Source organism: Colwellia sp. PAMC 21821 (genome assembly GCF_002077175.1).
GTDB lineage: Bacteria > Pseudomonadota > Gammaproteobacteria > Enterobacterales > Alteromonadaceae > Cognaticolwellia.
In genome coordinates, this window is the sequence record NZ_CP014943.1 from 3,748,645 (window position 1) to 4,210,017 (window position 461,373).

The 461,373-nt window shown below is 38.1% G+C and carries 372 protein-coding genes, 3 tRNA genes, 2 pseudogenes and 2 riboswitches (2 of these 379 cut by a window edge); of the genes and pseudogenes, 214 read left to right on the forward strand and 163 right to left on the reverse strand.

The genetic code is table 11. The features are described from left to right. The 3 genes in view from hisC to hisG are tightly spaced (at most 2 nt apart) and all read right to left on the reverse strand, a layout consistent with a single transcriptional unit that may run on beyond the window. Positions 1 to 233, reverse strand: the beginning of a protein-coding gene (gene hisC / locus A3Q33_RS15875; RefSeq protein ID WP_081180787.1) for a histidinol-phosphate transaminase. The gene continues 889 nt to the left of window position 1, outside the view; 233 of the gene's 1,122 nt are visible here — the first part of the coding sequence; the start codon lies at positions 231 to 233; its stop codon lies beyond the left edge, outside the window. Next, positions 234 to 1,595, reverse strand: coding sequence for a histidinol dehydrogenase (hisD, locus tag A3Q33_RS15880; RefSeq protein WP_081180788.1), 1,362 nt, complete (start codon positions 1,593 to 1,595; stop codon positions 234 to 236). Positions 1,596 to 1,597: 2 nt separating this feature from the next. Next, complete coding sequence (hisG, locus tag A3Q33_RS15885) at positions 1,598 to 2,497, reverse strand: ATP phosphoribosyltransferase (RefSeq protein ID WP_081180789.1); 900 nt, start codon at positions 2,495 to 2,497, stop codon at positions 1,598 to 1,600. Between the two features lie 533 nt (positions 2,498 to 3,030). Here hisG and A3Q33_RS15890 point away from each other — a divergent pair. The 7 genes from A3Q33_RS15890 (at position 3,031) to fadD (ending at position 10,349) form a co-directional block, all read left to right on the forward strand. Further along, the gene (locus A3Q33_RS15890) at positions 3,031 to 3,360 is read left to right on the forward strand and encodes a hypothetical protein (RefSeq protein WP_081180790.1); all 330 of its coding nucleotides are present in this window, start codon (positions 3,031 to 3,033) and stop codon (positions 3,358 to 3,360) included. Between the two features lie 183 nt (positions 3,361 to 3,543). Continuing rightward, complete coding sequence (yoaA, locus tag A3Q33_RS15895; protein WP_081180791.1) at positions 3,544 to 5,502, forward strand: DNA repair helicase YoaA; 1,959 nt, start codon at positions 3,544 to 3,546, stop codon at positions 5,500 to 5,502. A gap of 115 nt (positions 5,503 to 5,617) precedes the next feature. Further along, positions 5,618 to 6,304, forward strand: coding sequence for a tRNA (adenosine(37)-N6)-threonylcarbamoyltransferase complex dimerization subunit type 1 TsaB (gene tsaB / locus A3Q33_RS15900; protein ID WP_081180792.1), 687 nt, complete (start codon positions 5,618 to 5,620; stop codon positions 6,302 to 6,304). 172 nt (positions 6,305 to 6,476) lie between these two features. Continuing rightward, a complete protein-coding gene (locus tag A3Q33_RS15905) occupies positions 6,477 to 6,884 on the forward strand; it encodes a hypothetical protein (RefSeq protein ID WP_081180793.1) in 408 nt (135 codons plus the stop codon). Then, positions 6,877 to 7,581 carry a M50 family metallopeptidase gene (locus A3Q33_RS15910; protein ID WP_231295708.1) on the forward strand — a complete coding sequence of 235 codons (705 nt, stop codon included), beginning with the start codon at positions 6,877 to 6,879 and terminating at the stop codon, positions 7,579 to 7,581. Before A3Q33_RS15905 ends, A3Q33_RS15910 begins: the two co-directional genes overlap by 8 nt. A gap of 65 nt (positions 7,582 to 7,646) precedes the next feature. Next, entirely contained in the window at positions 7,647 to 8,522 is an 876-nt protein-coding gene (locus tag A3Q33_RS15915) for an alpha/beta fold hydrolase (RefSeq protein WP_081180795.1), read from the forward strand. A 171-nt stretch (positions 8,523 to 8,693) separates the two neighbouring features. Next, the gene (fadD, locus tag A3Q33_RS15920) at positions 8,694 to 10,349 is read left to right on the forward strand and encodes a long-chain-fatty-acid--CoA ligase FadD (RefSeq protein WP_081180796.1); all 1,656 of its coding nucleotides are present in this window, start codon (positions 8,694 to 8,696) and stop codon (positions 10,347 to 10,349) included. 390 nt (positions 10,350 to 10,739) lie between these two features. Here the strand turns inward: fadD and A3Q33_RS15925 are convergent, their stop codons facing one another. Next, positions 10,740 to 11,477: a YciK family oxidoreductase gene (locus A3Q33_RS15925; protein WP_081180797.1), complete on the reverse strand. Its 738-nt coding sequence runs from the start codon at positions 11,475 to 11,477 to the stop codon at positions 10,740 to 10,742. Between the two features lie 278 nt (positions 11,478 to 11,755). Between A3Q33_RS15925 and A3Q33_RS15930 the strand changes: the two genes are divergently transcribed. The 3 genes from A3Q33_RS15930 (at position 11,756) to A3Q33_RS15940 (ending at position 16,123) form a co-directional block, all read left to right on the forward strand. Continuing rightward, entirely contained in the window at positions 11,756 to 14,179 is a 2,424-nt protein-coding gene (locus A3Q33_RS15930) for a VolA/Pla-1 family phospholipase (protein ID WP_081180798.1), read from the forward strand. A gap of 198 nt (positions 14,180 to 14,377) precedes the next feature. Next, positions 14,378 to 15,427: a protease SohB gene (sohB, locus tag A3Q33_RS15935; RefSeq protein ID WP_081180799.1), complete on the forward strand. Its 1,050-nt coding sequence runs from the start codon at positions 14,378 to 14,380 to the stop codon at positions 15,425 to 15,427. A gap of 42 nt (positions 15,428 to 15,469) precedes the next feature. Then, positions 15,470 to 16,123: a thiopurine S-methyltransferase gene (locus A3Q33_RS15940; protein WP_081180800.1), complete on the forward strand. Its 654-nt coding sequence runs from the start codon at positions 15,470 to 15,472 to the stop codon at positions 16,121 to 16,123. A 128-nt stretch (positions 16,124 to 16,251) separates the two neighbouring features. Here A3Q33_RS15940 and A3Q33_RS15945 read toward each other — a convergent pair whose 3' ends face one another. Further along, positions 16,252 to 16,518 carry a hypothetical protein gene (locus A3Q33_RS15945; protein ID WP_081180801.1) on the reverse strand — a complete coding sequence of 89 codons (267 nt, stop codon included), beginning with the start codon at positions 16,516 to 16,518 and terminating at the stop codon, positions 16,252 to 16,254. Between the two features lie 283 nt (positions 16,519 to 16,801). On the opposite strand from A3Q33_RS15945, the gene A3Q33_RS15955 reads away from it, so the two are divergent. Genes A3Q33_RS15955 through rlmM form a run of 4 tightly spaced genes read left to right on the forward strand, consistent with a single transcriptional unit; the run spans position 16,802 to position 19,887 of the window. Further along, entirely contained in the window at positions 16,802 to 17,719 is a 918-nt protein-coding gene (locus A3Q33_RS15955) for a transcriptional regulator GcvA (RefSeq protein WP_081180803.1), read from the forward strand. Continuing rightward, on the forward strand, positions 17,716 to 18,417 hold the full coding sequence (locus A3Q33_RS15960; protein ID WP_081180804.1) for an alpha/beta family hydrolase: 702 nt from the start codon (positions 17,716 to 17,718) through the stop codon (positions 18,415 to 18,417). Before A3Q33_RS15955 ends, A3Q33_RS15960 begins: the two co-directional genes overlap by 4 nt. Continuing rightward, positions 18,395 to 18,796, forward strand: coding sequence for a DUF423 domain-containing protein (locus A3Q33_RS15965; RefSeq protein WP_081180805.1), 402 nt, complete (start codon positions 18,395 to 18,397; stop codon positions 18,794 to 18,796). The genes A3Q33_RS15960 and A3Q33_RS15965 overlap by 23 nt, the downstream gene beginning before the upstream one ends. Before the next feature lie 5 nt (positions 18,797 to 18,801). Further along, complete coding sequence (gene rlmM, locus A3Q33_RS15970) at positions 18,802 to 19,887, forward strand: 23S rRNA (cytidine(2498)-2'-O)-methyltransferase RlmM (protein ID WP_081180806.1); 1,086 nt, start codon at positions 18,802 to 18,804, stop codon at positions 19,885 to 19,887. A gap of 195 nt (positions 19,888 to 20,082) precedes the next feature. Here the strand turns inward: rlmM and A3Q33_RS15975 are convergent, their stop codons facing one another. The 10 genes from A3Q33_RS15975 to queF all read right to left on the reverse strand — a co-directional run bounded on the left by A3Q33_RS15975 (position 20,083) and on the right by queF (position 30,801). Beyond that, positions 20,083 to 20,913 (reverse strand): hypothetical protein, encoded by an 831-nt coding sequence (locus A3Q33_RS15975; protein ID WP_081180807.1) that lies wholly within the window; start codon positions 20,911 to 20,913, stop codon positions 20,083 to 20,085. Positions 20,914 to 21,357: 444 nt separating this feature from the next. Further along, the gene (locus A3Q33_RS15980; protein WP_081180808.1) at positions 21,358 to 22,365 is read right to left on the reverse strand and encodes an isocitrate dehydrogenase; all 1,008 of its coding nucleotides are present in this window, start codon (positions 22,363 to 22,365) and stop codon (positions 21,358 to 21,360) included. 413 nt (positions 22,366 to 22,778) lie between these two features. Beyond that, entirely contained in the window at positions 22,779 to 24,293 is a 1,515-nt protein-coding gene (gene tnpC, locus A3Q33_RS15985) for an IS66 family transposase (protein WP_081177979.1), read from the reverse strand. Between the two features lie 86 nt (positions 24,294 to 24,379). Next, a complete protein-coding gene (tnpB, locus tag A3Q33_RS15990) occupies positions 24,380 to 24,730 on the reverse strand; it encodes an IS66 family insertion sequence element accessory protein TnpB (RefSeq protein ID WP_081177981.1) in 351 nt (116 codons plus the stop codon). Continuing rightward, positions 24,727 to 25,038 (reverse strand): hypothetical protein, encoded by a 312-nt coding sequence (locus A3Q33_RS15995; RefSeq protein ID WP_081177983.1) that lies wholly within the window; start codon positions 25,036 to 25,038, stop codon positions 24,727 to 24,729. The genes tnpB (A3Q33_RS15990) and A3Q33_RS15995 overlap by 4 nt, the downstream gene beginning before the upstream one ends. Positions 25,039 to 25,424: 386 nt before the next feature. Further along, entirely contained in the window at positions 25,425 to 25,802 is a 378-nt protein-coding gene (locus A3Q33_RS16000; protein WP_081180809.1) for a DUF3192 domain-containing protein, read from the reverse strand. 139 nt (positions 25,803 to 25,941) lie between these two features. Further along, positions 25,942 to 26,763 carry a flap endonuclease Xni gene (xni, locus tag A3Q33_RS16005; RefSeq protein WP_081180810.1) on the reverse strand — a complete coding sequence of 274 codons (822 nt, stop codon included), beginning with the start codon at positions 26,761 to 26,763 and terminating at the stop codon, positions 25,942 to 25,944. A gap of 5 nt (positions 26,764 to 26,768) precedes the next feature. Then, positions 26,769 to 28,109 (reverse strand): nucleotide 5'-monophosphate nucleosidase PpnN, encoded by a 1,341-nt coding sequence (gene ppnN / locus A3Q33_RS16010; protein ID WP_081180811.1) that lies wholly within the window; start codon positions 28,107 to 28,109, stop codon positions 26,769 to 26,771. Between the two features lie 21 nt (positions 28,110 to 28,130). Further along, positions 28,131 to 29,765 carry a GGDEF domain-containing protein gene (locus tag A3Q33_RS16015; RefSeq protein ID WP_081180812.1) on the reverse strand — a complete coding sequence of 545 codons (1,635 nt, stop codon included), beginning with the start codon at positions 29,763 to 29,765 and terminating at the stop codon, positions 28,131 to 28,133. Between the two features lie 184 nt (positions 29,766 to 29,949). Then, positions 29,950 to 30,801, reverse strand: a complete 852-nt coding sequence (queF, locus tag A3Q33_RS16020) for an NADPH-dependent 7-cyano-7-deazaguanine reductase QueF (RefSeq protein WP_081180813.1) — start codon at positions 30,799 to 30,801, stop codon at positions 29,950 to 29,952. Between the two features lie 72 nt (positions 30,802 to 30,873). On the opposite strand from queF, the gene syd reads away from it, so the two are divergent. Next, a complete protein-coding gene (syd, locus tag A3Q33_RS16025; RefSeq protein WP_081180814.1) occupies positions 30,874 to 31,455 on the forward strand; it encodes a SecY-interacting protein in 582 nt (193 codons plus the stop codon). A 74-nt stretch (positions 31,456 to 31,529) separates the two neighbouring features. On the opposite strand, the gene A3Q33_RS16030 is transcribed toward syd, so the two are convergent. Then, positions 31,530 to 31,856 (reverse strand): hypothetical protein, encoded by a 327-nt coding sequence (locus tag A3Q33_RS16030; protein WP_081180815.1) that lies wholly within the window; start codon positions 31,854 to 31,856, stop codon positions 31,530 to 31,532. A gap of 172 nt (positions 31,857 to 32,028) precedes the next feature. Between A3Q33_RS16030 and A3Q33_RS16035 the strand changes: the two genes are divergently transcribed. After that, entirely contained in the window at positions 32,029 to 32,385 is a 357-nt protein-coding gene (locus A3Q33_RS16035; RefSeq protein ID WP_081180816.1) for a DUF3192 domain-containing protein, read from the forward strand. A gap of 111 nt (positions 32,386 to 32,496) precedes the next feature. On the opposite strand, the gene A3Q33_RS16040 is transcribed toward A3Q33_RS16035, so the two are convergent. The 5 genes from A3Q33_RS16040 to A3Q33_RS16060 all read right to left on the reverse strand — a co-directional run bounded on the left by A3Q33_RS16040 (position 32,497) and on the right by A3Q33_RS16060 (position 37,612). Beyond that, entirely contained in the window at positions 32,497 to 33,963 is a 1,467-nt protein-coding gene (locus A3Q33_RS16040) for a DUF3300 domain-containing protein (protein ID WP_081180817.1), read from the reverse strand. A 135-nt stretch (positions 33,964 to 34,098) separates the two neighbouring features. Beyond that, the gene (locus A3Q33_RS16045; protein ID WP_081182689.1) at positions 34,099 to 35,415 is read right to left on the reverse strand and encodes an ATP-binding protein; all 1,317 of its coding nucleotides are present in this window, start codon (positions 35,413 to 35,415) and stop codon (positions 34,099 to 34,101) included. Positions 35,416 to 35,551: 136 nt separating this feature from the next. Continuing rightward, entirely contained in the window at positions 35,552 to 36,241 is a 690-nt protein-coding gene (locus tag A3Q33_RS16050) for a response regulator transcription factor (RefSeq protein ID WP_081180818.1), read from the reverse strand. A 6-nt stretch (positions 36,242 to 36,247) separates the two neighbouring features. Next, positions 36,248 to 36,556: a PepSY domain-containing protein gene (locus A3Q33_RS16055; RefSeq protein WP_081180819.1), complete on the reverse strand. Its 309-nt coding sequence runs from the start codon at positions 36,554 to 36,556 to the stop codon at positions 36,248 to 36,250. A gap of 327 nt (positions 36,557 to 36,883) precedes the next feature. After that, complete coding sequence (locus tag A3Q33_RS16060) at positions 36,884 to 37,612, reverse strand: DUF1499 domain-containing protein (RefSeq protein ID WP_081180820.1); 729 nt, start codon at positions 37,610 to 37,612, stop codon at positions 36,884 to 36,886. Between the two features lie 569 nt (positions 37,613 to 38,181). On the opposite strand from A3Q33_RS16060, the gene A3Q33_RS16065 reads away from it, so the two are divergent. The 3 genes from A3Q33_RS16065 to A3Q33_RS16075 all read left to right on the forward strand — a co-directional run bounded on the left by A3Q33_RS16065 (position 38,182) and on the right by A3Q33_RS16075 (position 40,251). Continuing rightward, complete coding sequence (locus A3Q33_RS16065) at positions 38,182 to 39,006, forward strand: choice-of-anchor H family protein (RefSeq protein WP_081180821.1); 825 nt, start codon at positions 38,182 to 38,184, stop codon at positions 39,004 to 39,006. Between the two features lie 168 nt (positions 39,007 to 39,174). Next, positions 39,175 to 39,825: a GNAT family N-acetyltransferase gene (locus A3Q33_RS16070; RefSeq protein WP_081180822.1), complete on the forward strand. Its 651-nt coding sequence runs from the start codon at positions 39,175 to 39,177 to the stop codon at positions 39,823 to 39,825. Between the two features lie 96 nt (positions 39,826 to 39,921). Then, positions 39,922 to 40,251: a DMT family transporter gene (locus tag A3Q33_RS16075; RefSeq protein ID WP_081180823.1), complete on the forward strand. Its 330-nt coding sequence runs from the start codon at positions 39,922 to 39,924 to the stop codon at positions 40,249 to 40,251. A 754-nt stretch (positions 40,252 to 41,005) separates the two neighbouring features. Here the strand turns inward: A3Q33_RS16075 and A3Q33_RS16080 are convergent. The 3 genes from A3Q33_RS16080 to A3Q33_RS16090 form a co-directional block, all read right to left on the reverse strand. Next, positions 41,006 to 42,124, reverse strand: coding sequence for a hypothetical protein (locus A3Q33_RS16080; protein WP_081180824.1), 1,119 nt, complete (start codon positions 42,122 to 42,124; stop codon positions 41,006 to 41,008). A gap of 448 nt (positions 42,125 to 42,572) precedes the next feature. Then, entirely contained in the window at positions 42,573 to 42,872 is a 300-nt protein-coding gene (locus A3Q33_RS16085; RefSeq protein ID WP_081180825.1) for a DUF3301 domain-containing protein, read from the reverse strand. A gap of 8 nt (positions 42,873 to 42,880) precedes the next feature. Beyond that, complete coding sequence (locus tag A3Q33_RS16090; protein WP_081180826.1) at positions 42,881 to 43,921, reverse strand: DUF3549 family protein; 1,041 nt, start codon at positions 43,919 to 43,921, stop codon at positions 42,881 to 42,883. A gap of 519 nt (positions 43,922 to 44,440) precedes the next feature. Between A3Q33_RS16090 and truC the strand changes: the two genes are divergently transcribed. Continuing rightward, positions 44,441 to 45,199, forward strand: coding sequence for a tRNA pseudouridine(65) synthase TruC (gene truC, locus A3Q33_RS16095; protein ID WP_081180827.1), 759 nt, complete (start codon positions 44,441 to 44,443; stop codon positions 45,197 to 45,199). Positions 45,200 to 45,291: 92 nt separating this feature from the next. Here truC and A3Q33_RS16100 read toward each other — a convergent pair whose 3' ends face one another. The 5 genes from A3Q33_RS16100 to A3Q33_RS16120 all read right to left on the reverse strand — a co-directional run bounded on the left by A3Q33_RS16100 (position 45,292) and on the right by A3Q33_RS16120 (position 51,556). Beyond that, positions 45,292 to 45,642 (reverse strand): hypothetical protein, encoded by a 351-nt coding sequence (locus A3Q33_RS16100; RefSeq protein ID WP_155866794.1) that lies wholly within the window; start codon positions 45,640 to 45,642, stop codon positions 45,292 to 45,294. A gap of 304 nt (positions 45,643 to 45,946) precedes the next feature. Further along, positions 45,947 to 46,777, reverse strand: a complete 831-nt coding sequence (gene dapD, locus A3Q33_RS16105) for a 2,3,4,5-tetrahydropyridine-2,6-dicarboxylate N-succinyltransferase (protein ID WP_081180829.1) — start codon at positions 46,775 to 46,777, stop codon at positions 45,947 to 45,949. A gap of 14 nt (positions 46,778 to 46,791) precedes the next feature. After that, a complete protein-coding gene (gene glnD / locus A3Q33_RS16110) occupies positions 46,792 to 49,431 on the reverse strand; it encodes a [protein-PII] uridylyltransferase (RefSeq protein WP_231295709.1) in 2,640 nt (879 codons plus the stop codon). Positions 49,432 to 49,723: 292 nt separating this feature from the next. Continuing rightward, positions 49,724 to 50,512 carry a type I methionyl aminopeptidase gene (gene map, locus A3Q33_RS16115; RefSeq protein WP_081180830.1) on the reverse strand — a complete coding sequence of 263 codons (789 nt, stop codon included), beginning with the start codon at positions 50,510 to 50,512 and terminating at the stop codon, positions 49,724 to 49,726. 417 nt (positions 50,513 to 50,929) lie between these two features. Beyond that, complete coding sequence (locus A3Q33_RS16120) at positions 50,930 to 51,556, reverse strand: hypothetical protein (RefSeq protein ID WP_081180831.1); 627 nt, start codon at positions 51,554 to 51,556, stop codon at positions 50,930 to 50,932. Positions 51,557 to 51,907: 351 nt separating this feature from the next. On the opposite strand from A3Q33_RS16120, the gene rpsB reads away from it, so the two are divergent. The 20 genes from rpsB to A3Q33_RS16220 all read left to right on the forward strand — a co-directional run bounded on the left by rpsB (position 51,908) and on the right by A3Q33_RS16220 (position 75,348). Continuing rightward, a complete protein-coding gene (gene rpsB / locus A3Q33_RS16125; RefSeq protein ID WP_081180832.1) occupies positions 51,908 to 52,636 on the forward strand; it encodes a 30S ribosomal protein S2 in 729 nt (242 codons plus the stop codon). A gap of 94 nt (positions 52,637 to 52,730) precedes the next feature. Continuing rightward, entirely contained in the window at positions 52,731 to 53,603 is an 873-nt protein-coding gene (tsf, locus tag A3Q33_RS16130; RefSeq protein WP_081180833.1) for a translation elongation factor Ts, read from the forward strand. 284 nt (positions 53,604 to 53,887) lie between these two features. Beyond that, positions 53,888 to 54,628: a UMP kinase gene (gene pyrH, locus A3Q33_RS16135; protein WP_081153013.1), complete on the forward strand. Its 741-nt coding sequence runs from the start codon at positions 53,888 to 53,890 to the stop codon at positions 54,626 to 54,628. 19 nt (positions 54,629 to 54,647) lie between these two features. After that, a complete protein-coding gene (gene frr / locus A3Q33_RS16140; protein ID WP_081180834.1) occupies positions 54,648 to 55,205 on the forward strand; it encodes a ribosome recycling factor in 558 nt (185 codons plus the stop codon). A gap of 186 nt (positions 55,206 to 55,391) precedes the next feature. Continuing rightward, positions 55,392 to 56,180, forward strand: coding sequence for a polyprenyl diphosphate synthase (uppS, locus tag A3Q33_RS16145; protein ID WP_081180835.1), 789 nt, complete (start codon positions 55,392 to 55,394; stop codon positions 56,178 to 56,180). 76 nt (positions 56,181 to 56,256) lie between these two features. After that, positions 56,257 to 57,123, forward strand: a complete 867-nt coding sequence (locus A3Q33_RS16150) for a phosphatidate cytidylyltransferase (RefSeq protein WP_081180836.1) — start codon at positions 56,257 to 56,259, stop codon at positions 57,121 to 57,123. A gap of 5 nt (positions 57,124 to 57,128) precedes the next feature. After that, positions 57,129 to 58,328 carry a 1-deoxy-D-xylulose-5-phosphate reductoisomerase gene (ispC, locus tag A3Q33_RS16155; protein WP_081180837.1) on the forward strand — a complete coding sequence of 400 codons (1,200 nt, stop codon included), beginning with the start codon at positions 57,129 to 57,131 and terminating at the stop codon, positions 58,326 to 58,328. 20 nt (positions 58,329 to 58,348) lie between these two features. Further along, entirely contained in the window at positions 58,349 to 59,704 is a 1,356-nt protein-coding gene (gene rseP / locus A3Q33_RS16160) for a sigma E protease regulator RseP (protein WP_081180838.1), read from the forward strand. A 29-nt stretch (positions 59,705 to 59,733) separates the two neighbouring features. Continuing rightward, positions 59,734 to 62,208, forward strand: a complete 2,475-nt coding sequence (bamA, locus tag A3Q33_RS16165) for an outer membrane protein assembly factor BamA (protein ID WP_081180839.1) — start codon at positions 59,734 to 59,736, stop codon at positions 62,206 to 62,208. A 142-nt stretch (positions 62,209 to 62,350) separates the two neighbouring features. Continuing rightward, positions 62,351 to 62,869 (forward strand): OmpH/Skp family outer membrane protein, encoded by a 519-nt coding sequence (locus A3Q33_RS16170; protein ID WP_081180840.1) that lies wholly within the window; start codon positions 62,351 to 62,353, stop codon positions 62,867 to 62,869. 183 nt (positions 62,870 to 63,052) lie between these two features. Continuing rightward, positions 63,053 to 64,075 carry a UDP-3-O-(3-hydroxymyristoyl)glucosamine N-acyltransferase gene (gene lpxD, locus A3Q33_RS16175; RefSeq protein ID WP_081180841.1) on the forward strand — a complete coding sequence of 341 codons (1,023 nt, stop codon included), beginning with the start codon at positions 63,053 to 63,055 and terminating at the stop codon, positions 64,073 to 64,075. Positions 64,076 to 64,098: 23 nt separating this feature from the next. Then, the gene (gene fabZ / locus A3Q33_RS16180) at positions 64,099 to 64,551 is read left to right on the forward strand and encodes a 3-hydroxyacyl-ACP dehydratase FabZ (RefSeq protein ID WP_081180842.1); all 453 of its coding nucleotides are present in this window, start codon (positions 64,099 to 64,101) and stop codon (positions 64,549 to 64,551) included. Between the two features lies 1 nt (position 64,552). Further along, positions 64,553 to 65,341: an acyl-ACP--UDP-N-acetylglucosamine O-acyltransferase gene (lpxA, locus tag A3Q33_RS16185; RefSeq protein WP_081180843.1), complete on the forward strand. Its 789-nt coding sequence runs from the start codon at positions 64,553 to 64,555 to the stop codon at positions 65,339 to 65,341. A gap of 64 nt (positions 65,342 to 65,405) precedes the next feature. Further along, complete coding sequence (gene lpxB, locus A3Q33_RS16190; protein ID WP_081182695.1) at positions 65,406 to 66,554, forward strand: lipid-A-disaccharide synthase; 1,149 nt, start codon at positions 65,406 to 65,408, stop codon at positions 66,552 to 66,554. A gap of 18 nt (positions 66,555 to 66,572) precedes the next feature. Next, positions 66,573 to 67,220 (forward strand): ribonuclease HII, encoded by a 648-nt coding sequence (gene rnhB, locus A3Q33_RS16195; RefSeq protein ID WP_081180844.1) that lies wholly within the window; start codon positions 66,573 to 66,575, stop codon positions 67,218 to 67,220. A 53-nt stretch (positions 67,221 to 67,273) separates the two neighbouring features. Further along, the gene (gene dnaE, locus A3Q33_RS16200; RefSeq protein ID WP_081182697.1) at positions 67,274 to 70,783 is read left to right on the forward strand and encodes a DNA polymerase III subunit alpha; all 3,510 of its coding nucleotides are present in this window, start codon (positions 67,274 to 67,276) and stop codon (positions 70,781 to 70,783) included. A 50-nt stretch (positions 70,784 to 70,833) separates the two neighbouring features. Beyond that, the gene (accA, locus tag A3Q33_RS16205) at positions 70,834 to 71,790 is read left to right on the forward strand and encodes an acetyl-CoA carboxylase carboxyl transferase subunit alpha (RefSeq protein WP_081180845.1); all 957 of its coding nucleotides are present in this window, start codon (positions 70,834 to 70,836) and stop codon (positions 71,788 to 71,790) included. A gap of 90 nt (positions 71,791 to 71,880) precedes the next feature. After that, a complete protein-coding gene (tilS, locus tag A3Q33_RS16210; RefSeq protein WP_081180846.1) occupies positions 71,881 to 73,257 on the forward strand; it encodes a tRNA lysidine(34) synthetase TilS in 1,377 nt (458 codons plus the stop codon). 107 nt (positions 73,258 to 73,364) lie between these two features. Next, positions 73,365 to 74,588 (forward strand): serine/threonine transporter SstT, encoded by a 1,224-nt coding sequence (sstT, locus tag A3Q33_RS16215; RefSeq protein WP_081180847.1) that lies wholly within the window; start codon positions 73,365 to 73,367, stop codon positions 74,586 to 74,588. Between the two features lie 190 nt (positions 74,589 to 74,778). After that, a complete protein-coding gene (locus A3Q33_RS16220) occupies positions 74,779 to 75,348 on the forward strand; it encodes a PhnA domain-containing protein (RefSeq protein WP_081180848.1) in 570 nt (189 codons plus the stop codon). 161 nt (positions 75,349 to 75,509) lie between these two features. On the opposite strand, the gene A3Q33_RS16225 is transcribed toward A3Q33_RS16220, so the two are convergent. Both A3Q33_RS16225 and A3Q33_RS16230 read right to left on the reverse strand, forming a co-directional pair. Next, positions 75,510 to 75,974: a methyltransferase family protein gene (locus A3Q33_RS16225; RefSeq protein ID WP_196797979.1), complete on the reverse strand. Its 465-nt coding sequence runs from the start codon at positions 75,972 to 75,974 to the stop codon at positions 75,510 to 75,512. 182 nt (positions 75,975 to 76,156) lie between these two features. Then, positions 76,157 to 78,013: a DUF885 domain-containing protein gene (locus A3Q33_RS16230; protein WP_081180850.1), complete on the reverse strand. Its 1,857-nt coding sequence runs from the start codon at positions 78,011 to 78,013 to the stop codon at positions 76,157 to 76,159. 194 nt (positions 78,014 to 78,207) lie between these two features. Here A3Q33_RS16230 and A3Q33_RS16235 point away from each other — a divergent pair, with 194 nt between their 5' ends. Next, a complete protein-coding gene (locus A3Q33_RS16235; protein WP_231295711.1) occupies positions 78,208 to 78,699 on the forward strand; it encodes a GNAT family N-acetyltransferase in 492 nt (163 codons plus the stop codon). Positions 78,700 to 78,818: 119 nt separating this feature from the next. Here the strand turns inward: A3Q33_RS16235 and A3Q33_RS16240 are convergent, their stop codons facing one another. The 10 genes from A3Q33_RS16240 to A3Q33_RS16285 all read right to left on the reverse strand — a co-directional run bounded on the left by A3Q33_RS16240 (position 78,819) and on the right by A3Q33_RS16285 (position 89,908). Further along, a complete protein-coding gene (locus A3Q33_RS16240) occupies positions 78,819 to 80,159 on the reverse strand; it encodes a M28 family metallopeptidase (RefSeq protein WP_081182703.1) in 1,341 nt (446 codons plus the stop codon). Between the two features lie 130 nt (positions 80,160 to 80,289). Then, positions 80,290 to 80,823 (reverse strand): YaeQ family protein, encoded by a 534-nt coding sequence (locus tag A3Q33_RS16245; protein ID WP_081180851.1) that lies wholly within the window; start codon positions 80,821 to 80,823, stop codon positions 80,290 to 80,292. 205 nt (positions 80,824 to 81,028) lie between these two features. Then, entirely contained in the window at positions 81,029 to 81,691 is a 663-nt protein-coding gene (gene nth / locus A3Q33_RS16250; protein WP_081180852.1) for an endonuclease III, read from the reverse strand. A 46-nt stretch (positions 81,692 to 81,737) separates the two neighbouring features. Next, on the reverse strand, positions 81,738 to 82,442 hold the full coding sequence (locus tag A3Q33_RS16255) for an electron transport complex subunit E (protein ID WP_081180853.1): 705 nt from the start codon (positions 82,440 to 82,442) through the stop codon (positions 81,738 to 81,740). Continuing rightward, entirely contained in the window at positions 82,439 to 83,080 is a 642-nt protein-coding gene (gene rsxG, locus A3Q33_RS16260) for an electron transport complex subunit RsxG (protein WP_196797980.1), read from the reverse strand. The genes A3Q33_RS16255 and rsxG overlap by 4 nt, the downstream gene beginning before the upstream one ends. Then, entirely contained in the window at positions 83,080 to 84,144 is a 1,065-nt protein-coding gene (gene rsxD, locus A3Q33_RS16265) for an electron transport complex subunit RsxD (protein WP_081180854.1), read from the reverse strand. Before rsxD ends, rsxG begins: the two co-directional genes overlap by 1 nt. 9 nt (positions 84,145 to 84,153) lie before the next feature. Further along, positions 84,154 to 86,634, reverse strand: coding sequence for an electron transport complex subunit RsxC (gene rsxC / locus A3Q33_RS16270; RefSeq protein WP_081180855.1), 2,481 nt, complete (start codon positions 86,632 to 86,634; stop codon positions 84,154 to 84,156). A gap of 12 nt (positions 86,635 to 86,646) precedes the next feature. Next, a complete protein-coding gene (rsxB, locus tag A3Q33_RS16275) occupies positions 86,647 to 87,201 on the reverse strand; it encodes an electron transport complex subunit RsxB (RefSeq protein ID WP_081180856.1) in 555 nt (184 codons plus the stop codon). Further along, positions 87,201 to 87,782 (reverse strand): electron transport complex subunit RsxA, encoded by a 582-nt coding sequence (gene rsxA, locus A3Q33_RS16280; protein ID WP_081180857.1) that lies wholly within the window; start codon positions 87,780 to 87,782, stop codon positions 87,201 to 87,203. The genes rsxB and rsxA overlap by 1 nt, the downstream gene beginning before the upstream one ends. Before the next feature lie 239 nt (positions 87,783 to 88,021). Beyond that, positions 88,022 to 89,908, reverse strand: coding sequence for an EAL domain-containing protein (locus A3Q33_RS16285; RefSeq protein WP_081180858.1), 1,887 nt, complete (start codon positions 89,906 to 89,908; stop codon positions 88,022 to 88,024). 484 nt (positions 89,909 to 90,392) lie between these two features. On the opposite strand from A3Q33_RS16285, the gene rimP reads away from it, so the two are divergent. The 9 genes from rimP (at position 90,393) to A3Q33_RS16330 (ending at position 101,767) form a co-directional block, all read left to right on the forward strand. Continuing rightward, positions 90,393 to 90,854, forward strand: coding sequence for a ribosome maturation factor RimP (gene rimP / locus A3Q33_RS16290; RefSeq protein ID WP_081153077.1), 462 nt, complete (start codon positions 90,393 to 90,395; stop codon positions 90,852 to 90,854). Positions 90,855 to 90,882: 28 nt separating this feature from the next. Next, positions 90,883 to 92,379, forward strand: a complete 1,497-nt coding sequence (nusA, locus tag A3Q33_RS16295; protein WP_081180859.1) for a transcription termination factor NusA — start codon at positions 90,883 to 90,885, stop codon at positions 92,377 to 92,379. Positions 92,380 to 92,400: 21 nt separating this feature from the next. Next, positions 92,401 to 95,088 carry a translation initiation factor IF-2 gene (infB, locus tag A3Q33_RS16300; RefSeq protein ID WP_081180860.1) on the forward strand — a complete coding sequence of 896 codons (2,688 nt, stop codon included), beginning with the start codon at positions 92,401 to 92,403 and terminating at the stop codon, positions 95,086 to 95,088. A 136-nt stretch (positions 95,089 to 95,224) separates the two neighbouring features. Continuing rightward, positions 95,225 to 95,632, forward strand: a complete 408-nt coding sequence (gene rbfA, locus A3Q33_RS16305) for a 30S ribosome-binding factor RbfA (RefSeq protein ID WP_081180861.1) — start codon at positions 95,225 to 95,227, stop codon at positions 95,630 to 95,632. A 2-nt stretch (positions 95,633 to 95,634) separates the two neighbouring features. Next, positions 95,635 to 96,579 (forward strand): tRNA pseudouridine(55) synthase TruB, encoded by a 945-nt coding sequence (gene truB / locus A3Q33_RS16310; protein WP_081180862.1) that lies wholly within the window; start codon positions 95,635 to 95,637, stop codon positions 96,577 to 96,579. A gap of 140 nt (positions 96,580 to 96,719) precedes the next feature. Continuing rightward, positions 96,720 to 96,989 (forward strand): 30S ribosomal protein S15, encoded by a 270-nt coding sequence (gene rpsO / locus A3Q33_RS16315; protein ID WP_081180863.1) that lies wholly within the window; start codon positions 96,720 to 96,722, stop codon positions 96,987 to 96,989. Positions 96,990 to 97,361: 372 nt separating this feature from the next. Further along, positions 97,362 to 98,297 (forward strand): alpha/beta fold hydrolase, encoded by a 936-nt coding sequence (locus A3Q33_RS16320; RefSeq protein ID WP_081180864.1) that lies wholly within the window; start codon positions 97,362 to 97,364, stop codon positions 98,295 to 98,297. Positions 98,298 to 98,833: 536 nt separating this feature from the next. Then, positions 98,834 to 100,159 carry a serine hydrolase domain-containing protein gene (locus A3Q33_RS16325; protein ID WP_081180865.1) on the forward strand — a complete coding sequence of 442 codons (1,326 nt, stop codon included), beginning with the start codon at positions 98,834 to 98,836 and terminating at the stop codon, positions 100,157 to 100,159. A 387-nt stretch (positions 100,160 to 100,546) separates the two neighbouring features. After that, entirely contained in the window at positions 100,547 to 101,767 is a 1,221-nt protein-coding gene (locus A3Q33_RS16330) for a serine hydrolase domain-containing protein (RefSeq protein ID WP_081180866.1), read from the forward strand. 340 nt (positions 101,768 to 102,107) lie between these two features. Here the strand turns inward: A3Q33_RS16330 and A3Q33_RS16335 are convergent, their stop codons facing one another. Continuing rightward, positions 102,108 to 102,941, reverse strand: a complete 834-nt coding sequence (locus A3Q33_RS16335) for a mechanosensitive ion channel family protein (RefSeq protein WP_081180867.1) — start codon at positions 102,939 to 102,941, stop codon at positions 102,108 to 102,110. An 840-nt stretch (positions 102,942 to 103,781) separates the two neighbouring features. Here A3Q33_RS16335 and pnp point away from each other — a divergent pair. The 3 genes from pnp (at position 103,782) to A3Q33_RS16350 (ending at position 108,394) form a co-directional block, all read left to right on the forward strand. Continuing rightward, positions 103,782 to 105,905 (forward strand): polyribonucleotide nucleotidyltransferase, encoded by a 2,124-nt coding sequence (gene pnp, locus A3Q33_RS16340; protein WP_081180868.1) that lies wholly within the window; start codon positions 103,782 to 103,784, stop codon positions 105,903 to 105,905. Between the two features lie 132 nt (positions 105,906 to 106,037). After that, positions 106,038 to 106,955, forward strand: coding sequence for a lipoprotein NlpI (nlpI, locus tag A3Q33_RS16345; RefSeq protein WP_081180869.1), 918 nt, complete (start codon positions 106,038 to 106,040; stop codon positions 106,953 to 106,955). Positions 106,956 to 106,984: 29 nt separating this feature from the next. Then, a complete protein-coding gene (locus A3Q33_RS16350) occupies positions 106,985 to 108,394 on the forward strand; it encodes a hypothetical protein (protein ID WP_081180870.1) in 1,410 nt (469 codons plus the stop codon). Between the two features lie 88 nt (positions 108,395 to 108,482). Here A3Q33_RS16350 and A3Q33_RS16355 read toward each other — a convergent pair whose 3' ends face one another. Further along, on the reverse strand, positions 108,483 to 108,704 hold the full coding sequence (locus A3Q33_RS16355) for a hypothetical protein (protein WP_081180871.1): 222 nt from the start codon (positions 108,702 to 108,704) through the stop codon (positions 108,483 to 108,485). Positions 108,705 to 108,845: 141 nt separating this feature from the next. On the opposite strand from A3Q33_RS16355, the gene A3Q33_RS16360 reads away from it, so the two are divergent. Then, positions 108,846 to 110,561: a SufS family cysteine desulfurase gene (locus A3Q33_RS16360; protein WP_231295712.1), complete on the forward strand. Its 1,716-nt coding sequence runs from the start codon at positions 108,846 to 108,848 to the stop codon at positions 110,559 to 110,561. A gap of 58 nt (positions 110,562 to 110,619) precedes the next feature. Here A3Q33_RS16360 and tcdA read toward each other — a convergent pair whose 3' ends face one another. The 3 genes from tcdA to A3Q33_RS16375 form a co-directional block, all read right to left on the reverse strand. Then, positions 110,620 to 111,405 carry a tRNA cyclic N6-threonylcarbamoyladenosine(37) synthase TcdA gene (gene tcdA / locus A3Q33_RS16365; protein ID WP_081180872.1) on the reverse strand — a complete coding sequence of 262 codons (786 nt, stop codon included), beginning with the start codon at positions 111,403 to 111,405 and terminating at the stop codon, positions 110,620 to 110,622. Positions 111,406 to 112,569: 1,164 nt separating this feature from the next. Continuing rightward, positions 112,570 to 114,108 carry a hybrid sensor histidine kinase/response regulator gene (locus A3Q33_RS16370; RefSeq protein WP_081180873.1) on the reverse strand — a complete coding sequence of 513 codons (1,539 nt, stop codon included), beginning with the start codon at positions 114,106 to 114,108 and terminating at the stop codon, positions 112,570 to 112,572. 220 nt (positions 114,109 to 114,328) lie between these two features. After that, positions 114,329 to 115,615 (reverse strand): citrate synthase, encoded by a 1,287-nt coding sequence (locus A3Q33_RS16375; protein ID WP_081180874.1) that lies wholly within the window; start codon positions 115,613 to 115,615, stop codon positions 114,329 to 114,331. 406 nt (positions 115,616 to 116,021) lie between these two features. Here A3Q33_RS16375 and sdhC point away from each other — a divergent pair, with 406 nt between their 5' ends. The 8 genes from sdhC to sucD all read left to right on the forward strand — a co-directional run bounded on the left by sdhC (position 116,022) and on the right by sucD (position 125,905). Next, complete coding sequence (gene sdhC, locus A3Q33_RS16380; RefSeq protein WP_081180875.1) at positions 116,022 to 116,396, forward strand: succinate dehydrogenase, cytochrome b556 subunit; 375 nt, start codon at positions 116,022 to 116,024, stop codon at positions 116,394 to 116,396. Beyond that, on the forward strand, positions 116,390 to 116,737 hold the full coding sequence (gene sdhD / locus A3Q33_RS16385; RefSeq protein WP_081180876.1) for a succinate dehydrogenase, hydrophobic membrane anchor protein: 348 nt from the start codon (positions 116,390 to 116,392) through the stop codon (positions 116,735 to 116,737). The genes sdhC and sdhD overlap by 7 nt, the downstream gene beginning before the upstream one ends. Next, entirely contained in the window at positions 116,738 to 118,507 is a 1,770-nt protein-coding gene (sdhA, locus tag A3Q33_RS16390; RefSeq protein ID WP_081180877.1) for a succinate dehydrogenase flavoprotein subunit, read from the forward strand. It abuts the gene before it with no gap. 10 nt (positions 118,508 to 118,517) lie between these two features. Then, on the forward strand, positions 118,518 to 119,228 hold the full coding sequence (locus A3Q33_RS16395) for a succinate dehydrogenase iron-sulfur subunit (RefSeq protein WP_081153103.1): 711 nt from the start codon (positions 118,518 to 118,520) through the stop codon (positions 119,226 to 119,228). A gap of 91 nt (positions 119,229 to 119,319) precedes the next feature. Then, the gene (locus A3Q33_RS16400; protein ID WP_081180878.1) at positions 119,320 to 122,124 is read left to right on the forward strand and encodes a 2-oxoglutarate dehydrogenase E1 component; all 2,805 of its coding nucleotides are present in this window, start codon (positions 119,320 to 119,322) and stop codon (positions 122,122 to 122,124) included. A gap of 51 nt (positions 122,125 to 122,175) precedes the next feature. After that, entirely contained in the window at positions 122,176 to 123,693 is a 1,518-nt protein-coding gene (gene odhB / locus A3Q33_RS16405) for a 2-oxoglutarate dehydrogenase complex dihydrolipoyllysine-residue succinyltransferase (RefSeq protein ID WP_081180879.1), read from the forward strand. A 173-nt stretch (positions 123,694 to 123,866) separates the two neighbouring features. Next, entirely contained in the window at positions 123,867 to 125,033 is a 1,167-nt protein-coding gene (gene sucC, locus A3Q33_RS16410) for an ADP-forming succinate--CoA ligase subunit beta (protein ID WP_081180880.1), read from the forward strand. Continuing rightward, positions 125,033 to 125,905, forward strand: a complete 873-nt coding sequence (sucD, locus tag A3Q33_RS16415) for a succinate--CoA ligase subunit alpha (RefSeq protein WP_081180881.1) — start codon at positions 125,033 to 125,035, stop codon at positions 125,903 to 125,905. Before sucC ends, sucD begins: the two co-directional genes overlap by 1 nt. 76 nt (positions 125,906 to 125,981) lie before the next feature. On the opposite strand, the gene A3Q33_RS16420 is transcribed toward sucD, so the two are convergent. The 3 genes from A3Q33_RS16420 to A3Q33_RS16430 all read right to left on the reverse strand — a co-directional run bounded on the left by A3Q33_RS16420 (position 125,982) and on the right by A3Q33_RS16430 (position 128,732). Then, a complete protein-coding gene (locus tag A3Q33_RS16420; protein WP_081180882.1) occupies positions 125,982 to 126,314 on the reverse strand; it encodes a type II toxin-antitoxin system RelE/ParE family toxin in 333 nt (110 codons plus the stop codon). A 9-nt stretch (positions 126,315 to 126,323) separates the two neighbouring features. Beyond that, entirely contained in the window at positions 126,324 to 126,560 is a 237-nt protein-coding gene (locus A3Q33_RS16425) for a type II toxin-antitoxin system Phd/YefM family antitoxin (RefSeq protein ID WP_081180883.1), read from the reverse strand. 1,836 nt (positions 126,561 to 128,396) lie between these two features. Next, positions 128,397 to 128,732: a hypothetical protein gene (locus A3Q33_RS16430; protein ID WP_081180884.1), complete on the reverse strand. Its 336-nt coding sequence runs from the start codon at positions 128,730 to 128,732 to the stop codon at positions 128,397 to 128,399. 140 nt (positions 128,733 to 128,872) lie between these two features. On the opposite strand from A3Q33_RS16430, the gene A3Q33_RS16435 reads away from it, so the two are divergent. Together A3Q33_RS16435 and A3Q33_RS16440 are read left to right on the forward strand one after the other, a co-directional pair. Then, a complete protein-coding gene (locus tag A3Q33_RS16435) occupies positions 128,873 to 129,754 on the forward strand; it encodes a LysR substrate-binding domain-containing protein (protein WP_196797981.1) in 882 nt (293 codons plus the stop codon). A gap of 312 nt (positions 129,755 to 130,066) precedes the next feature. Then, positions 130,067 to 130,390, forward strand: a complete 324-nt coding sequence (locus tag A3Q33_RS16440; RefSeq protein ID WP_081180886.1) for a ribonuclease E inhibitor RraB — start codon at positions 130,067 to 130,069, stop codon at positions 130,388 to 130,390. A 527-nt stretch (positions 130,391 to 130,917) separates the two neighbouring features. Here A3Q33_RS16440 and A3Q33_RS16445 read toward each other — a convergent pair. Continuing rightward, positions 130,918 to 132,045, reverse strand: a complete 1,128-nt coding sequence (locus tag A3Q33_RS16445; RefSeq protein WP_081180887.1) for a pyridoxal-phosphate-dependent aminotransferase family protein — start codon at positions 132,043 to 132,045, stop codon at positions 130,918 to 130,920. A gap of 551 nt (positions 132,046 to 132,596) precedes the next feature. Between A3Q33_RS16445 and A3Q33_RS16450 the strand changes: the two genes are divergently transcribed. Together A3Q33_RS16450 and A3Q33_RS16455 are read left to right on the forward strand one after the other, a co-directional pair. Beyond that, the gene (locus tag A3Q33_RS16450; protein WP_081180888.1) at positions 132,597 to 133,835 is read left to right on the forward strand and encodes a malic enzyme-like NAD(P)-binding protein; all 1,239 of its coding nucleotides are present in this window, start codon (positions 132,597 to 132,599) and stop codon (positions 133,833 to 133,835) included. A 525-nt stretch (positions 133,836 to 134,360) separates the two neighbouring features. Then, positions 134,361 to 135,632 carry a mechanosensitive ion channel family protein gene (locus A3Q33_RS16455; RefSeq protein ID WP_081182710.1) on the forward strand — a complete coding sequence of 424 codons (1,272 nt, stop codon included), beginning with the start codon at positions 134,361 to 134,363 and terminating at the stop codon, positions 135,630 to 135,632. A 291-nt stretch (positions 135,633 to 135,923) separates the two neighbouring features. On the opposite strand, the gene A3Q33_RS16460 is transcribed toward A3Q33_RS16455, so the two are convergent. After that, the gene (locus A3Q33_RS16460) at positions 135,924 to 136,397 is read right to left on the reverse strand and encodes an META domain-containing protein (RefSeq protein ID WP_081180889.1); all 474 of its coding nucleotides are present in this window, start codon (positions 136,395 to 136,397) and stop codon (positions 135,924 to 135,926) included. A 746-nt stretch (positions 136,398 to 137,143) separates the two neighbouring features. On the opposite strand from A3Q33_RS16460, the gene A3Q33_RS16465 reads away from it, so the two are divergent. Beyond that, on the forward strand, positions 137,144 to 137,926 hold the full coding sequence (locus tag A3Q33_RS16465; RefSeq protein WP_231295713.1) for a ZIP family metal transporter: 783 nt from the start codon (positions 137,144 to 137,146) through the stop codon (positions 137,924 to 137,926). A 144-nt stretch (positions 137,927 to 138,070) separates the two neighbouring features. Here A3Q33_RS16465 and A3Q33_RS16470 read toward each other — a convergent pair whose 3' ends face one another. Then, a complete protein-coding gene (locus tag A3Q33_RS16470) occupies positions 138,071 to 138,322 on the reverse strand; it encodes a membrane dipeptidase (RefSeq protein ID WP_196797982.1) in 252 nt (83 codons plus the stop codon). Between the two features lie 107 nt (positions 138,323 to 138,429). After that, the gene (locus tag A3Q33_RS16475) at positions 138,430 to 140,814 is read right to left on the reverse strand and encodes a putative bifunctional diguanylate cyclase/phosphodiesterase (RefSeq protein ID WP_081180891.1); all 2,385 of its coding nucleotides are present in this window, start codon (positions 140,812 to 140,814) and stop codon (positions 138,430 to 138,432) included. Between the two features lie 779 nt (positions 140,815 to 141,593). Between A3Q33_RS16475 and A3Q33_RS16480 the strand changes: the two genes are divergently transcribed. The 3 genes from A3Q33_RS16480 to rnk are packed head-to-tail and all read left to right on the forward strand — an operon-like array spanning position 141,594 to position 143,039. Then, a complete protein-coding gene (locus A3Q33_RS16480; RefSeq protein ID WP_081180892.1) occupies positions 141,594 to 141,803 on the forward strand; it encodes a hypothetical protein in 210 nt (69 codons plus the stop codon). Positions 141,804 to 141,807: 4 nt separating this feature from the next. After that, complete coding sequence (locus A3Q33_RS16485) at positions 141,808 to 142,620, forward strand: uroporphyrinogen-III synthase (protein ID WP_081180893.1); 813 nt, start codon at positions 141,808 to 141,810, stop codon at positions 142,618 to 142,620. A 41-nt stretch (positions 142,621 to 142,661) separates the two neighbouring features. Continuing rightward, positions 142,662 to 143,039, forward strand: coding sequence for a nucleoside diphosphate kinase regulator (rnk, locus tag A3Q33_RS16490; protein ID WP_081180894.1), 378 nt, complete (start codon positions 142,662 to 142,664; stop codon positions 143,037 to 143,039). A 91-nt stretch (positions 143,040 to 143,130) separates the two neighbouring features. On the opposite strand, the gene A3Q33_RS16495 is transcribed toward rnk, so the two are convergent. The 7 genes from A3Q33_RS16495 to A3Q33_RS16530 all read right to left on the reverse strand — a co-directional run bounded on the left by A3Q33_RS16495 (position 143,131) and on the right by A3Q33_RS16530 (position 151,688). Beyond that, complete coding sequence (locus A3Q33_RS16495; RefSeq protein WP_081180895.1) at positions 143,131 to 145,149, reverse strand: LTA synthase family protein; 2,019 nt, start codon at positions 145,147 to 145,149, stop codon at positions 143,131 to 143,133. Positions 145,150 to 145,255: 106 nt separating this feature from the next. Next, positions 145,256 to 145,981: a substrate-binding periplasmic protein gene (locus A3Q33_RS16500; protein WP_081180896.1), complete on the reverse strand. Its 726-nt coding sequence runs from the start codon at positions 145,979 to 145,981 to the stop codon at positions 145,256 to 145,258. 179 nt (positions 145,982 to 146,160) lie between these two features. Further along, positions 146,161 to 146,526, reverse strand: a complete 366-nt coding sequence (locus tag A3Q33_RS16505; protein WP_081180897.1) for a diacylglycerol kinase — start codon at positions 146,524 to 146,526, stop codon at positions 146,161 to 146,163. After that, a complete protein-coding gene (locus tag A3Q33_RS16510; protein ID WP_081180898.1) occupies positions 146,526 to 148,214 on the reverse strand; it encodes a phosphoethanolamine transferase in 1,689 nt (562 codons plus the stop codon). Before A3Q33_RS16510 ends, A3Q33_RS16505 begins: the two co-directional genes overlap by 1 nt. Before the next feature lie 548 nt (positions 148,215 to 148,762). Then, positions 148,763 to 150,187, reverse strand: a complete 1,425-nt coding sequence (locus A3Q33_RS16520; protein WP_081180900.1) for a sensor histidine kinase — start codon at positions 150,185 to 150,187, stop codon at positions 148,763 to 148,765. A 9-nt stretch (positions 150,188 to 150,196) separates the two neighbouring features. Beyond that, the gene (locus tag A3Q33_RS16525; RefSeq protein ID WP_081180901.1) at positions 150,197 to 150,862 is read right to left on the reverse strand and encodes a response regulator transcription factor; all 666 of its coding nucleotides are present in this window, start codon (positions 150,860 to 150,862) and stop codon (positions 150,197 to 150,199) included. Positions 150,863 to 151,148: 286 nt separating this feature from the next. Beyond that, positions 151,149 to 151,688 (reverse strand): manganese efflux pump MntP, encoded by a 540-nt coding sequence (locus A3Q33_RS16530; protein ID WP_081180902.1) that lies wholly within the window; start codon positions 151,686 to 151,688, stop codon positions 151,149 to 151,151. A 399-nt stretch (positions 151,689 to 152,087) separates the two neighbouring features. On the opposite strand from A3Q33_RS16530, the gene A3Q33_RS16535 reads away from it, so the two are divergent. From A3Q33_RS16535 to A3Q33_RS16620, 18 genes are all read left to right on the forward strand, one after another. Continuing rightward, positions 152,088 to 152,429, forward strand: a complete 342-nt coding sequence (locus A3Q33_RS16535) for a hypothetical protein (protein WP_231295714.1) — start codon at positions 152,088 to 152,090, stop codon at positions 152,427 to 152,429. A 150-nt stretch (positions 152,430 to 152,579) separates the two neighbouring features. Then, entirely contained in the window at positions 152,580 to 153,104 is a 525-nt protein-coding gene (locus A3Q33_RS16540; protein ID WP_081180903.1) for a DUF411 domain-containing protein, read from the forward strand. Further along, complete coding sequence (locus tag A3Q33_RS16545) at positions 153,104 to 154,561, forward strand: TolC family protein (protein WP_081180904.1); 1,458 nt, start codon at positions 153,104 to 153,106, stop codon at positions 154,559 to 154,561. The genes A3Q33_RS16540 and A3Q33_RS16545 overlap by 1 nt, the downstream gene beginning before the upstream one ends. Next, positions 154,561 to 156,378, forward strand: a complete 1,818-nt coding sequence (locus A3Q33_RS16550) for an efflux RND transporter periplasmic adaptor subunit (RefSeq protein ID WP_081180905.1) — start codon at positions 154,561 to 154,563, stop codon at positions 156,376 to 156,378. The genes A3Q33_RS16545 and A3Q33_RS16550 overlap by 1 nt, the downstream gene beginning before the upstream one ends. A gap of 17 nt (positions 156,379 to 156,395) precedes the next feature. Next, on the forward strand, positions 156,396 to 159,539 hold the full coding sequence (locus tag A3Q33_RS16555; RefSeq protein ID WP_081180906.1) for an efflux RND transporter permease subunit: 3,144 nt from the start codon (positions 156,396 to 156,398) through the stop codon (positions 159,537 to 159,539). A gap of 218 nt (positions 159,540 to 159,757) precedes the next feature. After that, the gene (locus A3Q33_RS16560) at positions 159,758 to 160,243 is read left to right on the forward strand and encodes a YybH family protein (RefSeq protein WP_081180907.1); all 486 of its coding nucleotides are present in this window, start codon (positions 159,758 to 159,760) and stop codon (positions 160,241 to 160,243) included. Positions 160,244 to 160,268: 25 nt separating this feature from the next. Beyond that, positions 160,269 to 160,772, forward strand: coding sequence for a YybH family protein (locus A3Q33_RS16565; RefSeq protein ID WP_081180908.1), 504 nt, complete (start codon positions 160,269 to 160,271; stop codon positions 160,770 to 160,772). 178 nt (positions 160,773 to 160,950) lie between these two features. Next, on the forward strand, positions 160,951 to 161,772 hold the full coding sequence (locus A3Q33_RS16570) for a formyltransferase family protein (protein WP_081180909.1): 822 nt from the start codon (positions 160,951 to 160,953) through the stop codon (positions 161,770 to 161,772). 99 nt (positions 161,773 to 161,871) lie between these two features. Continuing rightward, on the forward strand, positions 161,872 to 162,378 hold the full coding sequence (locus tag A3Q33_RS16575) for a MerR family transcriptional regulator (protein ID WP_081180910.1): 507 nt from the start codon (positions 161,872 to 161,874) through the stop codon (positions 162,376 to 162,378). Further along, positions 162,371 to 164,635 (forward strand): heavy metal translocating P-type ATPase, encoded by a 2,265-nt coding sequence (locus A3Q33_RS16580; protein ID WP_081180911.1) that lies wholly within the window; start codon positions 162,371 to 162,373, stop codon positions 164,633 to 164,635. The genes A3Q33_RS16575 and A3Q33_RS16580 overlap by 8 nt, the downstream gene beginning before the upstream one ends. A gap of 15 nt (positions 164,636 to 164,650) precedes the next feature. After that, positions 164,651 to 165,016 carry a cupredoxin domain-containing protein gene (locus tag A3Q33_RS16585; RefSeq protein ID WP_081180912.1) on the forward strand — a complete coding sequence of 122 codons (366 nt, stop codon included), beginning with the start codon at positions 164,651 to 164,653 and terminating at the stop codon, positions 165,014 to 165,016. Positions 165,017 to 165,120: 104 nt separating this feature from the next. Continuing rightward, positions 165,121 to 167,082 carry a cytochrome c/FTR1 family iron permease gene (locus tag A3Q33_RS16590; RefSeq protein ID WP_081180913.1) on the forward strand — a complete coding sequence of 654 codons (1,962 nt, stop codon included), beginning with the start codon at positions 165,121 to 165,123 and terminating at the stop codon, positions 167,080 to 167,082. Between the two features lie 146 nt (positions 167,083 to 167,228). After that, positions 167,229 to 167,540, forward strand: a complete 312-nt coding sequence (locus A3Q33_RS16595) for a hypothetical protein (RefSeq protein WP_081177983.1) — start codon at positions 167,229 to 167,231, stop codon at positions 167,538 to 167,540. Further along, positions 167,537 to 167,887, forward strand: coding sequence for an IS66 family insertion sequence element accessory protein TnpB (gene tnpB, locus A3Q33_RS16600; RefSeq protein WP_081177981.1), 351 nt, complete (start codon positions 167,537 to 167,539; stop codon positions 167,885 to 167,887). The genes A3Q33_RS16595 and tnpB (A3Q33_RS16600) overlap by 4 nt, the downstream gene beginning before the upstream one ends. Before the next feature lie 86 nt (positions 167,888 to 167,973). Beyond that, positions 167,974 to 169,488 (forward strand): IS66 family transposase, encoded by a 1,515-nt coding sequence (tnpC, locus tag A3Q33_RS16605; protein WP_081177979.1) that lies wholly within the window; start codon positions 167,974 to 167,976, stop codon positions 169,486 to 169,488. 726 nt (positions 169,489 to 170,214) lie between these two features. Then, positions 170,215 to 171,231 (forward strand): IS110 family RNA-guided transposase, encoded by a 1,017-nt coding sequence (locus A3Q33_RS16610; RefSeq protein ID WP_081178271.1) that lies wholly within the window; start codon positions 170,215 to 170,217, stop codon positions 171,229 to 171,231. Between the two features lie 1,238 nt (positions 171,232 to 172,469). After that, the gene (locus A3Q33_RS16615) at positions 172,470 to 177,161 is read left to right on the forward strand and encodes a choice-of-anchor L domain-containing protein (RefSeq protein WP_081180914.1); all 4,692 of its coding nucleotides are present in this window, start codon (positions 172,470 to 172,472) and stop codon (positions 177,159 to 177,161) included. A gap of 44 nt (positions 177,162 to 177,205) precedes the next feature. Next, positions 177,206 to 180,904 carry an OmpA family protein gene (locus A3Q33_RS16620; protein ID WP_081180915.1) on the forward strand — a complete coding sequence of 1,233 codons (3,699 nt, stop codon included), beginning with the start codon at positions 177,206 to 177,208 and terminating at the stop codon, positions 180,902 to 180,904. 135 nt (positions 180,905 to 181,039) lie between these two features. Here A3Q33_RS16620 and yfaE read toward each other — a convergent pair whose 3' ends face one another. From yfaE to ubiG, 5 genes are all read right to left on the reverse strand, one after another. Then, on the reverse strand, positions 181,040 to 181,258 hold the full coding sequence (gene yfaE / locus A3Q33_RS16625) for a class I ribonucleotide reductase maintenance protein YfaE (RefSeq protein WP_231295715.1): 219 nt from the start codon (positions 181,256 to 181,258) through the stop codon (positions 181,040 to 181,042). 41 nt (positions 181,259 to 181,299) lie between these two features. After that, complete coding sequence (nrdB, locus tag A3Q33_RS16630; protein ID WP_081180917.1) at positions 181,300 to 182,430, reverse strand: class Ia ribonucleoside-diphosphate reductase subunit beta; 1,131 nt, start codon at positions 182,428 to 182,430, stop codon at positions 181,300 to 181,302. Positions 182,431 to 182,570: 140 nt separating this feature from the next. After that, positions 182,571 to 184,841, reverse strand: a complete 2,271-nt coding sequence (gene nrdA / locus A3Q33_RS16635) for a class 1a ribonucleoside-diphosphate reductase subunit alpha (protein ID WP_081180918.1) — start codon at positions 184,839 to 184,841, stop codon at positions 182,571 to 182,573. 659 nt (positions 184,842 to 185,500) lie between these two features. Continuing rightward, positions 185,501 to 186,178: an HAD family hydrolase gene (locus A3Q33_RS16640; RefSeq protein WP_081180919.1), complete on the reverse strand. Its 678-nt coding sequence runs from the start codon at positions 186,176 to 186,178 to the stop codon at positions 185,501 to 185,503. Between the two features lie 154 nt (positions 186,179 to 186,332). Then, entirely contained in the window at positions 186,333 to 187,043 is a 711-nt protein-coding gene (gene ubiG / locus A3Q33_RS16645; protein WP_081182718.1) for a bifunctional 2-polyprenyl-6-hydroxyphenol methylase/3-demethylubiquinol 3-O-methyltransferase UbiG, read from the reverse strand. Between the two features lie 475 nt (positions 187,044 to 187,518). Between ubiG and gyrA the strand changes: the two genes are divergently transcribed. The 10 genes from gyrA to A3Q33_RS16695 all read left to right on the forward strand — a co-directional run bounded on the left by gyrA (position 187,519) and on the right by A3Q33_RS16695 (position 198,733). Next, positions 187,519 to 190,251 carry a DNA topoisomerase (ATP-hydrolyzing) subunit A gene (gene gyrA / locus A3Q33_RS16650; RefSeq protein WP_081180920.1) on the forward strand — a complete coding sequence of 911 codons (2,733 nt, stop codon included), beginning with the start codon at positions 187,519 to 187,521 and terminating at the stop codon, positions 190,249 to 190,251. A gap of 279 nt (positions 190,252 to 190,530) precedes the next feature. Further along, complete coding sequence (serC, locus tag A3Q33_RS16655) at positions 190,531 to 191,616, forward strand: 3-phosphoserine/phosphohydroxythreonine transaminase (RefSeq protein ID WP_081180921.1); 1,086 nt, start codon at positions 190,531 to 190,533, stop codon at positions 191,614 to 191,616. 1 nt (position 191,617) lies between these two features. Beyond that, complete coding sequence (gene aroA, locus A3Q33_RS16660) at positions 191,618 to 192,901, forward strand: 3-phosphoshikimate 1-carboxyvinyltransferase (protein WP_081180922.1); 1,284 nt, start codon at positions 191,618 to 191,620, stop codon at positions 192,899 to 192,901. An 84-nt stretch (positions 192,902 to 192,985) separates the two neighbouring features. Then, on the forward strand, positions 192,986 to 193,666 hold the full coding sequence (cmk, locus tag A3Q33_RS16665) for a (d)CMP kinase (protein ID WP_081180923.1): 681 nt from the start codon (positions 192,986 to 192,988) through the stop codon (positions 193,664 to 193,666). A gap of 107 nt (positions 193,667 to 193,773) precedes the next feature. After that, complete coding sequence (gene rpsA / locus A3Q33_RS16670) at positions 193,774 to 195,441, forward strand: 30S ribosomal protein S1 (protein WP_081153171.1); 1,668 nt, start codon at positions 193,774 to 193,776, stop codon at positions 195,439 to 195,441. Positions 195,442 to 195,536: 95 nt separating this feature from the next. Beyond that, entirely contained in the window at positions 195,537 to 195,824 is a 288-nt protein-coding gene (gene ihfB / locus A3Q33_RS16675; protein WP_081153172.1) for an integration host factor subunit beta, read from the forward strand. 70 nt (positions 195,825 to 195,894) lie between these two features. Next, entirely contained in the window at positions 195,895 to 196,146 is a 252-nt protein-coding gene (locus A3Q33_RS16680) for a lipopolysaccharide assembly protein LapA domain-containing protein (protein WP_081180924.1), read from the forward strand. 1 nt (position 196,147) lies between these two features. Then, complete coding sequence (lapB, locus tag A3Q33_RS16685; protein ID WP_081180925.1) at positions 196,148 to 197,317, forward strand: lipopolysaccharide assembly protein LapB; 1,170 nt, start codon at positions 196,148 to 196,150, stop codon at positions 197,315 to 197,317. A gap of 121 nt (positions 197,318 to 197,438) precedes the next feature. Continuing rightward, complete coding sequence (gene pyrF, locus A3Q33_RS16690) at positions 197,439 to 198,134, forward strand: orotidine-5'-phosphate decarboxylase (RefSeq protein ID WP_081180926.1); 696 nt, start codon at positions 197,439 to 197,441, stop codon at positions 198,132 to 198,134. Between the two features lie 296 nt (positions 198,135 to 198,430). Continuing rightward, positions 198,431 to 198,733 carry a ComEA family DNA-binding protein gene (locus A3Q33_RS16695; RefSeq protein ID WP_081180927.1) on the forward strand — a complete coding sequence of 101 codons (303 nt, stop codon included), beginning with the start codon at positions 198,431 to 198,433 and terminating at the stop codon, positions 198,731 to 198,733. Positions 198,734 to 198,982: 249 nt separating this feature from the next. Here the strand turns inward: A3Q33_RS16695 and deoD are convergent, their stop codons facing one another. Next, positions 198,983 to 199,687 carry a purine-nucleoside phosphorylase gene (gene deoD / locus A3Q33_RS16700; protein WP_081180928.1) on the reverse strand — a complete coding sequence of 235 codons (705 nt, stop codon included), beginning with the start codon at positions 199,685 to 199,687 and terminating at the stop codon, positions 198,983 to 198,985. Positions 199,688 to 199,860: 173 nt separating this feature from the next. Next, complete coding sequence (gene add / locus A3Q33_RS16705; protein ID WP_081180929.1) at positions 199,861 to 200,874, reverse strand: adenosine deaminase; 1,014 nt, start codon at positions 200,872 to 200,874, stop codon at positions 199,861 to 199,863. Positions 200,875 to 201,096: 222 nt separating this feature from the next. On the opposite strand from add, the gene aroG reads away from it, so the two are divergent. The 14 genes and pseudogenes from aroG (at position 201,097) to A3Q33_RS16775 (ending at position 219,407) form a co-directional block, all read left to right on the forward strand. Continuing rightward, positions 201,097 to 202,152, forward strand: coding sequence for a 3-deoxy-7-phosphoheptulonate synthase AroG (gene aroG / locus A3Q33_RS16710; protein ID WP_081180930.1), 1,056 nt, complete (start codon positions 201,097 to 201,099; stop codon positions 202,150 to 202,152). A gap of 443 nt (positions 202,153 to 202,595) precedes the next feature. Further along, positions 202,596 to 204,107 (forward strand): efflux transporter outer membrane subunit, encoded by a 1,512-nt coding sequence (locus tag A3Q33_RS16715; RefSeq protein WP_081180931.1) that lies wholly within the window; start codon positions 202,596 to 202,598, stop codon positions 204,105 to 204,107. Further along, on the forward strand, positions 204,107 to 205,408 hold the full coding sequence (locus A3Q33_RS16720) for an efflux RND transporter periplasmic adaptor subunit (protein ID WP_081180932.1): 1,302 nt from the start codon (positions 204,107 to 204,109) through the stop codon (positions 205,406 to 205,408). The genes A3Q33_RS16715 and A3Q33_RS16720 overlap by 1 nt, the downstream gene beginning before the upstream one ends. Then, positions 205,405 to 208,502, forward strand: a pseudogene (locus A3Q33_RS16725) (efflux RND transporter permease subunit). Before A3Q33_RS16720 ends, A3Q33_RS16725 begins: the two are co-directional and overlap by 4 nt. Positions 208,503 to 208,649: 147 nt before the next feature. Then, positions 208,650 to 209,018 carry an HIT domain-containing protein gene (locus A3Q33_RS16730; RefSeq protein ID WP_081180933.1) on the forward strand — a complete coding sequence of 123 codons (369 nt, stop codon included), beginning with the start codon at positions 208,650 to 208,652 and terminating at the stop codon, positions 209,016 to 209,018. A gap of 184 nt (positions 209,019 to 209,202) precedes the next feature. Beyond that, a riboswitch (TPP riboswitch) is annotated at positions 209,203 to 209,317 on the forward strand. A 127-nt stretch (positions 209,318 to 209,444) separates the two neighbouring features. Further along, the gene (locus tag A3Q33_RS16735; RefSeq protein ID WP_081180934.1) at positions 209,445 to 211,550 is read left to right on the forward strand and encodes a TonB-dependent receptor; all 2,106 of its coding nucleotides are present in this window, start codon (positions 209,445 to 209,447) and stop codon (positions 211,548 to 211,550) included. Positions 211,551 to 211,762: 212 nt separating this feature from the next. Next, complete coding sequence (locus A3Q33_RS16740) at positions 211,763 to 212,029, forward strand: hypothetical protein (protein WP_081153192.1); 267 nt, start codon at positions 211,763 to 211,765, stop codon at positions 212,027 to 212,029. Next, positions 212,029 to 212,703: a nicotinamide riboside transporter PnuC gene (pnuC, locus tag A3Q33_RS16745; RefSeq protein ID WP_081180935.1), complete on the forward strand. Its 675-nt coding sequence runs from the start codon at positions 212,029 to 212,031 to the stop codon at positions 212,701 to 212,703. The genes A3Q33_RS16740 and pnuC overlap by 1 nt, the downstream gene beginning before the upstream one ends. Positions 212,704 to 212,794: 91 nt before the next feature. Beyond that, complete coding sequence (locus tag A3Q33_RS16750; protein ID WP_196797983.1) at positions 212,795 to 213,868, forward strand: phosphotransferase; 1,074 nt, start codon at positions 212,795 to 212,797, stop codon at positions 213,866 to 213,868. An 85-nt stretch (positions 213,869 to 213,953) separates the two neighbouring features. Then, complete coding sequence (locus A3Q33_RS16755) at positions 213,954 to 215,027, forward strand: sensor histidine kinase (protein ID WP_081180937.1); 1,074 nt, start codon at positions 213,954 to 213,956, stop codon at positions 215,025 to 215,027. After that, entirely contained in the window at positions 215,024 to 215,848 is an 825-nt protein-coding gene (locus A3Q33_RS16760; protein WP_081180938.1) for a LytR/AlgR family response regulator transcription factor, read from the forward strand. Before A3Q33_RS16755 ends, A3Q33_RS16760 begins: the two co-directional genes overlap by 4 nt. A 529-nt stretch (positions 215,849 to 216,377) precedes the next feature. Then, entirely contained in the window at positions 216,378 to 216,650 is a 273-nt protein-coding gene (locus A3Q33_RS16765; RefSeq protein WP_155866795.1) for a hypothetical protein, read from the forward strand. 61 nt (positions 216,651 to 216,711) lie between these two features. Next, positions 216,712 to 217,161: an SMI1/KNR4 family protein gene (locus A3Q33_RS16770; protein WP_081180940.1), complete on the forward strand. Its 450-nt coding sequence runs from the start codon at positions 216,712 to 216,714 to the stop codon at positions 217,159 to 217,161. A 380-nt stretch (positions 217,162 to 217,541) separates the two neighbouring features. Beyond that, on the forward strand, positions 217,542 to 219,407 hold the full coding sequence (locus A3Q33_RS16775; RefSeq protein ID WP_081180941.1) for a methyl-accepting chemotaxis protein: 1,866 nt from the start codon (positions 217,542 to 217,544) through the stop codon (positions 219,405 to 219,407). Between the two features lie 102 nt (positions 219,408 to 219,509). Here the strand turns inward: A3Q33_RS16775 and curA are convergent, their stop codons facing one another. Then, positions 219,510 to 220,598, reverse strand: coding sequence for an NADPH-dependent curcumin/dihydrocurcumin reductase (gene curA / locus A3Q33_RS16780; RefSeq protein WP_081180942.1), 1,089 nt, complete (start codon positions 220,596 to 220,598; stop codon positions 219,510 to 219,512). Positions 220,599 to 220,699: 101 nt separating this feature from the next. Further along, positions 220,700 to 221,395 (reverse strand): type 1 glutamine amidotransferase domain-containing protein, encoded by a 696-nt coding sequence (locus tag A3Q33_RS16785; protein WP_081180943.1) that lies wholly within the window; start codon positions 221,393 to 221,395, stop codon positions 220,700 to 220,702. 241 nt (positions 221,396 to 221,636) lie between these two features. Between A3Q33_RS16785 and A3Q33_RS16790 the strand changes: the two genes are divergently transcribed. After that, positions 221,637 to 222,566 carry a LysR family transcriptional regulator gene (locus A3Q33_RS16790; protein WP_081180944.1) on the forward strand — a complete coding sequence of 310 codons (930 nt, stop codon included), beginning with the start codon at positions 221,637 to 221,639 and terminating at the stop codon, positions 222,564 to 222,566. A 22-nt stretch (positions 222,567 to 222,588) separates the two neighbouring features. Then, positions 222,589 to 223,437 (forward strand): DUF6279 family lipoprotein, encoded by an 849-nt coding sequence (locus A3Q33_RS16795; protein ID WP_081180945.1) that lies wholly within the window; start codon positions 222,589 to 222,591, stop codon positions 223,435 to 223,437. 246 nt (positions 223,438 to 223,683) lie between these two features. On the opposite strand, the gene pyk is transcribed toward A3Q33_RS16795, so the two are convergent. Both pyk and A3Q33_RS16805 read right to left on the reverse strand, forming a co-directional pair. Next, on the reverse strand, positions 223,684 to 225,138 hold the full coding sequence (gene pyk / locus A3Q33_RS16800; protein ID WP_155866796.1) for a pyruvate kinase: 1,455 nt from the start codon (positions 225,136 to 225,138) through the stop codon (positions 223,684 to 223,686). Positions 225,139 to 225,206: 68 nt separating this feature from the next. Continuing rightward, positions 225,207 to 226,055, reverse strand: a complete 849-nt coding sequence (locus tag A3Q33_RS16805) for a MurR/RpiR family transcriptional regulator (RefSeq protein WP_081180947.1) — start codon at positions 226,053 to 226,055, stop codon at positions 225,207 to 225,209. 328 nt (positions 226,056 to 226,383) lie between these two features. Here A3Q33_RS16805 and zwf point away from each other — a divergent pair, with 328 nt between their 5' ends. Genes zwf through A3Q33_RS16830 form a run of 5 tightly spaced genes read left to right on the forward strand, consistent with a single transcriptional unit; the run spans position 226,384 to position 232,070 of the window. Beyond that, positions 226,384 to 227,853 (forward strand): glucose-6-phosphate dehydrogenase, encoded by a 1,470-nt coding sequence (gene zwf, locus A3Q33_RS16810; protein WP_081180948.1) that lies wholly within the window; start codon positions 226,384 to 226,386, stop codon positions 227,851 to 227,853. Then, on the forward strand, positions 227,853 to 228,545 hold the full coding sequence (gene pgl, locus A3Q33_RS16815; protein WP_081180949.1) for a 6-phosphogluconolactonase: 693 nt from the start codon (positions 227,853 to 227,855) through the stop codon (positions 228,543 to 228,545). The genes zwf and pgl overlap by 1 nt, the downstream gene beginning before the upstream one ends. A 17-nt stretch (positions 228,546 to 228,562) precedes the next feature. Beyond that, positions 228,563 to 230,395, forward strand: coding sequence for a phosphogluconate dehydratase (edd, locus tag A3Q33_RS16820; protein ID WP_081182720.1), 1,833 nt, complete (start codon positions 228,563 to 228,565; stop codon positions 230,393 to 230,395). A 2-nt stretch (positions 230,396 to 230,397) separates the two neighbouring features. Then, positions 230,398 to 231,414 carry a glucokinase gene (locus tag A3Q33_RS16825; RefSeq protein WP_081180950.1) on the forward strand — a complete coding sequence of 339 codons (1,017 nt, stop codon included), beginning with the start codon at positions 230,398 to 230,400 and terminating at the stop codon, positions 231,412 to 231,414. 8 nt (positions 231,415 to 231,422) lie between these two features. Further along, positions 231,423 to 232,070, forward strand: coding sequence for a bifunctional 4-hydroxy-2-oxoglutarate aldolase/2-dehydro-3-deoxy-phosphogluconate aldolase (locus A3Q33_RS16830; RefSeq protein ID WP_081180951.1), 648 nt, complete (start codon positions 231,423 to 231,425; stop codon positions 232,068 to 232,070). 182 nt (positions 232,071 to 232,252) lie between these two features. Here the strand turns inward: A3Q33_RS16830 and A3Q33_RS16835 are convergent, their stop codons facing one another. Together A3Q33_RS16835 and gap are read right to left on the reverse strand one after the other, a co-directional pair. Then, positions 232,253 to 232,774 carry a hypothetical protein gene (locus tag A3Q33_RS16835; protein ID WP_081180952.1) on the reverse strand — a complete coding sequence of 174 codons (522 nt, stop codon included), beginning with the start codon at positions 232,772 to 232,774 and terminating at the stop codon, positions 232,253 to 232,255. Positions 232,775 to 233,198: 424 nt separating this feature from the next. After that, the gene (gap, locus tag A3Q33_RS16840) at positions 233,199 to 234,197 is read right to left on the reverse strand and encodes a type I glyceraldehyde-3-phosphate dehydrogenase (RefSeq protein ID WP_081180953.1); all 999 of its coding nucleotides are present in this window, start codon (positions 234,195 to 234,197) and stop codon (positions 233,199 to 233,201) included. A 277-nt stretch (positions 234,198 to 234,474) separates the two neighbouring features. On the opposite strand from gap, the gene gnd reads away from it, so the two are divergent. The 3 genes from gnd to A3Q33_RS16855 all read left to right on the forward strand — a co-directional run bounded on the left by gnd (position 234,475) and on the right by A3Q33_RS16855 (position 238,263). After that, positions 234,475 to 236,004, forward strand: coding sequence for an NADP-dependent phosphogluconate dehydrogenase (gnd, locus tag A3Q33_RS16845; RefSeq protein ID WP_081180954.1), 1,530 nt, complete (start codon positions 234,475 to 234,477; stop codon positions 236,002 to 236,004). A gap of 408 nt (positions 236,005 to 236,412) precedes the next feature. Then, entirely contained in the window at positions 236,413 to 237,864 is a 1,452-nt protein-coding gene (locus A3Q33_RS16850) for a glyceraldehyde-3-phosphate dehydrogenase (protein ID WP_081180955.1), read from the forward strand. A gap of 198 nt (positions 237,865 to 238,062) precedes the next feature. After that, positions 238,063 to 238,263 carry a hypothetical protein gene (locus A3Q33_RS16855; protein WP_081180956.1) on the forward strand — a complete coding sequence of 67 codons (201 nt, stop codon included), beginning with the start codon at positions 238,063 to 238,065 and terminating at the stop codon, positions 238,261 to 238,263. Positions 238,264 to 238,463: 200 nt separating this feature from the next. On the opposite strand, the gene A3Q33_RS16860 is transcribed toward A3Q33_RS16855, so the two are convergent. The 6 genes from A3Q33_RS16860 to A3Q33_RS16885 all read right to left on the reverse strand — a co-directional run bounded on the left by A3Q33_RS16860 (position 238,464) and on the right by A3Q33_RS16885 (position 241,400). Continuing rightward, a complete protein-coding gene (locus A3Q33_RS16860; RefSeq protein WP_155866797.1) occupies positions 238,464 to 238,796 on the reverse strand; it encodes a TusE/DsrC/DsvC family sulfur relay protein in 333 nt (110 codons plus the stop codon). Then, positions 238,793 to 239,089 (reverse strand): sulfurtransferase complex subunit TusB, encoded by a 297-nt coding sequence (gene tusB, locus A3Q33_RS16865; protein WP_081180958.1) that lies wholly within the window; start codon positions 239,087 to 239,089, stop codon positions 238,793 to 238,795. Before tusB ends, A3Q33_RS16860 begins: the two co-directional genes overlap by 4 nt. Position 239,090: 1 nt before the next feature. After that, positions 239,091 to 239,468: a sulfurtransferase complex subunit TusC gene (gene tusC, locus A3Q33_RS16870; protein WP_081180959.1), complete on the reverse strand. Its 378-nt coding sequence runs from the start codon at positions 239,466 to 239,468 to the stop codon at positions 239,091 to 239,093. Further along, positions 239,468 to 239,845, reverse strand: a complete 378-nt coding sequence (tusD, locus tag A3Q33_RS16875) for a sulfurtransferase complex subunit TusD (protein WP_081180960.1) — start codon at positions 239,843 to 239,845, stop codon at positions 239,468 to 239,470. The genes tusC and tusD overlap by 1 nt, the downstream gene beginning before the upstream one ends. A gap of 130 nt (positions 239,846 to 239,975) precedes the next feature. Further along, entirely contained in the window at positions 239,976 to 240,641 is a 666-nt protein-coding gene (locus A3Q33_RS16880; RefSeq protein WP_081180961.1) for a Bax inhibitor-1/YccA family protein, read from the reverse strand. A 162-nt stretch (positions 240,642 to 240,803) separates the two neighbouring features. After that, a complete protein-coding gene (locus A3Q33_RS16885; RefSeq protein WP_081180962.1) occupies positions 240,804 to 241,400 on the reverse strand; it encodes a DNA-3-methyladenine glycosylase I in 597 nt (198 codons plus the stop codon). A gap of 162 nt (positions 241,401 to 241,562) precedes the next feature. On the opposite strand from A3Q33_RS16885, the gene A3Q33_RS16890 reads away from it, so the two are divergent. Beyond that, a tRNA-Ser gene (locus A3Q33_RS16890) sits at positions 241,563 to 241,653 on the forward strand. A gap of 237 nt (positions 241,654 to 241,890) precedes the next feature. On the opposite strand, the gene A3Q33_RS16895 is transcribed toward A3Q33_RS16890, so the two are convergent. From A3Q33_RS16895 to A3Q33_RS16915, 5 genes are all read right to left on the reverse strand, one after another. Beyond that, on the reverse strand, positions 241,891 to 243,105 hold the full coding sequence (locus tag A3Q33_RS16895) for a DEAD/DEAH box helicase (RefSeq protein WP_081180963.1): 1,215 nt from the start codon (positions 243,103 to 243,105) through the stop codon (positions 241,891 to 241,893). Positions 243,106 to 243,389: 284 nt separating this feature from the next. After that, entirely contained in the window at positions 243,390 to 246,218 is a 2,829-nt protein-coding gene (locus A3Q33_RS16900) for a TonB-dependent receptor plug domain-containing protein (protein ID WP_196797984.1), read from the reverse strand. Between the two features lie 533 nt (positions 246,219 to 246,751). Further along, a complete protein-coding gene (locus tag A3Q33_RS16905; RefSeq protein WP_081180965.1) occupies positions 246,752 to 249,304 on the reverse strand; it encodes a TonB-dependent receptor plug domain-containing protein in 2,553 nt (850 codons plus the stop codon). A 350-nt stretch (positions 249,305 to 249,654) separates the two neighbouring features. Beyond that, positions 249,655 to 250,689, reverse strand: coding sequence for a FecR family protein (locus A3Q33_RS16910; RefSeq protein WP_081180966.1), 1,035 nt, complete (start codon positions 250,687 to 250,689; stop codon positions 249,655 to 249,657). Continuing rightward, on the reverse strand, positions 250,686 to 251,183 hold the full coding sequence (locus tag A3Q33_RS16915) for an RNA polymerase sigma factor (protein ID WP_196797985.1): 498 nt from the start codon (positions 251,181 to 251,183) through the stop codon (positions 250,686 to 250,688). The genes A3Q33_RS16910 and A3Q33_RS16915 overlap by 4 nt, the downstream gene beginning before the upstream one ends. Positions 251,184 to 251,580: 397 nt before the next feature. Here A3Q33_RS16915 and putP point away from each other — a divergent pair, with 397 nt between their 5' ends. The 3 genes from putP (at position 251,581) to A3Q33_RS16930 (ending at position 258,929) form a co-directional block, all read left to right on the forward strand. Then, positions 251,581 to 253,083, forward strand: coding sequence for a sodium/proline symporter PutP (gene putP, locus A3Q33_RS16920; RefSeq protein ID WP_155866798.1), 1,503 nt, complete (start codon positions 251,581 to 251,583; stop codon positions 253,081 to 253,083). A 128-nt stretch (positions 253,084 to 253,211) separates the two neighbouring features. Continuing rightward, positions 253,212 to 257,048: a bifunctional proline dehydrogenase/L-glutamate gamma-semialdehyde dehydrogenase PutA gene (gene putA / locus A3Q33_RS16925; RefSeq protein WP_081180968.1), complete on the forward strand. Its 3,837-nt coding sequence runs from the start codon at positions 253,212 to 253,214 to the stop codon at positions 257,046 to 257,048. A 597-nt stretch (positions 257,049 to 257,645) separates the two neighbouring features. Next, on the forward strand, positions 257,646 to 258,929 hold the full coding sequence (locus tag A3Q33_RS16930) for a transporter family protein (protein WP_081180969.1): 1,284 nt from the start codon (positions 257,646 to 257,648) through the stop codon (positions 258,927 to 258,929). 52 nt (positions 258,930 to 258,981) lie between these two features. Here the strand turns inward: A3Q33_RS16930 and A3Q33_RS16935 are convergent, their stop codons facing one another. From A3Q33_RS16935 to A3Q33_RS16950, 4 genes are all read right to left on the reverse strand, one after another. Next, positions 258,982 to 259,482 carry a hypothetical protein gene (locus A3Q33_RS16935; protein ID WP_081180970.1) on the reverse strand — a complete coding sequence of 167 codons (501 nt, stop codon included), beginning with the start codon at positions 259,480 to 259,482 and terminating at the stop codon, positions 258,982 to 258,984. Between the two features lie 21 nt (positions 259,483 to 259,503). Next, complete coding sequence (locus tag A3Q33_RS16940; RefSeq protein WP_081180971.1) at positions 259,504 to 260,196, reverse strand: C39 family peptidase; 693 nt, start codon at positions 260,194 to 260,196, stop codon at positions 259,504 to 259,506. 11 nt (positions 260,197 to 260,207) lie between these two features. Beyond that, positions 260,208 to 260,570: a hypothetical protein gene (locus A3Q33_RS16945; protein WP_081180972.1), complete on the reverse strand. Its 363-nt coding sequence runs from the start codon at positions 260,568 to 260,570 to the stop codon at positions 260,208 to 260,210. A gap of 87 nt (positions 260,571 to 260,657) precedes the next feature. Continuing rightward, complete coding sequence (locus A3Q33_RS16950) at positions 260,658 to 262,568, reverse strand: dentin sialophosphoprotein (RefSeq protein ID WP_081180973.1); 1,911 nt, start codon at positions 262,566 to 262,568, stop codon at positions 260,658 to 260,660. 576 nt (positions 262,569 to 263,144) lie between these two features. Here A3Q33_RS16950 and A3Q33_RS16955 point away from each other — a divergent pair. The 4 genes from A3Q33_RS16955 (at position 263,145) to A3Q33_RS16970 (ending at position 268,304) form a co-directional block, all read left to right on the forward strand. Then, complete coding sequence (locus tag A3Q33_RS16955) at positions 263,145 to 263,954, forward strand: winged helix-turn-helix domain-containing protein (protein ID WP_081180974.1); 810 nt, start codon at positions 263,145 to 263,147, stop codon at positions 263,952 to 263,954. Positions 263,955 to 264,442: 488 nt separating this feature from the next. Then, positions 264,443 to 265,513 carry an HlyD family secretion protein gene (locus A3Q33_RS16960; protein WP_081180975.1) on the forward strand — a complete coding sequence of 357 codons (1,071 nt, stop codon included), beginning with the start codon at positions 264,443 to 264,445 and terminating at the stop codon, positions 265,511 to 265,513. Positions 265,514 to 265,523: 10 nt separating this feature from the next. Then, on the forward strand, positions 265,524 to 266,564 hold the full coding sequence (locus A3Q33_RS16965; RefSeq protein WP_081180976.1) for an FUSC family protein: 1,041 nt from the start codon (positions 265,524 to 265,526) through the stop codon (positions 266,562 to 266,564). A 723-nt stretch (positions 266,565 to 267,287) separates the two neighbouring features. After that, entirely contained in the window at positions 267,288 to 268,304 is a 1,017-nt protein-coding gene (locus tag A3Q33_RS16970) for an IS110 family RNA-guided transposase (RefSeq protein WP_081180575.1), read from the forward strand. Positions 268,305 to 268,787: 483 nt separating this feature from the next. Here the strand turns inward: A3Q33_RS16970 and A3Q33_RS16980 are convergent, their stop codons facing one another. From A3Q33_RS16980 to udk, 4 genes are all read right to left on the reverse strand, one after another. Then, positions 268,788 to 269,366: a thymidine kinase gene (locus tag A3Q33_RS16980; RefSeq protein ID WP_081180977.1), complete on the reverse strand. Its 579-nt coding sequence runs from the start codon at positions 269,364 to 269,366 to the stop codon at positions 268,788 to 268,790. Between the two features lie 66 nt (positions 269,367 to 269,432). Then, positions 269,433 to 270,206 (reverse strand): deoxyribose-phosphate aldolase, encoded by a 774-nt coding sequence (gene deoC, locus A3Q33_RS16985; RefSeq protein ID WP_081182725.1) that lies wholly within the window; start codon positions 270,204 to 270,206, stop codon positions 269,433 to 269,435. A 147-nt stretch (positions 270,207 to 270,353) separates the two neighbouring features. Further along, positions 270,354 to 271,598: a NupC/NupG family nucleoside CNT transporter gene (locus tag A3Q33_RS16990; protein WP_081180978.1), complete on the reverse strand. Its 1,245-nt coding sequence runs from the start codon at positions 271,596 to 271,598 to the stop codon at positions 270,354 to 270,356. Between the two features lie 87 nt (positions 271,599 to 271,685). Further along, a complete protein-coding gene (gene udk / locus A3Q33_RS16995) occupies positions 271,686 to 272,330 on the reverse strand; it encodes a uridine kinase (protein ID WP_081180979.1) in 645 nt (214 codons plus the stop codon). Positions 272,331 to 272,622: 292 nt separating this feature from the next. Between udk and A3Q33_RS17000 the strand changes: the two genes are divergently transcribed. Together A3Q33_RS17000 and A3Q33_RS17005 are read left to right on the forward strand one after the other, a co-directional pair. Next, positions 272,623 to 273,834 carry a phosphopentomutase gene (locus A3Q33_RS17000; RefSeq protein WP_081180980.1) on the forward strand — a complete coding sequence of 404 codons (1,212 nt, stop codon included), beginning with the start codon at positions 272,623 to 272,625 and terminating at the stop codon, positions 273,832 to 273,834. A gap of 95 nt (positions 273,835 to 273,929) precedes the next feature. After that, positions 273,930 to 276,197, forward strand: coding sequence for a TonB-dependent receptor (locus A3Q33_RS17005; RefSeq protein WP_081180981.1), 2,268 nt, complete (start codon positions 273,930 to 273,932; stop codon positions 276,195 to 276,197). Between the two features lie 177 nt (positions 276,198 to 276,374). Here the strand turns inward: A3Q33_RS17005 and A3Q33_RS17010 are convergent, their stop codons facing one another. Together A3Q33_RS17010 and ppsR are read right to left on the reverse strand one after the other, a co-directional pair. Then, positions 276,375 to 277,427 (reverse strand): 3-deoxy-7-phosphoheptulonate synthase, encoded by a 1,053-nt coding sequence (locus A3Q33_RS17010; RefSeq protein ID WP_081180982.1) that lies wholly within the window; start codon positions 277,425 to 277,427, stop codon positions 276,375 to 276,377. Positions 277,428 to 277,555: 128 nt separating this feature from the next. Further along, the gene (gene ppsR / locus A3Q33_RS17015; protein WP_081180983.1) at positions 277,556 to 278,365 is read right to left on the reverse strand and encodes a posphoenolpyruvate synthetase regulatory kinase/phosphorylase PpsR; all 810 of its coding nucleotides are present in this window, start codon (positions 278,363 to 278,365) and stop codon (positions 277,556 to 277,558) included. 228 nt (positions 278,366 to 278,593) lie between these two features. Between ppsR and ppsA the strand changes: the two genes are divergently transcribed. Together ppsA and ydiJ are read left to right on the forward strand one after the other, a co-directional pair. Beyond that, complete coding sequence (ppsA, locus tag A3Q33_RS17020; protein ID WP_081180984.1) at positions 278,594 to 280,972, forward strand: phosphoenolpyruvate synthase; 2,379 nt, start codon at positions 278,594 to 278,596, stop codon at positions 280,970 to 280,972. A gap of 176 nt (positions 280,973 to 281,148) precedes the next feature. After that, positions 281,149 to 284,220: a D-2-hydroxyglutarate dehydrogenase YdiJ gene (gene ydiJ, locus A3Q33_RS17025; protein ID WP_081180985.1), complete on the forward strand. Its 3,072-nt coding sequence runs from the start codon at positions 281,149 to 281,151 to the stop codon at positions 284,218 to 284,220. A 155-nt stretch (positions 284,221 to 284,375) separates the two neighbouring features. Here ydiJ and A3Q33_RS17030 read toward each other — a convergent pair whose 3' ends face one another. Beyond that, positions 284,376 to 285,419 (reverse strand): Leu/Phe/Val dehydrogenase, encoded by a 1,044-nt coding sequence (locus A3Q33_RS17030; protein ID WP_081180986.1) that lies wholly within the window; start codon positions 285,417 to 285,419, stop codon positions 284,376 to 284,378. Between the two features lie 207 nt (positions 285,420 to 285,626). On the opposite strand from A3Q33_RS17030, the gene A3Q33_RS17035 reads away from it, so the two are divergent. Further along, positions 285,627 to 286,037 carry a DUF4826 family protein gene (locus A3Q33_RS17035; RefSeq protein WP_196797986.1) on the forward strand — a complete coding sequence of 137 codons (411 nt, stop codon included), beginning with the start codon at positions 285,627 to 285,629 and terminating at the stop codon, positions 286,035 to 286,037. 22 nt (positions 286,038 to 286,059) lie between these two features. Here A3Q33_RS17035 and A3Q33_RS17040 read toward each other — a convergent pair whose 3' ends face one another. From A3Q33_RS17040 to A3Q33_RS17070, 7 genes are all read right to left on the reverse strand, one after another. Beyond that, entirely contained in the window at positions 286,060 to 286,521 is a 462-nt protein-coding gene (locus A3Q33_RS17040) for a GNAT family N-acetyltransferase (protein ID WP_081180987.1), read from the reverse strand. A gap of 4 nt (positions 286,522 to 286,525) precedes the next feature. Further along, complete coding sequence (locus A3Q33_RS17045; RefSeq protein ID WP_081180988.1) at positions 286,526 to 287,680, reverse strand: cupin domain-containing protein; 1,155 nt, start codon at positions 287,678 to 287,680, stop codon at positions 286,526 to 286,528. A gap of 101 nt (positions 287,681 to 287,781) precedes the next feature. Continuing rightward, the gene (gene purB, locus A3Q33_RS17050; protein WP_081180989.1) at positions 287,782 to 289,152 is read right to left on the reverse strand and encodes an adenylosuccinate lyase; all 1,371 of its coding nucleotides are present in this window, start codon (positions 289,150 to 289,152) and stop codon (positions 287,782 to 287,784) included. 21 nt (positions 289,153 to 289,173) lie between these two features. After that, positions 289,174 to 289,797, reverse strand: coding sequence for a high frequency lysogenization protein HflD (hflD, locus tag A3Q33_RS17055; protein ID WP_081180990.1), 624 nt, complete (start codon positions 289,795 to 289,797; stop codon positions 289,174 to 289,176). A gap of 12 nt (positions 289,798 to 289,809) precedes the next feature. After that, the gene (gene mnmA, locus A3Q33_RS17060; protein ID WP_231295866.1) at positions 289,810 to 290,874 is read right to left on the reverse strand and encodes a tRNA 2-thiouridine(34) synthase MnmA; all 1,065 of its coding nucleotides are present in this window, start codon (positions 290,872 to 290,874) and stop codon (positions 289,810 to 289,812) included. Between the two features lie 145 nt (positions 290,875 to 291,019). Beyond that, positions 291,020 to 291,499, reverse strand: coding sequence for an NUDIX hydrolase (locus A3Q33_RS17065; RefSeq protein WP_081180992.1), 480 nt, complete (start codon positions 291,497 to 291,499; stop codon positions 291,020 to 291,022). Continuing rightward, positions 291,492 to 292,103 (reverse strand): pseudouridine synthase, encoded by a 612-nt coding sequence (locus tag A3Q33_RS17070; protein WP_081182730.1) that lies wholly within the window; start codon positions 292,101 to 292,103, stop codon positions 291,492 to 291,494. Before A3Q33_RS17070 ends, A3Q33_RS17065 begins: the two co-directional genes overlap by 8 nt. Positions 292,104 to 292,284: 181 nt before the next feature. On the opposite strand from A3Q33_RS17070, the gene A3Q33_RS17075 reads away from it, so the two are divergent. Together A3Q33_RS17075 and icd are read left to right on the forward strand one after the other, a co-directional pair. Next, entirely contained in the window at positions 292,285 to 294,516 is a 2,232-nt protein-coding gene (locus tag A3Q33_RS17075; RefSeq protein WP_081180993.1) for an NADP-dependent isocitrate dehydrogenase, read from the forward strand. Positions 294,517 to 294,788: 272 nt separating this feature from the next. Then, the gene (icd, locus tag A3Q33_RS17080) at positions 294,789 to 296,039 is read left to right on the forward strand and encodes an NADP-dependent isocitrate dehydrogenase (RefSeq protein ID WP_081180994.1); all 1,251 of its coding nucleotides are present in this window, start codon (positions 294,789 to 294,791) and stop codon (positions 296,037 to 296,039) included. A gap of 106 nt (positions 296,040 to 296,145) precedes the next feature. On the opposite strand, the gene cspD is transcribed toward icd, so the two are convergent. After that, positions 296,146 to 296,373, reverse strand: a complete 228-nt coding sequence (gene cspD / locus A3Q33_RS17085; RefSeq protein WP_081153667.1) for a cold shock domain-containing protein CspD — start codon at positions 296,371 to 296,373, stop codon at positions 296,146 to 296,148. A 231-nt stretch (positions 296,374 to 296,604) separates the two neighbouring features. Here cspD and clpS point away from each other — a divergent pair, with 231 nt between their 5' ends. Next, positions 296,605 to 296,925: an ATP-dependent Clp protease adapter ClpS gene (gene clpS, locus A3Q33_RS17090; RefSeq protein WP_081153665.1), complete on the forward strand. Its 321-nt coding sequence runs from the start codon at positions 296,605 to 296,607 to the stop codon at positions 296,923 to 296,925. Positions 296,926 to 296,953: 28 nt separating this feature from the next. Continuing rightward, the gene (gene clpA / locus A3Q33_RS17095) at positions 296,954 to 299,209 is read left to right on the forward strand and encodes an ATP-dependent Clp protease ATP-binding subunit ClpA (protein ID WP_081180995.1); all 2,256 of its coding nucleotides are present in this window, start codon (positions 296,954 to 296,956) and stop codon (positions 299,207 to 299,209) included. A gap of 235 nt (positions 299,210 to 299,444) precedes the next feature. Here the strand turns inward: clpA and infA are convergent, their stop codons facing one another. The 6 genes from infA to ald form a co-directional block, all read right to left on the reverse strand. Next, complete coding sequence (infA, locus tag A3Q33_RS17100; RefSeq protein ID WP_011043571.1) at positions 299,445 to 299,663, reverse strand: translation initiation factor IF-1; 219 nt, start codon at positions 299,661 to 299,663, stop codon at positions 299,445 to 299,447. Positions 299,664 to 299,747: 84 nt separating this feature from the next. Beyond that, positions 299,748 to 300,449, reverse strand: coding sequence for an arginyltransferase (locus A3Q33_RS17105; RefSeq protein WP_081180996.1), 702 nt, complete (start codon positions 300,447 to 300,449; stop codon positions 299,748 to 299,750). A 192-nt stretch (positions 300,450 to 300,641) separates the two neighbouring features. Continuing rightward, the gene (locus A3Q33_RS17110; RefSeq protein WP_081180997.1) at positions 300,642 to 301,751 is read right to left on the reverse strand and encodes a tetratricopeptide repeat protein; all 1,110 of its coding nucleotides are present in this window, start codon (positions 301,749 to 301,751) and stop codon (positions 300,642 to 300,644) included. A gap of 256 nt (positions 301,752 to 302,007) precedes the next feature. Next, the gene (gene aat, locus A3Q33_RS17115; RefSeq protein WP_081180998.1) at positions 302,008 to 302,718 is read right to left on the reverse strand and encodes a leucyl/phenylalanyl-tRNA--protein transferase; all 711 of its coding nucleotides are present in this window, start codon (positions 302,716 to 302,718) and stop codon (positions 302,008 to 302,010) included. A 3-nt stretch (positions 302,719 to 302,721) separates the two neighbouring features. Continuing rightward, entirely contained in the window at positions 302,722 to 303,681 is a 960-nt protein-coding gene (gene trxB, locus A3Q33_RS17120) for a thioredoxin-disulfide reductase (protein WP_081180999.1), read from the reverse strand. Between the two features lie 227 nt (positions 303,682 to 303,908). After that, complete coding sequence (gene ald, locus A3Q33_RS17125) at positions 303,909 to 305,030, reverse strand: alanine dehydrogenase (protein ID WP_081181000.1); 1,122 nt, start codon at positions 305,028 to 305,030, stop codon at positions 303,909 to 303,911. A gap of 122 nt (positions 305,031 to 305,152) precedes the next feature. On the opposite strand from ald, the gene lrp reads away from it, so the two are divergent. The 7 genes from lrp (at position 305,153) to A3Q33_RS17160 (ending at position 312,724) form a co-directional block, all read left to right on the forward strand. Beyond that, positions 305,153 to 305,635 (forward strand): leucine-responsive transcriptional regulator Lrp, encoded by a 483-nt coding sequence (lrp, locus tag A3Q33_RS17130; RefSeq protein ID WP_081181001.1) that lies wholly within the window; start codon positions 305,153 to 305,155, stop codon positions 305,633 to 305,635. A gap of 179 nt (positions 305,636 to 305,814) precedes the next feature. Continuing rightward, the gene (locus tag A3Q33_RS17135) at positions 305,815 to 308,286 is read left to right on the forward strand and encodes a DNA translocase FtsK (RefSeq protein ID WP_081182733.1); all 2,472 of its coding nucleotides are present in this window, start codon (positions 305,815 to 305,817) and stop codon (positions 308,284 to 308,286) included. A 1-nt stretch (position 308,287) separates the two neighbouring features. Beyond that, positions 308,288 to 309,049, forward strand: coding sequence for an outer membrane lipoprotein periplasmic chaperone LolA (lolA, locus tag A3Q33_RS17140; RefSeq protein WP_081181002.1), 762 nt, complete (start codon positions 308,288 to 308,290; stop codon positions 309,047 to 309,049). Next, the gene (locus A3Q33_RS17145) at positions 309,036 to 310,391 is read left to right on the forward strand and encodes a replication-associated recombination protein A (RefSeq protein WP_081181003.1); all 1,356 of its coding nucleotides are present in this window, start codon (positions 309,036 to 309,038) and stop codon (positions 310,389 to 310,391) included. The genes lolA and A3Q33_RS17145 overlap by 14 nt, the downstream gene beginning before the upstream one ends. Beyond that, positions 310,384 to 310,785, forward strand: coding sequence for a fluoride efflux transporter CrcB (crcB, locus tag A3Q33_RS17150; RefSeq protein WP_081153642.1), 402 nt, complete (start codon positions 310,384 to 310,386; stop codon positions 310,783 to 310,785). The genes A3Q33_RS17145 and crcB overlap by 8 nt, the downstream gene beginning before the upstream one ends. A 26-nt stretch (positions 310,786 to 310,811) precedes the next feature. Further along, a complete protein-coding gene (gene serS, locus A3Q33_RS17155) occupies positions 310,812 to 312,095 on the forward strand; it encodes a serine--tRNA ligase (RefSeq protein ID WP_081181004.1) in 1,284 nt (427 codons plus the stop codon). A 422-nt stretch (positions 312,096 to 312,517) separates the two neighbouring features. Further along, positions 312,518 to 312,724: a hypothetical protein gene (locus A3Q33_RS17160; RefSeq protein WP_081181005.1), complete on the forward strand. Its 207-nt coding sequence runs from the start codon at positions 312,518 to 312,520 to the stop codon at positions 312,722 to 312,724. A gap of 9 nt (positions 312,725 to 312,733) precedes the next feature. Here the strand turns inward: A3Q33_RS17160 and A3Q33_RS17165 are convergent, their stop codons facing one another. Then, entirely contained in the window at positions 312,734 to 313,525 is a 792-nt protein-coding gene (locus tag A3Q33_RS17165; RefSeq protein WP_081181006.1) for a substrate-binding periplasmic protein, read from the reverse strand. Positions 313,526 to 313,842: 317 nt separating this feature from the next. Between A3Q33_RS17165 and A3Q33_RS17170 the strand changes: the two genes are divergently transcribed. From A3Q33_RS17170 to A3Q33_RS17225, 11 genes are all read left to right on the forward strand, one after another. Next, a complete protein-coding gene (locus A3Q33_RS17170) occupies positions 313,843 to 315,516 on the forward strand; it encodes a SulP family inorganic anion transporter (RefSeq protein ID WP_081181007.1) in 1,674 nt (557 codons plus the stop codon). Positions 315,517 to 315,805: 289 nt separating this feature from the next. Beyond that, complete coding sequence (locus tag A3Q33_RS17175; RefSeq protein ID WP_081181008.1) at positions 315,806 to 316,036, forward strand: DUF904 domain-containing protein; 231 nt, start codon at positions 315,806 to 315,808, stop codon at positions 316,034 to 316,036. Beyond that, the gene (locus tag A3Q33_RS17180; RefSeq protein ID WP_081181009.1) at positions 316,036 to 316,329 is read left to right on the forward strand and encodes a cell division protein ZapA; all 294 of its coding nucleotides are present in this window, start codon (positions 316,036 to 316,038) and stop codon (positions 316,327 to 316,329) included. The genes A3Q33_RS17175 and A3Q33_RS17180 overlap by 1 nt, the downstream gene beginning before the upstream one ends. Positions 316,330 to 316,491: 162 nt before the next feature. After that, positions 316,492 to 317,226 (forward strand): septum site-determining protein MinC, encoded by a 735-nt coding sequence (minC, locus tag A3Q33_RS17185; RefSeq protein WP_081181010.1) that lies wholly within the window; start codon positions 316,492 to 316,494, stop codon positions 317,224 to 317,226. A 28-nt stretch (positions 317,227 to 317,254) separates the two neighbouring features. Continuing rightward, on the forward strand, positions 317,255 to 318,064 hold the full coding sequence (gene minD / locus A3Q33_RS17190; RefSeq protein WP_081181011.1) for a septum site-determining protein MinD: 810 nt from the start codon (positions 317,255 to 317,257) through the stop codon (positions 318,062 to 318,064). 1 nt (position 318,065) lies between these two features. Beyond that, positions 318,066 to 318,341, forward strand: coding sequence for a cell division topological specificity factor MinE (gene minE, locus A3Q33_RS17195; RefSeq protein ID WP_081181012.1), 276 nt, complete (start codon positions 318,066 to 318,068; stop codon positions 318,339 to 318,341). Between the two features lie 399 nt (positions 318,342 to 318,740). Then, a complete protein-coding gene (locus tag A3Q33_RS17200) occupies positions 318,741 to 319,154 on the forward strand; it encodes a LexA family protein (protein ID WP_081181013.1) in 414 nt (137 codons plus the stop codon). Next, a complete protein-coding gene (locus A3Q33_RS17205; protein ID WP_081181014.1) occupies positions 319,142 to 320,398 on the forward strand; it encodes a Y-family DNA polymerase in 1,257 nt (418 codons plus the stop codon). The genes A3Q33_RS17200 and A3Q33_RS17205 overlap by 13 nt, the downstream gene beginning before the upstream one ends. A 791-nt stretch (positions 320,399 to 321,189) precedes the next feature. Continuing rightward, complete coding sequence (locus A3Q33_RS17210; RefSeq protein ID WP_081181015.1) at positions 321,190 to 322,428, forward strand: hypothetical protein; 1,239 nt, start codon at positions 321,190 to 321,192, stop codon at positions 322,426 to 322,428. Between the two features lie 434 nt (positions 322,429 to 322,862). Then, complete coding sequence (locus A3Q33_RS17215) at positions 322,863 to 323,681, forward strand: hypothetical protein (protein WP_081181016.1); 819 nt, start codon at positions 322,863 to 322,865, stop codon at positions 323,679 to 323,681. A 590-nt stretch (positions 323,682 to 324,271) separates the two neighbouring features. Then, on the forward strand, positions 324,272 to 325,156 hold the full coding sequence (locus tag A3Q33_RS17225) for an IS1595 family transposase (protein ID WP_081181018.1): 885 nt from the start codon (positions 324,272 to 324,274) through the stop codon (positions 325,154 to 325,156). Positions 325,157 to 325,375: 219 nt separating this feature from the next. Here the strand turns inward: A3Q33_RS17225 and A3Q33_RS17230 are convergent. The 3 genes from A3Q33_RS17230 to A3Q33_RS17240 all read right to left on the reverse strand — a co-directional run bounded on the left by A3Q33_RS17230 (position 325,376) and on the right by A3Q33_RS17240 (position 327,540). Then, positions 325,376 to 325,452 (reverse strand) — tRNA-Pro (locus A3Q33_RS17230). 100 nt (positions 325,453 to 325,552) lie between these two features. After that, positions 325,553 to 327,262 (reverse strand): DUF3413 domain-containing protein, encoded by a 1,710-nt coding sequence (locus A3Q33_RS17235; protein ID WP_081181019.1) that lies wholly within the window; start codon positions 327,260 to 327,262, stop codon positions 325,553 to 325,555. A 56-nt stretch (positions 327,263 to 327,318) separates the two neighbouring features. Continuing rightward, positions 327,319 to 327,540 carry a YejL family protein gene (locus A3Q33_RS17240; protein WP_081181020.1) on the reverse strand — a complete coding sequence of 74 codons (222 nt, stop codon included), beginning with the start codon at positions 327,538 to 327,540 and terminating at the stop codon, positions 327,319 to 327,321. A gap of 78 nt (positions 327,541 to 327,618) precedes the next feature. Here A3Q33_RS17240 and yejK point away from each other — a divergent pair, with 78 nt between their 5' ends. From yejK to A3Q33_RS17265, 5 genes are all read left to right on the forward strand, one after another. Beyond that, positions 327,619 to 328,737, forward strand: coding sequence for a nucleoid-associated protein YejK (gene yejK / locus A3Q33_RS17245; RefSeq protein WP_081181021.1), 1,119 nt, complete (start codon positions 327,619 to 327,621; stop codon positions 328,735 to 328,737). Positions 328,738 to 328,821: 84 nt separating this feature from the next. After that, entirely contained in the window at positions 328,822 to 329,850 is a 1,029-nt protein-coding gene (pyrC, locus tag A3Q33_RS17250; protein ID WP_081181022.1) for a dihydroorotase, read from the forward strand. 16 nt (positions 329,851 to 329,866) lie between these two features. Continuing rightward, entirely contained in the window at positions 329,867 to 330,748 is an 882-nt protein-coding gene (locus A3Q33_RS17255; RefSeq protein WP_081181023.1) for a 6-carboxytetrahydropterin synthase, read from the forward strand. After that, positions 330,741 to 331,586 carry a M23 family metallopeptidase gene (locus tag A3Q33_RS17260; protein WP_081181024.1) on the forward strand — a complete coding sequence of 282 codons (846 nt, stop codon included), beginning with the start codon at positions 330,741 to 330,743 and terminating at the stop codon, positions 331,584 to 331,586. The genes A3Q33_RS17255 and A3Q33_RS17260 overlap by 8 nt, the downstream gene beginning before the upstream one ends. Positions 331,587 to 331,694: 108 nt before the next feature. Beyond that, entirely contained in the window at positions 331,695 to 332,009 is a 315-nt protein-coding gene (locus tag A3Q33_RS17265) for a cupin domain-containing protein (RefSeq protein WP_081181025.1), read from the forward strand. A 56-nt stretch (positions 332,010 to 332,065) separates the two neighbouring features. Here A3Q33_RS17265 and A3Q33_RS17270 read toward each other — a convergent pair whose 3' ends face one another. Next, on the reverse strand, positions 332,066 to 332,968 hold the full coding sequence (locus tag A3Q33_RS17270) for a LysR family transcriptional regulator (RefSeq protein WP_081181026.1): 903 nt from the start codon (positions 332,966 to 332,968) through the stop codon (positions 332,066 to 332,068). 294 nt (positions 332,969 to 333,262) lie between these two features. Between A3Q33_RS17270 and A3Q33_RS20885 the strand changes: the two genes are divergently transcribed. From A3Q33_RS20885 to A3Q33_RS17335, 14 genes are all read left to right on the forward strand, one after another. After that, positions 333,263 to 334,126: a TonB-dependent receptor gene (locus A3Q33_RS20885; RefSeq protein WP_231295716.1), complete on the forward strand. Its 864-nt coding sequence runs from the start codon at positions 333,263 to 333,265 to the stop codon at positions 334,124 to 334,126. A gap of 71 nt (positions 334,127 to 334,197) precedes the next feature. Further along, a complete protein-coding gene (locus A3Q33_RS20890) occupies positions 334,198 to 335,718 on the forward strand; it encodes a TonB-dependent receptor domain-containing protein (protein ID WP_231295867.1) in 1,521 nt (506 codons plus the stop codon). Positions 335,719 to 336,200: 482 nt separating this feature from the next. Next, a complete protein-coding gene (locus A3Q33_RS17280) occupies positions 336,201 to 336,923 on the forward strand; it encodes a histidine phosphatase family protein (RefSeq protein ID WP_081181027.1) in 723 nt (240 codons plus the stop codon). Positions 336,924 to 336,962: 39 nt separating this feature from the next. After that, positions 336,963 to 337,730, forward strand: a complete 768-nt coding sequence (locus tag A3Q33_RS17285) for an SDR family oxidoreductase (RefSeq protein ID WP_081181028.1) — start codon at positions 336,963 to 336,965, stop codon at positions 337,728 to 337,730. 116 nt (positions 337,731 to 337,846) lie between these two features. Continuing rightward, positions 337,847 to 338,968 carry an NADH:flavin oxidoreductase gene (locus A3Q33_RS17290; protein ID WP_081181029.1) on the forward strand — a complete coding sequence of 374 codons (1,122 nt, stop codon included), beginning with the start codon at positions 337,847 to 337,849 and terminating at the stop codon, positions 338,966 to 338,968. 75 nt (positions 338,969 to 339,043) lie between these two features. Next, on the forward strand, positions 339,044 to 340,252 hold the full coding sequence (locus A3Q33_RS17295) for an acyl-CoA dehydrogenase family protein (RefSeq protein ID WP_081181030.1): 1,209 nt from the start codon (positions 339,044 to 339,046) through the stop codon (positions 340,250 to 340,252). A gap of 18 nt (positions 340,253 to 340,270) precedes the next feature. Next, positions 340,271 to 341,347: a phosphotransferase gene (locus A3Q33_RS17300; protein ID WP_502687195.1), complete on the forward strand. Its 1,077-nt coding sequence runs from the start codon at positions 340,271 to 340,273 to the stop codon at positions 341,345 to 341,347. 43 nt (positions 341,348 to 341,390) lie between these two features. Further along, positions 341,391 to 342,152 (forward strand): SDR family NAD(P)-dependent oxidoreductase, encoded by a 762-nt coding sequence (locus A3Q33_RS17305; protein ID WP_081181032.1) that lies wholly within the window; start codon positions 341,391 to 341,393, stop codon positions 342,150 to 342,152. Between the two features lie 102 nt (positions 342,153 to 342,254). Continuing rightward, positions 342,255 to 344,060, forward strand: a complete 1,806-nt coding sequence (locus tag A3Q33_RS17310) for an acyl-CoA dehydrogenase (RefSeq protein ID WP_081181033.1) — start codon at positions 342,255 to 342,257, stop codon at positions 344,058 to 344,060. Positions 344,061 to 344,333: 273 nt separating this feature from the next. Then, entirely contained in the window at positions 344,334 to 345,992 is a 1,659-nt protein-coding gene (locus tag A3Q33_RS17315; protein WP_081181034.1) for an AMP-binding protein, read from the forward strand. Between the two features lie 175 nt (positions 345,993 to 346,167). Continuing rightward, positions 346,168 to 347,166: an NADP-dependent oxidoreductase gene (locus A3Q33_RS17320; protein ID WP_081181035.1), complete on the forward strand. Its 999-nt coding sequence runs from the start codon at positions 346,168 to 346,170 to the stop codon at positions 347,164 to 347,166. Between the two features lie 182 nt (positions 347,167 to 347,348). Then, complete coding sequence (locus A3Q33_RS17325; RefSeq protein ID WP_081181036.1) at positions 347,349 to 349,466, forward strand: molybdopterin-dependent oxidoreductase; 2,118 nt, start codon at positions 347,349 to 347,351, stop codon at positions 349,464 to 349,466. A 107-nt stretch (positions 349,467 to 349,573) separates the two neighbouring features. Continuing rightward, positions 349,574 to 350,407, forward strand: a complete 834-nt coding sequence (locus tag A3Q33_RS17330; protein ID WP_081181037.1) for an AAA family ATPase — start codon at positions 349,574 to 349,576, stop codon at positions 350,405 to 350,407. A 5-nt stretch (positions 350,408 to 350,412) separates the two neighbouring features. Continuing rightward, positions 350,413 to 351,585 (forward strand): vWA domain-containing protein, encoded by a 1,173-nt coding sequence (locus A3Q33_RS17335; protein WP_081181038.1) that lies wholly within the window; start codon positions 350,413 to 350,415, stop codon positions 351,583 to 351,585. 114 nt (positions 351,586 to 351,699) lie between these two features. Here the strand turns inward: A3Q33_RS17335 and A3Q33_RS17340 are convergent, their stop codons facing one another. Beyond that, positions 351,700 to 352,392 (reverse strand): crotonase/enoyl-CoA hydratase family protein, encoded by a 693-nt coding sequence (locus A3Q33_RS17340; protein ID WP_081181039.1) that lies wholly within the window; start codon positions 352,390 to 352,392, stop codon positions 351,700 to 351,702. Between the two features lie 463 nt (positions 352,393 to 352,855). Between A3Q33_RS17340 and A3Q33_RS17350 the strand changes: the two genes are divergently transcribed. Beyond that, on the forward strand, positions 352,856 to 354,457 hold the full coding sequence (locus tag A3Q33_RS17350; RefSeq protein ID WP_081181041.1) for a hemerythrin domain-containing protein: 1,602 nt from the start codon (positions 352,856 to 352,858) through the stop codon (positions 354,455 to 354,457). A gap of 152 nt (positions 354,458 to 354,609) precedes the next feature. Here A3Q33_RS17350 and A3Q33_RS17355 read toward each other — a convergent pair whose 3' ends face one another. Further along, the gene (locus A3Q33_RS17355) at positions 354,610 to 355,272 is read right to left on the reverse strand and encodes a nitroreductase (protein ID WP_081181042.1); all 663 of its coding nucleotides are present in this window, start codon (positions 355,270 to 355,272) and stop codon (positions 354,610 to 354,612) included. Between the two features lie 386 nt (positions 355,273 to 355,658). On the opposite strand from A3Q33_RS17355, the gene A3Q33_RS17360 reads away from it, so the two are divergent. Continuing rightward, positions 355,659 to 357,455, forward strand: a complete 1,797-nt coding sequence (locus tag A3Q33_RS17360) for an acyl-CoA dehydrogenase C-terminal domain-containing protein (RefSeq protein ID WP_081181043.1) — start codon at positions 355,659 to 355,661, stop codon at positions 357,453 to 357,455. Between the two features lie 127 nt (positions 357,456 to 357,582). Here A3Q33_RS17360 and A3Q33_RS17365 read toward each other — a convergent pair whose 3' ends face one another. The 3 genes from A3Q33_RS17365 to A3Q33_RS17375 form a co-directional block, all read right to left on the reverse strand. Beyond that, complete coding sequence (locus tag A3Q33_RS17365) at positions 357,583 to 358,275, reverse strand: RES family NAD+ phosphorylase (protein WP_081181044.1); 693 nt, start codon at positions 358,273 to 358,275, stop codon at positions 357,583 to 357,585. After that, on the reverse strand, positions 358,262 to 358,657 hold the full coding sequence (locus A3Q33_RS17370; protein WP_081181045.1) for an antitoxin Xre-like helix-turn-helix domain-containing protein: 396 nt from the start codon (positions 358,655 to 358,657) through the stop codon (positions 358,262 to 358,264). Before A3Q33_RS17370 ends, A3Q33_RS17365 begins: the two co-directional genes overlap by 14 nt. A 155-nt stretch (positions 358,658 to 358,812) precedes the next feature. Then, the gene (locus tag A3Q33_RS17375; protein WP_081182735.1) at positions 358,813 to 359,553 is read right to left on the reverse strand and encodes an ABC transporter permease; all 741 of its coding nucleotides are present in this window, start codon (positions 359,551 to 359,553) and stop codon (positions 358,813 to 358,815) included. A 122-nt stretch (positions 359,554 to 359,675) separates the two neighbouring features. Here A3Q33_RS17375 and A3Q33_RS17380 point away from each other — a divergent pair, with 122 nt between their 5' ends. The 3 genes from A3Q33_RS17380 to A3Q33_RS17390 all read left to right on the forward strand — a co-directional run bounded on the left by A3Q33_RS17380 (position 359,676) and on the right by A3Q33_RS17390 (position 363,097). Further along, complete coding sequence (locus A3Q33_RS17380; protein ID WP_502687196.1) at positions 359,676 to 360,371, forward strand: HupE/UreJ family protein; 696 nt, start codon at positions 359,676 to 359,678, stop codon at positions 360,369 to 360,371. Positions 360,372 to 360,460: 89 nt separating this feature from the next. Further along, on the forward strand, positions 360,461 to 360,997 hold the full coding sequence (locus tag A3Q33_RS17385) for a hypothetical protein (RefSeq protein ID WP_081181046.1): 537 nt from the start codon (positions 360,461 to 360,463) through the stop codon (positions 360,995 to 360,997). A gap of 372 nt (positions 360,998 to 361,369) precedes the next feature. Continuing rightward, entirely contained in the window at positions 361,370 to 363,097 is a 1,728-nt protein-coding gene (locus tag A3Q33_RS17390) for a SulP family inorganic anion transporter (RefSeq protein WP_196797988.1), read from the forward strand. A gap of 262 nt (positions 363,098 to 363,359) precedes the next feature. On the opposite strand, the gene A3Q33_RS17395 is transcribed toward A3Q33_RS17390, so the two are convergent. After that, the gene (locus A3Q33_RS17395; RefSeq protein WP_081181047.1) at positions 363,360 to 364,823 is read right to left on the reverse strand and encodes an MATE family efflux transporter; all 1,464 of its coding nucleotides are present in this window, start codon (positions 364,821 to 364,823) and stop codon (positions 363,360 to 363,362) included. Between the two features lie 276 nt (positions 364,824 to 365,099). Between A3Q33_RS17395 and A3Q33_RS17400 the strand changes: the two genes are divergently transcribed. Continuing rightward, positions 365,100 to 365,190 (forward strand) — tRNA-Ser (locus A3Q33_RS17400). A 94-nt stretch (positions 365,191 to 365,284) separates the two neighbouring features. Here A3Q33_RS17400 and A3Q33_RS17405 read toward each other — a convergent pair. Together A3Q33_RS17405 and A3Q33_RS17410 are read right to left on the reverse strand one after the other, a co-directional pair. Next, the gene (locus A3Q33_RS17405; protein ID WP_081181048.1) at positions 365,285 to 366,034 is read right to left on the reverse strand and encodes a hypothetical protein; all 750 of its coding nucleotides are present in this window, start codon (positions 366,032 to 366,034) and stop codon (positions 365,285 to 365,287) included. Between the two features lie 2 nt (positions 366,035 to 366,036). After that, positions 366,037 to 366,300 carry a hypothetical protein gene (locus A3Q33_RS17410; protein ID WP_081181049.1) on the reverse strand — a complete coding sequence of 88 codons (264 nt, stop codon included), beginning with the start codon at positions 366,298 to 366,300 and terminating at the stop codon, positions 366,037 to 366,039. A gap of 137 nt (positions 366,301 to 366,437) precedes the next feature. On the opposite strand from A3Q33_RS17410, the gene A3Q33_RS17415 reads away from it, so the two are divergent. Beyond that, positions 366,438 to 366,662: a helix-turn-helix domain-containing protein gene (locus A3Q33_RS17415; RefSeq protein WP_081181050.1), complete on the forward strand. Its 225-nt coding sequence runs from the start codon at positions 366,438 to 366,440 to the stop codon at positions 366,660 to 366,662. Positions 366,663 to 367,261: 599 nt separating this feature from the next. Here the strand turns inward: A3Q33_RS17415 and A3Q33_RS20655 are convergent. From A3Q33_RS20655 to A3Q33_RS17430, 4 genes are all read right to left on the reverse strand, one after another. Beyond that, positions 367,262 to 367,432: a hypothetical protein gene (locus A3Q33_RS20655; RefSeq protein WP_196797989.1), complete on the reverse strand. Its 171-nt coding sequence runs from the start codon at positions 367,430 to 367,432 to the stop codon at positions 367,262 to 367,264. A gap of 56 nt (positions 367,433 to 367,488) precedes the next feature. Then, entirely contained in the window at positions 367,489 to 367,857 is a 369-nt protein-coding gene (locus A3Q33_RS17420) for an MmcQ/YjbR family DNA-binding protein (RefSeq protein WP_081181051.1), read from the reverse strand. Positions 367,858 to 367,926: 69 nt separating this feature from the next. Then, on the reverse strand, positions 367,927 to 368,358 hold the full coding sequence (locus tag A3Q33_RS17425; protein WP_081181052.1) for a hypothetical protein: 432 nt from the start codon (positions 368,356 to 368,358) through the stop codon (positions 367,927 to 367,929). A gap of 85 nt (positions 368,359 to 368,443) precedes the next feature. Beyond that, entirely contained in the window at positions 368,444 to 369,067 is a 624-nt protein-coding gene (locus tag A3Q33_RS17430) for a TetR/AcrR family transcriptional regulator (protein ID WP_196797990.1), read from the reverse strand. A 153-nt stretch (positions 369,068 to 369,220) separates the two neighbouring features. Between A3Q33_RS17430 and A3Q33_RS17435 the strand changes: the two genes are divergently transcribed. Together A3Q33_RS17435 and A3Q33_RS17440 are read left to right on the forward strand one after the other, a co-directional pair. Continuing rightward, positions 369,221 to 369,601 carry a hypothetical protein gene (locus A3Q33_RS17435; protein WP_081181054.1) on the forward strand — a complete coding sequence of 127 codons (381 nt, stop codon included), beginning with the start codon at positions 369,221 to 369,223 and terminating at the stop codon, positions 369,599 to 369,601. Between the two features lie 51 nt (positions 369,602 to 369,652). Further along, the gene (locus A3Q33_RS17440; protein WP_081181055.1) at positions 369,653 to 370,564 is read left to right on the forward strand and encodes a haloalkane dehalogenase; all 912 of its coding nucleotides are present in this window, start codon (positions 369,653 to 369,655) and stop codon (positions 370,562 to 370,564) included. Positions 370,565 to 371,208: 644 nt separating this feature from the next. Here the strand turns inward: A3Q33_RS17440 and A3Q33_RS20760 are convergent. From A3Q33_RS20760 to A3Q33_RS17460, 4 genes are all read right to left on the reverse strand, one after another. Next, a complete protein-coding gene (locus A3Q33_RS20760) occupies positions 371,209 to 371,640 on the reverse strand; it encodes a hypothetical protein (RefSeq protein ID WP_196797991.1) in 432 nt (143 codons plus the stop codon). A gap of 313 nt (positions 371,641 to 371,953) precedes the next feature. Next, positions 371,954 to 372,364 (reverse strand): hypothetical protein, encoded by a 411-nt coding sequence (locus A3Q33_RS17450; protein WP_081181056.1) that lies wholly within the window; start codon positions 372,362 to 372,364, stop codon positions 371,954 to 371,956. A gap of 252 nt (positions 372,365 to 372,616) precedes the next feature. Then, entirely contained in the window at positions 372,617 to 373,642 is a 1,026-nt protein-coding gene (locus A3Q33_RS17455) for a tyrosine-type recombinase/integrase (protein ID WP_081181057.1), read from the reverse strand. Positions 373,643 to 373,653: 11 nt separating this feature from the next. Further along, positions 373,654 to 373,881 (reverse strand): hypothetical protein, encoded by a 228-nt coding sequence (locus tag A3Q33_RS17460; RefSeq protein WP_081181058.1) that lies wholly within the window; start codon positions 373,879 to 373,881, stop codon positions 373,654 to 373,656. 681 nt (positions 373,882 to 374,562) lie between these two features. Between A3Q33_RS17460 and mobC the strand changes: the two genes are divergently transcribed. Together mobC and A3Q33_RS17470 are read left to right on the forward strand one after the other, a co-directional pair. After that, positions 374,563 to 375,249, forward strand: coding sequence for a plasmid mobilization relaxosome protein MobC (gene mobC / locus A3Q33_RS17465; protein WP_081181059.1), 687 nt, complete (start codon positions 374,563 to 374,565; stop codon positions 375,247 to 375,249). Further along, a complete protein-coding gene (locus A3Q33_RS17470; protein ID WP_081181060.1) occupies positions 375,246 to 377,516 on the forward strand; it encodes a relaxase/mobilization nuclease domain-containing protein in 2,271 nt (756 codons plus the stop codon). The genes mobC and A3Q33_RS17470 overlap by 4 nt, the downstream gene beginning before the upstream one ends. A 441-nt stretch (positions 377,517 to 377,957) precedes the next feature. Here A3Q33_RS17470 and A3Q33_RS17475 read toward each other — a convergent pair whose 3' ends face one another. After that, positions 377,958 to 379,346, reverse strand: coding sequence for an alkaline phosphatase (locus A3Q33_RS17475; protein WP_081181061.1), 1,389 nt, complete (start codon positions 379,344 to 379,346; stop codon positions 377,958 to 377,960). A 388-nt stretch (positions 379,347 to 379,734) separates the two neighbouring features. Here A3Q33_RS17475 and A3Q33_RS17480 point away from each other — a divergent pair, with 388 nt between their 5' ends. From A3Q33_RS17480 to A3Q33_RS17490, 3 genes are all read left to right on the forward strand, one after another. Beyond that, positions 379,735 to 380,694 (forward strand): SMP-30/gluconolactonase/LRE family protein, encoded by a 960-nt coding sequence (locus tag A3Q33_RS17480; RefSeq protein WP_081181062.1) that lies wholly within the window; start codon positions 379,735 to 379,737, stop codon positions 380,692 to 380,694. 156 nt (positions 380,695 to 380,850) lie between these two features. Next, positions 380,851 to 381,891: a LacI family DNA-binding transcriptional regulator gene (locus A3Q33_RS17485; protein WP_155866799.1), complete on the forward strand. Its 1,041-nt coding sequence runs from the start codon at positions 380,851 to 380,853 to the stop codon at positions 381,889 to 381,891. Positions 381,892 to 381,970: 79 nt separating this feature from the next. After that, entirely contained in the window at positions 381,971 to 383,320 is a 1,350-nt protein-coding gene (locus A3Q33_RS17490) for an MATE family efflux transporter (RefSeq protein WP_081181064.1), read from the forward strand. A gap of 149 nt (positions 383,321 to 383,469) precedes the next feature. Here the strand turns inward: A3Q33_RS17490 and A3Q33_RS17495 are convergent, their stop codons facing one another. The 6 genes from A3Q33_RS17495 to xylB form a co-directional block, all read right to left on the reverse strand. Continuing rightward, positions 383,470 to 384,444, reverse strand: coding sequence for an aldose epimerase family protein (locus A3Q33_RS17495; protein ID WP_081181065.1), 975 nt, complete (start codon positions 384,442 to 384,444; stop codon positions 383,470 to 383,472). An 82-nt stretch (positions 384,445 to 384,526) separates the two neighbouring features. Next, entirely contained in the window at positions 384,527 to 386,176 is a 1,650-nt protein-coding gene (pgi, locus tag A3Q33_RS17500) for a glucose-6-phosphate isomerase (RefSeq protein ID WP_081181066.1), read from the reverse strand. A gap of 126 nt (positions 386,177 to 386,302) precedes the next feature. Further along, a complete protein-coding gene (tkt, locus tag A3Q33_RS17505; RefSeq protein WP_081181067.1) occupies positions 386,303 to 388,321 on the reverse strand; it encodes a transketolase in 2,019 nt (672 codons plus the stop codon). 147 nt (positions 388,322 to 388,468) lie between these two features. Beyond that, on the reverse strand, positions 388,469 to 389,422 hold the full coding sequence (gene tal, locus A3Q33_RS17510; RefSeq protein WP_081181068.1) for a transaldolase: 954 nt from the start codon (positions 389,420 to 389,422) through the stop codon (positions 388,469 to 388,471). A gap of 114 nt (positions 389,423 to 389,536) precedes the next feature. Then, positions 389,537 to 390,856, reverse strand: a complete 1,320-nt coding sequence (xylA, locus tag A3Q33_RS17515; RefSeq protein ID WP_081181069.1) for a xylose isomerase — start codon at positions 390,854 to 390,856, stop codon at positions 389,537 to 389,539. Between the two features lie 73 nt (positions 390,857 to 390,929). Next, on the reverse strand, positions 390,930 to 392,387 hold the full coding sequence (xylB, locus tag A3Q33_RS17520; protein ID WP_081181070.1) for a xylulokinase: 1,458 nt from the start codon (positions 392,385 to 392,387) through the stop codon (positions 390,930 to 390,932). A 395-nt stretch (positions 392,388 to 392,782) separates the two neighbouring features. Here xylB and A3Q33_RS17525 point away from each other — a divergent pair, with 395 nt between their 5' ends. Then, positions 392,783 to 392,926 (forward strand): Gfo/Idh/MocA family oxidoreductase, encoded by a 144-nt coding sequence (locus tag A3Q33_RS17525; RefSeq protein ID WP_196797992.1) that lies wholly within the window; start codon positions 392,783 to 392,785, stop codon positions 392,924 to 392,926. A gap of 293 nt (positions 392,927 to 393,219) precedes the next feature. Here the strand turns inward: A3Q33_RS17525 and A3Q33_RS21155 are convergent, their stop codons facing one another. Further along, positions 393,220 to 393,300, reverse strand: coding sequence for a hypothetical protein (locus A3Q33_RS21155; protein ID WP_502687251.1), 81 nt, complete (start codon positions 393,298 to 393,300; stop codon positions 393,220 to 393,222). A 396-nt stretch (positions 393,301 to 393,696) separates the two neighbouring features. Next, positions 393,697 to 396,990, reverse strand: a complete 3,294-nt coding sequence (locus A3Q33_RS17530; protein ID WP_081181072.1) for a TonB-dependent receptor — start codon at positions 396,988 to 396,990, stop codon at positions 393,697 to 393,699. 304 nt (positions 396,991 to 397,294) lie between these two features. On the opposite strand from A3Q33_RS17530, the gene A3Q33_RS17535 reads away from it, so the two are divergent. The 5 genes and pseudogenes from A3Q33_RS17535 to A3Q33_RS17560 all read left to right on the forward strand — a co-directional run bounded on the left by A3Q33_RS17535 (position 397,295) and on the right by A3Q33_RS17560 (position 406,445). Continuing rightward, complete coding sequence (locus A3Q33_RS17535; protein WP_081181073.1) at positions 397,295 to 398,806, forward strand: tryptophan halogenase family protein; 1,512 nt, start codon at positions 397,295 to 397,297, stop codon at positions 398,804 to 398,806. Positions 398,807 to 398,848: 42 nt separating this feature from the next. Continuing rightward, a pseudogene (locus A3Q33_RS17545) lies at positions 398,849 to 400,398 on the forward strand (tryptophan 7-halogenase). Then, the gene (locus A3Q33_RS17550) at positions 400,395 to 401,912 is read left to right on the forward strand and encodes a tryptophan halogenase family protein (protein ID WP_081181076.1); all 1,518 of its coding nucleotides are present in this window, start codon (positions 400,395 to 400,397) and stop codon (positions 401,910 to 401,912) included. The pseudogene A3Q33_RS17545 and the gene A3Q33_RS17550 overlap by 4 nt, the downstream one beginning before the upstream one ends. A 61-nt stretch (positions 401,913 to 401,973) precedes the next feature. After that, positions 401,974 to 403,473, forward strand: a complete 1,500-nt coding sequence (locus A3Q33_RS17555; RefSeq protein ID WP_081181077.1) for a tryptophan halogenase family protein — start codon at positions 401,974 to 401,976, stop codon at positions 403,471 to 403,473. Positions 403,474 to 403,871: 398 nt separating this feature from the next. Further along, positions 403,872 to 406,445 (forward strand): glycoside hydrolase family 3 protein, encoded by a 2,574-nt coding sequence (locus A3Q33_RS17560; RefSeq protein ID WP_081181078.1) that lies wholly within the window; start codon positions 403,872 to 403,874, stop codon positions 406,443 to 406,445. A gap of 320 nt (positions 406,446 to 406,765) precedes the next feature. On the opposite strand, the gene A3Q33_RS17565 is transcribed toward A3Q33_RS17560, so the two are convergent. Continuing rightward, positions 406,766 to 407,824 carry a glycoside hydrolase family 26 protein gene (locus A3Q33_RS17565; RefSeq protein ID WP_081181079.1) on the reverse strand — a complete coding sequence of 353 codons (1,059 nt, stop codon included), beginning with the start codon at positions 407,822 to 407,824 and terminating at the stop codon, positions 406,766 to 406,768. A 337-nt stretch (positions 407,825 to 408,161) separates the two neighbouring features. On the opposite strand from A3Q33_RS17565, the gene A3Q33_RS21160 reads away from it, so the two are divergent. From A3Q33_RS21160 to A3Q33_RS17575, 3 genes are all read left to right on the forward strand, one after another. Next, on the forward strand, positions 408,162 to 408,293 hold the full coding sequence (locus A3Q33_RS21160; protein WP_502687197.1) for a hypothetical protein: 132 nt from the start codon (positions 408,162 to 408,164) through the stop codon (positions 408,291 to 408,293). Positions 408,294 to 408,382: 89 nt separating this feature from the next. Beyond that, a complete protein-coding gene (locus tag A3Q33_RS17570; protein WP_231295717.1) occupies positions 408,383 to 410,578 on the forward strand; it encodes an endo-1,4-beta-xylanase in 2,196 nt (731 codons plus the stop codon). Between the two features lie 381 nt (positions 410,579 to 410,959). After that, complete coding sequence (locus tag A3Q33_RS17575) at positions 410,960 to 412,753, forward strand: glycoside hydrolase family 43 protein (RefSeq protein ID WP_081181080.1); 1,794 nt, start codon at positions 410,960 to 410,962, stop codon at positions 412,751 to 412,753. A 237-nt stretch (positions 412,754 to 412,990) separates the two neighbouring features. Here the strand turns inward: A3Q33_RS17575 and ribB are convergent, their stop codons facing one another. Beyond that, complete coding sequence (ribB, locus tag A3Q33_RS17580; protein ID WP_081181081.1) at positions 412,991 to 413,644, reverse strand: 3,4-dihydroxy-2-butanone-4-phosphate synthase; 654 nt, start codon at positions 413,642 to 413,644, stop codon at positions 412,991 to 412,993. 162 nt (positions 413,645 to 413,806) lie between these two features. Further along, positions 413,807 to 413,983: riboswitch (FMN riboswitch) on the reverse strand. Positions 413,984 to 414,390: 407 nt separating this feature from the next. On the opposite strand from ribB, the gene A3Q33_RS17585 reads away from it, so the two are divergent. Further along, positions 414,391 to 416,478, forward strand: a complete 2,088-nt coding sequence (locus A3Q33_RS17585) for a TonB-dependent receptor plug domain-containing protein (protein ID WP_196797994.1) — start codon at positions 414,391 to 414,393, stop codon at positions 416,476 to 416,478. Between the two features lie 155 nt (positions 416,479 to 416,633). Here the strand turns inward: A3Q33_RS17585 and A3Q33_RS17590 are convergent, their stop codons facing one another. The 11 genes from A3Q33_RS17590 to A3Q33_RS17640 form a co-directional block, all read right to left on the reverse strand. Continuing rightward, positions 416,634 to 417,605: a D-2-hydroxyacid dehydrogenase gene (locus A3Q33_RS17590; protein WP_081181083.1), complete on the reverse strand. Its 972-nt coding sequence runs from the start codon at positions 417,603 to 417,605 to the stop codon at positions 416,634 to 416,636. After that, entirely contained in the window at positions 417,598 to 418,929 is a 1,332-nt protein-coding gene (locus tag A3Q33_RS17595) for an MFS transporter (RefSeq protein ID WP_081181084.1), read from the reverse strand. Before A3Q33_RS17595 ends, A3Q33_RS17590 begins: the two co-directional genes overlap by 8 nt. Before the next feature lie 74 nt (positions 418,930 to 419,003). Beyond that, positions 419,004 to 419,528, reverse strand: coding sequence for a cupin domain-containing protein (locus tag A3Q33_RS17600; RefSeq protein WP_081181085.1), 525 nt, complete (start codon positions 419,526 to 419,528; stop codon positions 419,004 to 419,006). Beyond that, positions 419,528 to 420,451, reverse strand: coding sequence for an SMP-30/gluconolactonase/LRE family protein (locus A3Q33_RS17605; protein WP_081181086.1), 924 nt, complete (start codon positions 420,449 to 420,451; stop codon positions 419,528 to 419,530). The genes A3Q33_RS17600 and A3Q33_RS17605 overlap by 1 nt, the downstream gene beginning before the upstream one ends. A 52-nt stretch (positions 420,452 to 420,503) precedes the next feature. Continuing rightward, the gene (locus tag A3Q33_RS17610) at positions 420,504 to 422,096 is read right to left on the reverse strand and encodes an aldehyde dehydrogenase (NADP(+)) (protein WP_081181087.1); all 1,593 of its coding nucleotides are present in this window, start codon (positions 422,094 to 422,096) and stop codon (positions 420,504 to 420,506) included. Positions 422,097 to 422,183: 87 nt separating this feature from the next. Continuing rightward, positions 422,184 to 423,371 (reverse strand): fumarylacetoacetate hydrolase family protein, encoded by a 1,188-nt coding sequence (locus A3Q33_RS17615; RefSeq protein ID WP_081181088.1) that lies wholly within the window; start codon positions 423,369 to 423,371, stop codon positions 422,184 to 422,186. A gap of 85 nt (positions 423,372 to 423,456) precedes the next feature. Beyond that, positions 423,457 to 425,235 (reverse strand): IlvD/Edd family dehydratase, encoded by a 1,779-nt coding sequence (locus A3Q33_RS17620; protein WP_081181089.1) that lies wholly within the window; start codon positions 425,233 to 425,235, stop codon positions 423,457 to 423,459. A gap of 24 nt (positions 425,236 to 425,259) precedes the next feature. Next, the gene (locus A3Q33_RS17625; protein ID WP_196797995.1) at positions 425,260 to 426,888 is read right to left on the reverse strand and encodes a glycoside hydrolase family 43 protein; all 1,629 of its coding nucleotides are present in this window, start codon (positions 426,886 to 426,888) and stop codon (positions 425,260 to 425,262) included. Positions 426,889 to 427,015: 127 nt separating this feature from the next. Then, positions 427,016 to 428,026, reverse strand: coding sequence for a Kelch repeat-containing protein (locus A3Q33_RS17630; RefSeq protein WP_081181091.1), 1,011 nt, complete (start codon positions 428,024 to 428,026; stop codon positions 427,016 to 427,018). A 176-nt stretch (positions 428,027 to 428,202) separates the two neighbouring features. Next, a complete protein-coding gene (locus A3Q33_RS17635) occupies positions 428,203 to 428,859 on the reverse strand; it encodes a hypothetical protein (protein ID WP_081181092.1) in 657 nt (218 codons plus the stop codon). Between the two features lie 52 nt (positions 428,860 to 428,911). After that, on the reverse strand, positions 428,912 to 429,298 hold the full coding sequence (locus A3Q33_RS17640; protein WP_081181093.1) for a hypothetical protein: 387 nt from the start codon (positions 429,296 to 429,298) through the stop codon (positions 428,912 to 428,914). A 149-nt stretch (positions 429,299 to 429,447) separates the two neighbouring features. Between A3Q33_RS17640 and A3Q33_RS17645 the strand changes: the two genes are divergently transcribed. Then, complete coding sequence (locus A3Q33_RS17645) at positions 429,448 to 430,446, forward strand: substrate-binding domain-containing protein (RefSeq protein WP_081181094.1); 999 nt, start codon at positions 429,448 to 429,450, stop codon at positions 430,444 to 430,446. Positions 430,447 to 430,698: 252 nt separating this feature from the next. Here A3Q33_RS17645 and A3Q33_RS17650 read toward each other — a convergent pair whose 3' ends face one another. Together A3Q33_RS17650 and A3Q33_RS17655 are read right to left on the reverse strand one after the other, a co-directional pair. Next, the gene (locus A3Q33_RS17650; RefSeq protein WP_081181095.1) at positions 430,699 to 432,315 is read right to left on the reverse strand and encodes a glycoside hydrolase family 43 protein; all 1,617 of its coding nucleotides are present in this window, start codon (positions 432,313 to 432,315) and stop codon (positions 430,699 to 430,701) included. 130 nt (positions 432,316 to 432,445) lie between these two features. Then, positions 432,446 to 433,630, reverse strand: a complete 1,185-nt coding sequence (locus A3Q33_RS17655; RefSeq protein ID WP_231295718.1) for an endo-1,4-beta-xylanase — start codon at positions 433,628 to 433,630, stop codon at positions 432,446 to 432,448. Positions 433,631 to 434,116: 486 nt separating this feature from the next. Here A3Q33_RS17655 and A3Q33_RS17660 point away from each other — a divergent pair, with 486 nt between their 5' ends. The 10 genes from A3Q33_RS17660 (at position 434,117) to A3Q33_RS17700 (ending at position 447,320) form a co-directional block, all read left to right on the forward strand. Next, entirely contained in the window at positions 434,117 to 434,848 is a 732-nt protein-coding gene (locus A3Q33_RS17660; RefSeq protein WP_081181096.1) for an NUDIX hydrolase, read from the forward strand. A 296-nt stretch (positions 434,849 to 435,144) separates the two neighbouring features. Further along, entirely contained in the window at positions 435,145 to 436,527 is a 1,383-nt protein-coding gene (locus A3Q33_RS17665) for an MFS transporter (protein ID WP_081181097.1), read from the forward strand. 120 nt (positions 436,528 to 436,647) lie between these two features. Beyond that, on the forward strand, positions 436,648 to 437,712 hold the full coding sequence (locus A3Q33_RS17670) for a glycoside hydrolase family 43 protein (protein WP_081181098.1): 1,065 nt from the start codon (positions 436,648 to 436,650) through the stop codon (positions 437,710 to 437,712). A 289-nt stretch (positions 437,713 to 438,001) separates the two neighbouring features. After that, the gene (locus A3Q33_RS20895; protein WP_231295719.1) at positions 438,002 to 438,295 is read left to right on the forward strand and encodes a hypothetical protein; all 294 of its coding nucleotides are present in this window, start codon (positions 438,002 to 438,004) and stop codon (positions 438,293 to 438,295) included. Positions 438,296 to 438,297: 2 nt separating this feature from the next. Continuing rightward, positions 438,298 to 441,027, forward strand: a complete 2,730-nt coding sequence (locus A3Q33_RS17675; protein ID WP_231295720.1) for a TonB-dependent receptor — start codon at positions 438,298 to 438,300, stop codon at positions 441,025 to 441,027. A 626-nt stretch (positions 441,028 to 441,653) separates the two neighbouring features. Further along, entirely contained in the window at positions 441,654 to 443,243 is a 1,590-nt protein-coding gene (locus tag A3Q33_RS17680; protein ID WP_502687252.1) for a tryptophan halogenase family protein, read from the forward strand. 70 nt (positions 443,244 to 443,313) lie between these two features. Further along, complete coding sequence (locus A3Q33_RS17685) at positions 443,314 to 444,042, forward strand: SapC family protein (RefSeq protein ID WP_081181100.1); 729 nt, start codon at positions 443,314 to 443,316, stop codon at positions 444,040 to 444,042. Between the two features lie 9 nt (positions 444,043 to 444,051). Next, entirely contained in the window at positions 444,052 to 445,068 is a 1,017-nt protein-coding gene (locus A3Q33_RS17690; RefSeq protein ID WP_081181101.1) for a cupin-like domain-containing protein, read from the forward strand. A 54-nt stretch (positions 445,069 to 445,122) separates the two neighbouring features. Next, entirely contained in the window at positions 445,123 to 446,613 is a 1,491-nt protein-coding gene (locus A3Q33_RS17695; protein ID WP_081181102.1) for a tryptophan halogenase family protein, read from the forward strand. Positions 446,614 to 446,618: 5 nt separating this feature from the next. Next, complete coding sequence (locus A3Q33_RS17700; RefSeq protein ID WP_081181103.1) at positions 446,619 to 447,320, forward strand: DUF6445 family protein; 702 nt, start codon at positions 446,619 to 446,621, stop codon at positions 447,318 to 447,320. Between the two features lie 474 nt (positions 447,321 to 447,794). Here A3Q33_RS17700 and A3Q33_RS17705 read toward each other — a convergent pair whose 3' ends face one another. The 6 genes from A3Q33_RS17705 to A3Q33_RS17730 form a co-directional block, all read right to left on the reverse strand. Next, positions 447,795 to 448,952, reverse strand: coding sequence for a Gfo/Idh/MocA family protein (locus A3Q33_RS17705; protein WP_081181104.1), 1,158 nt, complete (start codon positions 448,950 to 448,952; stop codon positions 447,795 to 447,797). A gap of 102 nt (positions 448,953 to 449,054) precedes the next feature. Continuing rightward, on the reverse strand, positions 449,055 to 449,375 hold the full coding sequence (locus A3Q33_RS17710) for a putative quinol monooxygenase (RefSeq protein ID WP_081181105.1): 321 nt from the start codon (positions 449,373 to 449,375) through the stop codon (positions 449,055 to 449,057). 156 nt (positions 449,376 to 449,531) lie between these two features. Further along, complete coding sequence (locus A3Q33_RS17715; protein ID WP_081181106.1) at positions 449,532 to 450,605, reverse strand: MBL fold metallo-hydrolase; 1,074 nt, start codon at positions 450,603 to 450,605, stop codon at positions 449,532 to 449,534. Between the two features lie 141 nt (positions 450,606 to 450,746). Then, entirely contained in the window at positions 450,747 to 451,889 is a 1,143-nt protein-coding gene (locus A3Q33_RS17720; protein WP_081181107.1) for an endo-1,4-beta-xylanase, read from the reverse strand. A gap of 266 nt (positions 451,890 to 452,155) precedes the next feature. Beyond that, positions 452,156 to 453,100 carry an AEC family transporter gene (locus tag A3Q33_RS17725; protein ID WP_081181108.1) on the reverse strand — a complete coding sequence of 315 codons (945 nt, stop codon included), beginning with the start codon at positions 453,098 to 453,100 and terminating at the stop codon, positions 452,156 to 452,158. 363 nt (positions 453,101 to 453,463) lie between these two features. Then, positions 453,464 to 454,663 (reverse strand): hypothetical protein, encoded by a 1,200-nt coding sequence (locus A3Q33_RS17730; RefSeq protein ID WP_081181109.1) that lies wholly within the window; start codon positions 454,661 to 454,663, stop codon positions 453,464 to 453,466. A gap of 677 nt (positions 454,664 to 455,340) precedes the next feature. Between A3Q33_RS17730 and A3Q33_RS17735 the strand changes: the two genes are divergently transcribed. The 3 genes from A3Q33_RS17735 to A3Q33_RS21095 all read left to right on the forward strand — a co-directional run bounded on the left by A3Q33_RS17735 (position 455,341) and on the right by A3Q33_RS21095 (position 459,375). Further along, positions 455,341 to 457,803 carry a glycoside hydrolase family 3 N-terminal domain-containing protein gene (locus tag A3Q33_RS17735; RefSeq protein ID WP_231295721.1) on the forward strand — a complete coding sequence of 821 codons (2,463 nt, stop codon included), beginning with the start codon at positions 455,341 to 455,343 and terminating at the stop codon, positions 457,801 to 457,803. Positions 457,804 to 457,981: 178 nt separating this feature from the next. Beyond that, entirely contained in the window at positions 457,982 to 459,076 is a 1,095-nt protein-coding gene (locus A3Q33_RS17740; RefSeq protein WP_196797996.1) for a glycoside hydrolase family 26 protein, read from the forward strand. Positions 459,077 to 459,264: 188 nt separating this feature from the next. Beyond that, positions 459,265 to 459,375, forward strand: coding sequence for a hypothetical protein (locus A3Q33_RS21095; protein WP_502687253.1), 111 nt, complete (start codon positions 459,265 to 459,267; stop codon positions 459,373 to 459,375). A gap of 160 nt (positions 459,376 to 459,535) precedes the next feature. Here the strand turns inward: A3Q33_RS21095 and A3Q33_RS17750 are convergent, their stop codons facing one another. The 3 genes from A3Q33_RS17750 to A3Q33_RS17760 form a co-directional block, all read right to left on the reverse strand. Then, complete coding sequence (locus tag A3Q33_RS17750) at positions 459,536 to 460,429, reverse strand: NAD-dependent epimerase/dehydratase family protein (protein WP_081181111.1); 894 nt, start codon at positions 460,427 to 460,429, stop codon at positions 459,536 to 459,538. Positions 460,430 to 460,937: 508 nt separating this feature from the next. Next, positions 460,938 to 461,225 carry a putative quinol monooxygenase gene (locus A3Q33_RS17755; RefSeq protein WP_081181112.1) on the reverse strand — a complete coding sequence of 96 codons (288 nt, stop codon included), beginning with the start codon at positions 461,223 to 461,225 and terminating at the stop codon, positions 460,938 to 460,940. Between the two features lie 8 nt (positions 461,226 to 461,233). Then, positions 461,234 to 461,373, reverse strand: partial view of a class II aldolase/adducin family protein gene (locus tag A3Q33_RS17760; RefSeq protein ID WP_081181113.1) — the final stretch only. Its footprint extends 499 nt past the window's final position; only the last 140 of its 639 coding nucleotides appear in the window; its start codon lies beyond the right edge, outside the window; the stop codon is at positions 461,234 to 461,236.

Here is a 461,373-nt window from a genome sequence, read left to right on the forward strand (position 1 = left end):
GGCGCTATTTTACTATACTGACTGTAAGCATTGATCAAGCTTTCTGGCTGAAAGTCAGGATAGCGATTAATGCTGTCACTGGTAACTTGATAAGTCCCTGGGCCAGAGGCTTCGTTAGCGTTTAACCATATTTTCCCTTCCATTGCACCGCTGCTGGCAAAAAGTCTGCGGGCTGATTGGTAAGGCACCATATCAATTAGCTCTTTTCGAGCAAGTTTGTTCGCAATGCTCATTTATGCCTCCGCATTCTTTGTCGCTGAATTTTCTACTGGTGCTTCTAAGCGAATGGTGACAGCGCGTTTGTGACCGTCTAGTCCTTCCGCATCAGTGAGTTCGTAAATACATTCGGCTAAGGAACCTAAGCCTTCGCGAGTAATTTCTTGCACAGTAAAGCGTCTTGAAAAATCAGCCAATGACAAACTGCTAATAACTTTTGAATAACCATAAGTTGGCAGCACGTGATTAGTGCCACTGGCATAATCACCAGCAGACTCTGGCGTATAAGCGCCAACAAAAATTGAACCAGCATTACGCAAGCTTGTTAATAGCTGCTGAGCATTATCGGTTTGAATAATTAAATGTTCTGGGCCGTACTCGTTCGAAACTTCAACCGCTTGTGCTAAATCTTTTGTCAGAATTAAGCGACTTTGCTGTAAAGCTTGGCGCGCTATTTCTGCACGAGATAAAGTCGTTAGTTGCGCTTCTAATGCTAATTGCACGGCGTTAATTAATGCTTCGCTATTTGACAGCAAAATAACTTGGCTATCTGGTCCATGTTCCGCTTGCGATAATAAGTCAGCAGCTACAAAGCCCGCATTAGCATTGGCGTCAGCTATAACAAGTACTTCAGAAGGGCCTGCTGGCATGTCGATAGCGAAACCATTAACTTGCTGTGACAACTGTTTTTTTGCCTCGGTAACATATTTGTTTCCCGGGCCAAAAATTTTATTCACGGCCGCAATGGTTTCAGTACCAAAGGCTAAAGCGCCACAAGCTTGAGCACCACCAACGCTATATATTTCATCAATACCACACAGTGAAGCTGCAACGAGTATTTCGTCGGCTAATTGACCGTTTTTATTCGGCGGGCAAACCAGTACTTTACGTGGACATTTTGCCAGTTGCGCTGGCACACCTAACATCAACACAGTTGACGGTAATGGCGCGCTACCGGCTGGTATATATAAACCTACGCTCTCAATAGCTTCAGTTTTTAAGGTACACACCACACCGGGAGTGGTCTCAACACGAATGTCTTCACTAATTTGGGCTTGGTGAAAGCGTTTAATTTGTCCGTAGGCTGTTTCAATAGCTTTTAGGCGCTTGGCTGTTAGTCTTACTTTGGCAGCGGCAACCTGTTCAGGTGTTACTTTAAGTGTATCAAGCTTCACGCCATCGAATTTTTCGGTTAAATCAAATAAAGCTTTATCACCATTGTCTTTTACGTTCGCAAGAATGTTTTCCACTTGTTGCGATAATAAGCCACTTTCTGCAATAGCTGGCCGAGCAAGTGCAAAACCACGCTCGGCTTTAGACAAATTCTCCCAAACTATTGAGTCTTTAAGTTTAGTTGTGTCTTGGTTCTTTATGCTCATGTTTAGCCCATCATTTTTTCAATTGGCATTACTAAAATAGAGTTACAACCTAAAGCGTTAAGTTGCTCCATGGTTTCCCAGAAAAATGTTTCTGTTGCTACAACGTGCACGGCAACAATATCTTCACGTCCAGCTAATGGGAGTATGGTGGGTGTTTCTTTACCAGGCATAAGTGCGCTGACTTGAGCTATTTTGTCTTTTGGCGCGTGTAGCATAATGTATTTACTTTCTTTTGCTTTCATTACGCCTTGAATGCGAGGTAATAAGGTATCAAGAATCGCTTGTTTCTCAGGAACTAAAGCATTGGCCGTTTGAATTAATGAAGCATTTGATTGAAAAATCTCTTCTACTTCCACTAGCCCGTTAGCTTCTAGCGTTGCACCCGTTGAAACTAAGTCACAAATACCGTCAGATAAGCCAACACGAGGGGCTACTTCAACTGAGCCTTTTAGTAAACAAAACTCGACATCTATACCATTGTTTTTGGCAAAGCGATTAAGTAATTGAGGATAGGTAGTGGCAAACCTAAGACCATTTAGGCTCTTAATACCTTTATAATCAAAGCCTTCAGGCATGGCAATTGATAAACGACAACCGCCAAAGTTCAAACCTGAAGTGCGAATGTATTTTGATTTTTGATTCATTAAAGCACGTTCTAACGCAGCTTCTTCTAAGGTATTGTCACCGACTATACCTAAATCGCAAACACCGTCCATAACAAGGCCTGGGATGTCACTGCTGCGTACACGCATGATATCAATTGGCATATTAGTAACATGAGCAAGCAAGCGGCGATCAGTGACATTAAGTTTAAGGCCACAACGCTTTAATAGCGCTTGAGTGTCGTCGCTTAAGCGACCTGATTTTTGCATTGCAATGCGTAAGCGTGGTTCTGTTGTCATGTTATTTTCCTATTAAATTTTAAAATTTTTATACTATTTAGTCACATTTAATATGGTTAAAATTCATCATGTATATACAATTATATAGCCATAAAAATGCGAAAACCCCGAGAGAGGTGAACTCTTTCGGGGGTTTAGAAATTAATTTTCATTTATCTTACACCGCTGAAAGGTTCAATGCCCCTCAGCGAATAAACCTGAGCAGCTAATCCGTATGATGGTGATGATGATGGATCGCAATCAGATTTAAAGTCATGTGTTATTTACTCTATTTAAGTACTGAGTTATGTTTCAGCGTAAAGTTCAGTGTAAGTTAATTGTTTGTCTTGTTATTAAATTAAAGTACTTACTTTAATTTAGGTTTACATTACGTGGATTTTTGGAGCAGATCAAGCGATTAATTTTAACTCGATATGAAATTTTGAACTAAGCTAGTATTGTTTGGTTCTAAGAGGAGTAGAGTGACAAAGTTAAAGTTAACGTTAGGGTTGGTATGGTCGATATAGAGACAATTGTTAAGAGAGGAGGCAGCAATGGACATTTTTACTACCGTATTAACACGTGTTGTACCCGTGCCTATAAAACCAACTAACCTAAAAGTTAAGGCGCTAGCTAAAGGGGCTGCAACTCATGCAGTGTCTGATGACATTGCGGGCTTAGAAGATCCGGCTTTATATTTTAAAAAACCATCAGCTGAAAAGTCACCAAATAAAGAAGAAACACAAGATAATAACGCAGCAGAATCGGTTGAACCGTCAACAGTGCCAGCAGATAATACCGGTAAACATATTGATATATTTGATGATAGTGAAAACACCCCAGTAGAAAAAGATGATAAACCCCACCTAGATATTTTCGTCTGATACTTACGTTGATAGTAAGTGACTGATCCAATTACTATTATTTAATAAGAGTCTTTTAGGCGGATTTTCAGTATATTTTACGATATTATCTTGTTTGCAATTAGCGAAAATTAGCTATATTTATCCTGTTATTTTTATCTGTGATGATTATAATGAGCGCAAATTTATTAATGCCGTAACCTCATGAGTGCTGTTGAACATGCGTTTTCACATCAAGGTGCTTTAGCGAAAGCCATTAATGGCTTTTCTCCTCGCCAAGCACAACTCGATATGGCATTGGAAGTGGCTAAAGCAATTGAGCAAAAAAACTCGCTTATCGTCGAAGCAGGGACAGGTACAGGTAAGACATTCGCCTACTTAATTCCAGCATTATTGGCGAATAAAGCGAATGCGGAAAATAATGCTGGTCAAATAAAAATTATTGTTTCAACCGGTACTAAAAATCTTCAAGAACAATTATTTCATAAAGACTTACCTCTAATCCGCAAAGCGCTAGCCAGTAATGCACAAATAGCCTTATTGAAAGGGCGCGCTAATTACCTTTGTATCTATCGTTTAGAGCAATATCAACAATCGCGCGGTCAACTCGACGCCCAAACATTAGCTGATTTTGTCAAAGTACGTGCTTGGGCGAACGGCACACACAGTGGCGATATTGGTGAACTGGTTAATGTTACCGAAGGTTCGCCGGTCTTTCCGTTTGTTACCAGCACGGTTGATAATTGTTTGGCGAAAGACTGCCCCAATATTGAAGATTGTTATTTAATTAAAGCGCGAACAAAAGCCATTGATGCTGATTTAGTGGTGGTGAATCATCATTTATTCTTTGCTGATATGGCGCTAAAAGATAGTGGCTTTGGTGAACTAATTCCTAAAGCTGACGTGATGATTTTTGATGAAGCGCATCAAATAGCCGACATTGCCAGTGAATACTTTGGTGAGGCGTTTTCTACGCGACAGATGCTGGATCTTTGTAGTGATGTTTTACAAGTTTACCGCACAGAATTAACCGACGTAAAGCAACTGGCTAAAGCCGCAGAAAAACTGTTAAAAACCAGTCAAGAATTTCGCTTGTTATTTAGTTATGATCCCGAACGCGGTAATTGGCGCGAAAAGCATCAACAACAGCAATTTTCTCATGCCTTTAAACTGTTAAAAACTGATTTAGACTTTCTTTACCAAGTAATAAAACTTTGTGTTTCGCGCAATGAAGCTATTGATAACTGTTTTGATCGAGCTGTAAACCTATTAGCACAATACGAAGTTATGGCTGATGTAGATGCGATGGGCATGAGCTTTTGGTATGAAACCACGCCACGCCATGTTGTGTTACATAAAACGCCATTATCAGTAGCAGATAAATTTGGCACTTACGTAAAAGAGTCAGGTGCAGGCTGGATATTTACTTCGGCAACGCTTGCCGTAGATGGCGCATTCAAACATTTCTCTAGCCATTTAGGCCTTGAAGGTTCCGCCAGTTTATTACTCGATAGTCCATTCGATTATGCCAAGCAGTCTCAATTAATAATACCGCGTTATTTACCAGCTGCAAATGATATGAACCGCGCTAAAGCGTTATCTGAACTTGCTATTCCTTTGATTGCAGCCAGTGCTGGCGCTTGTTTTATGCTGTTTACCAGTTATCGCGTTATGCATCAGGTAGCTGAGTTATTAACCCAGAGCATTGATAACCCATTATTAGTGCAAGGGCAGATGGGAAAGCGAAAGTTACTAGAAGAGTTTGTTGAGCAAGACAGCGCGGTGTTATTAGCCACGGCAAGTTTTTGGGAAGGAGTGGATGTTCGCGGTGACAAACTTACCTGTGTGATCATTGACAAATTGCCCTTTGCTTCGCCCAATGATCCTTTATTACAAGCACGCAGTGAAGATGTAAAACGACAAGGTAAAGACCCGTTTGCGCAAATTCAATTACCGCAAGCTGTCATTGCTTTAAAGCAGGGAGTAGGGCGTTTAATTCGTGATGTGAATGACAATGGTATTCTTGTGATATGTGACGACCGACTGGTTAATCGTCCCTATGGTGAAGTTTTCCTGAAAAGCTTACCTGATATGAAACGGAGCCGAGATATTAAGCAAGCAGCGACATTTTTAGCACAGCTTGTTAGTCGAGATAAAGTATAACGAAGTTCATGCCTGCAAAATCCAAGCATGCCAGTGTTAAAGTTTTCTGGGAATAACATAAAATAATGTTAAACTCGCCCAATAAATAATGAAGTAATTTTAAAAGGTTTTTGACGTGAATTTTTTGGCCATTGATGCCTCAACTGAAGCTTGTTCAGTCGCAATTAAATATAATGATAAACAGTTTAGTGAATATGAACTGTGTCCTCAGTCTCATAGCTTGCGTTTACTGCCGATGATCGACAGCGTGTTAAAGCAGGCGAACGTTAAATTAACTGAGCTTGATGGTATTATTTTTGGCCAAGGGCCGGGGAGTTTTACCGGCGTACGAATTGGAATTGGTGTTACTCAAGGATTAGCATTTTCTGCAGAGCTTTCTGCACGGGGAGTGTCTACTTTACAAGCGATGGCTCAGCAAGCTTTTGATGAAAAAGGCGAGGGCAAAGTTATCGCCGCAATAGATGCCCGCATGTCAGAAGTTTATACTTGTTACTTCGAAGTTGATGAACAAGGGATTATGCAACCGAAAACTGAAGAAACGGTGCTAAAACCTGAGTTTGTTGCTCAATATTATCAAGACCTAGCTATACCCGCTTATGGTGTTGGCACAGGGTGGGATGCTTACCCTGAATTAACCGCCTTAAAATCAAATGCTGATTCGCCTGAAATTTTGTTTCCAACTGCTTTGGCTATGTTAACACTTGGGCAAGTGGATTTTTCACAACACTGTGTTGATGCAGAAAATGCACAGCCAAAGTATGTGCGCGATACTGTTTCATGGAAAAAGCTACCAGGAAGGTAATGCTTAGTTATTTTGATATTGTCTAGCTGACTAGGATTAAAATACACAAATTTTACCACTACACCTTAACATGCGCGATTGGAAGCATATTAAGGTGTTTGACAATATACGATATGTTTAACGACATAAAAAATTGATTTCACCTTGACGATAAATTTGTTAAATTAGTAGGATGCAAGTTAATAATACCGCCAATTTAGCTTCCCAAGCTGCGCTAGCACTTGGAAATAGCAACTCTGTACCTGCTCAAGAGCAGCGTACTCGAGCACTTGCGCGCGAAACGCTTAGCAATGAAGAAAGTCAAACCCAAAAGTCACAAGCTGACATTGATAGCCGACAACGTTTAGATATTGATGACCAAGCGATTGCGCTTATTGAGCGCGAACAGTTGTCACAATTTGAAAGTCGCAACAACTCTCAGCGAAGTAGTCAGCAAGGTGGGCAATCAAACAGCTATAATAGCGGCTATGATTCACCCTCGAATCAAAATCAATCGGCAGTAGCGGCTTATCAGTCCGTTGATGCAATTGCCCAACGTGATAATATTCAACAAATTTTTGGCGTTGACTTATTTGCCTGATTCATCGGATAAAAAATACCGCTCATCCACAGATAAAACCACCAAAAGCTTGAGCCATAAATTCCAATTTTGGTTGATGTTTTTAACGGCGGTAATTATTTTACAGTTACCTTTTATTTCCATACCCTTTAAATGGTTAGAAAGCTATTTCCATGAGATTAGCCATGGTTTAACTGCGCTATTAACCGGCGGAAGTATTATACAAATTCAATTGTTTCCTAATGGCGCTGGATTATGTACAACTCGTGGCGGCTCAGCTTTTTTTATTAGCTTAATGGGTTACGGTGGCGCAATATTGTGGGGCAGTTTACTATTCTACTTAGCGTCAAGTCATCGCAGAATTGCCCAGATTTTTTCTATGTTGCTAGTCGGTCTACTCGCCAGTAGTATATTATTGTGGGTTCGCGATTTATTAACTTTATTCATTGTTTTAGTTTTGCTTGTTTTAGTGCTGGCGCAAATAAAGTACTCTTCACAAAAGTATCTGCAAAAGTTCTTACAAGTTACGGGTTTATTAGTATTAATTAATAGTTTAATGAGTCCACTTTATTTACTTGATGGCCAAGCTCGAGGCGACGGTGCAGCTTTAGCTGATATCACTTATATTCCAGAAATAATTTGGGTTGTTATTTGGTTTTCAGCTGCATTGCTGGCCACCTATAAACTCAGTAAAATATCATTTCGCAGTACACGTTAGCTTTAGAACACCATTATTTTTATTTAAAACAAGCTATCGCTCTGTCGGCTTATTAAAGGATTTTCATGCCAACTTCTCACATATTTAACACAGTAGAATTCGATGTTAACGGCCGAAAAATTAGTGGCATAAGTAATGGTAATGAGCAGGGGGCGTTGCTTTTATGTTTGCATGGTTGGCTCGACAATGCTGCCAGTTTTCAACCACTGATGCCGTACTTATCACACTATCATGTAATCGCTATTGATTGGCCTGGGCATGGGTTATCTGTTCACCGCAGCGAAGATGCACATTATCATTTCTTAGATTGGGTCTATGACTTAATTGCTTTGTTTCGCTCACAGCAATGGCAAGCTATTGATTTGCTTGGTCACTCAATGGGAGGAATGGTAGCGACTGCCTTCGCAGCAGCATTTCCTGAACATGTGAAGTCATTAACCTTAATTGACGCTATCGGACTTTTAACTTCAGCCGAAACCACCACAACAACACAATTGCGCAAAGGATTATTAAGTCGATTATCCCGCGGCACTAAAGCTAAAAAATATCATACTAGTCTCGAATCTGCTGTTGAGGCAAGGGTATTGGTATCGGATTTAAGCCAAGAAAATGCTGCACTAATCGTTAATCGAGGTATTGAGGAAACAGCAGCAGGTTTTAGCTGGCGCTCAGACAGTCGTTTACGCACTATTTCGACGTATCGATTTACCATGGCACAAGCACAACAACTTGTTGCGGATATAAATATACCTGTGCAATTGCTTTATGGCAGCAAAGGTATGGATATGGTAACTAAAGGGCTAAAACATTTTAGTCCGTTGTTTAAAAATCTACAAAAGCACAAATTGATAGGCGGGCATCATGTTCACATGGAACAACCCGAGCAGGCTGCTATGCTATTAAATACGTTTATTCAACAGGTAGAGCAAGAACAAGCGTAATTCCATAGCTATAAGTTATTTAAAGGTAAATTTTATATTCAGTTCAACTATAATAACGAGTCTAAATTCCAGTTAATTTAAACAAGTGTTTAAATTAACTGGATCGACCAGTGAAAATTTGATAAAACGTATCATTAAATAAAGAATAAAAATTTAAAGAGGAAAGGTACTGTGGAAAAAATTTGGCTTGAGAAGAGTTATCCTCCCGGCGTTCCATTTGAAATTGATCCTGATAAATACGCTTCAATTGTCGATATGTTCCATAAATATACTAAGGTTTATGCCGATCGTGCTGCCTTTATTAATATGGGTGCGGAAATTAGTTATACTGAACTTGCTGAACAAGCCGCTGCATTTGCTGCCTATTTACAACAGGACTTAGGTTTAGTTAAAGGTGATAAGTTTGCCATTATGGTTCCAAACTGTTTGCAATATCCTATTGCACTCTTTGGAGCCTTGTTAGCCGGCTTAACTGTTGTAAATGTTAACCCGCTATACACTGCACGTGAATTAGAGCATCAATTAAAAGATTCGAATACTAAAGCGATTTTGATTATTCAAAACTTTGCCAGTATTTTGGAAAAAGTGATTGATAAAACGCCTGTTGAAAAAGTTATTTTAACTTCACTTGGTGATCGCTTAGGCACAGTAAAAGGTGCGATTGTTAATGGCGTTGTTAAATATATCAAAAAAATGGTGCCCGCCTTTAATCTCAACAATGTTGAACACTTTAATAAAGCGTTAGCGAAAGGGAGCAAATTAACTTTTAGCCCAGTTAAGCTTTGTGGCGAAGATTTGGCCTTTTTGCAATATACCGGCGGAACAACAGGTGTTTCAAAGGGCGCAATGTTAACGCATCGCAATATGGTTGCTAATTTAGAGCAAGCCAAAGCGGCGATTAAACCACAATTAGAAGAAGGTAAAGAGCTCGTTGTTACCGCGTTACCGCTTTATCATATCTTTGCTTTGACCGCGAATTGCCTGACCTTTATTACTTTAGGTGGTACAAATTTACTGATCACCAACCCACGTGATATGCCAGGGTTTGTCAAAGAGTTAGGAAAATATGACTTCACGGCGATTACCGGTGTAAATACTTTATTTAATGGTTTATTAAATACGCCAGGTTTTAGTGAGCTAGACTTTTCTAAGTTAAAGTTATCATTGGGCGGTGGTATGGCTGTTCAACGCCCGGTTGCTGAAAAGTGGGAAAGTGTCACGAAAACACGCTTGCTTGAAGGCTACGGACTGACAGAGTGCGCACCTTTAGTAACTTTATGCCCATACAACCAAGAACATTACAGTGGCACCATTGGCTTACCTGCATCCTCAACTGATATTCGTATTGTATTAGAAGATGGTAGTGAGGCCAAGATTGGCGAGCCAGGCGAAATGTGGGTTAAAGGCCCGCAAGTGATGAAAGGTTACTATAACCGTCAAGACGCTACCGATGAAATCTTAAAAGATGGCTGGCTAGCAACGGGCGATATTGCCTGCATGGACGAAAATGGCTTTTTCAAAATTGTTGATCGTAAAAAAGATATGATTATTGTTTCTGGCTTTAATGTCTTTCCAAATGAGATTGAAGAAGTGGTAGCGAGCCATCCTGGCGTATTAGAAGCAGCCGCGGTGGGTATTCCACATGAAGCAAGTGGTGAAATAGTCAAAATATTTGTTGTGCGCAAAGATCCTAAATTGACCGAGGCCGCGTTAATTAAACATTGTCGTGAAAACTTAACTAATTACAAAGTGCCTAAACTTGTTGAGTTTCGTGACGAGTTGCCAAAATCTAATGTCGGTAAAATCTTACGACGTGAACTGCGTTAAGTCTAGATTTGTTAGTTAGCTACACGTTAACGTTGAATAAAATAGGCCAACAATTGTTGGCCTATTTTATGTTCAGGCCGTTCCTAGCCATCTCGGTAATTGCTCCTGCATTACTCTAATGACTTACATCCATGTAAGAACATGGCTTCACGGCATTAGTGCATCCATGCACGTCGCCGTTCCTAGCCATCTCGGTAATTGCTCCTGCATTACTCTGATGACTTACATCCATGTAAGAACATGGCTTCACGGCATTAGTGCATCTCGGTAATTGCTCCATGCATTACTCTAATGACTTACTTCCCTGTAAGAACATGCACGTCGATGAACGGTCAGTTTTTTTGACCCAGAGAAAAACTAGGAACCAAACTTAACCCAGTTGCTTGATCACTATTGTGCGTTCAATCTTTGACCGTTAATTGCTTTACTATCGTCTGCCATCAAATATACGTAAAGTGGCATAATATCTTCTGGAGAGGCGATAGTCGCTTTGTTCTCGGCAGGGTAAGCAACTGAGCGCATATTTGTATTTGTGCCGCCTGGATTAATGGCGTTAGTTCTAAGGACACTATTATCGTACTCATCAGCAATAACTTGCATCATGCCTTCTGTAGCAAATTTAGAAACGCTATAAGCACCCCAGTAAGCCTTACCTTTATTACCCACACCTGAAGAAGTAAATACTAGTGAAGAGCTTTTAGATTTTAATAGTACAGGTAACAATGCTTGTGCTAATAAAAACTGCGCATTAACGTTAACTTGCATGACGTCTTGCCAAGTTTGTTGATGAATTTGGTTGAATGGTGTCAACTCGCCTAATATTGAAGCATTAAGTAGCGCGCCATCTAATTGGCTAAATTGATTCTCTATTGTGGCGGCTAAATCGATATAATTTTGTTTCGTCGCGCCTTTTAAATCCAGAGGGACGATGGCAGGTTCAGGATAACCTTTGGCTAGAATATCATCATAAACCGCTTCGAGCTTTGCAACGGTTTTACCTAATAAAATAACCGTAGCGCCTAATTCCGCATAAGTTAATGCTGCTTGGCGGCCAATACCTGCACCTGCACCGGTAATTAGAATGGTTTTGTTCGCTAAAATCTGTGGTGTTATTGCGTAGTCAAACATATGAATAATTGCTGAAAAAGTTTGTTAATAATTCTACTACTTTCACCACTATGCTGACGAGTGTTTTTCGTTAGAATTCTCCATTTGCAGAACAAAACTGTGAATAAATCAAAAAATCACTAGCACTTGATCTATTCTTGAGTTAAGTTTAACTGGTCGAACAAGTTGATGCTAATCTTAGGATAAGTATAAAAATCAACGATAATTAAGAATAATAAATATATGCTTGGAAAATAACTAAGTTTATAAAAATAAAGACTAGACCGTGGGGAGATAAAATGAAAAAGCTAGTACTCAGTCTCGCAATAGCCAGTACCTTAGGGTTAAGTGCTTGTGGCGACGAAACTATACAAGATGTTGAAAAAGAAGTTGTTGAAAACGGCTCAGCTGTTACGGCAACAGCTCGCGTTAAATTCGATCCAGCAGCGGGTGCTGCAGGACTTTCAATTCCGAATGATTTAATTTTCTCAGGCACTGTTGACGGCACTTTAGAAATACCTGTTGACGACCCAACTGATGGCTCAGATCCTTTTGTTGCTATCAGTGCCCTTGACGGTTGGTCTATTTCCCAACCTTTTTCACTGGGTATTGAATTCCCAGCTGGTACTTCCTTAGATGGCAGCAGTGTTTCTGATCCTGCGTCAGTAAGAATTTTTGAAGCCGTTATGGGCGGAAATGCTAACGACAGTGATTGTACAGCTGTGACACGTGGACTTGCTTGTAAAATTGTTGGAGAACTAACATTTGGACAAGATTTCGTCACGCAAATGTCTGCCGATGGCATTAGTGTTGCTGTGATACCGATGCAACCGCTAAAAGCTGAAACCACTTACATTATGATGATGAGCAATAATCTTCGTGATAATAATGGTAAAGCTATCGCAGGTTCTAGTACTTATGAATTAGCACGCCAAGATATTAACACCTTACCGTTAGGTAATGAGTCACAATTAGGCCTACAAGCCGCTATTAACAGCTACGAAGCTGCACTTGTTGCTGCGGGTGTTGACAGCGACACTATTATTTATAGTGCAGCGATGACGACTCAGTCTACAACACGAGTATTAAGCACCGTTAAGTCATTGATGGCAGCGGGCGTACCGCAAATGGTCGCTAATGCACAGTCAGGTAATCCTGCCATTGGTGTTCAAGATACCGGTATCTCAGTGGCTACAGTTCTAACGGGTTTGATTCCCGCTAACCTAATACCATTTTATTCTGCGGCTAACTATATTCGTGGTTCAATAACACTGCCTTACTATTCTGGTGTGCCTTCTGCAGAAAACCCATTAGCACCGGTTAATGATTGGTGGCGTGCACGTTGTGATTCAGGTGCAACACTTGCTGGTTTAGCAGCTGCAAACCCAGCGGCAATTCCTGCAGGACCGTTAGATGCAAATGATGGCTTTTGTATGAACTTTGGCTTACGTGATTTAAGCTCAGTAATGGCGATTGATACTGAACGTAACTTAACTAAGTTCAACCCAATTCCAGCAACAAGTGCAATGTTGCCCATTGACGTACAAATGACTACGCCAGATTTAGCTTGGGCTAACCCTGTGCGTGCTAACATGGGATTACCAGCGCTAGAAGAGCCTGAAAATGGCTGGCCAGTAGCCATGTTAGTGCATGGTATTACATCGACTAAAGAACAAATGTTACCGATTACAGGCATACTATCAGTATTTGGCATCGCCACTATTGCGATTGATCAGCCTCTACATGGTAGTCGTGGTTTTGATTTAAACGGTGATGATGTTGACGATATTAATACCAGTACTGTATCGACATTACATTATGTAAACTTGGGCAGCATGTTAACCATGCGTGATAATACCCGTCAAAGTACAGCTGATTTATTAGGTTTACGTCTAGGCATGAACTTTTTAGGCGGTGCACATGTTGAAGGGAATCCGATCAAAATAGATAGCTCGAAAGTGCATCTTTTAGGTCATTCATTAGGCGGCATCTACGGCATGAATACCGTAGGTTTAGCTAATACTGAGTTAAATCCGCAAATCGATGGCTTGTTTAAGATTGCCAGTACGTCTTTAGCTATGCCAGGACTAATGCTAGCTAACTTCGGTATTGATTCTCCTGCATTTGAAGGTTTAGCTAAATCGAATCTTACCTTGCAGTTATCACCCGAGTTCAAAGCGGCGGTTGATGCAACTTTACCTGCTAATTATAGCCAAAGCGAATTGAGTGATTTCTATTTTGTATTTTATAACAGTTTAACTGCTGAGCAAAAAGCAACATTGGATGGTGGTTTTGCACAATTTACTTTTGCAGCGCAAACCGTGACAGATTCTGGAGATCCTATTGCTTATGTTCAAACATTAGCTGCGACTGAAACACCAACGCACTTAATAGAAGTAGTAGGTAATGGTGGTGATAACTTACCAGACCAAACGGTAACTAATAGAGCGCCGTTTACGCCTATGGGGGGTACTGAACCTGCAATTGCTTTCCTTGGACTGCAAGGCGTTAGCGAAACAACTTCAGGCTCAGGTGCGGTAAGGTTTATTCATGGTCATCATAGTTCAATACTTGACCCTCGCCCAGATGCTGCAGGTGCTTCTCAAGATGCTGAATTAAGCGCACGAGCAACGCAAGAAATGCAAACGCAAGTCGCAACATTCTTCGCGAGTATGGGACAATTGATTACAATAACGGATGCTGCTGTTGTAAAACAAGACTAAGCTTAGCTTAAGTCTAAAAGCCCTCTTTTGAGGGCTTTTTTATTTGTGCTGATTTTTACGGTTAACTTTTTCGAATAATTTAATCGTTAACCTTTATTTATTAACTATTTCCCCCATATTGTTAGATAGAATAATCTTTAAAATTAATACATAACAGTAAAGTTAACCTAAGTTAACTTACCAGTTAGGAGAGAAACATTGGAATTTTTGTATGAATACGGCTTGTTTTTAGCAAAAGCCATCACATTTGTTATAGCCGTAATTGCTATTATTATTGCCATCGCGTCGTCAGCAATGAAACAAGGCGGTAAAAAAGGTGAGTTAGAAATCACGGACTTGTCAGAGCAATATACTGAAGTAGAGGAAGATATTACTCATCATTTATTATCTAAAGAAGAGTTAAAAGAAAAAGAGAAAAAAGATAAAAAAGCTGAAAAAGAGCAAGCAAAAATAGCGAAGAAAGCCAGTAAAGACGAAAGTGAAGAAAAAACCGTTACACCGCGTTTATTTGTTGTAGATTTTAATGGCAGTATTGATGCGAAAGAAGTTGGTTCGTTACGCGAAGAAATTAGCGCAATATTAACTGTAGCTCAGCCAACTGATGAAGTTTTTGTGCGCTTAGAAAGTGGCGGCGGCATGGTACATGGCTATGGCTTAGCAGCGTCGCAACTTGATCGTGTTCGTCAAAAAAATATTCCATTAACCGCATCTGTTGATAAAGTAGCAGCAAGTGGCGGCTACATGATGGCCTGTGTCGCTAATAAAATAGTGTCGGCACCGTTTGCCATTATTGGTTCTATTGGTGTTATTGCTCAAGTGCCAAATTTTCATAAGTTATTAAAGAAAAACGATGTCGACTTTGAACAGTTCACTGCCGGTGAGTTTAAACGCACTGTGACTATGTTTGGTGAAAACACGGAGAAAGGTCGTGAGAAGTTTGTTGAAGAACTTGAAGAAACTCATGTGTTATTTAAGAACTTTGTCAGTGAACATCGTCCAAGTCTAGATATTGCTAAAGTAGCAACTGGTGAGCACTGGTTTGGCACACAAGCTAAGGATTTAGGGCTTGTTGATGAATTAGAAACCAGTGACGATTATCTGCAAGCGCGTTGTAAATCTCATAAAATAGTACAAATTAAGTATGCAACGAAAAAAGGCTTAGCTGAAAAGTTTTCAAAAGCGGCGTCTTTATCGTTTGATGCTATCATCAGTAAGGTTTGGCAAAATAACCGGATTTTTCCAGGTTAAGCGCTTTATCCATATTAAGTAAATGCAGGTGACGTAATAGCAATGGATAACAGTTTTTGGCATAAATGTTGGGAGCGCAACACACTGGGATTCCACCAGCGTGACGTGCACCCTTTGTTATCTCAATACTTTGAACAATTGACACTGCCCTCAGACCGGCATGTATTCGTGCCGTTATGCGGTAAAACGCTTGATATGGCGTATTTAGCAAGGTTTATGCAAGTTACAGGCAGTGAATTAAGTGACATTGCCTGTAAAGACTTCTTTCTTGAAAATAACATTGAGTACCAAAAGCAGACTTTAGGTGCATTCGAGCAATATTCTTGCCCACAGCTTTCATTACTTCAAGGTGACTTTTTCCAGCTTTCTTCAAAGGCAGTTGACAGCATAGATTGGATATATGATCGTGCAGCGTTAATTGCGCTACCAGCGTCTATGCAACAGCAATATGTTGAGCACTTAAAAACGTTTTTCTCGGCGCAAACGCGGTTGTTTTTAGTGACAGTAGAGTTTCCAAAAGAGCAGTTGAATGGTCCACCATTTGCCGTTACTGAAACTGATGTGAAAAGCCTGTTTTCAGGTTATAACATTGAATACATTGCGAAGAATGAGATTAAAGATAAGCAATTTGCGCAGCGGACATTTGAGGTCGATTACTTGCTTGAAAAGCTTTATATCATTTCACTCGAGAATTAAATGTTTGTTTGAGGTATGAGCGCAGTTAATGTGCAGGTTGGCTGGTGATTAACTGGTGAAGGTAGTTGGAAGTTGTTAATAACAAAAAAGGTGCCATCGAGCACCTTTTTTATTGCCAGTATTCTTGCTTACTCAGCAAGTGATATACTCTTGTTGATGTTTTCTATGCTTTTATTTGTGTGTACACGGTTCATTGTAACTTGAGCGCGAGCCGTTTTTTCGATAGGGTTAAACGCTATCGTATTTAATTTAATTGATTGTGCTAAATGCAGTTTAGTTGTTTCAATAAGCTCAACAGCGTTGATTGCTTGGGTTTTAACTAACTGAGTAGCGTGGCTGCTATTTGCCATTAAAGCGAGCATAGCGATGGTTGATAATTTAATAATGTTTTTCATAAGTCACCTGTAATAAAACGTCAATAGTATTTATAGATGTTTTGGGACTCTTTCTTTTCAATTGCAAACAAGGGTTGGGAGCCTGTTTGATTATTACCGATTATTTCGGGGTAAAGATGAAGTCCTTCATCTATGGTGGGTATACTACGGTAATACTGGTAAATTTTAAAATGACTAATTATAATGTCATTCATTAGAAAAACTAATCCGACATAATTATGTCGATAATTTGATGGGTTATTCATAAATCCATTCATCAGCAACATGACTTAATAGGTGTATTTTGGCTAATAGACTCCCGCCACTTAATGCTTTAAGGGCTTTTGAAGCATCGGCAAGGCAGTTGAGTTTTACGCGGGCAGCTGAAGAGTTATTCGTCACTCAAGCTGCCATCAGTCATCAAATAAAAGCTTTGGAAGATAATTTAGGCATAAAATTATTTATGCGTAAAAATAGATCTTTGTTACTGACAGAAGAAGGTCAGTCATACTATCTCGATATTAAAGATGTTTTTAATGCGTTGCATGATGCTACCGAAAGACTGTTAGCTCGCGGTGAAAAAGGCGCTATAACGGTAAGCTTGCAACCCAGCTTCGCCATTCAGTGGCTAGTGCCTAGGTTAAACACCTTCAGCTTATTACACCCAGATATTGATGTGCGTATTAAAGCGGTAGATCAACCTGAAAATTCGCTTACTGAAGATGTAGATTTAGCCATATATTATGGTAGAGGTCGCTGGAAAGGCATTCATGCAGAGCAGTTACATACCGAATATTTGATCCCCGTTTGTTCTCCGCTATTATTAGCAGGTAATAAGCCCTTAGATAAAATTGAAGACTTAGCAAATCATACGCTGTTGCATGATACATCAAGAAGAGACTGGAAAAGATGGTTTAAGCATGTTGACGTCAGGGGAGGGAATGTCAATCATGGGCCAATTTTTAGTCACTCTGCTATGGTGTTACAAGCAGCTATTCATGGACAAGGCGTAGCGCTCGCCCATAGTGTATTAGCTAAACCTGACATTGATAGTGGTCGATTGGTTTGTCCATTCAAAGACGTTTTAATCAGCAAAAACTCTTACTACATTGTTTGTCGAGAGCAGCAACTTGAATTAGGTAAAATAGCTGCGTTTCGAGAATGGGTATTACAAACTGTGGCTGACGAGCAAACAATTATTGATGAAGGGCAGGTAGTGTGAGCAACAACAAATCTATTGAAACTAATGAGTTAACAGCAAATAACGAGATAAATATTAGCAGCGAACTAACTGTCGCAGAAGATGCGAAAGCATTAGTCATATTTGCTCATGGTGCTGGTGCAGATATGCATCATCAATACATAGAGGAACTTGTTCAGTTGATGAATGCTCAACAATTGAACGTCTTGCGCTTTAACTTTCCATTCATGGATAAGCGAAAACTTGACGGTAAAAGGAGGCCGCCTGATAGAATGCCCGCGTTAGTTGCTTGCTATCAGTCAATCCTTGCCAATATAACGACGACACTACCGATATATATTGCTGGGAAGTCTATGGGGGGAAGAGTAGCTGCCATATTGGCTGGAGATAAAGACTTGATGAAAGCTCATCTAATTCGTGGTGTTATTTGTTTAGGTTACCCGTTTCATCCGGTAAAAAAACCAGAGAAACTGCGTTTAGTGCCTCTGCAAGAAACTCAGCTGCCGGTGTTGATACTTCAAGGTCAAAGAGATGCACTCGGCAGTGAAATAGAAATAAATGAATATGAAGTATCTACCTACTGCCAGTTACATTTTTTTAATGATGGTGATCATGATTTAAAGCCACGGGTAAAATCTGGCTATAACTTAAAACAACATCAAAGTACTGCGGTGAATACAATGAGGCGTTTTATCGATGAAATTAATAACTGTTGCTAAACTACTGATGATATTTGTTGGTATCAGTGGTTGTTTTTCTGTATTATTCGGCGCTTGGTTAGCCCACGGTGGACAATCTCTACCTTTGGCGTCACAAGAACGACTAATGACAGCATTAACGTATCAATTTTTTCATACGTTAGCGCTTATGCTAACCATTATCTTATATAGGCTTCATTCCAAAGCTATGTTATTGATAGCAGGCATCTTGTTTGCCCTTGGCATCGTATTTTTTAGTGGTAGTTTGTATATCAAAACTTTATTCGATGTGTTGAGTATTGGGAAGTTGGCGCCCTCAGGCGGCCTGTCATTTGCACTTGCATGGCTATTGGTTGGATTTGCAGGTACTAAAATGTTTGATCAAAAGTTAGGTAATTAATCGTAATGACTGCAATAGTTTTATATTGTCGCCCCGGATTTGAAAAAGAATGTGGCGCAGAAATTCAAGAAAAGGCCTCATGGAATGAAGTTTATGGCTATTTAGAGCTAAGTAAAAACCAGGGTGTGGTTTATTTTCATTTAAATAAGCCGGAAGAGGGCGAGGCCTTAATGGAAAAAATTCCATTACGTCGACTTATTTTTGCTCGCCAATGGTTTGTTACTGTAACGGAAAAAATTGACTTACCGGACTACAATCGTGTTGAAGCTATTTTAGAAGCACTAAGCACCGATTGGCAATATGCTGATTTACGCATGGAAACACCTGACACCAACGACGGAAAAGAATTGTCGAAGTTTTGTCGGAAATTAGCGGTTCCATTGCGACAAGCACTGAGAAAAGAAAAAATACTCACCGAGAAAGGTAATAAAGATGGTGCGGTTTTACACGCGTTATTTTTATCGGGCAAAGAAGTTATATTTGGCTTTTCACTGGCGCGAAACACTTCACCGCACGTTATGGGTATTCCACGTTTAAAATTTCCTAATGCTGCGCCAAGTCGTTCAACATTGAAACTCGATGAAGCTTTTTTATATTTTATTCCTAAAGAAGAATGGGATAAACGTTTAACATCAGGTATGAATGCTGTTGATCTAGGCGCTGCACCGGGTGGTTGGACTTATCAGTTAGTGCGTCGTGGCATGATGGTAACGTCAATTGATAATGGACCAATGGCTGAGTCATTAATGCAAACAGGGCAAGTAAAGCATCGCACTATGGATGGCTTTAAATATGTGCCGCAAAAGAAGAACGTTTACTGGCTTGTATGCGACATGATTGAAAAGCCACAGCGCGTAGCAAAACTGATGAGCGAGTGGTTATTAAAAGGGCTATGCGAAGAAGCAATTTTTAACTTGAAACTGCCAATGAAAGGTCGTTATCAGCAAGTTAATGACGATTTACAAACCATGAAAGATGCATTTTCTCTGCACAACGTTAAGTACGAATTGTTTGCTAAACATTTATATTATGACCGCGAAGAAATAACGGTTCATGCAAGACTACTTTCACCTCCTCCTACAGATATTTAAGCTATATTTTAGTAAAAATAATCTGAATAAACGCCCTGGATTTTTATAAAGTTCGGGGCGTTTTATTATGTACCAAGTTGATTAACTAGCTGCTCATTTTTAAGGGGTAAAATGAAAAAATAGAACACTTAATTAATCAAATTGGTATAAAAAGTCTGGAACTCTTTAAATATCATCACCCATCGTTATCGCTTTCTAAGCTTTAAAGTGCATTCGATTATCCTGCCCATTTCTTTGTCTAAAAACTAGCTGGCTTACCATAAAAAATAGTAATGAGAAGGTCATTATTGTTAGTGACTTTGGTTCACTAACCGTTACAGCATTAGACACGCCTTGAATGAATACATTTTGAAATGCGATAGCTTCATTATCGCTATTGGTTTTAGCTTTCAGTTCAATTGTTAACAAGTTTCCAGCGTCTAAAATTGACGAAGAAAATGCGGTAAATTGATTGCTGAGTAATATTGAGTTTACTGTCATCGGATCGTTAAGGGTTTCTAAGCTATTATCTTCTAAGCGATAGCTTTGCACAGTGTTTACATCACTTACGCCTTGAAAAAGGCTCGAGAATGGATTGCTGTCGATACTATAGCGCCATTCGAACTTATCACTAGTTTCAAAATCGCCCATGGCAGCCATATCAATTGAAAACATTATTGCTGTTAGGTTGCTAATATCTACTTGCCATGTAGCTACAGCATCATCGCTAGGATTGTTTTGATTTACGGTATCCACAACGCCAAAAAATGCTTGTGTATTGGTACGAGTAATAACGCCTAAACTATCAGTGGTTGCTATGCCACTGTTATCTAACAACGCGTTAGGTATATTCAAATCGATATTTCGTTGATAAATTTGAAAGCCGTCTGCATTACTTGAAAAAGCATCTGTAAATGGATTGACGTAGCTAATGTGTGGTGAAGCGTTTGGGGTTAGTAAGTCATAATTTATGAGTGAAGCATTACTATTACTCACAAATAAAAAAGTGAGTATTATGGCTGAAATTTTTAATTGAAATTGATTCATAACAAAGTCCTTTTGTTTTAACCTGTTTGTGTGGATTCCTCTAAGATGTTTTCGCTTGAAATACAAAAGCGAGTAATTAACAGCATTAAATATAACGTCTTTAGATATAACTATTTAAAATATAACTACTTTCATCCTTGGAGCAGTTTAATATTGCAGTTTATATAGGACTATTTTTAACAAACAGTCTATAAAACTTTACATAGTATAGTGACGGTTTAAATAAATGCGAATTCAGTTTATTCACATTTTAACTGTATTTGGATTATTGTATGTTTTAGGGAAGCATCTAGACGCAATATACTCAGAAAACTAATTTACCCATATTTAGGCATGATTTACTCATGTTTAGGTATAGTTTAGGTATAGTTTAGGCATAAAAAAACCAAGCAACAAGGCTTGGTTTATTGATTTAACTGCTTGATATTTAGAAGTTAAATGTTTTTATAGACGCTCTAATACCGCTTGTGTGAAGTCTGAAGTACCATGTGTACCACCTAAATCACGTGTCGTGCGATCGCCTGATTCGATAACTTCAGTGATAGCGCGACGAATATTATCGGCTTTATCTGCCATGCCTAAATATTCTAGCATTTGTATAGCGGCTAAAATAACTGACGTTGGGTTTGCCAAGTTTTTACCTGCAATGTCGGGTGCACTACCATGAACAGCTTCAAATATTGCACAGCCATTACCAATGTTAGCGCCAGGTGCCATTCCTAGACCACCAACTAAACCAGCACATAGATCTGATAATATATCGCCAAATAGGTTAGTAGTAACAATGACATCGAACTGCTCTGGGTTCATTACTAATTGCATACAACAGTTATCTACGATCATTTCTGTTGATTCAATTTGTGGATAACGTGCAGCGACTTCACGGGCCACTTTAAGAAATAGACCTGATGTTGATTTTAGGATGTTAGCTTTATGAACAGCAGTAACTTTCTTACGACCTTCTTTTATAGCGGTTTCGTAAGCAAAAGTAACAATGCGTTCCGCACCTTCGCGGGTTACAAGGCTCATTGCTTCTGCATGATTGCCATCTTCTGAAACGGTTTGGCCAAGACCTGAGTACATACCTTCTGTATTTTCACGAATGGTAATGATATCAATGTTTTCGTAACGGGCTTTTGTGCCTTTAAATGACAATACAGGACGAACATTTGCATACAGTTGAAAGTGCTTACGTAATGTCACGTTAATTGAAGTAAAACCATCACCTACTGGCGTTGTTAATGGGCCTTTAAGCGCTATTTTATTTTTTTCAATCAGCGCTAAGGTAGACTCTGGTACTAAATCGCCATGATTCTCTAATGCTGTTAAGCCAGCGTCAGCATACTCATATTCAAAATTACAGCCCGCTTTATCAAGTACTTGGATCGTTGCATCTATAATATCTGGACCAATACCGTCACCTGGTATCACTGTTATGATTTGTTTTGCCATTGTTACATTACCTTTTGAGTATTACTTTTTTAGTGATGAGAATCGAGTGTAGTAGTACATATAAGACTACTGCCAACGGGTATAATTGATATGGCAGTTTTTATATCGACTCAACTGTGTTAATGCCTGTAATTATAGCAACTAATCGAAACAGTTAGTAAGTATTAACATTAAACTTTAGTCTTATTTATGGTGAGCGTCGGCTAATGAACACCTTGAATTTAAATCGTACTCAGGTTTGCATTATATTTATATTCTTCTAGTATTGTTGGTGTTGGCAACAACACCAAGCAGGATGCTGGGTTATGGATACTTCAGGATGAAGTGCGGTGGCATGGAGCCACTACAAGGACGAATAAAACAGGGAGTGTTGATCATGGATGATTTCCTCTGTTTTCCCCCACAAACTTTCTCTACACTTTATTAAGTTTTACGTTCCAAGGTAATAATGCGTTAATGTCGAGTGTTGAGTTGGTTAATTGCTCAAGGCAATGCATGAGATAATCAAACGGGACTAAATCATTCGCTTTTGCTGTTTCTATCATCGAGTAAAGCATCGCACTGGTGTTTGCGCCATTCGCGGTGTTTGAGAATAACCAGTTTTTTCGACCAATCACAAACGGTTTCACGGCACGCTCTGCACGGTTATTGTCGATACTTAGCTCACCATTTTCAATATAACGACTGAGTTTATGGCGTTGATTTTTACAGTATTGAATAGCCTTACCTAAGGCTGTTTTGGGTGGCACGTTGGCTTTTTCTAACCATTGATAAAACTGTACGAGTATAGGCTTAGCTTTTTCCTGGCGCTGTTGATACTTTTCCTGCGCCGTTTTATCTTTTATTTGTGTTTCTAATCGATACAGCTTTTGAATATGGCTCAGCGCCATATTCGCCTTACCTGTTTTTCCTTTTGGTTGTGCGATGTCTGCTTCTTTAAATTTTCGACGCGCGTGTGCCCAACACCCCGCGAGGGTTGCTTGCGTTTTTTCATAACCCGCATAGCCATCCACTTGCAAATAGCCCGTATATCCATTGAGATAATCAACCGGACATTGCCCCGCACGACTAGATTGATAATCAAAAAGCACAATATTAGGCACATCACTGTGCACAGGCGTATCACTGCCCGTGCAGTAGAGCCACATATAGCACTTAGCTTTATCTTCATTAATCACGTTAAGCGTGGTTTCATCCGCTTGAATAACATATTGCTGTAAGAGCGTTTTCTTTAACTGTTCATAAAGCGGCTTAAATAGTTCGCTGCATTTCATCATCCACTCGCTCATCGTCTGCCGGCTTAATGCAATACCGTATTGCTTAAACAAGCTTTCTTGGCGATAAAGCGGCAATGCATATTGATATTTACTGGTGATGATTTGACTTAACAATGACGGCGTTGCAAACCCTTTAGGTATTGGGCTGAGAGGGACACGTGCACTTTTAACGTGCGTGCTAACACCTTCTTTTTCACATGTTCGACAACTGTATTTGAGTCGTACATGCTCAATCACTTTAACTTTTGCCGGAATAAACTCAAGCTTCTCACTGCGCGATTCACCCATAGGATGCAATGACTCACCACAGCAGTCACAGGTCTTTTCTGTGTCGCTTAAATCATGAATTATAATTTCACGCTCAAGCGTTTTAGGGAGCTTTTGTCTCACCGGTTTTTTCTTAACAACTGCAGGGGTTGACTCAACCGTTGCTAAAACCTCATCAAGGACGACTTCGACTTCATTAAACAAATCACCTTGTGCAGGATGACCTTCACTTCGCACACCAAAGCGTTGCTGTTGAGCAAGGCGGAACTGCTCCTCCAGAAACTGCAATCTCGCGGCCTGGTTAGCTGATTGCTTACGCTCAGCCAACAGCATCGCTTTGAGCTGTTCAATGTTATTGGGTAAGGATTGCGCGTCATCATTCATGGACTTATTTTATCAATAAATCACACTAACTTGTTGGCTTTATTAAGATTATTTCGTGATCAATAAATGCTGCTTATGATCACATGTTATAAGGCAACCGTGTCATAACGAATAGCTTGATGTCCCAGCACATCAAAGCCGTTAAACAGCCAATGCAATTGCTGCTCAGATAAATCAAGTGATGTTGAAGTAAGTTTATTGGGCCATTTAAACTTGTCTTTTTCAAGCCGTTTATACCACAAAGCAAAACCGGTTTTATCCCAATACAACACCTTAAGTTTATCTCGCCCTTTATTGCAAAACACAAAGACGCTGCCGGTTAGCGGTGATACTTGCATTTGTTGTTCAACAATCATGACTAAGCCATTGATAGATTTTCTAAAATCAACGACGTTACGATAAAGATAGACCTCTGGCACATCAACAAACATTTTCATTGGGATAACCCGCTAAGTAACTTATCCATAATGGCCTGTGATGTACTACAAAGTAGCGGTAAATCAGCAAGTGGCATGATGAGTTTTATGTTTTGCATGAGCTGATTTATCAGCTGTATCGTGTGAAGGGAAATAATGTGGCCTTGGATGACGCTGCCTTCATCACGTTGTGTGAGGTCCATTTCGCTGTGCGTACAAAGGGATGCCTGATGTAAGTAAGTCAAGCGATTACATGGCGGTTTAGCTAAACCAAAGGTGTTTGTTTTATCAACGGGGTACTGGCAATCATTAAATACTTTGTGTGTCATAAGTTACTCCAAAATTAAATTGAAACAACTGTAAGGTGAAAAGCGACTAAATATAATGTGCTATTGGGCAGACGCTCACTATTTATGGGACAAATATGGATATATAACTGATTAATGATTACGTTAACTGGACCAATTCTGGAATTAAGGTGAAATGACTTTATTTTTAGGAGAGTGAGGGAATTATGACTATTTGTTATTTATCTTATTTTATAGCGAAGTCGTTGGTTTTTAGTGCTATTTAAAAGTAGATGATAATTAATGGATTGATAAAATCAAAATCAACGATAGGCTTTAGAGCGCTTAACCATAACTAGTCGGTGGCTTTAAATATTACTTCACTCATATGAGTTAATCAGTGCTAGTAAGCGTGAATAAACGCTACATTAAAACTCTTTAAATTGCTGGTAAGCTGTTTTACCAATGGCCGTTAAAATACCGTTAGTAAACAGTAATGCGGTACATTCATCTTGCGTTGTTATACCGTCAGACTTTACGTGTTGTGTACGGTAAAAGCTTACTTGGTAACTGCTTTCGTTGACTAACTTAGCTTCAGTAATATCAGGACTACCTAGTTGCTCGATAGCACTATTAAAGTTAAATTTTTTCAGTTCAAGTTTCGCTATAAATTGTCGATTATAGGCTTCTCGGTCTTCCCATTGCATTTTTGCTGGGCTGTCATCGTAAAAATTAACCACTAATGCGACAAATATGCCATATGCAATTAATGCGACTAATATTCTAGCAATAACTTTTTTATTCACTTTTATTCCTTGAACCTTGCTAATCGATGGTTTTATTATCATTCGTAATAACAGAAAGCTTATTTTTAGTTATTATTTTTTAGTGCGTTTAATGACGACATTACAAATGATAGTGATAGGGCGTAATGTTACCAGATTGTTAACTGCTGGCAAGTTCATTTTCATTAGGTAGTCTGATATCTTTTAAATTGAAGCCTAAAGGGATATCGATTTTTAACGTAAGTAATTTACGACTTAATGCAATTTGCTCATCATGTAGTGAGAGTTTTTCACTGATGCTACTTTTTAAATCCGTAGCACTAAGAATACTTTTAATTGAGCCGTACTGATTTAATAATTTGGAAGCCGTTACTTGCCCGATTCCGGCTACACCAGGTATTTTATTGGTGTTATCACCGGTTAATGTCCACAAGTCCATTAATTTATCTGGCTTTACACTAAACTTGTTAAGTACATATTCCTCGTCTAAATAGCGACGGTTAAAATAATCGTAAACCTTTATATTGGGGTTAAGTAGCGATAAAAAACATTTATCTGTAGATACTATAGTGACATTTTGTCCTCGTAAGGCGACTTTTATCGCTAAGGTAGCAATTAAATCGTCAGCTTCGTCAGCTTCTGATATTAAAGAATCAACGAAATTTTTCATAAAACGGTCCTGAATATCGGGTAATTTATCAGCCAAATGCTCAGGCATTTTTTTACGGCCTTTTTTATAATCAGGAAAAATATCATAGCGCCAACAAGGCGCTTGAGAGTCAAAAACGGCTAGGGCATGGCTGGGTTGTAATTGTTCTATTATTTTCTGCAAAGCTTGTTCACAGGCTTTGGCAGTATTAAACAGAACTTGTTGCTTGGTATTTTCAGCCAATTCATTATTTAATAAAAAAGGCCGTTCTTGAACCGCATAAATTCTTCTGATCAAATTTAATGCATCAATTAATACCAAGTGAACCGTCATAAGGCTTAACCTTCGATGACAGTATAACAAGGAACATATTTACTGCCAGGTAGCTTCATTCTTTGTTGTTGGACGAAAGAATTCAATAAAGTATCCATTAATGCCATTATTTTACTATCGCCACTGATTTCAAATGGTCCATTTTCTCGAATCGCTTTTATACCACTGGCTTTGACATTTCCTGCGACAATGCCAGAGAATGCGCGGCGTAAATTAGCCGCTAAAGACGCTATGCTTTGGTCGTAATGTAAGTTTAATGAAGCTATTTTTTCATGGGTTGGCTCAAATGGCTGTTGAAATTCAGCTTCAATAACCAATGACCAATTAAAATGATATGAGTCGCCAGTAAGTTTACGGTGTGCAACCACATCTTTGGTGGTTGATTTCAAGGTTTTTGCGACTTGTTCTGGGTCGTCAATAATAATTTTATAAAGTTGCTGTGCCGACTCACCAAGCGTTGCGCCAATAAACGTGTCAATTTGCTGGAAGTATTCAGCGCTTTCAATTGGCCCAGTTAAAATAATAGGTAATTTTTGTGATTGGTTTTTAGGATGTAGCATAATACCTAAAATATAAAGTAACTCTTCTGCTGTACCGGCACCACCGGGGAAAATAATTATACCGTGTGACATACGCACAAACGCCTCTAAGCGTTTTTCGATGTCAGGCATGATAACCAATTCATTAACGATAGGGTTTGGTGGCTCTGCGGCAATAATACTTGGCTCAGTTAACCCTATATAGCGACCAGTAGCGTTGCGCTGCTTAGCATGACCAAAGGTTGCACCTTTCATAGGTCCTTTCATCGCACCAGGTCCGCAACCTGTACAAATATTAAAACCCCTTAATCCAAGGTGGTAACCTACTTGTTTGGTATATTTATATTCAATACTATTAATGGAGTGTCCACCCCAGCAAGTGATCAAATTGGGTGAACTGTCAGGAATTATAGCGTTAGCGTTGCGCAGCATATCGAAAATAACATTAGTGGTACTGTCAACAGCATTTGAATTGTAACAATCACCAATAAATAATATATCGCGTAGCACTGCAGAAAGGTGTTCTTGTATACCTTTTATAATAACACCGTCAACAAAGGCATGTTTTGGCGGATTATCCAAAGCTAATTTCACGCCACGTTCGCGACGTAATACTTGAATTTGAAAGTCGAGGAATTGTTGATAAATATCCTCAGCATTATCGGTATGACTGCCAGCATTAAGTACGGCTAAAGAGCAATTACGATAGAGATTATAGAGTTCACTTGTTGCTGATTGTTGTAAGTGATCAACTTCTGCCTGAGACAGTAAGTTCATTTTTCCTACTGGGTTTACTTGAGTGTGCATAATTCAACTTCCTCGGTTTATTTACCCATATATCACTTTGTTCTTGCCTTCACTTTTTGCTCGATATAGCGCGGTATCAGCACGTTCAAATGCAGAATGAACAATGTCTTCTCGTTGAATTAACGTTACGCCGATAGATAGGGTAATACTGACTCGGGTACCTTTAAAGGTGAATGGTAAACTTGCCACCTTCTTGCGTAACATGTTGAGTTTGTTCATCACAGTAATTTTATCGTTGTCTTTAAAAATGATGACAAACTCTTCTCCGCCATAGCGGCTAATGAAGACATCTTTACCCATTACTTTTGTTAAGGTCTCTGCAATAACTTGTAACGTTTTATCACCAGCAGTATGACCAAAGGTGTCATTGATACGCTTAAAGTCATCCAAATCAATGACACTGATCGCTAAATCAAATTGTTTATGGTGAAACCGAACAAGTTCTTTTGCAAAGTATTCGTCAAATGAGGCTCTGTTAGCCAATTTAGTTAAGGCATCTTGGAAGCTTTTAGCTGTAACTTCTTGAATGCGCTTTTCAAAGATTTTACTTTGTTGCTCTAATTTTTCGACTTGTGCTGACATACTATTTAGCCTGTCATGCATTGTAGAACGCTGTTTATCTTCTAATTTTGCTTTATTTTGTAGGGTTTTCGCTATTTGTTGAATTTTATCATTAACATCGACTTTCATTTCAGTTAACGAACCTGCGTCGTTAATACCCATGCTAACTTCTTTTATTTTATCACTTAATTCTTGATTAATTTTAGCATGTTGTTCGCTGCATTCTGATGAACTAGAAATCGTTGCGGATACTGAGACTTGCACAGAGGTCAGCGTATCACTCAGCGTAGATAAAAACACTTTAGCTCGACTACGTTCGTGCTCTAAATCTTCAATCATAAAGTCGAAAACATTAAGGCATGTTGTCATTAATATTTGATTGGTGACTTGGCCGTGCAAACTAGATTTAATTTTGGAAATATCAGCTTTATGCTTTTTGGAAATAACTAGCGTATTTAAAATCGAGCTAAAACGCCCCAGTAACTCCTTCGGAGCACTTTGTTCAATAAGTGAACTCTTATCGAGGACTTCTTCAGTTTCAACGTTATTGATTTTATTAACCGCAACAGGTTTTTTAATATTCTGTGATTGTTCTGCGGGTAAATTGATCTGTTCATGAATAATGCTCTCATAGAAGGCTATGAACTCGCTCATCAACGGAATGTACTGAACTAATGAAGATTGGCTTTCCTCAGCTTGTGTGATCAGTGCTTGTAGTTGACGGCGACTCTGCATTGGGAAGTTTTTAACTTTTTGCAGACCCGTACCCGAATGATTTAATTGTTCATGTATCTGAATTCTATTTTTATCGTTTTTAAGAGAGTGCTGTCTTAGTAGCTTAGATACCGTATTAATATCTTTTTCTAGATCAGTGAAGCAGGTAGACGTTTTTAGGGTCGTTCGTAAATTAGCTAATTTATTATCAAGTAATATATCAGTACCTTTACAAGCTTGAGATAATTTACCAATAAAACCAGTTAATAGAATTGACTGTGCACTAAATTCGTTTTCTAGTTCACTTCGAGCGTTTATAGCGGAGTTAAGCCGAGACTTTAAATCTTTTATAGATTTTTCCGCAACAGAATTTTCGCTCATAAAAATCTTCCCTTAAATACGACACGATGAAAGTAGGCACTATTGGTGCTTTTTGAAATACAGCTTTAACATCAAGGATAAAGCCGTATTTTAGTATATGTTAATAATAAACATAACCGTATAAAAAGCTAGCAGAAGTGCATATCTAACACTCGTTTGTTTAAAAATTGTTCGTTATAGTGTTTTATTGCCTAAGTGTTCTTAGTTTAGGTGCTTTTATATCAGTTGTTGAGCGAAATGGATTAATATCTAAACCACCTCTTCGTGTGTATCTGGCGAAAACAGTCAGGCTTTCAATATGACAAAAGCGCTTGATATCACAAAATATTCGCTCAACACATTGTTCATGAAATTCATTATGTTGACGAAATGAAATTAAATATTTTAACAAGGTTTCATGACAAATCTGTTTACCTTGATATTTTATATAAACACTCGCCCAGTCAGGTTGATTAGTGATTAAGCAATTCGATTTTAATAAATGACAAACTAAATATTCTGTTACGTTATCGCCTTGTTGCTCTAAGGCATTTTTTAATATATCTGGTGCTAATTCATATTGATTAATTTCGATATCTAGCTCATCTATGCACAATGCTGTATCGGTAGATAAACTAAGAGCAGGGCAGTTATCAACCGGGAAAAGTTTTACCTCAGCTGAAGCACCTGCAGTGGCTGATAAATCTTTTATTAACGCAGACTCTACGCTTTGCCATGAAGGAAATTGGCTCTGATTAAAGCTATTTAAGTAAAGCTTAAATGACTTTGATTCAACAATGTTAGGACTGGTGCATGGAAAACTAAACTCAGCAACGGCAACAACCGGCTTACCCTTGTCATTAAGCCATGAAAGTTCATAGCCATACCAAACATCTTCTCCTATAAAAGGAAGGTTATCAGGTGTTAAGCCTAAACTGTCTCTATTTAAGCTCCTTGGTACCGCTTGCAGCAATTCTGGGTTATATTGACTGCAATAGTTTGTTGCTTTTCCAAGCGTTAAGTTGCTTAACGCCTTTGCGTTTGTATAAGTGCTCATTTTGAGTAACTTCTTCTCTGGTTGTAACAATGCTGATAAAATTTTATTCATTTTATAGGAATTAATCGTTAGATGAAAATATCAAATTATTCTCTTCATGATCACGTGTGGCACTTTTCTCAAGATTACTTACAAGCATACCAATATAGATTTGAACATTTACCTATTACTCATATAGTTGAAAACTGGGCGTCACCTTGCGAGCAAGGTGTGCATAAAGAAGAATTTTCGCTTTGGCAGCCGATAAAAGTGGATGAAAAGCTGACTTTCGATAATGTTGAAGAGGCCTTGGAAGTAAAACTTCATGATGACATTAAACAATATTTTACCACTATGTACAGTGATAGCTTAGACGCAAGTTGCTCAGAAGGGGATTTGTCATTGTTATTTGCATGGAGCGCGAAAGATTTCTCTCGTTTACAAGAAAATATCATTGGGCATATTTTAATGAAAACGAAATTAAAGCAAAAGTTAACCATATTTTTTGCCATCACGGATGACGACGACCATATCATATCCTTAGACAATGAAGCTGGTTCAGTTTGGGTTGAAAAAGTGGGTTGTGATCCGCATAAAAAAATAGCAGATACGCTTAGTGATTTTATTTCCCAACTTACGCCACGGATACCACCAAAAGGTATCGAAAATGATTAGCGAGATTTAATCCGGCAATCATAAGACTAATTTATTTGAATGAAATGGCTTGTATACAGACTTTCATCAGGCGCTTATTTTTTAGTCAATTGACTTTCTAATAGCTGTTTTACCTGCTGTTTTAATTCAATAATATCTTGCTGCAATGGTGCTAGGGCATTTGCGATTAATAAGCTTATTTCTTCAGGCTTATGTTTTACAACGGTTGATGCTTTGGTGGCAATGTCTTTTTGTGGAGCACTTATAAACTCTGGATCGTGATGCCAGATCTTTAAAGACGAAATAATTTTAGGCAAAGGGACCGTTTGGCTCAGGCGACTTTTAATCAGCGCGACACTTGGAACTTTACCATCATTGGCGAGCTTGTTGGCGATGATGGAAATTTCATCAAATATAGTCATTAATTATAACTCAAGTGTAAAAGAGACAATATTTTAGCGAAAAACACCAACGTTGTCTTGCTATGATTTTAGTTTTTTTATTTATATTTAATTTAATCAACAAGTTATAAAAGTGGTTTGGCATTTGCAATCATTGGTATAAAACCATTACTTTTGATAAGAGAAAAATAAAATGAAAAATACGTTATTAGCACTAATCGTTATTGCGCCGTTAACATTGGGTTTAACCGGCTGTGTTATTGCCGTTGGCGGCGAAGATGGTCACTCGATTTCAGGTGATTTTGAAGACAGAGAATATAAAAATAGAAAGAAAATTGCGGGTATTCAATTAAATACAGCTTTTGCTGATGTTTCTCGTGAAATGGGTGTAGCCGATTTTACCGAGACTTATTTACAAGATGGTAAAACCGTTAATGTTGTTTATTACCGAACACACCGCCTGCACAAAGATGGCTTAACGACTAAAGATGAATGTACAAAACTAGTTTTTGTTAATAATAGCCTGACTGCTATCGAGCAAGCCGGTTAACTAATTTTTATATTTTGAATAAAAAAAGGCGATATCAGTAATTGATATCGCCTTTTTAATTGCTTTAAAGCCGTTAAGGTTATTTTATTGTAAATATAAAGCCACGTGACATTAGTTATGCTGTTTGGCGCGGCTTTGGTGCGTTCTACTGCCGCTACTTTGTTGTCTGTTGGTCACTTTAGAGTTCGAATGCTTTCTTACGCTATTTTCGCTTTTAAAACGGTTTGAGTTATGGCGCTTCTGCACGGTACTATTCTGTGTTTTTACTGGCTTTGAATAACTTTTTTCACTGTTATTTCGGCTAGTTAACACTTGAGTACTTTGCCTATGGCTGACATTTTTTTCGCTAGTTCTAAACTCTTTATGCTTTTGTTCGTAACGCTTTGACGAAGTGTATATTTTATTATTATCAATTTTTTTACTGTCTTTAGCTTGTCGCCAATTTTTATTTTTATACGGTTCCTGTTTAGTTAATGAGTGCTTATCAACCTTGTGCTTGTCAATTTTTACGGCTCGATTGACTTGCAATTTATGTTTTAGATTTTGGCTTTTCTTGCTGTTATATTTATTACTCGCATGTTTTGCTTTGTGCTTATTTTTATTGACAAAATGCTTTTGATTTGCACGTAAAGCTTTATGTTGTTCAGCACTAGGCGTGTGACTGCGATATTTTTTCTGAGTGCTCGATGTACGATAAGCTACCCCCTTTCTGTGGCGAGGATTATGCTGCCAGCGTGTAGACTGGTAACTGGTTGAAACTTTCTTCTTGCTATGTTTTTTGTAATATCGAGATTTGTGATGTTGAACAACAACATGACGATTACTCCAATGTACAGCTCCAAAAAATAGCCCAACGGTTAGGTGTACAGGGTTATGCCAATAGTAAGGGCCATGATGCGAAGCATAGTGCACAGGTTGCTGCCAAAAAATTGGTGGGTAATGCGACCAACGCCAATCTCCATAAACTACTCGGGTATCATAGTAGGGCACATAAATTATATCGGGTTGTCTTGATTCAATAATGATTGTTTTCGTTTCACGAACAACGTTAACGTTGTTCATGTTTTTAAGGTTTCCTGCTTGATCTGCTTGTTGACGCAAGATTTGCACACTGGCAAGCACTTGTGCCTCATCTTGCAAAAAAGCATCACCTAAATTACGCATCCAATGCAAATCATCGCTTAATTTCTTCAGTACGTTTGGAAACGGTAGAAGGGCTTTAACGCTGGCATCCCAATCTTTATCATCTGCAGCGTCGGCAAGTGCCTGTGCGCTTAGTTGACTGTTTTTACTTAACCATCGTTCAGCGTCAACAACTTCAATTGGGTATGTTGTCGCAATAAGGATATGGGTCAGTAACGTGTCTGGGTATAATGCAATGGGGGCCAGCATTTGCTCAAGCTCAGCATGTGTAAAATCACTAGTGATTGTTTGTTCTGATAAGGTTGAATCACTATTTGGACCATAGTAAGTTTTACTAGAGTTTTCTGCGCTAAAGCCTGGTGTGGATAGCACTAGTGCACTTGATAGAGAAAAAAGTAAGTGACTGAGTGACCTTTTAAAATTAACGTTTAGCATGTTATCTCTCCTTAAAACCGGATGATTAAAACGTCGCCTTTGTAAAACAATAAATGCAGAATTGTGCAGGTGACTTTTTAAGTTATGCTTGCAATATTAACAGCTGTAAACTGAACGTTAGCTGAACAAACATGTTTATAAAGGAAAGTTAAGCGTAAATTTTGCGCCTTTTAGTTGCTTTGACGATTCGATGTGCATACTGCCTTGGTAACTTTTAACCAAATCTCGCACAATTGCCAAGCCAATGCCATGACCATGTTGATAGGTATCTGCTCGAGTTCCGCGTTGTAATATCTCTTCTCTAAGTGTTGGGTCTATGCCAACACCGTCATCTTGAATAATAATAGTCATGCTATTTGCACTAAGCTTAATTTCCAGGTGAACTTGTTTTTTTGCCGCTTTACAGGCGTTGTCTAACAAGTTACCCAGTATTTCTAATAGATCGGATTCATCGCCTTTAAAGTTGCATTCAGGCGGAATGTTGACAGTGAATAGTAGTTCTTTGTCTCGATATATTTTAGTTAAACTATTAAGTAATTTATTCGCTATTGGAGCGACTGCAGTGCCTAAATACCATGATGATTGTCCAGCACTTTGTGCTTTACGAAGCTGATGCTCAATAATCACATTAATAATACTGAGTTGCTCTTGGGTCAGTACCGATAACTCTTTTTGAGTTTGCATAACCGCTAACGGAGTTTTTAGGCTATGAGCAAGATCAGAAAGTGCATTACGATAGCGCTGACGCTGTTTTTGTTCAGCATTTAGTAACAAGTTCAACTGCTCTGTTACTTGATTTAACTCAGTTGGATAAGTCCCCGTAAGTCGTTCGCTTTTACCCTGTTCAACATCGCTAAGTTCGGTGCTTAAATTCTTTAAAGGCTTTAAAGTCCATATTGACCACAGATATTGAATCAACAAAAGCACCAGCATTAAACCCGCTAACCCTAGCATAAGTTGGCGGTGAAACTCTGCCATCATGTGAGTTAAGTCGTTTTGCTGTTTTATAATATGCAATGTCATGGGAAAAGGTTGTTCTTCACTGCCATAACTGACACTTAAGCTGTAGATATAATGTGCCTGGGCATCAATCTCAGCTTGATAAAAAGCACTTTCTCCTAAGCTAGGTTGTCGAAAAGTTGTTGTTTGCCATGGTGCTAGTAATGATTGAGAGCTCCAAAGCTTGATTGATTCAGTCGCGGGGTTTGGCGCTGAGTAGTTTTGTATTGTGGTTGAGCTAGTTGTTAGAACTGCATATAAGCCAGATTGACTGACATTAAATTGAGTCTCCAATAGCTGTTCAGGCATAACAAGCGTGTTATTTTCAACTTCAATAATAGCTAAAATAGAGTAGGAATAAGCTGAAAGTTCATTTTTTAAACTCGCCACCATATGTTTTTCATAGGCATTACTGATGATTAACCCGACGATAGGTAATAAGATAAAAATCATCAGTAAAGCACTAAATAGCACTCTTGTTTTTAATGAGTTCAAGGATTTTTTCAGCGAATTAAACAACTAAGATTGCCTTTTATAAGTTTTATATATTTTATAAGCTTTAAATTAATGACTTACTTCTTTAGTTAAATCAGCCTAAATTAAAGCTAGATAAGTCTTTTAATAAGTAGCCTTGACCTCGTAAAGTCTCAATAAACTGATATTTATTTTCGGGATCAAGTTTCTTTCTTAATCGTCGAATAAAAACTTCAATAACGTTTGAGTCCAAGTCGAAGTCTTGATCATAAATATGTTCAGTAAGCTGAGCTTTAGACTTTACTTCACCTAAGTGGTGCATCAAGTATTCAAATAGTTTGTATTCATAACTACTCAAAGAAATGGTTTTTTCATCAACGCTAACTTGCATACTTGAGGTGTTAATCGTAAACGGACCATTTTCGATCAACGGGCTTGCTTGTCCAGCACTGCGTCGAATTAATGCATTTAATCTTGCGAGTAGCTCTTCAATATGAAAAGGTTTCGTTAAATAGTCATCAGCACCAGCATCTAATCCTGAAACTTTATCTTGCCAACTACCTCGGGCCGTTAATATTAATATGGGGAATGTAAAACCTTGTTCACGTAACGATTTAATAACGCTTACGCCGTCAAGCTTTGGTAGACCTAAGTCAATAATTGCGGCATCGTAAGGAAACTCTTGACCTTGAAATAACCCAGACTCACCATCACCTGCAACATCAACACTATATTTAGCGGCCATTAAATGTTCTTTAACGTGTGCTTGCAGATTTTTATCGTCTTCGACAAGTAATATTCTCATTGATTATTATCCTGATATACGGCCCGATTGGGCGTCAACACTGACTGAAATTACATGGCCATTGTCTTTAAGTAGTTTCACTCGGTAGCTTGGATTTTTTTTAGAACCACTATTGTTAACCTTTAATACCTTACCGCCAAATTTGTTTTTAACTATTCGGGCAGCTTGTTGAGCAGTGATTGATTTATTGTCACTCGCTTGACCATATTTAGCCTTTACAATCATCATACTATTGGGTGCAGCTTCAATTTTAGCAAACACTGGGGCTGCTATTAATAAAGCTATTACGCTTAGAATAAATAATTGTTTTTTCATTTAAGTACCTTCTTAAAATTACCTTATTAGACAGTGTAAAATAATGATTGCTGTAATCCAAGTAACCGTTATTTTAAAATAGCCAAGCTGAATGCTTTATGAACATATTATATTCATTGTTTAATTTCCATATCGTAGGCCTTTAAGATATCAGCCGTCAGTTGATGAACTTTTGATAGGCTTGTGCTCTAGCTGATAGCTAAAATGTTAACATCGCAGAGATTCCAACGAAGTTGACATCGCGGGTATGACCCCGTTGGTAAAAAGGGCATCAAATGATGCCCTTATTTTAATACTGGTTGTGATAATCAGTGATTGTATTTTTATTTATTTATCAGAGAAAACCGCGATAAATTTTTCAATACGAGCAGCATTAGCACCCAGATCTGTACCGCCAATACGTGAAATTGAACGCAAATCTACTTTACTACCTGTCCCTAATGCTTGAACACGAATAGCAATATCATCTTTAAATGCCCATAGTGCCGTAGTTTCAACCGCTTCAATAAGGCCTTGTTGCTCATTTTTAGCGATAACTTCCCAGCCTAAATTTAAGGCAACTTCAAGGGCTTTAGCAAACGCTTGCTCTTTATTTAATTGACTAAGTATTGGCTTTAATTCTGGGTATGCAGCTAATTGTAGTGGCGCAAGCTTTTCTTGGTCATAAGCTAGCGGATTACTGTTTTCGCCACGCAAGGCTATAATGGCGTTAAATTTAGGTAAATTAACCGTATCAGTAGTCACTTGATGTAGAAAAGGTAGTGATTTCGCTTTAGAAGCTTGCATCGACAAACCTATAACAGGTATTGCAGATAATATCGCAATAAAAGCACAACGTTTTGCCAATGGATATTGTTTCTTAAAGAGAGTAAAAAACCCAATCAATATCGACACTGCTAATACAGCAATACTGGCATAACCCGTATATTTAATAATTTGAAAAGACACTCCCATCGGCCATAATTCCATTCGATAAGCGATCACAGCGATAGGAAACCCTAACAGCAAAGGAATAACAACGGCCTTACAGGCTTTGGTGATGGTGTTAATTAACATAAATATCCTCAAGTTTTTGATATGGCGTACTAATTACAATTGGTTTCGTAAGTCTAAACGTCAAAAGCCATGTTTAGTGCATTGAACAACAGCCGGCATTTTGACACTTATACTGACATATAAAAAGTGCTTTTCACTTAAACGCTAACGTTAGCGATAGTAAAAATAAATACCGTAAATTAATGACTAACGACCTATATATATTATCCAAAGTACATACGTAAATATGTCAGTATTGGATCTTAAACTTTAAATTAAACATCAATCTCTTTTCTAATGTCTGCAATATCTGAATACTTGCCATTATAAATGTAAATATAAGTCTTAAGGCCTGTTTACGTATTAAGACGAGCATTCATTGAAAAAAACTGATGGTGAATATAAAGGGTGTTTGGTGGTAAACGTAGATGTTATTTAATGGTAATAATGCCTATTAAGAATCAGCAAATTTATTGTGATTAAGTGACAAAGCTAAGGTAATTATCTACAAATTAAGTGAACATTGTTCAGCTTCGGTTCAGAATAACTCTGGTTAAATGACAGTCATACCCAATTTAAAGGCTGTCATTATGTTTAATATACTATTTAAGAAAACTTTTAATAAAAAGTTAACCATCAATTTAACAGCAACATTACTTTTAGTAAGCCAAATATCTCTTGCACAAACATCGACAACAATTGAACAGGTAAGTAACTCTGTTGGCGGGACAAAAAGTAATATTGACTCTATAAAATCAGACGGTAAATCCCAGAGGACCTTAGCATTTAAAGGCATGAATAGAACGGAGGTAACACTTGCTCGCCAACAAAAAGAAAAAAACCTTGCGTCAACATCTTCAACATCATCTTCAAGCCAAAGTGTTGTTTATAGTTCTAGTTTTTATCACAGTTTTTCAATTTACACTGGCTATAGTCAACTTATTACGGATATAGACGAAGATGGCTATTATCAGACATTTAGCGTTGTTTTCGATGCAGATTTATTATCACCAATGGCTAATGAACAAGCGGTTGTTTATGCCGACTTATACCTAAGTCAAAATGGTGGTCCTTGGGTATTGTATTTCTCTACTGACGATTTTGTTATAACGGGGGAAAATACAGACGATGAGTTTGAGGTGGTTACGGAATTAGATTCTGGCTATGTACCCGACTATTACGACGTGTTAATTGACTTGTATGAAGTAGGTTATAGTGATGTGGTGGCTACTTACAGTTCAAATGACAGTAACGAACTTTATGCACTGCCATTAGAAAGTAGTGACTATGATCCTGAATACATTGAAGTCGAATATGTTGAGGTTGAATACTACGAAAAACACTCAGGAGGCGGTATTTGGTTATTGTTTGGCGCGCTATTAGTATTAGGAGTACGCCTGATTAAATTGAAGTAATAACAATAAGTTAAGATATTTGCGGTCATATCATGATGATTCCCGTCAATGGCTATATTTACGCCTATATATTTCGCCTAGTAATATAATTTGACCTGATTTCAACTATCCTGATATGGTGAACCGATAAAAATAACAAAAAATCGCACCATTTATGAGGGACTCTAGATGTCATCAGAAGCCATTGACAAAAGTAATGTCGATATAAAAGCAGCTTATCTATCAGCTCAAGACTTAAAATTAGCCGCATCGTTGTTATACCAAGCCTATCATGACGATCCGGTATTTCTGGAAATATTTGCATCTGATAAAAGTGATTACGAACAGCGCCTTCGTGCTGCTATTCGTGAAGAGCTAAATGCTTTTTGGCAAGCAAAGCAGCCAATGATAGGCTTGTATTTAGGTGAAACAATAGTGGGCGTTGCCTGTTTGAATGACCCTGAAGAAGGTGTATCATCTGAGCGATTTTGGCATTGGCGTCTGAAAATGATGCTGGGTGCAGGGTACTTTAGTACCAAACAAATGATTGAAAAAGAAAAGGTTGTTTTATCTTCGGTGCCATTGAAGAAATTTCACATGTTATCTTTTATTGCCATACATCCTTTACATCAACATCATGGTTTTGGTCATTATTTAATGGCGGCCGTAAATACTATTTTGGCAGAACATAAAGATAGTGAAGGTGTTGCTGTTTATGCTACGAGTAAAAAATATAAAGCCTTCTTTAAAGATGTGAACTATCAGTTCATTAAAGAGGTTGCTGTGGGTAATGTATCGGGTTCTTTGATGGTTTATTATCGAGAAACAGCCGAAAGTTAATCATTAGCAGTTTAAGCCCAATTTTCTGCAGTAAAGTAACGCTACACTAGTATATAATTATCCTTTATTAATATTTATTATTTCAAAGGAGTGATTATGGGCTATTGGTATTTAGCGTTAGCAATTGGTTCTGAAGTTATAGCTACAATGGCACTAAAAGAGTCAGAAGGCTTTTCTCATGCTACTTCTAGCACCGTTTGTGTTATTGGTTATGCAGCCGCATTCTATTTTTTATCATTAGTCCTCAAAACTGTGCCAATAGGCGTTGCTTACGCCATATGGGCGGGTATGGGAATTGCCTTAATTGCCACTATCAGTGCTATTTTGTATGAAGAAATTCCAGACTTACCCGCGTTAATCGGTATGTTTTTAATTATTTTAGGTGTAATAATTATTAATGTCTTTTCAAAAACTGTTAGCCATTAATCTATAAATAATATGATGCTAATTCGTCAAATTTAGTGTTGATGGAAAATACCAGCTAAACACTACTTCAAATAACATTTTTTTCCTTATTTTATAATTGCCTAAATGTACTTAAACAATGTAAGACATGTCTCACATTGTTGTGCGAGATAATGTTTTTGATGGGGGGATATACTAATAACTTTATTGTAAGTTATTGTTTTAAATGCTTTTGTTTTTATTTTCTGTGAGTGGCGTTTGTTTGTAGTTAAATTATTGAAAATTACCTGCTTTGAAAAGTTTGCATTTAGTCTACTATTATACCTGTCAGGAAGACAAAGGGATTACGAATAACGGTATGGATATACCAACAGGATGCTTAGATTAGCAAAGAGATAGGATGTCTCGCAAGGATAGAAGGAAAAAATTGTCACGGAATGATCGTCAGGATGATGAATATAGACAATTGATGTAACTAGGATAGTTACTTTTATGGATAATGAGGACAGCAAAAGGTTTGCTAGGAAAGGCTAGGGATGGCTCTTTATGGATGAAGCGGGAACATTATATATTTATGCAGGATGCATATAAGCTAGTTATAGAAATGCGGTTCATTGAACCGCTTTTTTTTGCCTAAAATTTACTAAACTACCCTCCCTAAAAATGCCGATATGATTATACCAACCTCATTAGTGCTTGAACATTTATACGGATTGCTCTTCCAGCGCATAACGTTGGGCATGTCAGTTAATTTATAACCATTAATTGTATTTGATTAATATTCAATTAAGTGAGCATAAAATTCCGATTTTCCTAAGGTTGCTTGACTACCTTTTAGCGAGAAATTATAGCCGCAGAGAGTGAAGTTGTTTTTAAAAGCGATATTTTTAATTAATGCTTTAGTGTCTAATGGCGAAAAGTAGGCATAAAAACCATTATCAATTGCGCTAACACGATAAGTTCTAATAGCTGCTTCTTTATTAAATGCAATCTCTTGACAGCTTTTATCGCCCTGAGCAGAGCCTAAGGTCCATCTGTCTTGGTTATCTTCTACATTGGCTGGCCAGTGGATAACAATCGCGTTTTCGGCGGCGATCATAATGGAAAAGTTGTCTTGTAGCGTTAGTTTATGTTGAAAACTAGCTTTTGCTTCTGTTGCTTCGCTTATTTGCTCAATTTGAGGCGTTATTGGCGTTGGACCTGAAAACATAAAAGGTAGTGCCAATGCTAATACCAATAATAAACTAAAAAATGAGATAGTGATTCGAGCATATTTTGTATTAAACAGTGCTAATCGAATTGATTCACCAAGCTCTAACTTGTGTTGTGCATTCGCGCTAGCGTGGTTTGCTGCATTAGCTGAAGTTGCATGTTCAACGTTATCGGTAAAAGTTGTAGGCTGACTTGTAATTGCCGATGGTTGATTAACATGTATACCATTCATTGTCGGTTCAACACGTTTGTTATTCTGAGCACTGGTTTTTTCTACTTTTTGAAAATCTGATAAATTAACTGGACCGTTATAGCCAAGTATATAGCGGCTTTGGTTTTTACTTGGGTAAGTTAATAACAATAAAGCGAAGAAAAAAGGAATTAATAATAACCAATAGGCACTGGTAAGCCCGGTAAAAATAATAATTAAACCTGTGACTAAAAAGCTCCCTGCAGGGGCTAGGAGTAAATTGTTATGAAATTTTGCATCATTAAGTCGGCGTCTAGCCGTTACTAAAGATATGGATGAGCAAAACAGTAGTATGGCAATAGCAGCTACTTTAAAATCAGTAAAGCTCTCGTTAAGCATAATGAAAACAAGAACACTTGAAAGATTAATGACCATAAAACGTAGTCGGTTATCAAAACCCTGCCAGCAAAATAGTGACTTGATAAGTTGCACAAAACCCCCGGAAATAAGTAATTTGTATCAATGTAGATACTCGTTTTAAAAATATTAAAATAAAACGTCAATGAGAATGGGCAAGGGTAACCAATTTTATCTGTAAAGTCAGTCTATCTAAGAGATTTGTTTATTCTTTGAAAGGTATCGATCGCCATTGATAGCAATTGTTCGGTTAATAAACTGGATTTTTATAGTCATCGTAAAACTATAGAGTTAAATAGCAATATTACTCATGATCTGCTCATTTTTACTGAATAACCCCGTGAACTACAACATTATCGTTCTGTTATTTTTAGGACTTAACGTAAATGATTGATTTTATGGGATTTGTTCTAGTAAAGCCCCTTTGATTAATCAACTTGGTATAATTATATTTCACAAATCAAAAGTATTTAAAATGAAAAAGCGACATTACGTCGCTTTTTCTGTGTCTGCTGGTTTATTTTTACACTCGATAGGGCGGCGTGTCGATATTATCAAGTTTGTAACCACGTAATGTCATGGTGCCATGGTATGTTGATTCGCCATCACCACTGAATTCAAAATCGAAGTTGCTGATCCAATGGGGTCCAAAGCGTTTAGAAAATCTAAAGCGACTTGATAGACGTCCTATCGCTAAGAATTGTAAATTTTCTTGTTTACAATAACTATCAGCATGGGAGCGCGCATACTCAGCAACTTTTCGCAAATATACGAAATACCAGAAGAGTAGCCCGATAAAAAGTAAATAGTAAATATTTTCCATGAGAATGCCTATTGTTTAAAAAGTATGCCTATGGCTTTTGCCAAATTAGGGCTGCGTTTTGGTGAGCGAATAGCTTGCAATATTACGGGGCGTATCATTGGTATTGCAACTAAATCTTTAAATATTGCCGTAAATAACTCGTAATCATTATCTTTTATCAATTGTTCTAAATAGACAAAAAGAATATCTTCATCATTCAATATCGGCCATAAACGACCCGCGATAATAATGAGTACTTCATCTTCTAGGGCATTATCTTTGATTAATGTAATGAGAAATTTTTGACTAATAGGATGTTGTGTACTTGATGCAAGTGCACGTAGCAATGCAACAGCAGCGGTGTTGTTTTTATTAGCTTTATCTTGTTGATAACGTGTTATTATTTGTGTAATAACTTCTGCTGGTAAAGTCATGTTTTCAAGCGCTGAACATAATGGTACTAGTACTTGTTCAGGCACAAAATTAATAGCCTTGACTAAAATTTCGCTATTGTTTGTTTCATTTAATCGAAAAGAAAAGTCGGATAACCCTTGCACGCCAATCTCTTGCCAAGCATCCCATCCGTTTTCACCCGACAAGTAACTTTGTGCAGGTGCATAAAACTTGCTGGCAGCTTGTTTAAGCGATGTTGATACAACACTGTTTACTGCCGCTAACTTGTACTGCGCGGGTGTAAAATGATAAGGATTTTTCTTAAGTAAAGCCTCTTGTTGTTCGGTTGGACTTACCGTGAGGTTTTCACCTAGTGCTTCAATAATAATGGCAATAAAATGATTTCTGGCACCTTGGTTTAATAAGCCACGCTCGTCTAATGGCAGTTTGATAAACCATAAGTAAGGGCTAGAGGATTGCTTTTGCCAAAACGCAATAGCAAGCAGTGCATGACCTTGGGTCGGAAATGGGTAGGGGAGTTCGGCCGCTTCAATTTTTTCAAATTGTTCTTTTGATATTTTATCTATACGACGACCAATATCGAAAATACGATATTGAGAGTCAGATAAGCTCAGTAATGCTGATATTGAAGAAATAGTTTCCGAAGATTTACTCATAGAATAATACTGTCGCCATTAAAAGTTGATAGAATTAAGTACCCATTGTTAAGGCGCATTATTATAGAGATAATAGCGCTTTAACTCCACCGTTAATCATTTATACCCATTAACAGCGGTCGCTTTTCTAGTATTTGTTTGCAATGAACCGTTGATGTTTAATCGCATCGAGCAAGTGCTGTATATTTACAGGTTTTGTACAACCACTTATATAATACCAAATTGATTAATTAGCAGCTCATTTTTAATGGCTCAAATTAATAACGACGGCGTTATAAAATTTATAAGTAGCATATCTACTGACCACATTTTATGCCTTGTCATGATCCATTTTTCCTCATGAAAAAGTAGAACACGCAATTAATCAAATGGGTATAATACATTTATAGAGAGATACTGAATTGGCATAACAGTACTCGTATCAAGGTATTCGTTATAACATTTACATCAATGAATAATAATAGCTGTCACTGAAAGGGTCGCTAATGACAATCACTAATATGAGAAGAATGCACTCGCATGACAATTAAAAATGCCGGTACGGTAATTGTTGAAAAACCTGTATTAAAAATTTTATATCAAGATGAGTACCTAGTCGCGGTTGATAAACCCGCGGGACTTTTCGTCCATCGTAGCTTTATGGACAAGGATGAAATTTACTTTGCCTTGCAGCTTTTACGCGATCAAATTGGCCAATATGTTTATCCTTTACATAGACTTGATAGACCCACATCAGGTGTTTTGCTCTTTGCTTTAACGCAAGACGTTGCGCGCTTGATGGGCCAGGCTTTTAGCGAGAGAGAAATACAAAAAACCTACTATGCGTTAACACGAGGCCATTTACTAGGTGATGGTATAATTGACTATCCGCTAAAAGAAAAGCTTGATGATTTAGGGGATAAAAATGTTAGTCGTGACAAAGAAGCGCAAAGTGCAACCACTAATTACCAGTCGGTTGCCACAGCGTCATTACCGTTGCCATTAGGTAAGTATTCAAGCGTCCGGTATTCGTTAATTAAATGTCAGCCACAAACTGGGCGTCGTCATCAAATTAGGCGTCATCTCGCGCATTTACGTCATCCCATAATCGGTGATATAAATTATGGTGATAATAAGCAAAATCCATTTTTTGGTGAACACTTCGGTTTTAAGCGTTTAATGCTGATAGCTAAACAAGTCAGTTTTCTGCATCCAGTTACAGCGCAAACGTTGACGATTGAAGCTGAATTCGATACCCAATGGCAGCAAGTATTTAGTGAATTTGATTGGTCATACTAAACACGTTTAATACCTCATAAATCGCATTCAGTAATCATACCTTTGAAGTTGAACCCTTTGAAGTTATACCCTTTAAAGTTATACCCGCCGAATTAATTCGGGCCACTAATTTGCACAGAGTTAAAATCTTGGGCAATTAATTTACTATAACTGTGTGTGGGTCTTGTTTTGTATTCCCCATTGAAGCCGTTATTGAACTCATTATTTTTTGGCCCTCTAATGTCGACTGCGTTGACAAAATATGGGCTTTGATAACTTGCTCGATGTGCTGCAAAAGCTAACATCATTTGTTGGTCTTGCGTTATTTCACGGTTTAACAAACTCAGCATTAAATAATGGTCTGATATAAGAGGTTTTTTCACAATGACTACTTTCGGTGTTGAATTACATGCCGATAGTAACGTAATAATTAAAATAGCGATCAGTATGGGTAATTTTTTCATAAAGTTTGTTTGGATTAAGAATACTAATAATCACTATCGCAAAGGTTATGCCAATTGTGATTTTGACTCAGTATAGATTGTTTTTTATAAGGGAGGGTTTTTGTTAACTTAATGATTTTATGTTTTATTTTATTGTTTTAAAGTTGAGTGTAAAATTTAAAGACTATTATTTTTGGTGAGATAACGAGCAAGTTTTGTTTGGTTAATAGAAGTGATAAGTGATGTGTCAAAAAAACAGCACTTGGCAAAACCACACAATAATATAGAAAATAAAACTGTGTGGCTTTGTTATAAAAGTGGCTAGTTACTCTTCAGAAACAGAGCGTAGCAAAGCATTAATACCTACTTTTGCACGGGTTTTAGCGTCAACTTTTTTAACTATAATTGCAGCATATAAACTATAGGTGCCACATTTAGATGGTAAGTTACCTGGAACGACTACTGAGCCTGCAGGTACTCGACCATAATGAACTTCGCCCGTTTCTCTATCATAAATACGGGTACTTTGACCTATGTAAACACCCATAGAAATTACTGCGCCTTCTTCCACTACTACGCCTTCTACAATTTCAGAGCGGGCACCAATAAAACAGTTGTCTTCAATAATGGTTGGTCCCGCTTGCAAGGGTTCAAGTACGCCACCAATACCAACGCCACCTGATAAATGTACGTTTTTACCAATTTGAGCACAAGAACCGACAGTAGCCCATCCGTCAACCATACAGCCTTCATCTACGTAAGCGCCGATGTTAACAAAGCTTGGCATTATCACAACATTCTTACCAATATAGCTACCAGTACGCACAGAAGCACCCGGTACAACTCTAACACCGTCAGCAACAAAGTCAGCGTGGCTATAATCAGTGTATTTCATCGGAACTTTATCGAAAAATTTACTTTCTGCTCCGTCGATTACTTCATTGTCCCAAATTCTAAATGACAGTAATACCGCCTTTTTAAGCCATTGGTGAACAACCCATTCACCGGCGATTTTTTCTGCTACGCGAGCTGAGCCATTATTTAATGCGGCTAATGCATCTAATACTGCTTGTTTTACTTCAACGGAAACACTGGCTGGGCTAATGTTCATGCGATCTTCGAACGCTTGCTCAATAATTGTTTGTAACTCTAACATTATAATTCCTAATATTAATTTGGTAAAATTTGTCGCTGGCTATCATTGCAAAGCATAGCCTCTAATGAGGCTTTTTGCGCATCAGTTAATGATTGATTGTCATTGTTTGAAATCGTAAATACATCTTCAGCTTTTTCACCAAATGTGGTGATTTTAGCTGAATGTATTTGTATATTACATTTTTGAAAAATAGCCGCAATATTTGCTAACAAACCAGGATGGTCTAAGGCTACAATTTCTAGCATAGTGCGGTTTTTCCCCGCCCCTTTAATATAGCTGACATGTGTTGGCACTTTAAATTGTCGAAATCTTTTTGCCAGTGGTTTTGGCTTTATTCTGATTTGCTTTGAGGCTAATTTAACACTTAAAGAACGCGCTATACTCAAGGCTCTCGCGCTATCATTAATGGCCTTGTTACGATTGTCTAACACAACAAAAGTGTTGGCTGTGTAGCCCGATTTATTGGTCGTGATTTTTGCATCATGAATTGAGAGTTTTTTCGCACCCAGCAATGAGACAATATTGTAAAATATATTGGGTTTATCTTTTGTATAAACGAATACTTCTGTACCACCACGATAAGGTTTCGGGCTAATAATGACCAAAGGCTTATCTTTGTTGTGTGACAATATATGTTTAAAGTGCCAAGCAATCTGTTCAGGTGAATAGCGTAAAAAATAATCCGCTTTAAACTCTTTCCACAATTGCTTTAATCGTTCTTGATCTATAGTTTCCGCTTTTAAAATAGCAATGGCTTGTTGTTGGTTTTCTCTAATTTTTGCTCTTAAATCCACCGGTTTTTCAAGGCCACGTCTAAAGGCGCGCTTCGTACTGTAATATAAATCTTCTAGTAAGTTAGCTTTCCAACTATTCCACAAACTTTCGTTGGTAGCTCTCATGTCGGCAACCGTTAAACAATACAAATAGTCAAGATGAGCTTCATCACGCACAATTTCGGCGAAAGTTTTAATCACTTCCGGATCAGATATATCTCTTCGCTGAGCGGTAACTGACATTAATAAATGTTTTTCTACTAACCACGCTATTAAGCGTCCATCGTGATCACCCAGTTTATGGATTTTAGCAAAATCTAATGCGTCAATTGCGCCAAGTTTTGCATGGTCGCCGCCTCTCCCTTTGGCAATGTCGTGAAAGATTCCCGCAAAATATAACAATTCTGGTTTTCGTACACGTTGGACAATTTTGCTACACAATGGGTATTCTTTATTGTGTTCAACTTGGCTAAAACGATACAAGTTTTTCAATAGACGAAAGCTATGCTCGTCGACAGAGTAGGCATGAAATAAATCGAACTGCATTTGGCCTACAATGTTGCGCCAAAGTGGTAAATAGGCACCAATAATAGAATGTCGGTGCATTAGGGTAAATGCTAATCCTAAGCCGCGAGGGTGCTTGATCAGGGCGATAAATATTTCGCGGCAGCGTTCATAGTCGATCATGCCTGACACCAGACGGCGTCGGGCATTACGCATTAAACGCAAAGTCTCAGGGTGTAAATCGGTAATTTCTTTATGTTGAGCAATCAGTAAAAACATTTCCATGATCATGGTAGAACGGGTGAAAACCCGCTTATCACAAACCTTGATTTGGCCATCGATTATGACAAAGTCATCATTGAGTACAATTTCTTTACTGTGTTTCTTTTCGTTTAAAATGGCGTATTCGAAATGCTGTAATAGCATTCTATTAAGCTCTGAAACTCTTGATATTATGCGGAAAAAGCGTTTCATCATACGCTCAATAGCGAGCTTGCCACCGTCACCAAAGCCCATTAGCTCAGCAACATCGGCCTGATAATCAAAAAGTAAGCGGTTTTCATTACGCCCAGCGATAAAGTGCAAAGCACAACGCATACGCCACAGGTAATCTTGACATTCGAGTAGTTCGAAAAATTCATTACTGGTTAAGTAATGATGGTCAATAAGCTGCTCTAGGGTATCAGCCATAAAGTGGCGTTTGGCAACCCAACCAATAGTTTGAATATCACGCAAACCACCAGGATTAGATTTAAGGTTAGGTTCAAGCGTGTACGATGCACCATGGTATTGCTGATGGCGTTGGTATTGTTCATTACGTTTGGCAATAAAGAATTTTTCAGACGTCCAAAATATGTCTTCAATTAACAAGGGTTGTAATTGAGTTACTAAGGCATGATTACCACAGATTTGTCGCATTTCAAGCAAGTTTGTGGCGATGGTTACGTCATCTATAGCTTGATTTAAACATTCTTTAATACTGCGAACGCTATGGCCAATATCAAGTTTTACATCCCATAGCTGAGTAATAAAGGCCGATATTTTATCGGCTAAGTCATCAGCGATGACATCTTGGGTAATTAATAAGATATCAACATCAGAGTAAGGATGAAGTTCTTTTCGGCCATAACCACCAACAGCAACTAAACTGATTTGAAATTCATCTAAATGGTGCTGACACCAAAGTTTGGTTAAAATGAGGTCGACATAAAAAGCTCTTGCTGCTACGAGTGAGGTAACCTCACTAACGGGGAATTGCTCTTTTTGCCATTGATGAAATTCATTACCTAATGAACAAATTTGCGAACTACTTAACGAAGGGGCACTAATGGCAAGAGCGTCACTGTATTTTTCTGGAATTAAAGATGTAGTATTCAACAATAAACTCTCATATTTTTAATTAAGATTGCCATTAGCCGCTAATGTAAACTGGCTTCACGCACTTTGTGATCATTTCTACAAATTTTAAGGGCTAACTATATCGTTATTAACTTTATAACTATTTCAGCATAAATACAGGTTATGTAAGTAGTGCAGGCACATATTGTCCTGCACAATAGTGATAAAATTAGTCCCTAATTTTTAGTTATTCCCAGTGTAGAAAGTAGAACACCTAATTAATGACACTGGTATTGCATTAAGGCTATTAACTTACTGTCTGATAAGTACTTTAATTGTGCAGTATACGCGCTATGGTATCATCTTTACGTAAGGTTAATATTTCACAGCCCGTTTTGGTTACTACAACGGTATGTTCCCATTGCGCTGATTTTTTACCATCTAAAGTATATACCGTCCAATTGTCTTCTTTATCAAGCAAAGTATTGGCACGACCTAAATTAATCATAGGTTCAACGGTAAAGCACATGCCTTCTTGCATTTTTTCACTGTCATTATTTTTATAATGAACAATTTGTGGCTCTTCATGAAATTCTTTGCCGATACCGTGACCACAATATTCTTTTACTATTGAATAACGACCCGATTTTTTAATGAATTTTTGAATTGCCGTGCCGATTTCGCCAAAAGTATTGCCTGGCTTAACTTTTTTAAGGCCAACATAGAGTGATTCTTGGGTGATTCGACAAAGACGATTATCTTCAGCAGACGTTTCGCCTATTAGAAACATTTTACTGGTATCGCCATGGTAACCATCTTTAATAACCGTAATGTCGATATTGATAATGTCACCGTCTACTAAAGGCGTATCATTTGGAATACCATGACAAACCACGTGGTTAACAGAGGTACAAATGGACTTTGGAAAATTGTGGTAATTTAAAGGTGCAGAAATTGCATTTTGCACCTTATCCGTATATTCCGCACATAGGGTATTAAGCTGATCAGTGGTAATGCCTGCTTGAACATGAGGTTCGATCATTTCCAATACATCTGCAGCAAGCTTCCCCGCAATTCTCATTTTCTCTATTTCTTGCTGATCTTTAATCGTAATTGTCATAAAACCTCAAATGTGACGCTGTAAATAATGTAATAAGGGTAAATTAAATAACGACTTAATCAATATTCTCAATATCATGAAAAAATATGATTATGTAGTTAAAAATTAATTATCGCTGATTTTACCTGTTTTTTATACCTTTGCCCAATCGTAAAACGTTAGCGTTAATAATTAGATGGTATATAGAGAGTATTTAATACTTATTTGATTAATTAGATCACTTAAATTAATCAAATAAGTATAACAAGCAAAGCGCTCGCATAATGTCGTTAGGTAAAGTAGATGGGGCGGCAGAGAAAAAATAAAAACCATTTCAGTGCTATTAGTTAACTATTCCGCTAAGCGCTTTGATTAATTGCTGTAAATCTTTGGCGTTAAATAATGATTGATGGCAATGGTTGATTGCCATCATATTTATTATGCTAAGTTTTCTAGCTCAAGCTTAACCGCATCAATGATAGATTCAGGGCTTTCTAGATAAAGGTTGTGATTTAACAACACTAAATTTTCATTACAAGCTAAAAGCATTGCTGGAATAGCTTGCGTACCAATTATTTCCTGAATTTCAAAAATATCATGAATAGCAAACTCAGCATCTTTAGTCAGTTTGTTAGATTGAAGACATTTTGCTGGTGGTGACAATTTCAGTTCGTCAATAATATCATTCACGCTTTCTTGATCAGTTAATTCATTACCTAATACAAAGTGTGCGTATTGCAACTTAGTCAATAACTCAAAGGCCGATTTTGCCGATTTGTTTTGCACCCAAGCCATTAAGTTAGCCGCTAATGTAGAATCTTTAGCATAATTGAGGGTATCAATGTAATTGGCACCAAAAGTTACCTGACTTAATTCTCGAACGGCAGTAATAGTAGTGGGTGATACTTTATTGTCACCATCGTAATAACCTACGTGCATAGCTCTAAGTGTAATAGATGGAAAAGCACTTAAGACTTTTTCAACTAATACTGTAGAGGCATAGCTCCAAGGACAATGACTATCGTAAATATAAAAAAGTTCTGCGTTTGGTGTATTCAATGACATGATTTAATTAGCTTGATGAAAAAAGTAAGGTAATTTTAACTCGCTGGTATTAAAGATCCTAGTCATTAGCAAAATAAAATATTATTCAGGTAAAATTCAGGCTAAAAGCTAGTCAATTGCTTGTGTTTATGGTATAAAGTGCGCCGTTAAATTGTTTGTCTGAATCTCTAATGGTTTTTTCAAATATTTTTAGCATTAAAAGGGTATTGAAAAAATTCAATACATTAAAACTAAACTCACATACATCTAGCAAAGATATACCGGGGTGCTCAGCGAATTTACGATAAGTAAAGCGCAATAAGGGTCGTGTATATTGGATGTATGAACGCTTAACCCCACAAAGGAAAAAACATGCCAAACGTTTCTATGCGCGATATGCTTAAAGCAGGTGTTCATTTCGGTCACAAAACCCGTTACTGGAACCCAAAAATGAAATCATACATTTTTGGTGCACGTGATAAAGTTCATATCATCAACCTTGAACAAACTGTTCCAATGTTCAACGAAGCTCTTGCTGTATTAAGCAATGTTTCTTCGAAGAAAGGTAAAGTTTTATTTGTTGGTACTAAACGCGCAGCAAGCGATGCTATAAAAGAAGCAGCAATAAAATGTGATCAATTCTACGTAAATCACCGTTGGTTAGGTGGTATGTTGACTAACTGGAAAACAGTTCGTCAATCAATCAAACGTTTAAAAGATCTTGAAGCTCAAAGCTCTGACGGTACTTTTGAAGCACTTACTAAAAAAGAAGCTTTAATGCGTACTCGTGAAATGGAAAAACTTGAGAAAAGCCTTGGTGGTATCAAAAACATGGGTGGTTTACCTGATGTTTTATTCATCATCGATGCAGATCACGAGCACATTTCTATTAAAGAAGCTAACAACTTAGGCATTCCAGTAATTTCTGTTGTTGATACAAACTCAAATCCAGATGGCGTTGACTACATCGTTCCAGGTAACGATGATGCGATTCGCGCTGTGACCTTATACTTAGATTCAGCTGCTAATGCTGTTCTTTCTGGTCGCGAGCAAAACATCGCAGTACAAGCTGAAAAAGACGGTTTTGTTGAAACTGAATAAATTCAGTTTTAAGTAACGTTTTATGCTGTTATTACCACAACAGCCAAGGTTGTTGTGGTAATTACTGAACACTTTTTATATTGAGGAAAATTTCATGGCAATTACTGCTGCACAAGTTAAAGAATTACGTCAACGCACAGCTGCGGGCATGATGGATTGTAAGAAAGCTTTACAAGAAGCTGATGGCGATATGGAACTTGCGATTGAAAATATGCGTAAGTCTGGCCAAGCGAAAGCGGCTAAAAAAGCAGGTAACATTGCTGCTGAAGGTACTATTTTAATTAAAACTGAAGCTGGCGTTGCTGCTTTAGTAGAAATTAACTGTCAAACTGATTTCGTAGCAAAAGATAACAACTTCCTAGCGTTTGCTAATGAAGTTGCTGATGCGGCTGTTGCTTCTAAAGTAACTATCGAAGAGCTACAAGCTCAATTCGAAGAAAAGCGTATTACACTAGTGACAAAAATTGGTGAAAACATCAATGTTCGTCGCGTAGAGTACATTGAAGGCGCTTCATTAGCTACTTATAGTCACGGCGCTAATATTGGCGTTGTTGTTGCTGGTGAAGGTGATGCTGAATCTCTTAAGCATATTGCTATGCACGTTGCTGCAAGCAAGCCAGAATACATCAACCCTGCAGATGTTCCTGCAAGCGTAATTGAAAATGAACAACGTATTCAATTAGATATTTTAAAAACTGAAAACGATGCGCTTGAAGAAAGTAAGAAAAAGCCAGTTGATTTACTTGAAAAAATCATCATCGGCCGTATGAAGAAATTTACTGGTGAGATTTCTTTAACAGGCCAAGCTTTTATTATGGAACCTAAGAAAACTGTTGGTGCTATCTTAAAAGAGAAAGGCTTAACTGTTTCTTCATTTGTTCGTTTAGAAGTTGGTGAAGGTATTGAGAAAAAATCAGAAGATTTTGCTGCTGAAGTAGAAGCACAAATCGCTGCAGCTAAAGGTTAATTTACTACGGTGAATTGATATTAGCTCAATTGAAAAAGCGCCAGTAGGCGCTTTTTTTTTGGCAAAAATTCGTGGCTTGATAGGCTTTTTTTGTCTGAGCCTTTTTATTATCATGAAATAGCGTTCAATAATTACACTATTTCAACAGTAATAAAGGATAAATAGCTTCTACTTTAGACTTTTTTCATATTTGACTTTCGAACCGTGGCTAAACGTATTAAAATAGCTGCGGTCGATCAGGCCTAGACTATTTTAATTTAAAATTCTTAAGGAATGTTTATTACATGAGCATCAATCCCAAACCAATGTATCGTCGAATCCTTTTAAAACTTAGTGGTGAAGCCCTAATGGGCGAAGAAGGTTTTGGCATAGATCCAAAAGTCTTGGATCGTATGGCGCAAGAAATAAAAGAATTAATCGAAATGGGCATTCAGGTCGGCTTAGTTATTGGCGGTGGTAATCTATTTCGTGGTAAAGGCTTAGCAGAAGCCGGTATGAACCGAGTGGTAGGCGACCAAATGGGTATGCTAGCAACCGTAATGAATGGCTTAGCTATGCGTGACGCTTTACATCGTGCTTTTGTCAATACGCGCCTAATGTCGGCTATAGATCTTGCCGGTGTTTGTGACCGCTACAACTGGGCTGAAGCCATTAGTTTATTGAAGTCTGGCCGTGTGGTTATTTTTAGCGCAGGCACAGGTAACCCGTTTTTCACAACCGACTCAGCAGCTTGCTTACGCGGCATTGAAATTGAAGCTGACGTGGTGTTAAAAGCGACGAAAGTTGATGGCATTTACTCAGAGGATCCGGTGACCAATCCAGATGCAACTTTGTATAGTCATTTAACTTATCAAGATGTTTTAGAAAAAGAATTACAAGTGATGGATTTAGCAGCCTTTACGCTCGCACGTGACCACAGCATGACGCTACGTGTTTTTAACATGAATAAACCGGGTGCGTTAAGGTCTGTTGTTATGGGTGGTGATGAAGGTACAACAATCGATCACGCCAAAAATTTAAATTAATTAGTGCAGGAATAAAATAGTGATAAACGAAATAAAACAAGACGCTCAAGACAGAATGGCGAAAAGTATCGATTCATTAAAAATTAGTTTGAACAAAGTACGTACAGGGCGAGCACATCGTTCTTTACTTGATAATATTGTTGTTGAATATTACGGTATGGACACGCCACTTAGTCAAGTAGGCAATATTTCTGTGCCAGACGCTCGTACGTTAGCGATTACTGTATTTGACAAAGGCATGATTGGTGCTGTTGAAAAAGCTATTCTAAAGTCTGATTTAGGCCTTAACCCATCATCACAAGGTACGCTAATTCGTATTCCTTTACCTGCGTTGACAGAAGAGCGCCGTAAGGACTTAGTTAAAGTCGTTCGTGGTGAAGCCGAAGGCGGTAAAGTTGCTATACGTAATATTCGTCGCGATGCAAATACAGATATTAAATCACTGAATAAAGAAAAAGAAATCAGTGAAGATGAAATGCACCAAGCAGAAGATGAAATACAAAAAATCACTGACATGTTTATTAAACAAGTTGATGATATTTTAGGCAATAAAGAAAAGGAATTAATGGAAATTTAAAGTTTTCATTGCTTAATCCATGACGCCGTAGATAATGACTACGGCGTTTTTGCATATAAGGGCATGTCTATTATGCTTAAGCATGATTTAATTTCTTCGCTTAGCGATGAAATTGCATGTTAATGTGCAACGGATATACCCAAATTATATTTTACTACTCAGCGTTAAGCTTACAATGGAGAGTATGTGAGTAAAACAGATAATCAAACTAATCAATTGCTAACAGCAGAAGCCAAAATACCTCAACATGTTGCCATTATTATGGATGGCAATGGCCGATGGGCTCAGTTAAGAGGTAAAAAGCGCGCTGCAGGTCACAAATCTGGCGTTGAGACGGTGAGAACTACTGTCGCTGCAGCAGCAAAAAATGGTGTAAAGGCGTTAACGTTATTCGCTTTTAGTAGCGAAAACTGGCAACGTCCAGAAAGCGAAGTTAGTGTTTTGATGGACCTCTTTATGTTTGTCTTAACGAGAGAAGTTAAGCGATTACATAAAAACGGTATTAAATTTAATGTAATAGGTGATTTAAATAAATTTTCTAGTAAATTACAGAAAATGATAAAAGAATCAGAAGCATTAACCGCAGAAAATACAGGTATGGTATTATCGATTGCTGCTAATTATGGTGGGCGATGGGATATTACTCAGGCAGCAAAAAAATTAGCTGAAAAAGTAGCGCGCCAAGAGATCACGGCTGAAGAGATAACGGAAGATTCACTTAATGAATATACCTGTCTAGTGCAATTACCTGAGTTAGATTTATTAATTAGAACAGGTGGCGACTATCGCATTAGTAACTTTTTGCTTTGGCAAGCAGCCTACGCAGAATTATATTTTACCGATGTGCTTTGGCCAGATTTTAATGAAATAGAATTCACTAAAGCAATAACTGTGTTTGACCAACGAGAACGACGTTTTGGCCAAACTGGTGAGCAAGTAACTAATAAAAAATTAAAAAAATTAAAAAATACTTAAGGGTATTGAACTTTCAGGTTATAACTATAAGCAAAATGGAAGCTCTACAAACCCGTGCATTATTAAGGAATAACGTTTGTTAAAACAACGCATCATCACTGCATTAATACTCGCACCCGCTGCGATTTCGGCGATTTTTTACTTATCTCTATTTAACTTTGCAGCAGTCATGTTGGTTGTAATGGCCATTGGCGCATGGGAGTGGGGTCCACTGATGGGCTGTGCTAGCAAACGTTATCGCATCGCTTTCGTTAGTATCACCAGTATATTAATCGCAACATTATGGTTTTTGATACCCCTCGAAGAATTATGGGATGCGCCAAAACACTTAATTGAGCAAGCTAATATAGTATTATGGCTGGCAGTTGCATGGTGGCTGTTATCAGCTGGCTTAACATTCTTGTATCCACGCTGTAGTAAGTTTTGGTCAAGTCATCGTTCTGTTCGTGGGCTTTTTGGTTGGTTGACCTTAGTGCCGACATGGCTAGCTTTTATGGCACTGAGAACCAGCGAGTACCAAGTTGATAATTATCATGGCGCACAGCTGCTGATGTTTCTATTCTTAATGGTTTGGAGTGCTGATGTAGGTGCGTACTTTGTCGGTAAGTCAATTGGCAAGCGTAAGCTTTTACCAAACGTTAGCCCAGGTAAAACCCTCGAAGGATTTTTAGGTGGTGTTGTGTTCGCCTGTATTATGGTAGTGATTGCCGGTTATTTTATTGACTGGACAATGGCACAATATCGCATAGTTATACCGGTAACGATTTTAATTACCACGATTTCTGTGCTGGGCGATTTAAATGAAAGCATGTTTAAACGTCAAGCGGGTGTAAAAGATAGTGGCACTATATTACCAGGACACGGTGGTATTCTAGATCGTATTGACAGCCTAACGGCAACAGCTCCTATATATGCGCTTTGTTACGCTTATTTGGGTTGGTAGATAAAATGCAAAAATTGTGTATTTTAGGCTCTACCGGTTCAATCGGTAAAAGCACGTTAGATGTTGTGCGCTTACATCCTGAAAAATTTGATATCGTAAGTTTGTCTGCTTATTCAAGCGTTGATGACATGCTTGCGCAATGTCTAGAGTTTCGTCCAACCAAAGTTGTTATGGTCTCAACACAACATGCCGAGGCACTTGCTCGTAAACTAATGACAGCAAACCTTAGCGATATTGTGGTGACATCAGGCACTTGTGCCCTAGAAGATATAGCAAAAAACTCTGCTACAGATACTGTGGTAGCAGCCATTGTTGGTGCCTCAGGTTTACTACCGACATTAGCGGCTGTCAAAGCAGGTAAAAAAGTATTACTGGCGAATAAAGAAGCTTTAGTGACATCCGGGGCGATATTTATTGACGCGGTAAAAAAATCCGGTGCTCAGCTCTTACCTATTGATAGTGAACACAATGCGATATTTCAGTGCCTACCGCTAACGGCGCAGCAACAACCTGGTTATTGTGATTTAGCCAATGAAGGGGTCAGTAAAGTGTTATTGACAGGTTCAGGAGGTCCTTTTAGAACCTGGACACTCGAAGAACTAGAAAATGTTACGCCAGCACAAGCATGCGCTCATCCAAATTGGGATATGGGCCGAAAGATATCGGTTGATTCCGCTACCATGATGAATAAAGGCTTAGAATTCATTGAGGCTAAATGGTTGTTTAATATTGAACCCGAAGACATTCAAGTCGTGTTGCATCCACAAAGTACGATTCACTCGATGGTGCAATATAAAGATGGTTCGGTACTTGCCCAAATGGGTAATCCAGATATGCGAACACCCATCGCACATGCCTTAAGCTTTCCGCAACGCATTGAATCAGGTGTTGAACCCTTTGACTTTTTCTCGGCAAAATCCTTTGAATTCGAAGCGGTAGATCTTATCAAGTATCCCAATTTAAAATTAGCAATAGACGCTTGTAAAAGCGGTCAAGGGGCATGTACAGCGTTAAATGCCGCCAATGAAATTGCTGTTGATGCTTTTTTAAACGAAAAAATTAAATTTACTGATATTGCAAAAATAAATGAAACTTCTGTGAATAAATTTGTCTCAGAAAAGGTGACATCAATTGAAGATGTTGTTGCGCTAGATAAAAGTGTCAGAGTTTTTGCACAATCATTAATTACTAAAACCCAACATTAGAGCAATTATAGAGTAGTAGCATGATAGAGTTTATTTGGAATCTAGCGTCTTTTGTCGTTGCATTGGGTATATTGATCACCGTTCATGAATACGGTCACTTTTGGGTTGCACGGAAAAATGGTGTGCAAGTCGACCGCTTCTCTATTGGTTTTGGTAAAGCGATTTGGCGAAAAGTTGATCGCCATGGCACTGAGTTTGTTATTGCGATGATACCACTAGGTGGTTACGTTAAAATGCTCGATAGTCGCGTTGATGATGTCAGTGAAGCGCAAAAAGATCGCACATTCAATGCCAAGTCAGTTTATCAACGTATTGCGATTATAGCAGCGGGACCGTTTGCTAATTTTGGCTTTGCCATTGTCGCTTTTTACTTAATGTTTTTAATTGGTGTACCTAGTGTTAAACCGATTGTTGGCGAGGTTACTGTTGGCTCAATTGCTAGCGAAGCTCAACTGCCTAGCAATAGTGAAATAATTGCAATCTCAGGGAAAAAAACAGTAGATTGGCAAGATGTTAATTTAGCCTTAGTCAGTGCTATAGGCGATGAAAACATTATCTTTACGGTAAAGTCTGTAGGCAGAACATCAAGCCAAGACTTTAACTTAAATACCAAAAATTGGTCTTTTGCACCGGAAAAAGAATCGGCGATGGCAAGCCTAGGTTTTATGCCATATCGCGCTAATGTGCAGGCCAAATTAGCCTTAGTTGCAAAAGGCAGCCCGGCTGAGAAAGCAGGATTAGAGGTTGGCGATGAATTACTGTCTATTGCTGATGAAAGCATTAATGGTCAATGGCAGAAATTTTCAGATGAAATTAAACTGTACCCAGAGCAGAGTGTGCCCGTCAGTGTTATGCGCAATGGAAAAGCATTAACCCTTAATGTTCACCCTGAAGCAAAAAAAATTCAAGATAAGGTCGTAGGATATTTAGGCGTACAGCCGGTATCAGATCCCTATCCAAAGGAATATTTATTTGACCAAGCTTATGGTCCAATAACAGCACTTGAGCAAAGTGCGTTAAAAACATGGAATTTAGTGGTTTTAAGTTTTGATATGATCGGTAAATTAATTACCGGTGATGTCTCAGTGAAGAATTTAAGTGGCCCAATATCTATTGCACAAGGTGCGGGTAATAGCGCTGATTATGGCTTTGTCTACTTTTTAGGCTTTTTAGCCTTAATTAGTATCAACCTTGGCATAATTAACCTTTTACCTTTGCCGGTTTTAGATGGAGGACACTTATTTTATTATTTTATCGAGCTTTTAACGGGGAAACCCGTGCCAGAAAAAATACAAGAAATAGGTTTTAAATTTGGTACTATAGCGCTACTAAGCTTAATGAGTATCGCCATATTTAACGATTTATCGCGATTATAACTAAAAGAAGTATATAAAGTTAATATTTTATGATTATTAAAAAACTTGCCCTGGCGGTATTATTAGGTAGTTTGGGAACATCAGTGCATGCCGCTGAAGATTTTCAAGTTGAAGATATTCAAGTTAAAGGCTTGCAGCGTGTAGCGCTGGGAGCAGCATTAACGCATATCCCATTCAATGTCGGCGATAACTTAAACGAATTTCGCGTCTCACAATCGATTAAAGCACTTTATAAATCGGGTCACTTTAGTGATGTTGTGGTGTCAAGAGATGCCAACACTGTTATTTATCGTGTTCGAGAAAGAGCAACGATAAGTGCTATTACCTTTGATGGTAATAAAGATTTAAAAGAAGAACAATTAACCGAAAGCCTTGATGGCAGTGATATTCGCGTGGGTGAAACGCTTGATATGACCGTTATTTCAGGTATTGAAGTTGGTTTGGAAGACTTTTATCACAGTGTGGGTAAATACAATGCTGATGTAAAAGCCAATGTAACTCACTTGCCTCGTAACCGCGTTAACATTGATTTTGTTTTTAAAGAAGGTGATGCGGCGGCGATAGAGCAAATTAATATCGTTGGTAATGAAAAGTTTTCAGATGCTGAGTTGTTAGAGCGTATTGAGTTAACTTATGATTCACCTTGGTGGGACTTTATGGCGCAAGATCGCTATCAAAAGCAAACCTTGCAAGGCGATATGGAAACCATTCAAAGCTATTACCTCGACCGAGGTTATTTGCAATATAAAGTGGATTCAACACAAGTTTCAATGACCCCAAATAAAGAAGCGGTATATATCACGCTTAACGTAACTGAGGGTGAGCTTTATACCGTTAGTGAAGTTGACTTTATTGGTGATATGGCCGGCTTTGAAAAAACTATTCGCGCTATTACCCCAATTAAAACTGACGCTTTATATAATGGCGCCTTAGTGACTTATTCAGAAGAATTGGTCAGTAAGTTTTTAGGTCGCTATGGTTATGCTTACCCTAAAGTGGTGACTATTCCAGAAATTGACGAAGAAAATAAAACCGTAAAATTGGTTTTGTCAGTCGACCCTGGTAAACGCGTTTATGTAAATCGCATTAATTTTAAGGGTAACAATGTTACCGCCGAGCATGTTTTACGCCGTGAAATGCGTCAAATGGAAGGTGCTTGGTTATCAAACAACCTGGTAGAAGGCTCAAAAGCTTGGCTACAACGTTTACCATATATGGAAACGGTAGAGTTTGAAACGAATCAATTACCGGGTGAAGACGACTTGGTTGATATCGATTTTACAGTAAAAGAACAACCATCAGGTTCATTTACTGCAGGTATTGGCTATGGTTCAACCACACAGTTAAGTTTAAATGCCGGTATACAACAAAATAACTTTTTGGGGACGGGTAATCGCTTAGGTTTTAGCATTAATACTTCTAGCTACTCAAAAAGTGCCAATGTTTCTTACACTGACCCATATTTTACGGTTGATGGTGTTTCGTTAGGTGGTAATATTTTCTATCAGGAATTTGACGCCGGTAACGCTAACCTTGTTGAATATAATAATAAAACCTATGGTGTCGGTCTGACTTTAGGTTTTCCTATTAATGAATATGTGCGTTTAAGCTTTGGCTTAGGTTATAAAAATAATGGTATTACTCGCTTAGAAACTTACGAGCAAATTCAGAAGTTTTATGAATTATATTCAGATCCAAACGATCCTGATGGTGGTTTAACTTTTGAAAACTTTGATATTAACGCCGCAATATCACGTTCTACGCTAAACCGCGGAACATTTCCTACTGCTGGTTCGCAACAAAGTTTATCTTATAAGATGACTACGCCTAATTCAGACGTAAATTACTTTAAAGTTAACTTAGATACTAAGTGGTATTTCCCGTTAACCCGAGACCAGCGTTGGACCGTTTTAGCTAAGTTTCAGCTAGGTTATGGTAACGGTTATGGCTCAGTAGATGGTAACGATCAAGTATTGCCGTTTTGGGAAAACTTTAGAGCTGGTGGCTCAGGTACGTTAAGAGGCTTTGAATCGAACATTGTTGGACCACGTGCGATATATCGTAGACCAACCTCAATTCCTGGGACACCTGATTCAGTTGGCTCTGGAAGCGGTTGTTGTTTAGGGCCTGATCACGACTTTATTCAAACGTCTACGCGATCTGTTGGTGGTAATGCTATTGCCATAGCAGGACTTGAACTTATTGTACCAACACCATTTCTAGATGAAGGTTTTAGTAACAGTGTTCGCTCAAGTATATTTATTGATGCGGGTAATGTTTGGGACACTGAGTTTAATTTAGACGACTATGCCGATTTGAATAGCGTTGAAAGTGACAAAATTGCAGACTACTCAGATGTTGGTCGTTACCGAGCATCTGCGGGTTTATCTGTGCAATGGTTATCGCCGATGGGACCGATGATTTTTAGTTTCGCTAAAACGTTGAAAGAAGAAGAGGGTGATGATACTGAATTCTTTAGCTTTAATATTGGCCAAACTTTTTAAGCTTTATCTAAATAAAGGCTGATAATTGCTAAAATTAGGCAACCTTTAAATAAATAGGCTTGAACCAAATTAACTGAGACGGTATAACTACCGCATAAATAAAAAAATACAAAAATATTTAAAAATATTTTAGGAGTAAAAATTGAAAAAATTGATTAAATCTATCGCAATCGCTACGGCAGCATCAGGTTATATATTAGCAAGTTCAGCTATGGCTGCTGACCAAAAAATTGGCGTAGTAAATTTCCAAGAAGTTATGGGTAAAATCCCTCAAACTGCGGCAGTAATGAAAAGCTTAGAAGAAGAGTTTAAAGACGAAAAAGCCGTACTTGCACAACTTGAACAAGATATTAAATACCTTCAAGAAAAGCGTAAGCGTGATGGTTCTTTAATGAGTGCTAAAGATATTGAAGAATTAGAAGGCAAAATTGGTGTTCTTTTTCAAGATTACCAAACCAAAGGTAAAGCTTTTCAACAAAGCACTGGTGCTAGAAAAAATGAAGAAACTAACAAGATTATCGCATTAGTTCGTCAAGCAATTGATAATATTGCTGCTAAAGGTGATTATGATTTAGTGCTTGAACAAAGTGCTGTTGTTTATTCAAAACCAGATACTGCGATCACTGAAGAAGTCGTTAAACAAGTTAGCAAACTGAAATAATAATTTATTTTCAGGTAAAGTGAATAAAATCAACTCGGTTTTATTCTTTGCTTCCTCGTCTATTTAATATTCCGAATCAACTGATTCGGAATATTGCGTTTAGCCCTAAGGTGGTTAACGCTTTTCTTTAAGCCCATACTTTAAAATTATACTTTAGAGCACATTTAAAAGAAGTTTATTCTTATGAGTTACATTCTCGACGATATAGCAAAAAAAATAGGGGCTGTTGTTCAAGGAGACGGGCAATGTGAGATATTTAGTATTGCCACCTTAGTCGCAGCTAAATCTGGACAAATCGCTTTTTTAGCCAATAGTAAATACAGTGAACAACTGGCAACAACTAAGGCTAGTGCGGTTATTGTTACTGAGGCCGAAGCAGAAAAATGTCATACTAACGCCTTAGTCATGGCCAATCCCTATATGGGATATGCCTTAGTTGCACAGTTACTTGATACAAGCCCTAAACCTGCTAATAGCATTCATGCCAGTGCCGTTATCGATGATAGCGCTATTATTGGCGAGGATGTGACTATAGGCGCTAATGCGGTCATTGAAGCCGGTGTTTGTCTTTCAAATGGTGTCAGTATCGGCGCAGGTAGTTTTATTGGTATTGCTGCTCAAATAGGTGCTAATTCAACTATTTGGTCAAACGTAAGTGTTTATCATGGTGTGGTTATCGGCGAAAATTGCTCAGTACATGCTAATACGGTTATTGGCTCTGACGGCTTTGGTTATGCGAATAATAAAGGTAGTTGGGTTAAAATTCCGCAACTAGGTACGGTAATTATTGGTGATAATGTTGAGATTGGTGCCTGTACCACCATAGATCGCGGCGCTTTAGGTGACACCATTATTAAAAACGGTGTTATTTTAGATAATCAAATACAGATTGCTCATAATGTTGTAATCGGAGAGAATACAGCCATGGCTGCTTGTAGTGTAATAGCGGGCAGTACTGAGATTGGTAAAAATTGTGTTATTGCCGGACTCGTTGGCATCAACGGGCATATTAGTATTGCTGACGGTTGTGTGTTTACCGGTATGACCATGGTGACAAAATCATTATCAGAGCCTGGTGTATACTCGTCTGGTATGCCATGCCAACCTAATAAAGAATGGCACAAAAATAATGCTAGAATCAAAAAACTAGAATCGTTAACTAAACGGTTAAATATTTTAGAAAAAGCTAGCAAGATGACGTCATAGTTAAGTCAATAGAGGAACAAATTTTGGAATTGCAAAATAATATTATCGATGTCGAAGAAATTAAAACATTAATACCACACCGTTACCCGTTTTTATTAGTTGATCGTGTACTAGATTATACGCCTGGAAAATCAATCCATGCGATTAAAAATGTCACGGTTAATGAGCCCGCATTCATGGGGCATTTTCCAGGCTATTCAATTTTTCCAGGTGTACTTATTCTTGAAGCGCTAGCTCAGGCTAGTGGTATTCTCGGCTTTAAATCTGTTGCCGATAAAACCGAAGGTGAGTTGTTTTTGTTTGCCTCAATTGATAAAGCCAAATTTAAAAAGCCGGTTCATCCTGGCGATACTATGCATTTGCATTTAGAGTTGATAAAAGAACGTCGTGGCATGTGGAAGTTTTATGGTGAAGCGCGAGTAGACGGCAAAGTAGTCTGCTCTGCAGATTTAATGTGTGCAAGAAAGGCATTGTAATATGGTGAATTCAACGTCATTGATACATCCGCAAGCTATTATTGAAGATGGTGCGGTTATCGGTAAAAATGTAAAAATTGGCCCATGGACTCATATAGCAGCCAATGTTGTTATCGGAGATGATTGTCATATCAGCTCGCACGTAGTTATTAATGGCCCAACTACCATTGGCAAAGGCAATAGAATTTTTCAATTCGCTTCTATTGGTGAAGATTGTCAAGATTTGAAATATGCCGGTGAATTGACCGAATTAGTCATCGGTGACAATAATACCTTCCGCGAAAACTGCACTGTGCATCGTGGTACGGTTCAAGATAAAAGCTTGACCCAAATAGGTAGCAATAACTTATTCATGGCCTACACCCATGTTGCTCATGACTGCATGGTGGGTAGCAACTGTATTTTAGCTAATGGTGCCTCAATTGCAGGTCACGTGCATGTTGGTGATCATGTTATTATTGGTGGTATGGCAGGTGTGCATCAGTTCTGTCATATTGGTGCGCATTGTTTTGTTGCGGCCAATTCATTGATTCTTAAAGATGTACCTCCTTATATTATGGCCTCTGGTCAACCGGCAAAACCTTTTGGCTTAAATAGTGAAGGATTAAAGCGTCGAGGATTTGATCCAGACGTTATTTTGCAAATCAAACGTGCCTATAAAGCGATTTATCGTCAAGGGTTAACGGTTGATGAAGCGATAGCAAAAATAAAAAGTGCTGAAAACGATTTGGTTGAATTGACCTTGTTTACTGACTTTATTAAAAGCTCTAGCCGCGGCATTGTCCGATAGTGATCTGATCATGGCTGTAAATTCAACACGCATAGTGAACAACCATTTGTCATCTAATCAAACTATGAATAATTCAACAGTTACTTTCGCTATTGTCGTTGGCGAGCATTCCGGCGATACCTTAGGTGCCGGTTTGATGCAACAACTTCTACTGACTCACCCAAACGCTAAGTTTATTGGTATTGGTGGCCCTAAAATGCTCGCTTTAGGCTTTGAAAGCCTATTCGACATGGAAGAGTTGTCTGTCATGGGCGTGTTTGAAGTGTTAGGTCGACTGCGCCGATTATTACATATACGAAAATCATTATGTGATTTCTTTATTGCTAATAAACCGAACGTTTTTATCGGTATTGATGCACCTGATTTTAATATAACCTTAGAAGCTAAGTTAAAAGCTCAGGCGATTAAAACTGTGCATTATGTCAGTCCTTCAGTGTGGGCTTGGCGTGAAAAGCGTGTGTTCAAAATTGCCAAAGCGACTAATATGGTTTTATCATTATTACCTTTTGAAAAAGCGTTTTATGATAAGCATCAAATTCCATGTACTTTCGTTGGTCATTCGCTAGCAGATGATATTCCTTTGGTTTCAGACAAGCTTTTGGCCCGACAAGCGCTTTGTCTGCCTGAGTCAGCTAAAATACTTGCACTGATGCCCGGTAGTCGAGGTGGCGAACTTTCAAGATTAGTTGAACCGTTTCTTCTGACAGCGAAAAAATTATTAACGACAAAGCAAGCCAACGGCGTTGAGCTTAGATTTGTTGTACCTATGATCAGTGAGAAAAGAGCACAGCAATTTAATTTACTGCATCAAAAAATAGCACCAGATTTACCTGTTAGCGTTATTATTGGTAAAACTCAACAGGTAATGGCTGCGAGTGACTGCTTATTGACGGCTTCTGGCACAGTAACCTTAGAAGCAGCTCTAGTAAAACGGCCGATGGTTATTTGTTATAAATTTCACCCATTGACGTACCACATGTTTAAAAGTTTTGTTAAGTTAAAGTGGTTTTCATTACCCAATTTACTGGCCAATAAAAGTTTAGTCCCTGAACTATTGCAATCAGATGTTACCGTCGCCAATATTCTTCCTTTAATTGAAGAACGCTTGTTTGAAGATCAGTCAACGTTAAATCAAGCCTATACTGATATTCACTTAATGCTTAAGCAAAACGCCAGTGAACAAGCCGCGAAAGCTGTTATCGATTTATTATAATATTGAACCCGAGTAATTATGCCTGCAGTTAAAAAAGTTTTTCCGCCTTTTGAATATCCCGTAGCCTACTGTATCGCCGGTGTTGACGAAGTTGGACGAGGACCCTTAGTGGGTGATGTTGTCACCGCGGCCGTTATATTAGATCCTGATAATCCTATTGAAGGTTTAATGGACTCAAAAAAGCTTTCAGAAAAAAAGAGACAGCATTTATCGGGAGAAATTAAGCAACGTGCTATTGCTTGGTCGATTGGCCGTGCTTCTCCTGAAGAAATTGATACGCTTAATATTCTTCATGCCACCATGTTGGCGATGCAACGCGCTGTGCAAGGTTTAAATGTGACTCCTGATTATGTGTTGGTCGATGGTAACCGTTGCCCAACATTTGCCCATGAAAGTGGTAATATTGCCAGTCAAAGTGTAGTAAAAGGTGACGCGCGCGTATCAGAGATTAGTGCCGCATCTATTTTAGCTAAAGTCGTTAGAGATGACGAGATGGTCGCATTAGACAAACTTTATCCCTATTATGGTTTTGCACAGCATAAAGGTTACCCGACAAAAGCTCATCTAGAAAAAATTATCGAGCATGGGGTGCTCGACTGTTATCGTAGAAGTTTCAAACCTGTCGCGAATGTACTCGCTAATACAGCAACGCATAATAATAATTAGAGCACTAAATGTCTGAATCTGAGTCTACAATAACCATCGCTGAATCTGATGTAATGCCAGCCCAAAGTGATCCGAAGTTTATTCATTTAAGAATACACAGCGATTATTCAATGTCGGACGGTTTAAAGAAAGTTAAGCCGATTGTTGCCCGTGTTGCCGAACTGAATATGCCTGCGATGGCATTAACTGACCAAACAAATTTATGTGGCCTTGTTAAATATTATCATGCTGCACATGGTGCAGGTCTAAAGCCTATTATTGGTTGCGACTTCTGGGTTAAAAGTGATGCGCTTGAAGGAGAGTTGTCTCGTCTCGTTGTCTTAGCTAGCAGCAATGTAGGGTATAAAAACTTAACAGAATTAATTTCGAAAGCGTATTTGCGTGGTCATATTCAGGGCAAAGCGGTATTAGATAGAGACTGGTTAATTGAGCGTGCAGAAGGCTTAATTTTGCTATCTGGTGGCCGAGAAGGTGACGTAGGTAAAGCGCTGCTAAAAGGTAATCGAGAGTTTGTTGAAGAAATGCTCGCGTTTTATCTGCAATATTTTCCTAATTGTTATTACATTGAGCTGATCAGAACCAACCGTAATGATGAAGAAAACTATATTCACCTTGCCGTTGAACTTGCCGCGAGTCATGACCTGCCTGTAGTTGCCACCAATGAAGTGATGTTTTTAAGTCCTAATGACTTTGATGCCCATGAAATTCGTGTCGCCATACATGACGGTTTTACTTTAGATGATAAACGCCGTCCGAAAAAATATTCTAAAGAACAATACCTGCGATCCGAAGAGGAAATGGTCGAGCTTTTTGCTGATATTCCCGAAGCGCTGGCTAACTCAGTAGAAATAGCAAAACGCTGTAATGTTACCGTCCGTTTAGGTGAATATGTATTACCTGACTTTCCTACTGAAGGTTTGTCGATTGAAGACTATTTAGTCAAAGTATCAGAAGAAGGTTTACAGGAAAGATTAGAATTCTTATTCGATAAAGACGCGCCTGACTTTGCCGAGAAACGGAAACCTTACGATGAACGTTTAGCCATTGAGCTCAAAGTTGTCAATAATATGGGTTTCCCCGGTTATTTCTTGATCGTGATGGAATTCATTCAATGGAGTAAAGATAATAATATTCCTGTCGGTCCTGGTCGTGGTTCAGGGGCTGGTTCATTGGTTGCTTATGCACAAAAAATTACCGATCTTGATCCGCTCGAGTATGATTTACTTTTTGAGCGATTTCTAAACCCTGAACGTGTTTCAATGCCTGATTTCGATATCGATTTTTGTATGGATAGGCGCGATGAGGTTATTGATCACGTTGCTGAGTTGTATGGCCGTGATGCGGTATCTCAAATCATTACCTTTGGTACCATGGCGGCAAAAGCGGTCATTCGAGATGTGGGTCGAGTACTGGGTCATCCATATGGTTTTGTTGATCGTATTTCCAAATTGATCCCACCCACGCCGGGTATGACATTAGCGAAAGCATTTGAAGAAGAGCCAAAGTTACCTGAGGTTTATGCGCAAGACAGTGATGTAAAAGATCTGATTGATATGTGCCGAATTTTAGAAGGCACAACTCGAAATGCCGGTAAACATGCTGGTGGTGTAGTTATATCACCGACAACAATCACCGATTTTGCGCCGCTTTATTGTGATGAAGAAGGGAAAAACCCGGTAACGCAATTTGATAAAAATGATGTTGAAGATGCCGGCTTAGTTAAGTTTGATTTTCTTGGTTTACGTACTTTAACAATATTGCAGTGGGCCATTGAAATGGCAGACGAAAAATTGTTAAAACAGGGTAAAGAACCGATCAATTTAGCCGGAATTGACCTCGAAGATAAAGCCAGTTTTAAAGTCCTATTAAAATCGGAAACAACCGCGGTTTTCCAACTTGAGTCTAGCGGTATGAAATCGCTGATCGCAAAATTAAAACCTGATTGCTTTGAAGATATTATTGCATTGGTGGCGCTGTTTAGACCTGGGCCTTTGCAATCAGGCATGGTTGATAACTTTATCGAACGTAAACATGGCCGTGAAGCTATTAGTTACCCAGATGAAACTTGGCAACATCTTGACTTAAAACCAATTCTTGAACCGACTTACGGTATTATTCTTTATCAAGAACAGGTTATGCAAATTGCGCAGGTACTGGCCGGCTATTCATTAGGTGGCGCCGATATGTTACGTCGTGCCATGGGTAAGAAAAAACCAGAAGAAATGGCAAAGCAGCGAGCGGGTTTTGAAGAAGGGGCGATAGGTCGAGGTGTTGATGGCGAGCTAGCCATGAAAATCTTTGATTTAGTTGAAAAGTTTGCGGGTTATGGTTTTAATAAATCGCATTCTGCCGCTTATGCCTTAGTGTCTTATCAAACTCTGTGGATGAAAACTCATTTTCCGGGGCCTTTTATGGCCGCGGTAATGTCAGCTGATATGGATAACACCGAGAAAATTGTTACCTTAGTTGACGAGTGCAGCAACATGGGGCTTGATTTATTGCCGCCGGATGTAAACCGTGGGCAATATAAATTCACGGTTAATGATGAAGACCAAATTATTTATGGTATCGGTGCTGTAAAAGGCGTTGGTGAAGGTCCAATTGAAGCAATAATCGCTGCGCGTGAAAGTGACGGCGAGTTTATTGATTTATTTGATTTTTGCGCTCGGGTTGACTTGAAAAAGATCAATAAACGGGTGTTAGAAAAATTAATTAAGTCGGGAGCTATGGATGCCCTTGGACCCAATGCCAAAGATGGTCCTCATCGTGCGGCTTTATTTGAGTCTTTACCCGAGGCGTTAAAAGCAGCTGAACAACATGCTAAAGCGCAAGCTATTGGGCAAAATGATTTGTTTGGCTTAATAAACGAAGAGCCAGCAGATAATAGACAAGTTTATAAAGAGGTTGCTAAGTGGCCTGAACAACGATGGTTAGATGGCGAAAAAGAAACTTTAGGTTTATATTTAACGGGTCACCCTATAAATCGTTATTTAAGTGAAATTAAACGTTATGCAACAGGACGTTTAGTGAGCTTACAACCAACAAATAAAGATAAAACTACCGTTGCTGTAGGTTTGGTACTTGCTGTGCGGGTTTTAGTGAATAAACGTGGTCGTCGTTGGGCATTGGTAACATTAGACGACAAAAGTGCCCGAATGGATATTCGTTTATTCCCAGATGACTACGATAGGTTCGCAGAATTGCTTATTTCTGATGCAATTTTAGTCTGTAGCGGACAGGTCAGCTTTGATGATTACTCTGGGGGTATTACAATGACCGCTCGAGACATAATGACCATTGCTGATGCACGTGAGAATTATGTCACGTCATTAGATTTACAAATCGATAAAAATCAGCTTTCGGGACGATTTATCGAGCAGTTTACACAGGTACTTACGCCCTATAAAGATGGTATTTGCCCAATTCGTGTTTTTTATCAAAGAGATGAAGCGAAAGGTATGCTAGAGTTAGGGGTACAGTGGCGCGTATCGCCAACCGACATGCTATTATACGATTTGAAAACCCTATTGGGTGAAGAGCAAGTCGAGTTAAAATTTAAATAGGTAGCGTTTTAATAACGGTACTCAAAGACAACATAGGTAAGAATAATCATATGTCATTAAATTTTTTAGATTTTGAGCTTCCAATTGCGGAACTTGAAGCGAAAATTGAAGAATTGCAATTGGTCAACAATGGCCAAGAACTCGATCTTGATTTAGAAGATCAAATTTCTCAGTTGCGAGGGAAAAATAACGAGCTAACTAAAAAGATTTTCGCTAGCTTAGATCCTTGGCAAACGGCACGAGTTGCACGTCATCCGCAACGTCCATATACCTTAGATTATTTGCCACGTATTTTTACTGAGTTCGATGAACTCGCTGGTGATAGAGCGTATGCCGACGATAGAGCTATTGTTGGTGGTACTGCCCGTTTAGATGGCCGACCGGTAATGGTCATTGGTCACCAAAAGGGTCGTTCTACTAATGAAAAAGTAAAACGTAACTTTGGTATGCCTCGTCCTGAAGGTTACCGCAAAGCCTTACGTTTAATGAGAATGGCAGAGCGTTTTAAAATGCCTATTATCACTTTCATTGATACGCCAGGTGCCTACCCAGGTATTGGCGCGGAAGAACGTGGCCAAAGTGAAGCCATTGCGATGAACTTAAAAGTGATGTCTCGATTGAATGTGCCAATCATTTGTACCGTTATCGGTGAAGGTGGTTCTGGCGGCGCACTTGCCATTGGTGTTGGCGATAAAGTTAACATGCTTGAGTATTCAACTTATTCTGTTATTTCTCCTGAAGGCTGTGCTTCTATTTTGTGGAAGACTGCTGAGAAGGCACCAACAGCAGCAGAAGCTATGGGTATTACGGCTAAACGTATCAAGGAATTAGGTCTTATTGATAGTATCGTTGAAGAACCCCTAGGTGGTGCTCATCGTGATATGGACCAAATGGCTGCATTTCTAAAGCAAGCATTAAAATCTGATCTTGCGGAGCTTGATAAACTGTCTAACGAAGAGCTAATTGAAAGTCGTTATGACAAGTTAATGTCGTTCGGCTACTGTTAAGTTCAACATAAGCGACCTCAACAGGTCGCTTTTTATTGTCTTTACTAACATAACCCTCGCAACAACACTTTTACCTAATATTTTGAACCTGTGAATATAATTGAATCAACGCTGGTGCAGTTTTTTAAAAGCACACCAGACAAAACTATTATTATTGCCTATAGCGGTGGCGTAGATTCACAAGTGCTATTGGTGGCATTGGCAAAATTAAAACAACAGGGGCAACTTCCTAACCCTGTTGTTGTTTGTCATGTTAATCACGGTTTAAGTCCTCATGCCGATACTTGGCAAGCTTTCGCTCAACAGCAGTGTGATAGTTTTGCGCTACCACTGATCACGCATAAACTACATTTAAAGAAACAAGCCCAACACAGCTTAGAAGCGATGGCACGTGATGCACGTTATCAAGTGTTAATTAAAGCAAGTGCGGAGCCAGCAATTATTGTGACGGGCCATCATCTTAATGATCAAGCCGAAACATTTTTATTGGCATTAAAGCGTGGCGCAGGGGTTAAAGGTTTATCGGCAATGCTGGTAAGTTCGACATTAGCACAGCACACATTAGCTCGTCCGCTGTTAACCGTTTCACGTAACGATATAGTTGACTACGCAAATCAACAAAAGCTAAGCTGGATTGAAGATGAGTCTAATACTGATGAGCACTATGATCGAAACTTTTTGCGTCATCAGATTTTACCTAAACTAAATGAACGTTGGCCAAGTATCAATAAGACCATTGCGCGCAGTGCAGAGCATTGTGTTGAAGCGCAACAATTACTTGATGAGTTAGCCCAGCAAGATTTAGCTGACTGTCAGCTTTCAGCTTGCAAGCTTTCGGTTGCGCATTTAAATAAGCTAAGCGAGCCACGCCTTAAAAATCTTTTACGCTATTTTTTATCTAGTTATAATTTTTTAATGCCCACTCGTCAGCAGTTAGCACAAATATGCCAACAACTTAATGCTGATGTTGATAAATCCCCCGTTATTCAACTCGCTAATTGTTGTTTTAGACGCTTTCAGGATAACTTGTACTTAACCCCTATTTATCAGGATATTACATCATGGCAACACAGCGTAGACTTGGGTTGCCAACCGGATAAAAGCCGGTTAACTGTTCAGCTTCCAGATCAGTTAGGCGTATTAAATTTCTCGATAAATTCAGCGCAAGTTACAACACAAAGTAATTGGCAAACTGCAATAAAGCAGCCCACTGCTAACCAACTAGTCAGCGTTAGGTTTTCTCATGATAATCCGACATGCTTACCGCAATATCGACAGCATTCACGGGCTTTAAAAAAGGTTTTACAAGAACTTGCTATTCCACCATGGCAACGAAAAAGGTTACCGTTTATATATTATGATGATGAATTAGTTGCCGCAGTAGGGCACTTTGTTTGTAAAGCTTTTTTAGCAAGTAGCTCTGAAATGGCGTTGATTGTTTCCTGGGACAGCGAACCGTCTTTTTAAAGCAACCATACAACGAATATACTAGACAGTAACCGTAATAAAGTGGTAAAAAATCGGCTCGACACGTTAGCGTGATCATACGTACAACAACTCAAATAAGAAAAATTATGACAACAGAAAATCATTCACTTTTTAGTAAGCTAAAATCTATTAACATTGTAAATCAAATTATCATTGCCATTATTTTTGGGATTTTTATAGCACTTATTTCCCCAGATTTAGCGATGTCATTTTCCATATTAGGCAGCTTATTTGTCAATGCATTGAAAGCGGTTGCCCCTATTTTGGTTTTAGTATTAGTTGCTTCGTCTATTGCGAACCAAAAGCCTAATAGCGAAGCCAACTTAAAGCCTATTGTAGGCTTGTATTTAATCGGTACTATCAGTGCTGCATTAGTCGCAGTTGCCCTAAGTTTTATGTTTCCTGTACAACTTACATTAGATATTGTTGGCGCTAGTGCTAATCCGCCGCAAGGCTTAGGTGAAGTTTTAACAACGTTGGCATTTAAAATTGTTGATAACCCTTTTAACGCGGTTATTACCGGGAACTTTATTGGTATTTTAGCCTGGGGCTTAGGTTTAGGCTTTGCGCTGAAAAAGGGCAGTGATTCAACCAAAGTGATGGTGCATGATTTTGCCGAAGCTATTTCAAGCGTAGTAAAATTAGTTATTCGTTTTGCGCCACTAGGTATTATGGGCTTAGTCGCTAATACGGTAGCGACAACCGGCTTTGACACCTTAGGTGAGTTTAGCCATTTAGTGTTAGTACTTTTAGGCTCAATGCTTATTATTGCCCTGATAGTAAATCCGCTAATCGTGTATTTTATTATGCGTAAAAACCCGTACCCATTAGTGTTAACCTGTTTAAAAGAATCAGGCATTACCGCGTTCTTTACCCGTAGTTCAGCCGCTAATATTCCAGTAAATATGGAGTTATGTGAAAAGCTTGATTTACATGAAGATACTTATTCGGTTTCTATCCCTTTAGGTGCCACTATCAATATGGCTGGCGCGGCTATTACTATTACTGTTTTAACACTTGCCGCCGCGAACACTTTAAATATTGAAGTTGATTTTGCTACGGCTATTCTACTGAGTGTTATTGCAGCCGTATCAGCGTGTGGGGCTTCAGGTGTTGCCGGTGGTTCATTACTGCTTATTCCATTAGCTTGTGGCTTGTTTGGTATTAATACTGATATTGCAATGCAAGTAGTCGCGATAGGATTTATTATCGGTGTAATTCAAGACTCAGCAGAAACGGCATTAAATAGCTCGACAGATGTTGTTTTTACTGCCGCAGCGTCGCACCATATCACTAAAAATCTAGATTAAATCCTGCTGACTAGCTTTGCTACTTTTACGTTTTAAAGTAGCAAAGCTTGTGTATACCTTTAAAAATCTTATTAAAATCCCTTCATTAGATAAATTGCCATTGGCATTAATTTCCCTGCGTTAATAATCTGCACTTTTTAAATCGGTAAATTAAGAGCATAATAGCGAAAAAATTTAGGGAGAACCTTTTATGCCAACAGAAAATGCTTTGAAAGCACGCAGCAATAATAGCTGTGAACTATGTACTTCACCTGCCAACTTATCGGTATTTCCAGTACCACCAACTAGTGACTTAAGTGCTCAACAAAGTATTTATTTGTGTGATATATGTTTAGGGCAGGTTGAAGGCAATGCGGAACTTGATATTAATCATATGCGTTGTTTAACTGACGCCATGTGGAACCAAGAGCCAGCAGTACAAGTAATGGCTTATCGTATGTTGCATAAATTGTCAGCTGAAAGCTGGGCGCAAGATGCCTTAGATATGATTTATCTAGAAGATGCTGTTAAAACTTGGGCTGAGCAGGGCATAGCAGCCGCAGAACGAGAAGGGCCAACACGCGATAGCAATGGCGCTGATTTGCAAGATGGCGATAATGTCACCCTGATTAAAGATCTAAAAGTTAAAGGCGCTAATTTTACCGCTAAGCAAGGCACTATGGTTCGCGGTATCAGCTTAACGGATAACCCAGAGCATATTGAAGGTAAAGTAAATGGTACGCGTATCGTGCTAGTTGCGAGCTATTTAAAGAAAGCGTAAACCTAAGCCTGAATAATTAATATCTTAAGCGCTAAGCTTTTAAAACCTAGATAACCAAAATCTTAAAAAAAGCACTAACAGCGCTATCGCTGGATAGTGCTTTTTTGTTTAGTGCTTTTGTTTACGGCTTTTTTTAGGAACAATAAAATAACAGCTAAGGGTTATAGCCAACGTCGAACACTGTTTTTATAGTTAGTGTAATCTTGGCCAAAAAGCTTAGTTAGCATGCGCTCTTCTGGTGTAATTTGATATTTTCCTATATACCAAATAAAAAGCCCACAAATAAGAAACGTTAAAAGGTTTGTAAGATAACAAGCATAAGCCAGTAATGCTAAAAGCATCGCCAAATACATTGGGTTTCTAGAATATTGATATATACCGCTATCAACCACCTGAGATGATGTTTCGGGTTTACTCGGATTGACCGTTGTTTGATGTTTTCGGAAGCTATAAATGGCAAGAAAGCCGATTAATATCGCAATAAAGACTAATAGCGTTACCAACGTTAAGTTGATGTTTGGATTAATAATATCGCTGTAGTTTAGCGTCGGTAAAAAGCCTTGTACTAGTGCCATTAATATCATGGCAATGACCACTTGCACAATAGGGATTACTTTTAGCTCCATTCTCATTCCTTGTGGGGGTTTAAAGCCTTGGAGCACTATAATGCTCCGATGAAGCTTTATTTGAAAGCAGATAAAATACAAACGCCAAAGGCTTATGCGTTTGGCGTTTGTAAAGTTTATTATATTTTATACCTTATCTGATGATAAAATTAACAAATAATAGTATTGAGTGCTGAATAGTTTTAGCTATTATCCGCGATATAGTCATTAACCATATCTTCAAGCACGTTAAGTGGTACGGCACCATTTGTTAGTACAACATCATGGAACTCGCGAATATCAAATTTGTCGCCTAATTGTTGCTTTGCTTTTGCTCGTAGCTCAACAATTTTCAACATACCAATTTTATAAGCAGTTGCTTGTGATGGCATAACGACATGGCGCTCGACCATTTTTATCGCATCTGATTCGGCATTAGGTGTGTTACTGACGTAATATTCGATACCTTGGGCACGGTCCCATTTTTTATTGTGAATACCCGTATCAACCACTAAGCGACAAGCTCGCCATAATTCCATCGCTAAACGACCAAAGTCAGAATATGGGTCTTGATAAAAGCCAATCTCTTTCGGGATCATCTCTGAATATAAACCCCAACCTTCGCTGTAAGCTGTGTAACCACCAAATTTTCTGAACTTTGGAATGCCTTCTAGCTCTTGTTTCAGTGCTATTTGCATATGATGTCCAGGAATCCCCTCATGGTAAGCTAAAGCTTCCATTTGGTATGTCGGCATGGCTTCCATGTCATAAAGATTCGCGTAGTATATGCCTGGGCGTGAGCCATCAGGTGCCGGTTGTTGATAAAATGCTTTACCCGCAGATTTCTCTCTAAACGCTTCTACTTTTTTAACTTTTAAATCTGCTTTAGGTTTGGTAATAAATAGCTGATCCAATTCACCTTTCATGGTGTTAATTAATGCTGTTGCTTCAGTTAAATAACGCTGACGTCCGGCTTCATCTCCGGCATAATAAAACTGTGGGTCGTGTCGCATAAATTGGAAAAACTCATTCAACGAGCCTTTAAACCCTACTTTTTTCATGATTACGCGCATTTCATCGTGTATACGAGCGACTTCATCTAAGCCAATTTTATGAATTTCATCAGCAGTTAAATTAGTGGTGGTCGTGCGAGTTAAAGCATTGTTATAAAATTTATCACCGTTTGGAAACTTCCACGCGCCATCAGTCGTGTCTGCTTGTTTTTCAAGCTCAGTTAAATAACGGACTAATTGCTGATAACCCGCTTTAAATTCAGAGGTTAAAGCCATTGATAATTCGGCGGTTAACGATTCTTTTTCTGTTTCAGCAATATCTAATTCTGCTATCTTTTTTGTAAAATCAGCATACAAGGTACTTTCTTCACCGTTATCAAAAGGCGCGCCAATCGTTAAGTTTTTAGAATCTCGGATCACATGACCAAAAACAAATTTTGGGGCGATAATGCCTTTATCTGCTCTTATTTTAAGTTGCTCTATTAATTGTTCAAGCAAGACTTTTGAGTTTTTTACGCGAGCAATATAGTCATGAGCTTGCTTAGTATCTTTAATACTGTGTTGGTTGATCAATAACGCTGGTATTTGAGAATGTACCCCAAACATTTGGTTAACTGGGTAGTTATGATGGCGCCAAGGGTAGTCAGCAATTTGTTGTTCTAATTTTTGTGATAAAAGCTCGTAACTTAACGTTGTTTGCTTATCAAGATTGTTAAGGTTTATAACTTGTATACGTTGTAGTGCTTGTTTTGCAAAAGCCAATTCCTTCGCACTGTTTTCCTCTGAAAGGTTTTGCCACTTATCATAGTCAGTTTTGATGCCAAGATAGGTTTGTCTGACAGGGTTACGATTAACACCTTCCATAAAAATAGTGTCAAATAGCTCATTTGCTGCTTGAGAAGCGCTAACTGTGAGATCAGTTTTTGCTAATGCAGATGGCATTGCAAGTGCATTATTGCCTTTAGCTATTTGTGTCGTCTCATTACTGCAAGCAACAGATAATACCGCGGTAATTGAGATAACAATGAGTGATTTATTGAAGGTCATGATGATTTCCTATTTTAATTTATAAGCTATATTGCCGTTATCTTGCGCTGACGATCAAGCATGCAGCGTTCAGTGGTATCTTTTTTGCGATAGCTTTCCAGAACTGTTGTTTATTTGCGGTGATCTATTTAGGGTTTACCTCATATATCAACTTGCTATAGTAGTATCATTAATGGATAAATTATTCGCGTTCAATGTCATCAATAAACAAAGTGCTGGAAAGTAAAAGTGTTAGTGAAAAGCGTGCCGCGATTATTAGTTTTCGACGGGCAATAGCAAACGATAGAGCTTTTCTTTTAACATTACGAAAAACATCGATGAATGCGCATTTAAAAGCGGCTGGAATTTATATCGATGATCATTCGCATATGCAACGCATTGATGAATTTTTTTCTGATTCGAACATTATTTTATACCAAAACAAAACCATTGGATTACTTAAGCTAGGCTTATTTTCCGATAAAATTCATATACGTCAATTCCAGTTAATACCTCAATACCAAGGCCTAGGTATTGGCAGTCGAGTGCTTGGGTTAGTGAAGCGTAAAGCTCAAGAAAAAAAGCTCGATATTACCTTAAATGTGCTGTTAAATAATCCAGCCAAAGAATTATATTTACGTCACGACTTTGTGGTTATTGATAGCAACGAACTTGAGTTTCAAATGCGCTGGCAGTGGGTGGGATAATTGTTGAATGCTAGACGGATTAGCAAAAATCTAGCGCAGGGTTAATCTTGCGCTAGCTTTTTATTTGGTTAGCAATTTAAGCTGATGTAAAGCTTATAACAGCTTTGAAGTTGTATACTTTAGTAAATTTTACCATTAGAACGCACTTGTGCTTTATCAATACGCGTGGGTGTTACTGAACCGTCTACTAGCGCTTGTGTCGCTGTAGCTAATGTTTCAATTACCTTATGCATTGACGATAAATCTAAACTGCTAATGTCGTCAGTTACCTTGTGGTAATGTTGGTCTTTATCAAGTTGAGTGCTACTAAAACTGTGAGCGGGAACGCCTAAACGCGCTAAAGTTGCATTGTCTGAACGATAAAAAAGTCCTTGCTCTGGGTAAGGGTCTTGATAAATTTTTGTGTTAAGCGCAACAAGTTTATCATTCAAAAGCGTGCCTAAATTAGAGCGTTCCATACCGGTCATCCAAAGGGTGCCGGCACCAAACTTTGATGGTTTACCTATCATTTCAATATTAATCATGGCGACTACGTTATCGGGATTGAGTTGCTGTGAAAAATACTTAGAGCCAAAGCCACCAATTTCTTCTGCAGTAAATGCGCTAAACATTAACGTGCGTTTGTTATTGCCTTTTTCTGCGTAATATTGCGCTAAATTTAATACTGCAGTTGTGCCCGAGGCATCATCATCAGCACCATTATAAATTTGGCTACCATCTTCTGTTAACCCTAAATGATCATAGTGTGATGAGTATAAAACAATTTCTTTTGCGTTTTGTTTGCCAGGTAAAATACCAACAACATTGGTTAGCGACTGTTGAGTGATTTTTGCACTGGCATTGATCGCATAGTTTTCGATCTTATCATCGTCACTTAACACTAAAACAAGTGCACCAGGATGTTCAAGTGACAGCTTAGTTAAACCACGGTTAAAGTAATCTTGATAAGCTTTAAATGATTTAGCGTGCGTATGATGGATAACCACAATATGTTGACCACCTTGTTGATTTAACTCACTTAAGGTTTTTCTCATATCATCATCTTTGCCAACAATCTGTACTTGAGCATTGATGTTTTGCCAATTTATTTTTTCTATCGTAGTCGCTATAGCAACATTTTCACTGCTGATACTTTTATTATTGAGTACAACATTCAGTGCTTGAGGTTGAATGTTGTGTACCGTAAAAGATTGCAGGAAGCTTTTATTATTAAGGGGTTTTAGACCAATGTCTTTAAAGCGCTTGGCAATATAGTTTGCCGCTTGGTCAATCTCAGGACTAAAGCTTGCACGGCCTTTTAAATCGTCTGACGCTAAATAGGTAATATCTTTAATAACTTGTTTTGACGATATTATTTCAGCAACGCTACAAAACGAGCTAGTAATAACGATCGCCGCTAATACAGTTTTGATTTTTAAGCTAAGGTTTTTTCGTGCATTGGGGTTAAATGTTATTATCATAGTTTTAGGCATTGCTCAGCATAAGTTGTATCTAGACGTTTACTATCGAAGAACTACTAACATAAATCAAATAGTTTAAGATTATGGGGTATTCAGTAGATAAGCACTCATTAATATAAATAGCTTAAATTTACTTTAACTTATCAAGTTCAATCAATAATGACTCTTCACCACTTGTCAGCCAAACTTGCCCGTCTTGGATACTCACTTGAAATTCCATTGAGCGATCGGCTAGTAATTCTAACGCTTGTGAAGTTTCTTCACTGAAACGCTCAATTGAGAGTTTATTAAATTGATTTAGTTTACTTTTAGATTGCTGCCACCAAGTATCTACACTCGTGCCAAAGCAATATAATTTTACTTCTTGTGCGCGATTACAGGCTTTTTTAAGGCGCTTTTCATCAAGCTGGCCAAGTTCAATCCATAGCTCGATCACGTCACTATAATTTACTCGCCAAATTGCAGCTTCATCTTCGTCACTCACACCTTTGCCAAATTGCAGATTTTCACTGGCGTTTAGCACATAAGCGATGAGTCTTATCATCATGCGACGATCATTCTCAGAAGGGTGCTGAGCTATGGTTAATTGAATGGTGTCATAATAGTTACGATCCATATCAGATAAATGGATTGTCGCTTTATTGATGGTTGATTTTAAGGCCATGAAAGTTCTGAGTAATATTTTGAGTAATTAATTCAGTATATTAACGTGTATTAAGCGTGCGTGATAGCTACTTATCATAAATTAAAGTAACAGAAGGAGCTTGATAAGCGTAATATGCGCTTATTTGTAAGCTCAGGTAAGCGCCATCCTTGCTATATATGTGTAGCGTAGAAAATATTGAGAATATAAGCCATTAGGTTACTGTTTAGTCTTCAGTCTTATCTTTGAACCCACATAAATCTTCGATAATACAAGATCCACAACGAGGTTTTCTAGCTATGCAAGTGTAGCGACCATGTAGAATTAACCAATGATGTAAATTAAAAAAGAACTCTGTTTTTCGTGGCGTGTGTTTGACAATATTCTGTTCAGTTTCTTCTACTGTTTTACCTTTGGCGTAACCTGTGCGATTAGCGACTCGCTGGATATGTGTATCTACGGCTATAAAGTATTTACCTTCATTGTCTTTTAGCCAGCCAAACGCGGTATTTAATACTACATTAGCGGTTTTTCTGCCCACACCGGGTAGGGCTTCAAGTGCGGCTCGGTTTTGTGGTACTTCACCGCCATGTAAATCAATTAACATTTGGCAAGTTTTAAGCGTATTTACCGCCTTGGTATTAAATAAACCAATGGTTTTAATATACGACTTTAAGCCATCTAGACCAAGGTCAAGTAGTGCTTGTGGTGTATTTGCTATCGGGTAAAGTTTATCTGTGGCTTTATTGACACTTACATCGGTCGCTTGAGCCGATAATAAAACAGCAATTAATAACTCAAATGGGCTTGAAAAATTAAGCTCGGTAGTCGGATTTGGATCGTTGTCCCTTAATCGAGATAGCATCTCTATTCGTTTTTCTTTATTCATCAGACTTATACTTCACTATTTTCAGACTTAACTTAAATACGCTAGTTTAACTTTCAAAGTTTACCCTAACACGTTCAATTGCTTGTTCTAATTTTTTGGGTTTAGCTTGGACTATTTTTTGGTCAATGGCGTTTTTACCTGCAATTAAAAAGCCCATGGCAATAAACGCACCGGGTGGCAGTATGGCTAATAAAAATTGGCTATCAAGTTGGTAAATTTGTACTTTTAGCTGGGTCGCCCATGGTCCTAGAAGCAGGTTTGCACCATCAAACAATGTACCTTGCCCTAATACTTCTCGTATCGCGCCTAAAACCATTAACACCGCTAAGAAACCAAGCCCCATCATTAAACCGTCGAAACTAGATTGTTTAATCGGGTTTTTAGACGCGTAAGCTTCTGCACGACCAATAATGGCGCAGTTGGTGACTATAAGGGGGAGGAAAATTCCTAGCGACTGATATAAATCGTAAGTGAATGCGTTCATTAGTAACTGCACACAGGTAACAAAAGTGGCGATAATGAGAACGAAAATTGGAATGCGAATTTCTTTTGGCACCCAATGCCTGATAGCAGACACAGTAGCGTTTGAACAAATAAGCACGAACAATGTTGCTACGCCTAAGCCTAAAGCGTTAACGACAGTTGACGTTACCGCAAGCAATGGGCAAAGGCCAAGCAATTGCACTAAACCTGGGTTGTTTTTCCATAAACCTTGCCAAGCCAACTCTTTATATTCGGGGTTTATTTTCATGGTTCAACTCCACAATTACTGGCAGTCGTAAAAATACGATCTTGATTGTTTTGAAAGTAGTCTATTGTTTTTCTGACTGTTTTTACCACTGCTCTGGGGGTGATGGTGGCGCCGGTAAATTGGTCAAACATACCACCGTCTTTAATAACAGCCCAGCGATTGTCATTTTCCTCTAGGAGTTTTTTTCCTGAAAATTTATCTATCCAATCACTTTTTCTTCGCTCGATTTTATCACCTAAACCCGGTGTTTCTTTATGTAGCAATGTTCTAACACCACTGACACTGCCATCGGTATTAATAGCGATTAATAATTCGATATTGCCACTGTAACCGTCTGGTGCCACTGTTTTTATAGCGGCTGCTGTTGGTGTGTTATTAAGTCGAGCACGATAAATTACATCGATTAATAAGTCTGAATTGCTATCTTTTGGGGCGAGAATGCAATCACGAAACATTTCATTATCATGGCTACTTGTTGTAATCACTTGGTTCAATTGTCGAATTAATTGTTGTTGTGCTTGCAGTTCAATGCGATCGGCGGTGAGAAGTTGAACTACAGCTACCGCAGCGGTGCACGTAATAGCAAATAAGGCTAATATTTTTGAGTTTTTGCTAATTGCTGGTGTTAATTCAGACATTATTTTTTCACTCCTAAATCATGTCCGTAGGTACGCGGGCGGGTGTATTGGTCAATTAAAGGTGCTGCCATATTACAAAGTAAAACGGCAAAAGCGATGGCATCAGGATAGCCACCAAATTTTCTGATCAAGTACACTAATAAACCGGCAAGCGCGCCAAAAACTAATCGTCCTCTGACACTGGTAGCACCGGAAACAGGGTCGGTTAGAATGAAAAATGCCCCTAACATTGTTGCACCTGTAAACCAGTGAAACATAGTTGATGCACTACTATCAGGACTGATGATAAAAGCGATAAAACTACAAACGAATAAGCTTAATAAAAAACTAAATGGTGTTGTCCAATGTATGGCTTTTTTATAGAGTAAAATTAAGCCACCAAGTAAAAAGCCAGCATTTATCCATTCCCAGCCAATACCAAAATGCTTTCCTATAACGGGGGCGTTCATGCTTTCAACTACTGTTAACCCAAGGGTGATGTTGGTTTTAACGGTATCAAGCGGGGTTGCCATGGTAAACCCGTCAATGTGCGTTCGAATTTGCTCAACGGAGTAGCCTTGAGGCGTATAACCAGAGAAAATAATCGCGAGCGTGTCATTAAATTGTATATCCATAGCCAGTAGTGACAGGGGTGGTTGCCATTGTGTCATTTGTACAGGAAATGAAATTAATAGCATGACATAAGCGGCCATCGCGGGATTAAAAGGATTATGACCTAAACCACCATAGAGCTGTTTAACCACGACAATGGCAAATACACTACCAATAATAGTTATCCACCATGGCGCTAAGGCAGGTAAGCTAATGCCAATCAACACCGCAGTTAATATGGCACTTCCGTCAAATAGTTGAGTCGTTATTTTCTTATCTCGTATCGATAAAACGGCAAATTCGGCAATAAGTGCGGTGGCTACGGCTAACGATATGTGTATTAAATTACCCCAACCAAAGAAGTACCACTGGGCAAATATGCCAGGAATAGTGGCGTAAATAACCAACCTCATCAGGGCCGATGTTTCACTTTGTTGATGATTATGCGGAGAACTTGCTATCCAAAATGCCATGGTGCTTATTTACTCTGAAGTTGGTGATTTATCGGATGAAGCAGCCAGCTTTTTGGCTTTCGCTTTAGCGACTGCGGCTGCAATTCGCGCTTTTTTATTTGCAGCACTGGCAGCTTCTGTAGTCAGTGCTTGTTTATCGTCACTTTCATTCGTAGCTGATATCTTGCCTGCTTGTGTATCAGATGTTTGCTGAGACTTTGCTGCCAATTTTTTTGCTTTCGCTTTAGCCACTGCCGCCGCAATTTTAGCTTTTTTATCTAGGTTTGAACTGTCAATTACATTAACCGTCTGTGGTTCGCTTTTGTCTTCATTTTTGCTCGAATGGTCGATATTTACGGTTTCGTCTGCTGTTATATTTGCAGCTGTTACTTCAGTTTTAGTTGGCGTTTTTTCTGCACTTTCCAGCGATGTATCAGTCATTAATTTGGCGTCTGCTTTTGCTTTCGCCTTTAACTTCGCTTTGGCAATTGCCGCGGCTACTTTAGCCTTTTTATCTACTGCTGGGCTGGCTTTTGCCTCTGTAGTCGACTCGTTGGTAATTACCTCAGGTTTTAATACCTTATTGGCTTCTTTGGTCGATTCAGTTTGAATTTTTTCACCGCTTTCACTACTTAATGCGGCTTCCGCTTGGCGTTTTTTTGCTTTAGCTTTAGCAATAGCGGCGGCAACTTTAGCTTTTTTATCGATAACAACGGGCGCTGCTTGCGCTGATGACGTTGAGCTCGGCGATTCATTGTTTTGTAGCGTATCTAACGAATCTATTTTTGCTTGGTTACTTTGTGCTAACTTTTTCGCCTTTGCTCGTGCAATAGCATTAGCGACAGGGCTTTTACTGTCATCATTTTGTACTGCGGTCGCTGACGGCTCGGCGTTTGTATCCACAGGCTTATCAGCAGTATTGGTAGCTGCATTGCTAGATAAACTCGCTTGAGCTTTTTTAGCTTTTACACGAGCTAGTGCATCAGCTACCGCAGATTTTTCTGATTTTGCAGCCGATGTGCCTGAATTCATTCTGGCTTTGCGAGCTTCTGCGGCAATTTTATGTTTCTCTTCGCGGGCAATTTTTTCCCGTTCAAGTCTTAGTTTACGCGCTTCAAATCTTACCTTGGCTTTTTCAGCTTTAATGTCGAGTAATTTTTGTTGGCGAATTTCAGCTTTTGCCACACGGTAATAATGTACTAACGGAATTTGGCTTGGGCAAACGTATGCACAAGCGCCACATTCAATACAATCAAATAAGTTAAGCTTTGCCAGTTGTGGCTGATCTTTGGCTTTCGCGCTCCATTGTAATTCTTGTGGCAATAACTGAGCAGGGCATACATCGGCACATTGGCCACAGCGAATACACTCTACCTCTTTACTGCTAGTAGATGAAAAAGGTGACGCTATTTCAATTTCACTGGGTGCTAAGATACAGTTAGTGCTTTTTATCACCGGTACTTGATCATGCGGCAAACTAAAGCCCATCATAGGGCCACCCATAATTAAGTGTCGTTTTTCACTGTTTTGGTAGCCACATTGGTTGGTTAGAAATCCAACGGGGGTGCCAATAAGTGCCCATACATTTTGTGGTTTTTCTAGCGCTTGCCCGCTAACGGTAACAACGCGTTTTATGAGCGGTGTGTCGTTAATAACCGCATCAGCAATAGCAAAACAAGTCGCAACGTTTTGCATTACTATACCCAAGGAGCTAGGTAAAACGCCTGACGGTACTTCTTGACCTGTTAATATTTGAATTAGCTGTTTTTCGCCACCACTCGGGTATTTTGTCGGTATAACACAAACTTGAATATGGTCGATGTCTGCTGTGGCCTTTTGTAAGGCATCTATAGCTTTAGGTTTGTTGTCTTCAATGCCAATAAGAATATGTTTTGGCGTTAGTAAATGGTCGACAATTTTAATACCGTCTAAAATAGTTGGGCTATGCTCTTGGATCAATAAATCATCCGCTGTGATATACGGTTCACATTCAGCTGCATTGATAATTAAATAATCTATTTTAGCTAAAGTGCTTACTTTAACTTGTGTAGGAAAGCCTGCGCCGCCCATACCTGCTATGCCAGCATTTGCGATTTTTTCTAATATTTTTTCTTTACTTAATAATTGATAATCCGGACAGATCTGACGTTGTTTCCAGGTATCTTCACCGTCTGGCGTTAATATCACGCAAGTTTCGCTTAAACCAGAAGGATGCGGAATCGCCATCAATTTAACGGCTGAAATGGTACCACTTGTCGGTGCATGAATAGGCAACGACATTGGGCTATCACTTTCAGTTAATACCTGCCCTTTGAGTACCTTGTCACCAATGTTGACAATGAGCTTACCCGCCTGTCCAATATGTTGGCGGATAGGAATGATTAACTGTTCTGGTATTTGTGCACTGGCAATGGGCTTAGTGCTAGTGAGAAACTTTTGCTCAGGCGGATGAATGCCGCCATGAAACTGCCAAAAACTTCCTCGCTGTATTCGTTCAATTACCGATTCCACCCAAACCTCTTCTTAATCTAGCTGTACAACAGGAATACTATTTAAATCCCATTGCCAGTTTTGTGTTGTTGTAGCTAGTGGGATCATCTCTATACAATCTACAGGGCACGGTGCGACACATAGGTCACAGCCAGTACACTCGTCAGCAATTATCGTGTGCATTTGCTTAGTTGTACCGATAATGGCATCAACGGGGCAGGCCTGAATACATTTAGTACAGCCAATGCAATCTTCTTCAATAATAAAAGCAACTTTAGGTGAATTATCAGCTTCATGATTTCCATCTAAGGGCTGAACTTCGACTCCCATTAAGTCTGCTATTTTTTTTATGGTATCTTCACCGCCTGGGGCACACTTGTTTATGGCTTCCCCGTTGGCTACGGCTTCAGCATAAGGCTTACATCCAGGGTAACCACATTGACCACATTGTGTTTGTGGCAGTAGGGCGTCTAATTGCTCAGCGAGTGGATCACCGATGACTTTAAACCGTACAGAGGCGAAACCTAATAAGGCTCCAAACAAAGCGGCAAGAACACCGACGACTAATATTGCGATGAGTGTACTCATTAAAACTTAACCAATCCTGTAAAGCCCATAAACGCTAATGACATTAAACCCGCGGTGATCATGGCAATTGCTGAACCTTTAAAGGGGCCTGGTACATCGGCATTGGCTAGTTTTTCGCGCATGGCTGAAAACATGATCAAGACCAATGAAAAGCCAACAGCAGCACCAAAACCGTAAACAATAGATTCGAAAAAATTATGCTGTTCTTGAAAGTTTAACAAGGCAACACCCAGCACGGCACAATTCGTGGTAATAAGCGGTAGAAATATACCTAATAAGCGATATAAATTGGCACTTGTTTTATGTACCACCATTTCGGTAAATTGCACAACAACGGCAATCACTAAAATAAAGGTCATGGTGGTTAAATACTCTAGGCCTAAGGGCGCTAAAACATAACTATTTACGATATAGCTTAATAACGAGGCTAGCGTCATGACAAATGTGGTCGCAAAAGACATGCCTATGGCGGTTTCAGTTCTAGACGACACGCCCATAAATGGACATAAGCCAAGAAACTTAACCAAGACAAAGTTATTTACTAATACTGTGCCAACAAGTAGCAAGAGATAATCAGTCATTCGATCAATATTTTACCGTGAAAATTCGCACTATTATCCGTGTTTATCTAGCAATAAACAACATACGAACAGTAGGGATATTCATTTTAATGTTGAGTTATTTAAATGTGAGAGTGAAACTGTATTAAAGTTAACCAAGACTATGACAAAAAAATGCTTTTTAAACACCTTTAGTTACAGGTATAAAAAATTAAAGCCACTAATATATAGTGGCTTTAATTGCAGGTATAAGAAACGAACTATACTGAAGATATAGTTCTGGGCTTACCAATATAAAAACCCTGACAACCATCAACAAATAGTTTTTCAAGCATAAATTTCTCTTCTTGGCTTTCAACGCTCTCTGCCAATACACTAATACTTAACCTGTGCGCTAAGTCGACCATTAAGCGCATAAAATATTGATTGTTTTTATCTTCGTCTATATCACGGGTATAAGTGCTATCCATTTTTATAAAGTCAGGTTTTAAATCTCTGAAAAATTTAAATGAGGTTAAACCTATACCGAAGCGCTCAACGGTAATTCGGGCGCCAACTCTGTGGACCATATCAATAAAGTTTTTACTGGTTTTTATGTTTTGCTGTAAACCACTCTCGGTAATTTCAAAAACAAGTTTTGAGGCAATTATGTTGTCACGCAATAAACGTCTTTCTAACCAAATCAAGAAGTGACCGTCGTTAATCGAGCGTGCGCTAACGTTAATACCAAAGAAGTTATCGTGCATGTTTCTGTTGGCAATTTCTTTAATTGCAGCTTCAATAATCATTTGGTCGACAGCCACTATTTTGTCGAGTTTTTCTGCCATGGCAAAGAAAGACGCGGTCGGTAAAATATCGTCATTGCTATTTAAAAATCGTGTCAGGATTTCTCCATATACGCGATTGTTAGGGCTACTTGGCTTGATAGGTTGAACAAGTAAATTAACTCTTTGGTTTGCAATGACACTATCAATTTCTTGACGCCAATTTTGGTTACCATAACTCGCGCTACTGTTGTCTAAAATACTGGTGTCAGTTTGGGCATACCAGGCGTTAACACTTTGGGTTTGCGCAACACTAATACCGGTATCAGCTAAGGCTAAAAGCTCACCTAAGGGTTTGTCATTATCAAAGTAAACTAAACCCGTGTAGCCCACAGAGTCGAGATCTAAGGCTTGTTGATATCTATTGAAGCTTGCGGTTAACTCTGTCGCAAATGTTTCAGCACTTTTTAAGCTAATATTAGGAATTAATGTCGCAAAGTCAGAGCTATTTAATCTAAAGACCTGCGCACCTTTATAGCGACTGATAGCATTTTTCATTATATCAGCAACTTTGCGAATATAATTATCACCTTCGTGGTAACCGTGAATTTGGTTAATAGTTTGTAATTCAGAACAACGAGTAATTGATAAAACACCGAAATCTGAACGGTTATCAGCATTTTCAAAAAATTGAACAAAGCGGTTACGGTTTTCTAATTTAGTGACTGGTTCAATGTAGGCGTCTTTTTCTAATAAGGCTGTTGCGGTAATTTTACTCGCCAAAAGCGCTCTAAGTGCTATTAAACTTTGCTCTATGTTAGGTAAAGTGATTTCGTGCTTGTTAGCGTCATCAGTGTCTTCTTTGCCTTCAATAATCTGCGTAAGATCTTGTTTTACTTGCTTGTCAATTCTGTCTGCAAATTTACGCGATCTTGCAATACTTAATGGGGCTGAAAAAATAGTAAATAATAGCGCAATAATAAATTCAGCTAATACGGTTGTGCGCAAAAAGATTAAATCAGCACTTGCATCTAATTGAAATTGTATAATTAAGCTTGAATTAGGAAGGGTAACTTGGCTAACGGGTGACAAAATAAACTCGTCTATAAACGTAGGTTTATTTTGTTCGTTGACAATGACTTCACCTTCTATATTGATAATGTTTATAAAGTGATAAGGGTTAAATATAGGAAGTTGCTTAGCAAGTGACTCACTTTTCCCAAAATCTATTTGCTTGTCTAAAGTGAGTAAAACTTGTTGATGTTGGCTTTGCTGCGCTGATATTTGTGATGCCAATAACACAGCGCCAGCTAACGCTACGCAGGCACTAAAGCCGATAGCAAAAAGAAAGTTTCTTAAAAGTAATTGAGAATATGTATACATATAATTCCAAAGTGCCTGTGTGCTGTAATTAAGGTAGCAAATGCTTAGCCGCTAATGTTTTTTAACATAAACTGGACTAATTTACTAACTATCTGATAATGCCGCAATAATTATTATGCTTATGTTATCTAAAATTTTTGATATTTCTGCCTGATGATCTCGGTAAGTGAACAATAATAAGCTACACTGGCTTCGAAAATTAACTTGCTATGGAAAGAGCAACTCTATATAATTTGCGCAGCTTTAATATAGCAATATCTCACTGAAAAGATTTTTATCGAAGTTTGATAACAATCTAAGATGTTGTTGTACAGAACCAAGAGAGTTATTGCTTGGTTTACATCGTGGGTTCAGTGAATAAGCCCCGCGTATTGGGGCTTTTTTGTATCTTAACTTTGTGAAAAGGTGCAATAGCAGCAAGGTATATCGCTGGGCTTTAAGCCCTTTTTTTGTTTCTGGACTCTTCCAAATTGGAGAAAAGTGATTGGCTAAATTTGAACACAAATTAACCGCAATGTTACGTCCTGCCGTTGAAGAAACGGGTAAGGAATTATTAGGCGTTGAATTTATCAGTGCCGGCAACCATTCGGTTTTACGATTATTTATCGACCATGAAAATGGTATCGATGTTGATGACTGCGCAGAAGTTAGTCGTCAAGTAGGGGCTATTCTAGATGTAGAAGACCCGATCAGTAGTGAATATAGCTTAGAAGTTTCATCACCTGGGCTTGACCGCCCACTTTTTGACAAAGCGCACTTCGAGGCGGTTGTTGATGAAACAGTAGAAGTAAAAATTTCTATGCCATTGAATGGCCGTCGTAAATTCAAAGGCAAATTAGTTGCCGTTGACAACGATAGTTTAATTGTAATGGTGGATAACGAGGAATATGTACTTGTTATTAGTAACATTGACAAGGCACACCTTGTTTTTAACCATCGTAAATAAATTTAAATACTGAGAAAGGCTAACTAGCATGAGTAAGGAAATATTACTGGTCGTAGATGCTGTTTCTAATGAAAAGGCATTACCACGTGAAAGCATTTTTGAAGCGATGGAAACTGCTTTGGAAACGGCGACAAAAAAGAAATATGAAGGCGACATTTTAGTCCGTGTAAGTATTGACCGTGCAACAGGCGAGTTTGAGACTTTTCGTCGTTGGTTAATCGTTGAAGAAAGCGATACGCCGATGGAGAATCCGTATGCTGAAATTAGTTTGGCAGCAGCGCAATATGATGAACCAGAATTAAACGTTGGCGATTATGTTGAAGATCAAATTGAATCGGTTAAGTTTGACCGTGTAACAACACAAACAGCTAAACAAGTTATTGTACAAAAAATTCGTGAAGCAGAACGTGGATTAATTGTTGACGCTTACCAAGAACAAATTGGTGAAATTATTACTGGCGTAGTTAAAAAAGCTAGTCGGGATAGCGTAATTTTAGATTTAGGTAACAACGCCGAAGCGATTATTTATCGTGACGATATGTTACCACGTGAAAGCTTCCGTCCAGGCGATCGCATTCGTGGTTTACTTTATGAAATTAAACCTGAAGCACGTGGCGCACAATTATTTGTTAGCCGCACAAAACCTGAAATGTTAATTGAACTTTTCCGCGTTGAAGTACCAGAAATTGGTGAAGAAATGCTTGAGATCAAAGGCGCAGCCCGCGACCCTGGTTCTCGTGCGAAAATTTCAGTAAAAAGTAACGACAAGCGTATTGACCCTGTAGGTGCGTGTGTTGGTATGCGTGGTTCACGTGTACAAGCCGTTTCAAGTGAGTTAGGCGGCGAACGTGTTGATATCGTTTTATATGATGACAACCCAGCACAATACGTGATCAATGCAATGGCACCAGCTGAAGTGGCTTCTATCATTGTTGATGAAGACAAAAACACCATGGATATTGCCGTTGAAGAAGGCAACTTAGCCATGGCGATTGGTCGTAGTGGTCAAAATATACGTTTAGCTAGCCAGTTAACAGGCTGGGAACTTAACGTGATGACTGTTGCCGACATGAACGAGAAACACCAAGCTGAAAACGATAAAGTACTAACGCTATTTATTGACAAGTTAGATCTTGATGAAGATTTTGCTTTGATGTTAGTAGAAGAAGGCTTTACTTCGTTAGAAGAAATTGCCTACGTACCTGTTGCCGAAATGCTAGATATTGATGGCATGGACGAAGACACTGTTGAAGAATTGCGCGAACGTGCAAAAGCGGCAATTACTACTCAAGCACTTGCAAGTGAAGAAACACTTGAAGGTGCAGAACCTGCAGAAGATTTATTAAATCTTGCCGGTTTAGAACGCCATTTAGCGTTTGTATTAGCAAGTCGTGGTATTACAACTTTAGAACACCTTGCTGAACAAGGTGTTGATGAAATATCAGACATTGAAGAATTAGATGAAACCAAAGCGGGCGAGCTAATTATGGCTGCACGTAATATTTGTTGGTTTAACGAAGAATAACTCACCGGGAGAATTATATAGATGGCAAACGTAACAGTAGAACAACTTGCCAAAGAAATCGGTACACCGGTGGATCGCTTAGTTAGCCAATTGGCTGACTCAGGCGTGAAAAAATCGGCAACCGATTCTGTTTCGCAAGAAGAAAAAGAAAACCTGCTTGATCATTTGAAAAAGCAACACGGTGATGACTCAACTGCTAACCCAAGCAAAATGACATTGAGCCGTAAGAAAAAATCTACTTTGGTTTTAGGCCATGGTAGCAAAGCTAAATCAGTGCAAGTAGAAGTTCGTAAAAAACGTACTTATGTTAAACGAAGCGATTTAGAAGAGCAGCAACAAGCAGAAGTTGAAGCAAAAGCTGCAGAAGAAGCGCGTATTCAAGCTGAAATTGATGCTAAAGCTAAAGCAGAAGCTGATGCTAAAGAGGCAGTAAATGCTCGTGCAGCAGCAGCAGCAAAAGCAGAAGTGCAAGCTGAAGCTAAAGCAGAAGCTAAAGTTGAAGCAGAAGCTAAAGCTAAGCAAGCCGCTATCGCTAAAGCAAAATCTATTGAAGAAGCGCCTAAGCCTGCGCCAGTAGTTGCTGAAACTGAAGAAGCGAAAAAATTACGTTTACAACAAGAAGCAGAATTAACAGCCAAAGCTGAAGAAGAAGCTAAGTTGTCTGCAGAAGTAGCACGTAAACTTGCTGAAGAAAACGAATCTCGTTGGAAAGAGCAGGAAGCTGAGCGTAAAGCGAAAGAAAAAGAAGTGGTACATTTAACGTCTTCTAAATACGCGCAAGAAGCTGAAGATAAAAGTGACTCTGCCGACGAAAGTGGTCGTCGACGTAAGAAGAAAAAACCTGCTGGCCAAGATAGAAATAACCGTGGCGGTCGTAATGCAAGAGGCAAAGGCAAGTTAAGCTTATCTTCTCCTCAAAGCTTAAAGCATGGTTTCACTAAACCTGTTGAAATTAAGCTTAACGAAGTACGTATCGGCGAAACAATTTCGGTTGCAGAGTTAGCAAACAAAATGTCTGTTAAAGGCGCTGAAGTTGTTAAAGCTATGTTTAAAATGGGTGCTATGGCAACCATTAACCAAGTAATTGACCAAGAAACAGCGGCATTAGTTGCTGAAGAAATGGGTCGTGAAGTGGTACTAGTGAAAGAAAATGCCCTTGAAGAAGCGGTACTTTCAGATCGTGGCCATACAGGTGAAGCGATCACACGTGCTCCTGTTGTAACTATCATGGGTCATGTTGACCATGGTAAAACATCATTACTTGATCACATTCGTGAAGCAAAAGTAGCTGACGGCGAAGCCGGTGGTATTACTCAGCATATTGGTGCATACCATGTAGAAACAGGTCACGGAATGATTACTTTCCTTGATACTCCTGGTCATGCAGCGTTTACATCTATGCGTTCACGTGGTGCTAAAGCAACTGATATCGTTATTATTGTTGTTGCAGCCGATGATGGTGTTATGCCACAAACAGTTGAAGCGATTCAGCATGCTAAAGCATCTGACGCGCCAATTATCATCGCTGTTAACAAAATGGATAAAGAAGGTGCTGATCCAGACAGAGTTAAGAGTGAGTTATCACAACACGACGTACTTTCTGAAGAGTGGGGCGGAGACGTTCAGTTCTGTCATGTATCAGCTAAAACTGGTGAAGGTATTGACGACTTACTTGACGCTATATTACTACAGTCTGAAGTTTTAGAGCTTACCGCTGTTGTTGATAAAATGGCTAACGGTGTTGTTGTTGAATCTAAACTTGATAAAGGCCGTGGCCCAGTAGCTACTGTACTTGTTCAAGAAGGTACATTGAACCAAGGTGATATCGTACTTTGTGGTTTAGAATACGGTCGTGTTCGTGCCATGCGTGATGAGAACGGTAAGACTATTCAATCTGCAGGCCCATCTATTCCAGTAGAAATTATTGGCTTAAGTGGTGTACCAATTGCGGGTGATGAAGCGACAGTTGTTAAAGATGAGAAGAAAGCGCGTGAAGTTGCTTTATTCCGTCAAGGTAAATTCCGTGATGTGAAACTTGCCCGTCAACAGAAAGCTAAACTTGAAAATATGTTTGCGAACATGGCTTCAGGCGAAATTTCTGAAGTGAATGTAGTACTTAAATCTGATGTTCAAGGTTCACTTGAAGCGATTTCAGATTCATTGACTAAGCTTTCAACTGACGAAGTTAAAGTACGCATTATCGGTAGTGGTGTTGGTGCTATTACTGAAACAGATGCAACGCTTGCTGCTGCTTCTAACGCTATCATGGTTGGTTTTAACGTTCGTGCCGATGCAACAGCGCGTAAAGTCATTGAAGCTGAGAAAATTGACTTACGTTACTACAGCGTTATTTACTCTTTGATTGACGAAGTTAAATCAGCAATGAGCGGTATGCTTGCTCCTGAGTTTAAACAAGAAATCATTGGTTTAGCACAAGTTCGTGATGTATTTAAGTCTCCTAAAATTGGCGCAATTGCTGGTTGTATGGTTACTGAAGGTATTATCAAGCGTTCAGCACCAATTCGTGTATTACGTGATAACGTGGTTATTTACGAAGGTGAGTTGGAATCTTTACGTCGCTTTAAAGATGATGTACAAGAAGTTCGTAACGCTACTGAATGTGGTATCGGTGTTAAGAACTACAACGATGTTCGCGTTGGTGACCAAATCGAAGTATTTGAAACAGTTGAAATTAAACGCACACTATAATCGCGTTTAGTTTTCATAGTTTAGTTAAAATGGGGGCTTAGCCTCCATTTTTATTTACAAAATATACCTAATATTTAAAGCTGATGATGGTTATACTTGTATCAATTTTAATTTAATTAGGTTGTAGGAATTATTTATGGCCAGAGAATTTGCTCGTACTGATCGAGTTGCACAAGAAATTCAAAAAGAAATCGCGATGATTATTCAACGCGAAGTTAAAGATCCACGCTTAGGTATGGTAACGGTTAATGCAGTAGAAATTACTCGTGACTTAGCTTATGCAAAAATATTTGTTACTTTCTTCACTTTAGAAGGTCAAAATGTTGATGTTTCAATCGATGTTTTAAATGAAGCTTCAAGCTATATTCGTACTTTGCTAGCCAAGCGTATTAATGCCCGCATTATGCCAGAGCTAAGATTTATCTATGATAGCTCTATGGTTGAAGGTGTTCGCATGGGTAACTTAGTAGACAAAGCCGTAGCTGAAGACATGAAAAATCACGAAGGTGAAATTGACGAAGCACAAAAGCCAGAGAGTGAATAATAATGGCTAAGAAAAGAAAAGGCCGTGCAATTAACGGTGTTTTGTTACTCGATAAACCTTACGATATGTCATCTAACAATGCATTGCAGCGAGTAAAGCATATTTACTTTGCACAAAAAGCAGGGCATACCGGTGCTTTAGATCCATTAGCAACCGGCATGTTGCCAATATGTTTAGGTGAAGGGACTAAGTTCTCTCAGTTTTTACTTGATACCGATAAAACTTACCAAGTTACTGCTAAATTAGGTGTTCGCACTACCACTAGCGATGCAGATGGTGAAGTGGTTAGCGAAAAGCCTGTTGATGTTAGTGCTGAGCAATTAGCAACAGCATTAGATTCATTTCGTGGCACAACGCAACAAATTCCATCAATGTATTCAGCATTAAAGTATCAGGGGCAACCTTTATATAAATATGCACGTGAAGGCATTGAAGTACCGCGAGAGTCACGTGACATTACGGTATTTAGGTTAGATTTATTGCGCTTTGAAGGTGATGAAGTTGATTTAGATATTCATGTATCTAAGGGCACTTATATCCGCACCATTATAGACGATTTAGGTGAGCTTTTAGGCTGTGGCGCTCATGTTGCCAACCTACGTAGAAGTGCGGTGGGTAATTATCCAACCGAGCGAATGGTGACAATGGCAGCTTTAGAGGCATTGTTAGCAAAAGCCGAGGCTGAAGAAGTAGCTCCATCGGTTTATTTAGACCCTTTGCTATTACCTATGACCACAGCATGTGATGGTATACCGGCAGTATTTGTTGACGATATGTCAGCAAATTTTTTACGCCACGGTAATCCTGTGCAGTGCTCAGGCGGTCCAAGTGAAGGCTTAGTACAAGTTTTTATTGGTGATGATGTTGATACAGGTGAGTTTATCGGTGTTGGTGAAATAGATGACGACGGTTTAGTTGCACCAAAACGTATTACGGTTGTCGGATAATTATCACAGACAGCTGTAGAGTTATCAGTATAAGTTGCAATTAGAGTCATTGTTGATAGAATACGCGCTCTTAGAACGTCTTGCTGATTTAGTGTTCGGCTTGACGCGATTTTTAAAACACTAAAATTAAGGTAAATATTATGTCTTTAAACGCTGCTGAAAAAGCTGCTATCGTTGCAGAATATGCACAAGCTGAAGGTGATACTGGTTCTCCAGAAGTACAAGTTGCTTTGTTAACTGTACAAATCAACCACTTACAAGGTCACTTCAAAGAGCACATCCATGATCACCACTCACGTCGTGGTTTATTACGCATGGTAAGCCAACGTCGTAAATTACTTGATTACTTAAAAGGCAAAAACGTTGAACGTTACACTGCTTTAATCGGTAAATTAGGTCTACGTCGTTAAGACTAGATTTAAACAAAGAATATTCAAAGGAGCCTAATGGCTCCTTTTTTTTTTGACTTTTTCAACTACTTAAATTTAGTGAAATAGTTGTAATCTTCAGAAAAACTCTACAAATACAATTGTGCGTATATTTTTTTTAATTGCACTTTGGTTAGTCTATTTATACCAAATGTAATAAGTTATTGACCAATTTTAAGCGAGGATAAATAGTTCAAGAATAAGGCGTTTGATTGAGTAATAGCGGGCTATTGAAAACAACGCAGTTATTGACGATTTAAACCGCCTTAAAATGATCGATTATTTATTTCAATTGGTATTATATCTGATATCTTGGTTAAATAAATTTTTAATAAAAAGGCGTACCCAAAGGTGATGATTTTAAAATATAGTTTATATTTACTGCTTACCTTGGCCGTTTTCCTCGGCATTTATCTTTATTCAAATTTAGCGTACGACAGATCTGTTACAGAGCTAAGTAAACGCTGGGCGCCTGAGCCATCAAAATTTTTAAATGTTGCTGGGATGAATATTCACTATAGAGACGAAGGCCCTAAGTCGGATAAAGCGCCTATTGTTTTAATTCATGGTACAAGTGCGTCGTTACATACTTGGGATGGCTGGGTAGAGGAATTAAAAGCGCAGCGCAGAGTCATTCGATTTGATTTACCTGCTTTTGGCTTAACAGGGCCTGATCCACAAAATAATTATACCATTGAGCATTACGCAGAAGTCGTTATTGCCGTGTTAGATAAATTAAAAGTCGACAACAGTGTGTTAGCAGGTAATTCGCTAGGCGGTTATATTGCTTGGGCGACAGCAGTATTTTATCCAGATAGAGTGTCTAAATTAATTTTAGTCGATGCAAGTGGCTATCCTTATGATCCTGAGTCTGTGCCACTTGCTTTTAAATTGTCTCAAAACCCGATAGCAAGTCGACTATTAAAAAATGTTTTACCTAAATCACTGGTAGAAAAAAGCATCAAAAATGTTTATGGAAATCCGGATTTAGTGACCGAAGAATTAGTTAATCGATACTATGAACTTTCATTGCGTGAAGGTAATCGCAGCGCTTTAAAGGCACGTTTTGAACAGACATTACCTGGAGCTTTGATAGAAAAAATTCATACTATTAATGTGCCAACACTTTTAATTTGGGGGAGAAAAGACCGACTGATACCCCTTAAGTTTGGTAAACAATTTGAACAAGAAATCGTTAATAGTGAATTAATTGTCTTTGATGATTTGGGTCATGTGCCTCATGAAGAAAACCCTCAGGCAACAGTTTCGGCGGTGCTAAAATTTTTATAGCATACTTTTATAACGCTCTAAAAATAAATATTAACTTACGTAGATTGGCGTAATTCCATATAGCTTTTATAGCATTAATATCACCACCTTTGTCCTAGTTAATTGAGGTTATACCGTAAGTTAACGTTAATTGGAAAAGATATACCATGCCACTCAATTGGATCTAGCCAAGTCGTCAATCACATTTAAATTTGCCATCCTCAAAAACGTTAAGTATTTATATTAAGTATCTATATTAAGTATTTATAAAAGCAGACGTAATCATTCACTTAGTTTATGGCAACTGTGAGTAATTTATCGACATCAAACTCTAGTTTAAAAAGGTAGCTATCGACCTATAGCAGCCATTATAGCATTATAACTACTAGCCTAGATTGAGCGAAAAATATCATACGATTAATTAAACGCAACTGATGGCTATGAGCTCTATTAGCTAAGATTTGCCGGTCACTATGCTTATTGTTTAGGTTGCTTAACTTTGGTATGTTGAGAAAGGTTTAATCAAGTAAAAAATAATAAACAAGGCTAAGTACCATATGATACCTAATACACAAAAGGCTGTTAGATATACGCTTGTGCTTTTATATTTATTGCTCATGGGCATAAGCTTTACGGCTACGGCAACAGAATCTACTCATATAGACTTAAAAAAACTAGATGTTGTGCTTGATAACCCACCAAACTTACCATTTAAACGTAGTGATATTAACCTCCTTAATTGGCAACATTGGCCTTATAGTCGCTATGCCAGCCACCACCCTCGTGAATTCGTCACTATGGCTACAATATATGCAGATAGAGAAGCGTCGGCATTGGTCGAAAAGAGTAATGATGAACTCGGACTCAGTTCGCACAAAGTTTTGCTAGGGCAAGGGGAAGTTGTAACGCTTGAGGAAGCGTTAAATGAAATTCACATGAAAGGGTTTGCCATTATGCATGGCGGAAAATTAGCTTTCGAAACCTACGGGCAGGGTATGCAAAAACACGATATCCAAGTTCTACAGTCTTCTTCAAAAACCTTTATTGGCATGTTGGTTTATAAATTGGCACATGAAGGACTGTTGGATTTAACAGCAAATGTTAAAGACTATTTACCTGACTTGAAAGCGGCTGTTTATGACGGTGCGACGTTACAGCATATGCTTGACATGCAAGTCGGTTTCCCTAAATTGGGGGACTACCATAAGGCGGGTGAATTAGGTTATTTGAGTGAGATTCACCTGGGGTTGAAACCGAAGGTTTTAGGTATCAATAAACGTTCTACGCTTTCCTTCATTCGTCAATTTCAAAAGCCTACTTTTGTACCAGGATCTGAATTTACCTACGCCGATATGAATACCCAAGTGCTAATGATGATTGCCGAACGTATAACGGGGAAATCTTATGCGCAACTTATTGAAGAGACATTTTGGCTTCCTTTACAAGCAAGGTATGATGCGGCAATTGCTGTCGACGATGAGGGGCATGCAGGTGCTAGTTGGGGTCTGGCTGTCAGTCTGCGGGATGCTGCGCGCTTTGGCCAGATGATGCTGGAACGTGGGACTTTTAATGGGCAAAGAATAATCCCTGAAAGCTATTTTAAAGACACATACGACACACCTTTTTCAGGGCATTCAACGTCTTACAAAACATTAGGTATGGCAGAGCAGTACAAAAACCATGTTTGGATGATGCAGGATGCCAATTTAATGTACACAGCAGGTTCTTTTGGACAGTATATTTTTGTCGATTATAAACATAAATTTGCAGTAGTATTTATGGCGAACTGGGCCAACAACAGTATTCAGAAAAACCTCGATGATATGTTGCGCATCGTCCTAAGTATTGGCGAGCGTATCGCTAACATAGAGAACCAGAAGTAGTTATATCTGTCACATAATGCAACGCTTATGAATGGTCGATAAATACAGCTAAAAATCTTTAATGTTTAAGTATGCGCGAGTTTGACGAATTTCACGTTGTGACCGCTTAGAGCACGAATTTCTGCGGGTTGTATGTAGTCACTGTAGACACAATAAACTCGAAGCATTTAGCGGCAAATGACGTGGATCCCCCCATCCGTGGTGCTAGAAGAATAGCTGAAAATGTAGCGCATTTGGTAGATAAAGTCCTGCGCGGTTACCCAATTTGACCGTGGGTGTTGAGCCTGTTTATCCCTTTGCAATTGCTGTTGGCCAGGGTAGTGAATAGTGATTATTTGTCTTATACTCAGAAGATTGAAAATATATCAGGTTTAGGAGATTGAAACAGTGCGACGAATAATTTCTGCAGCGGTTTACACTTTAATCCTACTCAATGCTGGATGTGCCCTGAACGAAAATTCAGCCGAAGAAGGCTCTGCCTCATACTCTTGGCCTCAAGAGGAATGGGAGGCTTCAACCCTTGAAGCTGAAGGCATCGACTCACTTCCGATCACTCGATTTGTAGAGGAAATTGAATCCGGAAAATACGGAATGGTCGATCATTTTCTCCTTATCCGAAATGGCCGTGTGGTGGTCGATGAGCGTTTCAAGCGAGACTATAAGCTTGTCGCTGAGAAAGTTCGCCCACAAGAGAGAATTGGCTTGAACAGACGCGATCCCAAATATGATTATGAAAATGCTGACTATCATCCTTTTTACCAGGGCACAGAGCTCCACACCCTCCAATCAATATCAAAGAGCGTAACTTCTCTCGCGCTCGGAATCGCAATTGACAAAGGACAAATGGAGGGGATTGATGCTCCCGTTTTGCCTTTCTTTGATGCCTATGATTTCGACAGATCAGACCCGCGTAGAGCTGCGATGAAAGTCGTTGATTTACTCACAATGCGAAGCGGCATTGAATGGGAGCCTGATGGTAGTTTTCAGGACCCTGAGACCAGCACAGTCAGTCTTGAGAATGCAGAGGAATGGATACAGTTTATTCTCGATCACCCAATGGATACCGAACCGGGCACTTTCTTTGAATATAATGACGGAGCAAGCGTACTTTTGGGCAAGATAGTTGGCGTTGCGACGGGGCAAAGGCTGGATAAATGGACCGAAGAACGCCTTTTCGATCCAATCGGAATCGATAATTATTACTGGAAAGCCACGCCCGATCAGGAGATTGACAGTATGGGCGGCCTGTACCTTTCGGCTCATGACCTGGCGAGAATTGGGCTGCTAGTTTTGCACGAGGGAATGTGGGTAGATGAAAGGGTGGTCAGTAAGGACTGGATCCGCCAATCAACATCGCCGCACGTCGCCGATACATCACCGAACGACGATAATGACAATAGGGTTTATGGCTATCAGTGGTGGCTGCCGAACAGCAACACTGACCGGCCAAGGGCCATTGCCGCGACTGGTTTCGGTGGTCAGTGCCTCACAGTCATTCCCGAACTGGACCTTATAATTGTCTTTACCGGATATGATTTACGCGGTGAATACTGGACCGCTGAGCGGGTCTTGCGTACAGAAGTATTACCCAAAGCAGTACGTAAATGAAGTACTGAAACCACACATTTCCCTTGGCCAATTAAGTGGTGTTCAGATTTGAACATACGTTATTAAATAAATGGTAGTAAAAGGATCAGAGTAAATTTTAGTGAATAAAGCTTTAAACTCGTTGGCCAAAAACTGAAAAACTGAAAAACTGAATAATATAATAATGCTAATGTTTGGTTTGTCGGACAGTTGCCATTTTGAATATTAGTGGCAAGTGGCTTACATTATCAGCTTTAAAAGCTTGCGGTAAAGTAGCTTTCGCTACCTCACCGCCGCAAAGTGTCAGCTCATTTGAGGCTGTACAGAGTGTGAAAAGCTCAATATTTTCATTGGATACAGATCACTCAGACTTATAAACATGAACGTCACGTTGAGGGTAGGGAATAGTAATACCCTCATTATCATAGGCCTTTTTGACCTTTTCTTGCATGTCCCAGTAGTAAGGCCAAAGGTCATCAGTTGCAACCCAAGGACGGAACATTAGATTTACTGAGTTATCGCCGAGGCTACCAACACAAATTCTTGGCGCTGGTTCCTTCAAAGAACGTTCGTCCTCTTCAAACAAGCGTTGAAGAATGGCCTTAGCTTTATCGATGTCGTCGTCATAATGAATGCCAAAGGTCATGTCGCATCGGCGTTTCTCGTAAATACTGACATTAACCAAAGTGGCATTAGAAAGGCTGCCATTTGGAATAACAATACGTCGGTTGTCGAAGGTATTTACTACGGTATAGAGAATTTGGATTTCAGCGACAGCCCCCAAAAAGCCCTGAGCTTCGATAGTATCGCCGACCTTGAAAGGCTTGAATATTAAGATAAGTACACCGCCGGCAAAATTGGCCAGACTTCCCTGCAACGCTAGGCCTATAGCTAGACCAGCAGCACCGATAACCGCAATAAAGGAGGTCGTTGCAATACCTATCATCGAGGCGACTGAAATTAGCAGCATGACTTTCATAACCGCGCTGAGTAATCCACACAGGAATTTGTTAAGTGTTGGATCTTTTTTGCCAAGTCTTTTGTCTAACACGCCAACAAATCGATTAATTAACCACAAACCAGCGATTAAAGTAATAATGGCGAGCACCAACTTGGGTGCGTATGTCATAACTAGTGATATTGCTTGGTCTGTTAATTCCGAAGCATTTATTTTTGTTCCAAAAATGTCTTCCATTCAATGGTTCCTTGTTTATGTGAGTTACTAGTTGAATAGTATAAGGATAAACGTGATATCACCTTGATGCAACCAGCGAAAGTATTTGTAGCTTTAGGCTGCTTTAGCTCACTTTAAGATCCCGTTAGCTGCTTTAGCTCACTTTAAGATCCCGTTATTAGACACTGTTAATGAGGTTTAAGACCTGACATTAGATGCCCTGATTAGCGTTAGGTTGAGGTAAACAAGTAAATTTCGTAAAAAAACATCCAGACCTTTTATTACCAGCGAAAAATAATTGCGAGTTGACAACACTTGCAATCATAGTTTTAGAATTATTTTACTTGCTACTGCAAAGGCGATAGCTAGCCGATGTAAAATTAAGGTTAAATTACGTAAATATAGACATTTGACTTCTAGGAGGATGCTAAGTGCCATTGAAAGTAATGAGGTTCATTCACTCTAAGAGTCAAAGATAAGCCATTTAAGGTCTTGGCATATATGCAGTGCTACTTATTATTGATCAGTGAAACTCGCCTTTATATGAACTGAACAGCCTAAACTGATTAAAAAATTGTAATGTATACTTTCGCAGCAATAAAACGAATATTGGTAAAAATTTTCAGGTTTTCCTCTTTAAACGTCAACATTTATGCTTTCAGGCTAGTAAAAACATAACTGTTAAGTATAATGTGCGTGCAAATTTCGTATTTGCAAAAAACTAATCAATCAAACTGTATAATTTTTTGTTCAACTTAGTGCGTAACTTATCGGTAACGCCTTAATACTTAATGATTAACTAAGTGAATAAATAATTGTACAGATTGATTAAAATCAAAAGATATTTAAGGAACTAACTAAATGTTTAATCCAGTTACTAAAACATTTGAGTTCGGTCAACATACCGTAACTCTAGAAACGGGCGTAATTGCTCGTCAAGCCACTTGTGCCGTTATGGCTAGCATGGACGATACATCAGTATTAGTCTCTGTTGTTGGTAAAAAAGAAGCTAAACCAGGTCAAGACTTTTTCCCGTTAACAGTTAACTACCAAGAGCGTACTTACGCAGCGGGTAAAATCCCAGGTGGTTTCTTCAAACGTGAAGGTCGTCCTTCAGAAGAAGAAACACTAATTTGTCGTCTAATTGACCGTCCAATTCGTCCACTATTCCCTGAAGGATTTACTAACGAAGTTCAAGTAGTAATCACGGTTGTTTCTGCTAACCCAGAAATTTCTCCAGACATTATCGCTTTGTTAGGTACGTCTGCAGCATTAGCTATTTCAGGTATGCCTTTCAGTGGCCCAGTTGGTGCAGCACGCGTTGGTTACACTGACGGCAAATATATTCTTAACCCGTTACAGTCTGAATTAGAAACGTCTCAGTTGAACTTAGTTGTTTCTGGTACTGATTCTGCTGTATTAATGGTTGAATCTGAAGCTGACGTACTTTCTGAAGAAGTTATGCTTGGCGCTGTTATGTTTGGTCATGAGCAAATGCAAACGGCTATTACAGCAATTAAAGAAATGGCTGCAGAAGTTAACAATCCTAAATGGGATTGGGTTGCACCAGTTAAAAACGCTGATCTTATCGCTAAAATAGCTGAGCTTTCTGAAAGCCAAGTTGACGAAGCTTACCAAATTACTGAAAAAGCTGTTCGTTACGAAAAAATTAAAGAAATTCGCGATGGTGTTGTTGCAGCATTATTGGCAGCTGATGCTGACCTTGATGTTCAAGAAGCAAAAGATTTATTCCATGACCTAGAAAAAACGGTTGTTCGTGGACGCATTACAAATGGCAAGCCTCGTATTGATGGTCGTGATCCTGAAATGATCCGCGCATTAGACGTAATGACGGGTGTGTTACCGCGTACGCATGGTTCTGCTGTGTTTACTCGTGGTGAAACTCAAGCATTAGTTGTTGCTACACTAGGTACACAACGTGACGCACAACGTTTAGACACCATCATGGGTGAAAAAACTGATAACTTCATGCTTCATTATAACTTCCCTCCATACTGTGTTGGTGAAACAGGTTTTGTTGGTTCTCCTAAGCGTCGTGAAATCGGCCATGGTCGTCTTGCTAAACGTGGTATGTTGGCTGTTATGCCTTCGGCTGAAGAATTCCCGTATTCGGTTCGTGTAGTTTCTGAAATTACTGAATCAAACGGTTCATCTTCAATGGCTTCTGTTTGTGGTACTTCTTTAGCACTTATGGATGCCGGTGTACCAATTAAAGCTTCAGTTGCTGGTATTGCTATGGGTCTAGTTAAAGAAGGCGACAACTTTGTTGTTCTTTCTGACATCTTAGGTGATGAAGATCACTTAGGCGACATGGACTTTAAAGTAGCGGGTACTACCGGTGGTATTACTGCACTTCAAATGGACATTAAAATTGAAGGTATAACACAAGAAATTATGCAACTTGCTTTAAACCAAGCAAAAGCTGCACGTACTCATATCTTAAGTGTTATGGACGAAGCTATTGGCGGACATCGTGATGATATCTCTCAATTCGCTCCACGTATTCATACGATGAAAGTTCCTCAAGATAAAATTCGTGACATTATCGGTAAAGGTGGCGCAACTATTCGTCAACTTACTGAAGAAACTGGCACGACTATTGAGATTGAAGACGATGGTACGGTTAGAATCGCAGCGACTGATGGCGACCAAGCAAAAGATGCTATTGCACGTATTACTGCGCTTACTGCTGAAATTGAAGTGGGCACGGTTTACACAGGTAAAGTTGTACGTATCGTTGACTTTGGTGCGTTTGTTAACGTATTACCAGGTAAAGACGGTTTAGTACATATTTCTCAAATCTCTGAAGAACGTGTAAACGCTGTTAGCGACGTATTGACAGAAGGCCAAGATGTAGTCGTTAAAGTACTAGAAGTTGACCGTCAAGGTCGCGTACGTTTAAGTATGAAAGAAGCGATGGAAAAGCCAGTTGCAGCAGCGCCTGAAACTGACTCAGCAGAGTAATTTACTGCGATAAATCGATGGCAGGAAATAGCTTAGTTTATACTAGCTAATATCTGCACACAAAAAGGGAGCTTAATTGCTCCCTTTTTTATATACTCATTAGTATAAATACTCACTAGGATTCTGTTTTACGTGCGCTTACTTTCTAATACTCAATTTTCTAAAACTTTATTTTCCAAAGTATTACTTATTTCAGGTTTATTGCTCGCTCAAGGTTGTCAATCTACAAGCCCTCAGCAATCTGTAATTGGCGACCTGATCATTGCTGAGCCTATGGCTATCAGCTATAAAAGTGAAATAGCGTTAGCGCGATTGACACAAGTGATACAAAGGGCTGAAATTAGCGATGGCCAAAGAGCAGAATTATTTTATCAACGAGGTGTTGAATACGATAAAGTTGGCTTACGTGGCTTAGCGCGTTTTGACTTTAACCAAGCTATTACCTTAAAGCCCGACATGGTAGATGCCTATAACTTCATTGGTATTCATTTTACTCAATTACAAGAGTTTAATCAGGCATACGACGCCTTTGACTCTGCCATAGAATTAGCCCCTGATCATGAATACGCCTTCTTAAACCGTGGCATTGCGCTGTATTATGGTGGTCGTCCAAATTTAGCCTCTACTGATTTTGAAACTTTTCGAGAATTTCAACAAAATGATCCTTATCGCGTGTTGTGGCAATATCTTGCAGACATAGAAATTGATCAACTAAAGGCCGAACAAGACTTAGCCTTATTTGCAGAATTAATTGATGAAAGTGTTTGGGCAAAAAATGTGATTAAGCTTTACTTAGACGAAATGAGTCAAAATGATTTTATTGACCAATTAGTCGTCAATGTTAATTCGAACGAAGCACTTACTGAGCGTTTATGTGAAGCTTATTTTTATTTAGGAAAGTACAGCCAAATGAAAGGCGATGTAAACGCCGCTATTAATTTTTTTAAACTGGCGCTTAGTACAAACGTATATGAATTTGTTGAACACAGATATGCCAAGCTTGAGTTAGATTTAATGCGACAATCGATACAGCAAAGCATTACACCTTAACTCATTAATTAGTTAATTTAGATTTATAAATGGCATTTAGAAATATTTTGATAAGCTTAGTAATAGTGATATTACTAAGCTTATTTTTTTTCATCGCCGACTATCGTGACAAAATATCGAACGCTGAAATAACCCGCCAACAGCTCTCATTACTTGAAATACTTGACCCGGTAACTGACACGGATGAACGGCTGACTCAATTGTTAGACAATGGTAATGAGCAGGCATGGATTCATTTAGCAAAACACCATGCTAACGCGAGTGCGAGTACCGCCTTTGAACTCGGAGAGTATTACCTAAAACAAATGCAAGTGTCAGCAGCTCAATTATGGTATGAAGTGGCGATACGCCAGCAGTATGTTGCAGCGCGTCTAGCGTTGGCGAATATCTATTTTGACCAACATCAATATGCTGACATCAAACCATTGTTATTACCTATTATGGGTAATGAAAGGGCGTTAGCCCTGTTATATAAATTAGCCTTACAGCAAGGTGAATTGTCCTTTATACAAACTTATAAAAACAAGTTAGCACATGGTGAAAATGCTGAATTTTATAACGAACTTGAGCAGTTCTCTGTATTCAGTCAACATAGGGAAGAAACCAGCGATTACAATTCAACTTGTTCGATTAACGTGCAGCTGTTTGCCACTAACTTAGCGGGTTTGCGCCATGGTAAAGCATTAAGTTCTGCATTTGAGCAACATAAACTAGCAAAATACATCTGTGTGAAAACACCAAAATATATTCCTGCTGAAGTGGTAAATTGCCAACATCTACCAACAGATAAAATACGTTGCGATGCAAGTCAGTGGCTACAACGTTCAGATATTAATTCACGCTACTTAGGGGTTATTGTTGAGCAAGGTGGTGCAAATGTCGATAACGGAATTATGTATATAGACCAGCAAGATAACCTTGATGTTTTAGTTCATGAACTTAGTCATTTTATTGGTTTTGTTGATGAATACCCACTGCCAAGGCAACACCAAAAATGTCATCAACTGCAACAAACTCCATTTGCTCATAACCTTGTTGTTTTAGGGAAATATTATCAGGGTGAGCGAGGGACTTTGCGAGAAAATATATTATTGCAGTTGCCATGGCGAAGCTTAATTAAAGATTCAACACCAATATTGTCTAGGCACCCACAAGGTTGGAAATTAGGCACACCAGCGGAGCATAATGACGAAATAGGCATGTTTGCCACGAATTCTTGTAATAGCAAGCGCGATACACAAGCGTTTAAACCATTAGCTCAGCGGACAAAATTGGAGTATTTCGAGTTAGATTTCCCCGCGATATATTTAAATATTTTCAAGCTAGATCCCAAACGTTACTTAATGCCTAGTTATCATTTTAACATCAGTCGGGATTTAGTGGGTCAGGGCGAATATATTAAGGCGAGTGAGGTATTACAGGTTACGCTATTTGACTGAGTGAGTAAAAGTTAGCCAATTGGAAAATTCAAAAATGCTACTAATTGGCTATATTTTTATTCAACATCTCTTATTTGTTAACCTTAGATTAGTTAATGTGTTCTTTCAGTGTATTGAACTTAGTTGCTTTTTTTAAATGTGATGCGGCATTTACGTATTCTTGCTGCTGTATCACGGTATTACTTCTTACTTTAGCTACTGGCCACATTGTATTGTTGTTAAATGTTGATAGTTCTTGATCCAAAGAGGCCTTGTTATTTTTTGTCGAGTTTATGTTAGTCTTGCGCATAAACCATGAAAATAATGCCATAGTATTTTTTCCTCCTATTAATCATCTTTAGTTATAGCTCAAATAATTAACTTTTGCTTAATGAAATTTAACATTTAAAGCAAAATAAGCACATTTACTGAGTTTATAAAGCATAAGTTAAGATATAATTGTGACAACTCAATGAAAATCACTATTAGCTTTATGGATAAATTCACTTTTACTTCTTTTCGACAACAATTTCCTATTCTTGAAGGCTTAGTTAATGGCCAGCCGTTAGTGTATTTCGATAATGCCGCAACAACGCAAAAACCAACTTGTGTTATTGACAGCTATCAACATTATTATCAAATGAATAATGCCAATGTCCATCGGGCATCTCATGCGTTAAGTGCTAGGGCAACATTAGCTTTTGAAGATGTTAGGGGAAAAGTAAAAAAATTCATTAATGCTAACACTCACAAAGAAATTATTTGGACTAAAGGTAGTACTGAAAGTATTAATTTAGTTGCACAAAGTTGGGGACGTTCAACATTACAACCCAATGATGAGGTTGTATTAAGTTTTAGTGAGCATCACGCCAACATTGTGCCCTGGCAAATTGTGGCACAGCAAACAGGTGCAAAAATTAAAGTACTACCTTTAACGCAATCAGGTCAAATTGACGTGGAACAACTTGAAAGTGTTATTGGTGAGCGTACTCGAATGGTTTGTTTTGGTCATATATCGAACGTCATTGGCAAAATAAATCCAATGAAGGAAATCATACGCGTCGCGCAAAAGTATAAGGCATTAACCTTAGTTGATGGTGCTCAGGCGATTGCACATTTAAGCGTCGATGTTAAGGCCTTAGATTGCGATTTTTATGTCTTTTCCGCACATAAAATGTATGGCCCAACGGGCGTGGGTGTACTGTATGGTAAGCAAAAATTACTAGAGAAAATGCCACCATACCAAGCGGGCGGAGAAATGATCAAGTCAGTGAGCTTTGAGCAAACAACATTTAATGACTTACCACATAAATTCGAAGCCGGCACACCCAACATTGCTGGTGTTGTTGCGCTGGGCTCGTCTGTTTCATTTCTGCAACAACAAGACCACGCAGGGGTACTAGAATATGAAACTAGATTGAAACAATATTGCTTCGAGCAGTTATCAACTGTTGAGGGTTTAACATATATTGTTAATGAAGCACCGGATATTCCAGTATTTTCATTCACCCTTGCTGGGCAACATAATCATGATGTTGCCACCGCACTAGACAGTGTTGGTATTGCCGTTCGCTCAGGGCATCATTGCGCAATGCCTTTAATGCAATATCTTAATATTGATGGCTGTATTCGCTTATCTTTATCAGCATACAACAGCTATGAAGAAATAGACTATGTCGTGCAACAACTGAAAAGCATAAGCTACCCTATATTGAATGTTAATGAAAATTCAAACACGTTAAAGCACAATGAAATTACTGATTTTAAATCGCTTACCACGACACATTTAGCTGTTGATGACATATTAGCCATGTTCGCCAAAGCGAAAAGCTGGGATAGTAAACATCGTGAAATTATGATGTTAGGTAAAAAACAATTACGCTTACCAGAAAAAGATAGGACTGAACTGTCATTAATTACGGGCTGTGAAAGCCATGCATGGTTGATTTGTTATAAAGAAGAGGGCAATTTATTTCGCTTTAAAGCTGATAGCGATGCCAAAGTTATCCGTGGCTTATTTGCCATTATATTAGCCGCGGTTGATAACAAAACTGCCGCGCAAATAAGCGCCTTTGATATGGACAATTATTTTAGTGAATTAGGTTTACTACAACACTTAAGCCCGTCGCGCGGTAACGGGCTACGAGCTATTGTACAGAAAATATATCGTTCGATTGAATCAAATTAAGGGTGATTTATAAAGGCTTACCTTACTTTACATTGCGAGTATTACCTTAATATAATGACTAGCTGAGTACTTTCTTTAAATATTTATCCATTGCTTTACCCACAGCAAAAAATGCAAAACAAGCCGTAACATGTGTTGCTGCACCAAACCCACCGCTACAATCTAAACGCATAGAGCCTTCACTTGATTGCTTAGCGTGACAAACGTTTCCATCGGCGTCAGGGTAGCGAAGTTGTTCACTTGAAAATACGGCATCAATTGAAAATTTGCGCTTCACATTTCGTGAAAAATTGTACTCTCTACGCAGTTGGTTTCGTACTTTCGCCAACAAGGGGTCTTGGAAAGTCTGACTTAAATCGGCAATGGCGATTTTACTCGGATCTACTTGCCCACCTGCACCACCAATAGTAACGATGGGTAATTTATTTCGCTTACAATGTGCAATAACAGCACTTTTAACATTAACAGAATCGATAGCGTCGATAACGTAATCAAACGAGTTGGTGAGTATTTCTTTCACATTTTCTAGCGTAACAAAATCTTCTATGGTGTTAACGACACATTCAGGGTTAATTTGCTTAATTCTATCACGCATAACATCAACTTTACTCAGGCCAATAGTATCGGTTAAGGCATGAATCTGACGGTTTATATTGGTTATACACAAATCATCAAGATCAATTAACGTTATTTGACCAATACCATTGCGGGCAAATGCTTCTGCTACCCACGAACCAACTCCGCCAATGCCGATCACACAGAAATGTGCCTGCTGTAGTGCTGCGCTTTGGCTGTTACCATACAGTCGTGCGATACCACCGAATCTTAATTGATAATCTGACATTATTTATCCACTTGCTTGAAAATTCGTTGCGCATTATAGCAGTACATTATAGTAAAGCTACGAATGCAAAGAACTAACTGCGCTTAAAATATGTGTAATACCAATTGAAATAAATAATCGATCATTTTAAGGCGGTTTAAATCGTCAATAACTGCGTTGTTTTCAATCACACACGCCCGCTATTACTCGACAATTGCTCCTGCATTGTTCTACTTACGGGCATCCATGCCCTAATCAATCAAACGCCTTGCCTGCAGGGATGCAGGTACTTATGTTTAGTCTGGAACAATAAACATGTATTCTTGAACAATTTATCCTCGCTTAAAATTGGTCAATAACTTATTACTTTTGGTATAATATGCCCTCGGATGATGATAATTCCATCAAAATGGCATGTTGGGTATTTATTCTATTTATTTCCGATATTGAAAATAGTGATGGGGAAGTAGTCTTAAATGGACATGTAACAAGTATGACTGGTTGTTTATTGAACTATTAATTAGAGTGATCGCGAAAAAAAAGTAAATGAAAAATAAAATAACGGTAATTAATGTCATTTTTTTATAATTTTCAGCTGAAAATTGGTAAAGCATTTTGATAATGGATATTTTTATTTGTATTTTATTATTTAAAATTGGGCGGATAGAAAGAAAGTGAGGGCATATTTGACCTAATTATTACAATAATGGCCAATTATTTGCCTTGAATGAGGTTGTTTCTTGATTCCCCTGAGGGTTTATTATCAATTTAAGTCATAAATCGCCCTATTTTACATGCATTGAAAACCTATAAGATAGCGATTTTATATTAATAAATAATGACTCAGGATGTTGCTTTTCTATAGTTAAGTAGCGGCTTAACTATAGCAATAATGAGTAGATAAATATCGTAGAAATTGGTTGTTTTAACATGCAGCCATGTTCGACAACAGCTGAACTTTTGATTCACTTATTGGCATAACTTATTATGTTTATTAGACAATATTTATTAGACAGTGTTTATTGGACAGTGTTTATTGGACAGTGTTTATTAGAAAGTGTTTATATGACTTTTAGGTCAATTATTTGAGCTTAGCGCTGAAAAACTGAAAAACTGAAAAACTGAAAACGGTAGGCCTTTATACATTTAGACAAGTGAGGCTCAATACTATTGCACACAATAACGTTATGCAGCAGGTAGTTTGACTATAAACTCTGTTTGCTGCTCATCAATAATATTAAATGATATTTGTCCATGTTGTACTTCAGTCATTAGCTTAGCTGAATAGGTACCTAATCCTGTTCCGGTATTATGATTAGAGCTACTGTACTTTTCAAATAACCTTTGGCGCATGTGCTTTGGAATAACCCCAGTATTAGTTAATTGAAAACTAATATAGCTTTTGTAACGTTTTATCACAATGGCAATGGTTTGGTTTTCAGGGGAGGCCTCTACCGCATTCTTTATCAAATTATTGAAAATTGATAAGCACAGTAAAGGCTCTGCCATAATAGCATGTTCAGTATCAAAACCGCTTAAAGCGAACTGGATGTTCTTCTCATTACTGAGAGTGGATACCGCATTCATCGCATCGTTTATTAAGACATTTAAGTTGGTTGACTGCGGTTTTAGCTTATAAATCCCTTGCTCAATTTTGTATACATTGAGGGAGTTATTTACCATATTAACCACATTGTGCACCGCACGATTAATAGATTTAGCGGCACTTTTATCGGTTAAGCGGTAAGTCTCAAATAAAATATTATTCAGTGGAGCTTTTAAATCATGATGGGTGATTTTCTCGATATCTTCGCGTAATTTAGCATTTTCTTTAAGGGTAGCGACTTGTGCTGTTAATGCGATTTTTTGCTGCTGCAGTCTGATGTGAGTGGCAACCCTGGCACGGAGCAAATCGCCATTTAAAGGTTTTGTTATATAATCGACGGCACCTATGTCAAAACCGTATTTTATATCCTCTACAAGTGCTTTTGCACTCAAAAATATTACCGGAATATTAGCGGTTTCATCATCTTCTTTGAGCGTTTTACACACTTGATAGCCATCCATTGTTGGCATCATAATATCAAGTAAAATTAGTCTAATATTATGTTTGTTATTGGCAACTATTTTTAACGCGTGCTCGCCCGATTTTGCCGCCATTACACGGTAAAGGTTACGCAAATTTCCTGCTGCAACATCAATGTTACTGCTTTCATCGTCGACTACAAGAATGGTTGGTTTTTGCTCAAGTAATTCGGAAGCTGCGTTAACCGGAGGTTTTGATAAATTATCGCTGCTGTCCTCATTTATATAATTGGCAAATAGTGTGTCTTGCGTTAATTCAAATAAGGCACTAACGACATGTTGCTTTTTAAATGGAGGAGACAGACAAATACTATTACTTAACGTACATTTTGTATTGTTGTCTGTGACTGCTTGTTCTGAGTGATTGTCATCAATCTGATGTGACAGAACCATGAGTGGTAACTGTGTTATGTTTGATGCTTTTGCTAACTCATCACGGAAGTTTAAGCTGTTTTCGGAGGTTAAACTATCAGCACAGATTAATAAGCTAATCGCTGCAAATTGGGCGTACTCTATAGCGTCTTCTGCATTCTCAATACAAGCAATAGCAGTTTTACTTACACCACATGACAGTAAAATTTTAGCAAGAGCCTCGCGCACTAAGCGACTTTCATGGACGATTAAAATATTTTCAAGCACAGATACAATACCGATTGGTGGACGTTATAAAAATCGCTGTAACAATATAGTGTTTTTCATACCAATGTACAGGAGTTTATCCCTTTTTATTACAACGAATAATCAAGGTTTAAGCTAATTTATATGCTGAAAATTGGCCATATGTGAAATAGAAAAAGGCAACCTAATGGTTGCCTTTTGATATCCAAAATAAGTCGTTAGCTAATTTAATATAGCTTACTTATCTCTCACTCAAGGGAATAAATTTACGATCAATTTCGCCAGTATACTTTTGACGAGGACGACCAATTTTTTGTCCTGCTTGACCTAGCATCTCATCCCAATGTGCAATCCAACCAACGGTACGAGACATGGCAAATATTACCGTGAACATATTCGTTGGAATACCAATGGCTTTCAAGATAATGCCTGAATAGAAATCAACATTTGGATATAACTTTTTCTCAATGAAATAAGGGTCTTCAAGGGCAACTTTCTCAAGTGCCATTGCGACGTCAAGCAATGGATCTTGTATACCCAATTCGGTCAATACTTCATGACAAGTTTCACGCATTACAGTAGCACGAGGATCGAAGTTTTTATAAACACGATGTCCAAAGCCCATTAAGCGGAACGGATCAGCTTTATCCTTTGCTTTAGCAACAAATTCGTCAACTCTATCTAACGAACCTATTTCTTCAAGCATTGTTAAACATGCTTCGTTTGCGCCGCCGTGTGCTGGGCCCCAAAGTGATGCAACACCTGCTGCGATACACGCATAAGGGTTAGCGCCTGAAGAACCGGCTAAACGTACTGTAGACGTTGAAGCATTTTGCTCGTGGTCTGCATGTAGCGTAAAAATACGGTCCATAGCACGAGCAACTGTCGGGCTAACTACGTATTCTTCTGCTGGAACAGAGAACAACATATGCAAGAAGTTTTCTGCATAAGTTAAGTCGTTACGAGGGTAAACAAAAGGTTGTCCAATGCTGTATTTGTATGCCATAGCCGCAATCGTTGGCATTTTAGCAATTAGGCGATGAGCACTGCGCATGCGTTGATCGGGTGCATGAATATCTAGGTCACTGTGGTAGAACGAAGAAAGTGCGCCAACAACACCACAAAGCATTGCCATTGGATGTGCATTAGGTAAGAAACCATGAAAAAAGTGTACTAGTTTTTCATGTACCATTGTGTGATTAGTAATGGTGTTAGTAAAATCTTCATATTGCGCTTTAGTTGGCGCTTCACCATTTAATAAAATATAACAAACTTCTAAATAATCTGCTTGTTTTGCAAGGCTATCAATCGGATAACCGCGATGCTGTAACACACCTTTATCACCATCAATGTAAGTAATTGCAGATTCACAAGACGCTGTAGCTAAAAATCCTGGGTCATAAGTGAAATAGCCTACGCTACCAAGTGTACGAATATCTATCACATCGTTACCGGCAGTGCCTTTAAGAATTGGCAAGTCAGTTATTACTTTTCCATCGATACTAAGAGAGGCTTTTAAATCAGCCATATGTTATTTCCCCATTAAGATTTATTTATCTTGAAAATTGTTCAAACGAGATGTTTAGTCAATTTTTGTGAATATTAAACTGACGCTATTCTACTTCAGATCACCCCCTAAAAGTCAATTCGTTTGTTAAGTACTTAGACTAAAGTTATATGTCGGAATCAATTTTTGTAAAGTATGGTTGATAATTAGTCGTAAGCCTTGATAATTGGCTAAAACTTGTCAGGAAGAAAATTGTAATTAATGATTTTCACCTATATAATCAGGCCGATCTGAATTATATTTTGCATTTTCTACTAAGATTAAGATTTAATTTAAATCGGAGGGGGGTTATCTAGCTTTATTAAATTCAGTTAGGTAGCGTAAAAAAAATAAGTTGAAGGCTCTAAGAGCTCCTTAGGCAACAATCGTGAAAAAACAACGTCCTGTAAACCTAGATTTGTCAACAATTAAAATGCATGCAGCAGCTAATGCATCAATATTACACCGAGTATCTGGTGTAATCATGGTATTCGCTATTGGTATTTTATTGTGGACGCTTTCTTTATCACTATCTTCTGTTGAAGGTTTCACACAAGTAGAGTCATTACTTGATGGTGTATTCTTCAAAATAATTATCCTGGGTACGCTTTCTGCACTTATCTATCACTTACTTGGCGGTATCCGTCACTTATTAATGGATTTAGGCTACTTTGAAGAGCTAGCTTCAGGTAATGCTACGGCAAAACTTATTATCGCACTTTGGTTGGTGCTTACTGTAGTAGTAGGAGTTCGATTATGGTAAATAATGCAGCAACAGTAGGCCGTAGTGGCGTACATGATTTTATTCTTATTCGTGCCAGTGCCATCATTTTAGCGCTGTACACCTTTTTTCTTGTTGGCTTTTTCGTTACAACACCCGATGTAACTTTTGAAATCTGGCAGGCATTTTTTGGCAATATTTGCACAAAAATATTTACCATTTTAGCGATTCTTGCGTTGTTAATTCATGCATGGATTGGTGTATGGCAAGTACTTTCTGATTACATAAAACCAGCGCTATTACGCGGTGGTTTACAATTTTTCTTTTCTGTTTTGTTGCTTGTATACTTTGCAGCAGGCTTATTAACTGTGTGGGGTGTGTAAGTGAGCGTTCCAATTCGTGAATTCGACGCCATTGTCATTGGCGCAGGTGGTGCAGGTATGCGCGCTGCCTTAGCAATATCGGAATCAGGCAAATCTTGTGCTTTGATTTCAAAAGTATTTCCTACTCGTTCTCATACGGTATCAGCACAAGGCGGTATTACTGTTGCCTTGGGTAATGCGCATGAAGATCATTGGGAACAGCACATGTACGATACCGTTAAGGGTTCTGATTATATCGGTGACCAAGACGCTATTGAATATATGTGTAAAACAGGTCCAGAATCTATCATCGAATTAGAGAAAATGGGTTTACCTTTCTCTCGTACGGAAGAAGGTAAAATTTACCAACGTCCATTTGGTGGTCAATCTAAGAACTTTGGTGGCGAACAAGCTGCACGTACAGCAGCAGCAGCTGACCGTACCGGTCATGCATTGCTTCACTGTTTATATCAACAGAACGTTAAAAATAAAACTAACGTATATTCTGAATGGTATGCCTTAGATTTAGTTAAAAATAGTGACGGTGCTGTTGTCGGTACTACCGCAATTTGCATTGAAACTGGTGAAATCGTTTACTTTAAAGCCCGTGCAACAGTTTTAGCAACAGGTGGCGCTGGTCGTATCTTTGCTTCAACAACTAATGCTCACATTAATACCGGTGACGGTGTTGGTATGTCGCTTCGCGCTGGCGTACAAATGCAAGATATGGAAATGTGGCAGTTTCACCCAACAGGTATAGCGGGTGCTGGTACGTTAGTAACTGAAGGTTGTCGTGGTGAAGGTGGTTACCTGCTTAACAAAGACGGTGAACGTTTCATGGAGCGTTATGCACCGAATGCTAAAGATTTAGCCGGTCGTGATGTTGTTGCACGTTCAATGATGACAGAGATTCGTGAAGGTCGCGGTTTTGACGGTCCTTTAGGTCCTCATCTTAAGCTTAAACTTGATCATTTAGGTCGTGAAACGCTAGAAAAACGTCTACCAGGCGTTTGTGATTTATCGAAAACGTTTGCTCACGTTGATCCTGCTGTTGAGCCTATCCCTGTTATACCTACTTGTCATTATCAGATGGGCGGTGTGCCTTGTAATGTTAACGGTCAAGCTATCCACTTTAATCCAGAAACGGGCGAAGAAAACATCATCGAAGGCTTATTTGCTGTTGGTGAAATCGCAAACGTATCTGTGCATGGAGCTAACCGTTTAGGTGGTAACTCATTACTTGATTTAGTGGTATTTGGTCGTGCAGCGGGTAACTTCTTAGGTACATACTTAAGTGAAACGCAAAGCGGTAAAGATGCAACTGAATCTGATTTAGAAGCCTCTTTAGCTCGAACTAAGCGTTGGGAATCTTCAACGAGTGGTGAAGATCCAGTTCAAATTCGCAAAGACCTACAAAAATGTATGCAATTTAACTTCTCGGTATTCCGTGAAGGTGAAGCAATGGCACAAGGCATGAAAGAACTTACGGAAATCCGTGAGCGTCTTCAAAATGCACATTTAGATGATAAGTCTTCTGAATTTAACACCCACAGAATTGAGTGTTTAGAATTAGACAACTTAATGGAAACAGCTTTTTGTACCGCTAAAGCAGCTAATTTCCGTACGGAATCTCGTGGCGCACATGCTCGTGAAGATTTCCAATCACGTGATGATGAAAATTGGTTATGTCATTCAATTTACTCACCTGCGACTGAAGACATGAGCAAACGCTCTGTTAACATGAGCCCGGTTCACCGTGAAGCTTTCCCACCGAAAGCAAGAACTTACTAGGAGCGTTGTGATGAAACAAATTTTTTCAATTTACCGTTACAACCCTGATGTTGATAACAAACCTTACATGAAAGATTATGAGCTGGAAATTCCAGAAGGCTCAGACATGATGGTACTAGACGCGTTAATTTTGCTGAAAGAGCAAGATTCTAGCTTATCGTTCCGTCGTTCATGTCGTGAAGGTGTTTGTGGCTCTGACGGTTTGAATATGAATGGTAAAAACGGTTTGGCATGTATCACGCCTTTATCTGCTGTTCCAGCAAATAAAATTGTGTTACGTCCATTACCAGGTTTACCTGTAGTACGTGATTTAATTATTGATATGACACAGTTTTATAATCAATATGAAAAAATCAGACCTTACCTCATTAATGATGGTAAAGAACAACCTGCACGCGAACATTTGCAATCTATCGAAGAACGTGAAAAATTAGATGGACTTTACGAATGTATTTTATGTGCTTGTTGTTCTACATCTTGTCCTTCTTTCTGGTGGAATCCTGATAAGTTTATCGGTCCAGCGGGTTTATTACATGCTTATCGTTTTCTTATCGATAGCCGTGATACCGCTACAGAAGAGCGTTTAGATGATTTACAAGATGCTTACAGCGTATTTCGTTGTCACGGCATCATGAACTGTGTTGATGTTTGTCCGAAAGGATTAAACCCAACCAAAGCCATTGGCCATATTAAGTCAATGTTGCTAACCAGAGCGGTTTAAATTAATTATTCGAGCATCTTTAAATAAGATGCTCGATTATCTTAACTTAAACATATCTTTTGATTGCTTTTATCCCATAAAGGAACAGGCAATGCCCGAAGGTGCTATGAAGACTTGGATAGAGTCTTCCCATTTAAGTGGTGCAAACGCTGCTTATATTGAAGAATTATACGAATCTTATCTGAATAACTCACAATCTGTGACTGCAGAATGGCGAGGTATTTTCCAACAACTTCCTAAAATTGAAGGTGCTGACGTTGAATATCGGCATTCTGAAATCCGCAATGAATTTAAAGAGCTAGCCCAACAAACACAAAAAACCGTGGTTGTTTCAGGTGGTAGCGACGCTAAGCAAGTCAAAGTTTTACAGCTGATTAATGCTTTTCGTTTTCGCGGACATCAAAATGCTAACCTTGACCCATTAGGGTTATGGCAACGTGACAAAGTACGTGACCTGCAATTATCTCACCATGAACTTTCAGAAAATGATTTTGATCGAGAGTTTAACGTAGGTTCATTGGCTATAGGCCAAGAATCAATGAAGCTTGGTGAGTTATATAAAGCGCTGAAAACTACTTACTGTGGTTCTATTGGTGCTGAATATATGCATATTAACTCAACTGATGAAAAGCGTTGGTTACAACAACGTCTTGAATCAGTGCAGTCACAAGCCGTGTTAAGTGTTGAAGAGAAAGAAGAAATATTTAAGGACTTAGTTGCGGCTGATGGACTTGAAAAGTACTTAGGGGCTAAGTTCCCAGGTGCAAAACGTTTCTCTCTTGAAGGTGGTGACGCGCTAGTTCCTATGTTAAAACAACTGATCACTCGTGCTGGCACACAAGGCGCTAAAGAAGTTGTTATAGGGATGGCTCACCGGGGTCGTTTGAATGTGCTGGTTAATGTTATGGGTAAAAACCCATCAAAGCTTTTCGACGAATTCGGTGGCAAGCACGACGAAATATTATCCTCTGGTGATGTTAAATATCATCAAGGCTACTCGTCAGACTTTGTTACACCTGGTGGCAATGTTCATTTGGCATTAGCATTTAACCCATCACATCTTGAAATTGTTAACCCGGTAGTTATCGGTTCTGTACGTGCACGACTTGATCGTCGCGATTGCAGTGAAGGCGACTTAGTCTTACCTATTACTATTCACGGTGATTCAGCAATTGCTGGACAAGGTGTTGTGCAAGAAACTTTTAATATGTCTCAAGCTAGAGCATTTAAAGTTGGCGGCACTATACGTATCGTGGTCAATAACCAAGTAGGTTTTACGACTTCAAGCTCAGAAGATACGCGAAGTGGAGAATACTGTACTGAAGTTGCCAAAATGGTTTCAGCACCTATTCTGCATGTTAATGGTGATGACCCTGAAGCGGTTATCTTAGCAACGCAAATTGCGCTTGATTACCGTAACGAATTTAAACGTGATGTGGTGATAGATTTAGTTTGTTACCGACGTCATGGTCATAACGAAGCCGATGAGCCTAGTGCTACTCAGCCAGTTATGTACAAAAAAATTAAGAAACATCCGACACCTCGTCAACTTTACGCTGATAAACTTAACGCTGAAAACTCACTCAATAAAGCTAAGACTGATGAGTTAACTGCTTATTATCGTAAATTGCTTGATGAAGGCCAGTGTACGGTTGAACAATGGCGTCCAATGACAGAGCATTCTGTTGACTGGACTCCTTATATTGGCCACGATTGGGATGACGATTACGATAAAGAAATTTCGCTTGAAAAGCTGAAAGAACTTGCTGTTAAAATATCAACTATTCCGGCGGATCATAAAGTACACAACCGTGTACAGAAAATTTATGACGATCGTACGAAAATGGCCAGCGGTGAGAAGCTACTTGATTGGGGCATGGCAGAAAACTTAGCTTATGCTTCTATTGTCGACATAGGTAAACGTGTTCGTCTTACCGGTCAAGATTCTGGTCGTGGCACTTTCTTCCATCGTCATGCTGTTTTACATGCTCAAGATAACGCGGCGCGTTATTTGCCATTGCAGAACATTCGTGAAGGACAAGGTCCTTTTGATGTGCACGATTCAGTGTTATCTGAAGTATCAGTATTAGCGTTTGAATATGGTTACACAACAGCAGAGCCTAGCGGCTTAACCATTTGGGAAGCACAATTTGGTGATTTCGCTAACTGTGCACAAGTGGTATTCGACCAATTTATCAGTTCAGGTGAACAGAAGTGGGGCCGTTTATGTGGCTTAACTATGCTGTTACCACATGGCTATGAAGGTCAAGGTCCAGAGCATTCGTCAGCCCGTTTGGAACGTTTTTTACAGCTTTGTGCCGATCACAATATGCAAGTTTGTGTGCCTACAACCCCAGCGCAAGTGTTTAACATGTTGCGTCGTCAAGTGGTGCGTCCTATGCGTCGTCCATTGGTGGTTATGTCGCCTAAATCATTATTGCGTCACCCGATGGCGGTGTCTTCGTTAGAAGAGCTATCTACTGGTGTTTTCCATAATGTTATTGGTGAAGTTGACGAACTTGATGCAGACAAAGTTGAACGTGTAGTGTTCTGTAGTGGTAAAGTTTATTACGAATTACTCGATCAACGTCGTAAGAATGAGCAAACTAATGTTGCTATCATTCGTGTCGAACAATTATATCCATTCCCAGAAGAAGAGCTAAAAGCTGAAATTGCAAAATATCAGCATGTTAAGCAATTCGTTTGGTGTCAGGAAGAACCGCAAAACCAGGGTGCTTGGTACTGTTCACAGCATCACTTTAGAGCGGCTATCCCTGATAATACTTATTTGACATATGCAGGTCGTAACGCTTCTGCGGCACCGGCTGTAGGTTATATGTCAGTTCATGTTAAAGAGCAACAAGCGCTAGTTCATGACGCGCTTAATGTAGAATAGACCCTCTTTTTTATAAAGAGATTAATTAAGAGTGTGTAAGGAATATTATAAATGACAACCGAAATTAAGGTTCCCGTTTTACCTGAATCAGTTGCAGATGCAACTATAGCGACTTGGCACGTACAAGTAGGCGATAAAGTATCTCGCGATCAAGTATTAGTTGATATCGAAACTGATAAAGTAGTACTTGAAGTACCAGCAACATCAGATGGCGTTATTACAGATATATCGCAAGCTGAAGGTGCAACTGTTTTAGGCGAACAAGTTATTGCTATTTTGTCTGAAGGCGAGGCCGAAGCGCCAGCACCTGAAAGCAAAAGTGATAAAGCTGCCCCAGCAAAAGCAGAAGCTACTGCCAGTGCACCTAAATCATCAGGCGATACAGCTAAAGTGATTGATATCGTCGTACCAGTACTGCCTGAGTCAGTTGCAGATGCAACTGTCGCTACATGGCATGTGGCTGCAGGCGATACCGTCACTGTTGATCAAAACTTAGTTGATATTGAAACAGACAAAGTCGTTCTAGAAGTTGTTGCACAAGCTGATGGTATAATTGGTAAAATAATTCACGCTGAAGGCGATACCGTATTAGGCGACCAAAAACTGGGTGAACTTAATGTTGGTGCAGCTGCAAGTGCAGCGCCAGCAGCCTCAGCTGAAGAAGCGATTAGTTCAGATGAGCTTGCTAGCCCATCAGTGCGTCGTTTAATGACAGAGAAAGGCCTAACGGCTAGCGATGTTGTTGGCACAGGTAAAGGTGGTCGTATTTCTAAAGATGACGTAGAAGCCGCAGCCAACAAACCTAAAGCAGCACCTGCAAAAGCAGCGGCGCCAGCGCCTGCAGCTCAAGCATCTGCCGCATTAGGCGAGCGTACTCAAAAACGCGTACCTATGACACGTTTACGTAAAACTATCGCGACACGTTTATTAGAAGCGAAAAATTCTACGGCAATGTTAACAACGTTTAACGAAGTTAACATGAAGCCAATTATGGATCTTCGTAACCAATATAAAGACGTATTCGAGAAAACACATGATACCCGTTTAGGTTTTATGTCGTTCTACGTTAAAGCAGTTACTGAAGCGCTTAAACGCTACCCTGCCATTAACGCGTCAATTGACGGTGATGACATTGTTTATCACAACTTTTTCGACATCTCGATTGCAGTATCTACGCCACGTGGTTTAGTTACACCTGTATTACGTGATGCAGATCAGCTAAGCATGGCGGGTATCGAAAACGGTATTCGTTCATTAGCGATTAAAGGTCGTGACGGAAAATTAACCATGGACGAAATGCAAGGTGGTAACTTTACTATCACTAACGGCGGCGTTTTTGGTTCATTAATTTCAACACCTATTCTTAACTTGCCACAAGCGGCGATATTAGGAATGCATAAAATCCAAGATCGCCCAATGGCGGTTGATGGAAAAGTTGAAATTTTACCTATGATGTACCTAGCACTTTCTTACGATCATCGTTTAGTTGATGGTAAAGAATCAGTAGGTTTCTTAGTAACTATTAAAGAGTTATTGGAAGATCCAACACGCTTGTTACTTAATATATAGTTAAACATCTAGTAAGCAGTAATATTGAAATTTTTGGTTTGATTTAGACTATAGTATTAGGCTCTAAGGACTATGCTCTTTAGAGCTTTTGTACTATAATCGGTCGACTCTTTTCGATGGTAATAACTTTTTATTATTACCATTTTCATCTACAGATAAATGGATAAAACACCATGAATTTGCATGAATATCAAGCGAAACAATTATTCGCTGAATATGGTTTACCAGTTTCTGAAGGTTTCGCTTGCGATACACCTCAGGAAGCGGCAGAAGCAGCTGATAAAATCGGCGGCAATATGTGGGTTGTTAAAACTCAAGTACACGCGGGCGGCCGTGGTAAAGCTGGCGGTGTTAAGCTAGTTAAAAGCAAGCAAGAAATCAAAGATTTCGCGCAAAACTGGTTAGGTAAAAACCTAGTTACTTACCAAACTGACGAACATGGTCAGCCAGTAGCTAAAATCTTAGTAGAAAGCTGTACAGATATTGCTAACGAATTGTATCTTGGTGCTGTTGTAGACCGTGCAAGTCGTAGAGTAGTATTCATGGCCTCTACTGAAGGCGGTGTTGACATTGAGAAGATTGCTGAAGAGACTCCTGAGTTAATTCACCAAGCTGAAATTGATCCACTAGTTGGCGCTCAACCATACCAAGCTCGTGAATTAGGCTTCAAGTTAGGTTTAAACCCAACGCAAATGAAGCAATTTGTTAAGATCTTTTTAGGTCTTGCACAAATGTTTGAAGATTTCGATTTCGCTTTATTAGAAATCAACCCGTTAGTTATCACTGACGAAGGTAATCTTCACTGTCTAGACGGCAAAATTGGTATCGATGGTAATGCTTTATACCGTCAACCTAAAATGCGCGCATTCCACGATCCATCTCAAGAAGATGAGCGTGAAGCACATGCAGCACGTTTTGAATTAAACTACGTAGCTTTAGACGGCAACGTTGGTTGTATGGTTAACGGTGCAGGCCTAGCAATGGGCACAATGGATATCGTTAACTTACACGGCGGCAAGCCAGCTAACTTCCTAGATGTTGGCGGCGGGGCGACTAAAGAGCGTGTTTCTGAAGCATTCAAAATCATTCTTTCTGACGATAACGTTAAAGCTGTTTTAGTTAACATCTTTGGTGGCATTGTACGTTGTGACATGATCGCTGAAGGTATTATCGCTGCAGTTAAAGATGTAGGCGTTCAAGTGCCTGTAGTTGTACGTTTAGAAGGTACAAATGCTGAAGAAGGTCGTGAAGTACTTAAAAAATCTGGCTTAGACATCATTGCTGCTGAGTCATTAACTGATGCAGCAACTAAAGTTGTAGCAGCTGCGGAGGGCAAATAATGTCTGTCTTAATTAACAAAGATACTAAAGTAATCTGTCAAGGTTTCACTGGTGGTCAAGGTACATTCCATTCAGAACAAGCGCTTGAGTACGGTACACAAATGGTTGGTGGCGTAAGCCCAGGTAAAGGCGGTCAAACGCATTTAGGCCTTCCAGTATTTAATACAGTACGTGAAGCAGTATTAGCAACTGGCGCAACAGCAACAGTTATCTACGTACCAGCTCCGTTTTGTAAAGATGCAATTTTAGAAGCTATTGATGCAGGCATCGAGCTTATCGTTACTATCACTGAAGGTATTCCAACTTTAGATATGGTTGACGTTAAAGCTAAGCTTGATCAATCTGGCGTTCGTATGATCGGTCCTAACTGTCCAGGTGTTATTACACCTGGCGAAACTAAGATTGGTATCATGCCTGGTCACATTCACAAGCCTGGTAAAGTAGGTATTGTTTCACGTTCTGGTACGCTTACGTACGAAGCCGTTAAACAAACTACAGATGCTGGTTTTGGCCAATCTACTTGTGTAGGTATTGGTGGTGATCCTATCCCAGGTACTAACTTCATCGACGTATTGGAAATGTTCCAAAACGATCCACAAACTGAAGCAATCGTAATGATTGGTGAAATTGGCGGAACAGCTGAAGAAGAAGCTGCAGAATACATCAAAGCACACGTTACTAAGCCTGTTGTATCTTACATTGCTGGTGTTACTGCACCAGAAGGTAAGCGTATGGGTCACGCTGGCGCGATTATCGCTGGTGGTAAAGGTACAGCTGATGAGAAATTCGCAGCATTAGAAGCGGCCGGTGTTAAAACTGTTCGTTCTTTAGCGGATATCGGTAAAGCACTTAAAGAGAAAACGGGTTGGTAAGCGATTCGCTTACAGCTTGTTATTCTTAATAAAAACCCGCGTTCTCGAATAGAGAGTGCGGGTTTTTTTGTTTGCTTCACATGATACTTCTATTGTAAATATTACTTTGTGACAATAATGATTGAAAGTTCATACGTGTATGACAAAACAGAATTATTGTGATTTCTTTTTTTAATTGATCCAATTTGTATATAGTGCGATAGTTATTTTTTATAATTTCACGATATTTGTTTTCAAAATTAAATTGGCACTTTGTTCCTGAATTGGGGTGAACGATTAGCTGATTTTTCACATCATAAATTATTGCTAATATCTGAGTTTTTGCTTCATCAGCGGGTATTTTTTTAGCCAACCAACTAATGGCCAATTTAATATCTATTTTTGCATTTTCTTCAATTAAAAATTTCATTTTATTTGTCTAAATGGATGAAAGAAACTCATCTAAATCGCTAACCTTATCTTTAGATATATTTATTTCACGGCTTATCATTAGCTCCATAAATGCAAGTTTTTCTTGTTGAGCTTGATAAGATTCCGCTGTTTGTACAACAAGAGATTCATTCCCATTTTGTGTAACGTACATTGGTTCAAATTCAAGCTCAGCATGTAGCCTGGCAGCATTTGCTTTCATGTAGCTTATTGGTTTTATGTTCATAGTTTACTCTCCGTTTTGTCAACTAGCACAGTCCGTCAAGACTTAATTCATGCTAGTAGTCTTAATTTAGTCTTGTTTTATTGTGGTGTCAATTGAATAATTATTAATAAGTGGGGTCAGGTACTGAGCGATCCCCACAAAATATCAGAGTCTCTCAATGATATAAGCTCCACCAAATAAGTGGAGCTGCCTGACCGCTTTTAAAAACGTCTTTATCGTTAGCTTTGCATACCTGTCAGCAACAACGCGAAGTCCAATAAAATGTAGCGATAGTATTGTGTCACTCTTCAAGCTGTTAGCTTGGTATTGCCTATGTTTATTCTCATTTTTTAAAAAGTGGGGTCAGGTACATAATAAGTGGGGTCAGGTACACATTAAGCTTTTACCTAAATATTTCAAAATTATTAGACAGATACTCATTCTAAATTAACTGTTTGGAGCTTGTTTATTGGTTTGGCGTCGGGTGCCGACTACACCCAAAGAGGGTTAAACGCGCTATGTTTAAGTGAAGCTCTCTGGACTCACCCGGCGCTGCTGCATTAAACGTGTTTCCTCCATGATGCCCAATATTTTTCGACGTATCACCGCTGAACGTACATCCATGTACTACAGCGCTTTCACAGGCATCCATGCCAGTGATACGTGAATATTGGTCATCATTCCGGCGTTTAATGATGCAGACTTAGAGTTTGATTCACGTTTGGTGTTTATCTTTAGTTAAGAGCCTGATTTTTTATAGGGCAATACAAGTTCAGCAAACTCTCGATCCCATCACAGCAACGAAAATTGAATTTAAATTAGTAATAAGTCGGGTCAGGTACACATTAAGCTTTCACCAGTCAATTAATGGGCACTCATTCTAAATTGACGGTTTGGCGCTTGTTTAGATATTAGAAGGACACTCACTCTAAATTAACGGCTTGGAGTTTATTTACCTGTTTGGCGTCGGGGTGCCGACTACACCCAAAGGGAGAAGGGAGGCTAGCACCGCTCATACCTCTTTGGCTTTGGACTCCCTCGGCGATGCTGCATTAAACGTGTTTCCTCCATGATGCTCAATATTCTCGACGTACCAGCGCTGAACGTACATCCATGTACTACAGCGCTTTCACTGGCATCCATGCCAGTGATACGTGAATATTGATCATCATTCCGGCGTTTAATGAAGCAGACTTGGTGGTTGATTTTACTGTTGTGCTTATCTTTTAATATTCCAAGAAGTTAATTTGTAGAAAGTCACACCTTAGAACTAACAAACTGCCGATCCCATCACAGCAACGGAAGCTTAATTTAGATAAGTGCGATGTTTATCGGAGCCATGGCCGCTCTTAGGCATCCTTGCCTTCACGGCATTAGTGCGTCCATGCACGTCGATGGCGTAGACTGCCGTGTGAAGGGACGATTTTCGGCAGGAATAAATATTGAACCTAAATTTAGTTGGAGTGTTCTGCTGTGTCGGGCGCCATGGGGAGTCCAGAGGGGCGTTTGGCGTGCAACGCCCCTCTGGGTGTTGTCGCCACTGCGACGCCAAGCAGATAAACAAACTCCAAGCAGTTAAGTTTTAAAAAACTATTAAAATTATACTCGCTCTAAATTAGCCGTTTGTAATTTGTTTATTTGTTTGGCGTCGGGGTGCTGACGACACCCAAAAAGTGAAGTAGTCGCCACTGCGACGCCAAGCAGTAACCAATGGGGTCAGGTACACATTAAGCTTTTACCAAAGTATTAGAAAATTACTCAGCCTCAATTAATGACTTGGTAATTGAGATGTCACTTAGTGGGAGAAGCGGATCTAGTCTTCAGCTCATTGCTCCCAAAGTTACAGTTGTTATTTGATTAATCAAAAGTTCGTGCCAGTATTAATTTTGCATCTTTGCGCGTTAAGCAATTCGCTAGTGGTTTGTCGTTAAACTTTTCTTTAGTGGTTTGTGCCGAGGATGTTTGCACCTCTTGTCCATTCCAGCTAATGATAACTTTACAATAAATATTATCATTACTTTCACTGTAGATAATCTTAACTGTATCGGTACGATTAATAAGTAGCTTGTAGGGATATCCCATGGTTGACGCTAATTGCTCATAATGTGGCGTCTTTGAACTTTTAGCGTTGGTAGTCACAGGTGTAGATAGTGTTGAAACGATAATTAGTGTTTTTAAAATAATTAATTTCATAATATTCTCGATATAGGTAGTGAATGACAGGTATAAAATTACTCCTTGTATTCACAAGCTACAAACGATATAAACTTAATTGCACTTAAGTATTTCTAATGTTTATTTCAATCTATATTAGAGACATACAGGAAAATATTATGCGAATGCCACCATTGAAATCATTACAAGTCTTCTTATCTGCGGCTCAGCACAAGAGCTTTAAGGCCGCAGCTAAAGAATTATTTGTCACTCAAGCAGCAGTGAGTCAGCAAATCAGAATTCTAGAAAATCATTTTGGCTTCGCTTTGTTTGTCCGTGAAAATAATCAAACACGATTAAATTCGACAGGCATGAGATTGTTTCCATTTATTGAAAATGCGTTTGAACAAATAAAGTCAGGCGTAAGTGCGGTTTCTGGCGAGCCTAATACCGGTGAGCTAAAAGTGAGCGCCTTACATTCGGTTACTTCACTATTGTTGTTGCCAAATATTAATAGTTTTCAACAGGATAATAGCGAAATATGTGTGCAATTTGCACCAAATAATAATTTAGAAGTATTTATGCAAAATGGCATAGATGTCGCCATTCGGCGTGGATTCGGCGACTACCTTGGACTTATGAGCCGTAAACTCACTGATGATGAGATAATTTTAGTTGCTAGCCCATTATTATCAGGTGTTGACAGTAAAAATCCTGCTGAAATATTATCATTACCCTTATTAGAAGACACTAGTAGTGATATTCAAGAAGCGATTAATGATTGCTGTCAGAAATTTAAGTTTAACAAAGCTGAGTTACGCAGCCGAATACGTACAACAGATGCCTTGCCGATTATTCAAAATGTACTTGCCGGTCAGGGAATTGCGTTTGTCAGTCGTGCTTTGGTTAATCACAATATTAAAATGGGACAGTTGGTGAATATTTTTGATTATGCTTATGCGAGTTCACGTGCGTTATTTTTAGTTGCTCCAGAGCATCACTTTAATTGGCCAAAAGTCCAACGCTTCGAACAATGGGCTAAGACGTTATTTACTTCATAAGTATAGAAAATAAACGCTCTATATCTTCATCGTGCCACTAATTCAATAATTAAGTGGGGTCAGATGCACATTAAGCTTTTACCAATGAATTAGCTGCCACTCACTCTAAATTAATGGCTTGAAGCTTGTTTTTTGGTTTGGCGTCGGGGTGCCGACAGCACCCAAAGAGAGTTAAACGCCTAACCTTCTCTAAATCAATAGAGTCAGCTACACTTGATTTAAAATTAGCTTGATTACCCCTTTTGTTTTCTATTCATTTAAAACATTGCCGTTTATAATACCGCCATTAATTTTATAGCCATGATGAGTAATATGAACTTCCCAAAAGATGACACAGGTAAAGTCTTGTTTGAAATGCAAAAAGCAGGTATCGATTTAACTGTGATGCATACTATCGTTTTTTTCCACCTATTTGATTCACAAGAACATGCAGAGGCTATGGCAGCTCATCTTACTGAAATAGCAGCTGATATTAGTTGTGATGTTCACATCGATGAAAATCCAAAAGTATGGCATTTAGATTGTTCAATCAAGATGATCCCGCTTTATGATGCAATTATTGCTCAAGAAGTTCAGTTTGAACAAATAGTATCGCAGTTTAAAGGTTATACGGATGGTTGGGGAGTTGAAGCCTAAGTTGCTAATCTTTGATTTTTCTGAATACTTTCTAAACCTTTAAAAATTTCACTATATGAAATTATTTTGAAGAAATAAAAGATAAAAAAAAGCCTAAATTATTGATGTAATTTAGGCTTTTTCATTTTTGAACGGTCTACATACTAACATTGTTGATGAAAAGGCTTAATAAACTCTATTTATTACCCTCTATATCGGTACAGCTTTAGCTCTGTAGGATAAATGACGATATATTTTACGTAGTCTATGCCATCACTAACAACCAGACCTGATTATTAAGACAACCGTATTTTCAACCTTAATGGCTTTTATTAACGTTAGTCTCACATACGAATGAACTTGTTAATAAGCCAGCCTAACCAAGCCATCTTTATCTTGGTTAGGCTGGCTTAATTGCTTTCCTAATGCTTTCCTAATTGAGTAACTCGTGCTTTGAATTCTTGCTCTAACATCAGAACATCAATTTTATGGGCTATCTAAGCTCTCTTTTAAATTCCACATTGTGAAAAATTTTTATTTAACATTTTCTACTTTTGTTGAGCTAAAGCGTCTTCAAGTGTGGTTAAACATAAGGCTACATTTTCGCTTCTAGCAGTATAACCCATCAAACCAATGCGCCATGCTTTACCGGCAAAATCACCTAATCCACCCCCTATTTCTAGGTTGTACTCATTCAATAGATAGCTTCTTACTTTTGCGTCATCTATTCCTTCAGGGATGTAGATAGCGTTTAACTGAGGTAAGCGCTCTTCTTTAGGTACAATGAACTTGATACCTAGCTTATCTAAGCCTTTCGCTAAAGTTTCGTGTTGTTTTTGATGACGTGCCCAACGGTTTTCTAAACCTTCGTTTTGTAATTGTATTAACGATTCGTGCAAGCCGTATAGTGAGTTAACAGGCGCTGTATGATGATAGCTACGCTTGCCTGCTCCAGACCAATAACTCATCACAAGTGATTGATCTAAAAACCAACTTTGTATTTGTGTTTTACGGTTTTTAATAACATTTACCGCTTTTTCACTGAACGAAATAGGTGATAAGCCCGGTACACATGATAAACATTTTTGTGAACCAGAATAAATAGCATCTATGCCCCAGTCATCAACTTTAAGCTCAACTCCGCCTAGTGATGTAACAGCGTCAACAATAGATAAACAGTCGTGTTGCTGTGCTAGAGCACATAAGGCTGCTGCATCTGATAAGGCACCTGTAGAAGTTTCAGCGTGAACAAAGGCTAAAAATTTTGCATCTGGATTAGCTTTTAAAGCGGCTTCTACTTTGTCTACTTCAACTGCTCGACCCCAAGGAGAGTCAACTATAACGGCCTCTGCGCCAATACGGTTAACGTTTTGGATCATACGGTCACCAAATACGCCATTACGACAAACAATAACTTTATCGCCTTCTTCTACTAAGTTAACAAAACAAGCTTCCATACCAGCAGAGCCGGGCGCTGACAGCGCAATTGTAAACTCATTTTTAGTTTGAAAAGCATATTGTAGTAAGGCTTTTAATTCGTCCATCATACCAACAAACAAAGGGTCTAAATGACCAATTGCAGGTCTTGATAATGAAGCTAAAACTTCTGGACTGATGTCTGAAGGGCCAGGGCCCATTAAAATTCTGCGCGGTGGGTGAAATGATTGAAAGTTCATTTTGAGTGCCTTTATTTGATGTAAGTAATATTTGATTAATACTTTGATATCAAAGCCTGTCACTAGTGTCAAGTTTCTAGATGGTCGTTAAATTATTTCTAGTTTAAAAAAATAAATTTGCCAAAAATAAAAGTTGACATACCTGTCAGGATTTGTGATTTTATTAAAACCTTAGCTAAAATTTATTCTCATGACTACTTTAGTCATTTAAAGCATAGTTTAAAAATTTGAGCTACAGCACGGTAATTTTTATTAAAATTTTTGATAGTAAAAATTACCGAAATCGATAAATTCTCATCAGACATTACAATATTCTGCAGAGACGAAAAATTAAAATAACGACAAAAATACCTGATAATGTTGTTTAAATAAAAATGACATTATTTGTAATTACCTCGTTGACACTAATACAGAACATTACGTCACGATATTTTTATTTTCGGGACAAATCAGCGCAATAGTTACCTCGAAATTCTTACCTGCTTGTTTACTGAGAGAGTGATGCTATTGAATAACATATTTATATTTTTACATTTAATTAAAGGTCAATTATGAGCGATTTTAAACAACGTGCATTAGATTATCATGCCAAACCAACCCCCGGTAAAATAGCCGTTCAAATAACTACTGCTGCGGAAACAAGTGAAGATTTGTCCTTAGCTTATAGCCCTGGTGTTGCTGAACCATGTCGTGCGATAGCTGAAAATCCTGACGATGTTTATAAATACACAGGTAAGGGTAATACTGTTGCTGTGATATCAAATGGTAGTGCTGTTTTAGGCTTAGGTAACTTGGGCCCCATGGCGTCGAAGCCTGTGATGGAAGGTAAAGCGCTACTGTTTAAAAGATTTGCCAATATTGATTCATTTGATATAGAAGTTAATCATAAAACCCCAGAAGAATTCATTAATACGGTTGCCAGTATTGCTGACACATTTGGTGGTATTAACCTTGAAGATATAAAAGCGCCAGACTGTTTTATTATTGAGAAGGCACTGCAAGAACGCTGTAAAATTCCTATTTTTCATGATGACCAGCATGGTACGGCCATCGTCACTTGTGCTGCTATGATCAATGCTTTAGAAATTCAAGGTAAAGACATTGAACATGCGGTGATTGTTTGTTTAGGCGCTGGTGCTGCGGCAATTGCTTGTATGGAATTGCTTATTCAATGTGGTGCTAAACGTGAAAAAATATATATGTTGGACACTAAGGGCGTAGTGCACACTCGCCGTAGCGATCTTAACGAATATAAAATGCTATTTGCTAATAATACCGATAAACGTACGCTTGATGATGCTATTGCTGAAGCTGATGTGTTTGTTGGTGTGTCGGGACCAAATTTATTATCTAAAGAGCAATTATTAACAATGGCGCCAAATCCTATTGTTTTTGCTTGTTCAAATCCGGATCCTGAAATAAAACCTGAATTGGCCCATTCAGTAAGAGATGATTTAATTATGGCCACAGGTCGTTCTGATTATCCTAACCAAGTGAATAATGTGCTGTGTTTTCCATTTATTTTTCGAGGTGCTTTGGACGTTAGAGCAAGAAAAATAAATAACGAAATGAAAATAGCCGCTGTGCATGCCATACGTACGTTAGCAAAAGCTGAAGTACCTGAAAGCGTGTTAAAAGCGAGTGGCGAAAAGTCATTAAGTTTTGGCAAACACTATATTATTCCTCGTCCGATGGACCCAAGACTTTGTCACAATGTAGCAAAAGCGGTCGCCGTAGCCGCTGTAGAATCTGGTGTTGCACAAATCCCAATGCCTGAATGCTATCTTTAATATATTTGATTTCGTTTAAGTATGCGTAATGTGAGTCTGTAACATATTAATTTTCTGTTACAGACTCAGTAATTTTAAGCTATCTGAAAATTATTCCAATGCCCGGTAACAATCTCCCTTCTGGTCGTGACCAAGTTAAAGTCGATTATATGACCAAAGTATGCAAAATTCTTTTATAAAATGCCTGTAAGTGAACCTGATGAGTTAGACGCTGAACTTTGTACTATTGTTGGCTAACCATATGAAATTTATTTGCGATTAGTGTAAAATTATAAGCTTAAATTATGTAGTCAAAATATTATTATTTCATTATCTTGATCATATAACGAGAGAAAGTAATATTTTTGTGAAATGGATTAATGACAGGTAGTGCTAAGTTAATCATGTCTGACAAAACTTTAATTTTTTAACCAATAACACAACAAATTTTGTATACAATGTTTTAACTAAATATAGTGATACAGACTTCTGAAAGTAATTTTTATTCATCAAACCTTCCAAAAAATGATTAAGGGCAACATTAAAATGACTGAAACAAGGGCACAATTGAGAGAATTCTTATTAGGCTGGTTTGAAAAAAACATGCCAGGTAATGTCTTTTTTTGGTATGACATTTTAGTGGTTTTATGGATAGCAGCATTTACCGTTGCATTACATTATATTATTAGGGGCACAGCCAAACATTTTCTCAAAGGCAAGTTTGAGATTATGAATGAAAAGCAGGTTAAAAATGTCACTCTCGAGTTAATTCAACGCTTAGCAACACGACTTTCGTTTGCACTTCAGGGTGCTGTTGTTGTTATACAAGCTAAATTATGGCTTGCGGAAGGTGTAGCCTTTTTACATTTTGTTGAAGTAATCACTGACCAGTGGATTATCATATTCTTACTGTTATCGTTGTTTACTTTTTTAGACATTCTTCAATCGCTTTCTGACAGACGTCCAACCCCAGCACATTTTCCGCTAAGAGGCCTTTTACAAACGGTTAAGCTTATTGCCAGTATTTTAACGACTATTTTAGCGGTGTCATTACTTATGGACAAATCACCACTTATTTTATTAAGTGGTTTAGGCGCTTTGTCCGCGGTGTTGTTGTTGGTATTTAAAGATCCCATATTAGGGTTAGTTGCCGGAATACAGCTATCTGCAAACAACATGCTTGCAGTAGGCGACTGGCTTGAAATGCCAAAATATGGTGCAGACGGAGATGTGGTCGATATTGCGTTAACAACAGTAAAAGTAAGGAATTGGGATAAAACCATTACAACTATTCCAACCTATGCACTTATTTCTGACTCTTTTAAAAACTGGCGCGGCATGTCTGAATCTGGCGGCAGAAGAATTAAACGTAGCATTCATTTGGAAATGAGCAGTGTATGCTTTTTGGATAAAACACAATTAATTGAACTTAAAAAGGCGCAATTATTAAGTGAATATATAGCGAGTACGGTAACAGCAATAGAAAAAGAAAATTCAGATAAAAATGCCGATATGACCGTTTTGCAAAATGGCCGACGAATGACCAATGTTGGCACCTTTAGAAAATATCTTGTATCGTTTTTGAAAAACCACCCTAATATTCATCAGGGAATGACCTTGATAGTTAGACAGTTAGAGCCGACAAGTAATGGCTTGCCAATTCAAATTTATGCTTTTACCAATACCACTAGTTGGGCGGTTTACGAGGATATACAGTCGGACATTTTCGATCACATTATTGCGGTATTACCGGCATTTTCGCTCAGAGTACATGAGTCGCCTACGGGTAATGACATTAGATTACTGGCTAAACACTAGCGTGATGTATTGTTGAAGTTAATATTTTAAATTGTAGACACTAAGTCATATTTTTCCGGCTTAGTGTCAAATACCATTCTGATTACTCGAGTGTTTTACCACTAATGTGCACAAATAATATCTGTACACTGATCCGCTTTGAAATTGCTACATTTACTATATTATCTGCTTTAGCTACGTGTGTGCAGCAACAATACTTGTAACGGTTTTACCTGTGAAATCGAAAATTTTTACGTATATATAAAATTTTGTATTAAATAAACCGTAAAATACAAGGGTTTTCCATGAGATTTAAAAATAGATGGCCTTAAAGCTTGCTAATTCAAGCCCATCTTGATTGAACAAGACTAGAGATTCTGCTGTGATTTTATAAGCAGTGGTGAGTGCAAATACATTCAACACGGTCTGCTCATTTACTTTTACATCAGGGCAAGCCATTTGTGTTGCACCTAAAGCGTTGAATTGAATATCGCCTGCTCCTATTGTCAGCTCCTTTGTATTAAATTGCCCAAAAAAGCGATTACAGCCCGAAAATCCTGCTATACGACCATCATTGCTATGGAGTGTGAAATGACGCTCAGTTTGTTGTTCAGGTGTCATTTCAACGTTTGTTCCGCCTAGTTGCACTAACTTCCAATAGGTGTTGGTGAGATCAGCGAGTGGGGCGGTGATTTTTGTTTCGTTTGTTGCTAATTCTGTTGATACACAACCTGATAGCGTTAGTGCTGAAACAAGACAAAAACTTCCTAAGTACTTTTTGAACATGATGATTTATTTCCTAAAATATAATGCGTAGCCTGGTAGTTAAAGAATTTAATATACAATGACTTAGTTTTAATGCTTCGATTTTTCACCTAGTTTTTTACCTAGTTAATTTAACTTGGTTTTTGATCTAGGGCTAATCGTAAATAATAGTCAGTATGTCATTAATTTTATCAACCGATATCAGTGATGGCTATAAAATAAAAGTAGCATCTTGTAACTGTGAATTTCGATTACAATGAATACGCTAAAACGGTTAATAAATAGTACATAGTTTTTTTAAGATAGTGCATAGTCTCTTTGAGATGATGAGGTATTTATGCAGAGAATTCTTCAACACTTTGTTGATCTTATTTACATGATTTACGTGTTGAATTCTCGTTCTATTTAAGCCAATACCCTTTGAACATTATTATAAACAATTCTAGGGTAATGAACGTTGGTAATGCGTGTTAATGTATTTTTGATTAATTTAACCAATACGGTATTTAAATGCAGAAAAAGCATGGTTTTTTGTACGTTGGCGCCGCGCTTCAACATAGATTGATAAAGCAATACGATGTATTATCAACAATATTATCAACAATATTATCAGGCAAAAAACAGCCATACTAAGTTACTTGTTTTTATTGGTTTTTATTGGTTTTTATTGGTTTTTATTGGTTTTTTACTGATGTAATAAGAGCCATTAATTAGTTAAATCAGCATTGTTGAAGCAGTATTATTGAATCAAGGAAGTAATTATTTAAATGATTAATCAAGCGTTAGAAGCCGCTATTTGGGGCGGCGTATCTGGCCTCGCTCTAATTATTGGAGCGATAGTCGGCTATTTTGTAAACCTACCTCATAAAGTTATTTCAAGCATTATGGCATTTGGGGCAGGGGTGCTTATTTCAGCACTGTCATTCGAATTAATGGCTAAGGCTACAGAGCAAGGCGGTTTGTTATATTCGGTTAGTGGTTTTGCTTGCGGTGTTTTGATCTATTCTCTGGCAAACTATTTAGTAGCACATAATGGCGGTCTGCATCGTAAACGTTCACAAGGTATACCAAAATCTGCAAGTAATAACCCTGAAAAAAATGGAGTAGCCCAGTCTGCTGGTATCGCGATTGCTTTAGGTGCTTTAATTGATGGTATTCCAGAGTCTGCTGCGATTGGTGTTAGCATGATAGAAGGCGGTGGTGTTGCCTTGGTCACGGTCTTTGCGGTATTTATGTCGAATATACCAGAAGGTTTATCAAGCTCTGCTGGTATGAAAAAGGCCGGTAAAAGTGCAACATTTTTTTTTACCCTCTGGATTGCCATTACTATTGTGCTAGCCATATCGGCTTATCTTGGTTTAACTCTTTTGGGAGAGTTGGGTAATGAATACATTGGATTTGCAACGGCGTTAGCTGCTGGTGCAATTTTAGTTATGATCATACAAACTATGATCCCAGAAGCCTTTGAAGATATGCATGACATTACTGGCCCGATTGCCGCCGTTGGATTTTTAGTCGCTTATAGTGCGAGTGAAATATTTACTCGGTAGATATTATATAAGTGAATAAATTGACGAGCAGTATTTGAAACTGTGGTAATTGGGGTAATGTTTACTAGCTAACGATGCAACGATGCAACGATGCAATGATGTAATGGTTTTATTAGCGTATTTTTACACCTTGCTCATTTTATATTAAGGCTGAAACTCATTGTTAAAGGCTCCATCTTCGATAGCAGCCCAAACCTTTAACAAATTACCGCCGAGGAGTTTATTTATTTGTTCTTCGCTATACCCTCGACTCTCTAGTCCAGCTATTAAGTTAGGATAATCTGCAACCGATTTTAAACCTTCTGGTAATGCACCTGAAACACCATCAAAATCTGAACCAATACCGACATGGTTAATGCCCAAAAGTTTTATGGCATAATCAAATTGATCAAGCACTGCATTAATAGATGTCTCTGGAATAGGGTGTTTTGCCCACCAAGCGTTACTAAAAGCTAATTCATTCTCAAATAATAACGTTAATAAAAGTCAGCTATGCCAAGTATTTAATTAGTGCGCGGTTTATTGACAACTCCATCAAGCCGCTCAGGTTTATGTAAATGATAACCCTGTGCAAATTCAACGCCCATATCTTGTAAACATTTTAAGGCGTGCTCGTCTTCAACAAACTCAGCCACTATAATTTTTCCTAAGGTTTTACCTATATCGCTAATGGCTCTAACCATCGCTTTATCTGTTTTATCGTTGGCCATATTTCTGACAAATGCGCCATCAATTTTCAGATACTGTACCGGGAATTGCTTAAGATAAGCGAAGGAGGATAACCCAGCACCAAAATCGTCTAATGCGAAGCTGCTACCTAATTCTCTTAGCTTTTCCATAAAGTTACGCACAACGTTTAAGTTGCTAACCGCTGCAGTTTCGGTTATTTCAAAACAAAGTTTATTGGCTGGAATATTATAGCGTGCGATGGTTTTTAACGTAAAGTCAGTAAAGTCGTCTTGATCAAAGCTTTTACCTGAAATATTAATATGGCAAACGTCTAAGCCATTTAACTCTAGTGGATAACGTTGTAAATGTGAGCAGACTTTCTCTATTACCCACCGGTCTAACATGTGCACCAGATTAAATCGTTCAGCTGCAGGTATAAATGCGCCTGGCGGGATAATTTCATTATTATCTCCTATCATACGCACTAAAACTTCTATATGTGTATGTTGATCTGATGTCAGTGACACTATTCTTTGTGCGTCTAGATACAAACTATCAGTCTCAATAGCTCGGCGGATACGTTCAATCCACTCCATTTGTACACGACGAGCGGCGAGTTCTTTATCTCCTTGATAAGTCAATATCACACGATTACGACCTTGTTCTTTAGCCATGTGACAAGCCGAGTCCGCGGCCTGTAATAATGATGCTTCGTCAGTACTTGAAGCCATAATAGGGGTAATACCAATACTACAGCCGATATTAAAGGCACGTCCATCCCAACTAAATGGGAATTCACTCAAGCTTTTACGAAGACTTTCCGCCGTTTTAATCGCTTGCTCAGGCTCACAGCAATCAAGAATTAACCCAAACTCGTCACCACCTAAACGGGCTAATAAGTCACTTTTTCTTAATTGTCGGCTAAATAGTTGTGTAACTTGTAGCAATAGTTGATCGCCGGCAAAGTGCCCAAGAGTGTCGTTAATGACCTTAAATTGGTCTAAATCAATAAAACAGAGGCAATGAACAAAATTTTCACTTCTTGCTTTTAGTAATGACTCGCTTAAGTAGCCATCAAAAGCTCTGCGGTTAATTAAGCCAGTTAAGTTATCATGACGCGCTTGGTAACTTAACTCTACACTGAGGCGCTCTTGTTCAGATACGTCTTCAATAATACAAATATAACGTATTTCTCTCGGGTTTCCCCACTCAAAACGCGACATCGTGGTTTGCACCCAAATAACGCTGTTGTCTATGCGATGTAATCGCTGCTTAAAGCTAACCCTTTCGCTTAAACCTTTGTCTAAAATCCCACGCTCTTCTATAAAAATATTGCTATCTTCAGGATGAATTAGCTGGTTATACCTTAATTGTGAAAGTACTGTGAAGTTATAATTAAGAATATCGCACAAGGCACTATTAGCATCTTTAATGCGGCCATCAGCATCTAGCTGTGCGATACCGACAGCGGCATTTTCAAAGGTGCTTCTAAATTTGTACTCAGAAATACGAATAGTGGAGGTTAATTTTTTTAGCAGCAAGGTTGCAATGCCGCCCAAGAGTAGAAAGAAAATAACGCTTACGATCGACAATAATATTGCCATAACTCGACTAGCCAAACTCATTTTTATTTGAAATTCAGTTTGTGGCTGAGCGAGCTTATGTGTAATTTCATCTAGCTCAGATTGTAGTGCTTCCATTTCAATTAAGGATTTTTGTCTGGTGTGTGGTAATTTTTCTATGGTATCGCCTAATCGTACAATCCAAAGATCTGAGCTTTGCCACGCTTTTACAGCATCTTTAAAATAAGGTGCATTGTGAAAAAAGCGAAATAACCATATCATCCGAGAGATATCATCAGGGTGGTTACCACCTTGTAAAAATCCACGATAGGCAGCGCCATAATCTAAAACATCGCGCTCTAATATTAAACGACCTAGCATATGACCCAGAGGGAGTTGGTATTTATCTCGCGCTGATTTTAAGGCATGGGGATCACCAGAACGTAAATAAATTTCACTTTGTCTGACCGATTCGTTGACCCCGTGAGACCAATTACTCAAGGCAGCTAAATAAGCAGCAGTACCCGACTGTATTTGGATAATTGACAATGTAAAACCGATAGCGACCGCACCGAGTAGTACTAATAATGACGCTGTGAGTTTAAACCTATTTCGATTAGTGCTATTTATGTCTTTGACTCCAGATGCGTTCAGCATAGTTATCCTTTATTGAGCAATAATACAAGACAGCCAAAGGCTAAATATTGAGCGCTAGACTCATTTTACTTTACGATAATCTACACTAGTTTACGCAAGCATAAATTACAGTCCATAATTACCATTATCAATGTTTTAAATAAATACATTGGTAATGTAAAGTAATTTTAATCCGCTAGTAACACTATAAACTAATGGTAGAATTTATTCATGCTCGATGTAATCGCTTTAAAGTCAATTCGCTTTATTGGCACTTCTTCATCGCCACCACTTCATCGCCACTAATACGGTAATTAACTATTGAAAAAAATAGGTGTAAACGTTGATGAATAGAATTATGATTGAATGCTAAAGTGTAATAATAGGCTTTATAGCAATTACATTAGAATTGATTGCTATGCTTTATTTGATATGTAAACATTTATTACTTTTGACTTGAAATTTAACTCTTGCACCGCAATTAACTTAATATAACCCTGGGATTAACCATTATTGGTAAAAATAGTGGTCTATGTTACGATTAATATATGCTTACATTATCATTTATTCAGTTCATTGCTTTAGTTGATGACCTATCTATTACACGGATGGTACCTGTACGCACCTTGCCCATTTTAGGGCGACTAAGATCAGCTTTAACTTAGTCGTCCAACCCGTAAACAAAAACTAATCTTCGAACAGACAAGTAACTTCACATAAATGAAGTCTGCTATTCATGCCTAGTTTAAGTTTATGCAATAACCACTTACCACCATTTATTCAATATTGAGAATAGATATATGCATAATAATTTTTGGGATTACCTCTATGAAACAATTGAGTTAATCGAAAATATGGCTAATGAAAAGCAAGATATTATTGAGCAAGTTAATGCTCGATTAGAAACTGTAGAGTTGCTATATGAGCGACAATTCGATCCTGTTGATTCATATGAAGAATTCGTTGCAGTAAAATTAATCAAGGCAATTTCACAGGCGATAAAAAGGTAACAACATGGATGCTCTACCTATTAATGTTTTGTTTAGCAGAGAATACTCGCAGCTTGGTAGCGCTTTAAAAGTGTTGTCGTCTGAAAAGTTTAACGTTCTTGCTTGCCCAACGATTAATATCGCGGCGGTTGAAAAAAATCAACAACTTAAAAGTGACTTTACTCAAGCAGTAACGGCTGATTATTTAATTTTTACGTCTCAATATGCCGTCATTGAAACAATAGCATTCCTGAAGCATTTGGGTATTAGTGCATCGGCACTTAAGTCGGTTAAAATTTGTGCCGTTGGCCCGATGGTTGCTCGCCAGTTGTCTGAATATGGACTTATTGCCGATATGATACCTAGCTTATATACAGCTGAATCGTTAGGCGATTTATTTCCACGGATAGCGACTGATAGTTTAAAAATATTTTTTCCAAAAGGAAATCGAGCAGCATTGAAATTGGAGCAAGTGCTTGCTGAAAAAGGTTATTCGATAATTGCACCTATTATTTACCAAACGACATTAAGAGCATCGCTTGAAAAACCAGCTCAAGCTTTATTTGATTCAAAAAGTGTCGATTGTTTTGTATTTACATCCCCGTCATCAGTACTTGCTTTGACGTCGATCTTAAATACCGCCAAAAATGAACAGGCTTTAAAAAACACGGTGCTTTGCGCCATAGGAACAACAACGTATCAGGCGTGTGTAGATGCTGGGTTAACAGTCAGTATTATGCCAAAGGAGTTTACTATTGAAGGATTAGCTCGTGCGATAGATAGCTACTATCTCCACTTATCAGGTAAAGATACAGATAAAAATATTCACAATAATTAATATTTTATTAGGTCAGTTAATTTAAAAATAAGAGGTATATAATGAAAAAACCAAAATTAATTATAAGCCATGAAGACTATGATGGCTTGCACTCTATGATAGAGAAAGAAGAATTCGCACCTTCGCATGCGTTACTAATTGATGAATTAGAGCGAGCGAAAACGGTAGATAAAATTAAGCTGCCAAAGAATGTTGTGCGGATGAATTCTACCGTAACATTCACCATGCTCTCAACACAAAAGACTTTTGCGCTTAAACTTGTCTACCCTAAAGATACCAAAGAAACGGGTACTTTATCGATCCTAACGCCAGTGGGTAGCGCCTTAATCGGCTTATCTATCGGACAAGAAATCGAATGGCCCTTAGGTAATAGTAAAACCACTATTGTTCATATCGACTCTATTGAATATAGTGAGTAATTTGCGCTCTAACTTACCCATTTAACTAAGCAAGCGCTCGCTTGATACAAACGAATTACGTTAACTTAAAATTACACGTTAACGTAATTCGTTATTTAATACCTGCGGTATATTTTATATAAGCTTGATTATCATCATTGTTAGCATCTGGCATTCCGTACCATTCATTTTCATAAGCTAAACTTCCCCATAAAGCATGGGCTAACGCTATTTCTGATAACGCTTGATTTTGCGCTTTAGGCGTTAATGTTTTTTCTTTGAAATCATACCTAAAATTAATCGGTTCTTTTTCTGGTTGTAAAATGGTGACTTCATCATTTTTCATATAAGCAAAATTGTCAGCATATTGCATCATAGCGCGCTCAGGCACATTGAGGTTGTTAAGATCATGTCCGAGCATTGGCGAATAATTGCTAATACCCATTAATGATAAAAGTGTTGGAGCTAAATCTATTTGGCTTACAACTCGTTCATCAGAAAACGACTGCTTGGCAGCATTTAGAATAACCCCAGGGATATGAAAGTTTTTAATGGGTACAACATCACTCCCTAAAGCTCGTGCGTCATGATCTGCAACGACCAAAAATATTGTGTCTTGCCAATACGGCTGTGTTTTTGCTTTAGCGATAAATTTACCCAAGGCATAGTCTGCATACTGAATTGCTTTATGACGTGATAATTCTTTTTCATCATATTGACTTAATTGCGCTTCAGTATATTCAATAGGCGTTACCACACCTGTTGGGATCTCAAAGGGATCATGATTACTAGATGAGAAAATAAAACTAAAGAACGGTTTTTCACTCTGTTGGAGCTTAGTTAATTCAATGTCAGCCTGGTTGAATAAGTCTTCGTCACTTGCCCCCCATGAGCCTACAAACTGAGGATTTTCAATGTCTTTAAAGTCCACAATATCAACGAAGCCATTACCTAAGAAAAAACTTTTCATATTGTCAAAATGACTTTCGCCGCCATAAATAAACTGGGTTGAGTAATCATGCTTTGCCAGTAAGCTTGCGATAGTGAAAAAGCCATGTTGAGATTTATCAAGTTTAACCACAGCTCTTGCTGGTGTTGGCGTAAAGCCAGTAATTACCGCTTCAATCCCGCGAACAGAACGTGTGCCTGTGGCGTATAAATTTTTGAATGCCCAACCTTGATTATTGAGTTTATTAATTTCGGGTGTGAGAGGTAGTCCGCCTAAGGATGAAACATATTGAGCACCTAAGCTTTCTTCTAAGATTATAACTAAATTTTTAGGTTTACCTTGATAGACAGGTAAGCGTAAAGCCAATGATGGTTGCGCTTTATTTGCAAAAGCTTGCGGGCTTAAACCTGTGGCTTGTTGAACAAGTGAAATAACCTTTTCAGTGTTCATTTTACCGTATAGCTTTGAAGCATTTTTTTCATCGCCTAGCTGTTTAAAGGCATGCGCAACACTATAGATTGAATTTAGTGTTAATGAATTAACGAGCGGATCAGTAGAAAAGTAGACTAATGACGGATTAATAGGACGATGGCCAACAGTACCTCTAGCACTAAGTGCTAGTACCACAAACAAAGTAATAAAAGCCATAGCAGCTGATTTAAACGATATCGAGTTTTGAGATGTTTTTGTGGTAATAACTTTATCTAAAAACTGCCATAAAGGTTTACAGGGTAATATTAACAATGAGAAAACCAGGACTAGAGTAAATAAGTGACCGTTGAATAACATTTTCATGACTTCATTCGGGTAAGCTAAATATTCAATGAATAATCGATTAGGCCTAAAGCCATATTCATTGATAAAGGCAGGTGTAGCGAGTTCAAAAAATAGGATACAGATAAAAATAAAGAAAAATATTACCTTTAATACCTTAAGCCATTTTTTGGAATGTTTAGAAAGCATAAACCATGGATGCAAAATGGCAGGTAAAATAAGTAAATAACCCAAAGCACTTAAATCAATTCGTAAACCATTAAAAACTAGAGTTAACAGGCTAGTTAAGTTATCGAATCGATCAATTTGCCAAAGGCTCAAGCCAAGTCTTGAAATTAACAATGTTAAAATCAGCAAAAATGAAAATAGAATGAAAGGTCGGATCAAGCTAAGTATCGTAGTAAACATAGTATTAATATTCTTATTAAAAACTAGGTTACTTTATCGTTCGAAACTTAAGGTTTGCTTAAATTAAACTGAAACTTGTCTAAAATTTAGAGTTTAGAGTTAACGATTATTTAGTTATTAGCTCTACAGGATTTAATATTTTGAATAAGGTGTTATTTACTTTGTCTATGTCAACTACACCTTTTTTAAACGCCAAATATACAGGTATTTTGTATGTTTTTAGCTCTAAAGCGTTTACAAAAAAACCTTCATATTGGGTTTTTAAGATATGCTCCCCAACAATCTTATTTGTCATAACGGCATCAACTCTTTTCCGATATAACATCTGAAAAAGTATTTCATTTGACTGTAGTTTTTTAAAGTTAGCCTCGTGTAAACCGTATAAAGGCAAAATGTCATTGGGGACCGTTATACCGCGATGTACGCCGATATTTTTATTCGAAAAATCAACTGATGAAATATCATCTGAATGAAAAATTGCAATGGTTGTAATATGTGTGGGAAGGTTTGAATATTCGAGAAATTCTTCTCTGTTTGAATATTTAGCTAATGAAAAATAGCAATCATAAGTATTTTTTTTAATTTCTTGTTTAAGCCTAGCCCAAGGTAAGTTCACGACTTCTATATCTAGGTTAAGTTGCTTAAACAATGGGTTAATTATCAGCATATCTAAACCGCTGAACGTATCATCCTTATTGTCATATATCGTATAAGGAGGGTAATGAGTGGTAGCACAAATGAACGTTTTTTCAGCCGCATTTAGATTGTTTACTATGAATAAAAACAATAATATAAATGTGCTAAATTTGTACAAATAAAATGTTTGAAACATTAATAAAAGGCTCTATTTAACTGAATTTAATAACCATTAACGGTTATATAATAAATGTTATTATAGACTTAAAATTTAATTACGTAAATTAATCCAAATTTAGAATAATACAAGTTTGAACATGTAAGCTTAAGCTACTTAACTAAAACCTTATAAATGTGACGTAATCGGATAATTTCTTAAAGAAGAATAACAAGCCAAATACTACTGGCAATTATTAGACTTAACATTACTGCTGCAGAGCCTAAATCTTTTGCTAAACCAGACAGTGGATGAATTTCTAAACCAACTCGGTCGACAACAGCTTCAATGGCTGTATTTACTATTTCGGTAAATATAATAAAAAGTATCGCCAGAATTAACATAACTTGCTCTTTGCCCGTTATGTTGAATATAAATGATACTGGAATCGCCACTAACAGTAATAATAGTTCTTGCCTGAACGCTGATTCATTTTGATACAACCACTTTATTGCTCTAAACGAGTTCAACGAGGCTAAAACTATTCTTTTTATGCCCTTAGGCTTATTTATATTGTCAAACACTAGTCAATTATCTCCATGTTTAATGTCGGTGAGGGGGTTGTGCGTGCTATGGCATGCTCGGATTTACAATCAATAAATGGGTCGTTGTCAATATGATATGCTTTTGATTTAACTGACATGATACTGAGTAAAGTATCAAAAACATTGTCATGACTCATCGGTGCTTTAGATAATGCACTTAAGCATTGTGTATTAAAATCAGTTTGCATTGGATCAGTCCAGTAGATCATAGGCACATGAGTTTGTTCCTCGGGCGCAAAAGCATAAGGTAGGCCATGTAAATAGACACCACTTTCACCTAATGATTCACCATGATCTGATATATAAAGTAGCGATGATTCAATATTATCTTTTTTATCTAAAGTACTTAATGCATTAATAACTTTTGACAATACAAGATCAGTATACGCAATAGTATTATCGTAAGTATTAATAAGTTGCTCTTGGCTGCAGTTTTGAATGTCACTGCGTTGACAGTCAGGTGTAAAAACGCTTTTTTCTTTTGGGTATCGTTTAAAATAGGTTGGGCCATGCGAGCCGATCATATGCAAGACAATAAGTGTGTTTTCATGGCTTAGGTTATTCAGTTTATTTTTTAATGGCGCTAACAACGCTTCATCAAAACAATACTCACCATCACATAAAGGGTTAGATTTATCGGTATCAACCTGTATGGTTTTTACACGGGTACAAACGCCTTTACAACTGCCATTATTATTGCTGATCCATAGCACATCAGCACCGGCTAAATTTATCAAATCTATTACGTTTTGTTGAGCCGTTGCCGTGCGTTTGCTGTAGTTGCTTTTATCTAATCTTGAGAACATACATGGTACTGAAACCGCTGTCGCCGTACCGCATGAACTCATATTTGAAAACGATATTACTCCTTGTTGTTCAGTATATTGATTGGTCGGCTTAGTATAGCCATTAAGTGAAAAACTCTGCGCCCGCGCTGTTTCTCCTAACACCATAACCGTGACATGTTTGCGAGAGTTGTCGCGCACTATGGAAGGTACTGTATCTAAGACCTTAAACTTTAACGGCGGATAAAAGTAATGATTACGGACAAATTTATAGGAAGCCACTGTCATTTTATATGGGGTTATATAACCCAGCAAGTCTCTATTATTTCTGCCAACCGATGCATAGTTTGAATAAAATAGACTGGCGATTAAAAGGACTACCCCAAAGCTGTAGGTAATAATTTTTAAACGGCTTAATAATTCTTTGAAAAAGGGCTTATAGCTCAACTTTACTTTATAGATAATAAATGAGGGTAAGAGACCAAAAAATAAGAAAAACAAAGTACCAGGCAAGTTAATATAAGAAAGTGCTTCGGCCGAGTCTGTTTCAATCGTATTTTGTACCATGCCGTAATCAAAAACGATTCCGTAAGTAATGGTGCCGTAAAATATAAGTGATGAAATAACTACCGTGGTAATAAGCAGTGGTTTAGTGAGCCAGCGAAATGCAAATAGGCCTTGAATAATCATGGTTAACGATAATAAAAATACAGGTAGTGACATTAAAAAAAGTGAATCATAATTATCTAATGTGGTAATGACCTTGGTCGCTTTAATTAAAAAAGGCAGATTTAAAATCAAAGCGATATAGCAGCAGGTAAAAAATAACAATTGGTTGGTTGTAATAGTTAAGTTTTTAAAATAGAAGATGATATTTTTCATTTATATACCCCCATATATAAGCATTGATCTTTTAAACGAAATGCCTTGTTATTTTCTTTAGGGATAGAGAAAAGGGGGGGATTACATCTAGATTAATAACGCTAGATTTACTTGCGTGTTTTGATGTTCTATCAGTACCTGAAGCCAATTTGTTTTTCTCCTTTATAAAAAGAGAAACAGCAAAATGCTCATCATTTTCACCTGAGTTTGCTTGGTGATTATTCAACAATAAAGCTAGTAGGTAAAATCGTAGATTTTCGCTTGTTTTTATAATAATGAAGTTGACGCAATTGTTCATGAGTATTGAGTCTTCATTGTTACGTTTAAAGGTTAAAATTGAAAAAAGTTTGAGGGGATATGTCATATAAATACCTATTGATAAGTGTTTATATGTTAAGTCACTAAACTTAAGAAAAGCTTAGCGTAAACTGATAATTAGCTTAGATTAAACTTAAAATAGTATAATCAATAATCAATAAGCAGGGAGTCACATGCCAAATTGTTAATCGACTTCATTAAGAACACCGGCAGTCAGCAGCTACGACTGATCATAATATAATGGTAAAGGTAATTTCTTTTTCTGCTGACATAGTTACATCCAAATTGGCCGATATTTTTTCACAATAAGACTTAACAATAGCTAGACCAAGACCATATCTTTCCGCCGATGTACGAGACGAATCTTTTTGCCATAAAGGTTCGAAAAACAAGGCTAGGTCAGCGTCAGAGTAATCATGTTGACAAGCATTAGAAATCTTTATCATGACTTTATTATCATTAGAATATGGTGCAACGATAATCGATATTGGTGTTAAAGCAGGGCTATAGAATAAGGCATTATTGATCACGTTCGACAATATAGTGGTTAACGCAAATTCATTGGTATTGATTTTCGTACATGTCTGATCAAAATTAATATTAATAGACCGATTGTTTTTATTTTCTAATGCTAAGACTGAATTGACTAGCTGCGCTAAGTTCACTTGCTGATTTTCTAGAGCAATATGGGTGTTACTTTTTTGTAATAACAAAATACCATTGACAATATTGCGTAAACGTTCAGTAATCGTAAGGACATCAGTCTTAAAGCTTTCCGATAATTGTTTTTCATGGGGAAACTTTATCGCTACTTCACTTAAGTTTAATAACTCTGCAATTGGCGTTTTTAATTCATGAGCAATATCTGAAGTGATTCTTTTTTCTCTGGAATAGAGCACTTTATTTTCACTGATAAAGTGGTTAATGCCATTGGCAATCGTAATGAGCTCTTCTGGCATGTTACTGGTATTTATCTCGCTGACTTCAGAATTTAAATTGATTTGTTTTAGTTCGCTATTCAGTTGTGCAATGGGCTTTAACCCGCGTTCAACGACATTAGAAACAATGATTCTTACCGCGATAATAGCGGTAATTGAAGTGAATATAAAAATAATATCAACAAACCATAGGATTTGATTTAAACCTTCGGTGCTTATGGCATACGCTAGTTCCATTGACTTTTGGCTTTTGGAAAATTGTGCAACAGTTATGCCGTTATCTTCTCTAACATCGCTATCTATTTGCGGTATAAATTTTGTAAATAGCATTTTTCCTGATCGACCATCAGGTAAAGTAATATCAGTTATTAGTGAGTGATTAGTGCCAAGTTCTACTTTGGGTAACTCATTAATGTCAAAAAGCTCTAGCGTTTTAGACCGTTCAAAGATTTTGTTATCAAGCCATAATTGAAAATATTCAGGGTCATTAACACCAGAAAATTCCGGCATAAATTCATCTGCAAAATCAAAATCAATTTCATGAGTATCTTCGCTCACTAAGGTCGTGAGCAATCCGACTTTATTCACCATTGCACGATCAAATTCGCCACTGATCCAAGTATCGACTGCAATGTCGGTAAGTAAGAAAATGGCAACTAATAATAGTGATACTGAAATTGACAAATAACGGCTTAATTTTTTCTTAATAGAAATCATTTACAGGTCTCAACAAAAATAGCCGAAGCCACGCTTGGTTTTAATAGGCAAGTCATGGCCGAGTAATTTAACTTTTTTTCTCGCTGTCGATAGATGTGCTTCTATTGAGTTCTTCGCAACAGCATCATATTGTCCGGCTAAATATTCACTTAATTTTTCTGGCGATATGACTTTACCTTGGTTGGTAAATAAACACTCAACCAACTTGTATTCATTGGGGGTCAAATTTGCGTCTATGCCATCACAAAATAATTGCTTTAAGTGCAGATCTAATGAAAACAAGCCGATATTAATTTTACTATCACTTACGTTTAAGGAGCCTCTGCGCATTAGGCAAAGTAAGCGGACATGAAGTTCGTCGAATGAAAATGGTTTGGTAAGGTAATCGTCTGCGCCGTTGAGTAAACCTTCAATTTTATCTTCGGTGAGATCGCGAGCAGATAATATTAAAACTCGCAGATCTTTATTGGCTTTTCTGATCGCTTTTAATATCGCTGTGCCATCGACAGAAGGGAGCATTAAATCAAGAATAAGCAGAGAATAGTCGCCCGCTAAGGCCATACTCAGGCCTTCTGAGCCGTCTCCAGTATCATCAACGGTATAGCCTAAGTTTGATAAGCCAATTTTTAAGCTTCTTCGCAGAGATGTTGAATCCTCTATAATTAATACTTTCAAGGGTAACCTGCTTTATAGAAATGTTATTAACCACAAGATACCAGACTAAACTTAAGATTTGCTGATTTTTCACTGAAATTATTGTGCGTATTTAAAATAATATGCTTACAAACTAGCAAGTAAATAACAAATGAAATGGTACTGACTCAAGATGCGAAGCTGTTATCAATATTTTAAAATCAAAGCTTAAAATCAAAGCTTAAAATCAAGGTTCTAAATCAAGGCTATAAAATAGCGCTTTAAACCTGAGCTTTAAACCTGACTTTTAAACATAAGCTAGGAAATATTAGATTAAGAGTATTTTTATGGCGATGAGTATTAAGACAATACCCCCCAGTAATTCAGCTTTACTTTCAAGCCTGGTGCCACTTTTAGCGCCGACATACACGCCGAAGATACTAAAGAAAAAAGTGGTTATACCTATAATGGCACAAGCGATAAGCGGGTTTACATCAAGTAGTGTTAGAGAGAAGCCAGCTGCCATAGCATCTATGCTGGTGGCTATTGCAAGTACTAACATGATTCTGTGGGTGACTTTTGCTATGTCTTCTTCTATGCCATCTGAACATGATTCATAGATCATTTTACCGCCAATTAAGAGTAAAAGGAAAAATGCGACCCAAGGAGCATAAGCTTCTATCCAACCAAAAAGACCTCTACCACCCATATAACCAATTAACGGCATTAAGCCTTGAAAGAAGCCAAAATATAAACCACATGCCATCGCAAGTGAGGCTTTGTTCTGGGTGTTTTTAGAGCCTAATCCTATTGATACAGCAAATGCATCCATACTTAATGCTAACGCAAGAATAACAATTTCAAACATTTTCCAACTTCCAATGACTATAGTATTTTTATAATGAAGATATGCCGCGGTAAATTATTTGATAGTTAATTTAGACGATTAGCGACTATTAATGCCTGTGAGGCACGCTACATTTATTTCGTCATGTTATGACAAAATGGCTGCTATCAAAATTTGGCAAGATACTATAGCTTTGTATATTTGATATCAAGTAGGGAAGATAATTTCACCTGAAATTGTCAGTATATATCGATGAAGGGCCTGATACTTATATCAGATGGAAAAGTATTACATTGAATATAAACAGCAGTTATGCGAACATATTCTGGAATTAACTTATGTTGTTGGTAACTCGTGGCTTCAAACTTCTCTAAAACATTAATGGTATTGCTAATATGTTTGTCCTTTGTGGGTCAAGCAATGGCGTCTACTATTATGTCTTACCATATGATGGGTATGGCTAGTATGAGTGGGATGAAGAGTATGAATAGCCAAGCAGAAGTCGTACTTCAAGATATGCCAATGATGGATCACAGTCATCATAATATGTCTGGCGATTCGGCTACGTCTGCAGACTCAACAGAAGATTGCTGCAATACAATATGTAACTGTTTTACCGGTGGTTGCACAAGTATTGCTGCGTTAATTAAGAACGTCGGTAATAGTCCACTTGTTGATAACGCACCTAAAATACTTTCTTTCTCTCGTTTGGCACTCAGCCAACAGCCTAAATCTCTTTATCGTCCTCCAATATTAAGTTAACTACAGAATAAGTGTGTCCAAAATTTGGCTCATTTATGTTTTATCACTCTGTATTAGGCTTTTTTGAGTTCGTATTTGTAGAAAATACTTATCTAACCTCAATAATAATAACCTAATTAATTAAAAATTTAACATCCAATTGGGTGGGTTATGTTTACAAAAAAATTTACGTTAAAAGTTATTGCTACCTTTGTTGTAGTTTTCTCACTTGCCAGCTGTACTGACGAAAACGCCATTTCTAAAGCTATAGAACCCGTAAAGGCTTTACCACAAACAGTAGAGCTAGCGGTTTATAAAAGTCCTTCCTGCGGTTGCTGTAAAAAATGGATCAGTCATATCAATGAACATGGCTTTGAATCTAAGGCTCACAGCTTTGATGACTTCCCAGACATTAAAGATGAGAAAGGCATACAGCCAAGGTATCGTTCTTGTCATACCGCAATTTCAAAAGATGGTTATGCCTTTGAAGGGCATGTACCAGCAAAGTTTATTCATCAATTTATGCAAGAAACACACAAAGATGATGTTATCGGCTTGTCTGTTCCCGCTATGCCAGTAGGCAGCCCTGGTATGGAAGTTGGTGATAAATTTCAGCCTTATCGGGTCTTATTATTGAAGTTGGATGGTAGCTATGAAATTTATGCCAATGTTCAATCTTATGAGGAACAGTTTTAATGATTAAGCAAAACGATAATAGCAAGCTTGTGCTCAAATTTGGTGCAAGTCTTCTCGCTATTTCTGTTTTTTATGTCAGTGCAGCACAATCACCAGCATTGAATAATAGCGAGGTGTTAACTTTTGAAAAAGCGATTAAAGCCGCGCAAAAAAATGATCCTTGGTTAACGGGAAACATGCATAAGCAACGCGCAATTGAGTCGATGAGTCATGCGGTAAACACATTACCAGATCCTAAAGTGTCTATTAGCTTGGCAAATCTGCCGGTAAATGGTTTTGACTTTGGTCAAGAGGGCATGACACAGGCTAAAGTGGGTATTTCACAAATGTTTCCTCGTGGCGATAGCTTAGGCATTAAAAGCCAGCAGCTAAAAATTCAAAGTGAGGCGTTTCCCTTTCAAAGAAAAGACCGAGAATCAAAAGTTGCGGTGACGGTAGGCAGTTTATGGTTAGACGCTTATCGAGTTCAGCAAAGTATTGCCTTGATTGAAAAAAATAGATCGCTATTTTTGCAACTTGTCGATGTCGCCGAAGTGAGTTATTCATCGGCTTTAGGGAAAACTCGTCAGCAAGATATTGTCAGAGCACAGCTTGAATTAACCCGTTTAGAAGACAGATTAAGCCTGTTAGCTCAACAGCAAAACCGCTATGAAGGCATGCTTTCTCAATGGTTGACTACATTATCTAGTGAAAACACTTCTCAAGACGAAGCTATTTTAGCATCAGACTTTTTTTTGCATAACCTAGTACTTAGTCAGCAGCTTCCTGAAATAGAACTGTTAAATAATGATTTAGTGGCAAAAAATATCTGGCTCAAACCGATGGAATTGGTGCAGTACTTTGCTAGTCATCCTGCAGTTTTGGCGGTAGATAAACAAATAAACGCCACTAAAACAGGCATTAATTTGGCGCAGCAAAAATACAAGCCAGAATGGGGCGTAAACGCAAGTTATGGTTATCGCAGCGATGATGCAATGGGAAGTAGCAGAGCCGACTTATTCTCTGTTGGGGTAACTTTCGATGTGCCACTGTTTACCGAGAATAGGCAAGATAATGAGCTTAAATCAGCCATATCAGAAACAGAAGCGGTGAAAACAGGAAAGATATTATTACTCAGAGAGTTACTGGGCGCTTACTCAAGTGCTAAAGGCAGATTACTGCGTTTAAAAGAACGACAAAGCCTTTATAGCACAAGATTGCTGCCGCAAATTCATGACCAAGCAGAAGCTTCTTTATCAGCTTATACCAACGACGATGGCGACTTTTCTGAAGTTGTTCGCTCACGTATTGCCGTTCTCAATACCGAAATAGACGAGTTAACGCTCAATGTTGAAGAGCAAAAAATACGTTTAGAATTAAATTATCTGTTTATCGGCAGCCTCAATACTGCAAATACACCAAACAATATGCATATAAGCAATAGCACGCAAGCGGCTGTTGTTTCAGGAAATAAATAATGAGCACAAACACGTCCAATAAATACATAAAGCCATTAATTGTCGGTATGGCGCTAGGTTCAATATTCACTTTTGGAGCATATACTTTTCTGGCGCCAGTTGAGTCTAGTCAAACAGCGACTGCTGAAGTAGAAGAAAAACCACTCTATTGGGTTGCTCCCATGGATGCTAATTATAGAAGAGATAAAGCGGGTAAATCACCCATGGGTATGGACTTAGTACCGGTTTATGATGACGGTGGCAAAGGACCAGATGAAGGCCCAGGCACCATTCGTATTTCTCCTGATGTGGTTAATAACTTAGGAGTAAGAACGGTTATAGCACGTTATAAACCACTGCACTTTGAAATCAACACCGTTGGCTATGTCGCTTTTGACGAAGATAAACTTGTACATATACATCCACGTGTAGAGGGTTGGGTAGAGAAGCTATATGTTAAAGCCGTAGGTGATACGGTTAAGAAGAATCAAGCGCTTTACGATATATATTCTCCAGAGCTAGTCAATGCTCAAGAAGAGTTGCTACTGGCGTTAAGCCGTAATAATCGTCAGTTAATCAATGCTGCCGAAAACAGGTTAAAGGCTTTGCAGCTGCCGAGCTCGGCTATCGAAAAATTGATTAAAACTAAGCAAGTTCAACAAAGAATTACCTTTTATGCGCCACAAAATGGTGTGGTAGAAAGCTTAAATATACGCGAAGGTTTTTTTGTTCAGCCAGGTACAACGCTATTGTCAATTGGTGACCTGTCACAAGTTTGGCTTGAAACAGAAGTCTTTGAACGACAAGCTAACCAAATAAACAAGGGTACACCGCTTACCATGAGCTTAGATTATTTGCCCGGAAAAACATGGCAAGGACAAGTAGATTTTATCTACCCAACGCTTGATGCTAAAACTCGCACAGTAAAAGTGCGCTCACGTTTTAGTAATGACGATGGCGAGCTTAAGCCTAATATGTTCGCACAAATAGCCATTCATACCTCGAATGATCAACAAGCGCTACTGATCCCAACTGAAGCATTGATCAGAACAGGCAAACAAGACCGCGTTGTGCTGGCATTAGGTGAGGGTAGCTTTAAATCTATCGCCGTAACCGTTGGCCGATATGACAGCGAAAGTGTTGAAATACTTACCGGACTTAACGATGGCGATAAAGTGGTGAGTTCGGCGCAATTTTTATTGGATTCAGAGTCGAGCAAATCATCTGATTTTAAACGCATGCACAGTAATGAATCAGGTGATGAGCAATTAGCACTGGTATCGGTTTGGGTAGAAGCTGAAATAGAAAGCTTAATGGCAGGGCATAATATGTTAACACTTTCGCATGCAGCCATTCCTGAATGGAGTTGGCCTGAAATGGTGATGGACTTTATTGCTATTGATACTATTGACTTTTCTCTGCTTAAAGTCGGCTTAAGTCTTCATGTTGAAGTCAGTAAAACTGCTGAAGGCGATTACATCATCACTAATATTCACATTCCTGATAGCCGTTCAGTAGCAATGGATATGCCGCAAGATGAGAAAGTCAGCACGGCAACAGTAACAGGCATAATTAATTCACTTATGGTTGACCATGGCATGATTAATATCAGTCGTTCAGCGATAGAGAAGTGGAATAGACCCGCTGCAACGGTAGATTTTATTACTGATGAAAAGGTAAGTTTAGCTAATTTCAACAAAGGCATGGAGGTGACATTTACTTTCGAAATACGTGATGGAAATTTCATTATTACTGACATCTCGCCATTGTTAGCGAGCGATAAATCCAGTGTTGAATCTTCTGTTGAAGAAGCGCCTGTTGACCACTCAAACCACTAATTAGGAGTAAATAAAATATGATTACTGCTATTATTCGTTGGTCGATTGGTAACCGTTTCTTTGTTTTGCTAGCAACCATGCTGCTTGTTGGTGCGGGTTTATACTCAGTGAGTAAAACCCCGATTGATGCACTACCTGATCTTTCAGACGTGCAAGTAATAATTAAAACAAGCTACCCAGGCCAAGCGCCACAAGTAGTTGAAGACCAAGTAACTTACCCGCTAACCACTGCCATGTTGTCAGTGCCCGGCGCTGTTACCGTGCGCGGTTTTTCATTCTTTGGCGATTCCTATGTTTACGTTATTTTCGATGAAGATACCGACCTTTACTGGGCACGTTCTCGGGTACTTGAATATTTAAGCCAAGTTGCGCCCAACTTACCCAGTGATGCACGGCCGCAATTAGGGCCTGACGCTACGGGGGTTGGTTGGGTATATTTATATGCGCTTACTGATACCACAGGCCAACATGATTTGAGCCAATTGCGCAGTATTCAAGACTGGTTTTTAAAATTTGAGTTACAAACTGTCCCTGGGGTATCTGAAGTTGCTGCGCTCGGCGGCATGGTTAAGCAATATCAAGTGAAGGTTGATCCAGAAAAACTTCGTGCCTATGGTATTCCACTTTCACTTATCCAAACTGCCATTAAACAAGGTAATCAAGAAATTGGTGCTTCAGTGGTTGAAATGGCTGAAGCAGAATATATGGTCAGAGCCACAGGCTATATAACCGGTGTTGACGATCTACAAAATATTCCTCTGGGTGTAAACCAAAATGGTACGCCGTTACTGTTAAAAGATGTGGCAGATATTGGTACTGGCCCGCAAATGCGCAGGGGTATTGCTGAGCTTAATGGTGAAGGCGAAACGGTTGGTGGTATTGTTGTTATGCGTTTTGGTGAAAACGCTCAGCAAGTGATCAACGGCGTAAAAGCTAAGCTTGAACAGCTTAAAAAAGGCCTACCAGACGGCGTAGAAATAGTGCCGGTTTATGACCGTTCTGCACTAATAGAGCGAGCTGTCGATAACTTGGCTTTTAAGTTATTAGAAGAGTTTGGTGTCGTTGCCTTAGTGTGTATTATTTTCTTATTTCATGTTCGCTCTTCTTTAGTGGCGATTATCAGTTTACCTGTCGGAATTTTAACGGCATTTATTATCATGCATCTACAAGGTCTTAACGCCAATATTATGTCTTTAGGCGGTATTGCTATTGCGATTGGCGCGATGATCGATGGTGCTATTGTCATGATAGAAAACATGCACAAGCATATGGAAAAGCTTACGGCTCAAGGGAAAACACTAACCAATGAAAATCGCTGGCAAATAGTGGTTGAGTCAGCCAGTGAAGTAGGCCCCGCATTATTCTTTAGTTTATTAATTATAACCGTCAGCTTTGTACCGGTATTTACCTTAGAAGCACAAGAAGGGCGTATGTTTGCCCCGCTAGCTTTTACTAAAACTTATGCTATGGCGGCATCTGCGGCATTAGCCATAACCTTAGTACCGGTATTAATGGGCTATTTTATTCGCGGTAAAGTACTGTCTGAGCATAAAAATCCGGTTAATAGATTTTTGACCTTTATCTACATGCCAGCGCTTAAAACTGTGTTGAATTTCCCTAAAATAACATTACTAGCAGCATTAATCGTATTGGGCATTGGTATATATCCCATTAATAAAATTGGTAGTGAGTTTATACCCCCGCTCGATGAAGGCGATCTAATGTATATGCCAACAACCTATCCGGGTATATCGATTGGTCAGGCTCGTCAATTGCTACAACAAACGGACAAACTGATTAAAACAGTGCCAGAAGTAAAAACGGTATTTGGTAAAATTGGGCGTGCTGAAACTGCAACCGATCCAGCACCTTTAACTATGATAGAAACCTTTATTCAGTTTAAGCCCCATGACCAATGGCGCGAAGGGGTAACACCTGAAAGCTTAAAACAAGAACTCGACGCTTTGGTGAAACTCCCAGGGGTGACTAATGCTTGGGTTATGCCGATAAAAACCCGCATTGATATGCTAGCTACAGGGATAAAAACCCCCGTTGGCATAAAAGTAGCGGGGCCTGATTTATCGGTTATTCAAGATATTGGTCAACAGTTAGAAGTGATATTAAAAGACGTACCTGGTACAGCATCAGTTTATTCAGAACGTGTGGCGGGTGGTCGCTATATCAAAGTGGACATTCAGCGGGCGAAAGCAGCTCGTTATGGTTTGAATATCGCTGAAATTCAACAAGTAGTGGCAACTGCTGTTGGCGGTATGAATGTCACGCAAACCGTTGAGCGTTTAGAGCGTTATCCGGTCAACGTGCGCTACCCACAAGACTATCGTGACTCTCCGGAGCAGTTATCATTACTACCCATAGTTACGCCAAATGGCCAACGTATTGCCTTAGGTGATGTTGCTCATATATATATAGAAGATGGTCCTCCAGGTATTAAGTCTGAAAATGCTCGTTTAAATGGTTGGGCTTTTGTTGATATTGAAGGTGTAGATGTTGGCAATTATGTTGAAGCCGCCCAGAAAGTGGTAACAGAGCAATTAGTGCTACCGGCAGGTTACTCAGTTACTTGGGCCGGCCAATACGAATATATGCAGCGCGCAAAAGTGAAACTCGCCTATGTAGTGCCATTAACCTTATTTATTATCGTCATTTTACTTTACCTTAACTTTCGAAATGTTATTGAAGTGGCGATGATCATGGGTACTCTGCCGCTAGCGATGGTGGGTAGTATTTGGTTAATGTATTTAGAAGGCTTTAACTTCTCAGTGGCGGTGGGGGTTGGTTTTATTGCACTGGCAGGCGTGGCGGTAGAAATTGGCGTTATTATGCTGGTGTATTTAAACCAAGCTTATAACGCCATGCTAGATGAACATCGCTTAAAAGCTATTGCCACCACCAAAGAAGACTTATTTCAGGCCGTACTACATGGTGCGGGTATGCGTGTGCGCCCGGTGATGATGACAGCAGCAGCAATCATTGTTGGTTTGCTGCCTATTTTATATGGCACGGGTACAGGTTCTGAAGTCATGAGCCGCATTGCAGCCCCTATGGTTGGGGGCATGATGAGCGCGGTGATATTAACTTTGCTAGTTTTACCGGCATTATTTTATTTATGGCGTTCGTCATCGATAAAAGAACTTAACTAAACTCTCACTTAACTGTGGGCATGATTTAAGGACTAACTTGAGCGCAAATTTTATCGATGAGCGCTCAATACTATGCACATATCTACTGATGCAGACATAAAGTGTAAAAGCTGACTTTAGAAAAGTAGCAGAATAAGTAGCTATAAATATCAGCTATAAAAATTAGCTATAAATATTAACAACGAATATTAACTATAAATATTATAAAAGAGACAAATATGAAGATAATTAAAAGTATTTTAATAGCGACTTTACTGTTGAATATATCAATGAGCTTTAACTTACACGCTCATAATAACGAGAAAAATTCAGTTAAAACTGAAGCCAAATTTTCTGCAAAAGAAACTGCAGCGGGTAAGGTCATTACTCAATTTCATCAAGCGCTAAAATCAGGCGACAAACTAACAGCTAGAGCGCTATTAGCTGACGATGTATTGATTTTTGAAGGTGGAGGTATAGAAAAATCAGCTGATGAATATGCCCAGCATCATATGCTTTCAGATATGAAATATCTGGCAGAAATTAACACCGAAGTAGTCGATTATAATATCAAAGTTATGGGTGATATTGCTTACGCTATGTCGAAAAGTAAATCTACGGGTCAATACAAAGGTAAAAGCATTAATAATGAAGGTATGGAAACCATGGTGCTACAAAAAGAAGCAGGAAAATGGAAAATTGTTCATATTCATTGGTCAAATTAAGTTTACTTATTAATAGGATAAAAAAATGAATAAATATATTACGGCAATCTTAGTGCTAATGGTAAGTTTTTTCTCAATAGCTCATGGTGATGAAAACCATGATAATAAGGATGAAAAGGCGATCGTCGATATCATCAGCAGCATTAAATATGGTTGGGAAAACGGTGATGGCACACCTTTTAGAGAAAACTTTCTTGATGTTAAAGGTGCTCGATATGTTGAGAGTGGTGGTCAAAATGCGGGATTAAACTCTTTAGTTGAGCACCATGTTGAACCAGAAAAAGATGCATTAGAGTACTTAACGCTAGATTTTAGTGAAATTGAAGTTCACTTTGAAGGTGAAGCCAAAAATTTTGCATGGGTAATTGCCGATACGCGTGTTAAAGGTAAGGTTAATAAAAGTGGTAAAGTATTCGACAAAAGTGGTTACCAAACATTTCTGTTGAGAAAAATTGATGGTTTTTGGAAGGTAGTTCACAGCCATTCATCAAGTCGTGATTACAAGCCCAAAAAAGTCCATAAGCATTAATGCTTGTAGACTTTTCCAGAGACACATATAGCGGTTGAGTATTAATTTTAGCCGCTTTACTTTTTTAAAGTTCAACCTAACATTTTATTTGTAGATATGACTTTAAACACTCTTATATCTACATTATTTAGCTATATTCTTCAGGCTTATTTAATTTAAAGTGCGATATAAGTAACTTATGAAAATTGTTTATTTTGGGAATAACTTATTCTCCTCATGCTTAAAATATTTGATTGATGAAGGTCATCAAATACTCAGAGTATATAAAAATAGCTTCTCATACGACTCATCTATTATTGATAAGTTGTGTGAGAACAATTGTATTCCTTTACATAGTCATAAGCCTAGCTTAAGTGAGTTAAACCAATTAATTACACTGGGTGCACAAATGTTTATTGTGGCTGAATATTCTTATTTAGTCCCTGTTACTCAGGTGAAATATGCTTTAAATATACACCCAACATTATTGCCCGAAGGTAGGGGACCGTCGTCTTTATCTTACCTTATAAAAATGCCTGAGTTTTCAGGGATCACAATACATAAAATAACTGAAGACTTTGACTCTGGAGATATAATTTTACAGGCCAAAGTCCCGCAATCGATTAATGAAAGTTTTACGACGTTAATGATAAAAATGCATCTTGAATCTGCAAAGCTATTGCAGTGTTTTTTTGAGGATATTGACAAATGGTATCAGTCTGCGCGTCCGCAAGTTAATTACTCTTATTGGCCCAGAATTGATGTGTCAGAGCGAGTTTTGGATTGGAATTCATCCATTAAAGATATCGAAAAACAAATAAAATTCTTTGGTCATATAGGGTTGATTGTAAAATTAGAGCAAGATTTATGGGTGACCTCTCATATAGAAACAATCGATTATCAGCATACTTCAAAGGCTGGGCATGTCGCGTTTGAAAATGACAGTTTACTGGCTGTTCATGCTTCAGATGGCATTGTTTGTATACATAAGTCATCACTGTCTTTGATGCCTTCGGGCTGAAATTACTTTATTCACTTGACCTGTGTCTTAGACCTAGGTGTAAAGTGAGCTTAGGTATTAATAAACAATTTTTGCATTATCGAAAAGAGGATTTATGTCATGAGAGTAACCGAATTAGCTAATGCGCTGAATACAACGCCAGATACAGTGCGTTATTACACTAAAATTGAGTTTATTACACCCAGAAAAAATCCTGATAATGGTTATAAAATTTATGGTAAAAGTGCTCAGAACAGACTTAATTTCATATTAAGTGCTAGGCAATTAAACTTTTCAGTAGCAGAAATAAAAAATATTTTGATTGAATCTGATAAAGGACATGCACCATGCCCTTTGGTTAGAGAAACGATTGAACATCATTTAGCGGAAACCGAAAAGCAGTTTCAAGCAGCACTACTATTACGTGAAAAGTTAAGAAGCGCTATTAAAGATTGGCAAAATAAACCTGATAAAGCACCTACAGGGCACATGATTTGTCACCTCATTGAAGGTGATAGTGGTGACGAGAATATAGTCCAGAATATGGGCGAGAATATAGTCGAAAATAAAGGTGATAGTCAATACGGTAGCGCAGATCAAATGAACCGAGGAGATAAAGATGAATAAATTAACCGGCAACAAGCCCAGCGATAATACTCAAGAGTTGATTATTGAAGGTGCGGGTTGTGCAAGTTGCGTTGGTAAAATTGAAACAGCGTTAAAAAATATTAATGGCGTAGACAATGCTGAAATGAACTTTGCTTTACGCACAGTCACAATCAGTGGCGATGTTGCCGTAGAAGTGCTGATCAAGGCGATTGAAACTATTGGTTACAACGCAAGAAGTGCCAGTGACAGTAGCGATGATGAATTACTTGATGAGAAAGAAGTTGCTGATCAAAAATACTACAGCAGTTTAATGAAGCAAATGTGGATTGCTTTAGGCTTAGGTATACCCTTAATGATATATAGCCTTTTTGGCGGCCCGATGACCGTTGAAACATCGTTAGAGCGCGGTGTTTGGTTATTTATTGGCATATTATGTGCCGCCATTATGTATTTTGCAGGTAAACATTTTTACATTGGCGCATGGAAGTCCTTGGTTAATCACACAGCAAACATGGATACCTTAATTGCATTAGGTACAGGCACCGCTTGGATTTATTCCATGATAGTAGTGTTCTTTCCTATGGCGTTGCCAGAAATGGCGCGACATGTATATTTTGAAGCGACAGCCATGATTATCGGTTTAATCAACTTAGGCTTAGCGCTTGAGGTCAAAGCAAGAGGGAAAACCAGTGAAGCCATAAAGCGTTTAATTGGTCTACAAGCTAAAACTGCCCGGGTTGTGCGTGACAATAAAGAAATTGATATCGCTATTGAGCAAGTATTACTTAACGACATAGTACGCGTAAGACCAGGTGAAAAAGTGCCAGTCGACGGTGTTGTAACGCAAGGTAATACCTCAATTGATGAGTCGATGTTAACAGGTGAACCAATGCCTGTTGTAAAAGCACAAGGTGATGAAATTGTTGCGGGCACGTTAAATAAGTCAGGTTCAATTTTATTTAAAGCTACTCGCGTCGGCAAAGACACCGCGATAGCGCAAATTATTAACATGGTTAAAAGAGCACAAAATTCTAAGCCGCCTATTGGTCGTTTAGCTGACATTATTTCAGCTTATTTTGTGCCAGTTGTGATGATTATTTCAATTGTAAGCGCATTAGTGTGGCTTAATTTTGGTCCTGATCCTGTACTCGCTTTTGCCGTTGTTTCAGCGACAACTGTGTTGATAATTGCTTGTCCGTGTGCGCTTGGTTTAGCAACGCCTATGTCTGTAATGGTGGGAGTAGGTAAAGCGGCTGAAGCAGGGGTGTTGATCCGTAATGGTGAAGCTTTACAAAGCGCTTCAAAAATTACCGCCATGATTTTAGATAAAACAGGCACAATTACTGAGGGTGCGCCGAAAGTAACAGATATCATTGTTGCCGACGAAAGCTACACAGAGCAATATATCTTAACTGTTGCCAGTAGTATTGAAAGCGGTTCAGAACATCCGCTTGCTCAAGCTATTGTTGATTCAGCTACTGAACAAAACATTGCAATTGAAAATACAACGGACTTTCAAGCTATTGCCGGTCATGGTGTAGCAGCCAACTTAAACGGTCAGAACATCCTGTTTGGTAACCAAAAGCTGATGTTAAAAAATGGTATTGCGTTAAACGGTTTTGTTACTAAAGCACAACAACTTGCCTATAAAGCTAAAACCCCTATGTATTTAGCGATAGATAATAAACTCGCGGCAATTATCGCCGTCTCTGATCCCATTAAAAAAGATTCAATTGCCGCGATTAAAAGGCTTCAAGCAATTGGTATTCGTGTTGTTATGCTTACTGGTGATAACCGAGCGACGGCAAATGCTGTGGCAAAACAGGTTGGTATTAAAGAAGTTTTTGCTGACGTACTGCCCCAAGAAAAATCTAATAAGGTTGCCGAGCTGCAAGCACAAGGTGAAATTGTTGGTATGACAGGCGACGGTATTAATGATGCGCCGGCTTTAGCGCTAGCTAATGTTGGTTTTGCCATTGGAACAGGTACTGACGTTGCTATCGAAAGTGCCGACATTACGTTAATGCGAGGTTCATTACATGGTTTGGCCGATGCTATTGCGGTGAGTAAAGCGACATTGCGTAATATAAAACAAAACTTATTTGGCGCCTTTATTTATAACGTGGCAGGTATACCTTTTGCCGCTGGCATTTTATATCCATTGTTTGGTCTGATGTTAAACCCGGTTGTTGCTGGTGCTGCAATGGCATTTTCATCTTTAACCGTGGTGAGCAATGCCAATCGCTTACGCTTGTTCAAACCACAAGATCATTAATAAGAGGAGTTCAATATGTTATTAATCAATGTAATGGGTTTAGGTTTAATTGTTTTAATTATTTGGTGGTTCTGGATATATAAACCACAATCGACTCAAGTGAGTGATGAAACTGACAAAAGTGAAATAACGGTCTTCGTTGAAAATGGTACATATCAACCGGCATATATTTCATTGCTTGAGAATAAACCACTGAAGATTAAATTCATTCGCAAAGATGAAAGTCCTTGCGCGGCGACTGTGATATTTCCTGACTTAGAAATAAGTGCAGATTTACCGATAAACAAAGAGTTTTCAGTGCAATTACCCGCGATGAAAAAAGGTGAGTATGCCTTTCACTGTCAAATGAAAATGTATAGCGGTAAGGTTGTTGTTAAATAAGACCAGGGTCATAAATTAGTTGAATTTAATTAATTACATTACTAATAAGATAGCTTACAATTGATAATAGTTATCATTACGCAATGTTGTTAAGGTTATTTAACATGAATAAAAGCGCTACCCACTTTTGTTGTCCATATAGCTTTTCTGTAAAAGCTCAACAAAAACTACTCAGCATATTCACAGTAATTTTTCTGTCGTTTACTTTGTTTTCTCAACAGGTTTTCGCGCAGACTAATGACACAGCTCAGCTAAGGCAATTAGCCCAATTGGCAGAATATATTGGTGTTGACTATGCTGCAGCAGTAGAAAATGGCCAGGTAGTTGATGCGGGTGAATATCAAGAAATGCTTGAGTTCTCAGCCATCATTATTGACAGGGTTTCTAGTCAAGTTGGCCCAGATCAAAAAGCGGCAATATATCGTCAATCAGTCGCGTTGGAACAGGCGATTAAAGACAAGTCGTCAGTGAGTAGTATACGTCAAATAAGTGCTGAAATTCGTGGTCAGCTATTAGCTATTTTACCCGAGTCACTTTTACCAACACGTTTATTGTCAGCACAAAATACCCAAGCACTATTTCAAGAAAACTGTTCAAGTTGTCACGGCGCTATGGGTAAAGGTGACGGTGTTTTAGCACAGGGGTTAACGCCAGAGCCAACAAATTTTACCGATAAAGAACGTGCAATTAATCGATCATTATTAGGCTTGTTCGACGCTATCTCTAATGGCTTAGATGATACGGCTATGCCCGCATTTACGCAGTTAAAAGAACAGCAGCGTTGGTCATTAGCCTTTTATGTCGGTGGCCTTGCTTTTAAATCACCAAATAGTGCAGCCGAACGACCTAAAGATATTGATTTACAAAATTGGATTAACTTTAATCCAACACAATTGCTTAATGGTGATGCCAATATAGATGCTGATTTTATTGAAACCTATAGAGCTACCCCAACATTATTATTTAACAAACAACAAAGCCCGGTAAATACCGCAAAAAGCCAATTAAGTGCGGCTTTAGATGCCTATCATAAGCAAGATTATGAAAAAGCCAATACGCTTGCGGTTAGTGCTTATCTTGATGGTTTTGAATTAATAGAAAATAGCTTAGACGCTAGAGATGAAGCGTTACGAAAACGTATTGAAGTTAACCTGATCAATCTAAGGCAAGTGATTAATGTTGCTGGCGAAGAAGTGCAATTATCGCAATTATCAGCAGAAATATTTAATCAGCTAGATGAAGCCGAACAATTATTAACGGGCGCTGCTTTATCAAGTGGTGCATTATTTACCGCAAGTTTAGTCATTTTGCTACGCGAAGGACTTGAAGCGTTATTAGTTGTAATTGCCCTAATGACAGTACTGATTAGAACCAATCGACAAGATGCCCTTAAATATGTCCATATGGGGTGGTTGTTAGCATTATTAGCTGGCGTGGCTACTTGGGCCGTTGCGCAATCTATTATCGACATTAGTGGCGCAAGTCGTGAGGTGATGGAAGGGGTTGCCGCTTTATTAGCCGCAATTATGCTGTTATATGTTGGTATATGGATGCACAGTAAAACTAATGCTGAGCAGTGGCAGACTTACATTCAAAAACACATTAATACGCAATTACGCTCTGGTACATTATGGGGGCTGACCTTGCTTTCATTTATTGCGGTATATCGTGAAGTATTTGAAACTGTTTTGTTTTACCAATCACTATTAACACAAGCATCAACGGGTCAATATTCAGCTGCTATTACAGGCTTTATGGCTGGGGTAGTTATTTTAGCGATAGTCGCTTGGGCTATTTTAAAATATTCGATTAAACTGCCGATTGCGCGTTTTTTCTCTATGACGACTTATTTATTACTCGCGTTAGCCTTTATTTTAATGGGCAAAGCAATAACCGCTTTACAAGAAGCCGCCGTAATCAGTATTTCTGCTTTACCGGTTCATGTTGATTTGCCATGGATTGGTGTTGGTTCTACTTGGCAGGGTGCACTTGCCCAAATCGCGGTTATTTTGTCTTTTGCTTTTTACCGCATATCGAGCAAGCAAAAATCTGTAATGGTTAAGTAAAAATAGCGCTTATTTGCTATTTTATGGTTAAGTAACTGATTAAATAATATTAATCAGTTACTTAATTGTGAGCGTCTGCCCAATAGCACATTATATTTAGTCGCTTTTCACCTTACAGTTGTTTCAATTTAATTTTGGAGTAACTTATGACACACAAAGTATTTAATGATTGCCAGTACCCCGTTGATAAAACAAACACCTTTGGTTTAGCTAAACCGCCATGTAATCGCTTGACTTACTTACATCAGGCATCCCTTTGTACGCACAGCGAAATGGACCTCACACAACGTGATGAAGGCAGCGTCATCCAAGGCCACATTATTTCCCTTCACACGATACAGCTGATAAATCAGCTCATGCAAAACATAAAACTCATCATGCCACTTGCTGATTTACCGCTACTTTGTAGTACATCACAGGCCATTATGGATAAGTTACTTAGCGGGTTATCCCAATGAAAATGTTTGTTGATGTGCCAGAGGTCTATCTTTATCGTAACGTCGTTGATTTTAGAAAATCTATCAATGGCTTAGTCATGATTGTTGAACAACAAATGCAAGTATCACCGCTAACCGGCAGCGTCTTTGTGTTTTGCAATAAAGGGCGAGATAAACTTAAGGTGTTGTATTGGGATAAAACCGGTTTTGCTTTGTGGTATAAACGGCTTGAAAAAGACAAGTTTAAATGGCCCAATAAACTTACTTCAACATCACTTGATTTATCTGAGCAGCAATTGCATTGGCTGTTTAACGGCTTTGATGTGCTGGGACATCAAGCTATTCGTTATGACACGGTTGCCTTATAACATGTGATCATAAGCAGCATTTATTGATCACGAAATAATCTTAATAAAGCCAACAAGTTAGTGTGATTTATTGATAAAATAAGTCCATGAATGATGACGCGCAATCCTTACCCAATAACATTGAACAGCTCAAAGCGATGCTGTTGGCTGAGCGTAAGCAATCAGCTAACCAGGCCGCGAGATTGCAGTTTCTGGAGGAGCAGTTCCGCCTTGCTCAACAGCAACGCTTTGGTGTGCGAAGTGAAGGTCATCCTGCACAAGGTGATTTGTTTAATGAAGTCGAAGTCGTCCTTGATGAGGTTTTAGCAACGGTTGAGTCAACCCCTGCAGTTGTTAAGAAAAAACCGGTGAGACAAAAGCTCCCTAAAACGCTTGAGCGTGAAATTATAATTCATGATTTAAGCGACACAGAAAAGACCTGTGACTGCTGTGGTGAGTCATTGCATCCTATGGGTGAATCGCGCAGTGAGAAGCTTGAGTTTATTCCGGCAAAAGTTAAAGTGATTGAGCATGTACGACTCAAATACAGTTGTCGAACATGTGAAAAAGAAGGTGTTAGCACGCACGTTAAAAGTGCACGTGTCCCTCTCAGCCCAATACCTAAAGGGTTTGCAACGCCGTCATTGTTAAGTCAAATCATCACCAGTAAATATCAATATGCATTGCCGCTTTATCGCCAAGAAAGCTTGTTTAAGCAATACGGTATTGCATTAAGCCGGCAGACGATGAGCGAGTGGATGATGAAATGCAGCGAACTATTTAAGCCGCTTTATGAACAGTTAAAGAAAACGCTCTTACAGCAATATGTTATTCAAGCGGATGAAACCACGCTTAACGTGATTAATGAAGATAAAGCTAAGTGCTATATGTGGCTCTACTGCACGGGCAGTGATACGCCTGTGCACAGTGATGTGCCTAATATTGTGCTTTTTGATTATCAATCTAGTCGTGCGGGGCAATGTCCGGTTGATTATCTCAATGGATATACGGGCTATTTGCAAGTGGATGGCTATGCGGGTTATGAAAAAACGCAAGCAACCCTCGCGGGGTGTTGGGCACACGCGCGTCGAAAATTTAAAGAAGCAGACATCGCACAACCAAAAGGAAAAACAGGTAAGGCGAATATGGCGCTGAGCCATATTCAAAAGCTGTATCGATTAGAAACACAAATAAAAGATAAAACGGCGCAGGAAAAGTATCAACAGCGCCAGGAAAAAGCTAAGCCTATACTCGTACAGTTTTATCAATGGTTAGAAAAAGCCAACGTGCCACCCAAAACAGCCTTAGGTAAGGCTATTCAATACTGTAAAAATCAACGCCATAAACTCAGTCGTTATATTGAAAATGGTGAGCTAAGTATCGACAATAACCGTGCAGAGCGTGCCGTGAAACCGTTTGTGATTGGTCGAAAAAACTGGTTATTCTCAAACACCGCGAATGGCGCAAACACCAGTGCGATGCTTTACTCGATGATAGAAACAGCAAAAGCGAATGATTTAGTCCCGTTTGATTATCTCATGCATTGCCTTGAGCAATTAACCAACTCAACACTCGACATTAACGCATTATTACCTTGGAACGTAAAACTTAATAAAGTGTAGAGAAAGTTTGTGGGGGAAAACAGAGGAAATCATCCATGATCAACACTCCCTGTTTTATTCGTCCTTGTAGTGGCTCCATGCCACCGCACTTCATCCTGAAGTATCCATAACCCAGCATCCTGCTTGGTGTTGTTGCCAACACCAACAATACTAGAAGAATATAAATATAATGCAAACCTGAGTACGATTTAAATTCAAGGTGTTCATTAGCCGACGCTCACACTTAATTATTTATTCCTCTAGTTGCTATTCATCCAGCAACATTCATCTAGTGCCTATTAATATTTAGCCCAGGTGCGGTTTGATAAAAGTGTATAGCGAAATTACCAGCGAAAATATTAGCTAAATTATGTAGCTAATCTATGTTTTTGGTGGGGTTGTCTAATAGTATATGCTGTTCTGTATTTTAATTTTACTTGTTTCAACTCCATGTGATACAACATGATTTATACAAAAAATATTGTTCACTAATACCAATTGAAATAAATAATCGATCATTTTAAGGCGGTTTAAATCGTCAATAACTGCGTTGTTTTCAATCACACACGCCCACTATTACTCGACAATTGCTCCTGCATTGTTCTACTTACGGGCATCCATGCCCTAATCAATCAAACGCCTTGCCTGCAGGGATAATGGTATGGACCCACTCCAACTTTATTTCAGGCCTCTTTAGGGCCAAAATGAAAGTGATAACAATCATTTATAAAAGCGGAGTGGATCAACATGAAGATTACTACAATCGGTTTAGACATTGCAAAATCAATTTTTCACATGTTCGCTGTGAATAAAAATGGGCGATTTGTAAAAAAGAAACAATTAAGAAGAAAACAAGTGTTGAGTTTCATGGCAACATTAGAGCCTTGCCTAATTGTAATGGAAGCTTGTGGCAGTGCGAACTACTGGGCTAGAAAATTTATTGAATTGGGGCACCAAGTAAAACTTATTGCGCCTCAATATGTAAAACCCTTCGTTAAAGGCAATAAAAATGATTATAACGATGCCGAAGGTATTGCAGAGGCAGCGCAACGCCCGACCATGAGGTTTGTGCCAATTAAATCGATAGAACAACAAGATATTCAAAACTTCCATCGACAACGTGAACGCATAAAGAAAGAACGTAAAGCATTAGCAAGTCAGGTACGAGGCTTGTTAGGAGAATATGGCATTGTCATCAATAAAGGTATTTCTGCAATTCGCAATGAACTGCCGGATATTTTAGAGGATGCGACAAATGAGTTAACGTATTTAAGTCGGGAGATATTTAATGAGTTATGGCTTGAATTTCAAGTCACAGAAGTGAAGTTTAAAGCGTGTGAAGTTCGCTTAAACACGATGAATAAAGAAAATGAAATATGTGTTCGCTTAGATGAAATATTAGGTATTGGAGCAATCACAGCTAGCGCTACTTATGCAGCTGCAGGAGATGGAAAAGACTTTGTAAATGGTCGACATTTTTCGGCATGGCTTGGGCTTGTTCCTGGGCAGCATTCAACGGGTGGAAAGGCCACCTTACTCGGTATAAGTAAACGCGGTAATAGTTATTTAAGAACACTATACATCCACGGGGCCCGGGCAGTATTAAGGCACAGTGAAAACAAAACTGACCGATTTAGTTTGTGGGCACAAGCGTTAAAATCCCGACGAGGACACAACAAAGCATGCGTTGCTGTGGCGAATAAAATAGCAAGAATGGCTTGGGTAATAATGGCGAAGGGGGAAAGTTATCGCCCGGCTATATAAATAAAGCTCAAAACTGAAGCAAGTTAGATTGGTTTCAGTGATGAGATAACAGTAAAACCCTTTTACTTCAGTTGCAAAAGATAAATTAATCGGATGGTAAGATAGTCAGACTGGCTTGCACAAAACCTGGTACCTGCATTGGCTAATAAAAAGCCGGAGGGATGATGAGGAGTGTGAGCGCAAACAACCATCGGGGCCAGAAGGTAAAAATCCTTCATAAACAGGCCGGATATATGAGAGCAATGATTTTCTCTTACATAACGATTAAATGTCTTGCAAACGGAGTGGGTCCATATATGCAGGTACTTATGTTTAGTCTGGAACAATAAACATGTATTCTTGAACAATTTATCCTCGCTTAAAATTGGTCAATAACTTATTACATTTGGTATAACAACCTGATTAATAAAACCATTCGCAGAATTATAAATGAACGCTTAAATCAGTTGTTCGTTATCAATGGTTCCTTGATAAAATTATACAGGGAGTTTCATCCAAACATAAGCAACTGCTGACTAAACAAGGCTTATTAAACATAAGCCAGCGTAAGGCATAAAACGCTTTCCACTCTTGCACAACTAAAGCCATTTTAGCTCAATTAAAGCTATTTCGAAAATACTACTGCCGTTTTATTTTCTGATAAAATCGCCATTTAAAAATTACTTTAGAATCGTCCAAAGTTAACCTGCATAGCCCAACATATCTTAGTAATAACTCATTGCCTGACTTCACCATTTTAACGTGCCAGTGCATCAGTATTTTATTTCCAATAAGTTATTTTATGCTTACGCTTTTGAACGCAGAGTATGAAATATAACCAATTGAATTAAAGGTAAATATAGAATCTTTAATTAATTCAAAATTTAATTTGTTATTTCAAAATCCTTTACTAGTATTAATTTTATATTTGTAGAAATAAGTATTCTGGATGATTCACAGGAGTAGTCATGAGTCCAATATTAGTTAAAAGTTCCTCACCGTTAAATTTAGTTCCCCGTAAATTAAATATATTACTTAGCTTGGCCGTTTCCGCTTTTACGCGAATTCCATCTAGTATTGTACTACTCCGTCACAAGCGCGTGAGTGGGACATTATATCAACATGATCATATTTTATGATTTGAGAATCAGTTATTAACTCTGTTTATATTAGTCCCTAGTGGGCTTTTTAATATTTTCAATAATCCTAAATTTCAAGTCAATACAGGAATTTTAGGGTGAATCATTAGGTAGGTTTATATGCAAAAGTCAAAGGTATTGGTTTCGGTACTGCTAGCATTATCATTCAATTCTGGTGTAACGCTAGCAGAAACTGTCGGCACGAAAGGTGAAACAGTATCTCAAAGAGATGGCACAACAGTTACCACCGCAGATCTTGTTAATAGGCTTTCCGGAAACGGTTTAACTATTACCAACCCCGTATTTTCAGGAGGTGATACTCAGGTAGGGGTGTTTGATAACTTTGGCTTTTTATTAGACCCAACAGGCGCTAATGATTTCTCCAGTGGTGTTATTCTCAGTACAGGCTCGGTAGAGCCTGTTGTGGCAACTGGGGGTAGTAATGACTTAGATAACCAAGGCTATGCTATTGCTCCTTCAGAGCCATTTGGTTCTCCAACAGACGATCCAGATTTAGGGTCTGGGTATGATCACGCAAAGTTAACATTTACAGTTTTGCCAACATTCGATACCTTGATATTAGACTTTGTTTTTGGCTCAGATGAATATAATGAATATGTAAACTCAGGTTTTAATGACAAACTTCAAATTTTAGTTGGTGGAACAAATTGTGCGTTAACGCCAGATAATCAAGTGTTTAGTATTAATACGGTCAATCGGTCAAGCGAGTACCAAGGTGAATTTAGAACCCAGACACTGCCATCCGAGAATCCAGAGTTATATATAAACAATGATCCAGGCCTTAACGATAACGGCAATGAGGCGAGCACGGCAAACTTTGCCACCCAAATGGACGGTTTTACCAAAAGAGTGAGTTGTCGCGCAGCAGTAACACCTAATCAAGCTGTTAATGTAGTTGTCGGTATCTCAGATGATGGCGATGAAGGTTTAGATTCTTGGGCCTTCTTTAGAGCAAAAAGTTTACGTGCAGAGCCCGGTGGTGACTTAGGTGATGCACCAGATTCTTATCAAACGCTATTATCTTCATCTGGACCAAGCCATACTATTGTTGAAGGTGTGCATTTAGGTACTCAGCCTAGTGGTGATGTTGATGGCTTTCGTGATGGTTTTGATGACAGTAGTGGCACAGCAAGAGATGATGTTGATGATGGTATTACTACTTTCCCTCAGTTAGACGACACCGATACCACCTATGCTATAACAGCCAATGTAACTTCCTTTAATGGTCAACCTGCTTATATTGGTGCTTGGATAGATTTTGATGGCAATGGCTCATTTGAAGCTGATGAGTTTACCAACCAGATATCAGACGCGGGCACTGTTGTTAATGAAGCCGCAGATGAAATTGCCGCAGGCACTTACGAAGAAGATATTACCATTACATGGAATATGATCCCAGCAGGCACTCAAATTGGTAATAGTTTTGCGCGTATTCGTATTTCTAATACACCTTTAACTTCTGGCGATTTTGGTGGCAGTTTTACCTCTGGTGAAGTTGAGGATTATGGTTTTGTTATTTCTGGTGCGGCAGATGCCACTGCACCAGTTGTAACGATTGACGATCCAACCTTAGTTACTGCAGCCGATGATACCTCTTATGTTATATCAGGTACGTGTACTGTCGGAGACGGCGTAGTTACTGTTGTAGTAGATGATTTAGATGGTACACCTTCAGGGCTAACTAGCTCGCCTGTTTGTAATGCAGAAGGTGTTTGGACCGCTACTTTTAACGTTACTGGTATTGATAATGGCTTAGGACAAGTAATCATTAATGCCTCGCAAACCGATAAAAATAGCAATTTAGGCAATGCAACACAAAAAGCAGCCGATAAAGACAGTACATCAGCAATAACACTGAATAATTTAATTAAGGTCACAACAGAAAACCAATTTGCTTATGCAGTGAATGGCAGTTGTGTTGATGCCAATACCCCGGTAACAGTTTTAATCGCGGGTTTACCTGATAAAACCGCAGTATGTGCAGACAATACTTGGCAAGCGACCTTTGATGTCAGTTCTATCGCAGATGGCACAGGGATAATTATTGCCGATGCCAATGATAGCTCAGGTAGTGCCGTGCAAAAAAATGCAGATAAAGATACTACTGGTCCAGCCTTAACCTTGAACGTACCGTCAACAGCAAATTCGTCTAATCAGGCAAACTATACCGTAACTGGCATGTGTGAAAGTGCCGGCACGGATGTATCTGTATATATACCGGGTGCGTCGCCAGAGCGCCAACGAGTTACCTGTAATGTTGGAATGTGGACGGCAACGACCAACGTCACAGCCATTACTGATGGTACTGATGTAATTACCGTATTTGTTGAGCAAGATGATTTAAGTGGCAATGGTTCAGCGGTTGATGATACTGCAAATAAAGATGTGGTAGTGCCGAGTGTTGTTATTAATGCCCTAACAGTAGGTAATAATGCCAATCAAAATAGCTACCCTGTAAATGGTACATGTACCAGTGGCGATGGTAATGTTACCGTTGCTGTTGCTGGCGCTACACCTGCAAGCCAAGCAGTAAACTGTTCAGGGGCAGGTACTTGGACTTCAGCATTTAATGTTAGCGCGATTGCTGATGGCACTAACGTTATTGTAGCCGATGCAAACCAAACTGATACCGCGGGTAATACCGGTAATGCTACGCAGCAAAGTGCGAATAAAGATATTGTGCCGCCAACCGTGAGTATAAATACCTTAAACGATGCTAATGCCGCTAACGCTAGCACTTATGCCGTGAGTGGCAGTTGTTCGATTGGCGATGGTAATGTTAACGTGTTAATTGCCGGTGCAACGCCAGCTAATCAGCCTGTAAGTTGTTCCCCTGGCGGTACTTGGACAGCAACTTTTGATGTAAGTGCGATAGCCGACGGAACCAATGCAATTGTAGTTGATGCAAATCAAACCGATGCGGTAGGTAATACTGGAACGGCGACTCAAGCAACGACAGATAAAGATGTTGTGTCACCGAATGTTGTGATTAACGCACTCAATGATGCCAATGCGAGTAATTCATCGGCCTATGTGGTAACGGGTACATGTACGATAAATGACGGTAACGTCACCACTTCCATAGCTGGTGCAACACCGAGTACACAAGCGGTAGCCTGTTCTGCAGGTGGCGCTTGGACTGCGACTTTTAATGTTTCTGCAATCGCTGATGGTAGCAACACCATTATTGCCGATGCAAATCAAACTGATGATTCAGGTAATAGCGATAATGCTGTGCAATTAATGGCCGATAAAGACACGGCTGTTCCAGTAGTGACGGTAGACCCTTTAATTGAGGTTAATGCCAGCAATGTTGCTACTTATCCTGTCACTGGTACCTGTACAGTAGGAGATGGCAATGTCGCTGTGATGTTAGCCGGAGCAAGTCCGACGAGTCAAAGTGTAGTGTGTAATCCAGACGGTACATGGAGCGCAACATTTGATGTCAGTGCGATTGCTGATGGTGAAGACAACATTGTTGTTAACGCGAGCCAAACAGATGCGACGGGTAACACAACGACTACAGCTAACCAAGCAAGTGATAAAGATAGTACGCTGCCTGTTGTTGCAATTGATGCCTTAGAAGATGGCAATATTGTAAATAAAACGAGCTACCCTGTAACCGGTACTTGTACTATTGGTGATGGGAATGTCACGGTCGAGCTTGCTGGGGCTTCGCCTGGCAGTCAAGCGGTGACTTGTAACCCTGATGGCACTTGGAATGCGACTTTCGATATAAGTGCAATAGCTGATGGCACTGGTGTTATTGTGGTTGATGGCAACCAAACTGATTCATTTGGCAATATAGGCAATGCGACGCAGCTCACAGCAGATAAAGATGAAGACCAACCAATAGTCTCTATTTTAAATGCCCCTATGAGTGTCACCAATACGGATCCTTTTGTTCTGACCTTTGAATTTAGCGAAGATGTTATGAACTTTGATTTAAGCGATATCGTATTTAGTAATTCAGCAGTAGCGAATTTTACCATCATCGATAACAACACTTACACAGTGGACGTAACACCCAATGGTGGTAATGTTAATATAAGTCTACTTGTTGGTGCTGCTCAAGATGCTACAGGTAACGATACCAACGCAACTGCAGTTGTGGTTATTTTCGATCAAGATAATGATGGCCTCAGTGATGAAGATGAAATAGCACTTGGGCTTGATCCTACCAGTAATGATAGCGACAAAGACGGTATTCCTGATGGGGCTGAAGTGGGTGATGTTAATAACCCGACCGACAGTGACGGCGATGGCGTTATTGATGCAATTGACCCAGATGATGATAACGATGGTATAGCAACAGCAAATGAAGATGCTAACTTAGATGCCGACAACAACCCCTCTACAGGCATAACTGATAGTGATGGTGACGGTATAGCTGACTATTTAGATACTGACTCAGATGGCGATAATATTACAGATGCGAATGAATCTGTGGCTACCGGCACTGATACCGACAATGACGGTATTGATGATGCGATTGATGTTGATCAAACCGGCGGTGTTGATGCTAATGGTGATGGTGTTGATGACAATGTTGTTGCTGTTAATACCGATGGCGATACCGCACCTGATTACCTAGATTTAGATAGTGATGGCGATGGTGTTCCTGATTACTGGGAGTCGGGCGCGTTAAATATCGATTCTGATATGGATGGCATTGATGATGCTTTTGATATTGATATTACTGGCGGCACAGACGCTAACGGTGATGGTATCGATGATAATACAACGCCCCGAACAGTGATGCTGACACAAAACCTGATTTTAAAGATCTAGACAGTGATAATGACGGGATTTCTGATGCGGTTGAGTCAGGAGCCTTGGGTGTTGACACTGATGGTGATGGTATTGACGATTACTTCGATGTTGACGAAACCGGTGGTATAGATGCAAACGGTGATGGTATCGATGATGCAGTTACGCCTATTGATACTGATAGCGATGGCATTCCTGACTTCCAAGATCCAGATAGCGATAACGACGGTCTACCCGATGTTATCGAAATAGGCGCCAGTGGTGTTGATAGCGATGGTGATGGTATCGACGACGCATTTGATGTTGACCAAACCGGTGGTGTAGACGTTGATGGTGATGGTATGGATGATAATGCCAACCCATTTGCCGTTGACTCTGATGGTGACGGTGTAGTCGATCATCTAGATGCCGATAGTGATAATGACGGTTTAAACGATGGTGCTGAAGCAGGTTTAAGCGGAATTGACACTGATGGTGATGGCATAGATGACAGCCTAGATGTCGATGAAACTGGCGGGCCTGATGCTAACGCTGATGGAATAGATGATAACTTTGTGCCAAAAGATAGTGATGGTGATGGCCTTCCTGACTATATTGACCAGGACTCAGATGGTGATGGTATCAGTGATGTCGATGAAGGTAATGGTGACTCTGATGGTGATGGCATTCCAGACTATTTAGACCAAGACTCGGACGGTGATGGTATCAGCGATGCTGACGAAGGAAATGGTGATGCAGATGGTGATGGCATTCCAGATTATTTAGACCAAGATTCGGACGGTGATGGTATTAGCGATGCTGACGAAGGCCAAGGTGATGCAGATGGTGATGGCATTCCAGATTATTTAGATACTAGCTTGGATGAAGACGGTGATGGTATACCTGACATTGTCGAAGGCCTTGGTGATGATGATATGGATGGCATACCAAATAGTTTTGATTCTGACAGTGATAACGATGGCATTGTTGATGGCTTTGAAGCTGGCATTAGTGGTATGGATAGCGATGGTGATGGTATTGATGATAGCTATGATGTTAATCAAACTGGCGGTGTAGACACCAATGGTGATGGGATTGATGATGCTGTTTTACTCAATGACACCGACCAAGATGGTATTGCCGATTATATCGATGTAGATAGCGATAATGATGGTCTTCCAGATGTAATGGAGTCACAGCTTAAAGTTGTTGATTCTGACTCTGATGGTATAGTTGATCAATATGATGTTGATGCTACTGGAGGTGTTGATAGTGACAGTGATGGTATCGATGACGCCTTCGATGCTGATGTAACCGGTGGTCGTGATGCCGATGGTGATGGCATTGATGACGCGTTACTTATCTTCACTGATACTGATGGAGACGGACAAGCCGATTACTTAGAACAAGACAGTGACAATGACGGTATAAGTGATGGTGTTGAAGCCGATGTCAGCGCATTGGATGCAGATATGGACGGTATTGATGATGCCTTCGATGTCGACTTTACCGGTGGTATGGACATCAATAACGACGGTATTGATGATAATGTAAACTTTACCGATACGGATGGCGACGGTGTTATTGATATGCATGATCTAGATAGCGATAACGACGGTTTATTTGATACCAAGGAAGCTGGCGTTGTTGACGAAAATGGTGATGGTTTTACCGATGATCCAAGTGTGTTAATCACTGAACCTGTTGATACGGACACTGATGGGGTACCAGATTATCGAGACTTAGACAGCGATAACGATGGTGTTTTTGATATCGCTGGCACACCAGCCGCCGGACTGGATAAAAATAACGATGGCATGATTGATCCTAGCGAAGATCTCGACGGTGATGGTATTTATGATAACTATGATGCCAACCCTGGAGGACGTGGCTCTAGTCTAGGTACAGATCCAGACGGTGATGGTATACCTTCACACATCGATAGAGATGATGATAATGATGGTATTGCTGATGTAATAGAAGGTACAGGTGATAGTGATGGTGACGGCTTACCTGATTATCTCGATGTTGATAGTGATAATGATGGGCTGCCTGACGCCTTTGAAGCTAACCGACCTGCGCTAACCGGTATGGATTCAGATGCTGATGGAATAGACGACGCGTTTGATGCTGATGCTACCGGTGGATTAGATAGCGACGGAGATGGCATTGACGATGCTTTGACTATTGCAGATACCGATAATGACGGTATACCTGACTATTTAGATGTTGACTCTGATGGTGATGGGATCAGCGATACCGTAGAGCAACTACTGGTTGCCTTAAGCGGCAAGGACAGTGATGGCGACGGCATCGATGATGCAATCGATGTTGATCAGACGTTGGGTAGTGACGTTAACGGTGATGGCATTGATGATAACACGCTAGATATGCAAGACCTTGATGGTGACGGATTACTTAATTTTCGTGACCTTGACAGTGATGGAGATGGTATCAGTGATGCAATAGAAGGCATTCTTGATACGGATGGTGATGGTGTACCTAACTTTAAAGATCTTGATAGTGATGGTGATGGTGTACCTGATAGCAAGGAAAATGGTGACTTTAACAATGATGGTATCAACGACAGCTTACAAGAGTCGCTTAAGGTACAGTCAACACTAGAAGCTACCGGTAGTAGTGGTTTAATTATGATTGGAGGGTTGTTATTAATGGTAGTACTCAGAAGAAAACGTCAGCTTATGGCATTAGCTTTATTAGTATCGGTAAGTTTTTCTAGCCAAGCAGAGCAGAATTGTCAGGGGCTAGAGGATGAAAATTGTTGGTACTTATCCGGGGCTTTAGGTTTATCTTTACTTGAACCTAATGAAAACAATTCAGGCTGGGAAACGTTTGATGATAAAGATACCGGCTTTAAGCTCTACGGTGGCTATACATTTAGCGAACACTGGTTTGCTGAGCTGAGTTATACCGATTTAGGTGAAGCATTATTGAGTAACACTAACCCGAATATTACAGATACTTTAAAAATAGAGTATTCAGGTGCTGCGGTTCAGGCCGGTTATTGGCTCATGCCCGTTGATAATGAATGGAATGCCTTCGTCAGAGGTGGGGTGTCTGTGTTGGATACAAAGAGTAATTTAGAGCAGTATCATGAGAAGCTAAATAGTATTCAACTGGTTTTTGGTGCAGGTATACAATGGCGCTTTAGTGATAACTGGATGACGCGTTTTGAGGTAGACAGTTATGATAAAGATGCGCTCTTCATCGGGTTATCTATTAGTAGATTCTTTGGCGGAGGTAAGTCACGTAAGTTGGCAGGTGTTAGTAAATCTACAGAGCAATCTAAACCTGTACCTCAACCAATGCCTATGGTTTCCCCATTAGATAATCCAGATAAAGATGCTGATGGTATCTTAAATGCAGCTGATAATTGTCCCGATACAGCGAGTGGTTTAGAGGTAAATGCGCAAGGGTGTCCGTTACCCAAAATGATGACAATTCAGTTTGATAATAACTCAACGGTTATTGATGCTAAATATCAGCAAGAAGTTGATACGGTTATCGCTCAATTAAAGCTTTACAACGATGTGAAAATTAAGCTTGAAGGCCACACTGATTGGCGGGGTAAACAAACAGCAAATCAACCGCTTTCAGTATCACGCGCTCAAACCTTAGCTAATGCATTAATAAAAGGGACTAATATACCTGAGTCGGCTTTTACGGTAATAGGTCATGGCGAACTTAAACCTGTGGATACGAACAGAACAGAAGCAGGGCGATATAATAATCGTAGAGTTGAAATTACGATTGAAGGTTATTAAGTAAGCTCGAGTTATTGAGTGTTGTAGCATCAAAAAAGCAGCGATAATTCGCTGCTTTTTTACATTTAAACGTCCAGAAAAAGTAATCTTCGCTGTATTTTTTACGTTAACAGTAAAACTAAAACAGTAATATTATTAGTCAATCGTAATTTCTATATTAGAAGTAGGGTACGAACAGCATGTGAGAATTTCATTGTCGCCAATAAAAGCTAAAGGGAATTGACTGTACTCAACCGTGCCTTTTGTTAACGCACACCGACAAGCGCCACAAAAACCATCACGACAATGAAAGTGTGATTCGATATTTTCTCTTTCTAGACTATTTAGAATGTTTTTGTCTTTATCGAGGAACATTATTTCCTGTCCCTCGACCGTAATACTAAAAGACATAAATACTATAAGTCGAAATCGTCGAAGTCGTCGCTCGATACTGACGAGTCAACCTGGCCAACTAAGTAACTAGAAATTTCCGTTTCTTGTGGTGCAACTTGTACATTATCGCTAACTAAGTATGAGTTCATCCATGGTAGTGGATTACTTTTTATATCATAGGGTGCGTCAAAGCCAATAGCGCTCAAACGTTGATTACTGATGTATTCAATATATTGTTTTAAAATTGCGGCGTTAAGACCAATCATTGAGCCATCTTTAAATAGATAGTCGGCCCACTCTTTTTCTTGCTCTACAACGTCTAAGAAAATTTGTTTACCCTGCTCACGTAACGTAGTGGCAATTTCTTGCATTTCAGGATCGTCTTTACCTGACATCCAATTGTTTAGGATATGCTGTGTACCGGTTAAATGTAGTGCTTCGTCACGGGCAATAAGCTTAATGATTTTTGCATTACCTTCCAGTAGCTCACGCTCAGCAAAGGCGAATGAGCAAGCAAAACTGACATAAAAACGAATAGCTTCTAAAGCATTTACCGAACATATAGCTAAAAATAAGCGTTCTTTCAATTTACGTTCGCTAACTTCAATCGTCTTACCGTCAACTTCATAGCTACCAGCACCTTGCGATTGTAATAATTGCGTGGTGATAATTACGGCGTCAAAATATTGTGCGATGCTTGAGGCACGTTTTAAAATGGCAGGATTCACCATAATATCGTCAAACACTTCGCTAGGGTCGGTAAATAAGTTACGTAAAATATGCGTGTACGAACGAGAGTGAATCGTTTCACTGAACGCCCATGTTTCTACCCATGTTTCAACTTCTGGCAATGAAACCAATGGCAGTAATACCGCGTTTACTGAACGAGCAGCCATTGAATCAAGTAACGTTTGATATTTTAAGTTAGAAATAAAAATATGTTTTTCAGAGTCAGTTAAACTCTGCCAATCGGCACGGTCTTTTGATACATCAATTTCTTCTGGACGCCAAAAAAACGATAATTGTTTTTCAATCAGTTTTTCAAACGCCATATAACGTTGTTGATCGTATCGTGCAATATTAACACTGTTCCCCAAAAACATTGGTTCTAACAAGGCATTGTTAGCTGTTTGGTTAAACGTAGTGTACGACATTTATATCTCCTTGAAATAGCGCCATTTGAAGGCAGTATTTCATTACTTAATGGTAATTTATCTAGTTTTTATTAGTTTTTTTGCCAGACAAATATGTTGACAAAAAAAGAGGAAAACCTATGTTTTCCTCTGATGATACGCTATATCTTACAAGCGCCACCGGCACAATCGTCATCAACATCTATTTGATTGTCATCAGCGCCATCACGAGTGTTGTGATAATACATGGTTTTAATACCAAGCTTGTAGGCGGTTAAAATGTCTTTTAACACTTGTTTGATTGGCACTTTACCACCTTCAAAGCGTGAAGGGTCGTAGTTGGTGTTAGCTGAAATAGTTTGGTCAATAAACTTTTGCATAATACCAACTAACTGCAAGTAACCTTCGTTACTTGGAATATTCCACAGTAATTCGTAGTTATCTTTTAATCGTTGATACTCAGGTACGACTTGCTTTAAAACACCATCTTTACTCGCTTTAATGCTGATCAAACCACGAGGTGGCTCAATACCATTAGTTGCATTAGATATTTGCGATGAGGTTTCTGACGGCATTAATGCCGATACTGTTGAGTTTCTAACTCCGTGCTTTTTAATACTAGCGCGCAGTGACTCCCAATCTAAATGAAGTGGTTCACCGGTAATGTTATCGATTTCTTTTTTGTAAGTATCGATAGGTAATATACCCTGTGATAAACGCGTTTCATTAAACTTAGGACAAGCACCTTGCTCAATGGCTAATTCGTTAGACGCTTTTAATAAATAGTATTGAATGGCTTCAAAAGTACGATGAGTTAAATTATTCGCACTACCATTTGAGTAGAAAACACCATTTTTTGCTAAGTAATAAGCGTAGTTAATAACACCTATACCTAATGTACGACGGCCCATAGTTGCGGTATGTGCAGCCGGAACTGGGTAGTCTTGGTAATCTAATAAACTGTCTAAAGCACGTACGGCTAAATCAGCTAAACCTGCTAATTCGTCAAGGCTGTCAATCGCGCCTAAGTTAAAGGCGGATAATGTACATAGCGCAATTTCACCATCAGGGTCGTTAACATCCTTCATTGGCTTGGTTGGTAAGGCAATTTCTAAACATAAATTACTTTGACGAATAGGGGCTACAGTTGGGTCAAATGGTGAATGCGTATTACAGTGATCCACGTTTTGTAAGTATATACGACCCGTACTTGCGCGCTCTTGGGCAAATAAAGTAAACAGTTCAATCGCTTTGATGCATTTTTTACGAATTGAAGCATCGGCTTCGTATTTAACGTAAAGCTCTTCAAACTTGTCTTGATCTTCAAAGAATGCGTCGTATAAGCCAGGTACATCACTTGGGCTAAATAAGGTAATAGATTGACCTTTGATCAAGCGTTGATACATTAATTTATTAAATTGTACGCCGTAATCTAAATGGCGAACGCGGTTCTCTTCAACACCACGGTTATTTTTAAGTACCAGTAAACTTTCAACTTCTAAATGCCAAAGCGGATAGAAAAGGGTAGCTGCGCCACCACGAACTCCACCTTGCGAACAGCTTTTAACCGCTGTTTGAAAGAGCTTGTAAAAAGGAATACAACCGGTATGAAATGCTTCACCATTACGAATTGTGCTACCTAATGCGCGAATACGACCGGCGTTAATACCAATGCCCGCACGCTGAGAAACATATTTTACAATTGAACTCGTTGTCGCGTTAATTGAATCTAAGCTATCGCCACATTCAATTAATACACAAGACGAAAATTGGCGAGTAGGCGTACGAACACCTGCCATAATAGGTGTTGGCAATGAAAGCTTAAAGGTAGAAATAGCGTTATAAAAACCTTTAACATAATCTAAGCGGGTTTCTTTCGGGTATTTAGCGAATAAACAAGCCGCGACTAAAATATAAAGAAATTGCGCACTTTCATAAATTTCACCGGTGACACGGTTTTGTACAAGGTATTTACCTTCTAACTGTTTTACCGCCGCATAACTGAAATCTAGATCACGTCCGTGATCCATAAAACCTTCTAACTGTTCGAATTCTTCAGCGCTGTAATCAGTTAATAAATGCTGATCATATTTGCCCGCTTCAACTAATTTTACGACATGTGGATAAAGCTTTGGAGGCTCAAATTGGCCGTAAGCTTTTTTACGTAAATGGAAGATAGCTAAGCGTGCTGATAGGTATTGATAATCAGGTGTTTCTTCCGAGATTAAATCAGCGGCTGATTTAATAATGGTTTCATGAATGTCAGCGGTTTTAATACCGTCATAAAACTGAATATGAGATTTCAATTCAACTTGTGACACCGAAACATTGTCTAGGCCATTAGCTGCCCAAGCAATAACTTTGTGGATTTTTTCTAAGTCGATGAGTTCTTTTGAACCATTGCGTTTTGTAACAAAGAGTTTGTTATTCATGAAAGACCTGTAAATCTATTTGTTGTTACAACCACCCAAAATAGGTGCTCATAATGTTAATTGCCTCAATATGTCATTTATACGAGATAAATCGTATTTCATTCAAAATGCCTTTGAATGAAAAATGCACTATATATTGGGGTTTTTCAAAATCTGATCACAAGATAGTGAGGTTTGCACTACAATGCAAGCGATATAAATTATCGAATATTACTTGATTTTTTTAGAGTAAAAGTTCTGTTAGTGACAACTAACTTAGTAGCGCTTTTCAATTTTGATTTATATAAAACGCAACGCTTATTTGTATTTTTTTTTGAGACCTAAATTATTTTATTTTAATTTTTAGCGTTTATATGACTAAAGGTAATATAAAAAATTTAATTGTTATTATTCAGTGGCTTATGTTTTTAGGTTAATTCTTGTGCGCTAAATTGACGAGTGATTATTTTATCAACGCTTTAAGATCATGTTTAGAAATTTTTATAAAGCGGTAGGTTATATATAAGGCAATTTAGCGGCTAAAACGTGTTGCGAGACAAAATGATGGTTATTTCATTTTTTTGTCAGTATTTGGCTAGAGTGGTGAGCACAAATCGGCTTGAAAATAACGAATGCCTTACTGTAGTGAAACAAAAATAACAGTAAGGCTTTACTCAGTTTTAGTTAATAAACATAAGTAGGTCTAGTGGCTTTTCGATGATGTGATCGGCTTGCCAAGTTTGACAATTTTCATTACTAAGAATATATCCCCATTTCGCAACGAAGGTTGTCATTTGAGCACTATTTCCGGATTGAATATCGCGCAGGGCATCGCCGACATAAAAACACTGTTTATTATCGACATTAATTTGTTCACAGGCGTGCAATATAGGCTCAGGATCGGGTTTGCGTTTAGCCAAGGTGTCACCACCTACCATAACTGCACAGTTGGTAAACTCAGGATAATGAGGTAGCAGTAATTTTGTTAAACCTTCTGGTTTGTTGGTGATAATCCCCCAAGGTATAGCATGATCCTCTAAGTGTTGTAATAGCGCTTTAACACCTGGGTACAAACGTGTATGTACGGCAATGTTCTCTTGATAGTAATGAAGAAACTGTTGACGCAAAATTTCATAGTCATATTGCTTTATATCATGACCAAAGCCTAGTTTAAGTAATCCTAAAGCGCCGTCTGAAGCAATAGGGCGATAATCTTTGGCTGCAACAGCGGGTTTATTGTATTGCTGCAAAACATGATTTAATGCCGCACCTAAATCATCGGCGGTATCTAATAGTGTGCCGTCTAAATCAAAAAGTACGCTGGCAAGCTGCTTTGTTGAATGGTTAACCGTTGGCATAAATATGACTCTTTCTTATTGTGGTTATTTAAAAGCTGGCGGTAGCGCTGATATGTTTATTTTATATCAACGCACTCATGAGTTGGAGTTATGTTAATTGAAGTTATGTTAGTTGAAAGTATGCTGACCTAACTACAGCCTAACTACAGCCTAGCTACAGAACGCGTTGACAACAGAGGATATAGTTAACATCAAGCGATGCGGTTAACTTATGATTTTCAGTTATCGGGTTGTAGTGAATACCGGCGGCATCAATACATTTTAAGTCAAATGATTCAGCCCACGATATTAAAGTGGATGGGCGTATGAAACTGTTGTGATCATGTGTGCCATTAGGCACAAGCTTGAAAATTTTCTCTGCTGCCACAATCGCCAATAAATACGCTTTTAAAGACTTACTCAATGTTGAGAAAAAAACAAATCCACCAGGTTTTACCATTTGGGCACAGGCATTGACGATTGACTCAGGATCAGGCACATGTTCTAGCATTTCCATACAAGTGACTACATCATAGTATTGCGGCTGTTGCTGGGCTTTCTCTTCGGCAGTAATTTTTTGATAGTCAACGTTAACGCCTGTTTCTAAAGCATGCAGTTTGGCAACATTCAAGGGCTCTTGACCCATATCAATACCGGTAACGTCTGCACCAAGTTGTGCGAGGCTTTCTGCTAAAATTCCGCCACCACAGCCGACATCGATTACTTTTTTAGCAAAAATATCGCCGACATGCTGGCAAATAAATTGTCGACGCAAAGGGTTAATTTGGTGTAAAGGCTTAAAATCGCCGTCAAGATCCCACCATTGGCTGGCAACTTGTTCAAATTTGGCAATTTCGTCTGGATTAACATTTAAAGGATTAGACATGGCTATTATCATTATTTGTCTTTTAATAAAGGCGATTCTAAACCAATAATAACGACAAGCCTAGTGTCAAAATTAATTCATCTTAAATAAACTGAAAATGCTGAAGCTTTTTATTTATAGGGCTTAATTATTGTAATTTAACTTGGGTTAGTTAGCCGATACCTGATGATAAATAAGTTATAACGACAATAAAACAAACGCTTGAGTATAACATTTGCTTAAAATGCGTACAATGGCCACTATTTAAGCGTTTCTTTAGCAAAAATAGCTTAATAAATACCTTTAAAATCAGATCTGTATTGTGATTAAAGTTAATATCTAGCATTTACTTGAAACTTTGCCTTTTTAACGGCAGAATTAAGCAAAACAAAGCGGTAGGGCATGACAAATATTTATGCTAGTATGCCGTGTTAATTAAAAATAATAATTTCGAAATTTTCTGAATTAGATTTACGTTAAGGGATACCATCAATTTATGACCGATTTGGCGAATAATATTGCTCCTGTCAATATTGAGGATGAGCTAAAAAGCTCCTATTTAGATTACGCAATGAGTGTAATCGTAGGTCGTGCATTACCAGATGTGCGTGATGGCTTAAAGCCAGTGCATCGTCGCGTACTTTTTGCGATGAACGTGTTAGGCAACGACTTTAACAAGCCGTACAAAAAGTCTGCACGTGTTGTTGGTGATGTTATCGGTAAGTATCACCCGCATGGTGATACAGCTGTTTATGACACAATTGTTCGTATGGCGCAGGATTTTTCATTACGCTATATGCTTGTAGATGGCCAAGGTAACTTCGGTTCTGTTGATGGTGATTCAGCGGCTGCGATGCGTTATACCGAAATTAGAATGTCGAAAATCGCACATTCTATTTTGGCTGATTTAGATAAAGAAACCGTTGATTACGTTGCCAACTACGACGGCACGGAAATGATACCAGCGGTTATGCCAACGCGCATTCCTAACCTACTTGTCAATGGTACCTCAGGTATCGCGGTAGGTATGGCGACCAATATTCCGCCACATAACTTAACAGAAGTTATTAATGGTTGTTTAGCTGTTATCGAAAATAGCGATATTACTTTTGAAGAATTATTAGAATATATTCCAGGACCAGATTTCCCAACGGCTGGTATTATCAGTGGTCGTGCGGGAATTCAAGAAGCTTACCTTACCGGTCGTGGTAAAATTAAAATTCGTGCCAGAGCTAGAATCGAAGTCGATGAAAAGTCGGGTAAAGAAACAATAGTTGTGTTCGAATTACCTTATCAAGTTAACAAAGCCCGTTTGATTGAAAAAATGGCTGACTTGGTAAAAGAAAAACGCTTAGAAGGTATTTCTGCTTTACGTGATGAGTCTGATAAAGACGGCATGCGTATGGTTATTGAAGTGAAACGTGGTGAAGTAGGCGAAGTTATTTTAAATAACTTATATAAGCTTACTCAAATGCAAGTTTCATTTGGTTTGAATATGGTGGCATTGACCAACGGTCAGCCGAAATTATTCAACTTACGAGAAATGCTCGATGCCTTTATTTTGCATCGTCGTGAAGTCGTCACACGTAGAACCATCTTTGAATTGCGCAAAGCACGTGAACGCGCACATTTACTTGAAGGTTTGTCGATTGCACTTTCTAACATTGACCCAATAATCGCTTTAATTAAAAATTCACCGACACCTAGTGAAGCAAAAGAGCAATTATTAGCACAGGGATGGGACTTAGGTCTTGTTTCTGACATGTTAGCTGCTGCTGGCGATGACGCTGCACGCCCTGAGTGGGTTGAAGAAGAGTTTGGTATTCGTGATGGTCTGTATTTCTTAACGCCTCCACAAGCACAAGCCATTCTTGACTTACGTTTACATAAGTTAACAGGTCTAGAACACGAAAAAATCATCAGTGAATACAAAGCCTTATTAGATATTATTGCTGAATTACTTTATATTTTGGCAACACCTTCTCGTTTAATGGAAGTTATTCGTGAAGAGCTTGAAGCGATTCGTGATGAATTTGGTGATGAACGTCGTACTGAAATTACCAATGCTTCACATGACTTATCTATGGAAGATTTGATCACTGAAGAAGACGTAGTGGTTACGCTTTCACATGAAGGTTATGTTAAGTATCAAATATTAAGTGATTACCAAGCGCAACGTCGCGGTGGTAAAGGTAAAGCAGCAACTAAGATGAAAGAAGAAGATTTCATTGAACGTTTATTGATTGCTAATACCCACGATACCATTTTATGTTTCTCAGATCGCGGTAAGCTTTACTGGTTAAAAGTATTCCAATTACCATTAGCAAGTCGTACAGCGCGTGGTCGTCCAATTGTGAACATTCTGCCACTAGAAGAAGGCGAGCGTATTACAGCCATTCTACCGGTTCGTGAATATGCAGAAGATAAGTTTATTATCATGGCTACAGCATCTGGTACCGTGAAGAAAACTGCGTTAACAGCATATAAAAATCAACGTGCCAACGGTATTATTGCCTTGAACTTGCGTGATGACGATACCTTAATTGGTGTTGATATTACCGATGGTGAGAATGATATAATGTTGTTCTCTGATGCCGGTAAAGTGGTACGTTTTAACGAGAAAAAACGTGACAGCGAAACAGGTGAAATAAAAGTTGATCCTGAAACTGGCGAACAATTATGGGCATTAAAACCTATTGGTCGTACAGGTACTGGTGTTCGTGGTATTAAGTTAGAAGGCGATCAAAAAGTTGTGTCTTTAATTGTGCCGAAAAACGATGGCCCGATATTGACCATTACTGAAAATGGCTATGGTAAGCGTACTGCTTTAGAAGAATACCCTGCGAAAAGTCGAGCGACTAAAGGTGTTGTTTCAATTAAAGTCAGTGAGCGTAACGGCCCAGTAGTTGGTGCAGTGCAAGTAGAAGAACAAGACGAAATTATGCTGATCACAGACAACGGTACGTTAGTGCGTACTCGTGTTGGTGAAGTTAGTGTTATTGGTCGTAATACTCAAGGTGTTCGTATTATTCGTACGATTGAAGGGGAACATGTTGTTGCCTTACAACGTATCGATGAAATAGAAGAAGTTGAAGTATACGAAGAAGATGAAAATGGCGAACTAGTGCCAACGCTAGCAGCAGTTGAAGGTGAACAAGTAGATACACCTGAAACTGATGAGAGTGAAGGCGAAGATTCTCCACTTGATAATGACGATACTCCAGAGTAACCGTCATTAACTTAAAAAAAGGCGGTTATAACCGCCTTTTTTTATGAGTAAAATTTATCAATTTACTTATACCAAGTTGAAAATGGTTATATCAAAGTTGATTTATGAATTGATGCTGCCTACCAAATAGGTATGCTAGTAGCCGTGAAATTTAAGTGAATTTTTACACAGGGTATTACAGCCGTAATAGCCAGAGATAATAGAATGACTTGTTAATAATCTTGACCTATAAAACTATTTTCAATTTAACAAGTTAAATAAAGAAGGGTGTAGTGTTAGATGTCTAGTGTTTACAATTTTTGCGCAGGTCCAGCCATGTTACCTGTTGATGTAATGAAAAAAGCACAAAGTGAATTTTTAAATTTTGCCGAAACTGGTAGCTCCGTGATGGAACTCAGTCATCGAAGTAAAGAATTTATTGCTGTTGCTGAAACCGCTGAAGCAAATTTGCGTAAGCTGATGACTATTCCTGAAAATTATAAAGTGTTGTTTTGTCATGGTGGAGGTCGTGGTCAGTTTTCTGCGGTCGCTTTAAACTTGCTGGGTGAAACAAAAAGCGCAGATTATATCGTCTCAGGTGCTTGGTCAAAAGCTGCAGCCGAAGAAGCTAGTCATTACGGTGATATTAATATTATCAATGTAATGGACAATGTCGATGGCATCCAACGAGTTCAACCAAGTAACGAGTGGCCAATTAGCCAAAGTGCAGCGTATGTGCACTATTGTCCTAATGAAACTGTTGATGGTATCGAGATTTTTGAGGTGCCAAATATTGGCGATATTCCATTAATTGCTGATATGTCATCAACTATTTTGTCTCGAGAGTTCGATGTCAGTAAGTTTGGCTTAATTTATGCCGGCGCACAAAAAAATATTGGCCCGTCAGGTTTAACCATAGTTATCGTGCGCGAAGATCTGCTTGGCAATGCTCACATAGACACGCCATCAATAATGAATTACCAGGTGCTGGCAGAAAATGGCTCAATGTATAATACCCCTCCTACCTATGCGTGGTATTTAGCAGGGCTAGTGTTTGACTGGCTATTAGCTAAAGGCGGCGTTACTGCTATAGCGGATATTAATCAGCAAAAAGCTCAGTTGCTTTATCAATATATTGATCAAAGTTCTTTTTATAAGAACACGATAGCGCCAGAAAATAGAAGCTTGATGAATATACCTTTTTGGTTAACCGATGACAGTTTGTCTGCTGATTTCGTTAAACAGGCTGAAGCTCAAGGCTTAACAGCGCTTAAAGGTCATCGTATGGTGGGCGGAATGCGTGCGAGTATCTATAACGCGATGCCGATAGCAGGCGTTCAAGCGTTGATCGATTTTATGAAAAAATTTGCAGCAGAGGCTAAATAACATGGAACAACTAACCTTAAATCCAATCGCTAAAATTAATGGTGAAGTATTTCTCCCGGGTTCAAAGAGCTTGTCTAATCGTGCATTGCTAATAGCAGCGCTTGCAAATGGTGAAACTAAAATCACTAATCTGCTAGTCAGTGATGACATCAACTATATGTTAGGTGCTTTAAAAACCTTGGGTATTCAATATGCTTTAAGTGATTGTGGCACAGAGTGTACCGTTACAGGCAACAACGGCTTTTTTGATGCCAATGAACCGTTAGAGTTATACCTAGGCAATGCTGGTACCGCGATGCGTCCGTTATGTGCTGCACTTGCTGCGAGTAAAGGCGACTTTGTTTTAACCGGTGAGCCAAGAATGAAAGAAAGACCCATTGGTCACTTGGTAGACGCTTTAGCCCAGCTCAATGCCGATATTGAATATTTAGAAAACAAAGACTTTCCACCCGTAAAAATTAAGGGCAAGGAGCTAACTGGCAGTACCGTAAGCATTGATGGCTCTATTTCAAGTCAGTTTTTAACCGCGATATTGATGGTGTCACCGTTACTAAAAACTGATACTAACATCAATATAGAAGGTGAATTAGTTTCTAAGCCTTACATTGATATCACGCTAGATATTATGGCTAGGTTTGGCGTAACAGTACAAAACAACGATTATCAGTCGTTTACCGTAAAAGGTAATCAGTCTTATCAAGCCCTTGAAAAATATATGGTAGAAGGTGATGCATCATCTGCTTCATATTTCTTAGCGGCCGGAGCTATTAAAGGCGGAGAGATTACGGTACACGGCGTAGGTAAATTGAGCGTTCAAGGCGATAAACATTTTGCTGATGTGCTTGAAAAAATGGGTGCAGAAGTTATTTGGAACGATGAGTCAATCACCGTTATTGGTAAACCGCTTACTGCTGTGGATATGGATATGAACCATATACCCGATGCGGCGATGACAATAGCGACAACGGCACTTTTTGCTAAAGGCACCACCACGATTCGAAATATCTACAATTGGCGTGTAAAAGAAACTGATCGTTTAACGGCAATGGCAACGGAATTAAGAAAAGTAGGCGCTGAAGTCGTAGAAGGTGAAGACTATATTTCGATAACACCACCTACCGTTTTGAAACATGCAAACATTGATACTTATAATGATCATCGAGTTGCCATGTGTTTTTCACTTATTGCATTAAGTGATACACCGGTAACGATTAATGATCCTAAGTGTACGGCTAAAACATTTCCTGACTATTTTGAAAAGTTATCGACGGTCTCACTTTTTTAAATAGTGACAGAATAAATTATTACGCGATTTTGAACGATAAATCCCGTATAATGCCGCCGATTTTCGACTTTAGGAGAAAAATGTATGCAGGAAAGCATTCCAGTCATCACTATTGATGGACCAAGTGGTGCGGGTAAAGGAACTGTTGCGCGTATTGTCGCTGAACAACTCGGTTGGCACTTATTGGACAGTGGCGCTATTTATCGCGTTTTAGCGGTAGCAGCTCAACACCATAATATTAGTGTTGAAGATGAAGAGTCCTTATTGCCGATAGCGGCTCATCTCGATGTGCAATTTCAAATATGCAGCGTAGGTGAGGGTAAAGTCATTTTAGAAGGCGAAGATGTTTCAAATGCAATACGTACAGAAGAAATTGGCGCTTTAGCGTCAAAAGTGGCGGCATTTCCTCGTGTTCGTGAAGCATTACTTAGGCGCCAACGCGCTTTTAAGGTTGCACCTGGCTTAGTTGCTGATGGTCGTGACATGGGCACTATTGTATTTGCTGATGCGCCAGTTAAAGTATTTTTAACGGCCAGTGCCGAGGAAAGAGCACAAAGAAGATTTAATCAGTTGAAAGGGAAGGGCTTTGATGTTAAAATCGGGCGCCTTTTGGATGACATACGTCTAAGAGATGAGCGAGATCAAAACCGCAAGGTGGCGCCGCTTATCGCTGCAGAGGGTGCATTAATTATTGATTCTACTGAACTTTCTATTGAAGAAGTGGTTAGTAAAATCCTTTCATTTTGTAATGAAAAATTAATGTAAGCTGAAAATTAACCTATGCCTACTGTAAGGATGCACTGGGCAATTATTTAATTACCCCATGAAACAATGACGTTGACTGGATTAATAACTGAGTTTATATACAAGTTATGACTGAAAATTTTGCACAACTTTTTGAAGAAAGTTTAAAAACAATCGAAACACGTCCTGGTTCAATCATTAAAGGGACTGTAGTTGCCATCACTAAAGACAACGTTTTAGTAGACGCTGGCTTAAAATCTGAATCTGTTATTTCAATTGACCAATTCAAAAGCTTAACAGGTGAAGTTGAAGTATCTGTTGGCGATGAAGTTGACGTGTCACTTAAAGCTACAGACGATGGTTTCGGTGAAACTATTCTTTCTCGTGATGACGCAAAACGTCATGAAGCATGGCAAGTGCTTGAGAAAGCATATGAAGAAAAAGAAACTATTATCGGTGTTATCAACGGTAAAGTTAAAGGTGGTTTCACAGTTGAAGTTAGCAACATTCGTGCTTTCTTACCTGGTTCACTAGTAGATGTTCGTCCAATTCGTGACACTACTCACCTTGAAGGTAAAGATTTAGAATTTAAAGTTATTAAGCTTGATCAAAAGCGTAATAACGTTGTTGTATCTCGTCGTGCTGTTATCGAATCAGAAAGCAGTGTTGAACGTGATGAACTTCTTGCTTCTCTTGCTGAAGGCATTGAAGTTAAAGGTATCGTTAAGAACCTTACTGACTACGGTGCATTCGTAGATTTAGGCGGCATTGACGGCCTACTTCACATCACAGATATGGCTTGGAAACGTGTTAAGCACCCAAGTGAAATCGTAAATGTTGGTGATGAAATTCAAGTTAAAGTATTGAAATTCGACCGTGAGCGTACTCGTGTATCTCTAGGTATGAAGCAGTTAGGCGAAGATCCATGGGTTGCTATCGCTAAACGTTACCCTGAAGGCGCTAAGCTTACAGGTCGCGTAACTAACTTAACTGACTACGGTTGTTTTGTTGAAATCCAAGAAGGCGTTGAAGGACTTGTTCACGTTTCTGAAATGGATTGGACTAACAAAAACATCCACCCATCTAAAGTTGTTAACTTAGGTGACACAGTTGAAGTTATGGTATTAGAAATTGACGAAGAACGTCGTCGTATTTCTCTTGGCCTTAAGCAATGTATCCCGAACCCTTGGGAAGAGTTTGCTAAGAACTTCAACAAAGGTGATAAAGTATCAGGTAAGATCAAGTCAATCACTGACTTTGGTATCTTCATTGGTCTTGACGGCGGTATTGACGGTTTAGTTCACTTATCTGACATTTCATGGGCTGGCGGTGAAGAAGCTGTTCGTGAGTACAAGAAAGGTGATGAAATCTCAGCTGTAGTACTACAAGTTGACCCAGAGCGCGAGCGTATTTCTTTAGGCGTTAAGCAAACTGAAGATGATCCGTTTAATCAATACCTTGCAGATAACAAAAAAGGTGCTATTGTTACAGGTAAGGTAATTGAAGTAGACGCTAAGGGTGCTAAAATTGAATTAGCCGAAGGCGTTGAAGGTTACTTACGTGTTGCTGATATTTCACGTGAACGTATCGAAGATGCGACTACTGAATTATCTGTTGATGACAGCGTTGAAACTAAGTTTGTTGGTGTTGATCGTAAGAACCGCACTATCAGCTTATCAATCAAAGCTAAAGATCAAGCAGACGAGCGTGAAGCTATGGATACATTGAACCAAGCTCCAGAAGAAGATTCTGGTCTAAGTGCAATGGCTGAAGCGTTTAAAAACGCTAAAATTTAATTCCTAGCATTACCAAGTGAAGAAGAACTGCTTAAGCAGTTCTTCTTAATGTTTAAACCCGATGGCGCGAAGCTATAGTGAACACTGGAGGTCAAATGACCAAATCAGAACTCATTGAAAGATTAGCAGATAAATTAAATCATTTAGCTGCGAAAGATGTAGAACAAGCTATTAAAGAAATTCTTGAAATGATGGCGCAAACTTTGTCGAAAGGCGAGCGTATTGAAATTAGAGGTTTTGGCAGCTTTTCGTTGCATTATCGTGCTCCTCGCGTGGGACGGAACCCAAAAACTGGCGAGTCTGTAGAGCTTGACGGTAAATATGTTCCGCATTTTAAACCTGGTAAAGAGTTACGTGAAAGAGTAAATCTTTCAATAGCGTAATTGCAGAATTAATGAATAAACGGCATGCTATGAGCATGCCTTTTTTTTGTGTTGTTTTGGATGAACTATTATGCGCCTTTATATAACCGTTATTCTTTTTCTTATTCTACTTGCCATTGCGTTTATTTTTGGTAGTCAAAATGATCAAATGCTTAGCTTAAATTATTTGATTGCAAAAACTAATATCTCTGTTGCGACTGCAGTAGGTTTATTTACATCTATTGGTTTTGTCTTAGGCTTATTATTTGTTTTGTTTTGGAAACTAGTAGGCATGGTGAAACCCGCTAAAAAAGATCCAGCGTTAACAGGAAAGAAGTCTTAGTATGCTAGGTTTATTATTTTTATTGTTACCTGTTGCTATGGGCTATGGTTGGTTTATGGGGCGCAATAGCGTCAAACAAAACGATCATTCTGCCAAGCAAGAACTTTCAATTAAATATTCTACAGGTTTAAACTACTTATTTTCAAATCAACAAGATAAAGCGATTGATTATCTGCTTGAAGCCTTAAAAGTTGAAGATGATACTGTAGAAGCTCACTTTGCTATGGCAAATTTATTCAGACGACGAGGTGAGCTTGATAGAGCATTGAAAGTTCATGAGCACCTGGTACGTCAAAAGCATTTACCTAATAGTGCTAAGCAACAAGCGGTATTTGAACTTGCGAAAGATTTTCTCAGTGCAGGTCTTTACGATCGCGCTGAAGATATGTTCCATAAATTACTAAAATCTAAAATTTACGGTTTAAAGTCGTTAACTTCTTTAATGCAGATTTATCAATCTACTAAAGACTGGAATCAAGGCATTGGGCTTAAAAAAGCCATAGCTAAAACCCGTGATACCAAACTCTTACACACTTTAGCTAATTTTTACTGCGAACTCGCTACTATCGCGTTAGAGAAAGATGAATTTATTGAAGTTATTGAGCTTTTAGATAATGCATTAAGTCATGATCCAAACTCATCTCGTGCTAATTGGTTAATGGCACAAATATATGAAAATCATCAACAATATAATGAAGCTTGCCAATGCTATAAAGCCATTTATGAGCAAGATAAAGAATTCTTTCCTGATGTTATCGAAAAAATGTTTATTTGTTATCAAGCCCTTGATGCTGAAAAAGAATTTTTTCAGTTTATCAGGAAAGTATACGAGGAAACGGGCAGTACCAGCGCGCTGATTAAATATTTAACACATATTGAGCAAGCAAAAGGTGGTAATCATGCGAAAACTTTTATTCTAACGGCTTTAAAGCGTCGACCCACCATTCGTGGTTTTAAGCACTTCGTAAAAATGCAAATGGGTGACAGTCAATCTGAAAATACTTCGGATAACCTAGAAGTTATCACCGAGCTTGTGAGCTCCTATTTAAATGTTAAGCACCGTTACAGCTGTAGAACTTGTGGATTCAACTCGAGTACTCATTATTGGTCATGTCCATCATGCCATGATTGGGAGCAGTTGAAGCCTATCCGTGGTTTAGATGGCGAATAAAGCCATATCTCAATCACCGTCTAGGTGTTGTTAGTTACAAAAAGCCTGTTATTTACACAGGCTTTTTAGCGCAAAGTAGCGCAGAATTTTTATTAAAATATTACCTATTGAGGAAAACAGCATGAGAGATGCAAAAGTTGTCGTGGCCCTAGATTTTGATAACAAAGTTGAGGCTTTATCTTTTGTAGATAAAATTCAACCCAGTGACTGTCGATTAAAAGTAGGCAAAGAAATGTTTACTCACTTCGGTCCTGAATTTGTAAAAGAGCTTGTTAAGCGTGGTTTTGATGTTTTTCTTGATTTAAAATTTCATGATATCCCTAATACCGTTGCCAAAGCCGTTGCAGCATCTGCTGACTTAGGTGTTTGGATGGTCAATGTACACGCTTCTGGTGGCCTTAAAATGATGCAACAAGCTAAGGCTGCGTTGCTACCTTACGGTGTAAAAGCGCCATTATTGATAGCGGTAACGGTGTTAACCAGTATGGGTGAAGAAGATCTTGCTGACATAGGTATAACTAAGTCACCTGCCGAACATGTTTTGCAGCTAGCAACATTAACTAAAAAGGCTGGCTTAGACGGTGTGGTTTGCTCTGCTATGGAAGCTGAATCATTAAAGCAACATTTAGGTAAAGAATTTAAGCTTGTTACGCCAGGTATACGACCAGCAGGAAGTAATGCTGATGATCAAAAACGTATTATGACACCGCGTGAAGCTTTAGATGTTGGCGTTGACTATTTAGTTATTGGTCGCCCGATCACCAAAGCAGACAATCCACATGCTGTGTTACAAGAAATTAACCAATCAATTAGCTAGTGCCAATAGTTATACCAAGTTGATTAATTGGCAGCTTATTTTTAATGGTTAAAATGAATAATTACGGTGTTATAAAATTTATAAGTAGAACAACTACGGACTAAATTTAAACCTTGTCATTATCCATTTTTTCGCATAAAAAATAGATCACTTTATTAATCAAATTTGAATTAAAGGATTATTTTTATCCTGATTGTTTGACAAATAACGACAAGACTTCTAAACCTAATGCAGTGAATTATTATCTATAGTAATTCACTTATAAGGAAATTAACTCTATTTAGAAGGAAAGTTATATGAAAAAGCACATCTATTATTCTCTCATTATCTTATTTACAGTAATGTCATTGCCACTTCGAGCTGCAGGTTTCAATAATGCGCCCGAAGTTATTTCTACCGCAGAAATACAAGTTGTTGATATTAATAAAGCTGATATTGAAACCTTAGTTTTATTGAAAGGTGTTGGAGAAAAAAGAGCAAAAGCAATCGTCGCTTATCGTGAATCAAATGGTCAATTCAACTCTGTTGATGATTTATTGAATGTTAAAGGCGTAGGTGCGCAGACATTACAACTAAATAAAGGAAGGATTAAGTTGTAATACCAAGTTGATTAATTAGCGGCTTATTTTTAATGGTTAAAATGAATAACTACGGCGTTATAAAATTTAAATGTAGAAGAACACAGACTACATTTTATGCCTTGTCATTATCCACTTTTGCTGATGAAGAAGTAGATCACTTAATTAATCAAATGGGCATAATATTTGATAATTTCGCATGTTAAATGTTTTATCAAGTGGTAAAAAAGCCAGTCATTTGACTGGCTCTTTTGTTAGTTCGCTTGGATGCTACAATAAGCTATCGAGCGTTAATTCCATCATACCTTTAAAGGTTGTTTCGCGTTCATCAGCCGTGGTTTGTTCACCGGTTTTAATATGATCGCTCACGGTCAATACCGTTAAAGCTTTTTTACCGTACTCAGCCGCCACACCATATAAACCTGCAGCTTCCATTTCAACGGCTAAAATACCGTACTTCTCCATTAAGGCAAACATTTCTGGTTGTGGAGTGTAAAATAAGTCTGAGGTAAATATATTACCTACACGAATCTTCTTGCCAGTTTTTTCTGCTGTTTTTACTACACTATTGAGTAAATCAAAATCAGCAGTTACGGCGAAGTCACAGCCATTTAAACGTGAGCGGTTAACATTCGAGTCGGTACTTGCGGACATGCCTACAATAATGTCTCGAAGTTTTATATCATCACGCACAGCCCCACAAGAGCCAATACGAATAATGTTTTCAACGCCGTAGTCTCTATATAATTCTGTTGCGTAGATTGAAATTGATGGGATGCCCATACCTGAGCCCATTACGGAAACGGGTTTACCTTTATAAGTACCCGTGTAGCCAAACATGTTACGTACACGAGTGACACATTTTGCGTCATCAAGAAAATTTTCTGCTATATATTTTGCGCGTAGCGGGTCGCCCGGCATAAGTACCGTTTTTGCGAAGTCGCCGTTTTTTGCTTCAATATGTGCTGTTGCCATGAGTGTTAACCTTTTTTAGTGGTGTTCAATCACAGTAAGTTTCTAGCCTTTGCTGATATTATATCTATTCAGCCGCTATCAAGGATGTTTTACTGATATTTCTGTCATTTAAAGTGAGATTCTAACTGAAAAAGCATTCAATGATCCAGTCATTACTTTTCTTCTCGTAGTCGTTATTTAACATAGTCGTTATTTAACACTTTTTGCTTTAATGCAGACTTTTCGTTGTCTGATAAAAAGCTCGCCTTAAGCGCGTTCTCTTGTAGCTGCTTTATATCTTTATCATCAAAACCTAGTGTATTACGTGCAATTTTATATTCATTTTTTAGTTCAATACCTTGTACACCCGGATCATCCGTATTTAAACAAACCAATAGTCCTCGCGCTAGAAAGCCTTTGATAGGGTGTTGGCTTAAATCTTTGATTGTACCTGTTTGAAAGTTAGAGGTAAGGCAAGATTCTATAGCGATATTATGTTCAAGCATATAATCCATAAGTTTTTCATCGCGATGACATGCAACACCATGACCAATACGTTTAGCATGTAATTGGTTTATGGCTTGCCAAATACTTTCAGGCCCCGCGGCTTCACCGGCATGAATAGTGGCATGTAGCCCAGCTTTATGTACTTGGCTAAAATGCTCAACAAACATTTCACCAGGGAAATTGTATTCATCACCGGCTAAATCAACTGCGACTAAATGTTGTTTGTGTGCAAGCAGGGCGTCTAACTCCGCTTGGCATTTTTCTACACCAAAGGTACGACTTAAAATACCAATTAGGTTTATTTTTACGTCGTAAATTTTACATGCGGCATTAACACCGTCTATAACGGCGGCAACCACATCAGCAACGACCAAGTTGTTGTTCATTGCCATATAGTAGGGGGAAAAACGCAATTCGGCATAATGAATACCCGCATTAAAGGCATCTTCAACGTTTTCATAGGCTATGCGCTTACAATCATCGAGTGTTTTAAGCACGGCAACACCCCAATCAAGCTTGCTAAGAAAAGCTAATAAATCGCTTTCACTGCCTTGTACTTGCACATGAGGAATAAAGGCTTCGAAGTCAGTTTCAGGTAGAACAATGTTATGTTGTTGTGCTAATGCCCAAATGGTTTTAGGGCGAATATTACCGTCTAAATGGCGGTGTAAATCAATTAATGGCAGGTGAGAATGGTTCATAGTACTTGGTAACCTATATATTTGTTGTATGAAAAATACGACTAGAGTCTTTTAAAATAAACGTATTTATAATGCTCTTATGTCGAATATTTTTATTATACCGTTTTTTTGGTATTTTATGTTGCTATTAGTGTAGGAACACTGATAAGTTAAATTTGAGACTAATCATCTAGGTGTCTAGACGTAAACATTCAATAGAATCGCAGTATAAAGAGAAGCAATATGTTTGAGCAAACCGACGACGTTCGTATTAATAACATTAAAGAACTTTTACCTCCTATCGCATTACTTGAGCGATATCCTTCATCTGAGCAAGCAACAAAGTCGGTTTTTTCTGGCAGACAAGCCATAAGCAACATTTTTAATAACCAAGATGATCGCCTACTCGTGGTTATTGGTCCTTGTTCAATACATGACCCTAAAGCGGCATTAGAGTATGGTGAGCGCTTAGTTAAGCTACGTGAAAAATATAAAGATACGCTAGAAATTGTTATGCGTGTCTATTTTGAAAAGCCAAGAACAACCGTAGGTTGGAAGGGACTTATTAACGACCCATATATGGATAACAGCTTCCAACTTAACGATGGTTTGCGTATCGGTCGTAAATTATTACTCGACTTAAATAACCTAGGCTTACCTACCGCAGGTGAGTTTTTAGATATGATCACCCCACAATACATGGCTGATTTTATGTGTTGGGGCGCCATTGGTGCCAGAACGACAGAAAGCCAAGTACATCGTGAATTAGCGTCAGGGTTATCATGCCCAGTTGGTTTCAAAAATGGTACCGATGGTACGATTAAAGTCGCCATTGATGCGATTGGTGCTGCCAGTGCTTCACATCACTTCCTTTCTGTGACTAAATATGGTCATTCGGCTATAGTAGAAACAACGGGGAATGAAGATTGCCATATAATTTTACGTGGTGGTAGAAAAACAAACTTTGACGCTGAAAGTGTTAAAGCCGTAACTGAGCAGTTAGATAAATCGGGTTTAAATACCAACATTATGATCGATTTTAGTCATGCTAACAGTAGTAAGAAGTTTGAAAATCAAATGTTAGTGTGTCGTGATGTTTGCGATCAAATGAGTAGCGGTAATAAAAATATTTTTGGTGTCATGGTAGAAAGCCATTTAGTAGAAGGTCGTCAAGACTTAGCTCTTGGTGAAAAAGGCACCTATGGCCAAAGTATCACGGATGCTTGTATCGGTTGGCAAGATACTGAAACGTTATTGGCTGAACTTGACCAAGCTGTAACTCAGCGTCGCGCTTTGTAGTAACCAACAATATAAAAAATACCCATGTAAAATAGCCTATTTTGCAACGCCAGTCAGTTAACCACTGACTGGCGTTTTTCGTTATATCGAATCTACATTGCTTTAGAGTAAACAATGCTAATCAGCACTTTTTGTTTCAGTTATTAAAAATAACCTGTCCATGCATTTGGTCAGTATGATATTAATTCAGCTATCACTTCTCTTTATAAAAACACCATTTATCGTTGAAAAACATCCACTCATCGCTGTTAATTGGGCCTAATGTAAAGCAGTGTAAAGAATATTGTTTGCCGGATTACCCAGTCATACTATAGTGAATTATTAAGGTATTAAAATTGTAATTATACGAGTGAGTATTTTTTGAAGTTTCGTTCAAAGCAAGGCTGCAGGTTAAGCGAGCTAGTTAATGTAAGCATCTCTGGCAAAATATTAAGGAAAAAACGTTGAAAAATACTAAGCATATTTTAGTACTTGCTATGTCAATGATAATCAGTGGTTGTAGCACCCCCAGCGGTTTGTCTGATAATAAAACGCTGAATGCTATTGAACAGAATATGCCAGAAAATTGGCAAGCAAACACTTCGCAAGAAAACAATTGGCAAGTAAACAAAGCAAAACCTGCTGCCGAAAACCTAGTTGCTGATGGTTGGTTAAAGCGCTTTAACGATAAAGCTTTAGAGCAAATGGTCGCCCACGCGTTACAAAAAAATTATCAACTTGCCGCTGACCGCAAAACTGTTGAACTTGCTAAAGAGCGTTTAAATGTCAGTGCTGCATCTGATTTTCCAGAATTATCATTATCAATAGATAACGCCAGAATTAAGCAAGTAACGGACAGTGGGGTAAGTTATCAAACGAATGCTGATATTAGTCTCAACTTAGGTTATGAAGTCGACTTGTGGGGGAAATTGTCTGACCAACAAAATCAGAATCGTTTAGATTATGCTGCTGCGCAAGCGAATTATCAGTATAATAAGCTCACTTTAGTGGCCAATATTACGAAAGCCTGGTTTGATTTAACAAAAGCACAGCAATTGCTAGATTTATATCAAGAGCGTTCAGATAACTTACAACGTAATTTATTGATGATTCAATCATCATATCAGTTAGGGTTAAACGATGCGCTTGATGTCTACCTTACTAAAAATACAGTAAACCAAGAGCTTGCTCGTGTAGCTCAGCAAGAACAAAGCATCAAGGTAAGCAGTAGGGTGCTTGAGTTGCTGATTGGGGATTATCCGTTAGCTAAAAAAATAGCGGAGCGAAATCTACCCTACATAGATGAAGAAATTAATCTTGGCTTACCTGCGCAATTATTAACGCGCCGGTCAGATATTCAAGCAGGTTGGTTAGAGCTATTAGCCTTAGATGCGGGTTTAGCCGTGGCGCACAAACAACGTTTTCCTAGTTTTAATTTAAATGCCGGTGTTAGTGACAATGCCAGCGAATTAACTCATTTACTCGATGGTGGTGCGTTAGCTTGGTCGCTTCTTGGCAGTATATCAACACCGTTATTTAATGCAGGAAGACTTGAATCACTGGAACAACAAGCAAAACTGACGGTTGAACAAAAAGAGCAACAATATTTACAGCAAGTTTATCAAGCGTTTGCTGATGTTGAGAATAATATTAGCGAACGGGAATCACTTAATCGGCAATATGCTTATTACCTTAAAGCACAAGAGAATGCTTTAGCGGCAGAAAAATTGTCATTTGATCAATACTTACGGGGCTTAGTGACTTATACCACTGTATTAGAGGCTCAGCGTCGATCTTTTGATGCACAAACCACCGTTATCGAATTAACTAATCAGTTATTACAAAATAGAGTTGAAACATACCTAGCATTAGGTGGCGACTATTTTAGTGTCACGAACCCAGTACAGCAAAAATCCCAAAGCCAAGGTAACTCATTTCCCGCACCGTTAACTAACCTCATACGTATGGAAAAATAATGTCGTTAAAATTTAAAAAACTACTGCCAATCATTGTTTTATTATCGCTCTTATTCGCTGCGTATATCGTTACCAGTAATCCGCCTTCAGCAAAGCGAGGTCAGCCCAGTGCAACACCACAGATCAGTGTCGAAGTTGCAAAATTAATACGAAACGATCTTGCTATTGGGATCGATAGTTATGGCACGATAAAACCGCGTACTCAGAGTGTGTTATTACCTCAAGTGTCAGGACAAATTATCAGTATTAATCCTAAATTTAGAGCGGGCGGATTTTTCGAAGAAGGCGATATTTTACTTCAATTGGATCAAAGAGATTTACTCGCTGAAGTTAAAATTGCTCAAGCAAATTTATTTAGTGCACAACAGAGTTTTAGCGAAGAGCAAGCCCGAGTAGAGCAGGCAGAGCAAGATTGGCAGCGCTTAGGTAATAACAAAAAAGCACCTGATTTAGTGCTTCGTAAGCCGCAATTAATGGCGGCGCAAGCTTCAGTATTTTCAGCCGAAGCCAGTTTATCTAAAGCTGAATTAGCGGTTGAGCGTAGTAATATTATTGCACCCTATACAGGCCGAGTATTAAGCAAATCTGTTGATGTAGGACAAGTGGTGAGTATAGGTACACAACTTGCTGAAATTTATGCCGTTGATTATGTTGAAATACGTTTGCCGTTAAAAAATAAAGACCTAGCGCATATGATATTGCCTGAAAGCAATCGTTTTGAAAATGCTGCAGTCCAAGAACAACCAGACGTGACAATATTCTCAGATTTAGCCACCCGTCAAAGTTGGCAAGGTAAAGTTGTGCGTACTGAAGGGGCGTTTGATGAAGAGTCGCAACAATTATTTGTTGTAGCACAAATTGACGATCCGTACGGAGAAAATGAAGGCAATGGCTTACCTTTAAAAATTGGCCAGTATGTGAGCGCAAAAATTAAGGGTAAAACTATTGAAAATGCCCTGAGTATTCCAAATAAAGCGATTTATCAAGGCAGCTATGTTTATGTTGTTGATGATAATGTACTCAAACGTAAAAACATTTCGATCGCTTGGCAAAGTGAAGACGTAGCGGTTATTAAATCGGGTTTAGAAGTTGATGAATTGTTAGTATTAACCCCTTTAGGTCAAGTTACTTCAGGCACAATAGTGAGTATAAATAGCATCGATGGTAAGCCGGTAAAAACAGCTAAAAAAACCAGAGAAAAAGCTAACGCTGGCAAAAGGCCTGATAAAAGACCTGATAAAAATGCAGGATCTAAACAGGATGAAAAGCAAGCGTTTGATGATCAAGGAGCTAGGTCATGATCGATTGGTTTGCTAAAAATCATGTTGCGGCTAATTTATTGATGATCACCATTTTATTGACCGGTATTTTCTCAATAAAAAGTAGTATTCCATTAGAAGTTTTTCCGTCTTTTGAATCTGAAATAGTGAATGTTTCTGTTACTTTACAGGGCTCTACACCAGAAGATGCAGAGCAAGGCGTAGCCATACGCATTGAAGAAGCGGTTCAAGATCTTGAAGGTATAGAAAAAATCATTAGTACCTCTGTTGAAGGCGGCGCTTCGGTTCGAATTGAAGCGGACTCGAGTATTGATGTTCGAGATTTACTGGCTGATATTAAAAGCCGTGTAGATGCGATAAATACCTTTCCCGTTGACGCAGAAAAGCCCGTTACCGCAATCGCGCAACGTATTCGTAATGTAATTTCAGTTACTATTGCCTCTGATTACGGTGAAAAAGAGATACGTGAATTTGCCGAGCAAGTGCGTGATGACTTACTGAAATTACCTCAGGTAACGCAAGTTGCGTTAGATGCTGTTCGAAATTATGAAATTAGTATCGATATTAATCAAAGTAAATTAGAACAGTATCAATTAACCCTAAGTGAAATATCAACAGCCATTAGTAATAGCTCTGTGGATATTTCAGCAGGTAATGTGCGTACCGATGGGGGTGATGTACTAGTGCGTAATATTGGTCAAGCATACCGTCGTGACGAGTTTGAAAAAATTGTAATAAAAACCAATACCGATGGTACGTTTCTTTTATTACAAGATATAGCAACAGTAAATGACGGTTTTGAAGAAACGCCACTGCGCGCCCGTTTTAACGGTCAGCAAGGTGCGTTAATAGATGTGTATAGAATTGGTAATCAAAGCGCAATTGACGTTGCTGATGCGGTTAAAGAATATATCGATGACCGACAAGATACCTTACCTCAAGGCTTTGTGCTTAGTTATTGGGATGATGATTCTGAAATTGTAAAAAGTCGACTTAACACTTTAATTACCAATGCGTTACAAGGTGGCTTTCTTGTTTTAATTCTACTGACATTATTTTTACGTCCTTCGATAGCTTTTTGGGTGTCAATTGGTATACCGGTAAGTTTTATGGGCGCATTTATCGTTATGCCATTCTTCGATATTTCTATTAATATCATGAGCTTATTTGGTTTTATTTTGGTGTTGGGTATAGTTGTTGATGATGCCATTGTAACCGGCGAAAATATTTATCGGCATACCCAAACGGCATCTAGCGGTTTAGAGGCCGCCATTAAAGGAACACAAGAAGTTGCAACCCCAGTAACTTTTGGTATTTTGACCACAGTAGCAGCCTTTTTGCCGTTAGCTTTTATTGAAGGGCAGCGAGGCGCTTTATTTGCACAAATTCCGATTATTGTTATCCCGGTTTTATTGTTTAGTTTAATAGAGTCTAAGTTTGTACTACCTTCACATTTAAAGTCGCTACGTTTGCGCAGTGAAAGTACCAAACAATCTAAATTTAGTGTTTGGCAACAAGGCTTTGCTGATGGCTTTGAAAATGCGATCCTTAAATACTATAAACCATTGTTGGCATTGTCTATTCGTAATCGTTTAACTACAGTGGCATTGTTTTTTGGTGTTCTTATTCTAATTGTAGCCTTTATTACTAGTGGCTGGACTCGCTTTGTATTCTTCCCACGTATTGCTAGTGAAACAGCGCTTGGTAGTGTCACTATGCCTGTGGGTACGAGTTTTGATGTAGTAGATTCATATGTTGAAAAAATGTCTAATTCTGCGAAATTACTGCAAGATAAATATCGTGATGAACAAGGCCAAAGCTTGATTTTAAATACCTTAGCTATCACCAGTGAAGAAAAAGGTCGTGTGCGTTTTGAAATATTAGCTGCTGATAAAAATACCACCGGCATTGGTACTGCACAATTAGTTAAAGAATGGCGAGAATTAATTGGCCCATTACCGGGCGCCGAAAGTGTTACGTTCAGAGCAGAAATAGGTAGGGGGGAGATCCCATTGATGTTCAGCTCTCCGCAACAGATTTGAAAACATTGAAACTGGTTTCTGATGAAGTTAAAAACCGTATTCGAACTTACCCTACCGCTTTTGAAATAGCTGATAGTTTATCCAATGGTAAAGAAGAGCTGCAAATACAATTAACAGCGCAGGGATATGCCATGGGTATGAATAACACTTGGGTTACCAGACAAGTTAGAGATGCTTACTTTGGATCACAAGTTCAGCGTATTCAACGTGGTCGTGATGATGTACGAGTTATGTTGCGTTTTCCATTGTCAGAGCGGCAATCAATATCAAAACTAAACGATATGCTGATAAATACTCCAAGTGGTGGCAAAGTACCTTTATCACATGTTGCCACATTAAAGCCCGGTAAGAGTGCGTCTGCTATTACTCGTATAGACCGATACCGTACGGTTAATGTAACCGCTGATGTTGATAAAAATGCCACCAATATGACCACGCTAAATGCTGATCTTAATCAGTTTTTAACCGAGTTAATAAGCAAATACCCTGGGGTTTCTTATAGTTTAGAAGGTGAAGCGCGTGAGCAAGCCGACTCTTTTAGTAGTTTAGCTTGGGGCTTAGTCTTTGTATTCTTTATTATTTACTGTTTATTGGCGATACCTTTTAAATCTTACATACAGCCCATTATTGTTATGTCAGTTATTCCGTTTGGTGCCATCGGTGCGATTATTGGTCATTGGATCATGGGCATGGATTTAACCATTATGAGCTTATTAGGTTTAATGGCACTGATTGGCGTTGTGGTTAACGATAGTTTGGTATTAGTCGACTTTATAAACGCTAAAGTTAAAGCAGGTATTAAAGCGTATGACGCAGTATTAATTGCAGCGCAATCACGCTTTCGACCCGTAATACTAACTTCATTAACTACTTTTATTGGTTTAATGCCGTTATTGTTTGAAAAAGCTACCCAAGCCCAATTTTTGATACCAATGGCGGTTTCATTAGGTTTTGGAATAATATTTGCGACCTTTATTACCTTAATTTTAGTACCGGTAAATTACTTATTGGTTGAAGATATGAAAAGGTTAACAACTAAAGGTAAGCAAAAATTGGTTGCTCAGTTAACTTAACTAATCTTGGTTTTGCTTAATTAAATAAACCCAACTTTAGGTTAAAATTAAATCAGATACAGTTAAACGAATGATAAGTCTTTGTTATTCGTTTAACTCATGGTTAAACTAAGTAAATAAATAACAGCAACTCAATAAGGTAAACTGATGGCTGATAAAATCACTCCAGAAGAAACGATATTCTCTAAAATTATTCGCCAAGAAATTCCAACCCCGTTACTTTTTCAAGATGAACTTGTAACCGCATTTCGTGATATATCTCCACAAGCCAAAAGCCATATTTTGGTTATCCCAAATAAACTCATTGCAACCGCGAATGATATTGAACAAGAAGACGAGCTAACAATAGGCCGTATGTTCAGTGTTGCTAAAAAACTGGCAAAAGAAGAAGGTATAGCCGAGGACGGATATCGCTTGATCATGAATTGTAATCAACACGGCGGCCAAGAGGTTTACCATATTCATCTACATTTAGTGGGTGGTGAACCGTTAGGCAGAATGCTAGACCTTAAATAATCAGCAGTACGATTGACTCTCACTAAAACCGTATATGGTATAAATATAAAAGTGATCAAGTTTGAACAAATAGATAATTTGGTTAATACCGTTATCTTTAGCTTAAGTTATAGTAATAACAGCATAATTTATCGTGCATGAAGGTTTTTCCCCTGTACTTTTTAAAAAATATTGTTAGTATGCATAACGAGCCAAGGGGTGCCTGAAAATCGTATACGATTTTAAAGGCTGAGATGCGAAGCGAACCCTTAGAACCTGAACCGGATAGTACCGGCGTAGGAATGGTTAAGCTAATCGCATTACCGCTCTGTAGCATTATATTTTCAGCACTTTTGCTTTAATGCTATAGATTGTTACCGAACAGCTATCTAACTTCCCCCATGCCGGATCCCATAACATATTCTTAATCGAATTTATGAGATCATAATGAAATTTATAAAATCACCTGTAGCTTTGGCTATTTTTACTAGTATTGTTACACCAACAATTTTTGCCGCTGACACGTCATCAAATACCGCATCTAAAACCGTAGAGCAAGCTACGGAAGTTATCACTGTTAATGGCGACTTTCGCACGAGTTCACTACAAAAAACTGCAAGTTCTTTATCTGTTATCGCTAGTGATGAAATTAGCGCGCGTAACGCACAGAACTTAGAAGAGATCATTGCACGTGCACCCAATATAAATTTTTCTAGTGGTACTCAACGTGCTAGATATTATCAAATTCGTGGTATTGGTGAGCGTAGCCAATTTAAAGAGCCAATTAATCCATCTGTTGGTTTAGTGATTGACGGCATAGACTTTTCAAGCATAGGTAGCATAGCGTCAACGTTTGATGTTGAACAAGTCGAAGTTTATCGTGGTCCTCAAGGAACACGCTTTGGTGCTAATGCCATGGCTGGAATGATAAATATTACTTCCAGTGCACCTACCGACACTTTTGAGGGTAAAGTCAAATTATCTGCGGGAAATTACGACAGCTATAGCGCCGGTTTGGTGTTGTCTGGTCCCGCAACCGAAAAGGTAAATTATCGCATAGCGGTTGAACAGTTCAGTAGTGATGGTTTTATTGAAAATGATTCTCTAAATAGTGACGACACTAATAATCGTGATGAATTAACCTTGCGTGGCAAGTTAGCGATTAAGGCAAGTAATGACTTAACTATTGACTTAACCGCGTTTGTGGCTGATTTTGATAATGGCTATGATGCCTTCTCACTTGCTAATACTCGCCATACCTTATCAGATCAACCAGGTTTTGATCGCCAAGACACCAAAGCGTTAGCGGCTAAATTTACCTATCGCGGTTTTAATGATTTTACAGTTGAAAGTATTATTAGCTATGCTGATTCAGCACTGGACTACGGCTATGATGAAGATTGGGCCTATGTGGGTATTCGTCCAGGATGGGAATATAGTTCAGAAGATCACTACTTTCGTGATAAGTCATCATCAACACTGGAGTTAAGAGCCGTATCAGAGCTTGGCGGAGAAATTTTTAATAACACGACAGCTTGGATAACAGGATTATACTTCAAGCAAGAGAAAGAAGATTTATTGCGCCAATACACTTATTTGCCTAGCGATTTTACATCAAGTTTTGATACCGATAATATTGCTGCATTCGTTCAATTTGACACTCAACTTAACCATAAATTAAGCCTGACGACAGGGTTAAGGGTGGAGCGCAGAAATTCAGATTACGCCGATGCAGAACAACTTAGTTTTGATCCTAGCGATACTATGGTTGGTGGTAAAGTGGTGTTGTCATTCCAAATGGACGACAATAATTTATTTTATGGCTCGGTTAATCGAGGTTATAAAGCCGGTGGCGCCAATACTGATGGTAGTTTACCCGCTAACCTACGTGAGTTTACGCCTGAATACCTATGGAATTATGAATTAGGCTATAAAGTCAGTCTATTGGATAATCAAGCTTATGTTCGAAGTGCCATATTTTATATGGATAGAGACGACATGCAGGTACGTACGTCTTATTTAGAAGAGCGTCAAGACGGCAGTACAGATTTTGTTTCATATTTAGGCAATGCCGCTACTGGCAGTAATCTAGGTCTTGAATTAGAAGCAGGTTGGCAAATTACCCCTAAACTTGAAATATACGGTGCGTTAGGGCTGCTAGATACTGAATATAAAGGTTTTATTGCCGCTGATGGCAGCGATAAGTCAGGTGACGAACAAGCGCATGCACCTAGTTATCAGTTTAATCTCGGTTTAAATTATCAATTATCGGATCATTTGTTAGTAAATATTTCGGTTGATGGTAAAGACGAATTCTTGTTTTCTGATACTCATCAAGAAAAGTCAGAGTCAATTGAAGTCGTGAATATGTCTATTAGTTATGTCAAAGATGATTGGCAAGTGAAGCTATGGGCGCGTAATTTATTTGATGAAACCTACGCTACTCGTGGCTTTTATTTTGGCAATGACCCACGAGACGAATACACAGCCAAAGCCTATTATCAATTAGCCGAACCCGCTGTGTTTGGTGCTACTTTTGACTATGATTTTTAGTCGGAAGTTTTAACAAGCTACCGTTATTATTTTAGTTTTTTACTTAAAAATAACGGTAGCGGAATAAGTATAAATATAAATATAGTGGAGCACATTAAGTAATACCAAGTTGATTAAGTATCCATTTTTCCTGATGGAAAAGTAGAACACTTAACTAATCAAATTGGTCTATATACTGATGTGTTGTTTATTTATTATAAAGAGAATTATCTATGAAAATATCAATTGAAATTAGTTTATACCCGCTAGCAGAAGACAAATTTAAAACTGAAATATGGGCGTTTATTAAACGTTTACGTTTAGTCTCAGGTTTAACGGTAGTAACTAATGGCATGAGTACACAAGTATTTGGTGATTATGATTTAGCTACACAACATGTCATGGCAGAAATAAAACATGTGCATCAAACGCTAAATGCTGCGGTATTTATTTGCAAATTTATAGGCGGAGATCGATCCGTTGTAGAAGCTGAATCATAATGTCGAATTCAATCAGTGCAACAAGCGAAATTATTACTTATTTCACAACATTGCCAGTATTAGAGCTAGTCGCTGTTGCCGCATCATTACTTTATGTAATTTTAGCGGCAAAAGGTAGTATTTGGTGCTGGCCAGTTGCTATTTTAAGTACCGTGTTATACACCGTTATTTTTTATAGTGTGTATCTATGGATGGACAGCCTACTGCAGTTGTATTATTTACTCATGGCGGTTTATGGTTGGGCTTGCTGGCACAAAAATAGTAGGCTGAACTTTGATAGTCATTCTAAAGAGCTTTTGTACAGTCAATGGACGTTACAGCGCCATAGCCGCATTATTTTGGCTTTAACGGCTGTGTCTTTAGTTTTAGGTTGGATAATGGCGACTTATACACCAGCACATTTTCCGTATCTTGATAGCGGCACAACCGTATTTGCGGTGTTTGCTACCTATTTAGTGACGCAAAAAGTACTGGAAAATTGGTTATACTTTATTGTGATCGATATGGTGTCTATATTTCTTTATGTAGAAAAGGGCTTGCTGCCAACGGCAGTACTATTTGGAGGTTTTGTCATTATAGCGGCTTATGGCTATTGGCAATGGCGTAAGCAATATAAGCTGCAATTTCGTCAACAGCACCAAGACGTGTGTATCAATAATTCGGTTGCGGGTTAACGGTAATTTTTGCTCAATAGCATGTTAACTAGTTTCTAAAATGGCTTATTGGCAAGTGTTGAATAAGTCGTGTGACTTTTTGGGAAACGTTTTGAAATTTGATCAAGCAATATTAGACCAGCAGCAACAGTCGTTAGTACGCGAATTATGCCATTTACCTTGTTTTAACCAACTTAAAATAGATGGCATTCGTTATATTGATGCAGGGTTAAGCAATGCCTGTTTTCATGTTAGCTATGAAAATAAATCTTTTTTCGCCAAGCATTTATCCGCTAACAGTATTGAGCCATTAGCAAGCCAGCTTGCCGCTAGCAATGGAATTGCTCCAAAATTGGTCTATGTTGACCACAACTGGCTAATTACAGAGTTTATAACCGGTCAGGGGCTTGAAAAAAGCGATCAGAGTGAAGATGAAAAAATAGCCATTGTACTTGCGCTATTGGCACGCTGTCATAGCATTTTTGCTGTTAATATAAGTCATCATAGTCACGGTACTCATCAAGCTTTAGCTCAGAAAATATTATTGTCCGATCTGAATTTACCTATAAAACCTTGTATACCAAACCTCGATACATCAGCTACGATCAAGCAATTATTACAAAAGACCGAATTGAGTGTTGCTCAAGATAATGCCTTACACGTTTTATTAGCTATGTTGGAGAAAAGCTTGGCTGATACCATCAAAATAGTGCCTAACCGTCAGCAAGTTCTGTGTCATGGAGACACTAATTTTAGTAATGTTATACAGCGAGTAAATGACGATAAAACTGCTAAACCAATATACCAACTAATTGATTTTGAATGCGCATGTATCGCCCCAATAGAGTATGACTTAGCAATGCTAATGGCTGTTAATCATATCAATGCTAATAAAGTTGAACGGATCAAATTGCTATATCAGCAAGCATTAATATCCTTAAATTTACAGAAAAATCCATTAGATATTGTCGACAATTTAGCAAGTAAAGTACAAGACACACTTGAGATATCAGTTGAACTGGTAACGTGTTACCTAGATTTATCATTTTTAATCAATGCCTTGTGGTATTTAGCTGAATATCAGAGTAGAAAGCAATTAAAATACAAAAAATTAGCCGAAAAGCAACTCAACATACTGGCGATTAGGTATCCACAGGCAAATATTTTTTTAAACGAAATGAGATAAGGCGTACTGATCTTAAGATTAGTGGTAGTGCGAGAATAACTTGCTTAGCGCATAATTACATTAACCTCACTTGTTGGTGTATTGTGTGAATTGGAAAGAGTTTATAGAAAATAGAAATCGCTTATTTTGGTTGGTTCATACCGCTGGTTGGTGTGGTTTTGCCTTAGTACATTACTTAGGCTCATTACTGCACGATTTACGTGATATTTTTCTTGTTATTATCTTATTAAATGCCTATGCCGGTTGGTTATTTACCGCACCACTTAGGTATATATATCGTCGTATCTGGAATTTTACACCCTTAAAAATTGCCATCGTGGTGATATTAGCTTCCTATTGCACCGGTGTATTATGGCAGGTAGTCAAAAACATCAATTATTGGGAAATATATAAGCACGGTTATCGACCTGACTTCTGGCTTTATTACACCAAAAATAGCCTGTTATCTTTCTTTATTATTTTAAGTTGGAGCGGCTTATACTTTGGTACTAAATACTACCAAATGCTGCAAAAAGAAAAACAAAATGTATTACGCGCTAATACTGTCGCTCATCAAGCGCAACTTAAAATGTTACGTTATCAACTGAATCCTCACTTTTTGTTTAATACCCTTAATGCAATATCAACCTTAATTTTGGTGGAAGAAAACAAAGCCGCTAATGGCATGGTGACTAAATTAAGTGAGTTTTTACGTTACTCACTTGAAAAAGATCCCATGAAGCGAGTAACGCTCGATAGCGAATTACAAGCACTCAGGCTTTATTTAGATATTGAAAAAGTGCGCTTTGAAGAGCGATTACAAGTAACCTTTGATGTTGCTAATGACTGTAAATTTGCTTTGGTGCCTAGCATGATATTACAACCATTAGCTGAAAATGCGATTAAGCATGCCGTTGCAGTGCAAGAACAAGGCGGCGGAATTCATGTGAAAGTACACAGATTTGGTAACGATTTATTGATAGAGTTAGCTGATGATGGACCTGGTGCCGAAATTAAAAATGGTAACTTATTTCGAGAGAATGGTGTTGGTTTAGTCAATACCCGTGAACGATTGCAGGCTTTATATCAGAATGATTTTTCTTTAGTTGTTGCCAACAATACACCAACTGGTGTTAAAATCAGTATACGCATTCCCTATGAAGTTGGCCATCGAGTATGAGCAAGCAGCTCACCACTATAATTGTTGATGATGAACCCCTTGCCAGAAAAGGCCTCGCGGTTCGTTTACAAGCACACCAAGACATTAACATTATTGCCCAATGCAGCAATGGCAGAGAAGCATTGGAAGCGGTTAGGGCTTATCAACCTGATCTCATATTTCTCGATATTCAAATGCCAGGTTTAAACGGTTTTGAAGTCGTGGAAGCTATTATTGAACAGGACTTATTATTGCCTATGGTGGTTTTTGTGACCGCTTATGATCAATACGCCATGCAAGCCTTTGAAGTACACGCACAAGATTACTTACTTAAACCCGCTGACGAACAACGCCTAGCGCAAACTTTAGATAAAATTCGCCAAAGCCTTAGTAGTGAAGTAAATGCACTCCACAAATCAAAATTAGTGCGTTTAGTGAGTGATGTAACCGGTAACGATTGTGAAAAAATCCTACAAGAATTAGAAAACAACGAACCCGTTAGTATGTCGAGCTATTCCGACGTATTAGCAATAAAAGACGCCGGAGAGGTTAGCCGGGTACCCGTTAAAGATATTCTATGGATCGACGCTGCCGGCGATTACATGTGCGTACATACCCATGAAAATACCCATATTTTACGTAAAACCATGAAACAGCTTGAAGAAGTATTAGATCCTAGACGCTTTTTACGCAGCCATCGTTCTACTATAGTAAACAAAAGTTACATTGATAAGTTTTGCAGCCAACTTAATGGTGAGTATTATTTAGTGATGTCAAACGGCAAAGAATTAAAAGTCAGCCGTAGCTATAAAGAGAAAGTTAAGAAAGCGGTGACGGCATAACGGTTAGATCTTAAAATTAATCTTTCATGAATAGATATTCTGTCCCTATTTAAACAGAAACTTCTTACTCGTTGCATTAGTTTGTATGTAATATGTTGATTTTATGTCGTGTGCACCCCTGTTTTATCTAAAAATAGTGCAGCTGAGTTTTACTTTCCCATGAAAATATAAAATATAAAATATAAAATAAAAACTGAAAAACCGAAGTAACAGGCTTTTTAGCCCGACTTAAATTGGCAATATCCCTGAAACTTGAATTAATGGCAGAAACTGAACCTTCTCAAATTGCTATTAACGTATCTACACTATCAGAAAAAGTAGCATCGCTTGCTCGTAAATGCATGAAATTATTAAATTCTAGTAGATAACTGTCTCTATATGGTTATCGTTAACAAGTATTGCTCATTGGTATAATACTCCGTTAAAAAAGGTTTGAAGTATCGAGCCTTATCAGGGAAGTAGCGCTTAAAAAAATAATAATTTGACTGAGTAAATTGAATTATCAGTAAACAAACAAGGATGGAATAAAATGCAGATATTAATGGTTAGGTTAAGGGTTAAGTTAATGGTTAGGTTAATGGTTGGATTAATGTTGTTAACTTTAGCCGCGGGCTGTGCATCAAGTTCGGATTTAGATAAAAGTGCTCAAAAGCACATTAAATCCGGAAATTATTACCAATCTATCGGTCAGCCTCAAGCAGCGAGAGAAGAGTATAGTGAGGCTGATAAAGATTTTGATCAAGCAGGGGAAGTGTTTTCCATCTTGGTTGATTTATTTAATCACTTTTCAAAAGACGACTAATGTTAACATAAATAAGTTAATGAACCCGCTCAAAAAGTTATTATATTTGGAGTACCTCTAAGTGCAAAGTATTGATCGTTATATGGAAAACAACTGCAATGAGCAAGCTATGACTCCTATAGCTAACCTTGATATTGCTGAGCTTGAAGACCGCCTTTCTGTCATATTACCTGACTCGTACAAATATCTATTGTCAAATTACGGTTTACTTCACACGCCTAATGTTATGACTAAAACATGTGATTTATCAGTCGAGCTTTCTCAAGTGCAAGACTTTTTAAGCCTTGAAGATGTATATTCACTTTCTAAATTATATGAAATGAGTGGTATGCCAAAAGGTCATATCGTGTTTGCGTCAGATTGTAAGGGCAACATGTTTTGTTTTAAACTTAGCGATTGTGAAATCGAGCACACTGATGTACCCGTATGGTTTTACGAACATGAATTTCATATTGTGAAAAAAGTATCAGACAGTTTCTGCGCATGGATCGGGGATTTCAATAAAGACTAGATAAGCTGACTTTTCTTTTATTTTCATTACCCTAGATATTATTTATGCTAAATGTTCTATGCTTATGTATTATGTAATTAAGGTTAATATATCTACTTATCTAACTGTAATTCACTTTGCTTTATATATAGATATACAAAACACAGTTTACATTTATGACATTTACAGTAAGTATTCATAGGTTCAAATAATAATTTTCTTACACCATAACTAATAAATAACCTGTAAATGAGCAATAAATAACTAATAAAGAATCGAGTCCCTATTGAATGGTTACTAAACATAAAACGGCACAGTAATATTGTGAATGTAGATTTTTGTTTGAAGGCGCCATTTAAAGATACTAAGTAAAATCCTTTGTTAAAAAGAGTAATGTGCCAATGAAATATAAGTTAAGTGCAAGCATAACAATATTGTTTTTGTTGATTCAAATTACACTTGCGGCTGTTTACAGTGAAAAACCGATAACAGGGCTGGTTATTGATTACTTTTTCGGTGGGGTAGTTGGTTTAGTTTTAGTTTTTTGTGTCACTTTATTTATCTTGAATTACTGGCTTTTTTCCGACCAAAGTAAATTTAATACCCAACTAGCTAGCTTAGCTTGGCAAGATGAGCATTTTGAATCTGATGTTCGTCAATTGGTATCTAAAACAAACTCTTCTGATAGCAAAGATACGGTACTTTTTGAAAATCTTGCAAGAATACTAAAGCGATTTGTTGATATTATTGACGAGATAAACGAATCATCTAATCATTTATCTGAAAACTCTACTAAGGCTAATAACCTTGCCGAAAAAACCAATGAGGGAATAATTAAACAATATAATGAGTCTAATGCTATTTCTTTAACAACGGAAAAAATTGCTTCTGCTGTCAGGGATATCGCCAATAATAGTAATGCGGTGGCTGACGCAGCAACGCAAGCAGGCGAGGATGCACACCTAGGGCAATCGGTCATTGAAGGCGTTATAAACTCGATAAATGAACTTGCGAAAGATGTTGAAATAGCCGTTTCTGGCATTGAAGAGTTAGCGATACACAGTGAGAAAATTGGTTCAATCGTCAGCGTTATTAATGATATATCTAGTCAAACGAATTTACTGGCCCTAAATGCGGCCATTGAAGCCGCTCGCGCTGGAGAAGCCGGACGCGGATTTGCAGTAGTCGCGGATGAAGTTCGAAACCTTTCACGGCGCACGGCAAATGCCACGATCGATATTCAAAGTATGATTTCAGAGCTACAAGTTGATAGCCAACATGCCGTGACCTTAATTACGAAGGGGAAAACTAAAGCCGATGAAAGCGTCGTAATGGCTTTAAAAGGGCGTAAGTCATTAGATCAAATTACTGAGGCTGTAGCGACTATTTCAAGTATGAGCATGCAAACAGCCACAGCGGTAAAAGCGCAAAGTGAATCGGTTGAACATATTTACACTGGACTACAAAATTTAACCTGTATGATTGATGAAACAGCGGTATTCGCTGAAGAGAGTGCGGCAACCGAGCAAGAACAAACCCTGATGATGGATTACATTAGAGCAAAGCTTAATTTAGCCAACTCTTCGGTTAGCCCTAACACCATTAAAATTTATAGCTATCAAGTATCTCCACCCTTTGTTACTGGCAAAGGCCAAGGCTTAAATTATGAATTAGCACAATACTTAAACAGTAAGTTAAATGGCGAATATAAATTTGTTATTTATCGTTTACCCAGATCTCGGGTAAATATGCTAATAGATAGCACTGAAAAAGGTATTATACCTTGGACACTTCCCGCCTGGCACGAAGATGCAAACGAAACTAAGTATCAATGGACACATGGCTATACTCAAGAAGCTAATTGTCTTCTGTCTAGCATTGATACTCCGTTTGAATATAAAGGACCTGAATCGTTAAAAGGTCATACTTTGGGTGGATTAGTAGGGTATCGATATTTAGGATTAGATGAGTTGATCGACAGTGGTGATATTAAACGCGTGAATGTCAGTCATGCCATGGAGAATATTAAAAAACTCATGGCAAAACGAGTAGATGTAACACTATTAACGCAATCAACGGCACGTTATTTGATCACAGAAATGAAACTAAAAAACCAAATTCATTTTTCAAATAGTAATCACCAAGACTTTACCTACAGAATGATGATGAACTCGTTATCAGGCGAGTTACAAAATAGGCTAATGAAAATATCAAAAGAAATGTTAACAGATCAAGCATGGTTGTCGCGCCTAAGTAAGTATCGCTAGGCATTGATAAACACGTATCGATTAAATTATAGATATAAAAAAAGAGTAAACAACACTTGTGTATACTCTTTTTAAATTTTTATTAATCTGGCGACATACAGCTTATTTAGCTAATTCGATCGGACCTACTTCTATAACACGTTTACCGAAATTCTCACCTTTTAAAAGGCCGATAAAAGCACTTGCTGCTTGTTCTAAACCGATAACTTTATCTTCACGATATTTAATTTTATCTTCAGCAAGCCATTGACCCATCGCTTGACTAAATTCGTTGTAACGATGACCGTAATCATCAAATACGATAAAGCCTTGCATTTTAATGCGCTTAACTAATATTAGCCCCATCAGTTGTGACATTCTGTCAGGCCCTGAAGGTAGCTCAGTAGCATTGTATTGTGAAATCAAACCACAAACAGGTATCCGCGCACTAGCATTTAATAGTGGCATTACAGCGTCAAAGACAGAGCCACCGACATTTTCAAAATATACATCAATACCGTCTGGACATTGCTCAGCGAGTAGCGTTGCTAAATTGCCATCTTTATGGTTTAAACAAGCGTCAAAACCAAGCGTGTTAGTGACGTAGTTACACTTTTCTTCATTACCGGCGATACCAATAACACGACAACCTTGTAACTTCGCAATTTGGCCGACTAAACTGCCTACAGCACCACTTGCTGCTGCCACAACTACGGTTTCACCTGTTTTTGGTTGGCCAATGTCGAGTAAGCCCATATAAGCAGTTAATCCCGGCATACCTAGCACGCCAAGTGCATATGATGGTGTCGTTAACGCTTTAGGTAACGTTAACAGGTCATCACCATTAGATAGCGCGTAATCTTGCCAACCGGTATAAGCCACAACTAAATCACCAACTTGGAAATTGTCATTAAGGGATTGTTCAACACGACAAACCGCGCCACCGACCATAACTTCGTCAATAGCAACCGGTTCTGCGTAAGACTTAGCATCGCTCATACGGCCACGCATGTACGGGTCAAGGGATAAATATACCGTTCTTAACAATACTTCACCTTGGCTTGGTGTCGGTATTTCAGCATTAATAAGGTTAAAGTTCTCGGCTGTTGGTGCGCCTACAGGACGAGAAGCTAAAGTAAATTGTCGGTTTTGCTGCCAATTTTGTTTTAATGACGGAGTGCTATCGGCATTATTAACTATTTTCGATGTCATTATATTGTCCTAACTAAATTTCATAAGTGTTAGAGATAACATAGCCAAAATTCTATCGAGATATTTTGGCTATGTGGAGTTTGTTGTAATGACTTTACTTATTAGCTTAATTTTTTAATTAAACGTGCAGCCGCTTCGCTTGAACTAGCCGGGTTTTGGCCACTGATAATACCGCTGTCTTCAACAACGAATGATGCCCAGTCGTCACCTTTTTGATAGTTTGCGCCTTGCTTAATAAGTTCATCTTCAAGTAAAAATGGCACGATGTCGGTTAACTGAACTGCTGCTTCTTCACTGTTAGTAAAACCAGCCACTTTCTTACCTTTAACAATTGGGTTGCCATTTTTGTCTTTAACATTAAGCAATACAGACGTTGAATGACAAACTACAGCTACAGGCTTATTTTGTTCGATAAAAGCTGAGATCAAGGCAATAGAGTCTTGATCATGAGTTAAATCCCACATTGGACCGTGACCACCAGGGTAAAATACAGCGGCATAATCATTCGCATCGACAAGATTTAACTTGGTCGTTGTTGCCAATACTTTTTGATTTTCTTTGTCTTGCTCAAAACGACGAGTAGCATCTGTTTGAAAGTCAGCTTCTGCGCTTTTTGGATCTAGTGGTGGTTGTCCGCCTAAAGGTGAGGCTAATGTTACAGAGTAGCCCGCGTCAATTAATTGATAATAAGGGGCAGCAAATTCTTCTAACCAGAAACCAGTTTTCTCGCCAGTGTCACCTAATTTATCATGCGAAGTTAATACCATTAATACTTTATTTGTATTTGTTGCAGTCATTTTAATTATCCTTTGCTGTTAAATCAGCGACTTGTTTTTAAAAGTAAAAGTTGATGAAAATACTTTTTTGAAAGTAAATATAATGAAGTAACAGAATTACGTACTTCAATCTATGCATAAAGTATATGCTCAATTTTTTTTAATACAATGCAGAGTAATTTGATATCTTTGTTTTAATTATTGATACAATTATTGGATGAATATTATTTATTTGGCAAAAATGGTTATTACAGGGGGTTAAGTGGACATTTCTTTCGAGCAGTTGAAGAGTATGGTGGTGTTTTCACATGTGGTTGAACAAGGAAACTTTAGTGCAGCAGCAAAGCATATAGGGCTTTCTAGAGCCGTAGTCAGTTACCATATAAAAAAACTAGAACAACAACTTGGCGTAACACTATTAAACCGTTCAACACGCTCTATTGCCCTTACACAGGCGGGTAGTGATTATTATCAGCGGTGTCGGATTATTGCACAACAAGCAAGTGCAGCGAATCAACAAATTGAAAACGTTAAAAATGAACCCGAAGGACTGCTAAAGATCACCTGTCCGGTAAGCGTTGGCTTGCATACTATTGTCCCTGCTTTAGACAAATTTCGAAATATTTACCCTAAGATAGAGCTTGATATTATGTTAACCGATGAAGTGGTTAATATTGTGAAAGAAGGTATTGATTTAGCGATTAGAGGCGCACCATTATCTGACTCAGGTTTACAAGCAAGAAAGCTTGCTGTGCTATCTACGTGTATTTGCGGATCTCCAGAATACTTTAAACAGCATGGGCGGCCGAATAAACCCAGTGAATTAAGTCAACATAATTGGGTTGTCTACAAACTTACCAGTAATAAATTAGCGCTTGAAAAGTCCGGGCGAACATATACAGTTGATATTAAAGGTACAATAAAAACTAATAATGCCACGGCAAGAACCGCTTTTGTTGAAGGGGGTCATGGTTTAGGCCGAGTGCCAACCTATGATGCCTGGCCAAAAATTAAAGCAGGGCGATTACAAACTGTTTTAGACGATTACCAGCTTAAAGCCATAGATGTTTATGGTGTTTTTCCGCCAGGGGCTGCAACGTCAAAAAAATTACGATTGTTAATTGATTTTCTTAAACAATTTTTTGATCAACAACAGGCAAAATTAATGACTAATTTTAATTCGAGCCCATAGCTTTCATAGCAGGTTATATTGAATGATGAAAATAAAATCAACGCTACTTTGTCTACTCTTAGCCGTTTTTGTATCTGGCTGTAGCTTCCGGTTTGTCTACAACCATTTAGATTGGTGGACTCATTGGTATCTTGATGATTATGTCACGCTAAATGAGCAGCAACAGCAAAATTTTGATCAGGACTTTGAGCAATTACATTTATGGCATAGAACAACGCAGTTACCTGTTTATGCGCAACAGCTTGAAAGCCTTAAAGTTGCGATTAATGATGAAATAAACGAGCAACAAGTCACCGATAACTTAGCGAAATTTATTCAACATTGGCAAAACTTCTTAATAGCTGCAGAGCCTAGATTACAAGTGCTAGCATTTAATTTATCTACCGAACAAAAACAGCAGTTATTACAAGCATTACAAGCGGCTAATCAAGAAAATATCGACGACATTGAAGATCTTTCTGAGCAAGAGTGGCAAGAAGAACGAAGCAATGAGCAAAAAGATCAACTTAAATACTGGTTTGGTAAGTTAAGCGCTGAGCAAAAAGTGCAAGTTACATTGATGAGTAAAAACTTTCAACGCTCATTTTTACCTCGCATGGTTTACCGTCAACGTTGGACACATCAATTTGGAGAACTTTTAAATGGCGAACTACCTGATCATCAATTTAAGTTCGAGTTTTATCGTTTATTTGTAAATGGTCGTAGCTTAAGAGACGAAAAATTAAATGCGATATCAGCTAATAATAATCAAGTGTTTGCGAAAATTTTTGTTTATATGGTAAGTACTGCCAGTGATAAACAACGTAAGCGAATTAATAAAAAAATTGATAAAGTGATCGGTGATTTAGCGTACTTAATTAATAATGATTAATACAACGTTGACTCATTTAATACAGTAATTTCTACTTTAACTATTGATAAATATAAGCTAAATATAAGGTAAGGATAAGGTAATTAAGCAATGCCGTTTAAAGGTTTAATTATGATCAGTGGTAATTTTTAATATAGATGTTAGAAATATTAAAACAAAAAAATAGGTAGCTATTATATAGCTACCTTTTTTATTTAACTTTCGTTTGTTATGAAGTTTTAACAAACGAGCGAGTATTTAACGAATTTAAGCAAAGTGCTTTTTAGTTAACGTTAATACTTTTAATGTGTTGGTTGCGCCAACAGTTTCCATTAAATCACCGTGCGTTAAAATAACTTTATCACCAGCAACTAATTCTGATCCTTTAACAACAGCAGACAATACGTCTTGTGCCATTTTCTCAGCATTCACAGCATCTGTAGAGTCAAATGCAACCGGATAAACACCACGATAAATAGCCGTTTTAGTTAACGTTTTAGGATGGCGAGATAATGAGTAAATCGGTAATCCTGAAGAAATACGCGACATAATTTGTGTTGTATGGCCAGATTCAGTCAAGGCAATGATGGCTTTAACACCGTTTAAATGATTAGCGGCATACATAGCTGACATAGCAATAGTTTCTGAAACTTCAGTAAACGTTGTTTCAACGCGATGTTTTGAAGTCGTCACTGAACTTTCTTTCTCAGCACCAACACAAACGCTAGCCATCGCTTTAACTGTTTCAATCGGATATTTACCGGCAGCTGTTTCAGCTGAAAGCATCACGGCATCTGTACCATCTAGTACGGCATTTGCAACATCCATAACTTCAGCACGCGTTGGCATTGGCTGCTCAATCATGGTTTCCATCATTTGTGTTGCGGTAATAACGACGCGGTTTAACTGGCGACTACGGGCAATAATATGTTTTTGTTTACCCACTAATGCTGCATCACCAATTTCAACACCTAAATCGCCACGGGCAACCATAACAACGTCAGACGCTAGAATAATACCATCTAATACATCGTTGTCGTTTACTGCTTCAGCACGTTCAATTTTAGACACTAAGCGAGCATCACAGCCAGCTTCTTGTGCTAATAAACGCGCTTCACGCATATCAGCAGCGTCACGTGGGAATGAAACGGCTAAGAAATCAACATTAATTTTTGCTGCTAGTTTAATATCTTCTTTATCTTTAGCAGTAAGTGCAGGGGCAGTAAGACCACCACCTTGACGGTTAATGCCTTTGTTGTTTGATAATGGACCACCAACCGTGACTTCAGTAAAAACTGATTGTCCCTTAGTTTCAAGTACACGTAATTGCACACGACCATCGTCTAGTAACAAAATATCACCAGGGATAACATCTTGTGGAAGTTTTTTGTAATCAATGCCCACTTTTTCCTGACAACCTTCACCTTTTTCTAATGAAGCGTCTAATTCAAACTTATCACCAATGGCTAATTTAATAGGACCATTTTTAAACGTTGATACACGAATTTTAGGTCCTTGTAAGTCACCTAATATACCGACGTAAATACCAAGTTCTTTTGATAACTCACGTACAGTGTTTGCGCGGTCAATATGATCTTGTGGAATACCGTGAGAGAAATTCAATCTAACAACGTTTACACCTGCAGCTAATACTTGTTTTAATACTGATCTATCGTCAGTTGCCGGACCTAACGTCGCGACAATTTTGGTTCTTCTAGGCATTGTAATCCTTAAATTTATCTATTTTTTATGTGTTTTACAGCGATTGGTTATTCACCCGTCGCAACTAATTAGTCTTTACGTTCAAAGCGTGAGCTACGTAAACTATCTTTAACTTTCTTTAAGTTGTCTCTAAATTTTGTGCCACGACGTAACGTAAACCCTGTTGCTAAACAATCAATTAAGGTCAGTTGCGCAATGCGCGATGCCATCGGCATATATAAATCTGTATCTTCTGCAACATCTACGGATAAAACAAAGTTACATTCTTTCGCCAGTGGAGTGCCGGTGGTTGTAATACCTATTACAGTCGCGTCGTTTTCACGGGCTAAACTTGCCACATCAACCAAAGATTTTGTTCTACCTGTATGAGAGATAACAACAACAACATCACCTTGACGACTATTTATAGCACTCATACGTTGCATTAAAATGTCATCGAAATAAACTACAGGGACGTTAAAACGAAAAAACTTATTTTGCGCATCGTGTGCGACAACAGCAGAAGCCCCTAAGCCAAAAAACGAAATTTTATTGGCTTGAGTTAAAAGGTCTACTGAGCGATTGATGGTTGCTGTGTCTAAACTTTTACGCGCTAATTCGAGATTAGCCATGGTTGATTCGAAGATTTTTGAAGTATATTCTTCAGCCGAATCATTTTCATCTACATGGCGATTTACATAAGGCGTACCATTGGCAAGACTTTGCGCTAAATGGAGTTTAAAGTCAGGATACCCTTTAGTGTCAAGTCGACGACAAAAACGGTTAACTGTTGGTTCACTTATATTAGCTTGTTTTGCCAAGGCGGCAATACTGGCATGTATAACAGTACCCGGTGATGATAATATAACTTCTGCCACTTTACGTTCAGATTTACTGAAAGTATCTAACTCGTTGGCGATTTTTTCTAATATATTCATTACGTTTTAGCCTTAGCGCGTTACTTGGTTAGTATATGTTTGCTATTTTATGATCCAAACCAAGGGTAGCTGTAATTTATTTTCTGCCTTTACAACAGAAAATATGAAAATTTATTTCATATTTTAGGCTAATATAAAACAAAAGTAGTGAATTTTGCAAACCTTTAATCTTTTTTTGTTGAAAAGTAGCCTTGAAGTCGCTATTTTTAAATGAAATGTAAATAATGTAATAATATTACAGAAAGTGCTTTACTGCTGACGCTATAGCAGATAAATTAGCTTTAAATGTAGTTTAGTTACAGTAAATCAATAATTGAGAATACAAGCTATGAAAAACATAGATCACCCTTTAGCAAGTGAAATTGTTATTTTTGGTGCGTTGGGAGACTTATCTCGTCGCAAACTTTTACCTTCGTTATATCAATTAGAACTTGCGGGATTGTTAAGTGATGACACTCGTATTATTGCTGTTGCCCGAAACGAACTTACACTTGATAAATTTGCTAAACAAATAGATGAAAGCTTAAACGAGTTCATCTCTGAAGATTTAGATGCTGCAACGGTAACGAAATTTTTATCGAGACTGGTTTATCAACAACTCGATTTTAAAGATATTAAAGCCTATAGCGAACTTGCTAAAACCTTATCGTCAGTAGAGGGCGCGCGCGTCTATTATTACTCAACGCCTCCTGCTATTTTTGGTGATATTAGTGAAGGCTTAAAATCAGCCAAGTTAATTGAGGCTGCTGACAGAGTGGTAATGGAAAAGCCTATCGGACATTGCTTAGAATCATCAAAAGTAATTAACGATCAAGTATCTCGCTACTTTAAAGAAAAACAAATTTATCGAATTGATCATTACTTAGGTAAAGAAACGGTTCTAAACCTGTTGGTTTTACGTTTTGCTAATAGTTTATTCACCAATAATTGGGATCGTAACTGTATCGATCATGTGCAAATAACGGTTGCAGAGTGTGTTGGAATTGAAGGACGTTGGGGCTTTTACGATGAAGCAGGTCAAATGCGCGATATGGTACAAAACCATTTGTTACAAGTGCTTTCACTACTCGCTATGGAACCACCTGCAGATTTAAGTGCCGATAGTATTCGAGATGAAAAATTAAAGGTTATAAAAGCACTTAAGCCTATAACGCTTCAGAATGTTAAAGAAAAAACGGTACGTGGCCAATATGCCGATGGTTACTTAAATGGTGTTGCCGTGCCAGGCTATTTGAATGAAGAGGGTGCTAAAGCTAATAGCACAACGGAAACCTTTGTCGCCATTAAAGCAGAAATAGACAACTGGCGTTGGGCTGGCGTACCATTTTACTTGCGTACAGGTAAACGTATGCCGCAAAAACATAGTGAAATAGTCGTACATTTTAAACAGCAAGCGCACAATATATTTAATGAAAGCTATGCCGAATTACCATCAAATAAATTAACTATTCGTTTGCAACCAGACGAAGGTGTTGAGCTTGAAATGATGAACAAGATTCCTGGCATTGCGTCACAAATGCAGATCCATGAAAACAAATTAGATTTAAGTTTTTCAAAAACCTATGACAACCAGCGTGTTGTAGGTGCTTATGAACGCTTATTACTTGAAGTGATTAAAGGCGACCAATCATTATTCGTTCGTCGTGATGAAGTAGAAGCAGCATGGAAGTGGGCTGACAGTATTATTGAAGCATGGCAATCAACTAATAGTGTACCTAAACCTTATGCAGCGGGTTCGTGGGGACCTGTTTCATCAATTTCTTTAATTGCGCGCGATGACCGCCAGTGGGTAGAGTAATGTATAAAATTAATGAATTCGAAGCACGTGAATTACTAGATGAATCTCTGGCTGATAACGTTGCTGCACTATTAACTGCTGCTGTTGAAAGCAAAGGGAAAGCGAGCATTGCGGTTTCGGGGGGCTCAACACCTAAAGGTTTTTTTCAAGCATTATCGAAGAAGAAACTAGCGTGGAAGTCAATTACGATTACTTTGGCAGATGAACGTTGGGTTGATATCAAATCAAGCGACAGCAATACCAAGTTAGTACATGAAAACTTATTACAAAATGAAGCGGCAAATGCTAATTTTTTTCATCTAAAGCAAGGTGAAGATTTTAGTAAAGATACTTTAGCTGATTTAAACCTCGCAGCGAATCAGCAGTTACTACCTTTAGATGTGCTTATTTTAGGTATGGGTGAAGATGGCCACACCGCTTCGTTATTCCCATGCAGTGATGAAATAACGCAGTGTCTTGCTGATGATAGTGATGCACTGATAAAAGTAACACCAAAAACAGCGCCATATCAGCGAATCAGTTTTAGCTTTGCAGCTTTAGCACAAAGCAAGAATACTTTTTTACACATAAGCGGTGCGAGTAAAAAGCAAGTGTTAGCAGCTGCTATTGCCGGGCAAGAAAGCCGAGAAATGCCGATCAGAGCATTTTTACAAGCGCCAGACGTTAATACACAAATTTATTGGGCACTATAATTATGACTAAAATTTCTATGAACAAAAATATCTTACGCATCACACAACGCATTATCGATCGCAGCAAAGCAAGCCGTGCTGCTTACCTTGATAAAATAGCGGGCGAGAAGTCAACGACTGTGCATCGCGCTAGCTTATCTTGTGGCAACTTAGCTCATGGTTTTGCTGCGTGTGGTTCAGATGACAAAAATACATTACGTGGTGTTAATCACTCTGATGTTGCCATTGTTTCTTCATATAATGATATGCTTTCAGCGCATCAACCATACCAAACGTATCCTGAAATTATTAAAGCGGCAGTAAAAGAAACTGGTGGTGTAGCGCAATTTGCTGGTGGTGTGCCAGCCATGTGTGACGGTGTAACTCAAGGTCAACCAGGTATGGACTTAAGCCTGATGAGTCGAGATGTTATTGCCATGTCGACGGCAGTTGCGTTGTCTCATAACATGTTTGACGGTGCCTTAATGCTAGGTATTTGCGATAAAATAGTCCCGGGCTTAATGATCGCCAGTATGACATTTGGTCATTTACCAACCGTTTTTGTACCTGCTGGCCCAATGCCATCAGGCTTACCAAATAAAGATAAAGCACGTGTTCGTCAACAGTACGCTAAAGGTGAAGTTGGCAAAGAAGAATTATTAGAAGCAGAATCTGCGTCTTATCACAGTGCGGGTACTTGTACTTTCTTCGGTACAGCAAACTCAAACCAATTAGTAGTTGAAGTGATGGGTTTACATTTACCCGGTGCTTCTTTTATTGCGCCTAATACACAATTACGTGAAGAATTAACCAAAGCCGCCGCGCGTCAAGTTACACGTTTGACTCAGCAATCTGGCAATTACATGCCGATAGGTAAAATGGTTGATGAACGTTCAATTGTCAATGCCATTGTCGCTTTGTTAGCAACCGGTGGTTCAACAAACTTAACCATGCACATCATCGCCTTTGCTAAAGCAGCAGGTATTATTATTAACTTCCAAGATTTTAATGATTTATCTGATGCAGTGCCATTATTAACCCGAATTTACCCGAATGGTCATGCTGACATTAACCAATTTCAAGAAGCGGGTGGTATGGCATTGCTATTTAAAATGCTTATTGACGCTGGTTTGGTACATGAAGATGTTGAAACAATTTGTGGTCGCGGCTTAACGCGCTATACCCAACGTCCTGTATTGGAAGATGGCAAGTTAGTTTGGATCGACGGCGCAGCTAGCTCAGGCGATGACGAGATCATTGCCACTGTTGCAAAACCGTTCAGCAGCCATGGCGGCTTACAAGTCATGAAAGGTAACTTAGGTGTATCAGTGCTGAAAACTTCATCACTTCGTGAAGGTAGTTTTGTAATAAAAGCACCTGCTGTTGTTTTTGAAGATCAACATGAACTTGATATTGCCTTTAATGCGGGAGAGTTAGAAAAAGACTTTATCGCGGTTGTGCGTTTCCAAGGCCCGAAAGCCCGTGGTATGCCTGAACTTCATAAATTAACACCACCGTTAGGCGTGTTACAAGATAAAGGCTTTAAAGTTGCACTAGTAACTGATGGTCGTATGTCTGGCGCTTCTGGTAAAGTTCCTGCGGCTATTCATTTGTGCCCTGAAGCATTAGATGGCGGCTTAATTTCAAAAATTAAAACCGGTGACATGATTTTACTTGATGGTGAAACTGGCGAACTAACGTTGTTAGTTGAAGAAAGTGAACTTGCTAAACGTGAAAATGCCATTTTTGAAGTGAATGGCCATCATCAAGGTATGGGCCGTGAACTGTTTGGTTTTATGCGTCGTAACTTAAGCTCTGCTGAAACGGGTGCCTGTTCACTATTTGATGAGAACTTTCAAGGCGGGCTATAACTATGCCGCAAAGTGAAATAAACATTATTGCTGATATTGGCGGAACCAATATGCGCGTTGCTCAAATCGACGCGCAGGGCGGTATGACGAATATAACCATTTATGCTTGTGCAGAACACGAAAGCTTAGCGGTGGTGTTAACAGACTTTATTACTCGCCAGCACTTGGTCGGTAAAAAAATAAATGCCTGTTTAGCTATTGCTTGCCCGGTAGATAAAGATCTTATTGTGATGACGAATCTACCTTGGCAGTTTTCGCAAAGCCAATTAAAATCACAATTGCAACTTAATGAACTGGTGCTAATTAATGATTTTACGGCAATAGCTCATTCAATTCCGTATTTAGATGCAGATCAAAAAGTTCAAATAGGCGTTGGTGATGTTATTGCCAACAAACCTATTTCTATCTGTGGCGCTGGTACTGGTTTAGGCGTAGCCAATTTGATCTCAGTAGATTCTGGATGGCATAGTTTAAGCGGTGAGGGTGGTCATGTAGATTTTGCACCGGTTGATGAACAAGAAATAGCCATTTTACAATTCCTGTCGAAAAAATATGCTCGTGTTTCTAGTGAGCAATTATTGTCAGGTTTAGGGATTGAACAAATATATCAAGCCTTGAGTTTTTCAAAAAATGGTGAAGCAACTATGCTGCCAGCCAAAGAAATAGCTGAAAAAGCTTTATCAGGCAGTTGCTCGTTGTGTGTTGAAACCTTAGCACAATTCTGCCGTATTCTAGGTAGTTTCGCTGGTAATCTAGCGTTAACACTAGGCAGTTATGGTGGTGTTTATATTGCGGGTGGAATTGTTCCTCGCTTTATCGAGTTTCTTGCAAGCAGTGATTTTAGAAAAAGATTTGAAGCAAAAGGGCGGTTATCCAGTTTTAATCAACCTATCCCAACATTTGTTGTAACAGAAGAACAACCCGGCTTACTTGGCGCATCGGCGTATCTTGATCAATATTTATCAGAAAAAAGTAAAGCTAATTACACCAACCAAACAACTAACACTACTAGGTATTAAGAGGAATTATGACTTTATCAAATAAATGGCAAATTCAGCCATCAGATCTATTTGCAATGGGCCCTATAGTTCCCGTTTTAGTGATAAAAGATGTTAAAGATGCGCTACCAATAGCAGAAGCTTTGTTAGCAGCTGACATAAAAGTATTAGAAGTGACATTACGTACTCCAGCTGCTTTAGAAGTGATCAGTATCATCGCTAAACATTTACCAGAAGCTGTGATTGGCGCTGGTACGGTAACTAATCGCGATTTGTTGCAACAGTCTTATGATGCTGGGGCAAAGTTTGCAATAAGCCCAGGTTTAACAAAAGACTTATTACAAGCAGGTAAAGAAGGTAACTTAGCGTTAATTCCTGGTATTTCTTCTATTTCAGAATTAATGGATGGTATAGACTTAGGTTACGATCACCTTAAGTTCTTCCCTGCAGAAGCATCAGGCGGTGTTAAGGCACTTCAGTCAATTGGTGGACCATTTCCAGATATTAAATTTTGTCCAACCGGTGGTATTAATTTAAATAACGTTAGAGACTATTTAGCATTACCTAATGTGGTTTGTTGTGGTGGTTCTTGGTTAGTGTCTGATGAAATTATTAAAGAAGGTCATTGGCAAGAAATTACTCGCTTAGCAAAACAAGCTCTAGCGCACGTAAAATAAGCTAGTTAACGCCTACATTCGATCAGTTTAATTGCTGCTCGCGCATGAAAAACCAGGCTTTAGCCTGGTTTTTTTGTCAATAGAGACGGTAGTATATGCTGACAGTTACTTAGAACTTAGAACTTAGAACTTAGCACTGTGTGGGAACTGCCCGTTAAAGCTTAATGAAAACTTATTTTTAGTTAGATTTTTGTCTCTGTTAATAGTGGTAGTTCTAATCTCATGCGTTGACTATTGCGGATGAAATTACTCCCAGTTTCTACTAACTCTCTACCTTCTTTTATTAAAGCTTGGGCTTCAGTCTGTAATTTTTTTGACTTGGTAATCATAGCATTACCTTTTTTTACATCGTCAATAGCATCTTCCCATTTTTCACCAATTACGGTTAAACGCTCAGCTTCATATTGGATCTCTTTTGGGCTTGTTGAAGCACCAATTTTTTGAGATTCTAGCTGGTAACTTTGTCGAGAACGAATAATGGTATCACTAGCTAATTGAATTAAAGCTTCGCCTTCACGTAGCTCTGTACGTGAGTTTTCAAGTACTTTTTCACCTTTGACAATCAGCTTTTCACCTTTCTCAGATGTTTTTTTGCCTTGCTCCCACATACCATTAGGGTTATTAGCAAAATCACCGAGCTTAGGTGTTGTGGCACAAGCAGTTAGAAAAATAGTGGTTAACGTTATAAGTAAAATTTGTCTCATATTATTTCCTTTAATTCTCATTTATTACTATCGTGAGTTCAAATCTCACAAATGATTTTTTGGTTTTATTTACCGGTATTATACGGATTACGTTGCAAAATAGTTCAAATATATTGATAGCGAGCAAAAAAAGTTAACTTGACTTAACTTGTAGACACTTCATTTAGGTAAGATTTAACAGGTAGTTAAGAGCGATGAGAAGTAAATATTGGTAAGTTATGGCTATTTGGCCATTTATAAAATCATATTTGTTGTTTTATTTCATGCGTATATTATTTCATGAGTTTATTACTTTACAGTGTTCATAGCTTTTTACCGCTATACATTTCATAAAAGTATGTCAGTAGTTTAAATTTAGGGTGTAAAAAAGCCAGATTGAATCTGGCTTTTAAAGTAGCTTATTGAGCTAAGATAAACTACATGTTTATTGCTTAGAAATATAAGTCGCCAAGTCTAAAATTTTGTTTGAGTAGCCAATTTCATTATCGTACCAAGAAACGACTTTCACAAACGTGTCTGTTAGGGCTATACCTGCTTCTGCATCAAAAACAGAGGTACATCTTTCGCCGATAAAGTCGTTAGAAACAACAGCATCTTCAGTGTAACCTAAAATACCTTTTAACTGACCTTCTGACGCGGCTTTCATTGCGGCACAAATTTCTTTATAACTGGCCGGTTTTTCTAAGTTTACAGTTAAATCAACTACTGACACATTAGGTGTTGGAACACGAAATGCCATACCGGTTAACTTACCGTTCAACTCAGGAATAACTTTACCAACAGCCTTTGCAGCACCTGTTGATGAAGGAATAATGTTTTGACCAGCACCACGACCACCACGCCAATCTTTAGCTGATGGGCTATCGACGGTTTTTTGTGTTGCTGTAGTCGCATGAACTGTGGTCATTAAGCCATCTTTGATGCCCCAGTTGTCATTTAACACTTTAGCAATGGGTGCTAAACAGTTTGTAGTACAAGACGCGTTTGAAACAATGTCTTGTCCTGCATATTCAGTATGGTTAACCCCCATAACAAACATCGGGGTATCGTCTTTAGAAGGTGCTGAAAGCACAACCTTTTTAGCGCCAGCAGCAATATGCTTACGTGCGTTTTCATCAGTTAAAAATAGTCCAGTTGATTCAACAACAACGTCAACCTCTGCTTCATCCCACTTTAGATCAAGTGGATTACGCTCAGCGGTAACGCGAACATTTTTACCATTGACAACTAAATGACCATTAACAACCTCAACAGTGCCGTTAAATCGGCCATGAGTAGAGTCATACTTAAGCATATAGGCAATATAATCTACGTCAATTAAGTCGTTAATAGCGACTACTTCAACATCTGTTCTGGCAAATGCTTCTCTAAATACGAATCGACCAATGCGGCCAAATCCGTTAATCCCTACTCTAATTGTCATAATGAAACCTTAATACTAAGCTTTAAAAAATTAATGTAGTAAAATTACACCATTTTAAGAAAATTACAAGAAATAAATCGACAATAGACGATATAAGTCGATTTAATACTTGTTTAATTGCGTATTGTTACTAAAATACCGAGTATTAAACGTAGTGATTTACTTACGACTTACTTACGACTTACTTACGACTTATTTACGAGTGTTTTCCTCAGATTACTATTTCTCTTTGACGATGATGCTATAATGCATTTTATTTGAATTTTATGGACTTTTTATGATACAGAACAACAGCGTATGCGATATTGGCTTTATAGGCTTAGGCGTAATGGGCAAGAATTTAGTGCTTAACTTGGCTGACAATGGCTTTAGTATCGCCGCTTTTGATCTTGATATTAGTAAAGTTGAAGGTGTTATTGAGCAAGATAAAGCTGAAAGTGGCTTATCTACTGCGCGTGTCATTGGTTGTACTTCTTATACAGAATTACTTTCTCGCTTAAAACCTCCTCACCTTATTGTGTTGTCGGTTCCTGCAGGTGCTCCTGTTGATCAAGTATGTGAAAACTTGATCGGTGCTGGGATTCAACCCGATGATATTGTAATTGATACTGGCAATAGCTTATGGGTTGATACGGTTGCACGTGAGAAAAAATATAAAAATAACTTTATTCTATTCTCATCAGCAGTTTCAGGTGGTGAAGTAGGGGCACGATTTGGCCCCGCATTAATGCCGAGTGGCTCTCCTTACGCTTGGACAAGAATAAAGCCTATTTGGGAAGCAATTGCCGCGAAGGTAGATGATGAAACCGGTAAACCGATAGAGCGTACGAAGCCCGGTGATATTGTCACAGAAGGGGAACCTTGTGCGGCATACATTGGTCCTGCAGGTGCTGGACATTATGTAAAAATGGTACATAACGGTATCGAATATGCTGATATGCAAATTATTTGTGAAGCTTATCAAATGTTGCGAGATGGTTTAGCTTTAAACAGCGATGAAATTGCCGATATTTTTGCCTTGTGGAATAAGGGACCATTAGAAAGTTATTTAATGGAAATTTCAGTTGAAGTTTTGCGCCATCGTGTGGGCGAAGACCAAACACCGTTAGTTGATTTGATCTTAGACAAAGCGGGTCAAAAGGGTACAGGGCTATGGACTGCGGTCAGTAGCCTAGAGTTAGGTACTCCCGCACCCACCATAGCGCAAGCTGTTTATGCTCGTTCTATTTCATCATTTAAAGACTTACGTGTTAAAGCTTCTACTATATTGTCAGGTCCAGAATTAATCACACTTGATAAAAATGAAAAACAGGCATTTATAGCGCAACTTCATGATGCTATTTATAGCGCTAAAATATGTGCCTATGCTCAGGGCTTTCAATTAATGAAGCTTGCAGAAAAAGAACATGATTGGCAGCTTAATTTTGCCAGTATTGCAAAAATTTGGCGTGCTGGTTGCATTATTCGTGCAGCGTTTCTTCAGTCAATCACTGAAGCATTTGAGCGTAATCCTGAATTAGAGAACTTATTGTTAGACGATTTCTTTGCTAAGCAATTAAGTAAGCACCAAATGAACTGGCGAAAGTCAGTGTCAAACTCTGCCTTAATGGGAATACCAACGGGGGCTATCTCTTCTGCACTATCATATTATGACTCTATTCGATGTGCCGTGTTGCCAGCAAATTTATTGCAAGCTCAGCGAGATTTTTTTGGAGCGCATACCTTTGAGCGTATCGATATAAATACAGGTAAAAAGTATCATGTTAATTGGTCAACACCAACGCGTGATATGGTCGAATTAGGCTAAGTTGTCATTTGTACTCTACCCAAGGTTAAATTTACTTGGGTAGAGGTTCTTATTTTAATTACCTCTCTCCCATAGCTTGAACCTTCAACCTACCAATAAATGCCGCCACATAAGTAAGAAGAAGTAAGAAAAATAAATACTTATTTTATCTTCGACACCGTGCCAATAAAATTCAACAAAATCGCTAGTATTTATAATGATGTCACTCGACTCTTAAGTAAAAATAGCCCGTATTTAAATGAAATGTATATTTTTGATTATTTATGCCTGAAAAACGATTGTAACTGGTAGCGAAATAATTCATGTTGGATTACAATATGGACCGAATTTAGTAATTATTTATTACGAATTGCAGCTTTACATTAAAAACAACCCATCTTCAATTGACTGAAATAAAAGGTTTACGCAATGACTTCTCATCTTGAGGAACAATATCAAACTAGTTGGCAAGAGCGCCAAACGTTCGCTGAAAACATGCAGCCGATCACCGGGCAATTATTTAGAAATAAAGGAATCGAAATTTCTATTTATGGCCGTCCACTAGTTAATGCTTCTGCTATCGACATTATTAAAGCGCATAGATCAGTGGCTTTACACGAAGAAAATAAATTGCGTTTACGCGAAAGTTTCCCATTTTTACAAGCGTTGGCAAAAATGGATTTAGCGCCTGCCCGTATTGATGTTGGTAAATTAGCTTATCGTTACTTATTCAAAGGTGAAGCTAATGGTTTGTCAATTGAACAGTTTTTAGAAAAAGAATTAGCGACAATTATCTCTAAAGGCAGCGACATCCAAGAAACTAAAGACGTTGTACTTTACGGTTTTGGTCGTATTGGTCGTTTATTAGCACGTTTGTTAATAGAACGTGCAGGCCCTAATGCTAAATTAAACTTACGTGCGATTGTTATCCGTCCAGGTAAAGAAGATGATTTAGAGAAACGTGCTAGTTTATTGCGTCGTGATTCAGTCCATGGTGCTTTTAATGGCAGTATTACCATTGATAAAGAAAATAATGTCATTAAAGCGAATGGCGCTTTTATAAAAATTATTTATGCTAAATCACCATCTGAAATTGATTACACGGCTTACGGTATCAATAATGCGTTAGTTGTAGATAACACTGGTATTTGGAGTGATGAAGAAGGTTTAGGTCAGCATCTACAATCTAAAGGCGTTGCTAAAGTATTACTAACAGCACCGGCTAAAGGCGATATTAAAAACATCGTATTCGGCGTAAACGACGACATGATTTTAGCCGATGACAAAATAATTTCTGCGGCAAGTTGTACAACGAACGCGATTACACCTGTGCTTAAAGCATTAAATGATGAGTTTGGTATTCGCAACGGTCATGTTGAAACTGTTCATTCATATACTAACGATCAAAACTTAATTGATAACTACCATCCTTCGCCACGTCGCGGTCGTAGTGCGCCACTAAATATGGTTATCAGTACTACAGGTGCTGCTAAAGCCGTAGCTAAAGCACTGCCAGAATTGAAAGGTTTGTTAACAGGTAATGCTATTCGTGTTCCTACGCCAAATGTATCAATGGCGATCATGAACTTGAATTTGAAAAAAGAGACTGACAAAGCATCTTTGAATGACTACTTACGTAAAATTTCTTTGAATTCTAAACTACAAAACCAAGTAGATTACACCGCATCTACTGAAATTGTATCAACTGACTTAGTGGGTTCACGTTACGCAGGTGTAGTTGATTCACAAGCAACAATTGTTGACGGTGATCGCGCTGTACTTTACGTATGGTACGATAATGAGTTTGGTTACAGTTGTCAGGTTGTTCGTGTGATGTTAGCAATGGCTGATATTAACGTACCAACATTGCCATTAACATAAGCATAACGAACTCGAACTTACTTTGGTATCCATAATGTAGTTCTAGTTTATTGAATAAGCGTTTACTGTGTAGGTAAACGCTTTTTTTATAGCTAATTTTTAATAAAGCCTTAAGTTATAAGGCGAGATGTCGATATAGTCTTTATAGTCATACCAAATTGATTAATTAAGATAATCAACGTTAAAGTAGGGTAGATAATGTCAGTAGAACTCAATGCAAATAATTCTGTATTTATGAATACCGAAACTATACTCGCGATTAAAAGCGCAAATTTAGCAAAGTCACAAACTGAGTTAGAAGGTCAGCAGGCGTTGGCACTTATTGCTTCAACCTCGGTAGACAATGTTAGTTTACCTGCGGTAGGTAATACCGGACAAAATATTAATATCAAAGTATAAATTTTAAAGCTACAAAAATATAAATACGTTAACTTTGCTTCAAAGATTTTAAAGGCTTATTAATTGCCTATGTGTATTAACGCTTTTGAATATCGGCTAATAAAAGCATCGGCTATTAAAAACATCGGCTATTAAAAACATCGGCTATTAAAAATATTGAAAGGCCTGAAAGTATATTCTGTATACTAATCGACTTGAATTTAAATACACCTTGCCGGTTTCGGTAAGCCAGCATACTTAGTGGCTTGTTTCGCCGGGCCTTCTTTAAACAATCGATACAAATATCGACTGCTCGCTTTTTCTTCACCAAATTCTGCTTTCATGGCTTTAGTTAAGGCGCGAATAGCAGGTGAAGTATTGTAAGTTAGGTAAAACTCTCGTACAAAGCGAATAACTTCCCAATGGGCTTCTAAAAGCTCTATTTCGTCAGTGCTTGCAAGTAAAACAGCTACGTCTTCATTCCATTGTGTAAAATCGAGCAAATAGCCTTGTTTATCCGTGGCTAAGCTTTGGTTGTTATATATTATTGTCATGACCAAGTAATTGAATTGTCGTGTTTAAAAAGTAGTGTGACTACTTCGGTTAATGTGGTTGCTATAAATACACTATTGGTACTAATTTGTGCTCGTGCATTAGCGTGAAGGCTAATAAAATAAACGCTAAGTTCAGGTTTTTTTTCTAGCGTATCGAGTAACAACTTATGACTTAAATTATAACAACCATCATCCATCAATAATATACGGTCTTGCGGCAAAACCATATCAAGGCATTGTGCTAATGCATTGCTGCTATAACCTGAACTTCTAATAATATGTAGCATTGCCATGTTAAAACCTGTAAATCACGTTGTGCTGATGTAAGCGTTGACTAAAAGCCTCGTTTGATAATACCTGTATATTGCTGATATGAAAATTTTCAGATAAGTTTCTCTCAACTAAAGACTGTTGGCAAACATAGATGTTTTCAATATCATAAAATTCTAATGCTGAAAATGTTTTTAAGTAATCTTTAATACCTATGGCTGAAGCTTTTTGATCCCCGATCACCTGAAATACACCATCACCTAAAAAAAACAGCGATGTAGCTTGTTCGTATGAGCCAAATATTAATGCGGCGTCTAGGGCTTCTTTACCGGCGGCGCTTGAAAAGGGCGCTTGTGTGTTGAGAATAGCGATAGTTTTGTCACGTTGTTTATTATCTGACATTATAATTGCACCACACGTTCGGCTTTACTGGTAAGTTCAACTAACTCACCTAAACCTGAAACTGTAAAAGCCTGGTCGATGTTTGAAAGCTCGATATGATTAAGTTCGTCAGTTAACCCACGCTTTTCCGCTGCGGTAATACATAAATATAAAGGCACACTGTAATCTTTGTTGATATATTGCCATTGCTTTAATGTTTGATATTCATCACTTGGAATGGACAAATGCTTAGCCGCATTTAACACGCCGTCTTGATAAAAGAACACACCCACAATACTGACACCACTTTCAATCGCCGCTTGCACAAGCTCAATGGCGGTTGTTGTTAAGTTGCTGTTAGGCGGAGTGGTTACCACCAAAGCTAATGTGTTTTGCATATAATGCCTTTTTGTCTTAACTAACGTTATTTAAAAACAGGTAATAAAAAAGCCTCAATACTGAGGCTTTATATTTTATACGTTAAGTATAAACAATTACTAATCACATTTAATGATTTTTAACTGCTAATTAGTCATCGCCGCCTAAAACACCTAAAAGGCTTAATAGATGTACGAAGATATTATAAATATTCAAGTATAGAGAAACAGTCGCACGAATGTAGTTTGTTTCACCACCATGAATAATGCGGCTTGTATCATATAAAATCAAACCTGACATAATCATAATAACTGCAGCACTAATAGCTAATGACAGCGCTGGAATTTGGAAGAATATGTTTGCTACCATTGCAATTACTGCAACGATTAAACCGACCATTAAAAAACCACCCATGAATGAGAAGTCTTTTTTGCTAGTTAATGCGTAACCAGAAAGAGCAAAGAAAATTAATGCCGTTCCGCCTAATGCTTGCATAATCATAGAAGCGCCGTTTGGCATTGCAGCATAATAGTTAAGCATAGGGCCTAAAGATGCACCCATTAAGCCGGTGAAGGCAAAAATCCAAAAAATACCACTCGCTTTATCGGCATTTTTATTTACAACAAATAATAAACCGAATGAAACTAATGTCATTACTAAGGCAGCCATATGAGACAAGCCCATCGCCATAGAAACACCAGCAGTTACGGCACTAAACGCCAAAGTCATTGAAAGTAACATATAGGTATTTTTCAAAACCTTGTTAATCTCAATCGCTGAACTTCTACTAGCATTTACACTAATATTTGATTGCATAAAATTTCCTCTAAGTATGCTAAATATATTTTTTAGATGTGGGCAAATGTTAAAAGTTCAAGGGTAAATCAAATATTTAACCTTTATTTCATCTGTATAGGTGATAATTAACTATTAACCACATTGACATATTATGGCACGCTATATTTTTAATTACTATCTTTAAACTTGTTGAAACTCATCAATAATTTGTGAGCGTTTGTAACAGCCATTACTGTGATCGTTAACCATGCCACATGCTTGCATATGCGCATAACAAATGGTTGAACCAACAAATTTAAAACCACGTTTTTTTAAGTCTTTACTCCAAGCATCAGATTCTTTAGATGTGGCAGGGTAGTCGCCCAGTTCAGCCCAATGATTAACAATAGTTTTATGGTCAACAAAGCCCCACATATAATTACTGAAGCTGCCAAACTCACTTTGAATGTCGATAAATAGTTTAGCATTATTGATAGCAGCAATAATTTTACCTCGATGGCGAATAATAGCGCTATTAAGTACTAGCTCTTCAACTTTATCATCACTAAAGAGGGCAACTTTTTTAACGTCAAAATTGTCAAATGCTGCTCGGTAGCCATCACGACGCTTTAAAATAGTGTACCAACTTAAACCTGCTTGCGCTGATTCGAGGGTTAAATATTCAAAAAGCTTTCGATCATCGTAAACAGGCACTCCCCATTCGTCATCATGATATGCAACGTAATCGGCTTTTGTCGTATCTAACCATGGGCAGCGACAAAGATTTTTTTCACTCACAAGCTTTCCTTAAATATGTAAATCAGCCAAATCTGCTCAAATAAATGGCAAATTGTTGATTTTTTTAGCAAACAAACTTTTTTATAGAATAAATCCTTTACAAGAGAATTTCGAGCCTTTATTATTCGCCCCGTTCTCAAGCAGCAATGTTTTTGAACTTCAGGTGAGATGGCTGAGTGGTCGAAAGCACCGGTCTTGAAAACCGGCAAGGGTTTGTAGCCCTTCTAGAGTTCAAATCTCTATCTCACCGCCACATTAAGAAATGTCCGTTAATCGAAAGGTTAGCGGGCTTTTTGCTAACTCAGTGTTTAGTTTTATAAAAAGGGTTTGTAGCACTAATACTTCGAGTAGAGTTCAAATCTCTATCTCCAGTTTTTTATTACATACCTGTAAAACCACACAACTTCATCCTTGAAGTTAATCGGCACATTAAGAAAAGCCCGTTAATCGAAAGATTAGCGGGATTTTTGCTTTTTAGAGTTGCCAACCCCTATTTTCTCTTTGCTCTAGGTCTATTAGTTTTTTTCACCGGTTTCTTTTTCTTGTTTTGTATAGGCGCTTTTGAAAACTCTTTATGGAAGGGCTGATCTGTAACAACAGGAATAACTTGCCCTATGCTGCTTTCAATATTAGTTAATTGCCTTATATCATTTTCTACAGCAAAGGAAATGGCCATGCCACTTTTCCCGGCACGAGCAGTTCGCCCAATACGGTGTATGTAGTTTCTTGGATCTTCAGGAAGGTTATAGTTAATAACTAAAGTAATATTATCAACATCAATGCCACGAGCAGCAACATCAGTTGCAACTAATACTCTTAAATTAGAGTCTTTAAAGTTTTGTAAGGCTTCTTCCCTAACTGCTTGTGTTTTTCCACTGTGAAGGCTAGCGGCAGTTATTGATGCTTTTTCTAGCTCTTTAACAATGATGTCAGCGCCATACTTTGTTTTACAAAAGATGAGCACTTTTTCATAGTCAGCTTTTGTCAGGATATTAAATAGCAAAGGTACTTTATTCGATTTTTCAAGGTGGTATACACTTTGATTAACCAAGTCGATGGTAACCGTTTGCGCAGCAATTTGAACTTTGGTTGGTTCGGTTAATATAGCTTCTGCAAGTAGCTCTATTTCAGCTGGCATAGTGGCTGAAAATAACAGTGTTTGTCGCTGCTTTGGCAGTTTAGATATGATGCTTTGAACATCGTTAAAGAACCCCATATCAAGCATTGTGTCTGCTTCATCTAACACGAATACTTCTAACGCCTCAAAATTTATATCACCCGTTTCAATTAAATCCAATAATCTACCAGGGGTGGCCACTAAAATATCAAGTCCAAGCGCTATAGCGTCAACTTGCGCTTGTCTTCCTACGCCACCATAAACAACCTTAGTCTTAAGCCCTAAACCCTTAGAGTAGTCATCAATATTTTGCATTATTTGCGAAGCAAGCTCTCTCGTAGGCGTTAGTATGAGTGAACGCGTGCTCTTAGCTTTGATATCTATGATGTTTCGCCCAAAATTATTGATAATAGGCAATGAAAAGGCGGCGGTTTTTCCTGTTCCCGTTTGGGCTATACCCAGAAAGTCACTGCCATTAATAAGGGCTGGAATACATGCTTTTTGGATCGGTGTGGGTTGTTTATAGCCTTTAAGACTAACACGGTCAATAATTGACGTTAAAAGTGAAAATTCTTTAAATTCTGACATGCTGTCTCGGTATTCTTTAATCAATAGCCGACTATTCTAACAGAATACTTTAACATGTTTAAGCTGTATTCAAGGGCGCTGTACCTGACACATTCCCTCAAAATATCTCTTGAAAAAATAGTTCAGTAACGAAGTGTTGTGACGCTTTGATTTTTCTTTCACGGCTTTTAAGGGATTAGATAATATAAAAAAAGAGTTTGTTGTTCTATATATAAGCGTAGAAAGTAATTAATACACAATTGCTGTTTTAATGAATGGTTGATGTAAATAAAACATATATAAAATTAGAAATCCCATCCCATACGCAGATAGTAATGACCGCCGTTAAATCCAGCAGGGGTGTTTAATGGATATATGGCACCTAAAAATCCAGAAGTACGGCCTTGACTGTACTCCTTTGGAAAAACATCAAAGACATTTTTTGCACCTAAAGCAACAACTAAATTATCTGTAATATCATAGGAGAACTCTAGGTCAGTAATAATCAGAGGGCTAACTTTTTCAATGAGAGATACGTCATTAAATTGTGCGTTGTAAAAACTACCATAGTAATTAATACGAACCATTGCACTAATATTTTCTTGAGAAAAAGAGTAAGTTAATACCGAGCGCGTTTTCGGTATTCCTTCCTCTCGCTCTCTAAGCACATTAATATCTGTAATAGGACTTTTAGGGTTGGTTACCTCTAGTTGTGTGTCTGTAAAATTAAAGGCTAATGATAAATAATCATTTTCTCCAATAAGTTTAAATGGTAAACTTACAACTAAATCAACACCTTGAGTCGTTGAATTAAAATCATTAGTATAGTATTGAATATTGGTTACATTCGAATTAATTTCAGAGGCAGCTAATAATGGTGCGTCACTTGCCACTATCTCACTGGAGAATAATGATAGCCGATCATCCACTTCAATATAAAAATAATCTAAAGTAATATTAAGTGGCCCTATCTCTGATAGAACGCCAAAACTAAAGCTTGATGCCGTTTCTGGTTCAAGTTCTCCTCCAGAGCGAGCGGTAGCAATAGGGCTTAAAGCACTGACCAATTGTGATCTTTGCTGTACAACTCTACCATTTACAATTGAGTTTGAGGTTGATATCCGCTGCAGCGTAGATTGTGCCACTGTAGGAGCTCGAAATCCTGAACTAATTGTCGAACGTAATGCAATTTCATCAGTTACTTGTAACCGAGCTGAAAGCTTTCCATCAAAACTATTACCTATTGCGCCTATATCCTCATATCGTATTGCAAGTGATATTGAGAATTTATCAGTGATGTCGGTTTCCATATCTAAATATACGGCGTTCGATTTACGGTCATTCTTGCCAGCTGTATCGGGAGAAAATCCTGGAAACCCATTCGAGCCTATTGCTTCACCATTGCTAGAAAAAGTACCTATTTCATAAGATGCGCTATCTCCCGCAACGACTTCAAATTGTTCGAAATGATTTTGAAAACCAAAGGCTATATTCAACTCCGATTCAAAACCAACGTCAACGGGATAGGTAAAATCTGTATTAAATATCCGTTCAGTTTGAATTTGTGAGCCCAATTCGAAGATACTAGGTGAGTTTTCACCTAATGATGCATTTACGCTATTACGTAAGCCGTAATCAATATAATTTCTACCGATTGCCAGACTGATATCATAGGTTAATTCAGCACTATTGTTATCTATCGAGCCTCGAAAGCCACCAACTATACTGCTATCATTTATTTTTCCGCTAAACCTTGGCGTAAATCCACCAGGAAAACGTTCATTAAAAGCAAAGCAATTAACATTGCTAAAAACGGATGCTAAAGCTTCAGCATCTCCTGTACTTCCTGGAACTGTAGGCGCAGGACAGTTACCTGAATTATTATGAGTCATGTCAAAAAATAGGCGAGTACCATCATTGGGGTTGGTAAATATACCTGCACGTGTATTTGGGTGGCGATAAAAAAAACTACCATCAACAGTGCGTTGTGCCCAGTTACCAAAAAGATAAAGCTGTTTATAATCACTATTATCGGCAATATCCATTTCAATATTACCCACTAGCTTTATATTGTTAGTAATTTCAGGAGCACCCCATATAACAACAGGGTCTTGAATATCATTTTTATTAATACCACTAGCAATTAAGCTCTGAACTGCAGGATCTTGTATCCCGCGAGATGTGGCATCACTTTCTGAAAATTCAAATGAAAAGTTGGCCGTTCCACTTTTAGAAAAGTGTGTGCCTAGCATACCTGACAGTTCAAACTTAGTGCCATCGCCTTGATAGTATTGACCTGTTCGCATTTCAATACGGTTAACATCTGCACTGTTTTCTAAACGAAAATTAATAACACCGGCGATGGCGTCAGAGCCATATTGAGCGGCAGCGCCATCTCTTAAAACCTCTACACTTTTAAGTGCAATACTCGGAATAGGTTCTAAATCTACGCCATGGGCACCAACATTTAATCCTGATATATATTCATAAATAACACCACTGCGGTGACGGCGTTTACCATTCACTAATATTAATATACTGTCGGTGGGCAAGCCTCTAAGATTAGCCGGCCTTACCAAAGTACCAGCATCACTTATTGCTTCCTGCGTTGAGTTATATGAGGGAATAACACTTGATAGCGTAGAAATAATATCGCTATTACTGCGCGTTTTTAAATCTTGCTTATTAATTATATCTAAAGGCGCTAATGCATCTCTAGGTGAGCGATTTGTTCGGCGAGAACCTATAATTTGAATTCGTTCTGCTTCAATTTCATTATGTGAATTTTTTGATTTTAATTCAGCTGTATTTTGAAAGGTAATTGACGGTACATTAACATTTAGGTTCAAAATATCGTTAAATTGTCGATTTAATTCAATTTTCAACAGTAACTTGGTGTTAAAGTGCTCTGAGTAACTGTCGTAATCGGTCAATGTTGAAGATACTGCAATTACACGTTTTTCGGTGGCAATAGCATTAATCGGGGTATTTAAAAGAATTTTTGCTAAGGCATCGGGAAGTGAATAAGTGCCAAATAGCGGATTGGTTTGTACGATAATAGAATCACCAAATGGATATAAAAGTGAATATCCAGATATATCTGCCAATTGGTCTAAAGCTTCAGCAGCATTCATAGCAGGTAACTTAAACTCGTAATATTCAGCGGCTTGACATACGAAAGTATTACCTGACAACAGCAAGCTAAATACAATATAGCATGAACTGTATTTGTGCTTTTTATACTTTATTAACCGACTGAATATTTTATACATATCTTATTGTCTGATAGTTTTTCTTAAAATAACGATCTTAATGAGCATTTTCCGATCATTACTGGGTTTGGATTTATAAATGTTCCTTGTTATTACTGGTGATTATTGAGATCAGTAACTGCAATTGCTTCTTTAAATAGTATAGTAACAATATGTTAGCTACTGATATTGTCATAGTAGTATCATAAAAGTCTATTGAACAATGCTAATAGTTTTAATTAGTTGTATTAATGTTACCGCGCTTTCATTATTTTATAATGTGTGAGGTAAGTCATTGGAGGGGTGGCTTTGCTTTATATCCTTCATCCGTTAAAAATTTTATGAGATATTTATATTTTTTAAATAAAAAATCCCAGCAAAAGCTGGGATTTATATTTGAATATAACGCTTATAGTTTAGAAGTTATATGTTGCTTTTACGTAGTAGAAACCACCATTAAAGCCAAATGGAGATGTTTCATAGTACTTACCACCAAGCAGGTTATTTGGTGTATCAGGTCCAAAATCTAATTCTTCAGCATCTTGGTCTAGTAGGTTTTGTGCACCAATACTTACTTTAAAGTCTTCCATTACATGGTAGCTAACTTCAACATCAATTGTTACCGCAGCATCTGCGTCTTTACTTAACCCGCTAGAATCAGCATGAACACCTTGGTATTCGCCATAGTAGTTTGCACGCGTAAACATACTAACGTCATCCCAGCTTTGTGACCACGTTAAGGTTGCACGATGGTTAGGTAAATCATTTTCTAAACGAGATACTTTAAAGTCACCGGTTACGGCAGAGAATTTATCAACAGTGGTTTCATTCCAGTTATAAGCTAAACCGAATGTAGTATCACCGTTTAGTAATGAAGTAGAGTAGTTAGCAACAAAATCGATACCTTGAGTTGTAGTATCAAAATCATTTGTAAAGAAACTTACCTGTTGAATTGAGTCTACGTTTGGTACTCCATCAGCTTTTAATTTTACTTTATCAGCAGGCGATAAATTAACTTTAGCAGACTGTGAAACACGGTCAGTAACTTCAATGTTGTAGTAATCAAGTGTGAAATGCACACCCTCTATTTCCCAAACTGCACCCAATGAAAGACTCTCTGACTCTTCAGGTGATAATTCGGTTGCACCTAATTGAACGGCTACAGGGTTAGACGCTGCTAATAACGCAGAATCAACTAAGATGCCATCATCAAGAGAAGTTTGTACATTTGAGTAGTTAGCTTGACCAACGGTTGGTGCACGGAAGCCTGAACTTACAGAGCCACGTAATGAAAAGTCATCTGTCACATTATATTGTGCTGTTACTTTATAATTAGTGGTGTTACCAAAAGTACTGTAATCTTCAAATCGTAACGCGTAACCCATTAAGAAGTCTTCAGTGTATTGTGCTTCAACATCAAGATAAAGCGCATAGTTTTGACGAGAAAACGAACCAGCTGATGATGGTTTAAAACCCGGAAAACCATTAGAACCAATACTAAAGCCTTGGTCTGTATATGGACCTGCAGTAAACGATTCAGTATCACCTGCGGTAACTTCAAACGTTTCTTGATGGTATTCATAACCACCCGCAATAATTAATGGTAAGTCCAATCCAACTTCAAGTTCTTTAACTAAATCGATATTAAAGAATTTCTCAAGTTGAACATGGTTACCTGGATTAAAATCACGTGGTGTTTCTGGACCTAATGATGCATTTAACGTGTTGTAGATAACATAGCTTGATTCGTTACGACCTACAGAGCCACTGACGTCATATGACAACGTATCATCAATTTGACCACGAGTACCCATTGTTATTGAAGTATCAACAATGTTGCCACCAAAGTTAGGTGTAAATCCGCCTGGTGCCAGTTCGTTGAATGAAAAACAATTATCGTTGTTGGCTACGTTAGCAATATAGTCAGGTTGAGTTAACACGTTACCTGTAGTGACATTCACAGGCTGACATGTTCTTTCAGCGCCACCCGCTTGCGCAAGATCGCCAATCAGTAATGTAGCACCATCGTCGTTCGAATAAACGCCACCACGGTTATGAGGATTACGATAATAGAAACCACCACGAACATCACGTTCAGAGAAGTTACCAAACATATAAATTTCACGGTCGTTACCAATATCTAAACCGAAATTACCAAAAATAGTGATGTCATCATTAACTTCTGGAGAACCCCAAACTTGTGCTAGTGGTTCAACATTTGTGTTGCCTGCATCAATAAATCCTTGAGCGTCAGGACGTTGTTCACTTCGGCTAGTAGCATCGGCATTTTTATATTGAAAACTTAGGTTAGCAAAACCATCATCAGTCAGTGCCATACCAATATTACCAGACACTTCGGTAGTATCGCCGTCACCTTCATAATATGAACCATGACGCACAGTTAAAGACCCACCGTCGGCATCATCTTTTAAAACAAAGTTCATTACACCCGCAATAGCATCTGAGCCATATTGTGCTGCAGCACCGTCACGTAATACTTCAACTTGCTTAAGCGCAGAAGTAGGAATGACTGAAATATCTGGACCTTGTGCACCATCATTAATACCACCACCTAACAAGGCGATAACAGAAGCACGGTGACGGCGTTTGCCGTTTACAAGTATTAACGTACTGTCAGAAGAAAGACCACGGAGGTTAGCAGGTTTAACTAAGCTGGCGGCATCTGAAATTGGGTTACTTTGCACGTTAAATGAAGGCACAGTACCTTTTAACAATTCAAGCATATCGGTGTTACCCGATCTTTCTAGCTCTTCAGAGCCAATTAAATCAATAGGTACTGGCGAATCGTCTACTGAGCGAGGTGCACCACGAGAGCCTACGACAGCGATGCGTTCAATTTGTTCTTTTTTTACTTTGCTTACATCGTTTTCTGCAGCAAATGATGGTGCAGAAACCAAAGCAATATTTACCGCTAAAGCTAAAGTACCTAATTTAAATGTTGATGACATGATATTACCTTCCCAATATTTTTATAGTTTTATAGTTATCTATCTCGGCTGCTTTTTGATTAAATATTTTGCAACTTACACTAAAGAGTTAGATTGTTTATAAAACCGTAAAGAAAATTTGTTTTTTCTTAAATTAATTTTTGAAAAGGTATATTTCATGCTTTCTTACCGCTTTATTGTTAATTTTTATTTTCAATAACATAGGTAATAACAGGGCTGATAACGAGGGTTTCAGAAGGGGGCGAGGTTTTATCATTCATCTTCAATAATAAAACCTCAAGACATAACTAAAATCAATTCTTTGGTATCTAGCGTTAATTTTTGTAAAGTTAATTTTGTAAATTAAGCCATTATATTTTTTTAGTGAGTAATACTTTATTTTCACCAAGGCGCTCAGACTTCATATTAAATGAAAGTTCTATTGCTTCTATTAATGCTTCACTGTCTTTAAGATCAAAGCGCCCACTGATTAGAGTTTTGTGCAGAGCAGGGTCGTTTAACACTATCTCAATTTCTACATAGCGATTAATTTCTTCAATAACATCAGATAATTTTTCATTAACAAAAATTAATTTTCCATTAAGCCATGAAAGTTCTCGATCCATATTCTCTGCTTTAAAGTGCGTAAGCGTAGGTGATTGATCGTTAGTTACGACGACTTTTTCACCTTTAGTAATATAAACATCATCTTTATGAATCGTTTCATCATTCAAGTCGTTAATATCAGTTAACGTTGTATTGAGTGCCACTTTTGACATTTTAACTTTGCCGTCAGTAACCGTAACTTGAATATCTTCGGATTGTAAATGTACAACAAACTTTGTGCCGATAGCTTGTACCAGGCGATCACCAGCATAAACAATAAATGGGCGGTTAGGATCATGTGCAACTTCAAATAAAGCCTCACCTTTGACTAATTTAATAATGCGTTTATTGTCACTAAACTCAGTTTCAATGTGTGTATTGGTATTTAAATGTATAATGGAACCGTCATCAAATGTTGCATCCATTTGCTGACCAATTAAGGTAGCATATGAACTTTTTTGTACGTCATTAGGCATTCCTACCCAAAGCAAAAGCGCTATAAAACTTATACTTGCTGCCAACATAACTGGCTTAACAATTGGTTGTAATATCGGCCATATAGAAAGCTTTACTGATGAATCTTTATTATCAATAATCATCAGTATCTCATCCATATCATCCCAGACATCGGCCATAGCTTTTAATGCTACTGGGTGTCTTTTATCTGCTGATAACCAAGTCTTCAACTCTTTTCTTGATTGATCAGATAAATTGCCATTGTCTAGTCTAACTAACCAAATAGACGCTTCGTCATCAATCGTATTTAAGGTACGAAGTGGAATTACTTTATTATTATTCATTTTGTTTGCTCTTCGCTTGATTGATTCAGGTGTACCGGCAGTTTGAGATCATCAACTTCATATCCTTGAGCACAAAGTGACTGTTTGCATTGTTTTAACCCTTGGGCAATGTACTTTTCAATAGAACTTACTGATACATCCATTTTCTTTGCTATTTCCTTATGACTTAAACAATAGAGCTTTCTTAATAGTATTGCGCGGCGATGTTTTTCTGGTAATGAACTTAATACTTTATTAAAACGCTCAAATTTTAGCTTTTGATATAAGTCTTTTTCAACCGTATTCTCGTCGTCATCTTCTGTTAGTGCATCATCTAATTCTGTATGTATTTCTTTTGATTGTTGCATTAACTTTTTCAGCACTAAGTTTCTTGAAACAACAAATAAATATCCTTTAGGGGATTTAATTTCTTGTTTAGCGTCAGAGTCTAAAACTCTAATAAAGGTTTCCTGTAAAATATCATCCACATCTTGCTGTTCTACACTCATCTTCATTATAGAGCGCACTAAACCATCCCTACACGACTGGAAAGCTGTTAAAACCCTATTATTTGATTGCTTGTTTGTTAGCATTTAATGTTTCCGTTAATACGCGCTTTAACTAAAGAGTCGGTTCGCCGTGTAATCCATAAAAATTTTAGAGAAAAGATAAGATAACATCATTTTCGTCACAACTCGTATGAATTATAACCGTATTAATTTGCTTTACTTATCTTTTTTACTAATTGAATTAATGGATTTAATTGATACTAAACACCATTAAGTTAAATGATTTCTCTGATGATAAATAATGTTTATGAATTTCTTAATAAAAAGTTATGGATTAACGCTTTAACAAACTCTTTAACGGTATCGGAGAATTAATTTACTCGCACAATCAACAAAAAATATAATGGTGGAAATTATTTTGGAATTTGAAACTCTTTTTTCTTTAGGTCTTTATTTTACTGCAATGCTCGGTATTGGTTTATATGCGTATCGTAAGTCAACCAGTGATGTGGCAGGTTATATGCTTGGCGGTAGGAGCTTAAGTCCTAGTGTTGCAGCACTTTCTGCTGGGGCATCTGATATGAGTGGTTGGATGTTAATGGGCTTACCTGGCGCTATGTATATTTCCGGTGTGAGTAGTTTATGGATTGCTATTGGCTTAGTCGTTGGTGCCTTTTTAAATTACCTTATTGTTGCTCCTCGTCTTAGAACTTATACCGAGGTGGCCAATGACTCTATAACCTTACCTGATTTTTTTGAAAATAGATTTAATGATAAATCACGTATGTTAAGAGTAGTTTCATCGGTTGTTATTGTGGTGTTTTTCACACTTTATACTTCAAGCGGTATTGTTGCTGGAGGCAAACTATTTGAAAGTTCTTTCGGTATAAATTATGAAGTAGGCTTGTATGTTACTGCGGGTGTCGTTGTTGCGTATACGCTCTTTGGTGGTTTTTTAGCGGTGAGCTTAACCGATTTCGTTCAAGGTTGTATTATGTTTGTAGCATTAGTATTAGTGCCTATAGTCGCTATTGGTGAAGTGGGTGGCATATCAGAACTTCATACCAGTATTAGTGCCATAAACCCTGCATTATTAGATGTTTTTAGTGGTGTTAGCTTAATCGGTATTATTTCTGCGCTGGCTTGGGGGCTAGGTTATTTTGGTCAACCGCATATTATTGTACGTTTTATGGCGATACGTAGCATTAAAGACATACCAGCAGCTCGTCGAATAGGAATGAGTTGGATGATCGTTTCTATTATTGGCGCAATGGCAACAGGCTTTGCTGGTATTGCATATGTTGCTAAAACAGGATTACAACTTGATGATGCTGAGACTATTTTTATTGTTTTATCTCAAATATTATTTAGTCCATTAATTGCAGGCTTTTTATTAGCCGCAATATTAGCGGCCATTATGAGTACTATTTCTTCTCAGCTATTGGTTACATCAAGCTCATTAACTGAAGATTTTTACAAAACATTTTTGCATCGAGACGCTAGTGAGAAGCAACAAGTGCTAGTAGGACGAATCGCAGTATTTTTAGTTGCTTTGGTGGCAATTTATCTAGCTTACGATCGCAACTCATCTATTTTATCATTAGTCAGTAATGCTTGGGCAGGTTTTGGGGCTGCTTTTGGTCCTGTCGTTATTGGTAGTTTATTTTGGAAAGAAATGACGAGAAATGCCGCTTTAGCCGGCATGATAACAGGGGCGTTAACGGTATTGTTGTGGATTTACGTACCTATCACTATTAATGGTCAATCATTAAGTTCAGTCATGTATGAATTAGTACCAGGCTTTATTCTATGTTCAAGCGTTATCTATATAGTCACTAAAATGGCCCCACAAGATGATGCAAAGGTTTTAGCCAAACATGATGAAATGTTAACGCATCATGTTTAATTTTAAGACTTACTGAATTTTTTTTTAAAACATTACAACCCCTAACAGATCTAACCACTAAGTTTGACCTGTTAGGGTAATAGTACAATAAATCCAATTATACTTAATAATATTTTGAGGAAAAGCATATGCTTTTTAATGGTTCGTTTGTCTCAGATTGCCCAACTCGTCAAAAAATTCGTGAATTCTACCGTATTGATGAGAATACAGCGGTAGATCATATTTTACCCCTTGCTGAAGTGAACGTCAGCGCCCGAAGTCGTGCTTGGGAAAGAGCGCGTAAAATGGTGTTAAAAATTCGCAATGACCAGTCAGGTAACGGTGCGATAGACGCCTTGCTAAACGAATATTCACTCTCAAGTGAAGAAGGCGTGGTCTTGATGTGCTTGGCCGAAGCTTTGCTGCGTGTGCCAGACAAGCATACCCAAGATGTACTTATTCGTGACAAAATTTCTCAAGGTCAGTGGAGCACGCATTTAGGCAGCAGCGAATCACTGTTTGTTAATGCTTCATCGTGGGGCTTGTTAATTACCGGCGCTATGGTGAATTATGCCGATAAACGCAAACAAGACAGCTTTGGTTTATTGAAAAAAACTATCGGTCGTTTAGGCGAGCCGGTTATTCGTAAATCTATGAACTATGCCATGAAAATTATGGGCAAGCAGTTCGTGATGGGCGAAACCATTGTAGCGGCAACAGAACGTGCAGCGGATAAAGAGCAAAAGGGTTATGTTTACTCTTATGACATGCTCGGTGAAGGCGCGCGCACCATGGACGACGCTAACCGTTATTTAAAAGCGTATCAAGATGCAATAGAGACCATTGGTAAAGTCGCACGGGCTTCAGGTAAAAACGACCCACGCCGCGTGCCGGGTATTTCGGTGAAGCTTTCTGCTATTCACCCGCGTTATGAGTTTACTCACCAAGCACGCGTGATGGCTGAAATTGTGCCAAAACTTAAAGCACTTTGCTTGCAAGCCAAAAGCTATAACATTGGTTTAACGGTTGATGCCGAAGAGTCTGAACGTTTAGATATATCGCTTGATATTATTGAAGCGGTATTTAGTGATGGCGACTTAGCCGGTTGGGATGGTTTTGGTATCGCCTTACAAGCGTATCAAAAACGCGCTATTTTTGTGGTCGATTGGTTACGTGAATTAACCTTACGTGTGAACCGTAAAATGATGGTGCGTTTAGTTAAAGGCGCTTATTGGGATACCGAAATCAAAAATGCTCAAAAAGATGGCCTTCAGCATTTCCCTGTTTTCACCCGTAAGTCTTCTACCGACGTGTCTTATCACGCCTGTGCGAATAAATTATTAGAATACAGAGATTCTATCTACCCACAGTTTGCCACCCATAATGCCTACACAGCCGCAACGATTGTTGAATTAGCCGGTGATGATAAAGAAGGTTTCGAATTCCAATGTCTACACGGTATGGGCGATTCGTTGTACGACCAAATTGTGTCATTGGAAAGTATACAATGTCGTATTTACGCGCCAGTGGGTCATCATGAAGACTTATTAGCGTATTTGGTACGTCGTTTATTAGAAAATGGCGCAAACTCTTCTTTTGTTAACGCTATCGTTGATGAGTCGCAGCCGGTTGAGTCTTTATTAGAAGATCCGGTTGAAAAAACTCAACGTTTAAAAGATAAATATAACCAGCAAATCATCAAGCCTATTGCCTTATATCATGATAAAAAAGGCTTAGGCCGTGATAACTCTAAAGGCTTAGACTTAACGGATATTAATGTTATTACCCCGTTAAAAGTTTCATTAGATAATTGGTTTGAAGCAAACGAAATCAAGAGTAACGACTTACCTGCGGGTGCTGTCGCTGTGATGAACCCAGCAAATCACAAAGAGATTATTGGCTTTCATCATCACCATAGTAAAGATGACATGCTCGCGATGATAGAGACGGCGCAAACCGCCTTTACTTCATGGTCACAAACCCCGGTAGCTGAGCGCGCCGCGTTGTTGTGTCGTGTTGCTGATATTCTGGAACGTCATACTGACGAGCTAATCGCTTTATGTATTAAAGAAGCCGGTAAAATTGCCCAAGACGGTATTGATGAAGTGCGTGAAGCGGTTGATTTTTGTCGTTACTACGCCGAGCAAGCACTTGAAATTGCGGCCGACGAACGCGTAGAAGCGCGTGGTGTTGTGCTGTGTATCAGCCCATGGAACTTCCCTTTAGCGATATTCTTAGGTCAAGTTGCCGCGGCTATTGCCACCGGTAATACCGTATTGGCTAAACCTGCTGAGCAAACCAGCTTAATTGCGCTGCGCACCATTGAATTAATGAAATATGTCGGCTTACCAGAGGGCGTAGTACAAGCGGTGATTGCTCGTGGTAGCGAAGTCGGTAGCGTTATTATTCCTGATGCGCGCATTCAAACTGTGATGTTTACGGGTTCGACTGAAACGGGCACCATTATTTCGCAAACTTTAGCAGACAGAGGTGGCGACCAAGTACCTCTTATTGCTGAAACGGGCGGCCAAAACTGTATGATAGTGGATTCGACCGCCTTGCCAGAGCAAGTGGTTGACGATGTGATTTCTTCAGGTTTTCAATCAGCCGGTCAACGCTGCTCTGCGCTTCGTGTTTTATTCTTACAAGAAGATATCGCGGATGATGTTATTACTATGCTCAAAGGCGCTTTAGCAGAGTTACATGTCGGTAACCCAGAATACTTAAGCACCGACATTGGTCCGGTAATTGACCAAAAAGCACTGTCTGCTCTTAATGCTCACAGTGATTACATGAAAGACCATGGCAAGCTGTTGTACCAATGCCCTATTGGCGATGAAATTACCAACAACATTGCTGCAAACGAACATTTCTTTTTTGCGCCACGTCTTTATGAAATTGACGACATTAGTGTATTAAAGAAAGAGGTTTTTGGTCCATGTGTGCATGTTGTTCGCTTTAAAGGCAATGACATAGAGTCTGTTGTTGATAAAATTAATGGCACAGGTTTTGGCTTAACTATGGGTATTCATACGCGTATTGAACACCGTGCGTTCGAGCTCGCTAAATTGTCTCGTGCAGGTAACGTATATATTAACCGCAACATGATTGGTGCCATTGTTGGCGTGCAACCTTTTGGTGGTCGAGGCCTTTCAGGTACTGGGCCAAAAGCCGGTGGGCCAAATTATTTATCCCGTTTAGTGATAGAAAAAGCCACACCTGATGCTGAGCAATTTAACTTATTGCCTTCACAAGTAGAAGCGCTAGACGGTGATGCAAAATCAGATGCAGAATCAGTATTGTTTATGGATAAAGCCAATGCGGCTGAAAAAGCATGGCGTTTAACCGAACTTAACAACCGTATTTCTTGTGTTCGTCAACTGTTAGCAAAAATTGCCCATGTTGATATTGTTGAAGATTTAGCCGACGATTTAAACCGCACCTTAAAATCAGCGCGTGCACAATTAATCAATATTGAAAAACGCATGAAAAAGCCAACATTCTTACCTGGGCCAACGGGTGAGTCTAATATTTTGTATTTGGAAAACCGCGGCAATATTATCTGTTTTGCGGATAAAAATGTGAGCTTTCACTTCTGGGTACTTTCTATTGTAACGGCTTTAGCGACGGGTAATACCGTGATAAGTGTTGTATCAGACTTGTACTATGATGAAGCCATCGCCTTTAGAGATAAGTTTCTTTCAACCGGCGCCGATGCAGGGGTATTTCAAGTGGCCCGCTTACGTCACTTATCAACCATGTTATCGCACCCTGCATTAGCGGGTGTGGTTGTTGATAGTAACTGTGATCGTAAACATTATATCAGTGAAAAATTAGCGGAACGTCAAGGTGCAATATTGCCAGTGATCAGTTCTGAATATTTTGATAATTTGATCCAACGTTTATTAACTGAAAAAACCGTCAGTATTGATACAACCGCTTCAGGTGGTAACACGTCATTAATGACTTTAGTTGAAGAAGATTAACGTTTTATTTAATAGTAGATAAAGCCAAAGGGAGCATCTTAAGATGCTCTCTTTTTAAAATATTTTGACATTATTGCTTAATTAAAACAGGGGATTTGTAAACCTCCCAATCATGCTGTTGGGCTTCTTATACCACTTGAACGCACTTTCCTTTCAATGTATATCTTCCTCGTGTGACTATGTATTCATTATTATCAGCAGTGGTATTTTTAGTTAAGTATTTAGGGTAGCGCTAAATAGGAGGGGGCGTTATATAAGACATTTAATTCACATGAGTCTTTGTTTTATTTGCTCTTTAATTTTCAAACCTTATTTTATAATGTATTTTAACTATCTAATGTAGTCATAAAATTTAGTCATTAGTTCAAACTATTAGTTGATGTAATCATAAAGCTGCTGATAGAAAAAGATGCTCAACTAATTTCTTAAGTCATTCCTCAAGTATTACCTACCTGCTAAATTTGCATTTCAACGTTTACCATATAAGCTTATATTTATTACTTTATAAGTCTGAAATATGACTTTCAGTTAATAAATATATTTGTAAACCTCAACGATTGGCTGAAATAATTGAATGTTTTCATAGAAGGGAAACTTATGAAAAAAACTAACAATCACTTAAACCTGCCTAGTGCAAAGCGATATAACTTGTTTGTACTTATGTCAACCTTGTGGATATCTACTACTCATTACAGTTATGCTCAGCAAATTACTGAACCGCAGGTATCAGACAAAACAAAGTATCAACTTGAATTAGAACGACAACATAAAATACTCATTAAACAAGGAGAAGAAATTGAAAATTTAAAACGTTTGATTCAAAATCAAAATAAAAATGCTAAAAAAGATCAAAAAAATACCAATACTGCCCGTCAACCATCAAAAAATAAAGTTACCAAGAAAAATAACAAAGCCAATCCCAAAGTCGTTAATCAGCCTGTAGGCAAAGCTCCACCTAAAACCTCAACACGTATTGATGTATCTGCCATACCTAAATTAAGTACTAATATTAGCGGTGTGCTTACAAAGGCAGGTACTTTAATAGTAGAGCCAAGAATAGGCTATTCGTATACAGATACTAACCGTGTATTTCTAGATGCGTATTCTTTTCTTCCTGCATTAGTGGTGGGTTTAATCGACCTTAGAGAAATAAAACGCCATACCGTTATTGGTAGTCTTGGTACTCGATATGGTTTGACTGACCGATGGGAAGTCGACCTCAAACTTTCTTATGTTGGCCGTAATGATAGTCAGCGCTCTCGTCCGGTAAGTGTCGGCGTTAGTGAAGATGAAATATTTACAGCAAGTGGTAGTGATATAGGTGATATAGAGCTGTCAACACGTTACCAACTTAATTCTGGGATAGATGGCGGAGCAATTTATGTTTTTAATCTAGTTGCTACGGTGCCTACCGGTACAAGTCCATTCGATGTTGATTATGTTGAATCAACGCCTGGCGCTGTTTTTCCTACAGAGTTACCAACAGGTTCAGGATACTTCAGTGTTCAACCTAGCTTAACTGCTATTTATCCAACAGATCCAGGCGTACTTTTTGGGAATATAAGCTATGGTAATAATTTAGGCACAGATGAAGATGTAGGCCGAGTCAATCCAGGGGATAGTATAGGATTAAGCTTTGGCTTAGGATTGTCGTTAAATGAACGCACTTCTATGAGCTTAAGTTACTCACATAAACATGTATTAAAATCTAAAATTGATGACGTTAAAATTGATGGTAGTGAACTTGATATTGGGCAATTGGTTATTGGTTTTTCATTCAATTATTCTCAACAAACCAATATTAACTTATCACTCAATATTGGTGTTACAGATGATGCACCCGATGTTAGATTAAACTTCAGGGTTCCGATGGTGTTTTAAATCTTTAATACCTTTTATATAAATAAGTTAACATTAACCTAGTGGCTTGTGGCTATAGGCAATGAGTGCATATTGAGTGCAAATTATAAAATTGATTATTATTGGGCGTTAAATTGATATTATTTAAGTTCTTAATATCAATGTTGATGTTATTGATGGTTTGTAGTGTTTGGTTGTCAAGATCATTTTGAATAATTGACTGGAATAGGGAACTAGATAACCCGGGTACATTCAATTTTCCATTTTGCACTATATTACGACTATTTGGTGTTTTAAAATAAGAACTTGCGATTTCTTCACCATTTTGAAATATGCGTTTTTCAAAACTGATATTAACAATTACACCATTAGGTAATATAAACCCACCACGCGAATAAGCTAATTGAGAGTCTGATACTTTAGACCATTTGTCTGAGTCTACAGTTTGCACATAAATTCCATCGCCAGTTACATCGACGCTACTTGCCGCTGAAACTTTACCTGGAATCATAATGACGGTAAATGTCACTATTATGAGAAGGGTTTTTAAAAGCAAGACTGAAGTCATATTCATGTATATTTCCTTTAATGAAAATCAAAAATCAATTGCTGAAGGTTGAAGCATATTAAATAATGCTAAACTAGAATGATCTACAGCATGTACCAAATGGCTCTTTACTCTGAGTCTCCATTCAGCTTGAGATTGGTAATGATTAGATGCAATATCCTTTTTGTCCTGAATAACAAACAAAATTCTATTATTCCACACTTCTTCAAATTTTGATCTGCTATAAACTTTAATGCCAACAGCAGGGTCACCAATTAACACTTCGTTTTCATCAATGCCTTTAATAATAACAAAGTGCATATAACCTTTATTATTAATAATAGTTATGGCCGGAATTTCAGCTTTTGCAAGCTGGTTTAAACTAATTTTAAACCCATTAGAGTTATAACCTCTACGTGATAAATAATGTTTCATATCTAATAATGAAAAGCCATTCTGTTGTATTTTGGGTTGATCACCATTGCTATACATGTCTTTAAAAACCATGAGTTCATCTACAACATCATCATAATGAAAAGACAATAAACTTGCTAAAGTGGCAGAGCCACAACTAAAGTCGTACTGTTGCTTATATATCGTTTTGAAGCGTAACTCCGTTATACTTGAGACATTTATTGAAAAATCGCCGCCACTGAAACCACCACCCAAATTAACGGTGCCAGCCTGTGCGGGAGGCATTAGTAGTATTAGCGACAAAATTACAGTAATTATGCTACGCATCATGTTTACCTTTAATCTGGAGATATTGTAATAGTAATGATAGTCGAGTCTTGAATGATGACATTATTCCCCGTATTTTGGATGATTGAAAATATACCGCTTGCGTCATTAAATGAGCCTTGATCTATGATGTTATAACCTGTGACACTGTTGCTAGCATCATTGTTGGTAAGAACGGCTCCTAAGTCGGCATGGCTAGTAACATCGACGACTCCACCAAGGCCGCGTATTTGATCCAATTCTTCAAGCATTACAGGTGCAACATCAAGAATCACAACATCTACAACAACATCTTCGGCAGAGGTTTTGTTACTTATTATCATTAACAAGCTAAACAATAATAATAGATGAATACTTTGATATAGGTTTTTCATAGCACTTATCCTTATAGAAAGTTGCTGACAATATTGTCAGCAACTTTTTAACATAACGTCATATAAACCTAAATGATGTCCACATCATTATTGATTTACATTAACATTCCCTTGTAGTGATATTTGTTGTTGCGTTAAAGCATTAGCACCAAGGTTTTGCACATTTTGGTTAATACCAGCACTACCATTAAAGGTATTTGTCATATTGTTACTAGTTGCTATTGTAGAAGCACCATCGAAGTTATATGCCAAGGTATTCTCAGTTACTGTTCCCATTAATATAGATTCATTAACACTATAGGTTGTAGTAGCGGTACCGCCATTATTTGCTGAAGATGTTCCCCATCCATCAGCCCATGCTGAACTGTTATCGCTATTGTCACTATTGTCACTATTGTCACTGTTATCAACATTGGCAGTACTGCCATTATTGGCTGAAGCTGAGTGATCACTTGCATCAGCAAAACTGTTGTCACTGTTATCTGAGTTATCACTATTATCACTGTTATCTACATTAACAGTACTACCATTAGTGGCTACAGCAGACCCCATACCACTGGCATTAGCCATGCTATTGTCAGAGTTATCCGAATTATCCGAATTATCCGAGTTGTCACTATTATCACTGTGATCTAGATTAACCGTACTACCATTGGTGGCAATGGCAGACCCCATACCACTGGCATTCGCCATGCTATTATCCGAGTTATCAGTATTGTCAGAATTATCACTGTTATCAGAATTATCACTGTTATCAGAGTTGTTGCTGTTATCTGAGTTATTGGTGTTATCTGAATTATCCGAATTGTCGGAGTTATCGCTATTATCTGAGTTGTTACTGTTATCAGAATTATTACTGTTATCGTCGTTATCAGCAGTGCTGTTATCGGAGTTATTGCTGTTGTCGTCGTTATCAGCGGTACTGTTATCGGAGTTATTGCTGTTGTCCGAATTGTTACTGTTGTCGTCGTTGTCAGCTGTACTGTTGTCGGAATTGTTGCTGTTATCCGAGTTATTAGTATTATCTGAGTTATCCGAACTATCAGAATTATCACTGTTATCAGAATTGTTGCTGTTGTCGTCGTTGTCAGCGGTACTGTTATCGGAGTTATTGCTGTTGTCCGAATTGTTGCTGTTGTCGTCGTTGTCAGCAGTGCTGTTATCCGAGTTATTGGTATTATCTGAGTTATCCGAACTATCAGAATTATCGCTGTTGTCGGAATTGTTACTGTTATCAGAGTTGTTACTGTTGTCGTCGTTATCAGCGGTGCTGTTGTCGGAGTTGTTACTGTTGTCGTCGTTGTCCGCGGTGCTGTTATCGGAATTGTTGCTGTTATCCGAATTATTAGTATTATCTGAGTTATCCGAACTATCAGAATTATCACTGTTATCAGAGTTATTGCTGTTATCGTCGTTGTCCGCAGTGCTGTTATCTGAATTATTGGTATTATCAGAGTTATCACTGTTATCGGAGTTATTACTGTTGTCGTCGTTATCAGCGGTACTATTGTCTGAGTTGTTGCTGTTGTCGTCGTTGTCAGCGGTACTATTATCTGAGTTGTTGGTGTTATCTGAGTTATCCGAATTATCCGAATTATCACTGTTATCAGAGTTGTTGCTGTTGTCATCGTTGTCAGCAGCACTGTTATCCGAGTTATTGGTGTTATCAGAATTATCACTGTTGTCAGAATTGTTGCTGTTGTCATCGTTATCAGCAGTGCTGTTATCTGAGTTATTAGTGTTATCAGAATTATCACTGTTGTCAGAATTGTTGCTGTTGTCGTCGTTGTCAGCAGCACTGTTATCTGAGTTATTAGTGTTATCAGAATTATCACTGTTATCTGAGTTGTTATTACCAGAGTTCTCGGTAGTTGCAGTAGAAGTTTCATTTGCAGCTGCTGAGCCATTGTCCACATTATTATCCATTGCTAAAGTGGCTGTCGAACTCAGTATTAGGGCAATACTGACTGCTAGTATGTTTTTGTTAAAATATTTCATATTGTATACTCCACTAAAAATTATTTAGTAACTATTAATCTAATTAAAACACCTAAGCCTTTAATTTATATAAGAAGAATAGATACACCTTTAACGTCCATATAAAGCGTGTATGCATGTATAAAAAGCGTTAACCGACATTTGCGTTAACATATATCTGAATGCAGCTGCTTTGTATTCACAATGAATAGTAGTAGATGCCCAACTTAAAATTCCATTAAAAGCACATCAAAAAAGACTTAAAAAGGCTTAATAAATGATCTCAACACCTGATTTTTTAAATGATGATATAAAATGGAACAGCCGTTAGGAGTTAAGGCAGCAGTTAAGGCAGAAGAGTTGGTTGTGTTTGTGGCTGTTTTTACTGTCAGCTTTTTTTACACTTTATACTTGCATTGTTAATGGTGATATTAAGTGGGTAAATTAAGCTATTGTATTAATGTTAAAAATTATTTTAGGTATAGGTATTGCTTAATTTTTAAGTGCAATAGCTTTAAGTGCAATAACTATGAATTATGCTTTCCTGTGAACTCTCTATGACGATGATGTCAGTTAATATTATCAAAGGATTTGAATATGACATGTTTCCAGCCTAAAAATAGTTTGCTCATAATTTCAAATGATAGTTTTATTATTGGCTTATTAACGGGCTACTGTGTTGCTAATCATTTTACTCTCAATTGTATCTCTAGCGCTAAGCCTCTGCTTAATAACGGTGATAATCCAAACTTTAAACTCATTATTTTTGATCTGCGTGATCTAACGTCTTCTGTAATGGAAGAACATTTGGAATCATTAAGAAAGATCCATAATAAATATTCTACTCCTATTTGTGCCATACATAATCTGAATAGAATGCCTTTGTACCGTATGTTATCTTGGATAAGTTATTATAAAGACAAAACTTTTATTGAAAGACTAGATGATTATATTAATAAGTATATGAACGATTTTACGCATTTTTTTGATGAAAGAAGGAATTATAATCGTCGATTAGGCGCTGGTCGTCGTAAATTATTAGGTACCATTAATGCTTATTCATCAAAACCACTTAATGGCACCGCTAGCTTACCTAATTTAGATTCAGTTCTCGAATCGTTAGGCCCTTTTGAAATAGACAAAGATTGTCAAAACATTTATTTAAATGGAAAAAACTTAGATCTAACAGCTAAGGAGTTTAAACTTTTTAAGCTGCTTTCTGAAGATCCTGAACGCGTATGCACAAACGAAAAGCTGATCACTCACTTATGGCCGGATAGAAAACGTGCAAACAAATCGGATCTTTATCAATACATGCATTTATTGAGAAAGAAGGTTGAACTTGACCCAAGTAATCCCTGTTGGATCATAACGATTAAAGGCGTTGGTTATAAATTTCATATCTAAATGTTTCGCCTACCGTTTATTTCACTTTAATATACTCGATATAATAATCTTTTTTACTTCTGAAATATTAAGTTTGTAATTCTGGACGAAAGATATAGCTCATTAATAATGGGCTAGCTCTGTTTATTTAGATAAAGTCATTACATCAAACGCCTAATTTTATTGGATTAAAATATCCTAGCGCTATATCTTTATATCATCTGAAAATTGTAATATTCACTGTCAGAAAATATTAATTATCTAGTTCAGTTATATTATCAACCGTATTTTATAAAAAGATAAAGTACGGTTGATAAAACCAACGGTGATAAGTAGGACAAAAACTTGAGTAGAGCTTAAAAAGCCTTTAACGCTACTCAAAGTCAACATAACCTAAATAGTACGTTTATAATAATATATAACTTTATGTTTATTTAACGTAAATGGTGATTGAAAATGTGTATATCTACTTTTACTCGCAAGTAAAGTGCTCACAAGGAAAATAAGAAATGGTAGCAGCAAAACCCCGTAAGATGATAATAGGCATAATTTGTCTTTTGCTTATCTTGGTGCTTCTTTATGCGCTAAGCGATGCTTACACCCCCAGTTCTTCTAGAGGAATAGTGTCAGCGAATGTCGTTGAGCTTTCACCACGTGTGAGCGGTGAAGTAACCCAGATTCATGTTATTGACGATGCGATTGTAGACGCAGGCACAGCGCTTTTTACTATTGATGTATACCCTTATGAATTAGCTGTACGTCAAGCCGAAGCCAACTTAGATATGGCATTGCAAAACGTTGATGCCTCAAGCGCATCGATAGTTGCCGCTCAGTCAACGGTCACACAAGCACTCGTTAATCGTGATAACTTACGCGCGGAATCACAGCGTATTCAAAGGCTAGAAGAAAGAGGATTAGTTGCTAAAGCCCAAGCTGACAATGCCAGAGCAGGTGTTGCTGACGCTGAAGCTAAGCTAGCCACTGCAAAGGCTAATTTACAAGGGGCTAAAGCGGCTTTAGGTCCGGTAGGAAAAGATAACCCTAATGTTGCCGTTGCCTCTGCGGCATTAGCCCGAGCGCAATATGATTTACTGTCGACCACAGTTAAAGCACCGCATAAAGGTGTGGTGACCAATGTGAAACTATCACAAGGTCAGTTTATTGGTGCGGGTAGCCCGGTATTGACTTATATTGATGCTGACGCCGCTTGGATAACGGTAGATTTGCGCGAAAACCAATTAAGGTTCGTCGATAAAGGTGATGAGGTGGACGTTTTGTTTGATGCGGTACCAGGGCATATATTTAAAGCAAAAGTTGCGAGCATTGCATGGGGTATAAGTGTTGGCCGGGCAAGTAAAGATGGTTTAATCGTCAACCAAGCAGAAAGCCGATGGTTTGAACCTGCTAGGCGTATTCCTGTGAAAGTAGAATTAATTGATGGTATGAAATCATGGCCAAATACAGTAAGAGTAGGGGGTAAGGTTCATGCAGTAATTTATGCTAAGGGAAGTAACAACCCTTTGAGCTGGATAGCGATGCTATTTCAGCGTGTGCGTTCACTAGGTTCATATCTCTACTAGGAGATAATATATGTATGTAACGCCAGCACCATCAACACATGATGATCCACTCTATGCTATAAGACTTGCGGTGACAGGGGTTTTAGCCTTATTAGCCGTCGTGATATTAAACCCTGCATTACCGCCTATCATTGCCGCATTACCTATAGGTTTAGTGGCTGGTCAGCGTAAAGCTTTCAATCTTACTAAAGCAATAGCGGGTCCGATCACCATTATTGTACTTGTGACTCTGATGTGTGAATTAATCGAATTTCTGCGCCCATTACCCTTGGTCTATGTATTGAGTATGTGGTTAATTTATTTGGCGAGTTTTCTTACCATTTTAAAAAGTGGTGCCCCAGCGGGTATGCTCATTATTGTCATAACTGTATTGATGTCGGTTATGGGCATGCACGGCAATGCGAGTCTAGAAGCCACTAGAGACGGATTTATTCAAGCTTCGCTAGTATCTTTGGTGATTGCACTCATCGTATATACACTTTTCCCTGCTCGTACAACTGAAAAACATGTAGACACCCCTGTGCCGACCGAAGGTAATATTTTGGTCGGTGCGTTTATTCGTGCAAGCGTATTACTTATGCTGAGCTTTTGGTTGTACTCAGTGATGACAAGATCGGACATTATGCTAGCGATTATTGCGGCTATGGTTATAGTTTTTCCTACTAGGCAGGCCGTTTTTTTTGAGGCTAAACAACGCATTCGAGCTACTTTTTATGGTGGTGGCATTGCATTAGCTATACTTATAGTTTTTACTTTTTCACCACATTTACCCATTTTACTACTGCTAATTTTTATGGGCGGATTTTGGTTGGGTAACAAAATGCTAGAAAGCACAAGACCAAGTATGGTATATCAGTATGCTTTTTCAGTAGCACTGGCGTTAATTGCTGGTGCGATAACGACTCAAGACCCAACCTATGCGACTTTCACGCGTGTGGTACTGACTGTAATTGGTGCCTTATTAGCGGCGGGGCTTGTCGCACTTTTAGACGCAGCAACTCATTGGTCAAAAACTTCAGACTCGTCGAGTATAGTAATAGAGACAAATTAACTTATTAGGAAGTAGATGTTAAAAACTGATAATTTAAGACTGAAGTGATGGCTGTAATCATTTTTTGTATAAAGGGAAATATGTTAAGTTCACTGTAACTCCTCTCACTAAATTGATTTCTAGCTGCCTCAAAACGCCAGTGAACAATCAAACATTATTATTTCTCAGCTAATGGTTCATCGCATTGTTTACCTGATTTTTTTAACTTACTTGCAGGTGTCGATAATTGGCTACAATGCTGAGTCATTATTCCCACATGTCGACTCACTATTGGTCAAACCTATGGCCAACACGCAACACATACAGTTGTTTAACAAAAAGTGAAGGAACAACATTTACGCCTAGTTAAGTTGCGTCTATTTGTTCTATGGTTTTAATTTATTAATTAATGCAGAATCATATTATGCTGAACTACGATTTATTATGTTAACGCTTTTATATCCGGCTGTTTTTCCTAGGTAGGAGTCATACCAATTGAAATAAATAATCGATCATTTTAAGGCGGTTTAAATCGTCAATAACTGCGTTGTTTTCAATCACACACGCCCGCTATTACTCGACAATTGCTCCTGCATTGTTCTACTTACGGGCATCCATGCCCTAATCAATCAAACGCCTTGCCTGCAGGGATAATGGTATGGACCCACTCCAACTTTATTTCAGGCCTCTTTAGGGCCAAAATGAAAGTGATAACAATCATTTATAAAAGCGGAGTGGATCAACATGAAGATTACTACAATCGGTTTAGACATTGCAAAATCAATTTTTCACATGTTCGCTGTGAATAAAAATGGGCGATTTGTAAAAAAGAAACAATTAAGAAGAAAACAAGTGTTGAGTTTCATGGCAACATTAGAGCCTTGCCTAATTGTAATGGAAGCTTGTGGCAGTGCGAACTACTGGGCTAGAAAATTTATTGAATTGGGGCACCAAGTAAAACTTATTGCGCCTCAATATGTAAACCCCTTCGTTAAAGGCAATAAAAATGATTATAACGATGCCGAAGGTATTGCAGAGGCAGCGCAACGCCCGACCATGAGGTTTGTGCCAATTAAATCGATAGAACAACAAGATATTCAAAACTTCCATCGACAACGTGAACGCATAAAGAAAGAACGTAAAGCATTAGCAAGTCAGGTACGAGGCTTGTTAGGAGAATATGGCATTGTCATCAATAAAGGTATTTCTGCAATTCGCAATGAACTGCCGGATATTTTAGAGGATGCGACAAATGAGTTAACGTATTTAAGTCGGGAGATATTTAATGAGTTATGGCTTGAATTTCAAGTCACAGAAGTGAAGTTTAAAGCGTGTGAAGTTCGCTTAAACACGATGAATAAAGAAAATGAAATATGTGTTCGCTTAGATGAAATATTAGGTATTGGAGCAATCACAGCTAGCGCTACTTATGCAGCTGCAGGAGATGGAAAAGACTTTGTAAATGGTCGACATTTTTCGGCATGGCTTGGGCTTGTTCCTGGGCAGCATTCAACGGGTGGAAAGGCCACCTTACTCGGTATAAGTAAACGCGGTAATAGTTATTTAAGAACACTATACATCCACGGGGCCCGGGCAGTATTAAGGCACAGTGAAAACAAAACTGACCGATTTAGTTTGTGGGCACAAGCGTTAAAATCCCGACGAGGACACAACAAAGCATGCGTTGCTGTGGCGAATAAAATAGCAAGAATGGCTTGGGTAATAATGGCGAAGGGGGAAAGTTATCGCCCGGCTATATAAATAAAGCTCAAAACTGAAGCAAGTTAGATTGGTTTCAGTGATGAGATAACAGTAAAACCCTTTTACTTCAGTTGCAAAAGATAAATTAATCGGATGGTAAGATAGTCAGACTGGCTTGCACAAAACCTGGTACCTGCATTGGCTAATAAAAAAGCCGGAGGGATGATGAGGAGTGTGAGCGCAAACAACCATCGGGGCCAGAAGGTAAAAATCCTTCATAAACAGGCCGGATATATGAGAGCAATGATTTTCTCTTACATAACGATTAAATGTCTTGCAAACGGAGTGGGTCCATATATGCAGGTACTTATGTTTAGTCTGGAACAATAAACATGTATTCTTGAACAATTTATCCTCGCTTAAAATTGGTCAATAACTTATTACATTTGGTATTATTATAGTGATTAAAAAAGGAATGCCATGGCATTCCTTTTTTTATCACTTATATTTTAAGACCGTATAAAGGCGCTGTTTAAATTGCGCTTAATCCCAAACTAGCGCTTTAAAGTGTTTACGACATAGAGATTCGTAGCGTTCATTACCGCCGACTTCTATTTGTTCTCCGCCTTTTACAGCATTGCCGTGTTCATCACATCGCATTACAAAGTTGGCTTTTTTACCACAATGACAAATGGTTTTTAATTCCACCAATTTATCGGCCCAGGCTAGTAGCGCGGCACTTCCAAGGAATGTTTCACCAAGAAAATCTGTACGAATGCCATAAGCGAGCACTGGAATTTTTAATTCATCAACAATATTGGTTAATTCCTTAACTTGTCGTTTAGTTAAAAACTGGGCTTCATCAATTAAAATACAAGCAATTTTACTCTCACTAATTTGGCTTTTTACTTGGCTAAAAATATCGGTATTATCATCAAATAATAGGGCGTCGGCATGTATACCTAATCTTGATGAAACCTTACCTTTAGCAAATCTATCGTCTATTTGTGCCGTAAACAATAATGTTTCTAAGCCACGTTCTTGATAATTATAAGATGACTGTAAAAGGTGAGTCGATTTACCGGCATTCATCGTTGAATAATAAAAATATAATTGTGCCATTGCTTAATAATGTCCTAATTATGACTGTTTGTTTAGTGATGGTTTTACATGTTTGGGATATTGTAATTAATAGCTTGTTGGATCTGCGGTTTTATTACTCGCCCCTAAGGTGTTCAGTAAATTCGTTAACAAGCTACTTGCTCCAAATCTAAAGTTGGCTTTAGTCGCCCAATTAGCACCTAAAATATCTGTCGCTAGATCTAGATAGATAGCGGCATCTTCAGCATTTTTCACGCCACCAGCAGGCTTAAAGCCAACTTGTGTGTTTTTATCTTTAATAACCTTTAGCATTAGCTCAGCCGCTTTGGGCGTAGCGTTAACCGCAACTTTGCCCGTTGAGGTTTTTATAAAATCAGCGCCTGCTGCGATACAAATTTCACTGGCATGTGTAATAAGCTGGTCTGATTTAAGCTCGCCAGTTTCTATAATTACTTTCAGCAGGGTGTTATTTCCACAAGCTTGTTTACAAGCTTTAACGAGGTCAAAACCTACTTTTTCATTACCGTTTATTAAGGCTTTATAAGGAAAAACAACATCGACTTCGTCAGCGCCATAAGCGATGGCAGCTTTTGTTTCTGCAACTGCTATATCAATATCGTCGTTACCGTGTGGAAAATTAGTTACCGTGGCAATTTTTATCTCAGGGGTACCTTGCGCTGTTAGCTGTTTTTTCGCTAATGGGACAAAACGAGGAAATATACAAATAGCCGCTGTGTTACCGCGTGGAGATTTGGCATTTATACACAGCTGGATAATATCCTCAGCACTTTCAGCGTCGGTTAAACTGGTTAAATCCATCATATAAAGTGCACGCTGCGCGTATGCTTCAATAGTACTCATGTTCACCTCAAAACCAAAATTTAACACTAATAACTGACCGCTTATAACTCTGAAAGCTATCTCCAGCATTTCTATCCAGCATTTCTATCCAGCAGTTATATCCAGCAGTTATATCCAGCAGTTATCTCCAGCAGTTATCTCCAAAAGCTATAAGCTAACAAATACACCGGCAATAGCGGCACTCATTAAGTTAGCCATAGTAGCTGCAAGCATAGCTTTCATACCTAAACGTGCAATATCAGGACGGCGACTTGGTGCCATTGAACCTATTCCACCCAATAAAATGGCAATAGAAGATAGGTTAGCGAAACCGCACAAAGCAAAGGTTACAATTGCTTGAGTGGTAGGCGATAACGTGTCTTTAATTTCAACGAAATTTACGTAAGCAAAGAATTCATTAACAACAATTTTTTGGCCAATAAAGCTGCCTGCTTGCAACATTTCCTCAAAAGGTACACCTATTAGGAATGCAAACGGGGCAAAAATGTAGCCAAGTAGCCATTCAATAGTAATACCTTCAAAGCCGAGTAAGCTGCCAAAGCCTGTGACCATAGAATTGAGTAAAGCGATAATCGCAATAAAGGCAAGTAACATCGCTCCTACATTTACTGCAAGCTTAAGGCCTGAAGCGGCACCTGTTGCTGCTGCATCAATAACATTAGCCGGTTTAGCGCCTGCTTCTGCCAATTCTACATCACTGTAATCATTGTTAATTTCTTCTGTTTCAGGGAGTAGTAGTTTCGCCATAAGCAAGCCACCCGGAGCTGCCATAAAAGAGGCGGCAATTAAGTATTCAAGTTTTACACCTAAACCTGCATAGCCAGCTAAGATGGAACCGGCAACGGAGGCTAAGCCACCTACCATAATGGCAAACAGTTCAGACTGACTCATTTTGGCAATATATGGGCGAATAACTAAGGGAGCTTCTGTTTGCCCAACAAAAATATTGGCGGTAGCAGAAAGGGATTCGGGCTTGGAAGTTTTTAACAGTTTTTGTAAACCACCACCGATTATTTTTACCACCCATTGCATAATATTAAGGTAATAAAGCACGGCGATAAGCGATGAGAAAAAGATAATAACGGGGAGGACTCGAATAGCGAAAACAAAACCAACGCCATTATCGTACATTGCATCAGTACCTAAACCTCCGAATAGAAAGCTTATGCCTGCTTGTGCACTGTTAATAACTTGTTGAACACCATTAGTTATTGAACCTAATACATCTTTACCAAATGGCACATAAAGTACAAACGCACCTAATATAATCTGCAATGCAAAAGCAAAGCCTACCGTTCGCCAATTAATTGCGCTGCGGTCTTTTGATAAAAAAAACGCCAATGCCAATAGCGCAAAAATGCCAATGACTCCTCGAAGAGCACCTAATTCCATAATTACCTCATAAATTATTTTGTTATCGTTATTTTTTAATTATATTTATTTTAATTACATCTATGTTGATTTTATTTTTGTACAAGTTTACAAATTTCTATTCATCAGTTGACGAATTTTTGCTTTTAGCATTTCAATTGCCATTCTATTTTTACCGCCACGCGTCACCACAATATCCGCGAAAGGTTTATTTGGTTGAATATGCTGGTGGTACATAGGGCGGACGGTGGTTAAATACTGTTCGGTAATTGACGCGATGCTACGAGAGCGCTCAATAGTATCTCTATTTATTCTACGGACAAGGCAAATGTCTAACGGGGTATCAATATAAATTTTAATATCGAATTTATCTCTGAGCTCTTTGTCAGCAAATAAAAGAATCCCTTCGATTAAAATGATGGGTGTTGGCGTTAAGTGAATAGTTTCTTCTAGCCGAGTATGTGTTTTATAGCAATATGTAGGTATATCAACGCTTTCACCGAGACTTAACTGGGTTAAATGTTGTGATAATAAGCTATGTTCAAAGGCACTAGGGTGGTCGTAATTGGTTTTTATACGTTCTTCCATCGACAGATGAGATTGACTCTTGTAATAAGAATCTTCTTTCATGATGGCAATACCACTAGACCCTAGCTCAGGTAATAATTCATCGTAAATAGTTTGCGCAAAAAGTGATTTTCCTGATGCTGAAGCACCGGTTACCGCAATAATGGTCGGTTTATTGGTTTGCAAAACAGAGAGCCTTTAAAAATATGATTAACAAAAGGGTTAAGTAATTATTTACAGCGATACTGTTTAGACAACTCACCGCACTCATATTATGGACTAATTAATCTGAAATTCATTAAAATTTGGGCAAAAGGATTAACTGTGCCTTAAATAATTACAAAATAACGGTTGTCTATAATTTATTGCTTGGTAAAGTATCACATGTTGACCATTTGGTCATGAAATTTATTAATTTTAACGAGGATAAATTTCAAAAATTTGTTAAAATGCATTGATCCACTTACAGGAATTTAAAATGGCAAGAGCAATAGTTTTAGTAATCGACAGTTTTGGCATAGGGCACGCGCCCGATGCAGCGGACTTTGGCGATATCAGTGCCAATACTTTTGCTAATTTAGCGCGATACTTCTATCAGCACGAAAAACGTGAAATCAACGTACCTAACTTAGCCAAAATGGGCTTAGTTCAAGCGGCTTTTGAGGCAGGGAAATGTACTTTCCCTGTGGTAAAACAAACGCCTGAGCAAGGTGCGTTTGGTTATGCTGCAGAAATTAGTACAGGCAAGGATACACCGAGTGGTCATTGGGAGATGATGGGTGTACCGGTACTGTTTGATTGGGACTACTTTCCTAAAGAAGGTAATGCTTTTCCTGCTGATTTGATAGAAAAAATAAACCAAGCTACAGGTTATGAAGGTATTTTAGGAGATTGCCATGCCTCAGGCACCGATATTATAAATAAGCTTGGACAAGCACATATTAAATCAGGACTACCTATTTGCTATACATCTGCTGACAGTGTTTTTCAGGTGGCGGCTCATGAAGAACATTTTGGTCTGGATAATCTTTATAAATATTGTGAAACAGTAAGAGAATTACTGGGTGATATGAATGTCGGTCGTGTTATCGCTCGTCCTTTCATTGGCAACAGCCCTGAAGACTTCACTCGAACTGGAAATAGACGCGACTATTCTGTTTTACCGCCTGCACCTACGGTATTAGACGTATTTACAAAGGCGGGTGGTTATGTCATCAGTGTCGGTAAAATTGCCGATATTTATGCGCATCAAGGTATCAGTGAAAAAACCAAAGCAACCGGTATAGATGCTTTAGTTGATGCAACCATTTCTCATATTAATACCGCACAAGACAACAGTCTGATATTTACCAATTTAGTCAATTTTGACCAAGATTATGGCCATCGCCGTGATCCGGTTGGTTACGCTTTAGCTTTAGAGAATTTTGACACACGTTTACCAGAAATTATCGCGGCAATGAATATAGATGATGTTCTGTTTTTAACCGCTGATCATGGTTGTGATCCTACTTGGCATGGAAATGACCATACCAGAGAGTATGTTCCTGTGATTGCATTTCACAAACAGGTACGATCTGTTAATATTGGCGAAAGAAATACTTTTGCTGATATTGGTCAAACCATTGCAGAACTATTTAAATTAGACAAAATGCCATATGGCACAAGTTTCTTGTCTGATCTTGATTTATAGAAAACGTAATTAATCACTTTGCGCTCATTTAACAGCACAAAATGAATAAAAATAAATTTTTACACAAAACATAAACAGTTCTTGGAGAGCACTTAATGAATGTTTTTAATAAAACGTCGCTTGCGCTTTGCGTAAATGCGGCTATTTTAGCGTCTGCAGCAGGGGTTTCTACTGCAGTTTTAGCGCAAGAAAGTGCTAATAAAGCTGACGTTGTTGGCGTTGAAGTTATTGAAGTAACTGCTCGTAAGCGTACAGAAAATATCAAAGATGTGCCAATTTCAGTTTCGGCATTAACACCTAAAAAACTTGAAGTATTAGGTTCTTCTGGTATGGATGTAAGAGCACTGTCTGGGAAAGTACCTAGCTTGTTAATAGAGTCTTCTTTTGGTCGTACTTTTCCTCGTTTTTATATTCGTGGTTTAGGTAATACTGATTTTGATCTACTAGCATCACAACCTGTTTCATTGATTTATGATGATGTTGTTTTAGAGAATGCTTTAACCAAAGGTATGCCAATGTTCGATATTGAGCGCGTAGAAGTTTTACGTGGTCCTCAAGGCACATTATTTGGTCGTAATACGCCAGCAGGTATAGTGAAAGTACAATCTAAAAAACCAACACAAGACTTTGATGCCAATATTTCAGGCTCATACGGTAGTTTCGGTAGTACAGATTTCCGCCTTGCTGTTGGCGGTGGTCTTACAGATACATTGTCAGCACGTGTTGCATTATTACAACAAGATCGTGATGACTGGATTGACAACAAAGCACCAGGCTTTGAAGCAGAAGATCAGTTAGGTGGTTACAGTGAATCAGCAGGGCGCTTGCAATTACTGTGGGAACCAAATGATGATTTTTCTGCATTATTTAACTACCATTTCCGTGATGCAGAAGCTGATTCTCGTGTTTTTAGAGCCAATATCATTAAACCAGGCACTAACGAACTAGTTGATGATTTCGACCGTGAAACTGTATTTCAAGATGCCGCTGTTCGCAACGATCAAACCGTTGAGATGAAAGGTGCTAGTTTAAAGCTTGAATACAACATGGGCGATCATACATTAACGTCTGTTACTGGTTATGAGTCAGCTGAAATGTTTTCAGTGGGGGATATTGATGGTGGTTACGGTGCATCTTTCTTGCCTAATTACATGGGACCTGGCTTTATTCCTTTCCCATCTGAAACTGGCGCTAGAATGCCAGATCATAAACAAATTACCCAAGAAATACGTATCGCGAGTAATGACCTAGGTAAGTTAGATTATCAATTCGGCTATTTCTTATTCGATGAAGACCTAACTATCAATAACTTAAGTTTCGATACCTTAGGTGGCGGCGCGCAAAATGGCATCGCAATCCAAAAAATGGAAACTTCAGCTTGGGCAGTTTTTGCTTCACTTGATTACGAAGTTTCAGAACAATTAACGATCAATGGTGGTTTACGTTATTCAGATGATAAGCGTGACTGGGATGGTGAATTAGTTCAGTCACCGTTTGGCGCACCAAGTTTTTCTGAAAGTAATAATGTGCAAGACTCACAAGTCAGTGGTGACTTAAGTGCTTCTTACAAATTAAACGATGAAACTAACGTTTATGCGCGTTTAGCTCGCGGTTATCGTGCACCAAGTATTCAAGGTCGTAGTTTACTATTCTCTGCAAATTCAACAACAGCAGATTCTGAAACTGTAGATTCAGTAGAAACAGGTTTTAAATCAGTATTTTTAGAAAACACAGCTCGTGTTGATGGCTCTGTTTATTACTATATTGTTAAAGATCAGCAATTAACTGCTGTTGGTGGTTCAGGTAACGTTGCTAGTTTACTGAACGCCGATAAATCTGTGGGTTACGGTTTTGAACTAGATTCAGAATACTTTGTTACAGCCGATTTAGTGCTAACGGCAAGCGTAAGTTATAACCATACAGAATTGCAAGATGATACAGTTGCTGTTCCTGGTTGTGGTGGCGGTTGTACAGTAACGTCACCATTAAACGGTGACGGTTTAGCGATGATCGATGGTAATTCATTACCACAATCACCAGAGTGGATTTCAAACTTAGCGGCTCGTTGGACTAAAGAAATTGGTGATGGTGAACTTTATGTTTACACCGATTGGTCTTACCGCAGCGAAGTTAACTTCTTCTTATATGAGTCGGTAGAATTTACGGGTGACGCTTTATTAGAAGGTGGTGTTCGTGTTGGTTATGAATGGTATACCGACGGCGCAGAATACGAAGTAGCGCTTTTTGGTCGTAATATTACCGATGAAGAACAACTTACCGGTGCTATCGATTTTAATAACTTAACGGGTTATGTAAACGAGCCTCGCTTTTGGGGTGTTGAATTTAAAGCTAACTTCTTTTAATAGTTAGCTTTATTTAAAACATAACTTAATAAGTTAGTAATAAAAAACCGGTTATCAATTTGATAACCGGTTTTTTTGTTTCTATCTCTAATTGATAACGCTATATAGCAAGTTGAATAATTAACTGCGCATTTTTAATGGTTAACATTAATAATGACAGCGTTATAAAATAATGATTTAGTATATTCTTGTTTTAATCGAGTTAGCTAAAACAGTCAGTATTTCTTCACTGGTATCTAAATCAATACAAGCATCAGTAATACTTTGTCCGTAAACCAAAGGCTGATTTTCAACTACTTTTTGATTTCCCGCCACCATAAAACTTTCAATCATAACGCCAAAGATAGCTTGGTTACCTGCACTTATTTGCTCGGCTAATGAATCAGCGACATCCATTTGCTTGTTATGATCTTTGTAACTATTACCATGACTACAGTCAATCATCACTTTCTCTGCTAAGCCTGCTTTAGTCAACGTTTCACAGGTTTGTGTGATATATTTTTCTTGATAGTTAGGCGTTTTACCACCACGTAAAATTACGTGCGCAAAAGGGTTGCCATGTGTTTGATAAATACACATTTGGCCACTTTTATCAGGCGAATAAAGTACATGCGGAACACTTGACGCTTTTATAGCATCAACAGCTATTTGAATATTACCGTCAGTACCATTTTTAAAGCCAACGGGACATGAAAGGGCAGACGCTAATTCTCTGTGCACTTGGCTTTCTGTCGTTCGTGCACCAATAGCGCCCCAACTGATCAAATCAGAAATATACTGACCGGTTACCATATCTAAAAATTCGGTACCGGCAGCTAAACCTAATTTATTAATTTCCATTAATAAATTTCGCGCTAAATTTAAACCTTTCGCTACTTTAAATGATTTATCTAAATCAGGATCACTAATTAAACCTTTCCAACCCACGGTTGTACGAGGCTTTTCAAAGTATACTCGCATTACGATGAGTAATTCGTTGGCGTACTTTTCTTGTAATGTTTTTAATTTTTTTGCGTAGTCAATTGCGGCTTCTGTATCATGAATTGAACAAGGGCCAATAATAACCAACAAGCGCTTATCATCACCCTTAATTATGGCTTCAATATCTTTGCGGCTTTTGATGATAAAGTTGGCTGTTTCATCGTCAAGGGGAATTTGCTCAGCAAGTTCGGCAGGCGAAACTAAACTGTCAATTAATGTGGTTCTAAATTCATCTGTTTTTATGGTCATGGGTTATCAAATGCTAGTTAGCCTGCATATCTAAATGCAGTGCAATAAATAATATCGCGCTAACATAACGAATATAAGCAATTATGTGAACCGCTTTCTAAGATTTTATGTAACTAATTTGTTATAAGTTAATATTTATAGCGTTGAAGGCCGGTTTCTGACAATATTTTCGCGGTGATCTCTTCAACAGAGAGCTTAGTGGTGTTGAGATACGGGATTTTTTCTTGTTTATATAATTTTTCGACTTCACGTACTTCCATCCGACATTGGCGTGCTGAAGAGTATTTAGTGTTCGCCATTCTGCCGTGACGAATATCTACTAAGCGTTCGGCATCAATAGTTAAACCAAATATTTTCTTTTTGTGCATTTTCAAAAATGAAGGGATTTGTAGTTCGTCCATATCATCGTCGGTAAACGGGTAGTTCGCGGCTTTAATACCATATTGCAGCGCCAAATAGAGTGCCGTTGGGGTTTTACCTGAGCGGGAAACACCAACGAGTATAACGTCTGCGTGTTCATAGTTAGTGACATTAGAGCCATCATCATTAGCTAACGAGTAGTTAACTGCATCAATACGGTAATCGTAACTATTTTCATGAATACTGTGTGTTCTATGGGCTTTGGGTTTTGCTTTTATGCCCAATTCTTCTTCGAGTGGTGCTATAAAATGTTCAAGAAAGTTATAAATAACCCCATCGCAGCCGTCGATTATTTCACGAATATCTGGATTAACAAAGGTGTGAAAAACCAAGGGTGGTACACCTGTTCGTTTGGCCGCTTTATTAATACGCTTACAAGCCTCTAATGCTTTTTCTTTCGTTTCGACAAAGGAAATGGTGTCGTGTTCAAACTCTATTGGAAAAAGTGATAATAATGCATGACCAAAAACCTCAGAAGTTATCGCTGTTCCGTCAGAAATATAAAAAGCTGCTCGCATGATTAATCCTATATATTATTCTTAAATGAATGGTAAAACTTTAAAATAGTGCTTTAGTTTCAAGGTTAGCAGTGTAAAATGTCTGTAGCATGAAATAAACCACTTAATGAAACATCCTAAGATAAAAGTGTTAAGAAAGATATTTTTAGGCTATTTACTGGCTACTGAGTGTAAGTAGTTTTAAAGATAGCTTTCTTAAATTTTATTATTTCTAGTGGAGATGTTGTCGTGCAAGAATACGTGCTTTGGTATGAAAATTTAGGAATGAATGATGTAGATCGCGTTGGCGGTAAAAATGCATCATTGGGTGAAATGATTTCCAATCTTTCAAATGTCGGTGTGCAAGTACCTGGTGGCTTTGCAACCACCTCATTTGCGTTTAATGAATTTCTAGAACAAAGTGGTTTGAACGATAAAATCTATCATTTGCTTGATGATTTAGATGTTGGCGACATAAATGCTTTAGCAGAATGTGGCGGAAAAATTCGTCAATGGGTTATCGATACGCCATTTTTACCTGACATGCAGAAGGATATTGAGCAGGCTTACGCAAAACTTGCTGGTGGTTTCGCCGATGACGCTTCATTTGCTGTCCGTTCATCAGCCACTGCAGAAGATATGCCAGACGCCTCGTTTGCTGGCCAACAAGAAACCTTCCTTAACGTTCGTGGTTTAGACGCCGTCATGATCGCGATTAAACACGTTTTTGCCTCTCTTTTTAACGACCGTGCTATTTCTTATCGTGTACACCAAGGTTATGACCACCGTGGTGTTGCGCTTTCTGCTGGTATTCAGCGCATGGTACGCAGTGACATTTCTTCTAGTGGTGTGATGTTCTCTATCGATACCGAATCAGGTTTTGAAGATGTCGTCTTTATTACTTCAAGCTACGGTTTAGGTGAAATGGTCGTGCAGGGTGCTGTTAATCCGGATGAATTTTATGTTCATAAACCGACGCTAGCTAAGGGTAAGCCTGCAGTTGTGCGCAGAAATATCGGTAGTAAAGCCATTAAAATGATTTACGCTGAGAACCAAGAACACGGTAAGCAAGTCGAAATCGTTGATATCGACCAAGCGCAATCAGATACTTTTTCGCTTAACGATAAAGAAGTTGAAGAGCTAGCAAAGCAAGCGGTAATTATTGAAAAACACTATGGCCGCGCCATGGACATTGAATGGGCTAAAGATGGCCTAGACGGTAAGCTTTATATTGTTCAAGCGCGTCCAGAAACAGTTAAAAGTCGTGAAAATGCTAATGTAATGGAACAATTCCAATTACAAGCAACGGCTGACATTATTTGTGAAGGCCGCTCAATTGGTCATAAAATAGGTAGCGGTGAGGCTAAGGTATTATCTTCTTTGGCTGAAATGGATAAAATTTTACCTGGTGATGTTTTAGTTACCGATATGACCGACCCTGATTGGGAGCCGATCATGAAGCGTGCTTCTGCTATTGTCACTAATCGTGGTGGTCGTACTTGTCATGCGGCCATTATTGCCCGTGAAATGGGTATTCCAGCGGTTGTCGGTTGTGGTGATGCCACGAAGAAAATTGCGACAGGTGATGAAATTACCGTTTCTTGTGCTGAAGGTGATACCGGCTTCATATATAAAGGTAAATTGGATTTCACGGTAACGACCTCTGAAGTTGATTCAATGCCTGATTTGCCATTGAAAATAATGATGAATGTTGGTAATCCAGATCGCGCATTTGCCTTTGCTCGCTTACCTCACGCAGGTATAGGTTTAGCGCGTTTAGAATTTATTATTAATAAAATGATCGGTGTCCATCCTAAAGCGTTATTGAATTTTGATGAGCAGTCATTGGAGCTTCAAGACGAAATTCGTGAAATTATTGCCGGTTATGACAATCCCGTTGAGTTTTATATTGCTAAACTTACAGAAGGTATTTCTACGCTAGCTGCAGCTTACGCGCCTGAAAAAGTTATTGTTCGGATGTCAGATTTTAAATCGAATGAATATGCAAACTTAGTCGGTGGTGAGCACTTTGAGCCGGAAGAAGAAAACCCGATGATTGGTTATCGCGGTGCTTCTCGCTATATTTCTAAAGATTTTAGAGATTGTTTTGCGCTTGAATGTGAAGCGATTAAACGTGTTCGTAACGACATGGATATGACGCATGTTGAGATCATGATCCCATTTGTACGCACCCTTGGTGAAGCCGCAGCGGTTATTGATATTTTAGCAGAGCACGGATTAAAGCGTGGTGAGAATGGTCTGCGTATTATCATGATGTGCGAATTACCTTCTAATGCTTTACTTGCTGATCAATTTTTAGATTATTTTGATGGCTTCTCTATTGGTTCTAATGACTTAACGCAATTAACTTTAGGCTTAGACCGTGACTCAGGTTTAGTTGCACACTTGTTTGATGAACGTGACCCTGCAATTAAAATATTGCTAGAAATGGCGATTAAAGCCTGTAAGGCACGTGGTAAATATGTTGGTATTTGTGGTCAGGGTCCATCTGATCACAAAGATTTTGCCGCCTGGCTAGTGGATAAAGGCATTGAAAGCTTATCGCTTAATCCGGATACGGTATTGCCAACATGGTTATATTTGGCAGAGCAGCATAATAAGAAGTAATTATTATTTCAGTAATATACTGTGAATAAGACATTTCTATATTAAATTAAGCCTAGGTGTTTTTTTGTCATGACGATGACAAAAAAGTTCTTAGGCTTTTTTTGTTAAACGATCAAATTAACAAACTGCCATGATATAATGTTGGCCACATAATATTGTTAATAGAATTTTTATCCATGTTACCTCGCTTAAGTCCTCAAGAGTTAGTTTCTCCTTTATATCAAGAGTTTGCCAAAATCTTGGCGACTAAACATTTTTCCGGTGATATTAATTTTCAATATAGCGCACGTTTAGCTCATGCAACGGACAATAGTATTTATCAGCAGTTGCCTCAATTAGTACTACATCCTCGAAGCAAGCAAGATATTCAAATTATTACCTTACTTGGCAGTGAAGATAAATTTAATGCAATAAAGTTTAGTGCACGCGGCGGCGGTACAGGAACTAACGGGCAAAGTTTAACGCCGGGTATCGTTGTAGATTTATCAAAATACATGAACCGTATTCTGGAAATTAACGTTGAAGAAAACTGGGTACGTGTCGAAGCGGGCGTAATTAAAGATCAATTAAATGATTACTTAAAGCCTTATGGTTTTTTCTTTTCACCCGATTTATCCACCAGTAATCGTGCAACAGTCGGTGGCATGATAAATACCGATGCATCAGGCCAAGGCTCACTGGTTTATGGTAAAACTTCCGATCACGTTTTATCACTTGAAAGTGTTTTGGCTAATGGTGAGCTTTTAAATACAAAGCCTCAAACCATGGCACAAGCGCAGGCACTTGCTAAGCAGGACAGTACTGAAGCAAAATTGATGCAACAAGTACTTAATACTTGTGTAGATAATCGGGCCTTAATTTTAGAAAAATTTCCACGCTTAAACCGATTTTTAACCGGTTATGATTTAGAAAACGTTTTTAATGATGATTTATCGATGGTTGATTTAAGTCGCATTATTACCGGGTCTGAAGGATCGCTAGCGTTTGTTTGTGAAGCTAAATTAAATTTAACACCAATAGCTAACGCTAAAACGCTGATTAATATTAAATATGACAGTTTTGATTCTGCACTGCGCCATTCGCCGCGATTAGTACAAGCTAAAGCGACATCGGTTGAAACTATTGACAGTACCGTGTTGAACTTAGCAAAACAGGATATTGTTTGGCAACTGGTTAGTGATATGTTGCAAGATGTAGATGGCGCCATTATGGATGGCATCAACATGGTGGAATATAACGGCGAAAGTATTGAGAGTGTTGCCGCACAAGTTACCGCGCTATGTGCAGAGCTTGATAAAGATATTGCTAATAAAACAGGTGTTATTGGCTATCAAGTAACGTCAGATCTCGCCAGTATTGGCAAGTTATACACTATGCGCAAGAAAGCCGTTGGCTTGTTGGGTAATACCAAAGGTAGTCAAAAGCCATTAGCATTTGCCGAAGATACCGCTGTTCCGCCAGAAAACTTAGCTGATTATATCGCTGAATTTAGACAATTGCTTGATGGCTATGGTTTACATTACGGTATGTTTGGTCATGTCGATGCTGGGGTTTTACATGTCAGGCCTGCACTTGATATGTGCGATCCTGAACAAGAAATTTTACTCAGAGAAATCTCAGACAAAGTCGTTGCATTAACGGCTAAATATGGCGGTTTAATGTGGGGTGAACATGGTAAAGGGTATCGTAGTGAATATGGTCCTGAATTTTTTGGAGACACTTTATTTACCGAATTAAGAAAAATTAAGGCCGCTTTTGACCCGTTAAATAAAATGAACCCAGGTAAAATTTGTACGCCATTTGATTCCACTGATAAGCTGGTTTCTGTTGATGATACCAAGCGCGGTTTTTACGATAGACAAATACCAATCACAGTAAAAGACTCGTTTAATTCAGCGCTTGACTGCAATGGTAACGGCTTATGCTTTAATTATGACGTGGACAGTCCAATGTGTCCTTCTAGCAAGGTAACGCGTGACCGAAGACACTCGCCAAAAGGCAGAGCTGGCTTGATGCGTGAGTGGTTGCGCTTATTGGAAGCTAAAGGCGTAGATGTTTTAGCCATGGAGAAAAACATACAAAGTTGGTCAGTAAAAAGTCTCCTTGATAAGGTGAAAAATCGCTTTAATAGTCAATTTAATCGTGAAGAGTCTGATGATTTTTCCCACGAAGTTATGGAAGCAATGCAAGGGTGTTTAGCCTGTAAAGCTTGTGCGAGTCAGTGTCCAATTAAAGTCGATGTGCCCGATTTTAGAGCCCGTTTTATTAACCTTTACCACACGCGATACTTTAGACCGTTAAAAGATCACTTAGTGGCAAATGTAGAATCGATGACACCAATAATGGCTAAAGCACCGAAAATAGTGAACAGTGTTTTAGCGTCTAATATTTACGATAAATTATCTCAAATCACTATTGGCTATGTCGACACACCACTGTTGTCGATCCCGACATTAACGCAAAGAATAACGGAGCATCAATTTACTCCCTTTGAATTATCAACACTGCAAAGTATGTCTGTTGATCAACGTGCAAAGTCGTTGCTAATTGTTCAAGACCCATTCACTTCATTTTATGACGCAAAAGTTGTTGAAGACTTTATGCTGTTGGTGAAAAAACTTGGCTTTGATCCGATACTGTTACCCTTTAAGCCAAATGGTAAGCCTCAGCATGTTAAGGGCTTTTTAGACAAGTTTGCAAAAACAGCTAAATCAACGGCTGAATTTTTAAATCAAATTCAGCAACTAGCATTGCCAATGGTGGGTTTAGATGCATCAATGGTGTTATGTTTCAGAGATGAATATAAGCAAATATTAGGTGATAACCGTGGCGATTTTGAAGTAAAACTAGCTCATGAATGGCTAATAACGCTGGTTGATGAAAAAAAGAGTAAGCCAATTGATATCAAGAACAATGTCAACAAAGTAGCTTATAAATTGTTTGCCCATTGTACTGAGAAAACCGCATTAGCCGGCAGTGAAGGGCAGTGGCAGCATATATTCCAACATTTTGGTTTATCTTTATCGAATGTATCTGTGGGTTGTTGTGGTATGGCTGGTACTTATGGTCATGAAAAAGTTAATTTAGAAAACTCTACATCGCTTTATAAGATGAGTTGGCAAAGTAAAGTTGCCGATTTATCCACAGAGCAAGTGCTAGTTACCGGCTATTCTTGTCGCAGTCAAATTAAGCGTTTAGATAACAAAGTAACCTTACATCCGGTTCAAGCCTTACTAAAAGAATTGTAGAATTTATAAGTAAATGTCCTAGTAACAACTGGAAGCCTAGTCTGATATTTATCATATTTAAAAACATTAAAAGCACCTAAAGGTGCTTTTAATGTTTTGATACAATGTTTTAATACTGACAGCTAATAACTGATAGCTAATAACTGTCTATTCAACTATTTAGCGCCATTAGCAATAATGTTACGTGCCATTTCATCGGCAATAAAGCCCGTTGGCATGTTATTCGACGCTGCTGTTGTAAAAACTGTCATCAAAGTGTTGTAAATATTTTCTACTAACTTTGTCGCACTTTTAGCGCAATAAGGTTCAGGGTATATTTCTAATGCCACATTGATAATGCCACCAGCGTTGATAACATAATCAGGTGCATACAAAATACCTTTTTCTAACAAGGCTTTATCATGACGTGATTCAGATAACTGGTTATTAGCACAACCGGCAATGATGCTCGCCTTTAACTGTGCAATACTCTCATCATTAATTGACGCACCAAGCGCACAGGGTGAATATACATCAACATCTTGACTATAAATTTCGTCTAAACCGACCACTGTTGCGTTCAACTCTGTTGCGGCTCTATCTAAGGCAACTGGGTTTATATCTGTCACGAATAATTGTGCACCAGCGGCATGTAGTTTTTCGCAAAGTGAATAACCAACACTCCCAAGGCCTTGTACGGCGACTTTAATGCCGGTTAAGTCGTCTCTGTCTAGCTTAAATTTAACCGCCGCTTTAATGCCTAAGAATGTGCCTAATGCGGTGAACGGTCCTGGATTACCGCTTTTGCCTTCAAGACCAGAAACATAGGCGGTGCTCTGATTAACTATTGCCATGTCACCTGTGGTGATATTAATGTCTTCAGCGGTATAGTAGCGGCCATTTAAATTATTAACCGCATGGCCGAAAGCTTTAAATAACGCTTCAGATTTTAGCGTTTTTGCATCGCCAATAATAACGCCTTTACCACCGCCAAGTTTTAAACCGGCCATGGCATTTTTATATGTCATGCCCTTAGATAAACGTAATACATCTTTCAGCGCTGCTTCATCGCTTGCATAATCCCAAAAACGACACCCACCTGCTGCTGGCCCTAATGCTGTGCTATGAACAGCGATGATGGCTTTCAGCCCTGATGCTTCGTCACTACAATAAACGACTTGTTCATGGTTATCAAAATCTACCAAATCAAAAACGGCCACTATCGAAATCTCCAATCATATTAGATATAGTTAAAGTCTTAATTATGCTTTAACTAGGGTTGTAATAATTCGCTGCGCACAATACCATTTAGGTAAATGCTTCGCTAGTTAAGCCATCAATAAACTTGTACTTAACTGTGAACTAATTCATACAAACATTCTTAATGTTAATATCTTATTAAAATAATCAATAAAAAGACCATAAATATGACAGAGAAAAAAGCAATGACGGATGAGCAAAAGCAAGCTTGGATCCGAGAACAGTATTTAAAAGCCACTAAATATCTCGCCGATAAAGGTTTAGTCACCGAAAGTGTTTCTGACACTGAAAGTCGCTATTTAGTCCCCATTATGGCTGTATGGAAAATTAACTTGCTTGATAAAACCGCTGTATGGGTTATTTCTGGCGACTTACCCACCGATCATATTGCCTTAAATAGTGGTGAGCCTGCACGAGACGTGGTGAGACACTTTTCTTTAAAATGGCAACTGCAAGCAGAAAACTTGTTGCGCTTAGAAGACAAAGCACAACATCAGTTTGCACAATTGTTGATAGGTCGTGCTGATGGTTTGTATAAAATTTATGAGAAAGCTGAGCTTTGGCAAGAAGCGACATAGATTCAGGGTTAATAACTATTTTTTAGTGGCTTAGGTAATACTTCGCCACGCTAATCTCATTTATTGGGCAAGTCATTTTTTGTCTGGGCATACCTGCTTCCATAAATACTGTACCTGTGGTATCAAAATTAAATTTTCTAAAGTAATCAGTTGCTTCTAAAGGGCAATAGATAAATATTTCTTTTAATTTCATTTCGTGAGCTATTGTGAACAGTTTTTGTAAGATAACTCTATCGACGTGATCTTTTCGGCAGGACCTTATAACAGCAATTCGGCTTATTTCTCCGCTAGACAAAATACGACCAGTGCCAATAGGCTCTTGTGTTTTATCATGACAAGCGAGCACATGATTAGCAAAGTGATCTTTACGATCGAACTCTATACTTTTCGGGATACGCCATTCATAGACAAAGACCTTTTCCCTAACATTTTTAAGTAAGGGAGCTGCTTGCTCCCACTGAACTCTACTAACCGTGTATGACATAGCCCTATTCTATATACCAATAACCCTTATTTAAAACATTAGTTAATAATTGTGTGTTTTTCAAACAATGAGTGAAACTTTTTACTTTCTGAGTTGTTAATGGTTCTTGCTGTGCTAAATGTTGGGCTAATTCAAGGGTGCTGTTATCTAAGGCAAAGCTTTCGCCGTTAATATAAAGTGTGGTCTGATTATCGTTTATTATCGCTGCTTTTAAGCCTGATACCGGCATAAATAAAATATCTGGCTCTGATAAGATATCGTTTAGCTTTTCTTCGTTAATGTCATTAACCGGTACTAAAATTTCTAAGGCGTGATGACCTTGTGTTAGGTATTGACCAATAAATTGTTCATAGAAGCCTTCTTGATCAAGTTGTTGCAACATAAATGCTTTTAATTGTTGCTTGTCATGCTGAGTAATATTAAAACTTGCTTGAGATAAAGCTCTTTCAGGATCACTAAATCTTTGTTCACCGAGATTGTTATCGATAAGTTTATCGGCAAAATTCGACCATAACTCTTGACTTGATGGAGCTTGAAAACCAATAGAAAAATTAACTGAGTTTTCTATTGATACGCCATTATGCGGGTGATTAGGTGGTATATAAAGAAGATCGCCAGCTTGCGTTATTTCATCGATAATTGGTTCAAAGCTTGAAACTTGCTTCAGGTCTGGGTGGGGTAATAACGTGGTTAAGGTGCTATCTGGAGCACCTACTTGCCAACGTCTTTTACCGCTACCTTGTATAATGAAAACATCATATTGATCTAAATGAGCCCCAACACCACCATTAGGTGTTGAAAAACTGACCATAACATCATCTATGCGCCAGCTTGGAATAAAAGCAAAAGGCGCAAGTAAATCATGCGTTGGTCTTGACCAGTTGTTTACCGCTTGCACTAATAGAGTCCAGTTGGTGTCGCCATATTGAGAGAAGTCCTCAAAAGGACCGTGGTCTACTTGCCATGCTTCTTTACTATTTACACTAACAATACGAGATTCTATTTCACCTTCCATGGCCAATCCTGCAAGCTCATCTGGTGTTATTGAGTCTTCAAAATTAGCAAAAGCTTGTTTGATCAATAACGGTTTTTTTTGCCAGTATTGTGCAAGAAATATTTCTGGGGTTAAATCTCCCCAATTCAACGAATCTATATTCATGGTGAAACCTTATAATCTCTATATTGTAGCAACATCTAAATAATAAAAAGGGAGCCTAATGGATCCCTTTTTTATCAGTAAAACTCAGTGTAAGTAATTAACTAGTCTAGCTCGTCAATAAACTCTACAGCACGGCCAATATATGAAGCTGGTGTCATTTCACAAAGTTGTGCTTTAGCCGCTTCTGGTAATTCTAATGTCATTATAAATTCACGCATAGAGTCACCATTAACACGCTTACCACGGGTTAACTCTTTTAGTTTCTCATAAGGCTTTTCGATACCGTAACGACGCATGACCGTTTGAATTGGTTCTGCTAGCACTTCCCAGTTTGAATCAAGTTCAGCTGAAAGGTTGGCTTCATTCACTTGCAGTTTACTGATACCTTTTCGTGTCGCTTGATAGGCAATTAATGCATGTGCGAAACCAACACCTAAGTTACGTAAAACTGTAGAGTCAGTTAAGTCACGTTGCCAGCGAGAAATAGGTAATTTCTGTGCTAAATGGGTAAATAACGCATTCGCAATGCCTAAATTACCTTCTGAGTTTTCAAAGTCAATTGGGTTAACTTTATGTGGCATAGTTGATGAGCCAATTTCACCCGCAATGGTTTTTTGCTTGAAATGTCCCATGGCGATATAGCCCCAAATATCACGATCGAAATCAATTAATATGGTATTAAAACGAGCAATAGCGTCGAATAGCTCCGCAATATAATCATGCGGTTCAATTTGAGTTGTAAAAGCATTTAAACTTAAACCTAACGAGTTAACAAACTCATTAGCAAAGTTATGCCAGTCTACTTCAGGGTATGCGGAATAATGGGCGTTATAGTTACCTACAGCACCGTTAATTTTCCCTAATATTTCAATTTGTGCAATTTGTTCACGTTGACGTTTTAAACGAATATAAACATTAGCCATTTCTTTACCTAGCGTACTAGGAGAAGCAGGTTGACCATGAGTACGACACATCATAGGGATGTTCTTATACTCGATTGCCAGTGCTTTTATGTCGCCAAGAATATCGTCAATCATTGGCATCAACACGTGTTCACGACAATCAGATAACATTAAACCGTGTGAAAGGTTGTTGATATCTTCTGAAGTACATGCAAAGTGAATAAATTCGGTAATTGCATTTAACTCAGCATTGCCGCTAATTTTATCCTTAAGGAAATACTCAACCGCTTTTACATCATGGTTGGTAGTCGCTTCAATATCTTTAATACTTTGAGCATCAGCTTCTGAAAAATCACTCACTATTGCATCTAAAAGTGTATTAGCTTGTGCCGAAAACGGCGGTACTTCAGCTATCTCTGCAGTTGCTGCTAATTTTTGTAACCAACGTACTTCAACCGTTACACGGTATTTAATTAAGCCAAATTCGCTGAAAATAGGGCGCAATGATTTAACTTTACTGCCATAACGACCGTCAACCGGTGATATCGCACTTAATGCTGAAAGTTCCATAGTAAATTCCTGAAGTTATATTTAAATTTCTTTAAGTAATTGTTGAGCACACGCAACCATCTTTGTGCGACCAAATAATATATTTCTGCGTTTTCCGCCAACTTGGCGCCATAAAACGCTTGAGCGAATACCTGCTAGTAGTAAAGCACGGATTTTATGTTGATTACTTTGTTGTTTAAGTAAGCTTGGCTCACCAGCAACTTGAATAGGTGTACCGATAGGGCTGAGTAGATCACTGTAAATACTGGCTAAACTAGCAATAAGGGTGTCACTAGTAATATCGTAATGAGCCAATTGACGTTGGCTTTGTTCGATACGGTCGCCGAGCAGCGATAATTGATTTTTTTTATTAGCTAAGCGTCGTTCTAAGCCTAATAAACCAACCACATAACGTGTTAACTCTGGATCTTTTTTCTTGGTTTGACTGCCTAATTGTTCAACTAAGGCATTTAACCCTGATGTTAAGTGCGCAATATCATTGCTATAAACCTCTAAAATATTATTAGGTGAAGTCACCATAATACTGTTGAGCATAATAGCGAGTTCAGACTCATCTACTGTGCCAGTTCGGGCAACTTTTTGCACTAAAACTGAGGCTTGGCATATTGCAGCCATGGTAATTGTTTGTTTTTCTAAATTATTCATGTATGCCTTACATTAGCGAATAAGGGAATTGATGATACCGCCACCAAGGCAAATATTATCTTGATAAAACACCACTGATTGTCCAGGTGTTACTGAACTTTGAGGCTCAGAAAACATAACTAAATATTCACCATTGGCCATAGGTGAAAGGTTACAAGCGACATCTTCTTGTCGGTAACGAGTTTTTACCGTACAACTAATCGGTGCTGTTAGCTCTATACGGTCAACTAAATGTAATTGATTTGCCACTAAGCCTTTCGAAAATAGGCGAGGGTGGTTATGGCCTTGTCCTACAATTAATACGTTACGCTTAAGATCTTTGTCAACAACATACCAAGGTGCTTCACCTGCATTGGCAAGCCCACCAATACGCAAACCTTTACGTTGACCTAGCGTGTGGTACATTAAGCCATCATGTTCACCAATAGCTTCTCCTTCTGGCGTTTCTATTACACCGGGTTGAGCCGGTAAATACTTGCCTAGAAAGTCTTTAAATTTTCGTTCACCAATAAAACAAATACCGGTACTATCTTTTTTGTTATGGGTGATTAAATCAGCTTTTTCAGCGATGGCTCTCACTTCAGGCTTTTCAATATGACCAACAGGAAAAAGCGTTCTACCCACTTGCTCGTGACTCAACGTATAGAGAAAATAGCTTTGGTCTTTATTACCGTCTAATCCACGGTTCATCTGCCATTTACCCTGGTTAAATTTACGTTGAACATAATGACCGGTAGCAATGTAGTCAGCACCTAAGTCCTCACAAGCAAATTCAAGAAAGGCCTTAAATTTAATTTCTTTATTACACATAATGTCAGGATTAGGCGTTCTACCTGCTTTATATTCTTCGAGAAAATACTCGAAAACATTGTCCCAGTATTCAGTAGCGAAATTAATCGTATGAAGTTTTATGCCAAGTTTCTCACAAACACTTTGCGCATCAGCTAAATCTTCTGCGGCAGCGCAATACTCGTCGTTGTCATCTTCTTCCCAGTTTTTCATGAACAAGCCTTCGACTTGATATCCTTGTTCAATTAATAAATAGGCAGAAACAGAAGAATCAACACCGCCCGACATACCAACAATGACTTTTGTTTCTTGCGGTAATTTCTCGTTTGGCGTTATTGAGTTTACATTTACATGTTCGTTCGAGGTCATGACAACTATATTTCAATGGAAAATGGCGCGAAATTATAGCATGGTCATTTAGCGTGATGATAGATTAAAGATTAGATTTTAGGTGACTTAACTCAATTTTTTTACCGCTGAGGTAATCTTCAATACATTCCAACACTAATGAACTGCGTAATTGTGCTGATTTTGCTTTAATTTCTGTCAGTGTTAACCAATGGCAAGCAATAATTTCCTCGTCTTGTGGTTGGCAAACGGCAAATGACTCGAGTTCAATAACAAAACAAAAGCGTAAGTAATATAGGTTTAAAGATTGTCGATAGTAATAGTAAATACCACAAAGATGATCAGGTGAAGCCGTTAATCCTGTTTCTTCCTTTAACTCGCGCATCGCGGCAGCAATTAAGTTTTCATCAGCTTCTAAATGACCCGCGGGTTGATTATAAACTGTTTTACCATGTTCTAATTCTTCAACGAGCAGGAATTTATCTTGGCAGGCGACAACAACCGCGACGGTCGTGTTGGGTTTAAACTGTGAACTGCCGTGTGGGTTTGTTAGTAGGTTATCCATGATTTATTCTTTTATATTCACCATTATTAATCCCATCTAAAGTCCATTTTCCGATGCTATAACGGATCAACCTCAGGGTTGGAAAGCCAATATGAGCGGTCATTCTTCTAACTTGACGGTTTTTTCCTTCCTGTATCGTTATTTCTAGCCATGTAGTTGGAATTGCTGCGCGTTCTCTTATCGCTGGAATTCTTGGCCAAATGTTAGGCTCGGCTATCATATTAACTTTCGCAGGTTTGGTAAGACCATCTTTTAATTCCACGCCTTGACGAAGTGGGGCAATATCAGCTTCTGTGGGGGCACCTTCAACTTGCGCCCAATAGGTTTTATCGGTTTTTTGACTTGGGTTGGCGAGTTTGTGCTGAAGTTTGCCATCATTGGTTAATAATAGCAGTCCTTCACTATCTCTATCGAGACGTCCGGCAGCGTAAACATCTTTAATTTCGATAAAGTCTTTAAGGGTTTTTCGATTTTGATCATCAGTAAATTGGCATAATACATCAAAGGGTTTATTAAAAAGTACGATTTCTGGTACAAAGTCTACTGGTCGTACCTTTTGAGGTTTTCGCTTGTATTTGTGTGTAAGGCCTTGATTTTGTTTGATTGTCACTAATTTTTACCTTGTTATAAATATGCTAGTTCTAATTCATCTATTTTAATGCGCTATGAATTCCGATATTATGCGCCCGAAAAATATTATTTATCGATAAAATGAATATCAATTTATCGAAATTGAATAGCTATCCATTTTATCGATTAATGGCAAATCAGCAAAGGATTTTTAAATGACCACAGATACATCAAAAATTATTTATACAATTACCGATGAAGCACCAGCTTTAGCAACGCATTCTTTTTTACCTATTGTTAAAGCATTTACTGCTTCTTCAGCTATCGATGTTGAAACGCGCGATATTTCATTGGCTGGTCGTATTATCTCTAATTTCCCTAAATACTTAACGGCTGAGCAGCGTATGGACGACGCTTTAGCTGAATTAGGCGAATTAGCAAAAACACCTGAAGCTAACATTATTAAATTGCCTAACATTTCAGCATCTATTCCTCAGTTGCAAGCGGCAATAAAAGAGCTTCAAGCCAAAGGTTATAACTTACCTAACTATCCTGAAGAACCGCAAAATGAAGCAGAAGAGTCAATTAAATTAACTTACGCCAAAGTGCTAGGTTCTGCGGTAAATCCTGTTTTACGTGAAGGTAACTCTGACCGTCGTGCACCAGGTTCAGTTAAGCAATATGCACGTACTAACCCGCATTCAATGGGCAAATGGTCGCCTACGACTAAATCACACGTAGCACATATGCAATCAGGTGATTTTTACGGCAGTGAAAAATCAGTCACTATTGATGGCGCGACAAACGTTAAAATTGAATTTGTTGCTCAAAACGGTGACGTGACTTTATTAAAAGAGCATTTAGCTTTATTAGACCAAGAAGTTATTGATGCATCAGTAATGAGCAAAAAATCCTTGGTTGAATTTTTTGCTACCGAAACTGAAAAAGCAAAATCTGAAAACGTGCTACTTTCTTTGCATCTTAAAGCTACCATGATGAAAGTGTCTGACCCAATTATGTTTGGTCATGCAGTTAAAGTATTCTATAAAGACGTTTTTGCTAAGCACGGCGCTACTTTTAACCAATTAGGTGTTGATGCGAATAACGGTATTGGCGATGTGTATTCGAAAATTTCACGTTTACCAGCACAAAAGAAAGCTGAAATTGAAGCTGATATTACTGCGGTATATGCAACGCAACCTGAACTCGCTATGGTAGATTCAGATAAAGGTATTACCAATTTACATGTACCAAGTGATGTAATTATTGATGCTTCTATGCCAGCTGCATTACGTGCTTCAGGTATGATGTGGGCGCCAGACGGAAGTCAAAAAGAAACTAAATTCATGATCCCAGATCGTAACTACGCGGGTGTATTCTCTGCTGTTGTCGATTTCTGTCGTGAAAATGGCGCATTTAATCCAACCACAATGGGTTCAGTACCTAACGTGGGTTTAATGGCGCAAAAAGCAGAAGAATATGGTTCACACGATAAAACATTTACCATGTCTGGTGAAGGTACTATGCGCGTTGTAGATGATAACGGTACAACGTTATTAGAGCATGCAGTTAGCGAAGGTGATATTTGGAGAATGTGTCAAGCGAAAGATGCACCGATCCAAGATTGGGTTAAATTGGCCGTTACACGTGCTAGAGCAACTAATGTTCCAGCAATATTTTGGTTAGATGCAAACCGTGGTCATGATGCTCAAATGATCAAAAAAGTTAACACCTACCTTGCCGATCACGACACTACAGGTTTAGATATCCAAATTATGGCTCCGGTTGAAGCTTGTGATTACACCTTAGCGCGTGTAGCTAAAGGTGAAGACACTATTTCAGTTACGGGTAACGTATTACGTGATTATTTAACTGACTTATTCCCAATTCTAGAACTGGGTACCAGTGCTAAAATGCTTTCGATTGTGCCATTAATGAACGGTGGTGGCTTATTCGAAACAGGTGCCGGTGGTTCAGCTCCTAAGCACGTACAGCAGTTCGAAAAAGAAAACCACTTACGTTGGGATTCATTAGGTGAGTTTTTAGCCTTAGCAGCTTCCTTAGAGCACTTAAGCGTGACTACCGGCAACGCTAAAGCGCAAGTATTAGCTGATACCTTAGATCAAGCAACGGCTAAATTTTTACAAGAAAATAAATCTCCATCACGTCGTGTAAACGAATTGGATAACCGTGGTTCACATTTTTACTTAGCCATGTACTGGGCACAAGCACTTGCAGAACAAACAACTGATGAAACGTTGAAATCTAGTTTTGTTGCTGTTGCACAAGCTCTGACTAAACAAGAAGCAAAAATTGTTGAGGAACTGAATGCCGCGCAAGGACCTAGCATGAATATTAATGGTTATTATTTTGCTGATGCCGCGTTAGCAGAAAAAGCGATGCGACCAAGTGCAACATTAAATACGATTCTATCAAGCTTACTTTAATATAATTTAAAGTTAACTTGTCAGTAGAAAGCTAGGCCTTGCCTAGCTTTTTTTTGCTTAAAATTTAGTAATTAAGCCATTCTATTTTTGAATAGATATTAGTTTTTTTTAAGAAAAGTTTGCAATTGATTTAAAGCAACGGTTTAATCATTCATAGCAGTGATGTTAACTATCATGATTTCAGTATTAGTGTCACTGCGCTTTTTCTATTAGTTTAAAGGAAAAGAAATTAGCAAACGGCTATTTTTATTAGTAAATTTGGGAGATCTCGTATGTCGAACCATGTAATTATTCCTAGTGCAGGTGCTAAAATCACCTCAGAGCAAGGTCTGTTAAAAGTACCTAATAACCCTATTATTCCATTTATTGAAGGGGATGGAATAGGTGTCGATGTAACGCCACCTATGATGAAAGTTGTTGATGCCGCTGTAAATAAAGCTTATGGCAGCGATAGAAAAATTCACTGGATGGAAGTGTATGCCGGTGAAAAAGCAACGCAAATGTATGACTCAGAAACTTGGTTGCCTGATGAAACATTAGCTATGTTCAAAGAATATAAAGTCGGTATCAAAGGTCCGTTAACTACACCTGTAGGTGGCGGTATGCGCTCATTGAATGTTGCTTTAAGACAAATATTAGACTTGTATGTATGCCAACGTCCCGTGCAATGGTTTACGGGTGTACCAAGCCCAGTGAAAAAGCCAAGTGAAGTTGACATGGTTATTTTTAGAGAAAATTCTGAAGATATCTATGCCGGTATTGAATATCAGGCGGGCACAGATCAAGCTAAAAAGATGATCAAATTTTTGACTGAAGAAATGGGTGTTACAAAAATCAGATTCCAAGAGAATTGTGGTATCGGTATCAAACCTGTTTCTAAAGAAGGCACGCAAAGACTGGTGCGAAAAGCTATTCAATATGCGATTGATCACGACCGTGAGTCGGTTACTTTAGTTCATAAAGGTAACATCATGAAGTTTACTGAAGGTGCTTTTAAAGAATGGGGTTATGAATTAGCGCGAGAAGAGTTTGGTGCTGATCTATTAAACGGTGGTCCTTGGTGTAGCCTTAAAAACCCTAAAACGGGTAAAGAAATCATCATAAAAGATGTTATTGCTGATGCAATGTTGCAACAAATTTTATTACGTCCAGCGGAATATAGCGTTATAGCGACCCTAAACTTAAATGGTGACTATTTATCAGACGCCTTAGCAGCGCAAGTTGGTGGCATTGGTATTGCACCAGGCGCTAATCTAAATGATGACGTAGCCATTTTTGAAGCAACACACGGTACAGCACCAAAATATGCCGGTTTAAATAAGGTTAACCCAGGTTCGGTTATTTTGTCTGCAGAAATGATGTTACGACATATGGGCTGGACTGAAGCGGCTAACCTACTGTTAAAAGGCATGTCTGGTGCGATTAACGCTAAAACAGTAACGTATGACTTTGAGCGTTTAATGGATGATGCAACTTTAGTGACATGTTCTGAATTTGGCGATTGTATTATTGAAAATATGTAAAAGCTGAAACTGGTAGTAGGCTTTGTATAACGTTTTACAAAGCTTTAACCATAAAAAACACAGCCATTTTGCTGTGTTTTTATTTTATGCCAACAAAAAATTTAAATTAATTGTCTGATTCTTCTTCTAGTTCTGATGGTGTAATACTTGCAGCGTGATCACCTTTTGGACCGGCGTTTAATTCGTAGTTTACATCCTGACCTGCTTTTAACGTACGGTATCCTTCCATTTGAATTGTTGAATAATGAGCAAAAATATCTTCACCACCATCCTCTGGACGAATAAAACCAAAACCTTTTGCATTATTAAACCATTTAACTGTACCGTGAGCCATACTTCAACATCCTTCTAAATTCATCGGTAATTAGGTATGCTTTCCTTCAAGCATTATCTAAAGCATTATCTAAAGTATTAATATTAATTATAGATGACCAAAAAGTAGCCATCAAAGTAAATCGTAGATAATAAATGAAAATAGTCAAGTGTTATGTTACATATTATTATTTTTTAATTATTATTTTTTAAATCTAAAGCAAAATTTTAACTGACAGACTAATATAGAATTATGAGTAAATGGAAAGAGTTAATAGATGACCAAACAGTTCTTGACGATGAGGTTATTGAAAAGTTTGAGAAACCCCCAATGTATAATGTTGTGCTACTAAATGATGACTATACCCCAATGGATTTTGTCATCGACGTATTGTGTAAGTTTTTTAATATGAACGCAGAACAAGCAACAGATATTATGTTGGCGATTCATTATAAAGGGAAAGGGCGTTGTGGTACCTTTACTGCAGAAGTAGCAGAAACTAAAGTCGATCAGGTGTTGAGTTACGCGACAAGCAATGAACATCCGCTTAAGTGTACTATGGAAAAAGCGTAATAACGCAAGTTTTAAATTGGAGTAACCTATGCTGAATAAAGATTTAGAAGTATCGTTAAATATGGCTTTTCGTCAGGCTAAAGAGTCTCGCCATGAATTTATGACGGTTGAACATTTATTGTTGGCGCTGTTAGACAATCCATCATCCATTGATGCTTTGCAAGCATGTGGCGCCGACATGGCGAATTTGAGAAAAGAATTATTAGCCTTTATTGCTGATACCACCCCTGTTATTCCTGCCGGAGAAGAAGAGAGAGAAACTCAGCCGACACTCGGTTTTCAACGCGTATTACAACGAGCTGTTTTTCATGTCCAGTCTTCAGGCAAAAGTGAAGTTAATGGCGCGAATGTCCTCGTCGCCATATTTAGTGAACAAGAATCACAAGCGGCTTATTTTTTAAAGAAATCGGATATTAGCCGTTTAGACATTGTTAATTATATCTCGCATGGTATTGCAAAAATCGAGCAAGAAGGCAGTAATAACGAAGAACAACAAAGCCCCGCAGGTGAGGAAGAGCCACGTACCATTGATAACTTTTCTACTAACCTTAACGAAGAGGCTTTGAAAGGCAATATTGATCCCCTTATTGGTCGTGATAACGAACTAGAACGAACTTTGCAAGTGTTAAGTCGCCGCAGAAAAAACAATCCTTTATTTGTCGGTGAAGCTGGTGTGGGTAAAACAGCGATTGCTGAAGGTTTAGCAAATTTATTGGTGTCAGATAAAGCGCCTGAATTTTTAAAAGATGCCACTATTTATTCGTTAGACATGGGCGCGCTGTTAGCGGGCACCAAATATAGAGGCGATTTTGAAAAGCGCTTTAAAGCACTGTTAAAAGAACTTGAACAAGACGGTAATGCCATTCTCTTCATTGATGAGATTCATACCATTATTGGAGCAGGTGCTGCGTCTGGTGGCATGTTAGATGCCTCTAACTTGATCAAACCTTTACTTTCATCAGGAAAGTTGCGTTGTATGGGGTCGACCACGTATCAAGAATATCAAAGTATTTTTGAAAAGGATCGTGCTTTAGCTCGACGTTTCCAAAAAATAGATGTTGTGGAGCCAAGCGTAGACGACACCACGAAAATTTTACACGGCTTGAAAGAGAAATATGAAGCACATCACGGGGTTAAATACTCGAATAATGCTTTAAGAGCTGCAGCACAACTTTCAGCAAAATATATTAACGATAGGTTTTTGCCTGATAAAGCCATTGATGTAATTGACGAAGCTGGTGCACGTCAGCAATTAGTAGCTGCGTCTAAACGTAAAAAAGTGATCAGTAATACTGATATTGAAAATATTGTTGCTAAAATGGCGCGTATTCCAGAGAAGTCAGTTTCATCAACAGAAGTTGATAGCTTGAAAACACTGGATCGTAATTTGAAGCTAGTTGTTTTTGGTCAAGATCATGCAATTGATGAATTATCGTCTGTTATCCGCCTATCAAGAGCAGGCTTAGGTAATGAGCACAAACCTATTGGCTCTTTTATTTTTGCCGGCCCAACTGGTGTCGGTAAAACTGAAGTTACCCAACAATTAGCAAAAGTACTTGGTGTGGAATTACTGCGTTATGATATGTCAGAATACATGGAAAAACACGCTGTAAGCCGTTTAATCGGTGCTCCTCCAGGTTACGTTGGTTTTGAACAAGGCGGCTTATTAACCGATGCTGTGATCAAAAACCCACATGCGGTTGTATTGTTAGATGAAATAGAAAAAGCGCATGAAGATGTTTACAACATATTATTGCAAGTCATGGATCATGGCACGTTAACAGACAACAATGGTCGTAAAGCCGATTTTAGAAATATTATCTTAGTGTTAACGACTAATGCAGGTGTAGCGCACACGGTGAAGCAATCTATTGGCTTTAAACAACAAGACAATAGTCTTGATGCAATGGATGAAATAAATAAAGTATTTTCACCTGAGTTTCGTAATCGCCTAGATAACATTGTTTGGTTTAATCATTTAGGTGATGAAGTTATTCAACAAGTAGTAGATAAGTTTATTGTTGAGCTTCAGGTGCAACTTGATGAGAAGGGTGTGTCATTAGAAATAACCAAAGATGCTAAGAAGTGGATGGCAAATAAAGGTTATGATAAAACTATGGGTGCACGACCTATGGCTAGGTTGATTCAAGAGCATTTGAAAAAGCCATTAGCAAACGAGTTACTTTTTGGTGAACTCACACAAGGTGGTGTTGCCAAAGTAGCAGTGAAGAAAGACAAGTTAGTTATTAACTATGAGTCGAAAAAGGAATTGGTCGAGCACTAATCTCTAGACGTTGTGCAATACATTTAGGGTATTGCGCAACATTGAGAAAGTGTCATGACCACAGGGATATTCGATTTAGTTCTGACTGAAATAGACCCGTTGGATATTCGACAGCACATAAAAAAACCGAGCAAGCTCGGTTTTTTGTTTTATTAAATTGGCATTAATTAAATTTTAGTTATAAAAGAACTTTTATAAAACATTAAAGTGCTTTTAAAACTGAAATAATTAATTTCTATCTAGCACGGAAGATAATACGACCTTTAGATAAGTCATATGGTGTTAATTCAACAGTGACTTTATCGCCAGTTAAAATACGAATGTAGTTTTTGCGCATTTTACCGGAAATATGAGCGGTAACAACATGACCATTTTCCAATTCAACACGGAACATAGTATTTGGCAAAGTATCTAAAACAGTACCTTGCATTTCAATATTTTCTTCTTTCGCCATTGGGCGCCGAACCTCTAAATTAGTGCGTAAATAAAAAGCTGCGCAGATAATGCCGAATTGCGGCCTCAATGTAAAGCTATAGTGTTATTTATTTACGGTTTGCCATTGATTTTCGACTAAAATTTGGTGGGAAGTGTAACGGTTTTTATAATTCATTTTACTACATTCATCTATTTGGTATCCCAAGTAGAGAAATTGTCGCTTAAGTTGAGATGCCATTTCAATTTGTTTCAAAATTGAATAAACACCAAGCCCCTGTTTTCTATAGTTAGGATCATAAAACGTATAAACCGCCGATAAGGCATCAGGAATATCATCTGTTACGGCAACACTAATTAACACGCCGTCATGCCAAACTTCAATGTAACATTGCTGGGTAATATCATTATGGGTAAAGCTTTGAAATTGCTCAGGTGTTGCAGGATACATACTGCCATCACTATGAATGTTATTTACATATTGTTCATATAGCGGGTAATAGCTTTCTTTAACTTCTTTACTTAAGGTTACATTGAATTGCTGATTACGCTTTAATAAACGTTTTTGGCTTTTTGAAGGTTTGAAGTCATTGACTAACACGCGTAATGATTTACATGCCTGACAAGCCGTACAGTGCGGACGATAAATATCATTACCACTGCGTCTAAAGCCTTGTTGCATTAGCCAGCCATAATGTTCTCGGTCATGCAGTATTTCATCAACAGCAATTAATAACCGTTCTTCTTGATCAGGTAGGTAATTACAGGGAAACGACTTTGTAATACCCAGTTTATAATTTAAACTCATTAACGCTAAACCTGTTTTAAAATAGTTTAAAAGCAATACTATTTTATAATTATAACAATTTTTTCACTCAGTTAAGTCAAATTACGTATTAATCAATTTGGTACAAAGTAAGTTACTTTGAAAGGTGTTCAAGTTTATTTGTAAAAAGTGCTCAAAATACATTTATTTTGTGAGTGTATCGGCGATTATTTATCAGAGTGAATTTGCATCTTTTAAGGTTAAATATGCTTTTTCGAATGACCCAAGTTGATAGTATGTATCTGCCAACATTTGCATTAATTCAATTTGATCACGTTGCATTTGATAATCTTTTGCTAGGGTAATCGTTTCTAGAAGTAAGGTTTTACTTTCTTCAAATTGTTTATTTTGAGATAAAATTGTCGCCATATTTTTTCGAACATGTATCTTTACTCGTTCAGAGGTACTTGCATCAGCGGCAATAATTGCTTCATGTAAATATTTTTTGGCTTGTTGGAAGTTTTCTAAGTTATTTTGATACTCTGATAGTCTAGATAATGAAAATGCTTGATTGAGTTTGTTTTTATCATTTAAAGCCTGTCGGTAGGACATTAACATCCAGTCGCTAGCTTGCTGCCAATCCTTAACTTCTTGATATATTCGTGCCAGATTATAATAACCAATAGATAAATAGTGCGGACTGCCGTTTTGTTTATATATGGCATTTGCTTGCAGTTGATATTTTTTAGCTATTTCAATTTCGCCTAGCCTTTTATTTGCTGAGCTGAAGCGTTCAAGTATGATGGCTTTATCAAAGATATCAGGTAGCAACTCCAGGTACTTTACTGCAAGGATTAAGTCTTTCCTTGCTTCAGTATTATTGCCCAATAAACTATAGGCATAAGCTCTTTCTACTAGTGCAGCAATTTTATAATTTAATAAATTAGACTGTTCAGCTTTTATAACCGCCATATTTGCAGTAGCAAAAAACTCTTTAAATTGCCCCCGTTGGTAATATCCTCTTGATTGGCTGATAAGCACTCTTGTATGCCAAGGTTCGTTCAGTAAACCTGTCGCTAATGCAGACTTTGAATATTCAAGAATTTTTTCAGGTTGGTCAATAATGTAAGCAACCTCAGATTGAATAACCAACAATTTTGTTTTTAATGTAAGGGGTAATTCAGTATCAGATAATAACGCTTCAATTTTATAAAATACAGCTTCTGGATTCACCGAGATTTGATGACTCAGCTCTTGTTCAATGTCAGCGGAATGGTAAGAAAACGCAAAGTTTGAATAAAGCACAACTAGTATTAAGTAAAACCAACATCGTTTGTTTCTCAATGAATTCACCGCTATTTAATTCGTTATGTCACAGGTATATTTTTATTACAAATTTATAACAAATTTCAGCAGTTATTCATACTTATAATTTTTCTGAACATATTACTATAAAATCAATATTTACTATTTATGTCGTTAAATGTGTAATCTCTGGTTTTGGATAACCTTAAAAATATTATTAAGTAGATAAAATGATTATATTTTAAAGGTAAATAAGGTAGATAAGATCAATAAGGCAAAGCTCAACTAAGGTTAATCAGTCTAAGGTCAGTGATCTAGCTTGCCAAAAGTTTGTGGGAGGAATAATTGATTTTGCTGTTTGTTGTTGTGAAATAAATTGTTGTCGCGAAACCTCTATGCAACCCATATCAGCTAAAAAAGGGTTTAACATTTGGCAATCTATAAATTCAACATTTATCGATTTTAGTAACTTGGCCAAATACACCAGTGCGACTTTTGAGGCATTACTCTTTCGATAAAACATCGACTCACCAGAGAAATATCCGTTGATAGCAACGCCATATAAGCCACCAACTAAATGCTCATTATACCAAACTTCAATGGAGTGCGATTTGCCATGGCTATGCAGTGTTTTATAAGCAGATATCATCGGATTAACAATCCAAGTCTCCTCTTTGCGGAAAGGGGCATCTGCACATAATGCTATTACTTGATTAAAGTTTTTATTGAGTGTTACGGTAAAAGTTTCTCGATTGAGCACTTTTTGTAGCGTTTTATTAACCTTAAGTTCAGAGATGTTAATAATGCCACGCGGATTTGGGCTCCACCACATCACAGGCTCGCCATCACTAAACCATGGAAATATACCCTGTTGATAGGCTTGAATAATTCGCTGGGGTGACAAGTCATCGCCAAAAGCGAGTAAGCCGTTCGGTTCTGCTAAAGCGGTAGATAATTCGGGGAAAGTCGAGCTATTCGAAGATAACCAAGGAATAGCTCGAGTCATTGACTAGTGACTGCCTTTTGCGTCTAAGTAACGCTCAGCATCTAGTGCAGCCATACAACCGGCACCAGCAGAAGTAATGGCTTGACGGTAAATATGGTCGGCTACATCGCCGGCAGCGTAAATACCTTCAACACTGGTTTGTGTCGCATTACCGTTAGTACCACTTTCAATCGTTATATAACCGTCTTTCATATCAAGCTGACCGTTAAAAATATCAGTGTTTGGTTTGTGGCCGATAGCAATAAACACACCCATAACGTCAAACTCTTCAGTCGCGTCTGAATTCATGTCTTTAATGCGCACACCAGTTACACCCATGTTATCGCCAAGCACTTCATCTAATGTACGATCTAGGTGCAATACGATATTACCGTTAGCCACTTTATCCATTAAACGCTTAGTCAAAATCTTTTCTGAGCGAAAAGTATCACGACGGTGAATTAAATGTACTTCAGAAGCAATATTCGATAAGTATAAAGCTTCTTCAACAGCCGTATTACCGCCACCAACAACCGCTACTTTCTGATTCTTATAGAAAAAACCATCGCATGTTGCACAAGCAGAAACACCTTTACCCATGAAGGCTTCTTCAGATGGTAAACCAAGGTACATCGCTGATGCACCAGTACAAATAATAAGTGCATCACAGGTATAAACACCTGAATCGCCTTTGAGTTTGTATGGCTTTTCGCTAAAATCTACTTCGTTAATGTGATCAAAAATAATTTCAGTGTCGAATTTTTCTGCATGCTTTTGCATACGGTCCATTAATGCAGGGCCGGTTAAGTCATCTGCATCACCTGGCCAGTTTTCTACTTCAGTGGTTGTGGTTAATTGACCACCTTGTTGTAAACCAGTAATCATTACAGGTTTTAAATTTGCGCGTGCGGCATAAACTGCGGCTGTATATCCTGCAGGGCCTGAACCCAAAATGAGTAACGGGCAATGTCTTGCTTCGCTCATGAACTACTCCAAAAAATAAATATGTTAATGTCTTAATAGTTGGGATTCTAAGTGATTATCTCAAGAGAGCAACAAAGAAATAATTATAAATAATAATTTCTTTTACAAAACTGCACGGCTATTGTTACAAATTAGCCCTTAAGTTTGCCATGTTGCTAACATTTATAAATACTTTGAACATAAAAAAGCCGCTATAAATTAGCGGCTTTAAGTATTTCTATAACCAATTACAGGGTTGCAATGGCTACTTCTGGTGCAACATATTCATAACCCAGCACATCGGCAACTGGCTTATAAGTAACTTTTCCACCTAAAACATTTAAACCGGCCATTAAGTGCACATCATCAAGTAATGCTTGTTTCGCACCTTTGTTTGCTAAGGTCACTGTAAATGGCATAGTCGCATTGGTTAATGCCATAGTAGATGTTCTTGCAACACCACCGGGCATATTCGCTACACAATAATGTACAACGTCATCAACTACATAAGTAGGATCTTGATGCGTAGTCGCTTTAGATGTTTCAAAACAGCCGCCTTGGTCAATGGCTACATCAACTATAACAGCGCCTTTTTTCATCATTTTAATATGTTGTGCTGTAACTAACTTAGGGGCAGCGGCACCTGGAATTAATACAGCTCCAATGACTAAATCAGCTTCTATAATAAGTTGATCCATAGCATCAGCGGTTGAGTAAACCGTTTTTAAGCGTCCATCAAACTCAGTATCTAATTGGCGAAGACGAGGTAAAGAGCGATCTAAAATAGTAACATCAGCACCCATACCTACAGCCATGCGAGCAGCTTGAGTACCAACAACACCACCACCAACAATTAATACTTTAGCTGGAGCAACTCCTGGGACACCACCTAATAATGCACCTAAACCACCTTGTGCTTTTTCTAAGGCATGTGCACCGGCTTGAATTGACATACGACCAGCCACTTCAGACATAGGGGCTAAAAGTGGTAAACCACCGCCATTTTGCGTTACGGTTTCGTAAGCAATACAGGTAGCGCCAGAAGCAACAAGTAGTTCTGTTTGTTTTGGATCTGGGGCTAAATGTAGGTAAGTAAAAAGCACTTGGCCAGGGCGAAGCATTTTACATTCATTTGGTTGAGGCTCTTTTACTTTGATAATCATGTCAGCGCTTGCAAATATCTCTGCGGCTGTATTAATTATTTTAGCACCGGCTGTGATGTATTGTTCATTATCAAAACCGATTTCTGCACCACCATTATTTTCAACGATAACGTCATGGCCATTAACAATTAATTCTTTAACGCCTGCTGGAGTTAGGCCAATACGGTACTCGTGGTTTTTTATTTCTTTAGGTACGCCAATAATCATAGTTTTATCTCTGCTGTAAAATATGAAACTAGTATAATTACTTTATGTCGAATTAACCTGTCGTTATTTTAATGTTGTTAGGATATAATCCTGTCAACAGTTAATTTGTCAGTTAATTATATATGAATTCTCCAGTTGAAAAAAAAATAGACCGTATTGATAAAAACATATTATTTGAATTACAGAAAAATGGTCGATTATCTAATATAGAGCTTTCAAAAAGAGTGGGGTTAAGTGCGACACCATGTTTAGAAAGAGTTAAACGCTTAGAGAACGACAAATTTATTGTAGGTTATCAAGCCATTTTAAATCCCAAAAAACTAGACGCTGCTTTATTAGTTATCGTTGAAATAACACTCACTAAAACCAGCCCTGACGTTTTTGACGACTTTTCTAAGGCGGTTCATGAATTAGACGTTATTCAAGAATGTCACTTAGTCTCAGGCAATTTTGATTTTTTACTTAAAACTCGCGTTGCAGATATGGCCGCTTATCGTGAATTATTGGGAAATACTTTATTAAGGTTGCCTGCGGTTAGCGAAAGTAGGACTTATGTAGTGATGGAAGAAGTAAAATCTTCAAATCACTTGCCTATAAAGCGCTAAAAGCCGTTATTCACGGTAAATGTTTGCTATTACGTTTTATTCGTCGCTAATGTTTGGTATTTTAGCAGTATTATAATGATAATTTTCATAAGAGTGTGCATTTGTCTTCCCCATCTCCCAAGTTAAATGGCGTTCAGCGCCTTCTCGAAGCAGGACTTTTAGTGTCTTGCGTTTTTGCTATGTTTATCATGCTAGCCTTATTTAGTTTTGACCCAGCAGATCCAGGTTGGTCACAAACGGGTTATCAAAGTCCAGTACGTAACTTAGGTGGTGCGGTTGGCGCGTACTTATCTGACTTATTGTTAAATTTATTTGGCTTAATCGCTTATAGTCTGCCTTTTGTTATTGCCATTACCGGTTGGTTATTATTTCAAAAGTATCATCAATTAATTCGTTTAGATTATTTAACGCTTGGTTTAAAGTTTATCGGTTTTATTTTGTTTTATATCGGTATAACGTCAATTGCTAGTATGAATTTTGATGATGTTTTTTACTTTTCAGCAGGTGGTATTCTAGGTGATGTTTTAAGTAATTCTTTGTTACCTTATTTTTCATTCGTTGGAAGTACGCTGTTATTTGTAACATTTTGCGGTTCAGGTTTTGTCTTATTAACAGGTATATCGCTTCTTAAAGCTATCGATAGAGTAGGGGAGTACGCTATTCACGCTATTGAATACAGCTTAACAATCCCTTCACTGATCAAATACCACTTAGGTACAAGTCTCGAAAAAGAGTCAAAAACTACAACAACTAATCAGACTGAGCCGACATCTAAAAACTTAAATATTGATAATAAAACCTCTGCTAGCGAAATCGATAACAATGTTACTGAACATTACATAGCTTTTGAGAAAGAGTCAGACGAAGTTAAAAAAGCGCTTGAATCAATCAGTGATACCGAGCATGAGAGTATCTTTGCTAAAAGTGATGATGACAGCGCCTATAATACGCGTGAAAAAGAACCCTACGTAGATATTGATGAGTTGATGGGCGAACCGCTTGCAATGAATGTGCAAGAGCATGTCAGTGATGATGAAATTGCCGCAGCCTTTGAGCCAGTAGAAAAAATTGTTGTTGATGATGAAGCGACAACATTACATGATAAAATTTATCAGCAACTAGAAAAAGAAAAGCCCGCTGAACCCAATTATAGCGATATGCCATCATTAGACTTGTTGGATCGCAAGGACAAAGTTGAAAATCCTATTGATCAAGAACAACTCGACTTAGTCTCTCGTTTAGTTGAAGCAAAACTGATGGAGTTTGGTATTAAAGCTGAAGTTGTAGGGGTATTTCCGGGTCCGGTTATTACTCGTTTCGAACTCAACTTAGCCCCAGGTGTTAAAGCCAGTAAAATTACTAACTTGTCAAAAGATTTAGCGCGTTCGCTGTCTGCTAAAAGCGTACGTGTTGTCGAAGTTATAGAAGGCAAGTCGGTCATTGGTATTGAATTGCCCAATAAACACCGTGAAACCGTATTTTTTGCTGATGTTATATCTTGTGAAAAATTTGCTAATTCAAAATCCAATTTAGCAATGGCTATTGGTAGTGATATATCAGGTCAGCCGGTGATTGCGGATCTCGCTAAAATGCCGCATTTACTTGTGGCAGGTACTACGGGTTCAGGTAAGTCTGTTGCAGTTAATACCATGATTGTCAGTATTTTATATAAGTCTTCGCCTGAAGATGTTCGCATGATCATGATCGACCCTAAACAAGTCGAACTATCAGTTTATGACGGTATTCCACATCTACTTTCTGAAGTAGTCACCGACATGAAAGAAGCGGCTAACGCACTGCGTTGGTGTGTGGGCGAAATGGAGCGACGTTATCAATTAATGTCGAAACTTGGTGTTAGAAACCTTAAAGGGTATAACGACAAAGTGGCCAAAGCCATCGCTGCTGGCGAGCCTATGATAGATCCCTTGTGGCAGCCTAGTGATGCTTTTACGCAAACGCCACCGACATTAGATAAATTACCATCAATCGTTATTATCGTAGACGAATTTGCCGACATGATGATGATAGTGGGTAAAAAAGTTGAAGAACTTATCGCTCGAATAGCGCAAAAAGCGCGTGCTGCTGGTATTCACTTAATTTTAGCGACTCAACGTCCATCAGCCGATGTTATTACCGGTTTAATTAAAGCCAATATTCCCACGCGTATGGCGCTTAGGGTACAATCGCGTATTGAATCTCGTATCATCCTAGATCAACAAGGTGCTGATCAATTACTTGGTATGGGCGATATGTTTTATTTACCCCCAGGTGAAGCGGTACCTATTCGTGTTCATGGCGCTTTTGTTGATGACCACGAAGTACATGCGGTAGTTAATGACTGGAAATCAAGAGCAGAGCCTAACTACATAGAAGAAATTCTTTCAGGTGACACAGATCAAGATATTTTATTACCTGGTGAACAAGCAGATGCTGACAGCGAAGAAGAAATTGATACGCTTTATGATGAAGCATTAGCCTTTATCACCGAAAGTCGTCGGGTTTCAATTTCCAGTATTCAACGTAAATTTAGAATTGGTTACAACCGTTCAGCGCGTATTGTTGAACAAATGGAGTCAAATGGTGTCGTATCTAGGCCGGGTAATAATGGCGCAAGAGAAGTATTAGCGCCACCGCCAATTAAGGAACACTAACATGCAAACCAATAACAAATTGATAAAAAGTAGTGTTGCAGTTGCAACGCTATTTAGTGCCGTATTATCAACGACTAGCTTAGCTTTTAGTCATGACCATATGGACGTAACTGAATTAAAGTCCGATGTAAATCATCATAAAACTGCCAATGCAGTAAAGATGATAGATGAAAGTATCATCAATATTTCAGCAACAGATAATGCCGAGAATAGCAAAAGTGCATTAATGGAAAAATTAGCAAAAATTGAGTTTTTTAGCGCGGAATTCAATCAACAAATATTTGATGAAGCAGGTAATGAGTTACAGCAAGGTAGTGGTTCTCTCTCTGTTAGCAAACCGAATTTAGTTAATTGGCAAACCATCATGCCTGATGAGTCGCTGATAGTATCAGATGGCGAAAATTTATGGTTTTATGACCCATTTGTTGAACAGGTAAGTGTTTATACTTTAGAGAGTGCGATAGCCAATACGCCTATTTTATTGATCACGAGTAACGACGAGAAATTATGGCAAGACTATAGTGTAAGTCAACTCAGCGATAATCGTTATTTGGTAACTGCAAATAATGAGAATTCTCGCGTTAAAAGCTTAGAACTGAGCTTTGCCAACAACGTTAATAAGGTTGAACTTTCCGCATTTAATATCCTTGATGCGACGGGGCAATTAAGTGTTATTACGCTTAAACATCTAAACAAAGCGCCCAAGCCAAATTTATTTAAGTTTACTGTCCCTGAAGGTGTTTATTTAGATGACCAACGCTAATGGCTCACTTGATTTAGGCTTTGCTGAAGATGACCGTTTTAAGCCTTTAGCCGCCAAGTTAAGACCTAAGTCTCTGGCTGAATACGAAGGCCAAGAACATATTTTAGCCAAAGGCATGCCATTACCCTTGGCTATTGAGCAAGGAAAAGTGCATTCCATTATCTTTTGGGGTCCACCGGGTACCGGTAAAACGACCATTGCAGAAATTATTGCCAATCACGCCAATGCCGACATTGAGCGAGTTTCTGCTGTAACTTCTGGTATTAAAGATATACGCCAAGCGATAGAAAATGCAAAAAATCGTGCACTTCATCAACAACGTAGAACGGTACTTTTTGTTGATGAAGTGCATCGTTTTAACAAAAGTCAGCAAGATGCTTTTTTACCGCATATTGAAGACGGCACCATTATTTTTATTGGCGCAACCACTGAAAACCCTGCATTTGAGCTTAATCAGGCGATATTATCGCGTGCTCGTGTTTACACTTTAAAAAAGCTCAGTGAAAGTAATTTAAGTAACGTATTAGCCCGTGCGATAACTTTTCAAACGAACAGCTCTCAGCTCGATATTATTATCGATGAAGAAACTAAAAAGCAGCTTATTGCTTTGGCCAATGGTGATGCACGTAGGTTACTCAATTTATTTGAAAACTGCTTAGAAATTACCAAGGTTGAAAATAACCAGCAAGTACTTAGTAAAGAGCAATTAATTCAGGTTGCTGGCAATAAAATTGCGCTTTACGATAAAGGTGGCGATGCTTTTTATGATCTTATTAGTGCCTTCCATAAATCAGTTCGAGGCTCAGACCCTGATGCCGCACTTTATTGGTACGCACGGATTCTAACCGGTGGTGGCGACGCATTGTATGTTGCTCGGCGACTATTAGCCATTGCGAGTGAGGATATTGGTAATGCTGACCCACGGGCCATGCAATTAGCCATAAATGCGTGGGATACATTTCAACGTGTTGGTCCAAGTGAGGGTGAAAGAGCCATAGCACAAGCGACTGTTTACATGGCCCTAGCTCCAAAAAGCAATGCCGTATATATGGCATTTAGTCAAGCAAAAGCGTTGGCAGCTTCAACCAGCGATCTTGATGTACCGCTACATTTAAAAAATTCTACAAGTGCTATCACCAAAGAGTTGGGGCACGGCGATGAGTACCGTTATGCGCATAACGAAGTAGGGGGCTTTGCTGCAGGCGAGAATTACTTTCCTGAAGAAATAGCTCAAACAACTCTTTATCAGCCAACCGATCGCGGTTTAGAAAAACAACTGCGTGAGAAGCTAAATTATTTAAACCAGTTAAATCAACAAAGCGATAAACGTCGATATGACTAATACCATCAGTAACTTCACTTTATACTTAGTTGTAGCCTTAGGTGGTGCTTTTGGCGCTAGCTTTCGGTTCTATATTTCACAATTAATTTTAAATTGGCTCGGAAAAGGATTCCCTTTTGCGACGCTGGCGGTTAATATTTCCGGCTCCCTTATCATGGGAGCACTTTATGGGTTAATTGAACAAGGTGTAATTGAAGTAAGTGTTTATCGAACACTGATTGGTATTGGCTTTTTAGGCGCATTTACCACCTTTTCAACCTTCTCATTAGACACGTTGTTATTAATTCAACAAGGTGACATATTTAAAGCGACAATAAACATATTACTTAATGTTTGCTTGTGCATTTTTGCAGCAGCATTAGGCATGTATATTGTATCTATTTTTAACAAGTAAATAACAAAGAAAACACGTGACATATCATGCTTGATCCAAAACTACTTAGAACAGACATAGAAAACACCGCAGCTGAACTTGCTAAACGCGGATATACGCTAGACACCGCGCAATTAATTGCGTTGGAAGAGCAACGTAAAGCGATCCAAATGAACACGCAAGATTTGCAAAATCAGCGTAACACTCGCTCTAAGTCAATAGGACAAGCCAAAGCCCGTGGCGAAGATATTCAACCCTTGTTGGCAGAAGTGAGTAAACTCGGTGATGAGTTAGAAGCCGCGAAAGAAGAGCAGACGCAAGTATTAGCGAAAATTGACCTTATCGCGTCAGCCATACCAAACTTAATTCATGAGTCAGTACCTGCCGGTGCTAGTGAAGACGACAACGTAGAAATAAAACGTTGGGGTACGCCGCGTGTATTTGATTTTGAAGTCAAAGATCATGTTGATGTTGCCACCGCATTAGGCAAAGGCTTAGATTTTGAAAGTGGTGCCAAGCTTGCGGGTACTCGTTTCGCGGTTATGCGCGGTCAAATTGCTAAGTTGCACCGTGCACTAGCACAATTTATGTTAGACGTGCATAGCGAAGAGCATGGCTATCAAGAAATGTATGTGCCTTATTTAGTTAATCATGACTCTTTATACGGTACTGGCCAATTACCAAAATTCGGTGAAGATTTATTCCATACTGAATTAAACAACAAGAAACTTTCTTTGATCCCAACCGCTGAAGTGCCGTTAACTAACTTAGTGCGTGATGAAATTATTGAAGAGCAAGACTTGCCAATAAAAATGTGTGCTCATACCCCATGTTTTCGAAGTGAAGCGGGTTCATACGGGAGAGACATTCGTGGCTTGATCCGTCAGCATCAGTTCGATAAAGTTGAAATGGTACAAGTTGTGAAGCCAGAAGATTCTTTTCAAGCCTTAGAAGATTTAACCGGGCACGCAGAAAAGATTTTAGAGAAATTAGAACTACCTTACCGCACCGTTGTGTTATGTACCGGTGATATTGGCTTTAGCGCAACCAAAACTTTCGATATCGAAGTGTGGTTGCCAGCGCAAAACACCTATCGTGAAATTTCATCTTGCTCAAACATGGGTGATTTCCAAGCGCGTAGAATGCAAGCGAGATATCGCAGTAGCGAAACCAACAAACCTGAACTTGTGCATACACTCAATGGCTCTGGTTTAGCCGTTGGCCGTACCTTAGTGGCGGTGATAGAAAATTATCAACAAGCAGATGGCAGTATTAATGTTCCTACTGTTTTACAGCCTTACATGAAAGGTTGTACCAACATTAACGTTTAATTTGTTAATGTAAGCTTGCTAAAAAATCCAATACCCAGCCAGGTATTGGATTTTTTATGTACAGGATGTACGGTATGTCGCGGTGCATGGATGCAGCAGAGCGACGATGTACAGGATGTACGGTATGTCGCGTTGCATGGATGCAGCAAAGCGACGATGTACAGGATGTACGGTATGTCGCGGTGCATGGATGCAGCAGAGCGACGATGTACAGGATGTACGGTATGTCGAGGTGCATGGATGCAGCAGAGCGACGATGAAGTTATCATAGGCATGAGGCACGCTTTTAGCCGCAGGCATAACCAAGCGCTATATAAGCGCTTCAATCGTGTGTGCAGGAAAAGCATACGGACAAATCTATCAAAAAGTAGATATATTAGCTGTGTAGCGACGCGTTAAAACTTTAAATAAGTGATTTTAATATGGATAGTTCTTCAATAATGCTTTGGAGTGTTTTGTTTGGTGGCATTGGTATTGGTTATTTCATGTATGGAAAAAAACAAAAAGCTATTGTCCCGCTTTGCACTGGGCTAGCTCTGTTTGTATTCCCCTATTTTATGTCTAGTGTAACTATGTTGCTTATTGTCGGCGTAATTTTAGTCGCCATACCTTATTTTATTAAAATTTAGTTGGAAACATTATTGTTTAGTTTGCTCTATTTTAATGTTATCGGGGGTTAAGTAGCGCTGAAATATTTTTTGGTATTCTCCTGATGCTTTAATTCGTTGTAACTGCGTATTAAATTTGTCACGTATGACTTCTGACTGAAATAAAAAGCCATTGGGACTTGCACCAAACAATCCAAAGCGATCAACTTGTTGAGCCGCATCTATTTTGCCTGAATTTAAAATTTGAGCTCGATAATAATCAAAAATATGAGCATCCATTTGTACAACGTCAAACTTTTCTAGAAATAGCATTTTCACTTGCACTAGTTGATCGAATGTTTCGCTATAACGTGGATGGTTATTGGCCATTTTTGCGTATGCTTCTCCTAAGTGAATACCAGCATCTTGCCATGAAAGTAAGCTGTATTTTTTAAGATCTGTTAACTGAGTAAATTCAAAGTGTTTTTTATGCAAACTAAAGGCAAAGTTTTCATATGTGTAGGCCGTGTCGGAAAAATAACCGTCTAAATTATGTTCGTTGATGGTATTCATGTTCATGTCAGAAACAATATCAATTCCGCCTGCTTTATAAGCATTAGCTCGCCTAGCATAAGGTAAATATAGTGGCTCTATTTCATAACCTAAGGGCTGCATTGTCGCTCTTAATAAATCGAGAATAATGCCTTCGTTAGTTTCAGATAAAACCCAAGGTGCTAATTTTCCACCAAATACAACAGTCAACTTCTCTGTTGCATGTGAGACATTGAAAAATATTGAAAACAGCATCAATACAGATATGTTAACTATCGATTTTAAAGCCATTGGTTACCAAATTACTGGTGAGTATCTCGTTTGATTTTAGTCATTATATTAAGTTCTAACAAGGCGGACAGCTAACAAATGGCAGTTCAGCGATATACTACTCCTATTTAATACACTGTACTTTATGTTTCAAGCAAAGACATAAATACTTTATTTGGCATAATTTTACGCACAACATTACATTTTTTGACAAAAAATGGCTTCTACTTCAAGGTGTTTTTGTACTTATCAATTTAAAATTTTGGTAGAATTACTGAGACCAATGTCAGTAATGAGTGCCATTGGTACTCATTTAAATTTAGGTAAGGAGTCGACTTTTGTTTGGTGATCGCTTTAACGATATAAGTTTAAAAGGTGACATTTTTGGTGGTGTCACCACAGCTATTATTTCTTTACCCTTGGCGCTCGCTTTCGGTGTTGCTTCAGGAGCTGGAGCTGAAGCAGGGCTGTGGGGTGCGATATTAGTTGGTTTTTTTGCTGCCTTATTTGGTGGTTCTACATCACTTATCTCAGAGCCCACAGGGCCGATGACTGTTATTATGACCGCCGTACTCACCAGTATGATGGCTAAATATCCTGAATCTGGCATGGCGATGGCGTTTACCGTTGTGATGATGGCTGGCGCATTTCAAATATTAATTGGCACACTTAAACTCGGTAAATACATCACCTTAATGCCTTATAGCGTCATATCTGGTTTTATGTCAGGTATTGGCGTTATTTTAATTATTTTGCAGCTTTCACCTCTTTTAGGTCAAGCGGCCCCAGCAGGCGGAGTATTAGGTACAATATCAGCACTGCCTAATATCATAGCTAATATTAATTTTGGTGAGTTATTACTGGGTATTCTGACCTTAGCGGTTTTATTTTTCTTTCCAAAGCAATATCGAAAATATGTTCCGGCACAACTTGTTGCCTTAGTTGCTGTGACATTATTTTCTATCATATTTTTCGACATCGATAGTATTCGTCGTATCGGAGAGATCCCTGCAGGCTTGCCGTCTTTAGTTATGCCGCACTTTACGGCCGATATGTTTATGACCATGGTTGTTGATGCGCTGGTATTAGGTACGCTTGGCTGTATTGACACCTTACTGACAGCCGTTATTGGTGATTCACTTACCCGTAAAGAGCATGACTCTGATAAAGAGCTGCGTGGTCAAGGACTCGCTAATATGATCTCAGGATTATTTGGCGCTTTACCTGGCGCAGGCGCGACTATGGGTACAGTAACGAATATTCAAGTTGGCGCACGATCACCGCTGTCTGGCATGGTGAGGGCGTTAATTTTAGCGCTAGTAGTAATCATTGCCGGTTCGTTAACTGAACCTATTCCGATGGCCGTATTAGCGGGTATTGCGGTTTATGTGGGTTTCAACATATTAGATTGGAGTTTTATACAACGCGCGCACAAAGTTAGCCTACAAGCCATGATGATAATGTATGGTGTTATGTTATTAACCGTGTTTGTTGATTTGATTGTTGCGGTAGGGCTCGGGGTTTTTATTTCTAATATCCTTATCATTGAAAAATTGAGCCAAGCGCAATCACAGCAAGTAAAAGCGATCAGCGATACCGATCAAGATGTTGTACCGCTGACAGATAGCGAGCGCATGTTGTTAGATCGCGCAAATGGCAAAGTACTGTTTTTCTACCTTTCAGGACCGATGATTTTTAGTGTTTCAAAAGCTATAGCTCGCCAACATAGTAGTGTGGGTGACTACCAAGCAATGATCCTTGATCTAACCGATGTCCCCATGTTTGATGTGACTGTTGGTCTGGCATTAGAGAATGCCATTAAAGATGCTCAGGAAGCCAATTGCGCCGTCTTCTTGCTCTGTCCAAATCAACAAACGCGTCAGCAATTGGAAAAATTTGAATTATTAGAGATGGTGCCAAAAGAAAACACTTTTAGATACCGCCATGAAGCCCTTCAAGGTGCATTAAATTATGTTGAAGATCACGCTGCAGAAAAGTCATTAATTGTATAACGCCAGTGTGAAAATAATTACTGTAAAGCAGTCTTAATAAACCACATCAATTATTTATTAAGGCTGCAACAACAAGCAATGTATTGAAGTTAAATCCCCAAGATCATCGGTAAAATATATTGCTCAAATTTTGTCACAAACGTATGTTTTTTATACGAAAGTGTTTAATATCTCTTGCCGATAATAATTGTTACATAAATTACGCTAAAAATTGCGCTAAAGAGTAGCATTTTGCCTCACTTTAGATTAAGTTTGCGTTTTTATTTACTACAGTTAACAAGAGCGCCTTATGTTAGAAAATACTCTCCCTCAACTCGAACAACTGATTGAACAGATTATTGATAAAAATACCCAGTTAAAAAACCAAATTGCAGAATTAGAACAGCAAAAATCATTACTCGTTGATGAAAATGAAATGTTGCAACTAGAAGCGCTTGAAGGTGAAGAAAAACAAAAGCAAACTAGTAATGTTTTAACAAGTCTTTTAGATAAATTACAAAGTGTAGAAGAGCTTAGCTAATGTTTGCTGAAGACCCTATAGGTATCAGCATTGAAATTATGGGTAAGCAACATAAGTTTTCTTGCTCAGCTGAACAAGTAGAAGACTTAAAGCAAGCAGCGACTGATCTCGCTGTTATGTGTGATGACATCAAACAACAAAATGGTATGGCTAGTAGCGAGCGTACTTTATTGGTTGCTGCAATTAATTTAAGTTATTCACTACTGGTAGCAAATAATAAAATTAAGCGTCATCAACACGGACAAACTGCTTTGATTTCGACATTAAAAAGCACGTTAAACCAACCAGATTAATAAATTATTGACTGGTATTAACAACATTTTTAACTTTTTAGTATTGCTGGTATTTGTTAGCTAAAATATCAGCAATACTGGTGACTTTATGGCTGTTTTTATTACATTTAGGTGAATTACACCTAAAAACATACGGTTACTTTATTTAGGGACAACTTCATTATGGCTGATGCTAGTATTGAATTTAAAGGGTCAAGCTTTACCCTGTCTGTTTTACATTTAAGAACGTCATCGTTAGCTGATATTCGCGCTGATTTAATAAAGAAAGTAGCGCAAGCCCCCGACTTTTTTTACCTAGTCCCCGTTGTGGTCAGTATTGAACAACTCGCGTGTTCAATTGATTATCAAGCGGTAAAAGCATTAATTGAAGAATTAAACTTTACCTTTGTCGGCTTTACCGGAACTGTCGAGAAAGAGCAACGCAAGCTTATTCGTGAATTGGGTTTTTCTTTTGTTAATACTACCAAAGTTAATACTGCCAAAGTTAATACAGTTGAAAAATCTGTTACTGCACCGCAAAGCCCAGCCACTGAGACTGAAACACCCGCTATAACAGCACCCAGTAATTTATATACAGATAAAGTGCATCGAGGGCAAATTCGCTCAGGTCAGCAACTTTATGCTAAAGATCAAAACTTAGTCATTATTGGCTCAGTTTCAGCCGGAGCTGAAGTGATTGCCGATGGTAATATTCATGTTTATGGCTCATTACGCGGTCGAGCCATTGCCGGTGCAAAAGGTCACCATAAAGCACAAATATATTGCCAAAATCTTGAAGCTGAACTGGTTTCTATTAATGGCAACTATTGGCTTAGTGAGTCAATGGAGCAACATTGGGGCTCACCGGTCTATATTCATTTGACTGACAGTGAATTAACGTCATCAAAACTTATTTAATTTTTAACTTATAAAGGATATTCGGTCTATGGCACGGATAATAGTAGTTACATCAGGAAAGGGCGGTGTTGGTAAAACGACATCAAGTGCTGCCATTGGTCTTGGCCTAGCGCTGAAAGGTCATAAAGTTGTTTTAATTGATTTTGATATTGGTCTGCGAAACCTTGATTTGATCATGGGTTGTGAACGTCGCGTTGTTTACGATTTTGTTAATGTGATTAATGGTGAAGCTACGTTAAATCAAGCTCTTATTAAAGATAAACGTGTTAGTAGCCTGTCGATATTACCTGCCTCGCAAACACGTGATAAAGATGCGTTAAACAAAGAAAATGTCGGTAAAGTGCTAGAAGAGCTAGGTAAAATCTACGATTTTATCATCTGTGACTCACCCGCAGGTATTGAAGCTGGTGCTATGATGGCGCTTTATTACGCTGACGAAGCTATTGTAACCACCAACCCTGAAGTCTCATCAGTACGCGATTCTGATCGCATTTTAGGTATGTTAGCTAGTCGCTCGCGTAGAGCTGAACTTGGCTTAGAGCCAATAAAAGAGCACTTATTATTAACTCGCTATTCACCTAAACGTGTGGAAGAAGGCGAAATGCTCAGTGTTGAAGATGTTAAAGACATCCTATCGATTCCGCTGCTAGGTGTAATTCCAGAATCCCAAGCGGTACTCAAAGCATCAAATGCTGGTGAACCGGTAATTTTAGATACAGAAAGCGATGCCGGTAAAGCCTATCAAGATGTTATTGAACGTCTTTTAGGTGAAACGGTTGAATTTAGATTTATAAACGCCGAGAAAAAAGGCATTCTTAGTCGCTTATTTGGAGGTTAACATGGCATTACTTGATTATTTTTTTAAAAAAGAAAAGCAGGTAACAACAGCTTCTAAAGCTAAAGAACGTCTGCAAATTATTGTTGCGCATGAGCGTAATAGTCGAAATAAACAGCCGGATTATTTACCGCAACTCACTGAAGATATTCTTACAGTTTTGCGTAAATATATAAAAGTATCTGATGAAAGTTTTTCGATAAATCTGGATAAAAAAGAAGGCGATTTAAACGTTTTAGAGCTTAATATAGAATTGCATGACGAGCTCAGCAAAGACTAAGGGTCATTAAGATAACAATAAGGTAACCGTAAGATAATAGTAAGGTAATTAAAACTGCACTATTAAGTTTTAGGCTCTGCCGCTAAATAAATGATTATCAGCCCCTTTAACAGGGGCTTAATATTAAAACTCCTCGAAAAATCATCAATACATGAACTTGATGGTTATAAAGTAGTACCCTCTCTAAACTAGTGTTAGCAGGTTCTAAAACATCGTTTTATAGCCCCATACTTGCTACAAACACCTTTATTTATAATATTTGTGTAACTTATGCAGGCAAAATACTCTTCTCTCATTATCGAGCGTTTTTACTCCCACTAGATGAACATTTAACAAAAAGCTTTCTCAATTTTACGCTTTAAACTATACTGTTTAAATGTACAGTATTTGTTGTGTTTTATGAAAGTTATTCCCATTTTTATTGAGGCTGGTATATCTGGCTTTGAATCTCCTGCGGCAGAATATAAAGAGCTTGGTTTATCGCTTGATCAGCTGTTAATTTCACACCCAGACGCAACATTTATTGGCTTAGCCCAGGGGCCTTCTATGCAAGATGTTGGCATTTTTGATGGCGATTTACTGCTTGTTGACCGCAGCGAGCCAGTAAAAGATGGAGATGTTATTGTGGCTAACTACAACGGCTGCTTTACTTGCAAACTTATTGATAAAAAGAACGCTAGATTATTATCGGCCTCGTTCATGCATAAGCCAGTTAACATTACGCCTGAAGATGAATTTCAAATAGAAGGAGTTGTTACGCGTTCAATCCGTTTACACCGACAAGTTAAGGAACTGAGCGCATGTATGCGTTAGTTGATGCCATATCGTTCTACGCGTCTTGTGAGAAGGTGTTTGATCCTTTAATTAGAAATAGGCCAGTGGTTGTGCTGACAAATAATGATGGCTGCATATGCGCTGTTTGCCCAATTGGCCGGCGCTTAGGTATTCCAAAGTTTAAACCTTATTTTCAAATCAAACACTTCTTGGCAAAACACAATGTGGTTATTCGCTCATCCAATTATGAGTTATATGCTGATTTGAGTGAGAAGATGATGAATGTTATTGGCCGCTTCTGCGATAACCAATATGTTTACTCAATTGATGAATCTTTTTTACAGTTCAAAAAATATAACCACATTATTAACGATTGGCATAAATACGGCCATGAAATACGACGTGCCGTTTGGCAAGAAACACGCTTACCGGTTGGTGTTGGTTTTGGTTCAACACCAACACTAGCCAAAGCTGCTAATCATGCCGCTAAAAAACTACCAGGTTATAACGGTGTAGCGATTGTTGACGATGCAGCATCGCGCAAAGAAGTATTATCAAAAATGACCGTGACTGATGTGTGGGGTATTGGCAGCCGATTAGGAAAACGTTTAAATGTATTGGGCATAGTTACCGCATGGGACTTAGCCAACCAGTCACCCAAAATAATGCGTAGCCAATTTAGCGTACTGGTTGAACGAACGGTTAATGAATTGAATGGTATTGTTTGTTTAAATTGGGATGATGTTAAACAACCTAAGAAAGAAATATTTTCTACTCGAAGCTTCGGCCAACGTGTTAACGAAAGTCACCACTTGAAAACAGCGCTAGTCAGCCACGGTGTAATTGTAGCGCGTAAATTAAGGCAACAGCATTCGCGCGTTAAAAAACTTGCTATATTCGCTGCTAGCTCGCCTCATGACGAAAATTACTATAACAAATCAATAATGTGTGAATTTCCGGTGGCTACAGATAATACGCTTAATATTGCCAATGCAATATCAACTGCTTTTGATAGTATTTATGCTAGCGGTGTTAATTTTTATCGCTGTGGCGTGGGTGCCATTGAGCTTGAGAATAGTCACTTTCAACAACATGATCTATTTTCGCTAAATGAAGACAATCCAGAGCTGATGCTCTGTTATGACGGTATCAACCATCGTTATGGTAATGATACCTTACAATTAGCAGCACAGGGACGAATTGAAAAGTGGCATATGAGACGTGAGTTTCTTTCGCCAAGCTTTACAAGTAAGTGGCGAGATATACCGAAAATTCGTTGTTAAGGTCAGCAGAATAGGGCATTAGCGACTAACTACTTGGGTTTATATATTTGCATAGCTATAAAGGTTTACTCATTGAGGCAAAAATTATAAGTATGGGCAGCAAAGGAGTATAAATTGACTTTATTCATAGATGAAATCATAAAACTCCAACAACCTGATGGGCATTAATAAATACAGTTGAATCAGAGCATTTAAAGTTTATGAAGGCTCATTATGAGAGTCTGACAGATCCAAACTGTAGGTGCAGGGCAAATGGACCATTATTTAGGTTTTGTATTGAGTGAAGTTATAATTCGTAACGGTAACTTTAGATCTTTATGGTAATAGCAAGAATAGAGAGTTGCCCTTCAAAAATATCACACCATCAAATATAAATTACTTTAAAGTGAAAGATGTCGTTACATTTATTCATAAAGCTATAAAATTTCTCTTCCAAGTGTACCAACTTAAATTTTAGTTAAAAAACAATCACTTAGGTCGTTTTTTGATCAAACAAACCATCAAACTAAAAAAACAATTGCATTCGAATATATTTTGAATGTAAGTTATTACCGACAATCGTTACCGTTCGTAACAATTAGCAACACGCTTTAGTAAAAAAAGATCAGGGATTGAACTTAGATTTGATTGTATAACTCAATAGTAAAGCAATATTTACTATTATTAAAACATATGGATGTGCATTTTATGTAACTAACACCGTCACAACCACCTCTGTTTCAGTATTCATACAAATCTATTTTTTTTACCTGATTTTAAACACATAAATAAAAATCATGGTAGTAAATTAAATGAATAATAAAATTAAAATTTCGTCACTTGCCTTAATTATAGGCTTAAATACGGGTTGTAACTCTACATCTCCTCAGCAACAAATGTCAGCTCAAGAGCGTGCTCAAATTATAGAAATGCAGCAAGCTATGATGGGAAAAATGTTTGGCGGTACTACAGGTTTAGTACAGCAGCAAAAAACTCAAAAAGAAGTGCCTCCAGTTGTGGTTATTTCAGAAAAAGAATTACTAGCACAGAAGCTCGAAGTTGATGCTACTGGTGGGCCAGCTATATTCTCTAGAAAGAAAGATGGAATTTTAATTAACAATGTAATGTTCAACGACTTTGAAGGGAGTGTTGCAAACTTTGGTGGAAATCGTTTAACAGGACAATTCACATATGCTGTTAAAAATTTCGACGGCACGTTTACTTTAAAATATAACCAAGCAAACTCTGAACACGGGCCTATAAAAATAGCAACTATCGAAAGAAGTGGTGAATCATTTAATGTGACAACCGTAACAGGAAAAACCTTACCTGGCAGCTCTGTAACTCCAACATCAGATGGTTTTATAGTAGGGCGTGCGGGCTCGGCATTTAAGTATTCAATTGGTAACAATAATATAAAATCTATCACACTTAGAGATGGTTATCATATTGCTGCGCATCAAAATGGCGATGTCGCCTCTACGGGGTATATTCTTTTAGAAAAGAATGAAACACCTAAGAATGATTCTGTTGGTGGATTATTTGATTCAATCAGTAGCCTAGGAAATACGTTGGGTCTGAATAAAGTTGACCACTACATTCTTGTTAATATCAATGATGCGAGTGTTGTGCCGTTAGACGTGAACCTTGCAGGTAAAGAGGTTGCAAAACATAGCAACTGTAGATCTAAAGGTTTATACAATAAGTGTGAAAGCGTTTCTTATAGTGAAGCACTTTATGAAAAGTCTGGTCTGAAGAACAACAGTCATTATTACTGGTCTATTGATTGGATTGACACACCATCAGGTCCTCTTGCTTTTTACAAAACAAGCACAACTGTCAAAGCAGTAGACATAAAAAACAGTAAAGTTCATACATTGTTTTCAAGAGCCTTGGGTGTTAATGAATTCTCTTTAATTGAACACATGGATGGGAAACTAACTGTGAAAGCAGTTCTTGGTTTCAGTAGTGATTCTATTGAAGATGTTGAGCAATTTATTCAAACCAACACAAATGACATTGAAGATATGCCAGTGATGGATTCAGAATAAATTTTTAATATAAAAATCAAAAGAAAACAGACTAAGGTAAATTAGCAAATTTAAAGAATCTTAGTCTGTTTCTATCAAGTTGTAAGCTCCACTTTTCAACCTATAATTTCAAAGTGCCATAAGCGTAAATCAGCTCCAGTATTTTGTAATTAATCACTTTTCTGATATTACTAAGCAGTTTTAGTAAAACACATGAATTAGTATGTTTTTTATATAACCACCTGAGAATATGTTAACTAATCCACCTATACGTTAGTTTATTCCTGAGACCTATAAGTAACCTCTAATTATCTATAAAAAGAATTAATGGTTACAGTTTCTAATGTAATGACTTAATGTGATATTAATAAGAATAAGTTAAGTATTATGGATCGGGTGTTGCTAATACGTAGCCATAATATACTGTTGTACGAAAATCGAGTTTAGGACGTTGCATGAAAAATACACTTTATCAATATGCCATAGAATTTGTTATTAAAAATGCAGGAGATGATTTTTCGTCTTCTGATTTAGATAAATACTTGGTTCCTGAAAAAGATCGCGAGAAACCTAAAAGTATAAACAGGCTTTATCAATCTATACTCGAATCAGCTCAAAATGTTCAGATGAGCCCTAATGTAATTGGGAAAGCAATTAGTGGTGAAAAAGGAAATATTAGACCATTAGGCAGTTTTCTTAGTGGTTTCTCACCTAAGAAAACGATGCTGGACTTCGGTACTCTAACTGATTCTGAATTGTTGAATAGAATATTACCTACTTTGGCTATTCAACCACATCCTGAGAAAAGAAAGTTATGGCTGCGTTATTGTAAAACTATTACATCAGCAGCCAAATTTCTCAGTCAGTTTGAAACTGATGTGAATTTTTATGAGTTTATAGATCAATATTACCAAGATAAGAAAATTCGACCGTTCTTACCTATGCTCCTAAGTTATGAAATCGATGGTATTGGTTTTGCGTTAGCATGCGATTTTCTTAAAGAACTTGGATATGTGCAATATGGTAAACCTGACACTCATATTAAAGATATCTTTATAGAACTTGGTATTTTAATAGGGGCTTCTAAACAGTCATCGAAAGCAGACTACCTATCATTAAAAATCATAGACGAAATTGCTGATATCAATGACATTACACCTTACGCAGTAGACAAGATATTATGGCTAGTGTGTAGTGGAAACTATTACCTAGACGATCTAGATATCGGAAACCAAAAGAAAGCATTTATTTCCCTGGTTCGAGAGTTGGCATGAGTAATAGTATAACAAACCGCGGTTGTTGGAATCACTCGCTACGCGCAGTTTTAGGCTAACTGTATTTTTCCGCTTAGCGTTATATGCTCGGGATCCCTCGCACAACAATGAAGATTAATAAAGGCGACATAGCAATGGATATGTTGGAGGACGCAATAAATCTTTTAAAAATCCTCAAATCAAGAGGAGGGCTCAATTTCCTCCTTTCATTACTTACTCACCATGTTAAAACAATAGCCTTTAAGTCATTTGAGCTCGTAACGAATTTTTAATATAAAATCGCTTCTGCGTTGAATGGCTAATCGAGGGCAATACACCATAGTCTAGGCTTGCTTGATTAACTTGAAACAGAAAGAGCCGACTAACAATAGGTAGAATAAAGATAAACAGCGTGTATTACATTAAGGTTACAAGTGACGAGATATACACATAACGTTAGCTGTTAGCGTTTTACAGTCACCGTCATGGATCAAAGCAACATCACTAAATAATTAATTACTCTGCTGCATAATTAGATTTCATGCCTATGCAGATAACTCAGGACTGACCTATACTGTATATACAAACACACTGTATGGGTAGACATTATCATGAACATGCCAGAAGCAAGCTTTTTAGCTTGGCAACAGCAGTTTAGTACCGAAGATGATTGTTTAGAATATTTGAAAGAAATGAAGTGGCCAAACGGCTTTATTTGCCCTCGCTGTGGCAATGACCATAGCTATGAAATTAAAAGTCGTCATTTATACGAATGTACGCAATGCAAAAAGCAGACTTCAGTCACCGCAGGCACGCTTTTTCATGGCAGTCGCATCACCTTAATCCAGTGGTTTTGGGCAATATATTTTCTTGGCTCAGATAAAGGAAGCATATCAGCGCTGAGACTAAGTAAATTAATCGAAGTCAATTGGCGAACCGCGAGGCTTATTTTAAAGAAACTTCGTCGAGCTATGGGGCACAGAGATAGCTTGTATCAATTGAGTTGTACAATAGAGCTAGATGATGCTTTGGTTGGCGGTAGACAAAAAGGTAAGCGAGGTCGGGGTGCCGCAGGAAAAAAGAATGTGCTAATCGCTTGTGAAAGCAAAGAAAAAAAAGCAGGCTTTATCGCCATGGAAGTGGTTGATAGTATTTGTCATTTTAGCGTGGATAAATTTGTTAAAAAGCACTTAAAGCGAAGCCAAATAGTTCATTCTGATGCATTGCCCGCATTGAATATAATTGACCAAACGCAACACTATGAAGCAAGAGTAACACCGAGTTACTTAGTTGATGAATGGCTACCGTGGGTACATATAGCCATAGGGAATTTAAAAACGTTTTTGTTAGGTACATTCCATGGAGTATCAGGAAAATACCTACAAGAATACTTAGATGAGTTCTGTTATCGGTTTAATCGCCGATTTATCGAAAAACAGATACCTAACAGGTTGTTAAATTTAGCAATAATTCACGTACCTGTAAAATCGACCTGAGCCAAGTGCATAGGCATGTTAGATTTTAATTTGCCGAATTTAAAGCTTAGTTTTAATTTGCAAAAGATAGGGAAATATTGATAATTAGATAGCTCATTTTTGCATATATTTGCATTAATAAATGGCGAAAAGTGCGATATAAGTGCGATGGAATGGAACTAGCTCGTAAGTTCATAATGGGTAGAAATGAAAAAACCCTGTAAAAACAGGGTTTTAATTTGGTCGGAGTAGCAAGATTCGAACTTGCGACCTCACGTCCCCCAGACGCACGCGCTACCAAGCTGCGCTATACCCCGAATGATAAGCTTAATGGGGATAAAAGCTTATGCGAGCTATAATAATGATTTATGGGTCGAATGCAATTAAAAAACATCATCAGTTAAGCTAAGCGTCTAATTATTGTACGTTATGTGCTTGTTTACTGAATTGCTTAATAAAATGTACACCATCAATCATCAATGGAAAGTCAGGTTTTGCCGTAATAGGCGCGGCAAGTTGAATAGAGTAACTTTGAAAGTTACCATTTTGATCAACAAACATTGATTTATCTTTATTAAATACCACAATGCCGTTGTCCATAGTATTAGCGATAATACGGTCATTATTTAAGGCTTTAATGTCAGTGCCGTTGCTATAGCTTTTTGCTTTAATATCACAGTTTAACCAGTTTTTAATTAGCGTAGGCTGCATGTCCATATGACTAGTGAGTTTATTGATCGAGCTGTTTTTACTGTTAGGTAAAATAAGTAGCGCGGGTTTAATTGATAAACTTGTATCAATTGTGCTGTTACCAATAGAGCTTATCCAGAGGATATCATTGTTCTTCTTATCGTCTTGTTTCTTGTTTTGCGCTGATATTAAAGCATCTAAAAACAATTCAAACTGATAGCTATTATCACCTTTAAAATAAAATACGTGTAAGCCAGGGGCGTAACTATTCAATTTATCGGCGAATATTAAACTGGATATATCAGCAAGCTTTGTTGTCGTTGGGAATAATTCATTCGTAAGACTTAACAAGCCATGAGAGTTTATTACAGACGCTTCGCTGTTATCTTCACCAACAATAGTGAATGATTTAGCTAAGTTTTTCTGCGCAATAATTTGAAATATCAGCGGTTGAGCATGCTGCTCGATCAACGCTTCTTTATAAATACTTGGTAGGCTATAAAGTAAATTAAACCAAGCTTCTTTTGGTAACGCGTTATCAACGTGGTTATCAAGGGAGAGCACGCCTTGCTTGACTCTTTGCTTGATTTTGTCTAACTGTTGAGTTTGTAATGTTTGGTCTGTAATTACCATGAAAACAGATTGTTTTAACGCTGTATCATTTGGGCATTGGCCTTGATAAACAGGATATTGAGGTACTGCATCAGTAAAAGCCAACGGGCTTGTACGTCGAGCAATATAATCAACCTCATCGAACATTCCATATTTAGTTAACAGTGTTTTTGCCGTTGATGGATAAGACAATGGTAATACAGTGTCTTGACGCAATACGTCATATTCTAGATTTGCATCAGCCCAAATATGAATAATGTGACTGAAGAAGAAAAAGCTGACAAGCGGAATAACAACAAAGCGCGCAAAGATGGTTTTCTGTAATTCCTTCAGGTGTTTCCATGCATAGTTTGACGTTATAAGCTCAAACGATAATATGACCATGGTTAGCACTAAGCTAATAAACCAAAACACTCGACTATTTTGCTGAATTTCATTGCTAATAAGTTCAAGTATTGGCGCACTTGATGAAATATTTAAATGATAACCTAGGCGGGTATAAATAAATGCGTCTAATAATAACAGCAACAACTCGACGGTAAAAATGATAGAAGCAGTAACCCGAATAAACCGTGTTCGAGGGAACAATATGGTGATCGGAAACAAAATTAGCACAAAACTCATGAAAGTTAAGAAAGCCATATGGCTTAACCAAGTGGTTACTAAATAAGTTTGACCTAACAAAGTGTCAGGCATGGATTCACTAAATACATAAATTGACGATAATAATATCGCCGCAATAATATTAAAAAAAGTGAACCAATGGCTCCAACTAACTAACTGTAATAGGCGCTTACTATAAGGTTTAGATTCAAATGAAGCCATTGCGTCGTTTAATACTCTTATTATTGTTAATGAATGTCGCTTTATATTTATACTTTTTATTTAGAATTTTGTATAGATTGTTTTAAAGCCTTAGTAAAATTGTCTACTAATGCCCCTCGTTCTTCTTTCGGGACATTATTTACAATAATTTCTGTTAAGGTATTTCCTAGACACATTAGCGCTAGATCAGGGGTTGCAGACTCATTGACAAGAACATCAAGCAAATCTTTAATAATTTTTTCTACACGTTCGTTGGAATACTTGGATACAATAGGCATCTTAAACACTTAATGGTAATTTAATAAACAAACTTAAGTTTATCAAATGCCCGAACAATATAATACTGGCCTTTATCTATGAGCTTAATAATTTCGAATATAACACTGCATTTTTTATCAAAAAAAGAAGAAACAGGTGAAGTTGTACTCAGGTTAGGGCCTGAAAATGTTGCGGCTAGCAGCAAAATAGAAAGTTTTGTTGATGCATTACATAAAATTTATAATAGCAAAGGTAGTAAGGCTTACGGGCATTTTTCATCAATGCCAGCCGAAGGTGACAGTGCTAGATTTGTTGATGTTATGGAAAGTTATTTAAGTGATGCGCAAACTTTTCATCAATTTAGTGGCCAAGCCGGTAATTTACTTAAAAATGAATTAGAAAAATATGATCTGGCTGAAACTGGTTATTTAATCGTCTGCCACTACGAATATATGGGCGGTCGCTATTTACTGGTGGCGATCATTCCTATTTCAGAACATTATTCGGTTGACGGTGAATTAAATATTTCAGCTGATCAACATCTTGATACGAGTAAGCTGCAGTTAGCGGCTCGTATCGATTTATTTGATTATCAAAATAATGCTGAAGGTAACCGATACATTTCTTTTATTAAAGGTCGCGCTGGTAGAAAGGTGTCTGACTTTTTCTTAGACTTTTTAAGTTGTGAAGAAGGCTTGAATTCAAAAGAACAAACCCAAACCTTAGTACAAGCAGTTGAAGACTACGTGGCGGTTAATCAGTTTGACGCCAATGAAAAGCAACAAACGCGTAAAGAGCTATTAAGTTACTGTAAAGAGCAAAAAGAGTCGGCTCAAGATGTTTCATTGCAAGAAATTGGTAATGTCATTAAAACGGAAGAGAGTGGTCAAGACTTTTATAAATTTTGCCAAGAACAAGCCTATCCGATTGAAGAATCATTCCCACATGATCAAGCCGTAGTGAATAAAGTCACTAAATACGCTGGGTATGGTAATGGTATCAGTTTAAGTTTCGAGCGCAGCCACTTTGGTCAAGATGTTGTTTATAGCCCAGCCAATGAAAGTATTACTATTTACAAAGTGCCGCCAAACTTAAAAGATCAACTATTAGCATTAATGGAAAGCAATGCTCAACAAACGGCGAATTCAAGCCAACCCGCTATGAGTAGCGATGCAGAGACTGGCCAAATTCAAGTGGCAGATTCAGAAAACGAATAGCAGTGAAATTCGGTTAGTTAAGTAAAGTATATAAAGCCTATTGCTGATTGTAAGTGATAGAAAATAACAAAATTAGGAAAAAAAATGACCACATTAACCATTACTCGACCAGACGACTGGCATGTACATTTACGTGACGGTGCAAGCTTAAATAACACGGTTGCTGATATCAGCCGCTATTTTGGTCGCGCTATTATAATGCCAAACCTTGTGCCGCCGGTTACCAATGCAGAATTAGCTTCCCAATACCATCAGCGTATTATGGCCGCTAATCCGAGTAAGCAATTCCAACCTTTAATGGTGTTGTATTTAACAGATCAAACGACGGCAGAAGACATTAAAGCTGCTAAAGCATCAGGAATTGTATACGCGGCTAAACTTTACCCCGCTGGTGCTACTACAAACTCTTCATCAGGTGTAACAAACGTAGATAACATTGCATCTGTGTTAGCGGCAATGGAAGAAGTTAACATGCCTTTATTAGTGCATGGTGAAGTTACCGATCATGATATTGACATTTTTGACCGTGAAGCCGTATTTATCGATACGATCATGGGCCCGCTAGTTGCCAAATACCCAACGTTAAAGATTGTCTTAGAACACATTACCACTAAAAATGCCGTTGATTTTGTTAAAGCGGCAGGTGCAAACGTTGCGGCTACGATTACGGTTCATCATTTATTATTTAACCGTAATCATATGTTAGTAGGTGGAATTCGTCCGCATTATTATTGTTTGCCAATTTTAAAGCGCAATATTCACCAGCAGGCATTAGTAGAAGCAGCAACAAGTGGTAGCGATAAATTTTTCCTAGGCACTGATTCTGCACCGCATGCACAAGGTGCTAAAGAAGCCGCTTGCGGTTGCGCTGGTGCTTATACAGCACATGCCGCTATTGAATTATATGCTGAAGCTTTTGAACAAGCCGGAGCACTTGATAAACTTGAAGGTTTTGCTAGTCTACATGGTCCAAAGTTTTATAACTTACCGGTGAACAGTGACAAAATAACGCTGGTAAAAGAAGCATGGAATGTCCCTGCAACCATGGCATTTGGCAGTGACGAAGTTGTGCCAATTCGCGCAAATGAAACCATTGTTTGGCAAGTGAAATAGTAGGGGATTAGAATAAATGCAGTTATTTGTAAATGATTTAACCGTTATCGACTTTTCGTATTGTTGCGCGTCACGTGGCATTGTGGGTGAAAGTTGGATTGTAGATGTTTTGCTTGATGGCAGCTTAAATGAAATGAGCATGGTGCTTGATTTTGCCGTGGTTAAAAAGCAAATTAAAGCCATAATTGATGATGCTGTCGATCATAAATTATTATTACCGATGCAAGAAAATGCCATTAGTGTTGAGGATTCAGCTGATAGAGCCGGCCATGAATTTGTAAACTTCGACTCAAAGCAGGGTGGATACTATTTACAATCGCCTAGTTGTGCGTTTGCAAAAATAGACACCAAGCAAATAGATATTCCCTCGGTAACCGACTATTTAACAGAAATAATTCTGACCCATTTACCAAAAAATGTTCAAGGATTAACCTTAAAATTGCGACCAGAAGTCATCGATGGTGCTTACTATCATTATACTCATGGTTTAAAGCTGCACGATGGTAATTGCCAACGCATCGCCCATGGTCACCGCTCGAAAATTCATATCTATAAGAATGGCCAACGCTCAGCAGCGCTAGAAGAAGTGTGGAGTTTACGCTGGCAAGATATTTACTTAGCCAGTGAAGCAGATCGTATTGCGTTAAGCGATATAGAATTGTCTGCAACGGCTATGGCTAATTTGACGCCCGATCACCAATTATTTTCTTACTTTGCGCCGCAAGGCAGATTTGATATTGCCGTACCAAGCACGATATTAGATGTGGTTGATTGTGATTCAACGGTTGAGTTATTGGCAGACTTTATTGTTCGTCAACTTAAAAAACAATCGCCGCTTGATGAATTTAAAGTCGTTGCCTTTGAAGGTGTTGCAAAAGGGGCTATTGCCAATGGTTAAGCCGTATTCATTATTATTTAAGCTTTCATTTATAGCGAGTGTATTCGTCTCTCAAGTTGTGTCAGCAACACAAAAATCTGAAACTGAACTTAGCGTGCAGTATTTCCAAGGTGCGCTAGTTGTTGGAAAAACGGCGCCTGAAAATAAAGTAACCCTTAATGGAGATACAATTAAAGTCTCTAAAAACGGTGACTATGCTTTAGGTTTCAGCCGAGACGAGAAAAATAATAGTGAACTGATGATCATTAGCCCGAATGGCACCATTGAAAAGCGTACATTAAAGCCTTTAAAGCGAAAATATAACATTCAACGGGTTAAAGGCATTTCGAAAAAAATAATGAACCCAAATAAAAAAGCGATCAGTCGCGTTGGGGAAGACAATAAAAAGATTAATGCCGCTCGGCAAGTTGATAGCGATTTAACTGCGTTTGCTGAAGGCTTTATTGCACCAATTGAAGGTACTATAACCGGTGTTTACGGCAGTCAACGCTATTATAACGGCGTACCTAAAACACCACATTATGGTTTAGATTATGCCGGTAAAAAAGGTGATCCAGTAAAATCACCAGCAGGCGGTAAAGTATTAATGTATGTAAGCGATATGTTTTACTCTGGTGGCACCATGATTATTGATCATGGCCACGGTGTAACTTCGACATTTTTACATTTGAGTGATTCCTATGTTGAAGTGGGCGATACTGTGAGTAAAGGTCAATTAATCGCAGCGGTAGGTGCAAGTGGCAGAGCAACAGGGCCACATTTAGATTGGCGTATAAACTGGTTCAACATGAGATTAGATCCTGCATTAGTGTTGAAGCTAAAACCGTTAAAGCTTTAATCTCATCAATTAGCAAAGGTAATCACAAGATTACATAAACAAAGATCACCTTTGCTTTCATTTTATTTTGTATATATTAATTGGTAAATAAATATAAAAGGATTTGCAATGTCAGGCCAATACCCGAACAAAATAAAGTCACTTCCACTTTACGATGGCCGCTTCGACGCATACAAGTTAGCAGCAAATGGAAGTGATGTATTGTTTGCCTCTTACCCTGCAGGCACTGATATACCTGAACATCAACATGAGACTGATAACTACGGCGTGATCACCCGCGGTGAACTAATTTTGACCATGCAAGGTGAAACACAACATATAAAAGTAGGCCAGTGGTACCATGTTCCTGCCAATGTAAAACACAGCGCTAAGTTTGAAGACGTGACAGATGAAATTGAAATTTGGTTTCATCCAGAATTATAAACAGACACAAGAGATTGTAATATAAGGTATTTGTGTAGTTTGTATGCCTTAAATCTTCATTTGATTTTTGATGTTGTTTGAATGATCTGATTTCTTAACCATTTATTTGCAGGATCAAAGTCCACATTACTGTGCCAATATAAATGTACGTCAATATCGTGCAAAGTAACAGGCAATGGGTATACCACCAAATCAAGTACTTCGCTGTACATCTTCGCGGTTGTTTCTATTAATGTCAGTAACATGTCGTTCTCGGTAATCACTTGGCATGCGGAAAATGCATGTTGACACCTAAGACCAATTTTTCGTTGTAATCCCAATCGTCCTAACTCAAAATCTTCAATGCTAGGCCCCATTGTCCGCGATGAGACGAGCACGTGATCTTGTGCGAGGTAGGTATCTAAATCTAATGTAGATTTTATATTAGGATGGTTTTTACGTGCTAACACCACAAATTTATTTTGCTCTAATTGCGTGTGTAAAATATTGTCGCTTACCGGTACCAAAGTGTCTATTGCTAAATCAATGTCACCACTAGCAAGTTTGTTTTCTAATTCACTACGATTAACTCGGCGGCTACTTTGTAAATTAATTAAAGGAGCTTCTTTTTTTATTCGTTGCATTAAAGGCGGTAAATATGAAGCTTCTAAACCGCCATGTAGCGATACATTGAAGTTGTTACGAGAGACTAAAGGTTCAAATTGTCTCGACTGTGCCAAGCAAACTTTCAATTGCTGTAATGCTTCACGAACATCAGCTATTACATTGTTGGCCACAGGTGTAGGGCGCATTTCGTTACCTTGTCGAATAAACAAAGCATCATCAAAATTATGACGAAGTTTACTCAACGAATGACTAACAGCAGGTTGTGATAAATTTAGCGCAGATGCTGCTTTAGTAATATTACCTTCACAGTAAATCGCTTCGAATACCACAAATAGATTTAAGTCTACCTTCATATGTGCTCCACAATAATGACCTATAATTATTAAGCCGAGTGATTGGCTTTATTCATAAAAAGAATAAAGGTTTAATAGCTCTATTCATTTATTTAATTTAATTGTTGTAGCTAGCAGAGTCAAGTAGTGCATATTTGGGTCATTAGAGGTCAACTCATGGTGATATAAAAAGTACGGATAAGCAATTACTGCTAAACTTACTTAAATAATAATTCGTGCCCATAGATGTACTTGAGCAGATCACATTTAATATGTACCGATATATTGCCTTTATAGCAACTCAAGGGATGCAAGATGAAAAAAAGGTTAGCAATAAATTTTTTTAAACGAGCATTACCCGTTACAGCAATACTAAGTGCTCTCAGTTCTTGTATTGTTAACGCTCAACAAGCTAACACATCCACATACGTTGATGATAAAGATGTAGAAAGAATTATGATCACCGCATCTAAACGCCTGAAAGGTCTACAGGAATCTCCTGTTGCTGTTACGGTAGTGAGTGGTGAAACTATTGAGCAAGCAAAAATTTTAGATATTAATGATCTACAAACATTGGTTCCATCATTGCGAGTTACGCCTTTACAGCGTTCCACTAATACTAACTTCGCAATTAGAGGCTTTGGCAATGGCATTAATAACACGGGAATTGAACCATCAGTGGGTGTTTTTATTGATGGTGTGTATCGATCACGCGCGGCGGCACAAATTGGAGACTTACCTCGATTACAGCAAATAGAAGTACTCAGTGGACCACAAAGTACATTATTTGGGAAGAATGCCTCAGCAGGGGTAATTAATGTCCGCACAATGGCACCATCACATGACTTACAAGCAAAAGCAGAGGTCGGTGTTGGTAATGATAATCAAAAATTAGTTAAGGGATATATCACAAACGGCATAACAGATAAATTAGCGCTAAGCATTTCAGCAGGTTATAACAAGCGAGATGGATATACCGACAGTGTTGTCGGATTGAATGAACTCAATAACCGTGACCGTTGGCATGTTCGCGGACAAGCTTTATTTGAACCAACCCAAGATATAACACTGCGCTTTATTGCTGATTACAGTAAAATAGACGAAGTATGTTGTAGTGCCACTGATGTTATTAATGGCCCAACTACAGGGGCAATTCGTGCGTTGGGGGGATTGTTCTAAAAGATACTGATCCTTTCTCTTATCAATCTTCGACGAATATTGATCCAGATAATAATATTGAAGATGGTGGTATATCGTTACAATTTGAGGCTGATTTTGACGATTATATTTTGACTTCAATAACAGCAATTCGCCGAAACGACGCTAATTTTTCAAATGATGTGGATTATACTTCTCTTGATATATTACAAGAAACTGGCCACTCTGAAATTGATACTATTACGCAAGAGGTTCGATTAACGTCCGCTGGTATTAGCGCTTTTGAATGGATGATAGGTGCTTATATTTATAAAGAAGATTTAGAAACTGGTGATACGATATTTTATAGTAACGATATGAGAAATTATATTGATGTATTAATGGCGGCAGGCGGTGCCCCAGGTTTATTGGCGGGAGTAGAGGCTGTATACGGACATGTGCCGGGCACATTTTTTTCAAATCAATCATCAGTCAACTCAGAATTTATACAAGAAAACAAAGCTTATTCCTTATTTGCAAATGTCGATTACCATATTTCTGAATCCCTAACGGCTACTTTTGGTGTCAGCTTCACCAAGGATGAAAAAGAGCTAAAAATCCGTCAACTCAACAGTGATGTACTTTCCGGTATTGATCTAGATAATGATTTAACGGTGTTTAATGCACCATTGCCTTTAATACCCTCGTTAGCACCAGCGATTCCAACATTAAAAAGTTTACAATTCCTACCTCCAATGCTGAGTTTACCAAACGCGGTTGAAAATCATAAAACACATGACAACAAAACAACGTGGTCGTTACGTTTAGCTTATGAATGGGATGAAAACATTAATGTCTTTGCATCTGCAGCTACTGGTTTCAAAGCATCTTCATGGAATTTATCTCGAAATAGCACCCCTTTTACCAGCAATAAAAATGCCATAGAATCTGTTGGTATTGGCATGGCTAACCAACGTTATGGTGGTCGTTATGCGTCACCGGAAGAAGCAAAAGTTTATGAGCTTGGTCTTAAGACTCGATATAAAAAAGGTTCATTTAACCTTACTTTATTCGATCAAACTATCGAAGGATTTCAATCATCGATATTTATTGGAACAGGTTATGTCTTAGCCAATGCAGGGAAGCAAAGTACCAAAGGACTTGAATTTGACTCTGCTTATAATGCAACTGAAAATTGGTCATTTACATTAGCGGGGACCTTTCTTGACCCAGTTTATGACTCATTTCAAGGAGCAACGGGGCTAAAGGGGCCGATAGATTTATCAGGTGAAAAACCAGCAGGTATTCATGAACGGAGCATTACAGCAGGAATTACTTATCACTATGAACTTGAAAATGGCATCTATGGTTATGTAAGAACTGATTACGTAAATGAAAGTGAAGTGAACCTTGTTGAAAACGTCCCAGAGTCGCTAACACGAGACGTTAGTACAATAAATGCTAGCGCAGGTTTGTATTTTCACAATGGTGTAAATTTACAGGTTTGGGTTCGCAATTTAAATAACGATGAGTACTACCTTTATGCCTTTCCGCCGCCAATTCAAGTAGGCAGCTTCAAAGCTCACCCAAATCAACCACGCACTTATGGCGCAACGATATCATATGAATTTTAGAAGGTGACTGTAGAAGACGAGTGTAGAAGATAATTTTAAAATGTTAGCTTCTAAAATCATTGTCAGGATCATTTAAGTAAAATGCACTGACAAAAACGGCCCTAAGATTTTCTAGTTATATTTATTAAGTACGGTATGAATAGCAATAATTATATTAGTTGCTCTGGGTATAGTTTACTTTAAATATTATCGTTACTTGGCTGAATTTTATGGCAACGGATAATGTCAGATATTTAAATTTTTCACCTACTAAGGTCTAATTAGCTTTCAATAGCTTTATTCATATTTTGAATAATAGGTTATAACAACTATTCATTTGTTTTATCTCTTCGATGCTATTAGCATGGATTGATAACGTATGTTGTAAGTTCTTTAAAATACTCGGTATAAAGAGTTAAATAAAAGGCGGAATGAACAAATGATAACAAATTTATGTTTTTATTTAATGACCATTTCAATCGACAGGGTGTTGGTTTAGTTTTATGTCGGCTATTTATTTAATCCGTCATGGACAAGCCTCATTTGGTAAAGCTGACTATGATCAATTATCAGAGAAAGGTAATTTTCAATCTCAGTTACTCGGTAAATTTTGGCAAGCACTTCCTGCACCCGATAAAATATTTTTAGGGGATTTACTGCGCCATGAACAAACACTAGAGAACTTCATAGAAGGTTATCAAGGTGTTAAACCTTCCACCGTTTTACATTCAGGTTTTAATGAGTTTAATCATGTAGACATGTTAACGAGTTACGACGCCGGGTGGAAAAACTTTGCTTTGATGGCAGCAAAAATCAGCCAACAGCCTGACGCTAATCGGCTTTTCCAGAAAGAGTTCTCCCTCGCGCTTAATCGTTGGGTGAGTGGCAAGTACGACGATGACTATATTGAAAGCTGGTTTCAGTTTAAAAAACGTTGCATTACTGCACTGCGAGATGTTGTTAATCAAGAATTAATCATTAACCCCCCCTTAAATAGCCTTAACCCAACAAAAAACATATGCATTTTTACATCAGGCGGCACTATCGCTGTAATTATTCAGCATATATTGGGTTTAACAGACGAAAATTCCTTAGCGGTAATTCAACAATTACGTAATACAGGTGTCACGAAATTATTTTTTTCTAAAAACAAATTAACGATCGATTATTTGAATAATTATGCTCATTTAACCCAAGCGGGTGCTGACTGGGTAACGTTTAGATAAGAGACAATAAATATAAAATTTATAAATAGGAATGTAGATATGAGTAGCAATTTATTCGATTTAACAGGAAAAATAGCTTTAGTTACTGGAGCTAGTCGTGGTATTGGCGAGCAAATAGCATTATTGCTCGCACAAAACGGCGCGCATGTCATTGTCTCGAGCCGCAAAATTGAAGGTTGCCAAAAGGTTGTCGATCAAATAATTTCAGCTGGCGGCAGTGCACAAGCTATTGCTTGTCATATTGGTGAAATGGCACAAATAGAAAACATTTTTGCTCAAATTTCAGCAGAGCATGGCAAGTTGGATATTTTAGTGAACAATGCTGCTACAAACCCTTACTTTGGCCATGTATTAGATACCGATTTAGGGGCATTTCAGAAAACGGTTGATGTTAATATTCGTGGTTACTTTTTCATGTCAACGATTGGCGCTAAATTAATGAAAGCGAATAGTGGCGGAGCAATTGTTAACGTAGCCTCCATCAACGGTGTTATTCCTGGTGATTATCAAGGGATATATTCCATCACCAAAGCTGCGGTTATTTCCATGACCAAAACCTTCGCTAAAGAATGTGCACAATTTAATATTCGCGTTAATGCTTTATTACCCGGCGGTACAGACACTAAATTTGCCTCAACTTTAGTCAATAATCCAACAATATTAGAACAAATGCTAAATCACGTGCCAATGAAGCGTGTCGCACAACCTGAAGAAATGGCCGGTACTGTTTTGTACTTGGTTTCAAATGCCTCTAGCTATACCACAGGTACTGCAATTAATGTCGATGGCGGTTACTTAATCGGATAGTGCTAGCATTTAAAAAAATTTATAACATTGTTTGCAGATAGTAAACCATGTTTCAGATGTTCTGCAGCCAATCTAGTTGTAGAGCATTAGCAATTTAAAAGCGTTTAGGAAATAAAATGAGCATTAATAACACGGCAACTGAAAAGCTTTTTCAGTCGTTCAGCGCAGGCGGTTTAACGCTAAAAAATCGTACGGTTATGGCACCGATGACTCGTACTTTTTCACCCAATTATGTCCCCAATGCCGATGTAGCTAAATATTATCGCCGAAGAGCTGAAGGTAATGTCGGTTTAATTATTACTGAAGGTACTTTTATTTCGCATAAAGCGGCTAATGGTTATGAACGTGTGCCTGCCATTTTTGGTGAAGAAGCCTTGGCCGGCTGGAAACATGTAGTAGATGAAGTGCATGCCGCAGGTGGAAAAATAGCACCACAACTATGGCATGTTGGCTCAGTGCGCAAAGAAGGTATTGGGCCAGATAAAGCCATTCCAGCCTATAGCCCATCAGGTTTGTATAAGCCTGGTGCGCCAAACGGTGTGGCGATGAGCCAAGCAGATATCGATGAAGTTGTGGCCTCATTTGCACAAGCTGCTGCTGATGCTAAAGCTATTGGCTTTGACGCGATTGAAGTGCATGGCGCGCATGGTTATTTGGTTGATCAATTCTTTTGGGAAGGCACAAACCAACGTAGCGATAAATATGGTGGTTCACTAGAAAATAGAGCGCGTTTTGCGGTTGAAATCGTTGAGGCTATTCGTCTTGCTGTTGGTGTAGACTTTCCGATCATCTTTAGGTTTTCGCAATGGAAGCAACAAGATTACAACGCCAAGCTTTGCCAAACGCCAGAAGAATTAGGCACATTCCTATCATTATTAAGCAATGCAGGCGTTGATGTATTTCATGCCAGTACCCGTCGTTTTTGGTTGCCTGAATTTGAAGGTTCAGACTTGAATCTAGCTGGTTGGACGAAAAAGCTCACTAACAAACCCGTTATCACCGTAGGTAGTGTGGGGTTAGACAGTGACTTTACCGGTGAAGGGAGTGTTGATCTTGGTGGCACATCAAACCCAACAGGGATTGAAGGGTTATTAACGCGTTTAAATAACGATGAGTTTGATCTGGTGGCTATTGGCCGCGCGTTGTTAGTTGACCCTGAATGGGTGAACAAAATTCAGCACAATAAAGATGAAGAAATAGCACCATTTAATAAAGACGCACTGATGACACTTAGTTAGACATTGAGTTAGACATTGAGTTAATAAGCGCCGATACCAGTATACACAGCGGCATATAAAATATAAGGATTTCCCATGGATTTTGAATACAGCGACAAGGTTAAAGAATTAATTGCACGTGTAACCGTGTTTATGGACGAGCATATTTATCCTGTTGAAGCGCAAATGCATCAGCAAGTTGCTGAAAATCAATGGTCAACACCGCCGTTAATGGAAGCCCTTAAAGCAAAAGCAAAAGCGCAAGGCTTATGGAACCTGTTTTTACCGGTAAGTTACGGTAAATATAGTGCTGGCCTAACGAATTTAGAATACGCACCGCTTGCTGAAATTATGGGTAAAGTGATGTGGGCACCCGAAGTGTTTAATTGTGCAGCCCCTGACACCGGTAATATGGAAGTATTAGCTAAATATGGTAACGAAGCGCAGAAAAAACAATGGTTAGAGCCGTTACTTGAAGGCAAAATTCGTTCAGCTTTTGCTATGACAGAGCCTGAAGTAGCCTCAAGTGATGCAACGAACATTGAGCTACGTATTGAACGAGATGGCGATGAATATGTTATCAACGGTCGAAAATTTTATATCAGCGGCGCGTGTCGCAAACAATGTGAAATTATGATCGTGATGGGTAAAACAGACCCAGGTAATAGCAACCGATATATTCAACAATCTCAAGTGCTAGTGCCGATGAAAACACCGGGTGTAACTATGGTGCGTCCAATGCAAGTGTTTGGTTATAACGACGCACCAGAAGGGCATGCCGAAATTACCTTTGAAAATGTTCGAGTACCGGTGACAAACATTATTGTTGGTGAAGGTAAAGGTTTTGAAATTGCCCAAGGTCGTTTAGGCCCAGGTCGTATTCATCATTGCATGCGCTCAGTTGGCATTGCACAGCGCGCCTTAGATGTAATGTGTAAACGAGTTAACGAACGCATTGTTTTTGGTCGCCCGATGATCAAGCAACAATCTGTGCGTGAAGATATTGCCATTTCAGCGTGTCAAATTGAACAAGCCCGTTTGATGACCTTAAAAGCAGCACAAAAAATGGATGTTGAAGGTAACAAAGCTGCTAAAGATATTATCGCGATGATAAAAATTGTTGCACCTAGTATGGCGCTTGATGTACTTGATCGCGCTATTCAATGTCATGGCGCTGTCGGTGTCAGTCAAGATACCTTTTTAGCCCATGCATATGCCGGCCAAAGAACTTTGCGTTTAGCTGATGGTCCTGATCAAGTCCACATGATGCAATTAGGCCGAGATTTAGTGAAAAAATCGACTTAACTTTAATTAAATAAAGCAATGAGTAAACAAATAATAATTGAAGAGATAAAAGATATGACAGCAACGGTTGCTTTTGATGTAGAAAAATTAACGCAATACCTTGAGTCTCATGTAGCTGGTTTTATTGGCCCGATCACCTTAACAAAGTTTACGGGCGGGCAATCAAACCCTACTTATAAAGTAACAGCTAAATCAGGTTTATATGTACTGCGCAGCCAGCCGCCGGGTAAATTGTTGAAATCTGCCCATGCGGTTGACCGAGAATATCAAGTGCTTGACGCACTAAAAGATACAGACGTTGCCGTTGCTCAGGTCTATCACCTTTGTCGTGATACCAGCATTATCGGCGCAATGTTTTATTTAATGGAGTTTTGTGATGGCGCTGTTTACTGGAGCGCCTCATTACCTGAAATTTCAAGCAATGCCTATCGTAGGGAAATGTATGATGCGATGAATAAATCATTAGTCGCGCTGCACAGTGTTGATATAAATGCTGTGGGTTTACAAGAATACGGTAAAGCGGGTAACTATTTTCAGCGTCAATTTGGTCGTTGGACTTCGCAGTACCGTACAACAGAACTACAAAAAATTCCTGCCATGGACCAGCTTATACTCTGGCTTGAAAAACACTTGCCTGAAGACGACGGGCGAGTGTGTTTAGTTCATGGTGATTTTCGTTTAGACAATATGATGTTTGCCAAAGATAAACCTGAAGTAATGGCGGTATTAGACTGGGAGTTATCTACTTTAGGGCATCCTTTTTCTGATTTAGCTTATCAATGTATGCAATTACGTATGCCACAAGGCATGGGCACTATCGATGGCTTAAAAGGCGTTGATAGAGCAAGTTTAGGTATACCGACAGAAGCAGAATATGTAGCAGATTATTGTCATCGTATGGGTATTGAGCGTATCGACAATTGGAGCTTCTATCTTGCGTTTAGCTTTTTTAGGTTAGCGGCAATAGTGCAAGGTGTGGCAAAACGAGCATCACAGGGCAATGCCTCAAATGAACATGCAAATGAAGTTGGAGCATTTGTTGAACCTTTAGCGCAAATGGCTTTAAGTATTATTGAAAATTCAGACGAACAATAAATCAGCTTTATATCAAACCATATTTGTAATGTAAGGAAGTAACATGGATCCACTATTAGATTTCACCGGCAAAGTAGCGGTTATAACAGGAGCAGCGCAAGGTTTTGGCCAACTATTAGCCCAAGAGTTAGCTAAACGTGGCGCAAAATTAGTGATCAGTGATATTAACGAAGCTGGCGTGAAAAAAGTGGCTGAAGATATTTCTTCAACGGGGGCAGAAGTTATTGCTCTAGCTTGTGACGTTTCAAAAAATGATGATTGTAAAGCTATGGTAGATAACGCGATTAAGCACTTTGGTCGCGTTGATATTGGGGTTAATAACGCCGGTGTTGCACATGAATTTATGCCGCTGCACGAAATTGACGAGTCAATAATGGATAGCCAGTTCGCCATTAACGTTAAAGGTGTGCAATTTGGTATGCGCCATCAAATACAGCAAATGTTACAACAAGGCGAAGGCGTTATCCTTAATGTCAGTTCTATGGCGGGTATCAGCGGGGCTGCAAGAGGCAGTGCTTATGCCATGGCTAAACATGCAGTTATTGGTTTAACTAAAACAGGTGCTGTTGAGTATGGTCGTAACAATATTCGTATAAACGCCATTTGTCCGTTCTTTACCTTAACGCCAATGGTGACTAATTTTGCTGACGAAGAGCAACAAAAAAGAATGAGCAAAGGCGCTCCCATGAACCGTTTAGGTGAGCCTAAAGAAATTGTCGCCATGATGCTCATGATGCTGTCACCGGCTAATACTTACATGACCGGACAATGTATCGCAGTCGATGGCGGTGTGTCTGCTCAATAGTTGTTAATTATTCAGTGTATAAACGCATCAGTTACTCAAAAAGTATAAAACTCGGTGTTATTAAGTGTTATTTAGATAAGTAAAAAGATGAGAAGCTAATTTATGTCTGCAACATTAATGAATGAACGTGATCTTGAATTCATGCTCTATGAACTTTTTGACAGCGAGTCACTGATCAAAAGAGCACGTTATCAAGATCATGACCGTCAAACCTTTAATGAAGTTATTAATACCGCTAAAGCGATAGCTGAGAAACACTTTTTACCCATTAGACAAAAGCTAGATACTCATCAACCCACATTCGACGGTAAAAACGTCAGCCTTATTCCTGAATTAAAATCTGCCATTGAAGCGGTGATAGCCTCAGGTATTTCGTCAGCCACCGCAGATTATGAATCCAATGGCATGCAATTACCGCCCATTATTGCCAGTGCTGCTAGCACGTATTTAACAGCAGCAGGAGGCGTGGGTTTAGGTTACAACATGTTGACCAACGCTAATGCAAACTTGCTTGAAGCGCATGGTAGTAAAGCGCTGATAGATAAATGGGTTAAGCCAATGCGCTCAGGCAGGTTTATGGGCACCATGGCGATGACAGAGCCGGGCAGTGGCTCAGGGCTTGGCGATTTAATTACCAAAGCAATAAAGTCAGAAGATGGTACTTACCGCATTAGTGGCAATAAAATCTATATTTCTGGTGGCGATCATGACTTAAGTGAAAACATTGTTCACCTTGTACTTGCCCGAGTTCAAGGTGCACCTAAAGGCGTTAAAGGTATTTCGCTATTTGTGGTACCTAAATTTTTAGTGAGTGATGACGGTATTGTTGGTGAGAATAACGAAGTTGCTTTAGCCGGTTTGTTTCATAAAATGGGTGGCCGCGCGCAAACATCAACGGCATTAAGTTTCGGTGAAAAAAATGGCTCAGTCGGTTATTTAGTGGGGGAAGAAAACCAAGGGCTTAAGTACATGTTTCATATGATGAATGAGGCCCGTATTATGGTCGGTACTAGTGGCGCAACACTTGCGGTTGCAGGGTATCAATATTCAGTAGATTACGCGAAAAATAGACCGCAAGGGCGTTTACCTTCTTGTAAAGACCCGCTTTCTCCTATGGTTAATATTATCGAACACGCCGATGTTCGCCGTATGTTACTAGCGCAAAAAGCTTATGCCGAAGGCGCACTTTCGTTAGTACTTTATGGCTCACAACTCAGTGATGACGAAAAAACTGCCCCAACAGTAGAAGCGCGAGAACATGCACATGTGTTATTAGACTTTCTAACGCCTATTATTAAAACTTGGCCGTCTGAATACGGCACCAAAGCGAACGATTTAGCAATTCAAGTACTCGGCGGTCATGGTTATATCAACGAACATCCTGTCGAATTGTTTTATCGCGACAATCGCCTAAACGCTATTCATGAAGGCACTACGGGTATTCAGTCGTTAGATTTATTAACTCGAAAAGTACCCATGTATAAAATGGCCGGATACACGGCAACACTAGGCGAAATTTATAAAACTATCGAAGTAGCAAAACAAGATAAAAATTTAGATGAATTTTCCACACAACTTATCGAAGCCGTTGAAACTTTAAAGCAAACTACACAAGTGGTATTAGGCGCTATGTCGACCAGTAATATAGATTTGGCATTAGCTAATTCTGTTAAATATTTAGAATTATTTGGTCACGTTATTGTTGCGTGGTTATGGTTAAAACAGGGCATGGTTGCAAACCAAGCACTTAGCAAGCAACCGCATCAAGCAGATGAAAACTTTTATAACGGAAAACTACAAGCATTGCAGTATTTTTATCGTTTTGAGCTGCCAGAAATAGCAATATGGTCAAGTATTTTAAGCAGCACTGACAGTACAACATATGACATGAAAGCAGACTGGTTTTAAAGTTATGTAGATGTCCAAATTTTTGCCATTTCATTAATCATGTGGTCTGTTTTAAACACAATAAAATGGCGAAATATAAGGTATTTACCTTAATAATGAGCTGTTCACGACAATATGATCCTGCATTGCCAGATAAGCTAAGTTTTGCAGCTATACTGATATAATCAATTACACGTAAGTGGATTATTTCAAACAGAAAAATTGAAAAGATAATGAGAGAGATTGGTGTTATTAAAAAAATTTCTTAAACATGGATAATTGGGGAGATATACAATGGAAAAAGTTTGGCTTGAGAATAGTTATCCACCAGGTGTTGAGTGGGAAATAGACCCAGACAAATATAATTCTTTGGCAGATTTGTTTTTTAAATACACCAAACTTTACGAAAATAATACGGCATTTATTAATATGGGTGCCAGTATTTCGTATCAAGAATTAGCGCAACAAGCGACTGACTTCGCGGCTTATTTACAACAAGATTTAGGCTACGTAAAAGGTGATAAATTTGCGATAATGATCCCTAATCTTTTGCAATATCCCGTGGCATTATTTGGTGCACTTATTGCCGGTTTAACTGTGGTAAATGTAAATCCGCTTTACACAGCGCGTGAATTAGAACATCAATTAAAGAATTCGGGTACTAAAGGTATTCTTATTCTGAAAAATTTTGCTCACGTATTGGAAGTGGTTATTGATAAAACTGATGTAGAGCACGTTATTCTTACCGGTGTTGGCGACAGGCTAAGCAAAGTCAAAGGCGTGGTGGTCAATTTCGTACTCAAATACGTGAAAAAACAAGTGCCCGCGTATAACTTACCAAACGCAGTAACATTTAATAATGCCATGGCTAAAGGCGCAACACTTAACTATAAACCAGTTGAAATTGTGGGTTCTGATCTCGCCTTTTTACAGTATACCGGTGGTACAACCGGTCCATCAAAAGGGGCGATGTTAACGCACCGCAATATGATATCAAACGTAGAACAATCCAACGCAGCCACAAAAAATGTCTATGAAGTTGGCAAAGAATTAATGGTAACGGCATTACCGCTTTATCATATCTTTGCGTTAACCTCTAACTGTCTTTGTTTTCTGCCTTTTGGTGGCGTTAATCTGTTAATTACCAATCCAAGAGATATGCCAGGTTTTGTAAAAGAGTTAGAGAAATATCCTTTTACCGCTATAACTGGAGTTAACACGTTATTTAACGGCTTATTGCATACCCCAGACTTTGAAAAACTTGACTTTAGTTCATTAAAACTAGGCTTTGCTGGCGGCATGTCAGTGCAACGACCTGTTGCTGAGTTATGGCAAAAAGTAACGGGGGCACGTTTATTAGAAGGTTATGGCTTAACCGAATGTGCACCCATAGTAACTATGAGCCCTTATAACCAAGAGAGTTTCAATGGTTCAATTGGTCTTCCTGTTTCCTCAACAGACATTCGCTTAATTGGTGATGATGGCGAAGAGGTGGCATTAGGCCAGCCCGGTGAAATGTGGGTAAAAGGCCCACAAGTCATGAAGGGTTATTACAATCGTCAAGACGCAACCGATGAAGTATTAAAAGATGGTTGGTTAGCTACGGGCGATATTGCCACCATGAATGAAAAGGGTTTTTTTAAAATTGTTGATCGTAAAAAAGATATGATCATCGTCTCTGGCTTTAACGTTTTTCCCAATGAAATAGAAGAAGTGCTTGTGATGCATCCCGGTGTCCTTGAAGCCGCGGCTATTGGTGTGAAACATGACGCTACTGGCGAAGCGGTAAAAGTGTTCATTGTTAAAAAAGATGCTAATTTAACCGAAAAAGATGTTTTCGATCATTGTCATACATTACTGACTAATTATAAATGTCCAAAGTTTGTTGAATTTATGGATGATTTACCCAAAACCAATGTTGGTAAAGTATTAAGAAAAGAATTACGAAAATAGGCAGTTGAATTGCAACTATTTGCCATTATTGGCTACATAAAATTTATGACTGCTTTATGTAAATTTTAATACCTAATGATCGACTGTGGTTAAACGTGCTTTGATTATTAGGCCGTGTTTTTTTGCAGTCTTCATTAACCTTATTCATAGATAAAAAATAACAAAGAGAAACAAGATGACTACTTATAACGCAATTAATTTAATCGCCCGCCCAACTGGCGGTCCTATTGGTCCTGAACTATTTGAAATAGTGGAAAAAGAGCTGCCAAGCATCGGCAAAGGGCAATTTTTAGTTAAACAAAATCATATGTCACTTGATCCTGCTATGTTCGGTTGGATGAGCCCTGACACTGAAAGTTATATTCCACCTGTCGCATTAGGCGATGTAATGCGCAGCTCAGGCATAGGTGAAGTTGTAGAGAGTAACCATGAAGGCTTTCAAATAGGCGATCGGGTGATGGGCTTAATGGGCTGGACACAATATTATTTATCTGACGGTACCGGCTTAAATAAAGTTGCGGCACCATTACCTGATGAAGCCATTCTATCGGTATTCGCGCTACCGGGTTTAACGGCTACACAAGGTTTGTACAGTATTGGTAAGCCAAAAAGTGGTGAAACACTGGTTGTTTCTGGCGCTGCGGGTTCTGTCGGCTCAATTGTAGGGCAGTTAGCTAAAGCCGATGGCCTAACGGTTATTGGTATTGTGGGTAGTGATGAGAAAGCCGATTGGATTATTAACGAATTAGGCTTTGACGGCGCAGTTAATTATAAAACAGATAATTTAGCTGAAAAGTTAGCTGAACTAACACCAAACGGTATTGACGTTTACTTTGAAAACACCGGTGGACCAATACAGCACCACGTATATGAGCGAATGAATGCCCATGGCCGTATTGCCGTTTGTGGCATGATCGCTGATTACTCGAAAGAAGTACCAGATTTAGCACCAAGTTGGATTAACATCATCAAAAAGCGCTTAACTATACAAGGTTTTACCATGCCAGATCATTTTGGTGAAATACCTACGTTATTGGAAAAACTTACCCCCTATGTTATGCAAGGTAAAATAAAGCATCGTGCCCATGTTTTACTGGGGCTAGAGTCTGCAATTACCGGCTTGAACTTGTTTTTCACCGGTAAGAATAAAGGTAAGTTAATCGTTAAACTTTAATCTGATAGGCGAAATATACGCTACAGCCATGCGGTGATAATACTTGCGTTAATAAAGCTAGGTGATAGCGCAAATAACATTTTAAGCAGACATTTTATCGTAATTTAAAGGAATCTACGGTGACTACATCGATTAGTAACCAGCACCAATCGATATAGTCATTGTTAAGTTAGGCAATATTTATGAGCGAAATTAAAACCCATTACCGAAATTGTAATATTTGCGAAGCTATGTGTGGTTTGGAAATTAAGTATCAAGACAAAAATATAATTTCCATTAAAGGCGATCAAAAAGATCCATTCAGTAAAGGATATAATTGCCCTAAAGCCACTGCCTTACAAGACTTCTATGAAGATAAAGACCGTTTAAAAACACCGATTAGACGCACGGCAACAGGTTGGGAAGATATTTCTTGGGAAGAAGCCTACACAGAAATTGCTGAAAAATTTAAAACTATCCAAGCTAAACACGGCAAAAATGCCTTGGCTTTGTATTTAGGAAACCCCAATGCTCACAACCTTGGTAACACACTCTTTTTAAAACCCTTTATGAAATCCTTAGGTAGTATTAATCGTTTTAGTTCTGCTTCAACTGACCAAATGCCGCACCATGTTGCCTCTAACTTTATGTTTGGTGCAGGCATGTTAATTCCAGTACCTGATATTGACCGAACTGATTTTATGTTAATTATTGGGGGTAATCCTGTTGTTTCCAACGGCAGTATGATGACAGCACCTAATGTTATAGGCCGTTTAAAAGCGATTCAAAAGCGCTCAGGTAAAGTTGTGGTGATAGATCCACGAAGGACTCATACCGCGAAAGTAGCGGATAAACATTTGTTTATTCGTCCTGAGAAAGATGCACTATTATTACTTGCCTTGATCAATCGTGTTTTCGCGACGAATGCTGTTAACTTACGACACTTAGATAACCTAGTTGATGGTATAGATGGCTTTGATGAACTCACAAAAGCTTATTCTGCCGAGTCTGTTGCTGAATTTGTCGGTATTGACGCTAAAGAAATTTGTACCTTAGCTGACGATTTTATGACAGCAAATTCCGCTGTGTGCTACAGCCGCATGGGCGCTTCAACACAAACCTTTGGTGGCTTGTGTCAATGGCTTACCAATGTGCTTAATATTATAACCGGTAATTTTGACCGGGCTGGCGGGGCAATGTTTCCTCAACCGGCTTTTGATTTATTGAGAAATCATAAAAAAGGCTTTAAAAGTACATTTGGAGAGTACCACACGCGGGTACGGAAACTGCCGTTTTTTAATGGTGAATTTCCAGTCGCGGCACTAGCCGAAGAAATACAAACTGCAGGTGAAGGCCAAATTAAAAGTTTGATCACCATTGCAGGTAACCCGGTGCTTTCAAGTCCTAGTGGTCATAAGTTAGCTGAAGCCTTCAAAGGCTTAGACTATATGGTTAGCGTTGATATTTATTTAAACGAAACCACCAAATACGCTAATATAATTTTACCGGCGACTACCGGTATTGAAAATTCGCACTATGATATTTTCTTTAATTCTTTTTCAGTACGTAATACCGTAAAATATTCAGCGCCATTGTTTGCAAGAGAAGAATATCAACGTAACGACTATGAAATATTAAAAGAACTAACCCAAAGAATGACTAATGAGGATATTCCAGCGCATTTGAAAAACCTCACGCCTGAAATTATATTAGATATGGAATTAAAAAATGGCCCTTACGGTGAGCAAGGATTAAGTTTACAAAAACTTATCGATAATCCTCACGGTATAGATATTGGGCCTTTAATGCCGTGTTTAGCCGCGCGTATTAAAACGGCAGACGGTAAAGTCAATTTAGTTCCACAACTCTATGTTGATGACTTACCACGGTTAAATGCGGTAATGTCAAAGCCGGCCCGTGATTATGATTATCCCTTTGATTTAATTGGTCGTCGATTAGTTAAAAGTCACAATACGTGGACACAAAATTCTGCTCGTTTAGTCAAAGGTAAAAATCCGTGTACGTTAGAGGTTCATCCTGACGATGCAATAAAATTGGGTATTTCAAATGGGCAGCTATTAAGTGTTAGTTCAATCTCGGGCGAAGTATTAATTAATGCCGTTATTACCGATGATATTCAACAAGGTGTGGTCAGTATGCCGCAAGGATGGGGACATAATCAAAAAGACACTAATATGTCAGTAGCGGCTACTCAACCGGGTGTTAGTATTAATGACTTAACGGATGTTAATCGAGTAGATTTACTGACAGGTAATGCGGCACTTAACGGAACACCCGTAGCGATAAAAGTTGCTACATAGTTATGAATAAACAACAAACGGCCGGCGTAATTTCTGGCCATATAAATTTGTAAATCAATTTTTATTGATGCCTAACAATAATCGGCATCATTTTTAAAGGTAAAGACATGTTTAAAAGTACAGAAAATTATATTGCATCAGATGAACTTCGCTTAGCGGTAAACGCGGCAATTACTTTAGAAAAACCATTACTGATCAAAGGCGAACCAGGTACGGGTAAAACCCAACTTGCAGAAGAATTAGCAAAATCACTTAACTGTAAGTTATATCAATGGCATATTAAATCGACCACAAAAGCACAGCAGGGGCTTTATGAATATGACGCGGTGTCGCGTTTACGAGATAGCCAATTAGGGGATGAAAAAGTTAATGATATTTCGAATTATATTATTAAAGGCAAACTTTGGCAGGCATTTGAAGAAGAACAACGCCCGATATTATTAATTGATGAAATAGACAAAGCGGATATAGAATTCCCCAACGATTTATTGCAAGAACTTGATAAGATGGAATTTTTTGTATATGAAACTCAACAAGTGATCAAAGCAAAACAACGTCCAATTATTATTATTACCTCAAATAATGAAAAAGAGCTTCCGGATGCATTTTTACGCCGCTGTTTCTTTCATTACATAAAATTTCCGACCAAAGTAGAGATGGAACAGATTATTGCGGTTCATCATCCTCATGTTAAACAAGACTTGCTCGCGCATACTTTAGAAGTGTTTTTTAATCTTAGAGACTTACAAGGCATTAAGAAAAAGCCGTCAACGTCAGAGTTGATTGATTGGTTAAAACTGCTGGTTGCAGACGATGTTGCTCAAGACGTATTAATTAATAAAAAGTCAGACATAATCCCTTTATTTGGTGCCTTACTTAAAAATGAGCAAGATGTGTCATTACTTGAAAAACTTGCTTTTATCAGTCGCAGAAACAGGTAATAAACGTGTTTATAGATTTATTTCTAACCCTGAGAAAACACAAAGTCCCGGTAAGTTTACGCGAATTACTAGATTTGATTGCGTTATTAAAAAAAGGCGTTGTGTTTGCCGATGTTGAAGCTTTTTATCATTTAGCGAAAATAGTGATGGTGAAAGACGAAATCCATTACGACAAATTCGACGGTGCCTTCGCAGAATACTTTGACGGTGTACAAAAAATCGATATTTTCGATAACGTTATTCCTGAAGAATGGCTCAGAAAAAAGTTTGAAAACGAGCTGAGTCAGGAAGAAAAAGACAAGTTAACGGCGCTAGGTGGTCTTGACGAGTTAATGAAAACCTTAAAGGAGCGCCTCGCAGAGCAAGAGAAGCGACACGAAGGTGGTAGTAAATGGGTTGGTACTGGCGGTAAATCACCGTTTGGCGCTTATGGCTATAATCCAGAAGGTATTCGCGTAGGTCAAGACGGCAATCGCAATAACCGCGCGGTAAAAGTGTGGGATAAACGAGAGTTTAAAAACTTCGATCAAGACCGAGAACTAGGTACTCGCAATATAAAATTAGCGCTCAAAAAACTCAGAAAGTTTGCCCGAACAGGTGCAAGTGAGAAGCTTGATATCAATACGACCATTCGCTCTACAGCAAAAAATGGTGGCTTACTCGATGTGCATATGGAACCCGAGCGCCATAATTCGGTAAAAGTACTCATGTTTTTTGATATTGGTGGCTCAATGGATGAATACATTCATACTTGTGAAGAGCTATTCTCTGCCGCACATACCGAATTTAAACATCTTGAGTTTTTCTATTTTCATAATTGCGTTTACGAGCGTTTATGGAAAGACAACAGCCGTCGCCGCCATGACACGGTTGATTTAGAAGAAGTAATTAGAACTTTCGGGAGCGATTATAAGGTTATTTTTGTCGGTGACGCCACTATGGGGCCTTATGAAATAGTTGCACCCGGTGGTAGTGTTGAGCATTGGAATGAAAAGCCTGGGGTAGATTATATGCAGCGAATTTTGGGGCATTTCAATAAAGTTGCATGGTTAAACCCACAGCCAGAAAACCAATGGGATTATTATCATTCAATATCAATTATTAAAAGTTTAATCGGCGATAAAATGTTTCCATTAACGGTTGATGGTATTGGTCGAGCCATTAAAGAAATTAGTTAAGGGCGGGAATATATAAAGCTAGAAAGATATCTATCAAGTAAATAACATGTGGCACGAGTTACTCGTGCCACATTTACATAAGTACATATGCGAAATATAAACGCTGATAAAAACCTATAAAGAAATAACCATTGCTGCATCAAGTTCGATTGCTGCATCTAACGCCGTTAAAATTTCTTTTCTTTCTTTTAATTTAGTACCGTGATGCGCTTTCATATTCAATGTTTGCATATGAGTTGCAAGGGCCTTAGCTGTTGCCATTAACTCTTCTGGTTCAACTAGAGTATCTAAAAAGCCTGCAGAAACCGCTGTTTCTGGTGAGAATAATTCCGCGTTAATTACTGAACGCGTTAAATAGTTACTCGGTAAACGATTTCGGGCTATTTCAATACCTGCTTGATGCATAGTCATGCCAATGGTGACTTCATTTAAGCCGATTTTAAATTTCCCTAAACTGCCGATACGATGATCACAACTGAGTAATAAAAACGCGCCTTTAGCAATAGCATGGCCTGAACAAGCGCCAATAATTGGAAATGGAAATGACAACATACGTCGCGATAAAGTAGAGCCAGCGGTAACCAATGCCACAGCTGATTCTGAACTTTCTTTCATCGTTTTCAAGTCAAACCCTGCAGAGAACATGCCCGGTTGGCCGGTTAATATAACGACTGCACCCGCTGACTCTGCTTGATCTAAAGCGTCATTAATTTCGGCAATTACTTGGTGGGAAATAGCATTAACTTTGCCATTTTTTAAGGTTATTGTTGCTATGTTTTCACTAATGTCTAAATCGATTAATTCCACGGTGCTTCCTATCGTTATCAAATTTACAAAATATTATCATAATTCCAAACTTAAAGTCGGGTATGCAATATTTTTAATAAAGTTAAGCTTCATTTTTAAATCATTACATCATGATATCAGCAAGCCAAAAGCAATCGCCAGCGAAATATGTATGTTTATTGGAACGTTTAAATATATTAAAACGGTTAATATGGTGTTTATTTATCATTTTAATCTCGTAAAATTTAAATCATTCTTCTCACTATTAGCTTAAAATCAGCTCAGATCATGTAATGTTTCGGTTAAAAGATAAATAGATGATAAAAATGGTTATTTAACAATGTTTTTCTATAAATATTAACTAATATTAAAAGTATAAGTATTTGCAAGATAGTCAGTTTATAGTAAAGAAACAGTTTATTAATTTATATAATATCTACAAAGATACCGTTAAATTTAAAAAGCGTAAAAAGAGATCTTACTCATGAACCCGGTGAAAATTACTAATCAACCTGACATTGTCATGATATATCAAGAGCGCGATAGTGTAGAGCCAGCCATTCAGCAAATAACTGAATTAGGGCTGGACTTTAAAGCTTACAAATTTAACCCAGAAAAATTAAATAGTTTAACGGCAATGACACCTAAAGTTTTATTGCTCTCTTCGAACAATATTAAAAGTACCATCGAATTTTACATCAATTACCTAGAAGAATATGAACAGAACATAGCTCCTCATAGTGCCATTTTATTGATCAACAACCGTGAAACATTTCGTGCCTATTTAGCCTGTGAAAATGGCTTATTTGACGACTACGCCATTATTAATCCTTTAAACGAGCCTTATCGTTTAAAACTTGTTTTATTAAAAGAATTAAAATTAATTGAAAATCGTAAAAATGACAGTTTAGAGCAACTGGTTAATGATGGTGAAGACGAGCTTGCTTCATGTATAGAACATGGTGTTGCGCTTAAAAAGTCATTTATATCAAGTGTTAATAAGTGTGAAAAAGATATTTTATCTGCGACAGGTATTGCGGTAGAAAATAAAGAAGCTAAAGCTGTATTACAAAACCTGATTGGTTTGTCTCTAGGGCAAATGAACGAAAATGCTTCAAGCAGTATTCAATACATTCTAGATCAGTTACTTGAATTAAAAGCGAGTCATGAAGACATAAAAGCAAATGTTGTTGAAAGTAATCAACCTGAGCATAAAACAGTTATAGGTGTAAATACGGCACTGTTAACTTCAGATGACCAAGACTTAGAAAACCTACAGAGCACTTGCTATAAAGTGTTGGTAGCGGAGCCTTCTGATATGTTTACGCGTGTCATTGATAAAATATTCTCTGATACCGTATTTAAACATGTCTTAGTTAATGACGGTAAAGAAGCACTAGATGAAATACACAACTTTAAACCAGACGTTGTACTTTTAGCTTATGATTTACCTACATTAAATGGTATTGAAGTGACTAAAATAATTCGTCAAGAGGGTAATAAAGTCCCTATTATTGCTTATACTCAACATCGTGACAGAGAGTCAATTAAACGTTGGTTTCCATTGGGTTTAAGCGGTTATTTAATAAAACCTTCTAAGAAAAGTGCCATCTTAAAAAGTATCAATAAAGCAATACAATCACCAACAGAGGTACTTGAGTATCACGCAAAAGAAAACCAAAAAGTCTTCCAATGGTTACCAAAGTACATGGTAGGTAATAAGGAAATAGACGATCAACATAAAATGATATTTACCATGCTAAATGATTTTTATCACAAAGATAATAAGCAGTCAGCTATTATGCTAGCCCAACATTTGGCTTCATATATAGACTTACAATTTGAATCTGAGGAGAACTTGTTAAGACAAATAAATTATCCTGATACTCAAAGCCATCTCAAAGAGCATTTAGCGTTCAAAGAAAATCTTTTGGCACTGATAAAGAAACTTGATCATTATAATCTTGAAATACAGCATAAAATTGCGATGTTTGTATACACTTGGCTTAGCCAACATATATTACAATCAGATATGGCGATTAAGGCTTATGCATTGTCAATTGAAGAAGAAAGCTTTATGGAGTGATCATTAGTCGATAATGGTTTATTCCCTAAGTGTAAAAATTAGATATTGCCGCATTTACAACAAGTGGGTTGTTCATTTGGCAGTATATTTAAATTTACGTTAAGCCTTCTTTTTTTAACTGTTTGCTTTATCTGTTGGTGAACACATAGCCTTTAATTAAAAAAACTAACGGCATTATCAATAGATTCACGATCAGTACGAGTATTATTTACGGCGGCGCTTTCATCGGCATAGCCAAAAGACATTCCGAACAACACACCCCGTTGCTCAGGTAAGTTAAGCGCTTTTTTTATTGGATCTGGAAATTGACCAAGTGCGCCTTGCATACAGCATGATAATCCATGCTCTGCTAGGATTAATGACAAGGTTTGTGCATAAATACCCAAGTCAACCGCGCCCATAATATCTAAGTATTTATCCATGGTGAAAAAGGCGACGTGTGGCGCATCAAAAAACTGCCAGTTTCGAATCATTGCCATTTGTCGGCCTTTTTTATCCTCTCGTGTTACACCGATAGCGCTATAAAGTGCATTAGCAGAACCAAATTGACGATCACGATGAATACCTTCATATTTAGGTAGCCAATTAAAATCAGGGTTAGGTGATTCACCTTTCATTACGGTGGCGATTAAGTCATTTTTTAATTGCTCTTTCTGATCTCCAGATACTACACATGTTTGCCAAGGCTGCACATTACAGTTTGATGGCGCTTGTTGCGCTTGTTTAAAAATGGCTTCAAGTAACGCTTGTCGAACGGGCTTATTTAAATAAGCGCGAGCAGAATATCGTTCTTCTAACAGGGAAATCACTGACATAGGGCATCCTTTATGAACATATAAAATATGATTATCAATACTTCAACAATAGCTTATAAAAATAAGCATACTTTAATGATGTTAAATCCAATATCTTTATAAAACCAATGAATAATTATAATGATGTTGTATTCCAATTAAATATAGTAGGAGAGGCATGACAATATAAAAGCCTGAAAAAACTAGAATAATATAATAAAAGCAAGGTATTCAAATCAGAGCAGTTGCGTCATATTGTTAGTTAAAATCTCTTTTGTGTATACGAATTTTTGATAGATGTTGATAAGAAATATTCATTTGTTTTATATCTATGTTGTGATTAGCATATGAATTATATGATTCAATAATCATCATGTTTGTCTTACCGTAATTTGGAGAATGAATAAATGCCTGAGTATAAAGCGCCCATAAGAGATATAAAGTTCGTTATGCAAGAATTGTTAGACTGCGACAAACATTACCAACAACTTGGCTACAATGATGCTAGTGAAGACATGGTAGATGCTATTCTCACAGAAGCGGCTAAATTTACCGAGCAGGTTATAGCACCGCTAAATCAAATTGGAGACCAACAAGGGTGTACTTGGACCGACGGCAAAGTAACAACACCTGACGGTTTTAAAGATGCTTATCAACAGTATGTTGCTGGCGGTTGGCCAACATTGTCACAAAGTGTGGAGTTTGGTGGCCAAGGGTTACCTCATTCATTGAATAGTGCGATTAGTGAAATGATGTCAGCAGCAAACCACAGTTTTGCTATGTATCCAGGCCTTAGTCATGGTGCATTAGCCACTATTGAAGCACATGGAACTGAAACTCAAAAACAACAATTTATGCCTAACTTGGTTGAAGGCAGTTGGACAGGCACCATGTGCTTAACCGAAGCCCATTGTGGTACCGACTTAGGCATGTTGCGCACCAAAGCTGAGTTAAATGACGATGGAAGTTATGCTTTAACGGGATCAAAAATATTTATTTCTGCCGGAGAACATGACTTATCTGACAACATTGTACATATTGTTATTGCACGTATTCCGGGTTCACCTGAAGGTAGTAAAGGTATTTCACTCTTTATAGTGCCAAAATTTAACGTCAATGATGACGGTACAATAGCGGACAGAAATGGCGTTAGTTGTGGCTCTATTGAGCATAAAATGGGTATTAACGCGAACGCGACATGTGTTATTAATTTCGATAACGCCAAAGGCTATTTAATTGGTGAAGTTAATCGCGGCTTAAATTGTATGTTCACCTTTATGAATTCAGCGCGCTTAGCCGTGGCACTTGAAGGTACAGCAGCAACAGAGGCGTCTTTTCAAGGGGCGTTAGCTTATGCGAAAGATCGTCTACAAATGCGTTCAATTAGTGGGATTAAAAATCCAAATGGCCCAGCGGACCCGATCATTGTGCATCCCGATGTGCGCAGAATGTTGCTCACGCAAAAATCTATCGCTGAAGGTGGCCGAGCGCTTATTGGCTATTTGTCACAGTTAGTTGATATAACACACGCTGAAAAAGATAAACCTACAGTTGTTAATGCAGAAACAAAACTGGCCTTATTAACGCCAATAGCAAAAGCACTATTAAGTGAGTTAGGTTTTGAATGTACTAGTCACGGTGTACAAATATTTGGTGGTCACGGCTTTATAAAAGAGTGGGGCATGGAGCAACTAATGCGCGACACTAAAATAAGCTGCTTATATGAAGGCACGACTGGTATTCAAGCATTAGATTTACTCGCCCGTAAAATTTTAGGCAGTAAAGGTGCAATTTTACAGCCTTTTATGGCTGATGTTGGTGCTTTCTGCCAAAAAAATGCTGATAACACGGCAATGGCTGAACAAATACAAACATTGAGTGCATACTTTGAACAATGGCAAGCTATAACCGCTACCGTGGGTAAAAAGGCCATGACTAACGCGGATGAAATTGGTGGCGCATCGGTTGACTATTTAATGTTTGCTGGCTACGTTACATTAGCTTATTTTTGGGCGCAAATGGCATCAGTAGCACACAGTAAACTAAAAAGCGGTGCTGAAGATAAAGCCTTTTATCAAGCAAAACTTCATACCTGCGAGTTTTACTTTAAACGCATATTACCTCGTGCAAAGGGACATGCGGCTTGTATTGAAGGTGGTGTTGATTCAATGATGGCATTAGCCAGTGAAGACTTTGCATTTTAATCATTAGACTTTTTATAACCAAAAAAGCGTTATTAATTTCTTGTAATTAATAACGCTTTTGACATTGTATCAAGGTGTAAAGGTGCCTTGGTTTAGTTGATAGGTACATAAAGGTAAATAATTTATGCTATTCACTAACGAGCTCTCTCACTTTAGATATTGATTTTCCGTCAAAGATAAACTCGAAGTGCTTAGTTTGTATGGCTTTAGAGACATGAATCGGGGAAAAGAGCCCCCAACATGTTGAACCCTGATTTCTTACCGAGAGATATTGAAAACCTTGCTCAGCATTTTTCTTAAGCTCTGCACCAAGGATCCTTGGTTTCGAGTAATCTTCAGATTCACCAATCCCTTCAACCTTTGAACAATCGACAACATTGGCACTGAAAGTGACTTTTAAACATCGCATATCCACCGTATCGTAATGTAAACCTTGTATGTTTTGAAAGTACTTCTGTTGATGATAAAGCGTTTCTTTAATGGCGGTCTTAATAGTGTCTGCAAGATAAAGTACGCCAAACTCACCCTGGCTAAAGCGTGAGCCATCAGGATTAATGTGGGTAAAAGGCGCGGTGACATAATTTACGCCATCAATGCCAAAAGGAATTTCGTTGGTTGCAAGTAGGGATAAGTCACCAAGCTGATTTAATATTCTGGGGTTGGTTAATGCTTGAATAGCGTAAACTGTTTCAAAGTCGTCTTTGCTGATCACATCATCAAAAAGGGTAATAGGGGGAAACTTTGAATTAACTAACCTAAATGCCACTTTATTAACAAGTTTTACTGTTTTAGTGCCTTCCATCACGTTACCACTGACCATTACGCATAGCATCTATACGCTTGAAAACTTCGTATAAGGTGCCAAATTTTCCAGTCGAGATAAGCGATAGCGGTGAGTTACCATTAAAAAATGGATTATCATTCTTCATCGCCATAAAGCCATAAACGTTGTCAGGATTAGAGAAAACCATTTTTAATGCTTGATGAATATTAGCTATATAACTAATACGCTCTAACTGATCGTTAGAAAGCGTTGCACTCTCATTGTTTTGAAACCGATAATAGCTACTTTTGGTCAATCCAAGAATAGCTTGCTTATCGCCCGCGCTGCATCGCCACTTTTCTAAGATATTACTACCAAGTTTAAAAGCAACCAAACTGTTAATTTTTGGCGTTTTATTTTGATAATTTGAAACATTCATATCACAGTCCTAGTCAAGATTGATAAGCTGATTATAGTCTCAGTTGAAACTAAAATCAATTAATAGTCTTAAATGGGAGGCTGTATGTAGTAAAGAGGAGTGGAGTGTAAAATTTGAATGATAAGTCACATAAAGAATAACTACCCACAACGAAATTAAAACTTGGGGTCGGCTTTTTGTTTAGTCATTAATTTCATCGTTTTCTCAGACAACAGGAGAAAAATAACCGCAGAAATTATCGCTGAAGCAAAGATCATGCACATCACTATAATTTGATATCTAGCAGCAATTAAAGGCGAAACACCTGATAAAATTTGTCCTGTCATCATGCCGGGTATTGATACCAAACCAACTGCAAATAAAGTATTAATTACCGGTATTGTTGCCGCGTTTAGAGCATTTTTTCTAGCTTCTGGATATGGTACTTGATTATTCATTTCAGAAAATAAGCGCTCAGCACATAAGCTAATGCTATTCATGGCCGTAGCAAATATCATCCCCGCAAGTGGAATAAGCACTTGTGCTTGATACCATGGACTGAGTGCCAGCGCGCCTTGGCTTATAAAAAACAAGGTAAAGCCGCCACCACATAATATGGCCATAAACCCATGTTTGAATAACCGAAGTCGATATGTAGGCAGGGTGCGCAACGCTATCCAACAAGAAATACCGACCATAGCGAATAAAATAGCGGTTATAAGCCAAACATTATCAGAATAAAAAATATAACTTAGTGCGTAACCAATAAGTAATAACTGTATTAACATTCTAGAAAGTGCGTAGCTCGCTTGTTTTACATTTAAAGACCATATATATAGAAAAAACAGAGCGATAATAACAGGGATAAAAGCAATGGATAGGTCAACTAAGCTGATCATTTGCAATGTATTGTTCATGGTTGCTAATTGTATTTCCAATAGTGGAACTATTATTTAGTATATTCCCCTTACATACAAATTTAGTGTATAAACACTGCCGTAGAATAATTTAAAAAAATTTACATTAACAAGGATACTAAGTGAAGCACATCAGACACAATTTCATTCGATCTCTGCTGATAATAATTGGGGTATTCACTTCATTTTCATTGTTAGCCCATGGCGTAGACGATGCTACAAAGCAGTTTTTAGAAGCTAATCAAGGGAGCGCAATATTTCCCTTTATTTATATTGGCGCTAAACACATGCTAACGGGTTACGACCACTTGTTATTTCTAGTTGGCGTGGTGTTCTTTTTATTTCGAAGTAAAGATGTACTGTTATATGTCAGTTTGTTTACGCTAGGCCACAGTTTAACTTTACTCTATGGTGTGTTTAGCAATATTGAAATTAATCCTTATATAATTGACGCCATTATTGGGCTTTCTGTGGTCTATAAAGGTTTTGATAATTTAGGCGGCTTTCAGCGTTTATTTAACTGCCAACCTAATACTAAAATTGCTGTGACGGTGTTTGGGCTATTTCATGGCTTTGGATTAGCCACAAAAATTCAAGAATTTCAATTACCGAGTGATGGCTTAATTAGCAATATTATTTCATTCAACGTTGGTGTTGAAATAGGCCAATTTTTAGCACTTGCTTTGGTGTTAATTATATTAAATTTTTGGCGTAGACACAGCAGTTATCTAAGCTTTGCAACAGTCACCAATACGGCATTGATGAGTGCTGGCTTTATGCTGGTAGGTTTGCAACTAACGGGCTACTTTATAAATTAGTGTAGCTTGTTATCAAGATAAACAAATTTCAGCTCAAAGTGCTCTTGGCTTTAGCGTCAATAATAATGAATAAAAATTTAGGATTTAACATGAACGAATTCAATATCCCTGTACATACTACCCGCACATTGATTAAAGCCGGCGTTATCGCGTTTTTAGTAGCAACAACGCTACTTGTTACTTGTATTTTACCGGCAGAATATAATATTGACCCAACGGGCATTGGTAAAACACTAGGGCTTACCGCGATAGCTGAAGCATCTGAAAAATCACCAACGCTTGTCATAGAGCGAGGCACACAAAATGATGCATTAAGAACCGATGATGTTGAAATTATCGTGCCAGCGGGCAATGGATTAGAGTATAAATTAAATATGGAAAAACATGCCCATGTTGAATATGAATGGAAAACTGACGGTGAAGCCCTTTATTTCGATTTTCACGGTGAGCCTGCAGGAGATAAAACGGGATATTTTGAAAGTTTTTCAATTACCACTTCAAGCAATATGAAAGGCTCGCTCACTACGCCTTTTAAAGGTTCTCATGGCTGGTATTGGAAAAATCAAAGTCAGCAACCTGTAACGGTGTCATTATCAATTAAGGGTTATTACACCATTAAAGGTTAAGCGTTGTTGCTTCATGTAAGCCGTTATTAACAATCTTATTAACGGCTTTTTTCATTAGCTATTTTATTCACAGTTCACATATCATTCTGGTATTAAAAAACTGGTTTTTGCACTTTTCCGACTAAAGCTTTCAATGCTGTCATTCTCTTCATAGTTATTACTTCACCACAAAATTCGGAAATACTGAGAAATTAGTACTGGCTTTTTGAGCATAAAATATTGAGCAATATTGGCCATTTTATTCACCATACGATAAAACTGAGCTCTGGTGATGTAATTTATGAAAATTCATCCATTTAGTGAATATATTAGCTATATTTCTTTACTTATTAATCCTATTATTAAAGCATTATATTCCCTAAGGAAACAGTGTTGTTATCACGTTTATATAATTTCATGCCCGGTTTGAATGTATTATTCAATTATGAGCGCCAATGGTTTGCTGATGATGCTAGAGCAGCATTGTCTGTTGCTGCAGTCGCTTTGCCCGTTGCTATTGCTTATGCACAACTTACCGGCGTAAATGCGGTTGTTGGCTTATATTCTTGCGTTTTACCCATGATAATATATGCGCTATTTGGTACGTCAAAACAACTCATTGTTGGCCCTGATGCGGCAACCTGTGCTGTTATTGCCGCCGTGGTAACCCCCTTAGCAGCGGGAGACATTGTTAAGCATTGGCAATTAGTGATCACCATGACCGCCATGACAGGTTTTTGGTGCATAATTGCCAGTCGTTTTAAACTTGGCGTATTGGCTGATTTTTTATCTAAACCTATTTTAATGGGGCTGTTAAATGGTGTCGCTATCACCATTATTGTTGGACAATTTTCTAAAGTGTTTGGTTTTACCTTCGACGAAAGGCATTTACTTGAACGGTTAGGAAGTGTGCCTGATTATTTATCGCAAGCACATGTACCGACCTTACTCATGGCTTTACTAACGGTGAGTATTTATTTTGTTATAAAACGCATAAAGCCTACATGGCCGGCTTCTATGTTCGCAATCGCTTTTGGCGCCGCCATGGTTTGGGGATTTAATCTAGAGCAGTTTGACATAAAAACCATTGGCATTGTCGATGGAGGCTTACCCTTATTTAAAGCGCCTGACTTTAACGTTGGTATTATTCGTGAGTTAGTCATGCCCGCACTTAACCTCGCCATAGTAAGCTTTGTCAGTATGATGCTTACTGCGCGCAGCTTTGCCGCTAAAAATGGTTACGACATTGATGCAGATAAAGAATTCATGGCGCTTGGTATAGCAAATTTTGCTTCTGCTTTATCACAAGGCTTTGCCGTAAGTGGTGCAGACTCGCGCACGGCAGTTAATGATGCTAATGGCGGTAAAACCCAATTAGTGTCGATTATAGCCGCAGTTATTATTGCCATCATTGCTATTTACTTAACCGCGCCTTTAGAGTTTATTCCCAGTGCAGCACTGGGTGTAGTCTTGATTATTGCTTCAGTACATCTTTTAGATTTAAAAGCAGTTTGGAAACTAAGATTAAAAGACAAACAGGCATTTTATTTAACGTTAACCACCTTATTTGCTGTGCTTTTTATTGGTGTAATCCCAGGTATAACGCTAGCGGTATTACTGGGTTTATTCCAATTTATCCGCACAGTAATGCGACCAACAGACCATATATTGGGTGTAGATATAAATGGTGTTGTTAGAAGTTTAGATACCAGCGATAAAGCAAAACCGATAGACGGTATTTTTATCTACCGTTTTAATTCGCCGTTAACTTACTTTAATTCTAGTTTTTTTAAACGAAGACTATTAGAACAATATGCCAGACAAAAAGACGATATTGAATGCGTTATCATCGATGCGGTACCGTGCTTCACCCATTTAGACTTAAGCGTGATGGCAATGCTGGCTGACTTAAACGTTATATTCCAAAAGCGAGGAGTGCGCTTTGAAATTGCTGGAAGAAAACGTCAATTGCTTGCATGGTTTGTAAAAGCAGAAATAAGATCAGGCAACGAAGGCATATATGTTCATTCCGACTTGTATTTAGCATTAAGAATTAATCAAGCCAAGCAACTAGCAGCTAAAGAAGCCCAAGAGGCCCATGAAGTACAAGTGGAAGAGTAATTTCGAGGATTTAGTACTCAAGCGCATAAATCAACTTACAGCAAGCTATAACATGTAGGTCGGTATTTATGCCGTCAATCTAACACACAATGCCCAACTAGCATTGATGAAATTGATAACCAAATACCAATTTCATCAATGCATCATACTAAAGACATTATATTTTAGCCTGTTCGATTTGATAAATTAACCACAATATCGTAACCAAAAAAATGCCGTTAATCCTATTATATTAACGGCATTTTTATCACACTATTTAATATCAGGTCTTCGGCGCTGTTAGCGGTTGTTCTTGCTCTTGATTGAAAACTTCAAAGCAGTCATTGGCTTCCTGATAATCTATGCGCTCATTGAGAGTAGGCTCATGCACAGGTAGTTCTTCAACATACACACCTTTAGTGCGCCATATACCAGTATTCCATCGCTTCAGCGCAATAACACCACGAATACATTCATCTAAACTGGTAGCTAGCCAAATACCCACCAAGCCATAAGCAAAATGTAGACCTAATAGCCAGGCTAATGGTAGGGCGATAAACCACATAATTGCAAATCCAAACATTGACACATAACGTGCATCGCCAGACGCACGTAATGACGCCCCAACAATCAAATTAAAACTGCGGCCAAACTCACCAATAATAGCCACAAATAAGATTAATTTCCCCAAAGCCCAAATATCAGTATTACTAGTAAATATCGAGAATAGTTGATCCGACAATATAAGTAAGGTGAAAACAAAAAACATCGCGCCAGCAATACCCAATTTTAGACCTAGCATTAATTGTTTATGAGCGTCATCAAAGCGTTTGGCACCAATGTAATGTGCAACTTTAATTTGTACGCCAGCACTGACCGCAAAACCATAAAGAATGGCTGTAAAGAGTAAGTTAAAGCTATAAATACGGGTAGCTAACGCGAGTTCACCCATGGTAACTATCATCACCGTCATTAATATTTGGGTCAGCTGCCACGACATTGGATCTAACACTGACGGCATGGCAATTTTTAAAATAGGGGCGCTATCTTTTTTAAATAACAGCCAACTTTTGGGTAACGCAATCTTGATTTTCAAATGTTTGGTGATAATCAAAAGGGTAAAGCATAAACTGACAAGCCAAGCGATAACTGATGCATAAGCGACGCCTTGTACACCTAGGTCAGGAAATCCGTGTTTACCGTCGATAAGTAGGTAGTTAAACAGTATATTGACTATGGTCATGACGAAAGTAGACCACATGTTCCAATGTGTTTTGCCTTGAGAGGTTAAAACCGCTGCAGCAGCAAATCTTACGGCTAAAATCCAAGTGCCCATGCCAATTGTCGTAAGGTAAATACTGGCCATGGCAGCCATATCATCTGTTAATCCCATCCATTGAGCGAATGTCGGCGAAAACGACAGCATGATAATGGTTAATAAAATACCACCAAATAAAAGAATGGCGAACAGCGCACCATAAGTTGTAGCTAATTTGTGGAAGTCTCCAGCTCCAATACGTTGTGAGGCAACACTACTGCCACCCTGATGCAAAGTACTGTAAAGCGCAAAGGCAATACCTAAAATAGGCATAATAGCGCCAATAGAAGCTGCAGCAGTATCGGATATACGACTTAAAAACCAAGCGTCAGCGACATTAATCATAAAAATGAAAAATAGATCAATAAAAATGGGCCAAGTTAAACTTAATAGACTTCTATCAGCAACTGATTGACTAGATTTTGCCACAATGTTTCCTGAAAAATTTGTAATAGCATATTATAGCAGCTGAATAAGTAATTACTGTTGCATACGTTTGTTACAAATCGTATTCATGAAGATAAAAAAATAAAGGTACTATAAATGACAAGAAAGGGCGGTCACAAATCATAATTTGATGGTTTATTCAGCACTTGGTAATAAAAATCACATAAAATGCCTATTATTAGTAATTAGCACTTTACAAAGTAGTGAACAGTATTTATTATTCGCCCCGTTCTGAAGCAGCAATGCTTTTGAACTTCAGGTGAGATGGCTGAGTGGTCGAAAGCACCGGTCTTGAAAACCGGCAAGGGTTTGTAGCCCTTCTAGAGTTCAAATCTCTATCTCACCGCCACATTCAAAGGGCTGCACAATGTGCAGCCCTTTCTCGTTTTAGCACTTCCGAATACTTTCCGAATATATTTTCCGAATATAATGGCTAATTCAGCTTAATTATTGATAAATTCATCATAAGATTTAGTTTCCTTCAAAGCCGACTTTAGCCGCAAATAATATATTTTATGAAGTGATAATTTATCGGGCATTAAAGTTAATAGCTCAGAATAACCTTCAAAACGAGAAAATTTATGTATGACTAATTCTTCTTGTTTTAGCTCTGTTAGCATGACTTGCTCAGCCTGAAAACATTTGTGTAGTTCAGTATGAAGGTACTTAATGATCACAGTGCCTTTTGGAAGAGACTTTTTACGCTCGGAAGCTGCAAGGAACTTTGAAATACCTATCTTGAGATAATATATGTCGCCAATGGGCACTTTAGCGAGATAGATACAGCCAATAGTGTTTGCCAATATAGGATCCGCTTTAAATCGCCCGATAGAATATTTACCATGACCTTTCGGTATAACCTTAACTATTGAGCGCATTTTAAACGCTTTTTTAGCTACCTTTTTACCTTTAGAATACTGTTTAACCATTTCTGCATGAAAGCGCTTAATAAGCACTACAGACTCTCTAACTTTATTGATGACTTTAAAAAGTAATGGTGATTTAAGTAATAGCGCATTATCTGAGTATGATTTTCTGATACTGCCATGCTTGTCAGTAAGTACGGCTTTTTCAGGTGACCAACCATAGGTTTTTATTCGAGTATAAACAAGCTGTCGATCCTTTCCAAAGTCAGCAGCTAATGCTGTGTAAGTAGGGTATTGCGTATTAAATGCGATAATTGGCTTTGTCATGATTACACTCCAGTTCCTGTGATAGTTTGCGCAACTAAATCTTTCAACTTACGATCAAATGTTGTCGTAATATGAGCTTTAATGAACAACTCAAGTTGGTCATTGAATTCAATTAATTCGTTATCAATAAATTCAGCGACTAGATCTTCCTCATCAATAAAAGAATCAGAAGTTACTTGTAATGCGAATTTGGCAAAAACATCATCATCTAACTTTGCGGCTAACTCTTTAATTAAACTTTCTCTTTCGAACTTATATATGCACATTTAAGTACTCCTGTTATTCAATTGATGCGTATAATGCACATTTGAATATACAGTTGAGATCGGGAATGTCAAGAGTTATTTGATATTTTAATAATACCAATGTAGAGTTAAAGCATCTTAATTAGAGCAAAAAGCAAATGATTAGATTTAAATTAAAAGAGTTAATTGCAGAAAAATCCTTTCAAGAAGGGCGCAGAGTTACGATTGAAGAGATCAGTAAATCAACTGGCATTCATAGGACGACCTTATCTAAGTTATCCAATATTAAAGGATATAACGCATCTACAGATGTCTTGGATAAATTATGTGCTTTCTTTGATGTGAAAATTTCAGATGTAGCTGTTTTTATTAAGGATGAATAGAAAGTTATGGTTTAGTTTGGTTATACAATCACTTTGAATCATGTATTCAAAGTGACAAATCAAGTATCTCTTATTCCATATTTATTAAATGCTGAATAACTATTATTGTCATAAATGCACCTCTGGATAAATGCACCTCTGGATAAATGCATTAACAATGACACTTTATTAGATTAGAACTGCCGGTTATTGCCAATCACTACTGCTATCAAATAACCTTTATTTAGACCATCAATTATTCAAAAATAAAAAGAGATTTTTTAGTAAACAGTAGATCTTTAGGTTTTTCCACCTCTAAGAAAACATAGGTCAAACTTTATCCTGATAGACAACTAAGCCATGTGATTTCGGTCGTTCAAGCTTTAGGCTTTAAAGGCAGCTTATCCGACAATGCGGACATTAGGTGTTTACGGCAGTAGCTAGCCATTAGCGGTCATTAGCTTATGAGTTAATGCAGCAGGGCAGAGATTCTAAAGTTTCTTTTTTACACTTAAAAATTCACATCCATTCACAACTAAAGTTATGACTAAAACTTTTGTTTGGCGTCAGAAATAAAATCCCCGAAGCGGACATTAGAATCATTCAAATTTTAATTGAATTTAAAGTATTAAGTTTATGGCGCTATCGCCCTGTACGTAACCAATATGGTTAATCGCATTACGCGCCCCTTCCAAACCACTGCCATAAGCTTGTGTCTGTAACAAAGCTTGTGCTGACAGAGCAAGGCAACGTAAATGCGCTAGCTCTTGAGGGTGTTTAATTTTAATCATATTTGCCTAAGAGATAATTAACGAGTATCCGTGCAATGTGTAAACCTAAACCTATTTTAATGGTTTTGGTTTAAGCCTAGCTCTTTTTGTATTTTCTTTGTTAGGCCTAATGAAACAAGTCGATAAGACTCTTTAAGGTAATATGATAAGTCGTCATCAGTATATTCCGTACTTTCATAATGTTGTATCCATTTCATTCCTCGGGAAGCAAAATATGGTGCCGGTTTATATCCTGGTAATTCACTGAGAAAATGAAAGTTAAGTTCAGATGTTTTAAAAATAAATGCTGGTTTATCATCTTTTCCCAACCCTCCGATAGCAAAAACCTTGCCGCCGACTTTCCATACATGAGAATTATGCCATTGGACCACATAAGTGGTTGCTTCTAATCCGTGGCAGAAATCATTAAATTCTTTATAATTCATCTTGTCGCTCTTTGGCTATAGCCCCACTAACAGAGGCTAAAGTAAATAGAATTGGCCACCTTTATTATTCTAGCGATAACGAGCGTATAGCTTACTGGCTAAAAATGCGCCAATGAGCATTTCAAGCCATGCGATTGGAACCAAGGTATATGCCATTTCCCACGTTCCTAATCCTGAGTTTACCGATCCGATCCAAAAAACACCTAGCGTTGCCATACAAGTTACAGTGGCTGAGATAATGATAGATTTTACATTGTTACCAAAGCTTTGAGCGCATAACCAGTAGATAAATACTATCGTACTCGCCAGTATGGTGTCCCAGATTCCCCATATCAATGCATTACTTACTGCCATTGGTCCAACCGCTAACTTTCCGGCATAGAAGGCTTCCATCATGGGAAACGCAACTAATATAGCTCTTGCCACTTCGGCTACGTGGATCCAAATACTCGTCAGTAACATTACAATGATGAATTGTTTCAATTTAAATGTGTTATTCAAAATATCCTATATGTCCTGATTTTTTAGAGTTAGTTAAATTTATCTTCTGTAGTGAATGGTACGAATACCAAATTCTTAATTAGTGTTAACTAAAAATGGAATTCAACGTATGATCCATGGTTGACTTTAACTCCTCTTCTGTCTGACCTGCTTTTGCTTGAACTGCCAGTCCATAACTAACGGATAAAATATAATTAGCCAGTTTTTCAGCCGTTTGGCCTTTTGGCATATCAGTCTTCGCAATACCAGACGCGAACAAATTCGTTAATATTTGCTTGGTTTCAGTGCCTAATTCTCTGATATAAACAACAACGTCTTCCGGAAATGCAATACTCTCTGATTCATTAACGCTTTTTACAAGCAAGCATCCACGGGGAGTCTCATTATTGGTGAATAGCTCAATAAGCCCATAGAAACAAGCTTGTAATCGTTCTTTTAATGTTACATCTGATGGCTCTACTAGGTGTTTATAGTTAGCTTCTACATATTGCTTTACATAGTGAACCAGTGACTCTTTGAATAACTGTTCTTTATTACCAAACGTTCCATACAAACTCGACGTATTTAGTCCAAGCTCAGAAGATAGATTGGCAACAGAAGTACTTGAATACCCATTTGTCCAAAATAACCGCATCGCTTTATCTAATACTACCTCTTTATCAAATGCTCTTTTTCGTCCTACTTTCACTCTTTCACCCTCAAAAATCATAATTAATGATACCATTCTGAAGTAATCACTTCAGAATGTCAATTCAACCTATTGACATTTTAAAGTGATCGTTTCATAATAGATTTAATTCTAAAGCGATCACTTCATATTAGTGTCATATAGATAACCTATAGGTTAAAAGGTAAATTAAATATGTTTAAAAAATTCGTACAAATTACTGCGCTATTCAACTTTCCAATCGCGCTAGGAATGATTATTTCAGTGATGATAGCACCTCAAGCAGACACCTTTATTATCACGGTGGTATTAGGTGCATCTTTTATGCTCATGGGGGCTGCATTACTTTGGGCCACGTCAGATATTAAAGCCCGTGCATCTATTATCGTTTGGAACGGATTAGTAATAATGGTCGGCTTTATTGCGGTAACTTACGCAGCATCATTAGGGTTGGCACCAAAGGTCTTTGTCTATATCTCAGTAATGGATCTTGTTGCTGCGCTTGTTTTTATCATTGGTAGTATGCGCGTATCCGAACTCCCTTTTAAATCCCTATTTTTAGGTAAAACCCAGTAACTTTAGAATAAATAACCATAACTTAAACAAACTACTTTCAGGATAAATATTATGACGATTAAAGCATTAAGAACACCAGAAGAAAGATTCTCTGTATTACCAGCTTTTCCTTACCAACCTAACTACATTGATGATTTATCGGGTTTTGAGTCTTTACGTATGGCCTACATCGACGAGGGTGATTCATCATCCGAGACAACTTTTTTATGTTTACACGGTGAGCCTTCATGGAGCTACTTATACCGAAAAATGATCCCCATATTTACAGGGGCAGGCCATCGTGTTGTTGCGCCAGATCTGTTTGGCTTTGGTCGCTCAGATAAACCCGTTGATGAATCAGTCTATACCTTTGATTTTCACCGTGACAGTTTAATGCAATTTATTGAACGCCTTGATCTGAGAAATATTACGCTGGTCTGTCAAGATTGGGGCGGCTTATTAGGGTTAACGATCCCAATGGATATGCAAGACCGATTTAAAAACTTGATTGTCATGAACACGGCAATATCGGTTGGTGAAACCGCTTCTGAAGGTTTTTATCAGTGGCGAGATATGTGCGCCAATGTGCCCGAAATTCCAGTAGGTGGTTTATTTGCATGTGACGCAGGGGCAGCAGTGTCTGTGATGGATGTTATAGCTTACGATGCGCCATTTCCAGACAACAGCTATAAAGCAGGCGTAAGACGCTTTCCCGCCATGGTGCCTGTCGAGCCAACGATGGATGGTGTTGAACACGGAAAACGAGCAAGAGAATTTTGGTCAAAAGAGTGGAACGGTCAAAGTTTTATGGCGATTGGCATGAAAGACACCGCATTAGGAGAAGGCCCAATGGAGAAATTAAGAAGCTTTATTAAAGGCTGCCCTGAACCATTAAAAATTGCAGAGGCAGGACACTTTGTTCAAGAATACGGTGTTGAAATTGCTGAAAAAGCGCTTGTTCACTTTGGGATAGCTAATCAATAAAGCCACATCCCTAACAAATCCATTAGATTAAACATTCAATGGCTTGAAGATTTCGAAGAAATCCGTATGGCCTTTTTTGTTAATATTATATCCAAAATAAACTTTAGAAAAGTATTGTAGCTAGTAACTTTAATGGACAATTAATTTGGCCATCTCTTAATAGGAATTAATCAATATATTCTAAGGCGCTAAGTGCCCCATTGCGAGATAGAAAGTTAATTTTTCATGCCTACAATTTCTAACGTTAGAATGTCCGCTTTCAGAGTTTTAAGTAAACTTTAGTATTGATTGTGCAAGTTTGAAAATGGGGATCTATAAAAAATTCATTATCTAATTTTGTATTTATGTGGGGTCAGGTACACTTTATTAATTATCAGACTACCCATAATAACTTCAACAGCAGCAATATTTTAAATTCGGTGTTTTTATTCTGCCCATGTAGTCTGCTTTAGGCTCTTTTAAGCCTTTAGCATATGACTAACTAAAGACAAGAGTTCTGACATTAGCCAAAAGCGGTCATTAGCTTTTGAGTTGCTAACGAAAGTTCAGAGCACTAAGAGATCGTTAAAAGTTGAATAATGACTGACCACTTTGGTGGCTTTAAGACTGTCAGGTTTGAACTAATTTATGTTAACTATTGAAATTTACTTAGTGTGCACATCTTCATCAATACTATCTTGTAAAGATTCATCATCACTAACATTTTCGTTAATATTAACATCTGATAGAATGCTTTTTTCCGATCCTTTTACTTTTTCAATAATTTCTTCTTGCTCTATCATAAAACTATCTGAAACTAATCCGAATCTTTCATCTGACGAATCTTTTGTTTCATCAAACATGAATTCTGTTCTACGTAGATCTCTCAGTGCATTCAGCGCTGTTTTAAAGCAACTCTCGCACAAGTCGAGCTGATAGATCTTGCCATCTTCTTTCGAGCCATAGCCAAAATTTGCTCTTAACTCACCAGATTCTTCATATTTGTATTTATTTACTTCGATCATTACGCTCTGTTCGCAAACATCACAAATCTTATCTACTACAGTTTCAACGAGTTTTTCTGCATAAACTTTCATTAATAATTCCTTGTTGGCTTTAGCGACGCTCAGTGATAAATATAATGCGTTAGTAGTGAGCTAATCAAGTGATATGACTACTTTAGTTGCTTTAGTGTCTATTATGATAAAAGTATAAGGTGCTCGTATCAAAGTGATTTTTTTGGACGTGGCTTTTAGTGGCTGATTTTTGTCCGCTTTAGGCTCTTTTAAGCCTTAAACTATTAAAACTAAACAGGCATCATAGAACTTGAAACTGTCTGGCAGATGAAGCTAAATCTTGCTATTAGAAATCGCCAGATAAAGTCTTAGCTATTAAAACTTAATGCTCTATTTAACCGAATTTTTGTACGTAACTATACAATTTATCAATCCCATGCTGAGTATAAAAATATTCTCTCGGTGCACCTTCAAAATATTCATTTTCAGTATTCATCCAATGATGAATAAATTCTATGTTCCCACCACAAAAACTATCAAGATAAAGGTAAATTTGAATAAGCTTTGTTAATATGTCAGTTTCTTCCTGTGTTAATTTCATCTTCTCTGGCGCTTTTACATTTAACGCCTCTTTTAGGCCAAGCGATATGAATAGACGCCTTTCATCAATCATTAAAATGTGACATGTTTTCAAAACTGATTTGATTAATAATAAATCTTTTTCTGTTTTTAGCATTAGCGCCTCAGCTTGTGGATTGAACATTATTCTGGTCACATCAGAAATAAGCAGAGCGAATTTAACCATGTCGTGAGCCAATAAAAATGGATACGGACATTTATTCACGTTAGTATTTTTCTAGCTCGTTCAGTGTGAAATTAGCTAGCGTAAAATCATGATTAATCGATGAATATAAAAAACGTAATGCACCATACTTTATTTGTTAGTTCAGTTAACGGTATTCATCCGCATAAAAATATATTTTAGCGGTAGAGCCGATATCACTGTTAATACCTCAAGCCTTGAAAAAGTATCCATCAAGGCTTGAGATAAACGTCATTAACTCACTTTTTTTAACTTGGATGTTTCAACGGTATCAACGGTGACAGGCTTACGCTGATAATCTTTAGTTTGTTGAATATTCGTATGACCAGCCGCTTCTTGCTTTTCTGCTAGACTGCCTTCGAAATCTGAAATAGATTTTGCTTTGAAATCGTGAATAGTAAAATCCAACTTTTTACCTGTGGCTGCTAAAATTTTTGCTTTCAGATTCGCAAAACGTTCATCAAACCCAGATTTAGTGTATCTGCGCCCATTAGCTGGCTGAAATATCACATATTCACTGGTTATATCAGGATAGGTGACTTTAAGCAGATTAACCGCCGCTCTTAGTCTTGGCCCCCAGCGTTTGATTTGCGATACGGCCGTTTTGGATTGTTCGATAAATAGCCCTTCGTCACGACAGTCAGCATATTTCATCTTTAATACATCTTGCGGCCGAGCGGCACATAAATACATGATTTCTAATAATGCTAATACAACCGGGCAGGCAAACTTTTTCACTAAAAAGTATTCTTCATCGCTGATATATTTCTTTCGAGCAACTTCCTTTAATTTTTTTACACCGACGCAAGGGTTGATTTTACTTTGTTCATATACAACGGCCCAAGCAAAAACGACTTGTAATGCTGATTTATGTCGATTTGCTTGGGCGTTACCAGACTTGATCGCTTTTGCATCGATAAACTTTTTTACATCAAGCGGTTTTACCGCTCTAGTATTCATATGGCCAAAAGCTTTTATCAAATCTTTTTTGTATTGATGGTAGTCCTTTTGGGTTCTAGGGGACTTTTCCTTAAAATCAGTCGATTCAAGATACTCATTTATTAAATGCATCACTGTATTGGTGTTACTTGTCAGTAAAAGCGCTTCCTCGTATGCTTTATAAACGACTGATAGTGATGCATCTAGATCGCAAAGCTTAAAACATTTGCCTGCTTTAGCTCTAAACTCAAATGCACATTTACCACGATATACTCGCTCAGGCAGTTTATTATCAGCACTATTTTTACGTTTTCTACCCATAATAATCTCCTTTAAAAGTCTAAGTTCACTTTATCGTTAGTAGCGAAATGATTTGAATAAGGTGCTTGTTCAAGCCACTTTGACGTCGTGTAAATTTTGCCATCCTTGCCTGTTATATAGTAAATTTTATGTTCACTTAAGCATTTAGCTTGCTTGCTGGAGCAGTTGTACCCCGTAAGACTTTGGATCGATGTGAAGCCGAGGATATCGATTTTTGTTAAGGGGTTATTGTCTTTCATAGTCAGCTCCTTTTACACGAAGTGACTTGACGATTGGTTTTGCTGAGCAATGTTTTTTATTCAAAATACGGTTTAATTGGTACATAGAGTACACCTCGTCAACCCCCTTTAATATGCTGTGAGCAGGAAGATGACAATTGGCTATAGCTTTACTCACCTTTATAGATTACCACGCTTTCTGAAATATGCAACACGTTGTTTTTTATCGTTTTTATGTTACTATCTAATTTTACTTGACGTATTTTTTAAATGTGTTTCTATTAAAGTCACTTTTAACTTAATATGTTATTATTATTTTTGTAACACATTGTTAATAAATGCTTTATCTTGATTTTTCTCGGTATAAGCAATCGATTGACAAAATGAAGCTAAAATCTACCATCCAATCTATCCTCCAATTTATTTTTAAATTATTTTTTTATTTTTAATAATCATCTTAAAAATGTGACATTTTTCACATTTATGAATCGAAAGTTTAGAAGGGGCCTTTACGGGGGGCGTTTAAGTATGAAATGATAAAAAGGTCGATAAGCGTCTGCGAGGTATGTATTTGTCGAACAAATACGCTCGATTTTGTCTGACGACAAAATATTAAACGCCTGTCGGCTAGAAACAAACAACAACGAAAAGATTTTTTAAATAGAAGTTTTATAAAAATATTATTTTTTTGAGGTTGTTGTTATGTTGAAGTTTATTAAGTTATTTTTAAGAAAAATTAAAAAAGTAGAAGCAAAAAAAGTACAGGCTCTAGTGCCTGAAAAACAAAAGTTAACACCTAAACTACAAAGTAGAAAGGTTAAGAAAAGGCGGAATGTAACGTCGGGACATGCAGACCTTGCTCCTGAAGTAACATTAACGAAAGAGTCTAGGCCTACTCCTGTCATTCCATCTATATGCGATTCTCCTGTATCTGCAATAGAAATTCGAACAAATGACAATACGCTTGCAGTAAATAAAGTTTCCGCGCGTAAAACGCGTAGTAAGCGATCCTCTAAGTCATCTGTGAAGTTAGCCAAGCGCCTCGCTTTTCGGGTGAGTGAAACAGAATATAGCGATTTTAATGGATATGCTAAAGACAAGCATTTGACGACCTCAGTCATATTAAGGCGATTTGTTCAAGATCCTTCTTGTGCCAATCAAAACGTCAGTTCCCCAATTAAGTGCAGCCATAGTGATAATATTACCAATCAGTTACACCACTTAAAACGGATCGGGAATAACCTAAATCAAGCGACACGAGCGTTAAATACTATCAAGCTTAACCAACAAGATGAGGTTAGCGTGTCGCATTTGGTGGTTAATCTAAATGCAACCCTAGGGGATTTACAAACCCTATTTTCTAAAATGCTTGATGAAAGTGACTTATGATCATAAAGCTTTTAAAAAGGGACTATAAAGCGGTTCAAAATGTTCGTATAGAATATGTTATAGGCTTAAGTGATGACGCGAAGGTTGAGCAAGTAGAGTGGTTGGGCAGCAATTGCATAACACCATCACCTATTGTCATTATTAATGATAAAAAGGTCATTGATAAAGTCATTCTTGCTCGGTTAAAACAAGAAATGTCATTGCCAAATGAGTTTAATCAACGAGCAAAAAATACATCTGATCATATTGTTATCTCTCTTGCTAAAAATGAAGCGCTTTCAAATGAAGATTGGCTCTTGATCATTAATGATTACCTCGATTATATGGGGTACAGTGGTTGTAGCTGGATCGCAACAAAACATAATGACACCTTGCAAGAACATGCACATATAGTGATCAATAACCTTAAACTCGACGAAGAAAATTCTCGTTATGTACAAGTAAAGAGCAGTAACAATCAACATCGTTCAATGAAAGCAAGAGTCAACATTGAACGCGCCCTTCAAAAAAAAGGGTTAGTAATAAGCGCTGCACCAACACAAAAAGAATCACCGTCAAAAGTAGTGCTTAGTTCAAGAAGTAAATATTGTCGTCAGCAAGTCATTAGATTAAAAGAAAGTGTAAATACCGCGCAAAAAGAGGGTGCTAGCGCGTTGACTAAAGTCAATATACCGGCAGTTCAACAGTCAGTAAATAAGCTCAATCATGTGGTTAAATCAGACATTCATTATCAAAACAGTCAAAGCAAGCTTATTCAATTAATAAAGCAGGCACAGACTTACGCGTTAAATAAAAATAAACCCGTTGAAAGCTTTTTGTTGTACTTGCGCTCGAGGCAAGTATCACCGCACTTACAATTTAGGCTTGATAAAAATAATGAGCAAAAATGTATAAATGGCATTAGCTTTTTATTTAAGGGGTGTCCCTATAGAGGGAGTAAACTTGAGGTTTCATTGGGACATGAAAAATTTAACAAACCCTTTAGCGCCGCCAGTCTATTTAGTGGCATAAACACTCAGGAACATTCACAAAAACTACATTTCAAACAAAATGAGATTGAGAGGTTAACTGCAATAAGTGATAGAAATTATGACGTCAAAAGGGCGTTATCGTCAGTCACTTTCGCCGAAAAAGAAAACTTCATTTTCCCATTAGCGCCTGATGAAGAAAAGGTACTAATGCAGACAACTCGTCAAATTAATACAGCGGCTCATGTGTTACCTTCACAAACATTGCCTTTCCCTGGAACTCCCCCTGAAACGGCTATTCAAACGTTGCTTCCTTTAAGTAAAAAAGTGCATATCCCCGTAAAAGTAGCCGTTAACCCCGTGCCTATTCAAACCGTGCAAAATACACCTTCATTCACCGTCGATAATTCATCTCAAGATTTTTTTCCGCAAACAAACTTTATCGTTGCTGAGCTTTCCCCAGTCATGTTTAAAAAATTGAATGCACTAAAGCAGAAAACGACTGAATTTAGGCAGAATAAAAAATTTGACCCCAACTTTATGCTCTTTAGACGTTCACAGCGTTGTTATTTTGTCCTTCAACCCAATTGGGCAGAAACGTATAGTTTTATATATAAAAAGGACGAATTAGTACGTCAAAAACGTCTCACCGATAAAGAAATACAGCGGTTCGTTGAGCTTTTACTCGCCTTAGTAAAAGCCTTTCTTCAGTTTGTAAAAGAATTGCTCGGCATACCAGACACTCATTTGTTAGGCACAGTAACGAATGAAAAAGACCCTCATGTTATTGACGTTAAACGGCAAAGTGCGGTGGATGTAAAACAACTGTTTGATGAAAGTGACTATCATGAACGTGAAGCGCAATTTAATAAACTAACGCCAGAAACTTTCTATGTTGAATCGATACATAACAAAAGGGCATTAGCGGCGTTGTTTATGTCAACGCTACATAACGTACCCGCTCACCATTGGCTAACATTTTATAACGTCAAGCATGATAATCCCTTATTAAAGGCAATAGGACAGCATGCTTATGAAGTGTGTAAGCAGAATGCGCTTAAGATAGGGAATAGTGTGAGTGATCAATCGTTATCAAAAGATATGCTGTATTATTTATCGCAAAACTTTGGGATAATTTATGAGCCGGACTCCGCTATAGGCATAAATAATTTAAAGAAAGAACATATAATCAAAGCGGTAGAGTTGGCTTTTGAAAGTTATCAAGTTGAATTAACAATACCGGTAAACGTCGAGAATAATCGTAAGTTTGAAAGTGGGCCATATACACGATATTTGTAAATCTATTTTGTTATTAATGTATAACTTCAATGGTAGTAGTTTAAATTCGGGATGAATAAAAATTGTTGGCTTAGTTTTATATACAGCTAAGGTAAATCATGCCTTTCAGAGCTATAAAGTAAAGTTCAGTTGACGGTCTAAGAGTAACAGTTAAGTGTCTATGTTAAGAAAAACTTATTTGCTGAGCGTGATTTATGATAACAAATAGATACTCCGGTTTGGTTTCAGTCTTGGTAACTGGCAAGTGTTTGTAGCCTTCTAAGAGTTCAAATCTCTATCTCAGCGCCACATTAAGAGAAGCCCGTTAATTCGAAAGAGTTAACGGATTTTTTGCTTTTCTGGGTTTAAAAAGGGTTTGTAGCGCTAAACCTTCGAGTAGAGTTCAAATCTCTATCTCTAGTTTTTATCTATAAAACGTGCACTTGTTTCTAGAGGTAATGTTTATTTATTTTCATTTAATAAAGAGAATATTTTTTTAGCAATGTCGGTATTATCTTGAAAACCATTAAATAATTCTTTGTTGGCACCCATAGCAAATACAGGTACATCAACGGCTGTGTGGCCTGAAGATGTCCAACCGCTGTTTGTTCTGGTATTAATGATTGCTTTTACCGCAATATATAATGCAGTGTTAACATCAATAGTTTTAGATTTTTCTCTATCGGTAATACTGATAATTTTATTAGCGGCAATTGCGTCGATTTTAGCGGTTATTAATGATGATAACTCATCTTTTGTTAGTTCAAAATTAAACAAAGTATTCACGTTTATTTGCGTTATATCCTTCATTTCCAATGTGTTGGCAATTGAATGAGTAGACTGTTTCATCGTTCTAAGTATTTCGGGCTTCCATTCAAAAGCCCCGTTTGCTGCTAACGTAAAACCGCCAGTGCTATGATCTGCTGTTACTACAATCAATGTATCAGGGTGACTTTTAACGTAAGACTCTAAGTATTCAAGTGTTTTAGCTAAATCATCAATTTCTCCCATTGCGAAAGCTATATCATTAGAGTGTCCACCCCAGTCAATTTGGCTTGCTTCTATCAACATAAAGTAACCGTTTTCGTTTTCTAGTTGTTTAGTTGCTGCTTTAGTCATAGTTGAAAGGCGATGCTTATTAGAATCATCTAATGCCGAAGATAATCCACTATCACCAAATAAACCTAACAAAGGTTTTGACTCAGTTATTGTTTCAAGCGCTTGATAGGTATCAACGTATGTAAATCCTTTTTCTTTAAATTCGTTAACTAAGTTTCTGTCTTCTCTTATAAAGTACTTCCAACCACCACCAAGGTATAGATCAGCTTTAATACCATTATCTAAAAAGCTATCGGCAATTTCATTGTAACTATAACGGCTTTCGTTATGTGTTAAATATGAAGCAGGCGTTGCATGATTAATTTGAGAAGTAACCACTATACCCGTTTTTTTTCCTACTGATTTTGCTCGTTCTAATACGGTTTCTACAGCGTTTTTATTGATATCGACACCAACAGCACCGTTATATGTTTTAATACCGCTCGATAATGCTGTAGCACTTGCAGCAGAGTCTGTTACGTAATGATGCTGGGTATCGGGGTATGTACTGCTCATACCAACAAGATGTCTGTCGAATACGGTATTTTCTACTTTAGGTGTATTTGGATCATCTTTAAAATAACGATAAGCGGTTGTATAAGCAGGGCCCATACCATCACCAATAATCATAATGATATTTTTAGGTGTTGAATAGGTTGTAACGCTTTGTGTATCAACTTCTGTACTTTTATGATCATTGGCACAAGAAAGGGTAAAGCAAGTCAGTGCGAAAGTAGCAAATATTTTATTCATAATGTCTCTAGTAATCCTTAAATGAGTTAAATAGGGTGTGTTGATCTTTCGAGTATGTTTTTTAACAGTATGGTGAAATGGTATAATTTGCTTGCTGCTCAACAATTTTCTGTAACGTAGAAGATTTTACTGAAACAACATCATCATTAACTGCCAGCCCTATTTTGAATTATGGCGTAAATGCTGAATTTAATAGTAACTTATCTTAAAGTAAGGAGTCACTTTAACTTACTGTTTATTAGGCTATTAATTTAAAAATCTTCATTGTTTATTCTTATCTGTAACTTTTATGTTAAACACATCTTATAGTCAACTTGACAAATACACAAGTTGAAATATGATGTGTTCTTAATTCAACATGATAATAAATTTGTAAATGGAATAAACAATGAACTTTAAATACCTATGTAGCTTTGCATTACTAACTACTTCACTTGTATTCTCAATAAATAGTGAAGCAAAAAACATTAGAGGTTATTGCCAGGCTGATTATATTCCTATCGGTAGTCAAAATAAGCTCAAACTTGTCAGTGACGATTTTACTTTTTTAGAAGGTCCTACTTGGTCAAAAAAAGAAAATGCGTTTTATTTTTCAGAAATGGATTTTAGTGGTTCACAAAAGAACGGTCCTAAATCTACTCTTCATAAGTTAATTTTACCAAATGAAGTCACTATCTATAAAGAAGATGCAGGTACTAACGGTTTACTGTCGGTTGGTGAGTTTATTTATACAATGAATCATGTCACTCGCTCTTTGTCGAAAATACATATTGCTTCTGGGGAAAATGAAACAATTGTTGATAATTATCAACAACTAAAATTCAACTCACCAAACGACTTAGTATATTCAACGAATGGAACGATATATTTCACTGATCCAGACTGGCAACTTAGCGGTCGTACGCAAGAAACACCTTATACTGGCGTTTATGCGATAACGTCTGACGGCACATTGATGTTACTCGACAAGTCATTAAATAAACCAAATGGTATTGTGTTATCTCCTGATGAAAAAACACTTTATGTGGGTAGTCTCAATCATGAGATTGTTAAATATCAAATAGGCAAACATGGCAAGGTTGGTGAAAAAGAACCATTTATTCTTGTTAACTCACCTGATGGTATGGCTGTAGATTGCATGGGGAATATCTACATAGCTAGCCATACTGAAGGCGTTATATATATATACTCTAGTGAAGGAAAAGTTTTAGATAAAATTTCAGTAGGTCCTAAAGCAACTAATATTTCTTTTGGTGGTAGGGATATGAAAACACTATTAATAACGACAACCCATGGTTTGTATACTATAGATGTGAATATTCCCGGTCTTGTTTATACCGATAAATGATAAACGAAAAATGAACTTGAATGATGTTGCCTCTTTTAGATAAGTTCTATTATTTAATAGAATAATTTTTTTGTAGATAAAGTAACTCATTTAATGTTATCGCTACCAAAATTTGTTAAAATATAGAATAAAATAATTAATAGGGGTCTTATATTAGTGAATGTATCTAAACGAGCTCGAATAAAAGATGTAGCCGAAAGGGCAGGTGTATCGAGCATGACAGTCTCGAGAGTGCTTAGCCAGGATACTAAGGTGAGTAATGCGAAAAAAGAGTTGGTTATGGAAGCTGTTAAAGCCTTGAATTATCGCCCTAACGTTGCAGCCCGCCGATTAGCGAGTAATAAGTCTTTTTTTATCGGCTTACTTTATTTTGATTCAGATACTTCCTATGTTAGTAAATTTTTATTACGCGGTTTAAAAAGCTGTCGAACGACAGGGCATCACTTAATTGTTGATGAAATAGATGACGATATTGAAAAGTCTCTGGCGTCTGTTACAGACCTAATAGAAGTAACTCAAGTTGATGGACTAATTTTGTTACCGCCTGTTTGTGATAACGTTAAACTACTCGCTACTTTGAAAGAAGCTAATATAACTTTTGTGCGTATTTCCCCTGATACACAATTAAATATATCTCCTTATATATGTATGGACGATTATCAAGCCAGCTTTGAAATGACAGAGCTATTAATTAGTAAAGGTCATACCAAAATAGGGCATATTATTGGTAATACTAACCAAGGGGTAAGTCGATTACGATATCAAGGCTACCTTGATGCATTACGTTCTAATAAAATTAATGTCCCTCCTGAGTATATAGAGCAAGGTTTCTTTACCTATGAATCTGGGTTAGTTGCCGCTAAGAAAATGCTCGCATTAGACGATAAACCAACAGCTATTGTTGCTGCAAACGATGAAATGGCTGCCGCTGTTTTAGCTGTTGCTAATATGAATAGAATTGCAGTACCAGCAGAACTATCAATTACAGGGGTTGATGATGGTAATGTTGCGGTAACCGTTTCTCCTAACTTAACAACCGTTAGGCAGCCAATTCAACAAATGGCTGAGTTAGCGATTGATATTATTGCCTCAGGTAAATTTTCAGATTTATCAAAAGCAAATAATCGTGAGTTTAGAAATGTGCTTGATTTTAAAATTATTGAACGTGAATCAACGGCTGAAGCACCAACGAACTAATCAACCAAAAAATCTCTGTTGACTCAACTAATTAACTCTATCTTATAATTTTTATCTCTATTTAAGAGTCTTTAACACAATGTTTACTATCGGTTTTTTTAAAAAAGCATCGAAACTTGCTTGGCCTATTTCACTACAAAGTATTTTAGTTACCTTACTTGGGATGATCGATATCATTATGGTATCTCATCTTGGAGATAGTGCGGTTGCATCTGTTGGCATTAGTAACCGTATATTTTTTGTATTTTTAATTGTTATTACCGGCATTGCTTCAGGTGTGGGCGTATTATCCTCACAGTACTTTGGCGCCGGGCAAATTAACAGAATAAAAAATACAATTATTATGGCTATAAGCTTTGCTTTAAGCGTACTCTTACCCATTGTTATACTTGCCTTTTATTATGCCGATAGTGTATTGATGCTAGCCAGCTCTGATCCTGAAGTTATCGCTATTGGCGAGCAATATTTATGGATTACTTTTCCCAGTTTATTTTTTCTTGCAGTTATTATTATTTTTGAAAATGCTTTACGCGGCACTGGCCAAGTAAAGTTGCCTATGGTGTTTAGTTCCTTGGCGATTGGTCTAAATGTTGTTTTGAATTACTGGCTGATTAATGGGGGTTTAGGTATTGAGCCTATGGGGGTTAATGGCGCTGCTTGGGCGACTACTATTTCACGCTTAATGCATTTATTAGTGATAGTGTGTTTTTTGAAAAAAATAGCGCATCCCATCTTTCCTCAACGCGCTAGCTTTAGTGAAATTAATGACCGAGTTCAATGGAAGAAATTCATTAAGCTTATTTTTCCTATTATGATCAGCTTTGGTGTTTGGTCTTTAGGCACCTTTGTTTATCAATTAATTTACGGACAAATGGGGACAAAAGAATTAGCAGTAATGAGCATGTTAACGCCAATAGAAGGCGTACTAATGGCATTTTTTATTGGTTTTTCTTCAGCTTGTTCTATTATTGTGGGCAATAAGTTAGGGGCTAATAACTTTAAAGAAGCTTGGCAAACCGGTGTGGTTTTTTCTGTTGGGTCACCTATTATTACGTTTTTATTAGCGTTAATTATATATTCATTTCAAGATGTTATTTTTATGCCGTTTAAGCTAATGGCACAGGATACCCTGGCATTAGCGTCAGACATATTCTTACTTATTATATTTTCGACCTGTATTAAAGTGCTTAATATGACATTGTCGATGGGGATTTTACGTGCGGGAGGTGATAACAAAAAATGTCTATTAATCGACTTTATTGGCCTTTGGGTTGTTAGTATTCCACTGACTTTTTTAGCCGCTTTTTACTTTCAATGGCCATTATTTTGGGTGGTGGTTACGGCTTATTCAGAAGAGTTTTGTAAAGCAGGAATGTTTATCTTTAGAATGAGACAAAAACGTTGGTTAAGAAATCTCGCAGCTGATTAGGTTTTTAAATTTGTACTCTAAATTAGCACTTCAAATTACTACTAAAAGACATAGTTTGTTAACTGCTATGTCTCTGAGCTCAGCTTGTGACCTAAGCTGAGCTATTCTACTGCTTATTCCTACCAACTATTGCTCTGACTAATACTTGTTTACTTCGTTAGTTTATAACTAATGATTGTATTTAGAGGTTGCTCTGGCGAGGTAAAATGAAACGGAAAGTTTACTTGATTAGGACTGTCAGGGCTAAATTGTGGCTCTAAACAAATGCCTTGGTTTTTGGTAAAAGGTGCCTTTAAATGCATACCTGTATATACCTGAACCGCCGGATAATTTGAACTAGCATGTAGTGTTAATTTTTTATCGTTACTCTCAATGCTAGCGAGTTTAAAACAGCTTAAATCAGTTGTGGTATCAGTCAATGAAACAAGAAAGTTATGATCAAGTTGTTGTGAGTTATTGCTTGAAGAAACTTCTTTTGAATATCTAAAATCAAATTCTGTATTTTGTACGGATTTTATTTCGCCAGTAGGAATTCCTTTATCATTAACCGGAGTGTAATGATCGCTAAATATTTGTACATTATGTGCTTTAGGCTGAACATAATGGTCAAGTTCTTTATTTAAATTGAAATAAGGATGAGCCGTCGGGCCAACAATAGTGAATTTCGACGATTCCACATGAATGCTGATGATTAACTCGCTAGCTTCTGAAATATGATACTTAACCTCTACGGTAATACTACCAGGATAACCATTAAACCCATCAGCTAATGTGCAGGTTAGGGTTACCGAGCTTTCATCATGTTGACTACATTGCCAAAATTGGTGAGCTAATGCATTGTCACCACCATGTAATTGATTTTGATCTTCATTAGCCGTTAAAGTAATTTCTTCACCGCCAACTGTACTTCGAGCGAAGGCTATTCTATTCGCGTAAGGCCCAACAATTGCGCCCATATAAAAAGGGTCGGTAAGGTAATCTTCAAGTGTCTTATACCCTAAAACAATATTACGAATTTCATCGTTAACTGTGGTTTGCCAACTTGTCAGGCGTGCGCCAAAGTTTATGATGGTCAATCTATCATTCTGATGATTACTGATATCATATGTTTTAATTTTCGTCATGAGAAACGTAGTTTCCTTATTGTTTTTTAGCTATCCAATTACCTAACATAACCATTACCTATTTTTTACCTAAGCTAGAGAATTATTTCAACCGTTTACGTTCTTGATAAAAGCTCATTAACCCTTTTGTTGAACTGTCATGTTTTTCGTTTATTGTTTCTTTGGCTAACTCCGCTTGAATATTATTAGCAAGGCCTTTACCTAATTCAACTCCCCATTGGTCAAATGAACATATTTTCAAAAGAATACCTTGGGTAAATATTTTATGTTCATATAAAGCAATTAAACTCCCTATTGAACGGGGTGATATACGATCCATCAAAATTGTATTGGTAGGTCTATTGCCTTTATGTACTTTGTGCGGCGCAACTTTATCAATGTATTCGGATGTTCTGCCTTTTGCTTTTAAATCTTCTCTAACTTGTTGCTCATTAACACCTTGCATTAATGCTTGAGTTTGGGCAAAAAAGTTAGCCATAAGAGTTTGATGATGACCTTTTACGGGTGTAACACTCTCTACAGAGCCAATGAAATCTGCCGGAACAATATTATTACTTTGGTGTAAGTATTGATAAAAAGCATGTTGACCATTAATGCCTATTTCGCCCCAAATAGTCGGTACAGTGGGGTATTCAATTGTTTCACCATCCCAAGAAACAGACTTACCATTACTTTCCATTTCAGCTTGTTGTAAATATGCGGACAACATATGTAAAGACTGATCATAAGGGAGTATTGCTTGAGATTGTGCCCCTAGAAAGGTGCAATTCCATAAACTTAATAAAGCTAAAATGACCGGAGCATTATCTTCTAACGGCGCATCACAGAAGTGATTATCAATATCATGCGCTCCTTCTAAAAGCTCAATAAATTTCTCAAAACCAAGATCTATTGCGATAGGTAAACCGATTGCCGACCATAAAGAGAAACGACCGCCAACCCAGTCCCACATATCAAAAATATTTTCTGGTTCGATACCAAACTCAGTCGCATTCTTTTTGTTAGATGAAACGGCAACAAAGTGTTTTGCAATGGCTGAGTCATCAAATGAAGAAGCAACCAACCAACGCATTGCTGTTTTAGCATTAGTCATAGTTTCGGTGGTAGTAAATGTTTTACTCGACACAATGAATAAGGTTTTTTCTGGATTTAAAGGTCTTAATACATTGGCTATTTGAGTGCCATCAACATTTGAAACATAATGCACATTAACACTATTATCACTATATTGTTTAAGTGCTTCTGTAACCATTTGAGGGCCTAAATTAGAACCACCAACACCGATACTAACAACATCGGTAATGCGTTTCCCTGAATATCCTTTCCAGCGTCCTTGACGTATATTGTCTGAAAATATTTTCATTTTATTCAGTGCTTGTTGCACATCTTCGTCAACATTTTTACCTTCAAGGGTAATGGGTTTATGAGAGCGGTTACGCAAAGCAACATGTAATACAGAACGGTCTTCGGTGGGGTTTATACGTTCACCAGCAAACATTTTTTTGCGCCATCCTTCAATGTCACATTCTTTAGCTAGCTCTAAAAGTTTGGTCATGGTTTGCTTGTCGATTACGTTTTTAGAGTAATCAAGTAAGAATGGAGCCAATTTAATAGAAAACTGATTAAAACGTTGAGGATTTTCTTTAAATAAATCACTCATGTGTTGGTTTTTCATTTTTTCGGCGTGATCAACTAATGCCTGCCAGCTTTTCAATGAAGTTCTAGGTTGCATATTCATATTTCCAATGTGATATTAATCTCACTAGTTAGGCTTACTCTTGCTTCGATATAGAATGCTTAACTAGTGAGGTTGGTAATTAGTGCTAACTTTATTTGATTGATAACGTGAGGTATCAACCTAAGCTATTTGATTTCTCTCAATAACCGTTAATGTGGTGGTAATAACATTTTCAGTGGTAAAGCCAAAATGGTTCAATAAATCAGCGCCAGGAGCCGATTCACCAAAAGATCTCATCGCAATTATTTCACCGGTTCTACCGACATATTTATGCCAAAAATCAGCATGTGCCGTTTCAATAGCAACAACAGAAGCAATTGATGCCGGTAAAACACTTTCTCGATAATCACTTGATTGCTGATCAAAAAGGGTAGTACTTGGCATAGAGACAACACGAATGTTTTTTCCCTGCGCGGTTAATGCTTTTGCAGCATCAACTGCTATACCTACTTCAGAGCCTGTGGCAATTAAAATAGCGTCAGGCGTGCTCGCACAATCAACTAAAACATAACCACCTTTGGCAATTGCATTAACTTGCGCACTATCACGCTGTTGATGTGGTAAATTTTGGCGACTAAAGATTAATGCACTTGGGCCATCTTGTTTTTGAATTGACGCTTTCCAAGCAACCGCTGATTCAACGGCATCACATGGGCGCCATGTCGTTAAATTAGGTGTCATGCGCAAGTTAGCTATTTGTTCAATAGGTTGATGAGTAGGACCGTCTTCGCCTTGACCTATAGAGTCGTGGGTATAAACAAATATGTTTTGAATACCCATTAATGCCGACATACGTACCGCATTACGTGCATATTCCATAAACATTAAAAACGTAGCGCCGTAGTTGATGAAACCACCATGCAACGACAAACCATTCATGATGCCGCTCATACCAAATTCACGTACACCGTAGTAAAGATAGTTACCATCTGCATCATCCGCTGAAATGCCTTTTGAACCCGACCATAAGGTTAAGTTAGAGCCCGCTAGATCGGCAGAGCCACCTAATAATTCAGGTAAAATAGCGCCAAATTGTTCAATTGAGTTCTGTGATGCTTTACGGCTAGCAATGTTCTCACCTTGTTGCTGACATTGGCTGATATATTGATCTGCTTTTTGCTCAAATGAGTCAGGTAATTTTTGTTCGATAACACGACGGTTAAATTCACTCGCTAATTCAGGGTAACTTTCTTGGTAAGCTGAAAATAAGCTAGTCCATGCTGACTCTGCAGTATTACCTTTAGCTTTCGCATCCCAACCGTTATAAACGTCTTGTGGAATTTCAAATGGCGCATGTGGCCAGTTTAAAAACTCTCTTGCTGCTGCGATTTCATCGTCACCCAACGGTGCACCATGGCAATCATGTGAGCCCGATTTATTAGGCGAGCCAAAACCAATGGTGGTTTTACAACAAATCATTGTTGGCTTATCTAAAACCGCTTTAGCTTGTTCAATGGCGCTATTGATGGCAATCGGGTCATGGCCATCAACGTCGCTGATCACATGCCAGCCATAAGCTTCAAAGCGAGCAGGGGTGTTGTCGGTAAACCAACCTTCTACTTCACCATCAATTGAAATACCGTTATCGTCCCAAAAGGCGACTAACTTGCCTAAGCCCAGGGTACCGGCTAATGAACAGACTTCATGAGAAATACCTTCCATTAAGCAGCCATCGCCTAGAAAGCAGTAAGTATAGTGATCAACAACATCAAAGTTAGGGCGGTTAAAATGCGCTGCTAATGTTTTTTCAGCGATAGCCATACCCACAGCATTAGAAATACCTGCACCTAATGGTCCTGTTGTTGTTTCAACACCAACGGTATAACCATATTCAGGGTGACCAGGGGTTTTTGAATGTAATTGTCTAAATTGTTTTAATTCATCAATAGGTAAATCATAACCACTTAAATGAAGTAGCGAATAAATTAACATTGAGCCATGACCATTGCTTAATACAAAGCGATCTCTGTCGGTCCAATTAGGATTTAAAGGATTATGTTTTAAGTGATCATTCCATAATACTTCGGCAATGTCTGCCATGCCCATAGGTGCGCCGGGATGACCTGATTTTGCTTTTTGTACTGCATCCATTGTTAAAGTGCGGATGGCATTAGCGAGATGCTGCCTTGAAGACGTCATGATTTTATCCTTTGATTTTGTTGTTTTAACTTAGGTTTAATGAATACGTTATTAGTTTTACATAAATACTAATAACGTATTCATGATTGAAATAACTCAGTGATAGCTTTTAATTACTGGTTATTTCAATCTTCAATAAATATGTAATTATTGTTTAATTAACGCTGTGACCATTTCTTCTAATATGGCTTGGTCTTTAGCAAAGTTTCGAATACCTTCAGATAACTTTTCAGTGGCCATTGCGTCTTCATTGTGCTGCCAAGCAAAGCTTGATTCTGTCAAAGCTGTTATTGCATCACGAGACTGGCTTCTGATTTTCGTTGCATCTAATTTAGTTTCCAAGCAACCTTCAGTCTGTTGTAACTGTGTTAATAATGCGGGTGAAATAGTTAATAAATCACAGCCCGCCAACTCTATTATCTCAGAGGTGTTTCTGAAACTTGCACCCATTACTACTGTGTTGTAGTCATGAGCTTTATAATATTCGTATATGCGAGTAACAGATACTACGCCAGGGTCATCTGCACCGATAAATTCTTTGCCTTCTTTCGCCTTGTACCAATCTAAAATACGACCTACAAAAGGAGAAATTAAGGTGACATTAGCTTCTGCACAGGCTACGGCTTGAGCCATACTGAACAATAAAGTTAAATTACAAGCGATACCTTCTTTTTCTAGCTGTTCAGCAGCTTTAATACCTTGCCAAGTAGAAGCAAGTTTAATTAAAACACGATCTTTTGAAATACCGGCTTTCTCATAAAGAGCAATTAACTTACGACCTTTTTCAATACTTGCTTGCGTATCAAAAGATAGTTTTGCGTCAACTTCTGAAGAAATTCGACCCGGTACATGCTTTAAAATTTCACAGCCAAAGTTAACAATTAACTGATCACAAACATCGTCGATATCGGCTTCGCCATTAACGCTTGATTTTGAAATAGCATCATCAATTAAGTGTTTGTATTGTGGCAGTTTTGCCGCTTGTAAAATAAGAGAAGGGTTAGTTGTGGCATCTACTGGGTTTAATGCTTTAATTGAGTCTACATCACCACTGTCGGCTACAACTTTTGTTACCTTTTTTAATTGTTCTAATAAATTCATGTTATTTAACCTTAAGTAGGTTTAATGAGTACCTGTAATTAAGGACTGCGAATGAGCACTATCGATCATTGGCAATCCTTATATTCAGTTATGTAAACGATTATTTGTTAAAGATTAAACGTATCGATTAACAATATTTTCAAGTAGCTCTTGACGACCAGATACTTGTTTCGGGCTGAGTTTCTTCTCTAAAACTAGTGCAGATAAGCTGTCTAAGCTATGATCACCAGACATGATGCTCTGACCTAAATCACCTTTCCAGCCAGCATAACGCTCATCAACAAACTTAGTTAATGGTGCATCTTCAATTAATTTAGCTGCGTTAAGTAATGCTTTAGCCATGGTATCCATGCCGCCAATGTGACCAATGAATAAATCATCACGTTCACATGATTGACGACGAAGTTTAGTATCGAAGTTAAAACCGCCAGTATCTAAACCGCCCGCTTTTAAGATTTCGTACATAACTAAAGTACATTCAGCAACGTCGTTAGGGAATTGATCTGTGTCCCAACCGTTTTGCATATCACCACGGTTAGCATCAACACTACCCAAAATACCTTCAGCACAAGCAACAGCAATTTCATGATGGAAGCTATGGCCCGCAAGTGTTGCATGGTTTGCTTCAATGTTTACATGAATTTCACCAGCAATACCGTGCTTGTGCAAGAAACCAGCAACAGTTGCGGTATCGTAATCATATTGATGTTTAGTAGGCTCTTGAGGCTTAGGCTCAATTAATAACTTACCTTTAAAACCAATTTTATGTTTATGTTCAATAACCATTTTAAGGAAACGTGCGTATTGCTCGCCTTCTTGTGCAAGGTTTGTATTTAATAACGTATCGTAACCTTCACGACCACCCCAAAGTACGTAATTTTCACCACCTAAACGGTGAGTCACATCCATTGCGTGCTTAACTTGAGCAGCAGCATAAGCATATAGATCTGGGTTAGGGTTAGTAGAACCACCCGCACAAAAACGGGCATTTGAGAATAAGTTAGCTGTTCCCCATAAAAGCTTAATACCCGTACGTTTCATTTCTTTTTCAAAAATAGCCGCAATATGATCTACATTATCGTGGAACTCTTGTAATGAATCGCCTTCAGGCGCGATATCAGCGTCATGAAAACAAAAGTATGGTGCACCTAGTTTTTCGAAGAATTCAAAAGCAACTTTCGCTTTTTGTTCAGCAAGTTCTAATTGGTTACCTGTAGATTTGATCCAAGGACGATCAAACGTACCTTCACCAAAAATATCAAAACCAGTTGAACAAAAGTTGTGCCAGTAACATGCAGCAAAACGAAGGTGTTCTTTCATTGTTTTGCCAAGTACTACTTGGTTTTCATCATAGTAACGAAAAGCTAGTGGGTTAGTGCTATTAGCACCTTCAAATTTGATTTTTTTTACGTTATTAAAAAATTGTTCGCTCATGGTTTTCTCCTAATTGAATTTTTCTGTGTCAATGTATTCGGTTTATAAAATGGTTTAAAATATTAATGTCAGCCTAAAAATGTTCTTTTAAGCTTTGATAAAGCTTTTGGTATTTACGTTTTTGTGCTTCATAGTAGTCGCTCATTACTGGGTCAGGTTCTATAACATGAACTATATCTCCAGCTAGGCACACTGTGCTTGCATCTACTTTATTTACGCCAACTTTAGCTAAACGTGCAGCACCATATGCTGGACCTACTTCGCCACCGTTACGGTAGGTTAATGTTTTGTTTAATACGCTAGCGAGAATTTTTCCCCATAGCTTGCTACGAGATCCGCCACCGATAACTGAAACCGTGTCGATTTGTGTACCTGCTGCTATTAACGCTTCTTGACCATCATTAAATGCGTAAGCTATGCCTTCTAAAACTGCACGACCTAATTCAGCAGCACCAGTGCTGTGGTCTAAGCCAAAGAGAACACCTTGTGCATTCGGGTTGTTGTGAGGAGTACGTTCGCCAGATAAGTAAGGTAAAAAAATGACTGAAGATGGCACTGAAAAATCAAGTTTTTCTACTTTATCTAATAAGCTTTCTTCGTCTTTACAACCCGTTAACTCTGTTACCCAAGTTAAACAACTGGCTGCACTTAAAATCACTGACATTTGATGCCAAGTATTAGGAATACAATGACAGAAAGTATGAACAGCACTGTCTGGATTTGGGTTGTAAGTTTCGTTAGCAACGAAATAAACACCTGATGTACCTAAAGATAAAAAGGCTTCATTCGGGTTAATAACACCAATACCTGCTGCACCAGCGGCATTGTCGCCACCACCAGCAATTACTGGTACTTGGTTCATTCCCCATTGATCTGCAATATCTTTATTTAAGTAACCGGTAATCTCTGTCCCTTCGAATAATATTGGCATTTGTGCAATGGTCAAATCTGTTGCGGTTAGCATTTGCTCAGACCATTGTCTTTTTTCAACATCAAGCCATAACGTGCCAGCACTGTCAGACATGTCTGAAGCAAAATCACCGGTCATTAAAAAGCGTAAATAGTCTTTAGGTAATAAAACTTTAGCCACTTTGTTGAAGTTTTCAGGTTCGTTTTCTTTTAACCAAACCAATTTAGGCGCAGTAAAGCCTGGCATAGCAATGTTGCCAGTAATAGCACGTGTATTAGGTTCACGCGCTTCAATGGTTTTACATTGTGCTTCGCATCGTCCGTCATTCCATAAAATGGCAGGGCGGATAATGTTGTTGTTATTATCAAGTAAAGTAGCACCGTGCATTTGTCCAGATAAGCCAACAGAGACAACAGAAGATAATGCTTCACTGTTTTTAGCTTTTAACGTTGCAATTGCGTCGTTAGTTGCTTGCCACCAGTCACTAGGATCTTGTTCAGACCACAACGGAGCAGGGCGGCTAACCGTTAACGAAGCTGATGCTTGTTCAATAATTTTATCGTTATCATCAAGTAAAATAACTTTTACACCTGAAGTACCTAAATCAATTCCCAAGTACATAAAAACTCTCTAATGAATTATGTTTATTTGTTAGCGCTAACATTAGCATTGAGAAAATCATTTGGCAATGCTTTGTTCTATCATTTATTAGGTTTTTAGAATGCTTGCAATACGTCTTTAATGATTATACTTAGGTTTTCGCATCCTAACTTATTGTTTATTTGACTATTTGGTTTTTTATATTTGTTTATATGGGATGGTATTTTTTTTTATTTTTTTGAACATTAAGTCTTATATTATTACTGAATGTTAGTGTATTTGATAATTAAGGTAGCGCTAACAATTCAATGTTTGTTTGTTGATGCCGGAGAGATAGTTGCCGGATATGCTAGAAACAGAGAAAATGCGCGTGCTTTTGCAAATACATTAATAATGCTTCTGAAGGTTATGAGTCGTTGGTTGATGTTCCTAATGTAGACATTGTTTATATTGTTACACCTTATAATTTCCATGTTGATATTGTGCGTGATGCTTTCAACCCTGGAATATCGGTATTGTATGAAAAGCCAATTGCCATAAGTAGTAAAGAAAGTAAGTAATTTATTGACTTAGCAAAGCACAAACAGCTTTTTTAATGGCCGAGATGTGGGCTTACACTTTACCCGACATTATTACAGCAAAACAATTAAAGCAAAACAATGGGTGAAAGAAGGGCGCATAGATAAAGTTAAGCATATAAAATCTGACATTTTATCCTATGCCTTATCAATTAGAACCTTTGGAATATAGAATTGACTTAGCAAGTGGATATCTATTAGATATGGGTATTTATCCGCTCGCACTTGCTCATTTTTTTCAAACGATGCGATGTGCAAATTGTGTCTGTTTTTCTTTATAATTGATAATTGATAAGCAAATTTATTTTTTGAATTTTTCTTCTAAAATTAGGTTTATCTAACGATGTATTTAATATTGCTTAATAAATCTCTTGTAACTCAAGCAAAATAAACTTTCTGGTAATAAATTGAAACCAGTGGATTCATGGCGTGCTTTGTATTTTAAGTCATTTAAACTCGCAGCTAGAATATCAGCGTGATCGAACACCAAAGTAGCTAAGTTGTAAACATCAAACTATTCACACTCAAGTACATTTTTACCACTAATTAAATTAGCTTCTTTATGCTTAACTAAAGAATAAAAAACAATAGTAATAATTCGACTGACTGGATACTTACAGGTTCATTTTTACTTGTGGGTAATAAGTGTGTTAATTATCTAACTAAAATAGAAATGAAAATGAAAATGAAAATGAAAAGGGAGAGGTTAACCTCTCCCTTTTTTCCTTAAATATACTTATTAACAGCTCAAGTTAAAAATTATAAGTTAGGCCTACTTGTATACGGCGATCATTCAAGAAGCTTGAACGCTGATAGCGTGTACCGGCTTCATCAACCTGCGTTTCTGACTTGTTCTTCGTATCAGTGATGTTGGCAACTAGCAAATTCGCCGTTAAATTGTCACTAAAGTGATATCTAACAGATGCATCGAAAAATCCAGTGGCTTTTTGGAAAACTGGGTTACCAGTTACAAAGTCGCGATATGAATTCAGATACTCTGAACGATAGTTATAAATTAAACGAACTTCTAAGTCATCATCTTGATAAATACCAATTAGGTTACCTGTGTGCTCTGATTGCCCAAGCAGATTATCTAAACCGAAACGGAAAGTAGTATCAGCCGAATCAGGTACACCATCGTCATCAGCATCTAAAAACTGTGGCGGTGGTGTTGCTGATGCGTCAACAAAGGTGTAGTTGGCTTGAATACCAAAATTGGCCCATATGCCCGGTAAACTAGTAAAGAAGTCTTGATAAGCGACTTCAAAACCAGTAACTTCAGCTTCGGCTAAATTAAGTTGACCGTTGAAGTTAACATTAACTTGTGTGTTGTCTAAGTTAATAGTGCTAACCGGCTTTACGCCATATTGTACGATGTTTTCAATATCTTTATGAAATACACCAAAGGTAACAAAGCCTGTTTCGAAGTACCATTCATATGAAATGTCATAGCTATTCGCAGTAGTCGATACAAGATCTGGATTACCACCATTTATGCGGATATTTGATAAACTGCCATCTATTAAACCACGAGGTGCAAAATTAGCCGGGTCATTGGGATCATAATCCGGGTCATTGGGATCAATATTAACGAAACGAGATACACTCGTCTTGGCACTTATTGACTGCGTCGCACTTAGATCTGACATGTTTGGACGAGTAAGACCTTTGCTCGCACCAAAACGGATGAGCATATCATCGTTAAGGTTCAATTTAACATTTATTGAAGGTAACCAATGTTCTTCTGATACGTCAACTCTTCGAGAAGAGTCTGCTGCTTGTAGATACGCTTCTGTCTCAGGCAAAAAGTCATTTATTTCATCTGTATCTTCAACTGGGTAAGGGAAAGTCTGCTCCACTCCATCTATTTCGACAGTATAGTCACCTTCCTGTTCATCTATGCCGAATTGGTTATAACTAAGCACCCCATTTGAACCTAATGTGTTTTTAACATAACGTAAACCAACATTACCTGATAAGTACATTCCATTGTCAAAGTCTTGAGCAAAATTTACCATAGCATATAAATTGATGGTTTCTTCAACAACATCGGCAATACCGCCTGGCTGATAAATTTTAGTATAGTTACCATCTCTTGAGCGACGCAGTAAGTCCGAACTAGCTGGATTTTCAGGGTTAAGATTAGTATCAGCCGCGAATGGCGAATATTGTGAATGTGCGAAATCAGGCTCAGCCTGTAAGTAATCGTAGAATAAATGTGGGTTACGTAATAGGTCAGCATTAGCATAAAGTAGTGAGGTATTTGCACCACCTACCACACCACCACGAAAGAAATCACTGAAATCTACTTCTTCGTAAATATTTTTCTCTAACGAGTTTAAAGGAGCTACGCCACCGCCCCATAACGGAGTGACGCCTTTCCAGTTGCCATCTGCTTCTTTGTTGATTTGTTCACGTTCAGAGTAGCGTGCGCCCATTTTAACAGACTGAAACCAACCGTCTGAGTCGTCAAGTGCATATTCAACGTCAAGCTTAGCCGCTTGTAAATCGCCTTTGCCTTCTTTGAATGAGTCGTTTGCAAAACCAACATAAGAACCGCCAGGGTCTGCCGGACTAGTAGGCGCTAAGTTTGAACCTTGAACTGTGCCAAGGTCTTCGATGCGGTTAGTGATGTTATTACGCGGATCAACAGAAAATTCTAAATATGGGTTATCTAAACTAGGACGAGAAAACACGTTTAAGAAAGTATTTACACCAATCCATTGTTCTTCGAAAGATGCTTCGGCCGTTGTTCTATGGGCATCAAATTCTACAGTCAATTGGTCAGTAGCACGCCATTTAACGTTAATGCTAACATCATCAGTTTCTGAATATTCTTGCTTACCTATGCCTAGGTTAGACACTCGCAATCCGTAAGCGCCAGCCCAGCTTCTAAAATCATCTGTAATCAGGCCCTCTTCAAATATACCACCAGTAACGGGGATTAACTCGTCACATTCACCAGCAGGACTTTCGTTGCTCCCATTACATAAAGGGATACCGCCTGACTCAAATGGTGACACCACTAATTCACTAACCTCTACCCCTCCTGATCTCACCGTCTCAGCGTCAGCATACCACTCAGAGGTGCGTTCAAGACCATTCACCCGATTTTCTACGGTTACGTATTTAACCAATACTTCAACATTGTCGTCAGCACTACGCCATTGACCCGCAAGGTAGATACTTTCTCTATCGCGATCAACTTCGTTTGTACGTAAATTGAAACCAGGTGCTAAAGCAACAGTCCCTAAAGGCCCTTGACCATCAGCATAACTAGAGGCCGGAATATTATCACGAGGAACAAGCGTCCCTGCTTGGTAACCATTAATGTTTGACTGTAATTCAGATGAAGAATATGAGCCTACAAATCCAAATTTGCCGTTATCGGTATCAAAGTTTTTACCAAATATACCACTAAATGTCGGGCTAAATTCTTCGCGTATATCAGTATAAACAGTATCAACAGAAATTTGCGCTATGCCGTCTTCATTATCGAATGGTGCAAGTGTTTGTAGATTAATTGTTCCGCCAATACCACCTTCAATAAGGTCAGCTTGTTGGTTTTTAAAAACGTCTACGCGCCCGACAAGTTGTGTAGGTACAGCAGACCAATCTAGTGCTCTGCCGCCGTTTGCTGAAAAGGCATCGCGTCCGTTAAATTCTGAACGAATAAAACCAAGACCCCGAATTAAGTTACCTGAACCTTCTGGAGAAGGAAAATCGCCAGCAGTTCCACCAGCGGTAAAACGAGAAACAGTAAGACCTGGTATACGCGAAAGAGCCTCAGCAACTGACAAGTCAGGAATGGCAGATGCGTCAGATGCGGTAATTGAGTCGACAAATGTTGATGATTCACGTTTGATTTCAGCTGCGTTGGCTAGCGCACCACGAATACCAGTAACGCTAATAACTTCTATTTGCTTCGCTTCGCTTTTAACCTCTATTTCCTTCGCTTCGCTTTCTTCAGCATAGCCTATAGTTGATAGGGTCATTGATCCTATCGCAGCTAAGATGGAGGTAGCTAATATCTTTTTATTAAACATATATTTCCCCGATTGTTTTATATTTATTCTATTATTGTCTATATGACAATTACACTTTTAACATAATATATTCATAATGACAATAAGTCACTTTGGTATATTCGATATAAAAATAAAGTGCTTTAACAAAAATTATTTTATAATTCTCGATTTTAATTACATTATGCTATATGTTTAATAATAATAAAATGTTAGCGCGAACATTTTGTAAATGACATTATTTAACCTTTATTAACAATGTTTTTTTGTTTGCGGTATTTATAAGAACTAAAGCGAAATTTAGTAATAAAAAACAGGTCGAATTATGCACTTATGTATAGTGGGAGGAGGCTCTGCTGGATGGATGACAGCGGCAGCACTTGCAAAGAAATTTTCAAGACTAAAACTTCAAATTACCCTTGTCGAATCCCAAGAGATTGGCACGGTTGGGGTTGGTGAAGCCACTTTGCCACATATAAGATTCTTCAATCAGACTTTAGGCATAGACGAGCGCGATTTTATGCGTAAAACCAAAGCAACATTTAAATTAGGCATCGAGTTTGTTGACTGGGGAAGCAAGGGAGATAGTTATATTCATCCTTTTGGTGACTTTGGCGAAAAAATAAATTCAGTCGACTTTTATCAGTATTGGTTGTTAGCTCAAAAAAATAATGACATGGGTAAATTAGAAGACTATGCATTTGGTATTGCCGCTGCAAAATCTAACAAATTCACTATACCTGAGTTGGGAGCACCAGATTTAAAAAACTCTTTTGGTTATGCCTATCAATTTGATTCAAGCTTGTATGCTAAATACTTACGCGAATTTTCATGCAAACTCGGGGTTAATACAATAGAAGGTAAAGTCGTTAACACCTCATTAAATGAGACAAATGGAAATATTTCAGCATTAACACTGGAGAATGGCCAACGTATTAGCGCCGACTTATTTGTTGATTGTTCAGGTTTTCGTGGTTTACTGATTGAGCAAAGTCTACAATCTGGCTATCAAGATTGGTCTAACTGGTTACCCTGTGACCGAGCTATTGCTGTGCCTTGTGAACGTACGCAGCAGCTTACTCCTTATACGCGCTCAACCGCTAAAGAAGCTGGTTGGATATGGCGAATTCCGTTACAGCATCGCACAGGGAATGGTCATGTTTATTGCAGTCAGTTTATTAGTGACGACGCAGCTCAACATTCACTATTAGAGCAATTAGACGGAAAAGTTTTGGCTGAGCCTCGTAAACTTAGATTTAAAACAGGCCGTAGAAATCACTTTTGGAAAAACAATGTTATTGCTATCGGATTGTCGGCAGGCTTTTTAGAGCCACTCGAATCAACATCCATTCACTTAATTCAAGAAGGCATTACTAAGTTAATCGAGCTATTTCCCGCGTTTGATGATCAACAAACCACCTCAAATACACTAACAATAGATGAACTAGATATTACAGAATACAATGCCCAGATGAGCTTAGAATATGAGCGCATTCGAGATTTTCTATTATTACACTATGTTGCAAATGACCGAAGTGATAGCCCTCTGTGGGCATATTTTAAAAATATGACACTCCCAGATAGCCTGCAAGAGAAACTAGATTTGTGGATGCATCGAGCCTACATTCAACGCTATGAAATAGGCGCATTTTTACCACCAAGTTGGGTTGCAGTTCTGCTTGGACAAAACTTGATACCGCATAATGTCGATCCTAGGGTGCAAGCGTTTGGTACTAGTGATATACGTTCTAAAGCAAATGCGATGCGCGAAGATATCAAGCTAGGTTTACATCAGGCTGAAGGTCATCAGGCTTTTTTGAACCGCTATATATCATGACTTTGCGATGTATCGTAAGGAATGTCGTAAGGAATATTGTAAATGAATGAAAATGATGTGCACGAGGCCAACTACGTTAATAGTGCGAATCCGAAAAAGCTAGATATTGTGATATATGGCCACAGCATTGCTGCTTTTATATCCGCTTTGACAATCCATAATGCACTTTCAGATCACGTTACGCTTTCCCTGATATTACCTGCTGATCAGGCGCATAGCGATATACTGTATGGTGGTACGACTGCGCCTGATGCTTATAATCTTCATTTGGCAATGGATATTTCTGAGCCGGAGTTATTTCAAGAAACTAACTCAAGTTTTTCGTTTGGAACGCATTATCAAAATTGGAACGGGGGGGATTAGACTGGGTGCAAGCGTTTAGTTTACCGTTTACTTTACAGTACGGTATGGGCTTCCACCAGGTCCTGTTAAAGCACAAGCAAAACTTACAAGCTTACTTAGTGGGCGCCCAATCTGTGTTACATGATAAGTTTGCTCATCCACCGCAAAATCAACCTGCATCGCCATTGTCTAGGGCTGAATATGGCTATAATTTTGATTATCAAAACTACGCACGGTTTTTACTAAAAAAGATTAAGCAGAGAAAAATAAGACTGATTCAATCAGATTTTTTAGAAGCCAAAGTTGCGGATGAGCATATTACTAGCTTACGACTAAATGACGGCTCGTGCATTGAGTCCGATTTATTCATAGACTGTTCGGGTACTGACGCTAGGTTAATGAGCACTTTGGGCGTAAAAAAGCGAGTACATTCTAAAATAAACCTTTCGTTATTAACTAACGAAAATGACACCCAAATGAAACCATGTAACATAGTGTCTGGGCATGGGAATGCTTGGCAGTCGAGGCTTTACTTACAAAGTTCTAGCCAGATATTACAAGCGGCTAGTGCTGTAAATAGCGCTGATAACAGTACTGAGAATAGCGCTAAAGATACCTCTGCAGAAAATAGAAGTTCTGCCAACACAATCACATCAATTAGCGCTGACATTGGTGAACAAGAGCAAGCTTGGGTAGGTAATTGTGTTGCAATCAGCCTGAGTGCAGCTGTTCTTGAACCATTTTCAAATGCACCTTTTAGATTGCTTAAGCTTGATGTAGACCGCCTCCTAGCGCTAATTCCTATCTCGAATAATATGCGCATGGAACAAAAAGAGTACAATCGGCGCTTTAGTTTGGACGTTCAACACGCCAGACTATTTAACTTGGCATTGACCGATACAAGGCATTTTTTGCAACATGAGCATTCCACGAAAAATCAGCTTCTTGCTACTGATGTTGATAGTGATACACAAGCATTACTTGATAGAAAATTAGCACAATATTTGCACCGTGGATTAATGGTTGCCTACGATTATGAGCCTTTCAATACCGAAGATTGGATAATACTTCACTTTGGTATGAGGCGATTTCCAAGACGCCTCGATAGTCTATGCGACAACATCGACAATTCAAATGTTAAACAGCATTTATTGCATACAAAAAATGCAATAGCAGCCGTTGTGCCCAAAATGCCACCATGTTCACTATATACACAAAAGTTTTTGAATTATTTAAAGAGGCAACCATGAATCAGTCATCTACCAATCGTATCCGCAAAATTGTTATAGCTGGCGGAGGAACTGCAGGTTGGATGTCTGCGGCGGCGCTTTCAAGCATGCTAAGGCCTGATGACGTACAAATTGTACTAGTAGAATCTGAAGAAATAGGCACGGTTGGTGTAGGTGAAGCGACCATTCCCGATATTATAAGTTTCAATCGCATGTTGGGCATTGATGAAGCTGAATTTTTAAAGGCGACAAACGCTACTTTTAAGCTGGGCATAGAGTTTAGTGATTGGGGTAAACTTGGAGATAAATACTTTCATCCATTTGGTAACCACGGCGCAGACATGAACGGTATTGATTTTCATCAATATTGGCTGCATACCAGGCAAGCGGGAAACACCAATAGTTTGGAAGAATATAGCATGTGTGCGGTAGCGGCTAAAAGTATGAAGTTTGCGCTACCTAACGATAATCCACGGTCACTTTTATCGCAAATTGGTTATGCCTACCATTTTGATGCCACTGCATACGCTTTGTTTCTAAGAAACTACGCCCAAAAGCGCGGCGTAATACGAATCGAAGGGCGTATCGATCTAGTTTTGCTTAATGAGCAAACTGAAAATATTTCTGCACTTGTCATGCAAAACAATGAGCGTGTTGAGGGTGATTTCTTTTTTGATTGCACGGGTTTTAAGTCTAAGCTGTTAGGTGAAACACTGGGCGTACCATTTCACGATTGGTCAAAGTGGCTGCCATGCAACAGTGCTCAAGCAGTGCCAAGCGAACGCCGTGGTGAATTACTACCTTACACTAAGTCGATGGCCAAAACCGCTGGTTGGCAATGGCGTATTCCGACTCAGCATAGAACTGGAAATGGTCATATTTATAGCACTGATTTTATGAATGATCAGCAAGCTACAGATATACTTATGCAGGGACTTGATGCTCCAGCACTTTCTGATCCACGTACCCTAAGATTTACCACGGGGTGCCGCGATAAATTCTGGCATAAAAACTGTTTGGCAATTGGTCTTGCGAGCGGTTTTCTAGAACCTTTAGAATCGACTTCTATTTTCTTAATACAACAAGGGATCAGCCGCTTTATTTCGTTATATCCGTCTTTAACGCCGGCTCCTAAAGTAGTAGAAGAATACAATCGTTTAATGACTCGTGAATTTCATCAAGTTAGAGATTTTATTATATTGCATTACAAAGCTACACAACGCACAGACAGTGAGTTTTGGCGCTATTGTAAAAACATGTCGATACCTGACTCTTTGCAACACAAAATGGAGTTATTTCAGTGCGCTGGACGAGTATTTAGAGATGATCATGAGTTATTCTCAACTTCTAGCTGGGTAGCTGTGATGTTGGGTCAAAACATTTATCCTGAAACAGCTGACCCAATGTTGCTTGGAGTGCCTATTCAAAACATTGAACAGAGCTTACAAAGTATGCAACGTGCAATGCAACAAACAAGCTTGCAAATGCCAACCCATGCCGAGTTTATAAAAAACTATGCTGGCTCTTCGGTTTAAATTCTAAGGTTAAGCAGGTAATTAAGCAGGTCGTTTAGACGTTAATTAAATAGGTAATTTTATGCAAAGTATGGACGTTAAAAATGTCGTCATTGTCGGTGGTGGAACTGCAGGGTGGATGTCAGCAGCAGCGATGTCGAAACTACTCGGTAGCAAAAAAATTAATATACGCGTAATCGAATCTGAATCGATAGGCACAGTAGGCGTTGGGGAAGCCACCGTCCCGCATATTCAGTATTTTAATCGACTATTAGGCATAGATGAAAATAGTTTTATTAAAAAAACAAATGCGACCTTTAAATACGGGATCGAGTTTGTTGACTGGCATAAACGTGGTGAGTCTTATTTTCATTCATTTGGCCCTTATGGAATGGATATGGAAGGTATTCATTTTCATCATATGTGGTTACGCCAACAGCAAGCAGGTACTGCCAAGCCAATCGACGAATTTAACCTACAGATTCAAGCAGCCAAGGCGGGAAAATACATGCCTGCACGTCCTGAGTTGCAGGGTAGTCCATTAAGCGCGCTTTCGTATGCATTTCAATTTGACGCGGCATTATATGCTGCCTTTTTACGAGATTATTCCGAAAAGAACGGGGTGACTAGAATCGAGGGAAAAATTGTTAACGTTACTCAAGCTGCAAATACTGGTCATATTGAATCGGTTACATTGGAAGATGGCGAATGTATTAAGGGTGACTTGTTTATTGATTGTTCTGGCTTTAAGGGCTTATTGATCGAAGAAACGTTAAAAACTGGATATGATGACTGGTCACTTTACTTGCCTTGTGACAGTGCTGTTACACGCCTTAGCGAGCGTATGGCCGAGCTTCCTCCATATACTCGAGCGACGGCTAAAGCGGCAGGTTGGCAGTGGCGGATTCCTCTACAGTCGAGAACGGGTAATGGCTATGTTTACTCAAGCCAATTTTTAAGTGATGAGGATGCAATCGAAAGCTTAAACAAAGACCTTGATACCGCCCCAATATCAGATCCTCGTCAGTTGAAGTTTAAAACAGGTATTAGAAAGCAGACGTGGAACAAAAATGTGGTTTCGATAGGTCTTTCTTCTGGTTTTTTAGAGCCGCTTGAATCGACATCGATCCACTTAATACAAACCGCTATTGCAAGATTAATGACTAACTTCCCAGATATGTCATTTAATCAACCGGATATTGATTACTATAATGAGCGAACCAAGGCTGAGTATATGCAAATTAGAGATTTCTTAATTCTGCATTATAAAGCAACTACACGGGACGATAGCCCTTTTTGGGACTACGTACGCGAAATGGATATTCCAGTGTCGTTAGAGAAGCGCATAGCTATTTACAAGGAAAACGCGCGTTTATATAGCGAAGACAAAGTGTTATTTAATCACAGCAGTTGGTTTGCAGTATTTAATGGTCAAGGTATTCACCCGCAACGTTATCATCCTATCGCCAATTTTTTAGAAGAAAAAGAGATGGAAAGGCGTATGGCTGAAATTCACACCGTGACACAAAAATGCTTAAGCATTATGCCATCACATGATGAGTTTTTATCGAAGATGATTTAGCTTCGCTAACCAACAATACAGAAAAGGTTTTATGTATTAAAGACGCTTATTTTACTAGCTAAGTTAATTCTTTGTTGTGGTATTACTTTATTTAAATGCAAAAAGTTGAACGTTCAAACTTTATGGTAATCGCGTATTTAGTCGTTTTAATTCAATACTATTGGTAAGTTATCATTATATTCATAATAACAATGGTGTGATTTTTATCATGACAAAAAAACGATTAATATCTGTTTATATTCTTACCTCTGCGATGATGGTAAGTACAATATAGCGGGTTGTAATATAAGTAGTGTTACAAAAATACTTTATAAATATGTGCATAAAAAGCAGCATTTAAACTCGGCTATTTATTTTCATATTATAAGAGTTATACGATTTACAAAGGAAACTAGATAATGAAAAAAAACACTTGCCTGACCCGAAATCCAATTTCATATTACGGCGCAGCTCTATTCATCGTTGTTTTATCTGGTTGTTCGAACAAAGACGTTGACCTAAGACCGAAAGACTCTACCCACGCTGCCCATGATATCACCCTATGGCCAACCTTAACTCAACCCGCTACCAAAAACTTAGAAGTAGATCAGCGTGTTAAAGATCTGCTTGCACAAATGACATTAGCCCAAAAAGTGGGGCAAATGACCCAAGCTGAAATTACCTGGGTGACCCCTGAAGAAGTTAAAAAATACCATCTTGGTTCAGTTTTAAACGGTGGCGGAACTTTTTTACATGGTAAGCGTCATGCGACTGTTCAAGAATGGGTAAATTATATGGATGTTCTTTATGACGCCTCTATGGATACTTCTGACGGCGGTTTAGAAATTCCTATGACTTATGGCATCGATGCCGTTCATGGTAATAATAAGTTCGGAAGCGCCACAATATTTCCACACAACATTGGTCTTGGTGCTGCGAACAATCCTGCGTTGCTCAATAAAATAGGTAAGGTTACCGCTTTAGAAGTATTGGTCACCGGTATTGATTGGACATTTGCTCCTACACTAGCCGTTGTTCGTGACGACCGCTGGGGCAGAGCCTATGAAGGTTATTCAGAAGATCCAAGCATTGTTGCAAAGTATGCAAAAGCAATGACCGAAGGCGTTCAAGGTATACCGGGTGAAGACTCTTTTCTAGATGAGCACCATGTATATGCTACGGCTAAACACTGGGTTGGAGATGGCGGCACCAACAATGGCATCGATCAAGGCGACAATATACTAAGCGAAAAAGATCTCATCCGATTACAAGCGGCAGCTTACTTTCCATCGTTAGAAGCTGGTATTCAGTCCATTATGGTCAGTCACAATGGCTGGCACGGTGAAAAACTACACGGTCACAAATATCTTATCACTGAGGTACTAAAAGGAAAACTAGGGTTTGATGGTTTTGTCGTTGGCGACTGGAATGCTCATGCCAACGTAAAAGGTTGTACTGCTGACAGTTGTGCGCAAGCGGTTAATGCCGGTATTGATCTATTTATGGTAGTAGAAGACTATAAAGCCTTTATTGATAATACTATTGCTGACGTAAACTCTGGCGCTATTCCACTGTCTCGCATCGATGATGCCGTTAGCCGAATTTTACGTGTGAAAATTCGCTCAGGTTTATTTGAAAAAGGACGTCCTAGTTCACGTACATATGCAGGACAAAGTGAACTGATGGGGGCTGAATCTCATCGAGAAATTGCTCGTCAAGCGGTAAGAGAATCTCTGGTGTTACTTAAAAACAATAAGAGCACACTACCATTAAATCCGAACCAACATATTTTAGTTACTGGAGACGGTGCCGACAATATGGCTAAACAAGCGGGAGGCTGGACAATAAGCTGGCAAGGTACTGAAGTTATTAAAGACGATTTTGTTGGCGCATCAACGATTTTAGATGGCATAAGAACTACCGTAGAAGCAGCAGATGGTAGTCTAGAATATTCTGTTAATGGTGAATACAAGTCGAAGCCCGACGCAGCAATTGTTGTCTTTGGTGAAAAACCTTACGCAGAATGGTTTGGTGATGTGAAAACGCTAGCCTATTCTCCGTATTCTGACAAAGACGCCAAATTATTAGAAAAACTAAAAGCCGATGGTATTCCTGTTGTCGCCGTATTTTTAAGCGGACGACCTCTTTGGGTAAATCGCGAGATAAACGCCGCTGATGCTTTTGTGGCTGCGTGGCTTCCTGGTTCTGAAGGCAAGGCAGTTGCTGATGTATTATTTAGTGATAAAGCTGGTGTTATTCAACATGATTTTACAGGAACACTTAGCTTTAGTTGGCCTAAAAAGGCGTCACAAAATATTTTAAATGTCGGAGATCAAGATTATGACCCATTGTTTGCCTACGGTTATGGTTTACGCTATATCGACACCGTTGAATTAGCTGTACTCGATACAGTAAATGACAACATTATTAAACTCGACTTAGAAGCGCCATATGACGTACTGGCAGGGAAAATAACAGAGCCATGGCAGTTAATGATGGACGATAAAAATTCGATTCAATACCTAAATTCATCTCGTACAGAAACCGATGTTGCATCAATAATGGAAGCTGATAAGACTGTTCAAGGTAACTCTCAAGAGTTTCATTGGTCAGGCACTGCAAAAGCCACCTTGGGTATTAGCTCAAAAACATACGACCACGACTTGATGAGATACCTTGGTCAAGACGGTTTCCTGCAGTTTGACGTACGCACAATAGCCTCGCCTTTAGGTGATGTAAATATAGCACTTAGCTGTAACGCAACTGGAGGTTACTGCGGAGATATACCATTGACCTCCTATTTACCAACGGTTGAGAGTAAAGAATGGGCGACAATATCCATTGATTTGTTATGTTTTGCTAAAAAAGGTGTCGATTTTGAACGCGTGGCAGTACCATTTTCATTAACATCCGATGCAGAAGCTACGCTACGTATAGCTAATATTAGATACATTACTGAAAAGCCTGAATCTATAACTGTCAGCTGCACATAGCTCATAGTTCAAAGGCCACATCATTGTGGCCTTTGAACGTATTATCCTGAATGGTGAGTAGTGTAAAATAAACTAAAAACCTGTTCTATACGACAGGTCAGCTTTTCTTGAGTTTTAGTTTTACAATCTGGCTTTTGGTTTAGGTAGTTATTGGATGAAATGACAACTCAGATTATTCGAAGTATGAAATATGGAACTTCGAGTCCAACAAACCCAATAATTCTCATCCTAGTAGCAAGAGTGTATGAACAGTGGGAATAAATGAATATCAATTTCACGTTAAGCTCCCCAGCAGTCGGTGTTAGCACGCCATGTGTTTTTTATTTTTTAGGCGTAAACCTTATCAAATCATAAGTACCTTTCGTATGATGAATATATTGTTTTTCAGCCATTTTCTCTAACCAACGTTCCTTTAACTCAGGGTTCGTTTCTATACGAGAATCGCCCCAGCCATCCCACATAGGTTGAGCATCCCAATCAGTATTTATATAAGATACCGCTTTAATAACATCACTATTAGCTTCTATATGATCGAATAATATTTGGAACCAATCAGACCAAATTAAACTATTTTTGGTTTTATTTAACCAAAATCCACGAGGGGTTGTTTCAGCGATAAAAATAGGTTTGTTTTTTTTACGCGCCAATTCCAGTGATACTTGAGGTGCAATGCTATTTGCCCAATATGAATAACCAATCCAATCTACATATTCATCACCAGGCCAATATTCTAACCACTTATTCATCTTGAGATATGGACTAGAACTAGCAAATACGGTTGCAAAATTATTAAGTTTTTTTTCATTCAAAGCATCTACAATTCGACGCCAAGCTAGTTTGAAATTTGGCGCGTCGTAGTCATTCCACGCTCCATCAAACTCGTAACCAATTCTAATAAAAAAGGGTACATCTTGGTAACGCTCTAAAAATTCGGCCAGTTCAACAATTAAATGATCAAATTCTCCAGAGGCTATTTTATCTTCTGAGCCAAATTCCATCGAAATTGATAAATGTATGACAAGGTCTTTTAATTTTTCTGACTGTAAATAACACTCCATACACATAGGGCCAGCTCCCCAGGTTGTCTCTTTGTTTAATCCATCAACAGTACCTTTATCTAAATCAAAGCCAAAGTTATTTTTAATGCCTTCAGCAAAATAGATATAGTGGGTAATGCCTGCAGGGACACCTATATTGTCGACGTAGCCGTTATGCCATTTTTTTGTTCCGCCAACAGCTACATTATCTTGACCAATAAAGACTAAGACACTGCCATTAGCAGGTTCAAATTTAGCGAGTTTTGGTTCAGCGAGCGCAAATTTTGTAAAAAATAATGAAATTATTAAACAATATAAAAAAGGTTTTCTAGTCGTTGTCATAAAATTTATCACCTTATAGATTGATAATGTATCGATACAATTTTTTAATTTATTAATCCATTATCTTATATTGACTTTCCTGTTAGCGCTAACATTTTATTGTCGTATTGTTAGGGGGCGTTATATTTTTTCCTAGAAAAGAAGTCAATATTTATACGAATATAATAATCCAAGTAGTAATTAAGATCTAAAATATATAAATTTTACTTTTTTTTCAGTTACTTATGTTGCCATGAAAAAACACGTTAAAAGTTATTGAATATTTTACTTGTTCATGGCTATACTAATGGTCATTAATACAATTAGGGTTTGGGTTCTAACCTTAATTAATTAAGAGGTGAATATATGTTTAAAAAAACACCCGATTACATTATTGCTCAACGCTAGTAAAACATACGATAGGAAGGTAATTGAAGGGGTTGGTAATTATTTTCAATTTAAAAAAGTGTTACAACAATTAATATCATAAAAATAAAAACGTACATTAAAATGAAGTCAACTAAATGGATTTTCGTATTTAACGACTCATTTTCTTTTTAACTTAAGGGGAAAAGTAAAATGAAAAAATTATTAATTCGATCGGCAAGTGTAGCGACAGTTATGTCACTATTGACAGCATGTGGGATAGAGGAACATTCTAAAGATGTAGAATTTCCAGATAATGTATCTGTAATTCTAGAGTCTGAAGCGCCTGAAGTTCAAGAGGAATTTTCTGTAGTTACGGCGACTAGCCTAAAAGCATTAGCACCTGGTTTAAACATTGGTGTAGCTGTTCCGGCTGGTGGTAATTCTAACAGTATATTAAACTCACCTGACTCTAAAACTGTTATTCAACAATATTTTAGTCAGTTATCTGCTGAAAATATTATGAAACAAACCTCTTTGCAACCAGAGCAAGGAACATTTTTCTACGATGATGCTGATGCACTTGTTCAATATGCTAAAGACAACTCACTAACGGTACATGGTCATGTTTTAGTTTGGCATTCACAAATAGCAGATTGGATGCAAGACTTCGAAGGTAATGAAGCTCAATGGATAACCATGATGGAAGAGCATGCAACACAAGTAGCAACTCATTTTGAAGAAGCAGGTGATAACGATACGGTTACTAGCTGGGATGTTGTTAATGAAGCTTTTATGGAAAATGGAGAATATCGAGGTGCAAAAACGACTACTGATAGCGCAGATGCATCTGTTTGGTATGAAAATATTGGTGAAAAGTTTATACCGTTAGCATTCAAAGCAGCAAGAGCTGCAGATCCAGATGCTGATTTATACTACAACGATTACAACCTTATTTGGAATAGCGATAAATTAGGCGCTGTTATTGATATGGTTGAGGCTATGCAAGCTGATGGTGTACCGATTGATGGCGTAGGCTTCCAATCTCATATTTCAGTTAATAGCCCTGATATTTCGACAATCAAAGCTCAATTTCAGAAAGTGGTAGATATTCGCCCTAAAATCAAATTGAAAATCACTGAACTTGATGTTCGGATGAACAATGATAATAATACTGATTTCACTACTCTAACAGCAGCAAGAGCAGAAGAGCAGAAAGATTATTATCATGACATTGTTGAAGCATACTTAGACATTGTTCCTGAAGATCAACGTGGCGGTATTACTGTTTGGGGAATTGTAGATGGAGATAGTTGGTTACAAAACTTTCCTGCACCTACAGTAGAATGGCCATTATTGTTTAATGATGATTTTACGCCTAAGCCAGCATTACAAGGTTTTGCTAATGCATTAGAAGAAGCTGATTTTACTCCTGCTCCAGAAACACCTCCATTCTTTAATACAGACTTTGAAACTGATCTTGATTCATGGGGACCGCGAGGAGACGCTACAGTGACGTTAGATACCACCGAAGCACACTCTGGTAATAATAGCGCTTTAGTTTTAGGACGTACGGCTAATTGGCAAGGTATATCAAAAAGTGTTGTAGGCTTATTCACAGCGGGTGAAAGTTATAACGTTTCTGCATGGGTTAAGTTATCTGATGATGCTAGTACAGTTACACCTGACATGAAATTAACGCTAGAAATAAACCACGGCGCAGGTGACGGTACCACTGAATACCTTGAAATGACTACTCCTGTAACAGTAAGTGCAGGTGATTGGGTTGAACTAACAGGTACTTACGCTCATACCATAACCACTGTAGCAAACTCTGCTAACCTTTATGTTGAAGGAAATGAAATAACAGTTGATTTTTATGTTGATGATATTTCTATAACACCGTCTTCGCCTGCAGTTGAAGAGCCTGTGGTTCCTGCTGAACTTATAGCTGATGGTGATTTTGAAGATGGCATTGGTTCATGGGGACCCCGAGGAGATGCAACAGTAACCTTAGAAACCACCGAAGCACACGCTGGTAATAATAGCGCTTTAGTTGTAGGACGTACGGCTAATTGGCAAGGTATATCAAAAAGTGTTGTAGGCTTATTTACAGCGAGTGAAAGTTATAACGTTTCTGCATGGGTTAAGTTATCTGATGATGCTAGTACAGTTACACCTAGCATGAAGCTAACACTAGAAATAAACCACGGTGAAGGTGACGGTACCACTGAATACCTTGAAATGACCACTCCTGTAACAGTAGCTGCAGGTGATTGGGTCGAATTAACAGGTACTTACACGCATACGATAACAACGGTAGCAAACTCAGCTAACCTTTATGTTGAAGGCAGTGAAATAACAGTTGATTTCTATGTTGATGATATTTCCGTAAAATTGGTGCAATAATATATTTTTACTATGATTATTCATTAAGGGTTTATATCTACTTTAATGTTTAATTACAGTTAAATACTAAAAATAAAAAGAGTTAACAGATTTATCTTTTAGCTCTTTTTTTAGCCCTTTTTTAGCCCTTTTTTAGCCCTTTTTTAGCCCTAAATTTAGTCGTTAAACGGTAACAATTCATAAAACCAATGTGGTATTAAGTAATAAAAATTTTACAGCTTGTGAGTTTTTCAAGATGTATTCTGAAATGAAAAAATACTTTTGGGGTGGAAAGTTATGGAGTTACAACACCTTTGTAGAAACGATTGTTAATGCAAATGAAAAAACAGTTATAAATTTTTATCTTATTATCTAACCTTACTTTAAATAACGAGTCTTTATATGAAAAAAAAGTACCTAATATCTTTATTATTCAGTGCTACTTTATTAGTTAATTTAGCCTCTTGCTCTGATGAAAGCACTATAGAAAGTTCTAAACGTCAAATATATAATGATAAAGAAGAAGTTTTGGTAGATAAAACCGTCGCATTTGACTGGTTTGAATATCAAGGTAATGATGCGTTTTTTGCTGATAAATTACTTGAAGGTCAATTTCAAAACCCCATTGTGGCAGGATTTTATCCTGATCCCAGTATTACCCGAAAAGGTGATGATTATTATATGGCGGTGTCTTCTTTTTCATACACCCCTGGGGTGCCACTTCTACACAGTAAAGACCTAGTTAATTGGGCGCTTATTGGCCATGCATTAACAAAAAAAACTCAGATTGATCATAGTGGATTAACAGTCTCTAGAGGAATTTACGCACCAACAATTCGTTATCATGATGGTTTGTTTTATTTGATCACTACCGCGGTAGACTCAGGCGGTAATTTTTTTGTTACCGCAGAAGACCCCGCAGGTGAGTGGTCTGAACCCTATTGGTTGCCTGAAATTGCCGGTATTGATCCCGACATATTTTTTGATGATAACGGCAAGGTTTATATTACCCATAATGGTGAACCTATTGGAGCGCCTTTATATGAAGGACATCGCGCCATTTGGCAATGGGAATATGACCTAGAAGCTAAACAAGTTGTTAAAAATTCAGGTCGCGTTATCGTCAATGGCGGAGCTGATTTAAGCAAACAACCTATATGGATTGAAGCACCTCATGTTTATAAAATTAATGGTTGGTATTATTTAATGTGTGCAGAAGGCGGCACCGCTTACGATCATTCAGAGGTGATTTTTAGAACAAAAAGTTTAAGTCAAACTTTTGAATCTTATGCTCATAACCCCATTTTAACTCAACGTGATTTAGACATTAACCGTGACAATCCCATCACCACAGCAGGCCATGCTGACTTAATACAAACGACAACAGGGCAATGGTGGGCAGTATTTTTAGCAACCCGAGCGTACGATAAAACCTATTATAATACGGGCCGTGAAACGTTTTTATTACCGGTAACTTGGCAAGATAACTGGCCAATGATTCTTGAGCAAGGTATCGAAATACCGACGCAATTAAACAAACCTGATATTGTTCTTGATAATCAAACACCTCAATTACAAACTGAAGCCTTAACGGGCAACTTTACTTGGCGTGATGATTTTGATTCTTCTCATTCTGAAACACATAAATTAAGCCCTCATTGGAGTGAATTGCGTAGCGTAAATAATAACTGGTATGCAGTAGCGTCAGGGAAAATTCACCTTCAGCCTGCCTCGATGACACTTTCGTCATTACAGCAACCCAGGTTTATTGCTCGTCGCCAGCAACACATGACTTATCAGGCTTCTACGGCTTTAGTGTTACCAGAATCAGAGCGAATTTCTGCGGGTATTGTAGCTTTTCAAAATGAAAAATATCATTATTATTTTGCGGTAAAAAAAGTAAATCAAGGTTATGAATTATTTATTGAACAAGTTAAAAATGGTAGCGCAATTAAAACTAACAGTGTGATCATTAATACGAGTGTTAATACTAATGCCAGTGAAGAAGACAAAGCAGGGCAGTTATTAACTTTAACTATTAACGGAGACAAGGCTGATATAAGTTTCTCTTATCAACTAGGCGATGCTGAAAAAATAACTTTAGCACAAAACCTCGACGGAAAAATATTAAGTACCTCAGTTGCAGGTGGCTTTGTAGGGAGCTTTTTAGGAATTCATACAAGAATAGAATTGTAGATTTGGTAGCCGAATAAAAAATAGAATTGTCTTAGCAGGTAAGTAAAGCCCCTGATGATTTCGACGCACAACTATTTTAAAAGCTTTACATACTTCAACGAATACATTGGCAGGCGATTAATCTCCAAACTTAGCTCATTATAGTCGCTGGTATTCCACCTCTTAACGCTAACTAATGCCATATCTATCTTTATAGAGCAAAATAAAAAGCCACTGTTTCAAGTGGCTAATTAATGACTAACAGGCAATGTTCAGCTTTAAAGAACGGTATTTAACTATATCGTCAATGCTCAGAACTATCATTTCATGTTTTATAGCAAATTGGCATATTTCAGGTAACCTTGCCATAGTTCCATCTTCATTAGTCAGTTCACATAAAATTCCCTTCGAATTTAATCCGGCAAGTTTGATCAAATCGATGGTTCCTTCGGTATGACCTCTTCTAGCAAGAACTCCTCCTGAGTCGGCAAGTAAGGGGAATATATGACCTGGTGTATTAATATCATCAGCTACACTATCTGGGTCGGCGGCAACTTGTACCGTACGAACTCTATCGGCTGCTGATACGCCTGTTGTAACACCTTGCTTGGCTTCAATTGAAATCGTATAAGCTGTATTATTGCGGCTAGTATTAACTGATACCATTTGCGGCAAGTTTAGCCGTTTAACATCATTTTCCTCTAAAACTAAACAAACAATACCGCTACACTCTCGGATCATCATCGCCATTTGTTGTTGAGTGAGGTGTTGGGTTGAAAAAATAAGATCGCCTTCGTTTTCGCGATTTTCATCGTCTACTAACAACAAACCTTTACCAGACTGAAGTGCATGTATTGCAGATTCGACCCTTTGAAAGGCTGTTCCAAATTGACTAAGTAGTGACTGACTCATGGTAATTTCCTCTTTAGTTCCCAATAATAAAATTGAGTTACCAGAATCAGGGCGCAAAGAGATACAGAAAAAAACAATTATTTTCTGTAAACAAAACGGTTTCTTTAGTCGTCAGTTATGATACGGGCAACCGCATAAACTGAGCATTAAAGGAGCTGCTTGTTTTAAACTCTCTCATCCGGACTATAACCGTCGGCTCTGGAGTTACACCAGATCTGCTGACCTCTTGTTGCTAAAAAATACCAATAAGAGCGCTCGCGGGCTACCTTAAAATAAATCGGGACTGACTTATTTTAAGTTACCGCCGGTGGGGAATCTCGCCCCGCCCTGAGATTAAAACATTATGTATGCGACTAATTTGTCGCATTGAGAAGTTTACTTCCAAATAGTTTTGTACGCAATAAAAGCTTTAATAAGTGGGTCAAAATATAATTTTTTCCTCTGTTGAAAATCAGTATTTTTTAATGTGATCTTGCGTTTGTTGTTAAAAGCTCAGTTTTGAGTGTACTTTCTAACTTAACCTTCTAATATTATTGTAAATAATTGTAACATTAAGCCTTATAAAACAGGTGTGAATTACCACCGAAAAATACCTCAAGTTGTCCAAATGTTTTTTAAAATATACAGAAGTATCTTAATCATATTCAGTAATAAAAACTTATCTTATATTCAATTTGACCATTAGTTTGTATCCATATATATTGTTATGTACGCATGCGTTGTATTCTAATTTTATGGAGAAATTTTTGAGTCCCTTAAGTCATTATTATAAAAAATTGTTGATAACAAATAATCGTATATTTTTTTTAAAAGCATTAGCTTCACTTTTTTTTATATTAAATTTAATAGGCATAACACATGCGGCAGAAAAAGAAGATGCAAACGCTAGTTCCTCAACCTATCCAAGAGAATACTTTGAACAATATAATGCCCAAAATGCTTTTGAAATGATCCAGCGTATTCCTGGTTTTAACTTAGAAGGAGGAGGCAATGCGAGAGGCTTTAGTGGTAATGCAGGTAATGTTTTAGTCGATAATGTTAGACCTACAACAAAATCTGGTGGGTTAGAGTCTGTGTTAAAACGAATTCCTGCAGGCCAAGTAAAGTTTATAGAGCTATTACGTGGAGGTAATGACAAAGGGAGTGAGACCTCAGGGCAAAGTTTAGTGGCTAATATCATACGCGAGCAAGGTACTAGTAGTGGCACATGGAAAGTAATAATAAGGCGAACGCCAGAAAACAGAATACGTCCTGACCTTACAGCAAGCTACGCAACACAATTGGGCGATTGGCAAACATCATCAGAAATGACCTTAGGTAACTATCCGGAAGACAAAACGTCATTCCTGCAAAATTTTTCGTCTGCACAAGTATTAACATCAGAAACTAGCGAAAAAATAAAGTTCTCAAAAGATTGGGCAAGATTAACCAATGAATCATCACTAAAAACCGACGAGGGTTTATTCGTATTAAATAGCCGATTTGAAAAAGAAATAGAAGATGAAAACAAACATCGTACAATAAATAACATTAATGATACTGACACAACATGGCTACTCACCGAAAGAGAGAAAAAACAACTTGTCGAATTATCACTTGATTGGACTCAGCCAATAAATAACTGGAAATGGCGTTTATTAACACTAGGCGTAGTCGACAAAGAGAAATATTCAAACCAAGAAAATAGCTACGCTTTATTAAAAGGAAAAAATACAAACCTTTACTCCGACGCTTATCAAGATGACAGTACAAATACTGAATTGATTATACGAAGCACATTGGGTAAAGTTTTAGATACTAAACTCAAGCCTGAAATAGGTTTTGAAATAGCGAGTAATCGTCTTGATACCAAAGTCAATTCATTTAGCAACGGTATTGAAGAACAATTAAGTAATTCTGACGTTGTTGTTTCTGAAATAAGGGCCGAAATCTTTGTTAATAGTACCTACCAAGTAAACAAAGAATTGAGTGTAGATAGCAATATTACCGCAGAATTTTCTAAGATCAATGTGGATGGAGATAACCCACGAGAGAAAAACTTTAATTTTATTAAGTCTAGAGTAGTGGCGAACTATCAAATAGATAGTAATAATATAATTTCTTTTGAAATTGAAAAAAAGGTCGATCAACTAGACTTTAATGATTTTTCATCAAGTGCTGAAGCAGTTGATGATAGGGTAACTGTAGGTAATTCAAATTTAGTCCCAACACAAACCAATAAAACCTCTCTTAGCTATGATTGGCGATTTAGTGACGCAGGTGCCTTAAAAGTTGAACTTTTTTATGAATGGAAAAAAGATGTTCTAGAAAAAATAATATTACCTTCAGGAGATCAAACATTAGGAAATGCTGGCGATGCAGAGTTTTTTGGCTTTGATGCCGATTTAACGCTCCCTTTAGATTTACTCTTAACAAATAGTAATTTGATATTAAACTACCAATATAAAGACACGAGTTTTTATGATGAAATAATTAACGAATATCGTTCACTTAATGGGATTATCCCCGTTAAATATTCAGCTAATTTCCGTCAAGATATTACCTCATTAAATTTAGCTTGGGGTGTTGACTATGTGAATGAATCTTACGTTGATAAATTTGAAGTTAATGAAATAGAAAGAAAAGATAGAAAAGGAAAACTGTCTTTATATCTAGAGTCTGGGTTTATCGAAGGCATAAAAACAAGTTTTATGGTCTCTAAAGCTAGCACTGATAAGGAAATAATTAATCGTTCATTTTTTATAAAACATAGACGTGGTGCAAGAAACGGAAACGAAATTAATTATCATCAGAAAAATCCTGTATTTGAATTAACGTTATCTGGAAGTTTTTAATTATATCTTTTTGATATGTAGATTTTTTAAATAATGGCCAGACTGATAATTATTTTTACATGGTTATAGGTTATAGGTTAGTGCCGTGGATGCTTATTAGGATTGATAACTTGAGTAGGCTAATTACTTTCTACTCAAGTTATAAAATACAATGTTTAATAGCCTTGATTTTTATTAACTAAGTTCCTAAGTGTATCGCCAGACATATATAGCTGTAAGTTGTCTAATGCGACATTTCGCCAAGTATGTATAACCTCATCATACGTACCACCGATATGTGGCGTTATTAATAAATTTTTAGCGCTCCATAATAATGAAGTACTATTTAAAGGTTCTTCAGCGGTAACATCAATAGCCGCGCCATTTAATATACCTGAATTAAGTGCTTCAACTAATGATGTTTCATCAACAGAATTGCCTCTACCTATATTAAAAAAGAAGCTTGGTTTTTTCATTGAGTGAAAAAAGTCACGTCCAAATATATGAGTGGTTTGCTCTGTACGAGGTAAGGTAGAAACAGTAATTTCAGCCTGTTGTGCCGCTAAATGTAATTCGTCAACACCATAAATTTTGCTAACACCTTCGACGGCTTCATTTTTGTTTTTACGTACACCTATAATATTAACTCCAAAGGGTTTTATGCGCTTAATTATTGCTAACCCCACAGAGCCTAAACCAATCACTAATACTGTTTTTCCTCTTAGCTGGAATAGAGAACTACAATCTGTAAGTGAGGTGTGTTGCCATGTACTTTGACTTTGACTTTTTACATAACTAGGTATGTTTCTCACTATGCTAAGTAACATTGCCATTAAGTGATCTGCCACGACATCATGATGGCCATCGGAACAGTTAGTAAGGATAAAAGGTTGTTGTTTTAATTCTGGATGGTTAAATAACCACTCAACCCCAGTACCAAATTGCTGAAACCATTTTAAATTAGGTAACATCGACAGACATTCACGGGGGAAATCACCAAGCACAATCTCTATTTCATTAACGTGTTTGTGTATTTTTTCTATATCAGTGGTTATTAACACGTCGTTATTGCCAGCAGACTCCATCAACTTATTATGGGATTGCGTATCCATAAATCGATCTTCAATCCACATGATTATTTTACTCATCAATATTACCTTCTTTTTTTAAATACCATGCTTGATTTAATTTGTAAAAATGTAATAAGCCAAAAGCAATTAAAGCGCCTATTGCAGGACTTAATGAAAAAATAGTCACGATACCATTATTTGCAGTCTCAGTTTGTATAACATTTGCTTGGTAGCCATAAGCGCTTAATAGCCAACCTGTTAACGCACCGCCAATAGCAATACCAAACTTTAAGCTTAATAAATGTCCAGATATACCCATTGCCATCGGTCCATTGCCATTTTTTTCTTTACCGTAATCGGCAGTGTCAGGAATGGTAGAAAACAATATAGGGATAAAAATCATATGAAAAAATTGAGTCATAAAATTAATGATAAACGCAACGTATACCATATCCGCCGGCACATTGAATAGAATGAAATTTGCTGCTGCAACACCTAAACATGCAAATTTCATAAGCTTAACTTTACAGATAGTTTTGATTGCCCAACCGGTAAATAAGGCACCACATATACCACCAACCATACTAGTTGTTACAAAGCTTGATACGAGCGATTCTTGGCCAAGATAATAAGTAACATAATACGGCGTAACACCACCACGCATGGCCACTGTTATTAATAAGAAGAATGTCACCGCAGCCATGACCCACCATTGGTCATTACGTAAAACGGCTAATATATCACTCTTAATAGATACTTTTTTGGCAACTTCTACTACACGTTCTTTAGTAAAGGCAAAACATGCTACAAAACATAAAATGGCAATAACTGAAAGTACAACCATGGCTTGCGAAAACCCAAGTTGTTTATTGCCTTCACCAAAATAAGTAACTAATGGAAATGTTAAAGCCGCAACCATAACCCCACCCACTTTAGCCATGGCAAACCGCCAAGCTTGAACGGATGCTCGCTCTTGTGTGTCTCGCGTTAACATCCCTCCAAGTGCCGAATAGGGAATGTTAATCGCGGTGTAAGCCGTCATCATTAATGCGTAAGTAACATACGCGTAAATTAATTTATTTGCCTCACTTGTATCGGGTGTGGTGAACGCTAGCACCGCCAGTACTCCATAAGGAATAGCTATCCATAAAAGGTAAGGGCGGTAACGGCCCCAACGAGAATTGGTTCTGTCAGCCAACGCGCCCATTAATGGATCGGTAATTGCGTCGAATAGTCGAACTACCAACATCAATGTACCAGCGGCAGCAGCAGATATACCAAAAACATCGGTGTAAAAAAACATCATGTAAATGATAACTACTTGAAAAACAATGTTACTACCAGTATCTCCAAGTCCGTAAGCTAATTTTTCTTTTATGCTTAATTTTGACGAATTGCTCATGTCATCCTTTCCTATAATTATTGTAATGTGGTGTTGACTAAGTTTGTATTGCTAGACGTTATATTTAATCACTATTATTTATTTGGGTTAGCTTTAGGTATTTCTATCCCTTTGCTGCTTGTACGGGTAATAAAGAATTTCATAGGTACATCTCCCGTATTGAATATGCCGTGCACATCCCAAGGGGCTACGTATAATACATCGCCTTTTTTAGCCGGAGTTTTAACGCCGTTTAAAATCCATTCTCCTGAGCCTTCTACTATGTATAAATATTCCTCTTCAGCATGTTGATGAGGTGGATGAATTTCGTTATTTGCTTCTATAACAGCTAAGCCAACAATAGTGTCTTTAGTACCTATAGTTTCCCCGTAAAAATAGGTATGAAACACACTGGCTTCGTAAGGTGTTTTATGGGTGTTATCGAAGCTGACTATGCCTGATTGAATATTTTTGTTGCTAACGGTTGAGCTTTTATTTTCTGCTGAGTTTTCAGAGGTATTTACTGATGAGCACGCAGAAATAAAAGTAACGGTTAATGTTAAACACAATGCTTTTATTGGCGTGTTTAGCCGACTTAATAAGGGTGATTTGAACGTCATTATTTATCTCCTTTGTTGTGGTATGAGTTCAGTAATGGGGACTTGCATAGATTTTCAGCTTTACCTTGGGTATTGGTTTTATATGAAAACAAACAGCCAGCTAAAGGTTGTTTTACTTTATCTTCATCACCAAGGTATTCAGATGCGGTGGTAATGTACAACGTATCTAGGTTTTCGCCGCCAAATATACATTTAGTCACTTGTGCAACGGGTAGTTTGATGTGTTGAAGTAAAGTACCGTCTGGTGCATATTGGTTAACTCCCCAACCGCCCCAAAGTGCTACCCAAAGGTTTTCGTCTTTGTCTAAACACATCCCATCAGGGGAAGTACCTTCTTTATCGAAATGGATGAATGTTGAACGACTGATTAGATTGCCATTCTTATCCAGTTCACAGCGATATACTTTTTGACGAATGAGTGTATCTGTGTGGTACATGAACCGTCCGTCGCTGGTAAAACATGGGCCGTTGGTACAGTGGTAGTCTTCATCTTGTAAGCTAGATTTTCCAGTATCATCAAAGCGATATAATTCACCAAGCGCATTATTCATTGGATCATCAGTATGCATGGTGCCTGACCAATATTGACCATGAGTATCTACAGCACCGTCGTTAAAACGAATGGCTGTATAATCTATGTTTGGCGCGGCTATTTTAGTATGTGAATCGTTAATGATGTCTAACACGTAAAAGCCATCGTAGAGAGTGCCAACTAATTTATTGCAAGCTGTAAAACCTATACTGGTGATGTTTTGTTTTACAGACCAGCTATCAGTTGTAACTTTTACATTCACCAAAGGTTTATAACGGTAAACTTTATTACCTAAAATATCACTCCAATAAATGGCTTGTTCTGCAACAGACCAAATAACAGCTTCGCCAATACGACAATGACTTTGATGGACTAATTCGACGTTAGACATACTTCTCCTTAACTTCTTATTTCACTTTTAAAACTAACTTTTAAGCTCTACGTTAGATTGATTGCGATGAAAATTTACCATTAACACGACGCACAATGTGGTACGGATTAGCATTCTGAAGCGCTGCAGGTAAAAGCGATGCTGGCGTGCTTTGGTAAGAGACCACACGCGTAAATCTGTGAATTGCATCGATACCAACACTGGTGGTAGAACCATTTGATGAAGCAGGGTATGGACCACCATGATGCTGAGAACCACAGACTTCAACACCTGTTGGGAAACCATTAAAAATAATTCGACCTGTGTTTTGTTCTAGTAAAAAAATGAGCTCTTTCACTAAGGCGTTATCTTCATCAACGGCATGAATACTGGCGGTTAAGTTACCTTCTAAATCTTGAGCTATTTGTCTAAATTGTGCATCATCATCACATTCAACTACTAAGGTAGCAGGGCCAAATACTTCACTTTGTAATTGTGGATTTTTCAGGAAAGCGTTCGCAGTGGTTTTTAATACAACGTTAGGTGGTAATAAGGCATTATCGGTTGTTGACGTTAAGCTAACCTCATCCTTATTAACCCATTCAACTTCACCTGTTGCTATAAACGCTTGAACACCTTTCAAAAATGCTTGTCCAATACCTGCATTTAGCATGATACCTTTAGGATTAGCACTCATGGTTTCGGCTAAAGTATTGACAAAGGTGTCGTTCTTTTGAATAACAATAATACCCGGAGACGTACAAAATTGTCCTGTTCCCATACAAACAGAGCCAGCAAGCGCTTTAGCGAGTGATTTTGCTGATTGAGTCAGTACATTATTGGTAAAGAACATAGGATTTACGCTGCCCATTTCTGCAAACACTGGAATAGGTTTAGCGCGTTTAGATGCGGCATCCATTATTGCTCGACCACCGGTTAAAGATCCTGTAAAACCAACAGCTTCAGTTAATGGATGACATACTAATTGAACTGATAACGGGATGGCGTTACCTTGCAATAATGAGAAAACGCCTTTTGGAAGTTCGCAACGTGAAATCGCTTTACCGATAGCATAAGCAAAGAGCTCGTTGGTTGCTGGGTGTGAAGGATGGCCTTTCACAATAACTGGGTTACCTGCAGCAAGTGCTGATATGGTATCGCCACCTAATGTGCCGAAAGCAAAAGGAAAGTTAGATGCGCCAAACACAGCAACGGGACCTATAGGCTTAAGCATTTTACGTAAGTCTGGTTTAGGTAACGGAGCTCGATCAGGTTCAGCTGTATCAATACTCGCTTTTACCCAGCTAGCATTTTTTACTATTTCTGCAAAAGCTTTTATTTGGCCTGTAGTTCGGCCACGTTCACCTGTTAATCTTGGTAAGCCTAATCCTGTTTCTTGGTTACACACGTCAAGTAGTTGTTCACCTAAAGCTTCAATTTCTTCTGCTATCGCTATTAGAAAGTTAGCGTGATCTACAGGTGAAAGTTGATTAAGCACAGGATAAGCCTGTTGCGCTGCTTCCACTGCAGAATTAACTTCGCTTTCAAGACAATTATTATGCTCAGAAAGCAGTTCTTGAGTAGCTGGGTTTTGTGCTTGAAAAGCTTCTCCTTTTGGAGAAACCCAAGTGCCGGCGATATATGATTTTTGTGTTAGCTTGTACATAAATTGGATATTCCTAAATTAGGTTCAGTTAAATTTTTTCAGTTAAATTTGCTTCAAGAGGACTCAGTTACTCTTAGTTTTATTCAGTTATATGAGATGTCGCTTAGCAAGGTTTTTAATGAGTGCACTGATACCAAATTCCCATGGAGGAATTTGGTCAGAAAAATGCACATGATTTTGTAGAGATCCAAGTTTGCTCGCAGATATAACAACACAGTCGTTAATTTTGTGTGTAAAGCCCATATTAGGTTCGTCACGATCTTGAGTTGGCGTGAATAAAGTACCCGTGAATAAAGCAAATCCATCTGGGTATTGATGAGATTTTGAATAAGTTTGAGCAACAAGATCTTCTACATCACGACTAATTTGCGTCATGTCGTTAGTAGCTTCAAGTACGTAACCATCTTCACCTGTAACTTTCAGGGTTACTTGAGTTGACTTAACATCTTCAAGGGTAAATGTTTCGTCAAACAAACGAATGAATGGCCCGATAGAGCATGATGCATTATTGTCTTTTGCTTTACCTAAAAGCAGGGCGCTTCTGCCTTCAACATCACGTAAATTTACATCGTTACCTAAGGTGGCACCGACAATATTTCCTGTCTTATTTACGGCAAGTACAACTTCTGGCTCTGGATTATTCCAGCTTGAAATAGGATGTAATCCTACTTGTGCACCAAGACCTACAGAAGAGAGCGTTTGAGATTTAGTAAATACTTCAGCATATGGGCCGATACCTACTTCTAAATACTGAGACCACATGTTTTCTTTGATTAATACTTCTTTTAGCTCGAGCGCTTCAGGTGAACCAGGCTTTAGGTTTTCAATACTCGAACCTATGGTTTCATCTATTTTAGAACGAATGTTTTTGGCTACTATCGGATCACCACCGGCCTTTTCTTCAATCACTCTTTCAATCATTGAGCAAACAAAAGTAACGCCACAGGCTTTAATTGCTTGTAGATCAAATGGAGATAAAAGGTGTAAATATGCTTGATCATTTGGGTGGTTTATCGAGTTAGACAGTAAGGTTTCTACACTACCAATAATAGGGAAGTTACTCGTTAATAATACTTGTTTGGTAATACCGTTATTAAGTAAATCTGAACACGTTGGCGCTAATGAAGATAAATCGTAAACGTTAGAGTCGTTTATCCAAATAGGCGACGGACCACTAACATTTATAGTGCTTTCACTTACGTTAGCGGGTACCCAAGCTCTACCTATTAATGTGCCGGCGTATTGGTCTGATGGTAAATATTGATCTAATTGCATAATGTTTATCTTCTAATTGTTTAGAGTTCTGAGTGCAGAGCTAAGTGTTTATGAGCTTTTTTTGTAAGTCTATACAAGTAAAAGACTAATGATTGTGTCTTGGGAGCTTTTTAGAGATCCCTTGATACTTAGTCGCTAGCTCAATAACAGCGCCTTGTGATAAATCGCCAACGGTATCACGATATATTTCTTGCCACGGTGTTTGTGATTTTGGTGGTGCAATATGTGTTACTGTTTTGCGGCTTTCAAATTCACCTTCAGGCAGTAATACATCACAAGTACCCTTGTTCATATTGACCCGCAGCATATCGCCTGTTTGTAAATAGGCTAAGCCACCGCCAACAGAGCTCTCTGGTGAAACATGTAAAATTGAAGGACTGTCTGATGTGCCTGATTGTCGTCCATCACCCAAAGTTGGTAAGCTAGTAATACCTTGCTTAATTAAGTAATCAGGTGGCTGCATGTTTACAACTTCAGCCGAACCTGGCCAACCAATAGGGCCAGCGCCACGAATTACTAAAATACAGTGAGCATCAATATTTAAGGATGGATCGTTAATACGTTGATGATAATCTTCTGAATCTTCAAAAATTATCGCCCGAGCATCAAAAACGCCTTCGTTACCTTTTTCTGAAAGAAAACGCATGGTAAACTCAGGTGAAATAACACTGGTTTTCATAATAGCGAAATCAAAGAAGTTGCCAGAGAACACGGCAAAACCTGCATCTTTCAACATAGGTTCATCAAACGACTTAATTACTTCTCTGTCGGTTTTAGGTAGGTTTTGTAAGTTTTCAACCAATGTTTTACCCGTAACGGTTAATACATTGCCATTAAGTTTATTGGCATTTAATAATTCCCACATGATGGCTGGAACACCACCCGCTCTGTGAAAACGTTCACCTAGGTATTTACCCGCCGGTTGAACATTAGCAAGCAGAGGAATAGGTCGTGCTAATTCATTCCAATCTTCAGCGGTTATTTCAACACCGGCATGTCTAGCCATTGCCATAAGATGTGGTTGTGCATTAGTGGAACCGCCTAAGGCTGAGATAACTTTCATGGCATTAAGAAAGGTTTCACGAGTTAGTATTTTAGAAGGGGTTAGATCTTCATAAGCCATTTCAACAATTCGAACACCGGTACGATAGGCTATTTGGCCACGTTCTTTATAAGGCGCCGGTATTGCAGCACAACCTGTTAAAGACATACCTAACGCTTCAGCGACCGAGTTCATGGTTAATGCAGTGCCCATAGTATTACAGTGACCTGCAGATGGGGCTGAGTTCATCGCTAGATTGAGGAATTCAGTTTCATCAATTTCACCGGCAGCTAAACGCTTTCTTGAACGCCAAATAACTGTGCCCGAACCCACTAATTCCCCATCGTGCCAACCGTCAAGCATTGGACCACCTGATAAAACAATTGCTGGAATATCTACTGTTGAAGCTGCCATTAAGCTTGATGGGGTTGTTTTGTCACAACCGGTTGTTAGCACAACGGCATCAATTGGGTAGCCAAATAATATTTCCACTAAACCTAAGTAAGCTAAGTTACGGTCAAGTGCTGCGGTAGGGCGTCGACAATTTTCAAAAATAGGATGAGCCGGAAATTCAATAGGAATACCCCCTGCTGCTCTAACACCATCTTTTACGCGTTTGGTCAATTCAATATGAATGCGATTACATGGCGCTAAGTCGCTGCCTGATTGCGCTATGCCAATAATAGGTTTACCCGAACGTAACTCTTCAGGCGTTATACCGTAGTTCATAAATCGTTCTAAATATAAGGCGGCTAAATCAATATGTTCTTTGTTATCAAACCAATCTTGTGAACGGAAACGGTGGTTTTTATTTAATTTCATTATATGGTTTCTTATTAGATTAATTTAAAGGTTAGGGACATATTCAAAGTGATGGAAATCTGCAAAAATACCTTCACCACTTTGATCTGAGCAATGTAAACAGATAAATGCCCCAGTAAAAAAACCTTTACCTTTGACGTAATCATCTGAGAGTTTCCAAGCATCGAAAACTACATCTAATGGTTGCCAAGTTGTGTCATCGAATGAGTATTCAAATGTTAAACTCGTACCGCGAACACAAACTTTCAACGATATATTGCTAACAGAATCAGGTATATATATCGGTTGTTCATAGAAGTAATAAGAAGCTTCGCCTCGATCTACTTGAATGATTTTAAGTGCACGAACACCTTGGCTTTCATCAAAATCAACAAAACAGTAAATCCAATTTTTAGTATTGTAATAACACGCAATACCTGCATTTTGTTGTTCGTTAGTTGGGCTGAAAGATACGGAGGTTGTTGCATCAAAGTCGAAATGCTGCCACCTGTACCCAATAGTTGATTGAGGGAATTGTGAAATAAGCGGTTCTTGTCCGTACAACCTTAATCCTGATTGACTTCCTGTTAGCGCTCCCATTTTTTCACAAAAAGGAACACGTAACGTTTGCCATTCTGGATGTAGCGTATTGCTATCAAAATTATCGATAAAACTGTCTGGCCAAGTCTGAGAAGTAGCTGTTTTAGACGAAAGTGTAGCAAAATTTGGTGCTTCAACTTGTAGCTTAGTAGATGCACCGCCAACCACATAAGGCCAACCATCACGCCACTCAATTTTGTCGATAGCGGTTTCTCTGCCTAAAGGGCAATAGCCTGAAATTTTGTTATCGATAATTTCAATGGTATCGGGTAAAGGACGACCGACAAGAAACACCATATACCATTCGTTAGAATGGGTTTTGATCATTGAACCATGTCCTGCTTTTTGTAGCGGAGCTTCGGGTTTATCAATGGTGGTTAAAATAGTTTCATCAGGGTGTAATTCAAATGGCCCAAATACACTTTTGCTGCGCAGGACTGTAACAGCATGCTCGTAAACCGTGCCACCTTCAGCCACTAATAAATAATAGTACTCGTTAACTTTATATAAATGTGGAGCTTCAGTTAACTTACGTTCTGTTCCACCAAAGATGATTTTACGGTCGGTCGATAAGCGTTGTTCATCATGAAAATATTCTTGGATGATTATGTTGTTATGCGGATTGCTATGATGTTTAGGTCCCCACTGTCTGTAAGTCATGAATTTTCTACCAGACTCATCATGGAATAGCGAAGGGTCGAAACCGCCAAATTTTAGCTTGATGGGCTCGCTCCACGGACCTTCGATATTTTTGGCAGTAACAAGGAAGTTATCGCCAGATTTCCAAGGGCTATCAACACTTTTTACATTTGAATACACCAACCAAAACAAACCATCGCTATAGGTAAGGCAGGGGGCCCATACACCGCCAGAATCAGGTATGGCGTTCATGTCTAATTGGCTAACGCGATCTAAAGGTTGGGCAACCAATGACCAATCATCTAAATTGGTACTATGATAAATGCGTACACCAGGAAACCATTCAAATGTTGAGGTAGCAATATAATAATCTTTACCTTTAACACAGATAACGGGATCTGGATTAAAACCTTTAAGAATAGGATTAGTTATCATAATTGATGACTCATAGGAATGGAGTGTATTGTGCCATCTAGCATGTTAGGTATTATTACATGTGATAAAATGATGTTGGTCTTAATTTTGTTCGTTTTCATATATCCCCCCAATATTTTATGTTGAATTAATCGAATATCTTATCTGTTTTGATACGTTCAACAGAGCGTAGCTCAGGTGAACCACCTTGCATTCCTGAACCAGACGCAATCCATAAATAATCATCCATCTCAACAATGCCACTGCCATGTCTGCCTTGATTTAATGATGCAACACTTAACCATGCATGTTTGTTTATATTATAAAAATGTACTTCTTCATGCGCTTTATTTGGGTTTGCGCTCTCGCCACCAACAACAATGAAACCGTTATTTTTTGCATATACAGATACACCGGCTCGAGGAACAGGCAATACTTCTTTGAGCGTATCCCATTTATTGGTTTCGATATTAAATACATCGATTTTATCTACAACTAAATCGAAAACGTTATTTGTTTTTCCAAAAGTTTTACGTCCACCAGCAACATAAATTTTATTATCTATAACGACAGCTTGGGCATGATCCCTAGCATGTGGAGCATCAGGCAATGTAGTCCAAACTTTTGTTTTAAAATTATAACGATCAACCCATGCAACATTACCATCTGTATGGCCATTTTTTATGCCACCAACAAGAAACAATGAATCATCGATAACTACGGTAGATACACTCCCCCTAAGTCGCTCTTTTGGAATTAGGGGACCTTTTGCCCATTTGTTTTCGTTAGGGATAAAATAATAAATGTTAGCGACGGGTGTTTCAAAAGGGTAACCACCCGTTAATGCGCCAGCAATAATAATTTTATTTTTCCAAATAACCGGTTGAAAGTGATGCATTTCAAAGGGTGAGGCAGCTAGTGCTTTCCAAGCAAGTGTTTTAGGATTTAACACATTAACAGGCTTAATTCCGCGCCCACCAATTAAATAACCATGTTTTTCGAAGGTGATAAACCCAGCTTCATGTCTAGCTGAAAATTCATTATTGGTTTCAATAGTATCCCAGTTGTCAGCATATACATTTGAACAAGCCATAAAACCCATTAATGCGATAAGGGAATATTTGCGTAAACAACACATATAACGATTATTTAATAACATGTATTACTTTTCCTTGTTGAATTGATTAAAGAAACTTGCAACATCTGGGGTGTTTGTAATACCTAAAATCCAAGTAACTTCAGATAAATCAGAAAAATCGACGCCACCATTACTGATCGCTTTATTATTATATCTACCGTTGATACCGTTATATTGCGCAGCAACTTTATTTGCTTCTATCCATGTGTCAGAAGATAATAATTTTTTATTTTCAAGGGGGTTGATACAAATTTTTCGTCGTTAAATCCTGATGAACCGTTACCAGCTTTATTACCATCGGCAATTTTTATGTAGGTTGTATTTTCTTTCACGTAAAGTAGGGCGTCATGGCTCGTTTCTTTCTCATTCCATTCGCTGTGTTGAACAACAATAATGTTATTTTTAGGAACAGTAATATTTTCAGATTTTAGTTTCTCAAGTAGTGTTTGCGTATAATCACTTTGACCCGCTTCAGCAATCCAAATGGTACCGCCCATAGTTAATGTAGCTTTAATCTTTTCTGTTGTTTGAGTAATGGAATTTCTTCTCGACTGGTGAGCATCTGTCCAATATTCAGAAAAAACCATATTAAATAAATTATTGGCTGGCACATATAAACCGGCTTGTACGCCATAAGTGCCAGCTACAGCAAAATAGTTAAGCTCTTTGTGGGCTGGAGAGCGTAAAATTAAATCTAAAGCAGCAATAGTGTGAACATCATCTACGTCTGTTTTTAGATCAAAATTCAAAATAAGTAGATCATTTTTGATATCAAAAACAGGTGTTTTGGCAATTGCACCTAACGATAAAAGCGTTGATATCATTAGTGTAAAACGTATTAGTATTTTTTTCATGTTCACTCTCAAAAATTAGGGTTAAGCAAATGTTTTGTGTGTTAATGAGCTTTTATTTTCTTGCTTTTTCAATTTCTTTTTTAACGATTGGGTACAAGTCATAAGTGGGGTAAAATTCGGTTGTATAAGCTTTCCAGCCATAGCGTTCAACAGCTAAATTAAGCGATGCCAACTTGTTTGGCGGAACGCGTAAAGTAACCACTTGACCAATGCCCATCATGACTTTCCATGATTCAACTTCAACACCTTCAGGAGGAAAGTGTTTATAAAAATCAGACTCTTTTAATAATTCTTTTATTTCAAAGAGGTTTTTTGATTGGTCATGCTTTAAAAACACCGTAATGCTTATGGCTTCATCTGTATCGGCAAATGAAGGAAAGGTGATGAGTAAAAACAATTGCGTTATGAGTATTAATTTGAGATTTTTATAAAGTTTCAAAAGTTATTCCTTTTACGAATGTTACTGGTAACATTTGGTTGTACCAGATACTACCAATAACTTCTCTTACGAACAAGTGCCATAATAATATTTATGCTACAATTCACACATTATTTATTGCTTGTTGGACCAATCGTACTAATAATTCTATGAAAAAAGTTAAAAGAACTTCACTGCAAGATATTGCAAATACCATCGGTATAACAAAAATGACGGTAAGCCGTTATTTAAAAGATGAAAATCTTGTTGCTGAGCCGCTCCGGATAAAAATTAAAGAAACAATTGCCACACTTGGATATATTCCCAATCGCGGCCCTAGTATCTTATCTAAAGGAAAAAGCCAAGCCATTGGTGTACTATTTCCCTCTATTTCAAATCATGTTTTTGATGAAGTATTACGTGGTATTGAGTCGGTTACGGAGCCTGCAGGCTATCAAATTATGATCGCTCATTATGCGTATTCTCCTGAGCTTGAAGAAAAAAGAATTAGCTCTTTGTTAGGCTATTATGTTGATGGGCTTATACTTTCTGAAAGTGTTCATACGAGTAATACTTTACGTATGATTGATTCATCTGGTGTTCCTGTTACAGAGATTATGGATACTTGTACTCCACCTATTCAGCAAGCGGTTGGTTTTGATAATTTAGCAGCAGCTAAAGAAATGACGTTAAACATGCTAGAAAAAGGTTATAAAAATATTGCTTATATTGGTGCTAAAGGAGATACACGTGATTTATTACGACAACAAGGTTACGAAGAAGCGGTTCTGTCTTATCAGTTAACGCCTTTAATTTTTCGATCACCTGAATTTTCTTCTATCCGGTTAGGAACAGAAATTTTAGATGATATTATATCTACTGTACCTAAAGTAGATGGCGTAATTTGTACGAACGACGATGTTGCTATGGGGATGTTGTTAAGTTGCAAAAAAAAGGGCATAAAAGTACCCGATGAATTAGGGATTACAGGTATGCATGGACACGATATGGGACAGCTTTATTCTCCTGCATTGGCTAGTGTTATTACTCCTAGGTTTCTTATTGGGCAAGTAGCAGCTGAACAGCTATTAGCTAGAATTGATGGCTTAGAAGAAATAGAAACTTATATAGATTTAGGTTTTACGCTAAACGATGGTGAGAGCATTTGATGTTGTACCAATCAGACTAACTAAGTGATCTTTTTAAATGGGCTAAATATCCAATAACATCGTTACTTTCAATCCCAATAGCCAGCTATTGGCCAATCAAGCGCCTTGTTCTTGAAAATTTATCCTCATTAAAATTTGATCCATTAATTAATCTGATCAGTATTATACAATCTTCAAAATTAGGCTTACATTAAGTTAAAAGTAAATGTTAATAGTAAATAATGTAAGCCTGGGTCTGTTGAACTCTCGATATTACTTTTCTTGGTATTCGAAATACTCAAAGTCGGCGTGAATTTTTTGTCCTGAAAGATCTTGGCAAGCTAGTCCATAAAATGCGCCCGTAAAGTTAGGTGAATAGCCTTTTTCTGTATGCACTACATAATCGTCTGATAGAATACTACCGTCTAATTCTGGTCCTATTGCTTGCCAATTAGGTTGTGTAGCTTCAATTTCTATTGCAAAGAAAAACTGTATAACAGCCCCATTAAATTCAGCCTTTAGATAGACTTTTTTAACCTCTGATACATCGATAGCTTGGCTGATAGGATGCGATGTTTTATTGTCATCGCAACTTAAAACGTTAATAAACTTTTTACCTGAATAAGCATCTATATCGTCACCTGAAATATACACATAATGATAATGAGTTGTATTGTAGTAACAAACTAAGCCTGCCATCTGTTGAAAGTTTTCGGGTGAAAAATCAATACAGGTAGACGCTATTGTATGGTGAGCTTGTACTCTTCTGCCGATTAAACTTTGTTCAAAACAAGAACTAAGAGATTCACGACCATATAAGCGTAGGTGTTTTTGTCTATCGGTTTGACTTATCCATGCATTAGTCATGGGAACACGTAAACTTTGAAAGTTAATATCTAAAGAAGGAGAGTCAAACGTAATACGTTTTTTTTCTGGTTTAAATGTATGTTCAGGTAAATTTGGTGCAGGAACATGTTGGCGTGCCTCTTGAGAATCATGGTCTAAATAAAGCCAGTTATCTTCTTTCCACACAACCTTTTCTATTGCTGTTTCTCTACCCGTAATGCATCGACCTTGTTCAGTTAACGGACGACCCGTTAGAAATACCATATACCATTCACCATTTTGGGTTTCTACTAGATCTGCATGGCCAGTTTTTTGTAAATAGTTACTTGGTGAATCTTTTGAGGTGATGATTGGATTATTAGGTGCAATCTCATAAGGGCCAAAGATAGATTTAGAACGCGCTAAAGATACACAATGGCTATAACTGGTGCCACCTTCCGCTGTTAGTAAATAAAAGTAACCATTCTTTTTATAAATGTGTGGGCCTTCTGTTAACCCATGTTCGCTTCCTGAAAATATATGATGAACTTTTCCGATAGGCTTCTTCAGATAACGGTCAAATTCCTGGATGACAATACCACCAAAAAATTTACTGTTTCTGTGATCTACCATCATACTCATGTAATACGACTTACCGTTATCATCATGAAATAATGAAGGGTCAAAGCCTGTCCCACTTACAAATGATGGTTTAGACCAAGGGCCTTTAATATCTGAAGAGGTAACAACATAATTAGGTGTGTCTTTCCAATCACCATTAAAGTTTTTCACTACGGTATAAGTCAGGTAAAAAACATCATCTACATGGGTTAAACAAGGTGCCCAAATACCACATGAATCAGGTACACCTTTTATATCAAGTTGTGATTCTCTATTAAGCGGGCGAGTAATTAAATTCCAATTTACTAAGTTTCTTGAATGATGGATTTGTACACCGGGAAACCATTCAAACGTTGAGGTGGCAATATAATAATCATCGCCAACTCTAATAATGCTAGGGTCAGGATTAAAGCCTTTTAAAATAGGATTAGAAATTGTATTCATAATTTACTCTTTGATTAAAATTAATCGCTTACTTTGAATAAGGTTGGTAATCATAACTGGCCAAGCTTATGATTACCGGGGGAGGGGATATTTATTACTATTTATGTTTAAGCGCTTTTCTATCTAAGGCTTATTGCTCGCTCAAACTAGGTACAAATGATTTAGTCTTTAGTTGACGATCAAATAATAATGGATAGTCAGATCTACCTGTCATTGGCCAATCATTTCTCCATGTTTGAGCATCACTTACACCCCAAAAGGTTACACGCTTTATAACATTTTGATGTCTGTTAAATATTGCAAACAATTCCTGATAACGCGCACCTAACTGATTCTCCACTTCGGTAGGTAGACCGTCAGGGTAAGGATTAAATTCAGCCTGAAGGTCAAAATTAAGTGATACATCTGCGCCCATGTTATCTTCGTCAGGAAATGGGATAACTGATACATCTAATTCAGTAATTAAAACATCCATATTTAAGGCGCTATAAGCTTTGATAGAGTCTTCAATTTCGTTCAATTCAGGTGAAGTTAAAGAGTAGTGAGCTTGCATACCTACGCCATCAATACGTATACCTTTATTCTGTAAGCTTTTAACTAACTTTAAAACACCGTTACGTTTTTCTGGTTTATATAAGTTGTAATCATTGTAATAAAGTTTAGCTTTTGGAGCGGCTTTTGCTGCCATGATAAAAGCTTGCTCGATAAAGTCGTCGCCAATAATCGTAGACCATTTAGACTCTCTTAAAGAACCATCTTCATTTAATGCTTCGTTAACTACATCCCATGCATCAATTTTGCCCGCATAACGACCAGCAACAGCGTTAATGTGCTCTTCCATACGCTTAAGTAATTGAGCTCTATTTAATGGTTTGCCATTTTTATCTTCAAATACCCAATCAGGTACTTGCGAATGCCACACTAATGTATGACCTGTAAAAAAGTGGTTATTTTTGTTTGCAAACTCAACCAATGCATCGGCTGCTTCAAAATCGTAAACACCCTCAGAAGGGTGAATACGTTCCCACTTCATTGAGTTCTCAGGTGTAATGGCATTGAATTGTTGATTAACAAAAGGTAATACATCAATTGCTTGACCCATTATTTGCTCACGACTTAAAGCCGTACCTATTTTGTATTTATCTATAAATAAGTCTTTTAGTGCAACAGAATTGTTTGTTGTGCTTTCATCTATTAATGCTTTTGCGCTTGAGGTGTTTTCTTGAGTACTATGATTTGAATTAATACACGCAGACAAAGCCATTGTAATAGCAGGGATCAGTAATATAGTTTTAATTGATTTTTTATGTAACATAGTAATTATCTTCTAATTGTAATTATGACTATTACAATTACTATAATCGTTTAAGAGGGAAACATTCAATAACTTTTAACAATAAAATGATTTTATTCATCTTACCTTTTGATATTAAACAGTTTATTTATATTTATTTAGAATGATGATATTTTCTTTTAACAAGGCTAAAGGCTTCATTCATACAGTTTATTATTAATTTAACATTATGCGTTATTAGCTAACTATCTATTATTTGATATCAGGCTTAATAAGCGTATTATGTTTTTATACTTTGTTATTATAAATCAAAAGTTACCGGTAACATTGTAAGTTATTAATATTATTAATTAAAAATCTGTTTATTTTCCATTTTATATTATTGATTTATTAATATGGAATATGTATCCTCACCCTAATCAAATAGTCTTTATAACTATATAGGTGGAGAGATAGAATTTTTACCTAATATATCGTACTGCATCAAAATGAATTAAGAGCTTAATTATGCACCATCTTTCATCTAATATATCAAGCACAGAGCTTGATGAAGAAAAAATCCCTGAAGATTGTATTAGTAATATTACTGTTGATAATCTTATTTTTACTTTGCACGACAGCAAGCTAAAAGTTTTGTTGGTAAAGTATAATAGGGGACTGGCTACTAATAAATGGGGGTTAATAGGTCACTGGGTTAGAAGTGATGAAAACTTAGAAGATGCAGCTCTACGTGTAGTTAAAAAAACAACCAATGTCGATAATCTTTATCTTGATCAATTAGGCGCTTTTGGTGCTGTAGATAGGTATCCAGCCAGTCGAATTATTACTATCGTTTTTTATTCCTTAGTTAGGCATGAAGAAACTAATTTAATTAGTGGTGAAAATGCATTTGAGTGTGAATGGTTTGATGTTTACGACTTACCTACTTTAATGTTCGATCATGCGGATATTTTAGCTGCGGGTTTAAATTACTTAAAATACAAAGTACGCCATGAACCCATTGGTTTTAATTTATTACCTGAAAAGTTTACTTTGCTTGAGTTACAAGAAATTTATGAAGCAATATTAAATAAATCGTTAGATAAACCTAATTTTAGACGAAAAATTCAAAAAATGAATTTGCTTATCAATTGTAAAGAAAAACAGAAAAAAGTTGCTCATCGCGCAGCCACTTTATACAGATTCGACATTAATGTTTACGAAAAATTAAAAGAATTTGGCTTTACATTTGAGTTTTAGTTTTAGTTTTAGTTGATTTATTACTTCCCCCCTTAAAGATAACATTTGTTGTCTTTTTTTTTGCTGTAATCTCAGTAGGTTCGATTCCTCGACGCTTGCGGCGTAAAGATTTTTGACCTTTGACTAATATAGCACTCGTTTCTCGCGAAGCGGATTAGAGCCTATGCGAGAAGTCTTAGTGTGGGGTAGCTCATTTCTCTCTTGATCATATAGCTGTTTACATTCGTATAATTTGGATATAGTATTTTAGACTATATCGATAATTAAAATATTATAAAGTTATATTTGGGGTGTCCATGCAAAGCGAACAAAAAAAATTGACCATAAAAGAAAAGTTAGGCTACGGATTAGGGGATACGGCAAGTAATATCGTTTTTCAAATGGTCGCCAATTTCATGCTGATATTTTACACCGACGTTTACGGTTTATCTGCAGCAGCTGCAGGTACATTATTATTAGCGGTTAGGTTATTTGATGGCTTCACCGACCCAATAATGGGCGGTATCGCGGATAGAACGAGAAGTCGTTGGGGCTCTTATAGACCTTATTTGCTTTTCCTTGCTATACCCTATGCTGTTTTTGCGATATTAGCCTTCATCACGCCTGATTTTGATAGTACCGGTAAATTAATCTATGCCTATATAACTTACGGTTTATTAATGACGTGTTATACCGCGATTAATATTCCTTACGGTGCATTAGGTGCAGTAATGGCTACCGATCCAAAAGAAAGAACGTCGTTGCAGTCATATCGCTTTGCGATGGCCATGGCCGCATTAGTTGTGATTGTTTGGGCTATCCCTAAGCTAGTCGAGTTTTTCGGTGAAGGTAATGACCAACTAGGTTATCCGTTAGCGATGGTATTTATGGGCACGTTAGCTGCGATTTGTTTCTTGTTATGCTTTAAATACACAAAAGAAAAATCGGTACCTAAAGTAGAAGATAGCACTGATGGCTCAATAGAGCAGCCGAAACGTGGCCTTAGTAAAGGCATATTTACTGACTTTTTGATGCTGTTCAAAAATGATCAGTGGGTAATTATTGCCGTAATCAGTCTTATTACCTTAATACTTATTGGTATTCGCGCATCAGTAGCACCACATTATATTAAGTATTATGTGGGTGACGAATCGCTATTATCAAGCTTCCTCACATTATCTGCTATAGGCTCAGTGTTAGGTGCCGTATCGACTAACTTCTTAACCAAATTTTTTGAGAAAAAGACCTTGTTTCAAATTGCTTTACTGGTTGTTGTTGTTTCTCATTCTTTGTTCTACTTCTTAGGTGCTGATGAAATTGTCACGATATTTATCGTTTACTTTATTGCCAATTTTGCTCACATGATAATCACGCCAATTATGTTTTCAATGGTTGCAGATACCGTCGATTACGGCACTAAAAAGCTTGGTAAAAAATTAATCGCTATTACATTTTCAGGACATCTATTAGCGATTAAGTTTGGTTTTGCCATCGGTGGTGCGTTAGCAGGTTGGATCCTTGCCTTTACAAGTTATGAGCCCAATGTCACACAATCAGCTGAATCACTGTCAGGAATACTATTTGCCTTTGCAGGGGTACCTGTCATTTGTACCTTATTGTGTATTGTCGTTATATGGAAATATAAATTGACAGAGCCAGAGGTTAGAAAGATTCAAAGCTCACTTGAAAAAGCTAGTTAATTAAGTTAATTCGCCATAGCCAATTTAGGGTGATCAATGATTTAGTTTTATATCACATAAAACTAAATCATTTACTCACCACATAAGTAATCAAAACAGAAATAAAGTATAGGAAAACATATGACAACTAATAATCAAGCGGATATTGATTCAGCAAAATCATTGAGTCACGCAGAGCAAATTCAATTAAAAGATTTAGAACGCGCTAAGTCTTTAAAGCAAAAAAGTGAGCCACTTGTAAGCCACATTTATACAGCAGACCCATCTGCTCACGTATTTGATGGGAAAATTTATATTTATCCATCTCACGATGTAGAGTCAGAAATGATCATTAATGATGATGGTGATCATTTTGCGATGAATGACTATCATGTACTTTCCCTTGATCCAGAAGATTTTAGTGCTACAGACCATGGTGTATCACTTTCTATTGCCGATGTTCCTTGGGCTGATAAACAAATGTGGGCGCCTGATGCGGCTCATAAAGATGGAACATATTATTTCTATTTTCCTGCTCGAGATAAAGACGGAATTTTCCGTATTGGTGTTGCTTCGGGTACATCTCCAACAGGCCCGTTCACCGCAGAAGAAAATTATATACAAGGCACATTTAGTATAGATCCTGCTGTTTATGAAGATGATGACGGTAGTTATTACCTTTATTTTGGTGGGTTATGGGGCGGACAATTACAAAATTGGTACGATGGTAAATTTAATAAAGAAGACAAATACCCTGCAGATAATGAAGCCGCTTTACCCGCTAAAATGGCAAAGCTTTCTTCTAATATGCTTGAGCTAGCTGAAGAGCCTAAAGATATCATTGTTATTGATGAAAACGGTGATTCAATAACAGTAGGTGACAATAATCGTCGATTTTTTGAAGGCCCATGGGTTCATAAATATAATGGCGTTTATTATTTTTCTTATTCTACGGGTGATACCCATAAAATAGCTTATGCAACTGGTTCTTCACCTTATGGGCCGTTTACTTATCAAGGGGTTATTTTAAACCCTGTATTAGGTTGGACCAATCATCATTCCATTACTTGCTATGAAGGGAAATGGTATTTGTTTTATCACGATAGCAGCTTGTCAGGCGGACAAACGCACTTACGTTGTGTAAAAATGACTGAATTGATCCACGATGAAAATGGAAAAATTGAAACGGTAGACGCTTACGATTAAGACTAAAAAATTTACTTAATTAAGATATAGTCAATTAGACCTTTATTTGTAATATATTAAGCTTCATTTACTAAAGTAAAATTTTATTTATAAAATATTGAATTTGTTGTTTTTAGTTTAGTTATTTTAGTGTTTAAGGAATTTTTATTTTTAGTTTTAAAAAATTATTACATAAGAAAAAAAATAATTATTCGTTATAACACCTTATTGTCATATTGAATATATTGTGCTAATAATGTAATTGTCATTTTGACAATAATAAAATAAATATGTAAATCAGGGGACTCAAATGTTTAATAAAAAGATATTAACTACCTCCATCTTAGCTGCGCTTGGCTCAATGACCGTATCAACTATGGGTTATGCAGAAGAAAGCAAAGCTAAAGAAGTAGAAGTTATTACGGTTTCAGGTATTCGTGGCGGTTTAATGCGAGCTATGGATTTAAAACGTGGCTCTGAAGGTATTGTTGACGCAATTTCAGCTGAAGATATGGGTAAGTTTCCAGATACTAACTTAGCTGAATCTTTACAACGTATTACGGGGTTTCTATCAGCCGTGACAATGGTGAAGGTAGTCAAGTAACTGTGCGTGGTTTTGGCGCAGCAAACAATTTAATTACCTTAAACGGTCGCCAGCTTCCAACAACTACCGGTAACAGAACATTTGATTTTGCTAATATTGCCTCTGAAAGTGTTTCAGCAGTAACCGTTTATAAAACATCGAATGCAGCGGTTACCTCAGGTGGTATTGGTGCAACAATTGATTTGCAAACTCATAAACCACTAAATTATAAAGAAACAAAAGCATCGTTAGGTGTAAAACTTGTTGAAGATACCTCAACAGACCAAGGTAGTACTACACCAGAGTTAAGTGGTATTTACTCAACGACTTCCGCAGATGAAACATTTGGTGTTTCTATTTCTGGCAGCTACCAAGAACGTGAAAGTGCAATGCAACAATTTTCTGAGACTCAAGGTTACAGAGGAAGCGAATTCACAAATACAGGTTGGGGTGGTGTACCTGCTGGTGAAGCAGGTGGTACAAATAGACCAACTAGTGGCATTTATTCGAACCCTCAACAACCACGTTATGTATTTGAAGAACGTCAACGTGAACGTGTTAATGGTCAACTAGTTTTACAATATCGACCTGTAGACAACATTACTGCAACTTTAGATTATACTTTAGTACGTAACACAGTTGAAACACAGCATACTGATGCTTCGGTATGGTTCAATTATGCTGGTGATCGAAGTGAATCAGTTTGGGCAGGTGAACCTAATGCTTATCCGCTTATTTACTCTGAAATTTATGAAATTAACAGTGATGCAGACCTTAAAGATACTTCATTAACAGTTGGTTCTTGGGGACGTGAAGAAAAAACTGACTCAATCGGTTTAAATATCGAGTGGCAAGTCAATGATGGACTAACACTTACATTAGATCATCACGATTCTAAAGCTACTATGGGGGCAACTGATCCACGCCACGGTACAGGTAACAACATTCAATTACCTTCATATACTCGTACTCGTACCGGTGTTGATTTAACAGGTGGTCTACCTGGTATAGCAACAGGTGATATAGAATCATTTAATCCCGATACTATGCGTTTATCAGGTAGTTGGTTTGCGAACGATAAATACGCTTCTGAAGTTAACCAAACACAATTGAATGGTGAGTACTTTATTAACGACAACTTAAGCATTGATTTTGGTGCGGGTGTTAATACGGTTAATAACCATTATCGTCATACGCAAGTACAGCGTGCTGATTGGGGTGGTGTAGGTGTTGCAGGTGACTTTGCTGATATTAATTGGCGCGAAGATACTATCTTAGACAAGTTCCAAGAGAAGCCCGGTAACTTTGATGGTACAGCAACACAGTCAGAATATGATTTATTCAATCGTATTTTCTTTGCTGATTTTGATGAAATAGTACGCGCAGCAGAATTTGCAGATCCGTTTGCAAATGTTGATACGTTATGGGGTGATTGTTTAGCTCCAGCAGGTGCTTCAGCAGGGCCAAATGGTGAAGGTCATTTCTGTCCATCATCTAACTTTGATGCAGACACTAACCGTTTTACTGAAGAAAAAACCACATCATTATTCTTTCAATTTAATTACGAAAGCGAAATTGGCGACATGCCGTTCAGTGCATACTTAGGTCTTCGTTATGAAAAAACCAAAGTAGATTCTAAAGCAACTGCACCAGGTTATAGTAGTGTTATATGGAGTGAAGCAACTTCAACTGCTGTTACGGGTGTTACCGGTATAGAAACACAAGTTAAAAAGGCTGATTACAGTTATGTTTTACCTACTTTAAATGTTAATTTAGAAGTAACTGACGATATAACGCTAAGAACAGCATTAAGTAAAACAATTTCCCGCGCAAGCTATAACAGCTTACAAGGTGGAACATCAGTCAACACGGGCGGTACATCAAGTGGTTATTCAGGAAGTACAGGTAACCCTGAACTTAAACCTTTAGAGTCTGTTAACTTTGATTTTTCAGCTGAGTGGTATTACGAAGAAGGTAGTTATGTATCTTTAGGTTACTTTAGAAAAGACGTAACTAACTGGATAACTAATGTAAACGTAGATTCGCAAATTTATAACCTACCTAATCCATTAGATGGTGAGAAATTTAACGCTGCAGTAGCCGCTTTAGGTTCAGGAGCTTCGAATCAACAACTTCGTACTTATATATTCGAAAACTATGCTGATGATCCAAATGTACAGCCTAAATTTGATGAGGATGGTGTTTTAGATGGCGGTACTATCATTGGTGATCCACTTACCGATAACGTAGTAACATTTGGTCTTAATGTTCCTGTAAATGGTGATAACGAATATACGGTTGACGGTTTAGAGTTTAACGTTCAACACTTATTTGGTGACTCAGGTTTTGGTGGTATATTTAACTATACTATGGTTGATACCGACCTCGCATACGATAATAATTCTCTTGCTGATACTGAAGCTTTACAAGGTTTGAGTGATACAGCTAACGTTGTTGCCTTTTATGACAAAGATGGCTTCCAAGCACGTATAGCTTATAACTGGCGTGATAAGTACTTAACTGAACGTCGTATAAATGCCGATTTAACAGCGCCTATTTATACAGAAGCTTATTCTCAACTTGATTTCAATATCAGTTATGAGATTAAATCTGTTGAAGGGTTAACTGTATTTTTAGAAGGTATTAACATTACTGATGAATACACTAAAAACGTTGGCCGTTTAAGTCAACTGACTTATCAGTTAACACAATCGGGTGCTCGTTACGCTTTAGGTGCTAGATATAACTTTTAAGATTTACAGTAGGTAAATAAAGTTTTAACTTAAGTAAATCAAAAGCCACTTTTATAGTGGCTTTTTTTTATGCTTATTTTTGTTAATCTATTTTGTATTAAAGTGTCTAAGTTTTTTTAGTTATACTTGCGTAATAAAGTAATCTAGTTTTTATGTGGAAAAATGGACAACTCCGAGGTTATCTATTTTAACCATTAATAATGAGCAGATAATTAATCAACCTGGTATTACACTCAATTCCCACTTCGACTTTATGAAACAAACATCTTCAAGTGAAATGGATATAAGCTTAGTCGATTTTTCTAGTAGATAAGTTTTAATTTCATCGTTAAAGCTACTTGCAATAAACCCACTATTGACGCGTAATTTATCTTTGAAGAATAAAAACTATCGAGCTAGTGCATGAGTTTAAAGTATACTTTTAAGTTATTTTAAATCATTAAAAACGCATTAGCTGAGTTGAGATTACTTAATAATCTGTCCTTGATCACCTTAACTAGTAATTCAATTACTTACTTGTTATAGTCAAATGAACATTAAGTTTTTAGTGAGTTGGTTAAAACATTAAAAATTTATTGATTACAGAGATAGCAAGTTTACGTTTCTAGAATGGTTAAGTGGTAATGATGCAATCAGAAATAAATAAAATAGTTATTGTTGGTGGCGGCACAGCAGGTTGGATTACTGCAGGATTAATTGCGGCTAAACATTTAGCCGCTAATTCTACTTCATTATCAATTACTGTTATTGAGTCTCCTAATGTTCCTACGATAGGAGTAGGTGAAGGTACTTGGCCTTCGATGCGTGAAACGTTAAAAACAATCGGTATTAATGAGGCAGATTTATTTACTTATTGTGATGCGAGTTTTAAACAAGCATCTAAATTTGTCAATTGGGAAAAGCTACCTAACGAGGGAGTTGCGACACATCCCTTAGATAATGCTTACTTTCATCCTTTTTCTCTCCCCACAGGTATTAATAAATTAGATTTAGGTACTTATATTGGTGAACAGTCTTCGTTAGTTTTATCACCTCAAACTTTTTCACAGCAAGTATGTTTTCAATCTATATTGTGTGAAAGAAATTTAGCGCCAAAACAAATTACGCATAAAGCTTACGATTATGTAGCTAATTATGGTTATCACTTAAATGCTACTAAATTTGCTGAACTACTTAAAATCCATTGTTTAAATAAACTGGGTGTTCAGTATATTTCAGCCCATATTACTGAAATAAATAATGATAAACTTGGTGATATTACTTCTCTAAGTACCGACAAAGCTGACGTTATTGAAGGGGATTTATTTGTTGATTGTTCAGGTTCACAATCACTCTTGTTAGGTAAGCATTATAATATTGAGTTTTGTTCAAAAAAATCTATTTTGTTTAACGACTCTGCGCTTGCTGTTCAAATACCCTATGAACACCCAGACGCAACGATTGCTTCAAGTACGCTCTCAACTGCACAAACAGCCGGTTGGATTTGGGATATAGGTTTACAATCTCGTCGTGGTGTTGGTCATGTATTTTCTAGTCGCCATACGAGTGATGAAAATGCTAAACAAGCATTACTGCATTATATCAAACAGTCGGGAACAACTATAAATATTGATGATGATTCTATAAGAAAATTATCTTTTAGCCCTGGTTACTATAAAAAGTTTTGGCATCGTAACTGTGTTGCTGTTGGCATGTCAGCAGGCTTTATTGAGCCTTTAGAAGCCTCTGCTTTAGCTATGGTTGAACAAGCCGCTAAAATGATCAGCGAACAATTACCAACAACTAAACGCACTATGGAGATAACAGCCAAACGCTTTAATGAAAAGTTTACTCAGCATTGGCAGCAAATTATTGAGTTTTTAAAATTGCACTATGTGTTATCTAAACGAACTGACTCTAGCTATTGGCTTGATAATAAGGATCCGTTAACGATCCCTCAATCTTTACAAAATATGTTGGAATTATGGAAGTTTCAATCACCATCTTCATACGATATTCCACATAATAACCCATTGTTTCCTGCGGCAAGCTACCAGTATGTTTTATATGGTATGAACTTTACAACTGAGCGATTAAGGGTAAATATTCAGAACGAGCCATTAATGCATCAAATGTTATTAGATATACAAAATAAACGACAACAATTAGTTAAAGTGATGGGGGCTAACAGAGACCTTATTCATAAAATAAAACAGTATGGTTTAACAAACATTTAACTTGGTGTTCTATATGTAAATAACAAAGAACTTATAAAATAAAAATTACAACACTATAACGGGGAATTTCATGGCAAACCATGTACTACTAAATAATATTGAACATAAAAATTTAAAAATTAATGGTGAACGTTCAGCAGCAATGGGCGATAACGTATGGTATGCACAAACCTTTCCTATGGAGTTTAGAAGTGCCCAGGCGCATTATCCTATCTTATTTCAAAAAGACAGTAACACTGGGCAGTTTATGCCAATTACTTTGTTTGGTTTTGAAAATGAAGGTAATTTATTTTTAAAAGAAAGTAAGTGGGAAGCAGCTTATATACCATTAGCTATGCAACGACTGCCTTTTTATATAGCGCAACAGAGCGTAGTAAAAGATGGCGTAAACGAGCAAGAACGTGTTATTACCATTGACTTAGATTCCCCTAAGGTAAGTACAGATCAAGGTATAGATTTATTTTTAGAGTATGGCGGTAACAGCGATTATTTAGAACATATGGCTAATGTTTTAGAAGCATTGCATATTGGTTTACAAGAAAATGATGACTTCATAGAAGCGATGGTTACATGTGAGTTATTGGAGTCAGTGACTTTAGATATTGAATTAAATGACGGTAGTAAAAACCAGTTAATGGGCTTTTATACCATTAATGAAGATAATTTAAATAATCTATCACAAGATAAATTAATAAGATTACACAACGCAGGGTTTCTTCAAGCGGTATATATGGTGATTGCATCACAAGCACATATCCATGATTTAGTCGCACGAAAAAATGCTCAAATAACCGCTTAGTTATTATTTATGTTATCTATAAAAAACACAGTAAAAACGCTTTTTGATATAACGCCGAGTAATATTAGCGAAGCAATATTAACTTCTGACGAGCCTCTAGTGCTTAAAGGTTTTGGGAGTGATTGGCTTATTGTTAAAGCAGCACAACGGTCTAACGAGCAAGCGGTTGAATACCTTAAAAATATGGAAAAAGGTATTGCTATTAATGCTTGCTATTTAGAGGCTAAAGAGCAAGGGCGTATTTTTTATAATGATGATATGAGTGGTTTTAACTTTCAAACTAAAACGCAAATATTAAGTGACGTATTACTTGAAATACTCGAACAAGCTAACTGTAAAACACCTAAAACTATTTATATAGGTTCAACCAGTATTAAACAAATATTGCCTAGCCTTGTAGAAGAAACATTAGCATCGCCATTATTGTCTAACGCCATTTATAATATTTGGTTAGGTAATAAAAGTAAGGTTGCCGCACATTTCGATTTTTTACAAAACTTAGCCTGTTGTGTAGTAGGTAAAAGGCGTTTTACTTTATTTCCACCCGAGCAAATAAAAAATCTATATTGTGGGCCATTAGACAAAGCGCCCGGTGGTCAGCCAATAAGTATGGTTGACTTTGATCAACCTGACTTTGATAAATTCCCTAAATTTAAAGCCGCTATCGATACCGCTATGGTTGCAGAACTCGAAGCAGGTGATGCTATTTTATTGCCTAGTATGTGGTTTCATCATGTAGAAGGGTTGGGTGATCTTAATGTACTCCTCAACCATTGGTGGAGAACAAGCCCAGCCTATATGGGTAATCCTACCGATACACTTCATCATGCCATATTGAGTATTAGAGATTTACCTAAAGCACAGCGTAATGCATGGAAGCATTTATTTGACCATTATGTTTTTGAGCATGATAAAGATAACTTTAATCATATTATAAACAGTGCAAAAAGCATTCTTGACAGCCCGTTAAACGAATTGCAAGCGCGAAGCTTAAGAGCCAATTTACAAAACAAATTAAGACGTTAGTGCCATTTTAGATGCACTCACTTTTAACATTATTAACAGAGTAGGAATTACATCATGAATTCATCAGCAATTAAGAATGTGGTTATTGCCGGCGGTGGCACGGCAGGATGGATGGCTGCGGCAGCATTTGGTAAGTTGTTAGGTAAAAATTTAAATATTACCTTAGTGGAGTCAGACCTTATTCCTACGGTTGGTGTAGGTGAAGCCACTATTCCTACATTACACATATTTCATGACCTTTTGAAAATTAAAGAAGCTGATGTAATGAAAGCAACTAACGCCACTTTTAAGTTAGGTATTTCTTTTGAAAATTGGCGCGATGTAAATCAAGACTACATTCATTCTTTTGGTTATTTAGGCCAAGGTTGCTGGGCGGCAGGTTTTCAGCATTTTTGGGTTAAAGGAAAACAGCAAGGCATGGTTAGTGAAATAGGTGACTATTGTCCTGAACATTTAGCAAGTAGGCGTGGTAAATTTGCTGTTGTACCGAAACAAGACCGTAATTATGCTTATCACCTTGATGCTGGGTTATACGCTAAATTCTTAAGAACTATGGCTGAAGAACATGGTGTTCAACGTGTTGAAGGTAAAATTAATCAAGTTAACGTTAATGAAGAAAACGGTTTTATTCAATCAATAGCATTAGATAACTCCAAGATTATTGAAGGCGACTTATTCATCGATTGTACTGGTTTTAAGGGATTGTTGATTGAACAAGCCTTACACACAGGCTACGAAGATTGGAGCCATTGGTTACCATGCGATAGTGCTATTGCAGTGCAAACCAAAATACAAAATAAAACAGTACCATATACTCGTTCAATTGCTCATAAAGCAGGTTGGCAATGGCAAATACCTTTACAAAATAGAATGGGTAACGGTGTGGTATTTTGTAGTAAGCATCTATCAGACGAAGACGCTAAAGCATTACTACTGAGTAACATAGAAGGTGAGTTGCTTAACGAGCCTCGCGTTATTAAATTTAAAACTGGCTCACGTCGCAAACATTGGAACAAAAACTGTGTTGCTGTTGGGCTTTCTAGTGGGTTTATTGAGCCCCTTGAGTCAACGAGTATTCACTTAATTCAACAAAGTATCATTCGCTTAATGCAAAACTTGCCTTCAAAAAATATGGAGCAAGCAAATATTGACGATTTTAATAACAAAATGCGTTTTGAAATAGACAATATTAGAGACTTTATCGTGTTGCATTATCATGTGACACAACGTGCGGATAGTCCCTTTTGGCGTTACTGCAAAAATATGGAAATACCTGAAACCTTAAAGCAGCGTATTGATTTATTTATAGAAAACGGTAACGCTTATAAAACTGAACGCGAGCTTTTTGGCGAAACCTCTTGGATTCAAGTGATGATAGGACAAGGTCTAATGCCTAAGTATTATCACCAAATCGTCAATATGATGTCTGATACAGAATTAAAAAGCTTTTTAGATAACATAAAAATGACCATTGAACGCCGTGTAAATAGTTTTCCTGATCATAATGAATTCATTAAAAATTATTGTAAATCAACGGTAGCTTAACATCTATGATTAAGGTTAATCGTCAAGCAACATTTAGCATTGAATATATTGGACAAGATAAAACGCCAATAATTATTTTTGATAATTATATCGAAAACGTTGAAGACTTAGTTAATGAAATTGTTGAAAATGGCCAATTTAAACCAGATGAAATAAGCCATTATCCTGGGAATCGGTCAGCAATCCCTAAATCCCTTATCGTTAGCTATTTAAAACCATTGATGGACGTTTTATACCGAGTGTATAAAGTGCCAAATAATTTACTACCGGCTCCAAAAGACAATTGTTTTTCACTTATATCAACGAAACCTAAAGAACTTTCGGCAATGCAATCTTGGCCGCATTTTGATACACCTAATCCTAATCTTATTGCTATTATTCATTACATAAATAAGAATGAGCATGGTGGTACCGCTTTTTTTAAACATAATAAAAGTGGCTTAGATCGTATTGATAATCAAACTATAGAAACTTACTTAAAACATGCTGATAACTATTTTACTTCATTAAATACAAATGCTTTTGACTACTGCGATGAACAACATAGTGAATTTACTTGTTATAAAAAAATAGCCTACAAACCAAATCGCTTAATTATATTTCCGGGACAATTACTGCATTCAAGCTTAGTGAATACTGACACGGATCTTAGTTCAAATCCTGAAGAAGGGCGCCTTACTGCTAACATGTTTATTGAATTTAATTGAGCTCGTTTTTTAATTTAGAAATTGTAATATCTATTCGAAAAGCAGTCATTTTATTTAAAGAGAAAAACCAGCCGAAAATTACCAAGTTTTCGGGAAAAAAATAAGTTTATTGTCGAATAATGAAGTTCAACAATAAGGGTTATTCTGCACCAAAAAACACTGGATACCATGGGTATGACGTTTTATGTTGCTTAATAGGGGAATGTCTCTAGAGCGCAAAATACTATACGATTCATAGAAAGAATACTGGATGTATAAATGAAGTTATTAACCAAGGTTTTAGCAACGGTTAAAAATCATAAAGCTAACCCATTTCAGGTTAGCTTTATTAATTGTAAAATAGCGACTTAATTACCGATTTTATATTTTGATAAGTATAATGCTATTTGCTGTAGTCTAGGGAAATTATCTTAAGCGTATTCAGTTTCTTATGATGTTTATGTGACTAACTCTGTTTTATTAAAAACAATAACGTTAAACCTTGTGCAGTATATTCGGCATATCCGCAAGTGATAACTCTTTCCCACCTTGTTGCATCGATTGGTAAATCGTTTCAACAATATACATATCTCGCATTCCCATTTCACCCGGCACCAAGACATCGGTATTGTTTAATACACTAGTGGCAAAGGAGTCCATTTGTAGCACTTGCTCATAAACTGTGTTGAACGGCATATTACCTTCTGGTGTAAAGCCTTTAAGGCCGTCATACATATAAGCGGGACCTAGTCCGAACTTACCTTTGTCGGCTGTCGCAACCAAACTATCCTGATAGTCCTGCTCGTAACTGCTTACAGAATTAACAACCGCACCCGACTTAAATTTGAATGTCCATTCTAAGGAGCCTTCTACTGTTTTCCATGCAGCTCTATTAACTGTTGTATCTCTAGCGCTAACGCTAATAGGTAATTCACCTAGGGTATAAATAGCACCTTGAATACAATAAAGGCCTATATCCATTAACGGTCCGCCACCAGAATATTTTTTATCAGCACGCCACTGCGATAGATCTCCCATTTTAAAGCTAAAATTTGCCTGCATGGAGTTAACTTTGCCATACACTTGATTTTGACCAAGACGCATCATTTCAAGATTATGTGGTTCGTAATGTAAACGGTAACCAATACCTAGCTTTACTCCTTGATTTTTACAAGCATCAATAACTTGTTGGCACTCAGCTACTGATACAGCCATTGGTTTTTCACTAATAACATGTTTACCTGCTTTAGCAGCGCGAATTGAATATTCGGCATGCATTGAGTTTGGCAACACGACATAAACAATATCGATATCGTCGTTGTGGGCAATGTCGTCAAAATTATCGTAGTTATAAACATTTTTATCTGGAATATTATACTTTTGCTGCCACTGTGTTTCTTTAGATTTTGTACCTGTGACAATACCTGCAAGATAACAGTTTTCTGTTTCAAGCAGTGCTGGTGCTAATTGGCTTTCGGCATAATTTCCCAATCCAACAAGTGCAATACCAAGTTTTTTGTTATTCCCTTTTTTTGCCGCAACTAAACCAGAGAAGGAAAGGGTAGATAATCCTAATACAGCAAGACCTGTGATAGAGTTTCCTATAAATTTACGTCTGGTAATTATTTGTGTTTTTTCGTTTGTTTTTTTCATTATAAACCCTCATTATCTAGAATTAATATTATGACTAAAAATATACTCTTATTGGATTGCAGCTGCTGATAGAAACACAACAACTGATTGCGACAACTGCAGTTAACTTTGTTTTTTCCAGCAATCATCACTTGGAAATAGGTGAGTACCTGTGGATATATCAAGTGGTTTTGCTAACCAATTCTTTGTTGTTTCAACCCAGCGGACAAAGTGAGGTGTTTTGGTGTGTTCTTCAAAGGCCGCTGCATCTTTATATACCTCGTAAAGATGAAGAAGGTTAGGGTCGTCCTGGTCTTGAACGATATTAAAGAGGAGGCAATTTTCTTCATTTTGCACTGAACCGCGAGCATCATCAAACATGGCGTCAATAAACTTTTTTTTATGTTCTGGCTTAATAGTAATTTTTACAATTACAGCAAACATTTTTTTCTCCTTTGGTTATAAAATCTTTAGCTGTGACCAAGGCCACAGCTCTTATTTAAAATCTATATTGTAAGTTTTATATTGTCGTTTTTGATTCATAAAACACCTGAAATATTTAGAAAATCATCCTTTATCAAAGTGTCTAATGCTATTAAATTAGAGCATCCACCAATGTTCTATAGATAAAGGACTTTTCAAATCTATGACTTCGCCAAACCTTGGTGTACTTAACATCACTTGTTTTTCTTGAGATATTTTTAAAATTTGATTTAAAGGTTCGTCCCAATCGTGAAATGCTAAACTAAAGGTACTATTATGAATAGGTATTAACACTTTCGCATTGAGGTCTTGATGAGCTTGAACGGTTTCAGCAGGAAACATATGAATAGTTTTCCAAAGCTCATTGTAAGCACCATTTTCCATTAAGCTAACATCAAAAGGCCCATACTTATCTCCTATGGCTTTAAAACCATCAAAGTAGCCAGAATCTCCACTAAAATACACTTTATATTCACCTAATAAAAATACCCAAGATCCCCACAATGTATCGTTTTTGTCCCACAAGGTTCGCCCTGAAAAATGGTTAGATGGTGTAAATGCGACAGTAAATTTACTAGCTTCGTCTGTAAACTCTATTTCTTGCCACCAACTTAACGCGTTAACATTCGCTTCAGCTACACCCATGCTGATTAAATTTTCGTCAACACCTTCTGGTACATAAAATTGTGTATTGCTGTTAGCAGTCGCTAAAAAATCAATCGTATCGTTATCTAAATGATCATAATGGTTATGCGAAATAAACACTTTTTCTACTTGAGGTAAGTCTTCAAGCGCTATTGCTACAGGTTCAAAACGTTTTGGTCCTATAAAAGAAACAGGCGATGCACGTTCGCTAAACATAGGGTCAATCAACCAATATTTACCATAAACCTTCATTAAAATAGAAGAATGTCCTAGCTTAACTAAATACACACTTGTAGCGTCAAGCGCATCTAATTCGGCTCTTGTTAACGCTTTTACGAATTTTTTATCTGGTGTTGTACCTTCACGTTCTTGAAATAAAGATCGTTTAAGAATAGAAATCCCTGATGTTAAAGCTGATCTATTAGCTGTTGGATCTTCAGCTCTTTCCCTAGAATTAGAGTAAACCGCATCAACCGATGTTGAAGTTGTACAAGCAATAAGAATAACTACCGCTAATACAGCGATTAAAATACTCATTTTTTTCATTAGTGTTTGACCTATATGTTAAGGATTTATTGAATTAGGGTGCATTGATCTTTTAGGGTTGAATTTTATTCAATTTATAAACGGATTTAATAGCGGCCTGAGCTTTGTATCCAAGCTATTTATTGGAGACCGCTTACATTATTATTTTACTAATGCAATCACATTATCGTGTGCTTGTTTAGTTGAACCGTCTCTTTTAAATAATAATGGGAAATTAGTTCTTCCTTCTAAAGGCCAGCTATTTAACCAAGAGTCACCATCAGTAACTCCCCAAAAGGTAACACGATCAATACTGTCGTGATGCTTAAGAAATTGCTGAAAAATTTCGGTATAACGTTTAGCGAATTTAGCTTCAGCTTCAGGAGGTACGTTACCATCAGGATAAGGATTATTTTCAGGTGTTGCTTTCAATTTTTTAATATCGACATTTGCACCAAAATTATCACGACCTAAAAAGTCAACGTCAAGCTCTGTAATGTGTAAAGGTAATCCAGTAGCAGCATAAAGGGTTAATGTAGTATCAATTATTTCAGCCGTTGGATTAACCATACCCCAATGACCTTGAAGACCAATGCCGTCAATACGAACACCTTTTTGTTGGAAACCTTTGACCATGGCAAGAACCGTGTCTCTTCGCCCAACTCTATTCATGCCATAATCGTTATAGATTAAAGTCGCGTCTTTAGGCATTTCTTGGTCAGCAATAATAAAAGCTTGTTCGATAAAGTCATCACCAATAATTTGGTTATATAATGATTTGCGTAAAGAGCCATCGTCTTCAATCGCTTCATTAACTACATCCCAAATTTTAATTCTGTCACCATAACGACTAGCAAACATTTTTGCTCGTTCTCTCATGCGATCAAGTAAAGCTTCTCTAGTTAACAGGTTACCTTCATCATCTTTAAATACCCAATCTGGGGTTTGACTATGCCAAAATAAAACATGACCTACGGTAGCAATGTTTTCATCAACGCCTAATTGAGCAAATTTATCTGCAATTTCAAAATTGAATTTACCTGGTAAAGGATTAATACGTTCCCATTTCATGTCGTTATCAAGTGTTATGGCGCTGAAGTTTTCCTTAGCTAACGCTAAAGAAGGGTGATTAGGTGTTGTAAACATTGATGCTCCTAATGTTGCACCCACAAGAAATTTATCTGCGTAAGCTTCTTTTAATGTTACTTTATTAACAGACTGTGCAGTTGACTTTTCAGAACAACTAAATACACCAATCGCAAGTGTAGCGATAACGGCTAAATGAGATATCTTATATATTTTCATAAACTTCCTTATAGGTTAAATATGTATTTATTACAGTTATTGGAGAACAAATAATACTACACTCGTTATAGTCAAAAAGACATTATGATTTTAAGTAATTGATGACTATTTATGATGTTTGTAATGAAAATGTGTTTATTTTATGAATAGATGTCTTGAAAAACACCGCTAATAAAAAATATACGTAACCACTGGTGTTTTGACTAACATCAATGGCTAGGTTTTCATGCATTATGAATATATTTATAGGTGAAATATGATCACTTTTAGTTTAAAAGGTATATTAACAAAGGCAAGGTGATAACAGATATCACCGTAGTTAATACCACCGCAGTAGATGCTTGATGAGAGAGCGTTTTGTATTCCTCAGCCAACACGCCCAATACCGCAGCACAAGGCATCGCAGCACCTAAAGTTGCTATAAAAACCCACATTGTGTTTACTTGAAACATCGACATCATTAGAAATACTACAAAAGGCATTATGACTAATTTGACTGTCGATATGTAGATTGCGGCAAAAGGGTTTTGAGTCATACTTCGACCAAATAAGGCGGTTCCAACAATAAACATTGCGCAAGGTCCTGCCGCACTACCTAATAGTTTGAGCCCATCTATAAGGCTATTAGGTAACGTAATACTCCAAGCAGATAAAATCAAACCTGCAATAATAGAAATAATAAGTGGGTTGAGTAGCGAACGCTTTAACGCTTTAATAGGGGTAAAGTTGTTATCTTGGTGATTAATGTCGTTGTTACTTGTATTACTTAATTGCAGTAAAAAAGATGATAAAGGTAACAGTATCAGTAAGTCTAATGTCAGCATCAAAGCAAGTGGTACAGACGTCCATCCGCCAACAGTGGCGGCTAAAACCGGTATCGCAAGAAACCCAATATTGCCATAAACTCCACCTAAACCTAACATAACGCCATGATTAGTCCGCTTCTCAAATAGAAAATAACCAGCTACTCCCGAGATTAACATCACAGTTAAAAAAGAAACTAAGTAAGCACTCAAAAAAGGAATATCTATCAAGGTCTCAAAATTAGTGGTAGCAAGCTTTCCTAGCAGGACTGCAGGTAAAGATAAATACATAACAAAACGTGTAAGGTATTTAAGGCTAATAACACTAACGATTGCATGCTTTTTACAAAAATAGCCCGAACCTACCAATGCGAATAATGGAATAATTTTGATCAACGTTTCTAACATGTAAGTCCCAGGTCCTGGTGTATTGAATGAGTACAAGAAAGTACTTTATATGTACAAAACGGGCAAATGTGAAATATATGACAATGGGTAAATATATGAAATTTCGCCTCTAAGTAATAATCGGCCTGTATCTCAATAAAACGGATGATTAAAATCAGAGTGACCCCTAATATTTCATAAAAAGCGTATTTTTGGGATCCAAAACCTCCTGCCGAAATAGGTGTCGGTTCGAGTCCTACTAATGTAGCCAAGATTATATAGAACTGCTCTTAATACTAATTAGGGCTTTTTTATGATTGAAATGCATCAGAAAAATAAGGACTTTAGGCTTGCTGCTAAAGTCCCTATTTATGATCTTGTATATTAACCTTTTGTGGCATCTTCCATTGATACATTTCTTTTTTCGTTGCCGTGTCTAAATAATACCAAACGATCGATTGCATGAGCTTTAGATCGTGCTGATACAAGCACCTGATAAGTGCCGGCTTGTTCGAAGTCTGCGTATATTATATGCGGGTGGTTGTCGTTGGTAGCAGTAGCCCATGTCCATTGATCAGCTGGGCCGCCGTAGCGATACACTTTGAACCAACCATTGGCACCTGCACCTTCAGGTTCTTCGCCTTTACAGGTATTGGAGTCGTGATCATAAGGGCACACGATTGAAGTGCTTGACAGTTCTGCTGCGTAAAACTTAGTACTAACAATTTTTAGCCAACTATCATTCGCATCGGTTGTGCTGTCTCCTGCAGTGATAAGATTACGCCATAAAAATTGATAAGTACCAGGATCGTTAATTTGTACATTTAACACCATAACACTTACACCAGGTTCATTATAATAGTCATCACCAATCCATTTTATATAACTATCACTTATTGCATCTGCACTATCTACTACCTGCCAGTTTTCTGAAATACTAGGAACTGAACTTAAATCAATACTCACCAAGCCATTTTTTTCTACATAGATATTGTTATTAGGTGTTGTCGAATGGTCGCAAAGTGCTTCACATATTAGTTCAAGCTTTGTCCAACGGCCTCTAGAGTATGCTGTACTTTCTCCTTCGGGTATTTTTCCATTGGTGTGAGAGTTAAATTCAACCTGAATTTTTTCTCCATGAATAACTTCAATATTTTTCCATATATGTAATTGCGCGTTGTAGTCTTTGTCTGTTACAGAATTGGCTTTAACAGGCAATTTTTTTGGGCCAATATTTATGCTGTAAAGACTCTCACCATCTATTTCGGTCAAAGCTGTAAGCTTCAAGGTATAAATACCACTTTTACCAGCAAAGCTTGATTCAACATTGGCAGTTTTATCTTTATGAAACTTGGCGTTAACCCCTCGACTATGGGTGTTATCATCAATATATGAAGGGACATACTTCTGTCTATCAGAAGTACTAAGTTCATCGAAATCAGTTATCGCATTTAAGGTGATAATAGGTTGGGATACAGTTTTATTTTTTACTTTAACCGAAGGTTCTACAGATTGATTTGAACAGCCTATAGAAACAATTAAGCTACTGATAATAAATATGAAATATGTTTTTTTTATTAGCATTATAATACTCTGATTTAAGGTTATTCTTTGCTGTTTATTATTTAATGTATACGTTATACTAAATTTTTTTAAAAGGCTAGCGGAAGCACATAAAAACGTAATGTTATTGTGTTTATTGTTTTTTAACGTTCAATAGTTGCAGTTAGATAGGGAGTTAATAAATAACTTTCTGGTATTCAATTTTGCGAATGTAAAGTCATCATAAAATGAAATAACGCTTTTTTGAAAACAGTATATGTAGTTTAAGTTTGCTCAACATAAGTACCAAGATCAGAATAAAGCGCTTTGCTAAAAACGTTAAGTCACTTTTTATTTTATAAAAGTTTGGGTTAAGTGCAACCGTCTTACTATTGAAATAGCTAAGAAGAATTATAAAAAAGTACTGATAGAATAGAAGGCGTGGCGCATTGTTCATCGTCATTCAGCGCAAAATATAATCGCTGTATTCGATAGAGTATTTGTGAGGCCGTATCGATCATTATTTTAGAATCGACAAGAATTCTGATTCGTTCTTTGAATGCCATTGATAAACTTCAAAAGGTTTATGACTTTGTAATACACAGCGTTCTGCTATTAAGAGACTGGATACTCTTAGGCTGGGCATTAAAGGCAAGGACTTTCAGCGACTATGTCTTTAGCTGGCTGAATCTCCCCCCCCTAATTGAGGAATTGGTTTTATGTACATGATAAAGAAAAAGAACATTATTGGCCGAACTGTATTTTTGTGCAGCCTTATGTTTGTAGCCTTGAACACTCACGGGAAAAATTCGGAGCTGTACCTAGATTCTAGCCAGCCAATAGAAAAAAGAGTGGTTGATCTACTTGCTCGCATGACATTAGAAGAAAAAGTGGCGCAATTGCAAACTATTTGGCATCAGGGGCGCGAACTCGACACGGGATTTGATGCAAAGAAAAATACTGCCAATGGTGAATTTGACGCAAGCCAAGCCAAGCGTATTATGCCCTTAGGGATTGGTCAAATAGCACGTCCGAGTGAATTCAAAGATCCGCTACAAACAGTCAAATACACCAATGCAATTCAACGTTGGTTAATAAATGAAACAAGATTAGGTATACCTGCCATTTTCCACGAAGAGGCTCTGCATGGTCATGCGGCTACTCAATCGACTAGCTTTCCCCAAGCCATAGCCTTAGCGAGTACTTGGGATGACGAATTGATTAAAGAAGTTTACTCAGCAAGTGCCAAGGAAGTAAGGGCCCGTGGCGGTAACCAAGCTCTTACACCAATATTGGATATCGCTCGTGATCCGCGATGGGGACGAATTGAAGAGACCATGGGAGAGGACCCATATCTTATAGCCCAATTAGGCGTTGCGGCGGTAAAAGGTTTTCAGGGAGATGGAGATACTATCCCTCAAGATCGTGTTATCGCAACATTAAAGCATTTGACCGGGCATGGTCAGCCCAGTGGAGGTATGAACATTGCGCCAGCCCATATTGGTGAACGAGAATTACGTGAGGTGTTTTTATATCCATTTGAGGCGGCAGTAACGCTCGCAAATGTGCGGAGCATTATGGCTTCATATAACGAGATTGATGGTATACCTTCTCATGCTAACAAAATGTTGTTAACGGATATTTTACGTAAAGAATGGGGCTTCAACGGCCTGTTAGTAAGTGACTATAACGCCATCGCTGAGTTGCTAACCCGCCATCAATTAGGCGGTAGCAAGGAAGACGTGGCGATGATGGCATTAAACGCTGGGGTGGATGTTGAGATGCCCGATCCAGATGTATATCCATTGTTAACTAGCTTGGTTAAACAAAATCGTCTTGATGTGAAGCTTATCGACATCTCAGTAACACGCATCCTAAGGGAAAAATTCAATCTAGGCCTTTTCGAATCCCCTTATACTTCTGAAGCAGGTGTTAATCAATTTATCGGTAACGATAAACATCGCGCACTAGCACTTAAGACAGCTGAAAAGGCCATGGTGTTGTTAAAAAATGATGGTACTTTGCCACTAAATATTAATGACTTTAAAAAAATTGCCGTGATAGGACCACATGCAGATGAAACTTTGCTTGGAGGCTACAGTGATGTACCTCGTCAAACGGTGCCTATTTTAAATGGAATTAGGGAAAAATTAAAAGGTAAAGCTGAGGTCAGATTTGCCAAAGGGGCACGTATTACTCAAGATATTCAAGATCCCACGACACTAGCTATTAAAGCGTCAACATATTCCAAACAACGGTGGGAACAGAATGATGCCAGCTTGGCAGGGCAAGACGACAGCCAACACCTAATTGACGAGGCTGTAAAGCTGACCCTAGATAGCGATGTTGCGATTCTAGTGGTTGGATCAAATGAAGCGACTTCACGAGAAGCATGGTCGGAAGATCATCTCGGCGACCGGACATCACTTAACCTTCTAGGTTCACAGGAAGCTCTAATTGAGGCCATACTGGCAACCGGAAAGCCGACTGTTTTAGTGATGACTAATGGTCGCCCGTTAACGCTAGGAAAATTATACGACAAAGCGCCCGCAATCATTGAGGCTTGGTATTTAGGACAAGAAACGGGCACGGCTGTCGCAAATGTATTGTTTGGCGACGTTAATCCAAGTGGTAAGTTACCACTGACGTTCGTGCGTGATGTGGGGCAGATTCCGCTTTATTACAATTATCGACCATCAGCTAAACGGGGTTATCTGCATGGCGATACTTCTGCACAATTTCCTTTTGGATACGGGCTCAGTTACACGTCATTTAAGTATTCAAATTTGACTATTGATGATAGCAAGGCACAAGCCAATGGCGTCATTAAAGCCAGACTCAGCATAACGAATACAGGGCAATATGATGGCGAGGAAGTAGTGCAATTTTATGTGCGCGACAAATTCGCCTCTGTTACCCGTCCAGTTAAGCAGTTAAAAGGCTTTAAGCGTGTTGCTTTAAAAACCGGTGAGTCGGCGAAGCTCGAATTTAGCTTGCCGGTAAATATGTTGGCGTTTTACGATGCGCAAATGCAGTTTATTGTCGAACCTGGAGATATAGAGTTAATGGTGGGAAGTTCATCAAAAGATATCCGACAAAGCCTAGTTTTTAAAGTATCAGGTGATACTAGCGTTATCCATCAAGAGCAAAAAGCTTATTTGAGCCAAGTGCAAATATTTTAGAAAAGCACCAGTAAAATCAGAAGGAGCTCTATTTGGATATGTAAAAATTTGTAGGGTTTCTATTTGCGCCAATGGAAAGTACAAATGGGAACCTGAGATTATAGATCAATATAATAGAAAGCTGATTCCTTTGTTAAGCTGACTAATGATAAAGATAAAGAGAGAGGAAATTATTACCATGAAAGTTAAATTATTGATTCTAATTTTGCTGGTTGCTATTACTAGTTGCCAAAAAATCCCACAACAAGCTATAGATTCACCTGAGGCAAAACGACCGATTACCTCTACATCTATTGTATCTGAATATATGCCTCGCAAGTACTTTGGTGCAGTACTAGAACCTGAAAGTAAAATTATTCACGGAGCTGGTCAGGACGTAGAAAGTTTCAATCACTATTCTTCATTATTTGCTGATGAGCACAAACCACTTATCTACATGACATATGTCAGTATTAGCAAAGGGAGTGAGGAAGTTGAGAAATGGAAAAATAAATTAAAAAAAGAAATAGATAGCCAAGTTAAACACAATACAGTTTTACAAATTGGTTTGAGTTTTACTGGTGGTAATGATAAAGGGAAAGGTCGTGCCGAAGATGCTGCCAATGGTGAATTCGACGAGGCTATTAACCAAATTATACAATCTCTTATTGAGTTAGATCGTCCTGCGTATTTAAGAATAGGCTACGAGTTTGAAGGCAGTTGGAATGGATATACCCCCAATGCTTATGCTGCTACTTTTAAACGTATAGTGAATAAAGCGAGAGCTCAAGGACTTCAAAACACAGCCTATGTCTGGTGCTCTGGCGGAGGTTCTGCAAATTTTATCGACTTCGACGAACTGATGAAATATTATCCTGGAGACGAATATGTTGATTGGTGGGGAGTAGATATATTTTCACCAGAAGAAATCACTAACCCTTGGCTTGGTAAATTTTATGCGTTATCTGCAAAACATGGGAAACCGGTGATGATCGGCGAAACAACACCTCGTCATGTAGGTGTTAACGACGGAAAAAAAAGCTGGGACGCTTGGTACGGACCATTTTTTAATATGGTTAAACAACATCCTGAAATAAAGGCTATTAGTTATATTAATTGGGATTGGGATTATTGGGCTAAATTTTTAAATTTCCCTTGGCACAATTGGAAAGACGCTCGAATTGAAAAGAATCAATATATTAATAAGCACTATGTTAATGAACTTAAAGATCCTATTTGGTTGCATTCACAGCAAACAATGAAGCTTGAAATTTCGACCCTTAAAGGGGAGTGATTAACTATTTATTACGGATAAATCGGTAGTAACTGTAATGAGTTGAACACTTCGTCATCTTTAACTTCGCCTGTACGAACTTTACTACCCAATAGTAGGTTGTTAATTGTACAGGTAATGGTGGCTACTGTTCACAGGTCTTCGAAGATGAACTATCGGCGCGGTATAAAGAAATTTTTCAAACATTTATCGAGCATCAAAAAAGTATTGGTCGCGTTACGTTTTGGGGCGTTGCTGATGGTGATTCTTGGTTAAATGGCTGGCCTTTAAGGAAGAACCAATTTCCTGTTATTATTTAATCGCAACGGCCAAGCCAAAAAACACATGATGTGGTATTAGCTTTAGCGTTAAAATAATACTAGAGATATATGAATAAATGGCGGGGTTTTAAGTATCCCGCTATTTATTGTACGCATAAGTCATCTTAAAATAGGGGCAACGAACTAATCCCTTAGATTCTTAACGTTTGACATAGTTCCGCCAGCAATGCGTTTCTTTGAAGCCCAAGACTTCGCGGATTTTACGGTTGGAAATTGGCGCTTCGTATTGCTCCATCGGGCGCATAATCGGTGTGTCGGGGCAATATTTCGCAAGGAACTCTTTCGTTGGCAAATCCGCTGTGATGGTATCGTTCACGGCATTGAATACCTGATATCCCAAACTATCCTTTTTCAGACAAAGATGCACGATTTCGCCTAGATCACGGGCGTCGATGTAACTCCATGCGTTGCGCTTTCGGCTTTTCGGATCGTCTAGATAGCCATCAAAATTCACATACTCGTGTGGCTCGATGACATTGCCTATACGCAACGCGTAGATATCTGCGCCAAAGCGCATCGCAAATGCACGAGCGGTTTTTTCGTTAACCACCTTAGACAGACCATAACTATCCATCGGGTCGCTATCATAATCTTCTTCAAGTGGGAAGGCGTGATAATCTTTATCGCCTTCAGCAAAACATACGCCATAGGTGGTTTCAGAACTGGCGATGATGACCTTGCGCACACCAAGTTTCATGGCCGCTTCGATCACGTTGTAAGTACCCAAAGTATTCTTTGCAAAGGTCGTATTATCCGGATAGATCCCCACACGCGGGATTGCCGCAAAATGCACCACTGCATCAGGTATAGTGGGCAGTTGACTTTCATCATAGCTTTCCAGTCCAAAGTGCATGGACATAGCGTTGAAGACCTGTCCACTATCGGTGATGTCGGTAATCAAGGTGTTCACACCTGGATGATCGTAAGGCTTTAGATCAAGGTTAAGTACAGAATAGCCCTTGTCCAACAAATGCGCTACAACGTGTCTGCCTGCTTTGCCGGTCCCCCCAGTAAAGATGATGCGTTTTGTCATAATAGTCTCCGTCCATTTTATATTTTGATGCGGTATTCGCTCAACCGGGCTCAGTTATCATCACTTGCTACGGTGTGGCATCGGCATCTTCCCGTATTTGAACACTGACTTTATAATAGTCGGCTAACCAAACATATACTCGTCACCGAGTAACGTTAACCGCAATGGTAAATTGCTAAACGTTTAGGTACAACGAAAAGATCTTGTTTGGGTTAATACATGAAGCATTTAGCTATAACCGCTGATAAAGTTCAGTGCTTTAACTAATTGAAAATGTCCGCTATCTAGGCTCATTGTAGATACTAGAGCGCAACATCAATTTTCTTGGGTTCGAATTATCTATAAGCCTATTAACGTCATTACGCCCCACGGTGGATAACTGGGAAGGTATTTATGACGACGAAAGATGTTTTAGCAGGCCTACCCACAATATAAACCGTCTAAAAATCTTGGCTAGTGGCCAGTATATTGTTAATTAACCCCAAATAGGCCACTACGTTGTTAGTTTTTACTTCGTCAGATTGAAAGTTTCTACTTTTTTTGATACTACCCAGTCAGACGTTTTCTGATTAAAGTTTTTGAAGTGATTAGTCAATAGATGGTCATCGAATGATTTATCTGTCTCGTATATTTCATACAAAAACACTTCATTATTTTTTTCTTGGCTTGTGCATACATCAAAGTAATGACATTCATGTTCAATATCTAGCGAATCTTTCGCTTGTTTTTGTACAGCTTCCATAAATTGAGCTAGAAAAGAGGTACTAATTATAAACTTTACGGTAACTACAAACATAAATATCCTTAAGTTTTTGTGTTCTGTTTTAGGTGTTTTACTTGACCTTCGGTTAGTAGACGTGCCTGTTTTTTATCGAGCATAAATGCTAATTTACAGCTCTCTTCTAATTCTTCTATCCCATAGACACATGCATCAATAGTTTTGG

Coding starts and splice junctions, on each gene's coding strand:
- A3Q33_RS16445 (WP_081180887.1), bottom strand. CDS start 132,045: ATGAACTTTCAATCATTTCACCCACCGCGCAGAATTTTAATGGGCCCT.
- A3Q33_RS16015 (WP_081180812.1), bottom strand. CDS start 29,765: ATGAGCGAAAATTCTGTTGCGGAAAAATCTATAAAAGATTTAAAGTCT.
- A3Q33_RS17240 (WP_081181020.1), bottom strand. CDS start 327,540: ATGCCTATTGTATCCAAGTATTCCAACGAACGTGTAGAAAAAATTATT.
- pyk (WP_155866796.1), bottom strand. CDS start 225,138: ATGCCTAGAAGAACCAAAATTGTCGCGACGTTAGGTCCGGCAACTGAC.
- A3Q33_RS16090 (WP_081180826.1), bottom strand. CDS start 43,921: ATGAGTAAATCTTCGGAAACTATTTCTTCAATATCAGCATTACTGAGC.
- gnd (WP_081180954.1), top strand. CDS start 234,475: ATGATACAGAACAACAGCGTATGCGATATTGGCTTTATAGGCTTAGGC.
- rbfA (WP_081180861.1), top strand. CDS start 95,225: ATGGCCAGAGAATTTGCTCGTACTGATCGAGTTGCACAAGAAATTCAA.
- pnp (WP_081180868.1), top strand. CDS start 103,782: ATGTTTAATCCAGTTACTAAAACATTTGAGTTCGGTCAACATACCGTA.
- A3Q33_RS16435 (WP_196797981.1), top strand. CDS start 128,873: ATGCGAATGCCACCATTGAAATCATTACAAGTCTTCTTATCTGCGGCT.
- A3Q33_RS15995 (WP_081177983.1), bottom strand. CDS start 25,038: ATGACACACAAAGTATTTAATGATTGCCAGTACCCCGTTGATAAAACA.
- A3Q33_RS16440 (WP_081180886.1), top strand. CDS start 130,067: ATGAACTTCCCAAAAGATGACACAGGTAAAGTCTTGTTTGAAATGCAA.
- A3Q33_RS16785 (WP_081180943.1), bottom strand. CDS start 221,395: ATGACTGCAACAAATACAAATAAAGTATTAATGGTATTAACTTCGCAT.
- A3Q33_RS16360 (WP_231295712.1), top strand. CDS start 108,846: ATGAAAATCACTATTAGCTTTATGGATAAATTCACTTTTACTTCTTTT.
- A3Q33_RS16320 (WP_081180864.1), top strand. CDS start 97,362: ATGATTTTAAAATATAGTTTATATTTACTGCTTACCTTGGCCGTTTTC.
- mnmA (WP_231295866.1), bottom strand. CDS start 290,874: ATGTCGGGCGGTGTTGATTCTTCTGTTTCTGCCTATTTATTAATTGAA.
- infA (WP_011043571.1), bottom strand. CDS start 299,663: ATGGCGAAAGAAGAAAATATTGAAATGCAAGGTACTGTTTTAGATACT.
- A3Q33_RS17735 (WP_231295721.1), top strand. CDS start 455,341: ATGTACATGATAAAGAAAAAGAACATTATTGGCCGAACTGTATTTTTG.
- pyrC (WP_081181022.1), top strand. CDS start 328,822: ATGACCACATTAACCATTACTCGACCAGACGACTGGCATGTACATTTA.
- sucC (WP_081180880.1), top strand. CDS start 123,867: ATGAATTTGCATGAATATCAAGCGAAACAATTATTCGCTGAATATGGT.
- A3Q33_RS17535 (WP_081181073.1), top strand. CDS start 397,295: ATGCACTTATGTATAGTGGGAGGAGGCTCTGCTGGATGGATGACAGCG.
- minE (WP_081181012.1), top strand. CDS start 318,066: ATGGCATTACTTGATTATTTTTTTAAAAAAGAAAAGCAGGTAACAACA.
- A3Q33_RS17005 (WP_081180981.1), top strand. CDS start 273,930: ATGAATGTTTTTAATAAAACGTCGCTTGCGCTTTGCGTAAATGCGGCT.
- syd (WP_081180814.1), top strand. CDS start 30,874: ATGAAAATATCAAATTATTCTCTTCATGATCACGTGTGGCACTTTTCT.
- A3Q33_RS17065 (WP_081180992.1), bottom strand. CDS start 291,499: ATGGATAACCTACTAACAAACCCACACGGCAGTTCACAGTTTAAACCC.
- A3Q33_RS16350 (WP_081180870.1), top strand. CDS start 106,985: ATGGCATTTAGAAATATTTTGATAAGCTTAGTAATAGTGATATTACTA.
- tnpB (WP_081177981.1), bottom strand. CDS start 24,730: ATGAAAATGTTTGTTGATGTGCCAGAGGTCTATCTTTATCGTAACGTC.
- A3Q33_RS17145 (WP_081181003.1), top strand. CDS start 309,036: ATGACCAACGCTAATGGCTCACTTGATTTAGGCTTTGCTGAAGATGAC.
- A3Q33_RS17470 (WP_081181060.1), top strand. CDS start 375,246: ATGATCATAAAGCTTTTAAAAAGGGACTATAAAGCGGTTCAAAATGTT.
- curA (WP_081180942.1), bottom strand. CDS start 220,598: ATGACATCGAAAATAGTTAATAATGCCGATAGCACTCCGTCATTAAAA.
- A3Q33_RS17625 (WP_196797995.1), bottom strand. CDS start 426,888: ATGATAACTAATCCTATTCTTAAAGGTTTTAATCCAGATCCCGTTATC.
- A3Q33_RS17265 (WP_081181025.1), top strand. CDS start 331,695: ATGTCAGGCCAATACCCGAACAAAATAAAGTCACTTCCACTTTACGAT.
- A3Q33_RS17365 (WP_081181044.1), bottom strand. CDS start 358,275: ATGGTCAGTGGTAACGTGATGGAAGGCACTAAAACAGTAAAACTTGTT.
- A3Q33_RS17430 (WP_196797990.1), bottom strand. CDS start 369,067: ATGATTTTTGAGGGTGAAAGAGTGAAAGTAGGACGAAAAAGAGCATTT.
- A3Q33_RS17310 (WP_081181033.1), top strand. CDS start 342,255: ATGTCTGCAACATTAATGAATGAACGTGATCTTGAATTCATGCTCTAT.
- pgl (WP_081180949.1), top strand. CDS start 227,853: ATGTATAAAATTAATGAATTCGAAGCACGTGAATTACTAGATGAATCT.
- crcB (WP_081153642.1), top strand. CDS start 310,384: ATGACTAATACCATCAGTAACTTCACTTTATACTTAGTTGTAGCCTTA.
- A3Q33_RS17315 (WP_081181034.1), top strand. CDS start 344,334: ATGGAAAAAGTTTGGCTTGAGAATAGTTATCCACCAGGTGTTGAGTGG.
- A3Q33_RS16460 (WP_081180889.1), bottom strand. CDS start 136,397: ATGTTCAAAAAGTACTTAGGAAGTTTTTGTCTTGTTTCAGCACTAACG.
- cspD (WP_081153667.1), bottom strand. CDS start 296,373: ATGGCTCACGGTACAGTTAAATGGTTTAATAATGCAAAAGGTTTTGGT.
- A3Q33_RS17285 (WP_081181028.1), top strand. CDS start 336,963: ATGAGTAGCAATTTATTCGATTTAACAGGAAAAATAGCTTTAGTTACT.
- A3Q33_RS17695 (WP_081181102.1), top strand. CDS start 445,123: ATGAATTCATCAGCAATTAAGAATGTGGTTATTGCCGGCGGTGGCACG.
- tkt (WP_081181067.1), bottom strand. CDS start 388,321: ATGACGTCTTCAAGGCAGCATCTCGCTAATGCCATCCGCACTTTAACA.
- A3Q33_RS16510 (WP_081180898.1), bottom strand. CDS start 148,214: ATGAAAAATATCATCTTCTATTTTAAAAACTTAACTATTACAACCAAC.
- rpsO (WP_081180863.1), top strand. CDS start 96,720: ATGTCTTTAAACGCTGCTGAAAAAGCTGCTATCGTTGCAGAATATGCA.
- rlmM (WP_081180806.1), top strand. CDS start 18,802: ATGACTGCAATAGTTTTATATTGTCGCCCCGGATTTGAAAAAGAATGT.
- A3Q33_RS17105 (WP_081180996.1), bottom strand. CDS start 300,449: ATGAGTTTAAATTATAAACTGGGTATTACAAAGTCGTTTCCCTGTAAT.
- A3Q33_RS17725 (WP_081181108.1), bottom strand. CDS start 453,100: ATGTTAGAAACGTTGATCAAAATTATTCCATTATTCGCATTGGTAGGT.
- rsxB (WP_081180856.1), bottom strand. CDS start 87,201: ATGAGTACACTCATCGCAATATTAGTCGTCGGTGTTCTTGCCGCTTTG.
- A3Q33_RS16255 (WP_081180853.1), bottom strand. CDS start 82,442: ATGAAAATAAACCCCGAATATAAAGAGTTGGCTTGGCAAGGTTTATGG.
- queF (WP_081180813.1), bottom strand. CDS start 30,801: ATGAGCACTTATACAAACGCAAAGGCGTTAAGCAACTTAACGCTTGGA.
- A3Q33_RS16060 (WP_081180820.1), bottom strand. CDS start 37,612: ATGTTAATTAACACCATCACCAAAGCCTGTAAGGCCGTTGTTATTCCT.
- A3Q33_RS16680 (WP_081180924.1), top strand. CDS start 195,895: ATGCGCCTTTATATAACCGTTATTCTTTTTCTTATTCTACTTGCCATT.
- A3Q33_RS17480 (WP_081181062.1), top strand. CDS start 379,735: ATGAACTTTAAATACCTATGTAGCTTTGCATTACTAACTACTTCACTT.
- serC (WP_081180921.1), top strand. CDS start 190,531: ATGTCTAGTGTTTACAATTTTTGCGCAGGTCCAGCCATGTTACCTGTT.
- tnpC (WP_081177979.1), top strand. CDS start 167,974: ATGAATGATGACGCGCAATCCTTACCCAATAACATTGAACAGCTCAAA.
- A3Q33_RS16825 (WP_081180950.1), top strand. CDS start 230,398: ATGCCGCAAAGTGAAATAAACATTATTGCTGATATTGGCGGAACCAAT.
- A3Q33_RS17645 (WP_081181094.1), top strand. CDS start 429,448: ATGAAAAAAGTTAAAAGAACTTCACTGCAAGATATTGCAAATACCATC.
- A3Q33_RS16880 (WP_081180961.1), bottom strand. CDS start 240,641: ATGCAATCAAATATTAGTGTAAATGCTAGTAGAAGTTCAGCGATTGAG.
- A3Q33_RS16325 (WP_081180865.1), top strand. CDS start 98,834: ATGATACCTAATACACAAAAGGCTGTTAGATATACGCTTGTGCTTTTA.
- lpxD (WP_081180841.1), top strand. CDS start 63,053: ATGAGTTACATTCTCGACGATATAGCAAAAAAAATAGGGGCTGTTGTT.
- tnpB (WP_081177981.1), top strand. CDS start 167,537: ATGAAAATGTTTGTTGATGTGCCAGAGGTCTATCTTTATCGTAACGTC.
- sstT (WP_081180847.1), top strand. CDS start 73,365: ATGACAACAGAAAATCATTCACTTTTTAGTAAGCTAAAATCTATTAAC.
- A3Q33_RS17495 (WP_081181065.1), bottom strand. CDS start 384,444: ATGACGAAAATTAAAACATATGATATCAGTAATCATCAGAATGATAGA.
- A3Q33_RS17075 (WP_081180993.1), top strand. CDS start 292,285: ATGACCACAGATACATCAAAAATTATTTATACAATTACCGATGAAGCA.
- rseP (WP_081180838.1), top strand. CDS start 58,349: ATGATAGAGTTTATTTGGAATCTAGCGTCTTTTGTCGTTGCATTGGGT.
- A3Q33_RS17635 (WP_081181092.1), bottom strand. CDS start 428,859: ATGAAAAAAATACTAATACGTTTTACACTAATGATATCAACGCTTTTA.
- A3Q33_RS17210 (WP_081181015.1), top strand. CDS start 321,190: ATGAATAATAAAATTAAAATTTCGTCACTTGCCTTAATTATAGGCTTA.
- A3Q33_RS16955 (WP_081180974.1), top strand. CDS start 263,145: ATGACATGTTTCCAGCCTAAAAATAGTTTGCTCATAATTTCAAATGAT.
- A3Q33_RS16065 (WP_081180821.1), top strand. CDS start 38,182: ATGTTTAATATACTATTTAAGAAAACTTTTAATAAAAAGTTAACCATC.
- rsxA (WP_081180857.1), bottom strand. CDS start 87,782: ATGACTGATTATCTCTTGCTACTTGTTGGCACAGTATTAGTAAATAAC.
- A3Q33_RS17670 (WP_081181098.1), top strand. CDS start 436,648: ATGACAACTAATAATCAAGCGGATATTGATTCAGCAAAATCATTGAGT.
- A3Q33_RS16225 (WP_196797979.1), bottom strand. CDS start 75,974: ATGGAGCTAAAAGTAATCCCTATTGTGCAAGTGGTCATTGCCATGATA.
- A3Q33_RS16485 (WP_081180893.1), top strand. CDS start 141,808: ATGGATGCTCTACCTATTAATGTTTTGTTTAGCAGAGAATACTCGCAG.
- A3Q33_RS16950 (WP_081180973.1), bottom strand. CDS start 262,568: ATGAAATATTTTAACAAAAACATACTAGCAGTCAGTATTGCCCTAATA.
- A3Q33_RS17410 (WP_081181049.1), bottom strand. CDS start 366,300: ATGTGCATATATAAGTTCGAAAGAGAAAGTTTAATTAAAGAGTTAGCC.
- A3Q33_RS16085 (WP_081180825.1), bottom strand. CDS start 42,872: ATGGAAAATATTTACTATTTACTTTTTATCGGGCTACTCTTCTGGTAT.
- A3Q33_RS17555 (WP_081181077.1), top strand. CDS start 401,974: ATGCAAAGTATGGACGTTAAAAATGTCGTCATTGTCGGTGGTGGAACT.
- A3Q33_RS16550 (WP_081180905.1), top strand. CDS start 154,561: ATGAGCACAAACACGTCCAATAAATACATAAAGCCATTAATTGTCGGT.
- trxB (WP_081180999.1), bottom strand. CDS start 303,681: ATGAGCGAAGCAAGACATTGCCCGTTACTCATTTTGGGTTCAGGCCCT.
- A3Q33_RS17385 (WP_081181046.1), top strand. CDS start 360,461: ATGAACGAATTCAATATCCCTGTACATACTACCCGCACATTGATTAAA.
- A3Q33_RS16045 (WP_081182689.1), bottom strand. CDS start 35,415: ATGATTTTTATCTTATTACCTATCGTCGGGTTAATCATCAGTAATGCC.
- A3Q33_RS17160 (WP_081181005.1), top strand. CDS start 312,518: ATGGATAGTTCTTCAATAATGCTTTGGAGTGTTTTGTTTGGTGGCATT.
- A3Q33_RS16570 (WP_081180909.1), top strand. CDS start 160,951: ATGAAAATTGTTTATTTTGGGAATAACTTATTCTCCTCATGCTTAAAA.
- A3Q33_RS16990 (WP_081180978.1), bottom strand. CDS start 271,598: ATGGAATTAGGTGCTCTTCGAGGAGTCATTGGCATTTTTGCGCTATTG.
- putP (WP_155866798.1), top strand. CDS start 251,581: ATGGTGGAAATTATTTTGGAATTTGAAACTCTTTTTTCTTTAGGTCTT.
- A3Q33_RS17330 (WP_081181037.1), top strand. CDS start 349,574: ATGTTTAAAAGTACAGAAAATTATATTGCATCAGATGAACTTCGCTTA.
- nth (WP_081180852.1), bottom strand. CDS start 81,691: ATGAATAAAGAAAAACGAATAGAGATGCTATCTCGATTAAGGGACAAC.
- A3Q33_RS16530 (WP_081180902.1), bottom strand. CDS start 151,688: ATGTTTGAAATTGTTATTCTTGCGTTAGCATTAAGTATGGATGCATTT.
- A3Q33_RS16425 (WP_081180883.1), bottom strand. CDS start 126,560: ATGAACATAAAACCAATAAGCTACATGAAAGCAAATGCTGCCAGGCTA.
- A3Q33_RS16500 (WP_081180896.1), bottom strand. CDS start 145,981: ATGTTTCAAACATTTTATTTGTACAAATTTAGCACATTTATATTATTG.
- A3Q33_RS17630 (WP_081181091.1), bottom strand. CDS start 428,026: ATGTTATTAAATAATCGTTATATGTGTTGTTTACGCAAATATTCCCTT.
- minD (WP_081181011.1), top strand. CDS start 317,255: ATGGCACGGATAATAGTAGTTACATCAGGAAAGGGCGGTGTTGGTAAA.
- lapB (WP_081180925.1), top strand. CDS start 196,148: ATGCTAGGTTTATTATTTTTATTGTTACCTGTTGCTATGGGCTATGGT.
- A3Q33_RS15930 (WP_081180798.1), top strand. CDS start 11,756: ATGAAAAAGCTAGTACTCAGTCTCGCAATAGCCAGTACCTTAGGGTTA.
- ribB (WP_081181081.1), bottom strand. CDS start 413,644: ATGAGTCAGTCACTACTTAGTCAATTTGGAACAGCCTTTCAAAGGGTC.
- A3Q33_RS17035 (WP_196797986.1), top strand. CDS start 285,627: ATGACAGAGAAAAAAGCAATGACGGATGAGCAAAAGCAAGCTTGGATC.
- A3Q33_RS20885 (WP_231295716.1), top strand. CDS start 333,263: ATGAAAAAAAGGTTAGCAATAAATTTTTTTAAACGAGCATTACCCGTT.
- A3Q33_RS16545 (WP_081180904.1), top strand. CDS start 153,104: ATGATTAAGCAAAACGATAATAGCAAGCTTGTGCTCAAATTTGGTGCA.
- A3Q33_RS16240 (WP_081182703.1), bottom strand. CDS start 80,159: ATGATAATAACATTTAACCCCAATGCACGAAAAAACCTTAGCTTAAAA.
- A3Q33_RS17360 (WP_081181043.1), top strand. CDS start 355,659: ATGCCTGAGTATAAAGCGCCCATAAGAGATATAAAGTTCGTTATGCAA.
- A3Q33_RS17215 (WP_081181016.1), top strand. CDS start 322,863: ATGAAAAATACACTTTATCAATATGCCATAGAATTTGTTATTAAAAAT.
- cmk (WP_081180923.1), top strand. CDS start 192,986: ATGCAGGAAAGCATTCCAGTCATCACTATTGATGGACCAAGTGGTGCG.
- A3Q33_RS17475 (WP_081181061.1), bottom strand. CDS start 379,346: ATGAATAAAATATTTGCTACTTTCGCACTGACTTGCTTTACCCTTTCT.
- rnk (WP_081180894.1), top strand. CDS start 142,662: ATGAAAAAACCAAAATTAATTATAAGCCATGAAGACTATGATGGCTTG.
- A3Q33_RS15980 (WP_081180808.1), bottom strand. CDS start 22,365: ATGGCAAAACAAATCATAACAGTGATACCAGGTGACGGTATTGGTCCA.
- A3Q33_RS16795 (WP_081180945.1), top strand. CDS start 222,589: ATGATGAAAATAAAATCAACGCTACTTTGTCTACTCTTAGCCGTTTTT.
- A3Q33_RS17595 (WP_081181084.1), bottom strand. CDS start 418,929: ATGAGCAATTCGTCAAAATTAAGCATAAAAGAAAAATTAGCTTACGGA.
- dnaE (WP_081182697.1), top strand. CDS start 67,274: ATGCCAGCCCAAAGTGATCCGAAGTTTATTCATTTAAGAATACACAGC.
- nusA (WP_081180859.1), top strand. CDS start 90,883: ATGAGTAAGGAAATATTACTGGTCGTAGATGCTGTTTCTAATGAAAAG.
- tnpC (WP_081177979.1), bottom strand. CDS start 24,293: ATGAATGATGACGCGCAATCCTTACCCAATAACATTGAACAGCTCAAA.
- A3Q33_RS15925 (WP_081180797.1), bottom strand. CDS start 11,477: ATGTTTGACTACGCAATAACACCACAGATTTTAGCGAACAAAACCATT.
- A3Q33_RS16720 (WP_081180932.1), top strand. CDS start 204,107: ATGTCGTTAAAATTTAAAAAACTACTGCCAATCATTGTTTTATTATCG.
- A3Q33_RS16585 (WP_081180912.1), top strand. CDS start 164,651: ATGTTATTAATCAATGTAATGGGTTTAGGTTTAATTGTTTTAATTATT.
- yfaE (WP_231295715.1), bottom strand. CDS start 181,258: ATGTTCCTCGATAAAGACAAAAACATTCTAAATAGTCTAGAAAGAGAA.
- A3Q33_RS16970 (WP_081180575.1), top strand. CDS start 267,288: ATGAAGATTACTACAATCGGTTTAGACATTGCAAAATCAATTTTTCAC.
- rpsB (WP_081180832.1), top strand. CDS start 51,908: ATGCCAAACGTTTCTATGCGCGATATGCTTAAAGCAGGTGTTCATTTC.
- A3Q33_RS16100 (WP_155866794.1), bottom strand. CDS start 45,642: ATGAAAAAATTACCCATACTGATCGCTATTTTAATTATTACGTTACTA.
- A3Q33_RS16430 (WP_081180884.1), bottom strand. CDS start 128,732: ATGAAATTAATTATTTTAAAAACACTAATTATCGTTTCAACACTATCT.
- nrdA (WP_081180918.1), bottom strand. CDS start 184,841: ATGAATAACAAACTCTTTGTTACAAAACGCAATGGTTCAAAAGAACTC.
- A3Q33_RS17290 (WP_081181029.1), top strand. CDS start 337,847: ATGAGCATTAATAACACGGCAACTGAAAAGCTTTTTCAGTCGTTCAGC.
- xylB (WP_081181070.1), bottom strand. CDS start 392,387: ATGTACTTGGGAATTGATTTAGGTACTTCAGGTGTAAAAGTTATTTTA.
- aroG (WP_081180930.1), top strand. CDS start 201,097: ATGTTTGAGCAAACCGACGACGTTCGTATTAATAACATTAAAGAACTT.
- A3Q33_RS17280 (WP_081181027.1), top strand. CDS start 336,201: ATGTCGGCTATTTATTTAATCCGTCATGGACAAGCCTCATTTGGTAAA.
- serS (WP_081181004.1), top strand. CDS start 310,812: ATGCTTGATCCAAAACTACTTAGAACAGACATAGAAAACACCGCAGCT.
- A3Q33_RS16040 (WP_081180817.1), bottom strand. CDS start 33,963: ATGCTAAACGTTAATTTTAAAAGGTCACTCAGTCACTTACTTTTTTCT.
- A3Q33_RS17720 (WP_081181107.1), bottom strand. CDS start 451,889: ATGAAAATATATAAGATATCTCATTTAGCCGTTATCGCTACACTTGCG.
- A3Q33_RS16030 (WP_081180815.1), bottom strand. CDS start 31,856: ATGACTATATTTGATGAAATTTCCATCATCGCCAACAAGCTCGCCAAT.
- A3Q33_RS15940 (WP_081180800.1), top strand. CDS start 15,470: ATGGATAACAGTTTTTGGCATAAATGTTGGGAGCGCAACACACTGGGA.
- A3Q33_RS16915 (WP_196797985.1), bottom strand. CDS start 251,183: ATGAAGATGAGTGTAGAACAGCAAGATGTGGATGATATTTTACAGGAA.
- A3Q33_RS16220 (WP_081180848.1), top strand. CDS start 74,779: ATGCCAACAGAAAATGCTTTGAAAGCACGCAGCAATAATAGCTGTGAA.
- A3Q33_RS16535 (WP_231295714.1), top strand. CDS start 152,088: ATGGCGTCTACTATTATGTCTTACCATATGATGGGTATGGCTAGTATG.
- A3Q33_RS16450 (WP_081180888.1), top strand. CDS start 132,597: ATGAGCGATTTTAAACAACGTGCATTAGATTATCATGCCAAACCAACC.
- A3Q33_RS20760 (WP_196797991.1), bottom strand. CDS start 371,640: ATGAAAGTTTATGCAGAAAAACTCGTTGAAACTGTAGTAGATAAGATT.
- aroA (WP_081180922.1), top strand. CDS start 191,618: ATGGAACAACTAACCTTAAATCCAATCGCTAAAATTAATGGTGAAGTA.
- map (WP_081180830.1), bottom strand. CDS start 50,512: ATGACAATTACGATTAAAGATCAGCAAGAAATAGAGAAAATGAGAATT.
- A3Q33_RS16285 (WP_081180858.1), bottom strand. CDS start 89,908: ATGTATACATATTCTCAATTACTTTTAAGAAACTTTCTTTTTGCTATC.
- zwf (WP_081180948.1), top strand. CDS start 226,384: ATGAAAAACATAGATCACCCTTTAGCAAGTGAAATTGTTATTTTTGGT.
- A3Q33_RS17355 (WP_081181042.1), bottom strand. CDS start 355,272: ATGTCAGTGATTTCCCTGTTAGAAGAACGATATTCTGCTCGCGCTTAT.
- A3Q33_RS15975 (WP_081180807.1), bottom strand. CDS start 20,913: ATGAATCAATTTCAATTAAAAATTTCAGCCATAATACTCACTTTTTTA.
- lolA (WP_081181002.1), top strand. CDS start 308,288: ATGCAAACCAATAACAAATTGATAAAAAGTAGTGTTGCAGTTGCAACG.
- truB (WP_081180862.1), top strand. CDS start 95,635: ATGGCTAAGAAAAGAAAAGGCCGTGCAATTAACGGTGTTTTGTTACTC.
- lpxA (WP_081180843.1), top strand. CDS start 64,553: ATGGTGAATTCAACGTCATTGATACATCCGCAAGCTATTATTGAAGAT.
- A3Q33_RS17680 (WP_502687252.1), top strand. CDS start 441,654: ATGCAATCAGAAATAAATAAAATAGTTATTGTTGGTGGCGGCACAGCA.
- clpA (WP_081180995.1), top strand. CDS start 296,954: ATGCTGAATAAAGATTTAGAAGTATCGTTAAATATGGCTTTTCGTCAG.
- deoC (WP_081182725.1), bottom strand. CDS start 270,206: ATGAGTACTATTGAAGCATACGCGCAGCGTGCACTTTATATGATGGAT.
- A3Q33_RS17665 (WP_081181097.1), top strand. CDS start 435,145: ATGCAAAGCGAACAAAAAAAATTGACCATAAAAGAAAAGTTAGGCTAC.
- A3Q33_RS16760 (WP_081180938.1), top strand. CDS start 215,024: ATGAGCAAGCAGCTCACCACTATAATTGTTGATGATGAACCCCTTGCC.
- A3Q33_RS16335 (WP_081180867.1), bottom strand. CDS start 102,941: ATGGAAGACATTTTTGGAACAAAAATAAATGCTTCGGAATTAACAGAC.
- A3Q33_RS17575 (WP_081181080.1), top strand. CDS start 410,960: ATGAAAAAAAAGTACCTAATATCTTTATTATTCAGTGCTACTTTATTA.
- A3Q33_RS17600 (WP_081181085.1), bottom strand. CDS start 419,528: ATGACGTTCAAATCACCCTTATTAAGTCGGCTAAACACGCCAATAAAA.
- mobC (WP_081181059.1), top strand. CDS start 374,563: ATGTTGAAGTTTATTAAGTTATTTTTAAGAAAAATTAAAAAAGTAGAA.
- A3Q33_RS17450 (WP_081181056.1), bottom strand. CDS start 372,364: ATGGTTAAATTCGCTCTGCTTATTTCTGATGTGACCAGAATAATGTTC.
- sdhD (WP_081180876.1), top strand. CDS start 116,390: ATGGTAAATAATGCAGCAACAGTAGGCCGTAGTGGCGTACATGATTTT.
- A3Q33_RS16855 (WP_081180956.1), top strand. CDS start 238,063: ATGTCAGTAGAACTCAATGCAAATAATTCTGTATTTATGAATACCGAA.
- tcdA (WP_081180872.1), bottom strand. CDS start 111,405: ATGTCAGATTATCAATTAAGATTCGGTGGTATCGCACGACTGTATGGT.
- tsf (WP_081180833.1), top strand. CDS start 52,731: ATGGCAATTACTGCTGCACAAGTTAAAGAATTACGTCAACGCACAGCT.
- A3Q33_RS17175 (WP_081181008.1), top strand. CDS start 315,806: ATGTTAGAAAATACTCTCCCTCAACTCGAACAACTGATTGAACAGATT.
- A3Q33_RS17440 (WP_081181055.1), top strand. CDS start 369,653: ATGACGATTAAAGCATTAAGAACACCAGAAGAAAGATTCTCTGTATTA.
- A3Q33_RS16245 (WP_081180851.1), bottom strand. CDS start 80,823: ATGGCCTTAAAATCAACCATCAATAAAGCGACAATCCATTTATCTGAT.
- A3Q33_RS16610 (WP_081178271.1), top strand. CDS start 170,215: ATGAAGATTACTACAATCGGTTTAGACATTGCAAAATCAATTTTTCAC.
- A3Q33_RS17730 (WP_081181109.1), bottom strand. CDS start 454,663: ATGCTAATAAAAAAAACATATTTCATATTTATTATCAGTAGCTTAATT.
- A3Q33_RS16595 (WP_081177983.1), top strand. CDS start 167,229: ATGACACACAAAGTATTTAATGATTGCCAGTACCCCGTTGATAAAACA.
- A3Q33_RS17270 (WP_081181026.1), bottom strand. CDS start 332,968: ATGAAGGTAGACTTAAATCTATTTGTGGTATTCGAAGCGATTTACTGT.
- A3Q33_RS16805 (WP_081180947.1), bottom strand. CDS start 226,055: ATGAATATATTAGAAAAAATCGCCAACGAGTTAGATACTTTCAGTAAA.
- A3Q33_RS17560 (WP_081181078.1), top strand. CDS start 403,872: ATGAAAAAAAACACTTGCCTGACCCGAAATCCAATTTCATATTACGGC.
- A3Q33_RS17710 (WP_081181105.1), bottom strand. CDS start 449,375: ATGTTTGCTGTAATTGTAAAAATTACTATTAAGCCAGAACATAAAAAA.
- A3Q33_RS17000 (WP_081180980.1), top strand. CDS start 272,623: ATGGCAAGAGCAATAGTTTTAGTAATCGACAGTTTTGGCATAGGGCAC.
- A3Q33_RS17350 (WP_081181041.1), top strand. CDS start 352,856: ATGAACCCGGTGAAAATTACTAATCAACCTGACATTGTCATGATATAT.
- A3Q33_RS16940 (WP_081180971.1), bottom strand. CDS start 260,196: ATGCGTAGCATAATTACTGTAATTTTGTCGCTAATACTACTAATGCCT.
- A3Q33_RS17180 (WP_081181009.1), top strand. CDS start 316,036: ATGTTTGCTGAAGACCCTATAGGTATCAGCATTGAAATTATGGGTAAG.
- A3Q33_RS17705 (WP_081181104.1), bottom strand. CDS start 448,952: ATGAAAAAAACAAACGAAAAAACACAAATAATTACCAGACGTAAATTT.
- bamA (WP_081180839.1), top strand. CDS start 59,734: ATGATTATTAAAAAACTTGCCCTGGCGGTATTATTAGGTAGTTTGGGA.
- A3Q33_RS16120 (WP_081180831.1), bottom strand. CDS start 51,556: ATGTCATTGAATACACCAAACGCAGAACTTTTTTATATTTACGATAGT.
- A3Q33_RS16395 (WP_081153103.1), top strand. CDS start 118,518: ATGAAACAAATTTTTTCAATTTACCGTTACAACCCTGATGTTGATAAC.
- A3Q33_RS16640 (WP_081180919.1), bottom strand. CDS start 186,178: ATGCCAACGGTTAACCATTCAACAAAGCAGCTTGCCAGCGTACTTTTT.
- A3Q33_RS17460 (WP_081181058.1), bottom strand. CDS start 373,881: ATGAAAGACAATAACCCCTTAACAAAAATCGATATCCTCGGCTTCACA.
- hisG (WP_081180789.1), bottom strand. CDS start 2,497: ATGACAACAGAACCACGCTTACGCATTGCAATGCAAAAATCAGGTCGC.
- A3Q33_RS17455 (WP_081181057.1), bottom strand. CDS start 373,642: ATGGGTAGAAAACGTAAAAATAGTGCTGATAATAAACTGCCTGAGCGA.
- A3Q33_RS17715 (WP_081181106.1), bottom strand. CDS start 450,605: ATGAAAAAAATGAGTATTTTAATCGCTGTATTAGCGGTAGTTATTCTT.
- A3Q33_RS17045 (WP_081180988.1), bottom strand. CDS start 287,680: ATGAATATAGATTCGTTGAATTGGGGAGATTTAACCCCAGAAATATTT.
- A3Q33_RS17615 (WP_081181088.1), bottom strand. CDS start 423,371: ATGCAATTAGATCAATATTTACCATCAGACCAATACGCCGGCACATTA.
- A3Q33_RS17260 (WP_081181024.1), top strand. CDS start 330,741: ATGGTTAAGCCGTATTCATTATTATTTAAGCTTTCATTTATAGCGAGT.
- A3Q33_RS16905 (WP_081180965.1), bottom strand. CDS start 249,304: ATGTCATCAACATTTAAATTAGGTACTTTAGCTTTAGCGGTAAATATT.
- A3Q33_RS17685 (WP_081181100.1), top strand. CDS start 443,314: ATGGCAAACCATGTACTACTAAATAATATTGAACATAAAAATTTAAAA.
- A3Q33_RS17165 (WP_081181006.1), bottom strand. CDS start 313,525: ATGGCTTTAAAATCGATAGTTAACATATCTGTATTGATGCTGTTTTCA.
- A3Q33_RS16900 (WP_196797984.1), bottom strand. CDS start 246,218: ATGAATGCTGCTGAAGCTTTAGACCAATTGGCAGATATATCTGGATAT.
- A3Q33_RS16560 (WP_081180907.1), top strand. CDS start 159,758: ATGAAGATAATTAAAAGTATTTTAATAGCGACTTTACTGTTGAATATA.
- A3Q33_RS16835 (WP_081180952.1), bottom strand. CDS start 232,774: ATGAGACAAATTTTACTTATAACGTTAACCACTATTTTTCTAACTGCT.
- deoD (WP_081180928.1), bottom strand. CDS start 199,687: ATGGCAACAGCACATATTGAAGCAAAAAACGGCGACTTCGCAAAAACG.
- A3Q33_RS17550 (WP_081181076.1), top strand. CDS start 400,395: ATGAATCAGTCATCTACCAATCGTATCCGCAAAATTGTTATAGCTGGC.
- A3Q33_RS17255 (WP_081181023.1), top strand. CDS start 329,867: ATGCAGTTATTTGTAAATGATTTAACCGTTATCGACTTTTCGTATTGT.
- A3Q33_RS15965 (WP_081180805.1), top strand. CDS start 18,395: ATGAAATTAATAACTGTTGCTAAACTACTGATGATATTTGTTGGTATC.
- A3Q33_RS17320 (WP_081181035.1), top strand. CDS start 346,168: ATGACTACTTATAACGCAATTAATTTAATCGCCCGCCCAACTGGCGGT.
- nrdB (WP_081180917.1), bottom strand. CDS start 182,430: ATGTCGTACACTACGTTTAACCAAACAGCTAACAATGCCTTGTTAGAA.
- ppsR (WP_081180983.1), bottom strand. CDS start 278,365: ATGCGAGCAGCTTTTTATATTTCTGACGGAACAGCGATAACTTCTGAG.
- accA (WP_081180845.1), top strand. CDS start 70,834: ATGTCATTAAATTTTTTAGATTTTGAGCTTCCAATTGCGGAACTTGAA.
- gap (WP_081180953.1), bottom strand. CDS start 234,197: ATGACAATTAGAGTAGGGATTAACGGATTTGGCCGCATTGGTCGATTC.
- tusC (WP_081180959.1), bottom strand. CDS start 239,468: ATGTCAGATAATAAACAACGTGACAAAACTATCGCTATTCTCAACACA.
- ppnN (WP_081180811.1), bottom strand. CDS start 28,109: ATGCACACTCAAGTAAACCCAGTAGGAAAAATGAACTTACTGTCTCAG.
- odhB (WP_081180879.1), top strand. CDS start 122,176: ATGACAACCGAAATTAAGGTTCCCGTTTTACCTGAATCAGTTGCAGAT.
- A3Q33_RS16740 (WP_081153192.1), top strand. CDS start 211,763: ATGAAAATATCAATTGAAATTAGTTTATACCCGCTAGCAGAAGACAAA.
- A3Q33_RS17405 (WP_081181048.1), bottom strand. CDS start 366,034: ATGACAAAGCCAATTATCGCATTTAATACGCAATACCCTACTTACACA.
- ispC (WP_081180837.1), top strand. CDS start 57,129: ATGCAAAAATTGTGTATTTTAGGCTCTACCGGTTCAATCGGTAAAAGC.
- tusD (WP_081180960.1), bottom strand. CDS start 239,845: ATGCAAAACACATTAGCTTTGGTGGTAACCACTCCGCCTAACAGCAAC.
- A3Q33_RS16960 (WP_081180975.1), top strand. CDS start 264,443: ATGGTAGCAGCAAAACCCCGTAAGATGATAATAGGCATAATTTGTCTT.
- A3Q33_RS17590 (WP_081181083.1), bottom strand. CDS start 417,605: ATGAGTAAAATAATCATGTGGATTGAAGATCGATTTATGGATACGCAA.
- A3Q33_RS16455 (WP_081182710.1), top strand. CDS start 134,361: ATGACTGAAACAAGGGCACAATTGAGAGAATTCTTATTAGGCTGGTTT.
- A3Q33_RS17655 (WP_231295718.1), bottom strand. CDS start 433,630: ATGTTACATAAAAAATCAATTAAAACTATATTACTGATCCCTGCTATT.
- xylA (WP_081181069.1), bottom strand. CDS start 390,856: ATGAGCGAACAATTTTTTAATAACGTAAAAAAAATCAAATTTGAAGGT.
- A3Q33_RS17660 (WP_081181096.1), top strand. CDS start 434,117: ATGCACCATCTTTCATCTAATATATCAAGCACAGAGCTTGATGAAGAA.
- A3Q33_RS16050 (WP_081180818.1), bottom strand. CDS start 36,241: ATGAGAATATTACTTGTCGAAGACGATAAAAATCTGCAAGCACACGTT.
- A3Q33_RS17205 (WP_081181014.1), top strand. CDS start 319,142: ATGTATGCGTTAGTTGATGCCATATCGTTCTACGCGTCTTGTGAGAAG.
- rsxD (WP_081180854.1), bottom strand. CDS start 84,144: ATGGCATTTTGGATAGCAAGTTCTCCGCATAATCATCAACAAAGTGAA.
- A3Q33_RS16475 (WP_081180891.1), bottom strand. CDS start 140,814: ATGCTGAACGCATCTGGAGTCAAAGACATAAATAGCACTAATCGAAAT.
- A3Q33_RS16495 (WP_081180895.1), bottom strand. CDS start 145,149: ATGTTTACTACGATACTTAGCTTGATCCGACCTTTCATTCTATTTTCA.
- minC (WP_081181010.1), top strand. CDS start 316,492: ATGGCTGATGCTAGTATTGAATTTAAAGGGTCAAGCTTTACCCTGTCT.
- aat (WP_081180998.1), bottom strand. CDS start 302,718: ATGACTCGAGCTATTCCTTGGTTATCTTCGAATAGCTCGACTTTCCCC.
- A3Q33_RS16075 (WP_081180823.1), top strand. CDS start 39,922: ATGGGCTATTGGTATTTAGCGTTAGCAATTGGTTCTGAAGTTATAGCT.
- purB (WP_081180989.1), bottom strand. CDS start 289,152: ATGGAACTTTCAGCATTAAGTGCGATATCACCGGTTGACGGTCGTTAT.
- A3Q33_RS15905 (WP_081180793.1), top strand. CDS start 6,477: ATGCAAGTTAATAATACCGCCAATTTAGCTTCCCAAGCTGCGCTAGCA.
- A3Q33_RS16945 (WP_081180972.1), bottom strand. CDS start 260,570: ATGAAAAACCTATATCAAAGTATTCATCTATTATTATTGTTTAGCTTG.
- A3Q33_RS17750 (WP_081181111.1), bottom strand. CDS start 460,429: ATGACAAAACGCATCATCTTTACTGGGGGGACCGGCAAAGCAGGCAGA.
- icd (WP_081180994.1), top strand. CDS start 294,789: ATGTCGAACCATGTAATTATTCCTAGTGCAGGTGCTAAAATCACCTCA.
- A3Q33_RS16930 (WP_081180969.1), top strand. CDS start 257,646: ATGAAAAAAACTAACAATCACTTAAACCTGCCTAGTGCAAAGCGATAT.
- A3Q33_RS17605 (WP_081181086.1), bottom strand. CDS start 420,451: ATGTCTAACGTCGAATTAGTCCATCAAAGTCATTGTCGTATTGGCGAA.
- A3Q33_RS16400 (WP_081180878.1), top strand. CDS start 119,320: ATGCCCGAAGGTGCTATGAAGACTTGGATAGAGTCTTCCCATTTAAGT.
- A3Q33_RS17135 (WP_081182733.1), top strand. CDS start 305,815: ATGTTTATCATGCTAGCCTTATTTAGTTTTGACCCAGCAGATCCAGGT.
- A3Q33_RS16590 (WP_081180913.1), top strand. CDS start 165,121: ATGAATAAAAGCGCTACCCACTTTTGTTGTCCATATAGCTTTTCTGTA.
- A3Q33_RS16615 (WP_081180914.1), top strand. CDS start 172,470: ATGCAAAAGTCAAAGGTATTGGTTTCGGTACTGCTAGCATTATCATTC.
- pyrH (WP_081153013.1), top strand. CDS start 53,888: ATGAGCATCAATCCCAAACCAATGTATCGTCGAATCCTTTTAAAACTT.
- xni (WP_081180810.1), bottom strand. CDS start 26,763: ATGACGGTTCACTTGGTATTAATTGATGCATTAAATTTGATCAGAAGA.
- A3Q33_RS16735 (WP_081180934.1), top strand. CDS start 209,445: ATGAAATTTATAAAATCACCTGTAGCTTTGGCTATTTTTACTAGTATT.
- tusB (WP_081180958.1), bottom strand. CDS start 239,089: ATGGCAATGCTACATATTATTAGAAGTTCAGGTTATAGCAGCAATGCA.
- A3Q33_RS17370 (WP_081181045.1), bottom strand. CDS start 358,657: ATGAATGTTTCAAATTATCAAAATAAAACGCCAAAAATTAACAGTTTG.
- hisD (WP_081180788.1), bottom strand. CDS start 1,595: ATGAGCATAAAGAACCAAGACACAACTAAACTTAAAGACTCAATAGTT.
- A3Q33_RS16695 (WP_081180927.1), top strand. CDS start 198,431: ATGAAAAAGCACATCTATTATTCTCTCATTATCTTATTTACAGTAATG.
- A3Q33_RS16055 (WP_081180819.1), bottom strand. CDS start 36,556: ATGAAAAAACAATTATTTATTCTAAGCGTAATAGCTTTATTAATAGCA.
- ald (WP_081181000.1), bottom strand. CDS start 305,030: ATGATTATTGGCGTACCTAAAGAAATAAAAAACCACGAGTACCGTATT.
- A3Q33_RS17490 (WP_081181064.1), top strand. CDS start 381,971: ATGTTTACTATCGGTTTTTTTAAAAAAGCATCGAAACTTGCTTGGCCT.
- A3Q33_RS17300 (WP_502687195.1), top strand. CDS start 340,271: ATGAGTAAACAAATAATAATTGAAGAGATAAAAGATATGACAGCAACG.
- A3Q33_RS17435 (WP_081181054.1), top strand. CDS start 369,221: ATGTTTAAAAAATTCGTACAAATTACTGCGCTATTCAACTTTCCAATC.
- A3Q33_RS17610 (WP_081181087.1), bottom strand. CDS start 422,096: ATGTACAAGCTAACACAAAAATCATATATCGCCGGCACTTGGGTTTCT.
- A3Q33_RS16730 (WP_081180933.1), top strand. CDS start 208,650: ATGGCTGATAAAATCACTCCAGAAGAAACGATATTCTCTAAAATTATT.
- pyrF (WP_081180926.1), top strand. CDS start 197,439: ATGAGAGATGCAAAAGTTGTCGTGGCCCTAGATTTTGATAACAAAGTT.
- A3Q33_RS16465 (WP_231295713.1), top strand. CDS start 137,144: ATGATTAATCAAGCGTTAGAAGCCGCTATTTGGGGCGGCGTATCTGGC.
- dapD (WP_081180829.1), bottom strand. CDS start 46,777: ATGTTAGAGTTACAAACAATTATTGAGCAAGCGTTCGAAGATCGCATG.
- A3Q33_RS17040 (WP_081180987.1), bottom strand. CDS start 286,521: ATGTCATACACGGTTAGTAGAGTTCAGTGGGAGCAAGCAGCTCCCTTA.
- A3Q33_RS17650 (WP_081181095.1), bottom strand. CDS start 432,315: ATGAATACAATTTCTAATCCTATTTTAAAAGGCTTTAATCCTGACCCT.
- A3Q33_RS15890 (WP_081180790.1), top strand. CDS start 3,031: ATGGACATTTTTACTACCGTATTAACACGTGTTGTACCCGTGCCTATA.
- rnhB (WP_081180844.1), top strand. CDS start 66,573: ATGCCTGCAGTTAAAAAAGTTTTTCCGCCTTTTGAATATCCCGTAGCC.
- pnuC (WP_081180935.1), top strand. CDS start 212,029: ATGTCGAATTCAATCAGTGCAACAAGCGAAATTATTACTTATTTCACA.
- A3Q33_RS17700 (WP_081181103.1), top strand. CDS start 446,619: ATGATTAAGGTTAATCGTCAAGCAACATTTAGCATTGAATATATTGGA.
- A3Q33_RS17530 (WP_081181072.1), bottom strand. CDS start 396,990: ATGTTTAATAAAAAGATATTAGCTACCTCCATCTTAGCTGCGATAGGA.
- A3Q33_RS16420 (WP_081180882.1), bottom strand. CDS start 126,314: ATGAAATTTTTAATTGAAGAAAATGCAAAAATAGATATTAAATTGGCC.
- A3Q33_RS16860 (WP_155866797.1), bottom strand. CDS start 238,796: ATGACAATAATATATAACAACCAAAGCTTAGCCACGGATAAACAAGGC.
- A3Q33_RS16575 (WP_081180910.1), top strand. CDS start 161,872: ATGAGAGTAACCGAATTAGCTAATGCGCTGAATACAACGCCAGATACA.
- A3Q33_RS17755 (WP_081181112.1), bottom strand. CDS start 461,225: ATGTTTGTAGTTACCGTAAAGTTTATAATTAGTACCTCTTTTCTAGCT.
- A3Q33_RS16895 (WP_081180963.1), bottom strand. CDS start 243,105: ATGTCAGAATTTAAAGAATTTTCACTTTTAACGTCAATTATTGACCGT.
- ydiJ (WP_081180985.1), top strand. CDS start 281,149: ATGTTACCTCGCTTAAGTCCTCAAGAGTTAGTTTCTCCTTTATATCAA.
- sucD (WP_081180881.1), top strand. CDS start 125,033: ATGTCTGTCTTAATTAACAAAGATACTAAAGTAATCTGTCAAGGTTTC.
- A3Q33_RS17295 (WP_081181030.1), top strand. CDS start 339,044: ATGGATTTTGAATACAGCGACAAGGTTAAAGAATTAATTGCACGTGTA.
- A3Q33_RS17570 (WP_231295717.1), top strand. CDS start 408,383: ATGAAAAAATTATTAATTCGATCGGCAAGTGTAGCGACAGTTATGTCA.
- A3Q33_RS15915 (WP_081180795.1), top strand. CDS start 7,647: ATGCCAACTTCTCACATATTTAACACAGTAGAATTCGATGTTAACGGC.
- A3Q33_RS17620 (WP_081181089.1), bottom strand. CDS start 425,235: ATGAAATTAAATAAAAACCACCGTTTCCGTTCACAAGATTGGTTTGAT.
- edd (WP_081182720.1), top strand. CDS start 228,563: ATGAACAAAAATATCTTACGCATCACACAACGCATTATCGATCGCAGC.
- A3Q33_RS17565 (WP_081181079.1), bottom strand. CDS start 407,824: ATGACAACGACTAGAAAACCTTTTTTATATTGTTTAATAATTTCATTA.
- A3Q33_RS17375 (WP_081182735.1), bottom strand. CDS start 359,553: ATGAACAATACATTGCAAATGATCAGCTTAGTTGACCTATCCATTGCT.
- A3Q33_RS17235 (WP_081181019.1), bottom strand. CDS start 327,262: ATGGCTTCATTTGAATCTAAACCTTATAGTAAGCGCCTATTACAGTTA.
- A3Q33_RS17740 (WP_196797996.1), top strand. CDS start 457,982: ATGAAAGTTAAATTATTGATTCTAATTTTGCTGGTTGCTATTACTAGT.
- A3Q33_RS16230 (WP_081180850.1), bottom strand. CDS start 78,013: ATGACCTTCAATAAATCACTCATTGTTATCTCAATTACCGCGGTATTA.
- A3Q33_RS16580 (WP_081180911.1), top strand. CDS start 162,371: ATGAATAAATTAACCGGCAACAAGCCCAGCGATAATACTCAAGAGTTG.
- add (WP_081180929.1), bottom strand. CDS start 200,874: ATGAACCATTCTCACCTGCCATTAATTGATTTACACCGCCATTTAGAC.
- A3Q33_RS16555 (WP_081180906.1), top strand. CDS start 156,396: ATGATTACTGCTATTATTCGTTGGTCGATTGGTAACCGTTTCTTTGTT.
- rsxG (WP_196797980.1), bottom strand. CDS start 83,080: ATGTCTGAATTAACACCAGCAATTAGCAAAAACTCAAAAATATTAGCC.
- putA (WP_081180968.1), top strand. CDS start 253,212: ATGCTTTTTAATGGTTCGTTTGTCTCAGATTGCCCAACTCGTCAAAAA.
- A3Q33_RS16565 (WP_081180908.1), top strand. CDS start 160,269: ATGAATAAATATATTACGGCAATCTTAGTGCTAATGGTAAGTTTTTTC.
- A3Q33_RS17420 (WP_081181051.1), bottom strand. CDS start 367,857: ATGAATTATAAAGAATTTAATGATTTCTGCCACGGATTAGAAGCAACC.
- ubiG (WP_081182718.1), bottom strand. CDS start 187,043: ATGTCTAATCCTTTAAATGTTAATCCAGACGAAATTGCCAAATTTGAA.
- lpxB (WP_081182695.1), top strand. CDS start 65,406: ATGAATAATTCAACAGTTACTTTCGCTATTGTCGTTGGCGAGCATTCC.
- A3Q33_RS17305 (WP_081181032.1), top strand. CDS start 341,391: ATGGATCCACTATTAGATTTCACCGGCAAAGTAGCGGTTATAACAGGA.
- A3Q33_RS16375 (WP_081180874.1), bottom strand. CDS start 115,615: ATGGCTGATTTAAAAGCCTCTCTTAGTATCGATGGAAAAGTAATAACT.
- A3Q33_RS16775 (WP_081180941.1), top strand. CDS start 217,542: ATGAAATATAAGTTAAGTGCAAGCATAACAATATTGTTTTTGTTGATT.
- A3Q33_RS20655 (WP_196797989.1), bottom strand. CDS start 367,432: ATGATTAAAATTAAACACCCTCAAGAGCTAGCGCATTTACGTTGCCTT.
- A3Q33_RS15945 (WP_081180801.1), bottom strand. CDS start 16,518: ATGAAAAACATTATTAAATTATCAACCATCGCTATGCTCGCTTTAATG.
- A3Q33_RS16480 (WP_081180892.1), top strand. CDS start 141,594: ATGCATAATAATTTTTGGGATTACCTCTATGAAACAATTGAGTTAATC.
- A3Q33_RS17010 (WP_081180982.1), bottom strand. CDS start 277,427: ATGACCATAAAAACAGATGAATTTAGAACCACATTAATTGACAGTTTA.
- lrp (WP_081181001.1), top strand. CDS start 305,153: ATGAATTCTCCAGTTGAAAAAAAAATAGACCGTATTGATAAAAACATA.
- yoaA (WP_081180791.1), top strand. CDS start 3,544: ATGAGTGCTGTTGAACATGCGTTTTCACATCAAGGTGCTTTAGCGAAA.
- A3Q33_RS16935 (WP_081180970.1), bottom strand. CDS start 259,482: ATGAATATGACTTCAGTCTTGCTTTTAAAAACCCTTCTCATAATAGTG.
- infB (WP_081180860.1), top strand. CDS start 92,401: ATGGCAAACGTAACAGTAGAACAACTTGCCAAAGAAATCGGTACACCG.
- A3Q33_RS16850 (WP_081180955.1), top strand. CDS start 236,413: ATGACTTCTCATCTTGAGGAACAATATCAAACTAGTTGGCAAGAGCGC.
- clpS (WP_081153665.1), top strand. CDS start 296,605: ATGAGTAAATGGAAAGAGTTAATAGATGACCAAACAGTTCTTGACGAT.
- A3Q33_RS16235 (WP_231295711.1), top strand. CDS start 78,208: ATGTCATCAATAAACAAAGTGCTGGAAAGTAAAAGTGTTAGTGAAAAG.
- gyrA (WP_081180920.1), top strand. CDS start 187,519: ATGACCGATTTGGCGAATAATATTGCTCCTGTCAATATTGAGGATGAG.
- A3Q33_RS16035 (WP_081180816.1), top strand. CDS start 32,029: ATGAAAAATACGTTATTAGCACTAATCGTTATTGCGCCGTTAACATTG.
- A3Q33_RS17325 (WP_081181036.1), top strand. CDS start 347,349: ATGAGCGAAATTAAAACCCATTACCGAAATTGTAATATTTGCGAAGCT.
- tal (WP_081181068.1), bottom strand. CDS start 389,422: ATGAATTTATTAGAACAATTAAAAAAGGTAACAAAAGTTGTAGCCGAC.
- A3Q33_RS17225 (WP_081181018.1), top strand. CDS start 324,272: ATGAACATGCCAGAAGCAAGCTTTTTAGCTTGGCAACAGCAGTTTAGT.
- A3Q33_RS16070 (WP_081180822.1), top strand. CDS start 39,175: ATGTCATCAGAAGCCATTGACAAAAGTAATGTCGATATAAAAGCAGCT.
- truC (WP_081180827.1), top strand. CDS start 44,441: ATGACAATTAAAAATGCCGGTACGGTAATTGTTGAAAAACCTGTATTA.
- yejK (WP_081181021.1), top strand. CDS start 327,619: ATGAGCTTAATAATTTCGAATATAACACTGCATTTTTTATCAAAAAAA.
- pgi (WP_081181066.1), bottom strand. CDS start 386,176: ATGCAACCTAGAACTTCATTGAAAAGCTGGCAGGCATTAGTTGATCAC.
- A3Q33_RS16540 (WP_081180903.1), top strand. CDS start 152,580: ATGTTTACAAAAAAATTTACGTTAAAAGTTATTGCTACCTTTGTTGTA.
- A3Q33_RS16980 (WP_081180977.1), bottom strand. CDS start 269,366: ATGGCACAATTATATTTTTATTATTCAACGATGAATGCCGGTAAATCG.
- rpsA (WP_081153171.1), top strand. CDS start 193,774: ATGACTGAAAATTTTGCACAACTTTTTGAAGAAAGTTTAAAAACAATC.
- A3Q33_RS16965 (WP_081180976.1), top strand. CDS start 265,524: ATGTATGTAACGCCAGCACCATCAACACATGATGATCCACTCTATGCT.
- hflD (WP_081180990.1), bottom strand. CDS start 289,797: ATGAATAATTTAGAAAAACAAACAATTACCATGGCTGCAATATGCCAA.
- A3Q33_RS16355 (WP_081180871.1), bottom strand. CDS start 108,704: ATGGCATTATTTTCATGGTTTATGCGCAAGACTAACATAAACTCGACA.
- ihfB (WP_081153172.1), top strand. CDS start 195,537: ATGACCAAATCAGAACTCATTGAAAGATTAGCAGATAAATTAAATCAT.
- A3Q33_RS16830 (WP_081180951.1), top strand. CDS start 231,423: ATGACTTTATCAAATAAATGGCAAATTCAGCCATCAGATCTATTTGCA.
- A3Q33_RS17200 (WP_081181013.1), top strand. CDS start 318,741: ATGAAAGTTATTCCCATTTTTATTGAGGCTGGTATATCTGGCTTTGAA.
- A3Q33_RS16910 (WP_081180966.1), bottom strand. CDS start 250,689: ATGAATAATAATAAAGTAATTCCACTTCGTACCTTAAATACGATTGAT.
- A3Q33_RS20895 (WP_231295719.1), top strand. CDS start 438,002: ATGTTTAATAAAAAGATATTAACTACCTCCATCTTAGCTGCGCTTGGC.
- A3Q33_RS16520 (WP_081180900.1), bottom strand. CDS start 150,187: ATGATTTCTATTAAGAAAAAATTAAGCCGTTATTTGTCAATTTCAGTA.
- A3Q33_RS17690 (WP_081181101.1), top strand. CDS start 444,052: ATGTTATCTATAAAAAACACAGTAAAAACGCTTTTTGATATAACGCCG.
- A3Q33_RS17415 (WP_081181050.1), top strand. CDS start 366,438: ATGATTAGATTTAAATTAAAAGAGTTAATTGCAGAAAAATCCTTTCAA.
- A3Q33_RS16765 (WP_155866795.1), top strand. CDS start 216,378: ATGCAGATATTAATGGTTAGGTTAAGGGTTAAGTTAATGGTTAGGTTA.